The 423,339-nt window shown below is 63.9% G+C and carries 381 protein-coding genes, 1 tRNA gene, 4 pseudogenes and 1 riboswitch (1 of these 387 cut by a window edge); of the genes and pseudogenes, 165 read left to right on the top strand and 221 right to left on the bottom strand.

The window, feature by feature from the left end; all coding sequences use genetic code 11:
• Positions 1-111 precede the first annotated feature (111 nt).
• Genes AC5ZG1_RS02445 through AC5ZG1_RS02435 form a run of 3 tightly spaced genes read right to left on the bottom strand, consistent with a single transcriptional unit; the run spans position 112 to position 3,013 of the window.
• Entirely contained in the window at positions 112-1,269 is a 1,158-nt protein-coding gene (locus AC5ZG1_RS02445; RefSeq protein WP_496131878.1) for an MFS transporter, read from the bottom strand.
• 10 nt (positions 1,270-1,279) lie between these two features.
• The gene (locus tag AC5ZG1_RS02440) at positions 1,280-2,647 is read right to left on the bottom strand and encodes an NAD(P)-binding domain-containing protein (RefSeq protein WP_496131877.1); all 1,368 of its coding nucleotides are present in this window, start codon (positions 2,645-2,647) and stop codon (positions 1,280-1,282) included.
• A gap of 48 nt (positions 2,648-2,695) precedes the next feature.
• Positions 2,696-3,013, bottom strand: coding sequence for an ArsR/SmtB family transcription factor (locus AC5ZG1_RS02435; protein ID WP_028162996.1), 318 nt, complete (start codon positions 3,011-3,013; stop codon positions 2,696-2,698).
• 128 nt (positions 3,014-3,141) lie between these two features.
• On the opposite strand from AC5ZG1_RS02435, the gene AC5ZG1_RS02430 reads away from it, so the two are divergent.
• The 3 genes and pseudogenes from AC5ZG1_RS02430 to arsC all read left to right on the top strand — a co-directional run bounded on the left by AC5ZG1_RS02430 (position 3,142) and on the right by arsC (position 4,687).
• Positions 3,142-3,504, top strand: a complete 363-nt coding sequence (locus AC5ZG1_RS02430) for an ArsR/SmtB family transcription factor (RefSeq protein WP_130229447.1) — start codon at positions 3,142-3,144, stop codon at positions 3,502-3,504.
• Between the two features lie 81 nt (positions 3,505-3,585).
• Positions 3,586-4,287 (top strand): aquaporin, encoded by a 702-nt coding sequence (locus tag AC5ZG1_RS02425; protein ID WP_496131876.1) that lies wholly within the window; start codon positions 3,586-3,588, stop codon positions 4,285-4,287.
• Positions 4,284-4,687, top strand: a pseudogene (gene arsC / locus AC5ZG1_RS02420) (arsenate reductase (glutaredoxin)). Before AC5ZG1_RS02425 ends, arsC begins: the two are co-directional and overlap by 4 nt.
• Positions 4,688-4,767: 80 nt before the next feature.
• On the opposite strand, the gene AC5ZG1_RS02415 reads toward arsC, so the two are convergent.
• The 6 genes from AC5ZG1_RS02415 to AC5ZG1_RS02390 form a co-directional block, all read right to left on the bottom strand.
• On the bottom strand, positions 4,768-6,198 hold the full coding sequence (locus AC5ZG1_RS02415) for a homospermidine synthase (RefSeq protein ID WP_130229444.1): 1,431 nt from the start codon (positions 6,196-6,198) through the stop codon (positions 4,768-4,770).
• Positions 6,199-6,246: 48 nt separating this feature from the next.
• A complete protein-coding gene (locus AC5ZG1_RS02410; RefSeq protein WP_456643259.1) occupies positions 6,247-6,636 on the bottom strand; it encodes a RidA family protein in 390 nt (129 codons plus the stop codon).
• A gap of 97 nt (positions 6,637-6,733) precedes the next feature.
• Positions 6,734-6,904, bottom strand: coding sequence for a hypothetical protein (locus AC5ZG1_RS02405; RefSeq protein ID WP_208823941.1), 171 nt, complete (start codon positions 6,902-6,904; stop codon positions 6,734-6,736).
• A gap of 11 nt (positions 6,905-6,915) precedes the next feature.
• On the bottom strand, positions 6,916-7,506 hold the full coding sequence (locus AC5ZG1_RS02400) for a GNAT family N-acetyltransferase (protein WP_496131875.1): 591 nt from the start codon (positions 7,504-7,506) through the stop codon (positions 6,916-6,918).
• A gap of 140 nt (positions 7,507-7,646) precedes the next feature.
• Entirely contained in the window at positions 7,647-8,789 is a 1,143-nt protein-coding gene (locus AC5ZG1_RS02395; RefSeq protein ID WP_028162988.1) for a type III PLP-dependent enzyme, read from the bottom strand.
• A gap of 656 nt (positions 8,790-9,445) precedes the next feature.
• A complete protein-coding gene (locus tag AC5ZG1_RS02390) occupies positions 9,446-9,706 on the bottom strand; it encodes a hypothetical protein (protein ID WP_456643257.1) in 261 nt (86 codons plus the stop codon).
• Positions 9,707-9,835: 129 nt separating this feature from the next.
• On the opposite strand from AC5ZG1_RS02390, the gene AC5ZG1_RS02385 reads away from it, so the two are divergent.
• From AC5ZG1_RS02385 to AC5ZG1_RS02375, 3 genes are read left to right on the top strand one after another with little or no spacing between them, the layout of a single operon-like run.
• A complete protein-coding gene (locus AC5ZG1_RS02385) occupies positions 9,836-11,908 on the top strand; it encodes a M3 family metallopeptidase (protein ID WP_496131874.1) in 2,073 nt (690 codons plus the stop codon).
• A gap of 10 nt (positions 11,909-11,918) precedes the next feature.
• The gene (locus tag AC5ZG1_RS02380; RefSeq protein ID WP_130229438.1) at positions 11,919-12,554 is read left to right on the top strand and encodes a DUF1007 family protein; all 636 of its coding nucleotides are present in this window, start codon (positions 11,919-11,921) and stop codon (positions 12,552-12,554) included.
• The gene (locus AC5ZG1_RS02375; RefSeq protein ID WP_496131873.1) at positions 12,551-13,681 is read left to right on the top strand and encodes a nickel/cobalt transporter; all 1,131 of its coding nucleotides are present in this window, start codon (positions 12,551-12,553) and stop codon (positions 13,679-13,681) included. The genes AC5ZG1_RS02380 and AC5ZG1_RS02375 overlap by 4 nt, the downstream gene beginning before the upstream one ends.
• Positions 13,682-13,847: 166 nt before the next feature.
• On the opposite strand, the gene AC5ZG1_RS02370 is transcribed toward AC5ZG1_RS02375, so the two are convergent.
• The gene (locus AC5ZG1_RS02370; RefSeq protein WP_456643253.1) at positions 13,848-14,246 is read right to left on the bottom strand and encodes an MAPEG family protein; all 399 of its coding nucleotides are present in this window, start codon (positions 14,244-14,246) and stop codon (positions 13,848-13,850) included.
• An 87-nt stretch (positions 14,247-14,333) separates the two neighbouring features.
• Here AC5ZG1_RS02370 and hemH point away from each other — a divergent pair, with 87 nt between their 5' ends.
• The 3 genes from hemH to AC5ZG1_RS02355 all read left to right on the top strand — a co-directional run bounded on the left by hemH (position 14,334) and on the right by AC5ZG1_RS02355 (position 17,137).
• Complete coding sequence (gene hemH, locus AC5ZG1_RS02365; RefSeq protein WP_130229435.1) at positions 14,334-15,368, top strand: ferrochelatase; 1,035 nt, start codon at positions 14,334-14,336, stop codon at positions 15,366-15,368.
• Between the two features lie 273 nt (positions 15,369-15,641).
• Entirely contained in the window at positions 15,642-16,640 is a 999-nt protein-coding gene (locus AC5ZG1_RS02360; RefSeq protein ID WP_496131872.1) for an SPFH domain-containing protein, read from the top strand.
• Between the two features lie 47 nt (positions 16,641-16,687).
• Entirely contained in the window at positions 16,688-17,137 is a 450-nt protein-coding gene (locus AC5ZG1_RS02355) for an NfeD family protein (RefSeq protein WP_496131871.1), read from the top strand.
• A gap of 740 nt (positions 17,138-17,877) precedes the next feature.
• On the opposite strand, the gene AC5ZG1_RS02350 is transcribed toward AC5ZG1_RS02355, so the two are convergent.
• The gene (locus AC5ZG1_RS02350) at positions 17,878-18,891 is read right to left on the bottom strand and encodes a KpsF/GutQ family sugar-phosphate isomerase (protein WP_028162979.1); all 1,014 of its coding nucleotides are present in this window, start codon (positions 18,889-18,891) and stop codon (positions 17,878-17,880) included.
• Positions 18,892-19,097: 206 nt separating this feature from the next.
• On the opposite strand from AC5ZG1_RS02350, the gene AC5ZG1_RS02345 reads away from it, so the two are divergent.
• Complete coding sequence (locus tag AC5ZG1_RS02345) at positions 19,098-20,819, top strand: outer membrane beta-barrel protein (protein WP_456643251.1); 1,722 nt, start codon at positions 19,098-19,100, stop codon at positions 20,817-20,819.
• Position 20,820: 1 nt separating this feature from the next.
• Here the strand turns inward: AC5ZG1_RS02345 and AC5ZG1_RS02340 are convergent, their stop codons facing one another.
• Positions 20,821-22,278: a glutamate synthase subunit beta gene (locus tag AC5ZG1_RS02340; RefSeq protein ID WP_496131870.1), complete on the bottom strand. Its 1,458-nt coding sequence runs from the start codon at positions 22,276-22,278 to the stop codon at positions 20,821-20,823.
• Positions 22,279-22,460: 182 nt separating this feature from the next.
• Entirely contained in the window at positions 22,461-27,194 is a 4,734-nt protein-coding gene (gene gltB, locus AC5ZG1_RS02335) for a glutamate synthase large subunit (protein ID WP_496131869.1), read from the bottom strand.
• Between the two features lie 455 nt (positions 27,195-27,649).
• Here gltB and AC5ZG1_RS02330 point away from each other — a divergent pair, with 455 nt between their 5' ends.
• Positions 27,650-28,360, top strand: coding sequence for a hypothetical protein (locus tag AC5ZG1_RS02330; RefSeq protein WP_496131868.1), 711 nt, complete (start codon positions 27,650-27,652; stop codon positions 28,358-28,360).
• A gap of 194 nt (positions 28,361-28,554) precedes the next feature.
• Here AC5ZG1_RS02330 and AC5ZG1_RS02325 read toward each other — a convergent pair whose 3' ends face one another.
• Positions 28,555-29,025 (bottom strand): Hsp20 family protein, encoded by a 471-nt coding sequence (locus AC5ZG1_RS02325; protein WP_028162974.1) that lies wholly within the window; start codon positions 29,023-29,025, stop codon positions 28,555-28,557.
• Positions 29,026-29,243: 218 nt separating this feature from the next.
• Between AC5ZG1_RS02325 and AC5ZG1_RS02320 the strand changes: the two genes are divergently transcribed.
• On the top strand, positions 29,244-30,191 hold the full coding sequence (locus AC5ZG1_RS02320; RefSeq protein WP_496131867.1) for an alpha/beta fold hydrolase: 948 nt from the start codon (positions 29,244-29,246) through the stop codon (positions 30,189-30,191).
• Positions 30,192-30,208: 17 nt separating this feature from the next.
• Here the strand turns inward: AC5ZG1_RS02320 and AC5ZG1_RS02315 are convergent.
• A pseudogene (locus AC5ZG1_RS02315) lies at positions 30,209-30,535 on the bottom strand (c-type cytochrome); the annotation flags it as partial.
• A gap of 122 nt (positions 30,536-30,657) precedes the next feature.
• A complete protein-coding gene (locus AC5ZG1_RS02310) occupies positions 30,658-32,451 on the bottom strand; it encodes an adenylate/guanylate cyclase domain-containing protein (protein ID WP_496131866.1) in 1,794 nt (597 codons plus the stop codon).
• Positions 32,452-32,690: 239 nt separating this feature from the next.
• On the opposite strand from AC5ZG1_RS02310, the gene AC5ZG1_RS02305 reads away from it, so the two are divergent.
• Positions 32,691-33,326, top strand: coding sequence for a LysE family translocator (locus AC5ZG1_RS02305; RefSeq protein WP_130228441.1), 636 nt, complete (start codon positions 32,691-32,693; stop codon positions 33,324-33,326).
• Between the two features lie 15 nt (positions 33,327-33,341).
• Here the strand turns inward: AC5ZG1_RS02305 and AC5ZG1_RS02300 are convergent, their stop codons facing one another.
• A complete protein-coding gene (locus tag AC5ZG1_RS02300; protein WP_130228434.1) occupies positions 33,342-34,094 on the bottom strand; it encodes a sulfite exporter TauE/SafE family protein in 753 nt (250 codons plus the stop codon).
• An 89-nt stretch (positions 34,095-34,183) separates the two neighbouring features.
• Between AC5ZG1_RS02300 and AC5ZG1_RS02295 the strand changes: the two genes are divergently transcribed.
• Positions 34,184-35,074 (top strand): LysR substrate-binding domain-containing protein, encoded by an 891-nt coding sequence (locus tag AC5ZG1_RS02295; RefSeq protein WP_130228435.1) that lies wholly within the window; start codon positions 34,184-34,186, stop codon positions 35,072-35,074.
• 12 nt (positions 35,075-35,086) lie between these two features.
• Here the strand turns inward: AC5ZG1_RS02295 and hisN are convergent, their stop codons facing one another.
• Positions 35,087-35,866: a histidinol-phosphatase gene (gene hisN / locus AC5ZG1_RS02290; RefSeq protein ID WP_496131865.1), complete on the bottom strand. Its 780-nt coding sequence runs from the start codon at positions 35,864-35,866 to the stop codon at positions 35,087-35,089.
• 557 nt (positions 35,867-36,423) lie between these two features.
• The gene (locus AC5ZG1_RS02285) at positions 36,424-37,311 is read right to left on the bottom strand and encodes an N-formylglutamate amidohydrolase (RefSeq protein WP_028162967.1); all 888 of its coding nucleotides are present in this window, start codon (positions 37,309-37,311) and stop codon (positions 36,424-36,426) included.
• A gap of 310 nt (positions 37,312-37,621) precedes the next feature.
• Here AC5ZG1_RS02285 and cpdR point away from each other — a divergent pair, with 310 nt between their 5' ends.
• Positions 37,622-37,981: a cell cycle two-component system response regulator CpdR gene (gene cpdR / locus AC5ZG1_RS02280; protein WP_027583737.1), complete on the top strand. Its 360-nt coding sequence runs from the start codon at positions 37,622-37,624 to the stop codon at positions 37,979-37,981.
• 81 nt (positions 37,982-38,062) lie between these two features.
• Positions 38,063-38,137 (top strand) — tRNA-Val (locus AC5ZG1_RS02275).
• Positions 38,138-38,306: 169 nt separating this feature from the next.
• On the opposite strand, the gene AC5ZG1_RS02270 is transcribed toward AC5ZG1_RS02275, so the two are convergent.
• Positions 38,307-38,597 (bottom strand): hypothetical protein, encoded by a 291-nt coding sequence (locus AC5ZG1_RS02270; RefSeq protein ID WP_051397160.1) that lies wholly within the window; start codon positions 38,595-38,597, stop codon positions 38,307-38,309.
• A gap of 543 nt (positions 38,598-39,140) precedes the next feature.
• Here AC5ZG1_RS02270 and AC5ZG1_RS02265 point away from each other — a divergent pair.
• A complete protein-coding gene (locus AC5ZG1_RS02265; RefSeq protein WP_496131864.1) occupies positions 39,141-39,878 on the top strand; it encodes an energy transducer TonB family protein in 738 nt (245 codons plus the stop codon).
• A 26-nt stretch (positions 39,879-39,904) separates the two neighbouring features.
• Here the strand turns inward: AC5ZG1_RS02265 and AC5ZG1_RS02260 are convergent, their stop codons facing one another.
• Positions 39,905-40,387, bottom strand: a complete 483-nt coding sequence (locus tag AC5ZG1_RS02260; RefSeq protein ID WP_028168073.1) for a hypothetical protein — start codon at positions 40,385-40,387, stop codon at positions 39,905-39,907.
• Positions 40,388-40,791: 404 nt separating this feature from the next.
• Positions 40,792-41,400: a TetR/AcrR family transcriptional regulator gene (locus tag AC5ZG1_RS02255; RefSeq protein ID WP_496131863.1), complete on the bottom strand. Its 609-nt coding sequence runs from the start codon at positions 41,398-41,400 to the stop codon at positions 40,792-40,794.
• 101 nt (positions 41,401-41,501) lie between these two features.
• Between AC5ZG1_RS02255 and AC5ZG1_RS02250 the strand changes: the two genes are divergently transcribed.
• The 4 genes from AC5ZG1_RS02250 (at position 41,502) to AC5ZG1_RS02235 (ending at position 44,951) form a co-directional block, all read left to right on the top strand.
• On the top strand, positions 41,502-42,197 hold the full coding sequence (locus tag AC5ZG1_RS02250; RefSeq protein ID WP_496131862.1) for a PspA/IM30 family protein: 696 nt from the start codon (positions 41,502-41,504) through the stop codon (positions 42,195-42,197).
• 41 nt (positions 42,198-42,238) lie between these two features.
• The gene (locus AC5ZG1_RS02245) at positions 42,239-42,514 is read left to right on the top strand and encodes a YiaA/YiaB family inner membrane protein (RefSeq protein ID WP_496131861.1); all 276 of its coding nucleotides are present in this window, start codon (positions 42,239-42,241) and stop codon (positions 42,512-42,514) included.
• 221 nt (positions 42,515-42,735) lie between these two features.
• A complete protein-coding gene (locus AC5ZG1_RS02240; protein WP_496131860.1) occupies positions 42,736-43,755 on the top strand; it encodes a hypothetical protein in 1,020 nt (339 codons plus the stop codon).
• The gene (locus AC5ZG1_RS02235) at positions 43,752-44,951 is read left to right on the top strand and encodes a hypothetical protein (protein ID WP_496131859.1); all 1,200 of its coding nucleotides are present in this window, start codon (positions 43,752-43,754) and stop codon (positions 44,949-44,951) included. Before AC5ZG1_RS02240 ends, AC5ZG1_RS02235 begins: the two co-directional genes overlap by 4 nt.
• A 44-nt stretch (positions 44,952-44,995) precedes the next feature.
• Here AC5ZG1_RS02235 and AC5ZG1_RS02230 read toward each other — a convergent pair whose 3' ends face one another.
• Positions 44,996-45,532 carry a hypothetical protein gene (locus AC5ZG1_RS02230; RefSeq protein WP_496131858.1) on the bottom strand — a complete coding sequence of 179 codons (537 nt, stop codon included), beginning with the start codon at positions 45,530-45,532 and terminating at the stop codon, positions 44,996-44,998.
• 287 nt (positions 45,533-45,819) lie between these two features.
• Positions 45,820-46,671 carry an SDR family NAD(P)-dependent oxidoreductase gene (locus AC5ZG1_RS02225; protein WP_496131857.1) on the bottom strand — a complete coding sequence of 284 codons (852 nt, stop codon included), beginning with the start codon at positions 46,669-46,671 and terminating at the stop codon, positions 45,820-45,822.
• 218 nt (positions 46,672-46,889) lie between these two features.
• Between AC5ZG1_RS02225 and AC5ZG1_RS02220 the strand changes: the two genes are divergently transcribed.
• The 4 genes from AC5ZG1_RS02220 to AC5ZG1_RS02205 all read left to right on the top strand — a co-directional run bounded on the left by AC5ZG1_RS02220 (position 46,890) and on the right by AC5ZG1_RS02205 (position 52,201).
• The gene (locus AC5ZG1_RS02220) at positions 46,890-48,386 is read left to right on the top strand and encodes an aldehyde dehydrogenase family protein (protein WP_130229194.1); all 1,497 of its coding nucleotides are present in this window, start codon (positions 46,890-46,892) and stop codon (positions 48,384-48,386) included.
• A gap of 231 nt (positions 48,387-48,617) precedes the next feature.
• Positions 48,618-49,745, top strand: coding sequence for an alkene reductase (locus tag AC5ZG1_RS02215; RefSeq protein WP_496131890.1), 1,128 nt, complete (start codon positions 48,618-48,620; stop codon positions 49,743-49,745).
• 108 nt (positions 49,746-49,853) lie between these two features.
• On the top strand, positions 49,854-50,336 hold the full coding sequence (locus AC5ZG1_RS02210) for a GFA family protein (RefSeq protein ID WP_496131856.1): 483 nt from the start codon (positions 49,854-49,856) through the stop codon (positions 50,334-50,336).
• Positions 50,337-50,536: 200 nt separating this feature from the next.
• Positions 50,537-52,201: a thiamine pyrophosphate-binding protein gene (locus AC5ZG1_RS02205; RefSeq protein ID WP_496131855.1), complete on the top strand. Its 1,665-nt coding sequence runs from the start codon at positions 50,537-50,539 to the stop codon at positions 52,199-52,201.
• Positions 52,202-52,381: 180 nt separating this feature from the next.
• Here the strand turns inward: AC5ZG1_RS02205 and AC5ZG1_RS02200 are convergent.
• Positions 52,382-53,771, bottom strand: a pseudogene (locus tag AC5ZG1_RS02200) (LLM class flavin-dependent oxidoreductase).
• A gap of 54 nt (positions 53,772-53,825) precedes the next feature.
• Complete coding sequence (locus AC5ZG1_RS02195) at positions 53,826-54,452, bottom strand: carboxymuconolactone decarboxylase family protein (RefSeq protein ID WP_028168060.1); 627 nt, start codon at positions 54,450-54,452, stop codon at positions 53,826-53,828.
• Positions 54,453-54,604: 152 nt separating this feature from the next.
• On the opposite strand from AC5ZG1_RS02195, the gene AC5ZG1_RS02190 reads away from it, so the two are divergent.
• Positions 54,605-55,990 (top strand): M20 family metallopeptidase, encoded by a 1,386-nt coding sequence (locus tag AC5ZG1_RS02190; protein WP_496131854.1) that lies wholly within the window; start codon positions 54,605-54,607, stop codon positions 55,988-55,990.
• A 38-nt stretch (positions 55,991-56,028) separates the two neighbouring features.
• Here AC5ZG1_RS02190 and budC read toward each other — a convergent pair whose 3' ends face one another.
• Positions 56,029-56,799 carry a meso-2,3-butanediol dehydrogenase gene (gene budC / locus AC5ZG1_RS02185; RefSeq protein ID WP_130229198.1) on the bottom strand — a complete coding sequence of 257 codons (771 nt, stop codon included), beginning with the start codon at positions 56,797-56,799 and terminating at the stop codon, positions 56,029-56,031.
• A gap of 392 nt (positions 56,800-57,191) precedes the next feature.
• Between budC and AC5ZG1_RS02180 the strand changes: the two genes are divergently transcribed.
• From AC5ZG1_RS02180 to AC5ZG1_RS02160, 5 genes are all read left to right on the top strand, one after another.
• On the top strand, positions 57,192-58,103 hold the full coding sequence (locus tag AC5ZG1_RS02180) for an amino acid ABC transporter substrate-binding protein (RefSeq protein WP_130229199.1): 912 nt from the start codon (positions 57,192-57,194) through the stop codon (positions 58,101-58,103).
• 188 nt (positions 58,104-58,291) lie between these two features.
• A complete protein-coding gene (locus AC5ZG1_RS02175; protein WP_496131889.1) occupies positions 58,292-59,023 on the top strand; it encodes an amino acid ABC transporter permease in 732 nt (243 codons plus the stop codon).
• A 1-nt stretch (position 59,024) separates the two neighbouring features.
• Complete coding sequence (locus AC5ZG1_RS02170; RefSeq protein WP_028168055.1) at positions 59,025-59,717, top strand: amino acid ABC transporter permease; 693 nt, start codon at positions 59,025-59,027, stop codon at positions 59,715-59,717.
• Positions 59,718-59,902: 185 nt separating this feature from the next.
• Complete coding sequence (locus AC5ZG1_RS02165) at positions 59,903-60,634, top strand: amino acid ABC transporter ATP-binding protein (RefSeq protein ID WP_130229200.1); 732 nt, start codon at positions 59,903-59,905, stop codon at positions 60,632-60,634.
• A 200-nt stretch (positions 60,635-60,834) separates the two neighbouring features.
• Entirely contained in the window at positions 60,835-61,692 is an 858-nt protein-coding gene (locus tag AC5ZG1_RS02160) for a D-amino-acid transaminase (RefSeq protein ID WP_496131853.1), read from the top strand.
• A gap of 117 nt (positions 61,693-61,809) precedes the next feature.
• On the opposite strand, the gene AC5ZG1_RS02155 is transcribed toward AC5ZG1_RS02160, so the two are convergent.
• A complete protein-coding gene (locus tag AC5ZG1_RS02155) occupies positions 61,810-63,423 on the bottom strand; it encodes an MDR family MFS transporter (RefSeq protein ID WP_028168052.1) in 1,614 nt (537 codons plus the stop codon).
• A gap of 91 nt (positions 63,424-63,514) precedes the next feature.
• Entirely contained in the window at positions 63,515-64,666 is a 1,152-nt protein-coding gene (locus tag AC5ZG1_RS02150; protein WP_496131852.1) for an HlyD family secretion protein, read from the bottom strand.
• 143 nt (positions 64,667-64,809) lie between these two features.
• On the opposite strand from AC5ZG1_RS02150, the gene AC5ZG1_RS02145 reads away from it, so the two are divergent.
• From AC5ZG1_RS02145 to mctP, 5 genes are all read left to right on the top strand, one after another.
• Positions 64,810-65,721, top strand: coding sequence for a LysR family transcriptional regulator (locus tag AC5ZG1_RS02145; protein ID WP_496131851.1), 912 nt, complete (start codon positions 64,810-64,812; stop codon positions 65,719-65,721).
• Positions 65,722-65,878: 157 nt separating this feature from the next.
• Positions 65,879-67,153: a serine hydrolase domain-containing protein gene (locus AC5ZG1_RS02140; protein ID WP_496131850.1), complete on the top strand. Its 1,275-nt coding sequence runs from the start codon at positions 65,879-65,881 to the stop codon at positions 67,151-67,153.
• Positions 67,154-67,183: 30 nt separating this feature from the next.
• Positions 67,184-68,368 carry an acyltransferase family protein gene (locus tag AC5ZG1_RS02135; protein WP_496131849.1) on the top strand — a complete coding sequence of 395 codons (1,185 nt, stop codon included), beginning with the start codon at positions 67,184-67,186 and terminating at the stop codon, positions 68,366-68,368.
• 254 nt (positions 68,369-68,622) lie between these two features.
• A complete protein-coding gene (locus AC5ZG1_RS02130) occupies positions 68,623-68,799 on the top strand; it encodes a DUF3311 domain-containing protein (protein ID WP_028169316.1) in 177 nt (58 codons plus the stop codon).
• A gap of 15 nt (positions 68,800-68,814) precedes the next feature.
• Positions 68,815-70,314, top strand: a complete 1,500-nt coding sequence (gene mctP / locus AC5ZG1_RS02125; RefSeq protein WP_496131848.1) for a monocarboxylate uptake permease MctP — start codon at positions 68,815-68,817, stop codon at positions 70,312-70,314.
• Here mctP and AC5ZG1_RS02120 read toward each other — a convergent pair.
• Complete coding sequence (locus AC5ZG1_RS02120) at positions 70,276-73,758, bottom strand: indolepyruvate ferredoxin oxidoreductase family protein (RefSeq protein ID WP_496131847.1); 3,483 nt, start codon at positions 73,756-73,758, stop codon at positions 70,276-70,278. The two genes, mctP and AC5ZG1_RS02120, sit on opposite strands and share 39 nt — an antisense overlap.
• 150 nt (positions 73,759-73,908) lie before the next feature.
• Here AC5ZG1_RS02120 and AC5ZG1_RS02115 point away from each other — a divergent pair, with 150 nt between their 5' ends.
• Positions 73,909-74,388 (top strand): Lrp/AsnC family transcriptional regulator, encoded by a 480-nt coding sequence (locus AC5ZG1_RS02115; RefSeq protein WP_496131846.1) that lies wholly within the window; start codon positions 73,909-73,911, stop codon positions 74,386-74,388.
• 95 nt (positions 74,389-74,483) lie between these two features.
• On the opposite strand, the gene AC5ZG1_RS02110 is transcribed toward AC5ZG1_RS02115, so the two are convergent.
• Genes AC5ZG1_RS02110 through AC5ZG1_RS02100 form a run of 3 tightly spaced genes read right to left on the bottom strand, consistent with a single transcriptional unit; the run spans position 74,484 to position 77,712 of the window.
• Entirely contained in the window at positions 74,484-75,263 is a 780-nt protein-coding gene (locus AC5ZG1_RS02110) for a fumarylacetoacetate hydrolase family protein (RefSeq protein WP_456643221.1), read from the bottom strand.
• Positions 75,264-75,275: 12 nt separating this feature from the next.
• The gene (locus tag AC5ZG1_RS02105; RefSeq protein WP_496131845.1) at positions 75,276-76,643 is read right to left on the bottom strand and encodes an LLM class flavin-dependent oxidoreductase; all 1,368 of its coding nucleotides are present in this window, start codon (positions 76,641-76,643) and stop codon (positions 75,276-75,278) included.
• Positions 76,644-76,659: 16 nt separating this feature from the next.
• Positions 76,660-77,712, bottom strand: a complete 1,053-nt coding sequence (locus tag AC5ZG1_RS02100; RefSeq protein ID WP_464347536.1) for an Ldh family oxidoreductase — start codon at positions 77,710-77,712, stop codon at positions 76,660-76,662.
• 44 nt (positions 77,713-77,756) lie between these two features.
• Here AC5ZG1_RS02100 and AC5ZG1_RS02095 point away from each other — a divergent pair, with 44 nt between their 5' ends.
• Both AC5ZG1_RS02095 and AC5ZG1_RS02090 read left to right on the top strand, forming a co-directional pair.
• Positions 77,757-77,978, top strand: a complete 222-nt coding sequence (locus AC5ZG1_RS02095) for a hypothetical protein (protein WP_496131844.1) — start codon at positions 77,757-77,759, stop codon at positions 77,976-77,978.
• 96 nt (positions 77,979-78,074) lie between these two features.
• Entirely contained in the window at positions 78,075-81,638 is a 3,564-nt protein-coding gene (locus AC5ZG1_RS02090; RefSeq protein WP_496131843.1) for a bifunctional diguanylate cyclase/phosphodiesterase, read from the top strand.
• Here the strand turns inward: AC5ZG1_RS02090 and AC5ZG1_RS02085 are convergent.
• From AC5ZG1_RS02085 to AC5ZG1_RS02075, 3 genes are all read right to left on the bottom strand, one after another.
• Positions 81,612-81,953, bottom strand: coding sequence for a hypothetical protein (locus AC5ZG1_RS02085; RefSeq protein WP_028168724.1), 342 nt, complete (start codon positions 81,951-81,953; stop codon positions 81,612-81,614). The genes AC5ZG1_RS02090 and AC5ZG1_RS02085 overlap by 27 nt on opposite strands.
• Before the next feature lie 69 nt (positions 81,954-82,022).
• Complete coding sequence (locus AC5ZG1_RS02080) at positions 82,023-82,262, bottom strand: DUF2171 domain-containing protein (protein ID WP_028168725.1); 240 nt, start codon at positions 82,260-82,262, stop codon at positions 82,023-82,025.
• A 67-nt stretch (positions 82,263-82,329) separates the two neighbouring features.
• Complete coding sequence (locus AC5ZG1_RS02075) at positions 82,330-82,794, bottom strand: cupin domain-containing protein (RefSeq protein ID WP_130226867.1); 465 nt, start codon at positions 82,792-82,794, stop codon at positions 82,330-82,332.
• Between the two features lie 238 nt (positions 82,795-83,032).
• On the opposite strand from AC5ZG1_RS02075, the gene AC5ZG1_RS02070 reads away from it, so the two are divergent.
• On the top strand, positions 83,033-83,626 hold the full coding sequence (locus tag AC5ZG1_RS02070) for a 3-keto-disaccharide hydrolase (RefSeq protein WP_130226866.1): 594 nt from the start codon (positions 83,033-83,035) through the stop codon (positions 83,624-83,626).
• A 144-nt stretch (positions 83,627-83,770) separates the two neighbouring features.
• Here the strand turns inward: AC5ZG1_RS02070 and AC5ZG1_RS02065 are convergent, their stop codons facing one another.
• From AC5ZG1_RS02065 to AC5ZG1_RS02045, 5 genes are all read right to left on the bottom strand, one after another.
• Positions 83,771-86,068, bottom strand: coding sequence for a GumC family protein (locus tag AC5ZG1_RS02065; protein WP_496131842.1), 2,298 nt, complete (start codon positions 86,066-86,068; stop codon positions 83,771-83,773).
• A gap of 156 nt (positions 86,069-86,224) precedes the next feature.
• Complete coding sequence (locus AC5ZG1_RS02060) at positions 86,225-86,977, bottom strand: polysaccharide deacetylase family protein (protein WP_130226864.1); 753 nt, start codon at positions 86,975-86,977, stop codon at positions 86,225-86,227.
• A 4-nt stretch (positions 86,978-86,981) separates the two neighbouring features.
• The gene (locus tag AC5ZG1_RS02055; RefSeq protein ID WP_130226863.1) at positions 86,982-87,788 is read right to left on the bottom strand and encodes a class I SAM-dependent methyltransferase; all 807 of its coding nucleotides are present in this window, start codon (positions 87,786-87,788) and stop codon (positions 86,982-86,984) included.
• 6 nt (positions 87,789-87,794) lie between these two features.
• Complete coding sequence (locus tag AC5ZG1_RS02050) at positions 87,795-89,237, bottom strand: lipopolysaccharide biosynthesis protein (RefSeq protein ID WP_456643216.1); 1,443 nt, start codon at positions 89,235-89,237, stop codon at positions 87,795-87,797.
• A complete protein-coding gene (locus AC5ZG1_RS02045) occupies positions 89,231-90,187 on the bottom strand; it encodes a DUF6492 family protein (RefSeq protein WP_496131841.1) in 957 nt (318 codons plus the stop codon). Before AC5ZG1_RS02045 ends, AC5ZG1_RS02050 begins: the two co-directional genes overlap by 7 nt.
• A gap of 402 nt (positions 90,188-90,589) precedes the next feature.
• Here AC5ZG1_RS02045 and AC5ZG1_RS02040 point away from each other — a divergent pair, with 402 nt between their 5' ends.
• The gene (locus AC5ZG1_RS02040) at positions 90,590-91,576 is read left to right on the top strand and encodes a glycoside hydrolase family 26 protein (RefSeq protein WP_456643214.1); all 987 of its coding nucleotides are present in this window, start codon (positions 90,590-90,592) and stop codon (positions 91,574-91,576) included.
• Positions 91,577-91,706: 130 nt separating this feature from the next.
• Here AC5ZG1_RS02040 and AC5ZG1_RS02035 read toward each other — a convergent pair whose 3' ends face one another.
• Positions 91,707-92,840 carry a radical SAM protein gene (locus AC5ZG1_RS02035; RefSeq protein ID WP_130226859.1) on the bottom strand — a complete coding sequence of 378 codons (1,134 nt, stop codon included), beginning with the start codon at positions 92,838-92,840 and terminating at the stop codon, positions 91,707-91,709.
• Positions 92,841-93,243: 403 nt separating this feature from the next.
• Between AC5ZG1_RS02035 and AC5ZG1_RS02030 the strand changes: the two genes are divergently transcribed.
• Both AC5ZG1_RS02030 and AC5ZG1_RS02025 read left to right on the top strand, forming a co-directional pair.
• Complete coding sequence (locus AC5ZG1_RS02030) at positions 93,244-94,254, top strand: glycosyltransferase family 2 protein (RefSeq protein WP_456643213.1); 1,011 nt, start codon at positions 93,244-93,246, stop codon at positions 94,252-94,254.
• A complete protein-coding gene (locus tag AC5ZG1_RS02025) occupies positions 94,251-95,564 on the top strand; it encodes an O-antigen ligase family protein (protein ID WP_456643212.1) in 1,314 nt (437 codons plus the stop codon). The genes AC5ZG1_RS02030 and AC5ZG1_RS02025 overlap by 4 nt, the downstream gene beginning before the upstream one ends.
• Here the strand turns inward: AC5ZG1_RS02025 and AC5ZG1_RS02020 are convergent.
• Positions 95,534-96,652, bottom strand: coding sequence for a glycosyltransferase family protein (locus AC5ZG1_RS02020; protein WP_496131840.1), 1,119 nt, complete (start codon positions 96,650-96,652; stop codon positions 95,534-95,536). The two genes, AC5ZG1_RS02025 and AC5ZG1_RS02020, sit on opposite strands and share 31 nt — an antisense overlap.
• A 145-nt stretch (positions 96,653-96,797) precedes the next feature.
• Between AC5ZG1_RS02020 and AC5ZG1_RS02015 the strand changes: the two genes are divergently transcribed.
• From AC5ZG1_RS02015 to AC5ZG1_RS02005, 3 genes are all read left to right on the top strand, one after another.
• Positions 96,798-97,769, top strand: a complete 972-nt coding sequence (locus AC5ZG1_RS02015; protein WP_496131839.1) for a hypothetical protein — start codon at positions 96,798-96,800, stop codon at positions 97,767-97,769.
• A 15-nt stretch (positions 97,770-97,784) separates the two neighbouring features.
• A complete protein-coding gene (locus AC5ZG1_RS02010; protein ID WP_456643209.1) occupies positions 97,785-98,972 on the top strand; it encodes a GNAT family N-acetyltransferase in 1,188 nt (395 codons plus the stop codon).
• A gap of 250 nt (positions 98,973-99,222) precedes the next feature.
• Positions 99,223-99,414, top strand: a complete 192-nt coding sequence (locus tag AC5ZG1_RS02005; protein ID WP_028166985.1) for a hypothetical protein — start codon at positions 99,223-99,225, stop codon at positions 99,412-99,414.
• Positions 99,415-99,458: 44 nt separating this feature from the next.
• On the opposite strand, the gene AC5ZG1_RS02000 is transcribed toward AC5ZG1_RS02005, so the two are convergent.
• From AC5ZG1_RS02000 to AC5ZG1_RS01990, 3 genes are all read right to left on the bottom strand, one after another.
• A complete protein-coding gene (locus AC5ZG1_RS02000) occupies positions 99,459-100,406 on the bottom strand; it encodes a DUF5996 family protein (RefSeq protein WP_456643208.1) in 948 nt (315 codons plus the stop codon).
• A gap of 385 nt (positions 100,407-100,791) precedes the next feature.
• Positions 100,792-101,391: an NAD(P)H:quinone oxidoreductase gene (gene wrbA / locus AC5ZG1_RS01995; protein ID WP_456643207.1), complete on the bottom strand. Its 600-nt coding sequence runs from the start codon at positions 101,389-101,391 to the stop codon at positions 100,792-100,794.
• 80 nt (positions 101,392-101,471) lie between these two features.
• Entirely contained in the window at positions 101,472-102,170 is a 699-nt protein-coding gene (locus tag AC5ZG1_RS01990; RefSeq protein WP_456643206.1) for a pirin family protein, read from the bottom strand.
• A gap of 112 nt (positions 102,171-102,282) precedes the next feature.
• On the opposite strand from AC5ZG1_RS01990, the gene AC5ZG1_RS01985 reads away from it, so the two are divergent.
• From AC5ZG1_RS01985 to AC5ZG1_RS01975, 3 genes are all read left to right on the top strand, one after another.
• Entirely contained in the window at positions 102,283-103,191 is a 909-nt protein-coding gene (locus tag AC5ZG1_RS01985) for a LysR family transcriptional regulator (RefSeq protein WP_456643205.1), read from the top strand.
• 91 nt (positions 103,192-103,282) lie between these two features.
• On the top strand, positions 103,283-104,275 hold the full coding sequence (locus AC5ZG1_RS01980) for a tripartite tricarboxylate transporter substrate binding protein (protein ID WP_456643204.1): 993 nt from the start codon (positions 103,283-103,285) through the stop codon (positions 104,273-104,275).
• Positions 104,276-104,420: 145 nt separating this feature from the next.
• Complete coding sequence (locus AC5ZG1_RS01975) at positions 104,421-104,774, top strand: hypothetical protein (RefSeq protein WP_456643203.1); 354 nt, start codon at positions 104,421-104,423, stop codon at positions 104,772-104,774.
• Here AC5ZG1_RS01975 and AC5ZG1_RS01970 read toward each other — a convergent pair.
• The 4 genes from AC5ZG1_RS01970 to AC5ZG1_RS01955 all read right to left on the bottom strand — a co-directional run bounded on the left by AC5ZG1_RS01970 (position 104,762) and on the right by AC5ZG1_RS01955 (position 107,898).
• On the bottom strand, positions 104,762-105,256 hold the full coding sequence (locus AC5ZG1_RS01970) for a YbaK/EbsC family protein (RefSeq protein ID WP_496131838.1): 495 nt from the start codon (positions 105,254-105,256) through the stop codon (positions 104,762-104,764). The two genes, AC5ZG1_RS01975 and AC5ZG1_RS01970, sit on opposite strands and share 13 nt — an antisense overlap.
• A 3-nt stretch (positions 105,257-105,259) precedes the next feature.
• Positions 105,260-106,006, bottom strand: coding sequence for a haloacid dehalogenase type II (locus AC5ZG1_RS01965; RefSeq protein ID WP_496131837.1), 747 nt, complete (start codon positions 106,004-106,006; stop codon positions 105,260-105,262).
• Positions 106,007-106,008: 2 nt separating this feature from the next.
• Complete coding sequence (locus tag AC5ZG1_RS01960; protein WP_496131836.1) at positions 106,009-106,842, bottom strand: dienelactone hydrolase family protein; 834 nt, start codon at positions 106,840-106,842, stop codon at positions 106,009-106,011.
• A 171-nt stretch (positions 106,843-107,013) separates the two neighbouring features.
• A complete protein-coding gene (locus tag AC5ZG1_RS01955) occupies positions 107,014-107,898 on the bottom strand; it encodes an amidohydrolase family protein (RefSeq protein WP_028166975.1) in 885 nt (294 codons plus the stop codon).
• Between the two features lie 260 nt (positions 107,899-108,158).
• Here AC5ZG1_RS01955 and ykgO point away from each other — a divergent pair, with 260 nt between their 5' ends.
• The 3 genes from ykgO to AC5ZG1_RS01940 all read left to right on the top strand — a co-directional run bounded on the left by ykgO (position 108,159) and on the right by AC5ZG1_RS01940 (position 109,391).
• A complete protein-coding gene (gene ykgO / locus AC5ZG1_RS01950) occupies positions 108,159-108,284 on the top strand; it encodes a type B 50S ribosomal protein L36 (protein WP_002718645.1) in 126 nt (41 codons plus the stop codon).
• 99 nt (positions 108,285-108,383) lie between these two features.
• Positions 108,384-109,043 carry a tetratricopeptide repeat protein gene (locus AC5ZG1_RS01945; RefSeq protein WP_456643200.1) on the top strand — a complete coding sequence of 220 codons (660 nt, stop codon included), beginning with the start codon at positions 108,384-108,386 and terminating at the stop codon, positions 109,041-109,043.
• A 99-nt stretch (positions 109,044-109,142) separates the two neighbouring features.
• Positions 109,143-109,391, top strand: coding sequence for a hypothetical protein (locus AC5ZG1_RS01940; RefSeq protein WP_496131835.1), 249 nt, complete (start codon positions 109,143-109,145; stop codon positions 109,389-109,391).
• Between the two features lie 36 nt (positions 109,392-109,427).
• On the opposite strand, the gene AC5ZG1_RS01935 is transcribed toward AC5ZG1_RS01940, so the two are convergent.
• On the bottom strand, positions 109,428-109,607 hold the full coding sequence (locus AC5ZG1_RS01935) for a hypothetical protein (protein WP_454616855.1): 180 nt from the start codon (positions 109,605-109,607) through the stop codon (positions 109,428-109,430).
• A gap of 268 nt (positions 109,608-109,875) precedes the next feature.
• Here AC5ZG1_RS01935 and AC5ZG1_RS01930 point away from each other — a divergent pair, with 268 nt between their 5' ends.
• Entirely contained in the window at positions 109,876-110,832 is a 957-nt protein-coding gene (locus AC5ZG1_RS01930; RefSeq protein ID WP_496131834.1) for an alpha/beta fold hydrolase, read from the top strand.
• A gap of 74 nt (positions 110,833-110,906) precedes the next feature.
• Here the strand turns inward: AC5ZG1_RS01930 and cycA are convergent, their stop codons facing one another.
• On the bottom strand, positions 110,907-111,305 hold the full coding sequence (cycA, locus tag AC5ZG1_RS01925; RefSeq protein WP_028166970.1) for a cytochrome c-550 CycA: 399 nt from the start codon (positions 111,303-111,305) through the stop codon (positions 110,907-110,909).
• A 226-nt stretch (positions 111,306-111,531) separates the two neighbouring features.
• On the opposite strand from cycA, the gene AC5ZG1_RS01920 reads away from it, so the two are divergent.
• A complete protein-coding gene (locus AC5ZG1_RS01920; protein WP_208823798.1) occupies positions 111,532-113,025 on the top strand; it encodes an FAD-linked oxidase C-terminal domain-containing protein in 1,494 nt (497 codons plus the stop codon).
• A gap of 361 nt (positions 113,026-113,386) precedes the next feature.
• On the opposite strand, the gene AC5ZG1_RS01915 is transcribed toward AC5ZG1_RS01920, so the two are convergent.
• Positions 113,387-113,722, bottom strand: coding sequence for a putative quinol monooxygenase (locus AC5ZG1_RS01915; RefSeq protein ID WP_496131833.1), 336 nt, complete (start codon positions 113,720-113,722; stop codon positions 113,387-113,389).
• A 278-nt stretch (positions 113,723-114,000) separates the two neighbouring features.
• Here AC5ZG1_RS01915 and AC5ZG1_RS01910 point away from each other — a divergent pair, with 278 nt between their 5' ends.
• The gene (locus AC5ZG1_RS01910; protein WP_496131832.1) at positions 114,001-115,239 is read left to right on the top strand and encodes an FAD-binding protein; all 1,239 of its coding nucleotides are present in this window, start codon (positions 114,001-114,003) and stop codon (positions 115,237-115,239) included.
• Positions 115,236-116,549 carry a glycolate oxidase subunit GlcF gene (glcF, locus tag AC5ZG1_RS01905; RefSeq protein ID WP_496131831.1) on the top strand — a complete coding sequence of 438 codons (1,314 nt, stop codon included), beginning with the start codon at positions 115,236-115,238 and terminating at the stop codon, positions 116,547-116,549. Before AC5ZG1_RS01910 ends, glcF begins: the two co-directional genes overlap by 4 nt.
• 164 nt (positions 116,550-116,713) lie before the next feature.
• Here glcF and AC5ZG1_RS01900 read toward each other — a convergent pair whose 3' ends face one another.
• Positions 116,714-117,148: a hypothetical protein gene (locus AC5ZG1_RS01900; protein WP_496131830.1), complete on the bottom strand. Its 435-nt coding sequence runs from the start codon at positions 117,146-117,148 to the stop codon at positions 116,714-116,716.
• Between the two features lie 367 nt (positions 117,149-117,515).
• Here AC5ZG1_RS01900 and AC5ZG1_RS01895 point away from each other — a divergent pair, with 367 nt between their 5' ends.
• Complete coding sequence (locus AC5ZG1_RS01895; protein WP_130226837.1) at positions 117,516-118,565, top strand: TorF family putative porin; 1,050 nt, start codon at positions 117,516-117,518, stop codon at positions 118,563-118,565.
• A 235-nt stretch (positions 118,566-118,800) separates the two neighbouring features.
• On the opposite strand, the gene AC5ZG1_RS01890 is transcribed toward AC5ZG1_RS01895, so the two are convergent.
• A complete protein-coding gene (locus AC5ZG1_RS01890; RefSeq protein ID WP_496131829.1) occupies positions 118,801-120,546 on the bottom strand; it encodes an ABC transporter ATP-binding protein/permease in 1,746 nt (581 codons plus the stop codon).
• A gap of 325 nt (positions 120,547-120,871) precedes the next feature.
• On the opposite strand from AC5ZG1_RS01890, the gene AC5ZG1_RS01885 reads away from it, so the two are divergent.
• A complete protein-coding gene (locus tag AC5ZG1_RS01885; RefSeq protein ID WP_130228015.1) occupies positions 120,872-122,536 on the top strand; it encodes an L-lactate permease in 1,665 nt (554 codons plus the stop codon).
• A gap of 162 nt (positions 122,537-122,698) precedes the next feature.
• Positions 122,699-123,109: an META domain-containing protein gene (locus tag AC5ZG1_RS01880; RefSeq protein WP_474419670.1), complete on the top strand. Its 411-nt coding sequence runs from the start codon at positions 122,699-122,701 to the stop codon at positions 123,107-123,109.
• On the opposite strand, the gene AC5ZG1_RS01875 is transcribed toward AC5ZG1_RS01880, so the two are convergent.
• Positions 123,106-123,762, bottom strand: coding sequence for a hypothetical protein (locus AC5ZG1_RS01875; protein WP_496131828.1), 657 nt, complete (start codon positions 123,760-123,762; stop codon positions 123,106-123,108). The genes AC5ZG1_RS01880 and AC5ZG1_RS01875 overlap by 4 nt on opposite strands.
• A 440-nt stretch (positions 123,763-124,202) precedes the next feature.
• Here AC5ZG1_RS01875 and AC5ZG1_RS01870 point away from each other — a divergent pair, with 440 nt between their 5' ends.
• Positions 124,203-125,303, top strand: coding sequence for a DUF937 domain-containing protein (locus AC5ZG1_RS01870; RefSeq protein ID WP_496131827.1), 1,101 nt, complete (start codon positions 124,203-124,205; stop codon positions 125,301-125,303).
• Positions 125,304-125,343: 40 nt separating this feature from the next.
• Here AC5ZG1_RS01870 and AC5ZG1_RS01865 read toward each other — a convergent pair whose 3' ends face one another.
• Both AC5ZG1_RS01865 and AC5ZG1_RS01860 read right to left on the bottom strand, forming a co-directional pair.
• Positions 125,344-126,543 carry a hypothetical protein gene (locus tag AC5ZG1_RS01865; RefSeq protein WP_456643191.1) on the bottom strand — a complete coding sequence of 400 codons (1,200 nt, stop codon included), beginning with the start codon at positions 126,541-126,543 and terminating at the stop codon, positions 125,344-125,346.
• 186 nt (positions 126,544-126,729) lie between these two features.
• Positions 126,730-127,032 (bottom strand): hypothetical protein, encoded by a 303-nt coding sequence (locus AC5ZG1_RS01860; protein ID WP_496131826.1) that lies wholly within the window; start codon positions 127,030-127,032, stop codon positions 126,730-126,732.
• 159 nt (positions 127,033-127,191) lie between these two features.
• Between AC5ZG1_RS01860 and AC5ZG1_RS01855 the strand changes: the two genes are divergently transcribed.
• From AC5ZG1_RS01855 to AC5ZG1_RS01845, 3 genes are read left to right on the top strand one after another with little or no spacing between them, the layout of a single operon-like run.
• Entirely contained in the window at positions 127,192-127,437 is a 246-nt protein-coding gene (locus tag AC5ZG1_RS01855) for a hypothetical protein (RefSeq protein ID WP_456645880.1), read from the top strand.
• Between the two features lie 30 nt (positions 127,438-127,467).
• Positions 127,468-127,809 carry a DUF1236 domain-containing protein gene (locus AC5ZG1_RS01850; RefSeq protein WP_028166957.1) on the top strand — a complete coding sequence of 114 codons (342 nt, stop codon included), beginning with the start codon at positions 127,468-127,470 and terminating at the stop codon, positions 127,807-127,809.
• The gene (locus tag AC5ZG1_RS01845) at positions 127,809-127,958 is read left to right on the top strand and encodes a hypothetical protein (protein WP_155255408.1); all 150 of its coding nucleotides are present in this window, start codon (positions 127,809-127,811) and stop codon (positions 127,956-127,958) included. Before AC5ZG1_RS01850 ends, AC5ZG1_RS01845 begins: the two co-directional genes overlap by 1 nt.
• 113 nt (positions 127,959-128,071) lie before the next feature.
• On the opposite strand, the gene groL is transcribed toward AC5ZG1_RS01845, so the two are convergent.
• Together groL and AC5ZG1_RS01835 are read right to left on the bottom strand one after the other, a co-directional pair.
• Positions 128,072-129,709: a chaperonin GroEL gene (gene groL / locus AC5ZG1_RS01840; protein WP_028166956.1), complete on the bottom strand. Its 1,638-nt coding sequence runs from the start codon at positions 129,707-129,709 to the stop codon at positions 128,072-128,074.
• 157 nt (positions 129,710-129,866) lie between these two features.
• The gene (locus AC5ZG1_RS01835; protein ID WP_027580177.1) at positions 129,867-130,163 is read right to left on the bottom strand and encodes a co-chaperone GroES; all 297 of its coding nucleotides are present in this window, start codon (positions 130,161-130,163) and stop codon (positions 129,867-129,869) included.
• A 346-nt stretch (positions 130,164-130,509) separates the two neighbouring features.
• Between AC5ZG1_RS01835 and AC5ZG1_RS01830 the strand changes: the two genes are divergently transcribed.
• On the top strand, positions 130,510-131,022 hold the full coding sequence (locus AC5ZG1_RS01830) for a hypothetical protein (protein ID WP_130228010.1): 513 nt from the start codon (positions 130,510-130,512) through the stop codon (positions 131,020-131,022).
• Positions 131,023-131,308: 286 nt separating this feature from the next.
• Here AC5ZG1_RS01830 and AC5ZG1_RS01825 read toward each other — a convergent pair whose 3' ends face one another.
• Positions 131,309-132,097 (bottom strand): protein phosphatase CheZ, encoded by a 789-nt coding sequence (locus AC5ZG1_RS01825; protein ID WP_028166954.1) that lies wholly within the window; start codon positions 132,095-132,097, stop codon positions 131,309-131,311.
• Positions 132,098-132,400: 303 nt separating this feature from the next.
• On the opposite strand from AC5ZG1_RS01825, the gene AC5ZG1_RS01820 reads away from it, so the two are divergent.
• Positions 132,401-133,192 carry a L,D-transpeptidase gene (locus tag AC5ZG1_RS01820; RefSeq protein WP_496131825.1) on the top strand — a complete coding sequence of 264 codons (792 nt, stop codon included), beginning with the start codon at positions 132,401-132,403 and terminating at the stop codon, positions 133,190-133,192.
• 178 nt (positions 133,193-133,370) lie between these two features.
• On the opposite strand, the gene AC5ZG1_RS01815 is transcribed toward AC5ZG1_RS01820, so the two are convergent.
• From AC5ZG1_RS01815 to AC5ZG1_RS01790, 6 genes are all read right to left on the bottom strand, one after another.
• Complete coding sequence (locus tag AC5ZG1_RS01815) at positions 133,371-134,198, bottom strand: DUF2076 domain-containing protein (RefSeq protein WP_496131824.1); 828 nt, start codon at positions 134,196-134,198, stop codon at positions 133,371-133,373.
• A gap of 170 nt (positions 134,199-134,368) precedes the next feature.
• Positions 134,369-135,214, bottom strand: coding sequence for a ChbG/HpnK family deacetylase (locus AC5ZG1_RS01810; protein ID WP_496131823.1), 846 nt, complete (start codon positions 135,212-135,214; stop codon positions 134,369-134,371).
• Entirely contained in the window at positions 135,211-136,257 is a 1,047-nt protein-coding gene (locus AC5ZG1_RS01805; RefSeq protein ID WP_496131822.1) for a glycosyltransferase family 2 protein, read from the bottom strand. Before AC5ZG1_RS01805 ends, AC5ZG1_RS01810 begins: the two co-directional genes overlap by 4 nt.
• Before the next feature lie 76 nt (positions 136,258-136,333).
• Positions 136,334-137,311, bottom strand: coding sequence for an ATP phosphoribosyltransferase (hisG, locus tag AC5ZG1_RS01800; protein WP_496131821.1), 978 nt, complete (start codon positions 137,309-137,311; stop codon positions 136,334-136,336).
• Positions 137,308-138,471 (bottom strand): ATP phosphoribosyltransferase regulatory subunit, encoded by a 1,164-nt coding sequence (locus AC5ZG1_RS01795; protein WP_496131820.1) that lies wholly within the window; start codon positions 138,469-138,471, stop codon positions 137,308-137,310. The genes hisG and AC5ZG1_RS01795 overlap by 4 nt, the downstream gene beginning before the upstream one ends.
• A 184-nt stretch (positions 138,472-138,655) precedes the next feature.
• Entirely contained in the window at positions 138,656-139,420 is a 765-nt protein-coding gene (locus AC5ZG1_RS01790; protein ID WP_496131819.1) for a 16S rRNA (uracil(1498)-N(3))-methyltransferase, read from the bottom strand.
• A 199-nt stretch (positions 139,421-139,619) separates the two neighbouring features.
• On the opposite strand from AC5ZG1_RS01790, the gene AC5ZG1_RS01785 reads away from it, so the two are divergent.
• Both AC5ZG1_RS01785 and ubiA read left to right on the top strand, forming a co-directional pair.
• On the top strand, positions 139,620-140,300 hold the full coding sequence (locus AC5ZG1_RS01785; RefSeq protein WP_165435384.1) for a hypothetical protein: 681 nt from the start codon (positions 139,620-139,622) through the stop codon (positions 140,298-140,300).
• On the top strand, positions 140,297-141,223 hold the full coding sequence (ubiA, locus tag AC5ZG1_RS01780; protein WP_496131818.1) for a 4-hydroxybenzoate octaprenyltransferase: 927 nt from the start codon (positions 140,297-140,299) through the stop codon (positions 141,221-141,223). Before AC5ZG1_RS01785 ends, ubiA begins: the two co-directional genes overlap by 4 nt.
• 136 nt (positions 141,224-141,359) lie before the next feature.
• Here ubiA and AC5ZG1_RS01775 read toward each other — a convergent pair whose 3' ends face one another.
• Positions 141,360-141,884 (bottom strand): DUF6101 family protein, encoded by a 525-nt coding sequence (locus AC5ZG1_RS01775; RefSeq protein ID WP_456645889.1) that lies wholly within the window; start codon positions 141,882-141,884, stop codon positions 141,360-141,362.
• Positions 141,885-142,133: 249 nt separating this feature from the next.
• Here AC5ZG1_RS01775 and AC5ZG1_RS01770 point away from each other — a divergent pair, with 249 nt between their 5' ends.
• From AC5ZG1_RS01770 to lpxK, 6 genes are read left to right on the top strand one after another with little or no spacing between them, the layout of a single operon-like run.
• On the top strand, positions 142,134-143,519 hold the full coding sequence (locus tag AC5ZG1_RS01770; RefSeq protein ID WP_496131817.1) for a TldD/PmbA family protein: 1,386 nt from the start codon (positions 142,134-142,136) through the stop codon (positions 143,517-143,519).
• Positions 143,506-144,315 carry a 3'(2'),5'-bisphosphate nucleotidase CysQ gene (locus AC5ZG1_RS01765; RefSeq protein ID WP_496131816.1) on the top strand — a complete coding sequence of 270 codons (810 nt, stop codon included), beginning with the start codon at positions 143,506-143,508 and terminating at the stop codon, positions 144,313-144,315. The genes AC5ZG1_RS01770 and AC5ZG1_RS01765 overlap by 14 nt, the downstream gene beginning before the upstream one ends.
• Positions 144,316-144,368: 53 nt before the next feature.
• Positions 144,369-144,620, top strand: coding sequence for a DUF4170 domain-containing protein (locus AC5ZG1_RS01760; RefSeq protein WP_028166941.1), 252 nt, complete (start codon positions 144,369-144,371; stop codon positions 144,618-144,620).
• On the top strand, positions 144,617-145,330 hold the full coding sequence (locus tag AC5ZG1_RS01755; RefSeq protein WP_028166940.1) for a lysophospholipid acyltransferase family protein: 714 nt from the start codon (positions 144,617-144,619) through the stop codon (positions 145,328-145,330). Before AC5ZG1_RS01760 ends, AC5ZG1_RS01755 begins: the two co-directional genes overlap by 4 nt.
• Complete coding sequence (locus tag AC5ZG1_RS01750) at positions 145,293-146,627, top strand: 3-deoxy-D-manno-octulosonic acid transferase (RefSeq protein ID WP_130227996.1); 1,335 nt, start codon at positions 145,293-145,295, stop codon at positions 146,625-146,627. The genes AC5ZG1_RS01755 and AC5ZG1_RS01750 overlap by 38 nt, the downstream gene beginning before the upstream one ends.
• Positions 146,620-147,645, top strand: a complete 1,026-nt coding sequence (lpxK, locus tag AC5ZG1_RS01745; RefSeq protein ID WP_496131815.1) for a tetraacyldisaccharide 4'-kinase — start codon at positions 146,620-146,622, stop codon at positions 147,643-147,645. Before AC5ZG1_RS01750 ends, lpxK begins: the two co-directional genes overlap by 8 nt.
• Before the next feature lie 108 nt (positions 147,646-147,753).
• On the opposite strand, the gene AC5ZG1_RS01740 is transcribed toward lpxK, so the two are convergent.
• The gene (locus AC5ZG1_RS01740) at positions 147,754-147,978 is read right to left on the bottom strand and encodes a DUF2093 domain-containing protein (protein ID WP_028166937.1); all 225 of its coding nucleotides are present in this window, start codon (positions 147,976-147,978) and stop codon (positions 147,754-147,756) included.
• 186 nt (positions 147,979-148,164) lie between these two features.
• On the opposite strand from AC5ZG1_RS01740, the gene AC5ZG1_RS01735 reads away from it, so the two are divergent.
• Entirely contained in the window at positions 148,165-149,007 is an 843-nt protein-coding gene (locus AC5ZG1_RS01735; protein ID WP_165435386.1) for a dienelactone hydrolase family protein, read from the top strand.
• Positions 149,008-149,132: 125 nt separating this feature from the next.
• On the opposite strand, the gene xseA is transcribed toward AC5ZG1_RS01735, so the two are convergent.
• Positions 149,133-150,749, bottom strand: coding sequence for an exodeoxyribonuclease VII large subunit (gene xseA / locus AC5ZG1_RS01730; protein WP_496131814.1), 1,617 nt, complete (start codon positions 150,747-150,749; stop codon positions 149,133-149,135).
• 168 nt (positions 150,750-150,917) lie between these two features.
• Between xseA and purD the strand changes: the two genes are divergently transcribed.
• Both purD and AC5ZG1_RS01720 read left to right on the top strand, forming a co-directional pair.
• Positions 150,918-152,198, top strand: coding sequence for a phosphoribosylamine--glycine ligase (gene purD, locus AC5ZG1_RS01725; protein ID WP_496131813.1), 1,281 nt, complete (start codon positions 150,918-150,920; stop codon positions 152,196-152,198).
• A gap of 110 nt (positions 152,199-152,308) precedes the next feature.
• Entirely contained in the window at positions 152,309-153,214 is a 906-nt protein-coding gene (locus AC5ZG1_RS01720) for an alpha/beta fold hydrolase (protein ID WP_496131812.1), read from the top strand.
• Positions 153,215-153,309: 95 nt separating this feature from the next.
• Here the strand turns inward: AC5ZG1_RS01720 and AC5ZG1_RS01715 are convergent, their stop codons facing one another.
• The gene (locus AC5ZG1_RS01715; protein ID WP_245287490.1) at positions 153,310-153,756 is read right to left on the bottom strand and encodes a nucleoside deaminase; all 447 of its coding nucleotides are present in this window, start codon (positions 153,754-153,756) and stop codon (positions 153,310-153,312) included.
• Between the two features lie 136 nt (positions 153,757-153,892).
• Here AC5ZG1_RS01715 and AC5ZG1_RS01710 point away from each other — a divergent pair, with 136 nt between their 5' ends.
• Positions 153,893-155,857 (top strand): pseudouridine synthase, encoded by a 1,965-nt coding sequence (locus AC5ZG1_RS01710; protein WP_496131811.1) that lies wholly within the window; start codon positions 153,893-153,895, stop codon positions 155,855-155,857.
• Positions 155,858-156,000: 143 nt separating this feature from the next.
• Positions 156,001-156,555: a 16S rRNA (guanine(966)-N(2))-methyltransferase RsmD gene (gene rsmD, locus AC5ZG1_RS01705; RefSeq protein WP_130230603.1), complete on the top strand. Its 555-nt coding sequence runs from the start codon at positions 156,001-156,003 to the stop codon at positions 156,553-156,555.
• Between the two features lie 96 nt (positions 156,556-156,651).
• On the opposite strand, the gene mutL is transcribed toward rsmD, so the two are convergent.
• A complete protein-coding gene (mutL, locus tag AC5ZG1_RS01700) occupies positions 156,652-158,466 on the bottom strand; it encodes a DNA mismatch repair endonuclease MutL (protein ID WP_496131810.1) in 1,815 nt (604 codons plus the stop codon).
• Between the two features lie 216 nt (positions 158,467-158,682).
• On the opposite strand from mutL, the gene AC5ZG1_RS01695 reads away from it, so the two are divergent.
• Positions 158,683-158,994, top strand: a complete 312-nt coding sequence (locus AC5ZG1_RS01695) for a ribbon-helix-helix domain-containing protein (RefSeq protein WP_028163938.1) — start codon at positions 158,683-158,685, stop codon at positions 158,992-158,994.
• Between the two features lie 162 nt (positions 158,995-159,156).
• Here the strand turns inward: AC5ZG1_RS01695 and AC5ZG1_RS01690 are convergent, their stop codons facing one another.
• From AC5ZG1_RS01690 to AC5ZG1_RS01675, 4 genes are all read right to left on the bottom strand, one after another.
• The gene (locus AC5ZG1_RS01690) at positions 159,157-160,725 is read right to left on the bottom strand and encodes a GMC family oxidoreductase (protein WP_496131809.1); all 1,569 of its coding nucleotides are present in this window, start codon (positions 160,723-160,725) and stop codon (positions 159,157-159,159) included.
• A gap of 101 nt (positions 160,726-160,826) precedes the next feature.
• On the bottom strand, positions 160,827-161,375 hold the full coding sequence (locus tag AC5ZG1_RS01685; RefSeq protein WP_028163936.1) for a hypothetical protein: 549 nt from the start codon (positions 161,373-161,375) through the stop codon (positions 160,827-160,829).
• Positions 161,376-161,441: 66 nt separating this feature from the next.
• Positions 161,442-161,837, bottom strand: a complete 396-nt coding sequence (locus AC5ZG1_RS01680) for a VOC family protein (protein WP_496131808.1) — start codon at positions 161,835-161,837, stop codon at positions 161,442-161,444.
• Positions 161,838-162,158: a c-type cytochrome gene (locus AC5ZG1_RS01675; protein WP_496131888.1), complete on the bottom strand. Its 321-nt coding sequence runs from the start codon at positions 162,156-162,158 to the stop codon at positions 161,838-161,840.
• A gap of 401 nt (positions 162,159-162,559) precedes the next feature.
• Between AC5ZG1_RS01675 and AC5ZG1_RS01670 the strand changes: the two genes are divergently transcribed.
• The gene (locus tag AC5ZG1_RS01670) at positions 162,560-162,853 is read left to right on the top strand and encodes a hypothetical protein (protein WP_496131807.1); all 294 of its coding nucleotides are present in this window, start codon (positions 162,560-162,562) and stop codon (positions 162,851-162,853) included.
• Between the two features lie 135 nt (positions 162,854-162,988).
• Here the strand turns inward: AC5ZG1_RS01670 and arfB are convergent, their stop codons facing one another.
• The 6 genes from arfB to ileS form a co-directional block, all read right to left on the bottom strand.
• Positions 162,989-163,408 (bottom strand): alternative ribosome rescue aminoacyl-tRNA hydrolase ArfB, encoded by a 420-nt coding sequence (gene arfB, locus AC5ZG1_RS01665; protein WP_028163932.1) that lies wholly within the window; start codon positions 163,406-163,408, stop codon positions 162,989-162,991.
• 224 nt (positions 163,409-163,632) lie between these two features.
• A complete protein-coding gene (locus tag AC5ZG1_RS01660) occupies positions 163,633-164,997 on the bottom strand; it encodes a M16 family metallopeptidase (protein WP_496131887.1) in 1,365 nt (454 codons plus the stop codon).
• A gap of 59 nt (positions 164,998-165,056) precedes the next feature.
• Positions 165,057-166,445 carry a M16 family metallopeptidase gene (locus tag AC5ZG1_RS01655; RefSeq protein WP_208823716.1) on the bottom strand — a complete coding sequence of 463 codons (1,389 nt, stop codon included), beginning with the start codon at positions 166,443-166,445 and terminating at the stop codon, positions 165,057-165,059.
• A gap of 103 nt (positions 166,446-166,548) precedes the next feature.
• Positions 166,549-167,274 carry a hypothetical protein gene (locus tag AC5ZG1_RS01650; RefSeq protein WP_456645903.1) on the bottom strand — a complete coding sequence of 242 codons (726 nt, stop codon included), beginning with the start codon at positions 167,272-167,274 and terminating at the stop codon, positions 166,549-166,551.
• 101 nt (positions 167,275-167,375) lie between these two features.
• Positions 167,376-167,873, bottom strand: a complete 498-nt coding sequence (gene lspA, locus AC5ZG1_RS01645; protein ID WP_028163929.1) for a signal peptidase II — start codon at positions 167,871-167,873, stop codon at positions 167,376-167,378.
• An 8-nt stretch (positions 167,874-167,881) separates the two neighbouring features.
• Entirely contained in the window at positions 167,882-170,881 is a 3,000-nt protein-coding gene (gene ileS, locus AC5ZG1_RS01640; protein ID WP_496131806.1) for an isoleucine--tRNA ligase, read from the bottom strand.
• 348 nt (positions 170,882-171,229) lie between these two features.
• Between ileS and AC5ZG1_RS01635 the strand changes: the two genes are divergently transcribed.
• Both AC5ZG1_RS01635 and AC5ZG1_RS01630 read left to right on the top strand, forming a co-directional pair.
• Positions 171,230-171,478, top strand: a complete 249-nt coding sequence (locus AC5ZG1_RS01635; RefSeq protein WP_496131805.1) for an antitoxin Xre/MbcA/ParS toxin-binding domain-containing protein — start codon at positions 171,230-171,232, stop codon at positions 171,476-171,478.
• A gap of 9 nt (positions 171,479-171,487) precedes the next feature.
• Positions 171,488-171,922 carry an RES family NAD+ phosphorylase gene (locus tag AC5ZG1_RS01630; RefSeq protein WP_496131804.1) on the top strand — a complete coding sequence of 145 codons (435 nt, stop codon included), beginning with the start codon at positions 171,488-171,490 and terminating at the stop codon, positions 171,920-171,922.
• Positions 171,923-171,943: 21 nt separating this feature from the next.
• On the opposite strand, the gene AC5ZG1_RS01625 is transcribed toward AC5ZG1_RS01630, so the two are convergent.
• Both AC5ZG1_RS01625 and AC5ZG1_RS01620 read right to left on the bottom strand, forming a co-directional pair.
• On the bottom strand, positions 171,944-172,495 hold the full coding sequence (locus AC5ZG1_RS01625) for a sugar O-acetyltransferase (protein WP_028163926.1): 552 nt from the start codon (positions 172,493-172,495) through the stop codon (positions 171,944-171,946).
• A complete protein-coding gene (locus AC5ZG1_RS01620; RefSeq protein ID WP_028163925.1) occupies positions 172,492-173,463 on the bottom strand; it encodes a bifunctional riboflavin kinase/FAD synthetase in 972 nt (323 codons plus the stop codon). The genes AC5ZG1_RS01625 and AC5ZG1_RS01620 overlap by 4 nt, the downstream gene beginning before the upstream one ends.
• Positions 173,464-173,696: 233 nt before the next feature.
• On the opposite strand from AC5ZG1_RS01620, the gene AC5ZG1_RS01615 reads away from it, so the two are divergent.
• Positions 173,697-174,092: a response regulator gene (locus AC5ZG1_RS01615; protein ID WP_028163924.1), complete on the top strand. Its 396-nt coding sequence runs from the start codon at positions 173,697-173,699 to the stop codon at positions 174,090-174,092.
• Between the two features lie 142 nt (positions 174,093-174,234).
• On the opposite strand, the gene AC5ZG1_RS01610 is transcribed toward AC5ZG1_RS01615, so the two are convergent.
• From AC5ZG1_RS01610 to uvrC, 9 genes are all read right to left on the bottom strand, one after another.
• A complete protein-coding gene (locus AC5ZG1_RS01610) occupies positions 174,235-175,089 on the bottom strand; it encodes a TIGR01459 family HAD-type hydrolase (protein WP_028163923.1) in 855 nt (284 codons plus the stop codon).
• Positions 175,090-175,339: 250 nt separating this feature from the next.
• Positions 175,340-176,821, bottom strand: coding sequence for an EAL domain-containing protein (locus AC5ZG1_RS01605; protein ID WP_456645907.1), 1,482 nt, complete (start codon positions 176,819-176,821; stop codon positions 175,340-175,342).
• A gap of 153 nt (positions 176,822-176,974) precedes the next feature.
• On the bottom strand, positions 176,975-178,090 hold the full coding sequence (locus AC5ZG1_RS01600) for a YihY/virulence factor BrkB family protein (RefSeq protein WP_496131803.1): 1,116 nt from the start codon (positions 178,088-178,090) through the stop codon (positions 176,975-176,977).
• A gap of 290 nt (positions 178,091-178,380) precedes the next feature.
• A complete protein-coding gene (gene aptA / locus AC5ZG1_RS01595; RefSeq protein WP_456645909.1) occupies positions 178,381-179,727 on the bottom strand; it encodes an omega-aminotransferase AptA in 1,347 nt (448 codons plus the stop codon).
• 151 nt (positions 179,728-179,878) lie between these two features.
• Positions 179,879-180,847, bottom strand: coding sequence for a 50S ribosomal protein L3 N(5)-glutamine methyltransferase (gene prmB, locus AC5ZG1_RS01590; RefSeq protein ID WP_456645910.1), 969 nt, complete (start codon positions 180,845-180,847; stop codon positions 179,879-179,881).
• Positions 180,847-181,314 carry a molybdenum cofactor biosynthesis protein MoaE gene (locus AC5ZG1_RS01585; protein WP_130229535.1) on the bottom strand — a complete coding sequence of 156 codons (468 nt, stop codon included), beginning with the start codon at positions 181,312-181,314 and terminating at the stop codon, positions 180,847-180,849. The genes prmB and AC5ZG1_RS01585 overlap by 1 nt, the downstream gene beginning before the upstream one ends.
• Positions 181,315-181,322: 8 nt before the next feature.
• Positions 181,323-181,574 (bottom strand): molybdopterin converting factor subunit 1, encoded by a 252-nt coding sequence (gene moaD, locus AC5ZG1_RS01580; RefSeq protein ID WP_028163917.1) that lies wholly within the window; start codon positions 181,572-181,574, stop codon positions 181,323-181,325.
• Positions 181,571-182,185 carry a CDP-diacylglycerol--glycerol-3-phosphate 3-phosphatidyltransferase gene (gene pgsA, locus AC5ZG1_RS01575; protein ID WP_130229534.1) on the bottom strand — a complete coding sequence of 205 codons (615 nt, stop codon included), beginning with the start codon at positions 182,183-182,185 and terminating at the stop codon, positions 181,571-181,573. Before pgsA ends, moaD begins: the two co-directional genes overlap by 4 nt.
• 89 nt (positions 182,186-182,274) lie before the next feature.
• Complete coding sequence (gene uvrC, locus AC5ZG1_RS01570) at positions 182,275-184,356, bottom strand: excinuclease ABC subunit UvrC (RefSeq protein WP_456645911.1); 2,082 nt, start codon at positions 184,354-184,356, stop codon at positions 182,275-182,277.
• 226 nt (positions 184,357-184,582) lie between these two features.
• On the opposite strand from uvrC, the gene AC5ZG1_RS01565 reads away from it, so the two are divergent.
• Positions 184,583-185,197, top strand: coding sequence for an outer membrane protein (locus AC5ZG1_RS01565; RefSeq protein ID WP_456645912.1), 615 nt, complete (start codon positions 184,583-184,585; stop codon positions 185,195-185,197).
• A gap of 278 nt (positions 185,198-185,475) precedes the next feature.
• Here the strand turns inward: AC5ZG1_RS01565 and AC5ZG1_RS01560 are convergent, their stop codons facing one another.
• The 4 genes from AC5ZG1_RS01560 to AC5ZG1_RS01545 all read right to left on the bottom strand — a co-directional run bounded on the left by AC5ZG1_RS01560 (position 185,476) and on the right by AC5ZG1_RS01545 (position 188,217).
• Positions 185,476-185,691: a cold-shock protein gene (locus tag AC5ZG1_RS01560; protein WP_027581161.1), complete on the bottom strand. Its 216-nt coding sequence runs from the start codon at positions 185,689-185,691 to the stop codon at positions 185,476-185,478.
• Between the two features lie 259 nt (positions 185,692-185,950).
• Positions 185,951-186,811: a 23S rRNA (adenine(2030)-N(6))-methyltransferase RlmJ gene (locus AC5ZG1_RS01555; protein WP_130229533.1), complete on the bottom strand. Its 861-nt coding sequence runs from the start codon at positions 186,809-186,811 to the stop codon at positions 185,951-185,953.
• A 133-nt stretch (positions 186,812-186,944) separates the two neighbouring features.
• Positions 186,945-187,628 carry a ribonuclease T2 family protein gene (locus AC5ZG1_RS01550; protein ID WP_456645913.1) on the bottom strand — a complete coding sequence of 228 codons (684 nt, stop codon included), beginning with the start codon at positions 187,626-187,628 and terminating at the stop codon, positions 186,945-186,947.
• 118 nt (positions 187,629-187,746) lie between these two features.
• Entirely contained in the window at positions 187,747-188,217 is a 471-nt protein-coding gene (locus AC5ZG1_RS01545) for a hypothetical protein (protein WP_028163911.1), read from the bottom strand.
• Positions 188,218-188,388: 171 nt separating this feature from the next.
• Between AC5ZG1_RS01545 and AC5ZG1_RS01540 the strand changes: the two genes are divergently transcribed.
• Both AC5ZG1_RS01540 and AC5ZG1_RS01535 read left to right on the top strand, forming a co-directional pair.
• The gene (locus AC5ZG1_RS01540; RefSeq protein WP_456645914.1) at positions 188,389-188,679 is read left to right on the top strand and encodes a hypothetical protein; all 291 of its coding nucleotides are present in this window, start codon (positions 188,389-188,391) and stop codon (positions 188,677-188,679) included.
• Between the two features lie 25 nt (positions 188,680-188,704).
• On the top strand, positions 188,705-189,244 hold the full coding sequence (locus AC5ZG1_RS01535) for a DUF3617 domain-containing protein (protein WP_456645915.1): 540 nt from the start codon (positions 188,705-188,707) through the stop codon (positions 189,242-189,244).
• 220 nt (positions 189,245-189,464) lie between these two features.
• On the opposite strand, the gene AC5ZG1_RS01530 is transcribed toward AC5ZG1_RS01535, so the two are convergent.
• Genes AC5ZG1_RS01530 through AC5ZG1_RS01520 form a run of 3 tightly spaced genes read right to left on the bottom strand, consistent with a single transcriptional unit; the run spans position 189,465 to position 192,154 of the window.
• Positions 189,465-190,850, bottom strand: coding sequence for an ATP-binding protein (locus tag AC5ZG1_RS01530; protein WP_130229529.1), 1,386 nt, complete (start codon positions 190,848-190,850; stop codon positions 189,465-189,467).
• Positions 190,851-190,862: 12 nt separating this feature from the next.
• A complete protein-coding gene (locus tag AC5ZG1_RS01525) occupies positions 190,863-191,558 on the bottom strand; it encodes a response regulator (RefSeq protein WP_035690117.1) in 696 nt (231 codons plus the stop codon).
• Positions 191,559-191,599: 41 nt separating this feature from the next.
• The gene (locus AC5ZG1_RS01520; RefSeq protein WP_496131802.1) at positions 191,600-192,154 is read right to left on the bottom strand and encodes a MarR family winged helix-turn-helix transcriptional regulator; all 555 of its coding nucleotides are present in this window, start codon (positions 192,152-192,154) and stop codon (positions 191,600-191,602) included.
• 326 nt (positions 192,155-192,480) lie between these two features.
• On the opposite strand from AC5ZG1_RS01520, the gene AC5ZG1_RS01515 reads away from it, so the two are divergent.
• The 3 genes from AC5ZG1_RS01515 to AC5ZG1_RS01505 all read left to right on the top strand — a co-directional run bounded on the left by AC5ZG1_RS01515 (position 192,481) and on the right by AC5ZG1_RS01505 (position 195,509).
• A complete protein-coding gene (locus AC5ZG1_RS01515; RefSeq protein ID WP_496131801.1) occupies positions 192,481-193,560 on the top strand; it encodes a branched-chain amino acid aminotransferase in 1,080 nt (359 codons plus the stop codon).
• Positions 193,561-193,673: 113 nt separating this feature from the next.
• A complete protein-coding gene (gene hisS, locus AC5ZG1_RS01510; protein ID WP_496131800.1) occupies positions 193,674-195,188 on the top strand; it encodes a histidine--tRNA ligase in 1,515 nt (504 codons plus the stop codon).
• Positions 195,189-195,305: 117 nt separating this feature from the next.
• Entirely contained in the window at positions 195,306-195,509 is a 204-nt protein-coding gene (locus AC5ZG1_RS01505) for a tautomerase family protein (protein ID WP_027581150.1), read from the top strand.
• 141 nt (positions 195,510-195,650) lie between these two features.
• Here the strand turns inward: AC5ZG1_RS01505 and proC are convergent, their stop codons facing one another.
• Complete coding sequence (proC, locus tag AC5ZG1_RS01500) at positions 195,651-196,484, bottom strand: pyrroline-5-carboxylate reductase (protein WP_496131799.1); 834 nt, start codon at positions 196,482-196,484, stop codon at positions 195,651-195,653.
• Between the two features lie 173 nt (positions 196,485-196,657).
• Positions 196,658-197,155: a type III secretion system chaperone family protein gene (locus AC5ZG1_RS01495; protein WP_028163901.1), complete on the bottom strand. Its 498-nt coding sequence runs from the start codon at positions 197,153-197,155 to the stop codon at positions 196,658-196,660.
• A 430-nt stretch (positions 197,156-197,585) separates the two neighbouring features.
• Positions 197,586-197,737: riboswitch (FMN riboswitch) on the top strand.
• Between the two features lie 75 nt (positions 197,738-197,812).
• On the opposite strand from AC5ZG1_RS01495, the gene AC5ZG1_RS01490 reads away from it, so the two are divergent.
• A complete protein-coding gene (locus AC5ZG1_RS01490; protein ID WP_496131798.1) occupies positions 197,813-198,400 on the top strand; it encodes a 6,7-dimethyl-8-ribityllumazine synthase in 588 nt (195 codons plus the stop codon).
• A 163-nt stretch (positions 198,401-198,563) separates the two neighbouring features.
• On the opposite strand, the gene AC5ZG1_RS01485 is transcribed toward AC5ZG1_RS01490, so the two are convergent.
• The 6 genes from AC5ZG1_RS01485 to AC5ZG1_RS01460 form a co-directional block, all read right to left on the bottom strand.
• Positions 198,564-199,517: a ribose-phosphate pyrophosphokinase gene (locus tag AC5ZG1_RS01485; protein WP_028163899.1), complete on the bottom strand. Its 954-nt coding sequence runs from the start codon at positions 199,515-199,517 to the stop codon at positions 198,564-198,566.
• Positions 199,518-199,684: 167 nt separating this feature from the next.
• Positions 199,685-200,296, bottom strand: a complete 612-nt coding sequence (locus tag AC5ZG1_RS01480; RefSeq protein ID WP_496131797.1) for a hypothetical protein — start codon at positions 200,294-200,296, stop codon at positions 199,685-199,687.
• A 123-nt stretch (positions 200,297-200,419) separates the two neighbouring features.
• The gene (gene pgeF, locus AC5ZG1_RS01475; protein ID WP_028163897.1) at positions 200,420-201,187 is read right to left on the bottom strand and encodes a peptidoglycan editing factor PgeF; all 768 of its coding nucleotides are present in this window, start codon (positions 201,185-201,187) and stop codon (positions 200,420-200,422) included.
• A complete protein-coding gene (locus AC5ZG1_RS01470; RefSeq protein ID WP_130230659.1) occupies positions 201,184-202,305 on the bottom strand; it encodes a class I SAM-dependent methyltransferase in 1,122 nt (373 codons plus the stop codon). Before AC5ZG1_RS01470 ends, pgeF begins: the two co-directional genes overlap by 4 nt.
• An 8-nt stretch (positions 202,306-202,313) precedes the next feature.
• Positions 202,314-203,156 carry a prolipoprotein diacylglyceryl transferase gene (lgt, locus tag AC5ZG1_RS01465; protein WP_130230661.1) on the bottom strand — a complete coding sequence of 281 codons (843 nt, stop codon included), beginning with the start codon at positions 203,154-203,156 and terminating at the stop codon, positions 202,314-202,316.
• 11 nt (positions 203,157-203,167) lie between these two features.
• Positions 203,168-203,902 (bottom strand): dienelactone hydrolase family protein, encoded by a 735-nt coding sequence (locus AC5ZG1_RS01460; protein WP_028163894.1) that lies wholly within the window; start codon positions 203,900-203,902, stop codon positions 203,168-203,170.
• A gap of 163 nt (positions 203,903-204,065) precedes the next feature.
• Here AC5ZG1_RS01460 and AC5ZG1_RS01455 point away from each other — a divergent pair, with 163 nt between their 5' ends.
• The 4 genes from AC5ZG1_RS01455 (at position 204,066) to ychF (ending at position 207,205) form a co-directional block, all read left to right on the top strand.
• Positions 204,066-204,329, top strand: coding sequence for an accessory factor UbiK family protein (locus tag AC5ZG1_RS01455; protein WP_028163893.1), 264 nt, complete (start codon positions 204,066-204,068; stop codon positions 204,327-204,329).
• 365 nt (positions 204,330-204,694) lie between these two features.
• Positions 204,695-205,405: a 50S ribosomal protein L25/general stress protein Ctc gene (locus tag AC5ZG1_RS01450; protein ID WP_028163892.1), complete on the top strand. Its 711-nt coding sequence runs from the start codon at positions 204,695-204,697 to the stop codon at positions 205,403-205,405.
• Between the two features lie 27 nt (positions 205,406-205,432).
• A complete protein-coding gene (gene pth / locus AC5ZG1_RS01445; protein ID WP_496131796.1) occupies positions 205,433-206,038 on the top strand; it encodes an aminoacyl-tRNA hydrolase in 606 nt (201 codons plus the stop codon).
• Between the two features lie 69 nt (positions 206,039-206,107).
• Positions 206,108-207,205 (top strand): redox-regulated ATPase YchF, encoded by a 1,098-nt coding sequence (gene ychF, locus AC5ZG1_RS01440; RefSeq protein WP_130231215.1) that lies wholly within the window; start codon positions 206,108-206,110, stop codon positions 207,203-207,205.
• Here the strand turns inward: ychF and AC5ZG1_RS01435 are convergent, their stop codons facing one another.
• Positions 207,206-207,505: a DUF4282 domain-containing protein gene (locus tag AC5ZG1_RS01435; RefSeq protein WP_028163889.1), complete on the bottom strand. Its 300-nt coding sequence runs from the start codon at positions 207,503-207,505 to the stop codon at positions 207,206-207,208. It abuts the gene before it with no gap.
• 208 nt (positions 207,506-207,713) lie between these two features.
• Here AC5ZG1_RS01435 and AC5ZG1_RS01430 point away from each other — a divergent pair, with 208 nt between their 5' ends.
• The 3 genes from AC5ZG1_RS01430 to AC5ZG1_RS01420 all read left to right on the top strand — a co-directional run bounded on the left by AC5ZG1_RS01430 (position 207,714) and on the right by AC5ZG1_RS01420 (position 208,945).
• Positions 207,714-208,175 carry a MaoC family dehydratase gene (locus AC5ZG1_RS01430; RefSeq protein WP_028163888.1) on the top strand — a complete coding sequence of 154 codons (462 nt, stop codon included), beginning with the start codon at positions 207,714-207,716 and terminating at the stop codon, positions 208,173-208,175.
• Between the two features lie 5 nt (positions 208,176-208,180).
• Positions 208,181-208,660 (top strand): MaoC family dehydratase, encoded by a 480-nt coding sequence (locus AC5ZG1_RS01425; RefSeq protein WP_496131795.1) that lies wholly within the window; start codon positions 208,181-208,183, stop codon positions 208,658-208,660.
• A gap of 141 nt (positions 208,661-208,801) precedes the next feature.
• On the top strand, positions 208,802-208,945 hold the full coding sequence (locus tag AC5ZG1_RS01420; protein WP_028163886.1) for a hypothetical protein: 144 nt from the start codon (positions 208,802-208,804) through the stop codon (positions 208,943-208,945).
• A 40-nt stretch (positions 208,946-208,985) separates the two neighbouring features.
• Here the strand turns inward: AC5ZG1_RS01420 and AC5ZG1_RS01415 are convergent, their stop codons facing one another.
• The 5 genes from AC5ZG1_RS01415 to AC5ZG1_RS01395 form a co-directional block, all read right to left on the bottom strand.
• Complete coding sequence (locus AC5ZG1_RS01415; RefSeq protein ID WP_165435628.1) at positions 208,986-209,123, bottom strand: hypothetical protein; 138 nt, start codon at positions 209,121-209,123, stop codon at positions 208,986-208,988.
• A gap of 235 nt (positions 209,124-209,358) precedes the next feature.
• Positions 209,359-209,787 carry a hypothetical protein gene (locus AC5ZG1_RS01410; RefSeq protein ID WP_028163885.1) on the bottom strand — a complete coding sequence of 143 codons (429 nt, stop codon included), beginning with the start codon at positions 209,785-209,787 and terminating at the stop codon, positions 209,359-209,361.
• 156 nt (positions 209,788-209,943) lie between these two features.
• On the bottom strand, positions 209,944-210,837 hold the full coding sequence (locus AC5ZG1_RS01405) for a hypothetical protein (protein ID WP_496131794.1): 894 nt from the start codon (positions 210,835-210,837) through the stop codon (positions 209,944-209,946).
• Positions 210,838-211,104: 267 nt separating this feature from the next.
• A complete protein-coding gene (locus tag AC5ZG1_RS01400; protein ID WP_028163883.1) occupies positions 211,105-211,545 on the bottom strand; it encodes a nuclear transport factor 2 family protein in 441 nt (146 codons plus the stop codon).
• A 197-nt stretch (positions 211,546-211,742) separates the two neighbouring features.
• Positions 211,743-212,009 carry a hypothetical protein gene (locus AC5ZG1_RS01395; protein ID WP_130231219.1) on the bottom strand — a complete coding sequence of 89 codons (267 nt, stop codon included), beginning with the start codon at positions 212,007-212,009 and terminating at the stop codon, positions 211,743-211,745.
• A gap of 1,236 nt (positions 212,010-213,245) precedes the next feature.
• On the opposite strand from AC5ZG1_RS01395, the gene AC5ZG1_RS01390 reads away from it, so the two are divergent.
• Genes AC5ZG1_RS01390 through AC5ZG1_RS01380 form a run of 3 tightly spaced genes read left to right on the top strand, consistent with a single transcriptional unit; the run spans position 213,246 to position 215,449 of the window.
• Entirely contained in the window at positions 213,246-213,737 is a 492-nt protein-coding gene (locus AC5ZG1_RS01390) for a pyridoxamine 5'-phosphate oxidase family protein (protein WP_456643000.1), read from the top strand.
• A 27-nt stretch (positions 213,738-213,764) separates the two neighbouring features.
• Positions 213,765-215,192 (top strand): non-oxidative hydroxyarylic acid decarboxylases subunit C, encoded by a 1,428-nt coding sequence (locus tag AC5ZG1_RS01385; RefSeq protein WP_496131793.1) that lies wholly within the window; start codon positions 213,765-213,767, stop codon positions 215,190-215,192.
• On the top strand, positions 215,189-215,449 hold the full coding sequence (locus AC5ZG1_RS01380; protein ID WP_496131792.1) for a non-oxidative hydroxyarylic acid decarboxylases subunit D: 261 nt from the start codon (positions 215,189-215,191) through the stop codon (positions 215,447-215,449). Before AC5ZG1_RS01385 ends, AC5ZG1_RS01380 begins: the two co-directional genes overlap by 4 nt.
• 235 nt (positions 215,450-215,684) lie before the next feature.
• Here the strand turns inward: AC5ZG1_RS01380 and AC5ZG1_RS01375 are convergent, their stop codons facing one another.
• The 5 genes from AC5ZG1_RS01375 to AC5ZG1_RS01355 form a co-directional block, all read right to left on the bottom strand.
• The gene (locus AC5ZG1_RS01375; RefSeq protein ID WP_456643002.1) at positions 215,685-216,524 is read right to left on the bottom strand and encodes a universal stress protein; all 840 of its coding nucleotides are present in this window, start codon (positions 216,522-216,524) and stop codon (positions 215,685-215,687) included.
• 353 nt (positions 216,525-216,877) lie between these two features.
• Positions 216,878-220,438 (bottom strand): error-prone DNA polymerase, encoded by a 3,561-nt coding sequence (locus AC5ZG1_RS01370; protein ID WP_496131791.1) that lies wholly within the window; start codon positions 220,436-220,438, stop codon positions 216,878-216,880.
• Positions 220,435-222,180 (bottom strand): Y-family DNA polymerase, encoded by a 1,746-nt coding sequence (locus AC5ZG1_RS01365; protein WP_496131790.1) that lies wholly within the window; start codon positions 222,178-222,180, stop codon positions 220,435-220,437. Before AC5ZG1_RS01365 ends, AC5ZG1_RS01370 begins: the two co-directional genes overlap by 4 nt.
• Complete coding sequence (locus AC5ZG1_RS01360) at positions 222,071-222,865, bottom strand: ImuA family protein (protein ID WP_456643005.1); 795 nt, start codon at positions 222,863-222,865, stop codon at positions 222,071-222,073. Before AC5ZG1_RS01360 ends, AC5ZG1_RS01365 begins: the two co-directional genes overlap by 110 nt.
• A 116-nt stretch (positions 222,866-222,981) precedes the next feature.
• Positions 222,982-223,152 carry a hypothetical protein gene (locus tag AC5ZG1_RS01355; RefSeq protein ID WP_496131789.1) on the bottom strand — a complete coding sequence of 57 codons (171 nt, stop codon included), beginning with the start codon at positions 223,150-223,152 and terminating at the stop codon, positions 222,982-222,984.
• Here AC5ZG1_RS01355 and AC5ZG1_RS01350 point away from each other — a divergent pair.
• Both AC5ZG1_RS01350 and AC5ZG1_RS01345 read left to right on the top strand, forming a co-directional pair.
• Positions 223,151-224,506, top strand: a complete 1,356-nt coding sequence (locus tag AC5ZG1_RS01350; protein ID WP_496131788.1) for a UdgX family uracil-DNA binding protein — start codon at positions 223,151-223,153, stop codon at positions 224,504-224,506. The two genes, AC5ZG1_RS01355 and AC5ZG1_RS01350, sit on opposite strands and share 2 nt — an antisense overlap.
• Positions 224,507-224,924: 418 nt before the next feature.
• Positions 224,925-226,553, top strand: coding sequence for an inorganic phosphate transporter (locus tag AC5ZG1_RS01345; protein ID WP_496131787.1), 1,629 nt, complete (start codon positions 224,925-224,927; stop codon positions 226,551-226,553).
• Positions 226,554-226,736: 183 nt separating this feature from the next.
• On the opposite strand, the gene AC5ZG1_RS01340 is transcribed toward AC5ZG1_RS01345, so the two are convergent.
• Positions 226,737-227,909 carry a M20 aminoacylase family protein gene (locus AC5ZG1_RS01340; protein WP_496131786.1) on the bottom strand — a complete coding sequence of 391 codons (1,173 nt, stop codon included), beginning with the start codon at positions 227,907-227,909 and terminating at the stop codon, positions 226,737-226,739.
• Between the two features lie 211 nt (positions 227,910-228,120).
• On the opposite strand from AC5ZG1_RS01340, the gene AC5ZG1_RS01335 reads away from it, so the two are divergent.
• From AC5ZG1_RS01335 to AC5ZG1_RS01285, 11 genes and pseudogenes are all read left to right on the top strand, one after another.
• The gene (locus tag AC5ZG1_RS01335; RefSeq protein WP_496131785.1) at positions 228,121-229,740 is read left to right on the top strand and encodes a GMC family oxidoreductase; all 1,620 of its coding nucleotides are present in this window, start codon (positions 228,121-228,123) and stop codon (positions 229,738-229,740) included.
• A 78-nt stretch (positions 229,741-229,818) separates the two neighbouring features.
• Positions 229,819-230,187, top strand: a complete 369-nt coding sequence (locus AC5ZG1_RS01330; protein ID WP_130224289.1) for a type II toxin-antitoxin system RelE/ParE family toxin — start codon at positions 229,819-229,821, stop codon at positions 230,185-230,187.
• 2 nt (positions 230,188-230,189) lie between these two features.
• Positions 230,190-230,531 (top strand): helix-turn-helix domain-containing protein, encoded by a 342-nt coding sequence (locus tag AC5ZG1_RS01325; RefSeq protein ID WP_456643009.1) that lies wholly within the window; start codon positions 230,190-230,192, stop codon positions 230,529-230,531.
• A gap of 5 nt (positions 230,532-230,536) precedes the next feature.
• Positions 230,537-231,445: an alpha/beta fold hydrolase gene (locus AC5ZG1_RS01320; RefSeq protein ID WP_496131784.1), complete on the top strand. Its 909-nt coding sequence runs from the start codon at positions 230,537-230,539 to the stop codon at positions 231,443-231,445.
• 120 nt (positions 231,446-231,565) lie between these two features.
• Entirely contained in the window at positions 231,566-232,096 is a 531-nt protein-coding gene (locus tag AC5ZG1_RS01315) for a putative immunity protein (protein ID WP_496131783.1), read from the top strand.
• A 125-nt stretch (positions 232,097-232,221) separates the two neighbouring features.
• Positions 232,222-232,911 (top strand): glutathione S-transferase family protein, encoded by a 690-nt coding sequence (locus AC5ZG1_RS01310; protein ID WP_496131782.1) that lies wholly within the window; start codon positions 232,222-232,224, stop codon positions 232,909-232,911.
• 24 nt (positions 232,912-232,935) lie between these two features.
• Positions 232,936-233,641 (top strand): annotated as a pseudogene (locus AC5ZG1_RS01305) (class I SAM-dependent methyltransferase).
• 139 nt (positions 233,642-233,780) lie between these two features.
• The gene (locus AC5ZG1_RS01300) at positions 233,781-234,731 is read left to right on the top strand and encodes a metallophosphoesterase family protein (protein WP_028167161.1); all 951 of its coding nucleotides are present in this window, start codon (positions 233,781-233,783) and stop codon (positions 234,729-234,731) included.
• Positions 234,732-234,745: 14 nt separating this feature from the next.
• Positions 234,746-235,069, top strand: a complete 324-nt coding sequence (locus tag AC5ZG1_RS01295; protein ID WP_028167162.1) for a cupredoxin domain-containing protein — start codon at positions 234,746-234,748, stop codon at positions 235,067-235,069.
• Positions 235,070-235,172: 103 nt separating this feature from the next.
• Positions 235,173-235,727, top strand: coding sequence for a sigma-70 family RNA polymerase sigma factor (locus AC5ZG1_RS01290; RefSeq protein WP_496131886.1), 555 nt, complete (start codon positions 235,173-235,175; stop codon positions 235,725-235,727).
• The gene (locus AC5ZG1_RS01285) at positions 235,724-236,485 is read left to right on the top strand and encodes an anti-sigma factor family protein (RefSeq protein WP_456643014.1); all 762 of its coding nucleotides are present in this window, start codon (positions 235,724-235,726) and stop codon (positions 236,483-236,485) included. Before AC5ZG1_RS01290 ends, AC5ZG1_RS01285 begins: the two co-directional genes overlap by 4 nt.
• 18 nt (positions 236,486-236,503) lie before the next feature.
• Here AC5ZG1_RS01285 and AC5ZG1_RS01280 read toward each other — a convergent pair whose 3' ends face one another.
• Together AC5ZG1_RS01280 and hpnO are read right to left on the bottom strand one after the other, a co-directional pair.
• On the bottom strand, positions 236,504-236,908 hold the full coding sequence (locus AC5ZG1_RS01280; protein ID WP_496131781.1) for a GFA family protein: 405 nt from the start codon (positions 236,906-236,908) through the stop codon (positions 236,504-236,506).
• Between the two features lie 121 nt (positions 236,909-237,029).
• Positions 237,030-238,421, bottom strand: a complete 1,392-nt coding sequence (hpnO, locus tag AC5ZG1_RS01275) for an aminobacteriohopanetriol synthase HpnO (RefSeq protein ID WP_028167166.1) — start codon at positions 238,419-238,421, stop codon at positions 237,030-237,032.
• 104 nt (positions 238,422-238,525) lie between these two features.
• Between hpnO and AC5ZG1_RS01270 the strand changes: the two genes are divergently transcribed.
• Positions 238,526-239,236 (top strand): DUF2147 domain-containing protein, encoded by a 711-nt coding sequence (locus AC5ZG1_RS01270; RefSeq protein WP_456643015.1) that lies wholly within the window; start codon positions 238,526-238,528, stop codon positions 239,234-239,236.
• Here AC5ZG1_RS01270 and hpnN read toward each other — a convergent pair.
• Complete coding sequence (hpnN, locus tag AC5ZG1_RS01265) at positions 239,177-241,795, bottom strand: hopanoid transporter HpnN (protein WP_456643016.1); 2,619 nt, start codon at positions 241,793-241,795, stop codon at positions 239,177-239,179. The genes AC5ZG1_RS01270 and hpnN overlap by 60 nt on opposite strands.
• Before the next feature lie 445 nt (positions 241,796-242,240).
• Here hpnN and ispH point away from each other — a divergent pair, with 445 nt between their 5' ends.
• Positions 242,241-243,167 carry a 4-hydroxy-3-methylbut-2-enyl diphosphate reductase gene (gene ispH / locus AC5ZG1_RS01260; RefSeq protein ID WP_456643017.1) on the top strand — a complete coding sequence of 309 codons (927 nt, stop codon included), beginning with the start codon at positions 242,241-242,243 and terminating at the stop codon, positions 243,165-243,167.
• A gap of 34 nt (positions 243,168-243,201) precedes the next feature.
• The gene (gene hpnH / locus AC5ZG1_RS01255) at positions 243,202-244,362 is read left to right on the top strand and encodes an adenosyl-hopene transferase HpnH (protein ID WP_496131780.1); all 1,161 of its coding nucleotides are present in this window, start codon (positions 243,202-243,204) and stop codon (positions 244,360-244,362) included.
• A gap of 329 nt (positions 244,363-244,691) precedes the next feature.
• Here the strand turns inward: hpnH and AC5ZG1_RS01250 are convergent, their stop codons facing one another.
• The 7 genes from AC5ZG1_RS01250 to AC5ZG1_RS01220 form a co-directional block, all read right to left on the bottom strand.
• Entirely contained in the window at positions 244,692-245,504 is an 813-nt protein-coding gene (locus AC5ZG1_RS01250; protein WP_496131885.1) for a phosphorylase, read from the bottom strand.
• Entirely contained in the window at positions 245,438-247,399 is a 1,962-nt protein-coding gene (gene shc / locus AC5ZG1_RS01245) for a squalene--hopene cyclase (protein ID WP_496131779.1), read from the bottom strand. The genes AC5ZG1_RS01250 and shc overlap by 67 nt, the downstream gene beginning before the upstream one ends.
• Positions 247,400-247,454: 55 nt before the next feature.
• Complete coding sequence (gene hpnE / locus AC5ZG1_RS01240; protein ID WP_496131778.1) at positions 247,455-248,711, bottom strand: hydroxysqualene dehydroxylase HpnE; 1,257 nt, start codon at positions 248,709-248,711, stop codon at positions 247,455-247,457.
• Positions 248,712-248,717: 6 nt separating this feature from the next.
• Positions 248,718-249,560 carry a presqualene diphosphate synthase HpnD gene (hpnD, locus tag AC5ZG1_RS01235; RefSeq protein WP_130224310.1) on the bottom strand — a complete coding sequence of 281 codons (843 nt, stop codon included), beginning with the start codon at positions 249,558-249,560 and terminating at the stop codon, positions 248,718-248,720.
• Positions 249,557-250,435 (bottom strand): squalene synthase HpnC, encoded by an 879-nt coding sequence (hpnC, locus tag AC5ZG1_RS01230; protein ID WP_028167175.1) that lies wholly within the window; start codon positions 250,433-250,435, stop codon positions 249,557-249,559. The genes hpnD and hpnC overlap by 4 nt, the downstream gene beginning before the upstream one ends.
• Before the next feature lie 196 nt (positions 250,436-250,631).
• Positions 250,632-250,871: a cysteine rich repeat-containing protein gene (locus AC5ZG1_RS01225; RefSeq protein WP_028167176.1), complete on the bottom strand. Its 240-nt coding sequence runs from the start codon at positions 250,869-250,871 to the stop codon at positions 250,632-250,634.
• Complete coding sequence (locus AC5ZG1_RS01220; protein ID WP_155255431.1) at positions 250,864-251,034, bottom strand: hypothetical protein; 171 nt, start codon at positions 251,032-251,034, stop codon at positions 250,864-250,866. Before AC5ZG1_RS01220 ends, AC5ZG1_RS01225 begins: the two co-directional genes overlap by 8 nt.
• Before the next feature lie 266 nt (positions 251,035-251,300).
• Here AC5ZG1_RS01220 and AC5ZG1_RS01215 point away from each other — a divergent pair, with 266 nt between their 5' ends.
• Positions 251,301-251,804 (top strand): hypothetical protein, encoded by a 504-nt coding sequence (locus tag AC5ZG1_RS01215; protein ID WP_130224311.1) that lies wholly within the window; start codon positions 251,301-251,303, stop codon positions 251,802-251,804.
• Between the two features lie 48 nt (positions 251,805-251,852).
• Here the strand turns inward: AC5ZG1_RS01215 and AC5ZG1_RS01210 are convergent, their stop codons facing one another.
• Both AC5ZG1_RS01210 and AC5ZG1_RS01205 read right to left on the bottom strand, forming a co-directional pair.
• On the bottom strand, positions 251,853-252,500 hold the full coding sequence (locus tag AC5ZG1_RS01210) for a DapH/DapD/GlmU-related protein (protein WP_496131777.1): 648 nt from the start codon (positions 252,498-252,500) through the stop codon (positions 251,853-251,855).
• 42 nt (positions 252,501-252,542) lie between these two features.
• Positions 252,543-253,433, bottom strand: a complete 891-nt coding sequence (locus AC5ZG1_RS01205) for a LysR family transcriptional regulator (protein WP_130224314.1) — start codon at positions 253,431-253,433, stop codon at positions 252,543-252,545.
• A 508-nt stretch (positions 253,434-253,941) separates the two neighbouring features.
• Between AC5ZG1_RS01205 and AC5ZG1_RS01200 the strand changes: the two genes are divergently transcribed.
• The 6 genes from AC5ZG1_RS01200 to AC5ZG1_RS01175 all read left to right on the top strand — a co-directional run bounded on the left by AC5ZG1_RS01200 (position 253,942) and on the right by AC5ZG1_RS01175 (position 259,978).
• A complete protein-coding gene (locus tag AC5ZG1_RS01200; RefSeq protein WP_496131776.1) occupies positions 253,942-255,093 on the top strand; it encodes an ABC transporter ATP-binding protein in 1,152 nt (383 codons plus the stop codon).
• Positions 255,086-256,027 carry a carbohydrate ABC transporter permease gene (locus AC5ZG1_RS01195; RefSeq protein WP_496131775.1) on the top strand — a complete coding sequence of 314 codons (942 nt, stop codon included), beginning with the start codon at positions 255,086-255,088 and terminating at the stop codon, positions 256,025-256,027. The genes AC5ZG1_RS01200 and AC5ZG1_RS01195 overlap by 8 nt, the downstream gene beginning before the upstream one ends.
• Entirely contained in the window at positions 256,024-256,860 is an 837-nt protein-coding gene (locus AC5ZG1_RS01190; protein ID WP_496131774.1) for a carbohydrate ABC transporter permease, read from the top strand. Before AC5ZG1_RS01195 ends, AC5ZG1_RS01190 begins: the two co-directional genes overlap by 4 nt.
• A gap of 28 nt (positions 256,861-256,888) precedes the next feature.
• Positions 256,889-258,169 (top strand): ABC transporter substrate-binding protein, encoded by a 1,281-nt coding sequence (locus tag AC5ZG1_RS01185; RefSeq protein WP_496131773.1) that lies wholly within the window; start codon positions 256,889-256,891, stop codon positions 258,167-258,169.
• 163 nt (positions 258,170-258,332) lie between these two features.
• Positions 258,333-259,157, top strand: a complete 825-nt coding sequence (locus tag AC5ZG1_RS01180) for a phosphodiesterase (protein ID WP_496131772.1) — start codon at positions 258,333-258,335, stop codon at positions 259,155-259,157.
• On the top strand, positions 259,154-259,978 hold the full coding sequence (locus tag AC5ZG1_RS01175; protein ID WP_496131771.1) for a phosphodiesterase: 825 nt from the start codon (positions 259,154-259,156) through the stop codon (positions 259,976-259,978). The genes AC5ZG1_RS01180 and AC5ZG1_RS01175 overlap by 4 nt, the downstream gene beginning before the upstream one ends.
• Positions 259,979-260,121: 143 nt before the next feature.
• Here AC5ZG1_RS01175 and AC5ZG1_RS01170 read toward each other — a convergent pair whose 3' ends face one another.
• From AC5ZG1_RS01170 to AC5ZG1_RS01155, 4 genes are all read right to left on the bottom strand, one after another.
• A complete protein-coding gene (locus tag AC5ZG1_RS01170) occupies positions 260,122-262,509 on the bottom strand; it encodes an efflux RND transporter permease subunit (RefSeq protein ID WP_496131770.1) in 2,388 nt (795 codons plus the stop codon).
• A gap of 315 nt (positions 262,510-262,824) precedes the next feature.
• On the bottom strand, positions 262,825-263,595 hold the full coding sequence (gene eutC / locus AC5ZG1_RS01165) for an ethanolamine ammonia-lyase subunit EutC (RefSeq protein WP_496131769.1): 771 nt from the start codon (positions 263,593-263,595) through the stop codon (positions 262,825-262,827).
• Between the two features lie 6 nt (positions 263,596-263,601).
• Positions 263,602-265,188, bottom strand: a complete 1,587-nt coding sequence (locus AC5ZG1_RS01160; RefSeq protein ID WP_028167187.1) for a B12-binding domain-containing radical SAM protein — start codon at positions 265,186-265,188, stop codon at positions 263,602-263,604.
• A gap of 141 nt (positions 265,189-265,329) precedes the next feature.
• Positions 265,330-266,712 carry an ethanolamine ammonia-lyase subunit EutB gene (locus tag AC5ZG1_RS01155; RefSeq protein ID WP_496131768.1) on the bottom strand — a complete coding sequence of 461 codons (1,383 nt, stop codon included), beginning with the start codon at positions 266,710-266,712 and terminating at the stop codon, positions 265,330-265,332.
• Positions 266,713-266,921: 209 nt separating this feature from the next.
• Here AC5ZG1_RS01155 and AC5ZG1_RS01150 point away from each other — a divergent pair, with 209 nt between their 5' ends.
• Positions 266,922-268,670 (top strand): methyl-accepting chemotaxis protein, encoded by a 1,749-nt coding sequence (locus tag AC5ZG1_RS01150; protein ID WP_496131767.1) that lies wholly within the window; start codon positions 266,922-266,924, stop codon positions 268,668-268,670.
• A gap of 12 nt (positions 268,671-268,682) precedes the next feature.
• Here AC5ZG1_RS01150 and AC5ZG1_RS01145 read toward each other — a convergent pair whose 3' ends face one another.
• Positions 268,683-269,939: a sensor histidine kinase gene (locus tag AC5ZG1_RS01145; protein WP_496131766.1), complete on the bottom strand. Its 1,257-nt coding sequence runs from the start codon at positions 269,937-269,939 to the stop codon at positions 268,683-268,685.
• Between the two features lie 133 nt (positions 269,940-270,072).
• Entirely contained in the window at positions 270,073-271,065 is a 993-nt protein-coding gene (locus tag AC5ZG1_RS01140; RefSeq protein ID WP_496131765.1) for a formylglycine-generating enzyme family protein, read from the bottom strand.
• A 447-nt stretch (positions 271,066-271,512) separates the two neighbouring features.
• Here AC5ZG1_RS01140 and AC5ZG1_RS01135 point away from each other — a divergent pair, with 447 nt between their 5' ends.
• The gene (locus AC5ZG1_RS01135; protein WP_496131764.1) at positions 271,513-272,502 is read left to right on the top strand and encodes a helix-turn-helix domain-containing protein; all 990 of its coding nucleotides are present in this window, start codon (positions 271,513-271,515) and stop codon (positions 272,500-272,502) included.
• Between the two features lie 133 nt (positions 272,503-272,635).
• On the opposite strand, the gene AC5ZG1_RS01130 is transcribed toward AC5ZG1_RS01135, so the two are convergent.
• The 11 genes from AC5ZG1_RS01130 to hpaR form a co-directional block, all read right to left on the bottom strand.
• On the bottom strand, positions 272,636-273,514 hold the full coding sequence (locus AC5ZG1_RS01130; RefSeq protein ID WP_496131763.1) for a transglutaminase family protein: 879 nt from the start codon (positions 273,512-273,514) through the stop codon (positions 272,636-272,638).
• Positions 273,511-276,033, bottom strand: a complete 2,523-nt coding sequence (locus tag AC5ZG1_RS01125; RefSeq protein ID WP_496131762.1) for a circularly permuted type 2 ATP-grasp protein — start codon at positions 276,031-276,033, stop codon at positions 273,511-273,513. The genes AC5ZG1_RS01130 and AC5ZG1_RS01125 overlap by 4 nt, the downstream gene beginning before the upstream one ends.
• A 75-nt stretch (positions 276,034-276,108) precedes the next feature.
• Positions 276,109-279,372, bottom strand: coding sequence for a transglutaminase family protein (locus tag AC5ZG1_RS01120; protein ID WP_496131761.1), 3,264 nt, complete (start codon positions 279,370-279,372; stop codon positions 276,109-276,111).
• 235 nt (positions 279,373-279,607) lie between these two features.
• A complete protein-coding gene (locus tag AC5ZG1_RS01115) occupies positions 279,608-281,131 on the bottom strand; it encodes a UxaA family hydrolase (RefSeq protein WP_496131760.1) in 1,524 nt (507 codons plus the stop codon).
• Positions 281,132-281,316: 185 nt separating this feature from the next.
• Positions 281,317-282,096 carry an HpcH/HpaI aldolase family protein gene (locus tag AC5ZG1_RS01110; RefSeq protein ID WP_130224346.1) on the bottom strand — a complete coding sequence of 260 codons (780 nt, stop codon included), beginning with the start codon at positions 282,094-282,096 and terminating at the stop codon, positions 281,317-281,319.
• Between the two features lie 171 nt (positions 282,097-282,267).
• Positions 282,268-283,353, bottom strand: a complete 1,086-nt coding sequence (locus AC5ZG1_RS01105) for a malate/lactate/ureidoglycolate dehydrogenase (RefSeq protein WP_496131759.1) — start codon at positions 283,351-283,353, stop codon at positions 282,268-282,270.
• Positions 283,354-283,432: 79 nt separating this feature from the next.
• Positions 283,433-284,161 (bottom strand): ABC transporter ATP-binding protein, encoded by a 729-nt coding sequence (locus tag AC5ZG1_RS01100; RefSeq protein WP_496131758.1) that lies wholly within the window; start codon positions 284,159-284,161, stop codon positions 283,433-283,435.
• Positions 284,161-285,939 (bottom strand): branched-chain amino acid ABC transporter ATP-binding protein/permease, encoded by a 1,779-nt coding sequence (locus AC5ZG1_RS01095; RefSeq protein ID WP_456643039.1) that lies wholly within the window; start codon positions 285,937-285,939, stop codon positions 284,161-284,163. Before AC5ZG1_RS01095 ends, AC5ZG1_RS01100 begins: the two co-directional genes overlap by 1 nt.
• Positions 285,936-286,811, bottom strand: a complete 876-nt coding sequence (locus tag AC5ZG1_RS01090; RefSeq protein WP_130224354.1) for a branched-chain amino acid ABC transporter permease — start codon at positions 286,809-286,811, stop codon at positions 285,936-285,938. The genes AC5ZG1_RS01095 and AC5ZG1_RS01090 overlap by 4 nt, the downstream gene beginning before the upstream one ends.
• A gap of 84 nt (positions 286,812-286,895) precedes the next feature.
• A complete protein-coding gene (locus AC5ZG1_RS01085; protein WP_130224356.1) occupies positions 286,896-288,041 on the bottom strand; it encodes an ABC transporter substrate-binding protein in 1,146 nt (381 codons plus the stop codon).
• A gap of 297 nt (positions 288,042-288,338) precedes the next feature.
• Positions 288,339-288,803 carry a homoprotocatechuate degradation operon regulator HpaR gene (gene hpaR, locus AC5ZG1_RS01080; protein ID WP_130224407.1) on the bottom strand — a complete coding sequence of 155 codons (465 nt, stop codon included), beginning with the start codon at positions 288,801-288,803 and terminating at the stop codon, positions 288,339-288,341.
• Positions 288,804-288,967: 164 nt separating this feature from the next.
• Here hpaR and AC5ZG1_RS01075 point away from each other — a divergent pair, with 164 nt between their 5' ends.
• The 4 genes from AC5ZG1_RS01075 (at position 288,968) to AC5ZG1_RS01060 (ending at position 293,778) form a co-directional block, all read left to right on the top strand.
• Positions 288,968-289,366, top strand: a complete 399-nt coding sequence (locus AC5ZG1_RS01075) for a 5-carboxymethyl-2-hydroxymuconate Delta-isomerase (protein WP_456643055.1) — start codon at positions 288,968-288,970, stop codon at positions 289,364-289,366.
• Positions 289,359-290,900, top strand: coding sequence for a 5-carboxymethyl-2-hydroxymuconate semialdehyde dehydrogenase (gene hpaE, locus AC5ZG1_RS01070; RefSeq protein ID WP_496131757.1), 1,542 nt, complete (start codon positions 289,359-289,361; stop codon positions 290,898-290,900). Before AC5ZG1_RS01075 ends, hpaE begins: the two co-directional genes overlap by 8 nt.
• A gap of 189 nt (positions 290,901-291,089) precedes the next feature.
• Positions 291,090-292,073, top strand: a complete 984-nt coding sequence (gene hpaD, locus AC5ZG1_RS01065; RefSeq protein ID WP_496131756.1) for a 3,4-dihydroxyphenylacetate 2,3-dioxygenase — start codon at positions 291,090-291,092, stop codon at positions 292,071-292,073.
• Between the two features lie 76 nt (positions 292,074-292,149).
• Positions 292,150-293,778: a thiamine pyrophosphate-dependent enzyme gene (locus tag AC5ZG1_RS01060; protein ID WP_456643042.1), complete on the top strand. Its 1,629-nt coding sequence runs from the start codon at positions 292,150-292,152 to the stop codon at positions 293,776-293,778.
• 117 nt (positions 293,779-293,895) lie between these two features.
• Here the strand turns inward: AC5ZG1_RS01060 and alkB are convergent, their stop codons facing one another.
• From alkB to AC5ZG1_RS01045, 3 genes are all read right to left on the bottom strand, one after another.
• Complete coding sequence (alkB, locus tag AC5ZG1_RS01055) at positions 293,896-294,546, bottom strand: DNA oxidative demethylase AlkB (RefSeq protein ID WP_496131755.1); 651 nt, start codon at positions 294,544-294,546, stop codon at positions 293,896-293,898.
• 165 nt (positions 294,547-294,711) lie between these two features.
• A complete protein-coding gene (locus tag AC5ZG1_RS01050; RefSeq protein ID WP_456643044.1) occupies positions 294,712-295,398 on the bottom strand; it encodes a DUF2848 domain-containing protein in 687 nt (228 codons plus the stop codon).
• Positions 295,391-296,740 (bottom strand): amidase, encoded by a 1,350-nt coding sequence (locus tag AC5ZG1_RS01045; RefSeq protein WP_496131754.1) that lies wholly within the window; start codon positions 296,738-296,740, stop codon positions 295,391-295,393. The genes AC5ZG1_RS01050 and AC5ZG1_RS01045 overlap by 8 nt, the downstream gene beginning before the upstream one ends.
• A gap of 216 nt (positions 296,741-296,956) precedes the next feature.
• Here AC5ZG1_RS01045 and AC5ZG1_RS01040 point away from each other — a divergent pair, with 216 nt between their 5' ends.
• The 5 genes from AC5ZG1_RS01040 (at position 296,957) to AC5ZG1_RS01020 (ending at position 302,293) form a co-directional block, all read left to right on the top strand.
• Complete coding sequence (locus tag AC5ZG1_RS01040) at positions 296,957-297,370, top strand: Zn-ribbon domain-containing OB-fold protein (protein ID WP_208819960.1); 414 nt, start codon at positions 296,957-296,959, stop codon at positions 297,368-297,370.
• A gap of 4 nt (positions 297,371-297,374) precedes the next feature.
• The gene (locus tag AC5ZG1_RS01035) at positions 297,375-298,514 is read left to right on the top strand and encodes a thiolase C-terminal domain-containing protein (protein WP_496131753.1); all 1,140 of its coding nucleotides are present in this window, start codon (positions 297,375-297,377) and stop codon (positions 298,512-298,514) included.
• A gap of 132 nt (positions 298,515-298,646) precedes the next feature.
• Complete coding sequence (locus AC5ZG1_RS01030) at positions 298,647-299,561, top strand: SDR family oxidoreductase (RefSeq protein ID WP_456641019.1); 915 nt, start codon at positions 298,647-298,649, stop codon at positions 299,559-299,561.
• 268 nt (positions 299,562-299,829) lie between these two features.
• The gene (locus AC5ZG1_RS01025) at positions 299,830-300,942 is read left to right on the top strand and encodes an SMP-30/gluconolactonase/LRE family protein (protein WP_496131752.1); all 1,113 of its coding nucleotides are present in this window, start codon (positions 299,830-299,832) and stop codon (positions 300,940-300,942) included.
• Between the two features lie 181 nt (positions 300,943-301,123).
• Positions 301,124-302,293, top strand: a complete 1,170-nt coding sequence (locus tag AC5ZG1_RS01020; protein ID WP_496131751.1) for an SMP-30/gluconolactonase/LRE family protein — start codon at positions 301,124-301,126, stop codon at positions 302,291-302,293.
• Positions 302,294-302,352: 59 nt separating this feature from the next.
• Here the strand turns inward: AC5ZG1_RS01020 and ppc are convergent, their stop codons facing one another.
• From ppc to AC5ZG1_RS01005, 3 genes are all read right to left on the bottom strand, one after another.
• Positions 302,353-305,142, bottom strand: a complete 2,790-nt coding sequence (ppc, locus tag AC5ZG1_RS01015; protein WP_496131750.1) for a phosphoenolpyruvate carboxylase — start codon at positions 305,140-305,142, stop codon at positions 302,353-302,355.
• A gap of 253 nt (positions 305,143-305,395) precedes the next feature.
• Positions 305,396-306,943 carry an acyl-CoA synthetase gene (locus AC5ZG1_RS01010; protein WP_474418553.1) on the bottom strand — a complete coding sequence of 516 codons (1,548 nt, stop codon included), beginning with the start codon at positions 306,941-306,943 and terminating at the stop codon, positions 305,396-305,398.
• Positions 306,944-307,092: 149 nt separating this feature from the next.
• The gene (locus tag AC5ZG1_RS01005; protein ID WP_496131749.1) at positions 307,093-307,905 is read right to left on the bottom strand and encodes a crotonase/enoyl-CoA hydratase family protein; all 813 of its coding nucleotides are present in this window, start codon (positions 307,903-307,905) and stop codon (positions 307,093-307,095) included.
• A 100-nt stretch (positions 307,906-308,005) separates the two neighbouring features.
• Between AC5ZG1_RS01005 and AC5ZG1_RS01000 the strand changes: the two genes are divergently transcribed.
• Positions 308,006-308,881 (top strand): SDR family oxidoreductase, encoded by an 876-nt coding sequence (locus AC5ZG1_RS01000; protein WP_496131748.1) that lies wholly within the window; start codon positions 308,006-308,008, stop codon positions 308,879-308,881.
• 165 nt (positions 308,882-309,046) lie between these two features.
• On the opposite strand, the gene AC5ZG1_RS00995 is transcribed toward AC5ZG1_RS01000, so the two are convergent.
• Positions 309,047-310,321 (bottom strand): acyl-CoA dehydrogenase family protein, encoded by a 1,275-nt coding sequence (locus tag AC5ZG1_RS00995; protein WP_496131747.1) that lies wholly within the window; start codon positions 310,319-310,321, stop codon positions 309,047-309,049.
• Between the two features lie 220 nt (positions 310,322-310,541).
• Here AC5ZG1_RS00995 and AC5ZG1_RS00990 point away from each other — a divergent pair, with 220 nt between their 5' ends.
• Complete coding sequence (locus AC5ZG1_RS00990) at positions 310,542-311,321, top strand: enoyl-CoA hydratase-related protein (protein ID WP_130224390.1); 780 nt, start codon at positions 310,542-310,544, stop codon at positions 311,319-311,321.
• Between the two features lie 112 nt (positions 311,322-311,433).
• Here AC5ZG1_RS00990 and AC5ZG1_RS00985 read toward each other — a convergent pair whose 3' ends face one another.
• From AC5ZG1_RS00985 to AC5ZG1_RS00975, 3 genes are read right to left on the bottom strand one after another with little or no spacing between them, the layout of a single operon-like run.
• The gene (locus AC5ZG1_RS00985) at positions 311,434-311,817 is read right to left on the bottom strand and encodes a DUF6285 domain-containing protein (protein ID WP_456641026.1); all 384 of its coding nucleotides are present in this window, start codon (positions 311,815-311,817) and stop codon (positions 311,434-311,436) included.
• A gap of 1 nt (position 311,818) precedes the next feature.
• Positions 311,819-312,805 carry a phosphotransferase family protein gene (locus AC5ZG1_RS00980; protein ID WP_496131746.1) on the bottom strand — a complete coding sequence of 329 codons (987 nt, stop codon included), beginning with the start codon at positions 312,803-312,805 and terminating at the stop codon, positions 311,819-311,821.
• A complete protein-coding gene (locus AC5ZG1_RS00975) occupies positions 312,802-313,593 on the bottom strand; it encodes an enoyl-CoA hydratase/isomerase (protein WP_130224395.1) in 792 nt (263 codons plus the stop codon). Before AC5ZG1_RS00975 ends, AC5ZG1_RS00980 begins: the two co-directional genes overlap by 4 nt.
• A 183-nt stretch (positions 313,594-313,776) precedes the next feature.
• Between AC5ZG1_RS00975 and AC5ZG1_RS00970 the strand changes: the two genes are divergently transcribed.
• The 3 genes from AC5ZG1_RS00970 (at position 313,777) to AC5ZG1_RS00960 (ending at position 316,688) form a co-directional block, all read left to right on the top strand.
• Positions 313,777-314,556, top strand: a complete 780-nt coding sequence (locus tag AC5ZG1_RS00970) for an SDR family NAD(P)-dependent oxidoreductase (protein WP_456641029.1) — start codon at positions 313,777-313,779, stop codon at positions 314,554-314,556.
• A 137-nt stretch (positions 314,557-314,693) separates the two neighbouring features.
• Positions 314,694-315,968: an acyl-CoA dehydrogenase family protein gene (locus tag AC5ZG1_RS00965; RefSeq protein WP_496131745.1), complete on the top strand. Its 1,275-nt coding sequence runs from the start codon at positions 314,694-314,696 to the stop codon at positions 315,966-315,968.
• A 105-nt stretch (positions 315,969-316,073) separates the two neighbouring features.
• Complete coding sequence (locus AC5ZG1_RS00960; protein WP_474419529.1) at positions 316,074-316,688, top strand: flavin reductase family protein; 615 nt, start codon at positions 316,074-316,076, stop codon at positions 316,686-316,688.
• Here AC5ZG1_RS00960 and yghU read toward each other — a convergent pair.
• Positions 316,685-317,560, bottom strand: a complete 876-nt coding sequence (gene yghU, locus AC5ZG1_RS00955) for a glutathione-dependent disulfide-bond oxidoreductase (RefSeq protein ID WP_496131744.1) — start codon at positions 317,558-317,560, stop codon at positions 316,685-316,687. The two genes, AC5ZG1_RS00960 and yghU, sit on opposite strands and share 4 nt — an antisense overlap.
• A gap of 192 nt (positions 317,561-317,752) precedes the next feature.
• The gene (locus AC5ZG1_RS00950) at positions 317,753-319,411 is read right to left on the bottom strand and encodes a flavin-containing monooxygenase (RefSeq protein WP_496131743.1); all 1,659 of its coding nucleotides are present in this window, start codon (positions 319,409-319,411) and stop codon (positions 317,753-317,755) included.
• Positions 319,412-319,648: 237 nt separating this feature from the next.
• Here AC5ZG1_RS00950 and AC5ZG1_RS00945 point away from each other — a divergent pair, with 237 nt between their 5' ends.
• Together AC5ZG1_RS00945 and AC5ZG1_RS00940 are read left to right on the top strand one after the other, a co-directional pair.
• Positions 319,649-320,782 (top strand): nitronate monooxygenase, encoded by a 1,134-nt coding sequence (locus AC5ZG1_RS00945; protein WP_496131742.1) that lies wholly within the window; start codon positions 319,649-319,651, stop codon positions 320,780-320,782.
• A gap of 138 nt (positions 320,783-320,920) precedes the next feature.
• Positions 320,921-322,432 carry an acetyl-CoA acetyltransferase gene (locus tag AC5ZG1_RS00940; protein ID WP_496131741.1) on the top strand — a complete coding sequence of 504 codons (1,512 nt, stop codon included), beginning with the start codon at positions 320,921-320,923 and terminating at the stop codon, positions 322,430-322,432.
• 116 nt (positions 322,433-322,548) lie between these two features.
• Here AC5ZG1_RS00940 and AC5ZG1_RS00935 read toward each other — a convergent pair whose 3' ends face one another.
• The 6 genes from AC5ZG1_RS00935 to ltnD all read right to left on the bottom strand — a co-directional run bounded on the left by AC5ZG1_RS00935 (position 322,549) and on the right by ltnD (position 331,993).
• A complete protein-coding gene (locus tag AC5ZG1_RS00935; protein ID WP_474419524.1) occupies positions 322,549-323,745 on the bottom strand; it encodes an efflux RND transporter periplasmic adaptor subunit in 1,197 nt (398 codons plus the stop codon).
• Positions 323,735-326,914, bottom strand: coding sequence for an efflux RND transporter permease subunit (locus AC5ZG1_RS00930; protein ID WP_496131740.1), 3,180 nt, complete (start codon positions 326,912-326,914; stop codon positions 323,735-323,737). Before AC5ZG1_RS00930 ends, AC5ZG1_RS00935 begins: the two co-directional genes overlap by 11 nt.
• Positions 326,915-327,113: 199 nt before the next feature.
• On the bottom strand, positions 327,114-328,805 hold the full coding sequence (locus tag AC5ZG1_RS00925) for a methyl-accepting chemotaxis protein (RefSeq protein WP_496131739.1): 1,692 nt from the start codon (positions 328,803-328,805) through the stop codon (positions 327,114-327,116).
• 189 nt (positions 328,806-328,994) lie between these two features.
• Entirely contained in the window at positions 328,995-330,272 is a 1,278-nt protein-coding gene (otnK, locus tag AC5ZG1_RS00920; RefSeq protein WP_130226576.1) for a 3-oxo-tetronate kinase, read from the bottom strand.
• A complete protein-coding gene (gene otnI / locus AC5ZG1_RS00915) occupies positions 330,269-331,051 on the bottom strand; it encodes a 2-oxo-tetronate isomerase (protein ID WP_496131738.1) in 783 nt (260 codons plus the stop codon). The genes otnK and otnI overlap by 4 nt, the downstream gene beginning before the upstream one ends.
• Before the next feature lie 12 nt (positions 331,052-331,063).
• Positions 331,064-331,993 carry an L-threonate dehydrogenase gene (gene ltnD / locus AC5ZG1_RS00910; protein ID WP_496131737.1) on the bottom strand — a complete coding sequence of 310 codons (930 nt, stop codon included), beginning with the start codon at positions 331,991-331,993 and terminating at the stop codon, positions 331,064-331,066.
• 86 nt (positions 331,994-332,079) lie between these two features.
• On the opposite strand from ltnD, the gene otnC reads away from it, so the two are divergent.
• Positions 332,080-332,736 carry a 3-oxo-tetronate 4-phosphate decarboxylase gene (gene otnC, locus AC5ZG1_RS00905; protein WP_496131884.1) on the top strand — a complete coding sequence of 219 codons (657 nt, stop codon included), beginning with the start codon at positions 332,080-332,082 and terminating at the stop codon, positions 332,734-332,736.
• A gap of 209 nt (positions 332,737-332,945) precedes the next feature.
• Here the strand turns inward: otnC and AC5ZG1_RS00900 are convergent, their stop codons facing one another.
• The 6 genes from AC5ZG1_RS00900 to AC5ZG1_RS00875 form a co-directional block, all read right to left on the bottom strand.
• Positions 332,946-333,650, bottom strand: coding sequence for an ABC transporter ATP-binding protein (locus AC5ZG1_RS00900; protein WP_130226579.1), 705 nt, complete (start codon positions 333,648-333,650; stop codon positions 332,946-332,948).
• A complete protein-coding gene (locus AC5ZG1_RS00895) occupies positions 333,634-334,365 on the bottom strand; it encodes an ABC transporter ATP-binding protein (protein WP_474419520.1) in 732 nt (243 codons plus the stop codon). Before AC5ZG1_RS00895 ends, AC5ZG1_RS00900 begins: the two co-directional genes overlap by 17 nt.
• Positions 334,362-335,354: a branched-chain amino acid ABC transporter permease gene (locus AC5ZG1_RS00890; RefSeq protein WP_474419519.1), complete on the bottom strand. Its 993-nt coding sequence runs from the start codon at positions 335,352-335,354 to the stop codon at positions 334,362-334,364. Before AC5ZG1_RS00890 ends, AC5ZG1_RS00895 begins: the two co-directional genes overlap by 4 nt.
• The gene (locus tag AC5ZG1_RS00885) at positions 335,354-336,232 is read right to left on the bottom strand and encodes a branched-chain amino acid ABC transporter permease (RefSeq protein WP_028164962.1); all 879 of its coding nucleotides are present in this window, start codon (positions 336,230-336,232) and stop codon (positions 335,354-335,356) included. The genes AC5ZG1_RS00890 and AC5ZG1_RS00885 overlap by 1 nt, the downstream gene beginning before the upstream one ends.
• Positions 336,233-336,404: 172 nt before the next feature.
• Positions 336,405-337,649, bottom strand: a complete 1,245-nt coding sequence (locus AC5ZG1_RS00880; RefSeq protein WP_496131736.1) for an ABC transporter substrate-binding protein — start codon at positions 337,647-337,649, stop codon at positions 336,405-336,407.
• A gap of 90 nt (positions 337,650-337,739) precedes the next feature.
• Positions 337,740-338,558, bottom strand: a complete 819-nt coding sequence (locus tag AC5ZG1_RS00875; protein ID WP_456641042.1) for a putative hydro-lyase — start codon at positions 338,556-338,558, stop codon at positions 337,740-337,742.
• Between the two features lie 119 nt (positions 338,559-338,677).
• Between AC5ZG1_RS00875 and AC5ZG1_RS00870 the strand changes: the two genes are divergently transcribed.
• The 3 genes from AC5ZG1_RS00870 (at position 338,678) to AC5ZG1_RS00860 (ending at position 341,909) form a co-directional block, all read left to right on the top strand.
• A complete protein-coding gene (locus tag AC5ZG1_RS00870) occupies positions 338,678-339,595 on the top strand; it encodes a LysR family transcriptional regulator (protein WP_456641043.1) in 918 nt (305 codons plus the stop codon).
• A 121-nt stretch (positions 339,596-339,716) separates the two neighbouring features.
• A complete protein-coding gene (locus AC5ZG1_RS00865; protein WP_496131735.1) occupies positions 339,717-340,967 on the top strand; it encodes a Zn-dependent hydrolase in 1,251 nt (416 codons plus the stop codon).
• Positions 340,968-340,997: 30 nt separating this feature from the next.
• Complete coding sequence (locus AC5ZG1_RS00860) at positions 340,998-341,909, top strand: NAD(P)-dependent oxidoreductase (RefSeq protein ID WP_456641045.1); 912 nt, start codon at positions 340,998-341,000, stop codon at positions 341,907-341,909.
• Positions 341,910-342,096: 187 nt separating this feature from the next.
• On the opposite strand, the gene AC5ZG1_RS00855 is transcribed toward AC5ZG1_RS00860, so the two are convergent.
• Positions 342,097-343,176, bottom strand: coding sequence for a tartrate dehydrogenase (locus AC5ZG1_RS00855; protein ID WP_456641046.1), 1,080 nt, complete (start codon positions 343,174-343,176; stop codon positions 342,097-342,099).
• A gap of 175 nt (positions 343,177-343,351) precedes the next feature.
• On the opposite strand from AC5ZG1_RS00855, the gene AC5ZG1_RS00850 reads away from it, so the two are divergent.
• Positions 343,352-344,125 carry an SDR family oxidoreductase gene (locus tag AC5ZG1_RS00850; protein ID WP_496131734.1) on the top strand — a complete coding sequence of 258 codons (774 nt, stop codon included), beginning with the start codon at positions 343,352-343,354 and terminating at the stop codon, positions 344,123-344,125.
• Positions 344,126-344,226: 101 nt separating this feature from the next.
• Here AC5ZG1_RS00850 and AC5ZG1_RS00845 read toward each other — a convergent pair whose 3' ends face one another.
• Positions 344,227-345,072 carry an alpha/beta hydrolase gene (locus AC5ZG1_RS00845; RefSeq protein WP_496131733.1) on the bottom strand — a complete coding sequence of 282 codons (846 nt, stop codon included), beginning with the start codon at positions 345,070-345,072 and terminating at the stop codon, positions 344,227-344,229.
• A gap of 104 nt (positions 345,073-345,176) precedes the next feature.
• Here AC5ZG1_RS00845 and AC5ZG1_RS00840 point away from each other — a divergent pair, with 104 nt between their 5' ends.
• The 4 genes from AC5ZG1_RS00840 to AC5ZG1_RS00825 all read left to right on the top strand — a co-directional run bounded on the left by AC5ZG1_RS00840 (position 345,177) and on the right by AC5ZG1_RS00825 (position 350,251).
• Positions 345,177-346,604 carry an amidase gene (locus AC5ZG1_RS00840; RefSeq protein WP_496131732.1) on the top strand — a complete coding sequence of 476 codons (1,428 nt, stop codon included), beginning with the start codon at positions 345,177-345,179 and terminating at the stop codon, positions 346,602-346,604.
• 251 nt (positions 346,605-346,855) lie between these two features.
• Positions 346,856-348,178: an MFS transporter gene (locus AC5ZG1_RS00835; RefSeq protein ID WP_496131731.1), complete on the top strand. Its 1,323-nt coding sequence runs from the start codon at positions 346,856-346,858 to the stop codon at positions 348,176-348,178.
• A 6-nt stretch (positions 348,179-348,184) separates the two neighbouring features.
• The gene (locus AC5ZG1_RS00830) at positions 348,185-348,850 is read left to right on the top strand and encodes a sulfite oxidase-like oxidoreductase (protein ID WP_028164973.1); all 666 of its coding nucleotides are present in this window, start codon (positions 348,185-348,187) and stop codon (positions 348,848-348,850) included.
• Positions 348,851-349,024: 174 nt separating this feature from the next.
• Positions 349,025-350,251 (top strand): bifunctional alpha/beta hydrolase/OsmC family protein, encoded by a 1,227-nt coding sequence (locus AC5ZG1_RS00825; RefSeq protein ID WP_496131730.1) that lies wholly within the window; start codon positions 349,025-349,027, stop codon positions 350,249-350,251.
• 130 nt (positions 350,252-350,381) lie between these two features.
• On the opposite strand, the gene AC5ZG1_RS00820 is transcribed toward AC5ZG1_RS00825, so the two are convergent.
• The 15 genes from AC5ZG1_RS00820 to AC5ZG1_RS00750 all read right to left on the bottom strand — a co-directional run bounded on the left by AC5ZG1_RS00820 (position 350,382) and on the right by AC5ZG1_RS00750 (position 363,593).
• Entirely contained in the window at positions 350,382-351,386 is a 1,005-nt protein-coding gene (locus tag AC5ZG1_RS00820; protein WP_496131729.1) for a quinone oxidoreductase family protein, read from the bottom strand.
• Positions 351,387-351,552: 166 nt separating this feature from the next.
• Positions 351,553-352,884 (bottom strand): phenylacetate--CoA ligase PaaK, encoded by a 1,332-nt coding sequence (paaK, locus tag AC5ZG1_RS00815; protein ID WP_496131728.1) that lies wholly within the window; start codon positions 352,882-352,884, stop codon positions 351,553-351,555.
• 20 nt (positions 352,885-352,904) lie between these two features.
• Positions 352,905-353,369 (bottom strand): hydroxyphenylacetyl-CoA thioesterase PaaI, encoded by a 465-nt coding sequence (paaI, locus tag AC5ZG1_RS00810; protein ID WP_208819865.1) that lies wholly within the window; start codon positions 353,367-353,369, stop codon positions 352,905-352,907.
• A 90-nt stretch (positions 353,370-353,459) separates the two neighbouring features.
• Complete coding sequence (paaE, locus tag AC5ZG1_RS00805) at positions 353,460-354,539, bottom strand: 1,2-phenylacetyl-CoA epoxidase subunit PaaE (RefSeq protein WP_496131727.1); 1,080 nt, start codon at positions 354,537-354,539, stop codon at positions 353,460-353,462.
• 108 nt (positions 354,540-354,647) lie between these two features.
• The gene (gene paaD / locus AC5ZG1_RS00800) at positions 354,648-355,151 is read right to left on the bottom strand and encodes a 1,2-phenylacetyl-CoA epoxidase subunit PaaD (RefSeq protein ID WP_496131726.1); all 504 of its coding nucleotides are present in this window, start codon (positions 355,149-355,151) and stop codon (positions 354,648-354,650) included.
• Positions 355,145-355,921, bottom strand: coding sequence for a 1,2-phenylacetyl-CoA epoxidase subunit PaaC (gene paaC / locus AC5ZG1_RS00795; RefSeq protein WP_496131725.1), 777 nt, complete (start codon positions 355,919-355,921; stop codon positions 355,145-355,147). Before paaC ends, paaD begins: the two co-directional genes overlap by 7 nt.
• A gap of 108 nt (positions 355,922-356,029) precedes the next feature.
• Complete coding sequence (gene paaB / locus AC5ZG1_RS00790; RefSeq protein ID WP_027581720.1) at positions 356,030-356,317, bottom strand: 1,2-phenylacetyl-CoA epoxidase subunit PaaB; 288 nt, start codon at positions 356,315-356,317, stop codon at positions 356,030-356,032.
• A 10-nt stretch (positions 356,318-356,327) separates the two neighbouring features.
• Entirely contained in the window at positions 356,328-357,320 is a 993-nt protein-coding gene (paaA, locus tag AC5ZG1_RS00785) for a 1,2-phenylacetyl-CoA epoxidase subunit PaaA (protein ID WP_496131724.1), read from the bottom strand.
• Between the two features lie 74 nt (positions 357,321-357,394).
• Positions 357,395-358,264 (bottom strand): phenylacetic acid degradation operon negative regulatory protein PaaX, encoded by an 870-nt coding sequence (gene paaX, locus AC5ZG1_RS00780; RefSeq protein ID WP_496131723.1) that lies wholly within the window; start codon positions 358,262-358,264, stop codon positions 357,395-357,397.
• A gap of 190 nt (positions 358,265-358,454) precedes the next feature.
• Positions 358,455-359,180, bottom strand: coding sequence for an esterase/lipase family protein (locus AC5ZG1_RS00775; RefSeq protein WP_496131883.1), 726 nt, complete (start codon positions 359,178-359,180; stop codon positions 358,455-358,457).
• A gap of 186 nt (positions 359,181-359,366) precedes the next feature.
• Positions 359,367-360,653: a DUF445 domain-containing protein gene (locus AC5ZG1_RS00770; protein ID WP_463331338.1), complete on the bottom strand. Its 1,287-nt coding sequence runs from the start codon at positions 360,651-360,653 to the stop codon at positions 359,367-359,369.
• A gap of 211 nt (positions 360,654-360,864) precedes the next feature.
• Entirely contained in the window at positions 360,865-361,341 is a 477-nt protein-coding gene (locus AC5ZG1_RS00765; protein WP_208819848.1) for a phasin, read from the bottom strand.
• A gap of 178 nt (positions 361,342-361,519) precedes the next feature.
• Positions 361,520-362,119, bottom strand: coding sequence for a GNAT family N-acetyltransferase (locus AC5ZG1_RS00760; protein WP_496131722.1), 600 nt, complete (start codon positions 362,117-362,119; stop codon positions 361,520-361,522).
• Positions 362,116-363,198, bottom strand: coding sequence for an alpha/beta fold hydrolase (locus AC5ZG1_RS00755; RefSeq protein WP_208820229.1), 1,083 nt, complete (start codon positions 363,196-363,198; stop codon positions 362,116-362,118). Before AC5ZG1_RS00755 ends, AC5ZG1_RS00760 begins: the two co-directional genes overlap by 4 nt.
• A gap of 11 nt (positions 363,199-363,209) precedes the next feature.
• Positions 363,210-363,593 carry a hypothetical protein gene (locus AC5ZG1_RS00750; RefSeq protein WP_496131721.1) on the bottom strand — a complete coding sequence of 128 codons (384 nt, stop codon included), beginning with the start codon at positions 363,591-363,593 and terminating at the stop codon, positions 363,210-363,212.
• Between the two features lie 206 nt (positions 363,594-363,799).
• Between AC5ZG1_RS00750 and AC5ZG1_RS00745 the strand changes: the two genes are divergently transcribed.
• Positions 363,800-364,690, top strand: a complete 891-nt coding sequence (locus AC5ZG1_RS00745) for an alpha/beta fold hydrolase (RefSeq protein ID WP_496131882.1) — start codon at positions 363,800-363,802, stop codon at positions 364,688-364,690.
• 100 nt (positions 364,691-364,790) lie between these two features.
• Here the strand turns inward: AC5ZG1_RS00745 and AC5ZG1_RS00740 are convergent, their stop codons facing one another.
• The 6 genes from AC5ZG1_RS00740 to AC5ZG1_RS00715 all read right to left on the bottom strand — a co-directional run bounded on the left by AC5ZG1_RS00740 (position 364,791) and on the right by AC5ZG1_RS00715 (position 373,269).
• Positions 364,791-368,024 carry a bifunctional cytochrome P450/NADPH--P450 reductase gene (locus tag AC5ZG1_RS00740; RefSeq protein ID WP_496131720.1) on the bottom strand — a complete coding sequence of 1,078 codons (3,234 nt, stop codon included), beginning with the start codon at positions 368,022-368,024 and terminating at the stop codon, positions 364,791-364,793.
• A 171-nt stretch (positions 368,025-368,195) separates the two neighbouring features.
• Positions 368,196-369,188, bottom strand: coding sequence for an alpha/beta fold hydrolase (locus AC5ZG1_RS00735; RefSeq protein ID WP_496131719.1), 993 nt, complete (start codon positions 369,186-369,188; stop codon positions 368,196-368,198).
• A gap of 11 nt (positions 369,189-369,199) precedes the next feature.
• Positions 369,200-370,747 (bottom strand): WS/DGAT/MGAT family O-acyltransferase, encoded by a 1,548-nt coding sequence (locus tag AC5ZG1_RS00730; protein ID WP_496131718.1) that lies wholly within the window; start codon positions 370,745-370,747, stop codon positions 369,200-369,202.
• A gap of 74 nt (positions 370,748-370,821) precedes the next feature.
• On the bottom strand, positions 370,822-371,622 hold the full coding sequence (locus tag AC5ZG1_RS00725) for an esterase/lipase family protein (protein ID WP_496131717.1): 801 nt from the start codon (positions 371,620-371,622) through the stop codon (positions 370,822-370,824).
• Complete coding sequence (locus tag AC5ZG1_RS00720) at positions 371,623-371,871, bottom strand: DUF6489 family protein (protein ID WP_028164994.1); 249 nt, start codon at positions 371,869-371,871, stop codon at positions 371,623-371,625. It lies immediately after the preceding gene.
• 144 nt (positions 371,872-372,015) lie between these two features.
• Positions 372,016-373,269, bottom strand: coding sequence for an NAD(P)/FAD-dependent oxidoreductase (locus AC5ZG1_RS00715; protein WP_496131716.1), 1,254 nt, complete (start codon positions 373,267-373,269; stop codon positions 372,016-372,018).
• Positions 373,270-373,460: 191 nt separating this feature from the next.
• On the opposite strand from AC5ZG1_RS00715, the gene AC5ZG1_RS00710 reads away from it, so the two are divergent.
• The 6 genes from AC5ZG1_RS00710 to AC5ZG1_RS00685 all read left to right on the top strand — a co-directional run bounded on the left by AC5ZG1_RS00710 (position 373,461) and on the right by AC5ZG1_RS00685 (position 380,973).
• Positions 373,461-375,053: an ABC transporter substrate-binding protein gene (locus tag AC5ZG1_RS00710; RefSeq protein ID WP_496131715.1), complete on the top strand. Its 1,593-nt coding sequence runs from the start codon at positions 373,461-373,463 to the stop codon at positions 375,051-375,053.
• A gap of 93 nt (positions 375,054-375,146) precedes the next feature.
• Complete coding sequence (locus AC5ZG1_RS00705) at positions 375,147-376,127, top strand: ABC transporter permease (protein ID WP_028164997.1); 981 nt, start codon at positions 375,147-375,149, stop codon at positions 376,125-376,127.
• Positions 376,128-376,137: 10 nt separating this feature from the next.
• Entirely contained in the window at positions 376,138-377,097 is a 960-nt protein-coding gene (locus AC5ZG1_RS00700; RefSeq protein WP_496131714.1) for an ABC transporter permease, read from the top strand.
• Positions 377,094-378,080: an ABC transporter ATP-binding protein gene (locus AC5ZG1_RS00695; RefSeq protein ID WP_130228926.1), complete on the top strand. Its 987-nt coding sequence runs from the start codon at positions 377,094-377,096 to the stop codon at positions 378,078-378,080. The genes AC5ZG1_RS00700 and AC5ZG1_RS00695 overlap by 4 nt, the downstream gene beginning before the upstream one ends.
• Positions 378,077-379,072 (top strand): ABC transporter ATP-binding protein, encoded by a 996-nt coding sequence (locus AC5ZG1_RS00690; RefSeq protein WP_496131713.1) that lies wholly within the window; start codon positions 378,077-378,079, stop codon positions 379,070-379,072. The genes AC5ZG1_RS00695 and AC5ZG1_RS00690 overlap by 4 nt, the downstream gene beginning before the upstream one ends.
• 95 nt (positions 379,073-379,167) lie before the next feature.
• A complete protein-coding gene (locus AC5ZG1_RS00685; protein ID WP_496131712.1) occupies positions 379,168-380,973 on the top strand; it encodes a gamma-glutamyltransferase family protein in 1,806 nt (601 codons plus the stop codon).
• Positions 380,974-381,095: 122 nt separating this feature from the next.
• Here the strand turns inward: AC5ZG1_RS00685 and cnbZ are convergent, their stop codons facing one another.
• The 6 genes from cnbZ to AC5ZG1_RS00655 form a co-directional block, all read right to left on the bottom strand.
• Positions 381,096-381,839 (bottom strand): 2-amino-5-chloromuconate deaminase CnbZ, encoded by a 744-nt coding sequence (cnbZ, locus tag AC5ZG1_RS00680; protein WP_496131711.1) that lies wholly within the window; start codon positions 381,837-381,839, stop codon positions 381,096-381,098.
• A 302-nt stretch (positions 381,840-382,141) separates the two neighbouring features.
• Positions 382,142-385,240, bottom strand: a complete 3,099-nt coding sequence (locus tag AC5ZG1_RS00675; RefSeq protein ID WP_496131710.1) for a MexW/MexI family multidrug efflux RND transporter permease subunit — start codon at positions 385,238-385,240, stop codon at positions 382,142-382,144.
• Between the two features lie 17 nt (positions 385,241-385,257).
• Positions 385,258-386,451, bottom strand: coding sequence for an efflux RND transporter periplasmic adaptor subunit (locus AC5ZG1_RS00670; RefSeq protein WP_130228931.1), 1,194 nt, complete (start codon positions 386,449-386,451; stop codon positions 385,258-385,260).
• Position 386,452: 1 nt separating this feature from the next.
• Entirely contained in the window at positions 386,453-387,154 is a 702-nt protein-coding gene (locus AC5ZG1_RS00665; protein ID WP_130228932.1) for a TetR/AcrR family transcriptional regulator, read from the bottom strand.
• Between the two features lie 325 nt (positions 387,155-387,479).
• Positions 387,480-388,067 carry a thiamine pyrophosphate-dependent enzyme gene (locus AC5ZG1_RS00660; protein ID WP_456641070.1) on the bottom strand — a complete coding sequence of 196 codons (588 nt, stop codon included), beginning with the start codon at positions 388,065-388,067 and terminating at the stop codon, positions 387,480-387,482.
• Entirely contained in the window at positions 388,064-388,609 is a 546-nt protein-coding gene (locus AC5ZG1_RS00655) for a phosphonopyruvate decarboxylase (RefSeq protein ID WP_496131709.1), read from the bottom strand. The genes AC5ZG1_RS00660 and AC5ZG1_RS00655 overlap by 4 nt, the downstream gene beginning before the upstream one ends.
• A 103-nt stretch (positions 388,610-388,712) precedes the next feature.
• Between AC5ZG1_RS00655 and AC5ZG1_RS00650 the strand changes: the two genes are divergently transcribed.
• Together AC5ZG1_RS00650 and AC5ZG1_RS00645 are read left to right on the top strand one after the other, a co-directional pair.
• Positions 388,713-389,948, top strand: coding sequence for a cytochrome P450 (locus tag AC5ZG1_RS00650; RefSeq protein ID WP_496131708.1), 1,236 nt, complete (start codon positions 388,713-388,715; stop codon positions 389,946-389,948).
• 800 nt (positions 389,949-390,748) lie between these two features.
• The gene (locus tag AC5ZG1_RS00645; protein WP_496131707.1) at positions 390,749-392,041 is read left to right on the top strand and encodes a Spy/CpxP family protein refolding chaperone; all 1,293 of its coding nucleotides are present in this window, start codon (positions 390,749-390,751) and stop codon (positions 392,039-392,041) included.
• A gap of 31 nt (positions 392,042-392,072) precedes the next feature.
• On the opposite strand, the gene AC5ZG1_RS00640 is transcribed toward AC5ZG1_RS00645, so the two are convergent.
• The 10 genes from AC5ZG1_RS00640 to AC5ZG1_RS00595 form a co-directional block, all read right to left on the bottom strand.
• Positions 392,073-392,936, bottom strand: a complete 864-nt coding sequence (locus tag AC5ZG1_RS00640) for a sugar phosphate isomerase/epimerase family protein (protein WP_496131706.1) — start codon at positions 392,934-392,936, stop codon at positions 392,073-392,075.
• On the bottom strand, positions 392,936-394,129 hold the full coding sequence (locus tag AC5ZG1_RS00635; RefSeq protein ID WP_496131705.1) for a dihydrodipicolinate synthase family protein: 1,194 nt from the start codon (positions 394,127-394,129) through the stop codon (positions 392,936-392,938). The genes AC5ZG1_RS00640 and AC5ZG1_RS00635 overlap by 1 nt, the downstream gene beginning before the upstream one ends.
• Before the next feature lie 10 nt (positions 394,130-394,139).
• Positions 394,140-395,291, bottom strand: coding sequence for a Gfo/Idh/MocA family protein (locus tag AC5ZG1_RS00630; protein WP_474418877.1), 1,152 nt, complete (start codon positions 395,289-395,291; stop codon positions 394,140-394,142).
• Entirely contained in the window at positions 395,288-396,688 is a 1,401-nt protein-coding gene (locus AC5ZG1_RS00625; RefSeq protein ID WP_496131704.1) for a hypothetical protein, read from the bottom strand. The genes AC5ZG1_RS00630 and AC5ZG1_RS00625 overlap by 4 nt, the downstream gene beginning before the upstream one ends.
• Before the next feature lie 230 nt (positions 396,689-396,918).
• Positions 396,919-397,764 carry an ABC transporter ATP-binding protein gene (locus tag AC5ZG1_RS00620; protein ID WP_474418895.1) on the bottom strand — a complete coding sequence of 282 codons (846 nt, stop codon included), beginning with the start codon at positions 397,762-397,764 and terminating at the stop codon, positions 396,919-396,921.
• 11 nt (positions 397,765-397,775) lie between these two features.
• The gene (locus tag AC5ZG1_RS00615; RefSeq protein ID WP_051396830.1) at positions 397,776-398,771 is read right to left on the bottom strand and encodes an ABC transporter substrate-binding protein; all 996 of its coding nucleotides are present in this window, start codon (positions 398,769-398,771) and stop codon (positions 397,776-397,778) included.
• Positions 398,772-398,835: 64 nt separating this feature from the next.
• Positions 398,836-399,645 carry an ABC transporter permease gene (locus AC5ZG1_RS00610; RefSeq protein WP_028165017.1) on the bottom strand — a complete coding sequence of 270 codons (810 nt, stop codon included), beginning with the start codon at positions 399,643-399,645 and terminating at the stop codon, positions 398,836-398,838.
• A 208-nt stretch (positions 399,646-399,853) separates the two neighbouring features.
• Positions 399,854-400,561 (bottom strand): TetR/AcrR family transcriptional regulator, encoded by a 708-nt coding sequence (locus AC5ZG1_RS00605; RefSeq protein ID WP_496131703.1) that lies wholly within the window; start codon positions 400,559-400,561, stop codon positions 399,854-399,856.
• 238 nt (positions 400,562-400,799) lie between these two features.
• Positions 400,800-401,648 carry a VOC family protein gene (locus AC5ZG1_RS00600; protein ID WP_496131702.1) on the bottom strand — a complete coding sequence of 283 codons (849 nt, stop codon included), beginning with the start codon at positions 401,646-401,648 and terminating at the stop codon, positions 400,800-400,802.
• Positions 401,645-402,904 (bottom strand): Glu/Leu/Phe/Val family dehydrogenase, encoded by a 1,260-nt coding sequence (locus AC5ZG1_RS00595; protein WP_028165020.1) that lies wholly within the window; start codon positions 402,902-402,904, stop codon positions 401,645-401,647. The genes AC5ZG1_RS00600 and AC5ZG1_RS00595 overlap by 4 nt, the downstream gene beginning before the upstream one ends.
• Before the next feature lie 220 nt (positions 402,905-403,124).
• Here AC5ZG1_RS00595 and AC5ZG1_RS00590 point away from each other — a divergent pair, with 220 nt between their 5' ends.
• Positions 403,125-404,018, top strand: a complete 894-nt coding sequence (locus AC5ZG1_RS00590) for a sugar kinase (protein ID WP_496131701.1) — start codon at positions 403,125-403,127, stop codon at positions 404,016-404,018.
• Between the two features lie 15 nt (positions 404,019-404,033).
• Positions 404,034-404,945: a ribokinase gene (rbsK, locus tag AC5ZG1_RS00585; RefSeq protein ID WP_496131700.1), complete on the top strand. Its 912-nt coding sequence runs from the start codon at positions 404,034-404,036 to the stop codon at positions 404,943-404,945.
• Between the two features lie 81 nt (positions 404,946-405,026).
• On the opposite strand, the gene AC5ZG1_RS00580 is transcribed toward rbsK, so the two are convergent.
• Entirely contained in the window at positions 405,027-406,247 is a 1,221-nt protein-coding gene (locus AC5ZG1_RS00580) for an NAD(P)/FAD-dependent oxidoreductase (protein WP_496131699.1), read from the bottom strand.
• Positions 406,248-406,504: 257 nt separating this feature from the next.
• On the opposite strand from AC5ZG1_RS00580, the gene AC5ZG1_RS00575 reads away from it, so the two are divergent.
• Positions 406,505-407,299, top strand: coding sequence for an enoyl-CoA hydratase/isomerase family protein (locus AC5ZG1_RS00575; protein ID WP_456641081.1), 795 nt, complete (start codon positions 406,505-406,507; stop codon positions 407,297-407,299).
• A 9-nt stretch (positions 407,300-407,308) separates the two neighbouring features.
• Here the strand turns inward: AC5ZG1_RS00575 and AC5ZG1_RS00570 are convergent, their stop codons facing one another.
• On the bottom strand, positions 407,309-409,015 hold the full coding sequence (locus tag AC5ZG1_RS00570) for an IlvD/Edd family dehydratase (protein WP_456641082.1): 1,707 nt from the start codon (positions 409,013-409,015) through the stop codon (positions 407,309-407,311).
• Between the two features lie 76 nt (positions 409,016-409,091).
• Positions 409,092-409,910 carry an NAD-dependent epimerase/dehydratase family protein gene (locus AC5ZG1_RS00565; RefSeq protein WP_456641083.1) on the bottom strand — a complete coding sequence of 273 codons (819 nt, stop codon included), beginning with the start codon at positions 409,908-409,910 and terminating at the stop codon, positions 409,092-409,094.
• A gap of 103 nt (positions 409,911-410,013) precedes the next feature.
• Here AC5ZG1_RS00565 and AC5ZG1_RS00560 point away from each other — a divergent pair, with 103 nt between their 5' ends.
• Positions 410,014-410,976 carry an SMP-30/gluconolactonase/LRE family protein gene (locus AC5ZG1_RS00560; RefSeq protein ID WP_496131698.1) on the top strand — a complete coding sequence of 321 codons (963 nt, stop codon included), beginning with the start codon at positions 410,014-410,016 and terminating at the stop codon, positions 410,974-410,976.
• A 53-nt stretch (positions 410,977-411,029) separates the two neighbouring features.
• On the opposite strand, the gene AC5ZG1_RS00555 is transcribed toward AC5ZG1_RS00560, so the two are convergent.
• Positions 411,030-412,460, bottom strand: coding sequence for an aldehyde dehydrogenase family protein (locus AC5ZG1_RS00555; protein WP_474418888.1), 1,431 nt, complete (start codon positions 412,458-412,460; stop codon positions 411,030-411,032).
• A 193-nt stretch (positions 412,461-412,653) separates the two neighbouring features.
• Positions 412,654-415,020, bottom strand: coding sequence for a thiamine pyrophosphate-binding protein (locus AC5ZG1_RS00550; RefSeq protein ID WP_474418889.1), 2,367 nt, complete (start codon positions 415,018-415,020; stop codon positions 412,654-412,656).
• Positions 415,021-415,159: 139 nt separating this feature from the next.
• Between AC5ZG1_RS00550 and AC5ZG1_RS00545 the strand changes: the two genes are divergently transcribed.
• Entirely contained in the window at positions 415,160-415,621 is a 462-nt protein-coding gene (locus AC5ZG1_RS00545) for an Lrp/AsnC family transcriptional regulator (protein WP_496131697.1), read from the top strand.
• A gap of 460 nt (positions 415,622-416,081) precedes the next feature.
• On the opposite strand, the gene AC5ZG1_RS00540 is transcribed toward AC5ZG1_RS00545, so the two are convergent.
• Positions 416,082-417,251: a fumarylacetoacetate hydrolase family protein gene (locus AC5ZG1_RS00540; RefSeq protein WP_496131696.1), complete on the bottom strand. Its 1,170-nt coding sequence runs from the start codon at positions 417,249-417,251 to the stop codon at positions 416,082-416,084.
• A 152-nt stretch (positions 417,252-417,403) separates the two neighbouring features.
• Here AC5ZG1_RS00540 and ppk2 point away from each other — a divergent pair, with 152 nt between their 5' ends.
• Entirely contained in the window at positions 417,404-418,324 is a 921-nt protein-coding gene (gene ppk2, locus AC5ZG1_RS00535) for a polyphosphate kinase 2 (RefSeq protein ID WP_130228856.1), read from the top strand.
• A gap of 253 nt (positions 418,325-418,577) precedes the next feature.
• Here the strand turns inward: ppk2 and AC5ZG1_RS00530 are convergent, their stop codons facing one another.
• The 3 genes from AC5ZG1_RS00530 to AC5ZG1_RS00520 form a co-directional block, all read right to left on the bottom strand.
• Positions 418,578-421,649, bottom strand: coding sequence for an autotransporter outer membrane beta-barrel domain-containing protein (locus AC5ZG1_RS00530; RefSeq protein WP_496131695.1), 3,072 nt, complete (start codon positions 421,647-421,649; stop codon positions 418,578-418,580).
• 179 nt (positions 421,650-421,828) lie between these two features.
• Positions 421,829-422,785: a DMT family transporter gene (locus AC5ZG1_RS00525; protein WP_496131881.1), complete on the bottom strand. Its 957-nt coding sequence runs from the start codon at positions 422,783-422,785 to the stop codon at positions 421,829-421,831.
• A 212-nt stretch (positions 422,786-422,997) separates the two neighbouring features.
• Positions 422,998-423,339, bottom strand: partial view of an aldo/keto reductase gene (locus AC5ZG1_RS00520; protein ID WP_496131694.1) — the 3' portion only. The gene runs 498 nt beyond the window's last position; 342 of the gene's 840 nt are visible here — the last part of the coding sequence; the start codon falls outside the window, past its right edge — the gene reads right to left on this strand; it ends in the stop codon at positions 422,998-423,000.

The raw sequence follows: 423,339 nt of genomic DNA, 5'->3' as shown, positions 1-423,339 counted from the left end.
CAACAGACCTGAACGAAACGAGAATTGTGTTACCTATGTCGTCGGTCTGAACTGTTACCTATGTCGCCGGTTGCTCACGACTGCGGTCACGCCGATTCGAACAAAAAATCATCACGCTTTGACCGCCGAAGATTGCGAGAGCGACAAGAGCGCTATCAGTGCCGAAAGACTCAATCCGGCCGATACGATCACGATCGATCGGCCCAGGGTATCTATGAGCAGTCCGAATCCAAGGGGCGCCAATGCTTGGCAAATGCGGGATGGTGCGCCGATCAATCCAAGTCGATAGGCGTAGTTCTCCGGTCCGAAAATCGCCAATGGGAGCGTTCCTCGTGCAATGGTCAGAATACCATTGCCGGCCCCATGTAGCAGAGCGAAGACGCCGGCAGCACCACCGCCGAAAATACCGATTACGCACGCTCCGATGGGATGAGTGATGCAGGCAAGCCGTGTTGAGACGAGCGGGTGGAAACGGTTAAGAAGGCTCGCTTCCATCACACGGGCTGCGACCTGCGCGGGTCCGATCATCATGCCGGCAAACACTGCCTGCGCTGGCGTCGCGCCGAATGCTTCGACGATCCGCGGCAGATGCGCCGCCATCGCCGATGTCACCGTCCAGGCGGCCGCGAACGCGAATGAGAGCAGAACCATGGTGCGGTCGATCGTAATATGCGGCTTCGCCACGGGTCCTTCTGAGCGGACCGGCTTTGCCGTGCTGGGCAGCGCGAGATTGAGGGGGAGACCGATCACTATGTGCGCGATCGCCCAGGCGTAGCAGGTTTCCCGCCAACCGATCGTCTCGAGCCCGAATGAACTCAGCGGCCAGCCGACCGTGCTGGCAAAGCCGGCAATCAGCGTGATGCCGGTGATCGAGGCGCGCGCGTCGCTGCCGTAGATACGCCCCAGCGCGCCGAACGCCGCGTCGTAGAGTCCGAGGCCCATGCCAATGCCCACCAGGAGCCAGGCCACCGACATCATCCACACCGAGGCCGATGCGCCGAGCAATGCGAGCCCGCCTGCAAAAACCACGTTCGAGATACAGAGGACCTGCCTCCCTCCGACGCGGTCGATCTGGCGGCCGACGCGTGGACCCAATAATCCGGAGATCACAAGCGAGGCCGAGAAGGCGGCGAAGAACCAGTTGGTCGAAATTCCGAGATCGTGGGCAATGGGGTCTGCCAGGATCGCCGGCAGATAGTAGCTCGATCCCCAGGCAAGCGTCTGGGCGGTCCCCAGCGCGGCAACCACCCGCAAGCGTTGTCCGTTCACGCCGGCGGCCCTAGCAGCCGCAGCCGGGCTTGCCGGCGACCTTCGCGATCGCATCGTCGGAGCAGCAGGCGTCGATGGCGGCGGGTGCCGGCCCTCCGCAGCAGCCGGATGCGACGATACCGCCCTCCACGCCGCCGCGTGTGCAGACGCCGGTTTCGGGGAGCTCGAGTTCGACGCGCTCGGCAGCTTCCTTGTCGCCGGCGATATCGGCCGCGATCGAGCGCACCTGTTCGTAGCCGGTGATCATGAGGAAGGTTGGCGCCCGGCCGTAGGATTTCATGCCGGCGAGGTAGAAGCCCGGATCGTCCTGCTGCAGTTCGCGCGCGCCATGCGGGCGCACGGTGCCGCAGGAGTGCTCGTTGGGATCGATCAGCGGTGCGAGCGCGACGGGCGCCTCGATCGCGGGATCGAGCCGAAGCCGAATCTCGCTGAGGAAGGAGAGGTCCGGACGGAAGCCGGTTGCGATGACCAGCTCGTCGGCGACGACGCTGCGTCCGCAGCAGGCTGACGACGTCGCGATCCGAAGCCGGCCGTCGCTCGGCGAGATCGCCGAGACGGAAAATTCGGCCTCAACCTGTACCTCACCTGATGCGACCAGCCATGCGAAGTGTGTGCCGAGTTCGCCGCGCGCAGCGAGCTTGTCGTTCGCGCCGCCCCCGAATGCCTTGGCCGGATCATTGCCCCGGAGCAGCCAGATCGGGCGGGTGCCCGGCACCTGACGGGCAAGCGTCGCCAGGTCGGTCAGGGTACCGATCGCCGAGTGTCCGGCGCCCAGCACGGCGACAATCTTGCCCGCGTAGCGCTCACGGTCTCTCCCGAGGACATCCGGCATGCCGTAGGCGATCCTCGCTTGTGCTTCGCGTTCGCCGATCGCCGGCAGGCCATTGGCGCCGGCGGGATTCGGCGAGGCCCACGTTCCGGAGGCGTCGATGACGGCCTCAGCGCGCAGGGTCTCGCGCCCTTTGCCGTTCTGGTAGCGTATCTCGAACGGAGCCGCCTCCCGGCCTCTTGTCCTCGCCTTGTCGAAGCCGACGCGGGAAACGGCGGTGACGCGGCTCGACGTGCGGATCACGTCCTTCAAGCGCGTGCGCGTCGCGAGTGGGACAAGGTACTGTGCCAAGAGCTCGCCCCCGGTCGGATACACCTGCGGGTCCGGCGAATTCCAGCCAGTTGGCGCGAGCAGCCGCGCGGCCGCCCGGTCGACGTTGTATTCCCACGGTGAAAAGAGCTGGACGTGTTGCCATTGACGGACCGCATGTCCCGCTTCTGGCCCGGACTCGAGCACGACGGGCGTCATGCCGCGCTCCAACACGTGCGCGGCTGCCGCCAGGCCGACGGGTCCGGCTCCTACGATCGCGACGGTCTTTGCTGCGCTCATTTTGCTTCTCCCAACCTTCTAGAATTACCGAATAATCGGACAAAAAAATCAGGCCGCCGTCTGAGCGTCTTTGCATTGGGTCTCGTCGATGCAGCATTCAGCAACGAGGAAATCCACCAAGCCCTGCATCGTGTCGTATTCGGCGTGGCAAGCCAGTGTCGTGCCCTCGCGTACCTGCGAGATCAGACCGACGGAGACCAGCGCCTTGATGTGGTGCGACAGTGTCGACGCCGGAATCTTGAGCCGCTCCTGCAGGCGCCCGACCGGCATGCCTGCGCGCCCTGCACGGACCAGCGCGCGATAGATTTTCAACCTGGTCGGGTTGCCCAGCGCTTCGAGGCGGGCTGCTGCTTCGTCGAGCTTCATGGTGACCCAAGATGAGCGCGACCCGTCTCCTTGTCAAACTATATTTCTAGAATATTCGAAATAAATCCGCCGATCCCGGTATGCTGAATTGGGTTGACTTGGCCATACATTTCCATAAATCTGGATATATGGAAACCGAAGAAGCGGTCTTGGCGCTCGCGGCCCTCTCGCAATCGACCCGCCTGGAGGCCTTCCGGACATTGGTCAGGCACGAGCCTGACGGCCTTGCGGCTGGCGATCTTGCCCGCATGCTGGAAGTGCCGCCGAACACGCTGTCGGCGCATCTGTCGATTTTGACCAGAGCGCGCCTCGTGACTTCCGAACGGCATAGTCGCTCGATCGTCTACCGCGCCAACCTGGGTGAGTTTCGCGATGTCGCTCTGTTCCTGCTTCGGGATTGCTGCGACGGACGACCGGAGGTCTGCGCGCCGGTCGTGAATAGCCTGCAATCGTGCTGTTCACCAAAACGAAAGGAGCGAACCCGTGGCTGACCATCTCTACAAGGTTCTGCTCCTCTGCACCGGCAACTCGGTGCGCTTGGGCGCGACGCATCCGACGCCAAGGGCCGGCTGATGGAGGCCTTCGACCTTTCACGGCGCCTTGTGGCCGAGGCGTTGGGTACCGGAATTCTCGTCGCCGCCGTGGTCGGGTCCGGGATCATGGCCGAGGCGCTGACCAAGGACGACGCTCTCGCGCTTCTCTGCAATACGTTGCCGACCGGCGCAATCCTGGTTGTGCTGATCAGCGTGCTCGGACCTATCTCCGGAGCGCACTTCAACCCGGCCGTAACACTTGTCTTCACCGGCAAACGCGAACTGCCGGCGAACGAGGCTGCACTGTATGTGATGGCGCAGATCGCAGGCGGTATCGCCGGAACGATGGCCGCGCATTTGATGTTCGCCCTACCGTTGATTGATTTCTCCACCAAAACGCGGACAGGTGGACCGCAATGGTTCGCGGAGGCCGTGGCAACTTTTGGCCTGATCACAACGATTCTGGCTGGCATCCGTTTTCAGCGCGCCGCCGTTCCCTGGCTGGTGGGCCTGTACATTACGGCCGCGTACTGGTTTACCGCCTCGACATCGTTCGCCAATCCGGCCGTGGCAATCGCGCGCTCGCTGACGAGCACATTTGCAGGCATTCGCCCGATCGATTTGCCTGGCTTCATACTTGCGGAACTGTGCGGAGCGTTCGCCGGCGTGCTGTTGATGACTTGGCTGCTCGGACGACCACAGGCGCGCGGCCCGGTCCCAATTGCGGAGACAACCAGATGAGCGTCACCATTTATCACAACCCGGATTGCGGCACGTCCCGCAACACGCTTGCCATGATCCGGCAGAGCGGCGTCGAGCCCACGATCGTCGAATATCTCAAGACGCCGCCGTCGCGCGAGAAGCTCAAGGAGCTGATCGCTGCGGTGGGTATCCCGGCGCGCGCCCTGCTGCGTGAGAAGGGCACGCCCTACAGGAACGTGGCCTCGATGATCCCAAATGGTCGGACGACGAATTGCTGGATTTCATGCTGGCGCATCCAATCCTGATCAACCGTCCCATCGTGGTCACGCCGAAGGGCGTGCGGCTTTGCCGGCCGTCCGAGGCGGTCATCGACCTCTTGGACAATCCGGTCGGACGTTTCGTGAAGGAGGATGGCGAGGTCGTTGAAGGCCGCAAATAAATTCCGGCCTCGCAAAAGCAGCCTCCGTCATTCCGGGCTCGCGCTTACGCGCGCCCGGAATGACGAGAGGAGCGCGCGCGTCAGCGCACCAGCACGTTCCGGAACTGCCAGGGATCGGATGTGTCGATGTCTTCGGCAAACAGGCCCGGCCTGTCGTTCAGCGGGGTCCAGTCGGTGTAGAAACCCTTCACCGGGCCGAGATACGGCCGCTGGATTTCCAGGCAGCGGTGAAAATCCAGCTCGTCGGCTTCGACGATGCCGGCTTCCGGATTTTCCAACGCCCAGACCATGCCGGCGAGCACTGCCGAGGACACCTGCATGCCGGTCGCATTCTGGTAGGGCGCGATCCGGCGGGTCTCCTCGATCGAGAGCTGCGAGCCGTACCAATAGGCGTTCTTGGCGTGGCCATAGAGCAGCACGCCGAGCTCGTCGATGCCGTCCTCGATCTCGTTCTCGTCGAGGATGTGCCATTTCGGCTGCATCCGCCCCGCAGCGCCGAACATCTCGTGCAGCGACAGCACGGCGTCGTTGGCCGGGTGGTAGGCGTAGTGGCAGGTCGGGCGATAGATCACCTTCTCGCCGTCGCGCACGGTGAAGTAATCCGCGATCGAGATCGACTCGTTATGGGTGACGAGGAAGCCGTATTGCGCGCCTGGAGTCGGGCACCAGGAGCGCACGCGGGTGTTGGCGCCCGGCTGCAGCAGATAGATCGCGGCCTGGCAGCCATGCGCGTGCGTGCGGCCGTTCTCCGGCATCCACTTCTCATGGGTGCCCCAGCCGAGCTCGGCCGGCTGCAGGCCCTCGGAGACGAAGCCCTCGACCGACCAGGTGTTGACGAAGACGTTCATCGGCTTCGGCTTCTTCGAGCGCTGGGTATCGCGCTCAGCGATATGGATGCCCTTGACGCCGAGCTTATGGGCGAGCTGGCCCCAGCCCTCGCGGCTCTTCGGCTCGTTGAATTCGACGCCGGTGTCGCGGGCGATGTCGAGCAGCGCCTGCTTGACGAACCAGGATACCATGCCGGGATTGGCGCCGCAGGTCGAGACCGCTGTGGTGCCGCCCGGGTTCTTGCGCTTGGCGGCCAGCAGCGTCTCGCGCAGTGCGTAGTTCGAGCGCCCTTCGGTGCCGATGTTCTTGTCGAAATAGAAGCCGGCCCACGGCTCGATGACGGTGTCGACATAGAGCGCGCCGATCTCGCGGCACAGCGTCATGATGTCGACCGAGGAGGTGTCGACCGAGAGATTGACGCAGAAGCCCTGGCCGCCGCCGGCGGTGAGCAGTGGCACCAGCAGTTCGCGGTAATTGTCGCGGGTGACGCCATCCTTGATGAAGCGCACGCCGTGCTTCTTGGCGAGCTCGCCGTCCTCATGCGGATCGATGATGACGAAGCGCGACTTGTCATAGTCGAAATGCCGCTCGATCAGAGGCAGCGTGCCTTTGCCGATCGAGCCGAAGCCGATCATGACAATGGGGCCGGAAATCTTGGCGTGGATCTGCGAGGAGGGGCTCATCTAATATCTCCAGGAGATTGGCTCGAGCGGGTGGACAGGTTTGGTGGTTCAGGCGGTACGTCGTTTCGCGGTGACTTCGATCTCGACCTTCATCTCGGGTTTCAAAAGTCCCGCGACGATCAAGAGTGTGGCGGCCGGGCGGATGTCGCCGAGAAACTCGCCGCAGACCGCGAAGTGGGCGTCCGCGTCCTTGGCATCCGTCAGGTAGTAGGTCGCGCGGACGATGTCGGCCAGCGCGAAGCCGCCTTCCTTCAGGGCGGCCTCGATGGTCTTGAAACAGTTCCGTGACTGGCTCGTGACATCTTCAGGCATTGTCATCGTCGTGTAGTCATAGCCGGTGGTTCCGGCGACGAAGGCGAAATCGCCGTCGATCACGGCGCGGCTGTAGCCGGCGGTCTTCTCGAAAGGCGAGCCGGTCGAAATCAGGCGTCGGGACATTCAGTACCTCCTATTCTCAGCGTTCCGGGACATACGGGTACTTGCGCGGGTTTACGGGATTTTCCCGCCCGCGCAACCTTTGGTTCCGGTTTTGCGATCAGCGGGAGTGCTGGGTCGTATCTGCTGCCGGAGCGGACGGCGAGCTCCAGCGGCGCACGAAGATGTCCCTGACGATCATGACCGAGATCAGGATCAGGACGATGGTGGTGATGATGCTGCGCAGAACTGGACGCGCGACGTCGCTGGTTGCGGGAAGGTTTTCGGCCATGATCGCAACCGTCACGCGGCCTGCGGCACGGCGCGCAATGCGCGTGCCTTGCGTTTGAGCAGCAATGCGCCGGTCGCGGTGACCATGCCGCTGGCGCCGTCGAGCGCGCCCTCGGCAAGTTCGAGGCCGAGCAGCCGGTCGCGCTCGAACGGGCCAGGCAGCACGAGTTCGCTCATCCTCTCCGGCGAGAAGCCGAAGCGGGCGTAATAGGGCGCATCGCCGAGCAGGATCACCGCGCCATGGCCGCGCGTCCGCGCGATCGAAATCGCGCGGTCCATCAGCGCGGCGCCGACACCGAGGCCGCGGCAGGTGGAATCCACCGCCAGCGGCCCCAGCATCAGCGCGGGGTTGCCCCCGGCGCTGACGTGCCACAACCGAACGGTAGCGACCAGCCGGCCGCTTGCGACCGCCGACAGCGCAAGGCCTTCGGCGGGCGCGCGTCCGTCGCGCAGGCGCTGGCAGGTGCGCTGATGGCGGTTCTCGCCAAAGCAGGCATCCAGCAGCATTTCACGCGCCTCGACGTCCGAGGAACGTTCCGCACGGATCGCGAACGGAGCGGCGCTCGGGGTGAGGGCAACGGTGGTCTTCCGCAAAGCAGTCATGGCACGTCAGTCCCCGCTTCCAGCGGCGGGGCACACCGGTGAAAGCGTCGTTCGAAAATTCGAAAATGTCGGGGAGGGAGCCGGCAGGCCGGCTCCCTGTTTTCTTCTCCCTCTCCCGCAAGCGCGAGAGGTAAGAGACGTCAGATGTGGTAGGTCCTCAGCGGCGGGATGCCGTTGAAAGCCACCGACGAGTAGGTCGACGTATAGGCGCCGGTGCCCTCGATCAGTAGCTTGTCGCCGATCTCGAGCGTCACCGGAAGCGGATACGGCAGCTTCTCGTACAGCACATCGGCCGAGTCGCAGGTCGGGCCAGCAAGCACGCACGGCGTCATATCCGCGCCGTCATGCGGCGTGCGGATCGCGTAGCGGATCGACTCATCCATCGTCTCGGCGAGACCGCCGAACTTGCCGATGTCGAGATAGACCCAGCGCACCTCGTCCTCGTCGCTCTTCCTGGAGATCAGAACGACTTCGGTCTCGATGATGCCGGCATTGCCGACCATGCCGCGGCCCGGTTCGATGATCGTCTCCGGGATCTGGTTGCCGAAATGCTTGCGCAGCGCGCGGAAGATCGACCGGCCGTACTGCACCACCGGCGGCACGTCCTTCAGGTACTTGGTCGGGAAGCCGCCGCCCATGTTGACCATGGACAGGTTGATCCCGCGCTCGGCGCAGTCACGGAATACGGTCGAGGCCATCGCCAGCGCCCGATCCCACGCCTTCACCTTGCGCTGCTGCGAGCCGACATGGAAGGAGATGCCGACAGGCTCCAGGCCGAGGCGCTTGGCGAGGTCGAGCACGTCGACCGCCATCTCCGGGTCGCAGCCGAACTTGCGCGACAGCGGCCATTCGGCGCCGGCGCAGTCATAGAGGATGCGGCAGAACACCTTGGCGCCGGGGGCGGCACGGGCGACCTTTTCGACCTCGGCGGCGCAGTCGACCGCGAACAGGCGAATGCCGAGCGCGAAGGCGCGCGCGATGTCGCGCTCCTTCTTGATCGTGTTGCCATAGGAGATGCGGTCCGGCGTCGCGCCAGCGGCCAGCGCCATCTCGATCTCGGCGACTGTCGCGGTGTCGAAGCAGGAGCCGAGCGAGGCGAGCAGCGACAGCACTTCCGGCGCCGGGTTGGCCTTCACCGCGTAGAACACGCGGCTGTCCGGCAACGCCTTCGCGAAGCTCTGGTAGTTGTCGCGCACGACTTCGAGGTCGACGACGAGGCACGGCTCGGTGTCGAGGCCCTCGCTGCGGCGGTGACGCAGGAATTCCTGGATGCGCTCGGTCATGGCACTCTCCCAACGACCCCAGCGACGGGGCCGCATTCAAAAACGTGACGTCGGATAAGAGTGCCTTGGCCGAATTGCGCGATGGAGGCGCAACGAAGCCAAAAAACTCAAACCAGACTGTGCTGCCGTGGATTGGTTGGGAGATTTCCCGCCCGCTCACCTGGCAATGAAGGACAAGCCTTTTCAGTAGCCCGCGCCGGCGTTGGAATGCCGGTAGAGACCAAAAAAGCCCGCTCCGTCGTTGCTTTAAGTCGCGTCCCCCGTTGAGAGCGGGGTGCGCCGGTTCGCCTCCGGCTGCCAGTCACGGTTGCAAGAGATGGAGAGACCTTCATCGGCATCCCTTGAGAGAGATGCTGGCCGCTTCAGAGGCGACCCTCGGTTCTTCATCCCTTGGCGGCTGTCCGGCCTCTTGTCCGGATACCTACCGACTGACACACGACCACAGGCACGTGCGAAATTGGGCAAGGCTGGAAATAAGTGTTTTGACTTAGCTGCGCAAGAATTTTTTTGGGCTGCGCGCAGATTTCCCTAACGCGAGCTTGCGATTGTTTGTCGCTGCACGTGCGCACCACGTCGAATATAAATGGACGTTAAGAGAAGCTAGCAGTCGGCTGCGCGTTTGGAGCCTTCTGCCACAGTGTTTTCGCAGTCGCGCCTCACGCGCGCCGCGTGAACGGCTCGATGCGCTGCGCCGCGCGGATGAATGCGATCATCACGAGGACGCCGAGCGCGAACAGCACCGCTTGCAGGATGTGCGCGGCGGTGTCTTCGAGCCCGAACAGGATCGCGAGTGCCCAGCCGCCGGCGAAGGCACCGCCGAACACTTCCGCGCCGATCAGGATCGCCGCGCTGATCACGGTGATCACGCTCGGCCAGACGATCTGGCGGTTGCCGGTGGAGGAGGGCTGTTGGCTCATGGAAGAAGGTCCTTTTTGAGGGGCGCAATGTCCCCGAAATGGGCCCTGCGATCAAGCGCAAAAGGCCCAAAATTGCCGCACGGTGTGGTATAGTTTGCCGCAATATCTTGGACAAAAATAGGATTTCGCATGTCGGCAAGTTCGCAAGGTTTGGCCAACCCGCTGCTGCAGGGCTGGCAGACGCCGTTCGAGACGCCGCCCTTCGACGAGATCAAGCCCGAGCATTTCCTGCCCGCCTTCGAGCAGGCCTTTGCCGATCACTCCGCCGAGATCGGCGCGATCGTCCATGATCCGGCGGCACCGGACTTCGACAACACCATCACCGCGCTGGAGCGTTCCGGCAAGCTGCTCTCCAAGGTCTCGGCGGTGTTCTATGACCTGGTGTCGGCGCACTCCAATCCGGCGATCCTGGAGATCGACAAGGAAGTCTCCTTGCGGATGGCGCGGCACTGGAACCCGATCATGATGAACGCCGTGCTGTTCGGCCGCATCGCGCTCTTGCACCAGAACCGCGCCTCGCTCGGCCTGAGCGGCGAACAGCTCAGGCTGCTGGAGCGCACCTATACGCGCTTCCGCCGCGCCGGCGCCGGCCTCGACGACGCCGCCAAGGCGCGGATGGCCGAGATCAACGAGCGGCTCGCCCATCTCGGCACCAGCTTCAGCCACCATCTGCTCGGCGACGAACAGGACTGGTTCATGGAGCTCGCCGAGGACGACCGCGCCGGGCTGTCGGACAGCTTTGTCGCCGCCGCCAAGGCCGCGGCGGAAGAGCGCGGGATGGCCGGCAAGGCGATCGTGACGCTGTCGCGCTCCTCGGTCGAGCCGTTCCTGAAAACCTCCGATCGCCGCGACCTGCGCGAAAAGGTCTTCAAGGCCTTCACCGCGCGTGGCGACAATGGCAACGCCCACGACAACAACGCGACCATCGTCGAGATCCTGGCGCTGCGCGAGGAAGCCGCCAAGATCATGGGCTTCTCGAACTACGCCTCCTACCGGCTCGAGGATTCCATGGCGAAAACGCCGGACGCCGTGCGCGGCCTCTTGGAGCGGGTCTGGAAGCCGGCGAGGGCGCGGGCGCTCGCCGACCGCGACGCGATGCAGGCGCTGATCGCGGAGGAGGGCGGCAATTTTGCGCTGGCAGCCTGGGATTGGCGTTACTACGCCGAGAAGCTCCGGCAGATCAGCGCCAATTTCGATGACGCCGCGATCAAGCCCTATCTTGTGCTCGACCACATGATCGAGGCCGCCTTCGACTGCGCCACCCGCCTGTTCGGCGTCACCTTCGAGGAGCGCAAGGATATCCCGGCCTGGCACCCCGACGTCCGGGTCTGGGAAGTCAGGGATCGCGACGGCAAGCACAAGGCGCTGTTCTACGGCGACTATTACGCCCGCCCCTCGAAGCGCTCCGGTGCCTGGATGACCTCGCTGCGCGATCAGCAGCAGCTCGACGGCGCGGTTGCCCCGCTCGTCATCAATGTCTGCAATTTCGCCAAGGGCGCGGGCGGCGAGCCCGCGCTGCTGTCGCCGGACGATGCCCGCACTTTGTTCCACGAATTCGGCCACGGCCTGCACGGCATGCTGTCCAACGTCACCTATCCCTCGCTGTCGGGCACCTCCGTGTTCACCGATTTCGTCGAGCTGCCGTCGCAGCTTTACGAGCACTGGCAGGAGCGGCCGGAGGTGCTGCAGCGCTTCGCAAGGCACTATGAGACCGGCGAGCCGCTGCCGGACGATCTCCTGCAGCGCTTCCTCGCCGCGCGGAAGTTCAACCAGGGTTTTGCCACCGTGGAGTTCGTATCCTCGGCGCTGATCGACCTCGAATTCCACACCCAGCCGGCCGAAGCCAGCCGCGACGTCAGGGCCTTCGAGAAGCAGGAGCTCGAGAAGATCGGCATGCCCGCCGAGATCGCGCTGCGGCACCGGCCGACCCAGTTCGGCCACATCTTCTCCGGCGACCATTACGCCGCCGGCTATTACAGCTACATGTGGTCGGAGGTGATGGACGCGGACGCCTTCGGCGCCTTCGAGGAGGCCGGCGACATCTTCGATCCCGCGACCGCAAAGCGCCTGCTCGACGACATCTATTCGTCGGGCGGCTCGCGCGATCCGGAAGAGGCCTATGTCGCCTTCCGCGGCCGCGAGCCGGAGCCGGATGCGCTGCTCCGCCGGCGCGGGCTGCTCGAGACTGCCGAGGCCGCCTGAAGTGAGGCGCATGTCCCGCAATTGGCTCGGCCTCCTGGCCGCCGGCGCCGTGATGCTCGGCGCGGCCGCCGCACAAGCCCATCCGCATGTCTGGATCACCGCCAGGAGCGAGGTGATCTATGCGCCTGACGGCACCATCACCGGTGTCCGCCACGCCTGGACCTTCGACGACATGTTCTCGACCTATGCGCTGCAGGGCATAGAGGCCAAGACCAAGGGCGCCTTCACCCGCGAGGAGCTGGCGCCGCTCGCCCAGACCAATGTCGAGTCGCTGAAGGAATACGCCTACTTCACCTTCGCCAAGGCCGACGGCAAGAAGCAGAAATTCACCGAGCCGGTCGATTATTTCCTCGAATACAACAACACGGAATTGACGCTGCACTTCACGCTGCCGGCGAAGACGCCGTTCAAGACCAGGCAGCTTTCGCTCGAAGTGTTCGACCCCGCCTTCTTCATCGACTTCAAATATGCCGACAAGGACCCCGCCAAGCTGGTCGGCGCACCGGCCGACTGCAAGCTGCAATTCCAGCGGCCGAATGACGGCACCGCGAGCGCGCAGCAGCTCGGGGAGCAGAACTTCCTGAGCGGCGAAAGCTCCAACTTCGGCGCGATGTTCGCCAACAAGATCGTGGTGGAGTGTCCATGAAGCAGGGATCATCCGTCGCGCGTAGCCTGGCGATTGTCGCCGTGGCGCTCGCAGTCTTTGCGCTGGCCGATGCCGCGATGCATGCGCTGTCAGCGCAAAACCCCTTCGGCGCCCCGCGGCGGGCGGCCGAGCCGCAGGTCGGCGGTATCATCGGCTGGCTGCTCGCCAAGCAGGGGGAATTCTACCGCGAGATTTCCGCGTCCATCCGTGCTGCCAAGACCGATGGCTATGCAGTCTGGACGTTGCTTGGCGTCTCCTTCGCCTATGGGATCTTCCATGCTGCAGGCCCCGGCCACGGCAAGGCGGTGATCTCTTCTTATCTCGTCGCCAACCGGGAAACCGCCTCGCGCGGCATCGCGCTGTCGTTTGCCTCGGCCCTGCTGCAGGCCGTGGTGGCCGTGGTGTTCGTCGTCATCGGCGCCTGGCTGCTCAACGCCACCGCGAAAACCTCGTGCGGCGCGGAAAAAGCGATCGAGATCGCCAGCTATGCCCTGATTGCCGCCTTTGGTGCGCGGCTGGTCTGGAGCAAGGGCGGCGGCTTCTTCCGCGCGCTGCAGGCGAATGTGCCGCAGCCGGCCATCGCAGGTGTCCCGCATCACCACCACGATGACGGTCATCACCATCACCGCGATCATCACCATGACCACGACCACGATCATCACCACGATCATGGGCACGAGCACGGGCATGGCGCCGGGCACCAGCACGCCCACGCTCATGTCCATGACGAGCATTGCGGCCATTCGCACGGTCCCGAGCCGAGCGAGCTCGCCGGCCCCGGCGGTTGGCGCCGCGGCTTGAGCGCGATCGTGACCGTCGGTCTCCGGCCCTGCTCGGGTGCGATCCTGGTGCTGGGATTCTCGCTGGCGCAGGGCCTGTTCTGGGCCGGCATCGCCGCGACCTTCGTGATGGGCCTCGGCACCGCGATCACGGTCGCGACGATCGCGATCCTCGCCGTCTCCGCCCGCGGTCTGGCGCAACGCGTCAGCGCCGGCCGCGACGGCAGCGGCATGCTCTTCATGCGCGGCATCGAGTTCGGCGCCGCCGGTCTGGTGCTGCTGTTCGGGCTGGGATTGCTGTTCGGCTACCTCGCCACCGAGCCGCCGACCTGCGCGTACTTTATGTGACGGCGCCGCGGAGCGGCCTTTGAAGTTACCTCTCCCCGCTCTTCGCGGGGAGAGGTCGGCGCATTGCGCCGGGTGAGGGGCTGTTTCCGCAAACACAACTTCCAGCTTTTTCGCGGAGGCAGCCCCTCACCCCAACCCTCTCCGTAAGAACGGGGAGAGGGAGAACTCAGACCGTCAGATATCGCTTTATCATCGGCAGGAAGAAGATCGCGACATTGATCGTAAAACCGATGGTCCAGAGGATCGAGCGCAAGGTCGGGCGGTTGCCGAGATAGGTGAAGACGTAGGCGATCCGCACGATCAGGAACAGCACCGCGAGCTCATCGATCAGCCGTAACGGTCCCACGCGGAATTCGGCGAGCAGCACGGCGAAGGCGAAGAACGGAAACGCCTCGATCCCGTTCTGGTGGGCGCCGAGCGCGCGGGCCCGGATCGGGTCGTCGTAGAAGGCGGGATCGCGCGGGTTGGAATTGTCGAAACGGCCGCTCGCAGTCCACTTGGCGGCTGCGAGCGTCAACAAATACAGCATCAACGTTCCGAACACGCACCATTCGGCAACCGTCATGGTTCCTCCCCCGCATTGCGGAGGGGAGCCTAGCTAACGGTGCGTTGTCTTGACAAGAATGGGGCAACGCGCGAAGCCACGGCCGTCATGACCGTGGCCGTCCCAGTCCGAAACACGACGCCGGCAGCGCAAGCCCAGCCGGATCGCATCGGCGTGCTGCTGGTCAATCTCGGCACGCCCGACACCGCCGACGCCCCGGGCGTGCGGGTCTATTTGAGGGAATTCCTCTCCGACCCGCGCGTGATCGAGGATCAGGGGCTGCTGTGGAAGCTGATCCTCAACGGCATCATCCTGCGCACGCGGCCGCGCACCAAGGCTCTCGACTACCGGAAGATCTGGAATACCGAGAAGGACGAGTCGCCGCTGAAGACGATCACGCGCTCGCAGGCCGAGAAGCTAGCGGCGGCGATCGGGGAAGATCATGTCGTGGTCGATTGGGCGATGCGCTACGGCAATCCCTCGATCCGGGCGGGGATCGAGGCGCTGACGGCGCAGGGCTGTAACCGGTTGTTGGTGGTGCCGCTCTATCCGCAATATTCCGCCGCGACATCGGCGACCGTCTGCGACGAGGCGTTCCGGGTGCTCTCCAGCTTGCGTGCGCAGCCGACCTTGCGGGTGTCCTCGCCATACTATGACGATCCTGTCTATATCGACGCGCTCTCGGTTTCGATCAACGCGCACCTGGCGACGCTGCCGTTCGAGCCGGAATTGATCCTGGCGTCCTTCCACGGCATGCCGCAGAAATATGTCGATCAGGGTGATCCCTATTTCGCCCAGTGCGTCGCCACGACGGAATGCCTGCGCAAGCGCCTCGGGCTCGATGCCTCCAGGCTGATGCTGACCTTCCAGTCGCGCTTCGGCAACGATGTCTGGCTGCAGCCCTATACCGACAAGACCGTCGAAAAGCTCGCCAAGGACGGCGTGCGACGAATTGCCGTCGTCACGCCCGGTTTCTCCGCCGACTGTCTGGAGACGCTGGAAGAGATCGCGCAGGAGAACGCGCACATCTTCAAGCAAAATGGCGGCGAGCAGTTTGCGGCGATTCCCTGCCTGAACGACAGCGAGCCCGGCATGGACGTGATCCGCCAACTCGTGCTGCGCGAACTGCAAGGGTGGATCTAACGTCGGCCCGTAGCCCGGGTGGAGCGCCAGCGCAACCCGGGGCCAGTCGCAAACGCAGATGCAGATGTCCCGGGTTACGCGTTCGCTCCACCCGGGCTACTGAACGAGCATCCGCGTGACGGCCCACACATCATTTACGTTCGCAGGCTATATCTGGCAGCCTCGCAAACCGCTCCTTAACTATGTGTCAACCAACAGCCGGCTGAACCGGCGTTGCGGTTTTGCAGACCAAATGCAGGGCCGCGCCGGCTTTCGCCGGTCTTGGAGGACTTTATGAGTGGTTTCGACATTTTCGCCATCGCCCTTGTTCTGCTTGTCATCGTCACGCTGTTCGCCGGGGTCAAGACCGTTCCGCAGGGCTATGGCTGGACCATCGAGCGCTTCGGCAAATACACGCGCACGTTGCTCCCTGGCCTCAATCTCATCGTGCCCTATTTCGACCGCATCGGGCGCAAGATGAATATGATGGAGCAGGTGATCGACATCCCCGAGCAGGAGGTGATCACCAAGGACAATGCCACCGTCACCGTTGATGGCGTTGCCTTCTTCCAGGTGTTCGACGCCGCGAAGGCGAGCTACGAAGTCGCCAATTTGCACCAGGCGATCACGGTGCTGACCATGACCAACATCCGCTCGGTGATGGGTTCGATGGACCTCGACCAGGTGCTGTCGCATCGCGATGAGATCAACGAGCGGCTGCTCCGCGTCGTCGACGCCGCGGTCTCGCCCTGGGGCGTCAAGGTCAATCGCATCGAGATCAAGGACATCGTGCCGCCGGCGGATCTCGTGGAGGCGATGGGCCGGCAGATGAAGGCCGAGCGCGTCAAGCGCGCCGACATCCTGCAGGCGGAAGGCCAGCGGCAATCGGAGATTTTGCGCGCCGAGGGTGCCAAGCAGGGACAGATCCTGCAGGCCGAAGGTCGCCGCGAAGCCGCCTTCCGCGACGCCGAAGCGCGCGAGCGACTGGCGGAGGCTGAGGCGAAGGCAACGCAGATGGTGTCCGAAGCGATCGCGAGGGGCGACGTTGCCGCACTGAACTACTTCATCGCCGACAAGTACATCAAGGCGTTCGGGCAGTTGGCGGAAGCGCCGAACCAGAAAATCGTGATGCTGCCGATCGAGGCATCGAGCGTGCTCGGCTCGCTTGCCGGCATCGGCGAGATCGCGCGCGCCACCTTCGGCGAAAGCACAGCTTCAGCAGCCGCCGCCGCGCGCCGCTCCTCGGTGCCGCCGGTCGGCCCGACGCCGCCGCCAATCGCGCCGGAGCGGTGAGGGCGCGGGCGTGCTAGCATTGCGTCTGCGGAATTAGAGGTCGTGTCATGACCGAGATGTTTTCGACACTGGGTACCTGGAACTGGCTGATCTTCGGCTTCATCCTGATGGCGCTGGAATTGGCGGCGCCCGGCGTGTTCCTGTTCTGGCTCGGGCTATCAGCGCTCATGGTCGGACTGGTGTCGTTCGTCATCAATCCGCTTTGGCAGACGCAGTTCCTCATGTTCGCCGCGTTCGCGGTCGCCGCCGTGCCGGCATGGCGGCACTTCGCCAAGAGCGGGACCTCGGCGAGCGCGAGCAGCCCGTTCCTCAACCGGCGCACCGAAGCCCTGATCGGCCGCGAGTTCACGCTGGAGAAGCCGATCATCGACGGCTCAGGCGCGGTGCGGATCGATGACACGATCTGGCGCGTCGCCGGCCCCGACGCGCCCGCCGGCAGCCGCGTCAAGGTTGTCAGCGCCGACGGCGCCAGTTTGACGGTGGCGGCGGCGCAGTGATGCAGGGCGGATTGGCTTTTCCCCCCGCGCGAACAGCGTAATCCGTCATTCCTTCGCCGCAAAATCCCACTGTCATTCCGGGCGCGCGAAGCGCGAGCCCGCAATCCATTCGTCCACTTGCGCAAGCGGAAAAATGGATTCTCTGATGTGCAATTGCGCATCATAGCTCGATGCTATCGCATCGCCCCGGAATGACAGCCGCCGTCATTGCGAGCCAGCGGGTCGCGCGAACGCGCGCCCGATGACAGGCTCCGCGAAGCAATCCATCTCTCCGCCTGCCGCGCTATGGATTGCTTCGCTGCGTTCGCAATGACGATTTGGTTACTTTGCGTGCGACATAACAACCCGACGAGGCTGGGCAAGTATTCGCCGCGGGCGCGTCCTCGTAGAACGTCCTTTCTTTGCGCGACGCGCATGGCAATGAGGATGGAATTTTCTACGTGCAATCGCCCGCAACGGCGAATGCATTTCTGCGCCGTTCAAGGCTGATTGAATACTTGCCCAGCCTCGGCGGGCAAATCACCAAAAGTCTGTCCAGCCCTCGCGCGAAAAACATTCCGCTTTCGTCGTCGGGCAAATCAGTGATGTAACTCCGCGCGTCTCACCCCTGAGGAGACCGCATAGCGGTCGTCTCGAAGGGGAGGCCACCGGCGGGGCCTCATGGTTCTCAAGGCGATGCGAGGCATCGTCCGGAGACGCGCGTTCCGCGCTCCTCACCATGAGGGTCTAGCGCGGCGAGCTTACGCCACGCCCGCGCGCAGGAAGTCGTGGAAATGCACGATGCCGACCGGCTTGCCGGCGTCGACGACGATCAGCGCGGTGACCTTCGACGAATTCAGCAATTCCAGCGCCTCGCCGGCCAGCGTGTCGCGGCCGATGGTTTTCGGATTCTTGGTCATGACGTCGTCGACGACGGCGGTCATCAGGTCGGAGCGCATATGGCGGCGGAGGTCGCCGTCGGTGACGATGCCGACGAGATGGCTGCGGCGGTCGACGATGCCGACACAGCCAAAACCCTTCGAGGTCATCTCGACCAGCGCGTCCGACATCCTGGTGCCGAGCGGCTTCAGCGGCACAGCCTCGCCGGCATGCATGAGGTCGCGGGTATATTTCAGCATCGCCCCCAGCTTGCCGCCGGGATGCAGCACGCTGAAATCGGTTGAGGTGAAGCCGCGGCCTTCCAGCAGCGCAATCGCCAGCGCATCGCCGAGCGCGAGCATCATCAGCGAGGAGGTGGTCGGCGCCAGATTATGCGGGCAGGCCTCGCGCGCCTTCGGCAGCGTCAGCGCGATATCGGCGGCCTTGCTCAGGCTCGAACCCTTTTCCGCTGTTATCGCGATCACGGGAATGCCGAAGCGCGCGGCGTAAGAGATCAGGTTCTTCATCTCCGGCTGCTCGCCGGACCATGACAGCGCCAGGATGACGTCGTCGGCGGTGATCATGCCGAGATCGCCATGGCTCGCTTCGGCGGCATGGACGAAGAACGCCGGCGTGCCGGTGGAGGCAAAGGTCGCCGCAACCTTGCGGCCGATGTGACCTGATTTGCCGAGCCCGGTGACGATCAGCCGTCCCTTGGCGTTGCGGATCATCTCCGCCGCCGCGGCAAAGGGCGCCCCGAGGTCGGAGCGGAGCGCGGCGTCGATGGCGGCGACACCGCTGGCTTCAGCCTCCAGCGTCCGCAGCGCCGATTGTACGGCGGCGTCAGCGGGCTCGGTGTCCGACGATTTCGGCATCAGCGGTTTGGGCTTGGCCATATCTCTTTACCAGAGGGTCTGTTTCCAGGGAGGAGGGGCGGTGCGCCCAGAGCCGTCTCCCTTAGCACGGCCGGCGGCGGCAGGCGACGCAGCCGGCCGCTCTCAACGAGCCATTAACCATAATTGTTTTAACTCCATTAAGGACGTTCTCGGCCCCGTTCCGCGTTTGCCGTGTAAGTCAAGGAATTTGTTGAGGTATTTCTATCGTGGGACGAGGGCGAGCAAGGGGCCGGGCTGGGCGCGCGCGCTATTTGCGCGCGCCTGTCGTGTGCCTTGCCGCGCTCGCGGTGAGCGGCCCCTTCGCGCAGGCCCAGACGGTCACGCCCGATTTGTTCAGCCCGTCGCGCACGACCCAGGTGGCGCCGCCTGATTCGCCCCTGCGCAGGACCGCGGCCGAGCTGGCCGATCCGCTCAACGATCCACGATTGCGTGACCGGGATCGCGATGGCCGCGCGCCGTCACGCATTGGCCAGGTGCCGTCTTACGGCCTGCCGGCTGCGAACGGCGCCTCGACGTCAGGCTATGACTCGCTCAACCGCAAACGCCAGCAGCCGAAATATTATCCGGCGCAGGCGAGGCCGAAACGGCCGCCCGGCCCCGGCACGCCGCCGCCCGCGCCACCGCCGAGGACTCTGGCCGGACAATTGCGCCTGTCGATCCCGCCGTCGGAGACCGCCAACAAGCCGCCGGTGCCGCCGGCAATGGCCGGCAATGTGGTGGGCCAGCCGCCGCGCAAGCGGCTTAAGGTCGACGATGATCCGTTCGGCGCGGTCGGCGATTATGCCGGCAGCTTCCTGATCAAGTCCGCGGTCGAACTCAGCGCCGGCTATGAAACCAATCCCGGCCGGCTGTCGGTGCCACAGGGCTCGCCGACCTACGTGATCGCCCCGGAATTCCTGGCGGTGTCCAACTGGGAGCGCCACGCGCTGGTCGCGGACCTGCGCGGCTCCTTCACCGGCTACACCCAAAACCTGACGCCGAACGCCGATGGCACAGCGCTCTCCGCGCCGCTCGATATCGATCGCCCCAACTTCATCGGCCATATCGATGGGCGGCTCGACGTCACCCGTGACACAAGGCTGATGGGGCAGGCGCGGCTGCTCGTCTCCACCGACATCCCCGGCAGTCCGAACGTGCCGGCGGGTCTCGCCAGGTACCCGATCTACACCACGGTCGGCGGCACCTTCGGCGTCGACCAGAATTTCAATCGCCTGCAGGTCTCCGCAGGCGCCACCGTCGACCGCACCGATTACCAATGGTCCAGGCTCACCGACGGCTCGTTGGACTCGAACGATGACCGCAACTTCAGCCAGTACGGCGGCGTCGCGCGCGTCAGCTACGAAGTGAACCCTGCGGTCAAGCCGTTCGTGGAAATCCAGGGCGACAGCCGCGTCCATGATCTGCGGCTCGACCGCTCGGGCTTCGCGCGGGATTCCGTGGGCGGCTACGCGAAGGCCGGCTCGTCCTTCGAGTTCTCGCGGCTGTTGTTCGGCGAAGTCTCGATCGGCTACGCCGCCCGCAACTATCAGGATCCGCGGCTGAACCGGCTGGATGGCCTGCTCACCACGGCATCGCTGACCTGGACCGCGACGCCGCTGACGACGGCCAAATTCTATTCCGACACCCAGCTCGCCGAGACCACGCTGCCCGGCACATCAGGCGTGCTGGCGCGCACCTACACCGTCGAGGTCGATCACGACTTCCGCCGCTGGCTGACCGCGATCGGCAGGTTCACCTACGGCACGCTCGACTACCAGGGCGACAACCGCGTGGACAAGATCTACTCGCTGTCGGGCGACCTCATCTACAAGATGACCCGCAGCCTCTGGATTAAGGGCACCGTCCGCCACGACATATTGGACTCGAGCTCGCCGGGATCGAGCTCGCAGTCGACGGTCATGCTGCTCGGGGTCAGGGTGCAGAACTAGCCTACCGCGGTAGATCCGTCTTGCCCATCAAGAACGTGTCGATCGCGCGGGCGCAGAGGCGGCCTTCGCGGATGGCCCAGACCACCAGCGACTGGCCGCGGCGCATGTCGCCGGCGGAGAAGACGTTGGGCAATGAGGTCTGGTAGTCGCTCGTGTTGGCGCGGACGTTGCCGCGCTGGTCGAGGTCGACCGCGAGCTGCTTGAGCAAGCCGTCGTGCACGGGATGCACGAAGCCCATCGCCAGCAGCACGAGCTCGGCGTCGAGCTCGAACTCGGTGCCGGGCAGCGGCTTGAACTTGTCGTCGACCCTGATGCAGTGCAGCTTCTTCACCTTGCCGCCAGTGCCCTCGAACTTCTGGGTCAGCACGGCGTATTCCCGGATCGCGCCTTCGGCCTGGCTCGACGAGATCCGCATCTTCAACGGCCAGTTCGGCCAGGTCACGCCCTTGTTCTCGCGCTCCGGCGGCGCCGCCATGATCTCGAGCTGGGTCACGGACTTGGCGCCCTGGCGCAGCGAGGTGCCGATGCAGTCGGAGCCGGTGTCGCCGCCGCCGATCACCACCACATGCTTGTCCTTGGCCAGGATGTCGGTCTCGCCGTTGAGCGGCTCGCCGGAGACGCGGCGGTTCTGCTGCGGCAGGAAGTCCATCGCGAAATGGATGCCGTCGAGATCGCGGCCGGGGATGGGGAGGTCGCGCGGGGCTTCCGCACCGCCGGTCAGCGCGATCGCGTCGTACTGGCTCTGCAGATCGCTCGGATCGATCGCGCCGGGTGCATCGCCTCCGACTTGGGCGCCGTAATGGAAGGTGACGCCTTCGGCCTCCATTTGCGTGACGCGGCGATCGATGATGCCCTTCTCCATCTTGAAGTCGGGAATGCCGTAACGCAGCAGTCCGCCGGCCTTGGCATACTTCTCATAGACATGCACGTCGTGCCCGGCGCGCGCGAGCTGCTGCGCGCAGGCCATGCCCGCCGGCCCCGCGCCGATCACCGCGACCTTCTTGCCGGTCTTCTCGGCCGGGACTTCCGGCTTCAGCCAGCCATTGTCCCAGGCGCGGTCGACGATCGCGCATTCGATGGTCTTGATGGTGACGGGGTTGTCGTCGATGTTGAGCGTGCAGGACGCCTCGCACGGCGCCGGACAGATGCGGCCGGTGAATTCGGGGAAGTTGTTGGTCGAATGCAGGTTGCGCGAGGCTTCTTCCCAATTGCCCTGATAGACGAGGTCGTTCCAGTCGGGGATCTGGTTGTTGACCGGGCAGCCGGGTGTGCCCGGCGCGACCGAGCCGGTGCCGTGGCAGTAGGGAATGCCGCAGTTCATGCAGCGCGCGGCCTGATCGCGGAGGTCCTTCTCGCTGAGCGGAATGACGAACTCGTGGAAATGCTTCAGCCGCTCGGTGACCGGCGTGTACTTGCGGTCGTGCCGCTCGATCTCGAGGAAACCTGTGATCTTTCCCATTAAGCCTGAGGCCCCTGCACCTGGTTCGTCTTGTTTCGTCATCCGGGCTCGCGTCACGCGCCCCGTTAGACCCTCATCCTGAGGACCGGCGCTCGCGCCGCGTCTCGAAGGATGAAGGCCGGTATCCTGGCCTCATGGTTCGAGACGGCGCTTCGCGCCTCCTCACCATGAGGGTCTTGTGACTACGCTCCGATCGCGATTTTCGGCTCGGCGTCGGCGTTCGCCTTCATTTCCTTCAGTGCGCGACGGTACTCGACCGGCATCACCTTGCGGAATTTCGGCAGCCACGCCTTCCAGTCCGCCAGGATCTCGGCGGCTTTCTTCGAGCCGGTCAGCTTGGCGTGCCGCGTGACCAGCACATGGAGCCGTTCGACATCGGAATCAAGCAGGTTCTGGAACACGTCGACCCGGCCATGCGCCTCGAGATCGCCGGCATGGTGATAGGTGGCGGCATTGATCATCTCTTCCGACAGCACCGGCTCCAGCTCGACCATCGAGAGGTTGCACAGTTTCGGGAAGTCGCCGGCTTCGTCCAGGACATAGGCGATACCGCCGGACATGCCGGCTGCGAAGTTCCGGCCGGTCTTGCCGAGCACGACGACGATGCCGCCGGTCATGTATTCGCAGCAATGATCGCCGGCGCCCTCGACGACCGCGACCGCGCCGGAATTGCGCACGGCGAAGCGTTCGCCGGCGATGCCGCGGAAGTAGCATTCGCCCTCGATCGCGCCGTACATCACGGTGTTGCCGACGATGATCGACTCCTCCGGCACGATGCCGGAATTCTTCGGCGGCTTGACGATGAGGCGTCCACCAGAAAGGCCCTTGCCGACATAGTCGTTGCCTTCACCTTCGAGCTCGAAGGTGACGCCCTTGGCAAGCCACGCGCCGAATGCCTGGCCCGCGGTGCCCTTGAGGCTGACATGGATGGTATCGAGCGGCAGGCCTTCATGGCCGTAGATCTTCGCCACCTGGCCCGACAGCATCGCGCCGGCAGAGCGGTCGGTGTTGTTGATCTCCTCTTCGATTCTGACCGGCGCGCCACGGTCGAGCGCGGCGCGGGCCTTCTCGATCAGGCGACGGTCGAGCACGGCTTCAAGATGATGGTTCTGGGCCTCCGAATGGTAGATCTTCTGGCCCTTCTCCTCCTTCTGCCGCACGAACAGCCGCGAGAAATCGAGGCCCTTGGCTTTCCAATGCGCGACCAGCGAGGTCTGGTCGAGCATCTGGGTCTGGCCGACCATCTCGTCGAACGTCCGGTAGCCGAGCGTCGCCATGATCTCGCGCACTTCCTCGGCGACGAAGAAGAAGTAGTTGATCACGTGCTCGGGCTGGCCGGTGAATCGCTTGCGCAGGACCGGGTCCTGGGTCGCGACGCCGACCGGGCAGGTGTTGAGATGGCACTTGCGCATCATGATGCAGCCGGCAGCGATCAAGGGCGCCGTGGCGAAGCCGAACTCGTCGGCCCCGAGCAGCGCGCCGATCACGACATCACGCCCGGTGCGGAAGCCGCCGTCGACCTGCACCGAGATGCGGCTGCGCAGCCGCTCGCGCACCAGCGTCTGGTGAGTTTCGGCGAGCCCGATCTCCCACGGGCTGCCGGCATGCTTGATCGAGGTGAGGGGCGAGGCACCGGTGCCGCCCTCGAAGCCCGCGATCGTCACATGGTCGGCACGCGCCTTCGCGACACCGGCGGCAACCGTGCCGACGCCGATCTCGGAGACGAGCTTGACCGACACGGCGCCGTCCGGATTGACGTTCTTCAGGTCGTAGATGAGCTGCGCCAGATCCTCGATCGAATAGATGTCGTGGTGCGGCGGCGGCGAGATCAGGCCGACGCCGGGCGTCGAATGGCGAACGCGGGCGATCGTCGCGTCGACCTTGTGGCCGGGCAACTGGCCGCCTTCGCCGGGCTTGGCGCCCTGCGCCATCTTGATCTGCATCATGTCGGAATTGACGAGATATTCCGTCGTCACGCCGAAGCGGCCCGAGGCGACCTGCTTGATCGCCGAGCGCATGGAATCGCCGTTCGGCAGCGGCTTGAAGCGATCGGATTCCTCGCCGCCTTCGCCGGTGTTGGACTTGCCGCCGATCCGGTTCATCGCGATCGCGAGCGTGGTGTGCGCCTCGCGTGAGATCGAGCCGAACGACATCGCGCCCGTGGAGAAGCGCTTGACGATCTCCTTGGCCGGTTCGACCTCCTCGAGCTTCACCGGCTTGCGCTTTTCTTCTGCCGCGGTCTTGATCCGGAACAGGCCGCGCAGCGTCAGCAGCCGCTCCTGCTGCTCGTTCAGGATCTTGGCAAATGCGCGATAACGCTCGAGCGAGTTGCCGCGCACGGCGTGCTGCAGCGTCGAGACCGACTCGGCGGTCCAGGCGTGATCCTCGCCGCGGGTGCGGTAAGCGTACTCGCCGCCGACATCGAGCGCGGTCTTGTAGACCTGGGCGTCGCCGAACGCATCGGCATGCCGACGCGCGGTTTCCTCGGCGATCTCACCCAGCCCCACGCCTTCGATGCGGGTGTGGGTGCCGGCAAAATACTTGCCGACGAAATCGGCCTTCAGCCCGACGGCGTCGAAGATCTGCGCGCCGCAATAGGACTGGTAGGTCGAAATGCCCATCTTGGACATCACCTTGAGCAAGCCCTTGCCGATCGACTTGATGTAGCGCTTGACGATCTCCTTGTCGTCGAGCCCGCCCGGCAGGCGGTCCTTCATCGCGATGATGGTCTCGAATGCGAGGTAGGGATTGATCGCCTCCGCGCCGTAGCCGGCGAGACAGGCGAAATGGTGCACTTCGCGCGGCTCTCCGGATTCGACCACGAGGCCGACCGACGTACGCAAGCCGGTGCGGATCAAATGATGATGCACGGCGGCGCAGGCGAGCAGCGCGGGGATCGGGATCCGGTCGGTGCCGGTCATGCGGTCGGACAGGATGATGATGTTGATGCCTTCGCGCACCGCGCCCTCGGCGCGCGCGCAGAGCTCATCCAGCACCTGCTCCATGCCGGCCGCGCCGAAGCCGGCGTGGAAGGTGGTGTCCAGCGTGCGCGACTTGAAATGCGTCTCGGCAACATCGGAGATCGAGCGGATCTTCTCCAGATCCGCGTCGGTCAGGATCGGCTGGCGCACTTCGAGGCGCTTGGTGGAGGCGAGCCCCTGCAGGTCGAACAGGTTCGGCCGCGGCCCGATGATCGAGACGAGGCTCATCACCAGCTCCTCGCGGATCGGGTCGATCGGCGGGTTCGTCACCTGCGCGAAGTTCTGCTTGAAGTAGGTGAACAGCGGCTTCGCCTTGTCCGACAGCGCCGAGATCGGCGTGTCGTTGCCCATCGAACCCGCGGCTTCTTCGCCGGTTGCCGCCATCGGCGTCATCAGGATGTTGATGTCTTCCTGCGAATAGCCGAATGCCTGCTGGCGGTCGAGCAGCGGCAGGTTCGAACGCACGCTCTTGGTCGGCGCGTCAGGCAGTTCTTCGAGCTGCATCTGGGTGCGGGCCAGCCAGTCGCGATAGGGATGGCTCTTGGCCAGATCGGCCTTGATCTCGTCGTCGGGAATGAGCCGGCCCTGCTCGAGATCGACGAGCAGCATCTTGCCCGGCTGCAGCCGCCACTTGGTGACGATCTGGTCCTCCGGGATCTTCAGCACGCCCATCTCGGACGCCATCACGATGCGGTCGTCTTTTGTCACCAGATAGCGCGCCGGCCGCAGGCCGTTGCGATCGAGCGTGGCGCCGATCTTGCGACCGTCGGTGAACGCGATCGCGGCGGGGCCGTCCCACGGCTCCATCATCGCGGCGTGATATTCGTAGAAGGCGCGGCGCTCTTCATCCATCAAGGGATTGCCGGCCCACGCTTCCGGAATCATCATCATCACCGCGTGTGGCAGCGAGTAGCCGCCCTGCACCAGGAATTCGAGCGCGTTGTCGAAGCAGGCGGTGTCGCTCTGGCCTTCATAGGAAATCGGCCAGAGCCGGCTGATGTCCTTGCCGTAGAGCTCCGAATGCACGGAAGCTTGCCGCGCCGCCATCCAGTTGACGTTGCCGCGCAGCGTGTTGATCTCGCCGTTATGGGCGATCATGCGATAGGGATGCGCCAGCGACCAGGCCGGGAAGGTGTTAGTCGAGAAGCGCTGGTGCACCAGCGCCAGCGCGCTCGCGAAATCGTCCTCGTGCAGGTCCGGATAATACTTGCCGAGCTGATCGGCCAGGAACATGCCCTTGTAGATTACCGTGCGGCACGAGAACGAGACCGGGTAGTAGCCGGCCATGCCGCGATCGCGGCGCTGATAGATCGCCTGCGAGATCGACTTGCGCAGGATGTAGAGCCGGCGCTCGAACTCGTCCTCGGTCTTGCCGACGCCGTTGCGGCCGATGAATACCTGCAGGTGATAGGGCTCGGTCGGCTTCACGGTGACGCCGAGGGAGGAGTTGTCGGTCGGCACGTCGCGCCAGCCGAGCAGCTTGAAGCCCTCGTTCTTGATCTCGTCGGCGATGATGCTCTTGATGACGTTGCGCCAGGCGGCATCGCGCGGCAGGAACAGCGCACCGATTGCATAGTCGCCCGGCTGCGGCAGCTTGAAGCCAAGCTCGGCCGCCTTGCGCGCGAAGAAGGCGTGCGGGATCTGCACCAGGATGCCGGCGCCGTCACCGGCGCGCGGATCGGCGCCGACCGCGCCGCGGTGCTCAAGGTTGCAAAGAATGTTCAGCGCGTCGGAGACAATCTGGTGCGAGGGTTTGCCCTTGATGTTGGCGATGAAGCCGACGCCGCAGGCATCCTTCTCCAGGCTCGGGTCGTACATCCCGTCGGCTTTGGGACGCCAATCGTGTTCGCGCGCCGGTTCGTCCGCTTTCGAGGCTGCGGCCGCCGACAACGTCTCTGTCACGATGGTTTCGCGCTCGAATTCCGACCCGCTCATGTTTCCTCTCAAATAAGGCTAAAGGGCCTCACGGTCGTTGGCGCACCTTGGGCGTTGCGGCACCCACTGGGCCACCGCTCGTCCTCCGCGAGCCGCAATGTCTTAAATCAGGCGAGGAGCGTTCAACGTCCCTGAGGAACGGCCTTGCCCGCAGCATTCTCGGAGCCCGAAGGGCCGAGTTTCCGTTGCAATCCCTATGCCGGGAATTGCTCCGCGATTAAGACAGCTATACTGTCCTAACTCCGACCTTGCCAAATTTTTTTCTATCACACAAGCGCATGAGAGTCCTCGTCCGCATGTAGTTTTGCGCGGTGCGCGACGGGAGGGCCGCCCCCGATTTGAAGCAAACGCGCCGTGATCCGGCCCAAGGACCGCCGGAATTGCCACTGAAGTTTCCCGCGGGCGCCAGAGGGCAAAAATGCTCCACGCCCAGCGTCTTACAGGAGCTACCGGTGATGAAGCTGTTTACGGGATGGGTCTTGTCTGTGGGGCTCGTTCTTGCGGCCCCGACCGCCAACGCGCAGGTGCTGGCGCCCAATCACGTCGAAAATCCGCTGGTCGTGACCGTGTCCGACTTCGACGGCCCCTATGCGGTGATGCCGCCGGAAGTGCCGGCGCCGCGCTATGGGCCAGCCTACGAACCGGGGCTGCTGCCGCCGATCGAAGTCTACGCCGTCCTGCGCGAAAACGGGTTCCTGCCGCTCGGCATCCCGCGGCAGCACGGGCTGGTCTACACGATCGCGGTCATCGAGCCCGGCGGCAGCGAGGGCAGGCTGATCATCGATGCGCGCAGCGGGCGCATCATCCGATTCATTCCGGCCGACGGGATGGATGACGATTATCGAGGCGATCTGAGCGGCGCCTATGGCGCTGCCGGGCCGTTGCCGCCGGCAACCCCTGTTCGCAGCAGCGTGCCGCGGCCGCCGGCCCCGATTCCGCATGTGGTGAGCCGGACCGTGCCGAAGCCCAGGCCGAACCCGCTGGCCGCGAAGCGCGCGCCGGAACCGGCCCAGCAATCAGCGGCCGTGCAGCAGAAGCCCGCGGAGACCCAGCAGGCCATTCCGCCGGCTGCCGCCCCGACCGTCGGCCAGGTCAAGCCGGCTGCTCCCGCCGCGCCGACCATTCTGCCGACCCAGGAAATGCCGCAGGTGCAGGGCTTGGAGTAGCAAACGTTCCTGTCATTCCGGGGCGATGCGTGAGCATCGAACCCGGAATCCATTTCGCCGCCGACACCCGTGGCCAAATGGATTCCGGGCCTGCGCCTGACGGCGCATCCCGGAACGACCGAGAAAAACAAAAACGCCCCGGTTTCCCGGGGCGTTTTGCGTTCGGCCAATATCTGCCGAAGCTGCTGCCGCGATTAGGCGGCGGCCTTGGAGCCGTCGGCGACCTGCGGCGCGGCGGAGCCGGTCGTGATCGGAATGCTGCGCGGTTTCTTGGCCTCGGGAATCTCGCGAATGAGGTCGACGTGGAGCAGGCCGTTCTCAAGCGAAGCGCTCTTCACCTGTACGAAGTCGGCGAGCTGGAACGCGCGCTCAAAGGCCCGAGAGGCGATGCCGCGATAGAGAACGTTGGTATTGTCCTTGCCATTCTCGTTGGCGGTCTTCTCGCCCTTGATCGTCAGCGTGTTTTCCTTCGCGACGATGGAAAGCTCAGCCTCGGAGAAGCCGGAAACCGCAACGCTGATGCGGTAGGCGTTCTCGCCGGTGCGCTCGATGTTGTAGGGGGGATAGCCGGGGCTGCCGTCCGAAGTCGCCTGATCGAGCAGGTTGAAAAAGCGGTCGAAGCCGACGGTGGAACGATAGAACGGGGTCAGATCGTAGGTACGCATGATAGTCCTCCAATGAGCGACTGATTCGATTACCCGCCCGCCATCGGGCCGGGCTTTAGTCTGTGTGCAGCCTGATGTTCCGGTTCCGAAACACTGGTAGCGGCCTGCACGAAGGTGATATGGGTGGGGCCATCAGGCGTTCAAGAGGCGGAAATATCGTCGCTTTTTGGCGCTCACGCCCTTGATTCCCGCCGTCTCTCACCTAGCGGTTCCCCTTCATGACGCTCGTCTCCATTCCAGCCAATCCGGTTCCGGAAGACGTCGTCAGCGGCACCATCAAGACGCCTGATGGCGCTGAATTGCGCTTTGCGCGATGGGCGCCGCCACCGGGCCGCAAGGGGACAGTCTGCGTGTTCACCGGCCGCAGCGAGATGATCGAGAAATATTTCGAGACCGTGCGCGATCTGCGCGACCGCGGCTTTGCGGTGGCGATGATCGATTGGCGCGGGCAGGGCCATTCCTCGCGGCAGTTGCGCGATCCACGCAAAGGCTATGTGCGCAGCTTTGCCGATTACGAGATCGACGTCGAAACCTTCGTGCAGCAGGTGGTGCTGCCGGATTGTCCGCCGCCCTATTTTGCGCTGGCGCATTCGATGGGCGGAGCCGTGATGTTGCGCATCGCGCATGCGGGAAAACGCTGGTTCGATCGCATGGTGCTGTCGGCACCGATGATCGACCTGCCGGGACGCCGCACCTCATTTATCCCATCCGCGCTGCTGCGGATCATGCGGCTTGCCGGCCAGGGCGGACGCTACGTTCCGGGCGGCAGCGACGATCTGGTCGGGCTTTCGCCCTTCATCAACAATCCCCTCACCAGCGATCCCGTCCGCTTTGCGCGCAACGCGGCGATCCTGGAAGAAGACGCAACGCTCGGCCTCGGTGCGCCAACGGTCGCCTGGGCCGACACTGCCTTCAAGGCGATGCGTACGTTCCGCGAATATTACTATCCCTCGCAGATCCGCCAGCCGATCCTGATGCTGGCGGCGAGCAACGACACCGTGGTGTCGACGCCTGCCATCGAGGAGTTCGCCTATCACTTGCGCGCCGGCTCGCATCTCGTGATCGCCGGCTCCAAGCACGAGATCCTGCAGGAGCAGGACCGCTATCGCGCGCAGTTCTGGGCCGCGTTCGACGCCTTCGTGCCGGGGACGCCGCTGTTCGGGTAGAATATTTCCTCGATCGGCTACAAGGTCTTCAGATATTCGATCAGGGCTTCGCGCTCATTCTTGTCGAGCGCGCGGCCGACGATGCCCTTCGGATACGGTGCGGCTCCCTCGAACGAGCGGCCGCTCACGCTGTTGCCGTGGATCTCTTTTCCGTCGCGATCGGTCGCCGAGAACAGCGTCTGGCCATTCCTGCACGACGTCTCGTCGCTCTTCACGTCCAAGCCGACATGCTCCGGGTCGAAATCACGCGCGCCCATGCAGAACTTTTTTGGACGCTCGGCGGCGGGTCGGAGCAGCCATTCGAGCGAGGCGACGGAGCCGTTGTGCAGATAGGGTGCCGTGGCGCGGTCAAACCACCGAAGCGCGGTGGCGGGGTGTTACACGACTACAGCGTGTGGCGAGGTTTGCCTGAATCCCTCAAAGTGGGTGAATGACCGGAGGGCGCTGCGCTCGGCTGCGCGCTCGTTCACGACTCGGCGGCAAGCCTTCGGGTTTCGACAAGGGTCAGGCGGGCGAGTGGTACGCCGGCTTTCAGGAGCCCCTCACGATAGTGTTGGATATCGGCCGGCTGCTTCCAATGGAAGTTCTTCAAATGTCGATCGACGGTGAAAGTCGGATAGTTGGACATCAGAACGCCGGTCGCGTCCGCCGCCTCCTTGGTCCGCCCCAGCTGAGCCAGCGCGGCGGCACGGATCGCCAGTGCCGGCATATGGTTCGGATTGATGTAGAGCTGCTCGCGCGCCCAGGACAGGGTCGCGTCGTATTGTCCCAGGAGGTAGTGGCTGAACGCGTTCAAGGCTGCCCATTGGTAACGTGGGTCGCTGTTGCCGCGCTGCGCCCCCATCGAAAACAGTTCGATGGCCTGGCGATGCTCACCGCTCACGAGGTGGACATATCCAAGCACGCCGCGCGCGCCCATGTCGTATGGGTTGAGCGCCACGGCGCGGTTCGCGGCATCCAGGGCCGCCTCGTAGTGTCCCTCCACCGAACGCACATAGGACAGGATCTGAAAGGCAAAGGACGAGCGCGGGTCGAGCCGAACGCTGGCCTCCGCAAGGCTCACGATCGAGGTCCACAATTCGCGCGTGCGCTTGATCCAGCCAAACTGAATGCTCTGCACCTGGATGGTGGCGAGATAGGCGTGCGCGATCGAAAGCGTCGGGTCGAGCGCGATCGCTTCCTTGAATAGCGCAATGGAAGCCTCGTAATCTTCCTTGGTGTGCCGGTAATAGTAGGAAAGGCCCTTCAGGAAGCGATCCCACGCCGTGACATCGTTGGAAACGCGGGCAGGTGCGGAAGCCTCCGCGCGGAATATCTCCGTTGCGATCGCCGCGGAGAGACTGGTCGTGATCTCGTCCTGCATCGCGAACAGATCGCCCATGTCGCGGTCATAGCGGCCGGTCCACAGTTGCTCGCCGTTCTCGGGCGCGATCAGCTCGGCGGTCACGCGGATCTTGCTGCCGGCACGCCGCACCGAGCCCTGGATCAGGTAGGTCGCGTCGATCTCGCGGGCGATCAGGCGGGTGCTCACATTCTTGCCCTTGAAGGAGAATGTCGAGTTGCGGCTCAGCACCCGATAGAAGGACTGCAGCGAAAGCGCGTGGATCAGGTCTTCGGTCAATCCGTCGGAAAAATACTCGTCGCTGGAGTCGCTCAAATTGGCGAAGGGAAGCACGCCGACGATCGCGGTCCGCGACTGCCCTGGCAGGCCCGACGAATCCCGCACCTGGCGCCCAGGCGCCTCCGGGCCGCCCGGCTCCCAGGTGAAGACCTCCACGGGGTCCGCGATATTCTTGAAACGATGACTGCCGGTGTTGACCAAGGTGGCTTTGAGGTGCCTGCCGGCTTCGTGATAGGCCTTGGCCGAGGCGGCCAAGCCGCCCGGCGGGGAAACCGTCTCGAGCCGGACGGCGATGTTGACGTCATCGCCGAACAATTCGTCCTCGTCGGCCATCACATCGCCCATGTGAATGCCCATCCGGAACTGCATGACACGGTCGGCGGGAAGCTGGTTATTGCGCTCCGCCATCAGCATCTGCATCTCGATGGCGGCCTCCAGCGCTCCGACGATGCTCGGAAATTCGAGCAGGAAGCCGTCGCCGGTGTTCTTCAGAATACGGCCGCCATGATTGAGGATGATCGGATGGATCGCGGTCCGATGGGCTTTGAAGGCGGCATGCGTGCCTGCCTCGTCGGCGCCCATCATCCGCGAGTAGCCGGCGACATCGGCGCAGACTATGGCAGCTAGCCGTCTCTCCATAACCGTATCTATGCTCCGGAATCGGCCAGTGACCGCCGCGTGCGCGGCCGACCGTTCCAACCCTTATAAAACAAGATGTACCTGGCGGAAGCCCGATCCTGAGATCATAGTAATGCAAACGTTCCGGAATTGGCAGCGGACGGCGCCGGAAATGTTAGCTGCATGATTTTTATGTCGTGGAATAATGTGGAGCGGCTGTCCTTGTTCGTTGGCCAACGCCCGCGTGAGAGATGACGACGATGCTCGGAATTCACGAACTATGGCTTTTCATCTTGTCGGGGCTGCTGCTTAACGTGACGCCGGGGCCGGACACCGCCTATATCATCGGCAGGAGCATGCAACTCGGATGGCGTGGCGGAGCGGCGGCCGCGCTCGGCATAAGCTGTGGCTGCCTTTTTCATGTCTTCGGCGCGGCGATTGGGCTTTCGGCGCTGCTGATGACGTCCTCACTGGCCTTTACCGCCCTCAAATGGGTCGGCGCAGCCTATCTCCTGTTCACGGGCGTCCAGATGCTGTTGTCACGCCAGCGCGTGATCGCGGATGTCACCCTTCAGGGTGAGGCGCCGACGCTGCGACGGGTGTTCTGGCAGGGCGCGCTCACCAATGCGCTCAATCCGAAGGTGGCGCTGTTCTTCCTCGCCTTCCTGCCGCAGTTCGTGGCGGCTGATTCGCCACACAAGACCGCGGCCTTCCTGCTGCTCGGCGCGATCTTCGTCTTCAACGGCACGCTGTGGTGTTTCGGCGTGGCGGCCTTTGCGGCGCGGGCGGCGATGCGGATCCGCCGCTCCAGCGGCGTGATCGCCTGGATCAACCGCACGCTCGGCGGGCTGTTCGTCTATCTCGGCTTCCGGGTGGCGATGCTGGAGGCGCGCTAGAGAAATCCTCGAGGCTTAGCCGTGGATCTTCACGAGCGCGCTGGCTGCGAGGTAGAACCCGAGCAGGATCATCGCGATCAGGAACCAGCGGCGGAACGCCTCCGGCTGCAGCCGTGACCGCACCGCCTGCCCGACGAACATGCCAACGAAGGACGCCACCATCGCCACCGCCCCGGGCAGCGCGGTCGCGGCGGTCAATACGCCGGCGGCGGTGAGATTGAAGGCGAGGGCGACGGTTGCGGTGGTGAAGAACAGGCCGAGCGCCTGCACCAGCTCGTCCTTCTCCATGCCGATCGCCTGCATGAATGGCATCGACGGAATCACCTGCACGCCGGTCGCCGCCGAGATCACCCCGGTCACGACGCCGACGATGCCGCCGATCCATTTCTCGTCGCGGCGGGCGACCTTGAAGCTGAAGCGGCTGAGGCCTACGACCGCATAGATGATGAGCAGGAGACCAAGAACGACGGTGCCATAGGGCGCATAAGGCCCGGTCAGCAGCCCGCTATTCAGCCAGATGCCGACCACGGTGCCGAGCATCAGCGGCCATAGCCGCTTGAGGATGTCGCGCAGATAAGGGCCGACGAAGGTCTGCCAAATGTTGGTGACGATCGCCGGCACGATCACGATCGAGATCGCCTGCGCGGGCGGCATCGTCACGGCCAGCAGTCCCATGGAAACCGTAGGCAGGCCAAGCCCCAGCGTTCCCTTGACGAAACCGGCAAGCAGGAAGGCGAAGGCGATCAGAATCAGCATCGAGTCGAACATGGGGGCACATTGACCGATCGCCGCAAGCGGCACAATCTGGAGATTACGGAGAATGCCTTCGGCTTTGCCGAAGATAGACGGAGCCCGGTATGCGTTTCGACCTGGTTGATCTGCAGCTCTTCATTGCGGTGGCGGAGACGCGCAGCATCACCAATGGCGCTTCCCGCGTTCATCTGGCACTTGCGTCCGCGAGCGAACGGATCAAGGGGCTCGAGGCTGCGCTTGGCGTCTCGCTGCTCAAGCGCGGCCGCCGCGGTGTCGAGTTGACCGCCGCCGGCGAAAGCCTGCTCGATCATGCGCGGATCGTGATCCACAATGTCGAAGCGCTGCGCGGCGACCTTGCCGCCTATGCCAGCGGCGTTAGGGCGAGCGTGCTGCTGCTCGCCAACACGTCGGGCCTGTCGGAACATCTGCCGCGGGCGCTCGCCGCCTTCCTGCGCGAGCATCCCGACATCAATGTCGACGTCGAGGAACGCGAGAGCGCCGACATCGCGGCTGCCATCGCGACCGGTGCTGCGGATCTCGGCTTCGCCGCCGAGCATGCGTTGCCCGAAAGCGTCGAGCGCTTCCTGTTCAGCGAGGATCGCCTGACGCTGGTGGCCTCGCGCCGCAGCGATCTCGCAGGCCGCCGCCAGATCGATTTCCAGGACGTGACCGGCTATGACTTCGTCGGGCTGACCGCCTCGACCGCGCTGCAGGCCCACATCGCCAAGCACGCGGCCCGGTTAGGGGCCCGTCTGCGGTTCCGGGCGCGCCTGCGCGATTTCGACGCGATCTGCCAGATGGTCGCGGCCGATGTCGGCATCGCCGTGATCCCGGAGACGGCCGCCCGGCGCTGCGCCCGGTCGATGCCGATCGCGTCGATCCGGCTGCGCGACTCCTGGGCCGACCGCAAACTCACGATCTGCGCGCGCAGCTTTAAGGCATTGCCGCGCCCGGCGAAGCTGCTTGTCGACTATCTGCGCAAGGCCGCATCGTGACGGGGTGCTTGCTCAACCGTTGAGCAGCTTCATCGCCGCCTCGTGCACCCGCGGGTCGCCCGCGGCGATGATGCGGCCGCCGCTTTGCGCTGGCTTGCCTTCCCAAGTGGTGACGATGCCGCCGGCGCCGGTGACGATCGGAATCAGGCCTGCGATGTCATACGGCTTGAGCTCGGTCTCGACCACGAGATCGAGATGGCCGGCAGCCAGCATGCAGTAGGAGTAGCAGTCTCCGCCATAGCGCGTGAGCCTGGCGGCGCTCTCGATCCGTCCAAAGCATGCCCGGTCGGTGGCGTTCATCAACAGCGGACTCGTGGTGTAGGCCGTCGCCTCCTTCAGCGACGCGCAGCGCCTGACCGAAAGCCGCCGTTCGCCGGACGGGCCGGAGTAATGAGCTGAACCATTGTCGCCGGAGAACCGCTCGCCGATGTAGGGCTGATGCATCATCCCGAACACCGGCGTGCCCTTGTGCAGCAGTGCGATCAGCGTGCCCCAGATCGGGAAGCCGCCGATGAACGACTTGGTGCCGTCGATCGGATCGAGCACCCAGACATATTCGGCGTCCTCGCGCTCATTGCCGAATTCCTCGCCAATGATGCCGTGCTGGGGGAAATTGGCCTTGATCAACCGCCGCATCACCGCTTCTGCTGCGCGGTCGGCTTCGGTCACCGGATCGAATTCGCTAGCGCTCTTATTGTCGACTGAGAGCGAGGTGCGGAAGAACGGCAGGATGGTTTCGCCGGCGGCGGTCGCGAGGCGGCCGATGAAGGCAGTGAAATCAATGACCGGCACGGCTGTTCCTTAAAGCGAGAAGCGAACTGGCAACTCAGTGCTACTGCCTAGCTCAATCCGGGATAATCCGCACCGACATTGAGGAGGTTTGTCGCCAGCATTTTTGAACGCGAGAGGGGCGCCGCATCCCGCTATGAGTTTTGGTACTAGGTGCAGTCACGAAATCGGGAGGCTGCGATTGAAGAGTAGAATTAACTGTTCATTTCTTGACGAAAATATTGAAAGAAAACGACAAAAATCGACTTTGGCCCTGTGTTGCGGGTCTGCAAGCCCTGCGGATAATGCATGGGAAATGAATCTAAAACCGCTTGCGTTTTGTGCGGCGCGGCCGCATATTGTTGCGGTGCGGTAGCGCCTCGCGCTATCGCTGCCCTCCTTGGGCGTTTCCTCCCTAGACTTGGGCCGCTTGTTCATTCAAGCGGCCCTTTTTTCTTTTGGGGCTCTTTGCTGTCATTCCGGAGCGTCCGAAGGACGAACCCGGGATCCATCGGGCCGCAGGTATGGTAGTGAGATGGATTCCGGGTTCGCGCTCGCGCGCCCCGGAATGACGATGGATCCTACTCCGCTGCCGCCTGGAACGGACCGAGGTCGCCGAGCGGGACTTCCGCCAGCGCCTCCGCCAAGGTTGCGAAATCGGCGGCCAACTGCGCAAAGCGCGGCCCGCGCTCGCGCCGGCGTTCATCCATGTAGACCGCGCGGTTGAGCTCGAGCTGAACGGTATGCAGCCCGCTCGCCGGGTTGCCGTAGTGCTCGGTGATGAAGCCGCCGGCATAGGGCTTGTTGCGGCCGATCGAATAGCCGAGCCCGCTCATGACGTCTTCGACCACGTCGGGAAGCAGCGGCGCGCAGCTTGTGCCGTAGCGGTCGCCGATGACGATGTCGGGCCGGCGCGGCTCGTCCCGCGACACCCCGATCGACGGCATCGAGTGGCAGTCGACCACAACAACGGTTCCGAACGCCTGGTGCGCCTTGTTGATCAGCCGGCGCAGCGCCCGGTGATAGGGCTTGTAGAGCGCCTCGATCCGCGACAGCGCCTCATCGACATTGAGCCGCTCGCGATAAATCTCCTGGCCGTCGCCGACGACGCGCGGGATCGTGCCAAGCCCGCCAGCGACCCGCATCGAGCGCGTATTGGCAAAGCTTGGAAGCCGGCCCGTGAACATGCGCGGATCGAGCTCATAGGGCTCGCGGTTCACGTCGACATAGGAGCGCGGGAAATGCACCCGCACGACGGGAAAGCCACGCGCGCTCAAGCCTTCGATCAACTCGTCCATGAAGGAGTCTTCCGAGCGCCTGAGCGACGTCAGATCGATCCTGGAAGCGTTGAGGAATTCGGCTGGATAGACCGAGCCCGAATGCGGCGAGTTGAAGATGATCGGCGCCCGCCAATTGACGGGTTCGACGATCTCGAACGGAGGCGGCAATTCACCGTCAGGCCTGCTCATCGTCCGGCGCCGTCCCTTCAATTCCGCTAGGGCTTCCAGCACGATTTTGCCGGAAAAACGGAGGATTTATGTGGGGGCATTGTCGGTAATCACGACCCTTCTGCCAAGCGAAAAAAATCGTGAGCCGGGCTGGAATGTCTCTTAAGAGCGGGTAACGCCCGACGCGATTGATTCGCGCGGCGTTCCGGTCCACAACTAAGTTAAGCATCCGGTCGGCCGCGCCGGCTCATCTTTCACTCGAAATTTACCGCCTATCGGGCTTAGTGTGCGGACCGATCCTCCCAAGCCGGGATTCGACGAAATCAACGCCATGCCCAAGATCCTCCTCGCCGAAGACGACAACGATATGCGCCGCTTCCTGGTCAAGGCGCTCGAAAACGCCGGATTCCAGGTTTCCCCGCACGATAACGGTATGTCGGCCTATCAGAGGCTGCGCGAGGAGCCGTTCGAGATGCTGCTGACCGACATCGTGATGCCGGAGATGGACGGCATCGAGCTCGCCCGCCGCGCCTCGGAACTCGATCCCGACATCAAAATCATGTTCATCACCGGATTCGCCGCCGTCGCCCTGAACTCCGATTCGGAGGCGCCCAAGAACGCCAAGGTGCTGGCCAAGCCCGTGCACCTGCGCGAATTGGTTAGCGAAGTGAACAAGATGCTGGCGGCCTGATCGGCAGCCAAGATTCGCCTTCAAGCGTCCTTGCCTGCCCGCTTGGGGTCCGTTATAGGGACCCGACCCAGCCGATTTTTCGGGCGCGTAGCTCAGCGGGAGAGCACTACCTTGACATGGTAGGGGTCACAGGTTCGATCCCTGTCGCGCCCACCAGCCTTCGCTCGCGAAGCGAGAGAAGGCTGCCGCGCCGAAGCCCAACGGGCGCAGGCGGGCTTGCGTCCGCGAACTACGGCTCGGCAAGCCACTTCTTCGTTCCTTGAGGGCTACGCGTGGCGCAGCCATGGGGAGCAGGCCAGCCCGTCTTCCTGGGACGAGCCGTCTGTCACACCTGCGCTGACAAGATCTCGAGCTCGCTATGGAGATATCCTGAAGGAAACACGACGCCGCATTCGTAGCCGCGCCTCCACACGACGTGGCAGTGCGTGCTCGACTTGAAGCCGTCAAACGACATGAGGAAGTCGTTGGCAAAGAAGTGAAATGAATTCGAGTACAAACCAGCACCGCGCATGTGGAGATTTCTCACCAGGCAGGGATGAACTCCCGAAATCCCGCTAAACGAAAGCAATGCGAACTGGTTCAACTGAACACGTTCTAGGGCACGACGTTCAATCATGACCGGACGCTCCAATTGATAAAATATCCGCAATTGAAATCTGGGAACGCTGCAACTTTCCATCAGTGCGGCTGTCCTAACGCATGCGCTCGTGTTCCTATGGTTAACGGTCGACGCGAAGAAAGCGCGAGCGAGATGGCACAAACCGCACGTCCGCGGGTCGCCTGACACTTTCTGCCTTCGCTCTGGCACAAAGTGCACTGACGAGCGCGCCAAGGTTGTGCTTGTTTGCGCTGCGACTCTCGCCGATTCACGGCGGGCCTCGGGAATATCGGTTTCAGGGCGCGGAACCGCGCCATGCAGGCGGTCGGAGGCCTGTTTCGGTTTCCGGCGCCAGTCCGTTTTAGCGGCATGTCACAAATCCTATATAGGGAGATGGCCATCATGCTTGGCTGAGGGCTTGGCGCGCCTCAGATGACCGGACTGGCCTTTTCCAGAGATGTTCGTACCGCAGTTCGATAGGTGGTCTGTCCGTGGCGTTCCGATCGCCGGCGTTCGCGGCATCGCGAAGCTCATGCCTATCCCGGCGAAAGCGCCCGCCATATGAAGATGGACGGTTCAGATGATCCGTTGCCCCCAAGGGAGACCGACCGGATAAAGGCCGCGCTCACTGCAGGAGATCCGACGGCCTGGTCCAACGCAGAAGTGGCGCGTCTCGTCATCATCCCGGCTCTGGCGGTGCTGTTGTTTGCCGGCGGCGTCTATTGGATCAAGGTACAGCACCCAGCCGCATCGTCGGTCGATCAAGGACCGACATCTACAATACAGGTGCGCCTGGTTCCTCAACGCGAGGAGACACCGATTCCAGTCGATTCGACGTCGCAGGCGACGACGGCGAATGTCGCCCATTCGAATCCTGAAGCCGAACAGCCGGATGATCAGGCGAAGGATGAGGTTGTGATCAAGTCGCCCGACCGCGCGTCCCTGCCTCTTGAAGCCAGTCCCAGCATCCCCAGCATCTCACGTCGTTCGACCGTGGCGAATGTGGTGCCGAATAATGCCCTGCTGAAGTTTCAACAAAGCCTGCTCAAGCACATCGCAAGATTTCAGCGATATCCCGCGGCGGCCCACAATAGGCTACAGGGCACGGTCGAAACGTTCTTCTCGATCGACCGAAAAGGGCGCCTCCTGGGCGTTTGGGTGAAAACAAGCTCCGGCCAGATACTGCTCGATACCGAGGCGATCGAGACCATCAAGAGGGCGCAGCCTCTTCCATCCATCCCAGCCGAACTTCCGGATCGCCTCAACGTCCAGATTCAACTGGCCTTCGATCCATCCTGAGAACGATTGCCGTAGTCGCCGGCGGTCTACGGCTGATTGCCCGGCTCGAAAGTGCAGTCGGCGCCGCCGCCGGCCTTTTGCTTGATCACCTTGGGATCGATCGTGCAGGTCAGCTTCGACAGGCCCGCGATGTTCGATCCGGCGGCGCCTTCGGCGGGGATGCCCGCCATCAGCATGGTTGCAAACAATTCGTTGGCGTCGCGGCCTTTCAGCGCGCGCTTGGCGATCTTGAAGGTGATCTCGCAGGAGCGCGACGTGATGTCGACATTGCTGGTGCGGCAGACGATGTTATCGGCGGTGACGGAGATCTTTCCGCCATAGGGAAAATTGGTGTCGCCCTTGAAGAAGGAAGCGACGGTGCGCTTGGGCGCGGCGGCGATCGGCGAGTATTGGGCGACCACGGCGGCGAGCGCCAGTGCCGCCGATCCTGAAGCGGAGGTAGCTGGAGCCGCGCTCGCGCCGCTGATCGAAAGAAAGAGAGTGAGAGCCGCCAATGGTCCAACGCGCATCGTTCCCTGCCTCCTCCGCGTGTCGTCCCCGCGAAGGCGGGGCCATGCCGCGTGATGTCTCGATAGGATTCGGTCATAGTCATCCTCGCAAAACTACTTCCTGTGGTTATGGGCCCCAGGTCAAGCCCGGGACGACGTGGAGAGAGGGGGCCCGGAGTTGTGGGGCTGGCAAAGCGAAGCGTGCCACCATTGCGAGCGGAGTCCTTGATGATGGGCACGTCGCAGGCGCGCCTTTGCCCACCCTGCACATGCTGCGTATTCCAATCTTTCTCCTCACCCTGAGGTCGCGTAGCGACCGTCTCGAAGGGCGAGGCCACCGGCGGGGCCTCATGGTTCGAGACGCGCTGCGCGCTCATCACCATGAGGGGCGAGAGGGTGGGCACGTCGCTGCGCCTTTGCTCACGCTACAAATTCGCTGCCTTCAATCCCTCGACCATCGCGCGGACGATGGTGGCGACTTCGCTGCGCAAGGCTTCGATGGGCACTGCGATCAGCTTGTGCTCCAGCCCCAGCGCGACCATGCCGTGGACGGCGGAGAACAGGCTGCGGGCCGTGACGCTCAGCTCTCGCGGTGAGCGCGCGGGAAAGAGCGCGGCGAGCGGGCGGTAGATGTGGCCGAACAGGTCCATCTGCTCGGAGATCGCCCAGTCCGGGACCGGCTTGCCCGGCGCCATCCGGTGCTCGAACAACGCGCGCCATAGCTCGAGATTGTCGGCGGCGAAATCGCAATAGCCGACCGCGATGCGGACCAACGTGTCGGTGGGATCCGCCGGACCGTCCCGCTCCGCCGCGGTGAGGGCCGCGTCGAGCCGCGCCAGTGTGCGCGATCCTATCCGCAGGATCAGCTCGTCGACGTCCTCGACCAGATTGTAGACCGCGCCATTGGCGATGCCGAGTTCGCTGGCGAGATCGCGCGTCTTCAGGCCGGCCAATCCGCTGACGGCGATCGACCGCTCTGCTGCCTCGATTAGCCGTTCGCGGTTTTTGGCTCGTCGTTCCAGCGCCTTGGACATTTGTCGCTCACATTGTGAGCGTTGCTCAAGAAATTATTGAACCGCGCTCAAGTTCCAGCTACAAAGATGATATGAGCAATGCTCATAACAGGGAGCTGGAAATGTTCAAAACCGTTTTCACGCTTTTCCGCGGCACCGTGGCCGCGGCGGAGGAGGAGCTGCAGGATCGCTCGGCCCTCCTCATCCTCGACCAGCAGATGCGCGACGCAGCCTCTGCCGTCGATCGCTCCAAGCGAACGCTGGCGCTGGCGATTGCCGGAGACCAGCAGGAGGGCCGTCGGCTCGAGGCGACCAATGCGCGGATCGGCAATCTCGAGCTGCGCGCCACGGCCGCACTGGAAGGCGGCCGTGAGGATCTGGCGCGGGAGGCCGCGCAGGCGATTGCCAATCTCGAAGCCGACCGCGACGCCGCGATGACCGCGCGCACGCTGTTTGGTCAGGAGATCGCGCGGTTGAAGCGCCATGTCGCCAATGCCGAGGTGCGGCTGACCGAACTCGACCGCGGCCGCCGCATCGCCCGGGCTTCCGACGCGGTGCGCTCGCTGCGCCGGAGCGGCATCGAGGCGGTGCGCCCATACGAATCCACGCTGCCGGAGGCGGAGAACACGCTGCGCAAGTTGCGCGAACGGCAGATGGAAGCCCAGGCCGCCGACGAGGCGCTGATCGAACTCGATACCGCCAGCGGACCGCTTGCCACCGCTGAGAAGCTCGCCGAGCAGGGCTTTGGGCCGCGCATGAAATCGACTGCCGACGACGTGCTCGCACGGCTCAAAGCCGGGCGCGCAGCTACTGCCTGAACCTTCAAGTCCTCAACATTGTTCATTTAAGAGAGATTGTCATGAATCAGAACGTCCAGCCCCACAGCAATGCGTGGGTCACCTTCACCTATGCCTCCTTCCTCGGCTCCGCCTTCCTGCTCGGCGTCGGCATATTCTTCCTGCCCGTCGATCTCTGGATGAAGGGCTATCTCACCATGGGCATCGTGATGTTGGTACAGACCTGCGTCACCCTGACCAAGACGGTCCGCGACGTCCATGAAGGCGGCAAGCTGGTGAACCGCATCGAGGACGCCAAGGCCGAACGGATCCTGATGGAAGTGTCCAAGGCGGCCTGACCAGGCAGCCGGAGATGGAACGAACTTCGCGAGGCGGCGGATGTCTGGCATCCGCCGCTTTTCGCCGCGAGGATGCAGCGATGACGGCGCGCAAGGGAGCATTTACCTTCTCACCGTGAGCGCCGCCTGGCGCTTACAGCGCCTTAATGGGCGAAGGGCAGTAATCTGGCCCGACAACGGGCAGCGGCATGGCGTCTTGGAGTAGAATCTCGGTCTCGCGCTTGCGCGAAAGATTTGGCAAAGCCGGCGTGGCACTGGCGCGCCTGCCCGGCCACGCCAACTTCTGGCTCAAGGCGTTGTCGCAGCCAAACATCGATCTCACCTTGCGCACGCATGCGGGGCTGCGCACGCGCATCGTCGAGCGTCCGGGCGTCTCGCTGCCGCAGGAAGAGCTGGCGGCACTGGTCTCGCAGCTACGCGTCGTGGCCGCCAAGACGCTGCCGCAGGAGAGCCTGACTTACGGCATCTTCTCCGGCGAGCCCGAGCGTCTCGCGCGCGCCATCATCACGCTGATCTCGGAAGAGGAAACCGGGCGGCCGATCGCCTTCAATGCGCTGTCGGTGATGGAGGTCGAGCTCGACGGCGCGCCGATCGACGTCACCCATCTCGGCCTCGTGATGATCGACCCTGACGTGCGCGGGCAGGGACTGTCCTGGGTGCTCTATGGCATGACCGCACTGGTGCTGTTTGCGCGCGACGGGCTGCGTCCGAAATGGATTTCCAATGTCACGCAGGTGCCGGCGGTGGTCGGCATGGTCTGTGAGACATTTTCCGATGTGTATCCATCGCCGCTATCAGGCGCGCGGCGGAGCTTCGCGCACCTGCAGCTCGCGCGCGGGATCATGGTGCATCACCGCGCGGTGTTTGGTGTTGGTTCCGAGGCTGGCTTTGACGAAGAACGCTTCGTCATCACCAATGCCTACACCGGCGGCTCGGATGCGCTGAAGAAGAGCTTCGAGATCGCGCCAAAGCACCGCAATGCGATCTATGGCGAGTTCTGCGCTCGCGAGCTCGATTATGCGCGCGGCGATGACGTGCTGCAGCTCGGCCGCATCGATCTGGCCGGCGCGCGGCGCTATCTCACGAGCGAGGTGCCGGCGGGCTCGCTGCCGGCGCTGATTGCCGCCTCCGCCGTGCTGGCGTTGCAGCGGCTGGTGTTGCCGTTCTTCCACTGGTTGGATGACACGCGCACGTTCGGCTCGCTGCGGCCGCGTTCTCGCGACAAGGATGGGCGCCGATGAATCCCGGGATCGTGGCCGATTCCATCGTCAATCTCTGCGGTGCGATCGGGCTCTGCGTCGCGATGATGACGTTCTACTGGCGCGACCCGAACAGCCCGCTGACGCGGCGCCTCTTGTTCGGACTCGGCGTGATCGCGCTCCTGTTCCTGGTGCGCGGCGTGGCGTGGTGGAGTGGCAGCGATGTGCTGGATCGCCTGAGCGTCATTCCGGCGGCGCTGATCCCGCTTGGCGCGCTTGTCGTGACCGAAGGCATGCTGCGGCGGCATGCGCCGCGCGTGGTGAAGATGCTGGCGGTGTTCGGCGGCATCTTGCTCGGCCTTGGCGGCGCGCTCGGGCTTGCCCGGTTCACGACGGCTTATGCTGCTTCGTTGTCGCTGTTCCAGCTTGCGGGCTTTCTCGTCTGTGCCTTGTTGCTCGCGCGCCGCGATCGCGCTTCGCTGATGGCGTCGGAAAACCGCAGCATCGGACGTCTCGCAGCTGGCGCGCTGATCGTGATTCCGTTCGTGATCACCGATTTCCGCACGCTGTTTCCGGACATCCCGGTCCGGCTCGGTGCGATCGGCGCGCTCTTGACCGTGACCGTGATCCTGATCGCAGGGGGCGGTGCCGAGACGCGGCGTCACGGGCTTGCGCTGATGACCTTGCGGCTTGGCAGCTCGGCGCTGCTCGGCATCGCCGCCGCCTTCATCGCCGGCGATGTCGATGCCGCGCAGATCGAGCGCTTCTGCGCGGTCGCGGTCGCCGGCGTGCTCACGATCGCCCTGATGACGGATGCGCTGCGCGCGGTGTTCGAGGCGCAGGAGCCGGGGGTCTTGAATGCGGCAGCGCTGTCGACGGCCAGGACGCGTGACGAATTGATCGCCGAACTGGCGCGGCATCCGATCTTCGAGCACGCGCGGCGCTACCGCGAGGCCGAGCTCGCCAGTTACGATCCGCCGCGCTTGCGGGAATTGTTCGCCACGCAGCGGGTGCTGCGCCGGTCGGGTGCGCCCTGGGGATATCCACCTGACGACCCCGCGGTCGAGCGCGTGCTCTCGCTGATTGCGGCTAACAGCGCCACGCATATGATCGTGCTCTCGCATGATCCGGTCGACCTGATCGTGCTCGCCGTGCCCGTCACATCAGCCGATCCCGCCACCGAAACCGCGCTCGCACTGGTGCGGCGGTTGCTGGCGCTGACGCCAGAGACGGTGTGAGGTCGGCGGAAATCCGCCGGCCTCTTTGGATCTCCGCTCGCCTATCAGCCGCAGACCTGCGTCGGCTGTGTACGCCAGCCGTGCGTGGTGTGGACGCGGCGATTCACGACATAGCAATTGCCGTTGTCGTAATAGGTGTCGCTGTAGCCGTAATACGGGTAGCCATAGCCGTACGGATAGTCGTAGGCATAGTCATCGTAATAATAGGGATCGTACAAGCCGAGGCCGAAGCCCGTGCCGAAGGCGAAGCGCCGTCCATGGAAGCCGCGGCCGTGGAAGCCGCCACCACGGAATCCGCCGAAGCCCTGATGAATACCGCCGAAGGCGTTGTGGAATCCGCCGCCGGCAAAGCCGCCGCGGAAACCACCGCCGCCGAAGCCGCCACGGAATCCGCCACCGCCAAATCCGCCGCCATGAAAGCCGCCGCCACCAAAACCGCCGCCGTGGAAGCCGCCGCCACCGCCAAAGCCGCCACCATGGCCGCCGCCGCCTCCGCCACCACGTGCCAACGCCACCGTCGGCGCCGCCGCAAGACCAACCGATGCAGCCGCCAACAATGCGATAACCATCTTGCGTAACATTACACCACTCCGTCAGTATCGCACCCAGCCCGCGATCATGATGAGGTGGCGATCATTTGCGAGATCGCGATGCGCACACCGCTCAACTCCGTGCGAGCGTCTTTAAATTCCAGTTTAGAGAGAATTGAACGGCGCAGTCGGAGCGGCGCTGCGGTATTACATTGGCAATGAAAAACGCCGGCTTTGTTGCGGGGGAAAAAGCGACCGCGGCGCGAAAGCTGCGGTCGCGGTCCCGGAATTCGCATGGAGGAGCGCTGCAGCGCTGCTCGATATCCATGAGGCGGCGACTATTTTCCCTTTACGAACGCCGCGAAAGCATCCGCATAATCCGGATGCCAGCGCGACAGTGCGGGACGGTTCTCGACGATGTCGCCGACGGCCCACAGGATGCGCCGCTCGTCGAGCTGCCGCGGCACGTCATTGTCGGGGCAGAGGATATAGAAATCGCCGGCGTCGAGCCGCTCGATCATGAAGTCGATCGTCTGCTCCGCCGTCCAGGCGCTGGCTGGCTTCTCGGCGCGTCCGCGCGCGGTCAGGCCGGTGAAGACGAAGCCGGGGATCAGCAGATGCGCTGACAGCCGGCAGCCCGGCGTGTTGCGCAATTCGTGCTGCAGCGCCTCGGTGAAAGCCTTCACGCCGGCCTTGGATACGTTGTAGGCGGGATCGCCCGGAGGCGTCGTGATGCCCTGTTTAGAACCGGTGTTGATGACGAGGCCGTCGCGCCCGCGCTCGATCATGCGCGGCACGAAGGCATGCGTGCCGTTGATGATGCCCCACAGATTGACGCCGAGAATCCGCTGCCAGTTCTCGCGCGGACCGAACATCTGGCTGCCCGGCTGGACGCCTGCATTGTTCATCAGGATGTCGGTGCCGCCGAACCGTCGTCGCACCGCGCTTTCCAGTTTCACGAGGTCCTCGAACCGGCTGACGTCGACGGTTTCGGTCATGATGCTGTCGGCGCCGCCGGGCGCGATCATTGACAGTTTTGTGGCGGCTTCCTTGAGAGCGTTGGCACTGACGTCGGCGACGCAGACCTTCATGCCCGAAGCGGCGAAGCGCATGGCGGCGGCGAGCCCGATGCCGGACGCGCCTCCGGTGATCACGGCGACATGATTTGGCGACATGGCGGGGTGGGGCATGGTCTATCTCCGACAAAAATACGTGGCAGCGATCTCTAGGCTAACATGGCGGCCGTGCCATGCACGATGGTGCATGGGAGGTCTTCATTGCCGCACTGCCGCGATCAGGCCGGCTGCTTTACGGATTTGGGTCGCCGTTGTAGAGTTCCGCATATAACGGGTCTGAAACCTGCAAGGCCCGTCATATAAATCTCGTTCCATATCAAGGGAGTGCAAACATGGCTGTCACACAGGCAATTCCGATCACGCGTCACCCCTACGCGGACGGTTCCTACAAGAAGATGCTGATCGACGGCCAATGGGTCGATGCGGCCTCAGGTAAAAAGTTCGAGACCCACAATCCCGCGACCGGCGAATTGCTCGCGACGGTGGCCGAAGGCGATGCCGAAGACATCAACCGCGCGGTGGCAGCGGCGCGTCGTGCCTTCGAGGGCCCGTGGAGCAAGGTCAAGCCGTTCGAGCGGCAGAGCATGCTCTTGAAGCTCGCCGACCTGGTGGAGAAGAACTTCGAGGAACTGTCGCAGCTCGATACGCTCGACATGGGCGCGCCGATCAGCCGCACCCGCGGCAACCGCCTGCGCGTGCTCGGCATGCTTCGTTATTATGCCGGGCAGGCGACCGCGCTGCATGGCGAGACCATCGAGAACTCGCTGCCGGGCGAGATATTCTCCTACACCTTGAAGGAGCCGGTCGGCGTGGTCGGCGCGATCATTCCATGGAACGGGCCCTTGGCGGCGACGGTCTGGAAGATCGGCCCGGCGATCGCGACCGGCTGCACGGTGGTGCTGAAGCCGGCGGAAGAAGCGCCGCTGACATCGCTGCGGCTCGCGGAGCTCTGCATGGAAGCCGGCATTCCGCCTGGTGTCGTCAATGTGGTGCCGGGATACGGCGAGACCGCAGGCGCGGCGCTCTCCTCACATCCGGGCGTCGACAAGGTCGCCTTCACCGGTTCGCACGTCACGGGACAAGCGATCGTGCGGGCGTCGGCCGGCAACCTCAAGCGCGTCTCGCTCGAGCTCGGCGGCAAGTCGCCGGACATCGTGTTCGCCGATGCCGATCTCGACCAGGCGGTGCCGGGCGCGGCAATGGCGGTGTTCGCCAATTCCGGGCAGATCTGCAGCGCCGGTACGCGGTTATTCGTCGAGCAGAAGGTCTATGACGAGTTCGTCGGCCGCGTCGCCGAATTCGGCAAGAAGCTGCAGGTCGGCAACGGCATCGACCCGAACACGCAGATCGGCCCCCTGGTGTCGCAACAGCAGATGGATCGTGTCAGTGACTATCTCGATATCGGCCAGAAGGAAGGCGCGAGCGCTGTTGCCGGCGGCGCGCGGCTGACCGAAGGGCCATTGGCAAAGGGCTATTTCGTGCAGCCGACGGTGTTCGCCAATGTGCAGGACAATATGCGCATTGCGCAGGAGGAGATCTTCGGGCCGGTCATCTCCGCGATCGCCTTCAAGGACACGGACGAACTGATTCAGCGCGCCAATGCGACGATGTTCGGCCTCGGCAGCGGCGTGTGGACCACCAATGTCAGCAAGGCGCACCAGGTTGCGCGCGCGCTGCGCGCCGGCTCGGTCTGGGTCAACTGCTACCAGGCGATGGACCCGGCGGTGCCGTTCGGCGGCTACAAGATGAGCGGCTACGGCCGTGAATCCGGCAAGCAGCATTTGGAGGAATATCTCAACGTCAAGGCGGTCTGGATCAAGACGGCCTGAAACGAAGACCTCTCTCGTCATTCCGGGATGCGCCGAAAGGCGCAGGCCCGGAATCCATCGGGCCGCAGATTGCGTGGACAAATGGATTCTCTGATGTGCAATTGCACATCATGGCTCGCGCTTCGCGCGCCCCGGAATGACGGCTTATCGGCGATAGGCCGCCACTTGCTTTTCAGCGGCGCGCGCCTCCCCTATAGTGCCGGCAACGACAACACAAATATCCGGGCAGGCATGAAATTCCCGTCGCTTTTCTCTCCTCTCAAGATCGGTCCGTACCAGCTCCAGCACCGCGTGGTGATGGCGCCCTTGACGCGGATGCGCGCGGAAAAACCGTCGCTCGCGCCGCGGCCGCTGAACGTGGAATATTATGCCCAGCGCGCCACGCCGGGTGGGCTGATCATCGCGGAAGCCTCGCCTGTGGTGAATACCGGGTTCGGCAGTCCCGGCATTCCCGGCATCTACAGCGAGCAGCAAATTGCCGGCTGGCGGAAAGTGGTCGACGCCGTGCACGCCAAGGGCGGCATCATCTTCCTGCAGCTCTGGCATGTCGGCCGCGTCTCGCATTCCTCGTTCCAGCCCGGCGGCGCGCTGCCGGTCGCGCCATCAGCGGTGGCGATCTCCTCCGAGTTCAAGGCGATGACGGCGGACGGCAAGGTGGTCGATTACGAGACGCCGCGCGCGCTCGAGACGAGCGAGATTCCCGGCGTCATCGAGGCCTATCGCGAGGGCGCGAGGAACGCACTGAAAGCCGGCTTCGACGGCGTCGAGATCCATGGCGCCAATGGCTATCTGATCGAGCAGTTCCTGCAGTCGCGCAGCAATCTGCGCACCGATCAATATGGCGGGTCGATCGAGAACCGCGTGCGCTTCCTGATGGAGGTGACGAAGGCCGTTATCGAGGTCTGGGGCGCGAACCGCGTCGGCGTGCGGCTGTCGCCTTACGGTATCGCCAATGGCAGCGGCGAGGCCGACCCGATGCCGCTCTACAGCCACGCCATCAAGCAGCTCGATCCGCTCGGGCTCGCCTATCTGCACTTCATCGAGCCGCGCTCCTCCGGCGCCGGCCGCGCCGAGGTCAATCACCAGAACGTGCCGTCGGCGATGGTGCTGTACCGCCCGATGTGGAGCGGCGTCCTGATCACCGCCGGCGGCTTCACCGGCGAGACGGCGGATGCCGCAATCGCCGCGGGACACGCCGATGCGATCGCCTTCGGCCGCATCTTCATCTCCAATCCGGACCTGCCGCGCCGCCTGCAGCGCAGCTATCCGATAACGCCGTATAATCGCGCGACGTTCTACGGCGGCGAGGAGAAGGGATATACCGACTATCCCGTTCACGACGAGATGGCGCAGGCGTAGGTCGTTCGTCATTGCGAGCGCAGCGAAGCAATCCATGGTGCCGCGCGTGGCGAGATGGATTGCTTCGTCGCTTTCGCTCCTCGCAATGACGAGGAAAACGAGGCGAGAATGGCCAAAGCAGCCGCTGCAGGAGGGATCGCGTCGGGCCAATGCCTGTGCGGCGCAGTTCGGCTTGAGATCGACGTGCCGGCGCGCTGGGCCTGGCATGATCATTCCGCGCCGAGCCGCCGCGCGCATGGGGCGGCCTATGCGACCTATGTCGGGAGCTGGCGCAAGCGGTTCCGCATCGTCGCGGGGAAGGATGCGATCACGCGCTACGAGGATGACGCGACGAAGACCGTGCGCAGCTTCTGCGCGACCTGCGGGACGCCTCTATTTTACGAGCGCGCTCGCTCGCCGCACATGGTGAACATTCCGCGCGCGCTGTTCCTGGGCCGTACCGGGCGGCAGCCGTTCTATCACGTCGCGATCGAAGAGCTGCAGGAGTGGGCCTATACCGGCGAACCGCTGGTGCCATTGAAGGGTTATCCCGGCGTGGTCTGGCATCGCGCGAAAAAGAAGAAGCGCCCCGATCGGGAGGGGATGTTTTAAATTTTCGTAGCCCGGGTGGAGCGCAGCGCAACCCGGGTTTGCCCGTGGCTCCCCGGATTACACTGCGCTCCATCCGGGCTACGGCCCTACGGCGCTACATCGCAAGGCAGCCATGAGCGCAGGCGCGATTGCTCGGGGCGTGCAAGTTTGGTCATGATGCCTCATCCCGCGCGCCAATGAGCCCGAGGGTAGGAGGAGACATGAAGAATCGCATTACCGGGCGTTCGGCGTTCCTGGCGCTGTTGAAGGACGAGGGCATCACGCATCTGTTCGGCAATCCCGGTACCACCGAATTGCCGATCATGCATGCGCTGAAAGACCATCCCGACCTCACCTATGTGATGGCGATGCAGGAGAGCCTGGTGGTGGCGATGGCCGACGGCTTCAGCCGCGCCTCCGGCAAGCTCGTCGCCTGCAACGTCCATGTCGCGCCCGGTCTCGGCAACGCGATGGGCTCGCTGTTCAACGCCAAATTCACCGGCACGCCGTTGATCCTCACTGCCGGCCAGCAGGAGCAGGGCCACGGCTTGACGGAGCCGGTGCTTTACGGGCCGCTGGTGCAGATGGCGGAGCCGCTGGTGAAATGGGCGGTCGAGGTGACGCGACTGGAGGATCTGCCGCGCATCGTGCGCCGCTCCGCCAAAGTCGCGACCACGCCGCCGACCGGACCGGTGTTCATCTCGCTGCCCGGCGATATCCTCAATTCCGAAGCCGGCATCGAGCTCGGCCGGGCGACCCGCGTCGACACGCGGGTGAAGCCGTCAGATGAATCGCTGCAGGCGCTGGTCGCGCGCATCCTCAAAGCCGAGCGGCCGGTGATCGTCACCGGCGATGAGATCGTCAAGAGCGACGCGCTGCAGGAAGCTGCCGAACTCGCGGAAACGCTCGGCGCGCCGGCCTATCAATCTTCGACGCCCTATGGCGCGCACTTCCTCTCCGAAAGCCCGTGCTTCATGGGCGCGATCGCTCGGGTTCAGAAACTTGCGCGGGAGACGCTCGCGCCCTACGACCTCATCATCGCACTCGGCGGCGATCCCTTGCGGATGTCGGTTTATAGCGAGATCGATCCGCTGCCGGATGGGCTCGGGATCGTGCAGGTCGGTCTGGTCGACTGGGACCTCGCCAAGAACTATGGCGCGGAGATTGCGCTGAAGGCCGACGTGAAGGAAACCCTGCGCGCGTTGATCCCGGCGCTGAAAGCATCCGGCGGCGGCGCGCTGGAAGCGCGGGCAAAGCAGGGCGTTGCGGCGCTGGTGTCAAAAAACTGGGCCGCGAAGCGCAAGGCGCTGGTCGACCAGATCTCGAAAGCCGAGGGCACCTCGCCGATCGATCCGGACTGGCTGGCGCTGCAGGTTGTCGAGGCGATGCCTGACAATGCGATCCTGGTCGATGAAGGCCTGACCTCGTCGCGCCAGATGATTGCGCTGCGCCCGCACCGCGACCGCTATGGCTATCACGCGCTCGCCTCCGGCGGCATCGGCTGGGGATTGCCGGCATCGGTCGGCGTCAGCCTCGCCAATCCGCAGCGACCGGTGGTGTGCTTCTCCGGCGACGGCAGCGCGATGTATTCGATCCAGTCGCTGTGGACCGCGGCCAACCACAAGCTGCCGCTGACGTTCGTCATCGTCAATAATGGCGGCTACCGCATCATCAAGCAACGCCTCCTCGCCTTTCACGGCGACGATCATTATGTCGGCATGGATTTCGTCGACCCGCCGGTTGATTTTACTGGCGTTGCGAAGTCGCTTGGATTGGAAGCGATGCGGATCACCGATCCCCGCGAACTCAAGGGCGCGATGCGGTCCACATTCGGCCGGCCCGGCACGAAGCTGATCGAGGTGGTGGTCAGTAATTCGGTGAATTGAGCCACGGATTGTAGGGTGGGCAAAGCGAAGCGTGCCCACCATTACGAGTGGAGTGCTTGACGGTGGGCACGCTCTGCTTTGCCCACCCTACGATTCTTCGTCGTCATTGCGCCGCTTGCGGAAGCGTGGATTGCTTCGTCGCTTCGCTCCTCGCAATGACGGTGTGAGGGGCTGTCAGTCCTACTCCGCCGCCGCGGCGTGGGGCTTGATGCGGTAGCGACTCGCGGGGTGCTCGTCCGTCAGCCGCGCGCGGCCCGTGCCGAACAATTTCTCCCGCAGCGTGCCTTGTGCATAGTCCTGCTTGTATCGGCCGCGGCGGGTCAATTCCGGCACCAGCATGTCGGCGATGTCCTCGAAATCGTCGGGCGAGATCGCAAACGCGACGTTTAGGCCATCGACGTCGGTCTGCTCGAACCAGCGCTCGATGTCATCGGCGACCTTTTCCGGTGTGCCGACCACGACCGGGCCGATGCCGCCGATGCCGACATGCTCGGCGACCTCGCGCACGGTCCAGATGCGATCGGGATCGGCGCGGGTGATGTTGTCCATCGCGGTGCGGCCGGCGTCGTTATGGACATGGCGCACCTCCTGGTCGAGGTCGTAGGTCGAGAAATCGACGCCGGTCCAGCCGGACATCAACGTCAGTGCGCCCTCATGGCTGATGTGGCTGCGATAGTCGGCATATTTCGCGTTTGCTTCGGCCTCGGTGCGGCCGAGGATGACGGTCATCATGCTGAACATCAGGATCTCGGCCGGATTCCGGCCCTTCTGGGCGGCAAGCTCACGGATGGCGGAGACTCGCGGCGCGATCACCTTGGCCGACGGTCCCGACATGAATACGCATTCGGCGTGCTCGGCGGCGAACTGCCGGCCGCGTGGCGACGTGCCGGCCTGATAAAGCACCGGCGTGCGCTGCGGCGACGGCTCGCTCAAATGCAGCGCGTTGAGGCGATAATTCTTCCCCTCGTGCTTGACGGGATGCACCTTGGCGGGATCGGTGAAGATGCTGCGCGCGCGATCGCGGATCGCAGCGTCGTCTTCCCAACATCCTTCCCAGAGCTTGTAGACCACTTCCATATATTCGTCGGCGATCTCGTAGCGGTCGTCATGCGCCGTCTGCTTGTCCCTTGCCGGCGCCGCGCGCGGCCGAGTCGAGATAGCCGGTCACCACGTTCCAGCCGACGCGGCCTTCGGTCAGGTGGTCGAGCGTCGACATCCGCCGCGCGAATGTGTAGGGCGGCTCGAAGGAGAGATTGCTGGTGACGCCGAAGCCGAGATGCTTCGTCACCGCGGCCATCGCCGGAACCAGCAGCAGGGGATCGTTCACTGGCGTCTGCGCGGCATTGCGCAGCGCAGCGTCCGGGCCGCCGCCGAACACGTCATAGACGCCGAGCACGTCGGCGAGGAACAGACCATCGAACCGGCCGCGCTCCAGCGTTTTGGCGAGATCGAGCCAGTAGGGCAGCCGGTTATACTCCGCGGTGCGGTCGCGCGGATGGGTCCACAATCCCGGCGACTGATGCGCCACGCAGTTCATGGCAAAGGCGTTGAGCCGGATTTGTTTTGTCATCGTGGGCAACCCGAGAAGCGCGGCATCGCTGCCGCGCCAAAGCGTGGAAGAAATTTATCGTCCGGCCTGCCTGAACGGCAGTTCCTCACCGGCCGGCGGCATGACATGCGCGACGTTGAGCGTCATCGACACCACATCGTAATAGCCGTTCACCGCGACCAAATCCATCACGCCCTGTTCGCCGAATTTTGCAACCGCTTTCTGGTAGATGGCATCGTCGACGCCATGGTCACGGCGGAGCTGGGTAGTGAACTCCCAGACGATCGCTTCATCCTCCTTCATGTTTTCGGGCTTGCGGCCGGCACCGAGCGCCGCGACGATCTTCGGATCGAGCCCCGCTTTCAGCGCGAGCGGCGCGTGCGCATACCACTCATATTGCGAGCCCCAATATTGCGCGGTCATGATGATCGCCATCTCGTTGACGCGCTTGTCGAGCGAGGTGTTGAAACGGAGATATTCGCCGACCTTCTGCAAGCGGTCCGCGAGTTCCGGGCTGCGTAACCAGGCATTGAACGGTCCGCTCATGCCTTTGCGCGGGCCGGACATGATGGCATCCGCGACCGTGCGCTGGGCAGGGGTCATCTTCTCCAGCGGGATCTCCGGAAAGCGCTCGCCGGTCGCGGCCGGTGCGACGCCGGTGAACAGGATGCAAAGTGCCGAGACGCGCAGGATCGTTTTCATGGATGACCTCCCTATTTGATGTCCGGACGGACGCCGGACTGGGCGGAAATTGTTGCAGCTTGGCGAGCGTTGGCAAGCTTTATTCGGGCGTCTTCCAGCCGCCGCGATATCCCTATAAGAGGTGGGCAGGTTGGTTGCGGGAAAGGCAGATCATGGCTGACAGGGCTGACGCGATCGCGCGGGTGCGCGCGCAATTTCACTCTGGCGAGTTCCTGCGCGAGCTCGACAAGCGGGTCGGCTATCGCACGGAAAGCCAAAATCCTGGCAGCGGTGACGCGCTGCGCGCCTATCTCACGGAGAATCTGCAGCCTGCGCTCGCCGAACTCGACTTCAAGACTCGCCTGATCGAATCGCCGACAGGCAAGGGCCCGTATCTCGTGGCCGAATATATCGAGGACGCCTCGCGCCCGACCGTGCTCACCTACGGCCATGGCGATGTCGTCGACGGCATGATCGGCGAATGGCGCGACAATCTCGATCCCTGGAAGACCACCATCAAGGGCGACCGCGCCTATGGCCGCGGCACCGCAGACAACAAGGGCCAGCACAGCATCAATATCGCGGCGCTGCGTGCGGTGCGGGAGACCCGCGGCGGCAGGCTCGGCTTCAACGTAAAGTTCATCATCGAGACCGGGGAGGAGATCGGCTCGCCCGACCTGCGAACGATCTGCGAAGCCTATCGTGAGGAACTCAAGGCCGACCTGTTCCTGGCATCCGACGGGCCGCGGCTTTCGGCCGAACGGCCCACGATCTTCCTCGGCTGCCGCGGCGGCAACCGCATCCATCTCGATGTCAACCTGCGCGAGGGCGGGCATCATTCCGGCAATTGGGGCGGTGTGCTCGCCAATCCCGCCACCATCCTGGCGAACGCGATTGCGAGCCTGGTCGACGCCAAGGGCCGGATGAAACTGGAAGCCTTGAAGCCGCCGCCGATCTCGAACCGGGTCCGCGCGGCGCTGGCGGATGTGAAGGTCGAGCCGGGCGCGGACGAGCCGGCGCTGTCGCCGGACTGGGGCGAGGAAGGGCTGTCGCCCGCCGAGCGGCTCTACGCCTGGAACACGCTGGAAGTGCTGGCGCTGTCAGCGGGCAATATCGCAAGCCCGGCGAATGCGATCCCGGGGAAGGCGAATGCCGTGCTGCAGCTTCGCTTCGTTGTCGGCACGAAGATCGACAAGGTCGTCGATGCCGTGCGCGCGCATCTCCATGCCAATGGTTTCCCGATGGTCGAGGTCAGCGGCGCGCAACGATTTGCGGCGTCGCGGACCGACATGGACAGTCCCTGGATCGACTGGACCGCGACATCGATCCGCAACACCACCGGCAAGGCGCCGGCGGTGCTGCCGAATTTCGGCGGCTCGCTGCCGAACGACGTATTTTCGGAAGGTCTCGGCTTGCCCACGATCTGGGTGCCGCATTCCTATCCCGGCTGCTCGCAGCACGCACCCGACGAGCACATTCTGCTGCCGGTGACGGAAGAAGCGCTCACGATCATGGCCGGCCTGTTCTGGGATCTCGGCGAGATGGCGCGGGCGCTGTGATCGCAGCCGACGCACCAAGCGAGTCCGCATAGGACGGTCTATATAAAGGGTGCCGAGCCCGTCGATGCGCCGACGCCGCCATCGATCGCCAAGTTTACGCCATTGACAAAGCTCGCATCCTCACTGGCAAGAAACGCGATGACACCGGCAACCTCTTCCGGCTGGGCTGCCCGTCCCAGGGGAATGCGTTCTTCTAGCCGCTGAAGCACGTCAGGGAAGTGTTCGAAGACGCGCCTCGTCAGGTCGGTGAATATGGTGCCTGGACAGACCGCGTTGATGCGCACGCCTTTTGGGGCAAATTCGAGGGCCAGGCTCCGCGTGAGATTGCTGACCGCGCCTTTTGTGGCGTTGTAAAAGTTGAGCCCGCGATCGCCGCCAAGCCCCGAAATGGATGACACGTTGATGATCGAGCCCTTGCTCTCGATAAGATGAGCAAGCGTCGCCCGCGTTACGTTGAAGACCCCATCGACGTTGACCGCGAAGACCTCGCGCCAATTCTGAGTGGGCAGATCGAGGAAAGCCCCGGCAGTTCCCGTTCCCGCGTTGTTGACGACAATGTCGATCCTGCCGAGCCTGCGGACGACATCGGTGACGAGGTCTTCAACCGCATTCGCGTTGGAGACATCAGCCGGCCGGATCATGCAGCGGTCGGCTGTCAAGGTTGCGGCGACGTCCTGCAATTTGGACGCCCGGCGTCCGTTCAGGACGACGATCGCTCCTTCCTCATGAAATCGGCGTGCGGTCGCAGCGCCGATACCACTGCCGGCGCCGGTGACGATGACTACCTTGCCGTCGAACCTTCGGGACATAGCTCGTGAACTCCACCTGATGCGATCGATGCGTCGGCGGATGCTGGGGAGCTTCGATTGCAGTTGTATTTCAGCGGAGACATTCTTGGCTACATTTGAAGGCGGTCACGGCGACGAGACTACGAATCGGCTGCGCGGAGGCGGAGCGCTCTCGACGAGGCGCTAGCGGGTGCGACTAAAGTGCACCGCCGCGGGTACCTTGCGACTGTCCGCACTTCAGGCCATCATGGCGGCAGCCATCGCCGGGCACGTTGGGGACACCTGCTTGAGCCATATGACGTCATCTCGGATGCGAGCCATGCCGCCGTCGCGGCGTTGCCGCGCCGTCCGACCAAATGCGGCTGACGGACATTCTGACACAATCGAACCTATCCAAACGAGGAGAACTACGCATGAAACGCCTTCTTTCGATCGGCTTCGCGCTCGCCGCCGCGCTCGGCGCGGCTGAGGCCGGCGCCCAGGAGCTGACGGGGACGTTGAAGAACATCAAGGAGACCGGCACGATCACGCTCGGCCACCGCGACTCCTCAATCCCCTTCTCCTATCTCGACGACAACCAGAAGCCGATCGGCTATGCGATGGACATCTGCCACAAGATCGTCGACGCGGTGAAAAAGGAACTGAAGCTCGACAAGCTCGAGGTGAAGCTCAATCCGGTGACGTCATCGACCCGCATTCCGCTGCTCGCCAACGGCACCATCGATCTCGAATGCGGCTCTACCACTAACAACGCCGAGCGGCAGAAGCAGATTTCCTTCACCAACACCCATTTCCTCACCGCGAGCCGCTACGTCTCGAAAAAGTCGAGCAAGCTCAATTCGATCGACGATCTCAAGGGCAAGGCCGTGGTGTCGACCGCGGGCACCACCAACATCAAGCAGCTCACCGAGGCCAACGCCGCGCGCGGGCTCAACGTCAACATCATCCCGGCCAAGGACCATGCGGAAGCGTTCCTGATGGTCGAAACCGACCGCGCGGTCGCCTTCGTGATGGACGATATCCTGCTCGCAAGTCTGGTTGCGGGGTCGAAAACGCCCGACGATTACGTGATCTCGAAGGACGCATTCTCGAAGCCGGAGCCTTACGGCATCATGCTGCGCAAGGACGACCCGGCCTTCAAGAAGGTGGTCGATGCGGCGACTGCCGCGCTCTACACCGGCGGCGAGGGACAGAAGATCTACGACAAATGGTTCACGCAGAAGATCCCGCCGAAAGGGCTGAACCTGAATACGCCGATCGCTGCGGAGCTGAAGAACGAGTTCGCCAAGCCCTCGGACTCGCCGGACCCGGATTCGTATAAGTAAACGCAGCTTTAGACCCTCATGGTGAGGAGCGCGTAGCGCGTCTCGAACCATGAGGCCCGACCGTGGCCTCATCCTTCGAGACGCTTGCCGCGCAAGCTCCTCAGGATGAGGGGAAACAGCGGCTGGCCGGCCATCCTTGGCCCGGCCATTGCATGGGCGGGCCGGGCGTATCGCGGAACGGGGGAGCTTTGAACTATCACTGGAACTGGCAGATTTTCTTCGAGCCGAACCCGACCGGCAGTGGCACCTATCTCGACATGCTGCTGTCGGGGCTGGCGCTGACGATCAAGACCGCGCTCACGGCCTGGATCATCGCGCTGGTGTTCGGCTCGGTGGTTGGCGTGCTGCGCACGCTGCCGTCGAAGGTCGCAGGCTTGATCGGCTTCTGTTATGTCGAATTCTTCCGCAACATGCCGCTGCTGGTGCAGCTCTTCCTGTGGTTCTTCGTGCTGCCGGAACTGTTGCCGCGCGCGGCGGGACTGTGGCTGAAGCAAATGCCGAACGCGCCGTTCTGGACGGCTTCGATCGGCGTCGGGCTGTTCATGTCGGCGCGCGTTGCCGTGCAGCTTGCCGCCGGTATCGCCTCGCTGCCGCGGGGCCAGAAGCAGGCGGCGACCGCGCTCGGGCTGACGACGGCACAGACATATCGCTACGTGCTGCTGCCGATGGCCTATCGCATCATCCTGCCGCCGCTGACCTCCGAATTCCTCAACACCGTGAAGAACACGGCGGTGGCGATCACCATCGGGCTGATCGAATTGACCGGGCAGGCGCGCGCGATGCAGGAATTCTCGTTCCAGGTGTTCGAAGCCTTCACGGCCGCGACCATCATGTATCTCCTGGTCAATATCGTCGTCGTCACCGGCATGCGCTTCCTGGAGCGCAAGGTCGCGATTCCCGGCTACATCGCGGGGAAATAGCATGCTCGGCAGCTTCGATTTCGACGTCATCCGCCGCTCGCTGCCCTACCTCTTCGTCGACGGCATGACGTTCACGCTGACGCTGACCGCGCTGTCGGCGCTGGGCGGGTTGGTGTTTGGAACGCTGATCGCGCTGATGCGCTTGTCCGGCTTCAAGCTGCTCGGCCGCATCGCCGGGCTCTATGTCGATTTCATGCGCTCGCTGCCGCTGGTGCTGGTGATCTTCTGGTTCTATTTCCTGGTGCCCTATATCGGGCAGTGGCTGACCGGCGCGTCGCGCCCGATCAGCGTCGGCGCGTTCGCCTCCTCGCTGATCACCTTCATCATGTTCGAGGCGGCGTATTTCTCCGAGATCATGCGCGCCGGCATCCAGTCGATCTCGCGTGGCCAGCCGGCAGCTGCAAGCGCGCTGGGCCTGACCTACGCGCAGAGCATGCGCTACGTCGTGCTGCCGCAGGCGTTCCGCAACATGCTTCCGGTGCTGCTCACCCAGACCATCGTGCTGTTCCAGGACACCTCGCTGGTCTACGTCCTGTCGATCCCGGATTTCCTCGGCGCCGCCAGCAAGGTGGCGCAGCGCGACGGGCGGCTGGTCGAGATGTACCTGTTCGCGGCAGTGGTCTATTTCACCATCTCCTGCCTTGCCTCCTTCGGCGTCCGCCGCCTCCAGGCGCGCATCGCCATAGTTCGGTAGATAGTCATGCAGTTGAAATTTCGAGGCACGCACCTCTTCACCTCTCCCATGGGAAGAGGTCGGATCGCACAAGCGATCCGGGTGAGGGGATCTGCTCTATCGAGGGACCTTAACCCCTCACCCGGCGCTGCGCGCCGACGTCTCCCTTCGGGAGAGGTGATCTCGCGGCAACAGTTGAGCCAGGCATGATCGAACTTCGCCACGTCAACAAATGGTACGGGCCGACCTTCCAGGTGCTGAAGGACTGCACCACCAGCGTCGCCAAGGGCGAGGTCGTGGTGGTCTGTGGCCCTTCGGGATCGGGCAAGTCGACGCTGATCAAATGCGTCAATGCGCTGGAGCCGATCCAGGGCGGCGAGATCATCCTGGACGGCATCAAGGTCAATGATCCCAAGACCGACCTGCCGAAGCTGCGCGCGCGGGTCGGCATGGTGTTCCAGCACTTCGAGCTGTTTCCCCATTTGCGGATTATCGACAATCTCTGCCTGGCGCAGGAGAAAGTGCTCGGCCGCAAGCACGATGAAGCGGTGGCAAAGGGGATGAAGCTGCTCGATCGCGTCGGGCTAAAGGAGCACGCAAAGAAATATCCGGCGGAGCTTTCCGGCGGGCAGCAGCAGCGCGTCGCGATTGCGCGGGCGCTGGCGATGGACCCCGTCGCGATGCTGTTCGACGAGCCGACCTCGGCGCTCGATCCGGAAATGATCAGCGAGGTGCTCGACGTGATGGTCGACCTCGCGCGCGAGGGCATGACCATGATGGTCGTCACTCATGAAATGGGCTTTGCCAGCAAGGTCGCCCATCGCGTGATCTTCATGGATCAGGGCGAGATCGTCGAGGATGCGCTGAAGGCGGATTTCTTCGGCAAGCCGCGCAGCGACCGCGCGCAGAAGTTCCTGTCGAAGATCTTGCAGCATTAATACCGCCGTCATTCCGGGGCACGCGAAGCGTGAGCCCGGACTCCATTCAGCCGCTTGCGCTGGCGGGGAAATGGATTCCGGGCTCGATGCTGCGCATCGCCCCGGAATGACGCCGAGGGTTTGATGGCCTGGAAGGTCTATCGGCATCAACGAATTGCGTATAGAAACCTCATCGCATCACTACGTCCGGGAGACTTCGCTTGGAAAAGATCGCTTACGTCAACGGCTCCTATGTACCCCTTTCGGAGGCCAAAGTGTCGGTCCTCGACCGCGGCTTCCTGTTCGCCGATGGTATCTACGAGGTGGCCGCCGTGCTCGACGGCAAGCTGGTCGATAACGCCTCGCATCTGGCGCGACTGGAGCGCTCGGTCGGCGAGATCAGGCTGGAACTGCCGGAAACCATCGCGCGGATCCAGGACATCCAGAAGGAGCTGGTGGCGCGCAACAAGCTCGTCAACGGCATGGTCTATCTGGAGGTGACCCGCGGCGCCGATATCGGACGCGATTTTGCCTTTCCCAAAGGGGTGAGGCCGACGCTGGTGATGTTCACCTCTGAGAAGGACATCGTCGGGGCGCCCTCGGCCAAGACCGGCATCAACGTGATCACGGTGCCCGACATCCGCTGGGAGCGGCGCGACATCAAGAGCGTGGCGCTGCTGGCGCAGGTGCTGGCCAAGCAGGCGGCCGCCGAAGCTGGCGCCGGCGAGGCCTGGATGATCCAGGACGGCAAGGTCACCGAGGGCGGCTCGTCCTCTGCCTTCATCCTGACCCAGGACGACGTCATCGTGACCCGACAGAACGGCAGCGAAATTCTGCCCGGCTGCACCCGTAAGGCCGTGGTGGCGCTCGCCGAGGAACGCCAGCTCCGCGTCGAGGAGCGCGCCTTCTCGATCGAGGAGGCGCTGGCCGCCAAGGAAGCCTTCATCACCAGCGCCAGCCTGTTCGTGCAGGCGGTGGTCGCCATCGACGGCAAGAAGGTCGGCAATGGCAAGCCCGGCCCGATGACGGAGCGGCTGCGCGAGATCTATGTGGAGTTCGCCAAGGCGACTGCGGTGTAGCATGTCACCCTCATCATTGCCGGGCTTGACCCGGCAATCCATCTCGCTTCGGAAGAGTCTTTTTTGATGGATGCGCGGGTCAAGCCCGCGCATGACGAGGGGTTGCCCGCGGCAATCCTAATGCGCGCCGCCGCCGGCCAGCGCATTTGGCTTCTTCAGCAGCGCCGCGGCGAACAGCGCGACGATCAGCGCGACGCCCATCACGTAAAAGGTGTCGCTGAAAGCCAGAATGTAAGCCTGCTTCTGCACGATCCTGCCGACTGCGACGATAGCGCGGTGCGTGGCGTCGGCATGGTCGGCGACGCCATGGCTCATGAAATATTGCGTGAGCTGCTCGATCCGCGTGCGGGTCGCCTGCTCCAGCAGCGAGACCGACTGCATCAGCACGTTGGAATGATACTGCTCACGTTTGGTCAGCAGCGTCTGCAACAGCGCGATGCCGACGGCGCCGCCGAGATTGCGCATCATATTGAAAAGCCCGGACGCCGAGCCGGCATTCTCGGCCTCGATCCCTGCAGTCGCGACCGCCGACAGCGGCGCCATCACCAGCGCCTGGCCGATGGCGCGCACGATGTTCGGCCAGAACAACTGGTCGGTGGCGTAGTCATTGGTCATATAGATGTTCATGAAATTGGAAGCGGCGAACAGCGTGAAGCCGACGCCGATGATGATGCGCGGGTCGAAGCGCTGCATCAGGCGTGGCACCAGCGGGATCAGCACGAGCTGCGGCAGCCCGGTCCATGCCAGCACCATGCCGATCTGCTCGGCATTGTAGCCCTGAATCCGTGACAGATATTGCGGCAGGATGAACACCGAGCCGTACAGCGCGGTGCCGAGCAGGAAATTGGCCAGCATGCCGAAGCCGAAGTTGCGGCGGAGCAGCAGGCGCAGGTTGAGCAGCGGCTTGTTCGCGGTGAGCTCGATCACGATGAACGCCACTAGGGCCACCGCCGCGATGACGGAGAGGCGGACGATGAAGGGCGAGCCGAACCAGTCGTCCTTGTTGCCCTCTTCCAGCACCGTCTGCAGCGCGGACAGGCCGATCGCCATGGTGATGATGCCGGGCCAGTCGCCCTCGCGCAGAAGCGAGAGCTTCATTGGTTTTGCTTCCAGCGAGAAATAGAGCATGCCGACCATGATCGCGCCGGGCACCAGGTTGACATAGAAGATGTACTGCCAGCCCCAGTTCTCGGTGAGATAGCCGCCGATGGTCGGGCCGATCGCCGGCGCGAACGTCGCCGACAATGCGAATATGGCGAGCCCGATTGGCTGCTTCGCCTTAGGTAGCAGCGTGATGATCAGTGTGAACGCCAATGGGATCAGCACGCCGCCGGTGAAACCCTGCACGGCGCGCAGCGCGATCATCTGCGGCAGGTCGTGCGCGAGCGCGCAGGCCGCGGAAAAGACAAGGAACAGAACAGCATTGGTCAGGAGATAGCGCCGGACCGAGAACACCTGCGCGAGCCAGCCGCTCAGGGGGATCACCACGATCTCGGCGACCAGATAGGAGGTCGAAATCCAGCCGCCGTCATCGATGCCGGCGCCGATCGCGCCCTGGATGTCCGCCAGCGAGGCGTTGACGATCTGGATGTTGAGCACCGCCATGAAGGCGCCGAGATTGGCGCCGACCACCGCGATCCAGATTTTTGCGGGGATAGCCGGTGCGGCGGCGGGTTTTGGGCTGAGGTCCGCGGAGGACGCGGCGTTGAGCGTGGGCTGTAGCGTGGTCATTAGTCTCGTCCGCTAGCGCGTGATGAAGCCGAATTGCTTCCGCGATCGATGCTGCACTCCTCTCCCGCAAGCGGGAGAGGAGAACTCGCCGCTAGCCTCCGTCCGGCCGCGCGGCGCTGGCGGCAAGTCGGCTCTTCGCTTCGCGCTCGGCCAGCACGGTGGCCTTGGTGTCGACGGTCGGCACTGCCGACATGCCCGGGCGCAACAGGCCCTTTAGCCTGATATCATCGAGCACGATCTTGACCGGCACGCGCTGCACGATCTTGGTGAAATTGCCGGTGGCGTTGTCCGGCGGCAGCAGCGCGAATTCGAGTCCGCTCGCGGGCGACAGACTGTCGACATGGCCGCGCAGCTTGGTGCCGCGGAAACTGTCGATCTCGACTTCGACCGGCTGGCCGTTGCGCACATTCGTGAGCTGGGTCTCCTTGAAGTTGGCGACGACGTAGACGGCATCGAGCGGCACCACCGCCATCAACTGCGTGCCGGCCTGAACATATTGTCCGACCCTGAGCGAGCGTGCGCCGACGGTGCCGTCGACTGGCGCGGTGATCCGCGTATAGCTGAGGTTCAGCGATGCCTGCCGCTCCACCGCACGGGCGCGATCGAGCTGCGCGACCGCCTTGGCGCGTTCGGTGGTGAGCACATCGACCTTGCGCTGGGCGGCGAGCAGGCCGGACTTGGAGTGCTGCAATTGCGCGTTGTTGGCACGGAGCGCGGCGTCGGTCTGCTGCGCGCGCTGTACGGTGCCGGAGCCGGTCTTCATCAGCCCCTCGTAACGGGTCTGCTCCTCCTGCGCGAATTTCAGATTGGCTTCGGCGGCGGCGACGTCGGCCGTGCCCTGCTCGATGATCGGCTGCTGCTGGGCGAGCTGGGCATCGAGGTTGCGCACCGCAGCCTCGGAGGCCTCGACATCGGCGTGGGCCTGGGCCAGTGCGGCCCGGAAATCGCGGTCGTCGATTTCGGCCAGCAACTGCCCGGCCTTGACCGGCTGGTTATCGCTGACCAGCACCTGTGCGATATAGCCGGAGACCTTCGGCGAGACGATCGTGGAATCGGCCTTCACATATGCGTCATCGGTCGATTCGAGGTAGCGGCCGGTGATGAGATAGTCGTAGCCGAAATCGGCAATGCCGGCGACGCCGAGCACGGCGACCAGCGCCAATGCCGCCCGCCTGATCACCAGCCGCGACGGGCGCAGGCTTATTTTTTCTTTTGTATCAGTGACATAGGATGTCGTTGACATGGCTTCCCCAAATGCGTTCGGGCGCGCCTCCCGGGCGGGAGGGCGCCAAATCCGCGACATACATGCGATGTCTCCAGCGCTGTGATAATCCCGCCAAAACTGGAAGGATTATCCAGTGAGAGCAAATAATCGGGAACTCGCGCATGGACCGGTTGACCAGCCTGACGGCCTTTGTCCGGGTGGTGGATAGCGGCGGCTTTTCGGCCGCCGGCCGCCGCCTGAACATGTCCACGACCATGGTCAGCAACCATGTCCAGGCGCTGGAGGACCGCCTCGGCGTCCGCCTGCTCAACCGGACCACGCGCAAGGTGAGTCTCACCGAGGTCGGGCGCGCCTATTACGACCGCTGCGTGCAGATCCTCGCCGACATCGAGCAGGCCGACGACATCGCCGGCGCGCTGCATTCGACGCCGCGCGGCACGCTGCGCGTCTATACCCATACCCACACCGTGCCGTATGTCGCGCCCGTCGTCGCCGAGTTCCTCAAGACCTATCCGGAGGTCAGGGTCGATCTCTCGATGGGCGAGCGCACGGTCGACATGATCGACGAGGGCTTTGACGTGGCCGTGCGCATGATCCGGCCGCCGGATTCAAGCCTGATCGTGCGCAGTCTCGCCACCTGGCGCCACGTGCTGTGCTGCTCCCACGACTACATCGAACGGCACGGCGCGGTGCATGAGCTTGCCGAGCTCAGCGAGCGCGATTGCGTGCGGCACGTAAACTATCCGTACCAGGACGAGTGGCGGTTCATCGACCGCACAGGCGCGCCGGCATCAGTGAAGGTATCCGGCCGCTTCACCACGAACAGCGGCGAGGCGCTGCGCATGGCGGCGCTGCAGGGGGCCGGCATCTGCCTCGCAGCGGGCTTCCTGGTTCACGGCGATCTCGAAGCGGGACGGCTGGTCCGCCTGCTGCCGGAATACCGGCCCGTCGAGCTTTCGTTGAACGCAGTCTATCCACATCGCCATCATCTATCGGCGAAGGTGCGGACCTTCATCGACATGCTGGTCAACCACAGCGCCGAGCAGCAGAAGCTGATCGATCCCTATTCGTGATGCCGCAATCGCGTAGGGTGGGCAAAGCGAAGCGTGCCCACCCTACGAGTTTTCTTTTCGTATTCGCCCGCTGAGGGCATCGCTTCCAGTGACGATGTGATGGCGCGGCGAAGCGTAATCCAATAGATTGCATGAGAATAGGGCAGGAGGGAGCGGCATGTTTGCGCTGAAGCGGGTGTCATTGTGCCGAACCATGACGCCGCTTGCCGTGATGCTCGCCTGCTTGCTCGCGCCGTTGCCGGCCGCGGCGTTCGGGCCGCCACCGAATGCGCCGCTGTCGATGGAAAAGCTCTCGCGTCTCGATGACTTCCTCACCGAGCAAAGCGCGATCGGAAAGATTCCCGGCGCGGCGCTGCTGATCCAGCGGCATGGCAAGCCGATCTATTTCAAATGCTTCGGCAAGCGCGACGTCGAAGCGAACATCGATATGACTGCGGATACGATCTTTCCACTGCATTCGGTGACGAAGACGGTCACCAGCGTGGCGGCGATGATCCTGATCGACCGCGGCAAGATCGCGCTCGACGATCCCGTCAGCAAATACATCCCTTCCTTTGCCAACATGAAGGTCGGCGTCGAGCGCAAGGACGAGTCGGGTCGCCCGGTGCTCGATCTGGTGCCGCTGATCCGTCCGGTCACGATCGAGGATCTGTTGCTGCACACGTCGGGCATCACCTACGGCTTCTATGGCGCGGGGCTGGTGAAGGCGGCCTATGACGGCATCTATCTCGGCGACTTCGACAATGCCGAATTCGCGGAGCGGATCGCGAAGCTGCCGCTTGCCGAGCAGCCGCGCACATTATGGGACTACGGCCATTCGATCGATGTACTCGGCCGCGTCATCGAGGTCGCATCGGGACAATCGCTCTATGAGTTCGAGAAGACGGCGCTGTTCGAGCCGCTCGGCATGACCACGACCAAATATTTCCTGACCGACCCGGCGGAGCGCGCCCGCTATGCGCGGCGGCTGCGCAGTGACGAGCGCATCGAGCGCAATCCGCTCGACGTGACGCGCTGGGAGTCCGGTGGCGGCGGCCTGGTATCGACGGTTGCCGACATGGCGCGTTACGGCCAGATGCTGCTCAATGGCGGCACGCTGAATGGCAAGACCATTCTCGGCCCGAAAACTTTCAAGGCGATGATGACTGACCATATCGGGCCGGGATCGGGCGTCGCCCGCAACTATTTCTACTATCCGGGCGACGGCTTCGGCTTCGGCTACGGGTTCGGGATCCGCACCGATGCCGGCAATGCCGTGCCGCCTCCGCCGGGCTCGCCCGGCGAGATCAAGTGGGACGGCGCTTCGGGGGCGTATATCGTCGTCGACCCGTTGCAGGACATGTTCTTCGTGCTGCTCTTGAACGCGCCCTCCGGGCGGTGGCACGTTGAGGTCAATGTCAAGAAGATCGTTTACGACGCATTCGAAAAGTGATCGAACAGAAATCTGATCCGGAACAGCCCGATGCTGCGCAAGACCGATGGAACCGATCAATGCGCAATTGCGACGTCTCGCATCGTTGCGCTCGACCGCGCGCGCACCTTCATCATCCTGTTGGTGCTGATCCATCATTCGGTGGTGAACTACACTCATTTCGGCAGCGGCGACAAAGCGCGCTGGCTCGGCTTCGACCTTGTCGTGTTGTTCAACGACAGCTTCTTCATGGCCTGCATGTTCATGATCTCGGGCCTGTTCGTGCACGACAGCCTGACGCGCCGGGGCGGAGCGAATTTCATCGCGGCCCGCGCCTGGCGCCTCGGCGTTCCCTATCTGGTGTCGATCTTCGTGCTGATGCCGGTGGCCTACTATCCGACCTTCCTGCGCTATCATCTGCCTGGCACGACCGATTTCAACTTCTTCCATTTCTGGTGGCACACGCTCACCATCGGGCCATGGCCGTCGGGACCGGCTTGGTTCCTGTGGGTGCTGCTCGCGCTCAATATTCTGACCGTCATCGTGTGGTCGGTCGGGCCGCGGCTGCTCAAGGGCTTGGGCCAGGTGATCTTCTTGACGCGCAACCTGCCGATGACGGCGTTCGCGGCATTCCTGGTGGTCTCGCTTTTTTCCTACGTGCCGATGCGCCTCATCTTTGGTGATGCGAGTTGGCTCGAGCCGGGCGGTTATCCGCTGCCGATCCAGACCAGCCGCATCTTGCTTTATGCCGCCTATTTCTTCACCGGCGTCGGCATCGGCGTGGTCAGCCTGCGCACGGGCATTTTCGCGGAGAACGGCGAAATGGCAAATCGCTGGTTGCTGTGGCTTGGCTACGCGCTCGCGTTCTACGGCGCGATCCTGCTCCTGGTCTACGCTCACCACAACTGGATCGATTTCAACAATCCGCCGACGTGGTGGGAAGTGGCTTACGCGTTTGCCTTCGCGCTGTTCAGCGCGGCGATGGCGTTCGCGCTGCCGGCAACCTTCCTGCGTTTCGCGAGGGCCAAACTGCCCCTGTTAGATGCCATGCAGCCTTCGGCCTATGGCATCTATCTCCTGCACTACATCTTCATCATCTACCTGCAGTACCTGGTCTACGACCGTGCCTGGCCAGCCGGCCTGAAGGCAGCCATCGTGTTCACCGGCACACTTGCGGCGAGCTGGGCGCTAACAGTGGCGCTGCGCAGGATTCCGCTCGTTGCGCGGATGATCTAGTCTCGTAACCCGGGTGGAGCGGAACCCGGGACACCTGCAGCAGCGTTTACGAGTTCCCCGGGTTACGCTGACGCTCCGCCCGGGCTACGAGGCTGTTTTCTACGAGGTTGTTTTCCCAAGCCCTGAGATGAAGCCCACTCGCGCAACGCAGCAATGCCGAAATGTGCTTGGTTCAGCAACGATCCACTGATTAGAGCGTTTCCAGTCACGAGCCGGTGCAAGATCGCCGGCGAGCCTGGAGATAGAGTCCCGCGATGTGGATCTTGTTGCTACTGCCGTTCGTCGGCCTGTTGTGGGTGCCATTTTATAATTTCCTGGAACCGTCGCTGTTCGGCTTCCCCTTCTTCTATTGGTATCAACTCGCCTGGGTGCCGATCACTTCATTCTTGATCTGGCTGGTCTATCGCAGCCGCAAGCCTGACGAAGCCTGAAGGAAGGTGCACGTCATGGCTGATCAGATCGAATGGATTCCGCTTTCCGTCTTTGTTTTCTTCTTTGCGCTCGTCACCGTCATGGGCTTCATGGCGGCGCGCTGGAAATCCGGCGCCGTCAGCGAGCATCTCGATGAATGGGGCCTGGGTGGCCGCCAATTTGGCACCTGGGTCACCTGGTTCCTCGTCGGCGGCGACTTCTACACCGCCTACACCATCATCGCCGTGCCCGCGCTGGTCTATGCGGTCGGCGCTTACGGCTTCTTTGCGCTGCCTTACACCATCATCGTCTATCCCTTCGTGTTCGCGGTGATGCCTCTACTCTGGAAAGTGGCGCATTCGAAAGGCTACGTCACCGCTGCTGACGTCGTGCACGGCACCCATGACTCGCGGGCGCTCGAATTCGTGGTCGCGCTCACCGGCATCGTCGCGACGATGCCCTATATCGCGCTGCAATTGATCGGTATGGGCGTCGTGATCAAGGCGATGGGGCTGAGCGGCGAACTGCCCCTCGTCGCGGCCTTCGTCATCCTTGCGCTCTATACCTATAGTTCCGGCCTGCGCGCGCCGGCGCTGATCGCCTTCGTCAAGGACATCATGATCTATATCGTTGTGCTGGTGGCGGTCGTGGTGGTGCCGGCGAAGCTCGGCGGTTATGGCGCAGTGTTCGCTGCCGCCAACGATGCCTTCACGGCGAAGGGCGGCGACACCGGCCTGATCCTGAAACCGTCGCAGATGCTGGCCTTTGCGACGCTCGCGCTCGGCTCGGCGCTTGCGGCCTTCATGTATCCGCACACGCTGACCGGCGTCTTTGCTTCAAAATCTGCCGACACGATCCGCAAGAATGCGATCCTGCTGCCGGCCTATACGCTGCTGCTCGGCTTGATCGCGCTGCTCGGCTACATGGCCCATGCCGCGCACATTCAGGTGTCCTCGCCGAACGACGTCGTGCCGATGCTGTTCAAGGCGCTGTTCCCACCCTGGTTTGCGGGCTTCGCCTTCTCGGCGATCGCGATCGGCGCGCTGGTGCCGGCGGCGGTGATGAGCATCGGCGCCGCCAACCTGTTCACGCGCAATATCTGGAAGTCCTACGTCAATCCAGATATCACCCATGCCGGCGAGGCGTCGGTGGCGAAGATCGCTTCGCTGGTGGTGAAGGTCGGCGCATTGGCCTTCATCCTGTTCCTGCCGACGCAATATGCGCTCGACCTGCAACTGCTCGGCGGCCTCTGGATCATGCAGATCCTGCCGGCCCTGGTGTTCAGCCTGTTTACGCGCTGGTTCCGTGCCGAGGGGTTGCTGCTCGGCTGGGCGGCTGGCATCGGCTGGGGATCATGGACGGCGTGGAGCAATGGGTTGAAGCCGCTGGCGACGATCAATTTTGGCGGCGACAGCTACACCTTCTATGTCGGGCTCGGCGCGCTGATTCTCAACATCGCCGTTGCGGCGATCGCCACCGTGATCGCGAGCTGGCTGTCACGGCCGGCTCAACGCGGCGCCCCGGCGCGATCCTGACGCAGCTTCGTTCGGCGCAGCTTGTGCGAGCTGCGCCGACAGGCCCGCGACCTCTGCCTTCACCTTGGCGATCGCCGCGTCCTTCACCGGGCCGTAGCCGCGGATGTCCATCGGCGCTCGGGCAATCGCGAGGATGTCAGGCATGCGCCGGGCATCGAGCCGGCCGAGCAGGGCATCGATCTGTCCCTCATACCAGGCGATAAGGTCGCGCTCCGCGCGGCGCTCGGCGGTGTAGCCGAAGACGTCGAACGGTGTGCCGCGCAGCGTCTTCAGGCGCGCAAGAATCTTCAGCGGCGTCCTGATCCATGGGCCGAAGCTGCGTTTGCGCGGCCGACCGCGCGCGTCCTCCTTCGCCGGCAGGAACGGCGGCGCCAGATGATATCTCACCGAGAAATCGCCATCGAACTGCTGGCGCAGCTCGTCGAGGAAGCCGGTCTCCATGTGAAGCCGCGCCACCTCATATTCGTCCTTGTACGCCATCAGCTTGAACAGAGCGCGCGCGACCGCGTCCGTCAGCGCCTCCGTTCCGAGCGAAGCCTCGGCATCCTGCACCCGCTTCACTGTTTTCCGATATCGCGCAGCATAGGCTACGTCCTGGTAGGCCGTCAGAAAATCGGCGCGGCGCGCGATCACCTGATCGAGCGTTTCCGCTTCGATCGTTCTCGGGCTATCCGCGTCGGGCAGAAAGTCCGGATCGACGCTGGCGATGCGTCCCCAGGCAAAGGCCTGCTTGTTGCGCTCGATGGCGACGCCGTTGAGCTCGATCGCACGGAGCAGCGCGTTCAACGAGACCGGGACGAGGCCCTGCTGCCAGGCGAAGCCAAGCATGATGATGTTGGCATAGACGGTGTCGCCGAGCAGCCGCTCGGCCAGCGCATTCGCGTCGATCGTGCTGAGATGACCGCTGCCGATCACGTTCTCGATGGCGCGCAGGCGGGTTGATGCGGCAAGGTCCGCATCTCGGAAGCGCACGACGTCGCCGGTCGGCATCTCCGCACCGTTGAGCGCGGCGCGCATGCCCTTCCGATAGGTGCCCGATGCCTTGGCGGAGGAGCTGACGACGACATCGCAGCCGATCAGCGCGTCGGCCGCGCCCTGGTCGATGCGGACCTGGTGCAGTTCGTCCGGCTGGGCGGCGATACGGATATAGCTCAAAACCGGTCCGAACTTTTGCGCAAAGCCGGTGAAATCGAGCACCGAGACGCCGCGGCGCTCGAGATGCGCGGCCATGCTGATCAGCGCGCCGACCGTGATGACGCCGGTGCCGCCGACGCCAGTCACCAGGAGATCATAGGGGCGATCGAGTGGTGCGAGCACCGGCAGCGGCAGCATGGCCGCGCGCGCCTGCGGATCGATGCTGCTTTCCGGCTTCGCGCGGCGCCTGGCGCCCTCGATAGTGACAAAGCTCGGGCAGAAGCCGTTGAGGCAGGAGAAATCCTTATTGCAGGTCGAGAGATTGATGCGGCGCTTGCGGCCGAACGGCGTCTCCTTCGGCTCGACGCTGAGGCAGTTCGATTCCACCGAACAGTCGCCGCAGCCTTCGCAGACCAGGTCGTTGATATAGGCAAAGCGCGGCGGCTCTTCGATCTGGCCGCGCTTGCGGCGGCGGCGTTTTTCGGTGGCGCAGGTCTGCTGGTAGATCAGCACGGAGACGCCGGGAATGTCGCGCAGCTCGCGCTGCACGCCATCCATCTCCTCGCGCGGATGGATGGTGACGCCGATGGGGAAGTCGGCGGGCGCGAACTGCGAGGGCTCGTCCGAGACCAGTGCGATCCGCGCCACGCCTTCGGCGCGGACGCTGTGTGCGATAGCATGCACGCTCACAGGCCCGTCGACCGGTTGGCCGCCGGTCATGGCCACTGCGTCGTTGAACAGGATCTTGTAGGTGATGTTGGCGCCGGCTGCGATGGCCTGGCGGATCGCCATCGATCCGGAGTGATAATAGGTGCCTTCGCCGAGATTCTGGAAGATGTGCTTGTGGTTAGTGAACCGCGACGATGCCGCCCAGTTGACGCCTTCGCCGCCCATCTGGATCAAGGACGAGGTCTCGCGGTCCATCCAGCTCGCCATGAAATGACAGCCGATGCCGGCGAGCGCCTTCGATCCCTCCGGCACTTTGGTCGAGGTGTTGTGCGGGCAGCCGGAGCAGAAATAGGGTGTGCGGGTCGCGCCCGCGATCGTGATCACGCGCTGTGCGTCAGGGGTGAGCGCGGCGGCGCGCTTCGCAAGATCGAGGCCGGGGAAGATCGGGTCGAGGCGCCGCGCCAGCACCTCGGCGAGCGCGCGCGGCGACAATTCGCCGATCCATGAGATCAGCCGTGCGCCGGTCTCGTCGTGCTTGCCGACCATCCGCTCCGGCTTCGAGCCCGGATAGTCGTAGAAATATTCCTTGAACTGGCTCTCGATGATGCCGCGCTTTTCCTCCACCACCAGGATCTCGCGCTTGCCCTTCACGAACTCCATCGCGTCGTGCAGCGCGAGCGGCCAGACCATGCCGACCTTGTAGATGTCGATGCCAAGGCGGCGGCAGGCAGCCTCATCGAGGCCAATCAGCCGCAGCGCTTCCATCAGGTCCAGATGCGCCTTGCCGGTCGTGACGATGCCATAGGTCGCGTGCGGGATGTCGTAGATGTGGCGGTCGATCGGGTTGGCTTTTGCAAAGGCGTAGACCGCGTGCTTCTTCGCTTCCAATCGCTCCTCGATCTGCGGTCCGGGAAGATCGGGCCAGCGATAGTGCAAGCCGCCGGGCGGCGGCGTGAAATCGGGGACGTGAAAAACGCGTGGCGGGCGCAGCGCGACGGAGGCGCCGGATTCGACGATCTCCGAGATCGCCTTGAAGCCGACCCACATGCCGGAGAAGCGGCTGAGCGCGTAGCCGTATTCGCCGAATTCGAGATATTCGGCGACGCTGGCCGGATGCAGCGTCGGCATGAACCAGCTCATGAAGGCGACGTCGGACTGGTGCGGCATCGAGGAGGAAACGCAGCCATGATCGTCGCCCGCGACAACAAGCACGCCGCCATGCGGTGACGAGCCATAGGCGTTGCCATGCTTGAGCGCATCGCCGGAACGGTCGACGCCCGGGCCCTTGCCATACCAGAGGCCGAACACGCCCTGCACGGTGCGATCGGGTTGGGTCTCGACTTGCTGCGAGCCGAGCACTGCGGTTGCCGCGAGGTCCTCGTTGACCGCGGGCAGGAATTCGATGCGCTCCGCCTTGAGGCGATTGGCGATGCGCCAGAGTTCGAGATCGACGCCGCCGAGGGGCGAGCCACGATAGCCGGAGATGAAGCCGGCGGTGTTCAGCCCCACCGCGCGATCGCGTCTGGCCTGGTCGAGCACGATACGGACGATGGCCTGCGTCCCCGTGAGGAAGACGCGGCCGTCATCGCGTTCATAGCGGTCGGAAAGCTGGTAGGTGTCGAGGGAGGGAATGGCATCCATGGCCGGCCTCGCATCGGATTGGAGTCGGTTGACGGTAATCCCTTCCCTTCGGCACGTGTTACCAATTCGTCCCTGCGATGCGCCGTAAATCGGTAGGCTTTTGTAAGAAGTCACGGTTCTTGGTAGAATCTACCAAACGGAGATGCCCTCATGGTCGAAGAGCAGGACGAACGCATCCTCACGGAACTGCAGAGGAACGGACGCGCGACCAACCAGGAACTTGCCGAGGCGGTCGGCATGTCGACCTCGGCCTGCTGGCGGCGCGTGCGCGGGCTGGAGGAATCCGGCGTGATATCGGGCTATTCGGCGCTGGTGGAACGTGAGCGTGCCGGCTTTGCAACGTCGGCGATCCTTCATGTTTCGCTGGAGCGGCATGACGCGAAATTCGTCGACGAGTTCGTGGCGCGGGTGAAACGGCGCAGCGAAGTCCTGGAATGTTTCGCGACCACGGGAGATGCCGACTATCATCTGCGTGTCGTGGTGCGCGACATGCACGCGTATAATCAGTTCCTGGACGAATTCATGTTCCGCGTGCCCGGCATCCGCTACGTCCGCACCAACATGATCCTGAAGGAAATCAAGACCGGCGTGGCGCTTCCGTTCGATACCAGGCGGCCGCGGAAGGATTGAGAAGTAGGGTGGGCAAAGCGAAGCGTGCCCACCATTTCTTGCTCAGCTCGTGATGGTGGGCACGCTTCGCTTTGCCCACCCTACAAACCTTATCGCTACTCCCTCACGAACCGGTTACGCAGGGTGCCGATGCCGGTGATGTCGATCTCGACCACGTCACCCGCTTTCAGGTCCGGCGAGGCGCCGTCGGTGCCCATCCAGATCACGTCGCCGGGCCAAAGCGTGAAATACTTCGTCAGTTCGACGATGAAGGGGACGATGCCGAAAATCATATCGTTGGTGCGAAAGCGGTTGGTCTCCTTGCCGTTGACCCGCACCACCGTCTCCATCTTGTCGAGATCGACATCGGTCTCGATCCATGGACCCATCGGCTTGAAGGTATCGGCGTTCTTGGAGCGCCAGAGGCCGCGGTCGGCCTTCTGCCAACTGCGCTCGCTGACGTCATTGCCGATGGTGTAGCCGAACACGCAGGACATCGCGTTCGCCGCATCGAGGTGTTTTGCCTTCTTGCCGATGACGACCACGAGCTCACCTTCGTAGTGAATCTTTTCCGTTGCGGTCGCCGGGATCACCACGTCCTCATCGTGGGCGATCAGGGCGTTCTGGGCGCGGTAGCCGATTTCGGGCCGGTCGGGCACGGCGGGGATTTCGCCGCGCTTATCGGCGGCCTCCTTCAGGTGCTTCAGATAATTGAGCCCGACGCAATAGAAGGTGCGCGGGACCAGCGGCAGCTCGATCTTTACGTCTCGGAGCGCATGCGTCTCCGCGGTACGCCGCCATTCGCCGAAGGGATCGCCGTCCACTGAGACGACCTTTTCACCCTCGACGAGACCCCAGGAGGTCTTCTCTTGGGCGGTGAATTTAAGCCAGCGCATCGATCTGCTCTCTCATTCCGCCGCAACCTGCGGCGAGATTTTCCAGGCTCCGGCCGCGGGACGGGGCAGGCCGAGATTCTCGCGCAGCGTCTTGCCGGTATAGTTACGGTGGAATAGCCCGCGGCGTTGCAATTCCGGCACGACGTGGCGAACGAAATCAGCGTAGGAACCGGGCACATAGCTGGCCGCAATGACAAATCCATCGCAGCCGCGCCCGACGAACATCTCCTCCAGCCGATCGGCGATGTCCTTCGGCCCGCCGACGATCGCATCCTTCACCAGGCCGCGGCCGGAGAAGGTGATGAAGTCGCGCGTGGTTGGATTGGTCTTGCCGGAGGTTTTCAGCACGCCGTCCCGGATGCCGAGCATGCCCTGCATGCCCTGCAGTTCCTCCGTCGTCAGCGGCTCGTCGATGCCCTTGGCGCCGAAGTCGAAGTTCAGTCCCTCGGCGAGCAGGGACAGCGCGTCGATCTCCAGCGGCAGCTTCTGGATCAGCGCCATCCGGTCTTCCGCCTCGGCCTTGGTCGCGCCGCACACCGGCGTGATCAGATTGCAGAGGAACATCTGGTCGGGATCGCGACCGGCCTTTGCCGCCTCATTGCGGATCGCCTCATAGCCTTGCCTTGCGCTGGCAAGATTGCGCGCGGCGGTGAAGATCAGCTCGCCCCATCGCCCGGCAAAACGCTGGCCGCGGCCGGAAGCGCCGGCCTGGATAATGACGGGATGACCCTGCGGCGAACGCGGCACTGTGAAGGGTCCGCGCGACTTGAAGAACTTTCCGTCGTGATCGAGCCGCTTCACCTTGGTCGGATCGGCGAAACGGCCGCTCTTCTTGTCGACGATGAGTGCGCCGTCCTCCCAGGAATCCCAATGGCCGAGCACGACCTCCATGAATTCGTCGGCGCGGTCGTAGCGCAAATCGTGTTCGAGATGGTGCTCGCGGCCCATGTTGAGGGCTTCGCCGTCATTGACCGAAGTCACCACATTCCAACCGGCACGGCCGCCGGTCATGAGGTCGAGGGTGGCGAAGCGGCGCGCGACGTCGAACGGCTCGTAGTAAGTGGTCGAACAGGTGGAGGCGAGGCCGAGCTTCTCGGTGACCATGCCCATCGTGGTCAGCACGATCACCGGATCCATCTTCACGCAACGGATGCCGTATTCGACAGTGTGGGCGTGATCGTTGCCATAGCGGTCCGGCATCGCCAGGCGGTCGTCGAAGAACGCCATGTGGAATTTGCCAGCCTCGAGGATCCGCGCGATCTCCTGGTAGTAATCCGCCGACATCGAATCGTCGCGCGATTGCGGATGGCGCCAGGAGCCCGGCAGATTGGTGCAGTTCTGCGCCTGCAGGAAACCGACCAGTGCCATTTGCCGTGTCATGCCGCTGTCCCCCCTCTCACGCCAGATCGAGTTGTTTTGACAGCCCGTACTCGCCGGCGAGCGCGCGCAGCTTGTCCCAGGTCGCTTCCTCGATCTCGATGCCGTTCTTCCGCCGCTCCTGTTCGCGCAGAAATTCGACCTCGCCGGGATAGAACACGCCCGGACTTCCGTCCGAGGGCGGCGTCGATTTCAGGTAGCGGGCGAACTCGGCCACCTCGCGCTTAAAATCCTGCAACGGACGGAAGGCGGCGACATTGAACACCGCCATGAAGCATCCGTCATTGTGGCGTCCGGTCGGCTCGACGCCGAATCCAAGCCCGGTGAGCAGGCCGCACAGGACTTCCACCATGGCCGCCAAGCCAGAGCCCTTATAGCCCTCGCTGCCACCAAGCGGCAGCAGCGCGCCGCCCTTGCGATAGTCCGTCGGGTCGGTGGTGTGGCGGCCTTCGGCGTCGATGATCCATCCGGTCGGAATCCGCTCGCCGCGCGCGACCGCGAGCTGGATCTTGCCCGCGGCGACCGCCGAGGTTGCCATGTCCAGATAGAACGGCGCCTCGAGCTCGGACGGCACCGCGATCGAGATCGGGTTGGTGCCGAGCCGCGCCTCGCGGCCGCCGAATGGCGCGACGTGTTTTGGCGAGCGGCCGGAATCGGCGGTGGCGATGCCGATCATGCCTTCGCGCATCGCCATCATGGGATAGTGCGCAAGCCGCCCGACATGGCTCTGTCGGAACACAGTGCAGGCGGCGACATTGGCGGTCTTCGCCTTGGCAATCGTCAATTCCATCGCCTTGGCATTGACGTGGAAGCCGAAGCCCCAATGGCCGTCGATCACGGTCGTGGTCGGCGATTCCTGGACGATGGTCCATTTCGCGCCGGGCACGATATGGCCGGCCTTGATGCGGTCGATATAGGTCGGGACCGCGATGATCCCGTGCGAGTCATGTCCGGCGAGGTTGGCGTTGACGCAGCCGATCGCGACCGCCTGGGCTTCCTCCTCCGAGGCGCCGGCGCCGCGCAGCAGCGCCGCACCGATGCGGGTGAGACGATCGGCGTGGACGATCGGCATGGGGTTTCCTCGTATCGACGCCCGCGTCACGCGGCGGGTCTTGCTTGTTTGTGGTTCGCCATGGTCTCAAAGCCGTGGGCGACGAGCAAGGCCAGAATGTCCAGTCCGCCATGACGCCGGCGCGGCTTTTCAGGGCGGCGGATCTCATGGCAGGGAACCAGTGCCTCGCGGGTATTGCGTCGCACTCGCGGGCGGAGGAAATCGTCAACAAACCGGCAATTTTGCGGGGGTTCTATCCGACTTTGTTCGTCACACATTTACTTTGACTCGCAACTTATAGCTGTTCCTAACGTCCACTTAGGTCTCTGCTCCGCATAAAATCCCGCGGGGCCGGCCGAGACCGGCCGCAGGGAGTTGATCGCTTGGAGCAGACCATCAGGGGTACCTTCGCGGCGTTGAACGCCAGCAACGAAGCGATCCTGTACGCCAAATCGCCGGAGGAGCTGTACGCCAAGGTCTGCGAGGCCGCGTTTTCAAGCGGTGACTTCCTGGCGACGGCGATCTTCCTGCTGGATGCCGAGACCAGCCTGCTGCGCTTTGCGGTCGGGTTCGGCGACGATGTCGTGCGGCTGCGCGGCATCAACATCTCGATCATTGCGAATACGCCTGAGGGCGAGGGGGTGTGCGGACAGGCGTTTCGGGACCAGCAGGCCTGCGTCAGCAATGACTATCTGAATGACCCGCGCTCGCTCGCCTGGCGTGCGGGCGCTCGCGATAGCGAGGTCACCGCGGCGGCGGCAATGCCGTTGATCTGCAATGGCCGCAGCGTCGGCGTTTTCCTCGTCACCCGGCGCGAGGTCGGCTCGCTCGACAACGAGCTCGTGTCGCTGCTGGCGCGCATGGCTGCGAATGTTTCGTTTGCGCTGGATAATTTCGAACATGAGCGCATGCGCAAGAGCAGCGAGCGGGCGATGCGCCGCCTGAACCAGATGTTCGGCGCCATCAGCGCGACCAACGAAGCGATCCTTCGCGCCAAGACCGAGCACGACCTCTATCAGCGTGTCTGCGACGCCGCCGTTCATAGCGGGAAATCGGTCGCCGCCGTGGTCCTGCTCGCCGAGCCTGACAACCATTGGCTCGAGCCGGTCGCTGGCACCGGCGACGCGATCGACCTGATCACGCAAACGCGCTTCTCGATCGATCCGGACAATATCTACGGCAAGGGCGTCTGCGGGCAGGCGTTCCGGACGCAGCGGCCGTGCATCAACAACGATATCCCGAAATCGGACGGTCCGTGGCGACAGGTGGGACACGAGGCTGGCGTCATGGCCTGCATCGCGGTCCCCGTGACCAAGTTCGGCAAGAGCATCGGCGTCTTGTTGTTCTTCGTCGGCAGGTCGTTGGCGACGGACGAAGAGATCATCGCCCTGATGGCGCGGATCGCCGAGAACGTATCGGTGGCGCTCGAAAATTTCGAACGCGCCAACGAAAAGGCCAGGGCCGACCGGCAGAAGGACCGGTTGTCGCGAATGTTCGCGGCGTTGAGCGCGACCAACGAAGCGATCATGCGGGCGAAGTCACGGGAGGAGATGTTCAAGCTGGTGTGCCAGGCGGCCGGCAAGGGCGCCAGGTTCAACTCGACCAGCATCTTCCTGGTCGCGCCCGGCAGCGACTATCTCGAGATGGCGGCGACCGCAGGACCGACGTCCGAGAACGCCCGCAATCTCAAGGTATCGATCGACGAGGCCGTTCCGGAGGGACGCGGGCTTTGCGGGACGGCATTCCGTTCCAGGAGGGCCAGCATCAACAACAACTTCCTGAAGGACATTGCGGACAGTGCGTTCCGGGACATCATCGAACGCGAGGGGGCGCGATCGGGCGCGGCGTTCCCGTTGTTCGTCGACGGTGAGCCGGTCGGCGTGATGCTCTTCATCGCGTCCGAGCACGACACCTTTACCGCCGAGTTCGCCGAACTGCTGCAGCGGCTGGCCGACAACGTGTCGTTCGCGCTCGGCAGCTTTGAGCGCGCGGACGAGAAGGCGAGGACCGAGGAGCAGAAGGAGCGGCTGACGCGGATGTTCGGGGCGCTCAGCGCCACCAATGAAGCGATCATGCGGGCGAAGTCGCGGACCGAGCTGTTCCACTTGGTCTGCGAGGCCGCCGTCGTCGGCGGCAATTTCACCTCCACCGCGATCGCGCTGGAGCGGCCAGGCGACGATTACCTGGAAAACGTCGCTTCGGCCGGTCCGGACGGCGAGCGCGCGTTCAACGTGCGCCTGTCCATCAATGCATCGCATCCGGAAGGGCGGAGCCTCACCGGCATCGCATTCCGCACCCGGAAACCCTGCATCAGCAACGACTATCTCGGCGACTTCGGCGATTCGAGCCCGTTCTATCAGGTCCTGCGCGACGCTGGCACCCGCTCTGGCGCCGCATTTCCGTTATTGAAGAACGGCAAGCCGATCGGCGCCATCATCTTCCTCTCCTGCGAGATCGGCGCCTTCAGCCCCGAGTTGATCGGGCTGTTGCGACGTCTCGCCGAAAACGTCTCGTTCGCGCTGGAAAATTTCGACCGCGCCGACGAGAAGGCAAGGGCCGACGAGCGGATCGAATATCTCGCCTCGCATGACGGCCTGACGCGCTTGCCCAACCGGGAAACCTTCAACGAATTGCTTCGTCACGCGATCGAGGTGGCCGGCCGCCACCAGCGTCAGTTCGCGCTGCTGTTCATCGATCTCGACCGTTTCAAGGTCATCAACGATTCGCTTGGCCACGACGCCGGCGACCTGCTGCTCGTCAAGATCGCCGACCGGTTGCGCGGGACCTTGCGTTGGAGCGACGTCATCGCCCGGCTCGGCGGCGATGAATTTGTCGTCATCCTGGAAGAGACCGACCGTGCCGACGTCGAAACGATCGCCGAGAGCCTGTTGTCGGCGCTCAGCCAGCCGCTGCAACTGAGCGGCCACGAATGCCAGACCACGGCCTCGATCGGCGTTGCGATGTATCCTGCTGATGGCTTAGATGCCAAGACGCTGACCAAGAACGCCGACATGGCGATGTATCTCGCCAAGGAGGACGGCAAGAACGGCTTCCGCTTCTACTCCAGGGAAATCAAGGCGCAGTCGATTGAGCGGCTGACGCTCGAGAATGCCCTGCGCCGCGCGCTGGAGCGCGATCAGTTCTCGCTCTTCTACCAGCCGAAGATCGACATCGCGAGCGGCCAGATCACTGGCGTCGAAGCGCTCTTGCGCTGGACCCATCCCGATCTCGGGCAGGTCGCGCCGGCCCAGTTCATTCCGCTCGCGGAGGAGATCGGGCTGATCGTGCCGATCGGGCGCTGGGTGCTGAAGGAGGCCTGCGCGCAGAACATGGCCTGGCAGCGCCGCGGCTTGCGGCCGGTGACGATGGCGGTCAACCTCTCGCCGCGGCAGTTCGGCGACGAGAATCTCCTGCACGACATCGATGGCGCGCTGCTTTCAAGCGGCATGTCGCCGGCGTTGCTGCAGCTCGAGGTCACCGAAAGCATGGTGATGCGCAACGTGCACCGGGCGATCCGGGTGCTGGATGCGATCCAGAGCCGCGGCATTCGCCTCGCGATCGACGATTTCGGCACCGGCTATTCGTCGATGTCGCTGATGAAGCAGTTTCCGATCGACACCATCAAGATCGACCGCTCCTTCGTGCGCGACCTCGCCCGCGACAGCGAGGACCAGGCGATCGCGCAGGCCATCATCAGCATGGGCAAGGCGCTCGGCATGACCGTGATCGCCGAGGGCGTGGAGACGGCCGAGCAGGAGCGCTTCCTGCGCGACCATGGCTGCGACGAGATGCAGGGCTTTCGGCTCAGCAAGCCGCTGCCGCCGCGCGAGCTCGCCGAGTTGTTGCGCTCGGCGCCGGCGCTTATCTCTCCGCCACTGCAGCCGGAGGAAGATGCCGCGGACGATCAGGCAGCGTCGGATTTAGGGCGGGAACGCGCTGTCATCTGACGGCTGCACATGCAGCTCGCGTACATCCGAATCGGTCGACTTCACCTTGCGCGAGAAATCATAAGGCCACGGCAGATAAGTCTGGCCGGCGAGCGATTTGAGCAGGATGGCGGCGCCTGCTGCATAAGTCGCGCCCTTGGCAAGGCGCAATCGGACACTCCAGTCGGTCGGCAATTCGACCACGGATTCGCGCAGTTCGAATGCCGGGCCCCACCACCACGCCGGCGCCGGCGGCCGTTCACTTTCCGGAATGGCGCGCCAGCGTCCGTATTCGTCGACGATGCGCTCGAATTGCAGTTTCGCGGCTGGATGCATCGGGGGCTCTCTCTGTTCTGCCCCCGATGATATCCGCCTCCGCGACCGGCGCAAAGGCGCTGTCGCCGTCTATTGCCGGCCGTGTTGCCAGTGCGTGGTCACCTCGGTGCCCGTCTTGTTCAGATGCACGTGCTGGTCGACATGGTCGACCCAGGACAGCGGAATGAAATGATGGTGCTGTCCGTCGGGCGAGCTTTGCTTGGTCAACTTGATCTTGTCGGTTCCTTCGAGATGATCGACCTTTCCGACCGTCTTCCGGTCCGACGAGATGACGTCCATATGTTCCTTGATCTCTGCGGCCATTGCCATGTTTTATCTCCTTCACGTTTGCGGAGATGAACGTTTGGTGATCGCAAAGGTTGCCCACCCTACGAAATCACTTCTCCTCCGCCGCGGTCGCCGTCGCCGGTCCTTCGCCCATGATCAGGAGCACGGCGTCCTCGTCCTTGGCGCCATCCCAATGCACCTGCTTGCCGTAATGGGTGACGAAACTGCCGGCGGGCATCGCCACGGTGCCCTTGTCCGGATCGAACTTCGGTCCCGATCCAACCCACCAGGTGCCTTGCAGCACGACGATATAGCGGTCGTTCGGATGAAAATGCGGATGGCTGAAATGGTTGCCTTTGGTCCACTTGGTATAGACCACGTAGAAGCCGGGCTTTGCGGGATCACCAACCACCACGGCATTCTGCGCGCCGCGCGCATCCACCGGTCCCCAGGGGATCTGGTCAGGCAACTTATAGACGACGGCGGCGGGATTGAGCTCGGCGGCGGAGCCGATGCTCAGCGTGGCGGCAAGGGCGAGCGGGATCGCAAGGTAACGCCAGGTGCTGACGATCATGACTTCCTCCCGTTTTCGGATGGACGCTTAGGCCTGTCTATTGGGCTCGTCCATCTCCGTTGTCCTCGATGCTAGTCGGGGGCGCTCGCAAAGGACAAGACGCACGCATGCATGCGTGATCGGCGGATGCGCGGCTTGCCGCACAACGCAACTGCAGCATCGAAATCGATTTGCGCTCGCACGCCGCCGTGATTAGTTTGCCCGCACAAATCAAAACAACATCGGGAGGATGCTTTTCATGAAACATGCGTGGACGCTTGCGGCCTGTCTTCTGATCGGCACCGCTCTGTCCTTCAATCTCGCTGCCGCCGAGGGAGACGGCTGGATCACGTTGGTCGACGGCACCAAAAAGGGCGATTGGGACGAGGTGGGCAAGGCGAACTGGACGTTGAAAGACGGCGCGCTGGTCGCCGACAAGCTCGACGGCAAGGATCTGTCCTATCTCGTCAGCAAGACTCCCTACAAGGATTTCCAGATCAGAGCGGAGTTCTGGACCGACGAGGATGCCAACAGCGGCATCTTCATCCGCTGCGACACCAACAAGACCATTGATTCCAAGGTCTGCTACGAGGTCAATATCTTCGACAAGCGGCCCGATCCGACCTACGGCACCGGCGCGATCGTCGATGTCGGCAAGGTCAACCCGATGCCCAAGGCGGCGGGCAAGTGGAATACCTTTGAGATCACGGCGCAGGGCCCGCATCTCGTGGTCGTGCTCAACGGCGAGAAGACCGTCGACGCGCAGGACAGCAAGCACGCGAGCGGTCCGATCGCGCTCCAATATGGCTCGGGCGTGGTCAAGTTCCGGAAAGTGCAGATCAAGCCGTTGTGACGGTTCTCCCTCCCCTGCAAGGGGAGGGCAGGGTGGGGGTGAACCACGAACCCAGGTGCTCGGTGGAGAGAGATGCTCCCCACCCGGTTTGCGCGTCCGCGAAAACCGACCTCCCCTTTTCAAGGGGAGGTGAAGAAGCGGCGCTCACGCATATTGCTTGTCTTGCTGACGGCTCTCCACCACGGGATTGAGCTCGTTCAGGATGACACCGACCAGCTTGCGCTCCGCTCCACCCAGCGCGCTGAGGATGTCTTCCATGCAGTCGTTGATATCGAGATGGACCGGCAGCACCGCGAGGAGGCCATCGGCGAGCTCGAGGAGTTTGCGATCCGCCGCGCTCCACGGCATCGCCGGCCCGTCGAGAATGATGAGATCGTAACCGCCAACGGATCGCGCCTGCGTGACCGACTTGCGGATGGCTTCCGCGGCCCTGGCGTCGTCGCCCTCGATAACGGGCAGGATGGAAATTCCGTTCGCCGTGTTGATGGCACGCGTTGCCTTGCTGCCGATGCTGAGCCAGCCGAGGCGGCCGGCCTCGCGCTTGCCGAGCCTGGTAACCTTGCCCGACAATTCGCGTTTCCGATGATCGGCATCAATCATCAGCACCTTGGCGCCGTCGCGCGCGGCCGAGAGCGCGACGTTCAGCGCCACCACGCTGCGGTCGACGGATGGTCCCGCGCCGATCACCGCCATGACCGGCACGCCGCTCGCGGATGCGCGCTTCTTGAGGGTCGCGGACATGTCGCGGATGGCGCCGAGGAAGGTCATCAGCGGAAAACCCGCGCGCAATGTCGGCCAGCCCAGCCGTGTGACGTCGGCGATCTGGCCGCCGGTGAGGATGCCACCCAGCGTGCGCATCACGTCGGATTCCTGCAGCCGGGCGATCACCGGCTTCTCGATGACGCTGACCGCCGCCTGCGGCGCCGGCTTGCTGAGGACCGGCTGTTTCGCGGGCGCCGCCGTCGCCTGTTTCTCGGGCGAGGTCGACTTGCTCGGCCGCAGCGGGTCGGCGCCGGGCGCAAGCTGGTCGACCGCGATGATCCAGGCAGCGGCCGCGAGCCCGCCGAGCACGAAGCCGATCATGGCAAGCAGGCTCATAGCCGGTGGAAAGGTGCGCCGCTGCGGCACTGTGGCTTCGCCGATGACACGTGCGCTCGAGGTATTCAGGCTTTCCTGTTCCTCCGTCTCGCGCGAACGCTTGAGGAAGGACTGGTAGACGTCGCGACTCGCCTCGACGTCGCGCTCGAGCTCGCGTAGGCGCACCGAGGCCTGGCTCATCTGCACGCTCTGGCGCTTCTGCGCGTCGAGCGCCTTGTTCAGCGATGCCTCATAGTCGCGAGCGCGTGTCAAATCGTTCTTCGCGGCCTGCGCGAAGCGGTCGATCTCTTCCCTGATGGTACGGCGGAGATCCTCGACCTGCTGCTCGACCTGCCGGAGCGCCGGATGCCGCGGGCCGAGTTCGCTCTGCAGCTCGGCCTGCCGCTTCTTGGCATCGGCATATTGCGCGCGCAGGTTCGCGATGGTCGGCGATTGCAGCGCCTCGGGGATCGCGCCGGGGTCGCTCGCATTGCGCCGGCTGGCCTCGATTTGGTCGTATTTCGCCTGCGCATCGAGCGACAGCGCCCGCGCGGCGGCGAGCCGCTGGTTGCTGGCGGAAAGCTGCTGGTCGGCGATCAGCGTGTCCTGGGTGCCGACGAAATTGTTCTGCGCCTTGTAGACCGCAAGCACGTTCTCGGCGTTGCGCAGCCGTTCCTGCAGTTCCTTCAGCCGCCCCGAGAGATCTCTGGTGGCGCGCCGGGCGGCGGCGGCCTGCGATTGCTTGGATTCGGCGAGATAGGCCGTAGAAAGCGCGTTGGCGAGCATCGCCGCCTTGACCGGCTCATAGGACCAGACGTCGATGTCGACGACGAAGGTGCGGTCGGTCTTGCGCACATTGATATGACGACTGAGGGCGTCCAGCGCGCTCATCGTCGCCTGGTGCTGCTGTTCCACCGTCGGACGCTGCTCGAACCCGACCAGGCCGAGCAGCGCGCCGAGGAGGCTCTTGCCGTCGCCGCCGCCGCCGAATTCCGGGTCCTTGTCGAGATTGGTGTTCTTGATGACCTGCAACAGCACGCTGTTGGAGGTGATCACCCGCGCCTCGCTGTCGACCACCATTGCGAGACCCGAAACGTCCTGCGCGCGCGGTGTCAGCTCTCGCTCGACGAGCTGCAATTCGCGCGGGTCGACATAGAGCTGCGCGGTCGCGGTGTACTTCGGAGTGAGGCTCTTGCCGATCCCAACCGCGATGCAGGCGCAGAGCAACGCGGCAGCCGCGACCGCGGCTTTGCGCCGCCACAGCAGCATGACCAGGTCGATCACGTCGAAGCCCTGGCTTCGGCGTGGCTCGCCGGCATCCCGGCTTTTGGCCTGGCTGTTTATCGGCTGGTCGTAATCAAGCATCGACCCCAGCTTCCATTCCAAACGCCGCACGCATCGGCTGAGGGGTTACTCTTCGGGCTGCGCGATGCGCGAGAGCGGACCGCGCGGCAACAACGCAGCAGGAAAAATTAACCATAGTCTTTGAGAGACTATTCACTGAAAAGGCAAACAAAGCGTTTAAGCGCTCGCGCATCGGAACGCCTCTGCCATGGTGAGCGCCGGAATATTCCGCTTCGCCGCCGTTTCCAGCGCGTGATTCAGCAGTTCCGGCGAGCAGCCATACAGGCTGGGCCGCGTGGCAACGTCGTGACTGTAGAAAATTAACCAACCGTTATGGATTTGCGCCTCGTCGAAGGCGCGCTCGATTGCATCGCGATCCATCCGGCGATCGATCAGCGGCATCGCGCGCAGGAACTGCAGGTCGACATTGCCGAAGTTCACGCCCTCCACGATCGAGCGGCAGGTCGCAAATCTGGACTTGAGCAGATATTTGTGCGCGAACGAGCCATAGCCGAATGGATAGGCAAAGGTTTCGATCTGCATCGACGGATCGAGCAAGTCGAAGTAGCGGCGGTTGCAGGCGATGTCGCAGGCAAGCGAGGTCTCATCGAGATCGCAGGCGCGCCGGTGCGAGAAGGTGTGGCAGCCGATCTCGTGACCGCGGCGATGCAGCGACAGCACGTCATCATCATCGCCGGAGCTCCAGTCCGCCGTATCGACGCCGACCAGGCCGCCCGACACATAGAAGGTGCCGCGGGCGCCATGTGTCTCGAGCAAGTCGGCGCCTGATGTCACCGCGCTCTTCGGCAGGTCGTCGAAGGTGAAGCTGACTATCGGCGTGGCGTTGCGCAGCCGAACCCGATCGACCGGCAGATGCATCGCCAGCCGGTGGCTGACCTTCACGACCGCTTCGGACCACAACCCGCGCATTCTCTCACAGTTTCCGCAGGATCACGTGGTAGTCGCCGTGCCGCACGTCGGTCCTGCCGGGGAGAAAGAAGTTCATCGCTTTCGCGGCGGCATCGACCAGCGCGGCGAGCAGGGGCTTGCGCAGGCGCATCTCCGGATAGCGCGGGCTCTCATAGACCTTGCGGTAGATCACTTGCAGGCCATGTGCCCTGGCGAAGGCTTCGAGCTTGCCCAGCGTGACCAGCGGATGGAAATGGGTCGGGAACGGCGCCTCGCCCGGCAGGCCGGCCTTCTTGTCGCCGCGGACATAGCGATAGAACCAGACGTGAAACCAATGCGGCGAATACTTTGTCACCATGCCCGATAGCGATTTCGGATTGGGGGCGCCGATCAGGATCAAGCCGTTCGGCTTGATCGCCTCGCAGAAACCGCTGAGCGCGGCCTCGACATCGGGCACGTGCTCGATGACGTTGTAGCAGACGATGAAATCGAAGCTTTTCGGCGCGAAACGATAGGTCTGGATGTCGCCCAGGATCGTCGCCTGTGCGTACTGGTTGTTCTTGACCTGATCTTCGTCGATGTCGACGACGGTAATATGGCTGCGGCGCAACACCTTGAGCGGCAGGAAGCTGGTCGAGCCGCCGCCGGCCTCGTAGATCGCGAGCGGGCCCGCCGGCAGCGCCGCCTCCAGGATGCTGTGCACGGTGAGGAGACTCTGCCGCGCTTCGCCCGGCGGCAGGTCGAGCAGCGACTGTGGATGCGCGGCCGGCCCAGCCGCGTCGACCACGGGGAGCGTTGCATGAATGCGATCAAAGGTAAGGGTATCGGTCATTGCCTCTTATCCAATGTTGCTGTTTGCGAATTTTGCTCTGAATGCCATGAGGCCATGCTTCAGTCGGCCGCGAATGCGTGCGATGTCGAACAGCCAGGCCAGGACGGCGTAGGTGAGGATGCCAACCACCGCCAGCACGATGCAGGCGGCGAGATCCGGAATGCGCAGGATGCGATCGAGCGCCGCGACCGTCAGCGCCATCGCGAGCGCGGCGATCAGGACCAGCGCCAGCCGGCCGAGCGGCAGCGGAACGCGGAAGGCATAGCGGGTAAGCACCAGCGCACAGGCAAAGCCGATGATGTCGGCGCCGAGCCGCGCCCAGGCCGCGCCGACAGTGCCGTAGTGGCTGACCAAAAGATAGGACAGGATCACATTGGCCGCGATCAGCGAGGCGGTGTTGACGAGATAGAAGCCGTTGCGGCCCGACAGCAGGAAGCTCGCATGCAGATATTGCTGCGTCAGGACCTGGAACACCACGGCGACCGCAATCACCGGCATGATCTCGGCCGCAACCTCGCGAAAATCGGCGCCGAGGATGACGTTGGCGACATGCCCGGAGATCACGGCAAAGCCGAGCGAAGCCGGCAGCGTGATGGACAACAGCAACTCGAGACATTCGGCGAGATGCGAGCGCACCGCGCCGTCACCCTGCTTGGCGTGGATCTGGACGGCGAGCGGAAAAAACGCTGCCGCCATGCTCATCGCCGGCATCATCAGCGTCTGGCGGACCAGGTCGAGCGAGGCGACATAGCGGCCGGCATCGGCCGCACCGACCAGGTTGGCGATCATGAAACGGTCGGTGACGCTGGCGATCGCAAGCAGGGTCAGCGAGAGCGTCAGCGGCAGGCCGGTCCTGGCCACGGCCACGAGCGAGGTGCGATCGAAGCTGATATGCGTGCCGCGCCAGGCGGTGCGCGACTGCACGAGCACGGCGAGCAGATAAGCGAGGGCAGAAGAGAGCAACAGCCAGAAGCCGTTCGGGCTGACCAGCGCGACGACAATGCCGAGTGCGAGCACGGACACAGCGCGCATCAGCGTCGCCTTCATCACCGAAAGCGCCATCAGCCGCGCGCGAACCAGGTCCTGCGTCAGCTCGAACAGGCCGATCGCGACCGAGAGCACAACTGTAGCGAACGCCGCAGTGCCGTCGAGGCCCGCGAGCCGGGCGAGCACATAGGCGATCGGCGCCGTCAGGCAGCAGATCATATAGCCTGACAGCACAAGCCCGCGGACGTCGGTGCCGTCGTTGCGGGCGTGCTCGCTCAGGATCAGATTTCGGAACCAGCCGACCAGGAACACGCTGATCACGGAGGCGAAGCCGATGCCGAGCAGATAGACGCCGTAATCATGCGGCGAGAACAGCCGCGTGAAAACGAACACGCTGAGCAGCCCCAGCAGCGCCGAGAGGATGTTGGCGGTCAGGTTGATGCTGGCTTGACCGATCAGCATAGCGCCGCAAACTCCGTGCGGTCGCCGCTGCTGGTGAGCGAGAGGATCTCGTTGCTGTCGGCGATCGAGGCGCGGATGGTCTCGACCGGCGTTCCGGAGAAGGATGCGATCGAGAACGCGACGTCGTCCTTGCTGGCGCGGCGCAAGAGATCCTGCAGCTCGCCTTTGTTGAGCCGCGGATCGTCCCAATAGCTGACGCAGGGCGTGCTCGGGACCGCGGTATGCCGCAGCGAGGCCGCGGCATCGTTCTGTACGAAATAGCCGTACAGCATGTATTCGGAGAACTCGCGGGTCTTGCACAGCGCCTCGATCCAGTCGAGACCGGTGACGGCCTCGATGCGCTCGGCCAGCGCTCGGGTGGTCTGCTTGTCCCAGAAGATGATGTGCCCGATGAAATCGTCGGCCGGGAACGGCGGCGTCGGCAGCCCCAGCAGTTCATGGCTGGTCACAAGCCAGCGCGAATGCCGCGGCTGGTCTGCGGTCACCATATCAGACATGGTCAGCATCGGGATCGCGTTCGGATATTCGAACCGCGTCAGGTCGAAGTCGCGGAAGAACACAATGTCGGAATCCAGGATGCAAAAGCGCTGGTGAGGCAGTGCAATGGTGGCGGCGATCTTCAGGATCTGCTGCGCATGCCAGCCGTTCACCGGCTTGGCCCGCAGCGACCACCAGAACTGGCGGCGGCGGCGCTGGATCATGCGCGGCAGCGGCCGCAGCCAGTCGGGCAGGAAGGCCGAGGCCGGGATGATGACGCGATGCTCGCTGGCGAGCGGCGCGAACAGCGGCAGGTCGCAATCGGGAACCAGGAGATAATGCTTGGAGAACGAGGTGACATGCCGGTCCACGCTCTCGCAAAGCAAGGTACAGATTTCCAGGTCGCGCCCGTAAGTCGGGGTTAACAACGCAACTGGGTCCATCTCGTAGATCTCTCTGGCGATCACGTTCACGGTTGTCGCTTTCCAAGCCGCGGTTCTTCTCGGTGAGCCTTTCAGCAAGATCGATGCCGAATCGGCGCATCGGCCGCGGCCGGGATCGCCGTTGGTTAATTTTGTTTGCGTTGATGATCGCCGCGCCGTTAAGGCGCGAAGTAACCATAAGAAGCCGTGCTCCGTGTGCGTCGGCGCGGCTTGCCCGTATATTGCAGAGCGTGACCCGCGAATCGCCGATGCCGTTCGGAGCGGGTATGCGTGCATGTGGGACTACGGGATTTCTGCGCGGGGTCGCCGCGGGTGATGCGAAGACTGTGCCATCAGTTCGTTTCGGCACAGCCGTTCCGTCGGCGGTGTCCGCTTTTGAAACGGTGGGCAAGAGGTTGACGCCATTGCTTCGCAAGCTCGCGAGGACAGCACATGGCTGGAATTGAACGATTGAGCCGGCGGCGGTTCGTCGGCGGGATGCTGACGGCCTCGATCGGCGCAGTTCTCGGCGGCGTCGCCACCGCGCGCGACGCAGCCGGCGCAACCTCCCGCCTCGGCGCCGATCCTGCGCGGTTTGCCGGCGCCTTCGTGAACTGGGAGGCTGATGGCCGTGAGCATGCGTTGCAGGCCTGGGAGAAATGGCTGAAGCAGAAACCGTCATCTGTGCTGGGTATGGATTTCTACGGCCAATCGACCTGGGAAGATTTTCGCAAAGTGGATTGGGTGCCGGGCATCTGGAGACGGCTTAATCCGAAACGGAACGTGGTCTGGTCGATGCCGCTGACGATCACGGGAACGCCGCTGGTCGATGTAGCGGACGGCCTGCACGACTCCGAGTTCGAGGCGGCGGCACGCGCGATCTCCGATGCGCAGCCACGCGCGATCATCCGGCTCGGCTGGGAGATGAACCTTTCGCAGATGGGCTGGTTCGCCAAGGGCCAGGAAGCCGATTATATCAGGGCGTTCCGGCGCGTTGCGGAGATCTTCCGCCGCGCGTCCAGCGAGTTCAAGTTTGATTGGTGTCCCGGCTGGGGCGCGCAGGAGATGCCGGCCGACCTGGCCTATCCCGGCGACGACGTCGTCGACTATATCGGGCTCGACGTCTACGACTTCAAATCGGAAGGCTCGGTGGAGGAGCGCTGGCAGACGCTTTACCTCAAGGCGCCGTTCGGTCTCGAATGGCATCGCGATTTCGCCGCGCGCCACGGCAAGCGCATCAGCTTTCCGGAGTGGGGCGTCGGCCATGCCGGCGACAATCCTTACTTCATCCAGAAAATGCACGACTGGTTCGTCGAGAACCGCGACAGCATCGCCTATGCGGCCTACTTCAACGTCGATGGCCTATGGCCGACACAGATCGACACCGGCCGCTTCCCGGAGTCGGAAAAGCTGTTCCGAAAGCTGTTCGGAGGTAGGTGACCTCGTAGCCCGGGTGGAGCGCAGCGCAACCCGGGATATCTCCAGCAACGTTTACCGGCGGTCCCGGGTTACGCTGCGCTTCACTCTGGCTACGGCATTGTTCGGGCGGTAGCAGCTCTGTAGCCCCGGGTTACGCTGCCGCTTCACCCGGGGTGCGATTGCTGTTGACTTCGTTCGCCTGGGCCTTTGTTCCGGTCAACAGGGTCAGGCCCATCTTGAGCTTGTCCTGCAGCGTGCGCTGGGCAAGGCAGGTGAAGAGGCAGAGCTTGTCGCAGGCCACGGTTTCCTTGCGGCGCATGCGCGCTTCCTCGCTGTACCAGATCTCGCGCGCGGTCTGCGTGCGGACGTTGCCGATCGGCTTGAAGAACCAGCAGACCTCGAGGCGGCCGTCGGAGCGGATGAAATAGTTACGCATGCCGACCCTGCAGGGCATGACCTCGGGCGGCGCCTTCTCGCGGCGGAAATGACTGGGCCAGGCGTTCAGCACCGCCTCGCCGTTGAGGATCGGCGCGCCCTGGCGCTTCAGCCGCAGCAGCTCGTCGCGGACGGCGATCAGATCGTCCATCTCCCGTTCGCCGATCCACAACTCGTCCTCGACCTCCTGCGTGCCCATCTCGACCGGCTGGAAGCTCAGCGCTGTGGCGCCGATCTGCTGGATCCAGTCGACCATCTGCGGGAGCTGGCGGAAGTTCAGCCGGTGCACGACCGGCTTGATGATGATTGGAAAATCCAATCCTTCGGCGCGGCGCTTCTCGGAGACATTCCGGATGCCCTGCACGATGTCGTTCAGCGAATTCTCGACACCGCGCGAATAGTTGTGGATGTTCGGATCCCGCGAGTCGATCGAGATATTGATGTTGAAGGGATGCGCCTCGACCGTCTGCGCGACGATCTTCTTGTTAAGATAGGCGCCGCCATTGGTGGTCACGCCCCAATGGATGTCGTTGTCGCGGCAGAACCGGACCAGGTCGAGGAAACCCTTCTTGATATAGGGCTCGCCGCCGGCGAACTCGACATGATAGGCGCCGATGAATTCCTTCAGGCTGGAGAGCGCGCGCTGCCATTCCTCGATCGACATCTCCTCGCGGTAGTTCGGGCGACGCCAATAATCGCAATAGCGGCACTTGTAATTGCAGCGCTCGACGACCTCCGCGAAGATCGCGGCTGGCCGGGTGACATCGCGGCCGGTGCGCAGATAGAGCTCTTCCGACAGCGCGTTGCGGACATGCTTTGTGCCCAGCGAAACGAGGTCTAGCGCTTTCAAGGTGAAACCTCAGACGTTTGCGAGTGTTGTTACGGTCTCGATCGATTTCTTTGTCGTACCGAGAGACAGCAAATCGAATGCCAGTGGGGATGAAGGCTCTTCGTGCCGGCGCTCGCGACGCGTTTAACCTTAACGAATTGCTGCCGACGCGCAGGCCATCGCGCGCGCATCGGTGCGAATCGAATGCGGTCGAGCGCAAACCGCGCGAAATGTCCCCCGATTAACCCTCGCAAGAGATCGTCGCAGCGCCGTGCGCGGCTGGATCGGATTTTGCCATGACACGGCCATACCCTGCGAATCGCTTTGGTGCGGCTCCGCTCATCAACGATTTCGGGACGATTGCGTCCCATGATGGTGGCGTGACCCGTTCTGGGACGGCGTGTCGCGGATTGGGATTGAAGCCATGAACAAGATGTCGATTGCGACCGAGTTTCTTGCAACGGACCGCGCCTGGGTCGCGGCCTCGCCCGGGCTCGACTGCTCGGTCGAGACCGTGGTCTGCATCCCGAGCTTCCGCCGGCCGCAGCATCTGCGGCTGACGCTGGAATCGGTCGCGGCACAGCGCACCGCGCGCCGCTTTGCGGTCGTGGTGGTCGAGAACGATGCGGCCAATTGTGAAAGCGCGCCGGTGGCCGCGGAATTTTTGGCGTCGGGAAGGCTGAATGGCCTCTGCCTCGTCGAGCCGCGGCAGGGCAACTGTTACGCCATCAATGCAGCTTTCGAGACGGCGCTCGCAACCTTCCCGCAGGCCGCGAACTTCCTGATGATCGACGATGACGAGATCGCCTCGCCCGATTGGCTCGAGCGCATGATCGAGGCCGCCGAGACGACCGGGGCGGACGTGATCGGCGGGCCGGTCTGGCCGCATTTCGACGACGAGCGCAAGCGCGGCCTGAAGCGTCATCCGGCATTTGCGCCGGCCTATCATAGCAGCGGGCCGGTGCCCGTGATCTATGGCTGCGGCAATTGCCTGATCCGGCGACAGGTGTTCGCCCGCCTCGGCAGTCCCGCGTTCGATTTGCGCTTCAATTTCCTGGGTGGCGGGGACCATGATTTCTTCGCACGCTCCCGCCGCGCCGGCTTCCGATTCTACTGGGCGACGGATGCGACCATCTCGGAGACGGTGCCGCGGAGCCGGACCAAGCTCGGCTGGATCGTGCGGCGCGGCCTGCGGATCGGTGCGATCAATTATCACATCGAGCGCAAGGGTGCGCAGTCGACGTGGTCGCGTGCCGCTGTGATGGCCAAGATGTTCGGCCTGGTGCCGTTCTCGCTGTTCCGCGCTACGCGCATTGTCTTGAAAGAACATCAACCGATCATCGCCATGCATCCGATGATGGTCGCGGTGGGCAGCGCGCTTGCAGTGCTCGGCATCGAGCCACGGCCTTACGCCGCCTCGAAGATCGTTTCGTGACCGAGTTCCTCATCACGTCCGAAGCCCGGGCTGTCTTCGCCGATGTGTGGCGGCGGCCGGTGATGGATTTCGTCCGCGCCGCGGCCTTCATCGGCATCCTGCTACTGGTGTGGATCTCGCTGCATCCGTTCGACGATCTCAGCGACATGCGCGTCGGTGAGGTGACCTCCGGCAAGGAGGCCGTGCTCTACGCGCTGTTCGGCCTGCTCATGGTGCTGATGCTCGTGTTGACCATGCGCGACAACATGCCCGCGTTGGCGTCGCTGCTGACCCCGGCCTATGTGCTGTTCGGGGTTTGGCTTTGCCTGACGGTCGTACTGTCGTTCGATCCGGCCACCTCGAGCCGCCGCTTTGCGCTGTCGGTATTCGTCGTGGTGGTGACGGCAACGGTAATGCTGTTGCCGAAGTCGCAGAGCGAGTTGATGCGCTGGTTCAGCATCGCCGCGCTGGTCTTGCTCGCGACCTGCTATCTCGGAATCTTGCTGGCTCCGAACCTGTCGATCCACCTGGCGACGGACCCGCAGGAGCCGGCGCTCGCCGGCAATTGGCGTGGCGCCTTCGGGCACAAGAACGTCGCCGCTGCGATAATGGCGATGATGATGTTCCTCGGCGTCTACTTCATCCGCGCCGGCGGATGGATCTCCGGCGTCATCGTCATGGCGCTCTCGGCCTTGTTCCTGGTCTATTCCGCGGGCAAGAGCTCGCTCTCGCTTTGCCTGGCCGTGCTGCTGCTGACCTCGCTGACGTCGTTCGTTCGTTCCTTGTGGGGACGCGGATTGATGTTGTTGCTGCCGCTCATCGTGCTCAATCTGTTTAGCGTAGGCACGGTGCTGAGCGACACGCTGGCGTCAATCGCAAAGCTGCTGCCGCTGGATACCAGCTTCACCGGCCGTTCCGACATCTGGGTCTTTGCCGTCGATTCGCTGCATCAGCGGCTCCTGACCGGCTATGGCTTCGAAGCCTTCTGGGGCAGCAACGCGATCACGAATCTGAAGGAAGGCAAGGAATGGGCGGGCTACGCCTCGCACAGCCATAACGGTTATCTCGACACCGCGCTCGGCACCGGCCTGCCGGGTCTCGTGTTTCTGATCGCCGCTGTTGTCGTCAAGCCGCTGCGCGACTTCCAGGCTGCCGACGAGGGCGGCAATGACGGCCCGCTGTCGATGATGTTCCTGCGGATATGGCTGTTCGGGCTCTATCTGTCGTCGATGGAGAGCTTCTTCCTCGACCGCGCCGATCCGATCTGGGCGACGTTTCTGATCGCCGTGTTCGGCCTGCACTATCTCGCGCGCTTCCGTTTGCGGGCATAGATGACGGTCGCCACCGTCGTTGCCACATCGTGCCACCAGCCGGTGAAATCGAAGGGCGCCTGCGGCGGTGGTTGCTTCGCCGCGGCCAGGATCGCATCAGCATAGGCCTCGCCCGCCGATCCGCGCGGAACCAGGACGATCGCGCCGCGATCGATCAACTGCCTGAAGCGCGGATGATGGTCGAACTCGTCCGCTAGTGCGGGGCCGGTCGCGACCAGCGGCCGGCTGGCCTGCGCGCAGGTGAGGATGCTCGAACGGCGGGCTGTGATACCTTCGTCCAGCGGATAGCAGAAGGCATCGACCTCGCCGAACAGGCCGAACACTTCGGCATCCGAGGCAACGTAGCCGGAGACGATCACGTCCTCACCGAGGCCAAGCTCGGCGGCGCGGGCGTGGAAATTCTCCTCGACCTTGTCGACGCCGCGAATAAAGGAGCCGATATAGACCAGCAGCGGCCGCAATCCGCGAGCCTTCAGGATTGCGCCGATCTCGAGCAGCGCATTCGGCTGCTTGCCCGGATAGATCGAGCCGAAATGGCCGATCACCAATTGCCCGCTGGCGCGTGCCGCTGATAGCCGTTGCCGCAATTCGGAGTCTTCGATCTTCGAGGGCGCCTCGACGTTGGGCGGCAGTGGCGCTAACACGGATTTCGTCACGGCGGAGCTGACCGCAGCGTCGTCGGCAAGCTCCTTCCGCACCAGCGGCGAGAACATGACGATGCTGTCGGCAAGCCACACCGCGGGGATGTAGGTGATCCGCCGCATCCAGTTCAGCCCCGCCCATTCATGTTCGACCAGGACGACCTTGCGCCGCCGGAGCTTCGCGATTGCGAGCGCGATGAGCGGCCGCAGGATCACACGCTTCCAGGCCACGATCGGAAAATTGCAGATCACGCTCTGCGCCGAACCGACCGCGCGCCAGATGTCGCGGAGCGATCCCCGGCCGCGCGTCAGGGTTAACGTTTGGCTACTGCCGGGATCGAGCTTTTCGATCGCGTCAGTCAACAAGCGCGTGAACTGCCCGACGCCGCAATGCATCTCGGCTCCCGCGCCGAGGAACAGCGCCCGATATCGGGGTGTGGAGGTCATCGCGCAGCGGCAGGGCTTCCGGGGTGATCTCGGTTAGCCATACCGCGCAGACCTTAGCTTCCGGTAAGCGCCCGAAACAGTGCCGGCACCGATTTTGCCAATCCTGGCGTGAAGGCTGCCCGTTCGTCCCGTAACGGGACATCGGATGATCAAAACGACGCAAGGCGACCAGGAGCGCGACATGACGACAGGCAAGATCTTCACCAAATGGGACGACACCCATTCGGAGCTCTGGAGCCATCAGCCGATCCGGCTCGAGCATGCGATGCACAAGCAGCCCGCGTTCTCGATGGACGAACTCGCGAAGCTGATCGAGAACTATCCGCGCGAGCATTACAGCCTGGTCAAGACAGGTGCGAAGGGTTCCAGCCGGGTCTGGCGCGAAGGCGAGATCGGCAAGCTCAGTGGCCGCGAGGTGATCGAGGCAATCTCACGTGGCGGTCTCTGGCTCAACCTGCGCAACGTCACTGCCGTCGATCGCCGTTTCCGCGTGATGGTCGACCAGATGTTTGCGGAGGTCGCGGCCAAGGTTCCCAGCTTTGATGCGCCGACGCATCAGGCAGGCATCCTCATCTCCTCGCCAGACGTGCAGGTCTATTACCACTCCGACCTGCCGGGGCAGGGATTGATCCAGATCGCCGGCCGCAAGCGCGTCTATATCTATCCGAACACACCGCCGTTCATCCGGCCGGAGCACCTCGAAGACATCGCGCTGTTCGACGTCGAGGTCGATATTCCCTATGCGTCCTGGTACGACCAGCATGCGCAGGTGATCGATCTCGAGCCTGGCCAGATGTTGAACTGGCCGCTGAATGCGCCGCATCGGGTCGAGAATCTCGGTGTCGTCAACATCTCGATGACGGTGTCCTACGTCGACGACGAGATCCGGCGCGCCCAGATCCTCAATCTCGCCAATGGCATGTTGCGTCATCGTTTCGGCTACACGCCGAAGAGCCGCAGCCTGCACGGTCCGTCCTTCTTTGCCAAGCAGGTGATGCAGAAGCTCCTGCGCGACGGTAAGTGGGTGAAGCGCGAGCGTGCCGTGCGCCGCCCGATCGACTTCCGTCTCGACGAGATCGAGCTTGGCAAGATCGTCGACTTGCCGAAGGCGGCGTGAGCGCGGCATGCGGCGATGACGGTCCTTGCGACATCGGCGGGCAGGCTCTCGGCGCGGGCAGAAGCACGCGCGGCCGGCTACCGCATCGAGATTCTTGCGGACTGGAAGCAGGCCGCGGCGCGGTGGGGCGCATTCGCTCCGCCGACAGCGTTCCAAAATCCGCTATGGTATGAAGCCTGGTACGCCGCCTTCGCCGATACCGACGGCGTCTCGCCGGTGATCGCCTTCGTCACCGATGCCGCGACCGGCGAGCCCGCCGCGCTGTTGCCGTTGATCCGTCATCGGCAAGGCAGCATGCAAACCATCGCGTTCGCAGACCTTGATCTCACCGATTACAACGCGCCGTTGCTTGGGCCCGCCGCGCCGCGCGATGCCGCGGCAGCGCGTGTCTTCTGGCGCGACCTGCGCGCCGCGTTGCGCAAGCTGCCCGGCGGCGCCGATCTCATCCGCTTGCGCAAGGTCACATCCGATCTCGACGGCCGGCCCAATCCGTTGGCGCTGCTCGATGGCGCGGCGGTTTGCCCGGTTAATGGCAACCTCGTCACCACGGGCGACGATTACGACGCCTGGCGCTACACGCTGGAGCGGACGGTGCGCAAGGAGCTGGAGCGGAGCTGGCGCGTGTTTACGCGCGATCCGACGGCGAACTTCGCGATCGCCGCGGACAGTGATGAAGCGCTTCGGATTCTCACGACCACCGAGGCTCAGCAAAGCTCGCGGATGCAGAGCCTGGGAGTCAATTTCATTCTCAATGACGAGAATTGCGCCGCGTTCTATCGCGGCCTGGTCGGCAGCGGCACCGGCAGCGGCTACGCCATCGTGTCGGCACTGACAGCGGGCGAGGAGGTGGTGGCGACGCTGCTCGGTGTCCGCAACGGTTCGCGCTATGTGATGATCCGCATCAGCAACGCCGGCGACAAATGGAGCAATTGTTCGCCGGGCCGGCTGATCATCGAGCGCACCATGGCGGCGCTGCACAAGCAGGGTGTGCGCGAGTTCGATTTCTCGATCGGCAACTACGCCTACAAGCGCCGTTTTGGAGTCAAGCGCCTGCCATTGCTCGATATCAGCGCTGCCTTGAGCTGGCGCGGATTGCCCCATGCGCTCCGCGATCGGGCCGCGCAGGAATTGCGCAGATATCCGAGGCTGACGACGTATCTGAAACGCGCGCTCGGTAAGCCGCCTTCACGCGAAGAGAGCTGATCGCGACACAGAAGGTGGGCAAATGAGCACAGCGACGTACCCACCATCAACACTCCGCTCGTGATGGTGGGCACGCTTCGTTTTGCCCACCTTACGCACCAACGCCGCTTCAATGCAGAATTGTCACACTCACGAGGATTGTGTGGGTGTTCCTTCTATGTTCGCAAAAGTCCACAATTGTGATCGCTGCAGCGCCGTATGCTGGCTTCCGGGTTGGGCCACCGGGGAATGTTCCGCAAGGAGAGCCGACATGCCAGCCTACATCCATCACCATGCCGTGGAACCGGACTTCATCATGTGCCCGAGCTGCGCAGGTCTTCCGATGTTCGTCACGGATGTCGCGCCGCATTGGAGCCTGGCCAAGATCGACTTCACCTATGAATGCTCCGATTGTGGTGCGCAGATCAGGCAAACGGTGACACAGCCGGAGCTGTTGAATTAGAGCCGATCAAACCTGATCGGATCACGATCCAAGGCCGGCGTGCCTCAGAGGTGCCGCACCACGCCGGGTCGACCAAGCGGGCATTCCAGCGCATCGCGATCCCATTTTGCGGCAATAGCGGCGGCCTCATAGGTGCTTTGCAGGAATTCCAGCACCGCCCGGTCGGGATCGGCGGAGATGCGCGCGGCATCATAGGGCAGGACGAATTCGCTGAGGGCCTCGCTGAAGAAGGCTGCGTCGGGTCGCACCTTGGCGGTGCGGAAGCCCGCGGGTTCGGGATAGGCATAGGAATAGAACGCCGGATAATCGATGGCGCCGCCGCCTGGCCAGAAACCCGCGCTGCTCACCTCGTGCGAATAGGCCTCGTGTGCCACCGCATCCGGCAGGTTCGGCACGCCGCCGGGATGGCGTGGTGCGCTCCTGCCGGAGAAACGCGTCACCGCGAGATCAAAGCTGCCCCAGAAGAAATGTACAGGGCTGGCTTTGCCGAGGAAGCCGGTGCGGAACTGCTTGAACAGCCGGTCGCAGTTCAAGAGGATCTGGAAGAAGCGCCGCACCGCGTCCGCATCATAGGACCGGTGCTGGCTGTCTTCCGGGAAACGGATCGGGTCCGGTAATTCGTTCGGCATGTCGTCGATCGCAACGTCGATGTCGAGCTCTTTCAGCGCCGCGAGCACCGCCGCGTAGAAGCTCGCCACCGAGAGCCCGGCCAGCGCAAAGTGCCGCTCGGCTCCGTCACTGGTCGAAATGCGCAAGGCGTGATCGATGAAGTCGAAATCGATTTGAAAGGTTCTAGTGCCGTTAGCGATCGGCGAGGTGGTCAGCCCGCGCGCGGTGACATAAAGCGTGACGTGCCACGAATGATTCAGCCAGGGCGACTTGGCCAACCGGATCTTGCCGACGATCTGGGTCCAGAGATGCAGAGTGGCACAGGTGTCACGCCATGCCGCGGTCGGCAGTTCCGGCCATTGAGTTTGCTTGGTGTTGCTCATGCCAGCATCTCGCTGCTTAGTGACCGTGAAGGTAATCACCTTATCACGAGTTCGTTATGGCAGCTTCAAGCATGCGGGCCGACAAATCGACATCACGACTTCGTGCATTCCGGGCAACGGCGTTGCCCGCGCGTGGCACGGAAAAGACTCTTGCACCACCAGCGTCGCGCCATCGCCTGCAGCGGTCTGCGCACCAACTGCGCCATGAAAAGCATTTCAACCATGTCGTGGTCCCCGACGCGCATGTGCCGCCAGGTCCGGGGGGCAGGGACCTGGCGGCTGCAGTCATGCGGTTTTGAACATGAAGGTGCGATCGAAATGAAGGCTCCGACCGCATGCTCTACATAGGGCGATGCTCGCAAACGAGAACGCCCTCGAACTCGCATCAGCCATGCAGTTTCTTCGCGGTCTCCGCGATCACACGTCCTTGATAACGCGCCCCCGCAAGCTCATTCGCGCTCGGTTGCCGGCTGCCGTCGCCGCCGGTGATCGTGGTGGCGCCATAGGGCGATCCACCGGTGACCTCGTCAAGCTTCATCTGGCCGGCAAATCCGTAATTGAGCCCGACCACGGTGAGGCCGAAATGCAGGAGGTTGGTGATGATCGAGAACAGGGTCGTTTCCTGCCCGCCGTGCTGGGTCGCCGTCGAGGTGAAGGCGCCACCGACCTTGCCATGCAGGGCACCCTTCGCCCAGAGACCGCCGGCCTGATCGAGGAAGTTCGCCATCTGCGAGGACATGCGGCCAAATCGGGTGCCGGTGCCGATGATGATCGCATCATAATTGACGAGATCATCGATCTTCGCGACCGGCGCCGCCTGGTCAAGCTTATAGTATGACGCTTTTGCGACTTCGGCCGGCACCAGCTCGGGCACGCGCTTGATATCGACGCTGGCGCCGGCTTCGCGCGCGCCTTCGGCGACCGCGTTGGCCATGGCCTCGATGTGACCATAGGCGGAATAATAAAGGACGAGAACTTTGGCCATGATGGCTCTCCTTTGGTTGGGTGTTGTTGAAGTCGTCCCCGATCAGGCTGGGGATAGGCGCCCGGGCATGACGAGTGGAGTTACGCCGCGTCGACCAGCACCAGCTCGGAATCTTCCAGCGCGGTGATTGTCAGCTTGGCTTCGTCGCGGATCGCGGCACCGTCACGGGCATCGACACGCACGCCGTTGACTTCGATGCTGCCGACCGCGGGCACAAGGTAAAGATGCCGCTTTTGCTCCGGCGCATATTCCGCGCTTTCGCCAGCTTTCAGCGTGGTGGCGAGCACCCGCGCCTTGGCGCGGATCGGCAGCGCATCGGCATCGTCCGCAAAGCCGCTCGCGATCGTGACGAGCTTGCCGGAGCGGTCGCCTTTTGGAAACGGCTTGGAGCCCCAGGTCGGCTCGCCGCCTTGCGTCGTCGGCTCGATCCAGATCTGGAAGATCTTCGTCTTCGACGGCTCGAGATTGTACTCAGCGTGGCGGATGCCGTTTCCCGCGCTCATCACCTGCACGTCGCCGGCCTCGGTCCGGCCCTTGTTGCCGAGCGAATCCTGGTGCGTGATCGCGCCTTCGCGGACATAGGTGATGATCTCCATGTTGGCATGGGGATGCGGCGGAAAGCCGGTGTTCGGCGCGATCTCGTCGTCGTTCCACACCCGCAAAGCGCCGTGGTTCATATTGTTCGGGTCGTAGTGGCTGCCGAACGAGAAGTGGTGCTTGGCCTTCAGCCAGCCATGGTCGGCGCCGCCGAGCTTCGCATAGGGTCTGTGTTCGATCATCGGGGTATTTCCTCAAACTTCGATTGCGTTTGGATACGCCGTCGAGTGTGGTATAGAAATAGAAACTATCGAAACTCATTGTTTCCGTTTGTGGCAGAGGGCGGTCGCCAGAATGTCAAAGCTCCCGGATTTCGAGGCGCTCGCAATCTTCGCAAAAGTCGTGGAACTACGGTCATTTGCGGCCGCCGCAACCGAGCTTGCGCTGTCCAAGGCCACTGTCTCCAAGGCGGTCAGCCGGCTTGAGGATCGGCTCGGGGCCCGATTGTTCAACCGCACCTCGCGGCGGCTGGCGCTGACGGATGCCGGGCAAAAACTGTCCGAGCGCGCCGCGCGGCTGCTTGCCGACGGCGAGGCGGCCGAGAATGAGGCCCTGGCACAATCAGTCACCCCGCGCGGCCTGGTGCGGCTCGCAGTGCCCATGACCTTCGGGGTGAAATCGGTCGCGCCGCTGTTGCCGGAATTTCTGGAGAAATATCCGGAAGTGTCGATCGACCTGCATTTGAGCGACGCCACTGTCGACTTGATCGGCGAAGGTTTCGATGCCGGCCTGCGCATCGCGCGCCTGCCCGATTCATCCCTAATCGCGCGGCGGCTCTGCCCGATGCCGCGTTACACGGTGGCGGCGCCATCCTACCTGAAGCGCTACGGCCGGCCGACGCATCCGATGCATCTCGCCGAGCACAAGTGCTTCGGCTACGCCTATCTCCCGACTGCGGGCGTCTGGCACTACACCAACGCGGCCGGCGAGCAGGCGAGCGTGCGTCCCGCCGGGCAATTGCGCGTCAACAATGGCGAAGCGCTGCTGCCGGCGGTTATCGCCGGCCTCGGCATCGCCGATCTCCCTGATTTCATCATCGGAGAAGCCATCGCGCGCGGCGAGGTCGAGGTGATCCTCAAGGGTTGGAAGCAGCCAGAAGCCGCCGTGCACCTGGTGACGCCCCCCGGCGGCCCGCGCCCCGCGCGCGTCGAAGTGCTCGCCGATTTCCTGGCGAAGCATTTCGTAAAGGGCAGGAGGCGGTGAGGCGAACGCCACCTTTGCCCACTACGCCTTCTATCGGCTACGCTCTTCCCCACAAACCAAACCAAATAAAATCAACGGGGAGAAAATGCCGATGAATCGCCGCGAGCTTTTGAAAACTGCCGCCGTCTTGCCGCTTGCGCATGCCGCGCTTTCGCACGCTGCCTTTGCGCAAGGCGCTGTCTATCCCAACCGCAACGTCACCATGATCGTGCCGTTTCCGGCCGGTGGGCAGGCTGATCTTGCGGCGCGGCCGGTGGCGCTGGCGCTGGAGCGGATCCTCGGCAAGCCCGTGATCGTCGACAACCGCGCCGGCGGAGCTGGCGGCTCCGTTGGCAATGCGCAGGCGGCACGCGCCGAGCCGGACGGCTACACGCTGCTGATGACCCTGTCCTCGCTCGCCGTGCTGCCCGAAGCCGATCGGCTGTTCGATCGCCCCGTCGCCTATGAGGTCTCGCAATTCGCGCCGGTCGCGCGCGTGCTCGCCGATCCGACGCTGCTCGCGGTGCCGGCCTCCGCCCCATGGAAGACGCTGCAGGATTTTGTCGATGATGCCAGACAGCGCCCGGGCCAGATTCCCTATGGCTCGTCCGGTCCCTATGGCACGCTTCACGTCGCGATGGAAATGTTTGCCGCGAGCGCCGGCATCAAATTGCTGCACGTGCCGTTCCGCGGCGCAGGCCCGGCGCTGACCGCGCTGCTGAGCGGCACGGTGCAGGCGGTGGCATCCGCCCCGGGCACGCTGAAACAGCAGGTCGCCGACGGCAAGATGCGGGTGCTTGCCAATTGGGGCGCCGAACGCGTCGCCAGCTTTCCCGACCTGCCGACGTTCAAGGAGTTCGGCTACAAGGATGTCGAGTTCTACATCTGGGCCGGCCTGTTTGCGCAGCGCGCATTGCCGGCGCCGGTCATGACGCGACTGCGCGAGGCGATGGCGGAAGCAGTGAAGGCGCCGGAGGTCGTCAAGACCTTCGAGACCGCCGGCAGTCCGGTTGCCTATCTCGATGCGCCGGAGTTTTCCAAATTCGTCGACGACGACAGCGCGCGGCTGATCGCGGCGGTCAAGAAAATCGGCAAAGTGGAGTAGGCGATTTCACGTTTTGTTGCGGGTCGCGAACCTTCCGCAGTCTCATTCATTTGTCATAGTTAAAACGTGGCGTGTGCTGGAACCGGCGCGCCGAGATGCAATTGAACGAGATGTTTATCGACGAGATATTGGAAGAGGATCCCGCATGCGAACGCCGCGCGTTGCCTTGGGTTATGTAATCCTGATCGGCTCCGGACTACTCGTGCAAAACCCGGCATTCTCCGAAGAGTATCGCGGAACCTGGGAACAGCAGATGGCCTGCACGCCCGACGTCTGGCGGCTCTGCAGCGATCAAATTCCTGATGCCAACCGGATCACGGCATGTTTGCGGCAGAACACGCCGCAACTCTCCCATGATTGCCGTGCGGTATTCGAATCCAGCGCGAGCGCCCAGCAGCCGCCTTCGCGTGCGTCGCCACAAGCCACTCCGCGTGCACGGGGAGCGCCACCGCCGGTGCAGCAGCATCAGTCGGCGCCGTCGAGACGTTACGACGAATAGGCCGACACTTCTTCCTGCGGCCGATGCTCGCAGAGGTCAACCCATTCGGCCGACGTCAATTCCGCCATCCGCGCCGGCGCGATCCTGACTGCGCTGTGGGTCGAGCCCGCGGCGGGTACGACGATGTCGAAAGCCTTCAGTGACACATCGCAATAGATCGGCAATGGCGTCCTCAGGCCAAAGGGGCAGACGCCGCCGACCTCGTGCCCGGTGATATCGGCGACCTCGTGCAGCCCCAGCATCTTCGGCTTGACGCCGAACAGCGCCTTCACCTTCTTGTTGTCCATCCGCGAAGTGCCGCTGGTGACGATCAGCACCACGCGCTCGCCGACCCGCAGCGACAGTGTCTTGGCGATTCGTCCCGGCTCGACGCCATAGGCTTCCGCCGCCAGCGCTACGGTCGCGGAGCTCTTGGTCGATTCGGTCACGGCAATGTCGGGCGCCTTCTCGGCGAAGAAGGCGCGAACGGATTCAAGACTCATATTCTAGGACCTGTGGGAAGACACCAGAGCGGGGAGATCGGATAGACCATGGATGCGATAATCCGGCACAACGCCGAGCTCGTCCATCTGGGTGCGCAGCGCCTTGAACATCGTGAGCGGTGGCAAGGTCTCGCTTTCGACGCAGGCGAGCGCCATGGCCTGCGGCGTCACCCGCTCGATCCAGGCGATATTCAAGCCGAACGCCTTGGCACCGCAGGCGTCCCACGGATTCGAGGAGATGAACAGGACGTCCGCGGGGGGCACGCCAAGCACGTCTTCGATCAGCGTGTAGGCCTCCGGGCTCGGCTTGAAGACCTTCTTGGTATCGACGCTGATGGTTGCGTCGAGCACGCGGTCGAGCCCGCTGTTCCGCACCAGCGCATTCAGCATGTCCGGGCTGCCGTTGGAGAGGATTGCGAGTTTCTTGTCCTTCATCGCCTCGAGTGAGGCGAGCGCATCCGGATAGAGATCAAGATGCAGGTATTTGTCGATGATCCTGTCGAATGTTCCGGCATCATATTGCAGGCCGAGGCTACGCAGTGTGTAGGCGAGCGAGTCGCGCGTGACGACGGAGAAATCCTGGTAGCGCCGCATCAGCGAGCGCAGCCAGCTATATTCGAGCTGCTTGATCCGCCAGATCTGCGTAATGATCTCGCCATAGCCGGGAAACGCATCCTCGGTCACTTCTGCGACCGATTGGACGTCATAAAGCGTGCCATAGGCATCGAAGACGACGGCTTTGATGGTCATTGTCACTTCTCTTGCCCGCCGATCGTCGCATACAGGAATTTGCGGACCGCGTCGACCGATTGATCCCGGGCTGCCTGGTTGAATTCGAGACGATGCCCGAGAAACTGTATCGGCGTTGCGAGGCCCGGAACATCGAAGCCGTGATAGGCGCCGGGATAGACGATGAATTCGATCGGAACGCCGAGGCCCTTCTGGCGCGAGATGCCGTAGTCATCGCGGCCTTCGACAAGGTTGCGGCACTCCTTCGCCAGCGTCCAGTCGTCGAGCTCGCCGATCAGGATCAGCGTCGGCACAGTCATGCTGTCCTTGATGCCGAGGCACGGCGGATAGAATGCAATCGCCGCGTGGAATTTGTCGTTCGATATCCGCTCGATCATGCCGCGCTCGACCGAGGTCAGCGCCAGCAATCCGCCCTGCGAGAAGCCGAGAACCGCGACACGATCGCGATCGACGAAAGGCTGCTGTACGAGGAAGTCCAGCGCCCGATAGGCGTCGAAGACGGTTGCGGGCGGCGGCCCGCCGGTGCAGGTGCTGCTGAGGCCGCGCGGACCAAAGCGGTCCACCGTGAGCGTGACATAGCCCCAGGAGACGATCAGCTTGCCCCAGCGCTGGTCGAGCTGGCGCCAGCCGCCATTGCAGCCATGAAGCAGCACCACGGCCGGCAACGGGCCGGCATCGCGGGGCTGCCGCAGGTAACCTTGCAGGGGCTGGGAGCTCGCAAGCGGATTTTCGATCTCGACGAGACGGCCTTCGGGTAGATCAGTCGCGAGGCACGCGGTCAGGAGTGCAGCGACGATGGCAGCGATAGTGGAAGCGACCTTGGCGAGGCTTGGCATCGACCACCTCCCGTTCGCTCGCCTGCCGGCGATCTAGAGCATGATGCGGAAATGCGGAAACCGGTTTTCCCTCGCGACAAACGCGAAGCGTTTGCGCGGAGATCATGCTCAAACAAAAGAGATAAGATCATGATCCGATTTCGTCTAATCGGATCATGATCCAAAGATCGCTTATATACCCAAAATCTTCCGCGCGTTGGCCTTCAGCACTTTGGGGCGGATCTCCTCGCGGATGTCGAGCTTGGCGAAATCCGCAAGCCAGCGGTCCGGCGTGATCACCGGCCAGTCCGAGCCGAACAGCATCTTGTCCTGCAGTATCGAGTTGATGTAGCGCACGAGGATCGGCGGGAAATATTTCGGCGACCAGCCGGAGAGGTCGATGTAGACGTTCGGCTTGTGGGTCGCGACCGAGAGCGCCTCTTCCTGCCAGGGGAAGGATGGGTGCGCGAGGATGATCTTAAGGTCGGGGAAGTCGGCGGCGACGTCGTCCATATACATCGGATTGGAATATTTCAGCCGCATCCCCATGCCGCCCGGCATGCCGCTGCCGACGCCGGTCTGCCCGGTGTGGAACAGCGCGATCGCGCCGCCGTCATTGATGGCTTCATAGAGCGGATAGGCCAGGCGGTCGTTCGGATAGAACCCTTGCATGGTCGGGTGGAATTTGAAGCCGCGGACGCCGTAGTCCTCGATCAGCTTCCGCGCCTCGCGCACGCCGAGCTTGCCCTTGTGCGGATCGATGCTGACGAAGGGAATCAGCACATCGAGATTTTCCGAGGCGACTTCCAGCATCTCGTAATTGTTGTAGCGGCGGAAACCGGTCTCGCGCTCGGCATCAACAGGGAAGATCACGGCCGCGATATTTTTGGATCGGTAATAGGCCGCGGTTTCCGGCACGGTCGGCGGATGCTTATGCGGCGACTTGAAGTACTCCGCCATCTGCGCCTGGAAATCGTCATAGCCGTCGTCGCCATGCATGCCGCAGGGCTCCTCGGCGTGGGTGTGGATGTCGATCGCGACGACATTGTCGATGTCGGGCAGCTTGAGCTTGGGCATTCTTGGGCGTCCTTGGGGTTCCCGGCGGCTTGTTTGCTGGGGTTTCCAAAATTGATTATACTATATAACGAATTCCGCAAGGCAGCCAGAAAGCCCGCGGGTTGCAGCCTATTCGGATTGACATTTATGCCACCGATCGCTTAGAACGCGGCCGTCCCGGGCGGCAGGGCCGTTTTTCGGGATGAATCCCATTTTGCCACATTTGGGCAGGTTTTAGGTTCGGGCTTGAGCACGGCCTTTCAACGCATCAGGATTGTCCCATGAAGGTCCGTAACTCGCTGAAATCGCTGCGCGGCCGCCATCGCAACAACCGTCTGGTCCGCCGCAAGGGCCGGGTCTATGTGATCAACAAGGTGCAGCGCCGCTTCAAGGCCCGCCAAGGCTGATCGCGGGTCGCTCCGCCGGCTCGCCCGGACGCAATCGTTTCACACGTCTTTGACGTCGCGCTGCTTTGCAGCGCGACGTTGTGCGTTTAAGCTATGCTGATGGAATTGAGATTCCTCACGCTCATAACCCGCAAGCTTGCGTTCCTGATCGCCGCGATCGTGATTGCGGCGCCGGCGGCAGCGCTTGCCCAGGGCGATCCCCGGGTCATCCCTCCCCCCAAGGAGCAGAAGAAGCTCCCCGAAGCGCCCAGCAAGTTGCCGAAGGTTGGCGCCGACCGCACCCGCGGACTGGATTTCCTGTTCGGGGCGCTGAAAGCGGCGCCTGATGAGGCCAGCGCCAAGCACGTGGAGGCGCGGATTTGGGCGCAGTGGCTGCAGACGCCGAGCGATACCGCTATGCTTCTGATGGTGCGCGCCAAAGCGGCTATGGACGCCCAGAACGCCGATGTCGCGCTGAAACTGCTCGATGCCGTCATCAAGCTGCGCCCCGACTATATCGAGGGCTGGAACCGGCGCGCGACGCTCTATTACCTGAAGAATGACTATGCGCATGCGCTGGAGGACATCCAGCAGGTCCTGATCCGCGAACCTCGCCATTTCGGCGCGTTGGCCGGCCTTGGCATGATCATGCAGGACCTCGGCGACGACAGGCGCGCGCTGGACGCCTTCCGCAAGGCGCTTGCCATCAATCCGCACCTGGAGAAGGTGCCGGAATTGGTGAAGCAGCTCGGCGAAAAGGTCGAAGGCCGCGATATCTAGTCTCACGGGATTAACCACGACTTCCGGCAGCCGATTGCAGCGCGGAACAATTGCCGCTACCCGGCTTGGTTCACGCTCGAACCCGCCTGGAGCGAAGCCATGAAATCCTTGCTGTTGGCTGGCACGGTGATCGTCGCAACGACCGCCGTCGGTCTTGCCGAAGGCCTCTATTGGGTGGTGGGCAATCGCGCCACCAACACCTGCGACATCGTCACCAGCAACCCGATCGTCGACGGGAACATCTGGTTTGCAGACGGCCCCTACAACTCGGTCGATGACGCCAAGCTCGCGCGCTCCACGATCAGCCAATGCCCAAAGGATCAACCGCCGGCCGACAACCCCCAATAGGGGCTCAAGTGACGGCGCCGGATCGAGCCCTTGAACTTAATGCAGCAGTCTGCCGCTGCGGGTGAACTGGTCGCGCGCCGCTGCCGCATAGAGCTGTTGCAGCTCGGCCTCGAGTTGTTCATTGACCAACAGCAGCGCCCTCAATGCGCCATGCAGGTCACCATTGCAGCTTGCGACGATCTGGTCGATAGCCGCCTCGCACGGATCGGAACTCATTGATACTCCTCCGAATTTCCTTATGAACTGTTGCTGCGGCGTCCTGTTCCTGTGGATTGCGTGGACAGGCTTGCCGTGTTCCATCTCGATCAAGCCGCGTGTTTTGGCAGAATGCCGGCGAGAATCTACGGAATAGGTAATGACGCTGGTATGAACCCGCTATCCACAGGCTGGACGCATTGTGGAAAACCGGAGGGGCCTGACGATACGACGTCGGCATCGCCGGGCGCCGTAATTTCCCCTGCAACAGATCAACCGGGCCTCATTGATGACGATTGTGATCGCGGTGGCGGCGCTGGCGTTGCTGGCCGCAGCCACGCAGCTAGGCGTCGCGCTGGTGCAACGGGCCTTTCCCGCGCAGGGCGTGATGATCGAGGTGACAGGCGATGTGCTGCATGTCCTCGATATCGGCCCGCGCGAGGCGGCCTCGCCACCGATCGTGATGCTGCACGGTGCAAGCTCCAATCTCGAGGTGATGCGCCGCCCGCTCGGCGAGCGCCTCGCCCGAGATCACCGCGTGATCCTGATCGACCGTCCCGGCCATGGCTGGAGCACCCGCGCACGGGCCAGCGACTCCACGCCTGCCATCCAGGGCCGGATGATCTCGGAGGCGCTGACGAAGCTCGGCATCGAGCGGGCGGTCGTGGTCGCGCATTCCTGGAGCGGCGCGCTGGGCCTGAGATTGGCGCTCGATGATCCCGACCGCATAGCCGGCCTCGTGCTGCTCGCGCCGGTCGCCTATCCCTGGAGGGGCGGCGTCGGCAGGTATAACGAGCTGATCGCCACGCCTGTGATCGGCCCGCTGTTCGCCTACACGATCACTCTGCCGCTTGGTACCCTGCTCGCCGGCCCGGGCGCACGCGGTGTATTCCTGCCGCAGACCATGCCGGACGGTTTCGTAAAAGACACCGCGACGCCGCTTTTGCTGCGGCCGCGCGAATTCATCGCCAACGCGCGTGACCTGGTGACGTTGAAGGCAGCGGTGGCCGAGCAGGCGCCGCGCTACGGCATGATCAAGGCGCCCCTCACCATCATCACCGGCGACGCCGACAGGACAGTGTCGACCGACATCCACTCCCGCCCGCTCGCGGCCGCCGTGCCGCATGCCAAGCTGATCGTGCTGCCGGGCACCGGCCACATGATCCAGAACGCTGCACCTAGCTTGGTGATCCGGGAGATCGAGGAGATGATTAGGAAGCCGCATAGCGCTGCGGCGGGAGGATAGTAGAAACGCTTCACGCGTCGGAAGTGAAGAGGCCGGCTACGGCGCGCCCAAGCGCCGTAGCCCGTCAGGAAGCGTTACTGCTGCTTGATTTTCCCATCCTTGTCGAACTGCGAGAGGAAGGCCCAGAGGTTGTTGGCTTCCGTCTCGTTCTTGATGCCGGCGAATGCCATCTTGGTGCCGGGAATCTTGGCCTTGGGGTCCTTGATGTATTCGAGGAACTGTTCCTTGTTCCAGGTGATGCCGGAGTTCTTGTTGGCGTCCGAATAGTTGTAGTCAGGCGCGGTACCGGAGTGGCGGCCGTCGATGCCATTGAGCTCGGGGCCGACCTTGTTCTTGGCGCCTTCGCCGATCGCATGGCAGGCGAGGCACTTGTTGAACGAGGTCTTGCCGGCGGCAACATCCTGCGCCTGCGCGCCCGACGCAACGAACACTGAGGTGACGACGGCCAGCGCGCTCAAGATCGATGTTTTCATGTGGTGCTCTTTGTTTCTTCCCTGGTAGGTGGGCGGGTCGCTTGTGGCAGGCCTGCCTCGATTGGACAAGTGACGAAACTTTGACAGTGTTCACGGCGGCAGGCTTGCCCGAGAGAGAACTTTGATCTGCGGGGCGGCAAGTTTCGCCCGGGCTTCCCATTTGGGCCCGGAAATGCTTGATTTTCCCGGATAAACCGATAAAGCGCCAAAGCTTGGAGGGACCCGCATGGCCATCATGATGCCGGCTGCCGATCAGGCGGTTCTCAATCGCCGCAGCGAGATCGTTGCTGCATTGCGGGCGATCGTGCCGGGCGAGGGCGTAATCGACAGTGCGGCCGAGATGCTGGCCTACGAATCGGACGGCCTCACGGCCTATCGCCAGCCGCCGATGGTCGTGGTGTTGCCCGATACCACCGAGCAGGTCTCCAAGGTCCTGAAATATTGCCATGAGCGGAGCATCAAGGTGGTGCCGCGCGGCTCCGGCACGTCGCTGTCCGGCGGCGCGCTGCCGCTGGCTGACGGCGTGCTGCTGGGCCTCGGCAAATTCAAGCGCATCCGCGAGATCGATTTCGACAACCGCGTCGTCGTGACGGAGCCAGGCGTCACCAATCTCGCGATCAGCCAGGCGGTGGCGCATGCCGGCTTCTACTATGCGCCCGATCCCTCATCGCAGATCGCCTGCTCGATCGGCGGCAATGTCGCGGAGAATTCCGGCGGCGTCCATTGCCTGAAATACGGCATGACCACCAACAACGTGCTCGGCTGCGAGATCGTGCTGATGAACGGCGAGGTCCTGCGCATCGGCGGCAAGTCGGCGGAGAACGCCGGCTACGACATCATGGGAATCATCACGGGCTCGGAGGGCCTGCTCGGCGTCATCACCGAAATCACCGTGCGCATCCTGCAGAAGCCGGAGACGGCGCGCGCGCTGATGGTCGGTTTTGCCGAGGTCGAGGCCGCCGGCGAATGCGTCGCGCGCATCATCGGCGCCGGCATCATCCCGGGAGGCATGGAGATGATGGACAAGCCGGCGATCCATGCCGCCGAAGCCTTCGTCCATGCCGGCTATCCGCTCGACGTCGAGGCGCTCCTGATCATCGAGCTCGACGGCCCTAGCATCGAGGTCGACGAGTTGATCCGGCGGGTCGAGACCATCGCGCAGGGCTGTGGCTCGGTGACTTGCCAGATCTCCAATTCGGAAGCCGAGCGCAACCTGTTCTGGGCCGGCCGCAAGGCGGCCTTCCCCGCGGTCGGGCGGATCTCGCCCGATTACCTCTGCATGGACGGCACCATCCCACGCGGCGCGCTGCCGAAGGCCTTGGCGCGCATCCGCGAGCTGTCGGAAAAGTACCAGCTTGGCGTTGCCAACGTGTTTCACGCCGGCGACGGCAACCTCCATCCGCTGATTCTCTATGATGCCAACAAGCCCGGGGAGATGGAGCGGGCGGAAGCTTTCGGCGCCGACATCCTGCGCTGCTGCGTCGAACTCGGCGGCGTGCTCACCGGCGAGCATGGCGTCGGCATCGAGAAGCGCGACCTGATGCCGGAAATGTTTTCCGAGATCGATCTCAACCAGCAGCAGCGCCTGAAATGCGCCTTCGATCCGCAAGGCCTGCTCAACCCCGGCAAGGTGTTTCCGACCCTGCACCGCTGCGCCGAACTCGGCCGCGTGCACGTGCATGGCGGCAAGCTGGCATTTCCGGATATTCCGCGGTTCTAGCCTTTCCTTCTCCCCTTGCGGGAGAAGGTGGCGCGAAGCGCCAGATGAGGGCTTGTTTCCATGGGCGCAGGTGTTCGTGGAGAGAGACCCCTCACCAAAGCGAGCTCGCTGCCGGCAGCGGAGCTGCCCTCTCCCACAAGGGGAGAGGGCGCATCAACTGGCGCCGCGAAGGCGTTCTTCCCTTCTCCCCTTGCGGGAGAAGGTGGCGCGAAGCGCCAGATGAGGGGTTCTCTGGGCGGGCGCAGGTGCTCGTGGGGAGAGATCCCTCACCCTAGCGAATACGTTGCTCGCGCCGGAGTAGCCCTCTCCCACAAGGGGAGAGGGCGCGGCAATTGGCGCCGCGGCACGCGACTATCGACCATCACAGCAGCGCGTATTGCGTGCGTTCGCGTTTCGCCAATAGCGGCAGCGCTTCGCCGGCGATGTAGGTCTTGAAATGCGCGCTGTCCTGATGCGCCTTGAAGGCGGCCTCGTCGCGGAACAGTTCATAGAACAGGAACTGCGCCGGATTGTCCATGGCGCGCGAGATCAGGAACAGTTTTGCACCCGGCTCGCGCTGCGCCTCGGGCAGGAAGCGCGACAGGATATCGGCGATCCGGTCGGCCTGGCCTTCCTTCGCCTCCCATTGCGCGACCACCAGCAAGCCGCCGCCCTCGACGGCATCTTTCACGGTCTTGTCGATTGCATATTGACCCATAGCCGTTGCTCCTTTGATTGGGTTGCCTGGAAGCTGCTTCCTACATCTCCTGCCGCCGTAGATAATTCGATATCGAGCGAAGGATGTTCGAAATCGTTTCGATGGTGATCGAAATATATAAGCGGATGGAGGCGCCGGGATCGCGTGCCGAATCGATCGCCGACGGGCGACTGCGAAAGCGTTATCTTCCACCATCGTGCCCTTGTGTCCGGCATCGATGCCTATAGAAGGGATGGCAAGAACAGCAGCGGTTGCGGTGGAAGGGCAAGGCGGTAGGCGTGGACATCAGGAAGGTACGGGATGCTGCAGACGTCGAGCAGGTGGTCCGGGCGGCGATCGCCGCCGAGCAGCCGCTCGAGATCATCGGCCACGGTTCCAGGCGAGAAATCGGCCATCCGATGGCGACCAATGCGGTGGTCGATCTCGCCGCGCTGAATTCGGTCGTCTCCTATGAGCCGAACGAGCTGATCATCACCGTGCAGGCCGGCGCGCCGCTTGCCGACGTGCAGTCGCTGATCGACGCCAAGAACCAGCAATTCGCCTTCGAGCCGGTCGATAGCTCGGTGCTGCTCGGCACCAAAGGGAGCGGCACCATCGGCGGCATGATCGGGGCGGGACTCGCCGGGCCGCGCCGGATCAAGTCCGGCGGTGTCCGCGACCATCTGCTCGGTGCCCATGCCGTCTCCGGCTTCGGCGACAGCTTCAAGACCGGCGGCAAGGTGGTGAAGAACGTCACCGGCTACGACCTCTGCAAATTGCTCAGTGGCTCCTGGGGAACGCTCGCGGTAATGACGGAGGTGACGCTGAAGGTGATGCCGAAGCCGGAAGCCGAGCGGACGCTCGTCCTGCGCGGTCTGGACGACGTCACGGCGGGCCGTGCCATGACCGCGGCGCTCGGCTCGCCCTTCGATGTCTCCGGTGCGGCGCATCTGCCCAACTCGGCGTTCCGGCCGACCGTTGCCGCGCTCGCTGCTCTGGGGGCGCCGGAGCAGGCCGTCACGCTGTTGCGGCTCGAGGGGATTGCGGCATCGGCCGCGCACCGTGCGGCCCACCTCGCCAAGACGCTCGCCTCCTACGGCGCGGTCGAGACCATCGAGGACGCCGCCTCCCTCTCGATCTGGAGCGCGCTGCGCGACGTCGCGCCGTTCGCGGCGGCTGGCACGCTCGGCGCCTGGCCGGTATGGCGGATCGTCTGTCCCCCGGCCTCGGGCGGCGCGCTGGGGCAGGCACTGGCACGGGAGACCGGCGCTGATGTGATCTACGATTGGGGCGGCGGGTTGATCTGGGCGGCGGTGCCGCCCAAGGCGGATGCGCAGGCCGCGCAGGTGAGGGGCCGCATCGAGGCTGCCGGCGGCCACGCCACCCTGATCCGCGCATCCGAGGAGGTCCGGCGCGCCGTCGACGTGTTCCATCCGCAGCCGCGCGGGCTCGCCGATCTCAGCGAGCGCGTGCGCCAGAGCTTTGACCCCAAGAACATCCTCAACCGCGGCCGACTGACGCGGGGGAATGCATCATGAAGACCGAATTCTCGCTCGCTCAACTCGCCGATCCCGATATCGCCGAGGCCGACAAGATCCTGCGCGCCTGTGTCCATTGCGGCTTCTGCACCGCGACCTGCCCGACCTATGTGCTGCTCGGCGACGAGCTCGATAGTCCGCGCGGCCGCATCTACCTGATCAAGGAGATGCTGGAGAAGGACAAGCCGCCGACGGCAGAGGTGGTCAAGCATATCGACCGCTGCCTCTCTTGCCTCGCCTGCATGACCACCTGTCCGTCCGGCGTGCATTACATGCATCTCGTCGACCAAGCCCGGGGCAGGATCGAGCGGGACTATCAGAGGCCGTTCACCGAGCGACTGCTGCGCTCCGTGCTCGGCTTCGTGCTGCCGCGACCCGCCGCCTTCCGCACCAGCATGGTGCTCGCCCGCTTGGCTCGTCCGTTCGCGGCGCTATTGCCGACGCCCAAGGCTGACCCTACCCCAAGCCTGGTCCGGCGAATCAAGGCGATGCTGGCGCTGGCGCCATCCAATCTGCCGCCGGCGGGCCCGCCATCGGGAAGCGTGTTCCCGGCGGTTGGGACACGGCGGGGACGGGTCGCGCTGTTGCAGGGGTGTGCCCAGCAGGTGCTCGCGCCGCGCATCAACAAGGCCGCCGTCAACGTGCTGACCCGCCACGGCATCGAGGTGGTGCTGGTCAAGGACGAGCAATGCTGCGGCGCGTTGACCCATCACCTCGGGCAGGACGGCGATGCGCTCGCACGCGCGCGGGCCAACATCACGGCATGGGAGAGGGAGGCGGAACAGCGCGGCCTCGACGCCATCCTGGTGACCACGTCAGGCTGCGGCACCGTGATCAAGGACTATGGTTTCATGCTGCGCGAGGACCGCGAATTCGCTGCTCCGGCCGCAAAGGTCTCCGCGCTGGCAAAGGACATCACCGAATATCTGGCCGGCATCGAGCTCGATCCGCCGCGCCTCGAAGACGAGGTCACCATCGCCTATCACTCCGCTTGTTCGCTGCAGCACGGGCAGAAAATCACAGGCCTTCCGAAAGTATTGCTTTCCAAGAATGGATTCGTGGTGAAAGATGTACCGGAGAGCCATTTGTGTTGCGGTTCGGCGGGGACCTACAACATTCTCCAGCCCGACATTGCGATGAGGTTGCGCGATCGGAAGCTCGCCAACCTCGCGACAATCAAGCCGGACATGATCGCTGCGGGCAATATTGGCTGCATGGTTCAGATTGCCAGCGGTACGTCAGTTCCTGTGGTGCACACGATTGAGCTTCTCGATTGGGCGACAGGAGGTCCTCGGCCAGGGGTGAATTGATCGATTGCCTATCGAGCATGAACCGGACCCGGGGGCCGTGTTGGGGCGATGCGGGTAGCGGTTTTCTCCACGACAGGCGCACGCGTTTGCGCGGAGGCCATGCACGACCAAGGACGGGGCGGGAGGTGCTTCGAACAAGCACGATCCTGATCCGGGCAAGCGGACTATTCGAAGCGCTCGACAGACTGAATCAGCGGCAACAGGAGGATCACGATGGCTAAAGCGAAGAAGGGTAAGAAGGGGAAAAAGGCCAAGAAGGTTAAGAAGGCGGTAGCGGCGAAGAAGTCTGCGAAGAAGGTCGCCAAGAAGGCCGCGAAGAAATCTGCCAAGAAGGCTGCCAAGAAGACCGCGAAGAAGTCGGTAACGAAGGCCGCGAAAAAAGCCGCCAAGAAGGCGGCGCCCAAAAAGGCCGCGCCGAAGAAGGCTGCCAAGAAGAGCGCGGCAAAGAAAGCTGCAGCTCCCAAGCCGGCGGCCCCGGTCGCTGCCCCCACTCCCGCGCCGGAGCCTGAACTCGGTCCGAGCTGGGCTACCCCCAGCCCTTCGGAGAGGTCGGAAGGCTCGGAGGACTCATCCAGTCCGTCCTGACGCAACCAGGCCAAACCTGACGCAAGAGCCGCAGCGCTTTACCGCTGCGGCTCTTTCGTTTTCAGGCGCATGGATCGTAGCGCTACAGGGATGATTCGTCGGACCGTTGCAGAAGAGACTCAGCCCGCCACGGTTGGGCGGCGCGGGCGCACTTCACGAGGAGGGGACGTCGGTAAAGTTGTTGTGAGATTGCAACACCCGTCAACAACCTCTTTCAAAAGGGGCAGAACGCCTAAAAAGTCGGCACATGCTCGTCTTTTTTGCTTCAACACAAGGGGGGTTGCGTTCCAGATTGGCTGCGGATTTTGGTCGCAGTCGGTGATCGCTCGCCCCGGGGGGCCGGAAGAGCTGGACTGTTTTTTGAACGTGTGGGGATCCTTCATGAAGAAACTGGCCTTGTTAGCAACGGCGCTGGCAACGTTCTCAAGCTCGGCAATGGCTGCCGATATGGCGGTGAAGGCCGTCAAGGCGCCGCCGCCGCCCGCGTTCGAACCCTGGGATTTCGCCTTCGGCGCTGCACTGATGAGCGACTACGTGTTCCGCGGCATCACCCAGTCGAACCATAAGCCTTCGGTCGCGGCTTATTTCGAACCGCGCTACAACGTCACCAAGGACCTGCAGCTCTACATCGGCGCCGCCGGTGAGAGCATCTCCTTCCCGAACCGCGCCGCTGCCGAGATCGACATCTACGGCGGTATCCGCCCGACCTTCGGCATCTTCGCCTTCGACTTCGGTGTCTGGGGTTACCTGTATCCGGGCGGCTCGTGCTTCAATTCCGCCGCGCTCCCGGGCTCCGGCATTCCGGGGTCGGACTCGAGCTGCGCCGCCAGCCCGTTCGGCAATTCAGACCCGATCACGGGTGGCCTGCCGATCAACGGCAACTTCGCCAAGAAGAGCGCGAGCTTCTATGAAGGTTACGCCAAGCTCAACATCAACATCAACGACCAGTGGGCGGTTGGCTTCAACGAGTACTACTCGCCGAACTTCCTGAACCTCGGCGCCTGGGGCAACTACGCGTCGGTCACCGCCAAGTGGACCGCGCCCTCGACCATCTTCGGTTCTTCCGGCGTCGGCATGTACATCTCGGGCGAGTTCGGTCGGCAGTGGCTCGGCACCTCCGACTCCTTCTATGGCACCACCGTTGCCAGCCCGCTTGGCGGCGGACCGTTCCCCGGTGGTATCCCGGAGCCGAGCTACAACACCTGGAATATCGGCATCGGCTTCACCTACAAGGTGTTCACGCTCGATCTGCGCTACACCGACACCAACCTCTCGAAGGGTGATTGCAACGCCTTCACCAGCGACTACACCGCCCGCTTCGACGGCAGCTTCACGCCGATCAACCCGGGTGGCTTCAGCTCCAACTGGTGCGGCGCCACGGGTATCGCCAAGCTCTCGGCTGACCTGACCGCGATCTCGAACCTGAAGTAAGTTCCATACACGTGGATCAAGAGGGCGGCGGAGCAATCCGCCGCCCTTTTCATTTGTTCCGGTGGCGCGTGCTGCGCGAGCAGGCCGACTGCGTCCTGTAGTCTCGTAGCCCGGGTGGAGCGCCAGCGTAACCCGGGACCGCCGGTAGACGCTGGCACAGGTGTCCCGGGTTGCGCGTTCCGCTCCACCCGGGCTACGAAGCTCCATCAGCGCGGCTCGCGCACCGCGCTCTAGTCTAAGGCGACGCCGCGATCTTGGTCGCGTCCCGCAACCCAAACCGGTCGCCATCGCGGACCAGCGCGATGTTGCGCTGGTGGAATTCCTCCAGCGTCGAGCGGTGGCCGATCGAGACGATCGTGGTGGCCGGCAATTCCTCCATCAGCAAACGATAGAGCGCGGCTTCCGAGGGCTCGTCCAGCGAGGCGGTGGCCTCGTCGAGGAACAGGTAGTCGGGTGCATGCAAGAGCGCGCGCGCCAGCCCCAGGCGCTGCTGCTCGCCGAGCGACAGCATTCTGTTCCAGTGTCCCTCTTCTTCTAGCCGTGAAGCGAGCTGGGGCAGTCCGATCTGGCCGAGCACTTCCCTGATCCTGTCGGCGCTGAACTTTTCTGCTTCGGCGGGATAGACGATCGCCGCGTGCAGCGAGCCGATCGGGAAATAGGGCTTTTGCGGCAGCATCATCAGCGAGGCGTGCTCGGGAATGACGATCGAGCCGCTGCCGAACGGCCAGATGCCGGCGACGGCCCGGAACAGCGTCGACTTGCCCGCGCCGGACGGCCCGGTGACCAGCGTGCGTTCGCCGGGCCGAAGCTTGAGCCCGGTCGCTGCGACCAGCGGCGCCCCATTGGGCAGCTTCACGAGAAGCTCTTGCAGCGCGATCGCATCGCTCGCCGCCGGTGCCGCCTTGACTGCGTCGGGGTCGGTAGCGAGCCTTTCCGCCTGCGCAATCGATCGCTCGAAGCCATCGAGACGGGCGACCACCGCGCGCCATTCCGCCATGGTGCGATAGACCGATATGAAGAACGACAGCGCATCCTGCACCTTGCCGAAAGCTTCCATGATCTGCATCACGGTTCCGAGCTGGATCTTGCTGGCGAAATAGGCCGGCGCGGAGAGGATGACCGGAAACACCACGGCGGCCTGCGAGTAGCTCTGCGTGAACGCCGTCAGCCGCTTGGTCCGGCTCATGATGCCGTACCAGTTGGAGACCACACTGCCGAAACGCGTCGACAGCTGCTCGCGTTCGGCGCGGTCACCCTTAAGCAGCGCGATCTGTTCGGAGTTCTCGCGAACCCGCACCAGGTTGAAACGGAAGTCAGCCTCCAGCCGCTGCTGATCGAAATCGAGCCGCACCAGCGGCGAGCCGATCCACTGTGTCAGAGCCGTGCCGAAGATGGCGTAGACCAGCGCGCCCCACACCAGATAGCCGGGGAACGACACGTCGCTGCCGAACAGATGCAGCGGCGCCGCCGCCGACAGGCCCCAGAGGATCACGACGAAAGACGCCAGCGTCACGATCGAGCTCAACAGCCCGATGCCGAGCCCCAGCGTCTGGCTGACGAACATCTTGATGTCGTCGCTGATGCGCTGGTCCGGGTTGTCGGCCGCATCGCCCTGAAGCTGCATGCGGTAGTGGTTGGCATCGTGCAGCCATTCGCCGAGATATTTGCTTGTCATCCAGCGGCGCCAGCGGATCTGAAGCCACTGGTTGAGATAGAGCTGATAGATCGACAGCACGGTGAGGATCGCGGCCAGCACGCAGAACACGATGAGCTCGCGGACGAAGCCGTCCCAGTCCCGCTCCTGCAGCGCGTTGTAGAAACGATTGCGCCACTGGTTCAGCAGCACATCGTTGGCGACCAGCGCCAGCTCGATCGCGATGACCGCGGCAAGCAGGCCGCGGCCGGCCCATTTGTCTTCGGAGTTGAAATAAGGCGCTGCAATGCGCCACACCGTCGCGAGCGTCGAACGAATGTTGTTCACAGATTAGCGTCTCCGGGGGACCGCCTACAAAGGCTTGAAAAAACGGGACAATCAGGGAACCTTCAGACTAAAGTCGTGGGTTCCTCGGCCAGCGTCCACTTGTCGCAGCATGATAGTTAACCCTAGCATGCCAGCGCGACGCGGGGCGGCGGACTTTCTGATTTCGCGAGGTTGTGAGCGTTTGGCCGTGCCGACTCGTGCAGGCCTGTTTCGCACCACATGATCTTTGATTGCACCCGGCGCGCCGGGTCCACGCCCGCGGCGAGCCGACGCAAGCCGCCGGCGGGAAGCCGCCACCGGGAAACCTTGGGGAGGAACAACAAAAATGTGGAACCAAATCTACAACCCGCTCGGCAACGCCGCGCTGTCGACGATCGCAGCCGCCGTTCCCGTGGTCACGCTGCTGGTCCTGATCGCCAGCGGCAGAGTGAAGGCGCATGTCGCCGCCATCATCGCCGTGATCGTGACCAACCTGATCACGATCTTCATCTTCACCATGCCCCCGAACATGTCGATCCGCGCCACGCTGCTCGGCGTGGTGACCGGCTTCTTCCCGATCGGCTGGATCGTGCTGAACGTCATCTTCCTCTACCAGATCACGGTGGCAACCGGAAAATTCGAGCTCTTGAAGCGCGCGGTCGGCGGCGTCACCGAGGACCGGCGCTTGCAACTGCTGCTGATCGCGTTCGCCTTCGGCGCGTTCTTCGAGGGCGCCTCGGGCTTCGGCACGCCGGTCGCGATCACAGGCGCGATCCTGATCGGCCTTGGCTTCTCGCCGCTCGCGGCGTCCGGACTGTCGCTGATCGCCAACACCGCACCGGTCGCCTACGGCGCGCTGGGCACGCCGATTCTGGGTCTCGCCTCGGTCACCGGGCTGGACCCCTATGTGCTTGGCGCGATGGTCGGGCGGCAATTGCCGCTGTTCTCGCTGATCGTGCCGTTCTGGGTGGTGTGCGCATTTGCCGGCTGGCGCGGCATGAAGGACGTCTGGCCGGCGATCCTGGTCACCGGCGTCTCTTTCGCGGTCCCGCAATTCGTGATCTCGAACTTCATCAATCCCTGGATCGTCGACATCGGCGCCTCGCTGATCTCGATGGGCTGCCTGATCCTGTTTCTGCGCGTCTGGCAGCCGCGGCAACTCTGGCTGTCACCGGCGCTGCGCGGCCACGATGAATCGGCCGCGACCATGGCGGCGCCGAAGACGCTGGACAAGACGCCGCTCACGCAAGGCGAATTGTGGAGCGCACTGCTGCCATGGATCATCGTCTGCATCCTGATGCTGGTCTGGGGCAACGGCGCGTTCAAGACCTGGGCGAACGCCAATTTCGTCTGGAACTATCCGGTGCCCGAGCTCGACAAGCTCATCAACAAGATGCCGCCTGTCGCCGCCAAGCCGACGCCGGAAGGCGCGGTGTTCGGCTTCACCTGGCTGTCCTTCACCGGCACGGGCATGCTGATCGCGGCGATCATCTCGGGTCTGTTGATGGGCTTCTCGCCGCTGAAGCTGATCACCGAATATGGCCGCACCATCCGCCTTTGCGCGATCTCGCTGATTACGATCTCGGCGATGCTCGCGATCGGCACGCTGACGCGGCTGTCTGGTGTCGACGCCACGCTCGGCCTGGCCTTCGCCGCAACCGGCGTGCTCTATCCCTTCTTCGGCACGCTGCTCGGCTGGCTCGGCGTCGCGCTGACCGGATCGGACACCGCCTCCAACGTGCTGTTCGGCAACCTGCAGAGGATCACGTCGGAGCAATTGGGTCTGTCGCCGATCCTGATGGCCGCCGCCAACTCCTCCGGCGGCGTGATGGGCAAGATGATCGATGCGCAATCGATCGTGGTCGCCTCGACCGCGACCAACTGGTACGGCCATGAAGGCTCGATCCTGCGCTACGTGTTCCTGCACTCGATCGTGCTGGCCTGCCTCGTCGGTCTGTTCGTGACGCTGCAGGCCTATGTCTACCCGTTCACGGAGATGGTCCTGAAGTAGCGCCACTCGGGCGGGAGGCAGAGCGTAGCCCGGGTGAAGCGCCAGCGTAACCCGGGTCCGCTCGCAAACACTGACACGGATATCCCGGGTTGCGCGTTCCGCTCCACCCGGGCTACGAACTCGTCTCGGCATGGGCCGATGGGGCAGTGTCAGAGAGAGTTGATGGTTTCACGGATTTGCAAGAGCACGGTCTTTGTCTTCGCGCTGCTCGCGACCGCGATCGCGGCGGGTCCGGCGCGCGCCGACGAGGAGTTTCCCTTCGGCTTCGAAATGTCGCTCGATGCCGCGCGCATGCCCGGCTCCAAGCGCATCCCTTCGCTCGAGATCGGCGACAATGGCGAGGTGGTGCTGGAACTCTGGTGCAAGGGCGGCAAGGGCCAGTTCTCGGTGGCGGGCAACACCATCATCTTCGTTCCTGGCGCGATGGAGAATCGCAACTGTCCGCCTGAGCGGGCGCAGGCCGACGATGATCTGCTTGCGGCGCTCGGCGACACCGCGACCTGGCGCCGTCAGGGTGACCTCGTCACCTTGACCGGCTCGAAGACGCTGCGCTTCCGGCTCAACACGAATTAAGGCGCCGCAATCAGTCCGTTGGCCGTGGCAACGATCCAGCGGTTACCCCAGCGCACGATGGTTTCGATACGCCCGAGCCCGGGTATCGTGTCGCCGCGCGCGGCCATCCGAATGCCGTCAGGCCCGTCGAGAACAGCGGTTCCGTCCCGGACATCGACAACCGTCCAGCCCGATATGGTGGTCGGTCTCGTTTCCGGTGCCGGCGCCAAAGGTGGCCTCGCCGGCGCCGCGCCGGAAGGACTCGCATTTGCCTGCGAGGCGAACGGGTTTGAAGTGCGCGCGGCCAGGTGGGTGCTCGCGGGTAAAGGCTTGGGAATGCTTCCTACGACAGCGGGGGCTACTGCCTGCAGATCTGACGTGGATGTTGCTTTTTTGGTGCCTTCGATCCTGCCGCCCGGTCTTGCTTCAGCGGTTCGAGGCGAAGACGTGACTTTCTGGGCAACCGAGCTGATCCCGAGCGTGCTCGCGAACTCCGGCCAATTCAGACCGCCGGCCCATCCCAACCCAAAGGCTGCCACCAGTGCCATCGCAGGCAGCGCAATGGTGCGCGCCCAATCGCCGTACGGCCCCCGCACCACCAGAACGTCATCGCGATTTTGCTGCAGGAAATCCGACAGGCGCGCCGGCTGCTCCGGCAACTCGCCGTCAGCCACATTCCCCGACCAGTTTCCAAGGGTACTCGGCTCGTGGACTTGCATGGCGTGACCCACGTTCGGCTGAGCGATGATGTTCCCGGAAATTGAATCGAACCTTAACGACCAGGCCGAATGAACTGCGTCGCGATGCCGCTCCGATCGCTGCCCCCGGCAGCCGGCCATCCCAAGCGGAGCTGCCAAAATTCCATGTCAGGCTGTCGAGCCAGCGGCTATCAACCTTCACGGCTCTCCGTTTTGTGATTAGACAGGTGCGAGTTTTGGGGCGGACATGCGCGCGCAGTGGGAAAGTCGGTTGGCAGGCACGGAAATCTGCTGGTTCGCCCCGATAATTTTGCCCAGCGCCTGACAGCCGGAATCGAAATCTCTGACGTGGGCATGCGACGTGATGATTGTCAGTCATCCTGTCTCAACCGCGTCGTAACGGTGGAGAGACCGCCATGGCTGTGAACCTCGTTTCTGTTGTCATGCAATGTCTGACTCCTGACCTGATCGCCAAGATCGCGTCATCTCTGGGACTTGATCGAGACATCGTACAAAAGGCGATAGGAGGTGCCGTCCCCGCACTGCTCGCGAACTTGTCCGAGGCCGCCTCCACCCCCGGTGGCGCTCGTCAGTTGTCCAGCGCATTGTCGCAGCAGCAGCCCGGAGCGCTTGAAAGCCTGAAGAATGCGATGGCAGGTCCTGGCCAGGCGGCGCTCGCGGAGAGCGGATCGGCGATGCTGGCCGGCCTGTTTGGCGGCCGGGCGCTGGACACGATCGCTCAGGCCATCGCGAAGTTCGCTGGCATCGGCGAGGGCTCCGGCAAGTTGCTGACCGGCATGCTTGGCCCTGTCGTCCTCGGGGCGTTGGGGCAGCATCAACGCAGCACCGGCATGGAGGCGAGCGGGCTGACATCGCTCCTCGCCTCGCAAAAGGACCAGATCACTGCGGCGCTTCCATCTGGTCTCGCCGATCAACTGAGCGCTGCCGGTCTCATTGACAGGGCGGGGGAGAGCGTGCGCAGCGGAGCTTCGGCGGCCGCGAGCCGCGTCGCCGGGGCTTCTACACGCTACACGCCGATGGCGCAGTGGCCCTATTGGCTGGCCGGCCTCGTCGTGCTCGGCGGTCTTCTCTGGTACGCAACGCAGCGCCCGGGTGAACAGACTGTCGCCGAGCAACCCGCCGCAACGCGCCCCGCAACCGGGACCGTGGGCGTGGCGCCCGCGAATTTGACCGTCGACGGGGTGAACCTGGCCAGCCAGGTCGATTCGTCCGTCAACACCTTGAAGTCCGCGCTATCGGGCGTCACAGACGTGGCTACCGCTCAAGCGGCCCTGCCCAAGATCAACGAGGCGGTAGCACAGTTGAACGATGTCAACGCGCGAGCTGCAAAGCTGCCTCCGGAAGGACGAAGCGCACTCGCCAAACTGGTCGTGGTGGTGACACCTGCAATCAACCAGATGTGCGACAAGGTGATGGCGATTCCAGGTGTTGGTCCCGTCGCGAAGCCGGCGATTGATGATCTTCACGGAAAACTGGACTCGCTCGCACGCGTCTGAGCTGCGCGCGGCAAGCCAGTCACATATCGCCGCGTGGCCGCTACTTCCACGCCGATTTGTCGGCGTCCCAGCGCTGGGCCTTGAATTCCTTCGCCAGCGCCTCGATCGAGCCGTTGTCGTCGGGCGGCTCGCCGCCTTCCTCGTCGCCGACGGAGTCTTCCGAGAGGTTCAGCTTTGGACCTGAACCCTCATCGGCGGTGGTGACCACCGGGCTCGAGACCCACAGCATCAGCCTGTCCGACGCACCGGGCTTGTCCGAGGATACCAGCGCCGAGATCTCGACGGTCTCGGTGAGGCCGAGCGCGGGATAGACCTGGCTCGGACGCTTGAAGGTCAATTTCAGCTTGCCGGTGTTGGCGTTCCATGACGCCCCCGACGGCTTTGCCGCCAGCGTCTTGCTCAGTACGCCCGATATCGCTGATGCGATCTTGTCCCTGTTGATCTTGTCGCCGCTGAGCCAGTCGGCGGCGGCGAAGCGGATGGTGCGGTCCATCTCGACGCTGCCCGTGGTCCAGCCGGCCGCGACCACGCCCGGCGTCGCCTTGGCCTTGGCGACCAGGGCCGAGGCCTGTTCCGGATCGACGGTGAGGTTGATGGTCTGCTCGCCGGCGCGCAGCGCGTCGCAGGTGATGGCGAGGCTCGAGAGGCCGACCTCGACGGCCTGGCCCTTGAGGCTCTTCAGCAAGTCCAGCGCCGCGTCGAGCTTGACGCGCACGCCGACGGATTCGGGAGACACCTCGGTAAAGTCCTTCGGTGCCGGCGTGATGCCGTCATCGGTGGTCTGGCTCTCCTGAAATTCCCGCTCCGAAAGGTCGGTATTGTCGGAGGAGGCGACTTCCGTCACCGCCTGGCCGATTGTGATCTGGCCGCGGAATTCGAAACTATCGCCGGTCGGCTTGCGCACGAGCTTCACCGAGACGGGCGATTTGTCGTTCAGGGTCTGCGTCGTGCCGCTCAGGTTCTGGCCGTTGACCGCGAGGTTGACGACGAAGCGGTCCTTGCGGTCGGAACCTTTTTCCGCGGGGTAGCAGACGTCGAGGACCGCCGCAGTGACGTTTTTGCCTTGGCGGGTTTCCTTCAGCACCGCGTCGGCATTGCCCTCCATCAAGCCGTCGATCGCGGTGAAATAGCGCGTCTCGGTCGTGCCCGGCGCCGTCTTGGACGGCAGCTTCATCTGGGCAAGAGCGAGATCCGAAGAGGCCGTGAGGAGGCCCACGAGGCAGCAGAGCAGGGCGCGCATATGAGGATCCCCCTTGAGGAACAGAATCGCCAACGCCGTAACTAGCAAACCTTTGGTGAAAAAGAAGGCCGCGGCGGTGACGTAACCCAAAAATGCGCAGCCGCCTTCAGGGACGCAGGTGCGGGCGGGCAACCCGGTTGCGGACTGCTGGGATGGGGGCGTTCCCAACTTGAAAAAAGTCGTGGGCTAACCGGACAAGGGGTGAGCCGCCACGGCTCCCGCGTTTGTTCGCTTCCGCTTCAGGCGGCGCACGACCGGAATTCCGCCCGGGGTCAACTGCTGCGACGGCACCATGCGACGCCGACGCCACGCGTCCGTTTCGTTCTTCAGCTTGGCTGCCCAATCGGCCTCGCCGCCGATACCCTTGTCAGCCACATCCGAGCCAGCCATGCATTCTCCAACAATCATGTAAAATAACAGCCACGACGCTGCTCGCGCGATGACAGGCTTGGCCGCCGCGCTCGTGCGTTCTGCAACGATCAGGTTCATTGAATTCCCGAGTCCGGGCTGCAGTTCCCTCGGCAACGCCGATCGCAGCCTCGCGCTTTGCGCGGGTCGAAGAATGCTGCATCGTGTTCTTACGTCCCGCCGAAGGGAACGGAATCTCCACTGCAATGGTTAGGGTGAACAGCAGTCCGGGCGTTCATCATGGCCATTGATGATCGCAACCCCGACATTTGGTGGTGGATTCGTCGCGCCGCTGAAATAGTGGGAAAAATCGGAAAAATCGCCGCGGCGTCCTCCGGCAAGAGCAGATGCGGTGATTGCAAAAATCAACAATTTTCGTTGCTGATCGTCCGATCAGTCGGATGCTCCTTGGCAATCGATATCGGGATAAAATGGAAATTCGCTCGGCGCGCCCCGGAACTTGTGCGAGTCCATGAAGTTCTTTGAGCGCCGCATGTCGCGGCGAGGAGAATCCAGATGAGGAAGATGCTTTTGCTTTCCGCGGCTATCGCTCTGATGTCGAGCGGTGCGCTCGCGCAGAGCACCGTGACGACCACGACCGGGGCCGGACGTGCAACGGTTCAGATCGAACCGGAGTACCGCACCAGGATCAAGACCTACGTCACCGAGCACAAGGTTCGTCCCGTGACGACAAAGGAAAAGATCGTCGTCGGCGGAACGGTGCCGAGTGATGTCGAGCTCGCGGCGGTGCCGTCCGATTGGGGACCATCGCTCACGAAGTATCGCTATGTGTATTCCGGGGACCGCGTGATGCTGGTGGATCCCGGCACGCGCACCGTCGTTCAGGAAATTGATTGATGCAGGATAGAGGCTGCCGTTACGGCGGCCTCTATCTCTTCCGATGGAGGGAAATTTTGGAATCTCATCGCGAGGCCAGGATCGTGGGCGTGAGCCTGGCCATGGTCTACGTCGCCTGCCTGGTATTCGCCGCCATCAGCCTGGCCTGACAGGAAGTACTCGGCGGCGATTCGGTTCTGATGCAATCAGAACCGAATATGTTCTAATCCGGATACGAAAAGGCCGCCCAAAGGCGGCCTTTTGATTTGATTGTTAGAGGGGCTCAGAAGCCCATGCCGCCCATACCGCCGCCTCCGGGCGGCATCGCAGGCGCCGGCTCCTTCGGCAGTTCGGCGACCATGGCTTCCGTCGTCACCAGGAGGCCGGCGACCGAGGAGGCGTCCTGCAGCGCGGTGCGCACAACCTTGGCGGGGTCGATGATGCCTTCTTCGACCATGTCGACATATTCCTCGGTCTGGGCGTCGAAGCCGAAGGTCTCCGACTTGTTCTCGAGGATCTTGCCGACCACGATCGAGCCTTCGACGCCGGCGTTTTCCGAGATCTGGCGCACGGGGGCTTCGAGGGCCTTCAGCACGATGTTGATGCCGGCCTGGACGTCGGAATTGTCGTTGGAGAGACGGCCGACCGCCTTCTTGGCGCGCAGCAGCGCCACGCCGCCGCCGGGCACGATGCCTTCCTGCACCGCGGCGCGGGTTGCGTTCAGCGCGTCCTCGACACGGTCCTTCTTCTCCTTGACCTCGACCTCGGTTGCGCCGCCGACGCGGATCACGGCGACGCCGCCGGCCAGCTTGGCCAGCCGCTCCTGCAGCTTCTCGCGGTCGTAGTCGGAGGTGGTCTCCTCGATCTGCGCCTTGATCTGGCCGACGCGTGCCTCGATGTCGGCCTTCTTGCCGGCGCCGTTGACGATCGTGGTGTTCTCCTTGTCGATCACGACCTTGCGGGCGCGGCCGAGCATCTTGATCGTGACGTTCTCGAGCTTGATGCCGAGCTCTTCGGAGATCAACTGGCCGCCGGTCAGGACCGCGATGTCCTCCAGCATCGCCTTCCGGCGGTCGCCGAAGCCCGGCGCCTTGACGGCGGCGACCTTCAACCCGCCGCGCAGGCGGTTGACCACCAGTGTCGCCAGCGCCTCGCCCTCGACGTCCTCGGCGATGATCAAGAGCGGACGGCCGGACTGCACGACAGCTTCCAGCACCGGCAGCATCGCCTGCAGACCGGAGAGCTTCTTCTCGTGCAGGAGGATGTAGGCGTCCTCGAGCTCGGCGGTCATCTTCTCGGCATTGGTGATGAAATAGGGCGAGAGATAGCCGCGGTCGAACTTCATGCCTTCGACGATGTCGACCTCGGTCTCCAGCGACTTGTTCTCCTCGACCGTGATCACGCCCTCATTGCCGACCTTCTGCATGGCCTGGGCGATCATCTTGCCGATCGCGGTGTCGCCATTGGCCGAGATGGTGCCGACCTGGGCGACCTCGGAAGAGGCGGCCACTGGCTTGGCGCGCTTCTCGAGGTCCTTGACCACGGCGGCGACGGCAAGGTCGATGCCGCGCTTCAGGTCCATCGGGTTCATGCCCGCAGCAACCGCCTTGCCGCCCTCTCGCACGATCGCCTGCGCCAGCACGGTCGCGGTGGTGGTGCCGTCACCCGCGGTGTCGTTGGTCTTGGAGGCGACTTCGCGCAGCATCTGCGCGCCCATGTTCTCGAACTTGTCCTCGAGCTCGATCTCCTTGGCGACGGTGACGCCGTCCTTGGTGATGCGAGGGGCACCGAAGCTCTTTTCGATGACGACGTTGCGGCCCTTCGGGCCGAGCGTGACCTTTACCGCATTGGCAAGGACATCGACGCCGCGCAGCATTCGCTCGCGGGCTTCTCCGGCAAATTTAACGTCTTTGGCAGCCATATCTTGCTCCTGGAATGATTGAGGGCACTGGGCCGCACACCCTTGTCGTCATTGCCGGGCTTGACCCGGCAATCCATCGCTCTTGAAGATCGATGGATGCCCGGGTCAGGCCCGGGCATGACATGTGTGGATGTTGCGGCCGCTCCGCTAAGTTGCGTTAGACCAGCACGCCCATGATGTCGGACTCCTTCATGATCAGGAGTTCCTCGCCGTCGAGCTTGACCTCGGTGCCCGACCATTTGCCGAACAGCACGCGATCGCCGACCTTGACGTCGATCGGGATCAGCTTGCCGGTCTCGTCGCGGCCGCCTGGCCCGACGGCGGTGACTTCGCCCTGAGAGGGCTTTTCCTTGGCGGTGTCGGGGATGATGATGCCGCCCTTGGACTTCTCTTCGGCTTCGATGCGCTTGACCACGACACGGTCATGCAGCGGGCGGAATTTGGATTTAGCCATGACGTTTCCTCTTGGAGGCTCGGTTTCAGGTCTCGTTCATCGAGGCCGGGGGTTGAATGCCGGCCGGTCGATGGCTCGCGGGCAGGATATCCAGCGCATTAGCAATCGTCGCGCCAGAGTGCTAATTGTGGGGCGGGGAATATGGCTTGGCGCCTTTCCTGTCAAGCAAAGTGGTTAAGGCCTTGGTGAGGCCAATATAGGATGCTGCAACCAAATCAAATTAGAGCCCAGGTTGGAGTTCTCACGTCATCGTTTCGACGTCATTGCTCTGCCTTACGTTTTAAGCTTGGCTGCAGGACGGGTGCGGCCCAAAGGTGCGACCCAAGGATATTTCGGGGGAATACGGATGATCGGATCAGGTGACGCGCGCGCGGTTGCGAAATTTGCGACCGTCTCGGCGCTGACGCTTCTGTTGGGCGCGTGCAGCAGCGTCAACCTGCCGTCGCTGTCATCCAACCCGGGGCCTGGGCCCGAGGAGGCCGCGCCGGAAATGCCCGCCACCATTCGTTCCGACGAGATCGTCGGCCGCTGGGGCTTGGCCTCCTACCAAAATCCGGCGGACCGCGCCCGCACCGAGAAGATGGCGCGCGACCAGTGCAAGCAGCCTTACGTGATCGGCGCCGGCCAGTCCGGCGGCGTGATCATGCATCTCGCAGACCAGGCCACCCCCCAGGAGCTGCGTCTGAAGGGCTCTCCGAGCGGCAAGAACTATATCGGCCCGCCCGGGCCGTCCGGCGGCGAGCAGGACCGCGAGATCGTCTCCTTCGACGGCCGCGTCATGGTCACCCGCTTCGTCGACAAGGACGCCGCCGTCCGCTACGGCAACATGGTCTACGTCCGCTGCGCGCCACGGGCGTGAAGTGCCAATTGCTGTGCCCTCTCCCCTTACAAGGAGGGCTATATGCGGCGGTGCCGGTTGATGTGCCCTCGCCCCTTGTGGGAGAGGGCAGCTCCGCTGCCAGAACTGGACTCATTTGGGTGAGGGGTTCTCTCCGCGGACGCTATCGCCCGCGGAGACAACCCCTCATCCGGCGCTTCGCGCCACCTTCTCCCACAAGGGGAGAAGGGAAGAGGGGGCGCCGCCGCGCATAAAAAAACGCCGGCATCGCGCCGGCGTTTTGCGTTGTTCCTTGCGACCTGCCTGCTCAGTCGAACATCGCGTCGATATCGTCCTGCGAGGCGTGGCCCACGTCGCCGTCGAGCTTCGGGCCGTTGAGCAGGCGGGCGTCGCCCTCGCGGGTGTCGACGATCGGCGGCGCGTGCGCCTTGATGGCGTCGACACCGCCCCAGATATCCATCATCGCATTGATGTGCTGCTCGATGAACTTCATCGTGTTCATCACCTTGTTGATGCGCTGGCCGGTGAGGTCCTGGAAATTGCAGGCCTCGAAGATCGTCACCACACGTTCCTGGATATCCTCGGCAAGCAGCTTCTGCTGTTCGGGCGAGGCGACCTTGGTCAGCGCGGTGGCGGCTTGGTCGATCGCCTCAGTCGCCTCGAGGATCTGCTGGGTCGCCTCCTCTGTGCCGCCGACGACGGCCCCGAGCTCGCCGTTCACCTTGGCCATCTCCGGGCCATCGAAGCCCCTGCCGTGCAGCGCCGCGATCTCGCGCTTGGTGCGGTTGATGGCATCGTGGATCAGGTCGAGCTCGACCTTCAGCTTCTCGCATTGCTCGATCTGTGCCCGATAGGTGTCGAGTAGCGCATGCGCTTCGGCGACCTCGCGCGCCACCGCCGCCTCGGTGGCTTCGGCTGCGACCGGACGCTGAGCGTGGACGCCGAGCGCCATCTGCGCGCGGATGGATCGAAGCTCCGCCATGATCTCCCGATGCATTGGACCGATTTCACCGCCTTCCACCGTAACCGGTGCCGGCATCGGCATGTCGCCCATAATGGCTTGTTCAACACGAAAACGCTTGCGACTAACTGACATGAGACTGTTCCCGCCCCCTTCACTCCCACTGTTCTACGCAGAAGCGATTTAATAGGGAGTTCACACGGGAATGTTTTGCAACGGCGTTTCGCGTCGCGCCGCATACCGGGGATTAACCATGACGCCTACGAATTTAAGCAAAATAAACGCTAATTTTGAAATCCGCGCCGATTGCCGACGTGGTGAATCCAAACGCTGGTTACGTTTACCAAACCGATGCGGTTTTGATTTTGATTGGTCGCATGCCACGGCGCCTCACGCCGAGTGCTGCTGACGATTGACGAAACAGTACAGAGTACGTCGATGAAGAAAACATTCTTTGCGCTTGTTGCCGGCGCGTCCTTCCTGCCTGCCGCTCCGCATCAGGCGTTTGCGATCGATGGCGCGCCGCTCGCCGGGCCGACCGTGATCTATTCCTACCAGGCGCCGCCTCAGCCGGTGCGCAGGGCCTCCAGCCTCGGCGGCGGCTTTATCGAATTCCTGTTCGGCGACGGTCCCGACCAGGGCTACCCGCAATCCTACGAGCAGCAGCCGATCTATCAGCAGCAGCCGGGCTATTATGGTGGCCGGCGCACGATGCTGCCGCCGATGGATCCGCAGCAGCCGATGATGCGCGAGGAGCAGGCGGCCGATCCCGCGCAGCGGCCGTTCGATCCGAGATATGAGAAGCAGCTTGTCGACTATGACGGCAAGCAAGCTCCGGGCACGATCGTCGTCGATACCCCGAACAAGTTCCTTTATCTCGTGCAGGCCGACGGCAAGGCACTGCGCTACGGCATCGGCGTCGGCCGCCCCGGCTTCACCTGGTCGGGCGTTAAGACGATCTCCGCCAAGCGCGAATGGCCGGACTGGACGCCGCCGCCGGAAATGCTGGCGCGCCGTCCCGATCTGCCGCGGCACATGGTGGGCGGACCGGAAAATCCGCTCGGCGCGCGTGCGATGTATCTCGGCTCCTCGCTCTATCGCATCCACGGCTCGAACGAGCCCTGGACCATCGGCACCAACGTGTCCTCCGGCTGCATCCGCATGCGCAACGAGGACGTCATCGACCTCTATGGTCGCGTCAACGTCGGCACCAGGGTGATCGTGATCTAGCGATGCTGTCGTCCCGGGCAAGCGAAGCGCAGACCCGGGACCCATAATCACAGGCGTTTGTGGTGTGCCCCGCTGCAACAGCTTGCTCGCGTCACAATAGCTTCCTGTGGTTGGGGACGACGAAAGAGAAACGGCCGCTCACTCGAGCGGCCGTTCTGCTTTTGAATTTGCGTGCGGCTTACGCGTAGTCGCTGCCACCGTCGTCGCCGCCGTCATCGAACCCATCGTCGTCATCGTCGGGACCATAGCCATCGTCGTCATTGTTGTTGTCGTTGTTGTTCGACGCCTGATCGTACAGGCCGGAGCGCGAGTCGTTGTCGCGCCCGCCAGAGCCGATGTCGTTGACGCCGGCATCGCGCGCAAGATTGCCGCCCGACTGGTCATTGCCCCACGGCTTGTTGTCGCCGAGACTGGCGGAGTCCCCGAACGCCTGGTGACCGCCGCCACCGCCCATCAGCCCGCGGATGCTGTTCATCAAGAGCGAGCCGCCGACGACGCCGGCGGCGGCCGCCGCAGCGGTGCCGAGGAACGAGCCGCCGCCACCGCCGAACGGACCCGCCTGTGGCGCGCCATAGGGCTGGGGCTGCTGGCCGTAAGGCGGCTGGCCATACGGTCCAGGACCCTGCGCCTGCTGCAGCGCCTGGCCGGTATTCCAGGCCGGACGGCTGCCACCCTCCGGCGGGCGCACCGGCGGAACCGAGCCGCGCGGCTGATTCTGGTTCTGGCCGAAGATCGCATCGCGCATCGAATCGAGGAAGCCGCCGCCTTGGCCCTGCTGCTGCGGTCCACCGCCGAGTTCTGCTTCCAATTGCTGGATATGGTCGTTGGCGCGCTTCAGCGCCTCGTCCTGCACCAGCGTGGTCTGCACCAGCGCATAGACGGCGTTGGGCGCCTTGCGCAGCCCTTCCGAGATGGCGGCCAGCGCCTCCGGATCACGCGGGGCGTTCTCCAGCTTGGCGAGCCGGTCGAAGAGATCGTCGATCAATTGGCGTTCTTGCGGGGTCATGGCCTTCTCCATCGCGTCGATTGCGTCGAAGCGCGGAACATGTAGGGCCGCCTTTGTGGCGCAAGGAGTGGGGCCGCGAATTAAATTTGCGTATGCGACAAAACGACCGGCGGATTTCTCTTTGAGCATGATCTTTTCGGAAAACCGGTACCCACTTTTCCGGATCATGCTCAGGCGAGCGTAACATTGTTCGCCGCCAGCAATTGCGGGAAGTGCTCGCTGCCGAGGTAGGCATGCTCATTTTCGCGCTGGGTCGTCAGCGGATCGAGCTCCTTCAGCGTCTCGTCGACGAAGCCGGGATGGCACATCACAAGCCCGCCGTCGGGCAGTCCCTCGAGAAACTGTCGCATCAGGGGACCGAAATCGGGCGATCTCGAAAAATCATAGGCGCCGGCAAAAGCGGGGTTGAAGGCAATGCCGGCGCGTCGTGCACGCTTCCTGAACTGCGCGCTCAGCGTGTCCAGCACCAGTGCTTTCGGCGACCGCAAGCGTTGCGATAACGGCTGGCTGCGTCCGCCCTGGCGCACCCAGGCTTCGGGCGCGGCGTCCTTCACGGCGCGCAAGAAGGCGTCCCGCACCTGCGGAAACAATTGCACATGCTGATGGCCGTCAACAAAGTCAGGCGCGCGGCCGAACATGTCCTTGAACGTCGCGAGCTGCTCGACGAGCTCGGCATGGATCATCTCGCGATCGAGCCGCCGGAGCAGGCCGGCGCGCAACATTTTCGGGAAGGGCAGGAACAGCCCGCCATTGACGGGTCGGAAATGCATGGTCAGCGGACGGAACGGCGCGCTCAGCGTCGCGTGCAGCCCGACCGCGCAGCGCGGGCTTTCGGCGGCAACGCGCTTTAGGGCCGCCACTTCGTCGCGGCCGATTGCCGCGCCCACCACCATCACCGAGGTCGCGTTGAGACGGCCGCGCGCGATGAGATCGCGAATGGCGCGGTTGACGCCCTCGCTCAATCCGTAATCGTCGGCGCAGAGCCAGATCCGGCGCGGCTGCGCGGCATCGTTCATTCGGCCGCGGTCCGTTCGCTGCCCGCGGCGGCCGCATCGGGGCCGGCGCGCTTCTCGCTATGCTCGGCGACGAAATAGATCGGCCGCGCCTTCAGCTCGGACAGTATCTTGCCGATATATTCGCCGACGATGCCGATCATGATGAGCTGCACGCCGCCGATCGTCATCAACCCGATCACCAGCGAGGGATAGCCGGGCACTTGCTTGCCGGTCGTGAAGACCTCCCACAGGATCGAAAGCCCGAACAGGAACGCCGCGGTCGCCAGCAGCACGCCGAGCAGGCTCGCGAAGCGCAGCGGCGCTACCGAAAACGATGTCACTCCTTCGATCGACAGGCCGATCAGCCGCGTCGCGCTGAAGGTGGTGACGCCATGCGCGCGCGGCGCCGGCTCGTAGTCGACCCTGATCTGGCGGAAGCCGATCCAGCTCGCCAGCCCCTTGAAGAAGCGGTTGCGCTCGGGCAATTGCCGCAGCGCCGCCACCGCGCGCGGCGACAAGAGGCGGAAGTCGCCGGCATCTTCGGGGATCTTCTGCCGCGCGCCCCAGTTGATCAGCGCATAGAAGCCGTGCACCGCGAGCCTGCGCAGGAACGGCTCGTTGTCGCGATGCGCTTTCGCGGTATAGACGACATCGTAGCCGTCATCGATCCAGTGTGAGACCAGTTTCTCGACCAGGCTGGGCGGATGCTGGCCGTCGCCATCCATGAACAGCACGGCGCCGCGCCGGGCATGGTCGAGGCCAGCCATCAGCGCAGCCTCTTTGCCGAAATTGCGCGACAGCGACACCACCTGGACATCCAGCGTGTCGGGGATAAGCGAACGCGCGATCGCAAGGGTGTTGTCCTTGCTGCCGTCATCGACATAGACGACCTCGCACGCGAGTCCGTAGCGATCCCTCAAAGTCCGCGCCAGCGCGATCAACCGCTCGTGCAGCAGCGCCAGCCCCGCAGCCTCGTTGTAAACGGGAACGACGACCGACAACCCCTGCGCCGCGGCATTCGTCGCGGTGGTGGTCAGGCCGGAAACGTCAGAGCCCAGCGTCATCGATCAGGTTCCAGGTTCTAAAGAATATATATGTTACCCGTCGCCGGCTGTCGCCACGATGAACGGACCGGACGCCTCATTGCCGCAGGAAGGCCTCGAGCCTGGCGAACAGCGGATTGTCGCGGTCGAAGACGTAGTCGAGCGAGACCACCGACACTGTATCGGCGCCATGCTTGCGCAGGAAGCTGCCGAGGGCGTAGAGCTGCGTCGGTGGGCAGTGCAGCGTCAGCATGCCGGATGAGGTCGGCCCGCCGAACGGGGCGACCACGCCGAAGCGGTTATGGGCTTCCGCGAGCAATGCTGCATCGCATCCTTTGAAGCGGGTGCGGACCTCGCGATATTTGTTGGCCCGGGCGCGCGCGGCGATGTGATCCAGGATGACGCGGGCGGCCTCGCGGGCCTCGGTCGACCAGTCGGCGTCTTTCGAGGCGACGAGGTTGGCCTGGCTGCGCAGGATCACGCCGTCGTCGAGCACCTTCAACCCGTTGGCAGCGAGCGTCGCGCCGGTCGTGGTGATGTCAACGATCAGCTCCGCCGTGCCGACGGCGGGCGCACCTTCGGTCGCGCCGGCGCTCTCGACAATGCGGTAGTCGAGGATGCCGCGGGAGGCGAAGAAGGTTCGCGTCAGGTTGATGTACTTGGTCGCGATCCGCATCCGCCGGTGATGCTGCTCGCGGAAGCCGGTGGTGACGTCGTCCAGATCGGCCATGGTCCGGACATCGATCCAGGCCTGCGGCACCGCGACCACCACATTGGCGTAGCCGAAACCCAATCCGTCGATCAGGTGCACCCGCTTGTCGGCATCGGCGATGCTCTCGCGCACGAGGTCCTCGCCGGTGACGCCAAGATGCACCATGCCGCGCGCGAGCTGGGAGGCGATCTCGCTGGCCGAGAGATAGGCGATCTCGACATTGTCGAGCCCTGCGATGGTGCCGCGATAATCGCGTGCGCCGCCGGGCTTCGACAGCGTCAATCCGGCGCGGGCGAAAAATGCCTCGGCATTTTCCTGCAGACGTCCTTTAGACGGGACGGCGAGAACGAAGGGTGCGCTCATGCCTTGCCTCCGCCGCGAGGCTTGCCATGCTGCGTCAGCGCCTCGATCCAGACCGAGAAGCCGACCGCCGGGATCGGCTCAGCCGAGCCGAGCTGCGTCATCAATCCATCATAGCGGCCGCCGGCGACCAGCGGCTCGGTGCCGTTGGCCCTGGCGTGCAATTCGAACTCGAAGCCGGTGTAGTAATCGAGCCCGCGCCCGAACGAGGTCGAGAAGCGCGTCTTGCTGGTATCGATGCCGCGCGCGGCCATGAAGCCGACGCGGCGTTCGAGCTCGTCGATCGCGCCGGAGAGGTCGAGCCTCGCGTCTTCAGCCAATGCGCGCAGTTGCGCGATGGCCTCGTCCGGCTCGCCCGCAATCGATAGGAAGCGCTTGATGGTGGCGATCGCATCGCGCGGCAATGCGCCTGCTTTCAGCGTCGACTGTTCGAGGAAGCGGTCAGCGATCTCGGCGACGGTGCGGCCGCCGACATTGGTGGTGCCGGCGATCGACATCAGGTCGGTGACGAGCGCCAGCGCCGCCTTGCGGTCGGAGCCGGCAAGGGCGGCCAGCACGCCCTGATATTCGTTGCCGCCGGGGCCGCCGGTCAGCGTCAGCCGTTCGATGTCCTCGGTGAGGTTGACCTTGCGGTTGAAATCCTTGATCAGGCGGCGGCGCCACACGGGATAGAGTCCAAGCGTCTCGATGAGCGCATTGAACAGGGCGACGTCGCCGGTGCGGATCTCGACGTCGGTCAGTCCGAACGCCGCCGTCGCCTCCAGCGCCAGCGCCAGCATTTCGGCATCCGCCGCGGCGCGGTCCTGCCGGCCGAATGATTCGATGCCGGCCTGCAGGAACTCGCTGGGCTGGCCGCCGCGATAGCGGAACACCGGGCCGAGATAGCTGAAACCGGCCGGCTTTCCGGCCTCCGGCGAGGCGAGGTAGTCACGCGCCACTGGGATCGTCAGGTCCGGGCGCAGGCACAGGTCCTCGCCGCTGGCGTCGGTGGTGAGGTAAAGGCTCTTGCGGATCCCCTCGCCGGAGAGGTCGAGGAACGGCTCGGCCGGTTGCAGGATTGTCGGCTCGGACCTGATGTAACCGGCCTGCGCAAATGACAGCAGCAGTGCATCCGCCCATGCGGCGGAGGAGGCGGCACCGCGTGTGGTGGCGGTTACGGTCATCTCGACGTCCAAATCGCCCGAAAATGGGTTCCCGGAGTGGCTTTAAGGGTTCGCGGCGAGCCCTTAGCACGGCAAAAGTGTCGTTTCGACAACCATCGGCCAAATCGCTTAATGAGCGCGTAGCCCGGGTGGAGCGAATGCGCAACCCGGGACATCTGCCTCGGCGTTTGCCATTGATCCCGGGTTACGCTGGCGCTCCACCCGGGCTGCGGCGCCAGTCCCCGAGCGCCGCCTGCACCAAGACCAGCGCCGCGACCCCTGCGGTGTCCGCGCGCAGGATCCGCGGCCCCAGCGACAGCCGGAGGGTCTTGGGCTGGCGCAGTAGCAGCGTGCGCTCCTCTTCGGCGAAGCCGCCCTCCGGGCCGATCAAGACGTCGATGCCGTCAGTGGCGGCCCCCTGTTGCAGGGCATACAGGGGATCGCTCAGATCGGCGGCTTCGTCGCAGAATACCAGGAGCCGGTCGCCCACGCGCTCGGTCAGGAAGCGCGCGAGCGGGACGGGATCGGCGACCTCGGCGAGGGCGGTGATCCCGCATTGCTCGGCCGCCTCGACCACATTGGCCCGCATCCGCTCGCCGTTCACCCGCGAAACCTGTGTGAAGCGGGTCAGGACCGGCTGCAGGCGCGAGGCGCCCATTTCGACCGCCTTCTGCACCATGTAATCGAGCCGGGCGTGCTTTAAGGGCGCGAAGACATAGGCGATGTCGGGCAGGCGATCCTGCGGCCGGGTCTGGCGATGGACCGTCAGCGTGTCCGCCCGCTTGCGGCCACTGAGCTCGGCCTGCCATTCGCCGTCGCGGCCATTGAACACCAGGATGGCGTCGCCGGCCTTCAACCGTAATACGTTACCGAGATAGTTGCTCTGGTCGCGGTCCAGCGCGACAATTTCGCCCGCTTGCAGGGGCGCATCGACGAACAGGCGAGGGGCGCGAAAGTCGTAGTCCGGCATCTGTTAATGTTCCGTCGTCACGCAACTCGGCCGCGCTTTTAGCCTAAAGCGCTAGAATCTGTAGCTTATTTTTGATCGATGGCGCGGCGTGACGCCGCGCTGTTGCCCCAATCCACGGGTTGTTAAGGAACGGCTGGAATCGTAAAAAGCCGCATGGAAATTGTGCTTCGTTTGGAAGCCGGCTGCCGGAGAAATATCCTTGATGACCCGCCTGATGGTGTCGCTGACGGTCGCCGCCGTGGTGCTCCACGCCGGCCAGGTTTTTGCGCAGGGCGCGTTTCCCGCGCCGCTGCCCGGTCAGCAGGCCGCAGCGCCTGCCAACGCCTCGCCCTTCCCGCCGGTGAACGGCGGGGTACCTTCCGCGTCGATCGGGGCGCCTTCGGCGTTCCCGAGCCAGGGGGCGGCGCCGATCGGGGGCGGTGGTGCCGGGTTTGCACCGCCACCCTCCCAGTCCGCGGGCGCGGGCCCGTCGGACGCCTGCATGAAGGGCTTCGTCCCCTTGCGCGAGGAGACCGAGCGGCGCGGCAAGCTGATCAAGGCCGCCGGTGAAAAGAAGGCCGGTCCGGACGAGGCCTGCAAGCTGATCGGCAATTACAGCCAGGCCGAGCTGAAGATGATGAAATACGTCAAGGACAACTCGGCGAAGTGCGGAATCCCGCCGCAGATCCTCGAGCAGCTCCAGAACGGCCACAAGAACACCGAGGCGATGCAGAAGAAGGTCTGCGCGGTGGCGCAGCAGATGGCAACGCAACAGGCGCGCGGGCCGGCTGGCCCCACCTTGAGCGAAGTGCTGGGTTCGGCCTCCGCGCCCGAAGCAGTGCCGACGCGCAAGGGCGGCAGCACCTTTGACACGCTGAACGGCAACGTGCTGTCGCGATGAGCGACGTCACCGCCCGCGTTGCCGATGCGACCGGCAACTGGGTCGACAGCCACGCGCCGCCCTGGTCGCGGCCCTACTTGCGTCTCTCCCGCTTCGACCGGCCAATCGGCTCGTGGCTTCTGTTGATGCCGTGCTGGTGGTCAGCGGCGCTCGCCGCCGGCATCGCCCATGACCGTCAGCAGCTCCCGCTTGCCATCGTTCTGTTCTTCATCGGCGCCTTCGTGATGCGCGGCGCGGGCTGCACCTGGAACGACATCACGGATCGCAATCTCGATGCGAAAGTGGAGCGCACGCGGTCGCGGCCGATTCCGGCGGGGCAGGTGAGCGTGACGCAGGCGCTGATCTTCCTGGTCGCCCAGGCGCTGATCGGTCTCGTGGTGCTGCTGCAGTTCAATCGCTTTGCGGTCGCGACCGGCATCGCCTCGCTCGTCATCGTCGCAATCTATCCCTTCATGAAGCGCATCACGTGGTGGCCGCAGGTGGTGCTGGGACTCGCCTTCTCCTGGGGCGCTCTGATGGGGTTTGCCGTCATCCTCGAGCGCATCGATCTGACAGCGCTTGCGCTCTATGCCGGCTCGATCTCCTGGGTGATCGGCTACGACACCATCTACGCGCATCAGGACGCCGAGGACGACGCGCTGATCGGCATCAAGTCGACCGCACGCCTGTTCGGCGCGGCCACGCACAAGGCGCTCGTGGTGTTCTATTCGCTCGCGGTGGTCCTGATCGGCATAGCGCTCGTGCTGGCTGGCGCGCACTGGTTCGCGTGGATCGGCCTCGCCGCCTTCGCGTTGCATCTGGCGATCCAGATCAGACGGCTTGACATCAGCGATCCCGCCTTGTGCCTGCGCGTCTTCAAGTCCAACCGCGACGCCGGCCTCATCCTGTTCGCCGGATTGCTCGCTGACGCCGTGATGCGCTGACGCTTCCCCGGTCATTCCGGGGCGCCGCGAAGCGGCGAACCCGGAATCCATCGGGCCGCATGTGCTGGTGTTGAAATGGATTCCGGGCTCGCCGCTTCGCGGCGCCCCGGAATGACGGTGTGTGTTGTAGCGGAGCTCAATCCCGCGCGATGATCTCGCGCTCGCCGCGATGGACATTCCCCGCATCGAGCGGGCGGCCACGGCGGCGGCGTACCAGGAAGCGCGGGCGGCGCGTGTGGATGACGTTGCGGCGCCTGCGCCGGGCTGCAGGCTCGCGCGGCGCTTGCTCGCTGAGTTGCGGCAGGCGGAGCACGTCGCTCCACATCTGCCAGGCGCTTTCGATCTCGTCGCGATCGGAACTGACGCCAAGCGGGATTGCGAGCGACGGATCGCGGTGGACGAGCGTCAGCATCTGCTCGTCGCCCAAATCGCGCAACGCGACGCCGATGAAGTCGCAGACGCGAACATTGATCGCCATCCGCATGCCCTTGACGGCACGGCGCAGCACGACGCGTTCGTGGTGAAGTTCAACCTGCCGCATGCCGCCATCCGCGCGGATATCCTGCGCATGGAAGCTGAGCGGAAGAGAAAGCGGGTCGAGCCGTTGCACACGGCCCGACCCGGCGGGGTTGAGCCCGCCTGTTGCTGTTTGACGCCTCACGGCTTTATCTCCCCGCCGGGATTATGTTCCCGGTCGATGCGCGAGACCTTAGCGCAGCCGTTTCCCGATCAGCTTAAGAAGGCTGGTTAAAGAGACGTCAAAGGCGCGCATGCTTGACAAGACCTTGCCGCGCTCGAGCAATTCTTCTTCATCGCGCGGCAAAACGCTTGAAATCGCTGCAAATCCGGCCCACTTGGTGGGTTTGGCGCGCCGCGCTGCGTTGAGCCCTTCAATGTCAGGAATCTGTTCGTGAACCCTTCACCCTCGCTTGCCGAAAAGTCCGCGACCGACCTGTTCGACCAGTCGGTTTTGAGTGAACTGGCGCAGCGTCTTGTCGAGGCCGCCAAGCGCGCCGGCGCGGATGCGGCGGATGCGATCGCGGTGCGCGGCGTTTCGCAAGGCGTTGAGGTGCGCGACGGGCGCGTCGAGGAGTCCGAGCGCTCCGAAGGCGACGATGTCGGCCTGCGCGTGCTGGTCGGTCAGCGCCAGGCGGTGGTCTCCACCAATGATGTCACTGGCGACGGGATCGCCAAGCTTGCCGAGCGCGCGGTCGCGATGGCGCGCGTTGCGCCCGATGACAAATATGTCGGGCTTGCGGATCCTGCGCTGCTGGCGCGCGACTTCCCCGCTCTCGACCTGCTCGATCGCAACGTGCCCTCGACCGCGGAACTCGAACGCCGCGCCACCGAGGCGGAAGCGGCGGCGCTCGCGGTGAATGGCGTGACCAAATCCGGCGGCGCGTCGGCTTCCTCCGGCATCGGCGGCATGGTGCTGGTGACCTCGACCGGTTTCCATGGTTCCTACCTGCGCTCGAGCCACGGCATCTCGATGACCGCGATCTCGGGCGAGGGCACCGGCATGGAGCGCGACTATGATTTCACGAGCGCGTTGCATGCATCCGATCTTGCTTCGCCTGCGAGTGTCGGCCGCAAGGCGGGCGAGCGCGCGGTGGCGCGCACCAATCCGCGCAAGGTCGAGACCTGCAAGGTGCCCGTCGTCTACGATCCACGCGTTGCGAACTCGATCGTCGGCCATCTCGTCGGCGCCATCAACGGTGCATCGATCGCGCGCAAGACCAGTTTCCTGAAGGATCGTCTCGGCCAGCAATTGTTCGCGAGCAATATCCGCATCATCGACGATCCTTTGCGGGTGCGCGGCCTGCGCTCGCAGACCTTCGATGCCGAAGGCGTCAAGGTGAAGAAGACCGCCCTGATCGATGACGGCGTTCTGACCACCTGGCTGCTCGATTGCGCCACCGCGCGCGAGCTCGGCATGGTGACGACGGGACACGCGCATCGCGGCGTCTCCTCGGTGCCGTCGCCGGGGGCCTATAATCTGCATCTCGAGCCCGGCTCGGCGACGCCGAAGGAATTGATCGCCGATATCAAGCAGGGCTTTTATGTCACCGACCTGATCGGTTCGGGCGTCAACGGCGTGACCGGCGACTACAGCCGCGGCGCCTCGGGCTTCTGGATCGAGAACGGCGAGATCACCTATGCCGTGAGCGAAGTGACCATCGCAGGCCATCTGCTGGCGATGTTCAAATCGCTGGTCGCCGCGAACGATCTGGAATTCCGCTACAGCGTGAACGCGCCGACCCTGCGCATCGAGGGACTGACGCTTGGCGGACGCTGATACGGACGACGGGATCCTGGCGCGCGACGCCGCGCTGCTGGCGGAGGCGGTGCGGGAAGCAGGGGCGCTGGCGCTCTCGCTATTTCGCACCGAATTGAAGAACTGGATCAAGGGCGCCTCATCGCCGGTGTCGGAGGCCGATATTGCGGTCAATGACCTGCTGGAGCAGCGCCTGCGCTCGGCAACGCCCGATTATGGCTGGCTATCGGAGGAGAGCGCCGATGACCAGGCACGGCTTGGCAAGCGTCTGGTATGGATCGTCGATCCCATCGACGGCACACGTTCCTATCTGGCCGGGCGCGAGGACTGGTGCGTCAGCGTGGCGCTGGTTGAAAATGCCGCGCCCGTGCTGGCGGCGGTATTCGCACCCGCCAGCAAGGAGTTCTTTTTCGCCGCGCGCGGGCAGGGCAGCACGCGCAATGGCATCGCGATGCGCGCGACCGCGGGCACCGATCTCGATTTCTCTCGCATGGCCGGCCCGAAGCCGCTCCTGCAGCGATTGAGCCCTTCGACGCAGGAAATCACGTTGCATCCGCGAATCGGTTCGCTGGCGCTCCGGCTATGCCGGGTCGCGCATGGTGAGCTCGATGCGGCCTTCGCAGGCGGCAATAGTCACGATTGGGATCTTGCGGCGGCGAATTTGATCGTGCAGGAAGCGGATGGTAAGATGACGGCACTCTCGGGGGATGCGATTGAGTATAATCGCCGGGAGCTGGCGCATGGGGTGCTGGTGGCAGCGGGACATGATCGTCATGCACGTATTGTCGAGCATTTTCGCAACCGCCCGTTGCACTGACCGCCGCGCGCCGCAGGACTTGCCTGCCGGGCATCTCATCAGGAAAAACGATTATGTCAGATAGTGCCCAGCCGCAGCAATTGTTGCATCTCGTCATCGGTGGCGAGCTGATCGACCTCCAGCACAACACCTTCAAGGATCTCGATAAGGTCGAGATCGTCGGCGTATATCCCAACTACGCCAGCGCCCACGTGGCCTGGAAGGCGAAGGCGCAGCAGACCGTGGACAACGCCCACATGCGCTATTTCATCGTCCACCTCCATCGGCTGCTCGATCCGGGTCAAGACACAAAGCCCTCCCTTTGAAACGACTGATTCGCGATTTCCTGCGCAGCGGCCTCGTGCAGCGTGCGCTGGGCCTGCTTGCGGCCGAATATCTGCGGCTGGTCTGGCTGACCAACAGGTTCAGCCTTGAGCCGCCTGACGTCTACGAGCAGGTGGAACCGCAGATGCCCTGCATCTTCGTGTTCTGGCACGGCCAGCACCTGATGACCCCCTTCATCCGGATCAGGGGAAACCATCGCGCCAAGGTCCTGATCTCCCGGCACCGGGACGGCGAGTTCAACGCGATCGCGGCCGAGCGGCTCGGCGTCGGCACCATCAGGGGGTCGGGGGACCATTCCGGCGGCTTCCATCGCAAAGGGGGCGTCGGCGCTTTCAGGGAGATGCTGCAGGCGCTGGAGGACAAGTGGAACGTCGCGACCACCGCCGACGTGCCCAAGCGCGCCCGGGTCGCCGGCCTCGGCATCATCATGCTGGCCCGCGAGTCGGGCCGGCCGATCATGCCCTTTGCCATGGTGACCAGCCGGTTCATCCGGTTGAAAAACTGGGATTCCACCACCATCAATTTGCCATTCGGAAGGGGCGCATTGGTGGGCATCGATTCCGTGGAGGTGCCGCCCGACGCCGACGCAGAGACCATGGAAACGCTGCGGCTCAGGGTGGAGGCCTTGCTGAACGAAGCGACCCGAAAGGCCTATGCGGTCGTCGGGCGTCCGGAGGGAGCGCTTGGCTAACTCGCTGCCGATGACGTTGCGGGTCTACCAAAGACTGTCGTCCGCGATGGTGCCGCTCGCGCCTGCGCTGATCCGGCGGCGGCTGAAGCTCGGCAAGGAGGATCCGGCCCGCGTCGGCGAACGGCGCGGCGTCAGCGCCGATGTGCGACCGCACGGGCCGCTGGTATGGATCCATGGCGCCAGCGTCGGCGAGGTGCTGGCGGCGGCGGCGCTGATCGAGAAGCTGCGCGAGCTCAATTTGCGCATCCTGCTCACCTCCGGCACCGTCACCTCGGCGGCGATCGTTGCCAAGCGCTTTCCGCCCGACGTCATCCATCAATATGTGCCCTATGATTCCCCGCGCTTTGTCGCGCGCTTCCTCGATCACTGGCGGCCGTCGCTGGCACTGTTCATCGAGTCGGATCTCTGGCCGAACCTGATTCTTTCGAGCTCCGCGCGCCGCTTGCCGATGGTGCTGATCAACGGACGAATGTCGCAGCGCTCGTTTCCGCGCTGGCAGCGGATGTCGCACACGATCTCGGCCCTGCTCGATCGCTTCGATATCTGCCTGGCCCAGTCGGGAATGGACGCCGAGCGCTTTGCGGCGCTCGGCAGTCGCAACGTCGTCATCACCGGCAACCTCAAGCTCGACGTCGCGGCGCCGCCGGCCGATCCTGCGAAGCTGGAGCGGCTGATGGCGGTGACGCGCGGCCGCCCGATTGTGGTCGCAGCCTCCACCCATCCCGGCGAGGAAGAGCAGCTCGTGGAAGCGCATCGCGCGCTTGCGGGATTCTTTCCCTCGCTGCTCACGGTGATCGTGCCGAGGCACCCGGATCGCGGCGAGGCGGTCGCGCGCGTCGTCGATGGCGCCGGCCTGCACAGCGCGCTGCGGTCGCGCGAGGAGCTGCCGATTGCGACCACCGACGTCTATGTCGCCGACACCATGGGCGAGCTCGGCCTGTTCTATCGATTGGCGCCGATCGTGTTCATGGGCGGTTCGCTGGTTCCGCACGGCGGCCAGAACCCGATCGAGGCCGTGAAGCTTGGCGCAGCGATCGTGCACGGCCCGCACGTCTTCAATTTCACCGACGTCTATGAGGCGCTCGATCGTGCCGGCGGTGCGCGGCGTGCCGAGACGCAGGAAGCGCTGGTGAAGCAGCTCGGCCAGTTGCTGGACGATGCCAAGGCGCGCGAAGCCTCGCTGGGGGCGGCCGAACATGTGGTGCGGCAGCTCGGCGGCGCGCTGGAGCGAACACTTGGGGCGCTCGAGCCGTATCTCTTGCAGTTACGGATCGAGATGGGAGCCGCCAATGCGTGAGCCGGCCTTCTGGCACGGTCCGGCATCCCTAAAATCGCATCTGTTGCAACCGCTCGCCACGCTCTATGGCGCCATCGCCGCCAGACGTATGCAGCGCAAGGGGATCGACGCCGGCATTCCCGTGCTCTGCGTCGGCAATTATCACACGGGCGGCGCCGGCAAGACGCCGACCGTGCTGGCGCTGGCAAAGCTGCTGCGCGAACTCGGGGACGTGCCTGTTGTGCTCAGCCGCGGCTATGGTGGCCAGTTGCGCGGGCCGGTGCAGGTCGATCCTGCCAAACATTCCGCCGCCGATGTCGGCGATGAACCGCTGATGCTGGCCGAGCGGCTGCCGGTCGTGGTCGCGCGCGACCGTGCCGAAGGCGTCGCGCTGGTGAAGTCGCTGGGAGCGACCGTACTGGTGATGGATGACGGCTTCCAGAATCCGGCGGTCGCGAAGGATGCCTCGATCATCGTGATCGACAGCCACCGCGGCCTCGGCAATGGAAAGGTGTTTCCGGCCGGCCCGTTGCGCGCGCCGCTGTCGCCGCAGGTTGCGCGTACCGACGCGCTCGTCGTGGTCGGCGGCGGCCCTGCCGCGAAGATGCTGGCGACCGAACTCACGGTGCGCGGAAAGCCTGTGCTGCCGGCGCGGCTGCGGCCGGACGATGCATCGCTTGCGTCGCTCCAGGGCCGGCGCGTGCTCGCCTTTGCCGGCATTGGCGATCCCGCGCGCTTCTTCAACACCCTCCGCAACAGCGGCGTCGACGTCATCAAAGAGAGTGCGTTCCCCGATCACCACGTGTTCTCGAAGGCTGACATCGATAGCCTGGTGTCGCAGGCGAGAGGCGATGGGCTGACATTGGTGACCACGGAAAAGGATCTGGCGCGGCTCAAGCAGCGCGGAGAGCTGCCTGTCTGGGCGCAGGCGGTGGTGCGGTTCGCGGTGACGCTGGAGTTCGAGGATGCAGCATCGCTGCGAAAGTTCGTCTCAGACAGCCTGTCCAAGGCGCGCGAAAACAGGTTCGGTAGTTCGTAGCCCGGGTGGAGCGAAGCGCAACCCGGGACATCCCCGTCAGCAATTGAGAGCGGTCCCGGGTTACGCTGGCGCTCCACCCGGGCTACGGCAGTGCCATCTATGGCAGCGCTATCCCTGCTTCAGTGCAGCGGGAAAATGCCGCTGCAGCACCGCGGTCGGGGTGGCATAGGCCTCCTGCAGATCGACGCTCCAGTACTTCAGCTCGTCGAGCGGGATCCGTACGTCCGTGAGGGCGCAGCGCACATAGGTTCCGGGCGAGACCACGCGGAAATCGCCATCCAGATATTGCACCTGTGCTTCGCCATGACCCGAGGGACCAAACTTGTTCAGCACTATGAAACTCTCCGCCCGGCCTTAACACGAGGCCTCGTTGGGGTTGCGGTTTTTACCTACCATAAATAGGCTGTAATGTCCGCAGCTTAAACCACCGACTTGTGATGAATTGCAGCCATGCTGCATGATAGTTTGACAGCCCTGGTCCGCTCGGTCAGCAGCGCCACCATGATCCGGCCAATTGAGATGCGGTTTTTGTCAGCAGCCATTTTCCTGACGTTCGTTGCTGTGGCTTCCGCCGCGACGGCCGCGCCGCTGCCTGCGCCGCATCAGGTCGATATTCCTGCCACCAATCTCACGTTGCACGCGCAGCTCTACAAGCCCGACGGCGATGGCCCGTTTCCGACCGTGATTGCGCTGCATGGCTGCGGCGGTCTCGCCGGGCGTTCGGAGCCGGTCTTGCCGCGCTACCGCGACTGGGCGGAACAATTGCTCAAGGCTGGCCACGCCGTGCTGTTGCCCGACAGCTACGGCTCGCGCGAGGTCGGCCCGCAATGCCGCGTCAAGGACCGGGAACGGCATGTGCTGGCGCGCCGCGAGCGGGTCGCCGATATCATGGCGGCGCGGCAATGGCTGATGCAGCAGCCTTGGGTGGCGCATGAGCGCATCAGCCTGATCGGCTGGGCCAATGGCGCCAGTGCGCTGTTGTGGGCCGTGCGGCCGCAACTTCCCTCGCGCAGCACCGAGCCGGATTTCCGCTCGGCGATTGCGTTCTATCCGGATTGCCGGCTGTCCTCCAGGCTCGGCTGGAGCACGCGGGTGCCGACCTTGGTCATGATCGGCGCCAACGATGATGTCAGTTCTCCGCCGGCCTGCCACCAGATGGTCGACGGCGCGCGAGGCCGCAGCGCGCTGGCTCGGATCATCACCTATCCCGGCGCCTATCACGACTTCGATCTCGCCAACCTGCCGCTGCGGGCGATTGCCGGAACAGCCGATGCCGCGATGCCCGAGGTCGGCCACATCGGCACCGATGCGGAGGCGCGCACCGACGCGCAGAAGCAAGTCGCCGCCTGGCTCTCGCGTTAGTGCCAGGTGAGGGCTCTCTTTCCCCACTGCCGTAGCCCGGGTGAAGCGCCCGCGTAACCCGGGGCCGCTCGCAACGCGGACACAGGTGTCCCGGGTTACGCGTTCCGCTCCACCCGGGCTACAGACTAGAACAGGCTGCCCTGGTCGACCGGCTTTACGAGCCGCTTCGGCGCGGGTTTCGACTCGCGCGTGACCGGCTTCGGCTCAGGCGCCGGTGCCGCGATGGCGGGGCGATCGCCATCGGCGGTAGCAGCCACGCGGCCGTCGGCGAATTCGATCGACAGAAGTGCATTCGGCGCGACGCTGGCCGCGGCATGTACCGGATGTCCCGCTTCGTCGCGCACCAGGGCAAAGCCGCGCGCCAGCACGCTGCGATAGGAGAGCGCCGCCAGCAATTTTCCGCTCTGGCCGACGCGTGCATCTAACCGCTGCAGCAGCGTGACAATGGCGCGCTGCGCGCGCTCGGCGAGCCGATGGGTGCGTTCGCGCTGCCGTGCGATCGCGTTCCGCTGCGCCTGTGCATTGGCGAGCTTGGACGCCTTGAAGCGAACCTCCAGCCCCGTAAAGCGCTCGCGCCGGCTGCGCAGCAGTGAGCGTGCCGAGAGCGCGATGCGCTCGCCCGAGACGGTCAGGCGCTGCCTGGCATGCGAAATCTGCCCGTGCAGCACACGCAGCGTCAGCCGGCCGCTGGTGGAGGCGAAACGGCGGAAATGCGCGTGCGTGTTTGCCTTCAATCCGCGCGGCAATGCTGCGCCGAGATGGTCGAGCCGCTGCCGCGGGATCGCCAACAGCTCGCTCGGCGCCGGCAGCGCGCGCGCCGCGGCCCGCAGTTCGTTGCGGCGGGCCTCCTGGCCGCGCTGCCAGCACACGGAGACACGCCGGGCCAGTGCAGCGACTTCGGTGAGCAGTTCGCTGCGCACCGGCACCGCCATCTCGGCGGCCGCCGTCGGCGTCGGCGCCCGCTTGTCGGCGGCGAAATCGATCAGCGTGATGTCGGTCTCATGGCCCACGGCCGAGATCAGCGGGATCATGCTGTCGGCGGCGGCGCGAACCACGATCTCCTCATTGAAGGACCAGAGGTCTTCGAGCGAACCGCCGCCGCGCGCGACGATCAAAAGATCGGGTCGCGGAATCCTTCCGCCTTCGGGGAGTGCGTTGAAGCCGCGGATCGCGGCGGCGACCTGCTCGGCGGAGCCGTCGCCCTGCACCTTTACCGGCCACACCAGCACGCGGCGCGGAAAGCGGTCTTCCAGGCGATGCAGGATATCGCGGATCACCGCGCCGGTCGGCGAGGTGACGACGCCGATCACTTCCGGCAGCCAGGGCAGGAGCTGCTTGCGCGCCTCGTCGAACAGGCCCTCGGCGGCGAGCTTCTTCTTGCGCTCCTCCATCAGCGCCATCAGCGCGCCGATGCCGGCCGGCTCCAACGCCTCGATCACGATCTGGTATTTGGAGGAGTTCGGATAGGTCGTGAGCTTGCCGGTCGCGATGACCTCGAGCCCCTCCTGGGGCTTGAAGCGCATGCGGGCGTGGGCGAACTTCCAGATCACCGCCTCGATCTTGGCGTTCTCGTCCTTCAGCGCGAAATAGCAATGGCCGGAGGAATGCGGGCCCCGGAAGCCCGTGATCTCGCCGCGGACCCGGACATGGCCGAACCGGTCCTCCACCGTTCGCTTCAGCGCGGAGGACAGTTCCGAGACGGTGAATTCGGGCGCGTTGAGCAGATTCGGTGCGGCGGTCATCACTTGTTAGAATCGGGCTTTTTAGGCGCGGGCGCAAGGTCCTGGGATGCCAACCAGCCCGTCAGGCCACATATCCACATCAGAGCGGAGCCATTCCTTGCGGCGGCGTGATGCCGTGCTAAACCGTCGCGCTACGGCGCGGCAACCCTTAATTCTGACTGCAATCGCATGAACATTCTCCTGATCGGTTCCGGCGGCCGCGAACATGCGCTGGCGTGGAAGATCGCCGCCTCTCCATTGGTGACAAAGCTGTGGTGCGCCCCGGGCAACGCCGGGATCGCGCGCGAGGCTGAATGCGTGGCGCTCGATGTCGCCGATCATTCCGCCGTGATTGAGTTCTGCAGGCGCAACGCCGTCGATCTCGTCGTGGTCGGTCCGGAGATCCCGCTCGCCGCGGGGATCGTGGATGATCTCGCTGCCGCCGGCATCAAGGCGTTCGGCCCGAGCAGGCTCGCGGCGCAGCTTGAGGGGTCCAAGGGGTTCACCAAGGACCTCTGCAGCGAGTTCAACATTCCAACCGGTGCCTACCGCCGCTTTGACAATGCCGATGATGCGCTGGCCTACGTGCGGGCGCAGGGCGCGCCGATCGTGGTCAAGGCCGACGGGCTCGCGGCGGGCAAGGGCGTCGTGGTCGCCAAAACGCTGGATGAGGCGGAAGCGGCGATCGCGATGATGTTCGAGGGCGGATTCGGCTCGGCTGGCGCTGAGGTCGTGATCGAGGAGTTCCTGTCCGGCCGCGAGATCAGCTTCTTCGCGCTGTGCGACGGCGAGACCGCAATCCCGCTTGCCTCCGCGCAGGACCACAAGCGCGTGTTCGATCACGATGAGGGGCCGAACACCGGCGGCATGGGCGCCTATTCGCCGACGCCGTTCGTGACGCCTGAGATCCACGACCAGATCATGGCGCGGATCATCCTGCTGACCGTTGCCGGCATGAAGCAACGCGGCACGCCGTTCCGCGGCGTGCTCTATGCCGGCGTGATGCTGACGGAGCAGGGCCCGAAACTGTTCGAATACAACGTCCGCTTCGGCGATCCCGAATGCCAGGTGCTGATGCTACGGATGATGTCCGACATCGTGCCGGCCTTCCTCGCTGCTTGTGACGGGCAGCTCAAGAATTTTGACCTGCGCTGGTTCCCCGAGCCGGCGCTGACGGTGGTGATGGCGGCGAAGGGCTATCCCGGCGATTACAAGAAGGGCACGCGCATCGAAGGGCTCGACGAGGCCGCTCAGATCGAGGGCGTCGAGATCTTCCATGCCGGCACGGTCGAGAAGGATGGCGCCATCCTCGCCAATGGCGGCCGCGTGCTCAACATCTGCGCGTCGGGCAACACCGTCACTGAGGCCAAGCGGCGCGCCTACGCCGCGATTGACCGCATCCACTGGCCGGACGGCTTTTGCCGCCGCGATATCGCCTGGCAGGCGGTGGAGGCCGAGAAGGGCGTCTGACGAACTCGTCATACGCGGGCTTGACCCGCGTATCCATCTCCAAAGAATCTCTTGGTAGGATGGATTGCCGGTCAGGCCCGGCAATGACACCGCCGCAGGAGTGTTCGCGAATGTCCGATCTCGCCGATCTGTTTCCCGGTTATGCCTCTGAATGGATCAATACGTCCTCCGGCCGCATCTTCGCGCGTGTCGGCGGCAAGGGGCCGCCGCTGCTGTTGCTGCATGGCTTCTCGTCCACGCATGTGATGTGGCATCCGGTGGCGCCAAAGCTCGACGACAAATTTACGCTGATCATCGCCGACCTGCCGGGCTATGGCTGGTCCGACATGCCTGACAGCGACAAGGACCACACGCCCTATACCAAGCGTGCGATGGCGAAGACGATGATCGAGGCCATGGAGAAGCTCGGCCATGTACAATTCGCGCTGGCCGGTCACGACCGCGGCGGCCGCGTCTCCTATCGGCTGGCGCTCGACCATCCGGGCCGGCTATCGAAGCTCGCGGTGCTCGATATCCTGCCGACCTATAATTACTGGGAGCGCATCAACCGGCTCTATGCGCTGAAGATCTATCACTGGACCTTCCTGGCGCAGCCGGCCCCGTTTCCGGAGACGCTGATCCTGGGCGCGCCGGATTTCTTCCTGAAGCACAAGATGGCGAGCCAGACCAAATCGAAAACGCTGGATGCCATCGATCCGCGCGCGCTGGAGCATTATCTGGCGCCGTTCCGCGATCCCTCGCGCGTGCATGCGATGTGCGAGGATTACCGCGCCGGTGCTTATGCCGATTACGAGATCGACAAGGCGGACTTCGAGGCGGGCAAGAAGATCACGATCCCGATGCTGGCGCTGTGGGGCGATGCCGGGATCGCGAGTGCCGCGGCGACGCCGCTCGACACCTGGAAGCAGTGGGCGACCAATGTCAGCGGCGCGCCGGTCGATTCCGGGCATTTCCTGACGGAAGAGAATCCGGAAGTGACGGGGACGCTGCTGCGAGAGTTTTTTCTAGCGGGATGACGCCTGTCATTGCGAGGAGCAAAGCGACGAAGCAATCCATGCCTCCGCAAGTGGCGCGATGGATTGCTTCGCTCCGCTGGCAATGACGGGTGGGGCTACCGCCGCTCCCGAAAGAACTCGCGTAGTAGCGCCGCGGCCTCTCGCTCGCCGATGGCGGGATAGATTTCCGGCCGGTGGTGGCAGGTGGGCTGCGAGAAGAACCGCACGCCGGATTCGACGGCGCCGCCCTTGGGGTCGGCCGCGCCGTAATAGAGCCGGCGGATGCGGGCGAACGAGATCGCGGCGGCGCACATGGTGCAGGGCTCGAGCGTGACATAGAGGTCGCAATCCACCAATCGCTCGGTGCCGATCGCCTCGGCGGCCTGCCGGATCGCCAAAATCTCGGCATGCGCGGTCGGGTCGCGGTCGGTGAGGGTCCGGTTGCCCGCGGTGGCGATCACGTCGTAGCCTCGCACGATCACGCAGCCGATCGGAACTTCGCCGGCGTTTCCGGCGTTTTTGGCGGTTTTCAGCGCCAAATCCATGAAAGAAGGGGCAGTCATGCCTCGTATCATCGCAAGAAACCTGCTACTAGCTGCGCCTTCAGCAACAGTGGACACCCGGCTTTGCAAGAGATGCGGCCCGATAGCGGCGCACGCAAATGCCTTTTTGACCGACATTTGAGAAGTGAGACCTTTCATGCCCCGCGACCGCGACAAACACAACGACTCCCCGCGCGGCCGGCGGGACCGGCCCCCCGGCAAGAGCCGTTCCGGCGCGGCGCGCGGGCCGGAGAAAAAGTTCGCCAAGCGCGGCTATGGGCGGGACCGGGACGAGGGTGAGAAGCGTTCGTTTGGCGGCAAGCGCGAGGATCGCCCGTTCCGCCGCCGCGAGGAGGGCGATGCGCCGCGCCGCGAGTTTGGCGACCGACCGCGCTTCAAGCGCGACGACCGCCCGCGCGAGGATCGCGGCGAGCGCACCTTCAAGCCGCGCGGCGATCGTCCGAAATTCGGTCGCGATGATCGCGCGCCGCGCGATGATGCCCGACCGGCCGGCCGCTTTTCGGACCGGAAGTTCGGCGACAGGAAGCCATACGCTTCACGCGACCGCGACGGCGAGAAGCGACCGTTCCGCGAGCGCGGTGAGGGTCCTCGCGGCGAACGCTCATTTGGCGAGCGTTCCGAGAGAAAATTTGGTGGCGACAAGAAATTCTCCCGCGGCGGGGATCGCAAGAGCGACCACGGACCGCGCAAGAATTTCGGCGACCGTCCGCCGCGTGGCGAGTCCAAGCCGTGGGAGAAGCGCGAGCGCGATTTCGACCGGCCGAAGTTCGACAAGCCGCGCTATGACCGGCCGCGCGACGATCGTGGCGGCGACGAGCGCCCGCGCTTTTCGCGCTCGCGCGACGACCGTCAGCAGGGCGATCGTCCATTCCGTGAGCGGCCGAAATTCGATCGCCCGCGCGAGCGCGATGATCGCAAGTTCGATCGTCGCAGCGAGCGCCCCGAGGGGCGGACCGATTGGCAGGAGCATCCGCGCAGCGAAGGCCGTTTCGGCGATCGTCCGCGCCGCGACAATGAGGATGACAGCAAGATCTTTGCGAAGCGCCCGGCCTTCGGCGGCCGCGGCGCCTATCGCGAACGTCCGGCGGACTTCGAGAGGCGGCCGCGTCCGGAGCCGAAGCCGAAAAAGTCCGGCGAGCGGATTGCAAAAGTGCTGGCGCGTGCCGGCCTGGCCTCACGCCGCGATGCCGAGGAGATGGTGACGCAGGGCCGCGTCACCGTGAACGGCCGCGTCATCAATTCGCCGGCCCTCGACGTCACCGCGAACGATGTCGTCGCCGTCGACGGCAAGCCGTTACCGCCGCGCGAGCGGACGCGATTGTTCATGTATCACAAGCCGCGCGGCCTGATGACGACCCATGACGATCCCGAAGGGCGTCCGACCGTGTTCGACAATCTGCCCGAAGGCCTGCCGCGGCTGATCAGCGTCGGCCGGCTCGATTTCAACACCGAGGGATTGCTGCTGCTCACCAATGACGGCGGCCTCGCGCGCGTGCTCGAACTGCCCGACACCGGCTGGCTGCGCCGCTATCGCGTCCGCGCCCATGGCGAGGTGACGCAGGCGCAGCTCGATGAACTGAAGAAGGGCGTTGAGGTCGAGGGCGTCAAATACGGTCCGATCGAGGCGACGCTGGAGCGCGACCAGGGCTCGAACGTCTGGCTGGTGTTCGCGATCCGCGAGGGCAAGAACCGCGAGGTGCGCAATGTGATGGCGCATCTCGGCCTCGAGGTGAACCGGCTGATCCGGATCTCCTACGGTCCGTTCCAGCTCGGCGAGCTCGAGGAAGGCAAGGTCGATGAGGTCAAGACACGGGTGCTGCGCGAGCAGCTCGGCGAGAAGGTCGCCAAGCTTGCGGGCGCCGACTTCGCCCGGCCAGAGCACCATGCCGGCGGTGACGACGATGCGCCAGGTGACAGGAAGCCGCCCAAAAGCAAGCGCGCGGTGATTGCCGACAGCAAGGGCCGCCGCGTGCTGGTGCAGCGCTCCGGCAGCGAGGAGGCGCGCATTCGTAACGAGGAAGAGAATGCCGGCTACGGCCCGCCGCGCCGCGTCAAGCGCGCCTATCACGGCAAGCGCGACCTGAAGCCGAAGGACGAGTAGGCGGGCCGATGCGTAGCGGCAATCGGTCCGCTCTCAGTGCTTCGTCATGGCCGGGCTTGACCCGGCCATCCACGGCTTTCTCGCGCCGCGGACTGAAGCACGTGGATGCCCGGGTCGAGCCCGGGCATGACGGAGAGTTGTGAATGCGCGTCGTCGGGGGACGATTGAAGGGCCGCAACCTGGCCGCGCCATCTTCGCGCGACATTCGCCCGACCGCGGATCGATTGCGCGAGTCCGTGTTCAACATCCTCGTCCACGCCTATGACGATCCGATTGAGGGCGCGCGGGTGCTGGACCTCTTTGCCGGCACCGGCGCGCTCGGCATCGAGGCGGTGTCGCGCGGCGCGAAGTTCGCGCTGTTCGTCGACAACGGCGCCGAAGCCCGCGCGCTGCTGCGTAACAATGTGGAGTCGCTGGGCCTCGGCGGCGTGACAAAAGTATTCCGCCGCGACGCCACCAATCTCGGGCCTGCGCATCCCGTCGAGCCGTTCTCGCTGGTGTTCCTCGATCCGCCCTATGGCAAGGGATTGGCGGATAAGGCGCTGGCGTCCTTACGCGACGGTACGTGGCTGACGCCGGGCGCGCTCGTGGTGGTGGAAGAGGCGAAGGCCGCCGCATTCGCCGCGCCTGACGGATTCGAGGAGCTGGAGCGCCGCGCCTACGACGACACCGAGTTCGTGTTCTTGAAGGTGCCGTAGGGTGGGCAAAGCGAAGCGTGCCCACCATTGCGAGCGCAGTGCTGATGGTGGGCACGGCGCAAGCGTGCCTTTGCCCACCCTACCGCATCTCACGCCTCATCTTCTCCCGAACAGCTTCTCGATATCCGACAATTTCAATTCCACATAGGTCGGCCGGCCGTGGTTGCACTGGCCGGAGTTCGGCGTGTCTTCCATCTCGCGCAAGAGCGCGTTCATCTCTTCCGGCTTGAGGCGGCGGCCGGCGCGGACCGAGCCGTGGCAGGCCATGGTGGCGGCGACATGCATCAGGCGTCGCTCCAGTGGCAGCGCCTCGTCCCATTCGGCCATGTGCTCGGCGAGATCGCGCAAGAGCCCGGCGGCATTGGCCTTGCCGAGCAGTGACGGCGTCTCGCGCACCGCGACCGCGCCGGGGCCGAAGGACTCGATCGCAAGCCCGTAACTGGCAAGCTCCTCGGCGCGATCGAGCAGCTTCTCGACGGTGGATTCATCGAGCTCGACAATTTCAGGAATCAGCAGGATCTGCCGCTGCACGCCGTTTTTGGCCAGCGACGCCTTCAGCCTTTCATAGACGATGCGTTCATGGGCGGCGTGCTGATCCACCACGACGAGCCCGTCGCGAGTCTGCGAGACGATGTAGGTCTCGTGGATCTGCGTGCGCGCCGCCCCGAGCGGGCGATCGAGCAGGTCGGTTGCGGGCTGCGTCTCGAAGCGGACATCGGCGGTGGGCGTGCCGACGTCGAAGGCGGCCTGGCTGGGCTCGGCCAACGCGCTTGCGGCCGCGCCGTCGAATGAAGGCATCGGCCGCACCGGATAGGCCGGCGACTGGCGCCAATCCCAATTGCTCGGCCGGGGCGGCGCGAACGAGGGACGGAAGGCGGAGAGCGCCGCGCCGTCAGTATTGGCCGCGGTGCGCCTTCCCTCGCGCGCGAGACCTTCTTTGAGCGCATGCACGATCAGGGCGCGGACCAGGCCGGCATTGCGGAAGCGCACCTCCGTCTTGGCCGGATGCACATTGGCGTCGACCTCCTGCGGCGGTAGCGTGACGAACAGCGTCACCACCGGATGCCGGTCTCGCGGCAGGTAGTCGGCATAGGCCGCGCGCACCGCGCCCAGGATCAGCTTGTCGCGCACCGGGCGACCGTTGACGAACAGGTACTGCCCAAGCGCATTCGCCCGCGTCAGCGAGGGCGCGGCGGCAAAGCCTTCGATCACGACGCCCTCGCGCTCGGCGCGGACCTCAATGGCGCATCCGCGGAAATCGCTCCCCAGGATATCACCGAGCCGCGTCAGCCGTCCGGGGGCGCCGGGCAGTGCCGCAGCCCAGGTCACGGGCGCGCGCTCCTCGCCGGCGAGGGTGAAGGCGATGTCGGGCCGCGCCATCGCCAGCCGCCGCACCACCTCGCGGATCGCTTCCGCTTCGGTGCGGTCGGTCTTGAGGAATTTCAGCCGCGCCGGCGTCGCATAGAAGAGATCGCCGACCTCGACGCGGGTGCCCTGACCGAGCGCCGCGGGCATGATCTCGGACTTCGCGCCGGCTTCGACCGAGAGCGACCATGCATGCGGCTCGCTCGCATGTCGCGTCACGATGTTGAGCCTTGCCACCGCGCCGATCGAAGGCAGCGCCTCGCCGCGGAACCCCAGCGTCCGGATCCGCAGCAGGTCCTCGTCGTCGAGTTTTGAGGTGGCATGGCGGTCGACCGCAAGCGCGAGGTCGGCGCGGGTCATGCCGCCGCCGTCGTCGGTGATGCCGATCCGCCGCCGCCCGCCGCCATCGGTAAAGATGTCGATCCGGCTGGCGCCGGCATCGATCGCATTCTCCACCAGTTCCTTGACCACGCTCGCGGGACGCTCGACCACCTCGCCGGCGGCGATGCGATTGACGACCTGTTCGGGAAGCTGACGGACGGGCATGGCGTGGGATCGATTCGGGTTAAGGCCGCATTCTAGGCGGGCGCCGCAGCAAATGCATGCGCCCGGTCCGGAAATCCACGCCGCGCTGGGGACGGGACCTGCCTATCGTCTTGAAGAGACTGGCATTCGCTGGACGCTGCCTGTGCAGCGCAGGATTGTCGGGTTGTGCGGCCGGGTATATCGTTTAGAAAAATTATAATCTGGCAGGAGGATTCCATGTGCCATTTGTTCGCCCATCAGCCGCAACGCGATTACGAATCGCAGACCAGATCGCTGCGACTTGGCGGCCATTGCACCTCGATCCGGCTGGAACTGGCATTCTGGGACACACTGGAAGAGATCGCGGCGAAGGAGGGGATGAGCCTGGCGAAATTCCTCACCACGCTGCACAACGAGGTTCTCGACCATCACGGCGAGGTCAGCAATTTCGCCTCGCTGCTGCGCTGCTCCTGCCTGATCTATCGCTCCAAGAGCGCGGCCTCGCCCGAGTTGCGCGACAGGCCCGCCATTCTCGACGCCGCGGAGTAGGGCGGCTCCCTCTCCCGCTTGCGGGAGAGGGCTGGGGTGAGGGCGTCTCTACGATGGGACTAGCCGTGGGGAGATAGCCCCCACCCGCCGCGCTGCGCGCGTCGGCCTCCCCCGCAAGCGGGAGAGGCGGAGCGAGTGCGCGGTTGGAGCGATTCGTCCAACCTAAATCTCCTTCCGCTGCATCGCGCCGGCAATATGGTCCGCCTGCCGGATCGCGAGCGACACGATCGTCAGGGTCGGGTTGCACGCCGCACCGCTGGTGAACTGGCTGCCATCCGAGACGAAGAGGTTCTTGATGTCGTGGGTCTGGCCGTATTTGTTCACCACGCCATCTTTCGCCTTCTCGCTCATCCGGTTGGTGCCGAGATTGTGCGTGCTCGGGTAGGGCGGTGTCGGATAGGTGACGGTGGCGCCGACCGCCTCGTAGACCGCGGCACCCTGCTTGTAGGCATGCGCGCGCATCGCGAGATCGTTCGGATGATCGTCGAAATGCACGCTCGCGACCGGCATGCCGAACTTGTCCTTCGCCTTGGGATCAAGCGTGACACGGTTGGTCTCCTGCGCCATGTCCTCGCCGACCAGCCACATGCCGGCCATCCGTGGATAGCCTTGCATCGCACTGGTGAACGGGCGTCCCCATGCGCCGGGACTGAGGAAGGCAGCCATGAATGGCAGGCCGAGCGACAGCGTCTCCATCTCATAGCCGCCGACGAAGCCGCGTGAGGGATCGTTCTTGGCCTCGTCGCGGATGATGCCGGCCATCGTGGTGCCGCGATACATGTGCACCGATTTCTCGAAGGTCGCATACACGCTGCCAGTCATGTGCCGCATGTAGTTGCGGCCGACCTGGCCGGACGAGTTGGCGAGCCCATCCGGGAACATGTTCGAGGCGCTGTTGAGCAGCAGCCGCGGGCTCTCGATCGAATTGCCGGCGACCGCGACCACGCGGGCCTTCTGGCGCTGCATCGCGCCGCTTTCGTCGGCATAGACCACGCCGGTCACCTTGCCGGATTGATCGTGCTCGATTTTGATCACCATGCTGCCCGGGCGCACTTCGAGATTGCCTGTGGCTTCGCCCTTCGGGATTTCGGTGTAAAGCGTCGACCATTTCGCGCCCGACTTGCAGCCCTGGAAGCAGAAGCCGATCTGCTGGCAGGAGCCGCGGCCGTCACGCGGTTCGCTGTTGATCGCCATGTTGCCGGTGTGCACGGTCTTGTAGCCGAGCTTCCTGGCGCCGGCCTCCAGCACCTTGAAATTGTTGTTGCCGGGCAGGCCCGGAATGCCGTTGGTCCGCGTCACGCCCATCTTGTTCTCGGCCTTGGCGTAATACGGCTCCATCTCGGCGAGCGTGATCGGCCAGTCCAGCAGATTGGCGCCGGGGATGCCGCCATAGGTGCTCTTGACCTTGAATTCGTGCTCGTCGAAACGGAGAGAGGCGCCGGCCCAGTGCGTGGTCGAGCCGCCCACCGCCTTCACGATCCACGCCGGCAGATTCGGAAAGTCCTTGGCAACGCGCCAGCTTCCCGACGTCGTGCGCATGTCCGACCAGGCGAGCTGCGCAAAGCTGTCCCACTCGTCGTTGATGAAGTCCTGGTTCTCGATGCGCGGTCCGGCTTCGAGGATGACGACCTTCACGCCCTTCTGCGCCAGCTCATTGCCGAGCGTTCCACCGCCCGCGCCGGAGCCCACGATCACCACCACGCCACTGTCATTGAGATCGAATTTTGCCATGTGATCCTCCCAGAGCGTTACTTTGTTTTGAGCATGATCTTCGCGCAAACGCTTCGCGTTTGTCGCAGGGAAAACCGGTACCCACTTTTCCGCATCATGCTCTAAGCTTTCGGGAGCCAGTCGATGTCGGCAAAGCCCCGCTTGAGGTAGCCGCCATGCTCGGCGGACGAGCCCTCATAGCCGAACTTCGGCCAGACCTCTTTCTGGTTGTAGAGGGAGACGACGAGATCGCCGCGGATCTTCTGGAAGAATGCGCTTTGCTCGATCCCTTGCAACAGCACCACCCGGTCAGCTTCCCAGGGCACCTGGACGTAGGGGACCTTGTGGCGGTCGTTGGCCTCCTGGTCCAGTCTGACGACTCCCTCGTTGATCAGCGACTTGATCGCGGGATCCTTGGCCGCCTTGCCGTCCCACGGCTTGATCGCGATGATGTAATAGCTGTCACCCAGGAAATCGTGCGGATAGATGTCGCGCGCCATCTTCACCAGTGTCTTCAAGGTCGCCGGCGTCAGCGTGGTGGCGTCATCGGCCCAGGCATCGCTGATGGTCAGTCCCGCGCTGGTGGCAATGGCGACGGTCGGTACCGCCGTCGCCGCGCCCTTCAGGAAGACGCGGCGATCATATTTGCTTCGACGATCGACTTCTCTCATGGGTTTCCTCCGTGGAATGTTTTGTCATTGTTGATTGCTTGTTATTTCTTCGTTCTGGATCGCGCTCTAGCCAAACCGGCCGCCGCGCTGGATCACCTCGATCTTGTAGCCGTCGGGATCGGAGACGAAGAAGAAGCGCGCCAGCGTCTTGCCGTTGTGCTTGAAATCGCGCAGCGGTCCCGGCGCGAGCTTTTCCTGCTCGAACCGCGCATGCTCGGCATCGACATCGTCGACGATCACAGCGAGATGGCCGTAGCCGTCGCCGAGCGAATAGGGCTCCTTGCGGTCGAAATTCACGGTCAGTTCGACCTCGAACGGCGAGGAGGGGTGGCGCAGGTAGATCAGCGCGAAATCGTCGAACTTGAGATGATCGGCGACCTTAAGGCCGAAGGCGCGCGCGTAGAAATCGAGCGACTTCGCCTCGTCGAGCACGCGGATCATCGAGTGAACGGGTTTTGCCATTCAGTTGAGCTCCTTCAAATAGGCGATGATGGCGGCGCGGGTCTCCGGTTTGGCCTGGCGATACGCCATGATGGAGCCGGGGATCATCGCCTGCGGGTTGGTGAGCCAGGCGTCGAGCTTTGTGTCGTCCCAAACGAAATCGGCTTGCGCGAAGCCGGCCGAATAGTGAAAGCCGTCGGCCTTGCCCGCGGGACGGCCGACGATCTTGAACAAGGGTGGGCCTTGGCGGACGGGATCGGACAGGTTCGTGGTGTGGCAGGTCCCGCATTGCTGCTTGAACAGCGCAGCACCATCGGGCGGCTTGGCGGCAGGCAATGGCATCTGCGCAGCCGCGATCGTCGCGAGCAACGCACTGCAACATCCAAGCCCGATTGCTGCCGTTGCGCGTAGCCTTCTCATCCACATCACCGCCTGTACGCGGTAACTCTAGGTCGCGCACGAAAGGCGGTGGTAGTAGCCGGCTGTTTCACAGCAGAACAAAACGCGTCGATGACCTGCGGCTAGGAAAATCGTGCCGGCCAAACCGTTTGATGCCGCCGCATATGTGAAGCGCAATTTCGCGAAATTGCCCCGAAATCCCTGCACGATCTCCACACGACGCAGATTGCATGGCGCACGCGTCGTTTGCGAGACATTCAATCCGCGTGAAGGGGAGACCGGCGCAGCAGGCGGCGTATGGAACCGCCGAACCTTCCCGCACGAACAAAATCCAGGAGCAATGGATGAAGCTAGCGAAAACCTCTGTGATTGCGCTTGCCCTCTCGGCCGCACTTGTCGGCCCTGTCCTTGCGCAAGGTGCTGCCACCGGCGGCACGATCCGCGGCGGCGCGCAGGAAAGGGGCGCGGCGCCGGGTGGGATGACGGGCAGCGGCGATGAGGAGATGAACGCGCAGACGGCCGCTCCGACCGGAAAGGCCGGCGCAAAGGCCGGCGCCAAGGGCACGGTGGGCGCCGGCGCCGGAGCGCACAAAGGCACGGCGACGGAGCCCGCTGCTCCTGGTAGCAAGCGCTACTAGCGCGAACTCTTCACCTCTCCCGCTTGCGGGAGAGGCATAGGCCGCCTTCGGCGGCCGTTCTCCCAGTGCGGAGACACCTCACCCCAACCCTCTCCCGCAAGCGGGAGAGGGAGCGCAGCATCCGCGCGTTTGGCATCAATCCTCAAACCCTCTTGCGCCGCGCCGTGCCTTGATGTCGCCGCGGCGCTTCTTGCCTTCCAGGCGCCGCTGCTTGGAGCCGAGCGTCGGCTTGGTCGGTCGGCGCGGGGTTGGCCGAACCATGGCTTCGCGCAACAACTCGAGCAGGCGCTCAATCGCGTCGGCGCGATTGCGCTCCTGGGTGCGGAAGCGCTGGGCGTGGATCACGATCACACCATCCTTGGTCATGCGCTGGCCGGCCAATCGGACCAGCCGCGCCCGGACATCCTCGGCGAGCGCGATCTTGTGCGTGTCGAGGCGTAGCTGCGCCGCAGTCGCGAGCTTGTTGACGTTCTGCCCGCCCGGACCCGAGGCGCGCACGAAACCGATCTCGATATCGTTCTCGTCAATGAAGAGGTCGCGGGCAACCCGCAGCATGGCATCACCGGTGGTCGATCAGAGCGAAGCTCTAAGGGAATCGTCCACCGCACCATAGCGGTTTTCCCATGCACATGCTCCGCGAGCACAGACCCTCATCCTGAGGAGGCCGCGTCTCGAAGGATGGCCGCGGGCGAGACCGGGGCCTCATGGTTCGAGACGGCGCTACGCGCCTCCTCACCATGAGGGACGGATAGTGTAGCTCGCGGGGCGAGCAGCCCGACTCAGTTCGGCGCGGACGGCTTTGCGGCTGACGGCGCGGCGGCAGGTGGGCTTGCGGCCGGCGGCGTTGCGGCTGATGGCGCGCTGGCCGGTTGGGCCGCGGCCTGCGGGGTGCGGCCGACAACGACCGTGAGCAGGCCCTGGCCCCAGAGCCGCTGCGACACCTTCCTGGCGTCGTCCAGCGTCACCGCGTCGACGATGGCGTTGCGCTTCTCGATGTAGTCGATCGGCAGCTTGTCGGTCTGATACTGCAGCATCGCCTGCGCGAGCTTCGAGGAGGTATCGAGCGCCAGCATCTGCGAACCCTTCAAATACGACTTGGCCTCGTCGAGCTCCTTCTGGGTCGGGCCCTCCTCGGCCATGCGGCGGACTTCCTTCTCGATCGCGTCCACCGTTTCGCCGGCGCGATCGGCGCGGGTGCCGGTATTGCCGATGAACAGCGAGGAGTGCTCCATCCAGACCAGCGCTCCATAGACGGAATAAGCCAGCCCGCGCTTCTCGCGCACTTCGCGGTAAAGCCGCGAGGACAATCCGCCGCCGCCGAGGATGTGGTTGACGACGTAGCCCGGCATGAAGTCTGGCTCGTTGCGGCGGATGCCGGGGCCGCCGAAGGTCACGACCGTTTGCGGCACGTCGAGCGGAATGAGGGTGCGCTGCGGCGGCTTGGCCGCGACGACGTCGGCGACCGGCGTGAGCGTGGCCTTGGCCGGCAGCCCGCCAAAGGTCTTGTCGAGCAATTTGCCGAGCGTGTCCGGATCGACATCGCCGACCACGGCGACCTTGAGCGTGTCCTTGGCGAGGACGCGGCGGACATAGTCCTTGAGCTCGGCGATCTCGATCGTCGGCACGCTCTCGAGCGTGCCCTGGGCTCCCCGGCCGTAGGGATGGTCGCCGAACGCGACTTCGAGGAATTTGCGGCCTGCAAGCGAACTCGGATTGGTGGATTCTCGGCGCAGGTTGGACAGCACCTGCGCGCGGATGCGCTCGACATCGCGCGGCTCGAAGCGCGGCGAGGTCAGCGCCGTGCGCAAGAGGTCGAAGGCCTCGTCCTTGTTGTCCTTGAGCATGCGCAGCGAGCCGCGGAAATTGTCGCGCTGCGAGGAAAAGCTCAATTCGATGGCGCGGCGATCGAGCCGCTCGTGGAAGGTCTTGGAATCGAGATCGCCGGAACCTTCGTCGAGCAGGTCGCCGACCAGATTGCCGACGCCGGGCTTGTCGGCGGGATCCTGGCTGGCGCCGCCGCCGAAGGCATATTCCATCGCGATCAGCGGCACGGTCGAATCCTGCACGAACCAGGCCTCGATGCCGCCGGGCGATACAAGACGCTGGATCTTGGTTGCGGCCTGCGACGGGCGCGATGCGAGCATCGTCGTCAGCGCGAGCGCGCTGCCGCCGACGAGGACCGAACGCCGAGTGAGAGAATAAGTCACGAGCGCTTCTCCTCGCGTTTGGGCGCAGTATCCTTGATCAAATAACCGGTCACGGAACGCTTCTTGTCGAGCCAGTTTTGCGCGGCTTCGCGGACCTGTTCGGCGGTGACGGCGCGGATGCGCTCGGGCCAGCTCCTGATATCGTCGACGCTCAAACCCGTGGTGAGCGCGCCGCCATACCAGCGTGCCAGCGTCGCCTGGTTATCCTGCGCGTAGATCGATTCCGCGATCAACTGGGTCTTCACGCGCTCGAGGTCCTCGGCGCGCGGCGGGTTCTGCGCGATATCGGCAATGACCTTGTCGATGGCGTCCTCGATCTGCGCGAACTCGACGCCAGGCTTCGGTGTTGCGGCGATGATGAACTGCGAGGGGTCGAGCGCGGTGCCCTGGTAATTGGCGCCGGTCGAGATCGCGAGCTGACGGTCGATCACCAGCGAGCGGTAGAGGTAGGAATTGGCACCGCCGCCCATCAGTTGCGCGAGCACGTCGAGCGCGGGGCTTTCGCCGACCGCCGCCGTGGCGGCCGACGGGACGAGGTAATAGCGGCGCATGGTCGGCTGCTCGACGCGTGGATCGGCCAGCGTCACCGTGCGCGGCGAGACCGGCGTCGGTTCCTGCGGCCGCAGCCGCTTTGCGGGGATCGAGGATTGCGCAGGAATGTCGGCGAAATTCTTCTCCACCATCGGGCGGATCTCGCTCGCGTCGACGTCGCCGGCGATGATGAGGATCGCGTTGTTGGGCGCATAGAAGCGCTTGTAGAAGGCGAGCGCGTCCTCGCGGTCGAGCTTTTCGATTTCTTGGTGCCAGCCGATCACCGGACGGCCATAGGGATGGTTGAGATAGAGCGCCGCCATGATCTGCTCGGTGAGCCGTGCATCCGGATTGTTGGCGACGCGCATGTTGTATTCTTCCAGCACGACATCGCGCTCAGGCAGCACGTTCTCGTCCTGCAGGATCAGGCCGGTCATCCGGTCGGCCTCGAATTCCATCATCTTGCCGAGCTGCTCGCGCGGCACGCGCTGGAAATAGCCGGTGTAGTCGGTGGAGGTGAAGGCGTTCTCATTGCCGCCGACCCGCAGCACCGTCTGGGAGAATTCGCCGGCCGGATGCTTGGCGGTTCCCTTGAACATCAGGTGTTCGAGGAAATGCGCCAATCCCGATTTGCCGGGGGTCTCGTCGGCGGAACCGACCCTGTACCACATCATCTGCGTCACGACCGGAGTGCGGTGATCGGGGATCACCACCACCTGCAGGCCGTTGTTCAGCGTGAAGCTCGCAGGGCGTTCCGAGGTGACCGTGGTCTGGGCAATGGCGCTGGAGGCGGAAAGGGAGGCCGTCGAAAGCAATCCGGCAAGAAGCGAAACCACAAGGCGGTGCTGGGACATCAGGACCTATCTAAAAAACCCGGAGCAAGATTGCTCCGGGTATGACAGCATCATAGGCTGCGCTCAAATCTGTTATCGTCACGAAGGCGAGAGACGAGATTAATTAATCGCCATACTTGCCCTGCGACGGGTTGTATTCCTTGTTGAGCGATTCCTTCGGCCCGGTGCCATAGGCATAGTTCGGCGATGGCGTCTGGTAGCCGGGCGGCGGCTGGGTCAGGGATTCCCGGTTCGGCTCGCCCTTGAAGGGGGCGGTCTCCGTCTTGGCGCCGCCGAACAGCCCGCTGAAGCCGCCCTTATAGCCGAGCTGGTCCGGCGAGAGGATCGCGTTGGCGCCGGGGTTGCCGCCGGGCTGGTCGACCGACTCGCCGCCGCTGGACTTTTTGTCGCTCTTCTGAGCGAGTTCGCTCGGCGTCAGGATGCGGCTGGCTTCGCGCGGATCCTTGTTCGTGTTCTTCCGCGCCGCGATTGCCGCCTTGCGGCGCGCCTCGTCGGGATCCTTCGGCCAATTCGGCACCTTGGCCTCGGCGGAAGCCGCCGGCGCGGGCAGGTTGAGGTTGGGGGGCACGACCAGCGGCGAGCGCTCGCGGTAGTCGATGCCGCGGTTTTCCATGTTGGTGCCGCCGAGGCCCTTCATGATGCCTTCGATGACCTTCTCTTCGAAGGTCTTGTCATCCTCGTCGTCCCCGTCATCGCCGGCCCGCACAGGACCTGCGGCCATCACGAGGCCGATGCCGAGGGCGACCGCGGAGAGCCGCAGTCCATGCATCAGCGCTTTCCAGGAAGTCGAGCTATCGGCTTGTGGAGCGTTGGCTTCAGTGTGGCGCATCGCGCTCTTCCCCACTCTTTAAATTCGCTAGGGTGATCACCGGCTTAGGCACGGTTCCGCCCTTGAAATCCTACCCGCTAGCAGAGCCGTATCGGCCGCGATCAGGGCGCTTTTGCGGCGGGGACCCCCAGGAAGGAATCATACAATAGTGCGGCTACCCCGACAACGATCGCCACGTCCGCGAGGTTAAAGACGTACCAATTGAGGGTTTTTTCCCCGATCTGGATATGAAACAGGGCGAAATCGACCACCGCGCCATAGGCGAAGCGGTCGATGGCGTTGCCGATCGCGCCGCCGATGATCAGCCCGAGCGCAATTGTCGCAAGCAGGGTCCGCGAGTACGCCATCCAGATCGCCAGCGCCACCACCGCGATCGCCTTGACCGCCATCAGCACGAGCTGCGCCGCCGGGCTGTTGCTCTGGAACCAGCCGAAGCTGATCCCGACGTTCCATGCCAGCACCAGGTCGAAGAACGGCGTCACCTTCACCACGCCGCGCCCGGGGAGGTCGAACACGAACAGCAGCCAGAGCTTCGATGCCTGGTCGAGGATCAGCGTGATGACCGCCGCGATGATGCCGGCGCGCACGGGAGGGGTCATGCGGGCAGTTACACGGCTACCCCGAGCGCCTTCCACTCCCGCAACGCCTGCGCGTCGCGCGGGGAGACGTCGGGATATTCGGCATCCTCGCCGACGGTGGGCAGGATCTTCCACGAGCGCGCGCATTTGCGGCCGACCGCTTTCTCCACCACCACCGCAACGCCCGGCACCTCGTTGAGGCGGAATGCATGCTCCGGCGCGTCCTGGTTGGTCACCATCGCGTTCGATGTGATGCAGACTTCCGCAAGATCGACGTTGAACAGCGTGTCGAGCATCTCCTGGTCGGAGACATAGACCAGCGGCGAGGCTTCCAGCGAGGAGCCGATGTTCTTGGCCGCACGCTCGATCTCGAGCGCGCCGGTGACGACGCGCCTGATGTCGCGGACGGTCTCCCATTTGGTGGCCAGCCGCTCGTCGCGGAATTTCTCCAGCCCCTCGGGGAACAGCGTCAGGTGCACGGACGGCTCCGCGTCCGGCCGGTACATCCGCCACGCCTCGTCGGCGGTGAAGCTCAGCACCGGCGCCAGCCATTTCAGGACCGCATCGCAGATCATGTCGATCGTGGTCAGCGCCGCCTTGCGCGCGACCGAGGACGGCGGATCGCAATAGAGCGTGTCCTTGCGGATGTCGAAATAGAAAGCCGACAATTCCGTGTTCATGAACGTCGCAAGGCTCGCGACCACGGTCTTGTAGTCGAATTCGGCGTAGGCCTTGCGGATGATCGCGGCCTGGCCGGCCAGCTCATGCAGCATCAGCCGCTCGAGCTCGGGCATCTCGCCATAGGCGACCTTCTCGCTGGGCTTGAAGTGATGCAGCGTGCCGAGCATCCAGCGCACCGTGTTGCGCAGCTTGCGATAGGTCTCGATGGTGTTCTTCAGGATTTCCGGGCCGATGCGCTGGTCGTCGGAATAGTCGGTCGCGCAGACCCACAGCCGCAGGATGTCGGCGCCGGAATCCTTGATCACCTTCTGCGGCTCGACGGTGTTGCCGAGCGATTTCGACATCTTGCGGCCGTTCTCGTCCAGCGTGAAGCCGTGGGTCAACACGACGTCATACGGCGCACGGCCGCGGGTGCCGCAGCTCTCCAGCAGCGAGGAATGAAACCAGCCGCGATGCTGGTCGCTTCCTTCCAGATACATCACGGTGTCGTCGCCGCCCTCGGGCTTGCGCTTGATGCCGGCAAGCCCCGGGAAGTGCACGGGGTCTTCCAGCACGAAGGCGTGCGTCGAGCCGGAGTCGAACCAGACGTCCAGGATGTCGTCGACCTTCTTCCAATCCTCATTGGCGAGCGAGCCAAGAAAGCGCTCGCGCGCGCCATTGGCGTACCAGGCGTCGGCGCCTTCCTGCTCGAATGCTTCTGCAATGCGCTGGTTGACCGCCTCGTCCCGCAGGATCTCGGCCGAGCCATCGCCTTTCTCGCGCACGAACACGGCGATCGGCACGCCCCAGGCGCGCTGGCGCGAGATCACCCAGTCGGGACGGTTGGCGATCATGCCGTTGATGCGGTTCTGGCCCGCCGGCGGCACCCATTGCGTCACCGAGATCGCCTGCAGCGCGCGGGCGCGCAGCGTATCCCCTGGCTTCGCCTTGCCGTCCGCTGCGATGTCCTTGTCCATCGCGATGAACCATTGCGGCGTGTTGCGGAAGATCACCGGCTTCTTCGAGCGCCAGGAATGCGGATACTGATGCTTCAGCCGCCCGCGCGCGAGCAGCATGCCGCGCTCGATCAGGGCCTTGATCACGGCCTCGTTGGCGTCGCCCTTCTCGCCCTTGTCGTTGATCACGCGCTTGCCCTCGAAGCCCGGGGCCTGATGCGTGAAGGCGCCGTTCTCGTCGACGGTATAGGGGATCGTGGGGTTGATGCCGCGGCTTTCCAGTTCGCGCGCATTCGCGGTCCAGACGTCGAAGTCCTCGCGGCCATGGCCGGGCGCGGTGTGCACGAAGCCGGTGCCGGTGTCGTCGGTGACGTGATCGCCCGGGAGCAGCGGGACCGTGAATTCGTAGCCGCCGGCGAGGCCCTTGAGAGGATGCGCGGTTTCCACCGCGTCGAGCGTATCGCCCGGCAGCTCGCGCACCTTCTCGTAAGCGGTAACGCGCGCCTGCTTGAACACGCTTTCCGCAAGCGCATCCGCCAGGATCAGGAGGTCGCCCGTCTTCGCCCAATTGTCGGCGGGCGCGTCGGTGACTTCATAGAGGCCATAGGCGATCTTCGGCGAGAAGCTGATGGCGCGGTTGCCGGGCAACGTCCATGGCGTCGTGGTCCAGATCACGACATTCGCTTTCGCCAGCACGCCATGCGCGGGCGAGGTGACCGGAAATTTCACCCACACCGTATCGGAGGTGTAATCCTCGTACTCGACTTCGGCTTCCGCCAGCGCGGTCTTCTCCACCACACTCCACATCACCGGCTTGGAGCCGCGGTAGAGCGTGCCGTTGGCCGCGAACTTCATCAATTCGCGCGCGATCTGCGCCTCGGCGGGATAGGTCATGGTCTCATAGGGATGATCCCAGTCGCCGATTACGCCGAGCCGCTTGAACTCCTCGCGCTGCACGTTGATCCAGTGCGTCGCATAGGCGCGGCACTCTTTCCGGAACGCCACCATCGCCGCGGAGTCGCGGAAATCCGGCTTCTGCTTGCCCTTGCGGCGGTAGTTCTCCTCCTCGATCTTCCACTCGATCGGCAGGCCGTGGCAGTCCCAGCCCGGCACGTAGTTGGAATCGAAGCCCAGCATTTGCTGGCTCTTGGTCACCACGTCCTTCAGGATCTTGTTCAGCGCGTGCCCGATATGGATGTTGCCGTTGGCATAGGGCGGGCCGTCATGCAGGACGAATTTGGCGCGTCCTTTGGCGGATTGGCGTAGCCTGTCGTAGAGATCGATCTCGTTCCAGTATTTGAGGATTTCCGGCTCGCGCTGGGGCAGGCCGGCGCGCATCGGGAATTCGGTCTGCGGCAGGAACAGGGTCTTGGAATAGTCGTTGGCGTCGGACTTTTGCGGCTTTTCGGACATCGGACCAGGTTTGACTAGGATGGGCGCGTTTAGCGATCTATCGCGGGAGGAACATGAAAATCCCGGTCTCGCGCCGAGCCTTTAAGAGCTCAGGCGGAAGCCGGGCCGCTAATGCCGATGATGCGCCGTATCAACATGGCGCCTTCCATAGCAGCCGGAGGAGGAAATCGCAAAGGCCGGCGAGGAGATGGTCCCCGATGCGCTTGTGGTTTTTTCCAAAGATACTAATCTATTGATTATTGGAGAGAATTCATGAGCGCTCAACCGCTGGCCGAGGCATATGAGAGGTTGAAGGAGCTTCGCCGACAGGGTGATTCCAACGGCGATATCGATTCCATGCTGCAATCGATGCGCGACGACGTGGCAGCGCAGAGCCTCGTCGAGCCGACGCTTGCGCCCGAGGGGCTTGTCAGGGCAATCGAAATCAAGACGCTCGCTGATCGTGTTTTCGGCGATCAAAAGAAAGCGATTGCTTGGTTGAAGCGTCCGAATGCCACGTTGTCGGGTCAAAGGCCGATCGACCTCCTCAAGGACGAACTAGGCACGGCCGTGGTCCGCGAAATGCTCGAACGGATAGATCACGGAATCTTTGCCTGAGCCCACGACATGGAGCTTTGGCGGATATCGAACTACCCGGATCTTTCGGGAATTGGCGGCCTGAGGGCTAGCGGCCGGTGGCATTCGCAGGGCAGACGAATTGTCTATCTAGCGGATCATCCATCAAGCGCACTACTTGAGATGCTGGTCCATATGGATCGCGGCCTCATTCCGGCCAGCTACCAACTACTCCGTGTCAAGCCTCTGCCGGACATCGCGATTGAAGTGGTCGCCGACCTACCCGATGATTGGCGATCTCAGACGATGATCACCCGTGACATCGGTGATCGCTGGCTTAACGGTTCCTCGAGCGCGTTGTTGCAAGTGCCATCGGCGATCAGCCAAGGCCAGAACTTTCTCCTCAATCCTGCACATCGAGACGCGGCCAAGGTTAGCGTGGCCGAAATTATTCGGGCTCCGTTCGATTCCCGCCTTCTCGGGTAGCCGGTCGCTCCGAGCAACTCATCACGGACGCGGCCGGGCCGGGTTTCCGGTGACAATTTGGCCCGCGGCGACGTCCCGCGTGACTACGCTGCCGGCGCCGATTACGGCGTCGTCGCCGATCGAGACGCCGGGCAGGATGATGGCACCGCCTCCGATCCAGACGTCGCGGCCGATCCGCACCGGTCGGCCGAATTCGAGGCCGGTGCGCCGGGTCTCGGCATCGCGCGGATGGTCGGCGGCATAGATCTGCACGGCGGGCCCGATCTGGGTGCGGTCGCCGATAACGACCTCGACGATGTCGAGAATGACGCAGTTGAAATTGAGGAAGACCTCCTCGCCCACGTGGATGTTGTAGCCATAGTCGCAGAAGAACGGCGGACGGATCACGGCGCCCTTGCCGACATGGCCGAAATGTTCCGACAGCAGCGCGTGCCGTTCAGATGCCGGCGCGGCCAGGGCGGCGTTGTAGCGCGCGAGCCAGGCCTTGTTGGCGGCCGCATCAGCCTGCAATTCCGGATCGCCCGGACGATACAATTCGCCCGCCAGCATCTTCTGTTTTTCGGTCTTGCTCAATCGATCGCTCCGAGTTTCGGGAACGCCTCAGGGGCGGCGGCGAGTTGCGCCCTGGCGCGGGCGCTGTCGTCGTCCATCTGCCGGATCAACGCTTCAATGTTGTCGAATTTCAGCTCATCGCGGATAAAGCCGATGAAGGCGACGTCAAGCACATTGCCGTAGAGATCGCCCTTGAAGTCGAACAGGAACACTTCAAGCAATGGCGCGCCATTGTCGAAAGTCGGGCGGCGGCCGAAGCTGGCGACGCCGTCGATGCGCTCCGAACCGCGGCCGACGCGCACCGCATAGATGCCGTGCTTCAGGCCGCAATTCTTGTCGAGGCGGATGTTGGCGGTGGGATAGCCGAGATCGCGGCCGCGTTTCTCGCCATGGATCACCTCGCCGGTGACGAACCAGGGACCGCCCAGCATGGCGTTGGCATCCGCGATCTGGCCTTCCGCGAGCGCCATGCGGATGGCGCTGGAGGAAACCGGCCGCTCCTCGATATCGACATGCGCCTGGACATCGATCTCGATGCCGAGCCGCGGCGCCTCGGCAACCAGGAGACTCGGTGAGCCGACGCGGCCCTTGCCGAAATGGAAGTCGTAGCCGACCGCGATCCCGCTGATGCCGAGCCGTTCGATCAGGTCATGGTGGATGAAATCCTGCGCGCTGGTGCCGGCGCGGCCCTTGTCGAAGGTCATCACCACGGCGCCGGCAAGCCCGGTGCCTGCGAGCAGGCGCAGCTTGTTGGTCTCATTGGTCAGGCGGAACTGCGGCGTGTTCGGGCTGAAAAAGCTGCGCGGATGCGGCTCGAAGGTCAGCGCCAGCGCAGGTTTCCCATGCGCCTCGCCCATTCGCAGGGCGGCCTCGATCACGGCGCGGTGGCCGAGATGGACGCCGTCAAAATTGCCCATCGCCACCACGGCCCCCCTCGGGATCGCGCTCTGCGGGGTATTGTCGCGAATAACGGTAAAACCGGTCGTCATTTTTTCTTGCGTTCTTCAGGAATTCTTAAGGTCGATTGATGCCGACGGACGGTGGCTTGTTGGCCCCACAGAAGTCAAGCGGGCGAAATCGCGTCAAAACGGATGCAATCCGTCCCCGGCCGGTTAACGCGCTGTTTAACGCCTGATGCTACTGCTTGAGGTGAGGAATGCGGGCCGCGCAGGCCTGTCGGTTTTTCTTGCAAGCGTCAGTCGCGTGTTTTGGGGGAGAGAAGATGGCGGTTGATTTATCCATGTCGGTCCTGGTGGTTGATGACTACAGCACCATGATCCGCATCATCCGGAATCTTCTGAAACAGCTCGGTTTCGAGAACATCGACGACGCGTCCGATGGTTCCGCGGCGCTGAACAAGATGCGCGCCAAGAAATATGGTCTCGTGATCTCCGACTGGAATATGGAGCCGATGACCGGCTACGATCTGCTCAAGGAAGTCCGCGCCGATCCCAACCTCGCCACCACGCCCTTCATCATGATCACGGCGGAATCCAAGACCGAGAACGTGATCGCGGCCAAGAAGGCCGGCGTGAACAATTACATCGTCAAGCCGTTCAACGCGGCGACGCTGAAGACCAAGATCGAGGCGGTCTTCCCGGACATGGCAACGGCGTAAGTCCAAGCTCCGCTTTATCAGTTTCGTCATGCCCGGGCTTGTCCCGGGCATCCACGTTCTTGGGCCGCGTGCGCGGAGACGCGTGGATGGCCGGGACAAGCCCGGCCACGACGGCGGAGAGAGGGCGCGCCCTCTCAACTCACTACCACCTCAACTCCCGGATCAGCGCCTTCGGCGGGTGGCCGAACAGCTCCGTCACCGAGGCCGGATCGAGCTGGTCGACGCCTTCGAACTCTTCGGAATGGATGCCGCGGGTCACGAACAGGCAGTCGATGCCAAAGCCCTTGGCGCCCGCAATGTCGGTGCGCACGGAATCCCCGATCGCCAGCACGCGATTGAGTTCGACCGGATGGCCAGCCCGTTCGGCCGCCAGTTGCATCGCGCGCTCGTAGATCGGCTGGTGCGGCTTGCCGTAGAAGATCGCTTCGCCGCCAAGCTCGCGATAGAGCTCGGCGATCGCGCCGGCGCAATAAATCAGCCGGTCGCCGCGCTCGACCACGATATCGGGATTGGCGCAAATCAGTGAAAGCTTGCGTTCGCGCGCCTTCAGGAGCATCGCGCGATAGTCTTCCGGAGTCTCGGTCTCGTCATCGAACAGGCCGGTGCAGATGATGTAATCGGCCTGTTCCAGCGGCGTCAGCGGCGCATCGAGGCCGCGGTGGATCGAGGAGTCGCGCTCCGGGCCGACCCAGTGGATCTTCTTGCCGGGATGCTCGGCGACGAAATGCCGGGTCAGGTCCCCGGACGAGACGATCGCATCATAGGTCTCGTCGGCCACGCCCAATTTGCGCAATTGGCGCTGCACCGAGTCGGCCGGCCGCGGCGCGTTGGTGATCAGGATGACGGTGCCGCCCCGCTGGCGGAACGTGTGCAGCGCCTCGCAGGCCTCGGGAAACGACTCGAGCCCGTTATGCACCACGCCCCAGACGTCGGAGAGCACCACGTCGACGTCGCCAACGACATCGCGCAGCCGCTCGACAAAGTGAAGTGAGGTCATGATCGCGCGTTGCCTAGAGTGAAGTGATTGTTGCGTCGAGTGCCGTGGCCGCGGGCTCCCACCTCTCCCCAGCGGGGAGAGGTCGATTTGCTCCTGGCGATGCGAAGCATCGTCCAGCGCAAATCGGGTGAGGGGGTACAGGTCCCACGAGAGAGCGTAACCCCTCACCCGCGCCTTCGGCGCGACCTCTCCCTGTGGGAGAGGTCGGCACCTCCGAGGCGGCAACACGTTGCTCTAACCGCATCATACCCTAACCCGGGCCCACGACGCGGCGCGCCAGCGCGGCATTGCCGGTAACCCGCTGTGGCGGGTCGATGGTCGGGCTATTCTGGGGGAGGGGAGTGTTGGCGCCATTGGCTTCCTGCGGCTTGGGCGGCGAGGCCCCGGCGGTAGCAGATGCGCCTTCGGGCCGCAACGGCCGCGGCGGCGCGAACAGGAACCCCTGGCCGAACCGTACGTCGTAGTCGAGCAGGTCGACGACGGCGCGCTCGCCTTCGATCTTCTCCGCGATCAGATCGATGCCGTAGCGGCCGAGCAGGTCGGACAGATCTGAGGGGTGAATATCCGAGGTCGAGCTCTGCCTGGGATCGAGCAACAATGCCGCCGGCACCTTGATGAAGCGCACGCCGCGGTCGGCGAGCTCGCGCGGCTCGAAACGGAGGTCGCCGACGTTGTCGATCGAGAAGCGATAGCCGCGCTGCGACAGCGCGGCGAGATGCTCGCTCTCGGTCGGGCCGAGATTGCGGAAAGTCGACTGCTTGAATTCGAGCACGAAGGATGGGGCCAGCGCCCGATTGGCTTCGAGGAAATCCAGGCACTGGGTGAAATTGACGGCGTTGCCGAGCGTCGCTGCGGAGACGTTGCAGAATATGCCGACATCCTTGTTGCGGACCATCAGCCGGCGCAGCACTTGGACACAGCGCAACATCACCATGTGGTCGATGCGCCCGATCAGGCCGCCGGCTTCCGCTGCGCCGATGAACTCGTCGGCGGCGACGATCTGGTCGCGCTCGTCGCGCAGCCGCGTGACCGCTTCATAGTAGCGCACCTTGCGCTGCGGCAGCGTCACCATCGGCTGCAGGTAGAGGTCGAGCCGGTTGGCCTCGATCGCATTCCTGATGGTGGTGAGCAACTGACCCTGGCTGCGCGAGGCCTCGATGGCCTCGGCCGGAGTGGATACCGCCGGTGCCGGCGCCGCTGAGAAAACCTGTGGGGCCGTCGTCAGAGCTGCGGCCCTCCACACGGTGCCAGCTACCGGAGCTGGAGCGGTAGCGCGTGGCTCCGGTTCCAGCTCTGCTGCGGGCCCACTCGAAGGCGCGCCCGCAGCGGTTGCCAGCATGTCTTCATGGCTGGCGACGGAGGCCGCAAGCTGCTTCACCAGATTGCCGAGCTCGTTGATTTCGCCGACCACCGCCTGCAGGCGGTCGGCGCTGGCGGAATTGGCCGACACCACGCGGCCCTCGACGGCGGCGAGCCGGCGGCCGAATTCGGCAACCTGGCGGGCGAGATCGGCGGTGCCGCGGGAGAGGTCCGCGATCTGGCCGCCGACATCGGAGCGGTCGCGCAGCCGCAGCGACACGGCATTGTAGAGGATCATGAAGGTCAACGCGGTCAGCGCCACGATGGCCGATTCGGTTCCGCTGATGCCAGCGACCGAATAGAGCACAAGGCCAAGCGAGGCCGCGACCAGAACCATGCAGATGGCGATGAAGATCGTCGAAATGCGAATCATGTCCGCGCGTTACGCCCTCAAGTTTGGCTGTCCACCTCGGCTGTCCCACCCGGGAAAACACGGGCCTCTTAGGCGCGGTCTTGTCTGCGTTCCCCCAAGCGGGACTACTGTACCATCAAGTTTGATTCGGCAGGCTAGCGTTCTTCGGGAGGCTTACGAAACCGCCGGTCCAACCGTGTCGGCGACCTCGGCCTTGCGGGTGCCAAGCGGCTTCGGGCGGCCTATGGTTGTGTCCACCGCGGTCTGGTGCTCGATCTCCGCATTCAGCTCCGCACCCAGCAACATGATGCTGGTCGACATCCACATCCACATCATCAGCCCGATGGCCGCGCCAAGCGATCCATAGGTAGCCGTGTAGTTTCCGAAATTCGATAGATACCAGGACAGCGCCGCTGAGCCGGCGATCCAGAGCAGCGCGGAAGCCAGCGTCCCGATGCTGAGCCATTCCCAACGCGGCGCGCGGCGACTCGGTCCATACCGGTAGAGCACCGCGAGCCCGGCCGCCAGGATCAGGAACAGCAGCGGCCATCGCCCAAGGCTGACGAGAAGCTGGCTTTCGGGCTTCAGCCCAAGACGATCGAGCAGCAGGGGAAGCACGACCACCGCGCTCACCATCACCAGGAGGGCTGCGATCGCGCTGAGGGTGAGGGCGAGCGAGATCAGGTTCAATCGAATGAAGCCGCGTGTCTCGCGCTCGTCATAGGCGACATTGAGCGCATCGATCACGGCCTTCATTCCGGCATTGGCGCTCCAGACCGCGAGCGCCAGCCCGAACAGGAAGGTCGCGCCCAATTCTCCGGTGCCCTTCGCGAGCACCCGGCCGATCTGATCCTGCACGATCTGGAACGAGCCTTCCGGCAGCATCAGCGCCAATGTCTGAAGATTCCTGGTGATGGTCGAAGGATCGGCATAGAGCCCGTAAAACGAGACCAGCGCGGTGATGGTCGGGAACACCGCCAAGAGGCCGTAGAACACGACGCCTGCGGCGGTGGCGAGCAGGCGGTCGTCATTGATGCGCTGATAGCAGCGCCACAGGATGTCCCTCCAGCCCGCGAGCGGGATCTGGAGCGGGCTCTCCGCCCGGCGTCCCCTGCCGGGTTCGGCCAGTTCGCGGGCGAAACGGCCCGGCGCTCTCGCCGGGTCTATAGCGTTGTGGGCGGGCGCGGGCTTCGGATCGGGCTGAAGAAAGCGATGGACGAGAAGGAGCAGGATCGTCGTCGCCGCGATCAAGAGCCAATTCTCGCCCTGTCCGGGGCGCGCGTCGGACATCGGATTCCTCCAGCGAGGAGTTGTCCCTGGTTCGGATGAACGTGAGCCGGATTTGAATGTTCCGGAACGACGACCCTCTCCGTCATTCCGGGGCGCGCCTCTTGGCGCGAGCCCGGAATCCATCGAGCCGCAACCGCATGTGGAGAAATGGATTCCGGGCTCATCGCTTTGCGATGCCCCGGAATGACTGAGGGACATTTGAATCAGAACTCGCCTGCTTCATTGCGAGCAAAGCGCATTCCAACCTATCGCCTCACCCTCTCAGGATGAGGGTCCAGCAAAATCGAACGCTACGCCACCGCGCGGATGATCTTGCCGACCTTGTCGACGATCTCGCCGATCTGATCCTCGCTGACGATCAAGGGCGGCGTCAGGCACAGCGAGTCGCCGGCGATCCGCAGCATCAGGTCGTTGTCGTGGAAGGCGCTGTTGAGTGCGGCGAAGCCGCGCTTGCCAGGGCCATCCGCGATCGGGGCGAGATCGATGCCGGCGGTGAGGCCGACGGTGCGGATATCGACCACGTTCGGCTGCTCGCGCAGCGACATCACGGCGTCGGCGAATTTCGGCTCGAGCTTGCTTGCGCGTTCGAACAGCTTCTCCTCGCGATAGATGTCGAGCGTCGCAAGGCCGGCGGCACAGGCCAGCGGATGGGCCGAATAGGTGTAGCCATGGGTCAGCTCGACCACATGCTCAGGGCCATTCATGAAGGCGTCGTGGATGGCGCCGCGCACGATCACGCCGCCCATTGGAGCCGCGCCATTGGTGATGCCCTTGGCGAAGGTGATCATGTCGGGCGTCACGCCATAGCGCTCCGCAGCGAAGGCAAAGCCGAGCCGGCCATAGCCGGTGATGACCTCGTCGAAGATCAGGAGAATGCCATGCCTCTCGGTGATCTCGCGCAGCCGCTTCAGATAACCCTTCGGCGCCGGCAGCACGCCGGTCGAGCCAGCCATCGGCTCGACGATCACGGCGGCAATCGTGTTGGCGCCGTGCAGGTTGACGAGGCGCTCCAGCTCATCGGCGAAATGCACGCCATAGTCCGGCTCGCCCTTGGTGAAGGCCTGCTTCCCGCGGTCATAGGTCGCCGGCAGATGATCGACGCCGGTGAGCAGCGAGCCGAACAGCTTGCGGTTGCCGACGATGCCGCCGACGGAGGTGCCGCCGAAGCCGACGCCGTGATAGCCGCGTTCGCGGCCGATCAGGCGGATGCGGCTGCCCTGGCCGCTGATCTGGTGATAGGCCAGCGCGATCTTCAGCGCGGTGTCGGCCGCTTCCGAGCCCGAATTGCAGAAGAACACGTTGTCGAGTCCTTCGGGCGCCAGGTCGGCGATGCGGCTGGCGAGCTCGAAGGCTTGCGGGATGCCGAACTGGAACGGTGGCGCGTAGTCCATCGCCGCGGCCTGCTTGGCGATTGCTTCGGCAATCTGGGTGCGGCCATGGCCTGCGTTGCAGCACCACATGCCGGCGGCTGCGTCGATGATCTGGCGGCCGTCGACGGTGAAATAGTGCATGTCCTTGGAGCCGGCGAGCAGCCGCGGCTGCTTCTTGAAGGCGCGGTTGGCGGTGAACGGCATCCAATGCGCGGCGAGATCGTTGGGAACGTTGACGGCGGCGGGGCGGGGGCTCTTGTCCAGCATGGGGGCCTCGTTGATCGCGTGAGCTGATTTGCCTTGAAAGTATCAGCTTCGCTGGGCGAGGTGAACGGCGCGAGCTGCGATATTTCCGCCGCGTTGCACTGCGTCACGCGGCGTCATCGCGCGAAGCGGACACTCGTTGCGAAGAAAAGCGTCAAACCGACGAGAGATCGGATGCGCTGATCCAGAACACTTCGCCTTCGGAATCCTCGGTATCGAGCCAGAGCAGCGGCAAGTGCGGATAGGCGGCTTCCAGGACCTCGCGCCCGCGGCCGATCTCGCAGAGCAGCCCACCTTCCGGAGTCAGATGCTGCGGCGCCTCGTCGAGGATGCGCCTGACGATGTCGAGCCCGTCGGCGCCGCCGTCGAAGGCGAGTTTCGGCTCGGCGCGGCATTCGCGCGGCAGCGAGGCCATGCCGAGCGCATCGACATAGGGCGGATTGGAGATGATGAGGTCGTAACGCCTGCCCACGAGCGGTTTGAACAGGTCGCCCTGGTGCAGCGTCAGCCGATCCTCGAGTCCATAATCCCGGACGTTGCGCGCGGCGACCGCCAGCGCGTCCTTGGAGATATCGACGGCGTCGATATCGGCATTCGGGAAGCTTTGGCTGGCGAGGATCGCAAGGCATCCGGAGCCGGTGCAGAGGTCGAGCACGGTCACGACGGACAAGGGATCGTCGATCAGCGAGCCGCCTTCCTCATCGCCGGCGAAATGCGAATCCAGCAGCTCGCCGATGAAGGAGCGCGGCACGATGGTGCGCTCGTCGACATAGAAGGGCAGGCCGCGCATGTAGATCTTGTTGACGAGATAGGCGGCCGGCTTCCGCGTCGCGATGCGGCGCTCGATCAGATCGAGGATCCGCTTGCCCTCATGCGCGGTGACGCGTGCGCCGGCGAACTGGTCGAACTGATCGGGATGCAGGTGCAGGGTTTCGCAGACCAGGAAAGCGGCCTCGGCCACCGGATCGGTGGTGCCGTGCGCGAACACGAGCTTTGACTCGGTGAAGCGGCTCACCGCATAGCGGACGAAATCGAGCAGCGTCTTGAGCTCGCCCGCGGCAACCTTGGGGGACTTCGCTGCAGATCGGCTACCCTTGGCAGCCGGCGTGGTACGTTTGGCCATCAGGACTTGGTCCAGCGCGCGGCTGCCGCGTCATCATGGTCGCGCGCCTCGATCCAGCTCGATCCCCGCGCGCTTTCCTCGCGCTTCCAGAACGGCGCGCTAGTCTTGAGGTAGTCCATCAGGAATTCGGCGGCCTGGAACGCGGCCTGCCGGTGCTGCGACGCCGTTACCACCAGCACGATGTTCTCGCCCGGCGTGATGCGACCGACGCGGTGAATGACAGTAAGACCGGACAGCGGCCAGCGCGACATGGCTTCTTCCGCGTGACGCCTGATCTCGGCTTCCGCCATGCCGGGATAGTGCTCCAGCGTCAGCGCCGCGATCGGCTCGCCGTTCTCGCTGCCGCGGCAGATGCCACTGAAGCTGACAACGGCGCCGATATCGGTGCGGCCCTTGCCGAGCGCGGCAATCTCCTGCGCGATGTCGAAATCGGCGTCCTGGATGCGGATGGTCGCAATCGCGGTCATGTTGTGGCTCAGCCGCCTGTCATCGGCGGAAAGAACGCGATCTCGCGCGCGCCCGATATCGCGGCGTCCTGCTGGACGTGGGCGTGGTCGATCGCGGCGCGGATCACCTTCGGCTTCTCGAAGGCATAGGCGGAGGCTTCGTCGCGCCCGGCAAGCCAATCGATCAGCTCGCCAATGGTGCGGATATCGGCCGGCGGCTCGATGGTCTCCTCGGCCCTGCCGATGCGCTCGCGGACCCAGGCGAAATATTTCACCTTCATCCTTCATCCTCCTTGATGAGATGATGGATGCCGGCGCGGAAATAATCGTAGCCGGTGTAGATCGTGACGATCGCGGAGATCCACAGCAGCGCCAGCCCGATCAGCGTCACTACCGGGACCATCTGATCGCCGGCCTCGCCCGCCAGCAGGAAGCCGATCGCGACGAGCTGCACCGTGGTCTTCCATTTGGCGAGCTTGGTCACGGGAACGCTGACGCGCAGGCCGGCGAGGTATTCGCGCAGGCCCGACACCAGGATCTCGCGGCAGAGGATCACGATCGCCGCCCACAGCGTCCAGCCGTGGATGATGCCGTCCGCGGCCAGCATCAGCAGGCAGGAGGCAACCAGGAGCTTGTCGGCGATCGGGTCCAGCATCCGGCCGAACGCCGACTGCTGGTTCCAGATCCGGGCATAATAGCCGTCGAGGTAATCGGTGATCCCGGCGGCAATAAAGATCGCGACCGCCACCCAGCGCAGCCAGAGCGGGCCGTCCATGATCGCCTGCACATAGATGCAGCCGACCACCACCGGGATGGCGGCGATGCGGGCGTAGGTCAGGATATTCGGGAGGGACAGGGTCTTGGGCTGCCCCCTTGTGGTCGCCATGTTCATCCGTCTTACCAATACCGCTGAAGCGTCGAGGTCAACCGTGGGCGCATAAGATGGTCCGCTGCAGGCGACGCCTTGATGACTCCATCTCTCTAGCCCCCCGGCTGGGAGTGGAAAAACTCGAAGATCTTCCGCGCACTCTCGGCGCTGACACCGGGAACCTTGCCAAGGTCGGCGATCGAGGCGCGCTCGATCTCCTTCAGCGTTCCGAAATGATGCAGCAGCGCACGCTTGCGCGAGGGACCGATACCGGGAATTTCCTGTAAGCCGGCCTCACGGATGTCCTTCTTGCGCAGCTTGCGGTGCGAGCCGATCACGAACCGGTGCGCCTCGTCGCGCAGCCGCTGGATGAAATACAGCACGGGATCGCGCGGCTCCAGCTTGATGGCCTCGCGATCGGGCATGAACAGCGTTTCGCGGCCGGCGTCGCGGTCCGGCCCCTTGGCCACCGCCATCAGCGATACCTGGGTCAGCCCGAGCTGGTCGAAAATCTCCTTCACCGCGTTCAACTGCCCACGGCCGCCGTCGATGATGACGAGGTCCGGCCATTGCGGGAAGGAATCGTCGTCAGCCTTGACCTTGGCCTCCTCGCCCTCGGCGGGCTTCAGCAGCCGCTTGAAGCGCCGTTCCAGCACCTCGCGCATCATCGCGTAGTCGTCGCCAGGCGTAAGCCCTTCCGACTTGATGTTGAACTTGCGGTACTGGTTCTTCATGAACCCGTCGGGACCCGCCACGATCATGGCGCCGACCGCGTTGGTGCCCTGGATGTGGCTGTTGTCGTAGACCTCGATGCGCTTCGGCGCCTGGGGCAGGCCGAGCGTCGTGGCCATGCCTTCGAGCAGCCGGCCTTGGGTCGCGGTGTCCGCGAGCTTGCGGCCGAGCGCCTCGCGGGCATTGGTCAGCGCATGGGTGACCAGCTCTTTCTTCTCGCCGCGCTTGGGAACTGAAACCTCCACCTTGCGACCCGCCTTGACCGACAGCGCGTCGGCGAGCAGCTCGGCGTCCTCGACCTCGTGCGAGAGCAAAATGAGCTTCGGCGGCGGCTTGTCGTCGTAGAACTGCGCGAGGAAGGAGGAGAGCACCTCCTCCGGCGTGAACGATTTTTCCGCGCGCGGGAAATAGGCGCGGTTGCCCCAATTCTGGCCGGTGCGGAAGAAGAATACCTCGACGCAGGAATAGCCGCCCTCCTGATGGATGGCGAACACGTCGGCTTCCTCCACCGTGCGCGGGTTGATGCCCTGCTGCGACTGGATCGCCGACAGCGCGGCGAGGCGATCGCGGTAGAGCGCGGCGGTCTCGAATTCGAGCTCGGCGGAAGCCTTCTCCATTTCGCCGGCAAGCTCCTGCTTCACCGCATGGCTGCGGCCCGACAGAAACTCGGTCGCCTCGCGCACCAATTCGCCATAGCCAGGGAAATCGATCTCGCCGGTGCAGGGACCGGAGCAGCGGCGGATCTGGTAGAGCAGGCAGGGGCGGGTGCGGCTCTCGAAGAAGCCGTCGGTGCAGGAGCGGATCAGGAACGCGCGCTGCAGCGCCGTGATGGTGCGGTTGACGGCGCCGGCGGAGGCGAACGGGCCGAAATACCGCCCGGGCCGCGTCTGCGCGCCGCGATGCTTGAGGATCTGCGGCGCCCAATGGTCGCCCGTGATCAGGATGTAGGGAAACGATTTGTCGTCGCGTAGCTGCACGTTGAAGCGCGGCCGGAGCTGCTTGATGAGGTTGGCCTCGAGCAGCAGCGCCTCGGTCTCGGTGGTGGTCGAGACGATCTCGACATTCACCGTCGCCGCGATCATGCGCAGGATGCGCGCCGGCAGCGGCGCGTTGGGCCGGGCATAGGACGAAAGCCGTTTGCGGACGTTCTTCGCTTTGCCGACATACAGCACGTCGTTGGCCGCGTTGAGCATGCGGTAGACGCCCGGCGAGGTCGGGGCGAGCCGCACCGCATTCTCGATCGCGGCATGGCCGACCGCGAGCGTACCTTCGGCGACGGCCTCCGCCGGTTCCTCGGGAACCTCGGGCAGCCGCGCGTCCTCGTCCTCCTCCGCGGCCGACGTCGCCGGATCGACGTCGCCGGTGACGAGCGCGAGGTCCTGCGGCGGCAAGTCTGGGTTTCCGCCGTGGCGCGCTCCTTTGGGCACGGACGCCTTCGGATGGTCGGTAGAATCGTGATCCATGGGCCTAAACTAGGCGCTGCCGGCCGCCATCGCCAGCATCGGGCTCCGAGTGGAAAGCCTTGCGCCGGTAACGCTTCATTAAGATTGATGAGGGGGCGGTAACCGCCCTTAACAAGGCTTTAACTTAAAACTTTCGATAAATCTTCCCGAAAAAACAGTGAATTCCGTAACCACGCCGGCCTTCGCAACCGGCAGGTCGCGGCTGTTGCGTTCTGGAGTGGTTGCGATGAAGCGGTTTGTCGTCTTGCGCCTGCTGGCGCTGTTGGTCGGGGGATGGACGACGTCGTCAGCAGCGGCCGATTATCGCGGGCCCTATACCGTCAACCAGCCGCTCAACGCCATGAGCTGGGCAGGGCCCTATCTCGGCGGCAATTTCGGCTATGCCTGGGGCGGCGTAAACAACAACCCGACCAAGCCGTCGGGTTTCGCGGGCGGCGCGCAGATCGGCTACAACTGGACCAACGGCCCGTGGGTGTTCGGCGCCGAAGGCGACATCCAGGCCACCGGCGCGGAAGAAACCTTTGCGCCGTGGAAGTTCTCGAATCCCTGGTTCGGCACCATCCGCGGCCGCGGCGGCTACGCATTCCAGAACGTGCTCTTCTACGCCACCGCCGGCCTAGCGTTCGGCGAATTGCGGGCCGAAACTTTCGGCCTGTCGGAGTCCAAGACCAATGTCGGCTGGACCGCCGGCCTTGGCGCCGAGATGGCCTTTGCACCGAACTGGAGCGCCAAGCTCGAATATCTCTATGTCGATCTCGCCAGCAGCAACTTCATCATCACCGGCGCGTCGAACGGCTACCATTTCGGCGTCATCCGTGCCGGCGTGAACTATCACTTCTAGAGTTTTCGGTTCTGATTGAATCAGAACCGAAGCTCTAGATTCTAGTTTTGACGCGTTTTCTTCACGCGAACCGGTGTCCACTTCGCTCGAAAACGCTCTAACCAATCACTTCGAAGAATAAGAAAACGATCGACGACAACCTTCCGGCCGTCGCAGGCGGCCGGAATTTTTTTATGCCGAACTGACGCGCGAGATCGCGCACATGCCTGTGCGAGCGGGGCGCCGCCCGGCAAATCGTTACCCGAGACTTCAGTCCGCTTCAGCGTGAGCGCAAGGGCTCACGATGAAATCACCAGATTGACCGCCTTGGGGCCTTTGCCCTTCTTGTCTGGTTCGACGTCGAACGTAATACGCTGTCCTTCGGTCAAATCCTTTAGTCCTGCGCGTTCGACTGCGGTGATGTGAACGAACACATCGCGGCCGCCGTCGTCAGGCTTGATGAAGCCGTAGCCGCGCTCTCCATTGAAGAATTTGACTGTCCCAGTCATGGCCATCGGGAAACTCCTCCCCCGCATTGCACCGCCGCTACGCGCAACTCACGTAGCGGGTGACCGGACATTCGCTGCCGGAAGCTTGGCCACCTCAGCGGACCTGTGTCACGCCACCGACCCGCCTGGATTTTTCTTCGGCCTCGTCACTCCGCCGCAACCATTCGCGGAAGCGGAACGTAAAGCCAGTCCTAACGTGACAAGCATAATACGGTTCCGGGCAAGTTGCCTATGGTCGAGTGGGAGTTTTCAGCAACGGCGTTGGTTAAGGTTTGGGCGTCTCCAGCCTGAATCGGCCCGCGCCGCCTTGGCCCAAGGGCTTTTCCAGCTCGGGCAGGATCATTCTGAGTTCACCGGCAAGCGTCCAGGGCGGATTGACGATCAAGAGCCCGGTCGAGACCAGGCCGCTCTCAGCTTCGCGAGGCGCGACGCTGAATTCGAGTCGCAGGCACTTGCCGGCCGGCTTGCTGTTGCCTGTCTCGAAAGCGACATGCCGTGCGAGATCGTCGGTCACGCGACGGCTTTTGACCGGATACCACAGCAGATAGCTGCCGGTCGGCCATTTGGCGAACGCCTCCGAAAAGCCTTGCGCCAGCCGCTCGAACTCGTCCTTGGCTTCAAAGGGCGGGTCGATCAGGACCAGGCCGCGCCTTTCTTTCGGCGGGACGAAGGCCGGCAGCGCGGTCCAGCCATCGAGGTCGACCACCCGCGCCTGGGCGTCGCGGCGCAGCGCGTCGATCAGGCGTTTGCGCGCCTCCGGCTCGAGCTCGCAAGCGGTGAGGCGATCCTGGGGCCGGAGCAGCGCCCGTGCGATCAAGGGCGAGCCCGGATAGGCCTTCAGTTCGCCCGGCGGGCTGAAGGCTCTCACAATGTCGAGATAAGGCAGTACCAGCGGCAGCGCTTCGTTCGAGAATCGCGCCTGCATCACGCGCGCGATTCCGGTCAGCCATTCGCCGCCGCGCCGTGCCTCGTCGGAGGTGAGATCATAGAGGCCGGCGCCGGCATGGGTGTCGATGAGGCGGAGCGCCGCCGGCTTTTCCTGCAGATAGAGCAGGATTCGCACCAGCACGATGTGCTTGATGACGTCGGCAAAGCCGCCGGCGTGAAAGGCGTGACGGTAGTTCATGAGATATCTGCTGGTCTGTACACCGCACTTCTACTCGTCATGGCCGGGCTTGTCCCGGCCATCCACGCGGTCGCCGCTGTCAAGAGGGGCCTCGATGCCCGGGCAAGCCCGGGCATGACGATGGAGAGACTGTCTAACCGCCCCGGATCGGCGGCATCACCACCTGGTCTCGGCGGCAGGCGCGGCGATCGGTTTCCTCGCAGGCACGGAACTGCATGTCCTTGCTCATGCAGATCCTGACCTCGCTGAGTCGCTTGCTGTCGCAGGTCACCGAGATTGCCGAGCTGCTGAGGCCCGGATTGGCCTTGATGAAGGCTTCCTCGATTTCGCCGGGTGCGACCGTCTTTGGCTCCGACAATTGCAGGAATTCGTCAGGGATCTTCACCGCGGCGCGGGCCTTGCGGATGCTCTCGAAATAGGCGCGTGCGGGGAGGCCCGAGCAGGTGCCGTGCTTGTCCCATTCGTTGTAGATCAGCCCGGGCGCCGGCATCAGGTCGAGCATCGAGCTCATGACATTGCGGGCAAGGCGTGGCGCCGGCCGCTGGCAATATTCCGGAAAGCCGCGCTCATATTGCGGCCAGAGCCCATGCACCACGAAGGAGTAGGGGCGTCCGCCGCATTGGACCTGCGCCCGCCGGCCATCGCCGCGCTCGGAGGCGGCTTCGCAGAACGACGGCGACCAGGACAGCGCAAGCACGTAGAAATCGAACTCGCCCGGCGCGTTTTGTCGGCGGTCCTGGGCGCTGACCGGGCCAATCGCGGCAAAAAAGGCAAGGACGGAAATCAGCAGGCGGGAAACCAAGGCCAATCGAAACATCAAGCACCCCTCACACTCGACCGCGGGCGAGCCTAGCAGGGAGATGGAACATTTCAAGAACAAATTGTGATGTGACGCATTGCTTGATTAACAAGCGTCGTCACACCAGCCCTAAGGATCAAGGCCGGGCCGACTTGCAGGCGGGATTATAGGCCCAGTTGCGGTCCAGTCCGACCACGCACCATTCGACGCCCTGGCCGATGCTGGCAAATCCGCCATCCTCGATGATTGAGAAATGCACGGTGCGCACCTTGCCGTCGCTCAACACCGCGTCGCCCGAGCAGTAGCGGCGCGGGATGTTGTCGGACTGCCAGGGACGGAAGGCAGTCTCGTGGATGCGCGAATAGCCGGTGATCACCAGCGGGGAATTCCAGAACTGGCTCTCTTTTTCCTGGAACTGAGAGGCGATGGTCTGCAGCGCTGCCTCGCAGGGGGCCACCCGTCCTTCGTACTTCGGTCCGGACAGCCAGAAATTCAGCTCGAGCGGATTGGCGGCGTGGGCAGTCTGGGCGGACGCCAACAGGCCAACCAGCAGGCCGAATGCGGCGCAGAGGCCAGTTTTGGTCGAGGAACGAACAGAGTTGCGCATGAGAATCCGCCGGACAATCCAATGCGCCGGACGGTGCCGCGAAGGCCGGGCGAGGTCAAGTGCAACGCGGCAACACTGGCGGAGAACTCCGCAAATCTCCGGCCCACGATTCTTTTCACGGTCGCCCGCGCACTTTATGGTGCCGCCCAAAGATTTGAGGAGAGTCTGCAGATGCGAAAAATTCTGGCCGCTGGCATGGTTGCCGCAAGCGCAATGCTGGCCGTTGCACCGGCCAAGGCCGACTGGGTGCCCCCGTTCAAGGGCAATGATACCGGCGGCATCATTGCTTATTCGCTGGCCCAGCAGGCGGACGCCCGCCAGCTCGCGGTCGATCACTGCGCTTCCTACGGCAAGGTGGTGAAATTCCTCGCGGTGCAGCCCTATGAGGGTGGGTACGTCTCCTTCTCCTGCCGCTGGGTGCCTTGGGGCGCCGCCGAGCGGCCGCTGCGCACGCTTTATTGATCGGCACCGGTACCGGCATCGCCGCATGACGCGATATTTCGTTCTGCTCGGATCGGCCATCGGCCTGGCTGCGCTGCTGCCCGGGGCGGCCGGCGCCGTCGATCTGCCGGTCCGCAAGGCGGGCCTGTGGGAGATGAAGATCGCGCGCACGGGCTCGACCACGCCCGAAATGACGATGCAGCATTGCACCGACGAGACCACCGACAAGGACATGAGCACGGCGGTCTCGCCGATGGCGAAGGATATCTGCTCCAAGCAGGATATCCAGAAGACCGCGACCGGCTATGTCAGCGATTCCGTGTGCGGCGTCGCCGGCGTCACGGTGACCTCGCATGCCGAGATCACCGGCGACTTCAACTCCGCCTACACGGTCAAGACGACCTCGCACGCCGATCGCGGCTCGACCGGTGCGGCGCACGATACCACCGGCACGATCGAAGCTAAATGGCTCGGCCCCTGCAAGGCGGACCAGAAGCCCGGTGACATCATCATGGCCGGCGGCATGAAGATGAACATCAAGGACATGGAAAAGCTGAAGGGCATGATCCCCAAGCTGCCGAAGTAAGTTCTTTTCGTAGCCGCATGCGCTTCAAGCGTCCGCACTAGCTCAGCCTTGTGATGCCAATTGTTGCGCCCTCTCCCCTTGTGGGAGAGGGCTGCTTAGCTACTTGCAGCGGGCTCGCTTGGGTGAGGGGTTCTCTCCACGAACACCACCGCCCGTGGAAAGAATCCCTCATCCGGCGCTCCGCGCCACCTTCTCCCACAAGGGGAGAAGGGAAGAATTGTTACACCGGCACTCTCACCGTCGCACGCAGGCCGCCCATCGGGCTGTCGCCGAGCATGATGTCGCCGCCATGCGAGCGGGCGATGTCGCGGGCGATGGCCAGTCCGAGGCCGGTGCCGCCCTCGTCCTGATTGCGGGCGTCGTCGAGCCGCAGGAATGGCTTGAACACCTCCTCGCGCATATCAGCCGGAATGCCCGGGCCATCGTCATCGACGGTGACCGTAAGATAGCGGTGGTCGCGGTGGCCGGTGATCGAGATCGTGTTGGCGTGCCGCGCCGCATTGGAGACGAGATTGCCGAGGCAGCGCTTGAACGAGGCCGGCTTCACCGTCACGACAGGCAATCCGTGGAAGGCGACGGTCGCAGTATGGCCGTGGCGTTCGGCATCGTTGCGCAATTCCTCCAGCGCCATCGTCATGTCGGTCGGCTGTGCGACCTCGCCGGAGTCGCCGCGGGCGAAGGCGAGATAGTCCTCGAGCATCATCGACATCTCGTCGACGTCCTTGCGCATGGCGTCGATCTCGGGGCCTTCGCCGAGCAGCGCGAGCTCCAGCTTGAAGCGGGTCAGGATGGTGCGCAGATCGTGCGAGACGCCGGCGAGCATCGCGGTGCGCTGCTCGATCGTGCGCTCGATGCGCGCCTTCATCTCCAGGAAGGCGTGCGCCGCACGCCGCACCTCGCGCGCGCCGCGCGGCCGGAAATTCGGTGCCTCCCGGCCCTTGCCGAAGCTTTCGGCGGCGTCCGCCAAACGCAGGATCGGCTTGATCTGGTTGCGCAGGAACAGCACCGCGACGATCAAAAGGATCGTGGAGGTGCCGAGCATCCAGAAGATGAAGATTTCCGAATTCGATGCATAGGCGGCGCTGCGCAGCGCGAAGATGCGCATGATCGCGTCGTCGAGTTGCACGCGGATCTCGACCAGGTTGGACCTGCCGACGGTGTCGATCCAGAACGGACGGCCGATCTGGCGGCCGAGCTGCACCGACAGCGACTGGTCGAGCAGCGAAAAGAACGGCTTTGGCCCGGGTGGCGGCATGTCGCCGGGAGGCAGGAAATCGACCACGAGCTGGAGCCGCTGCGCGATCCGGCGCACCTGCGCGCGGTCCTTGTCCTGCGGATAGGTCTTGTAGACGTCGATGAGGGCGGCGATGTCCTGCACCACAGCGGTGGAGAGGCGGCGCGTCACCGTGTTCCAGTGCCGTTCCATGAACACGAAGGCCACCACGGTCTGCAGCACCACCATCGGCACGATCATGATCAGCAGCGCGCGGGCATAGAGGCCGGTCGGCATCCAGCTCTTGAACGCGTTTCCCATCCGGCCATTGGCTCTGGAGACGCGCTGCGAGGCGTTGCGGATCAGGCTCAGGCCCGTGTCGATCGTGCTCATGGCGGATAAGGCTTAAGGCGAGGCCACCAGGCGATAGCCGATGCCGCGCACCGCCTGCAGGAACAAGGGATTGGCGGGATCGCGCTCGATCTTGCGGCGCAGGCGGTTGATCTGGACGTCGACGGCGCGCTCGTTGACGGTGCCGCCTCCGGTCAGCGCGCCGCGCGGCACGGTTTCGCCGGGGCTCGCGGCGAGGATGCGCAGCATGTCCCGCTCGCGGTCGGTCAGATGGATGATCTCCTCGCCCTGGCGCAATTCGCCGCGGTCGAGATGGAAGACGTAGGGGCCGAAGGCGATCTGCTCCAGCGTCTGCGCCGGCGGCGGCGCGGTCCGCTTGAGGATGTTGCCGATCCGCAGCACCAGTTCGCGCGGCTCGAACGGCTTTGCCACATAGTCGTCGGCGCCGATCTGCAGGCCCTCGATGCGTGCTTCCGCCTCGTGGCGCGCGGTGAGCATGATGATCGGCACCGACGAGGACGAACGGATGAAGCGCGCGAGATCGAAGCCGTTCTCGCCGGGCATCATCACATCAAGGATCAGCAGGTCGAAATTGAGCCCGAGCAGTTTGGCACGCGCGTCGCTGGCGCTCATGGCGGTCGTGACGCGGTAGCCTTCGCCGCAGAGGAAGCGCGAGAGAAGATCGCGGATGCGGCGGTCGTCATCGACCAGCAGCAGGTGCGGCGCGTCGTCGGCCGGTTTCATCGGCATGCGTGCCGTCGCCGCGGCGATGGTTGCTCCCTGCGTCACGTTCACTCCCTCGTCTTCTTGGCCGCGCCGCCGAAGATCGTCTCCAGCACCTTGTCGGGGTCGTCGCGGTCGATCATCGCACGGAGGAACGCCCGCACGGTCTCGACGCCGCCGGGATCGAGGCCGGCGACCGCACGGTTGATGCGGTCGGTCTGCAGTCCCGCCAGCTTGGCCACCAGCGCTTCGCCCTTGGCGGTGGCGTAAAGCAGCCGCTGCCGCCGGTCATTGCTGCCGGTCTTCTGCAGGATGTAGCCTTCGTCGAGCAATTGCTTCAGCACGCGGCCGAGCGATTGCTTGGTGATGCGCAGGACGTCGAGAAGGTCGGCGACCTTGAGCCCGGGATAGCGCGTGACGAAGTGCATCACCCGATGGTGGGCGCGGCCGAAGCCGAACGCCTCCAGCTCCTGATCGGCATCGCCGACGAAGTCGCGATAGGCGAAGAACAGGAGCTCGATGATGTCCCAGCGCAAATCGCCCGTCCGCGGCCCGGGGCCGGATACGTCCGTTCCCGGAGAATCGGGCTGCGCTGCTGCTGTTGAGAAATTTATGTCAGCCATATTGACGTATCTTGGGTTCAATGTTACAAAACTGCCAGTCACGACGAAATTTTAAATCGTTTCGTCCCTGGCAAAGTTTAGATCGGCCACGAGCAGACCAGTGATGGAGGCTTGGGCCGCAAATTGGGACTACCGTGTGATTGTCGAGCGGCATTTCGACAAAACATACTGGACTTCAGCATCCGGCAAAAGCATGTCCTTTCGGACATGACGGCCATGGAAACCGGCCGTAAGGCTGGCGGTGAAGTCCAGGCCGACGAAGCCAGTTGGGCCCGGAGAGACCGGCGCCAGCAATCGCGCGGATTCCGACAGCGGGAAGCAAGGGTATGAGTTTGAAATTCGAAATCCAGCCTGCGGCGAATGCGACCTCCGACAAGGAGCGCGCGGCAAGGCTCGTGGACCCGGGCTTCGGCCGGATTTTCACCGATCACATGGCTATCGTTCGCTACAATCAGGCGAAGGGCTGGCATGGCGCGCGCGTCGAATCCCGCGCGAATTTCCCGCTCGATCCGGCCGCCGCCGTCATGCACTACGCGCAGGAGATTTTCGAAGGCCTCAAGGCCTACAAGCGCGACGATGGCGGCGTGAACCTGTTCCGCCCCGACGCCAATGCCCGCCGCTTCTGGAATTCGGCTGATCGCATGGCCATGGCGCCGCTGCCCGAGCCCGTGTTCATCGAAGCGGTCGAACAGCTCGTGCGCATCGACCGCGCCTGGATTCCAGGCGGCGAGGGTAGTCTCTATCTGCGGCCCTTCATGATCGCGAGCGAGGTCTTCCTCGGCGTGAAGCCATCAGCGGAGTACATCTTCGCCGTCATCGCCTCGCCGGTCGGCTCCTATTTCAAGGGCGGACCCGCGCCGGTGTCGATCTGGGTGTCGGAGCACTACACGCGCGCTGCGATCGGCGGCACCGGTGCCGTCAAGTGTGGCGGCAATTACGCCGCGAGCCTGCGGGCGCAGGCCGAGGCCATCGAGCACGGCTGCGATCAGGTGGTTTTCCTCGATGCGATCGAGCGTCGCTATATCGAGGAACTCGGCGGCATGAACGTTTTCTTTGTGTTCGACGACGGTTCGCTGCTGACGCCGCCGCTCGGCACGATCCTGCCGGGTATCACCAGGGATTCGATCATCGCGCTCGCGAAGGATGCCGGCACGCCCGTGCGCGAGGAGACCTACACGATCGACCAGTGGCGCGCGGATGCCGCCAGCGGAAAGTTGAAAGAAGCCTTCGCCTGCGGCACGGCCGCCGTCATCTCGCCGATCGGCAAGGTGTGTTCCACGAAGGGCGAGTTTCTCATCAATGGCGGTGCAGCCGGCCCTGTCGCCATGGGGCTGCGCAAGCAACTGGTCGACATCCAGTACGGTCGCGCGGCGGACCCGCACAATTGGATCAAAAAGGTGCTGTGACGCGGGACTAAGGTGAAGAGAGCCTCCGCACGCTTGCGGCGCGGGGGCTCGGCTGGTAACTCGGCGGAACGTTGTAAGTCAACATTGACTTATCAGACCGAACGACGAGCGTTATGGCCGACAAACCCAAAAAACCGCAGAAGCTGAAGGCGCGCCTGCCGCGCGGGCTCGAAGATCGCGGCCCGACCGCGATCGCCGCGACGCGCCGGATGACCGAGACCATCCGCGAGGTGTTCGAGCGCTACGGCTTCGAGCCGGTGGAAACGCCGGCGATGGAATATACCGACGCGCTCGGAAAATTCCTGCCGGATCAGGATCGCCCCAACGAGGGCGTGTTCTCGTTCCAGGACGATGACGAGCAGTGGATCTCGCTGCGCTACGACCTGACCGCGCCGCTTGCCCGCTACGTCGCCGAGAATTTCGATCACCTGCCGAAGCCGTATCGCAGCTACCGCGCCGGCTACGTCTTTCGCAACGAGAAGCCGGGCCCCGGCCGCTTCCGCCAGTTCATGCAGTTCGATGCGGATACGGTGGGCTCCGGCTCGCCGGCCGCCGACGCCGAGATGTGCATGATGGCGGCGGATACGATGGAGGCGCTGGGGATTCCGCGTGGCTCCTATGTAGTGAAGGTGAATAACCGGAAGGTGCTTGACGGCGTACTGGACGCAATTGGCCTCGGCGGCGAAGACAATGCGGGCCGACGGCTCACGGTGCTGCGCGCGATCGACAAACTCGACAAGTTTCCTGCCGACGAAGTGCGCAAGTTGCTCGGTCCCGGACGCTGGGACGGCGGCGAGGAGGGCAAGGGCGACTTCACGAAAGGCGCCGACCTCAACTCGGCGGATGCTCATGTTGTCCTGAGCGTCACGGAAAAACGCGAAGATTGGAAAGAGTCGATTGCAGCGGCGGACATCTATTTGGCCAAAAGTGAGATCGGCCAAGCTGGCGTCAGTGAACTCGAAGAGATCGCCAAGTTAGTCACGGCATCTGGCTACGGATCGGATCGCATCCGCATCGATCCCTCCGTCGTGCGCGGCCTCGAATATTACACGGGTCCCGTTTACGAAGTAGAACTGCTCCTCGAAACGAAGGACGAGAAAGGCCGTCCTGTTCGCTTTGGCTCCGTCGGCGGCGGCGGTCGTTACGATGGCCTCGTCTCGCGCTTCCGCGGCGAGCCGGTGCCGGCGACGGGATTTTCCATCGGCGTGTCGCGGCTGCAGGCGGCGCTGACGCTGCTTGGCAAGCTCGACACGCGGCCGCAATTCGGGCCCGTCGTGGTGACGGTGTTCGATCGCGAGCGGGTCGCGGATTATCAAAAGATGGTCGCGCAGTTGCGTAGCGCCAACATCCGCGCCGAGCTCTATCTTGGCAATCCCAAGAACATGGGCAACCAGCTCAAATATGCCGACCGCCGCAATTCGCCTTGCGTCATCATCCAGGGCTCCGATGAAAAGGCGCGTGGCGAGGTGCAGATCAAGGACCTCATCGAAGGCGCCAAGGCCGCCGCGGCGATCGCTTCGAACCAGGAATGGCGCGAGACCCGGCCGGCGCAGTTCTCCTGCGCGGAAGCTGACCTCGTCGCGAAGGTCCGCGAAGTGCTGGCGCGGCATGACGTGAGGTGGGGATAGCCATTCGCGCGAGGTGTCATGCCCGGGCTTGTCCCGGGCATCCACGTCTTGTTTGATAGAGAAGAGCGTGGATGGCCGGGACAAGCCCGGGCATGACCGTAACAGGGAGAGACAAAGATGCCTGAGATCACCATCAGCATGGCTGCTGGCCGCACCGAAGAGCAGAAGAAGGGCATGATGCTCGACATCACCCAGGCGCTGGTCAAGAATCTCGGCGTCGACGCCGAAGCCGTCGTGATCCAGATCAATGAGGCGCCGCTCACCCACAAGATGAAGGGTGGCAAGACCTTTGTTGAGCGCGCCGCCGCGGCGAAGAAGTAGTCAAGAAAAGTAGGGTGGGCAAAGGCGCACTTGCGCCGTGCCCACCATCAAGCACTCCGCTCGTAATGGTGGGCACGCGGAGCCTGTCATCGGGCGCGCGTTCGCGCGACCCGTTGGCTTTGCCCACCCTGCAGAGCTTGGCTACTTCGCCAGCTCCCTCGAGCGCTTGGTTGCGGCTGCGATCGCGCGGATCATCAGTGGACGCAGTCCGTCACTAGCCATCAGCACGTCCAGTGCGGCGGCGGTGGTGCCGCCGGGCGAGGTGACGTTCTGACGCAGCGTTGCCGCCGGCAAGTCCGAGCGATGCAACAATTCGCCGGAGCCCGCGACGGTCGCGCGCGCCAGCTTGGTGGCGAGGTCTTCCGGCAATCCGGCCTCAACGCCGGCACGCGCGAGCTCTTCGGCGAGCAGGAACACGTAGGCCGGGCCGGAGCCGGAGACCGCGGTCACGGCGTCGATCAGGCCCTCGTCCTCGACCCATTCCACCGCGCCGGTCGCGCGTAGCAGCGCATCCGCTATCGCGCGCTGCGCGGCACCGACGTTGTTCGCGGCGACTGCGACCGTGATGCCGCGGCCGATCGAGGCCGGCGTGTTCGGCATCGCCCGCACCGCCGCGCCGCCGCAGACTTCTTCAAGCGAGGCGATGGTGGTTCCGGCCATGATCGAGACCACAAGCGTCGATGGCGCGACCAGCGACTTGAGGGCGACGCCGGCATCCCGGAACAATTGCGGCTTGACCGCGACCACCAGCGTATCGACCTTGCCCGCGTCTTTGGGATTGAGACGGACGCCCTTGGCGGCGAGCGCACTGATCTCGGCCGAAGGCTGCGGGTCGATCACGGCGAGGCGCGAGGCATCGAGGCCTCCGGCGAGCCAGCCGGTCAGCATCGCCCCGCCCATCTTGCCTGCGCCGGCCAGCGCGATGGTGCCGGTGATGTCTTGCAAAGCGTTGCTGTTACTCAAGGGCGCCACCATGATCGTCGTCCCGGCGAAGGCCGGGACCCATAACCACAGTCGGTTCTAGTGAGGTGCAGAACGCGCGACAAGCACGAACCGTCATTGCCCGGGCTTGACCCGGCAATCCATCAAGCCAAAGATCCTTTGCAGATGGATGCCCGGGTCAAGCCCGGGCATGACGAGTGGGGAGCCTAAGCCTCGCCCTCGGTGTCGAACATCGCGGCGTTCATCGCCTCCTGGGCGGTCTTGCCGGCCCACACCACGAACTGCAATGCCGGGTAGTAGCGCTCGCAGGCATGGATGGCGCCGACCAGCATGCTCTCGCATTGCGCGGTCGATGCGTTCAATCCGCCGGGCAGCACCAGCGCCTGGCGGTGCATGATCATGCCGGTGTGGGTCCACAGATCGAAATGGCCGATCCACAATTGCTCGTTGATGGCGGCGATCAGCCGCTGCGCTTCGGGGCGGCGCGCCGGCGGAATCTTCATGTCGAAGGCGCAGGCCAGATGCAGAGCCTCGATCTCGCTCATCCAGGTGAAGGAGAGCTGATAGTCGGTCCAGTCGCCTTTGGAGACGATCGTAACCTCGTCGCCAGCGCGCTCGAACGCCCAGTTGTTATCGGCCGCAATGTCTTCGACCACCGCAAGCGGATGGTTTTCGGAATCGATTATGCCTTCGAGGAGGGACATGCCGTCTCGACCCTTGTTCTTCTGACTTTCTTGGTACGCATCCGGAAGGCCGGCCTGCACCAGATAACGCATGGTTGCCGACTGCAGGCCCCCGTGGCCTTCCCGATCGCTCCGAGGCTTGCCAGGATGAAGTGATGTGATTTGCGGAATCCGCGCAACCGGGCCCCGAGTCCGTCCACAGCCAAAGGCGCGCTCGTCCACAGCTCATCTCCGCCACAATTATTAACGCGAGAACAAACCGGAATCGGATTTGCGCGATCGTCGCAATCGTTAACGCGCGCGCCGCGCGTTTCGGCTCAGCGAAGCGGTCGCCAGGTCGTCAAGGCTCGCGTCGGGCACATGGGGAACATGCCGATTCGCCATGCCAAGGCGCTTGCCGCGTCCCTCGGTTTGGCAATAGCTTTGGGATAGGTCGTCCATTCCGGGCGGCCGATGTTCTCAGGGCGGGGTGAAAGTCCCCACCGGCGGTAAGGGCCCGATGGTCCAAGCCCGCGAGCGCCTTTCTCCTCCCAGGAGGAAGGGTCAGCAGATTCGGTGCAATTCCGAAGCCGACGGTCAAAGTCCGGATGAAAGAGAACGGTTGCGGCAGCCTCGCCATCGCGCGTGGCTACAGTCGTTTTCCGTATGCCCTGATTCTGGTCCTGAAAGAGGAAAGCCATGAATCAGATGTTGCAAGAAGCCGAAGTTCAAACTCCCGAAGCCGAGGAAGTCCAGTCGCCCGCAGGTGCCACGCCGGCAACGCCAGAGCCTCCGCCGACGGCCACGCATCCACGGTTCGCCAAGCCGCAGCGGGTTGCATTCGTGCAATCGTCCTGGCACCGCGACGTCGTGGAGGAATGTCGCATCGCCTTCCTCGCCGAGATGGAGGCGCGCCATGTCACCAATATCGACGTGTTCGAGGTGCCGGGCTCGTTCGAGATCCCGCTGCACGCGCAGATCCTGGCCAAGACGCGCCGTTACACGGCGATCGTCGCGGCAGGCCTCGTCGTCGACGGCGGCATCTACCGCCACGAGTTCGTCGCCGACACCGTCATCAAGGCGCTGATGGACGTGCAGTTGCGCACTGAGGTGCCGGTGTTCTCGGCCGTGCTGACGCCGCAGCAGTTCCACGAGACGGAGGTGCATTTCGATTTCTTCCGCAAGCATTTCGCCATCAAGGGCGTCGAGGTCGCGGAAGCGTGCGCCAACACCCTGCACAGCCTCGAGCGTCTGCGCGGCCAGGTCGCCGCGGGGATCGTGGGGTAACGAACACCGTCATTCCGGGATGCGCGCGAAGCACGCAGACCCGGAATCCATTTGACCGCGCGTTCCGCGGTGGGACGGATTCCGGGCTCGCGCGGAGCCTGTCATCGGGCCGCGCTTTGCGCGGACCCGGTGGCGCGCCCCGGAATGACGATGCAGATGAATGTCAGTCGAACAGGCTCGACACCGACTCTTCGGCGGCGGTGCGGGCGATGGCCTCGGAGATCAGGCCGGCGATCGAGAGGGTGCGGATGTTGGCGGAGTTTCTCACGGCCTCGGTCGGCAGGATCGAGTCGGTGATGACGAGCTCTTTCAGCTTGGACGAGGCGATGCGGGCCGCGGCGCCACCGGACAAGACGCCATGGGTGATATAGGCGAACACTTCCTTGGCGCCGTTGGCGATCAGGGCATCGGCCGCGTTCACCAGCGTGCCGCCGGAATCCACGATGTCGTCGACCAGGATGCAGGTGTAGCCGGCGACATCGCCGATCACGTTCATCACTTCCGACTCGCCCGGCCGCTCACGACGCTTGTCGATGATCGCCAGCGGCGTATTGATGCGCTTTGCGAGGCCGCGTGCGCGCACCACGCCGCCGACGTCGGGCGACACCACCATCACATTGCTCAGCGCGAAGCGTTCGCGGATGTCGCGCACCATCACCGGCGAGGCGAAGAGATTGTCGGTCGGAATATCGAAGAAGCCCTGGATCTGCATGGCATGCAGGTCGAGTGTCATGACGCGGTCGGCGCCGGCATGGGTGATCAGGTTGGCGACCAGCTTCGCCGAGATCGGGGTGCGCGAGCCCGATTTGCGATCCTGCCGCGCATAGCCGAAATAGGGCACGACCGCCGTGATCCGGCGGGCGGAAGCCCGGCGCAGCGCGTCGGTGATGATCAGAAGTTCCATCAGGTGGTCGTTGGCGGGAAACGACGTCGACTGCAGGATGAAGACGTCGGAGCCGCGGACATTTTCCTGGATCTCGACGAAGATCTCCATATCGGCGAAGCGCCGGACCACCGCTTTGGTCAAGGACATCCCGAGCCCATCGGCGATCTCTTGCGCCAGCACGGGATTGGAATTGCCAGCTACCAGCTTGATCGCGCCGTTCTTGGCCGACATGGACGGTTCTCCCCGAGGTTTGCTCGATACCATGTCCAACATCTCAAGTACCTACAGAACCGGCGGGTTTCGATGCGCGACGAGATATCAGGCGAGGCAGGCAGCGGCAACCCGTCACACCCGTTATCCCGGCGAAAAAATGACAGGTTTTTGACTATCCCGAACGTTTAGTTAGCGCTGTAGCCGAGCGCGACGACGCCGGATTCTTCCGGTTCACGGGCGCTTGCGACCGCAGGTCCCTGCCGGCTGGGCGCCGAGGCCGGTGCAGGCGCATCGGTCGGGCCGCCATTGATCATGCTGCTGAGCCCGCTCAGGCCCGCTTGTGCGATCTTGCGCAGGATCAGGTCGTCCGCGGCAGCCCAGGCGTCCCGGCCGGTCTTGCCGGCTGGTTCCTCGCCGGAGAGGCGCAGGGCGCGCTGCTGGTTGGCGTCATAGACGTCCCAGACCCAGGCGATGACGGTCTTGCCGCGCACGACCTGCGCCGAGAGATAGCCGCGCACGCGGTAGGCGGCCGCGCCCTCGCGCGAGACGATTGCGATGTCGCGGAGTTTGGCTTCGCTGTCCAGCACACCCACCATGCGGTCGAACACCTGCGGCGGCGGGCCGTCGATCGATTCGAATGCGATTGTCGGTCCACTGGCGCTGTTTCCGGCCATGGCATAGGCGTTGCTCGCCGCGCCACCATTGGCGCAGCCGCCGAGCGCACAGGCTGCCATCAGCAACGTTGCGGCCACCGCGGCGCGCGCAATTCGGGAAAGGGTGACGATGGTGTCGCTCATCATCACCCCGATATCGTTAAAATACGTTAAGGTCTAGGGCGGTGAGGCCACGGCGCCGGTTCGATAGATTCCGGGCAGTGATCGAAATTTTCTTTGAAGTTTAAGCACTTCCCCTGGAAGCGGTTATTTCTCCAGGGCGATGGCGTGAACGTGCCGGCCATAATCGCCCTCTTTCCGATGCACCGAGCGTCGGTAACTATAAAAGCGTTCGTCAGAATAGGTATCGATCCCGATGTCGTCGATCATCAGGATACCGGCGTTCTCCAGCCGCATCCGGATGTAGCCGCCGAGGTCGAACATCGCGTGCCCTTCGCGTTCACCGGGCAGGAAGAACAGGGCGTTGTCCGCATCGGCTTCCAGAAAACGCGCCACGAATTCGGGCCCCACTTCATAGGAGTGCTGGCGGATCAAAGGCCCGATCGCGGTGACGATGCCGCTGCGGTCGGCGCCGAGCTTCTCCATCGCCTCGACGGTCGATTCCAGCACGCCGGTCAGCGCGCCCTTCCAGCCGGCATGCGCCGCGCCGATCACGCGCGCATTGGGATCGACAAACAGGATCGGGCCGCAATCGGCCGCGGTGACGCCGATCGCAAGGTTCTCCGTGCGGGTGACAATGGCGTCGGCTTTCGGCCGCGCATCGCTCGCCCACGGTGTGGTGGCGACCACGACGTCGGGGGAATGCACCTGATAGAGCGTCAGCAGGCGGTCGGGCCCGACCCCCAAGCGCTCCGCCATGCGCCGGCGGTTTTCCGTGACATTATCGGCAGCGTCATTGGAGCCGATGCCGCCATTGAGGCCGGCATAGATGCCCTCGGACACGCCGCCTTCGCGCGAGAAAAAGGCATGGCGCAGGCCGGGAATGGCTGAGAGCAGCGGGGAGGCCAGGGTCATGAACGTTCCGCGTCGTTTGGGTGATCGCTCAGGCCCGCGATCGAGGTGAGCTCCGGGTGGGAGATCGCCATTGCCTTGAACATCGAGCCCATTCCGCCGCGGCCGCTGTCGGTCAATCGTTTCAGTGCGCCGGCGATCTCGGCGCCGATCTCGGGCGTGGCCTTTGCCATCAATCCCGCGGCGCGCGCCTCGATGCCGAGGCGCTTCAGGAATTCACCCTGCGTCACCGGGCCGTGGACGCGTGCGCCGACGTCTTCGGCGGCGCGTGCCAGCGCCTGGAAATCGACATGGGCGGTGACGTCGGCCTGGCCTGGATTCTTCAGCGGATCGGAAAAGCTGTGGCGGGCGATGGCCTGGAAGGTGTCGCCGGCGTCGCTGCGCATGTGGCCATAATCGATGATCAACGCCGCGCCGTCCTGGTCGCGCACGCGGCGGGCGAGCTTCATGATCTCGGTGTCGGGCCGCCATTCGAACACGGCACCTAAGGGAGCTGCGCGCACCAGCGGCGGCAGCAGCACGTCGAAACGCGGCATCGGCTCCGGCGCGGTGCCGAATGCGAGCTTGCCATTGCTGTCGAGCTCGATCACGCGTTCGTGCCAGCCGTTCTCGTGCCGCACCACCTGGTGGATCGGCAGCACGTCGAAATATTCGTTGGTGAGGATCACCGCCGGACCCTCGGGCACCTCGTCGATGCTCTCGTGCCAGGTGATGTCGCGGACGTTGCCCAAGGTTGCGCGCTGCTTCTCGCGCAGCACCGGATTGATCTCGACCAGATGGACGCTGAGCGACTGATAGAGCGGCGGCAGCACCCGCAGCGCCCGCAACGCGTCCGCCATCATGGTGCCGCGGCCGGGGCCGATCTCGATGAGCCGCAGCGAGTCAGGCGAGCCGATCGCGCGCCAGATCGACGCTGACCACAGGCCCAGCAGCTCGCCGAACATCTGGCTGACTTCGGGCGCGGTGGTGAAATCGCCCTCACGGCCCAGCGGATCGCGCGACACGTAATAGCCGTGCTGGGGATGCATCAGGCATAGTTCCATGTAGCGCCAGACCGGCATCGGGCCGGATGATTTGATCAGTTTCTTGATCTCGGACAGCAGCGGCGAAACTTCGGTCACATCCAGCCTTAAATCGAATTCGGCACCGGCTGTGGCGCCCTGCGGCGCCAAGCCATCACAACCATGATACTGCCGACAATAACCATCGGCACCGACAACAGCATTCCCATGGTTGGACCGCCCCACAGGAATCCGAGCTGCGGGTCGGGCTCGCGGAAGTGTTCGCCGATGATGCGGGCGATGCCGTAGATCAAAATGAAGCTGCCGAGCACGAGGCCGGGCCGCTTCAACGCACCCATCCGGATCATCACCGCCAGGATCGTGAACAGGAGGATGCCCTCGAGCCCGGCTTCATAAAGCTGGCTCGGATGCCGCGGCAGCGGTCCGCCGTTGGGAAACACCATCGCCCAGGGCAGGCTCGGATCGGCGGGCCGGCCCCACAATTCGCTGTTGATGAAATTGGCGAGCCGGCCGAGGAACAAGCCAATCGGCGCCACCGCGGTGGTTAAGTCGCCGAGCGATAGGATCGGGATGCGATTCCGGCGCGCAAACCACATCACTGCGACGACGCAGCCGAGAAAGCCGCCATGGAACGACATGCCGCCCTTCCAAAGCTCGAAGATCTCAGCGGGATGCTGGATGAAAAACGGCAGGTTGTAGAACAGCACATAGCCGGTGCGGCCGCCGACGATGATGCCGAGGGTGACCCAGAGGATGAAGTCGTCCATCTGGGTCAGCGTGATCGGCGCGGGACCGCCCCACAATTTTTCGTTCTTGATCATCTGCCGCGCGTAGATCCAGCCGATCACGATGCCGCAGATGTAGGCGAGTGCGTACCAGCGGATCGCGATCGGTCCGATCGAGATGGCGATCGGATTGAACACGGGGAAATCGATCAAGAGGAAGGGCATCGCGCCTCGGGCTATGCGGAAAGATTGCGGCGATAGAGCGCCAGCAGACGCTCCCAGTGCCGCTCGGCGGCGTCGCGGTGATAGACCGGGCGCTTCGGGAAGGCGAAGCCGTGATGGGTGGCGGGATAGATCTCGACCTCGTTGTTCGATCCCTTCATGCCGGCCTGCACTTTTTCGATGATCTCCATCGGCGCGTAGATGTCGGTCTCGGCGCAGGCGAAATAGAGCTCGGCCTTGGTCTTCTCGGCTGCCAGATGCGGGCTGTCGGGCTGGTCGGTCGCCAGATGCGTGCCGTAGACCGAGGCGGCGGCTTTCACGCGATCGGGGAAATGCGTCGCTGCGTTGATCGCGTAGCGCCCGCTCATGCAATAGCCGACGGTGCCGACGAGGCGCGTATTCGCGGCGGCCTCGCCCTCGGCATAGGCGAGCAGGGCCTTGGTGTCTTCCATCACCATGGGGATGTTGATCGAGTGCATCAATTCGAACATGCGCTTGCGCTCGGGCGATTCCGGGTCGGGATTGATCGGCCCGAGCTCCATGACGCCGGCGCGGTAATAGAGGTTCGGCAGCATCACATAGTAACCGGACGTCCCGAGCCGGCGCGCCATATCGCGCAGCTCCTCGCGGATCGCCGGCGCATCCATGTAGAAAATGATCACCGGAAACGGTCCGCCGCGCTCGGGATGGGTGATGAAAGTGGTGATCTTGCCGTCTTTGGTCGGAATATCGATCTGCTGGTCGATCATGGGCGCTTCTTCGGTTTGCGATTCTCTACTCCTGCGCGCTGAATACGATTGCAAGGAAAACGGAGCATGACAAGGCGAGCGGCATCATGGGTCATTTGCGGCCTTGAACCCCGCGCCTTTGATTGCCATTGTCTTGGTCGCCCAAGGGAGTGCGGAGAGTTAGATGACCCAGACCACGAACCGTTTTTTTGACGAGATCGGCCGCCTCATGAACGACGCCGCCGGGGCCGCCCAGGGCGTCAAGCGCGAAGTCGACTCGGTCATGCGCAACCAGGCCGAACGCGTCCTGCGCGACCTCGATGTCGTCCGGCGCGAGGAGTTCGAGGCGGTGAAGGACATGGCCCGCCTGGCGCGCGAGGAAAACGAGGCGCTGAAGGCGCGGATCGCAGCGCTGGAGGCCAAGCTCGGGATCGCGCCGAGCACGTGAAGGCGGACGGGTAGGGCCGTTTCCCACGCACTCTACCGTCATGCCCGGGCTTGCCCGTCTTCGCTATCGCTTCGCCGGACTGACATTAGAGTGCCCGGCGAAGCCTCGGCGGAGTCGGGTCCCGGGCATCAACGTTCTTTCTTCCTGTCGACCGAAGGGCGTGGATGGCCGGGACAAGCCCGGCCATGACGAGCTAGGAGGCGTATCGCTTCCCAGATCGCCGGCCATTTTCCTTGTCATTTCGGCCCTTTGGGGCTAAAAGCCCGCCACGTCCGCAGCCCCCGCACCCCTGGAGGCTTGCTGCGGGACGCGAAACGGGGCCGCAATGCGGCCTTTAACTTTTTGCAAAACAAGGACTTAGACTGATGGCGACCGTCAAGGAATTGAAGGCGACCGCACGTCCGAAGAGCGGCAAGGGGGCCGCCCGGGCTGAGCGTCGCGCCGGGAAAGTTCCCGGAGTGATCTATGGTGACAACAAGCCCCCGCTGACCATCTCGGTCGACGACCGCGAGCTGCGCCAGCGCATCCTCGCAGGCCGCTTCCTGACGACGCTGTTCGACATCGATCTCGACGGCAAGAAGCACCGCGTGATTCCGCGCGACTATCACCTCGACCCGGTGAAGGACTTCCCGCTCCATGTCGACTTCATGCGGCTCGGTGAAGGTGCGACCATCCGCGTCAGCGTTCCGCTGCACGTCATCAACGCGGAAACGGCGCCCGGCGTGAAGCGCGGTGGAACTGTCAACATCGTCACCCACACAATCGACCTCGAATGCTCGGTCGAAAACATTCCGCAGTACATCGACGCCGATGTCGGCGCGCTGGAAATCAGCTATTCGCTGCATCTGTCCGACATCAAGCTGCCAAAGGGCGTGAAGGCGCTGTCGCGCGAGGACGCCACGCTGGTGACCATCGTGCCGCCGTCCGGCTACGCCGAAGAGCAGAAGGCGGCGGCAGGTGCGGCCCCGGCGGCAGGCGCTGCGGCTCCGGCTGCAGGTGCGGCTGCTCCGGCGGCGGGTGCTGCGGCTCCAGCGGCGGGTGCCAAGGCACCGGCCGGTGGCGACAAGAAGAAGTGATAGCGCGCCAGCGCGGGATGCCGCGTCATGCGACTCTTTGTTGGTCTCGGTAATCCCGGCGCGAAATACGCTGATAACCGGCACAACATCGGCTTCATGGCCGTCGAAGAGATTGCGCGGCGTCATGGTTTCGCACCATGGCGCCGCCGCTTTCAGGGCGAGACATCCGAAGGCCTGCTCGGCCACGAGAAGGTGGTGCTGCTGAAGCCGACCACCTACATGAACGAATCCGGGCGCGCGGTGCAGGAAGCGCAGAATTTCTTCAAGCTTTCGGCCGGCGACGTCACCGTATTCCAGGATGAGCTCGAGCTTCCGGCGGCGAAGGTGCGCGTGAAGATCGGCGGCGGCATTGCCGGGCATAACGGCTTGCGCTCGATCTCCGCGCATATCGGCAACGAGTATCGCCGGGTCCGGCTCGGGATCGGTCATCCCGGGATCAAGGAACTCGTGCACAGTCACGTGCTGTCGGATTTCGCCAAGAGCGACCGGCCGTGGGTCAAGGCGCTCTGCGAGGCGGTCGCCGACAATGCCAGCCTGCTGGCGGCGGGACAGGACTCGTCGTTCCAGAACAAGGTGCATCTGACGATGCAGGCAAAGGGCTTTTTCGACAGCAAGGAAGAGGGCGGAAAGTAACGCTCGTCATCGAGGGCGACCTCAGTCAATTCAGCCGCTGCACATTCGCGCGGGAGATCGGAAAGTACGATGGGATTCAAATGCGGGATCGTCGGGCTGCCCAATGTCGGCAAGTCGACGCTGTTCAATGCGCTGACCGAGACGGCCGCAGCGCAAGCGGCCAACTATCCGTTCTGCACCATCGAGCCGAATGTCGGCGAGGTCGCTGTCCCCGATCCGCGGCTCGACAAGCTCGCGGCTGTGGCAAAGTCGGCGCAGATCATTCCGACCCGGCTGACCTTCGTCGACATCGCCGGACTGGTCCGCGGCGCTTCCAAGGGGGAAGGGCTCGGCAACCAGTTCCTCGCCAACATCCGTGAGGTCGATGCGATCGCGCATGTGGTGCGCTGCTTCGAGGATTCCGACATCACCCATGTCGAGGGCAAGATCGCGCCGCTGGCCGATATCGAGACCATCGAAACCGAATTGATGCTCGCCGATCTCGACAGCCTCGAGAAGCGCGTCGACAATCTCACTAAGAAGGCCAAGGGCAACGACAAGGACGCCAAGGAACAGCTCGATCTCGTCAACCGTACGCTGGTGCTGCTCCGTGAGGGCAGGCCCGCGCGTGCGCTCGAGCGCAAGGTGGAAGAGGAGCGCGCCTTCCGCATGCTCGGGCTTCTGAGTTCCAAGCCGGTGCTCTATGTCTGCAATGTCGAGGAGAGCTCGGCCAAGGATGGCAACAGTTTCTCGAAGCAGGTGTTCGCGCACGCGAAGCAGGAGGGCGCGGTCGCCGTCGTGATCTCCGCCAAGATCGAATCCGAGATCGCGACGCTGTCACGCGAGGAGCGCACGGAATTCCTGGACACGCTCGGGCTCGAGGAAGCCGGCCTGGACCGCCTGATCCGCGCCGGCTACGAGTTGCTCCATCTCATCACCTATTTCACGGTGGGGCCGAAGGAAGCGCGCGCCTGGACCATCGACCGCGGCACCAAGGCGCCGCAGGCGGCCGGCGTGATCCATACCGATTTCGAGAAGGGCTTTATCCGCGCGGAGACCATCGCCTATGACGACTACGTCGCGCTCGGCGGCGAAGCCGGCGCCCGCGACGCCGGCAAGCTGCGCCTGGAAGGCAAGGACTACGTCGTCGCCGACGGCGACGTGATGCATTTCAGGTTCAATACCTGATCACCGCATTCCGCCCTGGCCCTGATCGCGGATCGCGCCAAGATGCTCGTTGATGCGGAACACGATCAGGATGAATTCGGCGACGATGCGCGAGAGCACGATGCCGACCACGATGCTGGTGAGCGAGGCGAGCAGCAGGATGAAGCCGCCGAACGGGCTGATCGCCATTGCGGCCAGGCTCCAGAGGATTCCGTAAATGCCGAACAGCACGATCACGCCGATGACTAGCCAGTAGAACGTCTTGATGATCGTGGGGGTGATGAAGCGGTCCCACTGAAACAGGTCTTGAAAATCGAACATCGGTGGATTCTCCCGGCCAATCGATCTTGAGTCGCGCGCAAGCAGGGCTAGCTCCGAACCTCAGTCCGGGCAAGTCGGGGAGCGGTACGCAAGGACGATGCTCCCCCGCTATGGTGGTCCCCCTTGAAAGCAAGCCATGCGGGCGGGCGGGTTGAGATTGCCGCAAATAACGGCCACAATCAGGCCCCTCTCTCCTGAAATCCCCAACATGACCACGCTCACTTTCGAAGACTTCAACATCGGCCATTTCGGCACCTTCGGGCCGCGCCACGTCACGCGCGAGGAGATACTGGCCTTTGCCGCCGAGTTCGATCCACAGCCGATGCATCTCGACGAAGAGGCGGCGAAACGATCGATGCTCAAGGGCCTGTCCGGCTCGGGCTGGCATCTCGGCTCGCTCACGATGCGGATGCTGGCCGACGGCTTTATCTGCCGCACGGCCTCTCTCGGCTCACCCGGCGTCAACGAGATGCGCTGGCTGTCGCCACTGCGCCCGGGCGACGATTTGACGCTGGATGTCGAGGTGGTGGAAGCGCGGGTCTCGCAGAGCCGACCTTCGACCGGCATCGTGACGTTCAAGTGCACGGTGCGCAATGCGGCCGGCGTGATGTTGTGCGAGATGGAGTCGCCGATCATCATCGGTCGGCGCGCGGAAGCGGTGACGGGGTAGCATCGATGCGCTTCTTCGAGGACATTGAGATCGGCGCGCGGCGCGAGCTCGGCTCGTTCAACTTCACCGCCGAAGACATCAAGCGCTTCGCGGCGCAGTTCGATCCGCAGCGCTTTCACCTCGACGAGGAGGAAGGGCGAAAGTCGCTGTTCGGCGGACTGGCAGCGTCGGGCTGGCACGTCGCCTCCGTCTGCATGAAGCTCCTGGTCGCCGACGGCAAGCGGCTGGCGCAGGAGATGGCCGCGCGCGGGGACGAGGTCGCGGTATGGGGACCTTCGCCCGGCTTTCGCGAACTGCGCTGGATCAAGCCGGTCCTGGCCGGCGACACCATCAGCTACGCCAATGTGGTCGAGACCAAGCGCACCTCCGAGAAGCGTCCCGAATGGGGCATCCTGCAGGGCCGCAACACCGGCACCAACCAGCGCGGCGAACTCGTGTTCTCGTTTCTGGCCACCGCCTTCGTTCCGCGCCGCAAGGCGGGCTGAAACACAGCCGGCGTGGTTACGGGAACCTTGCCGCGCTCTTTAACCGTATTCGACGAATTCCGGATACGATCTATTTGCTAACCCATTTTGAACTTTCTGCCGGCCATATCAGACGCAAGGGTAAGCACCGTGGGGACGACTATGGCAGATCGTGTCGGACTGAAAGTTCTGGGCGCAATTTTCGCGACCATCACGGTTGCGGTGATGCTGACCACCGGCATGGTGGTGAAGGGCTATGCCGACGGCGCCTTCACGCTCGAGGGCAGCGCGATCGTCCGACGCTGATCTTCAGCTTCTGCTAACCATCAGCGGCCATCGCGCGGCGTCAGCGGCTCCAGATCAACACCATCACCACGGTCGCCGCGATCAATAGTCCGACGAAGCGGAGCATGATCGTGCCGACACTGTGCGGCGATTGCCGCAGCGGGATGGGATCGGTGTTGTCGGGCCGAACGCTTTGCATCAGTGCTGTTTTCCCCAAGAAACGGCGTGCCAAAGCGGCAGCATCCGTCGCGGCGTGATCCAGATTCACGCTCAGTCAAAAATCATCAGGCTCTAAGTTCGAGCATGATCTTTTCCCGATCACGCTCAGGCGCGCGTTGCGCTTTTATCTTTCAAATCATTTTAGTCAAATAGAAACCGCCGCATCCTCCGCATGGGTGATGCGGCGGTCATGAACTCTCAAGCAATCGCCGAGACTAGCTGTTGCGCAGCCCGTCGGCAGCGCGCTTCCACTGCGTGACGTTGTCGGCGATCATGCGAGTCGACTTCATCGCGGCCTGGCTGAGCTGGGCATAGCCCGAGATCTCGCGCTGGACGCGCTGGCCTTCGGCATGCAGGAGGTCGCGCAGGCTTTCGAGCTCGGAGATCAACTTCTCGATCTCCGCGAGCGACGTGCCGGCGACGCGCTGGATCAGCGAGTTGACATTGTTCACGGTGGCCTCGGTGTTGGGCTCGAGTGGTTCCGTGTTCACCTGCGGCTGCGGCGACCGGCGCAGATAGGCGATATCGTTGCGCACGAATTCGCGGATGCCGGCCTCGACGTCCGAGACGGCGGCGAGGTTGTTGTCGACTTCCGTCCCTTCTACTTCTGTTTCAACTTGCTCGGAACGATTGGTGGCGTTCATCGGCTATTCCTCTGTTACGCAATGACGCGAGCGCGGAAGTCCCCCCGCCGCACGACGACGTGAACGCCAACTATGGACGTCCGATTTTGACCGCATCTAGGCCAAGTTGCGGCAATGGTTCGATCATTCCTTAAGGGATTGCGACCGCGGCCGGCCTCACCAGCTCCGCTTGAACCCGGCCGTTAGGCTCTTGTTAACCGGGCCCTGGGCGCTTTCGCCGATCGAGCCGGAGATGGTGACGCCGTCGAACAGCTTCTGCTCGGCGCCGATCCGGTGCAGCCATTTGTCGTCGCCGGTCGCGAGCGTCTGGCCGGCGATGAAGCTGGTTCCGCTGCTGTTGATGCTCAGCCTGGCCGATTGATCGGCCTCATAGCTCCGCGAGGGATGGCTGACGATGCCGGGCACCGGCACCACGCCCTGCTGGATCAGGTTGTAGCCGTTCTGCAGCGTCAGCGAATACTGGTCGGCGAGCGGCACCGATTTGCTGATTGAGGTCCCGAACCGGGTTTGGTCGCTACCCGGATCGACTCGGGCCTCGACCGAGGTCTTGTCCCAGATCGAGGCAACGCCCGGCGCGGTGATCGCGGCCCAGGCGGTGCCGGAGGATTGCGGCAGGCTGCCGCCATTGGCGAGCCGTTCCGACAGCAACTCGGAATTGGTCAGCGTGCCCTGGCGCGCGACCGTCATGTCGGCGCCGATCCGCGTGTCCCAGAACGGCGAGATCGATTGCTTGACCGAGACCGCGGACGTGCCGTTCGCGTTGTTGTTCGACGACCATGCGGCATCACTGCCATTCGCCTTCTTCGGCGCGGTGGCCTTCTTTGGCGTCAACACGGTGTCGGAAGGCGAGGCATCGGCGCTGAGCAGGCTCCAGTCGAGCTTGTCCACGTCGACGTCCTTCAGCGCGTCGGCGTCATTTGCCTCGGGCTCGGACGCAGCCTCCTCGGCGGCCGGCGTCTCATCGTGGATACCGCTCCAAGGAGAAATTTGCGGCGACGTCTGCGCCATCGCCGGCAGCACCATCGCGATGCCAAGGCCTGCAGCCAGCATCGGCAACCACGCCCAGCCAGATCGTTGTTTGGAAGTCATTCCCGCAGCCCGCATTCCAGCCAGAGCGATACGTTATGCTAGCGCAAAATTATGACGGCGACATCGTTGTCCAGCGTGACAGCATGTAGCACGGATCGGATCGTCGTGGCCGGGCACAAGAGCGTGAAGGTGTCAGCTGATGTCCCGGCCATCCACGCCTTCCCGGGGCTGGCGAAGGAAGGCATTTGGATACCCGAGAGCGCCCGGGTACGACGAAACTGGAGGTGACTATTGCGCCGCTGCGATCCGCGGCAGGTGGATCGGATAGCCGACGGTCTGCTCGACCAGGTCGAAGCTGTCGACCAGCACGCGCAAGCGGGTCAGCAGGCCGCCACGGAATTGCGCGAAATGCGCGATCCGCACCGCGATCGGCTTGTTCGAATCCTGCGCAGTCAGCGAATAGCGCATCATCGATGCCGCGGAATCGACTCCAAGCATGATGGACTCGCGCTCGAAGCGGCGGACGCGGAAGTTCTCGCCGATCTGCCTGATCACCTCGAGCGCGGCGGGCTTGCCGTGGCGCGCACCGAAGAAAGAAAATAGATCGATCGGTCCATAGATCGCCCATTCGACGTCCTCGTCGAGCAGGGCGGCAATATCCGCGAATTGGCGTTCGTTGATCGCGCGGTGAAACGCGCGCGAAAAACGCCAGAGACTATGCTCTGTCATTCATCGTCTTCCTGAATCTGGATTGCAAATCAGCAACGGCAAAAGGGCGTCCGCACCGACGCCGCGCCAGATTGCTGCACCTCAAATTTCACCGTCTCAAATAGAGCGACCGTGCCAGAACGCAATTGTTATTTTTGCATTGCACAAATGCAGACTTTTTTGCGGGATTTTGCCTGAATCCGCCGACCGCGGCCCCGTCAGCGGTCGCGACGGGCTACATGCTCGTGCTCGATTGCGACCTCGGCGTCGCGGATCGCGAGCACGGCGAACAGCAGCGCGCCGCCAATGCCGCCGATCACAGCGCCCAGCGGCATGAAGGTGAAGAACACCAGCGCGCCGCCATCGCCTTCAAAATTCGAGGTTTTGAAGATTCCGATCCAGGCAAGCCCGGCACTGATGCCGAGCGCGGCGCCGCTGAGCGCCCCGAATGCCAGACCCAAGAGCGCCAGCAACGCGATTTTCATGATGTCTTGTCAGCCCCGTCGTCCGCAGCATCCCGCGTAATTGGTCACGCAAGCGCCGGTGAGGTTCAACGTGACGGGGAATTGATGGAGAACGTTGTTCCGCCGTTTGTCACTCGCCCGCTCGCCGAGTTGCTCGGCGCTCTCACGTCTCACTCCGCTGTCGTCCCGTCGAAAGACGGGACCCATAACCACAGGGAGCTGTTGTAGCGCGAGCAAGCGGTTGCAGCGGAGCACGCGACAAGCGCCTGTGGTTATGGGTCCTGGCCTTCGCCAGGACGACGGGGGAGGTTCTGATTCAATTGTCAAACAGCAGTCTCGTAGGATGGGTAGAGCGAAGCGAAACCCATCAGCTTTGCAACAAGCGACTTGAGTGATGGGTTTCGCTTCGCTCTACCCATCCTACGCCTGATTCAAACAGCGGAGAGGATGTGACTCCGCATTCTCGCGGCGCATTGCGTCCGAGGTCTGCGTCTCGTTCCGCCCTCTCATCGAACAGAGGGCGCAGGGAAAGCCGGGTGCCGGTTGCACCCATGGGTCCCGTGCAACAAAAAGCACGGGGGTAGGACCACAGGTTCAACCGAAGCATTCCGGCTTTCCCTGCGCGATGGTGTTACGGTTTCCTTCGTGCTCTCCTTGGTGACCGGGCTTTCTTGCCACCATCGCCTCTCGCGCGGATTTCTTCGCGCAAAAAACTTAGCGCCAGCGTCGGGGCGCCAGGACCACACGACTTCGCCGTCCGCGACGCGCGTGCTCGTCAGTCACACGCTTCACGTCCACCGCATCTCACCGCAACGTTCGTGACGATCGCGAACCGCCCCTCATCCGCCGTGAGACGCGCGGAGTTAAATCACTGATTTGCCCGACGGCGAAAGCGGAATGTTTTTCGCGGCTGGGCTGGACGAGGCAAATCACCTTGGAATCGCTTGCATAATTTGCTTCGCCGTGCACGCGACTTTGGACCCTCATGGTGAGGAGCGCGCAGCGCGTCTCGAACCATGAGGCCCCGCTCTCGCCTGGAGCTCCTCCCTCGAGACGCCGCTAACACGGCTCCTCGGGATGAGGGCGGGGCCGCCGTTGCAGGGAACAGCCTTTGGTAGTACTTCTTTTGCAGGGCTAGTCACGCTTGTCTCTTCCGCGAGACCGCGATGACCGCGGCGCACCGATCCTGCCTCACTTCAATGAACTGCCGCCTTCGATTTCCGCGAGAATGCGGATCACCTCCGAGGGAGATGTGAAATGAAGGAAGCCGAGCACTTCTACGCGGCGCCCGCAACCAGCAGCAAGATCCCGGACGGGGTGGTCCGTTATCTTGATGGCACCGACCTGGCGACCAAAACCCAGGCGCTGCGTCTCTCGACGGTTGGTTCGGACGGATGGCCTCACGCTGCCCTGCTCAGTGCAGGCGATATGGTGATCGTGCCTTCTGGTCGCGTCCGCTTTGCGGTTTTTCCGCAATCGACAATGGCCTCCAATCTTGAACGCGAAGGACGGCTCACGATCGCGCTTTCACTCGATGGCGGCATTTGCGAGATGAAGCTCCGCTGTCGCCGCCTCGCCCACTCTTCTTCCGATGTGCCGCTGGCGTTGTTCGAGGCGGAGGTCGAGTCGGTACGCCAGCATGTCGCGCCATACGCGGATGTAACAGGCGGAGTCACCTTTGCACTGCACGATCCTCAAGCCGTACTCTCGCGTTGGCAACGGCAGATTGCCGCGTTGCGCGCCGCCTGAAACCAATCCGAGCAATCGGGGGCAGAAATGCGTGCCTACAAGGACCTTCGTGAATTCCTGTCCGTCCTCGAGCAAGAACGGCAATTGCTGCGCATCCATGATCAGGTTCTTCCTGAACCCGACATCGCCGCCGCGGCCTGCGCCCTTACAGAGATCGGCGAGGACAGCCCCGCGATCTATTTCGACAACATCGCCGGCTACACCAGCGCTCGGGTCGCCATGAACATACATGGATCATGGAGCAACCATGCTCTCGCGCTTGGCATGGAAAAAGACGCCAGCATGCGCGATCAATTTTTTGAGTTCGTCCGGCGCTTCCAGCAATATCCTGGCACATTGGAGCGCGTCGAGACCGCGCCCTGGCAGGAGGTTGTCGTCGACAAGGACGTGAACCTCTACGAACTGCTGCCGCTGTTTCGTCTCAACCGCGGCGATGGCGGCTACTTCATCGACAAAGCCTGCACCATCAGCCGGGACCTGGACGACTGGAACAATGACGATGTCGAGAACGTCGGCATCTATCGCCTGCAGGTCAAAGGGTGGAATCGCCTTGGAATCCAGACTGTGCCGCAGCACGATATCGCGATCCATATGGCTCATGCGGAAGCCCGCGGCCAAGACTTGCCGGTCGCGATCGCGCTGGGAAACGAGCCTATCATCACGCTGATGGGCGCGACGCCGCTGCTTTACGATCAGCTCGAATACAAGATGGCGGCCGTGATGCAGGGCGCGCCATACCGTGTCGTCAAGACTGCAAAGGGCCTGGATGTCCCGTGGGGATCCGAATATGTGCTGGAAGGCCGCCTGCTTTGCGGACAGCGCGAGACCGAGGGGCCGTTTGGTGAATTCCCCGGCTATTATTCGGGATGCCATAAATATCCGGTGATCGAGATCGATCGCGTGTCGCACCGCAAGGACCCGGTCTACGACGCGGTCTATGTGGGGCGGCCCTGGACCGAGCTCGACTTCCTGCAAGCCATGACGACGAGCGCGCCGATCTTCCTTCAACTCAAGACGACGTTTCCCGAAGTCGTTGCCGTCAATGCACTCTATACCCACGGTCTGGTGGTCGTCGTCTCGACAAAAATCCGCTATGGCGGCTTCGCCAAATATGTGGGCTTGCGCGTGCTGACCACGACCCATGGTCTCGGATACGCAAAAGTCGTGATCGTTGTTGACGAGCAAGTCGACCCGTTCGATCTTAAGCAGGTGATGTGGGCGATATCGGTGAAGGTAAACCCCGCGGGCGACATCGTGACCATCCCGAATCTCGCGGAGAATCTTCTGGATCCGGCCTGCAGTCCGGCCGGCGTGGTGACCAAGATGATCATCGACGCCACCACGCCGATCGCGCCTGACCTTCGCGGCGACTATGGCGAGGAACTCGACAAGCCGCAGCACACCGATCAGTGGCGGACCAAGCTCATGGCTCTGGCGAAGGAGATGCGGACATGACGGCGACAACCGCCGACACTCTTCCGGCCGCATGTCCGCGATGTCGATCAGGCAAGATCGAGGTCCGCAGCAAATCTCCCGTTGCCGGGGTCTGGACCGTGTTCGGTTGTCCGACATGCCTCTATGTCTGGAGATCGACCGAGCCGGAGGAGAACGTGAACCCGGACAAATATCCCGTCGCCTTTCGGCTGCGCCCCGAGGATCTTGCCAATCTGCAGGTGGTTCCACCGATTCCAGCGCGCGGGTCATCCTCGTGAGGCCGGGCAGGACATTGGCCATTGTCATTCCGGGGCGATGCGAAGCATCGAGCCCGGAATCTATTTCTCCACTTGCGCCTGCGGCCCAATGGATTCTCTGATGTGCACTTGCACATCATAGCTCGCGCTGCGCGCGCCCCGGAATGACGGACAGTGAGAGTTTCTCGGCCATCCCTCGTGACGCCGCTTCGCGATGCCCGGAATGACACCTCGGGCAGTCCGGTAAGCGCGATTCCTAATGCGCCATCAATAACGGCAAGTCTGCGTGTTCCATGATGTGGCTGGTGGCGCCGCCGAAAATCAATTGCCGCAGCCTGGTCCTTGTAAAAGCTCCCTTGACCAACAGGTCGCAGCCGTCGGCCTTGGCCGCGGCGAGCACCGCTTCGCCGGTGCTGCGACCGTTCAGCTCGATGCTCATGGGCTCGGCGGCAATGCCATTGTACCGCAATTGCTTGCGCACCTGATCGGCCGATGGACCCGGCACATCCTGTCCGCCGATGACAGTCAACACCGTCACGCGTCCGGCCAGGTGCAATAGCGGCATCGCCAACGCGTTGGCGCGGGCCTGCTCGGTGCTGCCATTCCAGTGGATCATGATGTTGGTCGCGATCTGTTTCGGAGCAGTCGGCGGCGACAGCACAACAGGCCGACCGCTTTCGAACAATCCCGACTCGACCGCCCGCCGATAGAGAGGGTCCGTAGCAGCACCCGGCCTGCTCATCACAATCACATCGAACACGCGGCCATGGCTGCCGACGAGGCCCTCGCCCGGCGGCACCTCGGCGAACCAGCTATACCAAGGCCGGTCCGCGGTCATTTTCGCAGCAGCAACACCGTGCTGCTGCATGAAGGTCTCGAACAGCTCGCGCTCGCCCGCCGCCTCCGCTTCGCGCCGCACCCGATAGGTTTCCATGGAATAGCTGCTGGCCAGCCCCGCCACGACAAACTCAGGCGTGCCAAACCACAGTGGAACCCCCTCGATATAGGCGCCAGTGCGCCGCGCGAGCAGCACCGCCGTTTCGAGTGTGGATGTCATGGCCGGGGTATTTTGGGTCGGTACCAAAATCGTCTTCATTGTCAGCTCCCGCCCGTTGCAGATGAACGATGGTGCAGGCAGCCAAAACGGCAGTGACTATCGATATGCTAGACCTTCGGGACGGGATCGCCAACGCCGAGTGCATTGCGAAATGGATTCTCTGTAGTTTCGCATCATAGTTCGCGCCTTCGCGCCCCGGGAATGACGGAGGGAGCTTGTGGCCCATCCCTCGAGACGCCGCTTCGCGGCTCCTCGGGATGAGGAGTCATTCCGGGGCATCGCGAAGCGATGAGCCCGGAATCCATTTCTCCGCGTGCGGGTGCGGCGCAATGGATTCCGGGCTCGCGCTGCGCGCGCCCCGGAATGACGGAGGAGAGAGGCGGCGCGCTCCCTCAATGGAAATCGCGTGACGGCGGCAGAATGCGGACGTTGCGGGGGTGGCGGATTTTTTGCGGGGAGTTTTCGCCGTGGTCGCGGCGGTCGTCGTTGAGGGGTTCGACCAAAGCGGGGCCGGCGGGCACGGCAGGCTTGGCGCTGAAGGCGTCGTTGGAGAGATTGATGAGGTCGTAGGAACGGTCGATCATGCGCTGCGCAACCAGGTGCGTCACCTCCTCCGGGCTACTTTGGATATAGCCTTCGACCAAGATCAGCCGCGCGCCCATCACTTCTTTCCGGTATTGCTCCATCACCTTCGGCCACACCACGATATTGGCGATCCCGGTCTCGTCCTCGAGCGTCATGAACACCACGCCATTGGCGCTGCCCGGGCGCTGCCGCACCAGTACCACGCCGGCGCAGCGGACGCGGCGCCTATCGTTCCGATGGCAGATCTCCTGGCAGGGCACGACGCGCTCTTTTGCAAACATCGCGCGCAGGAACTCCATCGGGTGGCCTTTCAGCGACAGGCGGATGGTCTGGTAGTCGGCGACCACCTGCTCCTGCCGCGGCATCTGCGGCAAGGGTTTTGCGTTCTCGTCCGGCTGCTCGCGGGCAACAGCGGCTTCGAACAGAGGCAAAGGCACGTCGTCGGGCAGCCGCCGCACTGTCCAGAGCGCTGCGCGGCGATCGAGCCCGATCGAGCGAAAGGCATCGGCGTCCGCCAGCAGGATCAGCGCGCGCTTGGGCAGGCCGGTGTCGCGGGCGAAATCCTCCAGCGAGGTGAAGGGACGCCGCTGCCGCGCAGCGACAATGCGGTCGGCCCAGTCGATTTCTTCACCTCTCCCATAGGGAGAGGTCGCGCCCAACGGGTCGCGCCGAAGGCGCGCCCGATGACAGGCTCCAGCGCGGGTGAGGGGCGCGGTCTCTCGTGGGACCTGAGCCCCCTCACCCGACTTGCACATGGTCATGTGCAAGTCGACCTCTCCCCGCTGGGGAGAGGTGGGAGCGTGCGGCAACATCGCAGGCTCACCACGGAATGACGCCTGGATTTGCTTCAGCTTCTCCTCATCCGGGTCTTTCCAGTTGAAGCCGTCGATCTGGCGGAAGCCTAGCCTCACGGCACAGTGCTTACCGCTGCCCTCCTCCAACATATTCTGGGCGAAGCTGTAGGATATGTCGATCTCTCGAACCTCGACGCCGTTCTTGCGGGCGTCGCCGACGATCTGCGCAGGGGCGTAAAAGCCCATCGGTTGCGAGTTGAGCAGTGCGCAGCAGAAGGCGTCGGGGTGATGATGCTTGAGCCAGGAGGAGATGTAGACGAGTTGGGCAAAACTCGCGGCATGGCTTTCCGGGAAGCCGTAGGAGCCAAAACCCTTGATCTGGTCGAAGCAGCTTCTGGCGAATTCGCCATCGTAGCCGCGCGCGACCATGTTGCCGATCAGCTTGTCCTCGTACTTGCCGATGGTGCCGAGATTGCGGAAGGTCGCCATCGAGCGGCGCAGGCCATTGGCCTCTTCGGAGGTGAATTTTGCGGCTTCGATGGCGATCCGCATCGCCTGCTCCTGGAACAGCGGCACGCCGAGGGTCTTGTGCAGCACTCTGTACAATTCGTCTGCAGGACCGTGCTCCGGTGACGGTGATGGATAGCTCACCTTCTCCTGCTTGTTTCGCCGGCGCAAATAAGGATGCACCATGTCGCCCTGGATCGGCCCCGGACGCACGATCGCGACCTCGATGACGAGGTCATAGAACTCCCGCGGCTTCAGCCGCGGCAGCATGTTCATCTGCGCGCGGCTCTCGACCTGGAACACGCCGAGCGATTCACCGCGGCACAGCATGTCGTAGACTCTCTTGTCGTCCTGCGGAACGGTCGCAAGCTCCCAGCGCTCGCCCTTGTGATCGGCGATCAGGTCAAAGCTCTTGCGGATGCAGGTCAGCATGCCTAGCGCCAGCACGTCGACCTTCATCATGTTGAGCGCGTCGACGTCGTCCTTGTCCCATTCGATGAAGGTGCGGTCGTCCATCGCGGCATTGCCGATCGGCACATAGGTATCGAGCCGGTCCTGCGTCAGCACATAGCCGCCGACATGCTGCGAGAGATGGCGCGGGAATTCGATCAACTCAGTGGCGAGATCGACCGCGAGCCCTATCATCGCATTCTTCGGATCGAGCCCCGCTTGCCGCACCTGCATGTCGTTGAGGCCCTTGCCCCAGCTTCCCCACACAGTATCGGCGAGCGCGGCGGTGACGTCCTCCGTCAGCCCAAGCGCCTTGCCGACGTCGCGGATCGCGCTGCGCGGACGATAATGGATGACGGTTGCGATGATGGCGGCGCGGTGACGGCCATAGCGGCGATAGACATATTGCATCACCTCCTCGCGCCGCGAATGCTCGAAATCGACGTCGATGTCGGGCGGCTCCAGCCGCTCTTTCGAGATGAAGCGTTCGAACAGGAGATCGACCTTGGTCGGATCGACCGAGGTGATGCCGAGCACGTAGCACACGGCCGAGTTTGCCGCCGATCCCCGCCCCTGGCACAGGATGCCCTGGCTGCGCGCGTAACGGACAATGTCGTGCACGGTCAGGAAATAATGCGCGTATTTCAGCTCGGCGATCAGCGCGAGCTCCTTGTGCAAGGTGGCGCGAAGCGTGTCGTCGATCTTGCCGCCGAAATAATTAATGACACCGGCCCAGGTCAGGTCTTCGAGATGCTGCTGCGCGGTCTTGCCCGGCGGCACCGGCTCATCGGGATATTGATATTTGAGCTGATCGAGCGAAAAGGTGATGCGGTCGGCAAAGCGCATGGTCTCGGCGATCGCGTCGGGAAAATCGCGGAACAGCCGCGCCATCTCCTGCGCAGGTTTCAGATGCCGCTCGGCATTGGCTTCCAGTCTTTTGCCGATCGCATCGATCGTCATCTTCTCCCTGATACAGGTGAGCACATCCTGCAGCGGGCGGCGCGCGGGATGGTGATAGAGCACTTCGTTGGTTGCGAGCAGCGGCACGTCTGCTGTCGTCGCAAGGTGATGCAATCGTGCCAGGCGCCGCTTGTCGTCGCCACGATAGAGAAGGCTTGCGGCGAGCCATACGCCATCAGCACGGCTTGCTTTCAGGCGTTCGAGCAGATCGAGCGACTTTGTCGTCTCGAAACGATGCGGCAAGGACAGCACCAGGAGCTGGTCTTCGGCGAATTCCAGGAGATCGCTCAGCTTCAGACGGCACTCACCCTTTTCGATCCGCTTGATGTCATCGCCGCGCTTGCCGCGGGTGAGAAGCTGGCACAACCGGCCGTAAGCCGCGCGGTCGCGCGGGTAGACCAGGATGTCAGGCGTGCCATCCATGAATACGATGCGCGAACCGATCAGCAGCTTTGGCGGATGGGTCACTTTCGAATTTTCGAGCTCCTTGTAGGCGCGCACGACACCGGCGAGCGTGTTGTGGTCGGCAAGACCGATCACGGGGATGCGGAGAATGCTCGCCTGATGCACATAGGCGCGCGGATCCGATCCGCCGCGCAGGAAGGAGAAATTGCTTGTGATGCCGATTTCGGCATAGTCGGGCGCCGGTTCCATCATGCGAAAAGCCCATGCACGAACCAGTTGGCGGGAATGGGCTTGCCGTCTTCGTCGATCAGTTCGCTGTCGTAAAGGCCGTCGCGAAAGATCCAGAAGCGCAGACCCTGCTCGTCCTCGACGCGGAAATAGTCGCGCGTCAGCACCTTCCCGTCCCGCTGCCACCATTCCATGGCGATGCGCTCGGGACCCTCGACCCGCACCACCTGATGCGTGGCGCGCCGCCAGGTGAAGCGATGCGGCGGTCCGTCCGGCACGGTGGCGAACGGCACCTTGATCGGCTCTGGCCTTTCGAACAGGCGCAGCGGACGGAGCGGCGGTTCGCCCTCGGCGCGCACGGGCCAGGAGGCTTGCGAGGCCGCGGCCAGATGATGCTGCGCAGGGGCGGCAAGCGCCGCGCGCTCGGGGATATGGGTGTCCTCCGGCAGGTACACGACCACGCGCTTGCCGCCGATGCGGGCGGCGATGCGGTCGATCAGCGCGGCAAGCTCGTCATTGTCATGGACATGGGCATCGAGATCGCGCTGCTGCTGCACCACGATCTCGGTACGACCAGCCGACAGGCGGATCAGGTCGAAGCCGAAGCCGGGATCGAGGGGATCGCTCAGTGCATCGAGCCGCTCGCGGAACAGGCGGTCGATCACCTCGGGCTTCGTGACCGCACGCCCGGTCTCGACGGCAAGCGTGCGCACCGCGCCGTCGGTGCGGAAGAAACCTGCTTCCAGCTTCCGCGCGCCCTTGCCCTGCTTGTCCATCGCCTGGACCAGCATCTTGGCGAGGTTCTGCAGCGTCAGCGCGATCATGGGCTCGGTCGTGACCGGCTCGGGAAACCGCTTTTCGACGATGTAGTCAGGCAATGGCTTGCGCGGGCTGATCGGCGCATCGCCCTGCCCCAGCGCGTGCGCGAGCAACGTGGTGAAGGCAGCACCGAAACGCGCCGCAATCTCATGGCGCGCGCGGGCAGCAACATCGCCGATCGTCTTCAAGCCGGCGCGGCGCAGGCCTTTGGTGATCGTCTCATCGGCGCCCAATGCCGAGATCGGCAGAGGGCTGACAGCTTCGACCTCCGCACCATCCTCGATGATCCTGCCTGACGAATGCCGCGTCAGCGTACGGGCGCAAACCGAGGTGGCTGCGATCGCGCCGCTGACGGCAAAGCCGCGCCGACTGAGCGCGCCGCAGATGATCTGCAGCATCGCGTGTTCGCCGCCGAACAGATGGGCGCAGCCGGTGATATCGAGGAAGAGACCGTAGGGCGGATCGAGCGCCACCAGAGGTGTGAAGCGGTCGCACCAGTCGGCGATGTCATTGAGCGTTTTGGCATCCGCGACCTCGTCGGCATCATAGACCGTCAGTTCCGGGCAGATCGCGCGGGCATTGGCGAGTGGCAGGCCAGTCGACAGCCCGCTTCGCGCGGCGATGTCGTCGAGAGAGTGGACCACCAGCGCGTTGTGCTCCTTGATGACGACAACGCTGGGGATTTCTTTCTTCACCTCTCCCATAGGGAGAGGTCGGATCGCATCGTTAGATGCGATCCGGGTGAGGGCTCTCTCCCCACGAAGAGTCTCGCCCGCGGAGACACCCTCACCCCGGCCCTCTCCCGCAAGCGGGAGAGGGAGCTCAGTGCCCGTGTGGTTAGCTGGCGAGGCGCTGCTTCGCGCCAGTTGCCGCTTGATCCGATCGATGGGCAGGCGCGGCAGCCACAGGCTGAGGATACGCCGACGGTTCACTGAAAAGGCACTCATCACATTTCCATTCCATGATCCATCGCCCGACCGGGCCATGACGGTTGCGAACGAGCTGCGCATCGAACAGAGGCGCGCCCCACGCGCTCCAACTGGCGCCCGGCGGCGAATGCGCCGCGCGCACGATCCATCTGGTTTCCGCGGTGGACGGAAGCGGCGTTGCCGCCAGGCGCAGCAGCAGCGCGGGGACGCCTGATGATTGCGCTGATAGCGTCAGCTTGCGGCTCGCGACCAGATCGAGCTGCTTGGACTCGCCCCAGACTTCCATGATGACGGCGCCTAGCGCGTCGCAAGCGAGCGCATCGGCCGTGGTGCGCAAGGCATTGTCGATGTCGGCGGCGCGCACGGTGACGAGGAGACGCGGATCGAGGCCAAGCTCGGACAGACCGTTCATCGACAGCGCGCCGGATTCGGTTTCGGAAAAATCCTGCCGCACCCAGACCAGCGGCTTTCGCGCGGCAAGACGGCCGGCGAGACCTGCGATGAAACCGGTGGCGGAAGCGCCCTGGTGCCCCTCGGCAAACACCTCGTGCACCGCGGCTTTCGCGAGGCCGCCCTTGAGCATCGCATCAGCGCCGGCATGACCGAGCGCGATCCGCGGCAGCGGATGCGCTTCATTGGATGTCTCAATGCGCTCGATGCGCCCACGCAGGGACGCAAGCGTGCTCAGGCGTGCGCTCGTCATGCGCCGCTCCTTAAGGAAGATATCGGGGCCGCTGCCGGCTTCCGGGAGAAACTAGAAGCTGGCCCAATTGTTCATGGTATGTTCTAATATAAAGCCAACTGCGCGGGAGGAGTCAATCAGATTGGTAACGGGATAAATTCATGAATGAAATCAATTGGATTCATGAGAGCCGTCATGGCCGGGCTTGTCCCGGCCATCCACGTTCTTTCCTTGGTGAGGAAGGCGTGGATGCCCGGGTCAAGCCCGGGCATGACGAGAGGAGAGACAGGAGGGAGAGTAAGTGCCATGCACCACATCATCCTGGGCAGCGAGACTGATTTCGACGGCTGGCGAAAGGCAGCACGGACGCTGGTGCTGAACGAGGTGCCGCCTGACGATGTGACGTGGACGGTGCGCAACAACGAAGTCGAACCGTTCGATGCGCCGGACCGCGAAGCACCGCTCGAGCCGCCGCATGGCACGTTCAGCGTGCCGGCCAAATTCGTCGAGCTGGCGAAAACCGCGATCCTGCATCGCGATGCCGAGCGCTTTGCCCTGCTCTATCGCCTGTTGTGGCGCCTGCGCCGCGACCATGACCTGCTCGACGTCGCCGACGACCCTGATGTCGCGCGCATCCATGCGATGGCGAAGGCCGTGCATCACGAGGCACAGCGGATGCGGACGTCGATCCGCTTCCGCGAGATCGGGCGCGAGCACAAATCGCATTTCGTCGCCTGGTTCGAGCCGCAGCATCATGTCGTGGAACTGGCGGCGCCATTCTTCGCGAGCCGCTTCGCCGACATGCCCTGGTCGATCCTCACACCTGATGTCTGCGCGCATTGGGATGGACATGCGGTGTCGATCACCCCTGGTATCGGCGAGGCCGGGATGCCTGCAGGCAATCGGCTGGAGGAAATCTGGCAGCGTCATTACGCTACGATCTTCAACCCAGCCCGGCTGGCAGCGAAGCAATCGAGGAACCTGCCGGAGGCTTCGACGATTAAGCCCACAAGCGAAATCGCCACGCCACCGGAACCCGCCATGATCCGCCACGCCGACCGACTGAGTGCGCTGCGGAAGGAAGCCGCCGATTGCCGCGCCTGCCATCTCTATGAGCATGCGACCCAGACCGTGTTCGGCGAAGGCCCGCAAAGCGCGCAGGTGATGCTGGTCGGCGAGCAGCCGGGCGACAAGGAAGATCTCGCCGGAAAACCGTTCGTCGGTCCCGCCGGCCTGATGCTCAACCGCGCGCTTGACGAGGCCGGTATCGACCGCAAAAAGGTCTACGTCACCAATGCGGTGAAACATTTCAAATTTGTGCCGCGCGGCAAGATCCGCCTGCACCAGAAGCCGAATACGCCGGAGATCAAGGCCTGCCGCCAATGGTATGAGCGGGAACTCGCATCGATCAAACCGGACCTGGTAGTGGCGATGGGCGCGACCGCTGCGCAATGCGTGTTCAACAAGCTCACGCCGATCAACAAGAACCGCGGCCGCCTGATCGATCTTGACGACGACGTCAAGGCGCTGGTGACGGTGCATCCCTCCTATCTGCTGCGGCTGCCCGATGAGGATGCGAAAGCGCGGGAATATCAACGCTTTGTCGAGGATCTGAAGATCGCCGCGGAACTGTTGAGGAAACGCGCGCGGGCTGCGGCATAAGCATGGCCCCATGCATAGCACTGCAAATATCAAGCCGTTGATAAGACTGATATCTATTTACAACCTTACATTGATGGACAATACTCCCCTATTACAGGGGGAGTTTGGGGCGTCTTGTTCACGCCAATGACGTTCCCATGCGGTCGACGCGCTGCCACGGCGCCACAGCCCCGGCGTCAGGCAGCGCGCGACCGCTCCTCTCCATCACATATCCATCACACACTTTCGCTGCGCGCATGGCTCGTCATGTGAATGGTCAACATTCGTGTCGCGAGCGCGCGTGACAGACGATCATCGATGCAACACCCAAGCACCGTTGCGACACGTGTTTCATTCAAGCAAACTACGGCTGTCATCTAACCTTCAAGTCAATGGTCAAGACTAAGGGCCTCCTTCCGTATTTCGACGGGGCCTCAGAATGACCGATTTTGCACTCAATACTTCAGTACGCGACGAAAGACCGATTCAGCCGGCTTCAAGGCCAAATCTCGATAAAGGCTTCAATCCGCTGACGATGATCCTCTTCTTCGGCATCCTCGCGGCGGGGTTGCTGTTCGTCGCCTACAGCATCTATTCCGACGTCGATGCCACCGGCACCCGCGTCACCACGTTCTTGCCCTACATCCTGCTGTTCGTTGCGCTCTTGATTGCGCTCGGCTTTGAATTCGTCAACGGCTTCCACGACACCGCCAACGCGGTCGCGACCGTGATCTACACGCATTCGCTGCCGGCCGAAGTCGCGGTGATGTGGTCGGGCTTCTTCAACTTCCTCGGCGTGCTGCTCTCGTCTGGCGCGGTCGCCTTCGGCATCATCTCGCTGTTGCCGGTCGAGCTGATCCTGCAAGTCGGCTCCAGCGCCGGCTTTGCCATGGTGTTCGCGCTGTTGATCGCCGCGATCCTGTGGAATCTCGGCACCTGGTATTTCGGCCTGCCAGCCTCGTCTTCGCACACGCTGATCGGCTCGATCATCGGCGTCGGCATTGCCAACGCGCTGATGCGCGGCCGCGATGGCACTTCCGGCGTCGACTGGAGCAAGGCCACCGAGATCGGCTATGCGCTGTTGCTGTCGCCGCTGGTCGGCTTCGTCTGCGCCGCAATCCTCTTGCTCGTGCTCAAGATGATTGTGCGCAACCCTGCGCTCTATGCCGCGCCCGAAGGCAACAAGGCGCCGCCGCTCTGGATCCGCGGCCTGCTGATCCTGACCTGCACCGGCGTCAGCTTCGCGCACGGCTCCAACGATGGGCAGAAGGGCATGGGCCTGATCATGCTGATCCTGATCGGTACCGTGCCGACGGCGTATGCGCTGAACCGCACGCTGCCGGAATCCATGGTCGCCCAGTTCCAGAAGAACTCGGAAGCTGCCTCCAAGGTGATCGCGGCGAAGGGCGCCGGTCACAGCATCATCGGCGATCCCCGTCCGGCCGTGACGCAGTACATCTCGCTGCACCACCTCAATGAGGGCACCTTCCCCTCGCTCGCGGTGCTGGTGAAGGATGTCAGCGACCAGGTGACGAGGTACGGCTCGCTGACCAAGGTGCCCGCGGAAGCCGTCGGCAACACCCGCAACGACATGTACCTGATTTCGGAAGCGATCCGCTTCCTGATGAAGGACAAGGAGAGCGACCTCAGCAAGGAAGACATCGCGACGCTGAACGCCTACAAGGGCTCGCTCGACAGCGCGACCAAGTTCATCCCGACCTGGGTGAAGATCGCGGTGGCGATCGCGCTCGGCCTCGGCACGATGATCGGCTGGAAGCGGATCGTGATCACGGTCGGCGAGAAGATCGGCAAGACCCACCTGACCTACGCGCAGGGCGCCTCCGCCGAGCTCGTTGCCGCCGCCACCATCGGAGCCGCGGACACCTTCGGCCTGCCGGTGTCCACCACGCACGTGCTGTCGTCCGGCGTCGCCGGCACCATGGCCGCCAACGGCTCGGGGCTGCAGATGGCGACCATCCGCAACCTCCTGATGGCCTGGGTGCTGACGCTGCCCGCCGCGATCATGCTGTCGGCTTCGCTCTACGTGCTGTTCGCGAACGTGTTCTGAGCGGCAGAGCCATCAACAACAAAGGCCCGCGCGATGCGCGGGCCTTTTGTTTTGTCGCGAAGACCGCGTCACACACTCTGTCATTGCGAGGAGCGCAGCGACGAAGCAATCCATCTCTCCGCAAGCGGAGGCATGGATTGCTTCGCTGCGCTCGCAATGACGGGGAAGGACGACGAAAGGGCGTCACGCCGCGAGCGTGTTCTCCACCAGCTTGATCCAGTAGGACGTGCCGTAGACGATCGCCTCGTCGTTGAAATTGTAGGCGGGGTGATGCAGGCCGGCGCTGTCGCCATTGCCGCAGAAGATGAAGGCGCCGGGGCGCGCTTCCAGCATGTAGGCGAAATCCTCCGCGCCCATCATCGGCGGCATTTCGTGGACGTTGTTCTCGCCGGCGATTTCCTTGGCGATCTTGGTCGCGAACTCGGTCTGCGAGCGATGGTTGACGGTGACGGGATAGCCGCGCTCGTAAGTGAGGTCGATCCTGGCGCCGGTCATCTGCGCAACGCCGGCGACCACCTCATGGATGCGCTTCTCGACCAGCGCCCGCACCTCCGGCGTCAGCGTGCGCACCGTGCCACGCAGCTCCGCGGTCTGCGGGATGACGTTCCGGGCATTGCCGGCGTGGAATTCGCAGATCGAGATCACGGCCGAATCCAAGGGATCGACGGTGCGCGAGACGATCGACTGCAGCGCCGTGATCAATTGCGAGCCGACCAGCACGCTGTCGATGCATTTGTGCGGCCGCGCGGCATGGCCGCCATGGCCTTCGATCCTGAAGTCGATCGCGTCCGTTGCCGCCATGATCGGGCCGGTCCGGATGGCGAACGAGCCGACGGGGATGCCGGGGCCATTGTGCATGCCATAGACCTGCTCGATGCCGAACCGCTCCATCAGCCCGTCCTTGATCATCGCGGCAGCGCCCGCGCCGCCCTCCTCGGCCGGCTGGAAGATCACAACCGCGTTGCCGGCGAAATTGCGGGTCTCGGCGAGGTAGCGGGCGGCCCCTAACAGCATCGCGGTGTGCCCGTCATGGCCGCAGGCGTGCATCTTACCTGGCGTCCTGGATGCATAGGGCAGATTGGTCTCCTCCTCGATCGGCAGCGCATCCATGTCGGCGCGCAGCCCGATCACCCTGATGTCGCCATTGCCGGCGGGTTTCTTGCCCTTGATGACGCCGACCACGCCGGTGCGGCCGAGCCCCGTCGCGACCTCGTCGCAGCCGAATTCGCGCAGCCGCTCGGCCACGAATGCTGCAGTGCGGTGGGTATCGTACATCAGCTCGGGATGTTCATGGATATCCCGCCGCCAGGCCTGGATGGCGGGCTGCAGGTTGGCGACGCGGTTGACGATGGGCATGGCACTTCTCAAGTTCTGTGATTCAAACGTGTGTGATGTTTAGCATGCAAGCGGCGGTCCACCCAACAGGCACAGCGCCCGGGTCATGCCTAATCGTCATGGCCGGGCTTGTCCCGCCTGCCGACGTCTGACTATTTGGACAGCAGAGAATGCGTAGATGCCTGGAACATTTTCGGGCAACGCGGCCCACGGACGGGTGGAAAGCAAGAGAATGCCTGGAAAGCTCGAGGGTGATTTCGACTATATCGTCGTGGGCGCCGGCACCGCCGGCTGCATCATGGCGAACCGGCTTTCGGCCGATCCGGCAAAGCGCGTGCTGGTGCTGGAAGCCGGCGGCGACGACAACTGGATCTGGTTTCACATCCCGGTCGGCTATCTCTTCGCGATCGGCAATCCGCGTTCCGACTGGATGTTCAAGACCGAGGCGGAGCCCGGCCTCAACGGCCGCGCGCTCGCCTATCCCCGCGGCAAAGTGATCGGCGGCTGCTCGGCGATCAACGCCATGATCTCGATGCGCGGACAGGCCGCCGATTACGATCACTGGCGCCAGCTCGGTCTCACCGGCTGGGGCTACGACGACGTGCGGCCGGTGTTCCGCGCGATCGAGGATCATTTCCTGGGGCCGAGCGAGGACCACGGCACGGGCGGCGGCTGGCGCATCGAGGCGCCGCGGCTGTCCTGGAAAGTGCTGGACGCCGTCGGCGACGCCGCGGAAGAAATGGGCATCAGGCGCATTCCCGATTTCAACACCGGCGACAACGAAGGCGTGAGCTATTTCCACGTCAACCAGAAGCGCGGTCGCCGCTGGTCTTCCGCGCGCGGCTTCCTGAAGCCTGCATTGCACCGGCCGAACCTGCGGCTGGAAAAGAACGTGCTGGTCGATCGCCTGATCGTCGAACAGGGCCGCGCGGTCGGCGTGCGCTTCATGCGCGACAATGAAATCATCGAAGCCCGCACCAAGGGCGAAGTGATCCTCACCGCCGGCGCGATCGGATCGGTCCAGGTGCTGCAGCGCTCCGGCATCGGGCCCGCCGAGTGGCTCACACCACTCGGCATCGACGTCGTGCTCGACAAGCAGGGCGTCGGGCGCAACCTGCAGGACCATCTGCAGCAGCGAGCGATCTACAAGGTCACTGGCGTGCGCACGCTGAATGAGACCTATTATTCGCTGTTCCGCCGCGGCCTGATGGGCCTCGACTACGCGCTGCGCCGGCGCGGGCCGCTAACGATGGCGCCGTCGCAACTCGGCATCTTCACCCGCTCCGATTCCACCCGCGAGCGCGCCAACATCCAGTTCCACGTGCAGCCGCTGTCGCTCGACAAGTTCGGTGATCCCCTGCACCGCTTCCCCGCGATCACCGTGAGCGCCTGCAACCTGCAGCCGACCTCGCGCGGCACCGTCCGCATCCGCTCGGCGCAGCCCGACGAGAAGCCGTCGATCGCGCCGAATTATCTTTCGACCGACGAGGACCGCCAGGTCGCAGCGGACGCGATCCGCACCACGCGCCGTCTGATGAAGCAGAAGGCGCTCGCGCAGTACCGGCCTGAGGAATTCCTGCCCGGTCCCTCCGTCGGCGACGACGATGCATCGCTCGCAAAGGCCGCCGGCGATATCGGCACCACGATCTTCCACCCCGTCGGCACCGCGAAAATGGGCACGGCCAACGACCCGATGGCCGTGGTCGACGAACGCCTGCGCTTCTTTGGGCTTGCGGGCTTGCGCGTGGCCGACGCGTCCGTGATGCCGACGATCACTTCGGGCAACACAAACACGCCGACCGCGATGATCGCGGAGAAGGCCGCTGCGATGATTTTGGAGGACGGGCGGTAACCCATCTCGTTCTGTGCGCCGAATTCGCCTTTGGCAGCAGCCATTGACCAAATCCTATAGGTATATTACTATATAAAAGTGAATGATGCGTTGCGCGAGATTAAGCCTGCCATTTTCGTGGGCTCGAGCCAGAAGGACTTGCGGGCCTTTCCTTCAGCCGTCCGAAGCGAGATCGGTCAATCGCTTTTCGAAGCGCAACTGGGCGAGCATCCACGCAACGCCAAGCCCTTGAAGGGCCTGGGCGGCGTACTAGAGATTCGAGACAATTTTGACGGCGACACTTACCGAGCCGTCTACACGGTCCGGTTCGAAGGCGTCCTGTACGTCCTGCATGCGTTCCAAAAGAAATCCACAAGTGGGATCGCCACACCGCAACGACATATGGATTTGATCCGGCAGCGTCTACGCGATGCGGAGGCTATCCACAAGGCAACCAAGGGAGACTAGCGATGAGCGCCAAGAAAAAAGTGCCCGCCCATACCAAGGGCTCCGGCAACATTTTCGCTGATCTCGGCTTGCCCAACGCCGAGGAGCACCAATTGAAGGCCGCGCTGGTCGTGCAGCTCAAGCGGCTGATGGCCGAACGGGAGTTGACTCAGACCGAGGCCGCCAAGCTGGTCGAAATGAAACAGCCCGACCTCTCGAAACTCCTGCGGGGTCACCTCAAGCTCGCATCCGTGGAAAAACTGATGCGGATGCTCACTGCTTTCGACCAGGACGTGGAAATCAGGCTGAAGCCGCATCGTAAGCGCGGCGAGGCAGGCCGGATCACGCTTGTTTCTGCGGTGTAGAATGTATGCTCAGTCAGCGCCGCATCTCGATCGGATCTGCAGATAGGCGCATTGCGCTGGTGCAATGGGCCGAAGACAGCTCGCACTGGCCGCCCGCGCTTCTGCTGCACGGCACTGGCTTCGTGGCCAACGTCTGGGATGACGTCGCGCGCGATCTTGCATCCGACTACACGGTATATGCGCTCGATCGCCGCGGCCACGGCGACAGCCACAAGCCCGCGACGAACTGCTATCACTTTCAGGACTATGCGCAGGACGTGTGCAGCGTCATCGAAGAGCTCGGCCTGCACGACATCTACGGCATCGGCCACAGCGCAGGCGCAACCGACCTGCTGCTTGCCGCAAAGCTGCTGCCGGGACGCTTCGCACGCCTGTTCGTGATGGAGCCGACCATTATGGATCCGCGCGCCGCGCGCGACGGCGTGACGGAATTGAGCGAACGAGCAACCTCCTCCGTGCAAGGCGCCCTGCGCCGCCAGGCCGAGTTCGACAGTTTTGACGCGGTATTTACACGTTATCGCGCCGCGCCGGCATTTGCGGATTGGTCCGAGACTTCGCTCTGGGCCTATATCAGGCATGGCTTTGCGCCCCTGGAGAACGGAAGGGTACGGCTTCGTTGCACGCCCGAAATCGAGTCGGCGATCCTGCGCCCGATCTTCGAGGCCATGGAGCAGGTCTACGCCGGAGATGCGCGCGGCAATCCTTTCGGCTGGCTCAGTGAAATCGCTTGTCCCGTGCGCGTGGCCACAGCCGAAAAGTCCTGGCCGATCTACAAGGAGATGGCGTCACGAGCCGTCTCGCTCATTCCCGATGTCAGCGCGTGGAATTTCGATGGCATCGGCCATTGCGTGGCGCAGGAAGCGCCGCCAATGCTGTTGCAGGCCCTGCGGGAATTCGCGCGATCGGAACGATGAAGCCCGCTCACTGCAGCACCGGGCTAATCCAAAGCCGCGTCGCCGGTCCTCTATATTGAAACAGCCCAGAGCAACACGTTAGTTCGTTACGAATATCCATTGTGGAGGAAGTTCAAATAAATGGACAAACCAACCTTACCGGAATTGACGATCGAGAAGCTATGCCATGTTGCGAATTGGGCCGCCGACTGCGCGGAACGAGCACTCCCGGTGTTCGAGGCGCGCGCTCCAAATGACGCTCGTCCGCGCCAAGCCATCGACGCCGCACGAGCTTTCGCGCGCAGCGGTGTACGGACCGCAGATATTCGCAAGTTCGCGTGGGGCGCACAGTCGGCCGCAAAAGATGTGCAAGAGCCTGCCGCAGCTGCAGCCGCTCGTGCCGCTTCGACCGCTGCCGCGACGGCTTACACGCATCCAATCGCGACATCGCACCAGACAAATCACATCTTGAGCTCAGCCGCCTACGCCGCGCATGCAAGGGCGCTTTCGGCCGGCGACGAACCCGGTGCGAGCGACGCTGAAATTCGGTGGGCGATTGGGCGTGCATCGCCCGAGATCAGGCAGCTCGTCCAGCAATTTCCTACACGCGCCCCAAGCAAAGGGCGGTTTCACACACTGCTTTATCGCCTCGATACCGGCTTGCGGAGCTGATCGACGTACATGCGTCGAATGCTGGCCGGCCGAACGCATCACGCAACAATTGAAGTTGCGAAAGATGCGAGAAGGCGTTATATCGCGTAGCCGGGCGCGCTGCGCCGCCACCGACGATCGGGCTCATGAAACTCTACAACTTCGCATTCGGCCCCTACCCGCAGCGGTTGACTATCTACGTCGCCGAAAAGGGCCTCACGGATATCGAACTGATCCGTTTGGATCCGCCGACCGACAAGACGAACTGGCCGCCGGCCTTCCTCAAAGGTCTCACGCCCGCCAGTTCGTTGCCGATCGTCGTAGACGACGACGGGACGGTGGTCGGGCAGTCGCTGGCGATCCTCGAATATCTCGAGGACACCCGTCCGGGCCCAGACATGCGCGGCAGGACGCCGGCGGACCGGGCGCACACGCGGGAGCTCGTCACAGTCTTTGACGACGCGCTTTCGTTCTTCGCCCTGTGGGCCCGGCACGGCAGCCTTCTAAATCGCGGCGTCGACCGCGAAAGTCGCGACGTCGCCGAGATCTGCGCTCCCAGCTATTTCCAGAAACTGCGGCTCGCCGAGCGGATGATCGGCGATGCCGAATTCCTGGCCGGCGATGCGGTGACCATTGCCGATTGCGTGGCGATGGCGACGCTTCGTTACGTCGACGGCTTCTACGACGTGCCGATCCCGTCCGATTGCTCCCGGCTCTCCGATTGGTACGCGCGCTTCTCGTCGCGGCCCAGCGTGCCGGCCCACGACTTTCCTCCCCATCAGCACGCGCTTGCGCGTCATCTGATGACGCAGACCGGGATTTCGATCGAGCCATGAAACGCGTCACCCTGGAGAGCGCGCATGAAGAATGACACGTCCGCCGCTGCCTCGCCGGTTTCCGAGATCGTGCGCCACTTCAGCGATCCCGCAGCAGTAGCCCGCTACGCCGAGGATACGCCGCGCAAGGTGCCCGGCTTCGCCGATCTTCAGCGCATGGCGTCGCTGCTGCTCGCCGAACGCGCGCCGGAAGCGGCTGATATCCTCGTCCTCGGTGCCGGCGGCGGTCTGGAGCTGAAAGCGTTCGCCGAGGCAAGGCCGCGCTGGGGCTTCACGGGGATAGATCCCTCGGCGGCGATGCTCGATCTCGCGCGTGACGTGCTGGGGCCGCTCGCCGCGAGGGTCCGGTTGATGCAAGGTTTGATCGAAGACGCACCTGCCGGGCCCTTCGATGGCGCGACCTGCCTGTTGACACTGCATTTCCTTTCGAAGCCGGAGCGCCTGCGCACGCTGCGCGAGATGCGGCGACGGCTCAAGCCGGGCGCGGCGCTCGTCGTGGCGCATCACAGCCGGCCGCGGGGCGGCGCGCTCGAATGCTGGCTGACGCGCTCCGTCATGTTCGCGAACGGCACCGGAGCCGATCCCGCGCAGGTGTCGGCCTCCGCCGCTTCCGTGGCGCAGCGGCTGCCCATTCTGTCCGCCGAAGAGGACGAAGCGCTTCTCGCGGAAGCGGGCTTTTCCGACGTTCTACGCCGGATTTACGTTCCGAGGCTGGGTCGCAGCCGGCTGACGGGACACACCTTGCACGGCGCTGCTGCTCACGAAATCGTCATCGCCTCGCGCCAATAGACCGCCGCTGCCGGGAATAACCCCTCCCCTCGCCCAATCACATCTCCGCAGACCCAATCACGGGCGCATGGAGAACTGCGATGAGCGAGTTCGATCACGACCACAGGGACGAAGAGCGCGGCGTGAGCCGCCGCAGGGTGCTGGAGTGCATGACCTGGGCGGGCACCGGCGTGCTCTGGACAGTGGCGGGCGGCGTGCCGCGCTCGCTCGGCATGGTCGGTTCTGCGCAAGCCGCCGAGGCTTCCGGCATGACCTTCCTGCAGATCAGCGACAGCCATGTCGGCTTCGACAAGGCCGCCAATCCGAACGCGCTCGGCACGCTGGAAGAAGCGATCGGCAAGATCAACGCCATGCCGGCGAAGCCCTCCTTCATGATCCACACCGGCGACATCACACATCTGTCGAAGGCCGCCGAATTCGACAATGCCGAGCGCGTCATCTCGCAGGCCAAGCTCGACGTGCATTACGTGCCGGGCGAGCACGACCTGATCGACGAGGAGGTCAAGCTCTACAAGGAGCGCTACGGCCGCGGCACCAGGGGCGCCGGCTGGTATTCGTTCGACGCCGGCGGCGTGCACTTCGTCGGCCTCGTCAACGTCGTCGACCTCAAGGCCGGAGGCCTGGGCAATCTCGGCGCCGAGCAGCTCGAATGGCTCGAGGACGATCTGAAGGGCCGCTCGAAATCGACCCCGATCGTGCTGTTCGCCCACATCCCGCTATGGACCGTCTATCCGACCTGGGGCTGGGGCACCGAGGACGGCGCACGCGCGCTGGAATATGTGAAGGGTTTCGGCTCGGTGACCGTGCTGAACGGGCACATCCACCAGGTGATGCAGAAGGTCGAAGGCAACGTCACTTTCCACACCGCGCGCTCGACCGCCTTCCCGCAGCCGGCCCCGGGCACTGCGCCCTCGCCGGGTCCGATGAAGGTCGAGGATGCCAAGCTGCGCAGCGTGCTCGGCATCGCCAGCGTCAACTTCAAGCAGGGGCAGGAGCGCCTCGCCATCATCGACACGCCGCTGCAGGGCTGAAGAGGAACAGGTTCATGAGCACGATCAATCGCCGTGACTTCGGCATCGCCGTCGCCGCGGCCATGCTGCTCCGCGCCACCGCTGCGCGCGCCGCCGATATGGAAGTGCATATCGACAATTTCGTTTTCCAGCCCGCGCAGCTCGACGTGAAGGTCGGCACGACCGTCACCTGGACGAATCGCGACGACATTCCGCACACGGTGGTATGCGCGGGAAAATTCAGGTCGAAGCCCATGGACACCGACGGCAGCTTTTCATTCACCTTCACGGAGGCCGGCGAGTACAAATATTTTTGTTCCCTGCACCCGCACATGACAGGCATGATCAGGGTCGAGTAAGTTGACGATCTCTGCCAGCGCACCCCTGCCCGGCCGGCGGATCGACACCGGCCGGGCCAAGACACGGGCCAAGACATTCGCCGCACAAACCGGGCATGAGGCGATGAACGCGTCGGAGGACAATCCCGAGAAGGCGCGGCGCTTTCGCGAGGCCGCACTGCCTTATCTCGACGATGCCTATACATTGGCACGCTATCTCCTGCGGGACGCCAGCGATGCCGAGGATGCGGTGCAGGAATGTTTCCTGCGCGCCTACAAGCATTTCGACAGCTATCGCGGGCCGGCAATGAAGCCTTGGCTGTTCGCGATCCTGCGCAATGTCTGCCGCGCCGAATATGCGCGGCGCGCGGGCATCAAGACCGGCGCGATCGAGGATGTCGCTGATAGCGCGGAGGCAACTCCGCTCTGGTATGAGGCGCCGGAGACGCCGGAAGCGCAGATGCTGCGCGAGAAGGATTCCGCGGCAATTCGCCGATTGATCGCGGCGCTCGCCGAACCGTTTCGCGAGACCTTCGTGCTCCGGGAAATCCAGAACCTTTCTTACCGCCAGATCGCCGATGTTGCGGCCGTGCCCGTCGGCACCGTGATGTCGCGACTTGCCCGCGCCCGCGCGATGCTGCGCTCGGCGTGGCTTGCGGAACAGGAGCAAGCAAAATGACCTGCGAGGAAGCCGAGGTGCTGCTTCAGGCGCTGATCGACGGCGAGCTCGACGCGGGACATGCGCGCGAGGTCGAGGACCACGTCGCAGGCTGCCCGCGCTGCACGGAGCTGGCGAAAGACTATCGCGCGATCAGCCGCATGATCGCGGAAAAAGGTGCAAGCTACACTGCGCCGCTCGAGCTGCGCCGGCGCATCGAGGCCGCGCTGCCGCAGCCGAAGGTTGCCCCAAGTCGCCGCGCGGTGCTGCGCGGCTTCGCGCTGGGATCGGCGGTCTCCGCGATGGCTGCCACCGGTCTCGTCGCCGTCATCCTGCGCAGCGACGACGAGGCGCGCGTCCAGTCGGAACTGGTCTCGGCGCATCTGCGCTCGCTGCAGGCCGGCCATCTCACCGACGTGCTTTCCACCGACCAGCACACGGTCAAGCCGTGGTTCAACGGCAGGCTCGACGTCGCCCCGCCGGTGATCGACCTCACCGCCCTGGGCTTTACCCTGATCGGCGGACGCCTCGACTATGTCGACGCCCGCCCGATCGGCGCCGTGGTCTATCGAAGGCGCCAGCACGTCATCAACCTGTTCGTCGCGCAGACGTCAGACACCGAGCGCCACGCCGCCCGGATGAGCCAGCGGCAGGGCTTCAACATCCGCCACTGGAGCGATCACGGCCTGAATTTCTGGGCCGTCAGCGACCTCGCCGCCGACGAGCTTGCCGAGTTCGGCGAGAAGTTCGAGACGGCGATGCGGACTCCGGCCACGTAGCCGGACGGTTGTGGGCGACTATTGCTGCGGAGGGTATCGGTCGAATACGGGCAGCTCGTGCGCGCGTACCATCCATTGGACCCGCTCGGCGACCTGGACATGGATCACTGGCGGAACGACGTCAGGATCATCATAGGTTCCGCTCTGAACATCGATGATCCCGGGCAGCATCTGCTCGTTGACGTAGAAAAGACCGGTGCCGCAGTTGGCGCAAAAATGCCGGCGGCCGTGCTCGGATGATTCGTAGACCTTGGGCTGGCCTTGCGTCACCTTGACGGCATTGGCGGGATACATCGTCCAGCCGACCATCGGCGCGCCGGCGTGACGCCTGCAATCCGAGCAGTGGCAGAGGGCGTGCGTAAGGGCTTCGCCTTCAGCCTCGTAACGGATGGCTCCGCAATGACAACCGCCTGTGATGCGCATTTCATCTCCTCCCAGGTCGTTGATAGAGCCGATTAGTCGAAGGCGTAGTCCACCAACACGAGTTGGTTGGTGAGAGCTGCGGCGATTGCGCTTCGCTAATCCGCCCTACGAGTCCACACGGCTACGCCGACTTGCGCACCGCGTTGTCGACCAGCGTCTTGCCGAGCGACCAGATCGCGCCGGGGACCTTGTGGCTGCCGGCGATGACGGTGTCGAAGGCCTTTTCGATCCAGGTGCAGTCGTCCTCGGTGAGGACGAGCGGTGGCAGGAGCTTGATGGTGTGGAGGCCGTGGCCGGCGACCTGGGTCAGGATCTTGTGGTCCTTGAACAGCGGCACGGTGATGAGCTGGCAGAACAGGCCCTTGTTGGCGGTCTCCAGCACGTTCCAGGATGCACGCAGGCGCAGCGACTTCGGCGGGCCGAACTCGATGCCGATCATCAATCCCTTGCCGCGGACTTCCTTCATCAGCTCATAGCCCGGCACCATCCGCGTCAGCGCGAGGCGGAGCTCGGCGCCGCGCTTGGCGGCCTGCTCGACCAGCTTCTCGGCCTTGATGACGTCGAGCGTCGCGATGCCGGCGGCCATCGCCAGATCGTTCTTCGAGAATGTCGAGCCGTGCACGACGGCGCGATCCATCTGGTTGAAGATCTTGTCGAAGATGCTCTTGCGCGTCAGCAGCGCGCCGACCGGGACATGACCGCCGGACAGCGCCTTCGCGAGGAGCACCATGTCAGGCTCGACATTCCAGTGCTCGACGGCGAGGAATTTGCCGGTGCGGCCGATCCCGGTCTGAATCTCGTCGGCAACAAGCAGCGTGCCGTATTTCCGGCACAGCGCCGCGGCACCGGGCAGGAATTCGTCCGAGGGCATGTTGACGCCCTTGCCCTGGATCGGCTCGACGATGAAGGCCGCGACCTGGCGCGACGACAGCGCCTGCTCGAGCGCGGCAAGATCGTTGAAGGGAATCTGGGTACAGCCGGGCAATAGCGGCTCGAAGCCGGAACGGAAATTGGTGTCGTCCATCAGCGACAGCGCGCCATAGGACAATCCGTGAAACGAATGCGAGCAGGACACGATGCCGGGGCGCCCGGTCGCGCCACGCGCGAACTTGATGGCGGCTTCTACCGTCTCGGCGCCCGAATTGGAAAAGAATACCTTGTCCAGATATGGCACATATTCGAGCAGGCGCTCGGCGAGGATGCCGGCGAGCGTGGACACGTCAAGCTGCACGAGATTGGGCAGATCGGCATCCAGCACGCTCTTCAAGGCCTGGCGCAGCGCCGGGTGGTTGCGGCCGATCGCAAAAACGCCAAATCCGCTGAGTAGGTCGAGATAACGCGCCCCCTCACGATCGAAGAGATATTGGCCTTGCCCTTTTTGAAAGCCGACGTCATAGCCGATGGTTTTGAGCACGCGCACGAGCTGCTCGTTCAAGTAGCGCGCGTGCAGGGAACTGCGCTGCGCCTGGCGCTCCACAAACATCTCGGAAACGTCTAGATTTGAGCTTAGCATTGGCTACATACGTCGGTTGATGGTCATTTCGTCAACTCAAAACGCCGAATGCGGCGTTTTGCCCCCAAGCTTTGGCTCTTCTACACTTAAGCACAGGTAAGACCATGTTGCACTGCCCACCCAAGCTCGCGCTCACCATAGCATACTCGGGATTCGTTTTGGCGAGCACAATGGTCCCAGCGCTGGCCGCGGATCCGACCGGCGACTGGCGCGTGGCTGACGGTGTCGCCCATATCCGGGTCGCACAATGCAACGGCAGCCTCTGGGGCGCAGTCGCCTGGGAGAAGACCCCCGGCGGCAAGGATACGCATAATCCGGACGCCGCGAAGCAAAGCCGGCCCACGCTCGGCATGCCGATCCTGATCGACATGAAGAAGAAGGCGGGCACGGATGCGTGGGAGGGCCAAGTCTATAATGCCAAGGACGGTCAGCTCTACAGCTCTACGATCAAGCCAATTGGCTCTGACAAGCTCGAGATTCAAGGCTGCGTGCTGGGCTTTCTCTGCGGCGGCGAAACCTGGACCCGCGTTGGGCCTCCGATTCCCTCCAGCGCCGCTGGCAGCACGCCCCCTGCCAACAGCATGGCCAAGGGCGCCGCGCCCAAAGGTGCATCGCCGTCTACATCGCAGCAGGCAGCCGCTCCGACGCCGCCCAAGACCACCGGCTCGGTGAGCTCGGCTCCCGCCACCGCGCCGGCCGCGTCTTCCAAGCAACCGGCCGGCCAGAAGCAGGCAGCAGCCGTCCCAGCCGCCCCATCAGGTGACGTCGTCGGCGATATCTGCCTCCTTCCGGACGTCGCGCGGTTTACCCATTAGTGCCGGCTGGAAGAGCAGCACCGCGGCGAGAGTCGTGACCAGCGACAGCGCGAGCAATTTGCCCATGCTCGCGGTTCCTGGATGACTTGAAAGCCACAGGCTGCCGAACGCGGTTGCCGTCGTCAGCGCGCTGAAAAAGATTGCCCGCGTCAGGCTCGATTGCAGCAGATTCGTTCTGCCCTGACGCCAGGCGGTGACGTAATAGATCTTGAAGGCGACGCCGACGCCGAGCAACAGCGGCAGCGCGACGATGTTGGCGAAGTTCAGCGGCAGCCCGATCAGCACGCAGATTTCCAGCGTCACGGCGCCCGCGACCAGCAGCGGCACGATCGTCATCAGCACGTCGGCGATGCGCCGCAGCGTCAGCCAGAGCAGCAGGCTGATCACGATCAGCGACCAGATGCCGGCGTGGATGAACGCCTTCACCACAGTATCGCCGGACTTCAGGATCGAGACCGGGCCGCCGATCGCGGTCGGCTCGGCCGCGAGCACGGCGGCGGCGAATTTGCGCAGCGTATCGTTGTCGTTCGGATCGCCCTTCGGCAGGGCCTCCACCCGTATCAGCCCGTCCTTGGCCTTCCATTGGCGGACCAGTTCCTCCGGCAGCGACTTCAGGGTGACGGTCTGGGCCTGCAGCATGTCCCTGAGCTGGTCGAGCACCACCTTGAGCGGCGAAACGAACACGTTCTGCGCCTTATCGCGCGTCGCCTGATTCGAATCGGCGAGCTTGGTCAGCGCATCCGCAAGCCGGCGCGCAGCCACGGCGCCGGCGTTCTTGATGTCGCCGGCTGTCTTGCGGAGGTTGTCGGCCGAGCTCTTCAGGGACTCGACATTCTCCTGGTCGGTCGGCGGCGCATCGATCGAATCCGGATTGAGCGCCGGGTTGAGCATCTTCGCCGCCTGCGCGATCAGCTTCAGCTTGGCCGGCTGATCGGTCGGCACGAAGCTGTCGAGCGACCGGACGCTCAACACCTCCGGCAGCTTCTCCAGCCTTTCCTCGATCTTCCTGGCGTCGGCTTCCGAATGCGTCATCACATTGATCGCGTTGGCGCCGGTGTTCGGGTCCCGCCTCAGATCGAGGAAGGTCGCGATCGATTCGACGTGCGAGTTGCGCAGGTTGATCGGATTGAAGTCGAACTTCATGTAGTAGAGCAGCGGCAGGCCGGCGATCACCAGCGCAAGCGTGCAGATGATGATCGCGACGCGATGCTTCTCCAGGAAGTGGTCAACGGGCGCGAGAAACGCGTAACCGACCGGCTCCTTCTCGCCGGGCGGATTGAGCAGGTCGAGGAGCGCCGGCAGTGTGGTGATGCTGGTGAGGAACGCGATCAGCATGCCGGCGCCGGCGATCTTGCCGAGCTCGGAAATGCCCTTGTAGTCGGTCGGCAGGAAGCACAGGAAGCCGGCGGCGGTGGCCATCGCCGCAAGCGACAGCGGCACCGCCGAGCGCCGCGCCGCGTTCTCCAGCGCCAGCGTCAGGTTGTCGTTCTTGAAGCGTTCGGAGCGGTAGCGGACGCTGAACTGGATGCCGAAATCGACCCCGAGGCCCACGAACAGCACGGCAAAGGCGATCGACAACAAATTGAGCGAGCCGACCATCATCAACCCGACGGCGGTGGTGATCGCAAGCCCGATGAACAGGTTCAGGAACACGGCGAAGATGATCTTGGCCGAATGCAGCGCGAGCCACAGAATCACCAGCACGATCAGCACGGTGCCGATGCCGTTGATGACGGCGCCGTCCTGCACGGTGGCATATTCCTCGTTGGCGATCGGGACCGGCCCGGTGAGGCGGACGCGCGCGCCATATTCGCTTGCGAATTTCAGGTCCGCAGCCGCCTGCCGGATCGCATCGGTCGCTGCCTTGCCGGGCTCCAGCGCCTGATAGTCGAGCACCGGCTTGAACTCGATGAAGGCGCGCTTGTCCGAATCGGTCAGCGGCTTATCGCTGGTGAGCTCGCGCCAGGAGAAGGTCGGATTACCCTTGTTGCTGAGGACATCCTCGACCGTCTGAGAGATCAGGTTGAAGGGCCGCGCCGCATTCTCGAGCTTGGCCTGCCCGCGCTTGACGCCGGCAAGGCCGGTCTCCAGCGCACCGGTGAGGCCGCGGATCGAAGGATCGCCGGCCATGATCTCGATCAGGGGCGCGGCTGATTCGAGTTCGCCGGTGACCTGGGCGACTTCCTCGGTCGGCAGAAACAGAAGCCCGTTCTTCTCGAAGAATTCGCCGGAGCCGAGCGGGGTGACCGATTCGAAATGCTTGGTGTCACCGGTAAGCTTATCGGCCAGCGCCTTGGCCGCCAGACCCGTGAGTTCCGGCGTCGGCGCCTCCACGACGGCAAGAATCAGGCGCTCGCGGTCGAAAGCTTCCTCAAACTTGATGTCGCGCTGGCGCCAGTCGAGGTTGGGCGAGATCAGCGTATTGATGTCGGTATTGATCGTGAAGTTGCGCGCCGCATAATAGCCCGCCGTCACCGCAAGAATCAGCGAGACGACGACGACAGGGACGGCAAATCGCGTGCACGCCTTAACAATCGAGACAACAATACGTGTCAGCACTTCATTTCTTTCTGATCTCAGGAAGCACGCCGAAAACGCCCGCTATGTAGCGGAGTTCCCAGGGCCGATCTAATGTTGTTTCGGCCGCCCGACCGCTGGTTCACGAAGCAGCGTCGAAACCGGCCGGAACAGTGTTGCGCGCGGTATATCCCGCCCCAGCGGGCAATAAAGTGACGAACAAGTGAGATGGGGTGGGCATTAATGCCGCAGTTTTAGGTATTTTGATACCTTAAAATGGTGACCCGAGCGATAGCCGTTCCGTAATCCGGCTTTCCTAGACGCTCATTTTTTGACACAAAGCGCTCTTCTTCCGTGCGCTTGGGGGTGGGCTTAAGTGCAGGAACCGGTGGTGTGGATATTGCAGCAGGCAGGACATGCCGGCTGCAGTATCCGGCCGCGCGGGTTTTCGGATCAGGATTGGTGCAATTTGCTTAACGGACGTCCCATGGAGGTTTTTCTAGCGCAGCCGCGGGGGTTTTGCGCCGGCGTGGTGCGCGCCATCGAGATCGTCGAGCGGGCGCTCGAGAAATACGGGCCGCCGGTCTATGTGCGGCACGAGATCGTCCATAACAAATACGTCGTCGAAAGCCTGAAGAACAAGGGCGCGATCTTCGTCGAGGACCTTTCCGAGGTTCCGGCGAACGCGGTGACCGTGTTCAGCGCCCATGGCGTGGCGCGCAGCGTCGAGGAAGAGGCCGCCGCACGCGGCCTGCCGGTGCTCAACGCCACCTGCCCGCTGGTCACCAAGGTTCACAACCAGGGCAAGCGCTATATGTCGAAGGGCCGGGCATTGATCCTGATCGGGCATGCCGGCCACCCCGAGGTCGAGGGAACCATGGGCCAGGTTCCAGGCCCCGTGCTGCTGGTCCAGAGCGTCCAGGACGTCAAGGCCCTGACGCTGCCGCCTGATACGCCAGTCGCCTACATCACCCAGACCACACTGAGCGTAGATGACACACGTGAGATTATTCTGGCGCTCCAGGCCCGGTTTACAGACATTCAAGGCCCTGACATCCGCGATATCTGTTATGCCACACAGAACCGCCAATCCGCGGTAAGGGACCTGAGCAAGCTGGTGGATGTCATCCTGGTGGTTGGGGCCGCCAACAGTTCCAATTCCAATCGGTTGCGCGAGATCGGCACCGAGGCCGGTGTCGCCAGTTACCTCATTGCCGATGGCACCGAACTCAACCCGGAATGGCTGAACAATGCGAAGACCGTCGGCATCACGGCAGGTGCCTCGGCACCCGAAGTGCTGGTCGACGACGTGATCGAGGCGTTGCGGCGCATCGGACCGGTCAAGGTGTCGGTCCTGTCGGGCCGGGAAGAGAACATCGAATTCCGCCTGCCGGCCGAACTGACCGCGGGCTGACCCAAACTAGGTCGTGAGAGTCGAGAGAGAAAGAATGGCAATACCCTTCTTCAAGGAACTCCGCATCGGCGGCTATCTGCTCAAGCAGAAGCTGCAGGGCCGCAAGCGCTATCCGCTCGTGCTGATGCTGGAGCCGCTGTTTCGCTGCAATCTCGCCTGCGTCGGCTGCGGCAAGATCGATTATCCGGATGCGATCCTCAACCGTCGCATGACCGCCCAGGAATGCTGGGACGCGGCCGACGAGTGCGGCGCGCCGATGGTCGCGATCCCCGGCGGCGAGCCGCTGATCCACAAGGAGATCGGCGAGATCGTCCGCGGCCTGGTGGCGCGTAAGAAGTTCGTCTCGCTCTGCACCAACGCGCTGCTTCTGGAAAAGAAGCTCGACCTGTTCGAGCCGTCGCCGTACCTGTTCTTCTCCGTGCATCTGGATGGCCTGAAGGATCACCACGACAAGGCGGTGTCGCAGAAGGGCGTGTTCGATCGCGCGGTGTCCGCGATCAAGGCGGCGAAGGCACGCGGCTTCACCGTCAACGTCAATGCCACCATCTTCGACGGGCATCCGGCGGAAGAGATCGCCAAATTCCTCGACTTCACCACCGAGCTTGGCGTCGGCGTCTCGATGTCGCCGGGCTACGCCTATGAGCGCGCGCCGGACCAGGAGCACTTCCTCAACCGCACCAAGACCAAGAAGCTGTTCCGCGACGTCTTTGCGCTCGGCAAGGGCAAGAAGTGGAATTTCATGCATTCCGGCCTGTTCCTCGACTTCCTGGCCGGCAACCAGGAATACGAGTGCACGCCGTGGGGCATGCCGGCGCGCAACATCTTCGGCTGGCAGAAGCCCTGCTATCTGCTCGGCGAAGGCTACGCCAAGACCTTCAAGGAGCTGATGGAGACCACGGACTGGGATTCCTACGGCACCGGCAAGTATGAGAAGTGCGCCGACTGCATGGCGCATTGCGGCTACGAGCCGACCGCGGCGATCGCAGCGCTCAACAACCCGCTGAAGGCAGCGTGGGTCTCGATGCGCGGCATCCGCACCAAGGGTCCGATGGCCCCCGAGATCGACCTCTCGAAGCAACGCCCGGCGCAGTACATCTTCTCGGAGCAGGTCCAGAAGAAGCTCTCCGAGATCCGCCGCGACGAAGCGGCCGCCGCCCAGCAGAAGGCCGCGCAGAAAGCCTCAACCGCCGCGTAAGCCGCGAGCGACAATCGAATAGGCAAAAGGCCCGACCGTCGATGACGGTCGGGCCTTTTGTTTTGTCCGTAGCCCGTTTACCACGCCCACCGCCGTCATTCCGGGGCGTGCGCAGCACGAGCCCGGAATCCATCAAGCGGTAGGTGATGGCGGAGAAATGGATTCCGGGCTCGATGCTTCGCATCGCCCCGGAATGACAGCCCCGTTGTTGCCAAGCTTCGTAGCCCGGGAGGAGTGCAGCGTAACCCGGGATTTTCTGAGCCAGCGTTTACACCGGTCCCGGGTTACGCTGACGCTTCACCCGGGCTACGGTCTGCGGCTCTCAGTGATTATGCCGCCGAGCGAATCGGCTCCACGGGGACGAGGGTCTCGCCACCCAGGAGGAAGCCACGGCAGCCGCGCAAGGAGCGCAGCGCGCGGTTGAAGTCGATTCCGGTCGAGACCAGCGAGCGCAGCGTCAGCGGGTTGCGCGCCACCCCGCGCAGGACCTTGCGCAGGTCGATGTCGCCGTTCGGCTTGACCGCGGTCTTCGCCAATTCCGGCAGCGCGCGGTGGGCGGGATCGCTGATCACCCGGAGCGCCGCGAACGGAACGCCCGCCCTGGCCGCGTAGGCCGCAGCGATGTGGCTTTCCATGTCAACGGCGGCAGCGCCGGTTTCGGAGCGCAGCGCCGCCTTGCAGGCCCTGGCCGCAATCACCTGTTCGACGCCCGCGAGCCCGCCCCTGACGATCTTGCGGCGCTTCAAGGTGGCGCTGGCAACCATCTCGTCGTTCAAGGCCATATCGGCCAAGAATCGAGTGTCGCCGGAAAGCACCTCCGTCGCCACCACGACGTCACCCGATCGCAACGCCGGATCGAGCCCGCCGGCCACGCCGAACGAGATCACGCCGCGGAACGATGACGAATCGAGTGTCGCCAATAGCGCACGAAGCTGCTGCGGATCGCTGGAACTGCAAATAACGATCATGCCGGGCCCAGCCGCGATGCGGGCCTCCTGCACTAACCCCGTTACGATCAAGACCGGCCGCGGATCCAGCATTTTCCCAACAGTCGCGGCGGCCCCCGCCCCCAAGCTCACATTCCGACCCCTACCACCCTGCTGTTCGTGCTTCGCAAATTCCGATACCGCGCCAGCGCCCAGAGCGGGAAGAACTTGGAGTAGCCATGATAACGCAAGTAAAACACACGCGGGAAGCCCGTAGCCGTGAAGCGCTGCTCCTCCCAGAGTCCTTTTTCGCTCTGTGTGCTTTTTAGGTACTCCACCCCCCCTCGAACTGCGGGGTTTTCGACCTCTCCCGCCGCCATCAGCGCAAGCAACGCCCATGCCGTTTGCGAGGAGGTCGAAGGCGCGGCCTCATAGCCGCGATAGTCGAGCCGGTAGCTGACGGCGTCCTCGCCCCAACCGCCGTCCTGATTCTGGACCGACACCAGCCAGTCGACCGCCTTCCGAATCATCGGGTCCTGATGGTCGACGCCAGCGGCGTTGAGCGCGCAGAGCACCGACCAGGTGCCGTAGATGTAGTTCAGCCCCCAGCGGCCGAACCAGGAACCTTCGGCAAGCTGGGTGCGGCGCAGGTAGGCGACGCCGTCAGCAACCGCCTTGCTGGTCTTTTCGGTCTCGCCGAGCTGCGCCAGCATCGAGACGCAGCGCGCGGTGACGTCCTCGGTCGGCGGATCGAGCAGCGCGCCATGGTCGGAGAACGGGATGTTGTTGAGGTAATATTCGAGGTTGTTGACGTCGAAGGCGGCCCAACCGCCATCGCGGCTCTGCAAGCCCTCGATCCATTCGCGGGCGCGGGCAATCGCCGCATCGTACTCCTTGGTGCCGGTATAGCGGCGCGCGCGGTCCATCGCCATGACCACCACAGCGGTGTCATCGAGGTCGGGATAGTGGTCGTTGTTGTACTGGAACGCCCAGCCGCCCGGCCGGACGTCGGGCGCCTTCACTGCCCAGTCGCCCTTGAAATCGAGCACCTGCCGCGGCTTCAGCCAATCGAGCCCCTGCTTGGCCTTGGCAAAGGTCTCCTCGCCGCCGACCTCCTCCAGCGCGTGGCAGGTCAGCGCAGTGTCCCACACCGGCGATACGCAGGGCTGGCAATAGGCCTCATTCTCGCGGATCACCAGGAGCTTCTCGAGGCCGCGCCGCGTGGCGGCACGCGGCGGATAGTTCTCGTCCTTGCCGAGCGCGTCATACATCATCACGATGTTGGCCATCGGCGGATAGATCGCGCCCATGCCGTCCTCGCCGTTCAACCGCTCTTCGATGAAGGCGAGCGCGGCATCGATCGCACGCTGGCGCAGGCTCTTGGTAAATAGCGGCTCGACTACGCGCAGAACGCTATCGAGTCCGCGGAACAGCAGGAACCAGCCCCAGCTCTGATGCGGCGCCTTCGGCGGCATGCCGACCGACTTGGGATCCTGCAGAAACAGTTCGTCGAGGCCGACGCCCTTCGGGTTCTTGGCCCGCGGCTTCAGCGCGGCCAGGACCATCAGCGGCACCATCGTGGTGCGCGCCCAGTAAGAGATCTTGTTGATGTGGAACGGCGACCACATCGGCAGCAGCATGATCTCGACCGGCAGCACCGGCGTCGCGCGCCAGGTCACGATACCAAACAGCGCCAGCAGGAAGCGGGTGAAGACGTTGGAGCCCGCGGCTCCGCCGCGCGAACGGATCGCCTCGCGCGCTTTCACCATATGCGGCGCGTCGACGGAATCGCCGATCACCTTCAGCGCGAAATAGGCCTTCACGCTCGCGCTCATATCGAACGGACCGTCATGCACCAATGGCCAACCGCCATGGGCGCCCTGCACACGGCGAAGGTAGTTGCCGATCTTCGCCTCCAGCCCGCTGTCGACGGGCTCGCCCAGATAGTGGCACAGCAGCACATATTCCGCCGGGATCGTGCTGTCGGCCTCGAGTTCGAACACCCAATGTCCGTCGGATTGCCGATGGCCGAGCAGCGCCTCGGTCGCCGTGGAGATGCTCTTCTCCAGTGCGATCGGATCGACGGCGGCGGTATCGTTGACGGCATCCATTTTGTTCGATTTCTCCTTCTCTTGAACGTGCTGCTGCTACGTGCGCCGGTGTATGTCAGTGCCTCGCCAGGGCCAGATCGGCGGCGCGGTCACCCGACCGCACCGATCCCTCGATCGTTGCCGGCAGTCCCGTATCAGTCCAATCGCCGGCGAGAAACAGGTTTTTATAGGCCGTGACCGCGCCGGGGCGCAGAGCGTGCTGTTCCGGCGTGGCCTCGAATGTGGCACGGCGCTCGCGCACGATCTGCCAAGCGGGCAATGGAGGCAATTCGCCGGAAATGCCGGCGGCCTTGCAGACATCGCGCCAGATCGCCTGGGCGAGTTCCTCGCGCGGCATGTCGACGAGACGATCGCCATTGCTGATCGTGACCGAGAGCCGCTGCGGGAACGCGAACAACCATTCGACGAGGCCGCCGATCACGCCGAGGATCGGCGCAGCATTGGGCGGCGGATCGAAGCGGAAATGCGCGTTCACGATGGCGCGGAATTTCGTCGGCGTCTTCAGGCCCGGCACCAGCGATGCCGCGGCGCGCGGCGGCACTGCGAGCACCACCGCGTCAGTGGGCGCCAGATCGATCGTATCGTCGCCGAATTTCAGCTCGCTGACATGATCGGACACCGTGCCGAACTGTCGCAGCTCATGGCCGAGCCGCACGCTCGAACCCCTCTCCTGCAGCAGCTTCACCGCGGGTTCGATCAGGACCGAGCTCAAACCGTCGCGCGCAATCAGCGGCCGGCAGGACTCGCCGCCGGCAAGCAGCGTCTCGCGTACGATCGCACCGGCCAATCCCGCCGAGCCCTCGGGCGGGTCGACATTGAGCGCGGCGAGCAACAGCGGCTGCACCAGACGATCGTACAGCGTGCCTTTGCATGCGATGGTATCGCCGACCCGCTTGTCGGTGCCGGCCCAGGCGATCGGCGCCAGCGCGAGGTAGTCGCGTAAGCTCGTGTCGGGAACCCGGCGCGCTTCGTCGAACACCCAGAGCGGCAGGCGGGAAGCGCCGAGATCGAGTTCCCAGCGCTTGCCGGTTGCAAGATCGACAAAGGGAAATTTCGCGCGTTCCGGCCCGACCAGCCCGGCCTCCGTGCCGATCGATTTTGCATAGGCCAGGGCATGGCGGTTGCCGGACAGCAACAGGTGATTGCCGTTATCGATGGTGAGATTGGTCGCGGCGTCGAAATAAGAGCGGCAACGGCCGCCGGTTTGCTGCGTCGCCTCGTGGACGTGCACCGTGTAGTTCGCGCTCGAAAGGCGAACGGCTGCCGAGAGGCCGGAAATACCGGCGCCGATGATATGAACGGTCTTTTGCATCAGATGTCAGATGAACGCGTAACGAAGAAGAATGCCGATCTTTTGCATCTTGCCGACGCGAACGGGCTCGCGTGGCGTTGCAAAACCCCTGATGATCAGGAGATCGAGGATCGCGCGATAGTATTTCGACATGATCCGTGGCGCGCGCACCGCGCGCCGCGAATTACGCTTCATGATGTCATCCGCCTTCTCGAAATGTTTCTTCGCCCGGTCGGCAAGCGGCAGGCACACTTTCGGCAAGTTGCGCTCGGCGATCACCCGCTGGGGCTCGTTAGACGTAATGCCGGCATGGAGCAGCATCTCGCGCGGCAGATAGAGCCGGCCGAGGCCGGCGTCCTCGTCGACGTCGCGCAGGATGTTGGTGAGCTGCAGCGCCCGGCCAAGATGATGCGCGAGCAGGACGCCGTCCTCCTCGGGCAGGCCGAACACCCGCACCGAGAGCCGGCCGACCGCGCTCGCCACGCGGTCGCAATAGAGATCGAGCGTCGCCATGTCGGGGGCGCGGATGTCCTGCGGCACATCCATCTCCATGCCGTCGACGATAGCAAGAAAGTCCTCGCGCTTCAGGCCGAAGGACTTGACCGAGGCAACATAGTCCTTGAGCCGCGGCGGCGGATTGCCCTGGTACAGCGCATCGATATCGTCACGCCATTGTTGCAACGCGGCCAGCCGCTCGTCGCGCGGACCGTGGGAATCGGCGATATCGTCGACCTGGCGGCAAAAGCTGTAGATCAGGAACATCGCATCGCGCTGCGCGCGCGGCAGGATCCGCATCGCGGCGTAGAACGAACTGCCGGACGCGGTGGTGCCATAGTCTTCTGCGTTGGCCGCCGCCGTCTCAACGCTCATGCGCCGGCCGCCGTTTTTGACACCGGCCGGCGCCCGATGGCGCGACGGGCCAATTCGCCGGCGACGCCGCCGAGGCTGTTGCCGAGCATTTCGAGCGGACTGAGATGCACGCGCTCGCTGAGGGGATCGCGCACCTTCAGCATGTTCACGATCCTGTCCGCGAATGCCTGGATCACGGATATCTCCAGACCCAACCGCAGATCCTTCACCTCGGCGGCGAGCGACTTGCTTTCGGCAAGCAACGTCTCGGTGCGCACCGCGAGCGCCTGCAGGCATTGCAGCAGCGACGGTGGAGACTTCGGCTCCCCGAGCATCTCGACGGTCGCGCCGGATGCGGCCAGCGCATCGCGCGGCAGGTAGATACGGTTGAGATTCTTGTAGTCCTTGGCGCAATCCTGCAGGTGGTTGTTGATCTGCAAGCCCGCGCATAGCGCGTCCGACGCCGCCCAGGTGGACGTGCTCTCGCCGTGGACATCGAGCATGAAACGGCCGACCGGCATCGCCGAGTAGCGGCAGTAATGGATCACCTCGTCCCAGTTCTCGTAGCGCAGCTTTGTCACATCCATGCGGAACGCGACCAGCACGTCCAGCGCGTGGCGCGGCGGCATCGCTCGCTCGGCGAGTGCACGGCGCAGGTTGACGGCTTCCTTTTGGGTATCACCCTCACCCAGGAGCTCCTTCTCGAGCAGATCGAGATAATGGAGCTTTTCGTCCGCCGGCAACGTTGCGTGGTCAGCGATGTCGTCGGCGGTGCGGACGAAATTATAGAAGGAAAGGATCAGGGCGCGGTGACGCGGATGAATGATCCACGACGCGACCGGAAAATTCTCGTCGCGGTGGGTCTTCCCGGATCGCAGTTCGCTCGCGCTTGTCATCAGGAACCGGCCACATTCGCCCTGGCTAAGGCACATGCGCCAGAAGTTGCGCGCATGCGGTGGATTGCGTGCCCCATATAGGGGAATACGCGACCAAAACCAATGCTGTATGGGCAATGTGCGCGGCGCCTGTGCCCAATATCACACAGTGGGCATAGGCTCTCTTGCGGCAATTTTTCGCGTGCAAAATACGGCGTTACTGCCCGTGGCTCTTCAATACCTGGTCGCAGGCCGCGCTGATCTTGGTGCGGTTCTCCTTCAGGCAGGCGAGGATGGTGAAATCGCCCTGATCGATCACCGCGCGGCAGTGCTTCTGAACGTCGCGGGTGCAGGCCTTCTGTTCCTCAGGCGTGCCGCTGCGCGATTGCTGCTGCGCGAAGGCGTCAGATGAAAACGGGATCGACAACAGCGCGAGGGCCAATAGAACTTTACGCATCGTATTCCTTCATTTTCGACAGCAAAAAACCCTGTTCCGGAAATTGCGTTTCGGCAGGACCCGGCGCGGATTTATTGGGATTTGCGCCGCCGCGTAGCAAAGCGACGAAGAAAGGACAAGCGCCGCTAAATGCGGCCAAATTTGCGGTGCTGTAAAGGGCCATCTAATCAGTTGAAAAACCAAGAAATTCCTTTCGATCACGGTTCGCTACAGACTGTTGCAGCGCAGATGCCGATATCAGATGAACAGACATGACGTGAGATGCGGCTTGATTCTGTCGAGCAAAAATGGCCTGTTTCCCGCGATTCCGCCGGCTATGACAGGCAGGGTGGGTCGTTTGAACCTGTGGGATCGCGATCAACACTAAGTGTTCGATGCGGCGAGGCGTATCTTGAAGAAGGTCGTCGATTTTTGATGGGAAAACTCACAATGAAGCGGTTTGGTTTGGGCTTGTTCGGGCGCGCGATCGCGGCGGCCGGCATTGGCGCGGTGGTCATGTTGTCGGTCAGCGCGGGCAACGCCCAATCGTCGGGACCATTCGCTGGCTTTGACGGATCGTGGAGCGGTTCGGGCACCGTTGCGCTCTCCAACGGCACCACGGAACGGATCCGCTGCAAGGCCAGCTACAAGGTCAACGCCACGGGGCTTGGCCTGAAGCAGAGCCTGAATTGCGCCAGCGACAGCTATAAGTTCGACCTCTCCAGCGACGTGACGAGCCAGGGTGAGCGCATCTCCGGCAACTGGAGCGAGAGGAGCCGCAACATCTTCGGCAACCTGCAGGGTACCGCGGGCGGCGGCCAGATCGAGGTGTTCGTCGAGGCGTCCGGATTCGCCGCCACGCTGAACCTGCGCGCCCACGGCAACAGGCAGGTCGTGCAGATCGACTCCAAGGGCGAGATCCGCGGCGTCAACATCACCCTGACGAAGGGCTGACACTCTCGCGAATTCTGTGGCCCGGGTGAAGCGACAGCGCAACCCGGGCTACGACACTGTCGCAGGACCGTCCCAACGCGCGCAGAAGCCCTCGATGTCGGTCGACTGGAATTCGCCCAGGCGCGCCATGATGGTTTCGAACGGCCAATCCCACCACGCGATCCGCGCGAGCTGCGCCGCGATCTTGCGATTGAACCGCTCGCGGATCTGCCGGGCCGGCACGCCGCCGACGATGGTGTAAGGCGCCACATCGCGCGTCACCACGGCGCCCGCCGCCAGCACCGCGCCGTCCCCTACCGTGACACCGGGCAGGACGATGGCGGCGTGGCCGATCCACACATCGTTGCCGATCACCACCCGATCGTCCCTCCGCTCGGCGAAGAAGCCGCGATCACGCTCGGCCGTCTCACAGTAATATTCGGGACAATAAGTGAAACGGTGCAGCGACGGACGGTCGATCGGATGGTTCGGTGCCCCGATCCGGACCTGCGCGGCGATGGCGCAGAACCGGCCGATCTCTGCATCCCCGACCATGCAGCCGGGGCCGAGATAGGAGAAATCGCCGAGCTCCGAATATTCGACGGAGGTATCGCCGAGGATCTCGCAGCACTTGCCGATCGTGCTCTCGCGCAGCTTGACCGTCGGCTCGATGACGGTGTCGGCAATCTTCGGGCGCGGACGCGGCGCTTCATTCATTTTGATGTCTTCCTGTTTCGTGAGGCGGGAGCTTCATTCAGCCTAGCCGACCTCGCCATCGATATTCAGCACCTCGCGAGCAACGTCAATGAAGCTGCGCACGAAGCGCAGTTCGCGCTTGTCGACGGGAGCAAGGAGATAATATGTGAAGGTCTCGCTCATGTCGGTGATCTCGATGCCAACCAGCTCACTTGATGCCGACAGGCTGTCCTCAGGCCACAAGCCGACACCTACGCCGTGTTGCACAGCCTCTTTCACGACGGGAAATGTCGTGGTCTTCACGAGACGCGTCAGAGTGATGCCGAGTTCGCGACACCTCTGGTGCAGCAGGCGCTGCGTCAGCGAGCCATCCTCCGGCACGATCACCGCCTCGTCCACGAGGTCGCGCAGCGAAAGCCTCCTGCGGCGCGCCAATGCATGGCCGCGACACATATAGGCCCGGTAGCGCGCCCGCGTCAGCGGCAGGCTGTAGAGCTGCTCATCGATCACCGGATCGGCGACGATGGCAACATCGACGGCGCGTTCATGCAAACGCTCCATGGCCAGCGTCCAACTCACCAGCGTGAACTCGATCTGGACGCGCGGGTAGAGCGTCGTATAGCGGGCGATCACGGGCATCGCCGGGCGCGGCGCATTGGCGACCACGCTCAAATGTCCGCCGGACATCTCGCTGTAATTGGCAACCTTCTCCTCGATCAATTGCTCGAGTGTGCGCAGCCTGTCCGAGACCGAAAACAACTCGCGACCGGCGCGCGTCAGCTCCAATCCGTCACGGCGGCGGACGAAGAGCTTGATCCCCATCGTGCGCTCGAGGTTTGCGACATGCTGGGTCACTGACGATTGAGTGACGCCGAGTTTTTCGGCCGCACGGGTGAAACTCCCCTCCCGCGCGGAATGGGTGAAGGCGCCGATCTGATACGGATTTGCCCGCATCGGGCCCGACCTCGCAATCGCAGTTCAACAACCTGCGCTGCTCCGTTCATTAGCATGGCTAATATGACGTCACGGTCACGTTAATCTGGCTGGCTACGCGTGGCCAAGCTTCTCATCACGCGAGACTCTCACCGTGATGACGCAGTGATGACCATCGTCCGAGGACAACGATATGCAGCTCAGCGCTTCGCGGATTCTGACCACCCACGTCGGCAGCCTGCCACGTCCGCATGAACTCGAAGCGATGCTGCTGCGCCGGGAGAAGCGCGAGCTGGACGCATCAAGACGGCGCAGGGCGCGGAGATTAGCATCACGGCGGCTTTGGAAGCGCTGAGGGAAGAGCGATCGGTCGCGCGCAAAGCGCAACTCGATGTCTCGGTGCCGGCGGCGATTTACCGCACAAGAAGCCGGTGCCCTGCCCGAGGAAGCATTCCAACCCGTCACGCAAGTGTCAGACGCGTTCCTTAACGCTGACGCAACGCGACAAAGGCCCCGGGAAATAGATCAAATGGCGAGCATTGAACTTTCAGCCATCAGAAAATCCTTTGATGGCACGGAGATATTGAAGGGCGTCGACCTCAGGATCGAGGATGGCGAGTTCATCTCGCTGGTCGGTCCCTCTGGCTGCGGCAAATCAACGCTGCTGCGCGTGATCGCAGGTCTCGAGCCGCAGAGCGCGGGCGAGGTCAGGATCGATGGCGTCGCTGCCGACGGGATCAGGCCGAGCGCGCGCAATCTCGCGATGGTGTTCCAGTCCTACGCGCTCTATCCGCACTTGAGCGCGTTCGACAACATCGCGGTGCCCTTGCGCATGCGGCGCCTCTCGGCGATCGAACGCCTGCCCCTCCTCGGCGCGCTGCTGCCGAGCCGGCGCCGCAAGGAACGCGGCATCCGCGAGGATGTGGCAAAGGTCGCCGAACAGCTCGAAATCGCGCATTTGCTCGCTCGCAAGCCGGCGCAATTGTCGGGCGGGCAGCGGCAGCGCATCGCGGTCGGACGCGCCATCGTGCGCCAGCCGGTGGCCTTCCTGTTCGACGAGCCGCTGTCCAACCTCGACGCCAAGCTGCGCGTCCATATGCGCGCCGAGCTCGCGCAACTGCACCGCCGGCTGAACACCACCTTCGTCTACGTCACCCATGACCAGGCCGAGGCGATGACGATGTCGAGCCGGATCGCCGTGATGATCGGCGGTGAGCTGGTGCAGGTCGGCACGCCCACCGACATCTACGACAACCCGCGCGATATCCGCGTCGCCGAATTCGTCGGCAGCCCGAAGATCAACATCCTGCCCGGACGGATCCGCGACGACGGCCGCATCGAGGCGCTCGGTATCGCATTGCGATTGACGAGCTCTACGGCGCCGGGCCCCTGCCGGATCGGCGTGCGCCCCGAGCGGATCGAGCTCGGCGGCGGGCCGTTCTCCGGCCACGTCGTACACGCCGAGAACATGGGCTCGGAAGCGTTCGTGCATCTCGGCATCAATGGCAGCGACGCGCGTCTCGTGGCGCGTATCGACGACCCGAGACGATTACCGCCGATCGCAACCCCGGTCTCATTCGGCTTCGCGACGGATGCCGTGCGCGCCTTCAACGCCGAGGGCAAACGGATCGAGGTCGAGATCGAGCACACCGAGCGCGTGCGGGAGCGGGCCATTGTCTGACGCCGCAACGATCGACACTGCCGCCTTCGCCGCGCCGGCGGCGAGCGCAGCCCTGCGCAAACGCGACCACCGCGCATCGACGGCCTACGGCCTGGTCGCGCCGGCTTTCACGCTGATGCTGCTCATGCTGCTCGGCCCGCTGGCGAGCGTGATCGCGCTCTCCTTCACCGACTATCAGCTCGGCGCTCCCGCCTTCTCCTGGATCGGCCTTGCCAACTACCAGGACATGTTCACCGACAGGGTATTCTGGGTCTCGCTGCGCAACACGCTGACCTACGTCGTCATCGTGGTGCCGGGCGCCGTGACGCTCGGGCTCGGCATCGCGCTTCTGATCGAAAGCGGCACCAGCCTGCGCAGCCTCTACCGCACCATCTATTTCCTGCCGGTGATGGCGACGCTGATCGCGATGGCTGTGGTCTGGGAGTTCATGCTGCATCCGCAGTTCGGCCTGGTGAACGGGCTGTTGCGCGGCGCCGGGCTGCCGGCCTTTAGCTGGCTGCAGGACCGCGGCACCGCGCTCTATGCGCTTTGCGCGATCGGCATCTGGCAGGCGGTCGGCTTCAATATGGTGCTGTTCCTTGCCGGCCTGGTGTCGATCCCGAAGCAGCTCTACGAGGCCGCCGAGATCGATGGCGCCGCCAGCGCCTGGGCGCGGTTTCGCCTGGTGACCTGGCCGATGCTTGGCCCGGTGACGACTTTCGTGATCGTGATCAGCGGCATCCGCTCGTTCCAGGTGTTCGACACCGTGCACATCCTCACCAAAGGCGGGCCGTCGAAATCCACGGAGGTGCTGATCCACACCATGTACACCGAGGGATTCGAGTTCTTCCGCTCAGGCTACGGCGCCGCGCTCACGGTCGTGTTCCTGGTCTTCGTCCTCCTGCTCACCTTGATCAAAGCGAGGCTCGCCGATCGCGGCGTGCAATACGCATGAACAGTATCCGCACCATTCCGCTCTGGCCCGCCGTCCGCCATTTGCTTCTGATTACGGGCGCCATGGTGCTGCTGGCCCCGTTCATCTGGATGATTTCCACGGCCTCGAAGCCGCCGGAGGAAGTCTTCTCCAGCGAGCTGCACCTGATCCCGCATCATTTCGCGCTATGGGACAATCTGAAAATCGCCTTCGCCAAAGCCAATCTCTGGCGCTTCCTGCTCAACGGCGTGATCGTCGCCATCTCGATCTTCGTGCTGCAGGTGCTGATCGCGCTGCCCGCCGCCTATGCGCTGGCGAAGCTGCGTTTCCTCGGCCGCGACACGCTGTTCGCGCTGGTGCTGTTCGGAATCCTGATTCCGCCGCAGGCCACTGCGATCCCGGTGTTCCTGCTGCTGCATAAGCTCGGCCTGCTCGACAGCTATGCGGCGCTCGTGCTGCCGTTCACGATTTCTGTGTTCGGCATCTTCCTGATGCGCCAGTTCTTCAAGTCGGTCCCCGACGATCTCGTGGACGCGGCGCGCATGGACGGCATCTCCGAGTTCGGCATCGTCTGGCGTGTGATGCTGCCTGCCGCGATCCCCGCGGTCACCGCCTTCGGCATCTTCTCCGTGGTCGCGCACTGGAACGATTATTTCTGGCCGCTGATCGTGCTCAACAGCGAGCAACTGCGCACCCCGCCGCTGGCGGTGGCGCATTTCCGCAACAACGAGGCCGGCACCAATTACGGCCCGCTGATGGCGGCGGCGATGGTGATCATCGCGCCGCTCCTGATCGCCTTCCTCCTCGCGCAGCGCCGCTTCATCGAAGGCATCACGCTGACCGGTATCAAGTAACGCGTCACCTCAAACAGGAGCCTGTCCTATGCTGAAATCATGGATCGCCGGAGCCGTGCTGTCGCTTGCCGCCAGCGCGTCGCTGGCACAAACGCAGACCGAGATCGTGCTGCAATATCCGTATCCGGAACTCTTCACCGAGACCCACAAGCGCATCGCCGAAGAGTTCGCCAAGGAGCGGCCGGACATCAAGATCACGCTGCGCGCGCCTTACGAATCCTATGAGGACGCTACCCAGAAGGTGCTGCGCGAAGCGGTCACGAACCAGATGCCCGACGTCACCTTCCAGGGCCTGAACCGCATCCGCGTGCTCGTCGACAAGAACATCCCGGCCCAGCTCGACGACTACATCGCCGCCGAGAAGGATTTCGACCGCAAGGGCTTCCACCAGGCGATGTTCGACATCGGCACCGCCAGCGGGAAGATCTATGCCCTGCCCTTCGCGATCTCGCTGCCGATCGTCTATGTCAATCTCGACCTGTTGAAGCAGGCCGGCGGCGATCCCAACAACCTGCCGAAGACCTGGGACGAGCTGATCGCACAAGCGAAGAAGATCAAGGCGCTCGGCCCTGACATCAACGGCGTGACCTATGTCTGGGACATCACCGGCAACTGGCTGTGGCAGGCTCCGGTGTTCGCGCGCGGCGGCACCATGCTGAATACCGACGAGACCAAAGTCGCCTTCAACGGCCCCGAAGGACAGTTCGCGATCCGCATGCTCGCCCGCCTCGTCAATGAAGGCGGCATGCCGAACCTCGACCAGCCCGCGATGCGCGCGGCCTTTGCTGCCGGCAAGACCGGTTTCCACATCACCTCGACCTCCGATCTGAACAAGGTCACGCAGATGATCGGCGGCAAGTTCGAATTGAAGACCCACACCTTCCCCGACGTCGTGTCGCCGAACGGACGCCTGCCGGCGGGCGGCAATGTCGTGATGATCCTGTCCAAGGACAAAGCCAAGCGCGACGCGGCATGGGAAGTCGTGAAGTTCTGGGCCGGTCCGAAGGGCGCGGCAATCATGGCCGAGACCACCGGCTACATGCCGGCCAACAAGGTCGCCAACGAAGTCTACCTGAAAGACTTCTACTTGAAGAACCCGAACAACTACACCGCAGTGAGCCAGATGGCGCTGCTGACCAAATGGTACGCCTTCCCCGGCGATAACGGCCTCAAGATCACCGACGTGATCAAGGACCACATGAACTCGATCATCAGCGGCGCGCGCTCCAAGGAGGCTGATGCCGTGCTCTCCGAGATGACCGCCGACGTGCAGAAGCTGCTGCCGAAGACATCAGGCGCGGCGCGCTAAAGCATGATCCGGAAAAGTGTGAAGCGGTTTTCCGAAAAGATCATGCTCAAATAATAGCCTAAAGCGCGATGATGATTCATCCTCATCTCATCGCGCTTTAGGACCTTTCGAAACCCGCTGCGGGGCGTATCATGCGCCCCGCAGCTCATTGCGGAGCGCCCCCATGAAACTCATCCATATGAGCGATATCCACCTGACTGCGCCGGGCTCGACCATCGGTGGCCGCGATCCGCGGAAGAACTTTGAACGCGCGCTGACCCACATCCTCAGGGATCACCATGACGCCGAACTGATGGTGATCACCGGCGACCTTTCGGACTGGGGCGACCGCGACGACTATCGGTGGCTGAAGCAACGCCTTGAGCAGTTCCCGATCCCGGTGCGGCTGTGCATCGGCAACCACGACAACCGCGCCAACTTCCTCAGCGTGTTTCCCGACCTCGCTGGAGAAGGCGGCTTCGTGCAGGGCGTCCACGACCTGCCCGCCGCACGCTGCCTGTTCCTCGACACCGCGCATCCGCAGACGCATGCGGGCCACTATTGCGACGAACGGCTCGGCTGGCTCGCGGCGCGGCTTGCTGAGCATGACGGACCGTTCCTGCTCTTCATGCATCACAACCCGATGCCGACGCATATTGCGCCGCTCGATCAGATCCGTCTGCTCGATGACGCCGCCTTCCGGCGATTGGTGGCGCGGCATCGCGAGCAGATCCGGCATATCTTCTTCGGCCATTGCCACCTGCCGCTCGCGGGATCGGTCGCCGGCATTCCCGTCTCCTCGCTGCGCGGCACCAACCATGCGAGCTATCCGCTGTTCGCCGAAACAGAGGTCCTGTGCGCGTCGGATCTGCCTGAAGCCTACGGCGTTGTGTTCTTGGGCGAGGATTACGTCACCGTACACATGGTGGAATTCGGCTACGACGGTCCGCTCCGCATCGAGGGTTCGCCCGACTATCAGACCTGGAACCGGGAGACCACGGTGCGATGAAGTTTGTCGTCCTGACCGATACCCATTTCGTCGCTAGCGGCCGCAGGATCTACGGTCTCGATCCGGCGGAGCGGCTCGCGGCCGCGATCACCTGCATCAACCGTGACCATCCCGACCTTGCCTTCGTCATCGTCACTGGCGACCTCGCCCATTGGGGCGAGGACGCGGCTTACGAGCATCTTGCCAACGTGCTGGCGCGCCTGAACGCGCCGACCATCCTGATGATGGGCAATCACGACCGCCGCGATAGGTTCGGCCGCTATTTTCCTGGCGTTGTCAGAGACGGCGACGGCTTTGTGCAATCCATGCAGGTGTTCGACGCCGCGACCATCGTCGCCCTCGACACGTTGAACGAGGCGGCTCCGAACCATGAGGGCCTGCTCTGCGAGCGCCGCCTCGCCTTCCTCGAGCATGCGCTGACCTCAGCGCCGAACGACCGCCCGCTGCTGCTGTTCCAGCATCACCCGCCGTTCGACACCGGCCTGCGCTACATGGACACCATTCGCCTTGCGAATCCGGACGCCGAGTGGGAGGTGATCGCGCGCACGCGCCGGCCGGACTACCTGTTCATGGGCCATCTGCACCGGCCGATCGCAGGACTCTGGAACGGCATCCCCTTCCACATCCAGCGCGCGCTGGCGCACCAGGTCGCATTTGACCTCGATACCCAGGGCCACATTCCCGGCTCGCACGAGGCGCCGGACTATTCGCATGTCACGGTGAGCAGTGGACAGATCGTGATCCACCAATGCTCGTTCATGTATGCCGGGCCGAGTTTCTCGCTGCACGACAAGGCGGCGCTGAATGGGGCTCTGGGGTAGACGATTTGCTTTCCTTCACCTCCACGCTCGCGGGGTGCAGTTCGTAGCCCGGGTGAAGCGAACGCGTAACCCGGGACATCAGCATCAGCGTTCGGCGCGGCCCCGGGTTACGCTGGCGCTCCACCCGGGCTACAGTTACTGCATCACTCCGCAGCCTTCGCCTGCGGCGGTGGCGTGGCGGTGCCGCGCAATTTTTCCGACAGGTTGATCAGGAACATCGCGGTCGGCCGGAGGATGAATAGGTCGGCGACAAGGGCTGCGATCATCGAGAAGGCGGAGAGCCAGCCGAACAGGCGCAGCGACGGCAGGTCGGAGAACACGGTCACCACCAGGCCGCAGGCCAGCACCACCGTGGTCAGGATCAGCGCGGGTCCGACCAGCACGGTTGCGCGCTCGACGGCGAGCGCTGCGGTGATGCCGGGCTTGTGCTCGAGCCTCAGGCGGTTGAGGAAGTGGATGGTTGCGGAGAGGCCGAGGCCGAACGATACCGTCAGCGCCACCACGCTCGCAAACTGCAGGCCTTCGCCGAGCAGCCACAACACCGTGCCCGACAGCACCACCGGGAAGATGCCCGGCAGGATGCAGGAGAACATCACGACGACGGAGCGGAAGGCGAGCCCGATGAAGATCGCGACCAGGGCGAACTCGATCGTCAGCCCGTGGTTGAGCTTCTCGATCATGCTGGCGCTGTTGCGCGCGGCGATCGCCGACAGCCCGGTGACGGCGATCTCGTAGCCGGGATGTTCGGCGCGCACCTTGTCGAGCGCGTGATCGAGCTTGTCGACCACCGGCAGGATCTCGCTTGAATCGAGATCGGGCACACGACCGGACACCACCACGGCATCCTGATTTGCGGAGATGAAGCGCCGCACCAGATGTTCGGGGATGACGCTGACATACTCCTTCAGCGTCGCGACATCGGTCGCGCCCGCCTTCTCGGCGAGCCAGCGGCGCAGCGTTTCCAGCGACCAGACATTGCCGACGCCGGCCGCACCTTCGACCGTGGAGTGAACCTCAGCGATCACCTTCAAGGTCTCGGGCGCGTAGAGCGAAGCGCCCTTCGGGAATTCGATCAGGACGTCGATCGGATTGGCGCCGGTCAGCTTGGCGTCAAGCCGATTGCTCGCCTCGACCGCCTGCTGCTTGTTCGGCACCTGGTCGGCCAGCCGATAGCGCGGCTCGAGATTGGCATAGATGATGCCGAGCCCGCCGACGAAGATCAGCGCGACCAGGCTGAACAGCCCGGGCCGGCTGACCATGCGGACCGCGATCCAGTAGCAGAAATTGCGCAGCGCCTGCACGCCGGCATCGGCGCTCTGGAACTTGACCGCGAAGATGCGCTCGTTGCGCACGAACAATACGCCGAATACCGGCACCAGCGACAACACCGCGAGCAGCGCGATGATGGTGGCGGCCAAGCCCGCTTCGCCGAATTTGCGGATCAGGTCGGAATCGGAGAACTGCAGCGCGATAAAGGAAATGCCGGCGGTCGCGTGCGTCAGCACGCAGGCCGGCCCCACCACCCGCACGGCATTGGTGAACGCGCTCAATTTGTCCTGCCCTGCGATCAGCCGGTCGCGCGCCGCGAAGGTGAGCTGCATCGAGTCGGAGAAGCTGATCACCATGATGAGCGGCGTCATCACGTTCAGGAACATGTTGAGATTGAAATTGGCCCAGCCGAGGGCGCCGAGCGCGAGCAGGATCGCGATCATCGGCGGGAATGCTGCCACCACCATGAAGGAGATCTTGCGGAAGAAGACGATAGCGATGATGCAGCCGGCAAGGATGCCGAGGACGTTGTAGGTCAGCCCGTCGCGCTCGACCGCGTTGCGGATCTCGAGCTGCATCACCGGCACGCCGGAGAGCTGGGCATTGAGGCCGCTGCCGGAGAGATCGTCGGCCATCACCTTGCGGATCTCGCCGACTGCTGTGCTCAGCTTGTTGCTCGAGACCACTTCGGGATCGAGCGACAGCACGACCAGGGCCAGCGTACCGTCCTCCGACAACAGCTTGCCGCGAATGATCTCGTTGGATTTCACCGTCTCGACGAACTTGTCGTAGGCGGCGCCTTCCGGCAGTTCGTTGGGGAATAGCGCCGCCGGCAGTTTGCCGGGCTCCGGCGCCTGCCGCGCCGAGAACAGCGAGATCAGGCCGCGCACCCCGTCGACCAGTTGCAGGTCGGTGACCATGTCGCGCAATTTCTCGAGGTTGTCGCGCGCCAGCAGCGTCTTGCCCTCGACCACGACCAGCACGTCGAACTCGGTCGCCGGGAAGCGCTTCGTCACCTCCTCATATTGCTTGTAGTCCTTGGTGTTGGAACGGAACAGTTGCGACAGCGAATCGTCGATCTTGATTCGCTGGACGCCGAACACGGCCGCGATCATCAGCGCGACCAGGACGATCAGCGAGACGACCGGCGCCTTGACCGCGATCAGCCCGATGCGCTCCAGCCCGAAAGCGATACTGGCCCCCTGCGGCGGCTCCTCGACCTTTCCGACGTGGACCTGACTTTCGGAATTCTTTTCGAGCATGCCCTGTCCAGTTCTGAAATCGGCGCGAATTGTCTAGCTTGGGTTTTCCGGGCGTGCACAACGCTCTGCGGTTACTTCCAATCGGGGCTAGCCCTTGAAAACACGGAAGTATTGACCGTCGCCGGTTTTACAGGCCCCTCCGGCGCCTCGCAAGCACAAGGGAGAGGTCAAATCAGCGTGTGCGGTACAAAAATCGCCATTAAGTATCTGATTTGTCACAGCGCACGAACGGATCGGACTGAAGCAGTCCCGCTCTCATCTCTTTGTTCGAACGTGATCTTTTCGAAAGGCCGGTCCCGCCTCCCCGTCGCCAGCTCAGGACGCGCCGAGCTGCGGCGGAATGCCTTCGCTCTCGTCCTTCAAGGCAACGCCGGTGACTTCGCGGCTCAGTCCCTCGCGGACCAGCCACGCGATTCGGTATGCCGCTTCCGCGTAGGTGAGGCCCGCGCGGTGGATGTTGGAGATGCAGTTGCGTTCCGCATCGGTGCGGCCGATCCGCGGCGCGAAGGTCAGGTAAGCGCCGAGGCTGTCGGGCGCGGACAGGCCGGGCCGCTCGCCAATCAGCACCAGGACCATGCGCGCGTTGAGAAGCGCGCCGATTTCGTCGCCTAGCGCAACCCGCGCGCCCGACGCGATCACGGTCCCGCCGATATCAATCCGGCCGGCCGCAAGCTGCGGCAATAGATGGCGTACCAGTTCGACCGCATGGACATTGACCGCGGTCGGCGACAGGCCATCGCCGACCACAAGAGCGAGTTGGCTGGACGTGCTGCCGTGGCTCTCCAAGGCGCGCCGCGATTCGGGATCGAGCATGCGTCCAAGATCGGGACGCCGGAGATAGTCGCGGCGATCGCGCGCCTGGCTCGACACCTGGAGCAGCTGCAGGCCGAGCTCGTTCAATCCCGCAATGAGGCCATTGAGATCGAAAGCCGCATGAACGGCATCGCGCGCACGGGCATGGTCGAGCGTAAAGCTCAGCAGCGCCTCGGTCGGCAGGCTGGAGCCGGAACGGCCGAGCCCGACGCGCGCCGGCGTCAATTCCCGCAGGCGCGTCAGCGAAAGGGGCGGCGGCGCCGGTGGCTTCATTTCGGGCTACTCGGCGGGCACGGAAGCTTCGCGCAGCCGGATCGAATAGTTCGACGCGTTCTGCTGGCCGCTCGAGGCCGCACGCGCGAACGTGATCAGGTGATGCGCGATCATCGAAGATGCGATCAACCCTTCGATGTCGCCGCGGCGAAGCCGCCCGAGCGCGAACTTCCAGAACGTCCGCCTGTAGTCGCCGAGCACGCCGACCTGCCAGAAGATGTTGCGCAGCATGATCAACCCGCGCTTGATATTGGCCCAGCTCTTCCTTTCCGGGCTGACAGGCACCTTCACGCGGTGGGCGTAGGTGTAGTCGCATTGGTGCTCGTAGCGCGCGAACAGCTTTTCGGGCTCGTAGGCCACCTCCATGCACCGCTTCCAGGAGCTGATGACCTCATCATAGGGCAAAAGGAACTCGACGTTGGAGTCGCGGCTGTCGTCCTCGACCAGCCGTCCCTCGCGTTCGAGCCGATCCCAGAGCGGCGTCTTCGGCAGCGCCTGCAGCAGGTTGATAGTCAATAGCGGAATCCGGGATTCATCGACGAAAGCAAGCAGCGCGTCCGCGGTCTCGGGCTTGTCGGTGTCCAGGCCCATGATGATGCCGGAGACGACCTCCATGCCGTAGGAATTGATGGTCTGAACGCCTTCGAGGATCGGGACCATCATGTTGTGGTCCTTGTGCATCGCCTTCAGCGCGTCGGGATCGGGCGTCTCGATGCCGCAGAAGATCGTGACGAAGTAGGCTTCGCGCATCTTCTCGAGGATCTCGGGCCGCTTGGCGATGTTCAGCGTCGCCTCGCAGGCGAGCCGGACGACGTAACCGGTCTTCTTCTGCCACTCGATCAGATGCGGCAACAAGTCCAGTGTTGCCTTGCGGTTGCCGATGAAATTATCGTCGACGAAATAGACCGTGTCGGTCATGCCGCATTCGCGCAATCGGTCGAGCTCGGCGATGATCTGTTGCGGCGTCTTCAGGCGCGGGTTGCGGCCGTAGAGGCCGGGGATATCGCAGAACTCGCACTGATAGGGGCAGCCGCTGGAGAACTGGATGCTGCCGAGGAAATAGCGTCGTGTCTCCGCAAGCTCGTAGGCCGGGATCGGGAACTCCGTCATCGGCACACGGTCCATGGTCTTCAGAACCACCTGCTCAGGTGGGCGCGACGGATCGCGCGCCAGCCGCGCGATCAATTCATTGGTGGCGTCGCCGAGCTCGCCGACGTGGAGATAGTCGAACGACGGATAGTAGTCCGGGCAGGCGCTGACTGAGGGGCCGCCAAGGGCGACGGCAAGATCGAAGGCATGCGCCCGACGGCAGATGTCGTTCATGTGGTGGCGCTGGATGTGCATGCCGCTGACGAACACCGCCTCCGCCCACTCGAAATCTGCCTTGCTGGCGGGACGGATGTTCTCGTCGATGAAGCGGACCTGCCAGTTTTCCGGCAGATAGGCGGCGATCAGCAACAGCCCCTGCGGCGGCATGAAAGCCTTGACGCCGTCGGTCAAGGGATAGGCGTATTCGAACGTACCGAACGCCGATGTGTAGCGCGGGAAGACGCAGAGGATGCGTCGCGCCGTCTCGATGCCCTCAGCTCTCATCAAAACTTCCTTAAGACGAGCCTAAACCAAATGTAAGCACGGCATCGAACGCTGGGCCAGAAATTCTTCAAGATTGTGGCAGCGCACACGCGCAGGGAACGGTTCGTTGCCAAAGAGCACTGCGAGAGGGAACGCCGAGTTTCAGGCGATCAGGCGCGAGGCAAATTCGGGCAGCAGCCCTGCACGATCGGTAAGCCGGAAGTCGTTTCCCGCGAGCCCGGCGCGGAGCAGCCAGTCGTCGAATTCGGGCGCCCGCTTGAGACCGAAGACGTCCCGGATATAGAGCGCGTCGTGGAACGACGTCGACTGGTAGTTCAGCATGACATCGTCGGCGCCAGGTACCCCCATGATGAAAGTGACACCGGCCGCGGCCAGCAGCGTCAGGAGATTGTCCATGTCGTCCTGGTCGGCCTCGGCGTGGTTGGTGTAGCAGACGTCGACGCCGAGCGGCAGGCCGAGCAGCTTGCCGCAGAAATGATCCTCGAGGCCCGCGCGAATGATTTCCTTGCCGTCATAGAGATATTCCGGGCCGATAAAGCCGACCACGCTGTTCACGAGCAAAGGATCGAAAGCACGGGCGACGGCATAGGCTCTAGCCTCGCAGGTCTGCTGGTCGACGCCGTGATGGGCGCCCGCCGACAGCGCCGAGCCCTGCCCGGTCTCGAAATACATGACGTTGTCACCGACCGTGCCGCGGTGGAGCGACAGCCCCGCCTCGCGCGCTTCGCCGAGCAGCGCAAGATCGACGCCGAAGCTGCGGTTGGCGGCTTCCGTCCCGGCGATCGACTGGAACACCAGATCGACCGGCAGGCCCTGCCCGATCAGCCCGAGCGTCGTCGTCACATGGGTCAGCACGCAGCCCTGGGTCGGGACCGAAAGGCGCGTGATGATGTCGTCAAGCAGCCTGAGCAGGCCGCCGATGACATTGGGATCGTCGCTTGCCGGATTGATGCCGATGCAGGCGTCGCCTGATCCGAGCAGGAGCCCGTCGAGGATCGAGGCGGTGATGCCCTTGACGTCGTCAAAGGGATGGTTGGGCTGCAGCCGCGTGCTCATCTGGCCGCGCAACCCGATGGTGTTGCGGAAGCGGGTCGTCACCTCGCATTTCTTCGCAGCCAGGATCAGGTCCTGGTTGCGCATCAGTTTCGACACTGCGGCCGCCATTTCCGGCGTGATGCCGCGGGACAGCCTCTGCAGCGCATCGGTGCTCGCGGCATCCGACAACAGCCAGTCGCGAAAGCCGCCGACGGTCAGTGACGAGATGACGGCAAAGGCTGCGGCATCATGGGTGTCGAGGATCAGCCGGGTGACCTCGTCGTCCTCGTAGGGGATGACCGCCTCGTTCAGGAACTGCTTCAGCGGCACGTCGGCGAGCGCGACCCGCGCCGCGATCGTCTCCTGCGCACTTCCGGCCGCGATCCCGGCAAGGCGGTCGCCGGAGCGCGGCGGCGTGGCCTTGGCGAGCAGGTCGCGCAGATCGCCGAATACGTAAGAGGTGGCACCGATGACGTGGCGATAGACCATGAGGGATTCCCGCGCGCTGGCCGCGCTTCATTGGATCAACAGTCTATCACCATGCAAGAACCGGTGCCGACCGGCTATCCGGTCCCACCTGGGCCTACCTCGCCACCGGTTGCAATGGGGGGAACTTCGCGCATTAAGAAATTTTCCACCAAAATTCTGGATGATTTTACCGGCCGTTGGTGCTCCCCGGCCCATCTGGAGTGCCCCGAATGGCTGAAATCACGACCTCCCCCCGCCCCATCCCTGTCCGGACCATCGCGTCCCGGCTTTCCCTTGCTGCCAAGCTGTATGCGATCTTTGCACTGTTCGCGGTGCTGACCGCGGCCATCACCTTCCTGTCCGACCACAACAGCCGCCGGAACGCAGAGCTCACGGAGGCCGTGGAGACGGCAAGCCGCGCGGCGCTGAATGTCGAGCGGGTCAATTCGCTCGTCTATGCGGTGGTGATGGAATCCCGCGGCATCTACATGTCGACGGATCCGGCCGCGGTGAAGAAATACGGCGATGGGCTGCTCAAGTTCAACGAGCGCATCCTCGCCGTGGTCAAGAGCTGGGAGCAGATCGTCCAGGCCGACGATGCCGAGCAGTTCGCCAAATTCAAGAAGCGCATCGAGCAGTTCGTCGACTTCCGCAAGGAGCTCGTGCGCCGCGGCGTCGAGATCGGCGCCGCCGCGGGCCGCGAATGGGGCGACAACGACGCCAACCGCGACGTGCGTACGGCGCTGAACAAGGATCTGGAGGCGCTTTCGAAGGTCTATGCCGAGCGGAGCAGGAAGCTGGCGCAGGAGACCGACGCCAATCGCACCATGGCGCTCGTGCTGACCGGCCTCGGCGGCCTGGCGCTGGTCCTGGTGGTGCTCGGCGTGCTGATCATCTCGCGCTCGGTCGTGCGCCCGCTGTCCGCGATCACCACCACGATCAGGCAGGTCGCGGCAGGCGAGGAGAACGTCGCCGTTCCCCACACAGGGCGTGGCGACGAGATCGGCGCGCTGGCGCGCGCGATCGAGATCTTCCGGGAGGCGATGCAGCGCAACCGCAACCTCAATTCGCAGGTGCTGCAGGAATCGAGGGCACGCGATGACCGCACCAGGCACATCGAAGCCTCGGTGGACGCGTTCCGCGAGGCGATCGGCGCCGTGCTGCGCGCAGTCAACGACAATGCGGCCTCGATGCGCGATACCGCGCAGGCCATTGCCAGCGTCGCATCGGATGCCAGCGATCGCGCAGTGACGGCCGCCGGCGCCACCACGCAGGCCGCGGGCAATGTCTCCGCCGTCGCCAGCGCCGCCGAAGAACTCTCGGCCTCGGTGCAGGAGATCGGCCGCCAGGTCCGCCAGTCCGCCGGCGCGGTCGAACAGGCCGGCCAGCGCACCGACAAATCGGTCGCCGAGATCGAAGGACTTGCCGCCGCGACCCAGCGCATCGACGGCGTGCTCACGCTGATCCGGGCGATCGCCGAGCAGACCAACCTGCTCGCACTCAATGCGACCATCGAGGCCGCCCGCGCCGGTGACGCCGGCCGCGGCTTTGCCGTCGTTGCCCATGAGGTCAAGGCGCTGGCGGAACAGACGGCGAAAGCCACCGTCGACATCGGCGAGAATATCGGCATGATCCAGGCCTCGACGCGCAATTCGGTCGAGGCGGTACGCGAGATCGGCAATGCCGTACGCGAGATCAACGTCGTGACATCGAATATCGCAAGCGCCGTCGGCGAGCAGGATGCCGCGACGCGCGAGATCTCGATCAATGCGCAGGCGGCCGCGCAAGGCAATGATACGCTGGTGGTCAATATCGGCTCGCTCAGCGAAGCGATGGGAAAGACATCCGTTGCGGCCGAATCCGTGCTTGCCGCCTCCGGTGATTTGACCGCGACGGCGGAGACGCTGTCGCGCGAGGTCGAGAAATTCTTCCGTAATTTGCGCGCCGATCCGGTCGAAGGCGCGAGGAAGAGCGCGTGACCCCTCCGCTCGCTAGTGCGCGCTTTGCTCGCCCGCGATCCTCGGCAACAGCAGTTGAACGCGTGTGCCGCTGCCCACCTTGCTATCCAGCCTGATCCGTCCTCCCAGGCGCTCGGTCACGATGTTGTGGACGATGTGCAGGCCAAGGCCGGTCGCGCCTTCGTGGCGGCGGGTCGTGAAGAAGGGATCGAACGCGCGGCGCCTGGTCTCGGCGCTCATCCCTGAGCCGTTGTCGGCGAACACCACCTCGACATGATCGGCTCCCGCGGCGCGCACGGTCAGATCGATGGCACCACGGCGACCGTCCGGAAACGCGTGCGCGATGACATTGAACGCCAGATTCGTCAGGACCTGCCCGTAAGGACCGGGATAGCTGTTGATCCGAAGATTTGGCTCGCACCATGCATTCAATGTGATGCCGCGCTCCTGAAACTCGGGACGCAGGTTCGACAGGATCCGTCCTGTCAATTCACCAACATCGAACTCGCGTCGTTCGGATTGATCGTCGTCGGCTGCGACCTGCTTGAACGCGCTCACCAGTTCGGCCGCGCGATTGAGGTTCGTGACCAGCTGGTTCGATGCATCGTTGATCGCGTCGACGAACTCGGTCAACGTCGACCGGCGGAGCCCGCCGCGCGCGGCTTCGGCCGCAAAGCGCTCGGTCCTGCGCTGAAGCGACGAAGCAACCGTCAGGCTGATGCCGACGGGATTGTTGACCTCATGGGCAACGCCCGCGACCATCCGGCCAAGCGCAGCAAGCTTCTCGGCTTCAACCAGCGAAGCCTGGGCCTCTCGCAGATCTTGCAGCGCGGCCTCGGCCGCGTCGCGGGCCTGCCGAAGCGCCTGTTCGCCGCGCTTGCGCTCGGTGATCTCCTCCGCCGCGACGTTGATGGCGACGATCTGGCCGCTCGGCGCACGCAACGGGTGCCAATACGTTACCCAGAAACGCTCATCGCCCTGATCGGCCCGTTGACCGGCGACCTCGACGCCGATCACCGGTTCGCCGGTCTCCATGATCGACCGCACGATCTGCTCGACCGAGTCGGCCAGCGCGGGCACGCAATCCCTGACGGAGCGTCCGAGATGATATTCGACGGATAATCCGCATATCTCGGTAAGACGTTGATTGATCTGCAGATACCGGCAGTCTGGAGACAGGCATGCGAGTCCGATCGGCGCCGTGTCATAGACCAGTTGCAGCGCCGGCTGCGGGAACAACATGACGGCCGCTGGTTCGCCCCCCGGCCTCGCATTTGCAGTATTCGACACCACGCCTCCCCTGCTGCCAAGTGGGCCAATTGCTGGAAGCACAGACTTGTTCCGATCAACGGAACCGATTCAACGACGCTTTCCTAGCTCGGTGGCGCGCTCAGCAGTGTGCAACCTACAGGATGACCGCGCATCATGAATGATGGCGAGACGGGGAAACGGGTGACCGCAACACACATCGGAAGCCGACATGGCTCGTGGAGGCATCAACCGCCTCCGCGTGCCGCGCAGCGGGACGATAGCGGCGGCTGTAATTCGGCGCGGAAAGATGCGAACCGCCCTTGAGCACCTTGCGTGGGATGCGGGCCCGCGCGCGCGCCGGATCGTAGCTGGCCTCCTTGCGGCCACCGACGGGATTATGCGGGACGCCGTGCTGCGCGTCGGCCTCATGGTGTGCCGACCACCAATCGGTTGTCCACTCCCAGACGTTGCCGATCATGTCGTGGACGCCATAGCCGTTCGGCGGGAACGCCGTCACCGGCGAAGTACGGTCATAGCCGTCCTCGCAGAGATTCTGCACCGGGAAATTGCCTTGCCAGGTATTGGCCATGTGGACGCCGCCGGGCATCAGGGCGTTGCCCCAGGCGTATTCCTCATCCTCGAGCCCGCCGCGCGCGGCAAATTCCCACTCCGCTTCCGTCGGCAATTCCTTTCCGACCCATTTCGCGTAAGCCAATGCGTCGGCGTAAGTGATGTGCACGACCGGATGACTGCCGAGCACGTAGATGTGGGTCTTGGGGCCGTATGGATGGCGCCAGTTAGCCCCGGGCATGAACGTCCACCACTGGCTGGTGTCGCGCAGATCGCGCACCCGCCGCGGCGCCGTGAAGACGAGCGAACCTGCCTGGCGCATGTCCGGCGGTGCATCAGGATCGTTGGCGGGACCGGGCGGAATCTCCGCCGCAGTGATGTAGCCGGTGGCGAGCACGAACTCGCGAAACTGCCAATTGGTGACGGGTGTCCGGTCGATCCAGAAACCGTCGACCGTCACGCGATGCGATGGCGCTTCCTCGGGGTAGTGATGGTCCGATCCCATCCGGAACGTGCCGCCGGGAATCCAGACCATGTCCTCGGTCCTGATATCATCCGGCTGATAGTTGCTGCACTCGGTCTCTGCCCGAAACATGGCGCCAGCTTTGCGCGGTGTCGCGCGCCCCTTCCGGTTCAAGCGCCGCCAGCCCAGCGGCAACAACAGGTGAGCCCCTCTTCTTGTCGTGTGCGAGAGCTGCCGTGAGCGCAGCCGCTCCCGTGGCCTGCGACGCGGTCCAACACGACCTCATCACGTGCTTGCTCTGGTTGTGGACCAAAGGATAGACCAACTCCGCAGGCCTGTGATGTGCAGACTGTGCCAATTTTCGGCAAGCTTGCTTACAGCCGCCACGCGAGCCCGGCCGATCTCCTGCGGTTGTTAAAACGCGTTCGCGAAAATCGAGAGAAAAATTACCGCCGCACAACCGCCATCGCGAAACCCGAATCGGCAGGACAATCGGTGTCCTGGTGTGGCAGGAACTTCACCGTCCTCCGGCTTGTTGCCGGGACCGGCACTGCCCCAGCGTGCGTGGGGGAAGCGAAGATGGCGCAACATCTTTCGGTGAACATCTCCAACCTCGATGGCTTCGAGGGCATGCATCAGGGCGTCAAGGGCAGCCATGTCGACGTCATGCAGATCGGACGTGGCAGGATGCGCGGGACCCTGTCTCATGTCGGCATCGGGGATTTCTCGCTGAGCATCGGCTCGTTCAATCTCGGCCTGCGCACGCAGCGCATCTCGACCGATGACCGGCTGATCGTTGGAATGCTGCTTGATGCCGAAGACCGTGTCACGCACTGGTCGTTCGACATGCGTCCGTCCGACGTCCTGGTGATCCCGCCGCTGGTCGAGCATGATGGGATCTTCCACGGCGCATCCACTTATGCAGCGGTCCGGCTCGATCTCGCTCATCTCGGCTCCGTGTTCGGCGGCGACGCGCGGCTCAGCGATCCCGCCCATTGGCTGGAAAAGAGCTACTATCGCACGAGCGATGCGATCGGCATGGTCGCGGCCCGCCGCCTGCCCCAGATCGTTTCAAGTCTCGCCCGGCACGGGGCGGTGCTTTCGGATGATGCGGCCGAATTCTGGAAGCGCGCCATCGTCGACTGCATGACGGGTACGATCGTCAATTCGCTGCCGCCTGATGACGGCGGCTATCTGCCGTCGGCGATGAATCTCGTTCGCCGCGTCGAGGACTATCTCGATAGAGTGGGCCCGAGGCCGGTGCATATCTCCGAGATCTGCGCCGAATTCAGGCTGTCGCGGCGCGGACTTCACCGTGCCTTTCACGACGTGTTCGGCATCGGCCCCGTGACATTCCTGCGCCACAAGCGCCTTTGCGCCATCCATTCCATGCTACGGGAAAGCGCGCCCGGAGAGGTCACCGTCGGCGAAGTCGCGATGCAGCAGGGCTTCATCGAGCTCGGACGGTTCGCCCAATATTACAGAAACCTGTTCGGCGAGTACCCGTCCGAGACACTTCGCGGCAAGCGCGCCGGCGCACTGCCGCCGTCCGCCGCCGCATTTCGTTGAACCATCGGCTTTAATCCGTAGCCCGGGTGGAGCGCAGCGCAAGCCGGGACAACTGTATCGACATCGAAGAAAGAACCCGGGTTACGCTGACGCTTCACCCGGGCTACGGCAGGATGCGATGCGCGTAACGGCGTCACTCCACCAGCAGCACGTCGACGGAGACGTTCAGCTTCTGCTTGCGCGAGCCGACGATGATGCCGTCGACCGGCGAGACGTCGGAGAAATCGCGGCCCACCGCGAGGGTGATGTGATCGTTCTCGACCAGGAGATCGTTGGTCGGATCAAAGCCGATCCAGCCGAGCTCGGCGCCGCACCACACCGAAACCCAGGCGTGGGTCGCGTCAGCCCCTTGCAGGCGCGGCTGTCCCGGCGGCGGGATGGTGCGCAAATAGCCGCTGACATAGGCCGCCGGCAGGCCGAGGCCGCGGAGCCCCGCGATCATCACATGGGCAAAGTCCTGGCAGACGCCGTGGCGTTTCTCGAACACTTCCGTCAGCGGCGTCGAGATCACGGTGGCCTTGGAATCATATCTGAAGTCGCTGCGGATGCGGCGCATCAGGTCGGCGGCACCGGCAACGATGCCGCCTCCTCTTGGAAAGCTTGCGGACGCGTAGGCCGTGAGCGGGGCGAGCACCGGCACCAGCGCGCTCGCAAAGACATAGCCGACCGGCGAGGATGGTCCGAGACTCGTCGCCTCGAACGCGATGTCGCGCACGCTCTCCCAGGATGGGCTCGGCGCGGTGCGGCCGGGCGCATGCCGCGAGACCGAGACGCGCGAGCGCGAGTCGATGCGCAGATTGCGATGCGCGGTCTCGATCAGGATGCTTTCGGTCAAGGTGCCGAAGAAGTCGCGCCGCGCCGTACGCTCCGCGGGCCGCGGCCTGATCTCGACGCTGTGGGAAATCAGTTGCTGCCCGCTGCCGCTTTGCGGCTCGAGCCGCAGCGAGCATCGCGCGACGCTCACCGGGCTTTCGTAGGAGTAGGTCGTGACGTGCCTGATATCGTAGATCACGCGAGGCCCGTCAGCTTCTCCGGCCGGCTCGCATTGGGCCCGTGCGGGAAATAATGCAGCCCGATGGCATCGGCGAGATTGAGCAGGTCCTGCTCCAGCGAGAACAGCGTCTTGACATCAAGGGTCGTCGCTTCCGCCGTCGCCAGCATCGCCTGCAGCGCGACCGCAAGCCGCTGCGGGCGCTCGATCATGCCGTATTCCTGCAGGCTCGGCAGTGCCGCGATGTGTTCGTTGAGGCTTTCGACCTGGAACGCGACCGAGCGCGGGTTATAGGGGTCGAGCACCGCGAGATCGCGCACCGGCGCGAGGAGCGGCGTCACCAAATAGCGCGAGCGATAGGTGATCTGACAATCGACGAGCGTCAGCAGGATGTCGAGGTCTTCGTCACCAGCCTCGTCATAGGCGAACTGCCGCGCGAAACGGGTGGTGTTGATGGCGCGCTCGGCACGGCGGCCCATGTCGAGGAAGCGCCAGCCGGCGGCGCGGTTCATGTTCTCCTGCGCAAGTCCCGCAAAGCTCGCCAGTTCCTGCAGCGTCAACTCGGCCGCGCTGATGACGCCATCGTCATCCTCGACCTCCTCGCCGAGCCGGTCCACCATCTCGGTGATGACCTGCCAGGCGTCCGGCGACAGACGCTCGCGCAGCGAGGTGGCGGTGCGCTGCGCCGAGCGGACCAGCGACAATGCCGAACCAAAGCGCTCCTCGCTCTGCAAGGCCTCGGCGGCGACCTTGGCCAAGTTCGCGCGCGCCGTCTGCGAGCTCGCGCCCCAGGCCACCAGCATGCGCTGGATGCGCTCGACCGAATGCAGGTTGGACGTGCTGCTCGGATTCGACCTCGCGGGATCGCGCATCGGCGAGCCGAGCGCGCGAATCAAGCGCAGCGTCGCTTCGGCGCGTTCGAGATAGCGGCCGAGCCAGAACAGATTGTCGGCGGCGCGGCTTGGCAACACGCCGGCGATGCGGCGGATGCGCACGGTATCGCTCGCGGGCAACAGGCTCGCGGTCGAAACCGCTTTTTCCGACACCACCCAGACATCCGCGGCGCGCGCGCCGTCGCCCATCGACACCGCGCGGGCGTCAGGCTGTTCGGCGATCCGGCAGAAGCCGCCGGGCAGGATCGTCCAGCCGTGCGGCGTGGCCGCAGCGAAGACGCGCAGCACAAAGGGGCGCGGCGTGAGCTGGCCGTTCTCCCACACCGGCGTGGTCGACAGCCGCACCAGTTCCTGGCCGACATAGTCGATGCCGCGTTCGACGATCGCATTCCGCAGCTGCTCGCGTTCGCTCGGCGACAGTTCGCCCGCGAGCACGGGGCCATGGCTGGCAAAACCCGGCACACCCCGGCCATAGGCGCTTTCGATGGCGAAATCATCGAGCCGCGACAGCACCTGTTCGCGCGCCGCCTTCTGGCCGCACCACCAGGTCGCGATATGCGGCATTTCCAGTTCTTCGCCGAGCAGGCGGCGGCAGAGGCTCGGCAGGAAACCGAGCAGCGCCCGGGCTTCAAGCACGCCCGAACCGGGCATGTTGGCGATGACCACGCCGCCTTTGCGCAGCACCTCGATCAGGCCGGGCACGCCGAGATGCGAGGAGGCGTTGAGCTCGAGCGGATCGAGCCAGTTGGAATCGACCCGCCGCAACAGCACGTCGAGCCGCTTCAGCCCCGCCACGGTGCGGATATGGACGCGGTCGCCGCTGACGGCGAGATCGTCGCCTTCGACCAGCAGGAAACCGAGATAGCGCGCCAGCGTCGCATGCTCGAAATAGGTCTCGTTGAACGAGCCCGGCGTCAACAGGCCGATGCGCGGCTCGTCGCGGTCGGCGCTGGCGCGCAGGCCATCGCGAAACGCTTCGAAGAACGGCGCGACGCGCTCGACATTCATCGACTTGTAAAGGCCGGAGAAAGCGCGAGAGAGCACCAGGCGGTTTTCCAGCGCGTAACCCGCGCCCGACGGCGCCTGCGTACGGTCGCCGAGCACCCACCAGCGGCCGTCAGGGCCGCGACCGACATCGGCGGCATAAAGATGGAGGTAGCGCCCGCCCGCCGGCTTGATGCCGCTGACGGCGCGCAGATATTCGCTGCTGCCCGCAATCGCGGCGGCGGGGATCGCGCCATCGGTGACAAGGCGACCATCGCCATAGATATCGCGCAGGATCATCTCGAGCAGTTGCGCGCGCTGCGTGATGCCGGAGACCAGCTGCTGCCAATCGGCATCATCGACGATCAGCGGCAAATGGCTCAGCGGCCACAGCCGGTCGGACGTTTCGCCGGGTGCGCGATAGGTGACGCCGGCGTCGCGCAAATGCCGGTCGGCGGCGGCGAAGCGGCGCTCGATCTCGGCCGGCGAAAGCGCGGCAAAGGCGTCGAAGAAACGGGTCCAAACCGGGCGCGGGGTGCCGTCCGGGCCGATATATTCATCGGGAATGCCGGGCAGCCGCGCATAGTCGCGCGACCACTGCGCCATGCGGCGCTGGGCCGGGCGGGCCTTGTTCTCCTGATTGTTGCCGACCGATCCGGTCATTCCCGACGCTCTGCGTTTGACGCGTTTTCTTCACGCGAACCGGTACCCACTTCGCTCGAAAACACTATGGTGCAATCAATGCAGGAGCGGCGTCCGCAAGTCGAGGGTCAGCGGGAATTCAATTGTGCGTTCTTCCGGCGGCGGCTCGATCCTGCCGGGGGTGTGGCCGTGGTCCTGGAAGCGGGCCAGCCGCCGCGCCTCGGCCTCGTAGGAATTGACCGGCTTGGTCTCGTAATTGCGGCCGCCGGGATGGGCGACATGGTAGACGCAGCCGCCGAGCGAGCGGCCGTTCCAGGTGTCGATCAGGTCAAAGGTCAGCGGCGCATGCACCGGGACGGTCGGATGCAGGCCGGAGGCCGGCTGCCAGGCCTTGAAGCGGACGCCGGCGACCGCCTCCCCCGAACGTCCGGTCGCCGTCATCGGCATCCGCCTGCCGTTGCAGGTGACGACGTGACGGCCCTCGACAAAGCCTGATGCCTTCACCTGGAGCCGCTCGACCGAGGAATCGACATAGCGGACGGTGCCGCCTGCGGACCCCTCCTCGCCCAGCACATGCCAAGGCTCGAGCGCCTGCCGCAGTTCCAGCGCGACGCCGCCATGATGGACGCGGCCGAACGCGGGAAAGCGGAACTCAAGTTGCGCGGCGTACCATTCCGGCGAGAACTCGTAGCCGGAGCGCCCGAGATCGGCGAGCACGTCCAAGAAATCTTCCCAGAGGAAATGCGGCAGCATGAAGCGGTCATGCAGCGTGGTGCCCCAGCGCACGAATTTGCCCTGCTGCGGCTCGCGCCAGAGTTTTGCGATCAGCGCGCGGATCAACAGTTGCTGCGCCAGCGACATCCTGGGATCAGGCGGCATTTCGAGGGCGCGGAATTCGACCAGGCCGAGCCGGCCGGTCGGGCCATCGGGCGAATAGAGCTTGTCGATGCAGATCTCGGCGCGATGCGTGTTGCCGGTGATGTCGACCAGGATGTGCCGGAACAGCCGGTCCGCCAGCCACAGCGGCGCTTCCACGCCCGCCGGCGGCACATGGGCGAGCGCGATCTCGAGTTCATAGAGCCCGTCATGGCGCGCTTCATCGACGCGCGGCGCCTGGCTGGTCGGGCCGATGAACATGCCTGAGAACAGATAGGACAGCGACGGATGCCGCTGCCAATACAGCACGAGGCTCTTGAGCAGATCTGGCCGGCGCAGGAACGGCGAATCCTCCGGGTTGCTGCCACCGACCACAATGTGGTTGCCGCCACCGGTGCCGGTGTGGCGCCCATCGATCAGGAAACGGTTGGCACCGAGCCGCACTTTCGCGGAGTCCTCGTAGAGGCCGAAGGTGATATCGACCGCCTCGCGCCAGTTCTGCGCCGGCTGGATGTTGATCTCGATCACGCCGGGATCGGGCGTGACCTTGATGACCTCGATGCGGGGATCGAACGGCGGCCCGTAACCTTCGATATGCACGTGCATCTGCAATTCTTCGGCGGTCGCCTCGATCGCCGTCACCAGTTCGAGATAGTCCTCGACCTTCTCGACCGGCGGCATGAAGGCGCACAGCGTGCCGTCGCGTATTTCGATCGACATCGCGGTGCGCACCGGCGGCGGCTCCGGGAGGTCTTCGAGCAGGCGCTTCAATTCTTCGTCGAAATCCGGGAGGCCGCCACGCGGCGCCATCGGATCGATCTCGATGATGTAGGGATAATCTTCCGGCGGGATGTATTCGAGCGAAGAGATCGGCAGCCGCAGGCCGAGCGGGGAATCGCCTGGCGACAGAAACAGATGGCTGCGCCGGAGCTTCCAGTGCTCGCTGCGCCAGCGGGCGCGTATGCCGGCGAGCGGACTGAAGCGCTGGATCGGGAGCACATATCCTTTTGGCGTCGTCAATCCCTGATCAAACACCCGCGCCAGACGCGAGCGCTCTTCCGGATCGGACAGTTTCGAGTTCGCAGGGCTGACATTGGCGGGAAGCGCGGCTTCGCGCTGAAGCCAAAAGGCAGGATCCTCGAAGGCCGGCATGACGTAGTCGGCCGCCAGCGCGAGCTTCTGCGCCATGGTCACGGCGAAGCGCTCGGCGTCTTTGATCTCGGCCTTGTACGGGTTTTCGATCTTCGCGATCAGATCGGCATTCTTCCAGATCGGCACGCCGTCCTTGCGCCAGTAGAGGCCGAAGGCCCAGCGCGGCAGGCTTTCGCCCGGATACCATTTGCCCTGGCCGTAGTGCAGTAAGCCGCCCGGCGCGAAACGATCACGCAGGCGGCGGATCAGATCATCGGCGAGTGCACGCTTGGTCGGACCGACCGCGGCGATGTTCCATTCCGGCGCTTCGAGATCATCGACGGAGACGAAGGTCGGCTCACCGCCCATGGTGAGCCGCACGTCTTCCGTCCTCAAGTCGATATCGACCTGTTCGCCGAGCGTATCGAGCCGCGCCCAGGATTCATCCGAGAACGGACGTGTGATCCGTGGCGCTTCGCGGATGCGCTTGACGCTCATCTCGAATGCGAAATCGACATTGGCAAATCCGGCGGTGCCGGAGATCGGCGCCGCCGAGCGGTAGTGCGGCGTGGCCGCAACGGGAATGTGCCCCTCGCCCGTCAGCATGCCCGAGGTAACGTCGAAGCCGATCCACCCAGCGCCGGGCAGATAGACTTCGGCCCAGGCATGCAGATCGGTGAAGTCGTTCTCGACCTCGCGCGGTCCCTCGACCGGATCGATGTCGGGACGCAGCTGGATCAGATAGCCGGAGACGAAGCGCGCGGCGAAACCGAGATGGCGCAGAATCTGGATCAGCAGCCATGCCGAGTCACGGCAGGAGCCCGCGCCGGCGGCCAGCGTCTCCTCCGGCGTCTGCACGCCCGGCTCCATGCGGATGAGATAGCTGATTTTCTCTCGCAGCTTCGCGTTGAGGTCGACCAGGAAATTGACGGTGCTGTCGGCCTTGCGTGGAATCTCCTTCAGGTAAGCTGCGAGCAGCGGCCCGGGCTCGATCGTTGCAAGATAGGGCGCGAGCTCGTTCTTGAGATCATTGGTGTATTGGAACGGATAGGAGGTGGCGTAGGACTCGACGAAGAAGTCAAACGGATTGATCACGGTCATCTGCGCCGTGAAATCAACCTCGATCTTCAGCTCACTGGCCTTCTCCGGAAACACCAGCCGCGCGAGCCAATTGCCCTGCGGGTCCTGCTGCCAGTTCACGAAGTGATTGGCTGGCGTGACCTTGAGCGAATAGCTCAGGATCGGCGTGCGCGTATGCGGCGCCGGACGCAGGCGAATGGTCTGAGGCCCGAGGTCGATCGGTCGGTCGTACTTGTAATGCGTGACGTGATGCAGTGCGACGAAGATCGACACGGATGGCGGACTCCAGCAGCTTTTTTGAGCAGAACACTGGTTCCGGCCGACAGCAAGCACTAACAACGGGCACGGGTGCCTATCGTCTCGGCGCGCTCTAACCCCGAGTCGTCCCGGGCTTGACCCGGGACCCATAACTACAGGGTTTAGTGATGCACGAAGCTGTAAGCGCTTGCTCGCGCCACAACGGAGATCACGCGGTATGGGTCCCGGGTCAAGCCCGGGACGACGGAGGCTACATCGTCGCGCCCAAGACCCACGGCGCGAACTCGGCGCCGCCAAAGTCAAAACTCTCGCTCTTGGTGGGCTGGCCGGATGCCGTCTTCAGCATGAGATCAAAAATGCGCTGGCCGCATTCCTGCACGGTCTCCTCGCCGTCGAGGATGGTGCCGCAATTGACGTCCATGTCGTCTTCCATGCGCTTGTACATGGGCGTGTTGGTGGCGAGCTTGATCGAAGGCGCGGGCTTGCAGCCGAACACGCTGCCACGGCCGGTGGTGAAGCAGACGAGATTGGCGCCGCCCGCCACCTGCCCGGTCGCCGCGACCGGGTCGTAGCCGGGCGTGTCCATGAACACGAAACCGCGCTTGGTCACCGGCTCCGCGTAATGCAGCACGTCGACCAGATTGGTGCTGCCGGCCTTGGCCATCGCGCCGAGTGATTTCTCCAGGATCGTGGTGAGGCCGCCGGCCTTGTTGCCGGGGCTTGGATTGGCGTTCATCTCGGCGCCTTCGCGCTGCGTATATTCTTCCCACCAGCGCATCAGGCCGACCAGCTTCTCGCCGACCTCGCGGCTGACGGCGCGGCGCGTCAAAAGATGTTCGGCGCCATAGGTCTCCGGAGTCTCGGACAAGATCACGGTGCCGCCGTGCCGCACGAGGAGATCGCTGGCAGCGCCGAGTGCGGGATTGGCGGAGACGCCGGAATAGCCGTCGGAGCCGCCGCATTGCAGCGCCACCGTGAGCTCGCTCGCGGCGACCTTCTCGCGCTTCACCTTGTTGGCGTCGGCGAGCGCTTCGCGCACGAAGGCGACGCCGGCTTCCACGGTCTTGCGGGTGCCGCCGACTTCCTGGATATCCATCGCGCGCAGACGGCCGGCGAGCTTCTGCTCCTGCATCAGGCCGCCGATCTGGTTCACTTCGCAGCCGAGGCCGAGCACGATCACGGCGGAGAAATTCGCATGCCGCGCATAGCCGCCGAGCGTGCGGCGAAGCAGCGCAAGCGGCTCGTCCTGGGTCATGCCGCAGCCGGTCTTGTGAGTCAGCGCGACGACGCCGTCGACATTCGGGAAATCGGCCAGCGGGTTGTCGCCGGTGAACGGATTCTTCTTGAAGACGTCGGCGACAAGGCTAGCGACATGGGCGCTGCAATTCACCGAGGTGAGGATGCCGATATAGTTGCGCGTAGCCACGCGGCCATCTGGACGGCGGATGCCGTCGAAGGTCGCCGGCAGATCGAAATTGGGCACCGGCTTCACGTCGACGCCATAGGCATAGTCCTTGGCGAAATCGCCCATGCCGCAATTCTGGGTGTGGACGTGCTGACCCGGCGCGATCGGCGCGGTGGCAAAGCCAATGATCTGGCCATAGCGCTTGATCGGCTCTCCTTGCGCGATCGGCTTGATCGCGACCTTGTGGCCGGCCGGAATGCGGTCGACGGTGGTGACGCCGCTGGCGACCTCAAGCCCCGGCGGCAGGCTCGCGCGCGCGATCAGCACGCTGTCATCGGGATGCAGGCGGATCACGGGTGCCGGGGCCATGGGATTCTCCTTAGTTTCGTATTCACCTCTCCCCGTTCTTACGGGGAGAGGTCGGATCGCATCGCAGATGCGATCCGGGTGAGGGGCAAGCCACGCGCTCAACTGCTAGTTCAGTGCTCGCGGATAGAGGCCCCTCACCCTACCCTCTCCCCGCGAAGAGCGGGGAGAGGGAGATAGAGAGACCGTTACGCTTTACCGCCAGATTCCTTGCGCGTCTGGTTCACCTGCATCTTGGCGTAGGTCATCATCAATCCGCTCTCGTTCGAGAGCGTGACGAGCTTGAAGCCCATGTTGATCGCACGCACCGCGCCTTCGGCGCCGCTGCAGTGGATCCCGGGGTTGAGGCCGCGCTTTCCGCACTCCTTGATGATCTTCTCGTAGATTTTGAGGATCTCCGGCTCGTCGCGGTCGAGCTTCGGCACCAAGCCATAGGAGAAGCCGAGATCGGAGGGACCGATATAGACGCCGTCGATGCCCTCGACGTCGAGGATCGCTTCCATGTTCTCGACCGCGGTCCTGGTTTCCATCATCGGCAGCAGCACGATCTCGTCGTTCGCGGTCTGCTGATAGGTGCCGGCCGAGCCGTACATGCCGGAGCGGATCGGGCCGTTCGAGCGCGTGCCCTTCGGCGGATATTTCGCATAGGAGACGAGGTTCCTGGCTTCCTCGGGCGTGTTGACCATCGGGCAGATCACGCCATACGCGCCGCCGTCGAGCACCTTGCCGATGATGCCGGGCTCGTTCCAGGGCACGCGCACCATCGGCGTCACCGGATGGCCGTTCATGGCCTGGAAGCATTGCACCATCGAGAGATAATCCTGCACACCGTGCTGCATGTCGACGGTGACGCTGTCGAAACCGCACTGCGCGATCACTTCGGCCGAAAAGCCCGACGGGATCGCCAGCCATGCGTTGACAACCGCTTTGCCCGACGCCCAGATTTGCTTGACCTTGTTATTCGCCACTTTGCCTTCCTTCCTTTTTTGTCGGACCTTCCGTCATTGCGAGCCACCCGGTCGGCGCGAAGCGCCGCCGGATGACAGGCTCCGCGAAGCAATCCATCTCACCGCAAGCTGAAACATGGATTGCTTCGTCGCTATCGCTCCTCGCAATGACGGCAATTTGTAATGACGAAGTTAACCTGTTGCCCGCTGGATGCTGACTTCGCTGACGCCGACTTCGCGCGCGGTATTCACTATCGCCGCCCAGGTATCGTCAGGCAAGGGGATGCCGTTCCTGGTGCGCTCGGCACGGGTCTTTCTTTCGGGATCGCCCGGGATCAGCACTTTATCGGTGCCGGCAATCGGCTTGGTCTCGCGGATGAAATCGACATAGCGCGAGATTTCGCCATCGAAGAAATTGGCGGGATCAACCACCTTGGGATCGACGTAGAACGCCAGCATGCCGTTGGCAAAACGCCGGTTCGGCGCGGTCGCGCCCGTTCCGGTCAGGGCGCCGCCGAGCAGTTCGCAGATGAAGGCGAGCCCCGAGCCCTTGTGCTCGCCGAACGCGCGGATCGCGCCCGTCCCATTGGTGTGATCGCGCGGCCCGTCCGGGGTATATGGCCCGTACAGCACATGAGGATCCTCGCTCAAGGTTCCGTCGGAATCGACCAGCGCGCCAACAGGTAGTTTCTTGCCGCCGCGGCTCGCAACGAGGACCTTGCCCTCGGCGACAACAGAGGTTGCGAAATCGAGCACGATCGGATCCTGGCCTTCGCGCGGGATGCCGACGCAATAGGGCGCAGTCGACAGCCGCTTCTCGACGCCGCCGAACGGCGCGACCAGCAGCGAGCCCGCGGCATTGACGAAATGCACCGACACCAGCCCTTCGGCGGCGGCCATCTCGGCCCAATCGCCGACGCGGCCGATATGGCCGGCATTGCGCAGCGCAACTGCAGCGAGCCCCGCCTTCTTGCACTTTTCGATGCCGATCTTGACGGCGACCGGCGTAACGGTCTGCCCGTAACCGAACTTGCCGTCGACGACGGCCAGCGAGGGCGTATCGACCACGACCTCGGCGGTTTGGTTCGGAACCACCGAGCCCATTTTCTTCCAGCGGATGTAGACGGGCACGCGGATCACGCCATGGCTGTCGTGCCCGGTGAGATTGGCGGTGGTCAGATATGTTGCAATGCGACGGGCTTCTTCGGGCGAGGATTCGGCGTGGGAAAAGACTTCAGCAACGAAATTGATGAGATTATCGACCTTGATCGTCACCATGGATATGTCACTCGCTCCTTGGTTTGGAGCATGATCCTTCCGGCACACCGGCTCCTCCGGATCCTCCGGATCATGCTTCTTATGCGCTGGCCTTGGCGTGACCGCCGAGATAGGCCGCAGCGATGGCCTCGTTGCCCCACAATTCGTCGGGCTTGCCGCCAAGCACAATCCGCCCCGTTTCCAGGACGAAGCCGTGATCGGCGACCGAAAGTCCCATGCGCGCATTTTGCTCGACAAGCAAGACCGTGGTGTCTTTCCTGATCTGCGAAATGATGCGGAACACCGCCTGCACGATGACGGGCGCAAGTCCCAGCGATGGCTCGTCCAGCAACAGCAGCCGCGGCTTCGCCATCAACCCGCGGGCGACGGCAACCATCTGCAATTGACCGCCGGACAGCGTCCAGCCCAGCGCGTCGGCGAAGGCGCGGATATCCGGGAACAGGTCAAACATCGCATCCGCCTCGCGCGAGATCTGCGCCGAAGAAGCCTTCCGGTTCGACGCGCCGAGCATGATGTTTTCCTTGACCGTGAGGCCCGGAAACACGCGCCTCCCCTCCGGCACATGCGAGATGCCGAGCCGGACGATCGCCTCCGGCCCACGGCCCGCGATCGACTCGCCGTCGAACAGGATTTCGCCGGATGTGGGCTTTGCGAGCCCCGAGATCGCGCGGAGCGTGGTGGATTTGCCGGCGCCGTTGGCGCCGAGCAAGGTCACCACCTGCCCCGCCTCGACGGCGATGGTGACGCCGCGCAGCGCTTCGATCTCGCCGTAGCGGACCACGAGATTGCGGATTTCAAGCAGCGGCATCATTCGCTCCCGAGATAGGCGGAGACGACATCGGGATGGCGCAGCACCGCCATGGATTCGCCGTCCGCGATGCGGCGACCGAAATTGAGCACGGTGATGTGCTGGGCAGCCTCAGAGACGAGCGTCATGTCATGATCGATGATCAGGATGGTCAGGCCCTGCGCTGCGATGCGCTTGAGCAGTTCATGCAATTCGAGCTTCTCGGTCGAGTTCAGCCCTGCGGCCGGCTCGTCCAGCAAGAGGAGCGTCGGATTGGCGGCGAGCGCACGCGCAATCTCGATCAGGCGCTGGTGGCCGTAGGAGAAGCTCGAGATCAGCTCATTGGCGCGGTTACCGAGGCCGACGAAATTCAGTGCCTCCATCGCGCGTTCGGTCAGCGCGTCCTCGCCCTTCCCGATCATGGTGTTGCCGGGCCGCTCGGCGCCGATCTCGACATTCTCGAGCGCCGTCATCGAACGGAACAGACGGATGTTCTGGAATGTGCGCCCGAGGCCCGCAGCCGTGCGCTGGTGCGGCGGCATGTGGGTGATGTCGGTGCCGTCGAGCACGATCTTGCCCGAGGTCGCCTCGTAGAGGCCGGACAGCACGTTGAGCGTCGTGGTCTTGCCGGAACCGTTCGGCCCGATCAACGCGTGGACCCCGCCGCGCCTCACCGCGATGTCGACGCCGTCGACCGCTTTCAGGCCGCCGAAATGTTTCGACAGTCCGGTGACCTCCAGCACGTAGTCGCCGCCGACGGTCGCGGGCTTCAACTGCAGCGCGGCCGCAACAGGCGGCGCCTTGGTGTGCGCGCGCCAGCGATTGAAGGCATCGGCGACGAAGCCCCAGATGCCGTCAGGCATGAAGCGGATGATCAGGATCACGAACAGGCCGTAGATGGCTAGATAAAGGCCGGGCACGCTCTTGAGGAAGCGCAGCCATTCCGGGATCAGGATCAGGAGCCCCGTGCCGATCGCCGAGCCGATCGGCGAAGCGACGCCGCCGAGCAGCGACATCGTCAGGAACACGATCGATTCCGCAAAGGAGAATTGATCGGGGCTGACGTAGGCGAAGCCACCGGCAAACAGGCCGCCCGCCAGGCCGCCGAGCAGCGCACAAAGCGCGAAGGCATAGATCTTGGTGCGGAACACGTCGATGCCGTTGACGCCGGCCGCAAGTTCGTTGTCGCGCACCGCCCGCATCGCGCGGCCGAGCTTGGTATCGGAGAGATGCCAGACCAGATAGCCGACGATCGCGAGCATGGCGACGCAGAAAGCGAGATAGCTCTGCGACGTCTGGAACAGCTCGGGACGACGGATATTGGGGACGCCGTCAGGCCCGCGCGTCAGCCAGATCGCGTTGATCATCACAAGCGTGACGATCTGCTGGAACGAGATCGTCACCATCGCGAGGTAATGCCCGCCGAGCCGCAAGGTCGACATGCCCAGGAACGCGCCGGCAAGCAGCGCGATCACGCAGCCGCCGACGAGGCAGAGCCAGAAGCTGAGATGCAGGTCGGTCGTTCCAATGCCGACCGCGTAGGCGCCGAGCCCGAAGAACGCCGCCTGCGCCAGATTGATCTGGCCGCACAGCCCGAGCACGACCGATAGGCCGAACACCGCGATTGAGAACGTCGTCGCCTGCAGCAGGATGTTGAGGATGTAGCCGTCGAACCGCAATCCTGCGGCAAGCGCCACCAGGATCGCCGCGCCGATGAAATACGGCAAATGGCGGATCACAAGCGGTTTCGAGCGGACGGCGGGTGCCGGGATCGGCACGTTGTCGCGGGGGGCGCTCATGCTTTCTCCGCCACGCGTTCGCCGAAGATGCCCTGCGGCCGGAAGATCAGGAAGGCGACCAGGACCAGGAAGGCAAAACCATCCTTGTAGGGAACCGAGATGTACGCCGCGCCAAAGGTCTCGATGACGCCGAGCGCGAGCCCGCCGATAATGGCGCCGGCGACATCGCCGAAGCCGCCAATAATCGTAGCAGCGAATGCCTTCAGCGCGATCGTCGAGCCCATCTGGATCGAGACGAACAGCACCGGCGCAACGAGAATGCCGGCCAGACCGCCGAGCACGGCGGAATAGATGAAGGTGATCATGATCATGGTGGAGACGGAAATGCCGAGCAGCGAGGCCATTTCCTTGTCCTGCGAGGTCGCCTGCAGCTTCTTGCCGAGCAGCGTCTTCTCGAAGAACCAGTAATTGAAGAACACGAGCGCGATCGTCACCGCGATGATCAACAGATACTGGCTATCGAGATAAACAGGACCAAGCTGGATGCCGGGCGTATCGAACCAGCCCTGCAGCACCTGCGGCTGCGGGCCGTAGATCGCCAGCACCGAATTCGACAGCAGGATCGAGGCGCCGATCGTGGCGATGATGACAGGCAGGAAGGTGCGGTGGCGCAGCGGATAATAAACGCCGAGATTGAAGATCACGCCAAGCAGCGCCATGCCGCCAAGCGCGATCAGGAAGGACAGCCAGTAGGGCCAGCCGAGATCGACGGAGAACACCACCATCAGATAGGCCGCGACCATGGAGAACTCGCCTTGCGCGAAATTCACCACATTGGTGGCGCGGAAGATCAGCACGAAACCGAGCGCGACCAGCGCGTAGACGGCGCCGATGCCGATGCCGGTAAACAGCAGTTGAAGGACGAGATCCATGACAAGCTCGGTTAGGAGGAACCCAGAGAATTCGCCGAAAGGTTTTCGGCCCCTCCGTGGAGAACGAAGAGGCCGAAAACGTGGTCAATCGTTGAATTCAATGTGCTTGTCGAAAACGATTTTGCCCTTGTCGTTTTTCACGATGTTGTAGCCGTGCAAACCGTCGCCGTTCTGGTCGAAATTATACTCGCCTTCGGCGCCGGGGAATTTCTTGATCGACAGGATCGCCTCGCGGATTTTTGCAGGCTCGGTCGAGCCGGCCTTGTTGATCGCCGCCGCCAGCACGGTGACCGCGTCATAGGGCCAGGAGCTCTGGTTATCCGGTGCGACCTTGACCGCATCACGATAGAGCTTGCCGAACGCCTTAGAAGCTTCGCTGGAATCTTCCGCGTAGTCCGCGACACCATAGGTGTTGTACAGCGCAGGCCCGGCGAGTTTCAGCGCGGTGATATTGACGATCGAGGGCGAGCCAACCCAGGGAATGTTGACGCCGAGCTGGCGCAACTGCCGCGCAAAGATGCCGAGGTCGTTTTCGAAGGTGAAGTAGGATCCGAGGATATCGGCGCCGGACTGCTTGATCGCGAGCACGACCGGAGTGAAGTCCTGGCTCTGGTTGGCATAGCCTTGGTCGAGCACGGGCGGGGCTCCGAGCTTTTCCAACGCAGCGGTCAGAGCTTTGCCACCTGCAGTGCCAAAAGCGTCGGTGGAATGCAGCACGGCCCATTTCTTCTTGCCGAGCGTGTTGACGCCATACTCGGCGATGACGCGCCCGGAATAGCTGTCATTCGGACGGAAACGGAACAGCCACTGATTGCCCATGTGCGTGAGGTTCGGATCGGTACCCCCGATCATCACGGGCTTGCCAAGCTTGAGCACGTCGGGCGCCATGGCGTGCACCTGGGTCGACCGGATCGAACCAAGGAAGCCGACAATGTCGGACTGCGCAGCGAGCTTGGAGAAGGCCAGCACGATACCGGGATTGGTGGTCTGATCGTCTTCGATGATCAGCTCGGCCTGCTTGCCGAGGATGCCGCCGGCCTTGTTGACCGCTTCGAGCGCGAGCTTCGCACCCTGGATGGCGTAGCGGCCGGATTCGGCGGCGGGACCGGTCACGGGCGCGCACATGCCGATCTTGATCGTGGCGCCCTGCGCTCTCGCGCTCGTGATGATGTGGGGGGCGGCAAGGCCGGCGACGACACCAGCCGCGAAATCGCGTCTCGTCAGTTTCATTGGTTTCTCCCTGAGGCCGGGCTTCTTCGTCGGCCCTTCTTGCTGTTGGCGATCCCGGGCGGGGCGCGAACCGCATGCGTACTTACGGACTCTCCGTCTCGGAGTAAATTGATATTGCGGTGTTTTCGACTAACGATGGAGGTGCAGCGTTATCCGCGCGCACAGGAAAGATGAATGCCGACGAGATCATGACTATTCCGGCAGATTCCGCGCGCCTGCCAATTCCTTTGTGCTCAAACGATGTGCAGGAAAGGCGAGCTATGCGTCCGAGCACACATCATCATGCAAATTTTGCATTTATTCGTCCGCCTCGCCCCTGCCCTCTTCCGCGCCTGACAAGCTCGCAAGACTTTCCTCGAGCGCACCGAGCATGGCCTGCAGCTCAGCAAGCTTGCGCGCGCCGTAACGTTTTGTAATGGCGGCGTAGATCGCTTCCGATGTCGGCGCGACCGCTTCGATCAGCTTCAATCCCCTCGGCGAGATCGACACCACGGCGCGACGCAGGTCCGCCTCCGCCGAACGGCGCTCGATCAGGCCGCGCGCTTCGAGGTCGCGCAGGATGCGCGACAGGCTCGGCCCCAGCAGGAAAGCGAGCCGCGCGAGGTCGGTGACCTCGATCGACTCCACCGATGTGAGCGCGCGCAGGATGCGCCATTGCTGCTCGGTCAGCGCATGATGACGCAGAGAGGGACGGAACTGCCGCATCACGGCCTCGCGCGCGCGCAAGAGCGACATCGGCAGCGAGCGCGAGAAGTCGCGCATCGGCCCCTGCCGCTTTGTCTCCGGCGTCGCGCGCGGCCGCGAACCGTTCAAGGATGATTTCTTACCTGGCATCGTCAATCTTTTGCGGCGCAACAAAGCGCAAATCAATTTACGCCGATACATTTAACATGTTAATCATTCCGGCGCATCAGGAGCGATCCACCTTGCCGCATTTCACCATCGAATATTCGGCCAACCTGGATTCCCGTCTCGACATGGGCGAAGTGGTCGAACTCGTGCGCAAGGCGGCGATCGAGACCGGCATCTTCCCGCTCGGCGGCATCCGTGTTCGCGCCGTCAGATGCGAGCACTACGCGATCGCCGACGGCCGAAACGACTACGGCTTCCTCGACATGGTGCTGCGGCTCGGAGAGGGGCGCGATCTCGCAACCCGCAAGAAGGCGGGAGACCATATCTTCAGGACGCTGTCGACCTATCTCGACCCGGTATTCGCGAGCAGCAAATTCGCGTTGTCGTTCGACATGCAGATCAACGACAAGGAGACGAGCTGGAAGCGCAACAGCATCCACGATGCGCTCAAGGTGGAGACTGTCCGTGGATAAAGCGAAGCCGAAATCGGCCGAACTATTCCAGGCCAACCGCGACCGCGCTGCGCCATTGCTGGCAAAGCTGAAGGCGGAGGGAATTGGCCACATGATCGACGGCAAGGTCGTGCCATCGACCTCCGGGCAGACATTTGAGACGAAGTCGCCGATCGACGGCGCCGTGCTGGCAAGTGTCGCGCGCGGCAATAATGAGGACGTCGATCGCGCCGCGACCGCCGCCGCCCTCGCCTTCAAGTCCTGGCGTGATATGTCGGCCTCGATGCGGCGCAAACTGCTCAATCGCGTAGCCGACGCGATCGAGGATCATGCCGACGATATCGCGGTGCTGGAATGCATCGACACGGGCCAGGCGCATCGCTTCATGGCGAAAGCCGCAATCCGCGCGGCCGAAAATTTCCGTTTCTTCGCCGACAAATGCGCCGAGGCGCGCGACGGCCTCAACATGCCGAGCGAAGAGCACTGGAACATCTCCACGCGCGTTCCGATCGGCCCGGTCGGCGTGATCACGCCGTGGAACACGCCGTTCATGCTCTCGACCTGGAAGATCGCGCCCGCGCTCGCCGCCGGCTGCACGGTGGTGCACAAGCCCGCCGAATGGTCGCCTGTGACGGCTGATCTATTGGCAAAGCTGGTGAAGGAAGCAGGCGTGCCCGACGGCGTGCTCAACACCGTGCATGGCTTCGGCGAGGAGGCTGGTAAAGCGCTGACCGAACATCCCGCAATCAAGGCGATCGGCTTCGTCGGCGAGAGCGCGACCGGGTCCGCAATCATGGCGCAGGGCGCGCCGACGCTGAAGCGTGTGCATTTCGAACTCGGCGGCAAGAACCCCGTGATCGTGTTCGAGGATGCCGATCTCGAGCGCGCGCTCGATGCCGTCGTGTTCATGATCTACTCGCTGAACGGCGAGCGCTGCACCTCCTCGAGCCGGCTCCTGGTGCAAGAGAGCATTGCGGAACGGTTCGTCGAAACGCTCACGGCGCGGGTGAAGGCGCTGAAGGTTGGCCACCCCCTCGACCCCGCAACCGAGATCGGGCCGCTGATCCATGAGCGGCACCTGGCAAAGGTCTGCTCCTACTTCGACGTGGCACGACAGGAAGGCGCGACGATCGCAGTCGGCGGCAAGCCGCATGACGGTCCGGGCGGCGGACATTATGTGCAGCCGACGCTCGTCACGGCCGCGCATTCCAAGATGCGGGTGGCGCAGGAAGAGGTGTTCGGACCGTTCCTCACCGTCATCCCGTTCCGCGATGAGCTTGATGCGGTCGAGATCGCCAACGGCGTGCAATATGGCCTCACCGGCTATGTCTGGACCGGCGACATGGGCCGCGCGCTGCGCGTGGCTGATACGCTCGAAGCGGGCATGATCTGGCTCAACTCGGAAAACGTCCGCCACCTGCCGACGCCGTTCGGCGGCATGAAATCGTCAGGCATCGGCCGCGACGGCGGCGATTATTCGTTCGACTTCTACATGGAAACCAAGCACGTCTCGCTGGCGCGCGGGACGCATAAGATACAGAGACTGGGAGTGTGATGGGCGCCACTGCATCGACAAAGACGGTGCCCCACCTCTCCCATAGGGAGAGGTCGAATTGCGCAGCAATTCGGGTGAGGCGTTGCGCTCTATCGAGGGACCTGAGCCCCTCACCCGCGCCTGCGGCGCGACCTCTCCCTATGGGAGAGGTGAAGACGAGACTGCCTTGAGCCTAGGAGCAAAACATCGATGCCCGTTCCGCAGCACGTCTTCGATCCGCCGTTCAACATCATCCGCTGCAGCCACGTCGTGCTCGACGTGACCGACCTCGCCGCCAGCCGCGCGTTCTACGAGGCCACGGTCGGGCTGCATGTCGAGGACGCGGACGACAAGGCAGTGTATCTGCGCGGCTCCGAGGAGCACCAGCATCACTCGCTGGTGCTGCGCAACGCGCAAGTCGCAGCCTGCAGCCGGCTGGGCTTCAAGGTCGGCAATGATGGCGACCTCGACAAGGCGGCGGCGTTCTTCTCCGAGCACGGTATCGACTATCGCTTCTCGGATCAGCCGTTCCAGGGCCGCACTCTGCAGTTCTCCGATCCGTTCGGCTTCCAGCTCGAGCTGTACGCGGCGATGGAGAAGCGCCCGCACCTGCTCCGCCGCTACGACCTCTATAAGGGCTGCCAGCCGCAGCGGCTGGATCATTTCAACGTCTTCGCCGCGGAGCTGCAGGACACCATCGATTTCTACGCGCGGCTCGGCTTTCGTCTCACCGAATATGGCGAGGAAGATGGCCCGAATGGACGGATCGCCGCGGCATGGATGCATCGCAAGGGCAATGTGCATGACCTCGCCTTCACCAACGGCAAGGGCCCTCGCCTGCACCATTTCGCCTATTGGGTTCCGACGGCAATGAACGTGCTGCATCTCTGCGACGTGATGGCGTCAAGCGGCTTCCTGAAGAACATGGAGCGCGGCCCCGGCCGCCACGGCATCTCCAACGCGTTCTTCCTCTATGTCAGGGATCCTGACGGCCACCGGCTCGAGCTCTACACCAGCGACTATTTCACTGGAGATCACGACCATGAGCCGCTGCGCTGGTCGCTGAAGGACCCGCGGCGCCAGACCTTGTGGGGCGCGCCCGCGCCGCGCTCCTGGTTCGAGCAGGGCTCGCCATTCACCGGACAAGCGGTGCGGGAGCCGCTGTTCGTTGCCGACGTCACGATTGCGGATTGAGCGATCGGGGCCGAAGGCGTCGGTGTGTTGCGCAACGGCGTGGTCGACGAAGTCTGAGAAGCGGATGGATAACAAGATGAGCTCAACCAGCGGCGGCGAAGCGATCGTGGGCGGCCTCGTCGCCCACGGCGTCGACACGGTGTTCGGCCTGCCCGGCGCGCAAATCTATGGCCTGTTCGACGCTTTCCATCAGGCGCAGCTCAAGGTGATCGGTGCACGGCACGAGCAGGCCTGCGGCTATATGGCGTTCGGCTATGCGCGCGCGAGCGGCCGTCCTGGCGTGTTCAGCGTGGTGCCCGGCCCCGGCGTGCTCAACGCCAGCGCGGCACTGCTCACCGCCTTCGGTTGCAACGAACCGGTGCTCTGCCTCACCGGGCAGGTGCCGACTGCATTCCTCGGCAGAGGCCGCGGCCATCTGCATGAGATGCCGGATCAACTCGCGACGCTGCGCACTTTCGTGAAATGGGCTGACCGCATCGAATATCCTGGTGCGGCGCCGGCGATGGTGTCGCGCGCATTCCAGGAGATGCTATCGGGCCGGCGCGGACCGACATCGCTCGAGATGCCCTGGGACGTCTTCACCCAGCGTGCGGCGGTCGCGCCATCAAAGCCGTTCGAGCCATTTCCGGCGCCACTGCCCGACCCTGACAGGATCAAGGCCGCGGCCACGCTGATCGCGGCGAGCAAGACGCCGATGATCTTTGTCGGCAGTGGCGCGATCGATGCCGGCGAAGAAATTCTTGAGCTTGCCGAAATGATCGACGCGCCCGTCGTCGCCTTCCGCAGCGGCCGCGGCATCGTCTCCAATGCGCACGAGCTCGGGCTGACCATGGCGGCCGCTTACAAATTGTGGCCGACGACCGACCTGATGATCGGGATCGGCACCCGCATGGAATTGCCGGCCTCGGGGTTCCGCTGGCCGTACCAGCCTGATGGCATCAAATCGATCCGCATCGACATCGATCCGGTCGAGATGCGCCGGCTGACGCCTGATGCTGCCATCGTGAGCGATGCCAAAGCCGGCACCGCCGAGCTGCTCGCGGCCGTGCGCAAGGCGCGCACCGGCAAGAGCGGCGGCCGGCGTCCGGCGATCCGCGAAGCGACCGCGGCGGCCGCGCGTGAAATCCAGCGCATCCAGCCGCAGATGGCTTACCTGAAGATTCTCCGCGAGGTGCTGCCTTCGAATGCGATCGTCACCGATGAGCTGTCGCAGGTCGGTTTCGCCTCCTGGTACGGCTTTCCGGTCTATGAACCGCGGACCTTCATCACATCGGGCTACCAGGGCACGCTCGGCTCCGGCTTTCCAACCGCGCTCGGCGCCAAGGTCGCCCATCCCGACAAGCCGGTGGTGGCGATCACGGGCGACGGCGGCTTCATGTTCGGCGTGCAGGAGCTTTCCACCGCCGTGCAACATAGCATCGGCGTGGTGACGCTCGTGTTCAACAACAACTCTTACGGCAATGTGCGGCGAGACCAGCGCGAACGCTTCGATGGCCGCGTCGTGGCGTCGGACCTCGTCAATCCGGATTTCGTCAAGCTCGCAGAATCCTTCGGCGCCGGTGCCGCGCGCGTCACCTCGCCGGATCATTTCCGTCCTGCGCTGGAAAAGGCGCTAGCCGATGGCGGGCCATACGTGATCGCGATCGAGGTGCCGACGGATTCAGAAGTGAGTCCGTGGGCGTTCATTCATCCGCCGAAACCTTGAGGCTGTCATTCCGGGATGCGCCGAAGGCGCTGGCCCGGAATCCATGGCGCCGCCGGGTCACGGGGTGAAATGGATTCCGGGTTCGCGCTGCGCGGGCCCCGGAATGACGGAGGAGAGCTACCGGGTCTTTCTAAAGGTCAGATTGATCCGCTGCCGGCCGAGCACCGCATGCTCGCCGTCGGCGAGCGGCGCGACGCCATGGAAAAACAATCGCGACGGCCCGCCCCACACCACGACATCGCCATGCGTTAGCCGATATCGAGCTGGCTTGTCGCTACGCTTCGGGCCGCCGAACAGGAACGTCGCAGGCAGGCCGAGCGACACCGAAACGATGGGCGCAGCAAAATCCGTTTCGTCCTTGTCTTGGTGCAGCGACAACCTTGCACCCGGCTCGTAACGATTGACCAGGCAGGCATCCGGCGCAAAATCGTCAAAGCCGCCCTCGGCCGCTGCCTCGCGCGCCAGGCGCACGAGCACCGGCGGCATTGCTGGCCATCGCTTTCCGGATTCGGGATCGACGCCGTCATAGCGATAGCCGCTGCGATCGGTGACCCAGCCGACGCTGCCGCAATTGGTCATTGCCACCGACATCTGATAACCGCCGGGCGTGAACATGCGGCGGAATGGCGCCTGCGCGACGAGCTCGCGCAACGCCGGGATCAGCTCAGGCTCCAGCGGGCGCGCAAATCCGCGCAGAATCACCGCGCCTTCCGCGATGGTCTCCCGCGCCGGACGCTCGGCAACGCTGTCGAATAAGTCAGCCGTCAAGCCACAACACTCGCGTTGGTCCCGAAGTGGTGGCAGATGCGCGGACTATCAACCACCCGATTTCCGATATTGAGCGTCATTGCGAGCGTAGCGAAGCAATCCACGCCTCTACACGCGGCGCTATGGATTGCTTCGCTGCGCTCGCAATGACGATGGGGCGACCACCTACCCCAAGACCGGTAGCGTCACCACATCATACGCATGGCGGATCGTTCGCTTCAGCACCGGATCCTCCAGCTCGAACTCGAACCGGCTTGCCGGGCGGATGCCGCCCTTGGCGGCGAAGGTGCCGCCGAACATGGCGCAGCCGTCGGGCAGGCCCTTGCCGTCGAAGCCGCGCGCGATCAGGTCCTTCACCGGCAGCATGCCGTCGAGCGTGCCTTCCTGATACAGAACGCGCTTGCCATCGATCCAGGCGTGGGAGCGCAGGATCATCTGGTCCCAGTGGTCGATGACGTCTTCGAGCTCCCAGAGCTCCGAGGCGATCGGCTTGTCGCACATCTGCTTCGAAACCGTGACGCTGTAGCTCTCGACCTTGCGGTCGGTGTGATCGGAGCCGCAGCCGACGAAGATGCGGCCCTGCCAGCCGATCAATACGAACTCGACCTCACCGCTGGACTCCTCGCCGCAGACTTCGATGGTGTCCTCGGTGGTCAGCCGCCGCGCCGAGCAGCGATAGTAGATCGGCGTCGTCGCCGGCCTCGCAATGCCGAGCGCCTCGAGCTCGGCGATATGCTTGTCGCGCGCCACCGGATCGCGGCCGGTCCAGCCGGCGATCACCGCCTGGTCGATCGCGAGCGTCAGCGGCGTCGCCACGCCCTTGTCGTCGATGGTGAAAGTAAGGTCATACACGGATGATGGTCTCCATTGCGGCCGCGATCTCGAAGATGCGGCGATCCGATCCGCCTGCCGCCGCGACCATCAGACCGACCGGCACATCATCTTCACGATGGGCCGGCAGCGAGATGGCGCAGCCGTCGAGCACGTTGATCAGCGTGCAGTTGCGCAGCGCGCGCAGATTTTCCGCGGTGAACGCCTTGTCGTCTTCAAGATCGGCGATCTTCGGCGGCGTGTTGGCCGTGGTCGGCAGCAGCAGCGCGTCATAGGGCGCGATGCGCTTCTCGGTGCGCGCGATGAAGGACTTTCGCGCGTTGAGGAGATCGATGTAGTCGGCGGCCAGATATCCCTCGCCGCGCGCGATGCGCGTGGCGACGCGGGGATCATAGATGTCACCCTTGCTGGCAAGCAGATAGCGGTGCCAGGCATAGCTTTCGGAAGCCGCAAACCCGCCCTTGCCGTTCATGATGCCGACATCGAGGAACTCCGGCACCTCGATCTTCTCAATCAGCGCACCAGCCTTCGACAGCGCCGCGAGCGCACGCTCGAACGTTTTGGCCACGGCATCATCGAGGTCATCGAGCGCAACCGTGGTCGGCACCGCAAAGCGAAGGCCTTTCACCGGCCGCGGCTGCAGCGGCGTCACCGGCTCGCCCGCGAGCACAGCATCGAGCGTCGCACAGCACGCAACCGAATTGGCGAGCGGACCGTAGCTGTCGAGCGAGAACGACAGCGGCACACCGCCATCAAGCGGAATGCGCCGCTGCGTCGGCTTGTAGCCAACGATGCCGTTGAAAGCCGCTGGGATCCGGCAGGAGCCGCCGGTATCGGTGCCGAGTGCGCCAAAGGCCATGCCGTCGGCGATCGATACCGCCGCGCCGGACGACGAGCCGCCGGGCACATGGCCGACGCTGCGGTTGTAGGCGCTCTTCGGCGTGCCGTAGTGCGGATTGATGCCGATACCGGAATAGGCGAACTCGGTCATGTTGGTGCGGCCGATCACGACAAAGCCGGCCGCGCGCAGCCGTGCCACCACGGGCGCATCGGCTTCCGCCGGCGCCGAATCCTCCAGCGCGCGGGAGCCGGCGCGGGTCACCTGCCCCTTGATGTCGAAGAGGTCCTTGATCGAAACGGGAATGCCGGCAAAGGGTGACGGCGCCGCATGCGCCTTGCGCAGGCGGTCCATCGCATCGGCGGCATCGAGCGCAGCGTCCTTGTCGACGTGAATGAACACGCGTTGCCCCTCGCCTGCGGGATCGGCGATCTTGGCGAGGCACTGCTCGACCAGTTGGCGGGCACTGGTGCGGCCGCTGTCGAGGTCTGCGGCGAGTGAGGCAAGGGTCGGATTGTCAGGCATGGCTTTCGATTTCAGGTCTCTTCAGGCGCGTTGTTTGAGCGCGGCAGATTTGCCGCGTGGCGGACTATTGCCCGAGACAGGCTGGCATACAAGCGCGCTGTCGTCTTCGGAATACCGCCATGCGATTGGAAACGCTGGACCGTTGACGACGGATAGTCAATTGTCGCATCACGTTTTTGAATGAGGCCTGACGGCCTGATCCAGGGAGGATGCCGAATGGCCGAAGCTGCGCGCGCAAAACCGAAACCGACGCCGGAAACCCAGCATTTCTGGGATGGCACGCAGGTCGGGGAATTGCGCCTGCAGCGCTGCGACGCCTGCTCGCATGTCTACTTCCCGCCGCGCCCGTTCTGCCCGTCCTGCGCCTCGCGCAAGGTCAGCGTGTTCAAGGCGAGCGGCAAGGGCACACTCTACAGCTACGTCATCAATCACCGTCCCGCTGCGCCCGGCTTCACGCCGCCTTACGCCATTGCGGTGGTCGAACTCGACGAGGGCCCGCGCATGATGAGCAACATCATCGACTGCCCGCAGACGCCGGAAGCGCTCGAGCTCGACATGAAGTTGGAAGTCGCATTCGAGAAGCTCGACGACAAGATCACGCTTCCTTTGTTCCGTCCGGCGAAGGGTTAAAGCGATGCGCAGGAACCAGGTTGCCGTCGTCGGCGCGGCCGAGACCACCGAGCTCGGCGTCATCCCCAACATGTCGCAGCTCCAGCTCCACGCGGATGCGGCGCTCAACGCCATCGCCGATGCGGGGCTGAAGCTTTCCGACATCGACGGTTTCGCCACCGCGGTCGAGACGCCGCAGCAGGTCTGTCACTATCTCGGCATCAAGCCGACCTGGGTCGACGGCACGTCCGTCGGCGGCTGCTCGTTCATGCTGCATGTCCGTCACGCCGCGGCGGCGATCGAGGCCGGCCTCTGCAAGACCGTGCTGATCACGCATGCCGAAAGCGGCAAGTCGATGATCGGCAAGCAGCCGCGCTTCACGCCGCCGGACAGCCTCAACGGCCAGTTCGAGGCGCCATTCGGCGTATTCGGACCGCCGAGCATGTTCCCGATCCCGGTGCTGCGCTTCATGAAGACCTACGGCATCACCCATGAGCAGCTCGCCATGGTCGCCGTCGTGCAGCGTGAGTGGGCCGCGAAAAATCCGCGTGCGACCATGAAGGACCCGATCACGGTTGCCGACGTCCTGAACTCGCGGATGATCGCCTATCCCTTCCGCCTGCTGCAGTGCTGCCTCGTCACCGATGGCGGCGGCGCGCTGATCCTGACCTCGGCCGATCGCGCCAAGGATTTTCCGCAGAAGCCGGTCTACATCCTCGGCACCGGCGAGAGCGTGGAAACGCCGATGGTCAGCCAGATGGAGACCTTCAACTCCTCGCGTGCCTTCAAGACCGCAGGCCCGCTGGCGTTCAAGGACGCCGGCATTGCGCACAAGGACGTCGATCACCTCATGATCTACGACGCCTTTGCGCACCTGCCGCTGTTCGGGCTCGGCGATCTCGGCTTCATGCCTTATGAGGAGACCGGCAAGTTCATCGCCGATGGCAATACGCGCCCCGGCGGCAAGCTGCCGCTCAACACCAATGGCGGCGGCCTGTCCTACATGCATTCGGGCATGTATGGCATGTACGCGCTGCAGGAGAGCGTGCGCCAGATGCGCGGCATCGCGCCGGCGCAGGTGCCCGGCGCGAAGATCTCGGTGTGCCATGGCGTCGGCGGCATGTTCGCAGCGTCGGGCACGATCATCTTCACGAACCAGAAGTAACCGCCCGTCATTCCGGGATGCGCCGTCAGGCGCAGGCCCGGAATCCATCGCGCGGCAAAAATGGATTCCGGGTTCGCGCTTCGCGCGCCCCGGAATGACGGTGTAATTCGGAAAGCATAGCGGAGAACCCACATGACAAAATCACTGCAGGACAAAGTCATCATCGTCACCGGCGCAGGCCGCGGCATCGGGCGCGAGATCGCGCTGCTCTGCGCCGCCGAAGGCGCCAAGGTTGTGGTCAACGATCCCGGCGGCACGGCCGACGGCGCGGGATCGAGCGCCGCCCCAGCCGAGGAAGTGGTCGAAGAAATCAAGAAGCGCGGTGGCACCGCGGTCGCCAATTTCGAGTCGGTGGCGGAAGCGATCCCGGCCAGCAAGATCGTGAAGACCGCGACCGATCATTTCGGCCGGCTCGACGGCGTCGTCAACAATGCCGGCATCCTGCGCGACGCGATCTTCCACCGCATGAGCGTGGAGGCGTTCGAGGCCGTCATCAAGGTGCACCTGATGGGCTCCTTCTACGTCAGCCACGCCGCCGCGCGGCTGTTCCGCGAGCAGGAGAGCGGCTCCTTCGTGCACTTCACCTCGACCTCGGGCCTGATCGGCAATTTTGGCCAGGCCAACTACGCCGCCGCCAAGCTCGGCATTGTAGGCCTGTCGAAGTCGATCGCGCTCGACATGAGCCGCTTCAACGTGCGCTCCAACTGCGTCTCCCCGTTCGCCTGGACCCGCATGATCGGCACCATTCCAACCGAGACCGACGCCGAAAAGGCGCGCGTGGAGAGGATGAAGCAGATGGGGCCGGAAAAGGTCGCGCCGGTCTGCGCCTATTTGCTCAGCGACGCCGCCAAGGAGGTCACCGGGCAGATCTTTGCGGTCCGCATGAACGAGATCTTCCTGATGGGCCAGTCGCGGCCGCTGCGCTCGGTGCACCGCGGCGAAGGCTGGACGCCACAGACCATCGCCGAACACGGCATGCCGGCGCTCAAGGGCTCGTTCTACAATCTCGACCGCTCTGCCGACGTCTTCGGTTGGGACCCGATCTGACCGTCGATCCCTCATGGTGAGGAGGCGCGCAGCGCCGTCTCGAACCATGAGGCCCCAATCTCCCCCCGTGGCCCATCCGTCGAGACGCCGCTTGCGCGGCTCCTCGGGATGAGGTCCGAGTGATGGTCTGACAACTTCATGACAGCGTCGTCCCGGCTCGCTGCCGGGATGACACCATCTCCAGTTGTTTCACCACGGCTGCCCGTTTTATGCCGGAATGCGGGCGCATGAGTTCCTTCCCAACAACAAAAAAGCCTGGGAGGAAGTCATGAACAATCCGAACAATTCACCCAACCAGCAGGACGGCGGCGCGATCGGGTTCGACCGCCGGACGCTATTGCGCAGTGCAACCGCGATTGCTGCAACTGCGGCGGTCGCGCCGGAAGCCTTTGCCCGCGACTTCGGTCGCAATGCTGAGCCGCAGCGCTATCCCGACCCCGATATCGTCGTGATCGATCCGAAGCGCTTCAAGGCCAAGGTCGGCAACACCGCGATCAAGCGTCTCTACACGGGCTGCCTGTGGGCCGAGGGGCCGGCCTGGAATGCGCAGGGGCAATATCTGGTCTGGAGCGACATCCCCGCTAACCGGCAGCTTCGCTATCTCGACGATGACGGCCATATCTCGGAGCAGTTCCACAAGCCGTCGAATGAGGCCAACGGCAATTCCTTCGATTTCGAGGGACGGCAGATTTCCGCCGAACGCACCCGGCTCGTGCGTTTCGAGCATAACGGCACAGTGACCACGCTGGCCCAGGAAGCCAACGGCAAGCCGCTGAACGGGCCGAACGACATGGTCGTCCACCCCAACGACAAGTCGATCTGGTTCACCGATCCCGGCTATGGCGCGATCTCGATCTATGAGGGACAGCTGGCCAACACCGGCTCGGTGCAGCCCTACCAGAAGGAAGCGGTGTACCGGGTCGACGGACAGTCCGGCCAGATCACCAAGGTTGCAGACGAGCCGTTCAAGCCGAACGGCATCGCCTTCAGCCACGACTACAAGAAGCTCTATGTCTGCGACACCGGCATCACGCACTATCCGAACGCCAACAACGTGGTCTGGAGCTACGACATCAATGGCGACAAGCTGTCCAACCCGAAGCAGTTGATCGACATGAAGCTCGACGGCAAGTCAGGCTTCCCCGACGGACTGCGCGTCGACACCGAGGGCAACATCTGGGTGGGCGCCGGCTGGGTCGGCCCGGGCTATGACGGCGTGCAGGTGTTCGCCCCCGACGGCACGCGGATCGGCCAGATCCTGCTGCCTGAGACCTGCGCCAATGTCTGCTTCGGCGGCAAGAAGCGCAATCGCCTGTTCATGACCGCGAGCCAATCACTCTATGCGGTCTATGTGGAGACGCAGGGCGCGCATAACTGCTGACGCAGTCGGCTAATAGGGAGTGGCGAATGGCGGATAGAACGCCGCATTCGCTATTCACCTTCCCCACCCGCTATTCCTCAATCCCGCGGATATCCCGTTGATCGTGAGCTGGCAAGGATCGCCCGGTTTACGCCCGAATGCGGGCGGATGGTTTTCTCCCAACAAAAAATGGGAGGCAACTATGACAAAATCACTGACCATTTCCGCCGAGATCAATCAGCCCGGCCTCGGCCGCCGCACCGTTCTGAAGGGCGCGGCTGCGGCGCTTGCGGCGACCAGCTTCGGGGTACAAGGCGCTTCGGCAGCGACCGTCGCGCCACTCGGCCAAACGGGCACGCCAACGCGATCGACCGCGCCGCTGCCCTTGGGACCGCTGCCCGGCAGCCGGTATCCGGACTCCCACCTGGAATCTGCCAGGAAGGGAGGACCGCCAACCTTCGGGCCTCCCGGTTTCCCAGCCTTCGCGGGCACCATGGCAGTTGAGCGCGTCGCAACCGGCATGCGGTGGGCTGAGGGTCCGGTCTACTTCCCGGCCGGGCGCTACGTGCTGTTCAGTGACATTCCCAACAACCGTATCATGCGCTTCTCCGAGGATGACGGTCACCTGAGCGTATACCGGCAGCCATCGATGAACTCGAACGGCAACACCATCGATCGCGAAGGACGCCTGATCACTTGCGAACATTCCGGCCGACGCGTCACCCGTACCGAGCTCGACGGCTCGATCACCATCGTCGCCGACAAATATAATGGCAAGAAACTGAATTCGCCGAATGATGCGGTTGTCACCTCCGATGGCGCGATCTGGTTCACCGATCCGGTCTACGGCATCGGCGGTTATTATGAGGGCATCAAGGCCGATCCTGAGCAGGAAAAGCACAACGTCTACCGGGTGGATCCGAAATCCGGGGACATCAAGGTTGTTGTCGACGATTTCGTTGAGCCCAACGGCATTGCGCTTTCGCCTGACGAGAAGAAGCTCTACGTCATCGACACCGGCTTTACAGACGGGCCGGAGAACCCGTCGCATATCCGAGTGTTCGACCTCGATGTTGCGGGCGGAAAGGTATCGAACGGCAAGGTCTTCGCGGAAATGCCCAAGCCCAGCATTACCGACGGAGTGCGAACTGACACCGCCGGGCGTGTTTGGTGCTCCGTGGGTTGGGGCGATCCGAATGAAGATGGCGTGCGTTGCTACAGTCCGGACGGTAATCTGCTCGGCAGGATTCACATTCCGGAAACCGTCGCCAACCTCTGCTTCGGCGGTCAGCAGCGAAATCGACTGTACATCTGCGGCTCGACATCGCTCTATGCCGTCTACACGAGTGCACAGGGCTCGATGAAGCCATAAGAAAAGTAAATGGCGAGTAGGGAGTAGCGTCTCTACTCGCCATTCGCTGTTCGCCTTCCCTACCCGCTATTCCTCAACCCTGCGGAGATCCCGTTGATCGTGAGCTGGATGCCGCGCAGCACCTGCTCGTCAGGGTTCTGCGCGCGGTGCTCTTTCAACAGTTCCACCTGCACGTGGTTCAGCGGATCGAGATAAGGGAAGCGGTTGCGGATCGAGCGTTCGAGCAGCGGGTTGCCCTGCAACAACCGCTCATGGCCCATGATGTCCAGCAGCGTCTCGATCGACAGGTGCCATTCGCGGCGGATGCGGCCGAAAATCTTCTCGCGCAACTCCGCATCCGGCACCAGCTCGGCATAGCGCGAGGCGATCGCGATCGAGCTCTTTGCCAGCACCATGTCCATGTTGGAGAGCAGCGTGCGGAAGAACGGCCATTCCTTATAGAGCTCCTGCAGGAACGGCATGCCCTGCTCCGGATGCTCCGCGATCCAGGCCTCGACCGCGCCGCCGAAGCCGTACCAGCCCGGCAGCATCAGCCGGCACTGCGCCCAGGAGAACACCCAGGGAATGGCGCGAAGGTCCTCGATCTCGCGGGTCTTCTTGCGCGACGCCGGTCGGCTGCCGATGTTGAGCGTCGCGATTTCGTTGATGACGGTCGAGCCCCAGAAATAATCAGCAAAGCCGTCGGTCTCGTAGACCAGACCGCGATAGGCCTTGAAGGCGAGCGCCGAGAGCTGCTCCATCGCCTTCAGATATTCGGCGCGCGGCGCGCTTTGCCTGGGCTGCAAAAGGCTGGTCTCGAGCGTCGCGGCGGCAAGGATCTCCAGGTTGTTGCGGCCGACTTCGGCGTTGGAATACTTGCTCGAGATGATCTCGCCCTGCTCGGTGATCCGGATCTGGCCGTTCACGGCACCGCCGGGCTGGGCGATGATGGCGTCATAGCTCGGGCCGCCGCCGCGGCCGACCGAGCCGCCGCGGCCATGGAACAGACGCAGGCGCACGTGATGGCGCTCGAACACCTCGACGAGGCCGATCTCCGCCTTGTAGAGCTCCCAGCCTGATGTGACGAACCCGCCGTCCTTGTTGCTGTCGGAATAGCCGAGCATCACCTCCTGCACGCCGCCGCGACTGTCCACCAATCGGCGATAATCGTGCAGCGCCAGCATGCGGTCCATGATGCCGCTGGAGGCCTGAAGATCCTCGATGGTCTCGAACAGCGGCACGATGTTGATGGCGCTGCGGCCGGAGGGATTGATGAGCCCGACCTCCTTCAAGAGCACAGCGACCTCGAGCATGTCGGACATGCCCTTGCACATCGAGATGATGCATTGGGAAATCGCCTCCGCGCCGAAGGTCGCATGCGCTTCGGCGGCTGCCCGGAACACGGCGAGTTCGCCTTGCGTCTCCTCGCTGTATTTCACGAAGGGCGAGGACAACGGACGCGCGCTGCGAAGTTCGCCGAGCAACAGGTTGATGCGGGCATCCTCGCTGAGCGCCATGTAGGACATGCCGGGGATCGCAGTATCAAGCAGTTCGGCGACGGTGCGCTCATGCACCGCGGAGTTTTGCCTGATGTCGAGGCGGGCGAGATGGAAGCCGAAGCAATCCACCCCGCGCCGCAGCAGCCGCAAGCGTCCACGCGCGATGACGGCGGAATTGTTGGCAATCAGCGAGCGGTCGAGCACATCGAGGTCGGCCTTCAGCTCATTCACATTGGTATACGGCTCGGCCTTGCCGACCGGCCGCCGCGTGATCTCGACCTGCAGCTTCTCGGCGGTCGCGGTGAGCCGGGCATAGATGCCGGACACCGCCAAACGATAGGGCTCGCCGCTCCGGTGCGGCGAAGGATCGGGCGAGCGCTCGGCGAGCACACGCAGCTCGTCAGAAACATCGGCAAGGTTCTTGGCTAGCGACAATTCGGCGCCGAGTAAGTGCAGCTCTTCCAGATAGAAGCTCAAGATCCGGCTCGACTGCAGCCGCAGCGTGCCCCGCATGACGTCGGCGGTGACGAACGGGTTGCCGTCGCGGTCGCCGCCGATCCAGCTTCCCATCTTCAGGAAGGATGCGAGTTCGCCGGGCTCGCCGCCTTCCTTGTTGAGCCGGTCTTCCAGCGCACAATGCAGCCGCGGCACCTCGTGGAGGAACGTGTAGTCGTAGAACGACAATCCGTTGGTGACCTCGTCCAGCACAGTAAGTTTGGTCCGGCGCAACAGATTGGTCTGCCATAGCGTCACCACGGCGCGGCGAAGCTGCTCGTCGCTGGCCTCGCTCTCTTCGGGCGTCATCTGCAACCGCTCGCGCCGGTCGAGCAGACGTGCGACCTCCATCTCGCGGTCCATGGTGCTCTTGCGCCGGACCTCGGTCGGATGCGCGGTCAGCACCGGGCTGACCAGGGCGCCCTTGAAGAAGCGGCGCAGATCGTCCGGGCTGAATCCAGCCTGCTGCGCATGGCTCACCGCCTGCGTCAGCAGGCTCGGACGCGGCGCACCGGCTCCCCGCCCCCGCATCTGGCGGATGTTGTTCTGGTCCTCGGCGATGTTGGCGAGGTGGGAGAAATAGCTGAAGGCGCGGACGATCCGCACCGTCTCCGAGATCGACATGCTGTCGAGGATGGTTTCCAGTTCCCGCCGCGCCAGCCGGTCTTCATCCCGATGGAACCGGATCGAGGTCTGGCGGATGCGTTCGACCAGGTCGAAGACGTCGGCGCCCTCCTGGTCGCGCACGGTGTCGCCAAGGACGCGCCCGAGCAGGCGGATGTCATTGCGCAGCCGCGTGTCTTCCTCAAGCGCCTGGCTGTCCTCAGCGCGGTTGGCGCGGACATCGGTTTCGGAAGACGTGGTCTGGGGAGACATTGGCTGATCGCTCCAGCAACTGCCCGGCAGGCGCGGAGTGTGCAACTTTTTTGCCGCAGCGCAAGATGAAGTTGGAGGCGGCGCACACAGGATGTTGCGCCGCCGACCTCGGCTTCCAACCTCATCCTGAGGGGCCGCGCCAGCGGCGTCTCGAAGGATGGGCCGCGGGCGCTGTCGGGGCCTCATGGTTCGAGACGGCGCTACGGGCCTCCTCACCATGAGGGTCTGTCATCAAGCCCGGGACGACGGGAGGCTAAATCCTCCTTCCCGCCTGCTCCCAATAGGGGTCGCGGAGGCGGCGCTTGAAGATTTTGCCGGAATCCTCGCGCGGCAGGTTGGTTGCGATTTCGATGTGCTTGGGCACCTTGTAGTCGGCGAGCGAGTTCTTGAGCTGGGCGCGGACCGAGGCGACGTCCAGCTTGGCCCCTGCTTGCGGCTCGACCACCGCCATCAGCGCCTCGCCGAATTCGGCATCGGGGATGCCGAACACCGCACAATCATGCACGCCGGGAACGGCATGCAGCACCGCCTCGATCTCGGCCGGATAGATGTTGACCCCGCCCGAAATCACCATGTCGCGCTTGCGATCGCAGATGAAGACGTAACCGTCCTGGTCGATATAGCCGACATCCCCTGACGTGATGAATCCGTCGCGGTCGATCTCGGCGCGCTTTTCGGGCTTGTTGTGGTAGGTGAAATCCGGATTGCCTGATATCCGCGAATAGATTTCGCCGATCTCGCCTGATCGCAGCACTTTGCCGTCCTCGCCGATGAAGCGCAGCTCGGCGCCGGGCGAAATCTTGCCGACAGTGCCGGGCTTCTTCAGCGCATCCTCGGAATTCGCGAACGTCACCGCCCCAGACTCGGTCGAGCCGTAGAACTCATAGATCACCGGCCCCCACCACTCGATCATCGCGCGCTTGATATCGGCCGGACAGGGCGCGGCAGCGTGGATGACATGGCGCAGCGAGGACACGTCATATTTCCTGCGCACCTTCTCCGGCAGCTTCATTAGGCGGATGAACATGGTCGGCACCATGAAGACGGTGTCGACCCGCTGCTCCTCGACTAAGCTGAGGAAATCTTCCGCATCGAAGCGCGGCATCATCAGCAGCGCGCCGCCGAGCCGGCCGGAGCGGAGGCCGAAGGAATTCGGCGCGGAATGATAGAGCGGGCCCGGAAGCAGCGCGCGGACGCCGGGCCTGAGACCATAGATCATGGCGCGCATCGCTTCCGCATTGGCCGCCTGCTCCGGCGTCGGGGCAAAGCGGCGGACGCCCTTGGGATGGCCTGTTGTGCCCGAGGTGTAGATCATGTTCTGCGGCTGCGGCACTACCGGGCCGTCATAACGTGGGTGTTTCGCGAGCCACGGCTCGAAATCAACAGCGAAATCCGGCACGCCGAGATGATCGGGATTGATCTTGTAGTTGGCGAGGATCTCCGGCGGTGTCGGCACGCTCAGCACGGTGATGCCGGCAGGGATCGCATCCCGCAGCGGATGCAGCATGTCGGCATGCGCGATCAGGACCCTCGTGCCGGAATCCGTCAGCACGTAGTTGATCTCTTCCGGCTTGAAATGCCAGTTGATCGGCACGCCATAGGCCCCGAGCCGCATCGCGGCATAGGCGGCCTCGATGAAGGCGATGTCGTTGCGCATCAGCATGCACACGCTGTCGCCCTCGCGGACGCCAAGCTTCCGCAGGCCGCTGGCGATGCGCTCAGTGCGCTGGGCGACTTCCTCATGCGTGCGACGGCGATCGCCGCTGATGATGCCGAGGAAGAGTTGGGAGGTTTCGCTCATTTGCTTGTTGTTCTTGTCCGTTGTTGGCCCGGCATTCGCTGTTTTCGTCATCACCGGGCTTGTCCCGGTGATCCACGTTCTTGCTTCGTCGCCGAGAGACCAAAACGTGGATGGCCGGGACAAGCCCGGCCATGACGGCGTGAGAGGCCCTACACGTCCACAAAGCGCGGCGGGCGCTTGTCGATGTTGGCGCGCACGGCCTCCGTCTGGTTCGGGCTGGCCAACAGCTTCTGCTGCTCGACGGACTCGGCGAGCAGCGCCGGGCCGGGATCGACCGACAGCTTGTTCAGCAGGCGCTTGGCGGCACGGACCGCATCCGGGCTCTTGCCGGCAATCTCGCGCGCGACCTCGAAGGCCGCGGCGCGCGGATCGTCGCACACGCAGGTGGCGAGGCCATAGCCCAGGGCCTCCTGGGCCGAGAAGATGCGCCCCGTATAGGTGAGCTCGCGCAGGATATCGTCACGCACCAGCGTGGCGAGGATCGGCGTGCCCGCCATGTCGGGGACGAGGCCCCATTTGATCTCCATGATCGACATCCGCGCGTCAGCGCTGAGGAAGCGCATGTCGGCGCCAAGCGCGAGCTGGAAGCCGCCGCCGAAGGCGACGCCATGGACCGCGGCGATGACCGGCACCGGGAGCTGCCGCCAGCCCCAGACTGCCTGTTGCGGGAAATTGGCCTGCCCGTGGGTGCGGATGGTGAGGTCCCGCTTCTCGCCGCCGGCAATCCCGTTGCCGCCATTCTCCTTCATCGCGGCGAAACGCCCCATGTCGAGACCGGCGCAGAACGCCCGCCCCTCCCCGGACAATACTACCACCCGGACGCCTTTTTCGGTCGAAAGGCGCTCGGTTGCGGCCACCAGCGCCTCGAACATCGGGGCATCCAGCGCATTCATCTTGTCCGCGCGCACCAGCCGGACATCGGCGATCCCATCGGAAACCGAGATCGTGACGCGTTGCTCCATGGAATTGTCCTCCGCTGTTCTTGATGGCGCTTTACAGAAGGGCCGTTGCCGGTTTTAGTCAATCGACCAATTAACTGACAATCCCCTTTGGGTGGAAACCATGTTCACAGATCAGCTTCTCGCCGGACGGCGTATCCTCGTGACCGGGGGCGGTACCGGCCTCGGCAAGTCCATGGCCGCGAAGTTCCTGCAACTGGGGGCCGAAGTGCATATCTGCGGCCGCCGCAAGATCGTCTGCGACGAGACCGCAACGGAACTGATGGACCAGCACGGCGGGCGCGTGGTCAGCCACGGCGTCGATATCCGCAATGCACTGGCCGTCGACGAGATGATCGAGGCGATCTGGACGACCAGCGGCCCCCTCACCGACCTCATCAACAATGCCGCCGGCAATTTCATCTCGCGTTCCGAAGAGCTCTCGCCGCGCGGATTCGATGCGGTGGCCAATATCGTCATGCACGGCACGTTCTACGTCACCCATGCGGTCGGGCGGCGCTGGATCGCCGGCAAGCATCGCGGCAACGTGGTGTCGATCACCGTCACCTGGGTGCGCAACGGCTCGCCCTATGTGGTGCCGTCGGCGATGAGCAAGTCCGCGATCCACGCAATGACCATGTCGCTCGCGATCGAATGGGGCAAATACGGCATCCGCCTCAACACCATCGCGCCCGGCGAAATCCCGACCGAAGGCATGAGCAAGCGCATCAAGCCGGGCGACGAAGCCGGCGCGCGGACCAAGGCGATGAACCCGATGGGCCGCGTCGGCACCATGGAGGAATTGCAGAACCTCGCCGTGTTCCTGATCTCCGGCGGCTGCGATTGGATCAACGGCGAGACCATCGCAATGGACGGCGCCCAGGCGCTCGCGATGGGCGGCAATTTCTATCAGCTCCGCGAATGGAGCGACGACGACTGGACCAACGCGCGCGACTCGATCAAGGCGCAGAATGAGAAGGATCGCGCAGCGCGAGGGTGATATCGCGCGACAAACCGCCGTCGTCCCGGGCAAGCGAAGCGCGACCCGGGACCCATAACCACAGGGCATTGTTGTGTGCTCCGCTGTAACTGCTTGCTCGCGCCACAACGCAGTCCTGTGGTTATGGGTCCCCGCCCTTCGCGGGGACGACAGTGGAGTGCGGGGCTAGCGCTTGCCTGCTCCCATATAGCCGAACAGGAAGCCCGCCACTTTGCGCTTCTGGATCTCCTCGCTGCCCTCGGTGATGCGATAGCGGCGGTGATGGCGGTAGATGTGCTCGAACGGTTTGTGGCGTGAATAGCCCATGCCGCCATGGACCTGCATGGCACGGTCGGCGGCCTCGCAGCACAGCCGGTTTGCCCAGTAGTTGCACATCGAGACCTTGTCGGAGAGCGTGTGCTCGACCTGCGCCTGGGTGAGCTGGTCCATTTCCCAGGCGGTCTTGCGGATCAACAGACGCAGCATCTCGGCCTGGGTCGCAAGCTCCACCAGCGGCCACTGGATTGCCTGGTTCTCGGCCAGCGCTTTGCCGAACGGCTTTCGCTCGCGGGCATAGGTGACGCTTTCGTTGATGCAGTAGACGGCCGCGCCGAGCGAGCTCGCAGCCTGGCGGATGCGGTTCTCGTGCACGAAGCATTGCGCCAGCGACAGCCCGCGGCCGACCTCGCCGAACAGCGCATCCTCTGGCACGAACACATCCGTGAAGCTGACGCGGGGATGATCGGTCGGCATGTTGAAGGTCCACATATATTCCTCGACCTTCACGCCTTCCGATTTCGCCGGCACGAGGAAGCAGGTGATGCCGCGCGCATCGCCGTCATTGCCCGACGTGCGCGCGAACAGCGCGCAATGGGTTGCGACATGCATGCCCGTGGTCCACATCTTCTCGCCGTTGATCAGCCAACCCTTGACGTTGTCGCGGGTCGCAGGCTCCGCCCTGGTCTCCATATGGGTCGCATCGGAGCCGTGGTCGGGCTCGGTGAGGCCGAAGGTGATGCGGTATTTTCCTGTGATCGAACCGTCGATCATCGCCTTCTGTGCGTCGCTGCCGTAGCGGTCGAGCATGGTGACGACAGGAAAATTGCCGACGATCGAATGCTCGTTCTGCAGGTCGTTGTGCAGGCCTAGCCCCTTGGAGGCGAAATGCTCGCGGATCACCGCCATCCAGAGATTGGAGCCGTCCTTGCCGCCATAGCGTTTCGGGATCGCAAAGCGCAGATGGCCCGCGGCATCGGCGCGGTCCTTGGCTTTGCGCAGCAGCGCTTCCCATTCGTGCCGCGGCAGGCCCCCGTTCTCGAAATCGGTGCGCGCCCATTCGCGGCGGTGGTCGAAGAAGGGGATGTTATCGTCGGCCTCCTCCAGCGGCTTGATCTCGCGCGCGATGAAGGTATCGAGTTCGGCGAGATAGGCGACGAGGTCCGCCGGCAGGTTGAAATCCAAGGTAGTCTCTCCCGCAAGATGTCGTTGCTTGTCGTTTTGCGTTTAGGCGCTGCACGCCTCTGCTCAGCTCGATTAAGGTGAGAAGACGGCACTCAAGTCAAGCAATCACGTCGCGCTCGGCATGCGCAGACGCCTTGCGTAATTGGCTGGCATCAAGCGCCTGAGCCGCGCTACTATCGCGGCCAATATTCTTCGCCACAGAAAATCAGCGGGAGCGAACATGGATCTGAAATTCTCGAAGGTGGAACGCAAGGGACCGATCACCATCGTGACGCTGTCGCGCCCTGAGGTGTACAACGCGCTGCATATCGATGCGCATTTCGAGCTCAACAAGGTGTTCGATGATTTCTCCGCCGATCCCGAGCAGTGGGTCGCGATCGTTACCGGTGCCGGCGACAAGGCGTTCTGCGCCGGCAACGATTTGAAATGGCAGGCGGCTGGCGGCAAGCGCGGCTGGGACAAGGGCGGCTTCGGCGGGCTGACCTCGCGCTTCGACTGCGACAAGCCGATCATCGCCGCGGTCAATGGCGTCGCGATGGGTGGAGGATTCGAGATCGCGCTCGCCTGCGACCTGATCATCGCCGCTGAGAATGCGACCTTCGCGCTGCCGGAACCGCGCGTTGGCCTCGCCGCGCTCGCCGGTGGCCTGCACCGATTGCCGCGGCAGATCGGGCTGAAGCGCGCGATGGGCATGATCCTCACCGCCCGTCACGTCAGCGCCAAGGAAGGCCTTGAGCTCGGCTTCGTCAACGAGGTCGTGCCGCAGGGCGAGGCGCTCGCTGCAGCCGTGCGCTGGGCCGAGACCATCTGCAAGAATTCGCCGATGTCGATCCGCGCCTCCAAGCAGACCATTGAGCGCGGGCTCGCCGTGTCGCTGGAGCAGGCGATCAACGAGCAGCGCGAGTACCCCGCTGTGAAGGCGATGGCGGCCTCGCAGGACTACATCGAGGGCCCGAAGGCGTTTGCCGAGAAGCGGCCGCCGAAATGGGTGGGGAAGTAGGCTGCCTTCGCTCTCCGTCATGGCCGGGCTTGTCCCGGCCATCCACGATCTTTGGCACCTCGATGAAGGACGCGCGTGGATGCGCGGGACAAACCCGGGCATGACGACACAACTACGATCTCGTTGTGTCGCCCATCTCCCGTTTATACGCCGCATAGTTCGGCTGATCGACGGCGAGCTTGTCCATCGTGGTCTGCCAGAGATGATCGGCCAGTCCCGGCGTCTGCAAATCAACCACGCCGCTCGCGATCTTCTCCGAGAGCACGCGGTTAAGCTCGAACAGCGAGCCGTCGGTGCCGAGCAATTGCTTGAGCCGCGCCGCCTCCGCGGCATCGGCCACTTGCGCCAACGCAAGCTGGCGCGTGACCAGATCGAGTGCGTTGATGCCGACGCGGAGCTTGAATGCGTTGTGGCCCTTGATCGCGGGCGCGATCTCGTTGCGTAGGAAGTCTGCGACGGCCTTGATCAGTTCTGTTGGTGTCGGTTCGTCCTGCATCTCAACGCCCTCGCGGTGCCAATAGCCTGAGCAAATCGATCTCGGTCTCAGACGCACGACGGCCGATCATCGCGCGCTCCATCGAATGGTCGGGGCCAATGCGGAAGCGCTGCATCATGCCGCAGCACATCACACCCCAACGCAGCGTACCCATCACTTCCCAGAACATCACCCTGACAGGATCGACCTTGCGGCCGGCCTCCTCGTAACCCGCGAACAGCTCCTCGCGCGAGCCGAAGCCGCCGACCGGCTTGTCGATCTCGCCGAAGCGCCAGGAGTTGACGCAGATCCAGCCGAGATCCTCCATCGGATCGCCGTAATGCGCGAGCTCCCAGTCCAATACCGCGCGCACACCGTCGGGACCGATGATGAGGTTGCCGTGGCGGAAATCGCCATGCACCAGCGTCACCTCGTCCGATGGACCGGGATCATGGTCGCGCAGCCAGCGCAGCGCCAATTCGAACACCGGGCGCGGCCAGTCGAAGCCGCGATATTCCCGCTCGAGATCGCCGATCTCCTTGGTCGCCGTCATCTGCCTCAGCTTCGGCAGTTTCGTCGCCGGCAAGCCGTGGATGCCCGCTGCAACCTTGCCGAGCTGGCGCGCCAGCAGCGGCCGCGCTTTGGCAAACTGCTCGTCGCGCAGGATCTTGCGCGCGATGGTCTCGCCCTCAACGCGGGCCATGATGAAGCCGGTACCAAGCCCCTCCTCCGGCCTTAGCACATGCAGCACGCGCGGCGACGGTAGGCCGGCATCATGCGCAAGCTGCATCAAGCTCGCCTCCGCATCGAGCCCGGCCGCGCGCGAGGGTGCCGCACCAAAACCCGGCGGCGCGCGGCGCAGGATCGCGCCGATAGTGCCGCCCGGATGCACGATGTCGAAGGTCCAGGTTTCCTGGCTGGCGCCGCCGGAGAGTTTTGCGGCGCCGGTGACGCCGGTCGCGCCCGGATGGAAGGACGCGACGCAGCGCGCGAGTTCGGCCTCGATCATTTGCCCTTGAACTTCGCCGGACGCTTCTCGAGAAACGCGGTGACGCCTTCCTTGAAATCCTCGGTGGTGCCCGCTTGTCGCTGGCACTGGAATTCGAGATTGAGCTGATCCTCGAACGAATTCTCCGGGCTATCCCAATAGAGCTTGCGGATCAGCGACAGCGCCACGGTCGGCCCATTGGCGAGCTCATGCGCGAGCTTCATCGCTTCATCCATCAGCGCGCCGTCGTCATGGAGGCGGTTGATGAGGCCCCATTCGAGCGCCTTCTCGGCCGGCAGCCGCTCGCCCATCAGCGACAATTCGATCGCACGCGCCTTGCCGACCAGTCGCGGCAGCAGCCAGGTCGAGCCGCAATCCGGCACCAGGCCGATGCGACGGAAGGCCTGCAGGAAATACGCCGAGCGCGCGCACAGAATCATGTCGCCCATCAACGCGAAGCTCATGCCGGCGCCCGCCGCCGGACCATTGACCGCGGTGACGATCGGGCAATGCAGATTGCGCAGCCGCCGCAGGAACGGATGGAACGCGGTCTCCAGCGCCGCGCCGGCGTTTCGCCTGCCCGGCGTCTGGTTGTTGCGTCCCTGCAGATTGGCGCCGGTGCAGAAAGCGCGGCCGGCACCGGTGATCACAACGCAGCGCACCTCGTCCCGCTTGTCCTCGATCGCATCGAGCGCTTCGGCCAGGCCGCCGAGCATGTCGATCGACACCGCGTTCATGACCTCCTGATGGTCGAGCTTGAGGACCGCGACCGGTCCATCGAAATCGAGCGTGACGTGCTTGAATTGCATTGTTTCCTCGCGAGTTGCGCCCGCGCCATGAGTAACGCGGTGGCCAAATCCCTAGGCCCATATTTGATTTTTGAGGCGGGCTTGTCCATGGTGGAGCAAGAACGCCTCGCTTTCGGATGCACGATTAACGTGCGTCAGGGCAAATGGAAACACCCCAGGGAAATACGCCAAGGAAAAAATACCATGAGCATCTTCGACCTCTCGGGCCGCGTTGCGGTCATCACCGGTGGCAATGGCGGGATCGGGCTTGGCATCGCGCAGGCGCTCAATGCCGCCGGCTGCAATGTCTCGATCTGGGGCCGCAACGCCGAGAAGAACAAGGCCGCCGCGGCAACGATGGCGGCGGGTCCCGGCAAGGTCGACACCCGCATCTGTGACGTCAGCAATGCCGCCTCGGTGCAGGACGCGATGAAGGCGACGCTCGACACCCTCGGCCGCGTCGACGGCTGCTTTGCCAATGCCGGGATCGGCGGCGGCGGACGGCGCGCCTTCATCGACCGCACCGAGGAGGAATGGCGAACCATGTTCGCAACCAATCTCGACGGGGTGTTCCATGTATTCCAGGCCGCCGCTCGCCACATGACCGAGCGCGCCGAGGCCGGCGATGCCTTCGGCCGCCTCGTCGCCACATCGAGCCTGGCGTCGCTGTTCGGCACCGCACGCAACGAGCACTATGCCGGCACCAAGGCCGCGATCAATGCTCTCGTCCGCGCGCTCGGCGTCGAGCTGGCCCGCCATGGCGTCACCGCGAATGCAATCCTGCCCGGCTGGATCAAGAGCGACATGACGGCCGGCATCATGGCGAATGACAAATTCGTCGCCAATGTGATGCCGCGCATCCCGGTGCGCCGCTTCGGCGAACCCTCCGACTTCGGCGGCATCGCGGTCTATCTGATGAGCAAGGCGTCGTCGTACCACACGACGGATTGTTTCGTGATCGACGGCGGCTACACGGCGTTTTAAACGCTGTTCGAATTCCGTCATGCGGCACTCGTGTCCTGCGCTGCGTCAGCGCAGGCACCCATGAAAAATGTGCGCTCGCGCTTTGAGGCCGCCGCGTCTATGTTGGCCGCAACGATCTCGGCGATGGGAGGAAGAAAATGAAACACGCCTACATACCCCGGACCACCAACTACACGCTCAATCCGGGCGACGAGCTCAACGACCTCCGCATGTCGGATCAGGTCCGCCCGCTCTATGAGCATGTGAAGAAGTTCATCCGGGAAACCGTCGAGCCGATGTCGGTCGACTTCTATCGCCACGGCGAGAACAAGAACGACCGCTGGAGCTTCACCGACGGCCAGCTCGAAGTGCTCGATAAGGCCAAGAAGAAGGCCAAGGAGGAAGGCCTCTGGAATTTCTTCCTGCCCGACGCCGAGACTGGCGAAGGCCTGAACAATCTCGACTACGCCTATATTGCAGCCGAGCTCGGCAAGAGCCCGCTGGCCTCCGAGACCATGAACTGCTCGGCGCCCGACACCGGCAACATGGAAGTGCTGGAGCGTGTCGGTACCAAGGCGCAGAAGGAGAAGTGGCTGAAGCCGCTCCTGAACGGCGAGATCCGTTCGGCCTACGCCATGACCGAGCCCAACGTCGCGTCGTCGGACGCCAAGAACATCTCCACCACCGCAAAGCTCGTCGGCGACGAGTGGGTGATCAACGGCGAGAAATATTACATCTCCGGCCTCGGCGATCCCCGCTGCAAGATCATGATCGTGATGGTGAAGACCAATCCGGATGCGCCGCCGAGCAAGCAGCAGTCGCAGATCCTGGTGCCAAAGGACACGCCCGGCGTCGAGATCCTCGGCCCCATGCATGTGTTCGGGCAGGATCATGCACCGCGCGGCCACATGCATCTGCGCTTCAACAACGTCCGGGTGCCGAAGGACAACATCCTGCTGGGCGAGGGCCGCGGCTTCGAAATTTCGCAGGTTCGCCTGGGGCCGGGCCGCATCCACCATTGCATGCGTACCATCGGCAAGGCGGAGAAGGCGCTCGACATGATGGTGCAGCGCGGCCTCACCCGTGAAGCCTTCGGCAAGAAGATCGCGCATCTCGGCGGCAATCTGCAGATCATCGCGCAGGCGCGCTGCGAGATCGAGGCGATGCGGCTGATGGTGCTGAAGGCGGCGAAGGCGATGGACGTGCTCGGCAACAAGGAAGCGCGCGTCTGGGTCTCCATGGTCAAGGCCATGATCCCCGAGCGCGCCTGCAAGATCATCGACCAGGCAATCCAGATGCACGGCGCCACCGGCATCTCGCAATGGACGCCGCTTGCCGAAATGTACCAGGACGTCCGCCATCTCCGCTTCGCCGACGGTCCGGACGAAGTGCACTGGATGGTGGTCGGCCGGCACGAACTCAGCATGCCGTAGCGGACGCGGCGATCCGTAGGGTGGGCAAAGCGAAGCGTGCCCACCTTCACGAGCTGAGCCAGAATGGTGGGCACGCTTCGCTTTGCCCACTCTACAGGAGCCACCATGGAATACGCTGCCAGCGATCTGAAGCCGCGCGAACGCTACAAGGTGCTGGCATCCTTCGTGCTGCCGCGACCGATCGCCTGGGTGACCAGCGTCGGTCCAACCGGCGTCGTCAATGCCGCGCCGTACAGCTTCTTCAACGTGTTCTGCGAGGACCCGCCGCTCTGCATGTTCGCAGTCAATCTGCGGCCCGACGGGCGGGTGAAGGATACGCTTGTCAACATCGAGCGCACCGGGGAATTCGTGGTCAATATGACCGACGAGCCGCTGGCGCACGCGATGCATGAGACCAGCGGCGACTTTCCGCCAGATGTGGGCGAGCCCGACTATCTCGGGCTCAAGCTTGCGCCATCGACCAGCGTGGCAGTGCCGCGCCTTGCGGATGCGCCGTGGGCAATGGAATGCAAGACCTGGAAGATCATCGACGTCAACGGCGACCGCCGGCTGATCATGGGTGAAGGCATCCACTTCTACATCCGCGACGAGCTGTGGGACCGCGAGGCCATGCGTGTGCACATGGACCGCTACCACCCCGTCGGCCGCATGTTCGCCGACCGCTATTGCCGCACCGACGACCGGGTGGTGTTTCCGGCAGCCGAGGGCGCGAAAAGCTAGCTCGCCGCCTCCCCGATCTTGTCCTGCGTCTTGGTCTCGAAGTCGCTGGCATCGTGGCGCTCGTGCAATTGGCTCGCGGGATCGCCCGAGATGCGGTTGACGATGCGGCCTCGCTTCACGGCCGGGCGCTTTGCGATCTGATCGGTCCAGCGCAGCACGTTCTTGTATTCATGCACCGACAGGAATTCGCCTGCGCCATAGAGCAGGCCCTTGACGAGCCCGCCGTACCACGGCCAGACTGCGATGTCGGCGATCGTGTAGTCGCGGCCGGACAGATATTCGTTGTCCGCCAGACGACGATCGAGCACATCGAGTTGACGCTTCACCTCCATCGCATAGCGGTCGATGGCATATTCGATCTTGGTCGGCGCGTAGGCATAGAAGTGGCCGAAGCCGCCGCCAAGAAACGGCGCGCTGCCCATCTGCCAGAACAGCCATGACAGGCACTCGGCGCGAGCCTGACCGCCGGTCGGCAGGAATGCACCGAACTTCTCGGCAAGGTGCATCAGGATCGCGCCGGACTCGAACACGCGGATCGGTTCCGGCCCGCTACGGTCCAGCAGCGCCGGGATCTTGGAATTCGGATTGACCGCAACAAAACCACTGCCGAACTGGTTGCCATCGATCTTGATCAGCCACGCGTCATATTCGGCGTCGGAATGGCCGAGCGCGAGCAGCTCTTCCAGCATGATCGTGACCTTCTGGCCGTTTGGCGTCGCCAGAGAATAAAGTTGCAACGGATGCTTCCCGACGGGAAGTTCCTTCTCATGCGTGGGCCCGGCGATCGGGCGGTTGACGCTGGCGAAACGGCCGCCATTTTCCTTGTTCCAGGTCCAGACTTTCGGCGGCTCATAGGCAGGTGCATCGGTCATTGATCAAGCTCCAGCGCGGAAGCCGCGCCAGTGTTAACTAGCGTCGAGCACAGGATTGGCAAGGGCGGGATTTCGTATAGCCGGTGCCTCTTCACTTCCGTCATGGCCGGGCTTGTCCCGGCCATCCACGTCTTGCGTCGAAGGAAGTGCTTGGATACTCGAGACAAGCCCGGGCATGACGGTTGATAAAGCTCAGAACGCGGTCGCCCGCTGCTGGCGCGCTGCGCCCGTCATCGCAAAGCCGTTATAGCCCTTCGCCGCGACCTCGTTGCAGATCTGCCGATAAGGCCCGACACCGCCGATATAGGGCATGAAGATCCGCGGCTTGCCGGGAATGTTGGCGCCCATGTACCACGAATTGGCCTGCGGATAGAGCGTGGTGTAGGCAACCTCGTTGACATGCGCCACCCATTCGTCCTCGGCCTCCCTTGTCGCCTCCATCGTGTCGAGTTCACGCTCTCGCATGTAGTCGAGGCAATCGCTGATCCAGTCGACGTGCTGCTCAATCGAAACGATCATGTTCGACAGCACGGAAGGACTGCCGGGCCCGGTGATGATGAAGAGGTTCGGAAAACCTGAAATCATCAGGCCGAGATAGGTGCGCGGTCCCTCGGCCCATTTCCGGTTCAGCGTCAGCCCGTCGCGGCCGCGAATGTCGATCTTTGCTACCGACCCTGTCATCGCGTCGAAGCCGGTCGCCAGCACCAGCGCATCGAGTTCATATTCGCTTGCCGTGGTGCGCACGGCATTTTCCGTGATCTCCTCGATCGGACTGCTCTTGATGTCGACCAGCGTCACGTTGGGCCGGTTGAAGGTCGCGAAATAGTCGGTATCGACGCAGATGCGCTTGGAGCCGATCGGATGGCTGCTCGGCTGCAGCAGCTTCGCGGTCTCGGGGTCCTTGACGATCTCTGTGATCTTCTCGCGCACGAAGTTTGCTGCGGTATCGTTGGCGACCTGGTCCAGCGCCAGATTGTTGTAGGCCGACATGAACGTGAGTCCGCCACGCTGCCAGCGCGCCTCGTATTTGGCACGGCGCTCGTTGTCGCCATCATCGAGCGCGCCGCGATCGGGCAAGTCGGTATAGATGCCGTTGCGCGCCACTTCCCGCTCCACGCGCCGGATTTCCGGATAGTTGGTGCGAAACCATGCGCGCTCCTCGTCGCTCAGCTTGGCATTGCGCGCGGGAATCGAGAAATTCGCGGTGCGCTGAAACACGGTGAGATGGCTCGCCTGCTCGGCGATGACAGGTATCGACTGAATCCCGGATGAGCCGGTGCCGATCACGCCGATGCGCAGGCCGGTGAAATCCACCGGCTCATGCGGCCAATGGCCGGTGTGATAGACTTGGCCCTTGAACCGATCGAGGCCCTTGATGTCGGGCTTGCGCGCATTCGACAGGCAGCCGGTGGCAAGCACCACGAATTTGGCGGTGACGGTTTTACCGTCGGAGGTGGTCACCGACCAGAGCTTGCTGGTCTCGTCGAATGCGGCCGCATCGATGCGGGTGTCGAACTGGATGTCACAACGCAGGTTGAAGCGGTCGGCGACATGGTTGGCGTAGCGCAGAATCTCCGGCTGCGGCGCGTAGCGCTCGCTCCAGTCCCATTCCTGCTGCAGTTCCTCGCTGAATGAATAGGAATACTGCATGCTCTCGACGTCGCAGCGCGCGCCGGGATAACGGTTCCAGTACCAGGTGCCGCCGACGCCGCTGCCCTGCTCGTAGACTCGCGCGGTAAAGCCGAGACCGCGCAACCGATGCAGCATGTACATGCCGGAGAAGCCGGCGCCGACCACGACGACGTCGTAATGCGCGGCAGGAGTTGCGGAAGCGGACGGCGAGGCGGACATGGACGCGGGCTCCCTTGAAGATTCTTTTCGTTATCGACCAGCATTCTCCGCGACGCGCCAAAGCGCAAGAGACAAAGCGCGAGCAGAAGGAGCTGCATATTTTGTCCTACGGAATGCGTAGCGGCTGCACGCAAGTCGGCGAAAGCCGGTTGGCTTTCCTCTCCGCCATGCGCTAGCCTGATCGCCATCAAAGCAGAAAGGCAGCATGAAGCTGCCACCGGGAGAGAGAACGCATCCATGAAATCGCCGATCTACGACATGCTGGGAATCGAATTTCCCCTGCTCGCCTTCAGCCATTGCCGCGATGTGGTTGCGGCGGTCAGCCGCGCTGGTGGATTTGGCGTGCTGGGCGCGACCGTGCATTCCCCTGAAAGCATCGAGCAGGAACTGAAATGGATCGACGATCACGTCGACGGCAAGCCCTATGGGCTCGACGTGCTGATCCCCGAGAACATCTCGACCGCGGGCGAGAAGAACGTCACCTGGAAGAGCCTGGAGCAGCGGATCTCGCCCGAGCATCGCGACTTCACCCGTAGCCTGCTGAAGAAATACGGCGTCGAGCTGACGACGACTGATGTCGCCGACAACCAGCCGCAGCCGTTCGACGCACAGCGCGCGCTCGAAGTGCTGGACGTCTCCTTCAAACATCCGATCAAGCTGATCGCGAACGCGCTGGGCGTGCCGCCGAAGGAGATGATCGACATGGGCCGCAAGCACGGCGTGCCGGTCGCGGCCCTCGTCGGCGCCAAGGAGCACGCGCTGCGCCAGGTCGCGGCCGGTGTCGACATCCTCGTCGTGCAGGGCACCGAGGCCGGTGGCCACTGCGGCGAAGTCTCGACCATGGTGTTGGTGCCTGAGGTCATCAAGGCGATCAAGCCGATCCGCGACGTGCCAGTATTGGCGGCGGGCGGTATCATGACGGGACGCCAGATGGCGGCTGCGATGGCGATGGGCGCAGCGGGCGTCTGGACCGGCTCGGTGTGGCTCGCGACCGTGGAATCCGAGACCACGGAAATCTTCCGTGAGAAGATGATCGCGGCCTCCTCGCGCGACGCAGTGCGTTCGAAGGGACGCACCGGCAAGCCGGCGCGGCAGCTCCGCTCGGTGTGGACCGACGCATGGGACCGCTCACCCGACAGCCCCGGCGCGCTGCCGATGCCGCTGCAGAGCATCATCAGCCGCGACGCCTTCAACTCGATCGACCGCTCCGCGGCGGCCGGCAACGAGAAGGCGCGCGACCTCGTCAGCTATTTCGTCGGTCAGGGCGTCGGCCTGATCGACAGCGTGAAATCGGCAGGCGCCGTGGTACAGGAATTCAAGGAAGATTTCATCGAGGCGGTCGAACACATGAATGCGCTGGTGGCGGAATAGCGGCGTCATTGCGAGGAGCGCAAGCGACGAAGCAATCCACGCCTCCGCAAGCTCAGAGATGGATTGCTTCGCTTCGCTCGCAATGACGGGTACAAGGACGAAGCACGCCGAACTGATCATCTGAGCTAAAGAGAAGAAATGTCCAATAGCATCCCCGAAGACCGCATCCCAGTCATCGTCGGCGTCGGCGAGATCGTCGATCGTCCCAAGGACATCGCTGCAGGCCTCGAGCCGCTCGCGCTTCTCGAAGAAGCGCTGAGGCGCGCGGAAGCCGACAGCGGGGCCAAGTTGCTCCGCGACGTCCAGTCGCTCGACGTCGTCAATTTCCTGAGCTGGCGCTATCGCGATCCGGAAAAACAGCTTGCCGAACGGCTCGGCATCAAGCCGGCGCATCTCTATTACGGCCCGGTCGGGGGCGAGAGCCCGATCCGCTATCTGCATGAAGCGGCGCAGCGAATCGCGCGCGGCGAATGCAGCGTGACGGCGGTCTGCGGCGCAGAAGCGCAGTCGACCGCGACCAAGGCGGATCGCGGCGGCATCGCCCTGCCCTGGACGCCGTTTGCCCATGATGTCGAGGAGCCGAAGCGCGGCGCGGCATTCCAGAAGCCGCTGGCGGTGAAGCTCGGCGTGTTCAGGCCGATCACGGTCTATCCGCTCTATGAGTCCGCAACGTCAGCGCATTGGGGCCAGACGCCGCGCGAGGCGCTCGCCGAGTCCGGCGAGTTGTGGTCGACCTATTCCAGCGTCGCGGCTTCGAACCCCAACTCGTGGCTGAAGAAGCGTTTCGCGCCGGAGGAGATCACCACGCCGACGCCGGAGAACCGGCTGATCGCGTGGCCCTACACCAAGCTGATGGTGGCCAATCCGACCGTGAACATGGGCGGCGCGCTGCTGCTCACCAGCCTCGCCAAGGCGCACGCGGCCGGCGTTGCGGAAGACCGGCTGGTCTATCCGCTCGGCGGTGCGTCGGCGGAAGAACCGCGCGACTATCTCGTGCGCGACCAGTTCTTCGAAAGCCACGCGCAGAATGCGGTGCTGAAAGCGGTGATGGACCTGGTCGAGGGCGACGGCAGCAAGTTCGACGCGATCGAGCTCTATAGCTGCTTCCCCTGCGTGCCCAAGATGGCGCGACGCACGCTCGGCCTCGGCCCTGACGTGCAGCCGACCGTCACCGGCGGGCTCACCTTCTTCGGCGCGCCGCTCAACACCTACATGACGCACGCCGCCTGCGCGATGGTGCGCAAGCTCCGCGATGGTGCCGAGCTCGGCCTGCTCTACGGCCAGGGCGGCTTTGTCACCAAGCATCATGGCCTGGTGCTGTCGCGCGAGGCACCGAAGGCGACGCTCAAGCAGGATACCAGCGTGCAGGCGGAAGCGGATCGCAACCGCCGCACGGTGCCGGAGTTCATCGCCGAGGCCAGCGGCAAGGGCAAGGTCGAAAGCTTCACCGTGATCTATCGCGGCAATGGCGAGGTCGAGCACGGCGTCGTCATGTTGCGCACCGAAGACGACCGCCGCACGCTCGGCCGCGTGCCGGCGAGCGATGCGACGACGTTAGCGCATCTGCTCGGCATGGAGCGCACGCCAGTCGGCACCACAGGTGACATCGTGATGGCCGATGACGGCGTGCCGGAGTGGCGGGTGGTGTGAGCTACCTGCACCGTCATGCCCGGGCTTGACCCGGGCATCCACGCCTTTCTTTCCGCAGTCGAAAACGTGGATGGCCGGGACGAGCCCGGCCATGACGGAGGAGAGAGCGCCGCCCCCTACCCCTTCACGTCCTGCTTTTCGGAGGCCGTGGTCGGCTTCTTCGCGCCGCCGCCGACCACGCGGACCTGGTCGCCGTCGTTGATGCCATCCGGCGGGGCAATGATGATGCGGTCGTCACCGGTGAGGCCGGAGGCGATCTCGATCTCCTTGCCGAGGTCGCGGGCGATCGTCACCTTCTTGAACAGGATCTTGTCATCGGCGCCGACGGTCGCAACGCGCAGGCCGTTGCTGTCGAAGATCAGCGCGCTGGCGGGGATGTGCAGCGGAATGGTGTCGCGCTGCAACGTCAGCTTCACATTGGCATAGCCGCCGGGCATCAATTCGCCGCCGGAATTGTCCAGCGCGAGTTGCATGCGCGTCGTTCCCGAGCTGACATCGACCGCCTGCGAGGACGTTTCCACGGTCGCCGTAAAGGTGCGGTTCGGATATTCCGGCAGCGTGATGACAGCCTTGGCGCCCATCTTGATCGACGGCACGAAGTTCTGCGGCACGTTCACATAGACGCGCAGCTTGGAGATGTCGGAGACGATGAACATCGCCGGGCCCGCGCCGCCGCCGGCATTGATCAGCGCGCCGACGTCGGTGTTGCGCTCGGTGACGACACCGTCAAAGGGCGCAGTGATCTTCTTGTAGCCGGCAAGCGCTTCCAGCCGTTCGACATTGGCCTGACCGGAATTGACGGCGGCCTTCTTGTTGGAGAGATCGGCGGTGCGCTCGTCGATTTCCTGCATCGAGACGAAGTTCGAGGCAAGCAGCGACCGCCGCCGGGTCAGCGTCGCTTCCGACAGTTTGGCGCTGGCCTGCTGGCTCGCAAGATCGGCCCTGGCCTGCAGCAATTGCTGGTCGAGGTCGGGCGCCTCGATTTCGGCGATCACCTGCCCGGCCTTGACGCGGGCGCCGATGTCGACGCTCCAGCTCTTCAGGTAACCGGACACGCGCGCGAAGATCGGGGCGCGGTAATAGGCTTCCAGCCGGCCCGGCAGGTCGATCGTGGGGTTGAGCACCTTGGCGCTGGGCGGCGCTACCGCGACGCTCGGAATGGCCTGATTATCGGTCCATTCCTTCAGCTTGGTGCCCTGCTCCTCGCGGGCACGGATGCCGGTGATGACGACGAGGACCAGGCCGACACCGGCCGCAAGCCCGAAAATGCCCAGTTTCCAGCGCGAGACCGGCGGACGTTGGTCAGTGGGCATGCGACATCTCCGGTGCGGCGGCGGCGCTGGCGCCTTGCTTCTTGTGTACCATACTAAAGACGACGGGAACAAACATGAGTGTGGCGAACGTTGCAAAGATCAGGCCGCCGATCACGGCGCGGCCCAGCGGCGCGTTCTGCTCGCCACCCTCGCCCAAGCCGAGCGCCATCGGCGCCATGCCGATGATCATGGCAAGGGCCGTCATCAGCACCGGGCGGAAACGGACGAAACCGGCCTCGAGCGCGGCGGCAATGGGATCGCCGAGCTGCTCGTAGCGCTCGCGGGCGAAGCTGATGACGAGCACGCTGTTGGCGGTGGCAACACCCATGCACATGATCGCGCCGGTCAGCGCCGGCACCGACAGCGTGGTCTCGGTGGTGAACAGCATCCAGACGATGCCGGCGAGCGCTGCCGGCAGTGCGGTGATGATCACGAACGGATCGGACCAGGACTGGAAGTTCACGACGATCAGGAGATAGATCAGCACGACGGCGCCGAGCAGGCCGAACAACAGGCCGGAGAACGCACTGTTCATGGTCTGCACCTGGCCGAGCAGCACCACCGAGCTTCCCTTCGGCACGTCCTTTGCGGTCTCCGCGATCAGCGCCCGCACGTCGGTGGCAACGGCGCCAAGGTCGCGGCCCTGCGTCGTGGCGTAGATCTGCACCATGGACTGGATGTCGTATTGGGAAACGACCGCGCTCGAGGTCGAGCGCGTGATGTCGGCAATGCCGCCGAGGATCGGCGACTGCGGATTGCCGGTCGCTGTGATCGGCAGCGTCTGCAAGGCGCTCAGCGAGTCGATCTGGTATTGCGGCGTCTGCATCACGATCGAATAGGACACCCCGTTATCCGGATTGAGATAATAGGTCGGCGCGACCTGCGAGCTGCCGGCGAGATTGACGACGAGGCTGTTGGTGACGTCGCGCTCGGTCAGGCCGACATATTGCGCGCGGGTGCGGTCGACATCGATGTTGAAGGTGGGGCTGTTCGGCGATTGCTGGATGCGCGCGTCCGCAATGCCGGGAATGCGGCGGATCCGGCTCAGCAGCTTGTTGGCATAGGCGAAATTGGCGTCGAGATTGGCGCCGCGGATCTGCAGGTCGATCGGCGCCGGCGCTCCGAAGTTCAGGATCTGGCTGACGATATCGGCGGGCAGGAACGCGAAGCTGATGCCGGGGAACATCCGCGGCAGTTGCTCGCGTAGCGCCTGGACATATTCCTCGGTCGGCCTGTGGCCTTCCTTCAGCTTGACCTGGATGTCGCCATCCTGCGGGCCGATCACGCCGGTGTTGTTGTAGGTCATGTTGATGCCGGAGATCGGCATGCCGATATTGTCGGCCAGCGTGTCGATCTCCTCCGGCGGGATGATCTTGCGGATCGCCTTCTGCACCTCGGCGAGCTGGTTGGCAGTCTCCTCGACGCGGGTGCCGACCTGGGTGCGGACGTGCATCAGAATGTTGCCGGCGTCGACCGACGGAAAGAAGTTGCGGCCGAGGAAAGGCACCAGCAGCATGGACACCGCGACGAAGCCGAGGAAACAGCTGACGAAGATGGCACGGTGTCCGAGCGCCATCGCCAGCATGTCGCGATAGGCGCGGCGGATGCGCTCGAACCGCGCCTCGAAGCCGCGCTGGAACAGCTTGAACGGATTGCGCGTCGGCGGCAGCCCGCCCTCGTGATGCACATGCGGCTGCAGCAGGTATTTCGCCATCGTCGGCACCAGCGTGCGCGACAGGATGAACGACCAGATCATCGCGAACATCACCGCTTCCGCCATCGGCACGAACAGGAAGCGCGCAACGCCAGTCAGGAAGAACATCGGCACGAACACGATGCAGATGCAGAGCAGCGAGACGAATGCCGGCGTGACGATCTGGTTGGCGCCGTCGAGAATCGACTGTTCGACCGGCTTGCCCTGCTCCAGATGGTAATTGATGTTCTCGATCGTCACGGTGGCGTCATCGACGAGGATGCCGACCGCGAGCGCCAATCCGCCGAGCGTCATGATGTTCAGCGTCTCGCCGATCGCCGACAGCATGATGATGGCGCCGAGAACCGACAGCGGGATCGAGACCGCGATGATGATCGTCGACCGCCAGCTCCCGAGGAACAGCAGGATCATCACGCTGGTGAGCAATGCGGCAATGACGCCTTCGAAGGCGACGCCGGTGATGGCGCCGCGGACGAAAACCGACTGGTCGCCAATGAAGCCGATCTTCAGCGCGTCCGGAAGCTGGTCCTTGACGTCGATCACCTTCTGCTTGATGCCGGCGATGATATCGAGCGTCGAGATCGCGCCCGCCTTCAACACCATCATCAGCACCGAGCGGTTGCCGTCGACATGGACGATGTTGGTCTGCGGCGGGTTGCCGTCGCGGACGGTGGCGACATCCCGAACATAGACCATGGCGCCGTTGACGGTCCTGATCGGCAGATTGCCGAGATCCTCCATCTTCAGCGGCGAGTTGTTGAGCTGAATGTTGTATTCGAACTGGCCGATCTTCTGCGTGCCGACCGGCGTGATCAGATTTTGTGCAGCCAGCGCATTGGCCACGTCCTGCCCCGACAGGCCGCGCGCCTGCAGCGCCGTGGAGTTGAGGTCGATCTGCACCTGACGCTGCTTGCCGCCGAATGGATAGGGTATGGCGGCGCCGGGTACGGTGACGAGGGGCGTGCGGAGCTGATTGATGCCGATATCGGCAAGATTCTGCTCGGTCAGCCCCTCACCTGACAACGCGACCTGGATGATCGGCACCGTGGAGGCGCTGTAGTTCAGGATCAAAGGCGGCGTTGCGCCCGGCGGCATCTGCTTCAGAAGCGTCTGCGAGATCGCCGTGACCTGGGCGTTGGCGGTGCGGATGTCGACGTTCGGCTGGAAGAAGATCTTGATGATGCCGAAGCCGTTGTAGGAATTGGCGACGATATGCTCGATATCGTTGACGGTGGTGGTCAGCGCGCGCTGAAATGGCGTGGTGATGCGCCCGGACATCTGGTCCGGCGGCAGTCCGGTGTACTGCCAGACCACCCCGATCACGGGGATGCGGATGTCGGGAAAGATATCGGTGGGCGTGCGCAGCGCGGCGAGCGGTCCGATAATGAGGAGCAGCAGCGCGAGCACGACAAACGTATACGGCCGGCTCAGCGCGATACGGACCAGTGCAACCATTGACGAGTTATTCCCCGGAACCCGTAAAATGTACGGGGGATTGGCGCCCCTACAGGCCAATTCACTTGCGTCGATCTAGCGAAAAACGGGCCAAAAGCCAACTTTGCGCGACGCAATCCGCGTTCACATCCTCGACATAGCTGCCGGGACCGGCCGCGGGGTGAACCGCGGCCGGGAATTATCGCAACTAATTAAGTAACTAAGCCGCCCGTACCGATTCCAGGAACTTGCTGACCTCGACCTTGAGGCGGCTGCTGTCGCCGGACAATGCCTTTGCCGCCGAGAGCACCTGCGATGAGGCCGACCCGGTCTCGGTCGCGCCGCGCTGCACGTCGGTGATGTTGGCCGAGACCTGGTGGGTGCCCTGGGCGGCCTGCTGGACGTTGCGGGAGATTTCCTGCGTAGCCGCGCCCTGCTCCTCCACCGCCGCGGCGATGGTCGAGGAGATCTCCGACAGCCGTTCGATGGTGTTGCTGATTTCCTTGATCGCGTTCACCGAGTCCTGGGTGGCGGCCTGGATGCCGGTGATCTGCTGGCCGATCTCGCCGGTGGCTTTCGCGGTCTGCTCGGCCAGCGCCTTCACTTCGGAGGCGACCACCGCAAAGCCGCGGCCGGCCTCGCCGGCGCGTGCCGCCTCGATGGTCGCGTTCAGCGCCAGCAGGTTGGTCTGGCCCGCGATCGTGTTGATGAGCTCGACGACGTCGCCGATCCGTGCCGCCGCCTTCGAGAGCTCGCTGACACGGTCGTTGGTGCTGCGGGCCTGGCCGACGGCGTCGCCCGCCATCCGTGCTGATTCCTGGACCTGGCGGCTGATCTCGGTGACGGAGGATGACAGCTCCTCGGTCGCGGACGCCACCGACTGCACATTGGTGGACGCCTCTTCCGAGGCGGAGGCGACCGTGGTGGTCAATTCCTGCGAGCGTGTGGCAGTCGAGGAGAGCGTGCCGGCCGCGGCTTCGAGCTGGGTCGAGGCGGAAGAGACGGTCTGGACGATCTCGCCGATCATGGTCTCGAAATTGCGGGTGATGGCGTCGACCCGGCGGCCGCGCTCGATCTTTGCTTCGGCGTCGGCGGCGGCAGCCTCGTCGGCAGCCTTCTTGGCAATCAACGCTTCCTTGAACACCTGAAGCGCATCGGCCATCGTGCCGATTTCGGTCTTCTCACCCTGGTGCGGGACTTCGGCGGTCAGGTCTCCATTTCCGAGCGCCTGCATCGGCTTGACGATGGACGCGATCCCGGCCGAGACGTCACGGATCAACAGGAAACTGATAACGGCGCCAACAAGCACCGCGGCCAAGAGAATGACAGCGAGTATCGCGAAGGCGGAAGAGTAGTTGGCGGCGGCGTCCTCCGCAGCCTTGTCGGCACCCGCCTTGTTGAGCTCGATGTCCTTGAGGAGAATCGCGTCGGCCTCGAGCCCGATCTTGTTCACGGTCTTGCTGTTCAGCTCATGCGCGTCATGCGGGATCTTGCCGACATCCCTGCGCGACAACGCCATCACCTCTTCGGTGCCCTTCCTGTATCGATCCCAGGTGTCCGACCATTGAGTATAGAGCGCCCGCTCCTCTGGGGAGGTGATCATCGTTTCATAGCTCTTGCGGGCCTTCATGTTGCCATCGACAACGGTAACCAGAGTCTTCTCGTTGGCCAGCTTCTCCTCGAGCGTTTCCGAGAGCATGTGCTCACGGATCACGTTGCGGTAGGTAATGACACCAGCGCGAAGCTCGCCGAGCACCCGGACGCTCGGCAGCCAGCTGGTGGTGATGTCGACCGTATTGGCATTGATCGCCTGCATGTTGCGGACGGCGAGGAGCCCCATGCCCGTCATCGTGACGAGCAGCAGCGCAACCACGGTGATGATCTTGGCGCGGATCGAGTATTTGGCGAACATCTGAAAATCTCTTGGTGTTGCGCGTGTCGGGCACGTCAGGTGATGCAAGGTGCTTCGGTTTGGTCTGCCGAATCGAAGGATGCCTTACTGGCGATCAAACCGCGCAACTTCTGAAGTCGCGTTAATTTGTCCCTCCGTAGAGTTACGGTAAATGAAAACCGTCACTAACAAATGAACGAAGCGATGAGATCAGCGCATCAACGCAAGCGCGTCCGAGAAAAATTGCGGTCCGCCGAAATTGCCTGATTTCAGAGCAAGCAGCATCTCGCCTTTGTTCGCGCCGACCGCACGCAGCACCGGCACACCAGCGGCGATCTCCACGCCGACGAGAAAACCTGGAATCCGCAAACGATCCACCACGGCGCCTGACGTCTCACCGCCGGCGACCACCAATCGACGCACGCCGTGTTCGACGAGACCTTCCGCGATGTCGGCCATCGCCTGCTCGATGGTATGCCCGGCTGCATCACGGCCATAACGGGACTGCAGAGCTGCGACTTCGTCGGGCGTGGCGCTGCTGGCGATCAGCACCGGCCCTTCGCCGATCCGGTCGCGGGCCCAGGCGAGCGCGCGATGGACTTCATCCTTGCCGATCACGATCCGCTCGGGGTCGAGATGCAGCACGGCCATGCTGCGCTCGGCATTGGCGATCTGCTGCAGTGTCGCTTGCGAACAGCTTCCGGCGAGACAGGCGGCTGGCCCTCCGACCAGCGCCTCGGCCGTCACGCTTGCGGCTTCTGGCCTGACTTTTCCGGAGTCAACCAGCGCCCGGGCAAGCCCGAGCCCGATCCCGGAAGCGCCGACCGAAACGCGATGGTCCAGCGCTACCGTGCCGATGGTGCCGAGGTCGCGGTCGAACACGGCATCGATGATGGCGGCACCAAATCCGCCGGCGGCAAGATCTGCAAGGCGCGCGCGAACGGCGTCCGGACCGCGCGCAACGGTAGCAAGATCGATCAGTCCGACCTTTGTGCTGCTCTGGCATGCCAGCACCCGCACCAGGTTCGAGTCATGCATCGGGTTGAGCGGATGATCCTTGAGCGGGCTTTCGTTCAGCGGCACCGACCCGACGAACAAATTGCCCTGGTATACGGTGCGTCCGGTTTCCGGGAATGCCGGCGTGACCAGCACGATGTTATCGCCGGAATCTTTGCGCAGCGCATCCATCACCGGGCCGATATTGCCGGCGTTGGTAGAGTCGAAGGTCGAGCAGATCTTGAACAGCACATGCGAGGCGCCGCGGCCGCGCAGCCACTTCTCCGCCGCGCGCGAGCGGGTGACCGCCTGGCTCGCCTCGATCGAGCGGCTCTTCAGCGAGACCACCACAGCATCGACCTCGGGCAAAGCGAGATCGTCCGATGGCACGCCAATCGTCTGCACCGTGCGCAGGCCGGCACGGGTCAGCGTGTTGGCGAGATCTGAGGCGCCCGTGTAGTCGTCGGCGATACAGCCCAGCGCCAAAGTCATGCTTTTGCTCCGGCATAGGGCTTGAACCAGCCGAGGCCATCGATGGTCTTGCCGCGCGGATTATATTCGCAGCCGACGAAGCCGGCATAGCCGAGCCGGTCGAGCTCATCGAACAGGAACGGATAGTTCAGCTCTTCGCCATCGGGCTCGTTGCGCGAGGGGATGCTGGCGATCTGGGTGTGGCCGATGATCGGCATCATCTCACGAAGCCGCATGGTGACATCGCCATGGATGATCTGGCAGTGATAGATGTCGAACTGCAACTTCAGGTTCGGAATCTTCAACTCGTTGATCAGATCACGTGCAAAGCCGAAATCGTTGAGGAAATAGCCGGGCACGTTGCGTGGATTGATCGGCTCGATCACGACGTCGAGGCCATGCGGCGCGAAGAACTCGGCGGCCCATGTAACGGACTTATAAAATGCCTCGACCGCCTTGCTGTCGCTTCGGTCGGCAATGCCCGCCATCAGGTGCACGCGCTTGACGCCGGTCGCCTCCGCATAAGGGAGCGCCGTGGCGAGGCTCGCCTGCAGATCGGCAAACCGCGCCGGCAGCGCCGCGAAACCTTTCTCTCCGGCCGCCCAATCGCCCGGCGGCAGGTTGAACAACGCCTGCGTCAGACCGTTCTTGCGCAGCCGCTCGCCGATCTCCTTCGCCGGATGGTCATAGGGAAACAGGAACTCCACCGCGGTAAAGCCGGCTTTGGCCGCAGCCTCGAAACGGTCGAGGAACGCGACCTCGTTGAACATCATGGTGAGATTGGCGGCAAAGCGGGGCATCGCGTGTCCTTATTAATTGTGTTCGCCGGGCAGCTTGGTGCCGGTGACGCGGGCGTACATCCGCGCCACCGAGGCGTCGTCATCACGCCCCATGCCGGCGGCGGCCGTCATCAGGAACATCTGCAGCGCTGCGGCTGAGACCGGCACCGGGAATTTCGCTGATCGAGCCATGTCCTGGATGATGCCCAGATCCTTGACGAAAATCTCCACCGCGCTGCGCGGCGTGTAGTCGCCGTCGAGCACATGCGGCATGCGGTTCTCGAACATCCAGGAATTGCCGGCGGAGGCCGTGATCACCTCATAGACCTTGCGGATATCGAGGCCTTGCTTGGCCGCGAACGCCATCGCCTCCGAGGCGGCGGCGATATGCACGCCGGCCAGGAGCTGGTTGATCATCTTGAACGCGGCGCCCTGCCCGGCCGCATCGCCGAGTTCATAGAGCTTGGCCGCCATCGCATCGAGCGCGGGACGGGCTTTTGCGAACGCCGCCGCGCTGCCGGAAGCAAGGATGGTGAGTTCGCCCTGCGCTGCGCGCTGGGCACCGCCGGAGATCGGGGCATCCAGATAACGCCGGTCCGTCGCCTCGAGCTTGGCTGCCAATCGCCGCGCCACATCAGGGTCCATGGTCGCGGAGGACACGAACACCGATCCTTTCGGCAGCGTCTCGGCGACGCCGTTCTCGCCGAACAGGATCGTTTCGGTCTGGGCGGCGTTGACGACCACGCTGACCACGATATCGGCGCCATCGGCGGCTTCCTTCGCCGTCTTGGCACCCTTGCCGCCGCCCCGGACAAACCGCGCGACGCTGTCGGCGGAGACGTCGCAGCCGGTCACGTCGAAGCCCGCGCGCAACAGCGAGGTCGCCATGCCCGATCCCATCGAGCCGAGCCCGATCACGGCAACGCGGGTTTTTGACTGGTCAGGCATGCGGCGGTCCCTCACATTCTTCTTGGTGTCTTGCCCCTGCGTATCACGGCTTGGCCGCCGTGCCAAAGCGTGAGACAAGGCGGGAAACGGGTATGGCTGCCATGAGCGAAACAAAGCTCCGTGAGGAAATCTGCCGCTTCGGCCGCTCGCTGTTCGAGCGCGGGCTGACGCCGGGCTCGTCAGGCAATATCAGCGTGCGACTGGACGATGGCGGCTGGCTGGTGACGCCGACCAATGCCTCGCTCGGTTTCCTCGATCCTGCCAGGATGTCGCGGCTCAATGCCGATGGGCGGCTGGTCTCGGGCGATGCGCCGACCAAGGAGGTGCCGCTGCACACCGCGCTTTACCAGACCCGCGGCGCGGCGCGTGCCGTCGTGCATCTGCATTCGACCCATTCGGTGGCTCTCTCGATGCTGCCCGAGATCGACCCGCGCGCCGCGCTGCCGCCGCTCACCGCCTATTATGTGATGAAATGCGGCCAGACCGCGCTGGTGCCTTATTATCGACCCGGCGATCCCGCGGTGGCCGACGCGATCAAGGGATTGGCGGGCAAATATTCGTCGGTGCTGCTCGCCAATCATGGGCCTGTGGTTTCAGGCGACACGCTGGAAGCCGCGGTGTTCGCGACGGAGGAACTGGAAGAGACGGCCAAGCTCTATCTGCTGCTGCGCGGGCTGAACCCACGCTATCTCTCGCCGGAGCAGGTGGCGGATTTGACCAAGGTGTTCGGGCTGAAGCTGCCGGAGCATGGGCATTAGCCTCTCCGAATTCCTCATGGCCGGGCTTGTCCCGGCCATCTACGTTATTTGCATCCGAAGAAAGAAAGATCGTGGATGCCCGGGACAAGCCCGGGCATGACGAAGAACCTACCGTTTCGTCATTGCGAGCGAAGCGAAGCAATCCATTTTTCTCCGCGCGCGTGGAGAGGTGGATTGCTTCGCTGCGCTCGCAATGACGGGGACGCGGATCAAAGCCCCAGATACGCCTTGCGCACGTCGGGGTTGGTGCTGATCTCAGCCGCCGGGCCCTGCATCAGCACGCGGCCGGTCTGCAGGATGTAGGCGCGGTCGGCGATCTCAAGACATTCCGCCATGCGCTGCTCGACGATCAACACGGTCATGCCGGCGTCGCGGATGCGCTTCACCGCCTGGAAGATCTCGTCGACCAGCTTTGGCATGATGCCCTGCGACGGCTCGTCGAGCATCAAGAGCCGCGGGCGGGTCATCAGCGCGCGGCCGATCGCGAGCATCTGCTGCTCACCGCCGGACAGCGTCTCGGCGCGCTGCTCCAGCCGCTCCGAAAGCCGCGGGAACAATTTGAACACGAGATCGAGCGGCTCGTCGCGGTTGGCTTCACTGCGGTAGAGATAGCTGCCGAGGCGGAGATTGTCGCGCACCGACAGGCGCGGAAACAGCCGGCGGTTTTCCGGCACGAAGGCGATGCCGCCGGCGGTGATGACATGCTGCGGCTTGCCGTCGATCCGGGCCCCGTCGAAGGTGACGGTGCCGGAGCGTGGGCGCTCAGCGCCGGCGATCGATTTCAGAAGCGTCGACTTGCCGGCCCCGTTGGCGCCGGCGACGCAGACGATCTCGCCCTTGGCGACCTCGATCGAGACGGCGGAGATCGCAACCAGCCCCTGATAGGCGGTGGTGACTTCATGCACCGACAGCATGACGATCCCCAAGATAGGCGGTGATGACCTTCGGGTCGCGCACGACCTCGGTTGGCTTGCCCTCGACCAGCACCTTGCCGAGGTCGAGCACGATGGCGCGGTCGACCAGCGGCATCACGATCTCCATGACATGCTCGACCATCAGCACGGTGACGCCGGTGTCGCGCACCTTGCGCACCAGCTCGACGCCGGTCTTGGCCTCCACCGGCGTCAGGCCGGTCAAGACTTCGTCGAGCAGCAGCAGCTTCGGCTCGGTCGCGAGCGCGCGCGCCACTTCCAGACGCCGCTTTTCGGACGGCACCAGATCGCTTGCCAGCACGTCGGCACGCGCGCCGAGCCCGCAGAATTCCAGCACCTCATGCGCCTTGCGGCGGGCGACGCGCATCACGGTGTTGCGGATCAGCGCGCCGACGATGACGTTGTCGATCACAGTCATGGTCTCGAAGCTTTTCACCACCTGAAAGGTGCGGCCGATGCCACGCTGGCAGCGTTCCGCCGCCGGCAATCTCGTGACATCCTCGCCATCGAACCAGATCGAGCCTTGAGTGGGCGGCAGCACGCCGGCGATCAGGTTGAACAGGGTCGACTTGCCGGCGCCGTTCGGGCCGATCAGCCCGACGATCTCGCCGCGGCCGACCGAGATCGAGACGTCGCTGTTGGCGACAAGGCCGCCGAACCGCTGCCAGACGCCACGGGTTTCCAGGAGCGCGGTCATCGCACGGCCGCCTTGCGCCAAAAGAGCTTGGGCCGTGCGAACAGGCTCACCAGCCCTCGCGGCAGCGCCAATGAGATCAGCACGATCAGCGTGCCGTAGACGATCAGGTCCACGCCGCGTCCCGAACCGCCGATGAAGGATCGGGTCAGTTCGGTCAGCGGGATCAGGATCACGGCGCCAAGCACCGGCCCCCACAGCGTGCCGATGCCGCCGAGCACCGCGGGCAGCGCCATCAGAAGCGAGAACTGGAAGCCCATCACGCTCTCAGGATCGATATAGGAGACGAACTGCGCGTAGAAGCTGCCGCCGACCGCGACCAGGAACGCAGAGACCGCCGCCGCCCCCATCTTGGAATTGAACACGACGACGCCAAGGCTTTCGGCGGCATCCGGATTATCCTTCACCGCGCGCCACCAATAGCCCCATTTGGAGTCCTCCAGCCACCAGGTGACGAACCAGGCGACGCAGGCGAGCGCCAGCGCGAAATAGAAATAAGGCAGCTTGCTGCGCGTGAACTGGAATTTCAGCCAGCTATCGCCACGCACCGGGATATCGATGCCGAGCGCCGCTCCCGCCCACTCCCAGTTCTGGATCAAGAGCAACCCGATCTCGGCAATCACGATGGTGGCGATGACGAAATAGTGCCCGCGCAGGCGGAAGCAGGGATAGCCGAGCGCCATCGCGATCAGCGCCGAGATCACGCCGCCGACCAGCATGCCGAACCAGGGCAGCACGCCGAACTTGGTGAACAGCAGTGCTGTGGTGTAGGCGCCGAGCCCGAAATAAAGCGCGTGGCCGAGCGAAATCTGCCCGCAATAGCCAGACAGGATGTTCCAGCTCTGCGAGAGCGCCGCATACATCAGCGTCAGCACCATGACGTTCTGGACGTAGACGTCCTTCACGAACAGCGGCACCAGCGCGGCCACGGCCGCAAGGCAAAAGGCGACGATCAATTCGCGGCGGCGCCGCCTGGTAAAATCCTTGTCCATCACATCGACCCGAACAGGCCGCGCGGGCGGACGAAAACGACGAGCAGATAGACCGCGTAGATGCCGACCGATTTCAGCGAGGGCGGCAGGATCAGCGCGGTGGTCGCCTCGACCAGGCCGACGATGATGCCGCCGGCGAACGCACCGAACACGCTGCCGAAGCCGCCGAGCGCCACGGTGACGTAGGCGATCAGCGCGAAGGAGGCGCCGACATCGGGATAGACATAGAAGAAGATCGCCATGATCGCGCCGGCAAGACCAACCAGCGCCGCGCCGAGCCCCCAGCCGAGCGCGAATACCCGGTTCTTGTCGATGCCGACCAGCGCCACCGCACCGGCATCCTCACGCGTTGCCTCCAGCGCGCGGCCGAAATCGGTGCGGTGGATGAAGAAGTAGAGTCCCGCGAAGGCCGCGATCGACAGCAGCGCGCCGACGAGTTGCGGCTCCGGCAGGAATATGCCGCCAACCGAGATGGTTTTCCCGCCGAGCCAGGAATTGGTGACGCTGCGATAGTCCGGCGTGAAGAAGAACTGCGCCAGTCCGCGCATCACGATGGCAAGGCCGAAGGTGGAGAAGATCTGCACCATGCCGGCATTGGCCTTGGCGCGCACGGCAAAGCGCACGATCAAGAGATAGACGATCGCCCCGAACACGAACAGAGCCGCCGCCACCAGCGGCGCCGACAACAGCGGGTCGATGGCGAAGAACGCGAACAGGAAGAATGTCGCGTACATCGCGATCATCAGGAACTCGCCATGGGCGAAGTTCACGACGTCCATCAGGCCGAAGATCAGCGCCAGCCCGACGGCGATCAGTCCATAGAGCAGCCCCATCAGGAGGCCGCTCGCCAGACTCTGGATAATGGTCTCGGCTGTCACTGCTGCAGCTCCGCACCAGCATCGCCATCCGTCATTGCGAGGAGCGAAGCGACGAAGCAATCCATTCTCTCAGCTCGTGGCGACATGGATTGCTTCGCTTCGCTCGCAATGACGGAACGCGCAGTTATCATCGAGTCCAGGGTCACGATGGTTCTTCCCCTACCCGCGCCGCTCACTTCATCGGCCAGACGGCTTCGGCCACTGCCGCCTGCGGCGGGAAGATCGTGACGAACTTGCCGCCGATATATTGCAGCAGCACCGGATCGGCGTCGTTGTTCTGGCCCATGTCGTCAAACTTCACGCGCTTCCAGGGCATGATGGTCGCCTCGCCCGGCATGTCGGTCGCGACCAGCGCCTCGCGGATCTTCTCGCCATCGGTGGACTTGGCGCGGTTGATGGCATCGGCCATCACGATCAGGCCCATGAACTGGCGCGACGAATAGTCGTTGAAGTCCTTGCCCGACCGCTCCTTATACATCGCGTTGATCTTGCCGACCATCGGCCGCTTGGCGGCGAGATCGAGCGAGAAGCTACCGCGCGAGATCACGCCTTCGAGCTTGTCGCCGACCGCATCATACAGCGCCTTTTCGGAGAAGCCGGCGTCCTGCGCCACGATCGCCGGCGGCTTGTAGCCGAGTTCGCCCATGGTCTTCACGAGCAGGATGCCGTCGGTGGTGTAGCTCGAGGGCATCAGCACGTCGGCATTACCAGCCTTGAGCTGCTGCACTTCGGCCGACAGTGACGGCGAATTGGCGCGGTACTTGATGTCGGCAACGATCTTGTAGCCGCGCTCACGTGCGAGCTTGGTCTGCGCGTTGCCGGAGTCGGTGCCGAAGATCGTATCCTCGTGGAACAGCGACAGCGTGTCGATCTTGGTGCCCTTCTTCTTCATCGCATCGAAGAAGTCGAACATCGCGGTCGAGAACATCTCGTCATGAGGCGCCGCGCGGAAATAGAATTTCAGGCCGCGGCGATGCAGGCTCGGCGAAGAATTGTCGGCCGAGATAAAGGGGATCTGGTAACGCTCGCAGATCTGGCTGACGGTGACGGCAACCGCGCTCTGGTAGGTGCCGACGATGGCGCAGACCTTCTCCTGTGTGATCAGGCGCTCGGCTTCGGCGCGACCCTTCTGCGGATCGGCCTGGTGATCGGCGAAAACGAGGCGGACCTTGGCACCTCCCAGGCCGGACAGGCCCTCGCCCTTGGCGAGCGGCAGCTCGAAATCATAGTTCTTGTTGATGATATCGGCCGCGGTCTCGAATGCCTTTTGCGCGTCGACGCCGATCTGGGCGCTTGCGCCGGACAGCGGATAGATCACGCCGATCACCACCTCGCTGGTTTGCGCGCGCGCAACGATCGGCGCGAGCGCGGCAGCAGCGGTGGCTCCAAGCAACACATTGCGGCGAGTGATCGTCATTTGCGGAAATTCCCCTTAATTGAAGCGTAGCTATCGAATGAAACGGAAGGCGGTTGCGGTAAAGCCTCAAGAAACGGCAAGCGCTGCCCTTTAGAGCACAGCCAACTGCTTGTTCCTCAGATCAGTGATCAACATCAACCCCGGCGCATGAGTGATCGCGAATGGTAGCTTGGCGTTCGCGATCACCGCCTGCGGTGTCACGCCGCACGCCCAGAATACCGGAATCTCATCGGCTTCGACCGGAACCGGATCACCATAGTCGGGCTTGGCGATGTCGCTGATGCCAATCAGATGCGGATGGCCGAGATGCACCGGCGCGCCGTGCACCGAGGGAAAACGCGAGGTGACCTGCACCGCGCGGATTGCATCGGCCGGCTTGAAGGGACGCATCGACACCACCATCGGCCCCGCGAACGGGCCCGACGATCGGCAGGCGATATTGGTGCGGTACATCGGCACCCGCACGTGGCGCTCGATGTGACGGATCGGCAGGCCCTCGTCCATCAGCGCTTCTTCGAACGAGAACGAGCAGCCGAGCACAAAGGCGACGAGATCGTCGCGCCAATGCTGCATGACATCGGTCGGCTCCTCCACCACCTCGCCGTCGCGCCAGATGCGATAGCGCGGCACGTCGGTGCGGATGTCGAGGTCGAGGCCAAGCGCGGGAATTCGGGGGTCACCGACATCAGACATGCCGATGATCGGGCACGGCTTCGGGTTGAGCTGGCAGAAGCGGTGGAAGGCCCCGGCGAGCTTTTCCGGCAGGATGGCAAGGTTGCCCTGGACAAAGCCGTTCGCCACCCCGGCGGTGCTCGAAGCCATGCCCTCACGGCACGCTAGCCGGGCCTCTCGGCTCGGAAGCACGGGATCGTTGTCACGGGCTTGCTGCGCTGCCGCAAAAACAGTCATTTGACCGACCTGCCTAATATCTCGACAAGCGCAGCCAACACCAAGCGTGCTATAAAGTCTAATCTTCCTTTCTAATCGAATTCGATAAGTTTGATTTATCGAACGGGAAAAAGCCTCCAATGCTTGATTTCAGGTCGATCGAAACGTTCCTCTGGGTGGTCAAGCTTGGAAGCTTCCGTGGCGCGGCGCAGCGGCTCAACACGACCCAGCCGGCGATCTCCCAACGCATCGCCCAGCTCGAACGCGAGTTGGGCGTGAAACTGCTCAACCGCGACCATCGGGTGGCCTCGCCGACGCCGAGCGGCCGGCAGATGATGGTCTATGCGGAGAAGCTGATCGGGCTGCGCTCGGAGATGATGGCCGAGATCGGCGACCGCTCCGCGATGCGCGGCGTGCTCCGGCTCGGCGTCGCCGAGACCATCGTGCACACCTGGCTGACGCGCCTCGTCAAGAGCGTCAACGAGGTCTATCCGAACCTGTCGCTGGAAATCGAGGTGGACATCACACCTAATTTGAGCGCGCGGCTGCTCGCGCAAGAGATCGAGCTGGCCTTCGTGGTGGGGCCGCTGTCGGCGTCGGGCGTGCAGAGCCGCGTGCTTTGCGATTATCCGATCGGATTTCTGGCGAGCCCGGCGCTCGGCCTCGGCAATGGCCCGGTGGCGCGGCATGAGCTGGCGCGCTTTCCGATCATCACCTTTCCCCGCAAGACAGTGCCTTACGAAAGCGTGCGCGCGGTGTTCGAACGGCCAGACCTGCCGCCGATCCGGCTGCACGCCAGCGCCTCGCTGGCAACGGTGATCCACATGGCGATCGAAGGGCTCGGCATCGCCGTGATCCCGTCAGCCATCGTCGAGAACGAACTCGCCGACGGACGGCTGCAACTGCTCGATACCGACATCAACATGGCGCCGCTCACCTTCAACGCAAACTGGCTCACCTCCCCCGACATCGCCGCAATCGAGCGCGTCGCCGACCTCGCGCGCCAGATCGCGCAAACGAGCCCGTCGGTTGACGATCCGCTGCGAGCGCGTCATTGAACGAACACTATGTAACGACCCGTCATTCCGGGGCGCCCGCAGGGCGAACCCGGAATCTCGAGATTCCGAGTCTGGTCCTTCGGACCATCCCGGAATGACAGAAAACGAATGGAACGAACGCATGAGCCGAGCCGCATCCAACCTGCAGATCGATTCCGCCCGCCTCTGGGGCACGATTCATGAAACTGCGAAATTCGGCGGGACGCCGAAAGGCGGTGTGCGGCGGCTGACCTTGAGCGCCGAGGACAAGCAGGTGCGCGACTGGTTCCGCAAGGCGTGCGAGGACGCAGGGCTGGAGGTTCATGTTGACGCGCTCGGCTCGATGTTCGGCCTGCGCAAGGGCCGCGACATGTCGAAACCGCCGATCGGGCTCGGCTCGCATCTCGACACCCAGCCGACCGGCGGCAAATATGACGGCGTGCTCGGCACGCTCGCCGCGCTCGAAGTCGTGCGCACACTCAATGATGCCGGCATCGAGACCGAGATGCCGATCTGCATCTGCAACTGGACCAACGAAGAAGGCTCGCGCTTCGCGCCGGCGATGATGGCCTCCGCCGCCTATGTCGGCGATTTCACCACTGATGACATCCTGTCGCGCAGGGATGCCGAGGGCGTCACGGTTGCCGAAGCGCTCGACGGCATCGGCTATCGCGGCACGACGGCGGTCGGCACGCAAAAATTCTCCGGCTTCGTCGAATTGCATATCGAGCAGGGCCCGATCCTGGAAGCCGAGAACAAGACCATCGGCGTGGTCGATTCCGGCCAGGGCGTCTTATGGTACGACGGCAAGATCACGGGCTTCGAGAGCCATGCCGGCTCGACACCGATGCCGCTGCGGCGCGATGCGCTGGCAACCTTGTCGGAGATCGTGCTGGCGATGGAGAGCATCGCGAAAAAGCACGGGCCGAACGCGGTCGGCACAATCGGCGAGGCCGTGATCGCGAAGCCCTCGCGCAACGTCATTCCGGGCGAGATCGCCTTCACCGTCGATTGCCGCAGCGCCGATGCCGCCATCATGGACGCGCTGGACAAGGACCTGTGCGCTGCGATCGCCGAGATCGCCGCCCGCCGCAAGGTCGAGGTTACGCTCGACCTGGTCTGGCGCAAGCCGCCGACGCATTTCGATCCCAAGCTGGTCGATGCCGTCGAGAACGCCGCCAAGCAACTCGGCTATTCGCACCGACGCATCACCTCGGGCGCCGGCCACGACGCCTGCAACCTCAACACGGTGATCCCTGCGGCAATGGTGTTCGTACCCTGCAAGGACGGCATCAGCCACAACGAGCTCGAGGACGCAACGCAGACCGATTGCGCCGCCGGCGCCAACGTCCTGATGCATACGGTGCTCGCACTCGCCGGCGTCGCGTCCTGACCGGTCCACCAAGCAAGATGGAGATGTGCCGTGCGCGGGGTTTTTGTCGACGCCAATGAAGCGCTTGCCGTGATCTTCGAGCGCCTGGAGAAACCCGGCGATCCCAAGGTGCGCATCCACCGCGACCCGGACGTCACGTCCGACCAACTGCCAAAAGTGCTCGATGGCGCCGAGATCGCCATCATCGACCACACGGCGCTGCCGACCGACATCGCAAAGCAGTGCGGCGGGCTGAAGCACGTCGTGTTCCTCGGCACCGGCGCGCGCAGCTACATGAATCCGGAGGAGCTCGCCGAACTCGGCATCTCCGTGCATCTGATCAAGGGCTATGGCGACACCGCCGTGGCGGAGTCCGCGATCGCGCTGATGTGGGCCTCCGCCCGCGTGCTGGCGCAGATGGACCGCGAGATGCGCGCCGGCAAGTGGCTGCGCGAAGACGGCATGCAGCTCACCGGCAAGACGCTCGGCCTGATCGGATTCGGCGGGATCGCGGCTGAAGTCGCGCGCATCGCGGTGGGCTCGGGAATGCGCGTGATCGCCTGGAACCGCTCGCCGAAGAGCTATCCGGGCGTTGACTTCGTCGATCTCGACACGCTGCTGGCGCAGAGCCATGTCGTCTCGCTGCATCTTCTGCTCAACGACGACACAAGAGGCTTCATCACCCGCGAGCGCATCGCCGCGATGAAGCCGGGCGTCATCTTCGTCAACACCGCCCGGGCCGCCATCGTCGACGAAGCAGCGATGATCGATGCGCTGAACTCAGGCCACATCCGCCACGCCGGGCTCGATGTCTTCACCGTCGAGCCGCTGCCTGCGGATCATCCGCTGACGAAACTGCCAAACGTCACGCTCTCGGCGCATTCCGCCTTCCGCACGCCGGAAGCCAGCGAGAACCTGCTGCATGCCGCCTGGGAGCATTGCCGACGGATCGTGACGTCGTAGGGTGGGCAAAGCGAAGCGTGCCCACCATTGCGAGCGGTGCAGGTGACGGTGGGCACGCTGCGCTTTGCCCACCCTACGGACCATCCAGCGCCGTCATTGCGAGCGAAGCGAAACAATCCATCCCGCCACTTGCTGACACATGGATTGCTTCGTCGCTTCGCTCCTCGCAATGACGATGGACGGCGTCTTAATCCACCATCTCCGCGACTGCCTTGCCGCAAGCCTCGGTATCCGCATTGCCGCCGAGGTCGCGGGTGCGGAGCGTGCGTTCGGCGAGCGTGCGTTCGATCGCGCCGACCACCGCGTCCGCCGCCGGCTTCTCGCCGAGATGCTCCAGCATCATCGCGCCTGACCAGATCATGCCGATGGGGTTGGCGATCCCTTGGCCCGCGATATCGGGCGCCGAGCCGTGCACCGGCTCGAACACCGACGGGAAATCGCCTTCCGGATTGATGTTGCCCGAGGGCGCAATGCCGATGGTGCCGGTGCAGGCCGGGCCGAGATCGGAGAGGATATCCCCGAACAGATTGGAGCCGACCACGACGTCGAACCAGTCCGGATGCAGCACGAAGTTCGCGGTCAGGATGTCGATGTGGTACTTGTCCCACTTCACCGACGGATACTTCTTCGCCATCGCCTCCACGCGCTCGTCCCAATAGGGCATGGTGATCGAGATGCCGTTCGACTTCGTCGCGGAGGTCAGATGCTTCTTCGGCCGCGACTGCGCGAGGTCGAAGGCGAATTTCAGGATGCGGTCGACGCCGATGCGGGTCATCACCGTCTGCTGCGTCACGAACTCACGCTCGGTGTCCGGGAACATCCGCCCGCCAACGGACGAATATTCGCCTTCGGTGTTCTCGCGCACCACCCAGAAATCGATATCGCCGGGCTTGCGGTTCGCGAGCGGCGACGGCACGCCGGGCATCAGCCGCACCGGGCGCAAATTGACATACTGGTCGAACTCACGGCGGAACTTGATCAGCGAGCCCCACAGCGAGACGTGATCCGGAATCTTGGCCGGCCAGCCGACCGCGCCGAAATAGATCGCGTCGTGCTTGCCTATCTGCTCCTTCCAGTCATCCGGCATCATCTGGCCGTGCTTCTCGTAATAGTCATAGGAGGCGAAATCGAAATGGTCGAACTGCACGGCGACGCCATGTTTCTTCGCGGCGGCCTCGAGCACACGCAGCCCCTCCGGCATCACCTCCTTGCCGATGCCGTCGCCGGGAATGACCGCGATCCGATACTGTTTCTTTGCGTTGGCCATGAAGAACACCCTTGTGATTTGCCCGGCTTGAGGCGCCGTCTATTCTCGCGCCCTGCAATGGACCAAACTTCGCCCCGGCGCAACGCTGCAGTGCAATGTTGACGGTCAAGGCGTGATCCACCTACCAATTCCGCCGACTTTTCTCCGATCCCCTCCAGCAACAGCGAGTATTGCCATGGACCTGCATCTGCGCGGCAAGCGCGTTCTGATTACCGGCGCCTCCAAGGGCATCGGCGCGGCCGCCGCCGAAGCCTTTGCCGAGGAAGGCTGCCATCTGCTGCTGGCCGCCCGCAGCGGCGACCAGTTGAAGGCGCTGGCCGACCGCCTGCGCTCGGCCCACCAGATCGATGCCGCGACATCGATCGTCGACCTGCGCAAGCTGGAGGATCTGGCGCGATTGGCAAAAGAGGCAGCCGACATCGACATCCTCGTCAACAATGCCGGCGATATTCCCGGCGGCTCGATCGACAAGATCGATGAGGCGACCTGGCGACACGCCTGGGAACTCAAGGTGTTCGGCTATATCAATCTCACCCGCGCGATCTACGCACAGATGAAGGCGCGTGGCGGCGGCGTGATCATCAACGACATCGGCGCCGCCGGCGAGAAATTCGATGCCAACTATATCGCGGGCAGTGCCGGCAACGCCGCGCTGATGGCGCTGACCCGCGCGCTCGGCGGCAAGAGCCTTGCCGACAACATCCGCATCGTCGGCATCAACCCCGGTCCCGTCGGCACCGACCGGCATGTCACGCTGCTCAAGACCCGCGCCAAACATCAGTTCGGCGACGAGAACCGCTACAAGGAATTCCAGAAGAGCCTGCCGCTCGGCCGCCCGGCCCACGCGCGCGAGATCGCCGACCTCATGGCGTTCCTGGCGTCCGACCGCGCGGGTTATACCTCAGGCGTGATCTATACGGTCGACGGCGGCATTAGCGCGGGGTGGTGATGGCTACCACCGTCATTGCGAGCGAAGCGAAGCAATCCATCGCATCCGCGGAGACAGTATGGATTGCTTCGTCGCTCACGCTCCTCGCAATGACGTTGGCCTCACTCGCCCTCGCACAGCCGCCGAATCAGCGTCGTGATCCGTCCCTTCGGCGACATCATCTCGTCCATGATTGAAAAATGGTCAGCGCCGGGAATCTCCTCATACGTCACCGGCAATCCATAATTGGCGCGGTGCCCGGCAAAATCGGCGGTCTGCTTGCGCAAGAGCGGCAGTTCGCCGCTGCCGACCACCAGCGACAGCGGCTTCGGCGGCCCGCCCGCCTGCTCCATCGGAGAATTGCGGTGGGAAGCCGCCTCGTCGAGCCCGAGCTTGACGTTGAGATAGCTCATCCGGATCGGCTCGAGATCATAGATGCCAGAGATCGCGACCCCGCCCCGCACATGCGGATGCGACAGCGCCATCGCGGTCAGATGACCGCCGGCCGACCAGCCGGACACCACAAGCTCGGTTTCGGCCGCGCCCAGCGCCGGCAACTGTTTCGCGAGGAAGTCGATGCCGGCGTGGATCTCGGCGACGATCTCGTCGAGCGTCGCCTCCGGTGCGAGCGTATAGCCGATCAGCGCGACATTGATGCCATGCGCCATCGCTCCTTCAGCCATCACGGTGAAGAACTCCTTCGACCGCATCTGCCAATAGCCGCCATGGATGAACAGCAGCGTCGGCGCGCGCTCGCCCGCTTTGAGGAAATCGATGCGGTTGCGCTCACGCGGGCCATAGCGGAGATCGATGTGATTGGGATAGCGCTTGCGCAGCTCGGCGGAGCGCTCGCCGCAGCCCGCAACGATATCACCGCTGCCTAAAACTGCGGCACCGTTGTTAAGGCCGCGGTCTCGCTCCTCCTGGCTCATGTCGCGCCAATCGAGCGCAGAGAAGGGTGTCGTCATCAGCAGATCTCCGGTTCCAGCCATTCCCCCAGCACGTTTCCACTTTTCCGGAAATTGGTCTAGAGCACTATTCCCTCCGCTATTACGAACTGCAATCAATGGAGATGCGAGTGACGGATCAAGGCCTGGTGCGGGAGAGCGCCTGCACAGTCGTCGACAAATTGCGATCTGGCGAGGTCACCCCGCTCGACCTGCTCGATGTCCTGGAAAAACGGATCACCGAAGTCGACGACAAGGTCAACGCGCTCCCGATCCTGTGCTTCGACCGTGCCCGGCAGCACGCCAAGGCGTTGATGCAGAAGCCGGCCGCTGAGCGTGGCCTGCTCGCCGGCCTGCCGGTGCCGATCAAGGATCTCACGAATGTCGCTGATGTGCGCACCACGCAGGGATCGCCGATCTTCAAGGATACCGTCGCCACCAGGTCCGATATCGTCGTCACGAATCTGGAAGCGAATGGCGGTGTGGTCTACGCCAAGTCGAACACGCCGGAATTCGGGGCCGGCGCCAACACCTTCAATGAAGTGTTCGGGGCGACGTTGAACCCCTGGGATACGTCGCGCTCGGCAGCCGGCTCTTCCGGCGGAGCGGCGGTCGCGCTGGCGACCGGAATGGCATGGCTTGCCCACGGCACCGATATGGGTGGATCGCTGCGCAATCCAGCCAGCTTCTGCGGCATCGTCGGAATGCGGCCCAGCATCGGCCGCGTCGCCCACACGCCGAGCGCCATGATCGATCGCAACCTGACCGTTCACGGCCCGATGGCGCGCAACGTCGAGGATCTCGCGCTGCTGCTCGACGCGATGAGCGGCGAGTATGCCGCCGACCCGCTGTCGCTGCCGGCGCCGACGGCGTCGTTCCTGTCAGCGACGCGCTCCGGCAAGAGGCCGAAACGCATCGCCTATTCGCCCGACCTCGGCATCACCCCGGTTGATCCCGAAGTAAAGGCGATCACGCGCAGCGCGGCGGAACGCTTTGCCGAAGCAGGCGCCATCGTCGAGGAAGCGTATCCCGACCTCAGCGAAGCTCATGAATGCTTCCACGTGCTGCGCGCGTTCGACTTCGCTGTAACCAAGGCGGCGCTGCTTCGCACCAAGCGCGACATGCTCAAGCCGGAGGTGATCTGGAACATCGAGGAAGGCCTGAAGTTGACGGTCGAGCAACTCGAGCGCGCCGAGGCCCAGCGCGTCGCCATGACGGCGCGCACCCTCGAATTCTTCGGCAGCTACGACCTGTTGCTGACGCCTGCGACCATCGTCGCGCCGTTCCCGATCGAGAACCGCTATGTCGCTGAATGCGACGGCAAGAAGTTCGACAATTACGTGCAGTGGCTCGGCATCGTCTATGCGATCACACTTGCGTGTTGTCCGGCGCTGTCCCTGCCCTGCGGCTTCACCGCCTCCGGCCTGCCGGTCGGATTGCAGATGGTGGCACCGCCACGCGGCGAAGCTCAGCTATTGGCCGGCGCGAAGGTGCTGGAGGATATTTTGGGCGTGCACTGCACCACTCCGATCGATCCGCGGGCGCCGAGATAAGGATCTCTCCCCTCATGGTGAGGAGGCGCGCAGCGCCGTCTCGAACCATGAGGCCCCGATCTCACCCGGGGCCCATCCTTCGAGACGCCTGCTCCGCAGGCTCTCAGGATGAGGGCTATCGAGAGGAGAAAGACACGCCCATCGGCAATTGCGCTGGCGACATTTGACGTGCTACCGGGGCCGCAACCAGTTCCCGACCTCGTGAAGTGTGTCGGGCCGGGTGATCAAATTGCCGTGCGTGGAGTTCCAATATGACAGATCAGGCCGCCAGGATTGCCGACGAGCCCATCGACATTCGTGACGTCGAACGACGCATCAAGGCGATCTTCATCGGCTCGGTCGGCAATCTCGTCGAGTGGTACGACTTCTACGCTTATACTGCCTTTGCGCTGTATTTCGCGCCGGCGTTCTTTCCCGGCAACGATCCGGTGGTGCAGCAGCTCAATGCGGCCGTGATATTTGCCGCGACCTTTCTGATGCGGCCGCTCGGCGGCTGGCTGTTCGGCTTCATCGCCGACCGTTACGGACGGCGGCTGTCGCTCACGATCTCTGTGGTCTGCATGTGTTTCGGCTCGCTGATCATCGCGGTGACGCCGACCTACGCCACGATCGGCTTTGCCGCGCCCGTGATCCTTGCGCTGGCGCGCGTGATCGAGGGTCTCAGCCTCGGTGGCGAATATGGCGCGAGCGCCACCTATCTCAGCGAAGTCGCCGACGCCAAAAATCGCGGTTTCTATTCGAGCTTCCAATACGTCACCTTGATCGGCGGCCAGCTCACCGCGATCATCGTGCTGCTCCTGCTGCAGAAGGTGTTCTTGACGCCGGAACAGCTTAAGGACTGGGGCTGGCGGATTCCCTTCGCGATCGGTGCGGCGCTTGCCGTGATCGCAGCGGTGATGCGGCGCAGCCTGCAGGAGACCGACGCCTTCGAGGAAGCAAAGAAGGTCAGCAAGCCGACCGGCTCGATCACGAAGCTTCTGAACTATCCGCGCGAACTGCTGCTGGTGGTCGGGCTGACCGCGGGCGGCACCGCGGCGTTCTACACCTTCACCACCTACATGCAGACCTTCGTCAAATTGTCGGTCGGCCTCACCGAGGACCAGACCACTTTCGTGATCTTCGGCTCGCTGATCTTTGCGACCATTCTGCAACCGCTCTACGGCGCGCTGTCCGACCGGATCGGCCGCAAGCCGCTCCTGATCTTCTTCGGTGTCGCCGGCACGCTCGCGACCGTTCCGATCCTGACCACGCTGAAAGATACCAAATCGCCCTTCATCGCGTTCCTCTTGATCTGCGGCGCCTGGATCTTCACCGCCGGCTACACGTCGATCAACGCTGTGGTGAAGGCCGAACTGTTTCCGACCAATGTCCGCGCGCTCGGCGTCGGCCTGCCCTATGCGATCACAGTGTCTCTGTTCGGCGGCACGGCGCCGGCGATCGCGCTCTATTTCAAGAGCCTTGGGCACGAACAATGGTTCTACTATTACCTCAGCGGCATGATCTTCCTCTCGCTCCTGATCTATGCAACCATGCGCGACACCAAGCATGAATCAGCGATGCATCGCCACGAGTGACGACAAATGGCTGACGACCAGGAGCCGCCGCCGGAAAGCAAGCTGACGCGCAGCAAGGAGCGCTGGGCGCGCGAAGGCCGCTTCCTCACCGGCAGGATCACGCGTCCCGACGAGCAACGCCTGCCGCCGGGCCAGCATCTCACCCGCGACTGGCCGACGCTCGATCTCGGATTGACGCCCGAGATTCCCCGCGAGCGCTGGCGGCTCGACGTCTATGGCGCGGTGGAACATCCGGTGTTCTGGGATTGGGCGCAGTTCACCGCGCAGCCGCAATCGCAATTCGTCTCCGACATCCATTGCGTCACCACCTGGTCGCGCTACGACAATCAATGGCAGGGTCTTGCGACCCGCGATCTCTTGGCCGCCTGCCAGCCACATGAGGATGCGCGCTTCGTGGTGCTGCATTCCTATGACGGCTACACCACCAATCTGGCGATTGAGGATTTTGCCGCCGAGGACGCGCTGCTTGCGCATGGCTGGTCAGGCAAACCGCTGACCGAAGAGCATGGCGGCCCCGTGCGGCTCGTGGTGCCGCATCTCTATTTCTGGAAGAGCGCCAAATGGCTGCAGGCGATCGAATTCGTGACGCAGGACAAGCCCGGCTATTGGGAAGTCCGCGGCTATCACAACCGCGGCGATCCCTGGAAGGAAGAACGTTATTCGGGTGATTGACTGTTGTCGGTGGCGTTCTTCACCTCTCCCGTAGGGAGAGGTCGAATTTAGAGCGTAGCGAGAAATTCGGGTGAGGGGTTACGCTCTATCGAGGGACCTGAACCCCTCACCCGGCGCTGCACGCCGACCTCTCCCTATGGGAGAGGTGAAGGGAAACCGTGATGGAGGGTAGCCGTGCCGACTGAACGCTTCCAGTTCGCAAGCTCGGAAGGACACCAGCTCGCCGCCGCGTTGGACACGCCTGACGGCGAGATTCACGCCTATGCGCTGTTTGCGCATTGCTTCACCTGCGGCAAGGACGTGCTGGCCGCCAAGCGCATCGCGGTCGCGCTTGCCGCCAAAGGCATCGCGGTGCTGCGCTTCGATTTCACGGGGCTCGGCTCCAGCGAAGGCGATTTCGCCAATTCGACGTTCTCCTCCAACGTCGCCGATCTCGTCCGCGCCGCCGATCACCTGCGCGAAACCCGCAAAGCGCCCGATCTCCTGATCGGCCACAGCCTCGGCGGTGCCGCGATCCTCGCCGCGGCCGCGCAGATACCAGAAGCGAAGGCCATCGTCACCATCGCCGCGCCGTCCGATCCCGCCCACGTCACCCACTTGCTCAAGGACCAGGTCGAGAACATCCGCGAGCAAGGCGAAGTCGAGGTCTCGCTCGCCGGCCGGTCGTTCCGCATCAAGCGCGAATTCCTCGATGATATCGCCGAGCAGAATCTGCTGGCGCAAGTCGCAAAGCTGCACAAGGCGCTCTTGATCATGCACGCGCCGACCGACGACACCGTCGGCATCGAGAACGCTACCAAGCTGTTCATCGCGGCAAAGCACCCCAAGAGCTTCGTCTCGCTCGCCGACGCCGATCATCTCCTCGCAGACAAGCGAGACACCAGCTATGCCGCCGACGTTATCGCGGCCTGGTCGGAGCGCTATGTCGGGCCGGCGGTGCTCGGGCCTCCGGTAGATCTCACCGAGGCGCCGCGCCACGTCGTGGTGCGCGAGACGCGCGACAGCAAGTTCCAGCAGATCGTCGCCGTCGGCCCGCACCGATTGCTGGCGGACGAACCGGCCGCCGTCGGCGGCAAGGACTCAGGGCCCGGCCCTTACGATCTCGTGCTCGCGGGGCTTGGCGCCTGCACCTCGATGACGATGCGCATGTACGCCGACCGCAAGGCGCTGCCGCTCGATCGCGTCACGGTGACGCTGACGCACAGCAAGATCTACGCCAAGGATTGCGCGGAGTGCGAGACGCGCGACGGCATGCTCGACCAGATCGACCGTGTCATCGAGATCGATGGCCCCTCGCTCGACGACGACCAGCGCAAGCGGCTGATGGAGATCGCCGACAAGTGCCCGGTGCACCGGACGCTGACGTCGGAGGTGCGGATCGTGACGAAGGCGGCGGATTGAGAAAGTCTTGCACCCGCTAGCCGCCGGACATTGGCGTCATTGCGAGCGAAGCGAAGCAATCCATCTCGCCATTTGCTGAGGCATGGATTGCTTCGTCGCTTCCGCTCCTCGCAATGACGGCGTCAATCCATCACGGCCGCAGGATCACGCGGTCTCGCGAGGAGCCGGCGACGGCAAAAAACGCTGATCGCGCCTGCTCCAGCGGATAGATCGCGCTCGCTTTGATCGGAAACGGCCTCAGGTGCCCGCTCGCAAATCCGGGGCCGAGTTCACGCAGCACAGCGCCGGTCGCAATCGACGACAGGCCCAGCGTATCAATGCCGACATAGGTGTGCTGACCGCGATAGAATTCGAGGATGTTGAACTGTACGATGCGGTCAACCGCCGCGATCAGGATCTGCCGCCCACGCAGCGCCAGAGATTTGTGCGCGGCCTGAAAATAGGGATCGCCAACCGTGTTGAAGACGATGTCGGCGCCCTTGCCGCCGGTGAGTTCGCGCACGCGCGCCGCCACATCGGTGCTTGAGGCATCGATCATCTCGACCTTCGCGTTGCTGTGGCCTTCGTAGGGCTCGCTCTTGCGGGCCACGCCGATGACACTCGCACCTTGCCAGGTCGCGATCTGCACCGCTGCCTGCCCGACCTTGCCATTGACGCCCATCACCAGCACGGTCTCGCCTGGCTTCGGCAGCCCGGCGCGGCGAAAGCCTTCGATCGCGGTCACAAAGGGCACGCCGATGCCGGCGGCCTCCTCCCATGAAATGCCCTTAGGTTTTTCCACCACTGCGTCTGCCTCGACCACGAGATGCGTCGCATGCGTGCCATCGCGGCGAATGCCGAGATCGCCGGACGAGCCGAACACCTCGCGCCCGATCCACCCCTCGGGCCCGTTGATGACGACGCCGGCATAGTCGCGGCCCGGCGTGCGTGGAAACACCGCGTAAGGCATCAGCCCGGTCGCGGCCTTCACATCGGATGGATTGACGGCGGCAGCCTTGATCTCGATCAGCACCTCGTTCGCGGCGCGTGAGAGCGCGTGTGTTTCCACGGTCGGCGCAAGCGCGGCAGGGTTGTCGGCTTTGGCCAGCAGGCGAACGCAGCGGGCTTGGATTGATTGGTTGCTTGATGTCGGCATTGAGGCGTTGGTCCGTTACGGGGGTTGGGTGGTACCAGCCCGTCATTGCGAGCGGAGCGAAGCAATCTACGTCTCCACAAGCGGCGCGATGGATTGCTTCGCTCCGCTCGCAATGACGGGAACCTACCCGATCATCCTGAGCTGCCAGTTGCTGTGCGGGTGAGAGTTACCCCCTCGGTCGCTTGTCGTAAACCCGTTTGGCCTTGCCGAGCGAACGCTCCAGGGTTTCGGGGGCGACGGCTTGAACGCGCGCAGTGATGCCGATCGTATTCTTGATGAAAATCGAGACCTTCTCGGCATGCACGGCAAGGCCGCTGCCGTCCCAGCTTTCGGGGCGGGCTTCGGCGAGCACCGTCATCTCGTCCATGCGGCCTTCGCGCGACAGCTCGATGATGAAATGGCCGCCGCACCAATCGGTCGCGAGCAGCGCCTCCTCGATCTGGGTCGGAAACACGTTGACGCCACGCAGGATGATCATGTCGTCGGAGCGGCCGGTCACCTTCTCCATCCGCCGCATGCCCGGCCGCGCGGTGCCCGGCAGCAAGCGCGTGAGGTCGCGGGTGCGGTAGCGGATCACGGGAAAGGCTTCCTTGGTCAGCGAGGTGAAGACCAGTTCGCCCTTCTCGCCGTCGGGTAGCACTTGTCCGGTCTCGGGATCGATCACTTCAGGATAGAAATGATCTTCCCAGATGTGCAGCCCGTCCTTGCTCTCCACGCATTCCTGCGCAACGCCGGGGCCGATCACCTCCGACAGGCCATAGATATCGGTCGCGTCCATGTCGAAGGCGTGCTCGATCTCGGCGCGCATCGCGTTGGTCCAGGGTTCGGCGCCGAAGATGCCGAACTTCAGCGAGGAGTTTCGCGGATCAAGTCCCTGTCGCCTGAACTCGTCCAGGATCGCCAGCATATAGCTCGGCGTTACCGTGATGATGTCGGGCCGGAAGTCGTTGATGAGCTGCACCTGACGTTCGGTCATGCCGCCGGAGACCGGCACCACGGTGCAGCCGAGCTGCTCGGCGCCGTAGTGCACGCCGAGGCCACCGGTGAACAGGCCATAGCCGTAGGCATTGTGGATGATCATGCCGCGGCGGCCGCCGGCGGCGCGGATCGAGCGCGCCATCACGTCCGACCAGATGTCGATATCGGCCTGCGTGTAGCCGACCACAATCGGCTTGCCTGTCGTGCCGGAGGAGGCATGGACGCGCACCAGTCTTTCGCGCGGCACCGCGAACATGCCGAACGGATAATTGTCGCGCAGGTCGGTCTTGGCCGTGAACGGGAATTTCGCGAGGTCGGAAAGCTCCCTGAAATCGGACGGATGCACGCCGGCCGCATCGAAGACGCGCTTGTAATGCGCAACGTTGTCATAGGCGTGCTGCAGCGACCATGCCAGCCGCTTGGTCTGCAGTGCCATGATCGCGTCGCGCGAGGCGCCCTCAGTTTCGTCCATCTCAGCGCTGTAACCACTTCCCGTCGACTTGAGCTTTGGCACGGCCATGGCGCGTTTCCTTCGATCGTCTATTTTTGCTTGGTCTCGTTGTCCGCTGTCGGCAGCCATGAGCCGCCGATCACGCGAGAATGGCCACGAAATTCGGCGATCACATCATCGCCTGCCGTGACGCGGACGTCATATATTCCGGACCGTCCGTTGCGCGAGATCTCGCGTGCGGTGGCGATCAGGCGGTCGCCGAGCCTGCCGGGCCGGATGAAGGTGATGCTGCCTTGCGCGGCGACGACGCGTTCATTGTGGCTGTTGCAGGCAAAGGCGAACGCGGAATCGGCCAGCGTGAAGATGAAGCCGCCATGGGCGATGCGTTGGCCGTTGACCATGTGCGGCGCGATCGTCATCGCAAGCGTCGCCTGCCCCGGCTTGATCTCGACGATCTCCATGCCGAGGCCCTTGCTGGCGTCGTCCTCCTTCCACATCGCCTCGGCGCAGGCGCGGGCGAGGTCCTCAGGCGAAAGCGTGGCCTTGACGTTCACGTTCAACTCCCTGTCGCCGGGCCCGTTACATGGGCCTCTTGGCATGATTTGTGAGACGCGCTGCCCTGCCTGTCAACGCGACCTGAAGCTCTATACGTGGTCGTAATCGACCACGACCTTGTCCGAGCACGGCCGCGCCTGGCAGGTCAGGATGAACCCAGCCCGCAATTCCCACGGCTCCAGCGAATAATTCAGCTCCATCTCCGCCTTGCCTTCGACCAGTTTGGCGCGGCAGGTTGAGCACATGCCGCCCTTGCAGGCGAAGGGCAGATCGATGCCCGCACGCAGCGCCGCGTCGAGGATGGCTTCACCGTCCGCAACCGGCACCTCGCGCCGCTTGCCGTCGATGATCAGCGAGGCCAGCGCCTTCGGCGGTGCGCCCGGCTCCACGATCTTTTTCGGCCGCGGTTTGCCGCCGAACTCGGAGACGAAGCGCTCGACGTGGATCTTGTCATCGCCGAGGCCAAGGTCGCGGCAGGTCGCCTCAATCTCCTCGCTCATCCCGATCGGGCCGCAGATGAAGACGTGATCGACACTTGCCGCCGGCACCAGTGAGCGCAACAGCACCCTCACCTTCTCGCCGTCGAGCCGGCCGTGCAGGATCGGAATGTCCTGCCCCTCGCCCGAGATGACGTGGAACAGCGAGAACCGCTGCAGGAAGCGATCCTTCAATTCCTCCAGCTCTTCGAGGAACAGCATGCCTGAGGTCGAGCGGTTGCCGTAGAACAGGAAGAAGCGGCTTTGCGGCTCGCGCGCCAGCACGCCCTTGACGATCGACAGGATCGGCGTGATGCCGCTTCCCGCGGCAAAGCCGACGTAAATCCGGGCCTCCTCCGGCGCCGGCGCGACGCCGAAGCGGCCGGTCGGCGTCATCACATCGAGTTCGTCGCCAGCTTTAAGGTCTTCCGCCGCCCAGTTCGAGAACGCACCGCCATCGACCTTCTTCACGGCAATGCGCAATTCGCCATCATCAGGGCCGGAACAGATCGAATAGGATCGGCGTACTTCCTCGCCGTCCAGCATGGTGCGCAAGGTCAGATATTGACCAGGCGCAAAGCTGTAATCGCTTGCGAGTTCCTTCGGAATCGCAAACGTCATCGATATCGCGTCCGCGGTCTCGCGGCGCAGGTCGTTAACGGCAAGGCGATGGAATCGGGGTGCGAGCGACATGGTTCATCTCTTTCCGTCATTGCGAGGAGCGAAGCGACGAAGCAATCCATGGCGCCACGTGTGGAGAGATGGATTGCTTCGCTTCGCTCGCAATGACGGCATCATGGGTCAATGACACTTGAAATAATCGAATGGTTCGCGGCAACTCCTGCAGCGCCACAGCGCCTTGCAGGAGGTCGAGCCGAATTCGGACAGCAATTCGGTGTCTTCGGACCCGCATTGCGGACACGCCACCCGTTGCCGGCCGAACAGCGCGCGGCGTGAGCTGCCGGGCAGCGGCGGTGCGATACCGTACTCCTTCAGCTTGCGGCGGCCATCCTCGCTCATCCAGTCGGTGGTCCAGGCCGGGGATAGCACAGTGCGGATCTTCGGGCCGCGAATGCCCTCGCGCTCGAGCGCCAGCTCGATCTCCAGCGCAATCACGTTCATGGCGGGGCAGCCGGAATAGGTCGGCGTGATCGCGACCTCGACCTGCCCGTCCTGAACCGCGACATCGCGCAGCACGCCGAGATCGGCGATGGTCAGCACGGGAATCTCGGGATCGACCACCTGTGCAGCCGCGTCCCAGGCGCGCCGGCGCAGATCGGCATTGCTGATGACAGCGCTCACCATGTCGCCCCCGGAAAGGTTCGCTGCAGCGACTGCAATTCGCTGAGGAGATGGCCGAGATGCTCACTGTGCCGGCCGCTGCGGCCGCCCTGCTGTATCCAGTTGCTCGCCGGCAAGCGAAGCGTCGCCTCGTCCACCACAGCGGTTATCGTCTTCAGCCATTGCGGATGCAGCAGCGCCGGGTCGACTGCGATACCGGCGTCGATCAGACCGCGCTCAGAGTCGTCGACGGCGAACATCTCGCCGGTGAAGGACCAGAGATCCTCAATCGCCGTCTGTGCGCGGCGATGGCTTTCCTCGGTGCCGTCGCCGAGCCGGATGATCCATTCCGACGAATGCCTGAGATGATAGGCGCTCTCCTTCTCGGATTTCGCCCCGATTGCCGCGAGCGTCGCATCCTTCGACTGCATCATCGCACGCCAATAGAGATCGGCGAAGGCGGCATGGAAGAACTGCCGCACCATGGTGCGCGCGAAATCGCCGTTCGGCTGCTCGACCAGGAGGAGATTGCGGTACTGCCTGACGTCGCGCAGATAAGCGAACTTGTCCTCGTCGTTGTCCTTGCCCTCGACCTTGGCGGCGTAGCTGTAAAGCTCGCGCGCCTGTCCGAGGAGATCGAGCCCCATATTGGCGAGCGCCATGTCCTCTTCGAGCGTTGGCGCGTGTCCGCACCATTCCGACAGACGGTGGCCCAGGATCAGCGCATCGTCGGCGCGCCGCAATGTGTAGAGCACGAGCGGCGTTTCGGAGATTTGGATGTTGGCGACGGCCATAGCGATCCACCTGCTTGTTCAGTCGTCATTGCGAGGAGCGAAGCGACGAAGCAATCCACGTCTCCGCAAGTGGCACTATGGATTGCTTCGCTTCGCTCGCAATGACGGCTACATATGCCCGACTTCCTCGGGCACGTCGTAAAACGTCGGGTGCCTGTAAATCTTCGACTCCGCCGGTTCGAACATCATGCCCTTCTCGGCCGGGTCGGAGGCGGTGATCGCGCTCGACGGCACCACCCAGATCGAAAGGCCCTCGCCGCGGCGGGTGTAGATGTCGCGCGCGGCCTGCAGCGCCAGCGTAGCGTCGGCGGCATGCAGCGAGCCGACATGCTTGTGCGCAAGCCCGTTGCGACTGCGGATGAAGACTTCCCAGAGCGGACTATTCGGCGTGGCCATCTCGGCCTCCCTATTCGGCTGCCTGCGCGAACTGCCGGCGCCTGCGCTTCTCGGCGTACGCAGCCGCCGCTTCGCGCACCCACGCCCCTGCCTCATGCGCCTTGCGGCGCGCCGCCAGACGATCGCGGTTGCAAGGGCCGTTGCCCGCGAGCACCTGCTTGAATTCCTCCCAGTCGATCGGGCCAGGCACCCAGTGGCCGGCTTCGTCCTGCTTCATCTCGAAATCGGGAATGGTGAGGCCCAGGAACTGCGCCTGCGGCACGGTCGCATCGACGAATTTCTGCCGTAGCTCGTCATTGGAGAAGCGCTTGATCTTCCATTTCGTCGAGGTGTCGCTGTGCTGGCTCACCTTGTCGGGCGGACCGAACATCATCAGCACCGGCCACCACCAGCGGTTCAGCGCATCCTGCGCCATTGCCTTCTGCTCATCGGTGCCGCGGCACAGCGTCAGCATGATCTCGAAACCCTGGCGCTGATGGAACGACTCTTCCTTGCAGACGCGGATCATCGCCCGCGCATAAGGGCCATAGGAGCAGCGGCACAGCGGGATCTGGTTCATGATGGCGGCGCCATCGACCAGCCAGCCGATGGTGCCGATGTCGGCCCAGGTCATCGTCGGATAGTTGAAGATCGAGGAATACTTCGCCTTGCCCGTCAGCATCGCGTCGACGAGCTCTTCGCGCGAGGTGCCGAGCGTCTCGGCCGCGGCGTAGAGATAAAGCCCGTGGCCGCATTCGTCCTGCACTTTTGCCAATAGCGCGGCCTTGCGGCGCAGCGTCGGCGCGCGCGTGATCCAGTTGCCCTCGGGCAGCATGCCGACGATTTCGGAATGAGCGTGCTGGGAAATCTGCCGCGTCAGCGTCTTGCGATAGGCCGCGGGCATCCAGTCGTTCGGCTCGATGCGCTCGTCGGCATCGATGCGCGCCTGAAACGCGGTGGCGCGCGCTGCGTCCTCGACATTGCGGTCATCTGCGTCAGACGTATTCAGCGCCTGCGTGTACATGCCCGACCTCCCGAATTTTATTATCTTTGATCTATATCAAAATTCCAGTTCTTGCAAGCATTCTTGTAATATATTTACGCATCCTCAAACCGCCATGAAAGTTCCACGCCGGGCTTCGGCAGCGGCCCATCCTCAGTGGTCGCATGCCGGTCAAGCCATTGTTCGGATAAGGCCAGCACGCCGCGATAGATTTCGCCGCAGAGCTTTCGCGCTGCACTCCCCGGCCAGTCCTTCGGCAATAGCGCGGTCGGCAGCAGCGGATCGCGCAGCACCACGCGGCGGTAGTAATGGATCAGGAGGATGCGGGCCGTGAACGCGTCGGCGTCGGTGAGTTCCTCTCCGCGCGCGAGCCAGCCGCGCAACGGCTCGAACGTCCTGATGAATTTCTGATAGGCATCCGCGGTGCGATCGAGCGGCCAGCTCTCGCTGAGCAGCCGCCGCCCGTTTTCATCTTCGGCCGAAACGTCCAGACGGATGGCGCTAGCGGCCTCTTCGGGGATCGGCACGCCCGACGGCGCGACCCACACGCCCGGCAGCGGACTGCCGAAGCCGGCGTTCTTCAGCGCCTCGCGCGCGGCATCGCGATCCTCGCCATTGCCGATCAGTAGCAGTTCGAAACGCCCGGTCCAGTCCGACGGCGGCCGATCGTAGATGTGCCTGGTCGCGGTGTCGAAGGTTTGCCGGCCCCTCTCATTCAGTCGGTAGAAGCTGTTGCGGCCGACCTTGTTGCGCTCGAGCCAGCCGTCGGCGGCGAGCCGCGACATCGCGGTGCGCACCACGCCGCCGTCGATGTCGAGGAAGGCGAAGAAATCCAGCAGCGTGCCGAGCCACACGCAGCCGCCGCGCGGGACGATAGCGTCGCCGAACACGGTGATGACGATGGAGCCGGTGCGCGAGGGCTCGCGCTTCAACTGGTCGATGATGCGGTCAAGCGGCTGCGGCATGCGCCCACGCATACCGCGTTTCGCGTTGGGGCGACAATGTTGCTTGTGGTAGGCAGCCGGGCCGCATCCTTCGAGACGCGGCCAAGAGGCCGCTCCTCAGGATGAGGTCTGGCAGGGGGCGCGCGCTGTTAGACCCTCATGGTGAGGAGCGGCCTCTTGGCCGCGTCTCGAACCATGAGGCCCCGACGCACTACCGGTCGGGATCCGGATAAACCATGGCGCGCCAGCCGCCACGATCGAACGGCGCCCACTCCCCTTCGCGCTGCGCCAGCCGGTCGGCGACCGCGTAGACGGCGGCGGGATGGTGGCCCATGCCGCAATGGCTGCTTTCGACCTCGATGCTTTCCGACATCGCCGAGGCCTGCTCGCGGCAGCCTTGCCAGGCGCAGATGCCATCGGTGCGGCTGAAGATCGCCGTGGTCGGCACCGGAGGCGCGCTGGCCAGCGATCCACCGAAGCGCCGGTCCTCTTCCTCGGCGCGGCGGCCGCTCGCGATCTCATAGACCTGCCAGGCGTTGGTCGATTTTGGCCCGGCCGCAAAGGGGCTGCCGAGCGTGATCACCTGGCGCACGCGCTCAGGCATCATCTTGGCGAGTTGGCGAGCATAGAGGCCGCCGAGGCTCCAGCCGACGAGCGAGACCTTGCGGCCATGGCTGTCGTTCATCTCCTGCACGAGATCGACCATCGCCTGCTGCACGCCCGCGCGCAGGCCGAGATTGCGGCCCTGGCGCCAGCCGCTGACCGCGTAGCCCTTGCTGCTCAGGAACTCGCGCAGCGGCCGCGTCGAGAGATCCGATGCGACGAGGCCGGGCAGCACCAGCACCGGATGACCATCGCCGCGCGGCGCGAGGCTCAACAGCGGCAAAGCGCCGAGGAAGGCGCCGAGTTCGTGGATGGCGCGCCCCTCCAACAGCATCAACGTCCTGGACGGCGGGCGAAGCGTCTCTGCGGCAAGGGGCACGGCATCTCCTTCCCGCCGGCCTTCGCATTGCGGCAGCCGGCCAACGGATCAATACGCAATTAAAGCTAGGGAAACGGCTTTCTACTTTCAAGCTAACCAGATCACACAGATGACAACAAAAACGCTCGCGTACCCGATCGGTCACACCAGCCGCAGCAAATATTCGATGGTGTACAAGATCAATCCGGCAAGGCCGCCGATCAGCGAACCATTGAAGCGAATATATTGCAGGTCCCTGCCGACGTTGATCTCGAGCAGCGAGATCAATTGCTGCATGTCCCAGGCCTTCATCTGATCGGCGATGAAGGTCGAAACGCCGCTCTTCTGATCGGCGACCACTGTCCGCAGGATCGCGACCAACCCCTCGTTGATCTCGGCGCGCAGCTCAGTGTCGCCGGCCAGCGCTTCACCCGCCTCCACGAACATCCTGGCCAGATACTGCTGCAGGACCTGCGTCTCTCCAGAGGCGCTGCGTTCGATGAAGTCCTTCAGGTTCGACCAGATGTTGCGCGCGAGGCCTTCAAGTTCCGGCCGCGCCAGCAGATCGCGCTTCAATCGGTTGATGCGATCGGCAAAGGCACGATCGCTGCCGAGCCGCTCGACGAACGACAGCAGCATGCGGTCGAACTCGCCGCGGAACGGATGCTTCGGATCGTCACGGACTTCCTCGAAGAATTTCGTCGCGGAGGCGATGATCCGGTTCACGACGAATTTGTCGGCGCGATAGAGCCTCAGGAGCGTCGGCATTTCCGCGCGGACCTTGTCGCGGATGACAGCCATGGTCTCCTTCGTCGTCAGCGTCTGATGCAGGACGCGCAGGATGTCGTCGAGCAGGCCCTCGTGCTTTCCCTCCTGTACGAAGCCGCGCAGCGTGCCGGCGGCAAGCGGCGCCAGATCGATCGCCAGCAGTTGCGCGGTGACGCGGCGGCTGACGAACTTCATCAATCCCGAATTCTCCGTCGCCGAGAACGCCTCCGGCAACAGACGCAGCAGAAAGCGAGCGAGATCGGTCGAGCGCTTGCGGTCCCGCAGCCAGTCGGCGATGAAAGCGCCGAAATCGATCTCGCGCAGCTTGGCCTCCACCGGCCCTGCTTCGAGGAAATTCTTCTCGATGAATTCGCCGAGCTTCTCGGCGATGCGGCCCTGATTGCTCTGGATGATCGCGGTGTGCGGGATCGGCAATCCCAAGGGACGCTTGAACAAGGCGACCACCGCATACCAGTCGGCGAGCCCGCCGATCGTCGCCGCTTCCGCAAAGGCTGCGATGAAGCCGAACACGGGATGCACCGGCAACAGCGCTTTCGCGACGAGGAACAGCACGAACGTCGCAACTAACACCCCGGTCGCCAGCCACTTCACGCGCCGCAACTCCGCCGCGCGGATCGCGTCGGCGGGAGTGGCGATGGTGAAGGTGGCGGGAAGGGTCATGACAGCTCAACGACAGTTGGTTGGCTGCGATCATATCGCGCCACACCCGCCGCCGTCATGGCCGGGCTTGTCCCGGCCATCCACGTTTCGGTGCATGCGGCAAGAAAGCGCGTGGATGCCCGGGACAAGCCCGGGCATGACGGAGCAACAAAAAAGAAGGCCCGCAACTGGCGGGCCCTTCGGAAAACCAGAGTTGGCAGGCCTGACGCGATCAGGCCGTCTTGTTGTAGACCTTGGCGAAATTGTCCTGCGCGGACTTCGCACCTTCGGTGACGAGCTTGCCGACATATTCGGTCGCGGACTTGGCCCGCGAAACGAACACTTCGCCGCGCGCACGCACCAGGTCCGACTGGATCTGCACCGCTTCGTTCAGCGACTTGGCGGAAGCCAGCTTGTCGATACCATTGAAGAACGCTTCCGCGTCCTGATAGATCGCCTCCTGGATATTGCGGCTGATCTTGGCGGCCTCGGAAACCGAACCGGCAACGGCGGATTCGATCACGGCGGTCACCTTTTCCGAGCCGGCGTGCAAGTCTGCGGCACGAACCTTGGCGGTCTCGGCCTGCTTCTTCACGAACTCACGGGCGGCTTCCGGCACTTCCAGGTTCTGCAGCTTGGTAAAAGCTTCGGTCACAGGCGCAAAGGCCTGCTTGACGCTATCAAAAACGGAATTGGTCTCGGTGGTCATAGGGTCTCTCCATCCTCGGTTAGAGCTATGGGCTCACCCCGTCCAAATCTGGCCCAGGGCGTCGTCCTTATGCCATGGTTAATGGTGCATCGCAATATATATGTTGCGGTGCAATATCACAAATCTGTGAACAGTCGTAATATCGGGCGAATTGCCCGTCAGGCAGGCTGCAGGCTGGTCAAGCCTGCGGCTCGACCGCCCCCGGCAGGCCGTAGGCCTCCATCTGAGCCCGGACCTGCGCCACATTGTGCCCGAGCACCACGATGTCGTGGGTCGCGCCGGCGACATCCCGGACATGGTCGCGCAGCAGCGCCTCGGCCCGGAAGCCGAGGCCCTCACAGAGGGCAATCGCGCTGCGCTGGTCGACCGTCATCTGCACCGACAGCTTCTCGAGGCCAGCGCTGAGCGCAATGGCAAACGTCTCCTGCGCGAGCGCCCGCCCCACCCCCTGCCCGCGGACGTCCAAGGACACCACCATCCGGATCTCGCCGACATGGGGCGACCAGGAGTGACGGTCGCGCACCAGCGTGCCGCAACCGATCACGACGCCATCCCTCAGCGCCAGCAGGCTCATGATGTCGCCGCGGTCGATCTCGTTGAGCCACGCCGATAGCACCTTCGGCTCGCTGATGTTGCGCGGCAGGAACAGCAGATCATGCGTCGGCAGCTTTTGCGCGAAAGCTAGCACCGCGGCTTCGTCGGCGCGCGACATCAGACGGAATTCGATCTCGCCGGCCTCGGTCTTGACGCGCCGTGGATAGGGACGTGTCTCACTCATGTCGATCGCTGCCCCAGCCAGGAATCCAGTTTCGGCCACAGCCGCTTGATCGCATTGGCGCCGGCGACCAGGCTGACATGGCCACCTTTGAGGACCACCTCCTCCTTGTCGGTCGAGCCGACTTTCGCGATCAAGTGTCGCGCCGCCTCATAGGGCACGATGTGATCGTGCTCGGCGACAGCGTGCAGAATCGGCACCTTGACGTTCGCAAGCTTCGCCGGACGCCCGCCGACCGACATGGCGTCGTTATAGAGCTTGTTGTCCCACATCAGGTCCTTGGTGATGGTCCGGAAATAGTCGCCGGCGAGCGGCAGCGTGTCGGTCGCCCAGCGGTCGAACATCCGGTACGACTTCACGAACTCGTCGTTCCAGATGTTGTCCCAGAGCTGCACCTGGCTTGCCGCGCGCGAAGCCGGCCGCAGCATCTCGAACGATGACAGGATCAGTTCGGGCGGCATGTTGCCGACGCTATCGATCAGGCGGTCGACGTCGAAATAGCGCCGGTCGGCGAAATTCGAGAACAGCGTCATCTCGCGGAAGTCGATCGGCGTGGTGAAGCAGATCAAATTCTTCATCGGCCCGTCGTGGAAGATCGAGCCATAGAGCAGCGACAGCACGCCGCCGAAGCAATAGCCGATGACGGAGACATCGGTCTCGCCGCAATCCTGCTGCACGCGGCGAACACAGTCCGGAATGAAGTCGAGGACGTAATCCTCCATCCTGAGATTCTTCTCTTCCGGTTTCGGCGCGGTCCAGTCGAGCATGTAGACGTCGTAGCCGCGCCTGAGCAGGAATTCGATGAAACTCTGGCCGGGCACCATGTCGAGGATATAGCCGCGATTGGTGGTGGCCATCACGATCAGGACCGGCACGCGATAGATTTCATCCGCCAGCGGTCGATAGTGGTAGAGCTGCATGGTTCCACGGCTGGCCAGCACATCCTTTGGCGTGGAGCCGAGCGCGGGACCCGAGGTCGAGAGATATTCGACGCCCTTGATGCTGCGCTGGATCGCGCGCTGCACCTCGGATTGAATGCGCTCCGCGATCGACGCTGCGTCGATCCCCAAGGACGCGTTCATCGAGGGCGCGTTCATTTTTGCGCTTTCTCCGCAGGCGGGCGTTTGGTGCGCGGCGGTCGCGGCTTGCCGGCTGTCGCACTTTCCACATTGCCCGCGCTGTGGTTCATCTCGCTCAGCAGTGCCTTGATCTCGTTGAGCTGGCCTTCGATCGATTGCAGGCGCTCGGCCATGCCGACGAGTTGCGCCCGGCTCGGCAGGTTCATGCCCACCAGATACTTCTCCATGAGCTCCGCGAACTGCTTCTGCGCGCCGGCCGCGACGCCGCCGGCCTGGTTCATCATCCGGCTGAATTCCGGCGTTCCCATTGTCTTGTTGGCGAAGGAATTGAATCCCTTTTCCAGCTCGCCGATCATCGTCTGCCAGACGACAGCAGGATCGTTGCCCTTGTCGGCCATTGGCGCTCTCCCACGTGCTTGCGAGCGCTTGCCACGCTTCTCTTTGCGCTCCATACGACACCGTTGCAGGCAGCCGGTCAACCCAAGCTGACATTGAACGCCGCGTCAGAAAGCTTCTGCGCTGCGGCAAAGCGTGGCATACAGTCGTCCATCAAGAACCCAGCCGAGGAGGCCCCGTGACCACCCTCGTCCACCGGCCGCCGCAGATGATCCGCGCCAATGGCATCGACATCTGCTACGAGATCTTTGGCGACGAAAGCGCCGAACCGATGCTGCTGATCATGGGGCTCGGCGCCCAGATGATCCATTGGGACGACGAGTTCTGCGAACAGCTCGCCGCGCGCGGCTTTCGCGTGATCCGCTTCGACAACCGGGACATCGGCCAGTCCGGCAAGCTCACAGGCGGCAAGCGGCTGACGGCGTTCGAAATGCTGAGACTGCGTCTGTTCGGGATCCCCGTCGCCGCACCCTACAGACTGATCGATATGGCCAAGGACACGGTCGGCCTGATGGACGGGCTCGGGCTGAAGTCTGCGCATCTGGTCGGCGCCTCCATGGGCGGCATGATCGCGCAGGAAGTCGCGATCTCGTTTCCGCAAGTCGTGCGCTCGCTCACCTCGATCATGTCGACGACAGGCAATCCGAAGATCCCGCCGCCGACCCGCGAGGCCGGGGCGATACTTATGGCGCCGCCGCCAAGGACGAAGGACGAATATATCGAGCGCTTCGCCAAGACCTGGAAGGTCCTGCGCGTCGGTTCCTTCCCCGAGGATGAGGCGCTCGATCGTTCGCGGGCGCTGCGCACCTATGAACGCGGCCTCAATCCCGCCGGCGTCGGCCGCCAGCTCCGCGCCATCCTCGCCTCCGGCAGCCGCAAGCAACGCCTCGGCGTGGTGAAAGCGCCGACACTCGTCATCCACGGCACCGTCGATCCGCTGGTGCACCCGGCCGGCGGCAAGGACACCGCGGCCTCGATCCCGGGCGCGAAACTCCTGATGATCGAGGGCATGGGCCACGCATTGCCGATCCCGATGTGGCCAGAGATCATCGACGCCATCGCTGAGCACGCGCATGGAGCTGCGGCGAAGGCGGCGTGACGGATCGTAGGATGGGTAGAGCGCAGCGAAACCCATCATTGCCACCAAGCGCATAGACGCGATGGGTTTCGCTTCGCTCTACCCATCCTACAATTTGTGGCTATCCGCCCGCCCAGACGTCGAGCACGTAACGGTTCTTCGCGCCGAGGTCCTCGATCCAGCGCGTCGCTGCGCCGGCATCGTCCCCATTGTGCTCGCGACGGATCGACATCAGGGTCGCCTTGACATCCGGCTCCATCTTGCTGCCGTCGCCGCAGACATAGATGATCGCGCCCTTCCCGATCAGGTCCCAGACGCGGTTCTTCTGGGCGGCAATCAGGTCCTGCACGTAGGTCTTCGAGCCATTGAGCCGCGAGAACGCGATGTGCAGCTCGGTGACGCCATCGGCGGCGAACGCCTTCAACTCGTCGGCATAGATGAAATCCTGATCCGGATGGCGGCAGCCGAAGAACAGCATTGCCGGCCCCAGATTGGCGCCCTGCGACTTGCGATGCGCGCGCTCCTGGAGGAAGCCGCGGAACGGCGCCAGGCCCGTGCCGGGGCCGATCATGATCAGCGGCACCGACGCATCGTCGGGCAGGCGGAAGCTGGCCTTGGTCTCGCGCACGGTGGCATGGATGGTGTCGCCGACGCGGCGGCCGGAAAGATAGTTTGAGCAGATACCCTTATAGATGCCGCGGCCCGAATTCGCCGGCGCCTCCACGACGCCGACGGTGACGCTGCAGCGCGCGGGATCGCCCGAGGGCGAGGACGAGATCGAATAATAGCGCGGCGCCAGCAGCGATAGCATTTCCAGATAGATGTGGAGCGGCAATTCGCAGGCCGGATGCTCCTCCAGGAGATCAAACACCGATTTGCGCTTGTCCATCACCTCGCTGCGATAACGTTCACCGGACGCATCGTCGTCGCCGACGTAGGCGAGCAGCCTCGGCTTCGTCATCGGGCAGCGCGTATGCTCGGCCATCACCTGGATCTGCTTGCGGGTTGCGACCTGCTGCAGCTCCACGAACTCGGTGAGCAACCGCCCGATAGAGATCGCATCGCCGACCGGCAGCTGCGCGCGACGGCCTTCCGTCACCTGCAGCCTGATCTGGTCCGCCGGCAGGAAGCCGAAGCGGCGCGCGACCTGGTCCACCAGCGTCGGACCGTTGCGCGGCACCACGCTCAAATGATCGCCGACGCGGTAGGTGATGCCGGGCGGTAGTTGAACCTCGATGTGCCGAGTCGAACGCTCGGACGGATTGGCGCCGGACTTGTTCTGCAGTTCCGCATTCTCCAGCACCTTCATCGCCACCGCGCCGCCCTGCGCGACGATGGCGTTGACCGAGGCCGGCGCTACCGGCTCGACCGCATAGAGCGGCTCGTCCTCTGGCGTGCGGGTGAAGTTCCAGTCGATGCCGAATTCCTTGCTCGCGACCTGCGCGGCAGCCGGAAACCACTTCTGGAACTGGCCGTCGAGATCGGCCCTAGCATCGCCCTCGCCGCGCGGATAGACGGCGCGGGCGCCGCGGGCGGTGAGCTGCTCGTCGATGAAGCGCGGCACCGACTGGTACGTCGCCGCCCAATCGCTGTTGCCGCAGCCGAACACTGCGTAGCGCACGCCGGCAAACGCGTCCTTCGGCAGATCGCTGCCGAGCCATTTGACGAACTCCGTCGCGTTGTCGGGCGGCGCGCCATTGTAGGAGGCGCAGATGATCAGAACGCCACCTTCCTTCGGCAATTTCCCGACATAGTCGTCGAGCGGACCGAGCTTTGTGTTGAAGCCATTGACCTCGGCGAGATCGGCCATCCGCGTCGCCAGTTCTTCGGCCGAGCCGAGATTGGAGCCGTAGAGCACCAGCATCGGCGTGTTGTGTCCCAGGCGCGGTTTCGGCCGAGGCGCCCTCGGCGCGGCCGACGCCGCCGCGGCCGCGCCAGCGAAGACGCCGCGCTCCCTGTCCTCGCGCGGGCGCACCTTGATCTTGAAGCCCTCGGGCTTGATCGTCAGCGTTTCCTTCAGATGCATCTGGTAGCGATGCACATCGATCAGTTTGAAGCGCTGCAGGATCATGCCGAGTGCGAGCGCTGCCTCATGCATCGCAAAGCCGCGGCCGATGCAGGCGCGCTGTCCGTTGCCGAACGGCTTCCAGGCATTGATCGGGCGCTTGGCCTCGGCCTCGCGGCTGAAATTCTCGGGATCGAAGACATCAGGATTCGGTCCCCACACGTTGGGGTCGCGATGCAGTGCCATCACGAGAACAGTGATGAACGTGTTCTTCTTCAGCTTGTACTTGCCGCCGATGGTCTCGTCCTGCAGCGGTGCGATGCCATAGGCCGGCGCCGGCGGCCACAGCCGCAGCGCCTCCTTCAGGACTTGCGTGATGTAGGTGAGCTGGGTGACCTGCTGATAGGTTGGCCTGGCGTTGGTATCGGGGCCGAGCACGCGGTCGACCTCTTCATACGCCTTCTTCAGCACCTCGGGATGTTTCAACAGCGCATAGATCGTGCTCGACAACAGACCGCTCGTGGTCTCATGGCCCGCGATCAGGAATGTGTTGATCTGGTAGCGGATGTTGACGTCGTCGAGCTGCTCGCCGGTGACGCGGTCGATGCCGGTCACCATCGCCGCCAGCATGTCCTTCTGGCCCTCGCCGACATCGGACTGGCTCCGCCTGCGCTCGGCGATGATCTCGTCGACCATCTTGTTCATGAACGCGACGTCCTCAGTGAGCGTCTTGCGTCGCTGGCGCATCCACAGGCGCTCCAGCGGCAGGCCGCGGGTCATCATGATGGTCTCGAGGGAGCGCACCAGCGACTCCACGAAGGGGTGATAATCGCGGCGATAGAACGAATTGAAGCGATAGTCGAAGCCGCAGAGCCCGATCGTGTCGAGCGTCAGCGCCGTCATGTCGTGGACGACATCGATCTCCTCGTCGGCGTTGAGCCGCTCCCATTTCTTCACGAGCTGCTCGGCGATATCGACCATGCTCGGATGGTAGGACTGCATGGCGCGATTGCCGAACGGCTGCAGCAGGATGTTGTGCGCCTTGCCCCAGTTCGGCTCCTTGGTGTCGGCAGTGAACAGGCCGTCGCCGCCGACCGCGCGCACACGCCGCAGCGAGCCGCGCACCGCTTTGTCAAAGCGCTTTTCATCCGAGAGCTCGTCGACAAGGTCATGGCCGGAGACGATCACGAGCGGGGCGCCCATCATGTCGAGCCAGTAGATCGGCCCGAGCTCTTTGGCGAGCCGCACCAGATGCTGCACCGGAGCGGTCGAATCCAGCGACAGCATGTTGCCGACCACGGGCATGGTCGGCGGATGCGGGATCGGAGCCAGTCGGTTGCCGGATGGCATTGTTGAGAATGTCTCCTGCGTTATTCTCGATCTCTCATCGCGTCATTCCGGGATGCGCCTCTTGGCGCAGGCCCGGAATCCATTGCGCCTCCTCGCGTGCGGCCCGATGGATTCCGGGCTCGCGCTACGCGCGGCCCGGAATGACCATCGAGGATGCTGGAAGCGCCTGCTCTACCCAAACCGCCTTCTACGCCATTCGATCAGCTTGGTGCTGACCTCTTCCGGCTTCTCCTGCTGCGTCCAATGGCCGCTGTCTTTGACCAGGTATTTCTCGAGATCCGGGATGAGCTTGTCCATGCCATCGGCCGACGACGGCGGCAGCACCGCGTCGTTCTCGGCCATGATCATCAGCGACGGCACGCGCACGGTGTGATCGAGCCCTTCGGAGCGCTGCCAGTTGCGCGACATGTTGCGGTACCAGTTAATGCCGCCGGTGAAGCCGGTCCTGGTGAAGGCGTCGACGAACACCTGCTTCTCTTCCGGCGACAGGATCGGTGTGCGCGGATCGTGCGCGGCATCGTAGTTTGCGATCATCTGCGGGAACGCCAGATTGAGCCGCGGCGAGGCGCCGACGCCGGCCACCACCTCCTCCGCCGGAGCGTCGGGCCGCCGTGCCGGCTTGCGCATGAAGGCATCAAAGGTCTGCTCGACCCGGCTGCCAAATATCTTGTCCGGCTCGTGCGCGGGGTCCTGGAACTGGACGATATACATGTGCTCGCCGAAGCGCTTGCGTAAAAGCTCGATCGGATCGGCCCAGGCGCGGTTGGTGTGCGGGGTATTAATGCCGACCACACCGGCGACGCGGCCCGGATGCCGAAGCGGCATCTGCCAGACCACGAAGCCGCCCCAGTCATGGCCGACGAAGATGGCCTTGTCTATGCCGAGATGATCGAGCAGGCCGACGAGATCGGCGGTCAGTTGCTCGATATCATAAGCCTCGACCGGCTCCGGCCGGTCGGTGACGCCATAGCCGCGCTGGTCCGGCGCGATCACGCGGATGCCGGCTTCGCTCAGCGCCTTGATCTGGTGGCGCCAGGAGAAGGCGAGCTCCGGCCAGCCGTGGCAGAGCACCATCGGCGGCTTGTCCGTGTTGGGTCCGGCTTCATAGAAGCCCATGCGAATGCCGTTGGTCTGGGCGAATTGCAGCGGGGGCATTTCCAACATCGAGACAATCCTTATTCAGCGGCGCTCTTGGTCTCGGCTGGTGGCGGCACGAACGCCGCCTCCAGCGCCTCGAATTCGGCCGGCAGCATGTCGCACAAAATCTGCACATGCGGAATGATATTGGCTCCGGCGACGAAACCAAAATCGAGCTGGTCGCGATAGCTCTGCACGGTGATGTTGAGCGCGAGGCCATGGGTTGCGATCGACACCGGGAAGATGTGCAGCAGCTCCGCGCCCGCCGCGTAAAGCGTCTGTCTTGGCCCCGGCACATTGGAGACGGTGATGTTGGCTGCCGGCGGCAGCACGTTCGACAGGTCCGAGCGGCTGTAGAGCAGCGCCAGGATCTGCACCAGGATCGGCGCGCCCAGCATCGAGACATTGGAGACCTGCGGCATGAACGCCCGCAGCGGATGCGACATCTCCTTCGCCTTGGTGGATTGCGCGATGATCGCCTCCAGCCGCGCCCTGGGATCCTCGACATTGGTCGCGATCGAGCAGATCATGCCGAACACTTGGTTGTTCGATTCGGTATTGCCCTCCTCGCGCAGCGAGATCGGCACCGCCGCGGTCAGCGACTTGTTCGGCAGCGCGCCCTGGCTGATCAAATGGCGGCGCACTACGCCGGAGGCGAGCGCCAGCACGACGTCATTGAGCTTGCCGCCGGCCGCCTTTGCCATCGCCTTGGCGCGCGACAGCGAAACCGAAGTACCGGCAAAGCTGCGCTCCGAGGAGATCGCCTTGTTCAGGATGGTCGGCGGCGACACCATGCTGGCGAGGCTTTCGCGCGATTTTGGATCGGAGACCTTGGTCACGACTTCCGACACGCTTTTCAGCATCGCCGGCACGGCGCTTGCGAACTTGATTGCGTTCTCGATCTGGAACATGGCGTTGTCGAACAGGATCGAGCCGAGATCGCTCTTGCCCGAGCGCGGCAGCTCGATCGTCCTTGGCGCCGCTGCTGCATCGAACGGCTGGGTCCAGAGCAGCTGATAGGAATCGATCAGGTTGGCCGCAATGTCGCGTGGTTCCTGCGCGACCTTCCGCGCGGCCGGCGGCTCGACCTTCCTCGGGATCGGCGAGACGTCGTAGATCATGCTGGTGAGCGCAGCGCCCGCGCCGCCGTCGATGCAAGCATGGTGCATCTTGGAGTAGAGGCCGATCTCGTTGTTCTGCATACCCTCGAAGACGTAGAACTCCCACAGCGGCCGGGCGCGATTAAGCAGCTTGGCATGGATCCAGCCGACGAGGCGCTCCAGCGTGGCGCGGTCATGCGGCGCCGGCAGGCTGCCGCGGAAGATGTGGCGGTCGATGTCGAACTGGTCGTCCTCCACCCAGGAAGGATGGTCGATGTCGAGCGGTGCCTTCTCCAGGCGCGATTTCAGGATCGGCGCGATGTGCAGTCGCGAGGCGATCATCGCCTTGAAGTCTTCGAAGAAGTCGCCCTTGTAGTCGTCGGGCAGTCGGAAGATCGCCATGCTCCCGACGTGCATCGGCATTTCCGGCGTTTCCAGATAGAGAAACGACGCGTCCAGCGACGACAGTTTCTTGGCGTCGGCCATGGCTCCCTCCCGGTGATTGTCGTGCGGCGCCTTGGTGGCGCTCTCATTCGGACGGCCGCTTGCTGCGGCGTCGATCAGGATTGTGCCTGTTCCGGGGGTGGATAGGCAATGGCAAAGGGGCCGGACCGATCAAAATGCCTGAACTCGCCCTCCGCCTGCGCCAGCCGGTTGGCTACCGCCCAGAGCGCCGCGGGATTGACGCCGAGCCCGATATGGCTTGCGAGCAGCACCTCGATATTTTCGGCTGTTGCCGACGGACGCAGCACGCTGGTGCGCCAGTTCACGATGCCGTCGGCGCGCGAGTAGATGGAGGTCGTCGGCACCGGCATGTCGCCGGCGATCGCCTGCCGGACCTCGGGAATGTCATCGACGCTCTCGCCTGTCAGCGCCTCGTAGAGCCGCGTCGCGTTGGTGGCGCGGATATCGCCGGCAAAGGGGGAGCCGAGCGTGATGACGGAGCGCACCATCTCCGGCGCGTTCAGCGCCAGATCGCGCGCATAGACGCCGCCAAGGCTCCAGCCGATAACGCTCACCTTGCGTCGGGTGGAGTCAGTGATCCGCCGCAACAGGTCGCACAGCGAGGCGCGCATCCGGCTGAGGCCGCGGACATTGCGGCCAAAGCTCCAGGCATAGGTGTCATAGCCGAGCGCCTTCAGGTACCGCCGCATCGGCGCCATTGACAGGTCGCTTGCCAGGAATCCCGGCAGCGTCAGCACCGGATGGCCGTCCCCTCTCGGCGCACGCATCAAAAGCGGCAGCAGCAGGAGGCTCGAATTGAACTCGAACAGGCCCCTGCCCTCGGCCAGCATCAGACAGATGTTCGGTGGACGCAGCCGGCGTTCGCTCTCCTCACGACTGCCATCCACGGCCGTCATCTATTTCCTGTCCTTCTTCGAGGTGCTGCCGAGGCCCGCCATCGCCACGAACATGTCCTGGAAACGCTCGGCCAGCTTGGGATCGAGCCAACTCTGCATCAAAGCTTCCGGCGATACTTTCTCGATGTTCGAGGTCATCTGCTGCTGCAGCTTTTCCATGACCGCCGTCTGCATCGGCGCGACATCCGGCAGGCCGAAGAACTGCCGGGCTTCGAGCGGCGTGCAATCTATTTCGACATTGACCTTCATGACCGCTCCTCAATGCAGTTGACGCAAGAACATGACCCGGAATCGATTCTTCGAAAGGATCGTGCCGTGGTGCAGTATCGCCGCGAGAGGGCTGGTCACGCAAGCGGGACGATGACGGCAGGCGGCCGGCGTCGCCTGCCAGGGTCAACCAAAGCGCTCGACCGCGAACGGCTTCGCATCCGCAAACGGCGTCTCGCCGGTCATCATCTCCGCAAGCAGCCGGCCGCTCACGGGCCCTAGCGTCAATCCGTGGTGCTGATGACCGAAATCGAACCAGAGCCCGGGGTGGCGCGGCGCCTTGCCGATCACCGGCAGCATGTCCGGGAGGCAGGGCCGCGCGCCCTTCCAGGGCTTTGCCTCGACGGGATCGCCGAGCGGAAACAGGTTGCGCGCCCGCGGTACCGCCCGCTCGACCTGCACCGGGGACGCCGGTGCGTCGCGATGGGCGAACTCGACACCGGTGGTGAGCCGGATGCCGCGGTTCATCGGCGCCAGACAATAGCCGAGATCGGAATCGAGCACGGGATGATTGAGCACGGCGTTACCGCCCGGCTTCAGGTGCAAATGATAACCGCGCTTGACCTGAAGCGGGATCGCATAGCCGAGCGGGCCGAATACCTGGTCGGACCACGGGCCCATCGCGACCACCACCTCGCGGGCGGTCACACTGCCCTCGCTGATGGCCACGCGCCATCGTCCGCCGGACTGTTCGAGCGTGCGGGCATCGCCGACAAAGAAGCGCCCGCCCCTGCGGCCGAACAACGCGGCATAGGCCTTTGCCAGCCCGCCGGGATCGACGATCGAGCCCGGCGCCGGCGAATATACCGCGCCGGCGAAGTCACCCGACAGGTTCGGCTCACGCGCGGCGATGCCGTTGGCATCGAGGACTTCGTTGGTGACGCCATATTGCTTCGCACGCTCAGTATCGCGCACGGCCTTGGCGAAGGTCGTTTCGCTGCGATAGAGTTTGATCCAGCCGGTCTTGCGCAGCAATTCCGGAACGCCGGCTTCTGCAATCAACGCCTCGTGCTCGATCAGGCTCTGTCGGATCAACGGCATCTCGGCGAGCGCGCTGTGCAATGCACCCTCAGCCGAGGAGGCGAAGTAATAGCGCGCGAGCCATGGCAGGAAGATCGGCAGGTCGGCGAAGCGGTAGCGCACCTGCGGCGCGCGGTTCAGCGCATAGCGGAGCAGCTCCCCGAAATCCCGCGGGAACATGTAGGGAAAAACCGAGGCGCATTCGATGATGCCGGCATTGCCGTAACTCGTCTCCTCGCCGGCAACATCATGCCGGTCGACGAGGACGACATCGCGGCCTCGTTTTTGCAGATGCAAGGCGGCACCAACACCGACCATGCCAGCCCCCAGGACAACGACGTCGGCCCTCAGTTCCGCCATCAGTACTCCGAAAGTTCAATGTTACGCGCACGCCCGACCAGCGAGCGTCAAGCTAATGATTGCGGCACCACTGCGCAAACTGATCTCACGTCTTACGGGAAATCGCGCTTGCGCACCCGGTAAACTTTGGCAACATTGGCATGCAATATCCAAACAGCGCATCGCGGGGCCAAGACGGGGAACAGGTTCAAATGTCGGTACGCCAGTATCTGCTTGCGGCAATAAGTCTTGCCATCGTCGCGACGACGACATCTGTTTCAGCCCAGACGCTGCGCTACGCCAATCAGGGCGATCTGAAATCGCTGGATCCGCATACGCTGAACGAGACGACCACGCATGCCCATCTCGGACAGGTCTATGAAGGACTCACCGCGCGCGACAAGGATCTGAGGATCATTCCGGCGCTCGCGGAAAGCTGGGAGACGCCGGAGCCGACCCGCTGGCGCTTCCATCTGCGCAAGAACGTCAAATTCCAAAACGGCGATCCCTTCACCGCCGACGACGTGGTGTTCTCGGCCGACCGCGTCCGCGCCAAGGGCTCCAACCTGCAGACCCGCATTCCTGCCGATGCCAAGGTCGTCAAGGTCGACGACTACACCGTCGATTTCATCCTGACCTCGCCCAATCCCATCCTGAATTCGCAATGGGATACCTGGTACATCATGGACAAGAAGTGGGCTGAGGCGAACAATGCCACGCAGCCCACGCCGGCATCCGCGACCACGCCGAGCTTTGCCTCGCTCAACGCCAACGGCACCGGGCCTTTCATGATCGAAAGCCATCAGCCCGGCGTGAAGACGGTGTTCAAGGTCAATCCGAACTGGTGGCAGAAGCCCGAACACAATTTGAAGGAAATTGTCTTCACCCCGATCGCCTCCGATGCGACCCGCGTCGCCGCGCTGCTCTCGGGTGAGGTCGACATCATCGAGCCGGTTCCGATCCAGGACATCTCGCGCGTCGATTCCAGTCCGAACGCGCAGGTGCTGAAGGGGCCGGAGCTCCGCACCATCTTCCTCGGCATGGACCAGAGCCGCGACGAGTTGCTCTACTCCAACATCAAGGGCAAGAACCCGTTCAAGGATGACCGTGTCCGCGAAGCCTTCTACAAGGCGATCGACATCGAACTGATCAAAAACCGCGTGATGCGCGGGCTGTCGACGCCGTCGGCGCTGATGGTCGCGCCGCAACTGTTCGCGCTGTCGAAGGATTTCACCCGTCCGAAATTCGATCCCGACGGCGCCAAGAAGCTCTTGACCGAAGCCGGCTATCCCGACGGCTTCGAAGTCACCATGGATTGCCCGAACGACCGTTATGTCAACGACGCCGCGATCTGCCAGGCCGTGGTCGGCATGCTCGCCCGCATCGGCGTGAAGGTGAATCTGCTGGCGCAGCCGAAAGCGCAGTATTTCGCAAAAATCCTGAAGCCCGGCGGCTACCAGACCTCGTTCTATATGCTGGGATGGACGCCCGGCACGCTCGACTCGCATAACGTGATGTATGACATCATGGGCTGCCGCGACGATCCGAAATCGGCGCGCGGCGAGACCAATCTCGGCGGCTACTGCAACAAGGAATTCGACGCCATCGCCGACAAGGTGCTGCAGGAGACCGACACCGCCAGGCGCGACCAGTTGATCAAGGCCGGCTTCGAGATCGCGATGAAGGACTGGGCCTATATCCCGCTGCATCAGCAGGCGCTGGCCTGGGGTGTCTCGAAAAAATTGAAAGTGGTGCAGCGCCCGGACAACCAGGTGCTGCCCTACTGGATGGTCAAATCGGAATAAAGCTTCGTCACTCCAAGGTCCCGGCAGCCCCCCGCTTCCGGGACCTTTTGCTTAGTGACGGGAACTCGCCAACGCTTCGGGTGAAAGGAACAGATGCTCGCTTTCACGCTTCGCCGCGCCGTTCAAGCCATCGGGGTGATGATCGCCGTCGGGATCATCGCCTTCGCGATGTTCCGTTTCGCCGGCGACCCCGTCAGCCAGATCGTCTCGATCGACACGCCCGCGGCCGAGCGCGAGGCGGTGCGCAAGTCGCTCGGGCTCGACGATCCCGTGCTGGTCCAGTTCGCGCGCTATTTTATCAACGCGGCGCAGTTCAAGTTCGGCGTCTCCTATCAGTTCCGGCAGCCGGTCTCGACACTGCTCGCCGAACGGATGCCGGCGACGCTGGAACTCGCGGTCTGCGCCACCATCTTCGCGATGGTGTTCGGCATCCTCATGGGCGTCTATGCCGCGCTGAGGCGCGACACCTTGCTTGCCAAGCTATGCCAGGCGGTGTCGCTGATCGGCATCTCGCTGCCGACCTTCCTGATCGGCATCCTCCTGATCTATTTGTTCGCGGTGACCTTGGGCTGGCTGCCTTCATTCGGCCGCGGCGAAGTAGTGCGGATCGGCTGGTGGACCACTGGCCTGCTCACGGTCTCTGGCCTCAAGGCGCTGATCATGCCCTCGATCACGCTCGGCCTGTTCCAGATGACGCTGATCATGCGGCTGGTGCGCGCGGAGATGCTGGAAGTGCTGCGCGCCGACTATATCCGCTTTGCCCGCGCCCGTGGACTGACCACGCGCGCCATTCATTTCGGTCACGCGCTGAAGAACACGCTGGTTCCCGTCATCACCGTGGCCGGCCTGCAATTTGGCTCGGTTATTGCATTCTCGATCATCACCGAATCCGTGTTCCAGTGGCCGGGCATGGGATTGATGTTCGTGCAGGCGGTGCAAAACGTCGATATCCCGATCATGGCGGCGTATCTTCTGATGGTCTCGCTGATCTTCGTCACGATCAACCTCGTGGTCGACATCCTCTACACCATCGTCGACCCGCGCCTGCGCGCCACCGTCAGCCGTCCGGCTTGAGGGCCACAGCATGTCCGACGCAGTCGTCCAACACCAGACCGAAGCCGCGCACGCTGGTGCAAGCTGGTTCCGTCGCGCCGTCGACAGCGACCTGTTCTATTCCTTCCGCCGCTCGAAGCTGACGATGCTCGCGGCCGCCGTCACCCTGCTGTTCTTCCTGCTCGCGATCCTTGCTTCCGTACTCGCCGTGCAGAACCCGTTCGATCCGGCGCAGCTCCAATTGATGAACTCACGCATTTCGCCGCTCTGGACCGCGGACGGCCAGAGCCCGTTCCTGCTCGGCACCGACGAACAGGGCCGCGACGTGTTCTCCGCCATTCTCTATGGCTTGAGGATTTCGCTTATCGTCGGCGTGCTCGGCGTCGTCTTCGCCGGCGCGATCGGGATCACGCTCGGGCTGATCGCGGGCTATCTCGGCGGCCCTGTCGATGCCGTGATCATGCGGATCGCCGACGTGCAGCTCACCTTCCCGGCGATCCTGATCGCGCTGATCGTCAATGGCGTTGCCAAATCCGTGTTCGGCAACCGGCTCGATCCGATGAGCATGCTCGCCGTCCTCGTGGTCGCGATCGGGCTGAGTTTCTGGGTGCAATATGCCCGCACCGTGCGCGGCTCGGTCATGGTGGAGAAGAACAAGGATTATGTCGCCGCCGCGCAACTGATCGGTCTGCCCGCGCCCAAGATCATGCTGCGCCATGTGCTGCCCAACACGATGGGCCCGATCCTCGTCATCGCCACCATCAACCTGGCGCTCGCTGTTATCACCGAGGCGACGCTGTCGTTCCTGGGCTCAGGCATGCCCGACACCATGCCCTCGCTCGGAACGTTGATCCGGATCGGCAACAATTATCTCTTCGCCGGCGAATGGTGGATCGTCGCCTTTCCCGGCATTGCGCTGGCCGGCTTGATCCTCTCGATCAACCTGCTCGGCGATTGGCTGCGCGACGCGCTCAATCCGAAGCTCCGATGACCGTGCCTGTCCTCTCCGTGCGTGACCTGAAGGTGGAGTTCGTCACCCGCCGCGCGACGTTGCGCGCGATCGACGGCGTCTCCTTCGAGATCGCCAAGGGCGAGGTGCTGGGCGTGGTCGGCGAATCCGGCGCCGGCAAGTCGGTCACGGGCCTTGCTGTCATTGGCCTGATCGATCCGCCCGGCCGCATCTCCGGCGGCGAGATCCTGCTCTCGGGCATGCGCATCGATCATTTGCCGCCGGAGGAAATCCGGCGCGTGCGCGGCAAACGCATCGGCATGATCTTCCAGGATCCGCTGACGAGCCTTAACCCGCTCTACCGGATCGGCGATCAGATCGTCGAGACCATCCGCACCCACACCAACCTCTCCGAGAGCGCCGCGCGCAAGCGCGCCGTCGACCTGCTCGCCGAGGTCGGCATCCCCGCGCCGGAAAAGCGCGTCGACGGCTATCCGCATGAATTCTCCGGCGGCATGCGCCAGCGCGTCGTAATCGCGCTCGCGATCTGCGCCGAGCCGGAACTGATCATCGCCGACGAGCCGACCACCGCGCTCGACGTTTCCGTACAGGCGCAGATCATCGCATTGATCAAGCGGCTCGGCCGCGATCATGGCACCGCGGTGATGCTTGTGACCCACGACATGGGCGTGATCGCCGAGACCTGCGACCGCGTCGCGGTGATGTATTCCGGCCGCATCGCCGAGATCGGCCCGGTGCAGGACGTCGTCCGCAATCCGCTGCATCCCTACGCCAAGGGCCTGATGGGCGCGATCCCGACGCTTGCCGGCGAGGACAAGCGATTGGTGCAGATTCCTGGCTCGATGCCGCGATTGTCGGCGATTCCGCCGGGCTGCCCGTTCAACCCGCGCTGCGCTTTTGCCTTCGACCGCTGCCGGGTCGAGCGTCCCGAACCGATCCGCCAGGGCGCGCAGGCCGTCGCCTGCCATCTCTACGACCACGCCGCGAAGGAGAGTGCGGCATGACATCGTTCATCGAGGTCAAGAAGCTCCGGCGCGTGTTCGACGTCTCAAAGCCGTGGCTCAATCGCGTGCTCGAAGGCGGCCATCTCGAATTCCTCAGGGCGGTCGACGGCGTCACCTTCGATATCCGCAAAGGCGAAACCTTTGCGCTTGTCGGCGAATCCGGCTCCGGCAAGACCACGGTGGCGCGCATGGTGGTCGGGCTGTTGCCGCCGAGCTCGGGCGAGGTCGTGATCGACGGCGTCTCGATGACCGATCCGAGGCAAGCGCAGGCGCGGCAGCGCTTGCGGCGCCGGATCCAGATGATCTTCCAGGATCCCTATGCGAGCCTCAATCCGCGCTTCCGGGTCGATGCCATCGTCTCCGAGCCGATCCGCGCCTTCGACCTGATCCAGGGTGAACGCGATATCCGCGCCCGCGTCGGCGAGTTGCTGTCGCTGGTCGGGCTGCACGCCGATGACGGCCTGAAATATCCGCACGAATTCTCCGGCGGCCAGCGCCAGCGCATCGCGATCGCCCGCGCGCTCGCATCGGAAGCCGAGTTCATCGTCTGCGACGAGCCGACCTCCGCGCTGGATGTTTCGGTGCAGGCGCAGATCCTCAATTTGATGCGCGACCTGCAGGACAAGTTCGGCCTCACCTACCTCTTCATCAGCCACAATCTGGCCGTCGTGCGCCATATGGCGAGCCGGATCGGCGTGATGTATCTCGGCCGCATCGTGGAGGTCGCGGAGGGCCGCACGCTGTTCAACAATCCGCGCATGCCCTACACCAAGATGCTGCTCGGCGCGGTTCCTGATCTCGCAATGGGCGGCCGCCAGCGCATTCCCGTCAAAGGCGAAATCCCGAACCCGATCGATCCGCCGCCGGGATGCGCCTTCAACCCGCGCTGCCCGCTGGGATTTGACCTGTGCCGCCAAAAGGCGCCGGAATTGATCGACGGCGTGGCCTGTCACGCCGTGAACGCCCCCGTCGAAGCTGCCGCACCCGTGTGAACACAACGATGCGAGGTAGCCATGCCGGCCGCGCCGTTGGCAGCGGCCCGCGCCTGTGATCAAGTGCGCCCGCAAAGAACAACTGGTGGCCAACGATGAGCAATATCAACCCCGATCCGTTCACGACGCGTCCCGAGATCGAAGGCACGTTCGGCGTCGTCACCTCCACGCACTGGATCGCGACCGCGGTCGGGATGGCCACGCTGGAAAAAGGCGGCAACGCCTTCGATGCCGGCGTCGCCACTGCGTTCACGCTACAGGTGGTCGAGCCGCACCTGAACGGCCCCGGCGGCGACGTGCCTGTCATTGTGCACGATGTCAGGCGCGGCAAGACCGAGGTGATTTGCGGCCAGGGCCCCGCGCCGGCGAAGGCGACGATCGCGCATTATCGCAGCGAGGGGCTGGAGATGGTCCCCGGCACCGGCCTCCTCGCCGCCTGCGTGCCCGGCACATTCGAGTCCTGGATGCTGCTGCTGCGCGATTACGGCACGCTGCGGGTGCGCGACGTGCTGGAGCCCGCGATCGCCTATGCCAGCGAAGGCTTTCCGCTGGTCGAACGCGCCTCCGCCACTATCAAGACCGTCGAGCAGTTGTTCCGGAAATACTGGACGACGTCGGCCGAGCTCTATCTGCCCAACAATGAGGTGCCCAAGCCCGGCACGATCTTCACCAACAAGCGCCTGTCCGAAACCTACGCCCGCATCCTGCAAGAGGCGGAAAGCGCTGGCAGCGACCGCGTCGCGCAGATCGAGCGCGCGCGCCGGGCGTGGTCGAAGGGTTTTGTCGCCGAAGCGATCGACAAGTTCTGTCGCACCCAGGACGTGATGGACGTCTCCGGCTCGCCGCATCGCGGCGTGCTGTCGGCTGACGACATGGCGTGCTGGCAGCCGACGATCGAAGCGCCACTGACCTACGATTACGGCCGCTACACCGTCTGCAAGGCCGGTGTCTGGAGCCAGGGCCCAGTGATGCTGCAGCAGCTCGCATTGCTGAAAGGCTTTGACCTCGACGGCCTCGATCCCACCAGCGCCGATTTCATCCATCTGCAGATCGAATGCGCCAAGCTCGCTTACGCCGATCGCGAGACGTTCTACGGCGATCCGAACTTCACGGATATCCCGATCGAGACGCTGCTGTCGGATGCCTATAACGACGAGCGCCGCAAGCTGATCTCGAAGGACAAGGCTTCGCTCGACTTCATCCCCGGCTCGGTCGAAGGCTTTGGCGCGATGGTCAAGCTGCGCCGCGCCGAGGGCCATCGCGAGGCGGTCGGCGCGATGGGCGCGGGCGAGCCCACCGTCGGCCGCTTCGGCGAGGTGCGCGGCGACACTGTGCATTTCGACATCATCGACAAGGCCGGCAACATGATCTCGGCGACGCCCTCCGGCGGCTGGCTGCAATCCTCACCTGTCATCCCCGAGCTCGGCTTCTGCCTCGGCAGCCGCGCGCAGATGTTCTGGCTGGAGGAGAACCATCCGGCCGCGCTGGCGCCGGGCAAGCGCCCGCGCACCACGCTCTCGCCCACCATGGCGCTGCGCGACGGCGAGCCGTATCTGGCCTGGGGCTCGCCGGGCGGCGACCAGCAGGACCAGTGGATCACGCAATTCTTCCTGCGCCACGTCCATGCCAAGCTCAATCTGCAGGAGGCGATCGACGCGCCAGCCTGGCACTCCGAGCATTTCCCGATCTCGTTTTGGCCACGCACCGCGCGCCCCGGGGTGCTTGTGGTCGAGGGCCGCGTGCCCAAGGCGAGCATCGACGAGTTGCAGCGTCGCGGCCACATCGTCGAAGTCGGTCCCGACTGGTCGGAAGGACGGCTGACCGCGGCATCACGGTTGGGCCGCAAGCGCCGCGCTGCAGCCAACCCGCGCGGCATGCAGGGCTACGCCGCCGGAAGGTAGCGGGCGCTCACGCCTCTCTGCGCGTCATTGCGAGGAGCAAAGCGACGAAGCAATCCATGCCTCCACAAGCGGCGAGATGGATTGCTTCGCTCCGCTCGCAATGACGAGGAGAGAGACGCGCCTTAAATCACCAGCTCTCGCAGCACGCGGCGGCAATCCATCTCGTATTCGAGATCGACCACCGGCGGCCGGGCGAAGTGCCAGGTCAGGCCGGAGCGGGTGGCGCCGCGGCGCACCAGTTCATCGGCGAGATGCGGATGGAAATCGTGCACGGTGTAGACCTGAACGCCGGTGGTGTCCTGCCAGGTGAAGCCGAATTCGGCGAGCCGCCGCTCCATTTCGCCGACGGTGAAGCGCACCTTCTCCTTCCAGGCTTCGGCGCTCATGTCGCGATAGCGCACGATGCGCTCGGGATAGCTGCCGGTACCGCCGCGCGCCTCGGCGCCGCCGGCGATGACGAAGGACGGCGAGGTCCCCGTGCTCGGGCGTGTGAACGAGAATGCGTAGAATGACGGCTCGGCGGGAGGATCGATTTCGGGACAGACATTGCTGCGCGCCACCGGATTGGTGTTGCCATCGAACAGCCCCCATTCCGCGAGCGTCTTCACATAATGCTCGTTGAAGGCGCGAAAGCCCTGCTCCGAGACCGCCGCCGGCGAACGCAATTCGCAGGCGCAGAACGAGGTCAGCGGCCGACCCGCCGCCTGCATATGACTTGCGATCCGCGCAAAGCCTTCGGCAAGCGGCACCAGCCTGTCAAAGCGCACGCGTTCGACCTCGAATCCGGGATTGGCGGCCGCGCCGCTCGAATACTGGAATACGGCCGGAATGAAGCGATAATTGCCGGGCGCGAAATCGCTCACCATGTCTGTTTCCCCTAAAGCTCAGTTGTTTATGCGCCGCATGCTGAAGAGCTTGCGACTTTCTAGCAAGGAAGCTCGCCGTCGTCCCGGACAAGTGAGCGAAGCGAACGCCGATCCGGGACCCATAACCACAGGCCCATGCGATGGGCCAAGCTATAACCGCTTGCTCGCGTACAACACCTCCCTGTGGTTATGGGTCCGGGTCAAGCCCGGGACGACAGCAGACATGCTTCCACAAAAACCAAAAGGGCAGCAACGGTAGAACCGTCGCCGCCCTTTCGCTGAGACTTTGGGGCCAAGAAGTCTCAGGTAGGCTTGAGCGCTCCGTCACCGCCGAGCTCGTAGTCGGCGATCTGCTTGTTGCGCTCTGAAGTCGCTTTCGCCCGGTGATCGGTGGCGATCGTGACATAGACCGCGGGCAGCACGAACAGCGTGAACAGCGTACCGATCAGCATGCCCGCGACCACGACGAGACCGATCGAGAACCGGCTGGCCGCACCGGCACCCGACGCGGTCAACAGCGGGAGCAGGCCGGTGACCATCGCCGCCGTCGTCATCAGGATCGGACGCAGCCGGATGCGGGCCGCCATCTCGATCGCCGAGCGGCGGTCGAGCCCCTCGTTGAGCTGCAGCTCATTGGCGAACTCCACCATCAGGATGCCGTGCTTGGTGATGAGGCCGACCAGCGTCAGCAACCCGACCTGGGTATAGATGTTCATCGTCGCGACGCCGAAGAACAGCGGGATCAGGGCGCCGACGATCGCCATAGGCACCGAGACCATGATGACCAGTGGGTCGCGCAAGCTCTCGAACTGCGCCGCCAGCACCAGGAAGATGATGATCACGGCGAACGCGAAGGTGATGACGAGCTGGTTGCCCTCCTGCACATATTGCCGCGAGTCCGCCAGATAGTCATGGCCGAAGCCGGCCGGCAGTTTCTTGGCCTCGCCTTCGAGGAAGTCGACCGCCTGGCCCACCGTCACGCCCGGCATCGGCACCGCCGAGAAGGTCGCCGAGTTGAGCTGATTATAGTGCGTCAGCGCGTTCGGATCGGTGCCCGTCTCGATCGAGACGACGGTCGAGATCGGCACCAACTGCCCGGTGTTGGTCGGCACGTAGTAGCCGCCAAGCGCCTCCGGCGACAGGCGGACGGCACGCGGCACCTGCGGGATCACCTGGTAGGAGCGTCCCTCCAGATTGAAGCGGTTGACGTAGTTGCCGCCGAGCAGCGTGGCCAGTGTCGCGCCGACCTGCTGCATGTTGATGCCGAGGTCGCTTGCCTTGGAGCGGTCGACGCGGACGCGCACCACCGGCTGGTTGAAATCGAGATCGCTGTCGGAGACGATGAACATACCGCTCTTGCGGGCGGCTGCCTTCAACTTCTCCATCTGCTCATAGATGGCCTGGAAGCTGACGGTCGAATTGATCACCATCTGCACCGGCAGGCCGCCCGGACCACCCGGCAGCGGCGGCAGGTTGAAGGCAAACGCATTGACGCCTTCGATCTTGGACAGCTCCGCCTGCACCAGCGGCTTCAACGCAATGGCCGAACGCTTGCGCTCATCCCACGGGGTGAGCAGCATGCCGGCGATGCCGCTTTGCGCGCTCGGCGTGCCATTCAGGATGAAGCGCAGATCCGTCTCCGGAAACTTCTGGAACACCTTGTCCATCTTCTCGCCGTAGAAGTCGACGTAGTCGATGTTGGCGTATTTCGGCGCCTTGGTCAGCGCGAACACGATGCCCTGGTCCTCTTCCGGCGCGAGCTCCTTCATCGTGTGCATGTAGAGGAAGCCGACGAGGCCGAGCATGGTCAGCGCAAACAGGCCGGTGATCGGTCGGTAATCGAGCGAGCGGTCGAGCTTGCGACCGTACCAGCGCGTCAACGAACCGAACACGCGGTTGACCGCTCGCGCGAAACGCCCTTCCTCGGTGTTCTTCAGCAGCACCGAGCACATCATGGGCGACAGCGTCAGCGCGATCACGCCCGACACGATCACTGAGCCCGCGAGCGTGAAGGCGAATTCGCGGAACAGCGCACCGGTGAGGCCGCCGAGGAAGCCGATCGGCGCGTACACCGCGGCGAGCGTGATGGTCATGGAGATGACCGGACCGACGATCTCGCGCGCGCCGATGAGTGACGCCTGTACCGGCGTCTTGCCCTCCTCGAGATGGCGGTGGATGTTCTCCACCACCACGATGGCGTCGTCGACCACGAGACCGATCGCGAGCACCATCGCGAGCAGGGTCAGGAGGTTGATGCTGAAACCCATGACCAGCATCAGGCTGCAGACGCCGACCAGCGATAGCGGGATCGTCACCACGGGGATGATGACCGAGCGGATCGAGGCCAGGAACAGGAAGATCACCACGATGACGATCACGACGGCTTCGCCGAGCGTCTTCTCCACCTCGTCGATCGACGATTGAATGAACTTGGTGGAATCGTAGGCCACCTTCATCTTCAGCGACGGCGGCAGGTTGCGCTCGAGTTCCGGGAACAGGGCGCGGACGCCCTTCACAAGGGTCAGCGGGTTACCTTGCGGGGTCGCGTTGATACCGATGAAGATCGCATGCTCGCCATTGAACGCGACGCTCGCGTCCGTGCTTTGGGCGGCAAGTTCGACTTGCGCGATATCCTCCATCCGGACGAAGCCGCCCTCCCTCGACTTCACGATCATGCGCTTGAACTCGTCGATGTTGCGCAGATCGGTGTTGGTCGAAACGTTGGAGACGATGTAGTAGCCCTTGGACTGGCCGGCGGCGGCCTGGAAGTTGTTGGACGCAATCGCCTGCGCAACATCCGTGGGCGACACGCCGCGCCCCGCCATCTTGATCGGGTCGAGCCACAATCGCATCGCAAAAGTCTGGCCGCCGAGGATGTCGGCGGAAGCCACGCCGTCAACCGTCGACAGCAACGGCTGGACCACGCGCGTGAGGTAATCCGAGATCGCCGATCCCGAGAGCTCCTCGCTGGAGAAGCCGAGATACATCACGGCCGTGGTCTGGCCGGTGGTCTTGGTGACGACCGGGTCGTTCGATTCCTTCGGGATCAGGTATTTGACCGAGTTGACCTTGGCCAGCACCTCGGTGAGCGCCTGGTTCGGGTCGAAGTTCAGCTTGATGTAGACCTGGATCGTGGAGGTGCCGAGCACCGAGGACGAGGTGATGTAGTCGACGCCTTCGGCCGAGGCGACCGCCTGCTCGATCGGCGTCGTGATGAAGCCCTGGATCAGGTCGGCCGACGCACCGGGATAGCTGGTGGTGACGTTGACCACCGTGTTCGACAGTTTCGGATATTGCCGGATCGGCAGCACGGTCGCCGCCCGCAAGCCGATCAGGAGGATCAGCAGGCTGACGACGACCGACAGGACCGGCCGCTTGATGAAGATGTCGGTAAAGGACATTTACGGGGTCCTGCTTCTCAGTAGCGCGGCGGTTCGGCCGGGATCGGCGGCGTCGGCTCGGTGGAGATCGCAACCGCGGCGCCCGACTGCAGCTTGATCTGACCGAGCGCCACGATACGGTCGCCGGCCTTCAGGCCGCGGACGATCTCGGTGCGGCCGCCAAATCGTTTGCCGGTCTGCACGAAGGTACGCACCGCCGTCAGGCTGGTCTTGCCGTCGTTCTCCTTCTTCTCGGTGATCAGGTAGACCGAGTCGCCATAGAGCGAGTAGTCGACCGCGGTTTCCGGAACCGTGATCACCGGCGGCTTGTCGGGCAGCACCACCGTGGTGGTCGCGAACATGCCGGGCTTGAGGATCTTTTCGGGGTTCGCGACGGTGGCCTGCACGCGGATGTTGCGGGTGTCGGTCGCGACCTGCGGCTCGATCGTGGTCAGCTTGCCCTCGAAGACGCGATCCGGATAGGCGTCCACCTTGATGCGGACGGTCTGGCCGACTTTGAGCTGGCCGCTGTCCTTTTCCGTCACGGTGAAATTGTCGTAGAGCATCGACAGATCGGTCAGCGACACGATCTGGTTGCCAGCGGTCAGATATTGACCGACCTCGACCCTGCGCACGCCAAGCTCGCCATTGAAGGGGGCGCGGACCAGCTTCTGCGAGATCAGCGCCTCGGTCTTGGCAATACCGGCCAGGGCCTGGTCATACGCAGCCTGGGTCTGGTCGACCGTAGCCTGCGGCCCAAAATTGCGCGCGGCAAGCTGCTTGGCGCGATCGAGCGAAAGCTGCGCCACCGTCGCCTGCGCCTTGAAGCTGGCGAGATCGCCCTGCTCCGGCCCGTCGAACAACTGGAGCAGCGGCGCACCCGCCTTTACCTCGGCGCCTGCGGTGAACAGAATATCCGTGATGCGTCCCGAGACGTCGGAGGTGACGTTGACCTGGTGCACGGCCGCCAGTTCGCCGACCGCGGTCAAAAGGTTGGGCACGACTTCCGATTTCGCCTCGGCCGCATTCACCGTCACCGGCGGCGGCTTCATGTTGGCGAAGAACTCGCCTATCATCTTGGCGCGGAAATAGTTGAACCAGACCAAGCCGCCGACGACGAGCGCCAGCAGCAATCCAACGATGATGAACCAGCGCCCCATCCTGACCGGCCGCTTGTGCGGCTTTTTATCGATCGGTTCGCCCTTGATGTTGGTTTCGGTGACGATGTTCATGTCATGCACTTTCTGCTGTTACCGATTGTCCCCGGCTCGGTGACGGCTGACGGTTCAAATAAAAGGAAATCGCGGCTTCGGTGAGCCCGATGCCGCGCAGGATGAATTCGGAAAGCTGGCGCTCGAGGTCGGGCGCGTCGCCGTAGCTGAGGCACGGCGTCGTCGGCAACCGCGTTAGCGCCGACATCAGCACGACGTGGTGCGCGAACCAGAACAGGTTGAGCGGCACGCTGCCGATGCGGGTGGCGTCGCCGGCGGCAACGGCGCGTTCCATCGATGCGGTGAAGACCGGCGCGATCAGTTCGCCGACCTTGCCGTATAGCAGGCGCGCGAACTCACCGTCGTCGAGGTGGCTGGAGGTCATCAGCCGCAGCCGCTGCGCCTCTTGCTCGTCCGGCCCCTGTGATACCTCCAGGAAATGCCCGACCATGCCCTTCACAAGTTCGACCAGGGTTGCGGTCGAGGGGTCCTGCCCGAGCAGGTGCGCGAGATCCGGATCGGCCTCGCACTCTTCGGCGAGGATCTCGGCGTAAAGCGCCGCCTTGGACGGGAAGTGCTTGAACAACAGCCCTTCCGAAATGGAAGCGGCGGCCGCCACGCTCTTGGTCGTGGTGCCGGCAAAGCCATGGCGGGCGAAGCACCGCTTGGCGGCGCTGAGGATCAGCTGACGCCGCAAGTCACTTGTCATGCGCAGGGTAGACATGCGCGTGAGTAATCACTCACCTTAAAGATTGTCAAGAATTTACGGCAGTGCAAAAATAGAACTTAAGGTTGGGTTACGCCCCCACCTCCCGATAAGGTCTTGTACCGTCAGGAGGATAACGCGATGTCACACTTGACAAAAATCGGCAGGCGCGCCCGCCGACCGCTACGGGAACCGTACTCCTCCCACGGAGAGGGTCGAGTCGCAAGCAATTTGAACGAATGCCGTGGCCCGGGTGGAGCGCCAGCATAACCCGGGGCCGCTCCCTCAACGTTGATTCAGGGATTCCGGGTTGCGCTGCCCTCCATCCGGGTTACGAAACTCCCTAAATCGGCTGGTAGCCCAGCGAGCCGCGCAGGCGGTTGACGATGAAGGTGCCGTCGCGGTTCGACAACACCCGCTCCAGATTGGCGCCGTCGATCTTCACATTGGCGAAGCGCGGACCGTCCGCTTCCTTCAGCGACAGCGCGAACGCTTCGACCTCGGCCATAGTGGTGATCGCGCGGCTGTCGGCGATGCCGCAGGACTTGGCGACGCCGACCAGGTCGACCGAAGTGGCAGTATGGCTGACCTGTCCTCCGGTCTCGCCATAGGCTTCGTTGTCGAGCACGACGATGGAGAGGTTGGCGGGCTTCTGCGCGCCGACGGTGGCGAGGCTCCCGAGCCCCATCAGCATCTCACCATCGCCGGTGATGACGATCACCGGCAGCTTGGGTTGCGCCAGCGCGAGCCCGAGTCCAATCATGACCGCACCGCCCATGGCGCCCCAGAGATAGAAATTGCGGGCATCATCGCCGGCGGCGGCGATGTCATAGGTCGAGGCGCCGAGGCCGCCGACCGCGATCGCGCCGTTACGGTCCTTCAGCAGGTGGGCGACGACTGCGCGGCGGTCCAGAAGATTGGCCTTGCTCATTTCACGAATACCTTTGCCCCGATCAGCCGCTGCGACAGCAGCACGGCGGTCGGCGTTGCAGCGTTATAGGCCTGCGCCGCGCCGGCCTCGACGACCTCGCGCACTTCCTCGGGATGCGTCGCCCGCAATACCTTGACGCCGCAGAGCTCGAAGGCGGCCTGCGTGTTCGATCCCATCGGCACCTGCCACGGATTGAACTCGCCCCATTCGCCCCGCATCGTCACCAGCGTCAGGAACGGGAAGCGGAAGATCTGCGTCAGGGACAGCATGTTGATGCAGTTGCCGACACCGCTCGACTGCATCAGCAGCACGCCGCGCTGGCCGCCAGACCAGGCGCCGAGCAGCAGCGCCACGCCCTCCTCCTCCGTCGTCAGCGGAATGCCGCGCATGGCGGAGGAGCCGAGCACGCGCTCGATCAGTTGCGCGTGCCCGGCGTCGGGCACGTAAGGCACCTGGCGGACATCGAAGCGCTGCAATGTCGAGAAAATCTCTTCCGGCCAGGCCGGCTGGCTGTCGGAGGCAGTTTCAGTGCGGGCATGCATGGGCGTTTCCGAAGGAAGAAGCGAGGCAAGCGAACTGTAAAGCGGGCGGCACTTTCCGGAAGAACAAAAACGGCATATCAGTTCTCAAAAAGAGAATGGCAGCATGACAGGAAACGCACGAGAGCTGGCGGAGAGTTTCGACCTCGAACGGCTGACGCCGGAATTCTATGCCGATCCCTACCCGACCTATCGTGCACTGCGGGATAACGCGCCGGTCAAGCGCCTGCCCAACGGCTCCTATTTCCTGACCCGCTACGACGACCTCGTCACCGCCTATAAAAGCACGAAAGCGTTCTCCTCCGACAAGAAGAAGGAGTTTTCGCCGAAATACGGCGACTCCCTCCTCTACGAGCATCACACCACGAGCCTCGTCTTCAACGACCCGCCGGCGCACACCCGCGTGCGGCGCCTGATCATGGGTGCGCTGTCGCCGCGCGCGATCGCCGCAATGGAGCCCGACCTGATCCGCCTGATCGACGGCCTGCTCGATGCGACCGCCGCCAAAGGCAAGGTCGAGCTGATCGAGGATTTCGCCTCTGCGATCCCAGTCGAGGTGATCGGCAATCTGCTCGACGTGCCCCACGACGAGCGCGGCCCCTTGCGCGACTGGTCGCTCTCGATCCTGGGCGCGCTTGAGCCGGTGATCTCATCAGAGCAATTTGCGCGCGGCAACAAGGCCGTGAAGGACTTCCTCGCCTATCTGGAGACGCTGGTCGAGCGACGGCGCGCCAAGCCGGGCAATCCCGAACGCGACGTGCTGACGCGACTGATCCAAGGCGAAGGTAATGGTGAGGACAATGGCGAGCGACTGACCGAGCAGGAACTGCTGCACAATTGCATCTTTCTGCTCAACGCCGGCCATGAGACCACGACCAATCTGATCGGCAACGGCCTGGTGACGCTGCTGCGCTATCCCAAGGAAAAGCAGCGGCTGATCTCGCAGCCCGACCTGATCAAGACCGCGGTCGAGGAGATGCTGCGCTACGAGAGCTCGAACCAGCTCGGCAACCGCATGATCGTGGAAGAGGTCGAGCTCGGCGGCATCAAGATGTCCGCGGGCACGCCGGTGACGCTCTGCATCGGCGCCGCCAACCGCGATCCCGCGCAGTTCCCGGACCCCGAGCGTTTCGACATCGCCCGCACCCCGAACCGCCATCTCGCCTTCGGCACCGGCGCGCACCAATGCGCCGGCATGGCGCTCGCGCGGCTCGAAGGCGCCATCGCGATCTCTCGCTTCCTCGCCCGCTTCCCGAATTACGCGCTCGCCGGCGAGCCGACCCGCGGCGGCCGCGTCCGTTTCCGCGGCTTCCTCAGCGTGCCGTGCACGGTCAATGCCTAGCGGCTGATCAGCTGGGGCTGCAGCTTTTCTGCGACCCATTCTTCACCGTCCCACCGCCGCCCCGTGGCCTCGCCGGAATAGTGCACTCCGAGCAGCATCTGGGGGTGAGCCAGCCCTCCCCTTGCGGTGCCGCCGTGCGCGGCTTGTGCTCGCCCGTCACCCTGCATTGCAATCGATGTAGGCCATACAAGCGAGAAACGAACGATGTCTGCGCTTGCGCGTTGATGTTTGCGGGCGACCAGAGCCAGTAGGAGGGAGCTGCCATCATGCTTCCGCACGGCGTTCGCCTTACAGCGTTCTTAGTTGGTGTCTGCGCAATCGCTTGGAGCGGCGGCTCGTTCGCCCAGGGGACCAAGGCTTTCCGGGGTGGCGGGGCTGCACCAGCAGTCCGACCAGCAGGACCACCCCCCGCCATGGCCCGCCCCGCACCGCCGCCGGCGATGGCGCGACCTCCGGCAATGGCGCGGCCGGCCGCACCGGCGATCCGTGCCGCTCCCCCGCCACAGCGGCCGACCATGGCACCGCGTCCGGCGCCGCATATTGCCGCACCTCCGCGCGCGGCCGCACCACGCGTAGCCGGGCCACGACCTGAGATCCGCCGACCCGACATCCGTCCTGGCCCGGCTGCGCCACCGCAGCGTCCGGCCACGGCAGGGCGTCACGGGCCCGACATCGCCGCACCGTCGCGCCCGGCCCCATCGCCCGCTGTGGGCGCGCGGCCGTCGCCACAGGAGCAGATCGAAACGCGTGAGCAGCGAATCCAAAAGCAACAGCAGATGGTGCAGGAACGGCAGCGTGAGATGCTTTCGCGCCAGAGCGCCGAGCGCCAGACCCGCATCGATCGCCTGCAGCAGCGCGTGCAGCAATTGCAGTCGCAAAAGCCGGAAGGCGTGCGGGCGCAACGCGCGCAAGAGCGGTTGCTCCAGACCCAGAACCGCCAGATCCAGCGCGAGCAGCTTATGCAGCAACGTGATCAGGCGCGGCTGCAGCGGTTGGCACCGCAGCCTTCAGCCGAGCGACCTGCCGCTGCTGCGGCCCTTGAGGCTGCAGCACGCGGGCGATTTGCCGCACAGTTCCGGAGCAATGATGCCCTGCAAGCCCAAGCGGCGCTCGCGGCCCGGGAGCAGGCCTGGGCGCCCCACCGTGCCTGGGGGCACGGCAAGCAAGCGGTGTTTGTTGCCTGGCTCGGCCCGGTGTTCTGGCCCTATGCCTATTCCGACATCTTCAACTACACGTTCTGGCCCTATGCCTACGAGCCCGGCTATTGGGCTTACGCTTACGACGACTTCGTCGACACCGTATTCTGGGGTGCGGACAGTCCGTATTCCGCCTACGCCCGATACCCGGAGCCCGGCGAGGCGATCACCGGTTACCGAGGCCGCCAACGCCCAAGCGCGAGCCCAGAGACTCTGCGGCAAGTGTGCGAAGCACCGGACAAGGGCGTGACCGCCTGGCCGATCGCCGACATCACGCGGGCCGTCCAACCGACTCCGGAGCAGCGTGCTTTGCTCGATGAATTGAAGATTGCGGCGGCAAAGGCTGCCGATGTGTTCAAGCAATCCTGCAGCGAATCCTATGCGCTGACGCCGCCCGGCCGCTTGCGGGCGATGACGAACCGCATCACCGCCACGCTCGAGGCGGTGAAGATCGTGCGGCCGGCGCTGGAGAGGTTCTATGACTCGCTGAGCGACGAGCAAAAGGCGCGCTTCAATGCGCTCGGTCCCAATGTCGGCGATCGTTCGCAACAGCAGCCGCCGCGGGAAGCGTCCGAGGCCTGCGGCGATCCGAAGTCCAGCCTGACGCAGCTGCCGATCGAACGGATCGAAGCGGTGATACGCCCCGCAGGCAAGCAAAAGGATGCGCTCGACCGCTTGAGCAACGCGACGAAGAAAGCGGTTGCAGGGCTGCAAGCTGCCTGCCCGGACGAGGTGCCACTGACGCCGGTCGGACGGCTTGAGGCGATGGAAAAGCGGCTAGAGGCCATGCTGGAGGCAGCCGATTGGGTGCAAGCCAGACTGGACGAGTTCTATGCCACGCTGAGCAGCGAGCAGAAAGCGCGGTTCAACACGCTGCAGCAGACTGCAGGCCAATGACCACGCTTTCAGGGAGCCTTGAGTACCGACCCTAAACCGCGGTCCGGTGCCGCTCGATGCAGATCCGCAAGACTTCATCCATCGGGCGGCTCCACCAGTCGTTGGAAAAGATCTCGATCTCCGAATAGCCCGCATACCCTTGTGCTTCGACCGCCACGCGCACCGACTTGATGTCGATCACGCCGTCGCCCATCATGCCGCGGTCGTTGAGGATGTCCTTGGTCGGCACCAGCCAGTCGCAGACATGGAACGCAAGCAACCGGTCCTTGCCCGCACGTGCGATCTGGCCCATCAACTCCGGATCCCACCAGATGTGATAGACATCGAGCGCGACGCCGAGCATGCCGCTGCGCTGCGGGTCCAGCGTGTCGCAGATATCAAGCGCCTGCCTGGTCGTGTTCACGCAGGCGCGGTCGCCGGCATAGGCCGGGTGCAGCGGCTCGATTGCAAGCGGCAGCTTTGCCCCTCTCGCATATTCCAGCATCTCGGCGATGCCGTCATGCACCTGCGTGCGCGCTGCCGCTATGTCCTTCGAGGCCGCGCTGCCCGGCCGCGAATATTGCGGCAGGCCGCCGACCACAAGGACGATGCAGGAGGCGCCGAGCGCAGCGGCCTCATCGACCGCGCGGCGGTTGTCGTCGCGCGCGTCAAGCCGATGCGCAGCGTCGGCAACGAACATGCCGCCGCGGCAATAGCCCGACAATTCGAGCCCCGCGTCGCGCACCGCGCGCACAGCGCGATCGAGGCCGACGGCCGCGACCTGATCGCGCCAGGGATCGATGGCGCGGATGCCGTGGCGCGCGCAGGCTTCGATGATCTCGACCAGGTTGCCCTGGTTGCGGACCGTCGCCGTGTTCAGCGACAGCCAGCGGTGATCGGAAGAAAAATCGCGCATCAGGGCTCAACGCCGCGCGTTGCCAGCACCGTCTTCATCCGCCGCGTCGCCAATTCCGGATTGGCGAGCAGACCCGCAGCATCGGCGAGGCGGAACAGTTCGGCGAGATGCAGCGTCGAGCGCGTGCTCTCCTGCCCGCCGATCATGGTGAAGTGATCCTGGTGACCGTTGAGATAGGCCATGAACACGATGCCGGTCTTGTAGAAGCGCGTCGGCGCCTTGAAGATGTGGCGCGACAGCGGCACCGTCGGCCCCAGCACGTCGTGGAAGCCGGCTTCATCGCCCGCGGCCAATCGCGACAGCGCATAGGATGCAGCCGGAGCGATCGCATCGAAGATGCCGAGCAGCGCGTGCGAGAAGCCTTGCTCGTCGCCGGCGATCAGTTCGGCATAGTTGAAGTCGTCTCCGGTATACATCTTGACGCGCGGATCGAGCCTCCGGCGCATGTCGATCTCGCGCTGCTTGTCGAGCAACGAAACCTTGACGCCGTCGACCTTGCCTGCGTGAGCGTTGATGATGGCAACCGCGGTGTCCATCGCCTTGTCGAGATCGCTCGTACCCCAATAGCCCGCAAGCGCCGGATCGAACATATCGCCGAGCCAGTGGATGATCACGGGCTCGCGGACCTGCGACAGCACGCGTCCGTAGACTTTGGCGTAGTCGTCCGCACTCCGCCCGAGCTTTGCCAACGCCCGCGAGCACATAAGGATGATGCGGCCACCGACCTTCTCGATCGCGGCGATCTGCTCCTCATAGGCGCGGATCACATCGTCCAGCGTCCTGGCGTCCTCCACCGCGAGGTGGTCGCTGCCAGCGCCGGAAAACACCAGCGCATTGCCTTTGGCCTTCGCCGCGCTCACCGAGCGCCGGATCAACTCCAGCGAGGTATTCCAGTCCAGTCCCATGCCGCGCTGCGCGGTGTCCATCGCCTCCGCGATGCCCAGTCCCAGATCCCAGACATGTTCGCGGAACGCGATCGTCCTGTCCCAGTCGACCGCGGCGGTCAGCCACGGATCGACATCGGCGCGCGGGTCGGCGACGACATGCGCCGCCGAGAACGCGACGCGGTTCAGCGTTCCCTCGAGCTTGGCGGGAAAGGTCCGCGACGCCGCGAGACGATAGGTCTCGAGGCCGCCGCCGGAGGTCGGCAGTTTCAGGGAGAGCGAAGAGATCGGCGGGACGAGCCTGTTCATGATCCTGTCCTCACAGCCTGATCGGTTCGACGTCGATCCAGCGCCGCTCCTTCCAGCTCCGAAGCGCGCATTCGGCGAGCTGCACGCCCTTGGCGCCTTCGAGCAGCGTGTATTTGTAGGGCGCGTCCTCGCAGACGTGGCGGATAAACATCTCCCACTGCTCCTTGAAGCCGTTGTCGTAGACGGCATTCTCAGGCAGCTTCTGCCAGTCGGCATAAAAATCGTGCAGCCGCTTCTCATCCGGATTCCACACCGGCCGCGGCGTCGCCTGCCGCGCCTGGATCACGCAGTCGGTGAGCCCCGCCACAGCCGAGCCATGGGTGCCGTCGACCTGGAAGGTGACGAGGTCGTCGCGATAGACGCGCGTCACCCAGCTCATGTTGATATGCGCGATCACGCCGCCCTTGAGCTGGAACGTCGCATAGGCGGAATCGTCGGCGGTGGCCTTGTAGGCCTTGCCCTTCTCGTCATAGCGCTCGGGGATATCGGTCGTGCCGAGGCAGGAGATGCTCTGCACCTCGCCGAAAAGGTTGTCGAGCACGTAGCGCCAGTGGCACACCATGTCGAGGATGATGCCGCCGCCGTCCTCAGCGCGGTAATTCCACGACGGCCGCTGCGCTTCCTGCCAGCCGCCCTCAAACACCCAGTAGCCGAACTCGCCGCGCACCGAGAGCATGCGGCCGAAGAAGCCGGAGTCGCGCAGGAAGGCGAGCTTCTTCAAGCCCGGCAGGAACAGCTTGTCCTGCACCGTGCCGTGCTTGAGGCCCTTGGCGTTGGCGAGCTTCACCACCGCGATCGCCTCTTCCAGATTGGTCGCGATCGGCTTCTCGCAATAGACATGCTTGCCGGCATTGATCGCCTTGGCCAGCAGCGAGGGCCGCGCCTGGGTGGTCGCAGCGTCGAAGAACACCGTGTCGTTGGGATCCGCCAGCGCCTTGTCCAGGTCGGTGGTGACCCGCGCGATATCGAAGCGCTTGGCAAGCGCGCCGACCTTTTCGGCGTCGCGGCCGACCAGGATCGGATCGGGCATGATGCGGTCGCCATTCGACAGCAGCACTCCGCCTTGGTTGCGGATCGCGACGATCGAGCGGATCAGATGCTGGTTGAGCCCCATCCGGCCTGTGACGCCGTTCATGATCAGGCCGAGACGTTTGGTGGTCATAATGCTTGCTCCTGCAGAATTCTTGCTATTGGCGGCGCCAGCGGCGACAGGGTGGACCAGTCCGGATGCACTGATGTGGCAAAGCCCGGCGTCGTCAGCGATCCCGTCATGAGATCGCCGTCATGGATAGCGAGGCGCACTTTGCGGTCGCGGACGTAGAGATCGGGATGCGCCGACAGGAATGCCTCTGCCTCGGCAGTGGGCGTCTCGGCAAAGCCGTCGACATAGTGATGCCCGTTGCGCTCGGCATGGGTGACGCCGATCAGCGCGCCGAGCGCGAGGTCCTGCTGCACGGCAAGCCCCGCCTGGCAGGTCAGGTCCTCGCCGCTGACGAAAAACGCATCGCCATCCGCGCTCCATTTCGCCGCGCGCGTCGCGTTGACGATCGACTTGTAGAGGCCCTTGCAGGATTTCGAGGAGATGCCGCGATAGCCGAGCGCCCGCGCCGCCGGAAACGCATCGTAGGAATCATCGGCCTCGTCAATGATGAAGCCACCTTTAGCCAGCGCGCCGAGCGGCGAGGCCTTGGTGATGTCGCGCGGCATCGGCTGCTCGATATAGAGCAGCTTTGCAGCGATCGGCTGCATTGCGTGATCGCGGTCGAGGCGGTCGACCAGAGTGGCGAGCGCCGCAAGGTCGGCATATTGCTCGTTGGCATCGAGCGTAACCTCGTAGTCGTAAGGAAGCGTCGCCAGCTCATTGCCGATCCGGATCAGCCGCGCCGCATCATGTTCGGGATCGCCGTTGAGCTTGAGCTTGAAATAGCGCGCGCCGGCGTTTTCCCTTGCGTCGGCAACACCGCCCTCGCCTTCGATCTTGTCGTCGAGACCAACGGTGTGCCGGATCGCGACCCGCTCAAGCCGCTTGCGCCCGGCGAGGAAAGCCGCGATTTCACCGTCAGCCAGATCGGGCGATAGCCGTGCATCGATGCCGGCAACGTTCTGCGCCATGCCGTCGAAGAAATTGACGCCGACGGAGCGGAGCAGCGCATCCAGGATCGCCTTGTCGATTTCCGCCGGTCCATAGGCTGCCGCCAACGGTGGAATGTCCTCGCGTGCGCACGCCGCGACTTGCGCGCCGATGCAGGCCGCATGCAGGCCGAACGCGGTGTCAAAACCGGAATGGGCGAGATAGAACTCGCGCGCGATCAAGAGCGACTGCCGCAGCTCCTGCACCGTTTCGTCCGGCGTAAGCTCTGGCCGCTTGTCGAACCATTTCGGCACAAGGAATTCGGCGCTCGCACCTAGCGCCCGGCTCTTCCCCTCCACCTCGATCTCCACCCGCACGAAGGCTTGGGGAGTCGCATTGACCACGACCGCGCCGAAGCGGAACGGCCGGGCAAAGCTAACCGGACGTTCGAACAGGGCAATATCTCGGACAACGAGACGGGGCGGCATCAGCTTCAAACCTCGGCAGTCTGATGCATTTTGGACGAACGGATCCGCGGGCCCCCACCTCTCCCCAGCGGGGAGAGGTCGAATTGCGAAGCAATTCGGGTGAGGGGGCTCAAGTCCCTCGATAGAGCACTCCCCCTCACCCGGAACGCATCTATCGATGCGTTCCGACCTCTCCCCGCTGGGGAGAGGTGGGAGGATGCCGCGCCAGGGTGACTCGATCCCTGCATGTCCTAGTCCAGCGATCCCTGGGTGAAGAAGTGCTTGCGGATGCGCTGCACCAGCTCGGTGAAGACCGGATCGGACATTGCATCCAGCGAGCGCGGCCGCGGCAGCGGCACGTCGTAGATCGCCGCAATCGCGCCGGGACGCTCGGTCATCACGAGCACGCGGTCGGCAAGGAAAACCGCCTCGGGAATCGAGTGCGTGATCAAGAGCACCGTCTTGCCGGTCTCGCGCTGGATCCGCATCAGCTCGACATTCATGCGCTCGCGCGTCATCGCGTCCAGCGCGCCGAACGGCTCGTCCATCAGCATGATCTTCGGGTCATGCACCAGCGCGCGGCAGATCGAGGCACGCTGCTGCATGCCGCCGGAGAGCTGCCACGGCAGCTTCTTCTCGAAGCCTTCGAGGCCGACCAGCTTCAGAAGCTCCTTCGCGCGCGGCAGGTATTTTTCCCGCGGCAGCTTCTTCATGTCGATCGGCAGCATCACGTTGGAGAGGATGTTCCGCCACGGCAGCAGCAGCGCATGCTGGAAGACGATGCCGACATTGCCGTGCGGCTTCGTCACAGGCTCGCCCTCGACCAGGATCTCGCCCGTCGTCGGCGGCAGCAGCCCGGAGATCATCTTCAGCAAGGTTGACTTGCCGCAGCCGGACGGGCCGACCACGACGAAGAATTCACCCTGGTTGATGTGGAAATCGAGCGGCCGCAACGACGGCACATCGCCGTCGCGCGAGCGGTAGGTCTTGGAGACTCCGGACAGCTTGATGCCGGACGTCTCGGCGGCGGCACGGTCGGACACCAGCCGCAGATGCGCGGCTGGTTGATCCACCTGGCTCTGTGTCGCCGGCTTCATTGCAGGTGCTTTCACGAGTCGCCCTTCGGCAGATAGTCGTTAGTGTAGAAGGCCTTCGGATTGTCCTTGGCCTTGGCATCGAGCCCGCCATATTCGACCATGAGGTCGACGGAGTCTTTCATGTTCTGGTCGGTGACCTGGAACGGCCGCTTGGTCTTGGTTTCATCGGTGCGATAGAGCGGGATCGTCAGTTCAAAGCCCTGCGTCAGCGTGTCGATCTTGCCGCCCTTGGGGTTGGCATCGAGGATCGACTGCGCCGCTGCCTTCGGCTCCTTCTCGGCGGCTTCCACCGCCTTGGTCGTCGCCGACATGAAGCGGCGAACGAGATCGGCATTCGCCTTGACATAGTCGCTGTTGGCGATGATGCCCGAGGAGACCAGATGGATACCGTAATCGGCGAACTTGATCGGATAGACGTCCTTGCCGGTGGCGTCCTTGATCTTCATCGACTGGTCCATGACATAGCCGAGCAACATATCGGCCTGACCGTTGATGACCGCATTCAGCTTGGTCTGGCCGTCGCCGGCAACCGTCTGGAAGTCGCTCTCCTTCAGGCCGGTCTTCTTCAGGAACAGCGGCCAAATCTGCGTCATAGAATCCGCCGGCGTGATCGCAACCGTCTTGCCCTTGATATCCTCTGGCTTCCTGATGTTCTTGTCGACGAAGCCCATCGCCGACATCGGGCTGGTCTGCAGGAGTACGCCGGTCGCGATGACGGGCGCGCCCTTCACCGCCGCGCGCATCATGGTGGGAATGTCGACGTAACCGAAATTGGCGGTCTTGGCGGCCACCGCCTGCGTGGTCGCGGCCGAGCCGCGGCCTTCCTGGATCTCGAGATCGATGCCCTCGGCGGCATAGATGCCCTTGGCCTTGCCGTAATAGAACGGCGCGTGCTCGCCATAGACATACCAGTTGAGCATCAGCACCACCTTGTCGGCGGCCGATGCCGGAAGCACCGACATCGCCGTCCAGGTCAGCGTCGCCAAGACCACAGCTATCAATCGCATCTTGTTCTCCTCCCTCTCCCCGTCATTGCGGGCGAAACCTTTTGTTGTTGTCCTTCCGGATAACTCACGAAGCGAAAATAATGTCCTCGCGCTGGCTGACATGCCAGGGAATAACCAGGCGTTCGATGCGGTCGACGATCCAGAACAGGATGACGCCGAGCAGCGCCAGGATCACCAGCGCGGCGAACATCGTGGGCAGGTCAAAGGTTCCGATCGAGCGCTGCATCACATAGCCGATGCCGGAATTGGAGCCGACAAACTCGCCGACGACGGCACCAACCACCGCCAGCGTAACCGACACTTTCAGGCCGGAGAAGATCGCGGGCATCGCATGCGGCAGGTTGACAGCACGGAACACCTGGAAGCGGCTGCCCTGCATCGCACGCGCGAGATCGACCATATCAGGGTCAACAGACTTGAATCCCTGCACCGCCGAGACCACCACCGGGAAGAAGCCGAGCAGGAACGCCGAGATCACTTTGGGGATGATGCCGAACCCGAACCAGACCACGAACAGCGGCGCGATCGCGATCTTCGGCACGGACTGCGAGAACACCAGAAGCGGATAGACATAACTCTCCACCGTCCTCGACCCCGCGATCAGCATCGCGACGGGAATGCCGAACAGTGCCGACAACAGGAAACCACAGACCGTCGCATAGGTCGTCGGCCACGACTGCCGCAGCAGCTCCGGCCAGTCCGTCTGCAGCACGGCGACGACGTCGCCCGGCGACGGGATCTGGTAGGCGGGAATGTGGAACAGGCGGATGGCGAGGTCCCACGCCGCCACAATGAACACCAGAAACAGAAATGGGCGCACCCACGCCGCATTCAGCAGCCTCGACAGGCCACCCGCTTCCTTGCTCTCCGCCACGTTCCGCTTCCCTGCTTGACCGTTTCTAGCACCGGAAATTAACCCGTTGGATAAATACTGTCCAGCCCGATTTCGCGCGGCATTTTGAGCGCATTTGGTCGTCATGCCCGGGTTCGACCCGGGCATCCACGCCTTATGGACTTGGAAAAACGCGGATGGCCGGGTCAAGCCCGGCCATGACGACGCGATGCAACAATTGCGCGTTTCGCTAAACCGCCTGCTGCGCGGTCACCTGCAGCTTCGGCGCCTTGGTCTTGCCGAACGCTGCGATCGACTTCCCCGTCAGCGCCGCCAGCACCAGTGCAATCATGTGCTCCAGCCGTTCGTCGCGGGCGTCCTTCGACAAGAGATCACGGCCGAAGATCACGCTCAGCGTCGCGCTGTTGGAAAGATAGAAGAAGGCAAGCGCGGCGATCGAGATATAGAGTTGCACCGGATCGACCGCGGCGCGGAAATCGCCGCTCTTCACGCCGCGTGTGACCACCGTGCGGATCATCTCGACGAACGGCGAATGCATCGATTTGACCTTGGTCGAACGCTTCAAATGCCGCGCTTTCGCAAGATTCTCGGTATTCAGCAGCGCCAGGAATTCCGGATTGCGGATGAAATAGTTCCAGGTGAAATCGATCAGCCGCGCGATCGCCTCCGGCGGCTCGAGATGTTCGAGATCAAGCCCGCGTTCTTCGGCGCGGATCTTCTCATAGGCGCCTTCGAGCACCTCTAGGTAGAGGTCCTCCTTGTTGCCGACGTGGTAATAGAGCATGCGCTTGTTGGCGCCGGCCTTCTTGGCGATGCTGTCGACGCGCGCGCCGGCGAGCCCATGAGTGGCGAACTCGGCCTTCGCCGCCTCCAGGATGCGCAGCCGCATCCCCTCGGGGTCACGCTGCCACTTCAGAACTCGCTTTGCCTTGGCCAATCGGATCGCTCAATTCAGTCGGAATGTTGGATGTAGCACGCCCGACGGCGTTTGAGAATGAATCACGCATGCCCGCCAGCCGTCATTCCGGGGCGCGCGTACGCGCGAACCCGGAATCCATCTGGCCACAGCGCAGGCGGCGACATGGATTCCGGGTTCGTCCTTCGGACGCCCCGGAATGACGGCATCGTTCCGGGCTTTGCCCCGGACGACAACGGCGGCAGGCGTGAGTGAATCGCTACGCAGATGCAAGCGGCGACGGCTGCACGAGCAGCGTCGGCACGCTGCAGGTACCGGTACGCACGGTCATCACGCGCGTGCCCGGCTTGCGGCCGGTGCGGATTTCGGAGACGTCGACGCCGGCGGCAACGAGCCGCGCATGGGTGGCATCGATGTCGGTGACGCGCCAGCAGATGCCGCGCAGGCGGTCGGGTGCATCGGCCTCCGTCTTGCCGGGCTTGTGCGCGACCTCGACGATCAAATCGCCGCAGCGGAAGAACATCAGCCGGCCCCAATCTGCGTGCGAACGATCGAGCGCCATGTCGAGGCCGAGGCGGGCGCCATAGAGCGCGGCGGCGCGTTCGGGATCGGCGGTCGCAACCACCACGTGATCCATCGCGGTGATGCCCGCGGGCTGGGTGCGGACCGAGAGCGGGCGCTCCAGCTCCCGCTCGAGGAAGAACATCCGCACCCCGCGCGTCGCATCGGTGGCGGCGCGGGTGCGCTTCCAGGACAACGTCGCGCCGGAGATATCGTCCTGGCTCTCCACCTCCGAGACCGGCTCCGGCCGCAGCGTCAGCCGCTCCAGCCTGCGATGCATCTTTTCGATATCGTTGGTGCGGAAGCACAGGCTCGCTAACCCCTCGCCCTGCGATGCCAACACGGCGCGAATCCGGCCCGCATTCTCGCCCTCGCCGCTCGGCGCCATCAATTCCACCGATGTGTTGTCCAGCGTGAACAGCACCCGCGCCGCGCCGTCGCTGACGTTCTTCCACGCCGGCGAGCGTGCGAACAGCGTCTCATGAGCCGCCGTCGCCGCCTCGATATCGCCGGTGAGGACGACGATATGGTCGAGCGCGGTGATCATGGGAACAGCCCCCGCGTGTTCTTGGCGGCACGGACTTTCTCCACACCGATCGCCATCGCCGCGGTGCGATGCGGGATGTTGTCCGTCTTCGCGCGCTTCAACATCGTCTCGAATGCGCGGTCGAGGATCTGGTATTCGCGTCGCATCACCTCCTCCTCTTCCCAAAACAATTGCTGCAGATCCTGCACCCATTCGAAGTAGCTAACCACCACGCCACCGGAATTGCAGAGGATATCGGGAATGAGGAATATTTCATCTCGACGCTTGTCCAGGACAAGATCGGCCTCCGGCGTGGTCGGACCGTTGGCGCCTTCCGCCAGCACGCGGCACCTGAGCTTGCCGGCGACGCGAGCGTCGATCACGCGCTCCATCGCGGCCGGCACCAGCACGTCGCAGGGCAGCGTCAGGACCTCGGCGGGATCGAAATGCAGTTCGTTGGAGAAGCCCGCGATGCTGCCATGGAGCTGCGCATGGTGCATCAGCGCCGGGATGTCGAGGCCCTTCTCGTCATAGAGCGCGCCGGTGTGGTCGGAGACCGCTGTTATCTTGAGGCCGTAGTGATGCAACTCCAGCGCGGCATAGGAACCGACATTACCGAAGCCCTGGACTACGGCGGTGGCGCCGGAGAGATTGATCCCAAGCTCCTTCAGCACTCGCCTGGCGAGATAGGCGACGCCGCGGCCGGTCGCCTCGCGCCGGCCGAGCGTGCCGCCGGAAGAAACCGGCTTTCCCGTGACGATCTCGGTCACAGTCTGGCCCTGGTACATCGAGTAGGTATCCATGAACCAGGCCATCACCTGTTCATTAGTGCCCATGTCCGGTGCCATCACATCGGTGTGCGGGCCGACGAAGGGAATCATCTCCTGCATGTAGCGCCGCGACAGCGACTCCAGTTCACGCTTGGAGATCTGCGTCACATCGACATTGACCCCGCCCTTGGCGCCGCCATAGGGAAGACCGACAAGAGCGCATTTCCAGCTCATCCAGATCGCGAGTGCGGCGACCTCGCCGATATCGACCGAGGGCGCAAAGCGGGTGCCGCCTTTGGTCGGGCCCATGGTGAGATGGTGCTGGACGCGATAGCCCTCGAACACCGCCACCGTGCCGTCATCGCGGTGGATCGGGCACGAGACCGTAACCGAGCGTTTCGGCATCAGCAGCCGGTCGCGCTCGTCCATGGGGATTTCGAGATGGTTGGCGATCACGTTGAACTGGTTCGCCGCCATCTCGAACACCGGCCCGGAATATACGGTCATCGCCCTACCCCCTTTGTATTGCAACCAGGAACTCAGGACAGCCACCGTCCGTTATCGGACGGCATGCTGGCAAACGCGGGAACGGTGGTAGTCCGCTCACTTGGCCATCTCAAGCCGCAAAGACGGCATGGTTGCGAATAATTTCGGCGAACGCACATAATATCCGGTGCTAAGCTGAAGCTGCCGCCGGGACCACCCATCACCTCACGACGGAAAACGAATGCAGGCCCTCTTCATCGGACAGACCTATATCGACGTCACCTTCATCACCGACCATCTGCCGACCGGCGACGAGAAACATGTGGCCGACGCCTATGCGGTCTCCTTCGGCGGCAATGCCGTCACTGCGGCATTTTGCTGCGCCAAGCTCGGCATCGTGCCGGACCTGATCGCCACGATGGCGAATGATTGGCTCGGGCGGATGTTCTGGGACATGGCCGCGAAGTACGGAATCTCCGTCCATCCGCGCAAGGTCAACTCATCCTCGCTGTCCTTCATCATGCCGAAGGATGGCAAGCGCGCCATCGTCCGCTGCCGCGACGACGAGCATATTCATCCCTTCCCGCTGTTGAACCTGAAGGGCTGCCGCGCGCTGCATATCGACGGCCACCAGCCGGACGCTGCCATTCATTATGCAAAGCTTTGCCGCGAGGATGACATCCTGACCTCGCTCGACGGCGGCGGCCTGCGCACCAACACCCATGAGCTATTGGAATATATCGACGTCGCGATCGTCGCCGAGCGCCTCTGCGAGCAGATGGACCTGACGCCGGAAAAGATGCTCGATTATCTCAAGGGCCGCGGCTGCCGGGTTGGCGGAGTGACGCAGGGCGAGAAGGGCCTGCTCTGGTATGACGAAGCCGGCGTGGTCCGCACCACGCCTGCGCTGCCGATCCCGCGCGAGCGCGTGATCGACACCAACGGCGCCGGCGATGTGTTCCATGGCGCCTATATCTATTCCTATCTCGCGCATCCCGGCAAAACCTGGAGCGATCATTTCGAGTTCGCGCGCGCGGCGTCGACCTACAAGATCCAGAAGCTCGGCAACGAGGCTGGCCTGCCGACGCTTACCGACATCGAGGCGGTGAAGCGGGAGTTCCAGATCAACGCGTAAGGGAGCGCTCTTGGCATGCGGCGGCTTTTCGTCGCCGGCAGCATCAACATGGATGTGGTCGCAACCGCCGAGCGTCACCCGCGCGTCGGCGAAACCGTTGCGGGCAGCGCTGTGCTCTATTTCCCCGGCGGCAAAGGCGCCAACCAGGCCGTCGCCGCCGCCAAGCTCGGCGCGCCAACCACGCTGATCGGCCGGCTGGGCAAGGACGCTTTCGGAGAGCAGTTGCGGACGTTCCTCGCAGCCCAAGGCGTCGACCTCAGCTTCGTCAAGGACACGCCCGAGGCGCATACGGGCACCGCGATCATCACCGTCGCGGATGCGGATAACACCATCGTCGTGGTGCCCGGCGCGAATGCGCTGGTCGATGCCGACGACGTCGCAATGCCCGTGCTGGCAAAGGGCGACATTGCGGTGAGCCAGTTCGAAATCCCGCAGGCGGCTATCACCGCCTTCTTCAAGAGCGCCCGGGCCGCCGGCGCCACCACGGTCCTCAATCCCGCACCGGCCAGGAAATTCGACGGCGAATTGCTCGACCTCGTCGATATTCTCGTCCTCAACGAAACCGAACTCGGCTTGCTGACGGGACGCGAGCTGCGCGACAACGACGATTACACCCGCTTTATCGATGCCGCCCATTCATTGGCGGGAAGCGACAGAATCATCTGCGTCACGCTCGGCAAACGCGGCGTGCTAGCGCTGGTCAAAGATGAGCCGCTGATCGTGGCCGGGCGCGAGGTCAAGACGATCGACACCACGGGCGCCGGCGATTGCTTCGTCGGCGCACTGGCCTCGCAACTCGCCGGCGGAAACAATCTTCGTGATGCGCTGGGTTACGCCAACGCCGCCGCATCCATCTGCGTGCAACGAATGGGCGCCGCGCCATCGATGCCGACTGCGGCGGAGGTTGCGAATATACTCAACACGTAGGGTGGGCAAAGCGTAGCGTGCCCACCATTTCATGCTGTGCTCTCGAAGGTGGGCACGCTGCGCTTTGTCCACCCGACAAATTCACATCAATGCGCTCTTGAGATCAAACGACGGATCGGCCGCCTGCTCCGGCGTGATCGAGCCGCCAGCGCCGAGCAATCTTCGGCCGAACATATGGTCGCCGGCACGGTTGACGGATTCGATGCCGACGAGATGGCCATCGCGATAACAAAATGCCGAGAACTGTCCCTGCTCGCGATCACCGCGCACCACGACGCGATCATAGCCGGTGGTCAGGCCTGCCATCTGCAATTTGTCGGGCCCCTGGTCGCTCCAGAACCACGGCAGCCCATCATAGGCTTTCGCATGGCCCGTGAGCCGCGCGGCGACGCAGCGGGCATGGTCGGTCGCGTTCTGCACCGACTCCAGCCGTAGCGAGCCGCCGAACCGCTCGCTCCTGTAGAGCGCGCAATCGCCGATGGCCGAGATATTCGGATCCGAGGTGAGCAGGTGCTCGTCGACGATGATGCCGGACGCCACCGGCAAGCCGGCTTCCGCCGCGATCTCGACATTCGGCAATACGCCGACGCCGACCACGACCAGATCGGTCGGGATATGCCGGCCGTCGCTGAGGCTGACGCCGGTCACCCTGGCGCCATCGGCCTCGATGCTCGTGACCTGAACGCCGAGATGGATGCGGATGCCGGCGGCCGTATGCCGCGACTGGAAGTAGCCGGAGATTTCCGCCGTCACCGCGCGCGCCATGACGCGTCCCGCCAGTTCGACCACATCGACCTCAAGCCCCTTCGCGCGCGCGGTTGCGGCGAACTCCAGTCCGATGAAGCCGGCGCCAATCACGACGACGCGCAGGCCGGGCTTGAGCAGATGTCGCAACGCTTCGCTCTCGTCCAGGGTACGCAGGTAGCGCACCGCTTCCAGATTGGCATTGGGGATATCGAGCAGCCGGTTGCGTGCACCGGTCGCAAGCACCAGGTGCCCGTAGTCGAGCGACGCGCCGGAATGGAGCATGATCTTTCGCGCAGCACGATCGATCGACACGGACCGATCGGTGATCAGTTCGATGCCCTGGTCGAGATAGAATTTTCCCGGACGGAACATCAGCGTCTCCGGCCCGCCGGTTCCCTTGAGGTAAGCCTTCGACAAAGGCGGACGCTGGTATGGCAGATGGCCTTCGTCATTGATGAGCGCGATGCGCTCGGCAAAGCCGTCCTGCCGCAGAGAAGCCGCTAGCTGGAAGCCGGCATGCCCCGCGCCGACGATGATCACCGATCTTGTCGTCATCGCAACAATCCAGTTACGAGCGCGCTGAAGCGACCCATGCCATTTCCTCACTTAGATGTTGGCTTGTTCGCGTCGTCCGTGCGGCGCTCGTGTCCGCGTCCCGAACGATGGCAGGCGCCATTTGGCCTCATGCTTTGCCGCGATGCAAGAGTGTTTTCCGGCGGCAAAACCAAATAAGGCGGCATTTTATGGAGAGTGGGATTGTCACCCCTCCGATCTGCGCCTTAAATGTCGGCCAACCATCCCGGAGGCCGCTCATGCCGACACCCGACACCACTGCCACCGATCCGGCACTGCTCACCATCGACGGCGCAATTGCGACGATCACGCTCAACCGGCCGGCGGCCTTCAACGCGATCGACCTGTCGATCGCAAAGAAGCTCGAGCAGTTTGGCGCTGAAGTTGAGCGCAACGACAACATCCGCGTGCTGGTGATCGAAGGTGCGGGCCGCGCTTTCTGCGCCGGCGGCGATCTGCAGACCATTGGTGCTGCGGTCGAAGCTGACAAGGTCAAGCCGGTGGTCGGCGAGTTGCTCAAGCACTATCACGCCTTCATCGCGACGCTGCGGCGGATGCCCAAACTCGTGCTGGCGAGCGTGCATGGTTCGGCGGCCGGCGCCGGGCTTTCGCTCGCCTTCGTTGCCGATCTCTGCATCGCGGCCGAAGACGCCCGCTTCACGCCGGCCTATGCCAAAATCGGCGTCTCGCCCGATGGCGGCGGCACGGTCGGACTTGCCGCAAGCGTTGGGCCTCGCCGTGCGCTGCAGATCTTCCTGGCCGAGGACGGTTTTTCGGCGGCGCAGGCTTACGATTGGGGCCTCGTCGCGAAGGTCGTTCCGGCAATCGAGCTGAAGGCAGCGACGCGCGAGTTTGCGCTGAGGCTCGCGCAGACCGCGCCGGCCGGACTTGCGGCGACAAAGGCCTTGATCCATCGCGCGCCGACGACGCCGATCCAGGCGCAGCTCGACGCCGAGCGCGATGCCATCATCGACTGCATGAACACGGATGAATTCCGCATCGCCGTGAAGAAATTCACCAGCAAGTCGAAATAAGTTGGAGTCCTACTCCTTCCCACCGACGCGCATGAAATCGAAATCGCAGCCTTCATCGGCCTGCAAGATGGTCTCGTTGAAGAGGTGCGCATAGCCGCGCTTCGCCCAATCGGGCGTAGCCCGCGGCGGCAGCGCGGCGCGGCGCTGCTGCAATTCGGCCTCGTCGACCAGGAGATCGATACGGCGCTTTGCGACATCGAGCTGGATCATGTCGCCGTTCTTCACGAGCGCCAGCGGACCGCCGACGGCCGATTCAGGCGTGATGTGCAGCACGATGGTGCCGAACGCCGTGCCGCTCATGCGCGCATCCGAAATCCGCACCATGTCCTTCACACCGGCACGTGCAAGCTTCCTGGGGATCGGCAGATACCCAGCCTCGGGCATGCCGGGCGCACCCTTGGGGCCGGCATTGCGCAGCACCAACACGTCGTCGGCGGTGACATCCAGTTCGGGATCATCGACGCGGAGCGTCATGTCTTCGACGGATTCGAACACGACGGCGCGCCCGGTATGCTGCAACAGCTTCGGGCTCGCGGCGGACTGCTTGATGACTGCGCCGCGCGGCGCCAGATTGCCGTGCAGGATCGCCATCGCGCCCTCGGTCTTGATCGGATTCTGGCGCGAGCGGATCGCATCCTGCCGTGGCACGTCCTCGGCGGCCGCAACGACCTCGCGCAGCGTCTGCCCGGTAATGGTCTTCGCATCGAGATCGATGAGATCGCCGAGCTGCGCCATCAGCTTCGGCACGCCGCCTGCATGATGGAAATGCTCCATGTAATGCTCGCCCGACGGCTTCAGGTCGACCAAAACAGGCACCTCGCGGCCGAGCTTATCGAAAGCTTCGAGGTCGACCTTGTGCGGCGAGCGATGTGCGATGGCAGTCAGGTGGATGAGACCGTTGGTCGAACCGCCGATCGCCTGCATCACGACCTGCGCGTTACGGAACGAGGCCGGCGTCAGGATTTCGCTCGGCTTCGGCCCTTTGGCCTTTGCCATCGCGGCGGCGGTCCTGCCGCTCGCTTCCGCGGAGCGGAAGCGCTCGGCGTGCGGCGCCGGGATCGTCGCACTCATCGGCAGCGACAGTCCGAGCGCCTCGGTGACGCAGGCCATGGTGGAGGCGGTGCCCATCACCATGCAGGTGCCGACCGAAGGCGCGAGCCGGCCGTTGACCGCCTCGATCTCGTTATCGTCGATCTCGCCGGCGCGGTATTTCCCCCACAACCGCCGGCAATCGGTGCAGGCCCCTAACACCTCGCCCTTGTGATGACCGACCACCATCGGTCCGACGGGGATGACGACCGTCGGCAGATCGGCGCTGACCGCGGCCATGATCTGCGCCGGCAGCGTCTTGTCGCAGCCGCCGATGACGACGACCGCGTCCATCGGCTGGGCGCGGATCATCTCCTCCGTGTCCATCGCCATCAGATTGCGCAGATACATCGAGGTCGGATGCGCAAAGCTTTCTGCGATCGAGATCGTCGGAAACACGAATGGCATCGCGCCTGACAGCATCACGCCGCGCTTCACCGCCTCGAGGATCTGCGGGACGTTGCCGTGGCAGGGATTGTAGTCGCTATAGGTATTGGTGATGCCGACAATCGGACGATCGAGCGCGTCGTCCGAATAGCCCATCGCCTTGATGAAGGCCTTGCGCAGGAACAGCGAGAACCCGGCGTCGCCATAGCTCGTCAGCCCCTTGCGCAGTCCTTCAGCCATTGTCTTCTTCCTCTTGTCTCGTTACGGGCACTAACGGCGTGCGGCGGTCATTGTCAACTTTGGATCCCTGAGTGCGTCACTTCCAATCGATGACCCGGCTCGTGTCACCGTCGAACTCCATGCCGCAGAACGCGCCGCCCTGGTAGAAGTCGCCGACCGGATCGGGCGGCAGCTTGGCCTGCTCGGCCATTGCGTGCTCGCGGAACTCCTCCGCGCGGCCGGTCGGGCGATAGCCGAGATCGTAGGCACGGTGATTGTCCCACCAGGCGCGTTCGTTGCGGGAGGCGCCGTAAAAGATCTCGAAATGGATGTCGCGATGCTCGAGCCCGATGCGGCAGAGCTGCACCAGATCCTCCGGCTTCAGCCAGATCGAGAGCCGGCGATGATCGAGCGGTTTGTCACCGAAATTGCCGATCCGCAGGCAGGTCACCTTCAAACCGTGCTTGTCGGCATAGAGCGCGCCGACCGCCTCGCCAAAGACCTTGCTGACGCCGTAACGGCTGTCGGGACGCGCAGTGACATCGGTGCCGATGCGATGATGGCGCGGATAGAAGCCGACCGCGTGGTTCGAGGAGGCGAAGATCACGCGCTTCACACCCTTCTTGCGGGCGGCCTCGAATAGATTGTAGCAGCCGATGATGTTGGACTGCAGGATGGAATCCCAGGGGCCCTCGATCGAATAGCCGCCGAAATGCAGGATGCCGTCGACGCCCTCGCAGATCGCCTCGACCTGCGCGAGGTCGGCGAGATCGGCAGGCTTGAATGTTTCGTTTGCGCCCAGATCGGCCGGCGTCTTGAGATCGCTGAGCACGAGGTCGGGATAGATCGGCGGCAGCAGCTTGCGCAGGCTGGTGCCGATACCGCCGGCCGCGCCGGTCATCAGGATGCGTGGCATTTCGTCCCCCGTTTCTTCGCTCGTTGTTTCCGCCGATTTGCGGTCGGTGTCTGACAATGATAGCAAAATGAGGCGCGAGGAAACATCACAACGAGAACAGCAAATGTCCGATACGCATCCCGCCGGCTGGCGTCCGGCGACGTTCTATCCCGATCCCGCGATCCATGCGCTCGATCCGCGCTTCGAGAAATACTGGCTCAAGCTCTCGGCGGTGGAACGGCTGACCACCGGCCTGCGCTGGGCCGAGGGCCCGGTCTGGTTCGGTGACGGGCGTTATCTCCTGTGCAGTGACATCCCCAACCAGCGCATCATCAAGTGGGAAGAGGAAACCGGCGCGGTCAGCATCTTCCGCAAGCCCTCCAACTTCGCCAATGGCAACACCCGCGACCGGCAGGGTCGGCTCGTCACCTGCGAGCACGGCGGCCGCCGCGTCGTGCGCACCGAGTATGACGGTTCGATCACGGTGTTGATGGACTCCTTTGGCGGCAAACGGCTGAACTCGCCCAATGACGTTGTCGTGAAGTCCGACGGATCGATCTGGTTCACCGATCCCATCTTCGGCCTGCTCGGCAACTATGAAGGCTACAAGGCCGAGCCCGAGATCGATGCCAACGTCTACCGGATCGACGGCGAGACCGGCGAAGCGACCATCGTCGCCGAGGGCGTCCTGGGGCCGAACGGGCTGTGCTTCTCGCCCGATGAAAAGATCCTCTACATCGTGGAATCCCGCGGCGTGCCGAACCGCAAGATTCTTGCCTATGACGTCGCGCCTGGTGGCGACAAGATTGCCAACAAGCGGGTCTTCGTCGATGCCGGCCCGGGGACGCCCGACGGGATGCGCTGCGACATCGACGGCAACCTCTGGTGCGGCTGGGGCATGGGCGATCCCGAGCTGGACGGCGTCGTCGTGTTCGCGCCCGACGGCGTCATGATCGGCCGGATCGCTTTGCCGGAACGATGCGCCAACCTCTGCTTCGGCGGCTTGAAGCGCAACCGCCTGTTCATGGCCGCCAGCCAGTCGATCTATGCGCTTTATGTGAACACGCAAGGCGCGCTCGGCGGGTAGAAACACGGCGCCGGGGCGAAGGCCCCGGCGCCCCAATGGTGTCGTGAAAGGGTTTACGCCGCGTTGAAGCCGGCGACGGCCTTCACCTCGAGATATTCTTCCAGGCCGAACCTGCCCCATTCGCGGCCGTTGCCGGACTGCTTGTAGCCGCCGAACGGCGCGGTGCGCTCGTTCGGCACGCCCTGCAGGTTGACGTTGCCGGCGCGGATCTGGCGACCGACCTTGCGCGCGCGCTCAACCGTGCCGGCGGAGACGTAGCCCGCGAGACCATAGGGCGTGTCATTGGCGATGCGCACGGCATCTTCCTCGTCCTTGGCGCCGATGATGGTCAGCACCGGCCCGAAGATTTCCTCGCGGGCGATCGTCATCTCGTTGGTGACGTCGGCGAAGATGGTCGGGCGGACGTAGAAGCCCTTGTTGACGCCTTCCGGCAAGCCCGGACCACCGGCGACGAGCGTTGCGCCTTCGTCGATGCCCTTCTTGATCAGCGCCTGGATCTTGTCCCACTGGCCGCGGTTGACGACCGGGCCGATGGTGGTGCCATCGGCGCGGGGATCGCCGGCCTTGGTCTTGTCGGCGACGCCCTTGGCGATCGCGGCCACTTCCTTCATCTTCGACAGCGGCACGATCATCCGCGACGGCGCGTTGCAGGACTGGCCGGAATTGTTGAACATGTGCATCACACCGCCCGTCACCGCCTTGGCGAGGTCGGCGTCGTCGAGGATGACGTTCGGCGACTTGCCGCCGAGTTCCTGGCTGACGCGCTTGACGGTCGGCGCGGCGCGCTTGGCGACATCGACGCCGGCCCGGGTCGAGCCGGTGAACGAGATCATGTCGATATCCGGGTGCTCGCTCATGGCGGCGCCGACTTCGGGGCCGAGGCCGTTGAGCAGGTTGAACACGCCCTTCGGCACGCCGGCTTCATCGAGGATCTCGGCGAAGATCAGCGCCGAGGTCGGCGTGAACTCGGACGGCTTCAGGATCATGGTGCAACCGGCCGCAAGCGCCGGCGCGACCTTGCAGGCGATCTGGTTCAAGGGCCAGTTCCAGGGCGTGATCATGCCGATGACGCCAACCGGCTCGCGCACGATCACGGCGGTGCCCATGGTCTCCTCGAACTCGTACTTCTTGAGGACTTCTAAAGTGTTCATGAGATGGCCGAGGCCAGCGCCGGCCTGCAGCTTCTCCGCCATCGGCAGCGGGGCGCCCATCTCGTCGGAGACGGCGGCGCCGATCTCCTTCATGCGGCGCTTGTAGATCTCGACGATCTTGGTCAAAAGCGCGACGCGCTCCTCGCGGCTGGTCTGCGAATAGGTCTCGAAGGCACGCTTGGCGGCAGCCACAGCCTTGTCGACGTCGGCCTTGGAGCCGAGCGCCACTTCATACATCGCCTCTTCGGTCGCCGGATTGATGACGGGGGTGGACTTCTTGACGACGGGATCGACCCAGGCGCCATCGATATAGAATTGCAGGCGGTTGACCATCGGAAACCTCTTGTGCGGGGCGTATGGAGAACAGAACGGAAGCGTTCGGCAGGCATCCTTGCACGAAAGCTTGATCAGTTGAACCCGCCATATGCGGTGGCGCCGCGATGCGGCGGACACCGGATATAAGATCAGCCTTGCGATGGTGGCAAGACGGCTCGCTGTCGCTCCTTCCCCTCTCCGTCCTCCTGCCTTACACCGCCATTTTGCGGTGCCGCACCGGGGCCCCGATGGTTACCGCTTCGGCGGCGTCGATGATGGCGTTGGCGTCGATGCCGTGGTGGCGATAGAGGTCGCCGATCGTGCCGGTTTGGCCGAAATGCTCCACCCCCAATGCCTCGACGCGATGGCCGCGCACGCTGCCTAGCCAGCCGAGCGAAGCAGGATGGCCATCGAGCACGGTGACGAGACCGCAGTCGCGGTGCAGGACCGAGAGCAGCTTTTCGACATGGCTGAGATGCTGCACGCCGCGCCGGTCACGGCGCAAATTCCGTGCCGCGGTCCATCCGGCATGAAGCCGGTCGGCGGAGGTGATGGCGAGCAGGCCGACATCGCGATGGCTCTCGCCGATGAAACCAACCGCCTCGATCGCCTCCGGCGCAACCGTGCCGGTATAGGCAACCACGATATCACAGTTCGGCCCCGGCCGCCGCAGCCAATAGGCGCCGTCGGTGATGTCGCGCTGCAGTTCGCCCGTCATGATCCGCTGCGGCTGCTCGATGGTGCGGGTCGACAGCCGCAAGTAAACCGAGCCGCCCTCGGCGCCCTCACGCTGCATGTGCTGGAAGCCCCATCCCATCATCACCGCGAGTTCGTCGACGAACGCAGGCTCGAACGCGGTGAGCCCATCCTGGCCGATGCCGATCAGCGGCGTCTTGATCGACTGATGCGCGCCGCCTTCGGGCGCCAGCGTCACGCCCGATGGCGTGGCCGCCACCATGAAGCGCGCATCCTGGTAGCAGGCATAGTTCAGCGCATCGAGGCCGCGCTCGATGAAGGGATCGTAGAGCGTGCCGACCGGCAGCAGCCGCTCGCCGTTAATCTGGTGTGACAACCCGAGCGCCGAGAGCAGGATGAACAGGTTCATCTCGGCGATCCCGAGCTCGAAATGCTGTCCCTTCGGCGAATATTCCCAGGTGTAGGCGGAGGGAATCTTCTCCTGCCGGAACAGATCGTGGTTCTCCGCCTTTGCGAACAGGCCGCGGCGGTTGACCCAGGCGCCGAGATTGGTCGACACCGTGACATCGGGCGACACCGTGACGATGCGCGAGGCGAGCGCACTATCGCCACGGGCGATCTCGTTCAGCACCAGGCCAAAGCCCTGCTGCGTCGACATCTGCGCCGACGGCTTGTAGGCAAGCTGCGGCGGCACCTCAATCTGAGGCGCCTCCAGCCGGCGCCGTCCCTCGCGGTTGAATGGCGCCTCGCCCAGGAACGCTTCGAGCGCGGCCGGATCCTGCGACAGGCCTTCGAACTTCTCCCACTCATGGCCCGGCCGGATGTTCTGGCTCGCGCGCCATTTCTCCATCTGCGCGACCGTCATCAAGCCGGCATGGTTGTCCTTGTGGCCCTGGAACGGCAGGCCGACGCCCTTGATGGTGTAGGCGATGAAGCAGACCGGACGATCGTGATCGATCGCCTCGAACGCCTCGATCATGCTCGCCATGTCATGGCCGCCGAGATTGGACATCAGCGCCAGCAGCTCCTCGTCGCTGCGGCGGTCGATCAGGGCCGAGACCGGTCCCTGGTCGCCGATGTCGTCCTGCAGATGCTTGCGGAAGGCAGCGCCGCCCTGGAAGCAGAGCGCGGCATACATCTGGTTCGGGCAATTGTCGATCCAGCGCTTCAACGCCTCCCCGCCCGGCTCGGCGAAAGCCTCAAGCATCAGCTTGCCGTATTTGACGATGACCACGTCCCAGCCGAAATTGCGGAACATGGTTTCGAACTTGGCCCACAATCCTTCGCGCACGACGGCATCGAGCGACTGCCTGTTATAGTCGACCACCCACCAGGTGTTGCGCAACCCGTGCTTCCACCCTTCGAGCAGCGCCTCGAAGATGTTGCCCTCGTCCATCTCGGCGTCGCCGACCAGCGCGATCATGCGGCCTTCAGGACGGTCCTGCATCCAGCCGTGCGATTTGACGTAGTCCTGCACCAGCGAGGCGAACAGCGTCTGCGCCACGCCGAGCCCGACCGAGCCGGTGGAGAAATCGACGTCGTCGACGTCCTTGGTGCGCGATGGATAGGACTGCGCGCCCTTGTAGCCGCGAAAATTCTCCAGCTTCTCGCGGGTCTGATGCCCGAACAGATACTGGATCGCATGGAACACAGGGCTCGCATGCGGCTTCACCGCGACGCGGTCCTGTGGGCGCAGCACCGAGAAATAGAGCGCCGACATGATGTTGGCGAGCGAGGCTGATGATGCCTGGTGGCCGCCGACCTTCAGCCCATCCGCATTGGCGCGGATGTGGTTGGCGTGATGGATCGTCCATGACGACAGCCAGAGCACCTTCCGCGCCAGCGCGGACAACAGTTCCAGGCGAGCGGGCGCAATTCCCATGATCGTGCTCCGGGCGTGATTCAAATATGCGCCGATTTTAGCGGGGGAGCCATCGGCAAAAATCTCAAATCCTTGCGACAAACCGTCCGTGATTGGGATAAATTCCCACGTCCTGGTTCCAAACTGCGAGTCCATTCCAATGCCAGCGCTAGACGCCATCGACCGCAAGATCCTCAGCCTGCTGCAGACCGACAGCCGCATGACCATGCAAGAGCTCGCCGACAAGGTCGGGCTGTCGGTCTCGCCGTGTCACCGCCGCGTGAAGCTCCTGAAGGAGCGCGGCGTGATCACGCGCTATATCGCCACCGTCGACCAGAAGGCGCTCGGGCTGCATGTCAGCGTCTTCATCTCGATCAAGCTGGCGCGGCAGAAGGAGGAAGACCTCAACCGCTTCGCGCGCGCGATCTCGAAATGGGACGAGGTTCTGGAATGCTATCTGATGACGGGCAACCGTGACTATCTCCTGCGCGTCGTCGCCGCCGACCTCTCCTCCTATGAAGCGTTCCTGAAGAACAAGCTGACGCGGCTCGACGGTATCGCCTCGATCGAGTCGAGCTTTGCATTGAGCCAGGTGAAGTATTCGATCGCGCTGCCGGTGTGAGGCGGTGCTACGATCCCGTAGGATGGGTGGAGCGCAGCGAAACCCATCATTCACGCGGCGCGCTCCATCGCGATGGGTTTCGCTTCGCTCTCCCATCCCACGAGTCCAGCGTGCGCCGTCAGACCCTCATTCTGAGGAGCGGCCGTTTGACCGCGTCTCGAAGGATGGGAAAATCGCGCGAAGGATATGACGCCGTCATGGCCGGGCTTGTCCCGGGCATCCACGTTCTTCCACACGCCCAAGAGAAACGTGGATGGCCGGGTCAAGCCCGGCCATGACGGTGAGGAGGTAGTGTCGCGCCTTTCGTCATTCCGGGGCATTGCGAAGCGATGAGCCCGGAATCCATTTCTCCGCTTGCGTCTGTTGCGCGATGGATTCCGGGTTCGTGCTTCGCACGCCCCGGAATGACGGCGGAATTTGAGGCTCGAGAAGCGGTGGGGTTACGCTTCGCTAACCCACCCTACGAACCACGGACTGCGAGGCTCTTCATCAGGGCCGATATCCCAAACGTCCAGGGTTCGCATTCGTCGCTTGAGCGCATGCGGTTGACGAGCTTGCCGAGCTCGGGGGCCGCGATCGTGACGATGTCGTCGCGCTTGTGGGTAAAGCCCTGGCCCGGCGTATCGCGGTCCTTTACGGGCGCGAACATGGTGCCGAGGAACAGCGCAAAGCCGTCGGGATATTGATGGACCGGTCCGATGGTCTGCGCCACGAGGTCGGTCGGATCGCGGCTGATCTTGCTGATCGACGAGTGGCCATCGAGGACGAAACCATCCGCTCCGTTCACGGTCAGGCCGACATCCATGTTGCGGACATGGCCGAGCGAAAAGCTGGCATCGAACAGGCGGAGCAGCGGGCCGACCGCGCAGGAGGCATTGTTGTCCTTGGCCTTGGACAATAGCAGCGCCGAGCGGCCCTCAAAGTCGCGCAGGTTGACGTCGTTGCCGAGCGTGGCGCCGACGATGTTGCCGCGGCTCGAGACGATAAGCACAACCTCCGGCTCCGGATTGTTCCAGGTCGATTTCGGATGCAGGCCGGCATCCATGCCGGTGCCGACCGAGGACAACACCGGCGCCTTGGTGAACACCTCCGCATCGGGGCCGATGCCGACTTCCAGATACTGGCTCCAGGCCTGCTGCTCGATCAGCACCTGCTTCAGCCGCATCGCCTCCTCCGATCCGGGCTTGAGCTTGGAGAGATCGTCGCCGACCAGCCGCACCACCTCCTTGCGGATGGCCTCGGCGGAAGCGGGATTGCCGCGCGCCCGCTCCTCGATCACGCGCTCCAGCATCGAAATGGCGAAGGTGACGCCCGCGGCCTTCAACACTTGCAGATCGAGCGGCGCGAGCAGCCACGGCTTTTGCCGATCGCGGCGGTCCGGCGGCGTGTTGGCCACGATGCTGTCGAGGTCGCCGACAGGCTCGCCCTTGACGGCGCGCAGCGCAGCGGCCGGATCGCTCTCCTCGCACAATGCGCTGACAGTCGGAAAGCGCGCGGTCACATCGAACACACCGTCGCTGCGCACGGCGACCACGGCCGGTCCGTCGCGCCGCGGCAACCAGACGCGCCCGACCAGCGTGCCGTTGGTGCCGTCCTCCGGCAGGATGTCTTTGGCAGTCAGCGTGATCATCGGGCTATCTCCCATCCCTTTTCGTTGTTAGCGGCGCTTCTTAGCACGCCTGCGACGCCAGTGTAGAGATGCTCGTCATCCCGATGTCACAGAAGCAGCGTCAATTCCGGCACTCCACATCCCGACTGTGAGCAGCCGAGAGATAGCACTCCATGACCACATCCACTCCGATCGACGAAGCCGCCCTGCGCGAGCGCATCAACCAGGAAATCGCCGACAATCTTGACGAGGAACTCGAGCTCGAACTCGACGATACGCGGCTGGACGATCTCGACGACGTCGCGCGGGCCGGCCTGCCTGTGCTCGATCGCAAGCTCTATTTCCGGGAATTGCTACGGCTGCAGGGCGAGCTCGTGAAGCTGCAGGACTGGGTGCAGCACGAGAAGAAGAAGGTCGTGATCCTATTCGAAGGACGTGACTCCGCCGGCAAGGGCGGCGTGATCAAGCGCATCACCCAGCGCCTCAACCCGCGCATCTGCCGCGTCGCGGCGCTGCCGGCGCCGAGCGAGCGGGAGCGGACCCAATGGTACTTCCAGCGCTATGTCGCGCATCTTCCGGCCGGCGGCGAGATCGTGCTGTTCGACCGGAGCTGGTACAACCGCGCCGGCGTGGAGCGCGTGATGGGCTTCTGCACCGACGAGCAATACCAGGAATTCTTCAAGTCGGTGCCGGAGTTCGAGCGCATGCTGATCCGCTCCGGCACCATCCTGATCAAATACTGGTTCTCGATCACCGATGACGAGCAGCAATTCCGCTTCACGATGCGGATCCAGGATCCGCTAAAGCAGTGGAAGCTGAGCCCGATGGACGTCGAGGCACGGTCGCGGTGGGAGCAGTACACCAAGGCCAAGGAGACGATGCTGGAGCACACCCACCTGCCCGACTCGCCCTGGTGGATCGTCGATGCCGTCGACAAGAAGCGCGCCCGGCTGAACTGCATCTCGCATCTGCTCAGCCAGATTCCGTATCAATCGGTGCAGCACATCCCGGTCGTGCTGCCGCCACGCGTCCGCAATCCTGACTATCATCGCGGTCCGGTCCCGCCGGAGATGTACGTCCCGGCGGCGTTCTGACGGAAGGCGTCGTAGGGTGGGCAAAGCGCAGCGTGCCCACCTTTCTTGCACCGATCGTGGATGGTGGGCACGCTGCGCTTTGCCCACCCTACGACTCTTCTCCCTCTCCCCGTTCTTACGGGGAGAGGGTTGGGGTGAGGGTGCCTCCGCGCAGACGGTAAGAGACCAATCCGCGGAGACAGCCCCTCACCCGGACCGCATCTGTCGATGCGATCCGGCCTCTCCCCGCAAGCGGGGCGAGGCAAGTAGACGGCTACCAGGAAAAGCGCACGACGCCCTTGCCGGCATAGGATTGGCTGATGCCGGAGAATTCGCCTTCGAAGGTGCCGGCCGCGGACCAGCCGTTCAGCCACTTCATCTCCAGCGACGCCGTGGTGAGCGCGGAATCGGGCGCCTGCGCCGCGCCGTTGACGACGAAGGCTGCGCCCGGCAGCGTTTGGAACACGGCGCTCGCGGCGCGGTCCGGATTGAAGTCATGCGCCCACGCGGCGCGGCCGCGCAGCGTCACTATTCCGTCCTCGACGGCGAACGACTTGTCCGCGCGCAGGCCGAGCTCGGTACGCGTGTCGGTGACGCTCTTGGCGCTGTAGTTCAGTGCAAAGGCGTTGGCGCCGGAGACCACGGCCTCGGCGTAGTTCGGCAGCTCGAAGGTCGTCACCTGCGCCGCGGCGTAGGGCGTGAGGCCCAGCCACGGCGTGGCGTAGCGATAGCCGCCCTCGAGCCGGCCGGAATAGGTGTTGGCGTTGAACTCCGCGCGGAGATGGTCGACACCTGCGACGGTGACGAAGCGGTCCGTGGTGACATCCTGCCAGCCATAGGCGAATGCGGCGGAGAGATAGGCCGGGCCTGTGGTAGTGCGCGCGAATGCGCCGGCCTGGAACAGGTCGGAGCGGCCCCAGCCGAGGCCGTTGACGCTGAAATTGGTGCCGCCACCGGCAAGCGCAAAACCTGCGAGCAGCGACGGCGAGACGCGATAGTCGAAACCGACGGCAGTGCCATAGACGCTGCTGCTGGCGTTGTTCGAGCCGAGCACGGCGTTGCCGTCCGTGGTCTGCGAACCGCCAAAGCCTGCGGCCCACACGCGCCAGCGCGGATCGAAGCCCGGCGGCGCGGCAGGCGCTTTGCGATAGACGGCAGCATAGGCATCGCGTTCGCGCTTGCTGCGCGCCGTGCGGGTCGAGGCGTAGGCGTTGGCGCCGTCCACATCGGCAAAGGGCGTTGCGCCCGCGCCGTCACCGGAGCCGCCGTCGCGGCCGGCGATGAACGGATCGGTCAGCAATCCCAGGAACAGGTTCATCGCGTTGAAGGTCGCCTGCTGCGATCCCGTCGCCACCTCGCCGGAGGCTTGCGTCAAGCCGGCCGGCGTCAGCGACGCGAACGGCAAGGGAATGCTGCCATTGGCATTGAAGAAGTTGGTCAGCGCGCCAGCGACGTTGTGCTGATTGATGTTGAGATTGGATTTGGCGCCGAAGTCGAGGCCGAACGTCAGGTAGGCATTGGTCGCGTCATAGCTTAGCGCGGCCGTGAGTGCGCCGGGCAGACCGGACACGCTGAGGCCACTGAATGTCGTCCCGCCAAGGCCGCCATCCGCGGTCAGGATCGTATACGGCCGCTTCGAGATCGAGCTGCCGGGCGAAAGGCTGGCGCCGACGGCGCCGGCGAGCGTTGCCGTGCCGGTCACGTGGGTGAAGGAGGACGTGGTGGAGCTGAGCTGCACCAGATAGAGCGCGCCGGACTGCAGCACGAGATTGCCGGCGACCGTGGTGGAAGCGCCCGGCACCGCATTGCCCGGCATGAATGCGCCGCCGCTTGCGATCGTGGTGTTGCCGACCGTGCCGATGCCCAAGAGCACGCCGCCGGCGCTGACCGCCACGCTGCCGCTGATGACGCCGTCGACCGCGAGCGTGCCGCCCAGCACGTTCCAGTCCTGGGCACCGGTGCCAGTCACGGTCCATTTCGAGCTGTCGACCTTGTTGAAGGTCGAGAAGCCATCGTACTGATTGCCCGCACCGATCAGGCTAAGGTCGAAGGTGCCCGCGCCGGCGCCGCCGAGCTGGAAAGTATCCGCGCCGGTGCCAAGCACCAAGCCGTGGATAACGCTGCCCGGGCCGAGCGTCAGCACATTGGATCCGCAGCCGCAGAATTCGATCGCGGCGCTCCCGCTTGCCGCGTTGATGGTTCCCGAATTGAAGACGCTGCCGTCGGCCAGGATGCCGGTGCCACCGTTGCCGACATTGATGGTGCCGGTATTAATGACGTGACTGGCGGAGCCCGAGACATCGATACCCCTGGAGCTGTTACCGACAGTGATCATGCCTGCGTTCGTGAGGATCAACGAATCGCCGAATGCGGTGATGCCTTCGGCAAAGTCGCCAGCGATGATCTGGCCTTCGTTGATGATCCTGTTCGACGAACCGAGCAACGCGATGCCGGCACCTCCCCTGGTCACGCTCACGGTGCCGCTGTTGGTGACCAGTGCGCGATCTCCCACACCGTAGATGCCGGCGGCGCCGTCCGCGCCGGTGATCGATCCGCTGTTCGTGACCCTCGCGTCATCGCCTTGCACGGCAAGGCCGATGCCTGCTTGGCGCAGCGTGATGGAGCCGGCGTTGCTGATCACGGCATTGTTGCCCTGCACGGACATGCCGGCAGCACCGTCGCCGACTGCAATGCTCGCGCCTGTGGCGTTGATGAGCGTGTTGTTGTCGTTTATCGCGCTAATGGCTCCGAAGGGCGAGAGCGAAACACCCATTGTGATGGCGCCGGCATTCGTTACCGTGCTGTTGCCCGCGACGAAGATGGCGGCGCCCTCGTCACCGATCGTGATGGAGCCTGTCGCGGCGTTTATGATCGTGTTGTTCTGGCCCGCGAAGATGCCGGTGCCCCATGTTCCCGCAGAGAGCGCACCGCTGTTGGTGACGACGTTGCCGTCGCCGACCGAGATCGCGATTCCGTTCGAAGCAGCGGAAATGATCCCGTTGTTGGTGACCGTGTTCGAGTTGCCGGCGCTCAGGCCATTCCGCAAGGGATCCCGATTCAGCGTGCCGTTATTGATGACGGTGTTGAAATCGTTGAGACTGATCGCCGTCGTGCCGTTGTCGTTGAGGATTGCCCCCGACTGCACGGAGACGGTGAGATTGTTGACGCCGGCGCCGGCCTTGAACCCATCCGGGACAAACCCGCTGCAGGTGACGGTCTGGCCGCTGGTCGCCGGATCGGGCACGCATTGTGCATTCGCGGCCACGGTAGGAAAACCGAGGCCCGCAAGGATAGCTGCCACAGCGACGACGCGCGCGCCGAGGCCAGCCGGCAACCGATACCACACGCCAAAAGCCCCCTCATTCCCCCGCGCCTCACGGCGCTTCCCTGGAACTCAGGTAGCATGCGGTTTGCCGACCGGTGGCAAGAATCCGGCCGAATGCCGCTGATCGCTCAGTTTTCGCGGCGCCACTGTGGCGCGGTCGCAACGATTGCGCGGCGATACGTCTCACTCCGCGCACGCAGTCAGGCGTTCGGCGAAGGCTCGCCGGGCACGGTCAGGAGCTGCGAGCGACGGATTCGCTCGCGGTGGGCGGTGTAGAGGCCGGACGCGACGATGAAGGCGGCGCCGATCACGGTCCAGATGCTCGGCACCTCGCCGAAGATGAAGAAGCCGAGCAGGCTGACCCACAGCAATTGCGTGTAGGAGAACGGCGCCAGCACCGAGGCATCGGCATAGCGGAAAGCCAGCACCACGATCCACTGGCCCGCGGTCGAGGCCACGCCGACCAGGATGCCGAGAAGAATGTCGTGCCAGCTCGGCGTCACCCAGGCGAACGGCACCATGACGCTCATGATCGCGAAGCCCACGATGGCGGAATAGGTCATGGTGGTGATGGCGGCATCGCGGCCGCTGATCATGCGCGTCATGATCAAGGTCGAAGCCCAGCAGAAAGCCGACAGCAGCGGGAAGAAGGCGGCGACGTGGAACGCGCTGGTGCCGGGCCGCAGGATGATGAGGACGCCGATGAGGCCGAGCGCGGTCGCGATCCAGCGCCGCAGGCCGACCTTCTCGCCCAGGAAAACGATAGACAGCGCCGTGACGTACAGTGGCGCCACGAAGCCGGTGGCGGAGGCTTCCGCGATCGGGAGGAAGGCCAAGCCGGAGATGAAGAACAGCGACGAGCCGAGCAGCGTCGCGCCGCGGAGGAACTGCAAGCCGACCCGGCCGGTTCGCAGCGCAAAGAGCGGCGAGCCCGGCAGCATCGCAGGCGACATGATCAGCGCGAACACCAAGAAGCGCATCCAGGTGATCTCGATCGATGGCAGCGTCGCCGACAGATATTTCGAGGTGACGTCGGACGTGCCGAGAAAAATCGTCGACAGCAGAATCAGCGCGATGCCCTTGAACGGCCGATCGGCGCGCGCGGGGGCTTTGCGGGAGACGGATTTCTTCGCAGGCGAACATTTCTTTGCAGGCAATGGCAAAGGTGCGCTGTCCAGCCTGGCGGCTGCGGCGGGGGGCGGTGTCACGGCAATCTCGGAGGCACAAATAAGCGAATCTGCGAGCCTCTAAAAAACGCCAAATGGCGGCGCGCGACAAGGTCTGAAAACAGGACTCCGATATGCGCGAATGTGCGCGGCCGCACGCCACGAAGGTTGCAATTCTTTGTTAAGAATCGTGTTCGCTATCGCTAGAGCATCGGCAAACTTCGCGGCTTGGGACCGCGCGGAAAAGCCTTGTTCAAAGCTTCGATCTCGCTGGCGCTGAGCACGAGATCGCCGGCCGCCGCATTCTCAGCGGCGTGCTCCGCGCTCGACGTTTTCGGGATTGAGAACACGGAAGCCGCGCGGGTGAGAAAAGCCAGCGCGACCTGGCGTGGCGTGGCGTTGCGCGCCTTCGCGACCTCCTGCAGCACCTCCCCGCCCTTGCTCCGTGGCGAAGGAAAATCATTGTGGCCGAACGGCGAGTAGGCGACCACGGCGACGCCATGCTTCTCGCACCACGGGATCACAGCATGCTCGATCGCGCGCTC

It is taken from the genome of Bradyrhizobium sp. Leo78 (genome assembly GCF_059512425.1).
Note: the sequence above shows the minus strand (reverse complement) of the source record. Positions and strands in the feature narration are given on the sequence as shown.

What these genes read in the sequence shown, in the direction of transcription:
- AC5ZG1_RS02440 (WP_496131877.1), bottom strand. Translation starts at nt 2,647, where the DNA reads ATGAGCGCAGCAAAGACCGTCGCGATCGTAGGAGCCGGACCCGTCGGC.
- AC5ZG1_RS02435 (WP_028162996.1), bottom strand. Translation starts at nt 3,013, where the DNA reads ATGAAGCTCGACGAAGCAGCAGCCCGCCTCGAAGCGCTGGGCAACCCG.
- AC5ZG1_RS02430 (WP_130229447.1), top strand. Translation starts at nt 3,142, where the DNA reads ATGGAAACCGAAGAAGCGGTCTTGGCGCTCGCGGCCCTCTCGCAATCG.
- AC5ZG1_RS02425 (WP_496131876.1), top strand. Translation starts at nt 3,586, where the DNA reads ATGGAGGCCTTCGACCTTTCACGGCGCCTTGTGGCCGAGGCGTTGGGT.
- AC5ZG1_RS02415 (WP_130229444.1), bottom strand. Translation starts at nt 6,198, where the DNA reads ATGAGCCCCTCCTCGCAGATCCACGCCAAGATTTCCGGCCCCATTGTC.
- AC5ZG1_RS02410 (WP_456643259.1), bottom strand. Translation starts at nt 6,636, where the DNA reads ATGTCCCGACGCCTGATTTCGACCGGCTCGCCTTTCGAGAAGACCGCC.
- AC5ZG1_RS02405 (WP_208823941.1), bottom strand. Translation starts at nt 6,904, where the DNA reads ATGGCCGAAAACCTTCCCGCAACCAGCGACGTCGCGCGTCCAGTTCTG.
- AC5ZG1_RS02400 (WP_496131875.1), bottom strand. Translation starts at nt 7,506, where the DNA reads ATGACTGCTTTGCGGAAGACCACCGTTGCCCTCACCCCGAGCGCCGCT.
- AC5ZG1_RS02395 (WP_028162988.1), bottom strand. Translation starts at nt 8,789, where the DNA reads ATGACCGAGCGCATCCAGGAATTCCTGCGTCACCGCCGCAGCGAGGGC.
- AC5ZG1_RS02390 (WP_456643257.1), bottom strand. Translation starts at nt 9,706, where the DNA reads ATGAGCCAACAGCCCTCCTCCACCGGCAACCGCCAGATCGTCTGGCCG.
- AC5ZG1_RS02385 (WP_496131874.1), top strand. Translation starts at nt 9,836, where the DNA reads ATGTCGGCAAGTTCGCAAGGTTTGGCCAACCCGCTGCTGCAGGGCTGG.
- AC5ZG1_RS02380 (WP_130229438.1), top strand. Translation starts at nt 11,919, where the DNA reads ATGTCCCGCAATTGGCTCGGCCTCCTGGCCGCCGGCGCCGTGATGCTC.
- AC5ZG1_RS02375 (WP_496131873.1), top strand. Translation starts at nt 12,551, where the DNA reads ATGAAGCAGGGATCATCCGTCGCGCGTAGCCTGGCGATTGTCGCCGTG.
- AC5ZG1_RS02370 (WP_456643253.1), bottom strand. Translation starts at nt 14,246, where the DNA reads ATGACGGTTGCCGAATGGTGCGTGTTCGGAACGTTGATGCTGTATTTG.
- hemH (WP_130229435.1), top strand. Translation starts at nt 14,334, where the DNA reads ATGACCGTGGCCGTCCCAGTCCGAAACACGACGCCGGCAGCGCAAGCC.
- AC5ZG1_RS02360 (WP_496131872.1), top strand. Translation starts at nt 15,642, where the DNA reads ATGAGTGGTTTCGACATTTTCGCCATCGCCCTTGTTCTGCTTGTCATC.
- AC5ZG1_RS02355 (WP_496131871.1), top strand. Translation starts at nt 16,688, where the DNA reads ATGACCGAGATGTTTTCGACACTGGGTACCTGGAACTGGCTGATCTTC.
- AC5ZG1_RS02350 (WP_028162979.1), bottom strand. Translation starts at nt 18,891, where the DNA reads ATGGCCAAGCCCAAACCGCTGATGCCGAAATCGTCGGACACCGAGCCC.
- AC5ZG1_RS02340 (WP_496131870.1), bottom strand. Translation starts at nt 22,278, where the DNA reads ATGGGAAAGATCACAGGTTTCCTCGAGATCGAGCGGCACGACCGCAAG.
- gltB (WP_496131869.1), bottom strand. Translation starts at nt 27,194, where the DNA reads ATGAGCGGGTCGGAATTCGAGCGCGAAACCATCGTGACAGAGACGTTG.
- AC5ZG1_RS02330 (WP_496131868.1), top strand. Translation starts at nt 27,650, where the DNA reads ATGAAGCTGTTTACGGGATGGGTCTTGTCTGTGGGGCTCGTTCTTGCG.
- AC5ZG1_RS02325 (WP_028162974.1), bottom strand. Translation starts at nt 29,025, where the DNA reads ATGCGTACCTACGATCTGACCCCGTTCTATCGTTCCACCGTCGGCTTC.
- AC5ZG1_RS02320 (WP_496131867.1), top strand. Translation starts at nt 29,244, where the DNA reads ATGACGCTCGTCTCCATTCCAGCCAATCCGGTTCCGGAAGACGTCGTC.
- AC5ZG1_RS02310 (WP_496131866.1), bottom strand. Translation starts at nt 32,451, where the DNA reads ATGGAGAGACGGCTAGCTGCCATAGTCTGCGCCGATGTCGCCGGCTAC.
- AC5ZG1_RS02305 (WP_130228441.1), top strand. Translation starts at nt 32,691, where the DNA reads ATGCTCGGAATTCACGAACTATGGCTTTTCATCTTGTCGGGGCTGCTG.
- AC5ZG1_RS02300 (WP_130228434.1), bottom strand. Translation starts at nt 34,094, where the DNA reads ATGTTCGACTCGATGCTGATTCTGATCGCCTTCGCCTTCCTGCTTGCC.
- AC5ZG1_RS02295 (WP_130228435.1), top strand. Translation starts at nt 34,184, where the DNA reads ATGCGTTTCGACCTGGTTGATCTGCAGCTCTTCATTGCGGTGGCGGAG.
- AC5ZG1_RS02285 (WP_028162967.1), bottom strand. Translation starts at nt 37,311, where the DNA reads ATGAGCAGGCCTGACGGTGAATTGCCGCCTCCGTTCGAGATCGTCGAA.
- cpdR (WP_027583737.1), top strand. Translation starts at nt 37,622, where the DNA reads ATGCCCAAGATCCTCCTCGCCGAAGACGACAACGATATGCGCCGCTTC.
- AC5ZG1_RS02270 (WP_051397160.1), bottom strand. Translation starts at nt 38,597, where the DNA reads ATGATTGAACGTCGTGCCCTAGAACGTGTTCAGTTGAACCAGTTCGCA.
- AC5ZG1_RS02265 (WP_496131864.1), top strand. Translation starts at nt 39,141, where the DNA reads ATGAAGATGGACGGTTCAGATGATCCGTTGCCCCCAAGGGAGACCGAC.
- AC5ZG1_RS02260 (WP_028168073.1), bottom strand. Translation starts at nt 40,387, where the DNA reads ATGCGCGTTGGACCATTGGCGGCTCTCACTCTCTTTCTTTCGATCAGC.
- AC5ZG1_RS02255 (WP_496131863.1), bottom strand. Translation starts at nt 41,400, where the DNA reads ATGTCCAAGGCGCTGGAACGACGAGCCAAAAACCGCGAACGGCTAATC.
- AC5ZG1_RS02250 (WP_496131862.1), top strand. Translation starts at nt 41,502, where the DNA reads ATGTTCAAAACCGTTTTCACGCTTTTCCGCGGCACCGTGGCCGCGGCG.
- AC5ZG1_RS02245 (WP_496131861.1), top strand. Translation starts at nt 42,239, where the DNA reads ATGAATCAGAACGTCCAGCCCCACAGCAATGCGTGGGTCACCTTCACC.
- AC5ZG1_RS02235 (WP_496131859.1), top strand. Translation starts at nt 43,752, where the DNA reads ATGAATCCCGGGATCGTGGCCGATTCCATCGTCAATCTCTGCGGTGCG.
- AC5ZG1_RS02230 (WP_496131858.1), bottom strand. Translation starts at nt 45,532, where the DNA reads ATGTTACGCAAGATGGTTATCGCATTGTTGGCGGCTGCATCGGTTGGT.
- AC5ZG1_RS02225 (WP_496131857.1), bottom strand. Translation starts at nt 46,671, where the DNA reads ATGCCCCACCCCGCCATGTCGCCAAATCATGTCGCCGTGATCACCGGA.
- AC5ZG1_RS02220 (WP_130229194.1), top strand. Translation starts at nt 46,890, where the DNA reads ATGGCTGTCACACAGGCAATTCCGATCACGCGTCACCCCTACGCGGAC.
- AC5ZG1_RS02215 (WP_496131890.1), top strand. Translation starts at nt 48,618, where the DNA reads ATGAAATTCCCGTCGCTTTTCTCTCCTCTCAAGATCGGTCCGTACCAG.
- AC5ZG1_RS02210 (WP_496131856.1), top strand. Translation starts at nt 49,854, where the DNA reads ATGGCCAAAGCAGCCGCTGCAGGAGGGATCGCGTCGGGCCAATGCCTG.
- AC5ZG1_RS02205 (WP_496131855.1), top strand. Translation starts at nt 50,537, where the DNA reads ATGAAGAATCGCATTACCGGGCGTTCGGCGTTCCTGGCGCTGTTGAAG.
- AC5ZG1_RS02195 (WP_028168060.1), bottom strand. Translation starts at nt 54,452, where the DNA reads ATGAAAACGATCCTGCGCGTCTCGGCACTTTGCATCCTGTTCACCGGC.
- AC5ZG1_RS02190 (WP_496131854.1), top strand. Translation starts at nt 54,605, where the DNA reads ATGGCTGACAGGGCTGACGCGATCGCGCGGGTGCGCGCGCAATTTCAC.
- budC (WP_130229198.1), bottom strand. Translation starts at nt 56,799, where the DNA reads ATGTCCCGAAGGTTCGACGGCAAGGTAGTCATCGTCACCGGCGCCGGC.
- AC5ZG1_RS02180 (WP_130229199.1), top strand. Translation starts at nt 57,192, where the DNA reads ATGAAACGCCTTCTTTCGATCGGCTTCGCGCTCGCCGCCGCGCTCGGC.
- AC5ZG1_RS02170 (WP_028168055.1), top strand. Translation starts at nt 59,025, where the DNA reads ATGCTCGGCAGCTTCGATTTCGACGTCATCCGCCGCTCGCTGCCCTAC.
- AC5ZG1_RS02165 (WP_130229200.1), top strand. Translation starts at nt 59,903, where the DNA reads ATGATCGAACTTCGCCACGTCAACAAATGGTACGGGCCGACCTTCCAG.
- AC5ZG1_RS02155 (WP_028168052.1), bottom strand. Translation starts at nt 63,423, where the DNA reads ATGACCACGCTACAGCCCACGCTCAACGCCGCGTCCTCCGCGGACCTC.
- AC5ZG1_RS02150 (WP_496131852.1), bottom strand. Translation starts at nt 64,666, where the DNA reads ATGTCAACGACATCCTATGTCACTGATACAAAAGAAAAAATAAGCCTG.
- AC5ZG1_RS02145 (WP_496131851.1), top strand. Translation starts at nt 64,810, where the DNA reads ATGGACCGGTTGACCAGCCTGACGGCCTTTGTCCGGGTGGTGGATAGC.
- AC5ZG1_RS02140 (WP_496131850.1), top strand. Translation starts at nt 65,879, where the DNA reads ATGTTTGCGCTGAAGCGGGTGTCATTGTGCCGAACCATGACGCCGCTT.
- AC5ZG1_RS02135 (WP_496131849.1), top strand. Translation starts at nt 67,184, where the DNA reads ATGCTGCGCAAGACCGATGGAACCGATCAATGCGCAATTGCGACGTCT.
- AC5ZG1_RS02130 (WP_028169316.1), top strand. Translation starts at nt 68,623, where the DNA reads ATGTGGATCTTGTTGCTACTGCCGTTCGTCGGCCTGTTGTGGGTGCCA.
- mctP (WP_496131848.1), top strand. Translation starts at nt 68,815, where the DNA reads ATGGCTGATCAGATCGAATGGATTCCGCTTTCCGTCTTTGTTTTCTTC.
- AC5ZG1_RS02120 (WP_496131847.1), bottom strand. Translation starts at nt 73,758, where the DNA reads ATGGATGCCATTCCCTCCCTCGACACCTACCAGCTTTCCGACCGCTAT.
- AC5ZG1_RS02115 (WP_496131846.1), top strand. Translation starts at nt 73,909, where the DNA reads ATGGTCGAAGAGCAGGACGAACGCATCCTCACGGAACTGCAGAGGAAC.
- AC5ZG1_RS02110 (WP_456643221.1), bottom strand. Translation starts at nt 75,263, where the DNA reads ATGCGCTGGCTTAAATTCACCGCCCAAGAGAAGACCTCCTGGGGTCTC.
- AC5ZG1_RS02105 (WP_496131845.1), bottom strand. Translation starts at nt 76,643, where the DNA reads ATGACACGGCAAATGGCACTGGTCGGTTTCCTGCAGGCGCAGAACTGC.
- AC5ZG1_RS02100 (WP_464347536.1), bottom strand. Translation starts at nt 77,712, where the DNA reads ATGCCGATCGTCCACGCCGATCGTCTCACCCGCATCGGTGCGGCGCTG.
- AC5ZG1_RS02085 (WP_028168724.1), bottom strand. Translation starts at nt 81,953, where the DNA reads ATGCATCCAGCCGCGAAACTGCAATTCGAGCGCATCGTCGACGAATAC.
- AC5ZG1_RS02080 (WP_028168725.1), bottom strand. Translation starts at nt 82,262, where the DNA reads ATGGCAATGGCCGCAGAGATCAAGGAACATATGGACGTCATCTCGTCG.
- AC5ZG1_RS02075 (WP_130226867.1), bottom strand. Translation starts at nt 82,794, where the DNA reads ATGATCGTCAGCACCTGGCGTTACCTTGCGATCCCGCTCGCCCTTGCC.
- AC5ZG1_RS02070 (WP_130226866.1), top strand. Translation starts at nt 83,033, where the DNA reads ATGAAACATGCGTGGACGCTTGCGGCCTGTCTTCTGATCGGCACCGCT.
- AC5ZG1_RS02065 (WP_496131842.1), bottom strand. Translation starts at nt 86,068, where the DNA reads ATGCTTGATTACGACCAGCCGATAAACAGCCAGGCCAAAAGCCGGGAT.
- AC5ZG1_RS02060 (WP_130226864.1), bottom strand. Translation starts at nt 86,977, where the DNA reads ATGCGCGGGTTGTGGTCCGAAGCGGTCGTGAAGGTCAGCCACCGGCTG.
- AC5ZG1_RS02055 (WP_130226863.1), bottom strand. Translation starts at nt 87,788, where the DNA reads ATGACCGATACCCTTACCTTTGATCGCATTCATGCAACGCTCCCCGTG.
- AC5ZG1_RS02050 (WP_456643216.1), bottom strand. Translation starts at nt 89,237, where the DNA reads ATGCTGATCGGTCAAGCCAGCATCAACCTGACCGCCAACATCCTCTCG.
- AC5ZG1_RS02040 (WP_456643214.1), top strand. Translation starts at nt 90,590, where the DNA reads ATGGCTGGAATTGAACGATTGAGCCGGCGGCGGTTCGTCGGCGGGATG.
- AC5ZG1_RS02030 (WP_456643213.1), top strand. Translation starts at nt 93,244, where the DNA reads ATGAACAAGATGTCGATTGCGACCGAGTTTCTTGCAACGGACCGCGCC.
- AC5ZG1_RS02020 (WP_496131840.1), bottom strand. Translation starts at nt 96,652, where the DNA reads ATGACCTCCACACCCCGATATCGGGCGCTGTTCCTCGGCGCGGGAGCC.
- AC5ZG1_RS02015 (WP_496131839.1), top strand. Translation starts at nt 96,798, where the DNA reads ATGATCAAAACGACGCAAGGCGACCAGGAGCGCGACATGACGACAGGC.
- AC5ZG1_RS02010 (WP_456643209.1), top strand. Translation starts at nt 97,785, where the DNA reads ATGACGGTCCTTGCGACATCGGCGGGCAGGCTCTCGGCGCGGGCAGAA.
- AC5ZG1_RS02005 (WP_028166985.1), top strand. Translation starts at nt 99,223, where the DNA reads ATGCCAGCCTACATCCATCACCATGCCGTGGAACCGGACTTCATCATG.
- AC5ZG1_RS02000 (WP_456643208.1), bottom strand. Translation starts at nt 100,406, where the DNA reads ATGAGCAACACCAAGCAAACTCAATGGCCGGAACTGCCGACCGCGGCA.
- wrbA (WP_456643207.1), bottom strand. Translation starts at nt 101,391, where the DNA reads ATGGCCAAAGTTCTCGTCCTTTATTATTCCGCCTATGGTCACATCGAG.
- AC5ZG1_RS01990 (WP_456643206.1), bottom strand. Translation starts at nt 102,170, where the DNA reads ATGATCGAACACAGACCCTATGCGAAGCTCGGCGGCGCCGACCATGGC.
- AC5ZG1_RS01985 (WP_456643205.1), top strand. Translation starts at nt 102,283, where the DNA reads ATGTCAAAGCTCCCGGATTTCGAGGCGCTCGCAATCTTCGCAAAAGTC.
- AC5ZG1_RS01980 (WP_456643204.1), top strand. Translation starts at nt 103,283, where the DNA reads ATGAATCGCCGCGAGCTTTTGAAAACTGCCGCCGTCTTGCCGCTTGCG.
- AC5ZG1_RS01975 (WP_456643203.1), top strand. Translation starts at nt 104,421, where the DNA reads ATGCGAACGCCGCGCGTTGCCTTGGGTTATGTAATCCTGATCGGCTCC.
- AC5ZG1_RS01970 (WP_496131838.1), bottom strand. Translation starts at nt 105,256, where the DNA reads ATGAGTCTTGAATCCGTTCGCGCCTTCTTCGCCGAGAAGGCGCCCGAC.
- AC5ZG1_RS01965 (WP_496131837.1), bottom strand. Translation starts at nt 106,006, where the DNA reads ATGACCATCAAAGCCGTCGTCTTCGATGCCTATGGCACGCTTTATGAC.
- AC5ZG1_RS01960 (WP_496131836.1), bottom strand. Translation starts at nt 106,842, where the DNA reads ATGCCAAGCCTCGCCAAGGTCGCTTCCACTATCGCTGCCATCGTCGCT.
- AC5ZG1_RS01955 (WP_028166975.1), bottom strand. Translation starts at nt 107,898, where the DNA reads ATGCCCAAGCTCAAGCTGCCCGACATCGACAATGTCGTCGCGATCGAC.
- ykgO (WP_002718645.1), top strand. Translation starts at nt 108,159, where the DNA reads ATGAAGGTCCGTAACTCGCTGAAATCGCTGCGCGGCCGCCATCGCAAC.
- AC5ZG1_RS01945 (WP_456643200.1), top strand. Translation starts at nt 108,384, where the DNA reads ATGGAATTGAGATTCCTCACGCTCATAACCCGCAAGCTTGCGTTCCTG.
- AC5ZG1_RS01940 (WP_496131835.1), top strand. Translation starts at nt 109,143, where the DNA reads ATGAAATCCTTGCTGTTGGCTGGCACGGTGATCGTCGCAACGACCGCC.
- AC5ZG1_RS01935 (WP_454616855.1), bottom strand. Translation starts at nt 109,607, where the DNA reads ATGAGTTCCGATCCGTGCGAGGCGGCTATCGACCAGATCGTCGCAAGC.
- AC5ZG1_RS01930 (WP_496131834.1), top strand. Translation starts at nt 109,876, where the DNA reads ATGACGATTGTGATCGCGGTGGCGGCGCTGGCGTTGCTGGCCGCAGCC.
- cycA (WP_028166970.1), bottom strand. Translation starts at nt 111,305, where the DNA reads ATGAAAACATCGATCTTGAGCGCGCTGGCCGTCGTCACCTCAGTGTTC.
- AC5ZG1_RS01920 (WP_208823798.1), top strand. Translation starts at nt 111,532, where the DNA reads ATGGCCATCATGATGCCGGCTGCCGATCAGGCGGTTCTCAATCGCCGC.
- AC5ZG1_RS01915 (WP_496131833.1), bottom strand. Translation starts at nt 113,722, where the DNA reads ATGGGTCAATATGCAATCGACAAGACCGTGAAAGATGCCGTCGAGGGC.
- glcF (WP_496131831.1), top strand. Translation starts at nt 115,236, where the DNA reads ATGAAGACCGAATTCTCGCTCGCTCAACTCGCCGATCCCGATATCGCC.
- AC5ZG1_RS01895 (WP_130226837.1), top strand. Translation starts at nt 117,516, where the DNA reads ATGAAGAAACTGGCCTTGTTAGCAACGGCGCTGGCAACGTTCTCAAGC.
- AC5ZG1_RS01885 (WP_130228015.1), top strand. Translation starts at nt 120,872, where the DNA reads ATGTGGAACCAAATCTACAACCCGCTCGGCAACGCCGCGCTGTCGACG.
- AC5ZG1_RS01880 (WP_474419670.1), top strand. Translation starts at nt 122,699, where the DNA reads ATGGTTTCACGGATTTGCAAGAGCACGGTCTTTGTCTTCGCGCTGCTC.
- AC5ZG1_RS01870 (WP_496131827.1), top strand. Translation starts at nt 124,203, where the DNA reads ATGGCTGTGAACCTCGTTTCTGTTGTCATGCAATGTCTGACTCCTGAC.
- AC5ZG1_RS01865 (WP_456643191.1), bottom strand. Translation starts at nt 126,543, where the DNA reads ATGCGCGCCCTGCTCTGCTGCCTCGTGGGCCTCCTCACGGCCTCTTCG.
- AC5ZG1_RS01860 (WP_496131826.1), bottom strand. Translation starts at nt 127,032, where the DNA reads ATGAACCTGATCGTTGCAGAACGCACGAGCGCGGCGGCCAAGCCTGTC.
- AC5ZG1_RS01855 (WP_456645880.1), top strand. Translation starts at nt 127,192, where the DNA reads ATGGCCATTGATGATCGCAACCCCGACATTTGGTGGTGGATTCGTCGC.
- AC5ZG1_RS01850 (WP_028166957.1), top strand. Translation starts at nt 127,468, where the DNA reads ATGAGGAAGATGCTTTTGCTTTCCGCGGCTATCGCTCTGATGTCGAGC.
- AC5ZG1_RS01845 (WP_155255408.1), top strand. Translation starts at nt 127,809, where the DNA reads ATGCAGGATAGAGGCTGCCGTTACGGCGGCCTCTATCTCTTCCGATGG.
- groL (WP_028166956.1), bottom strand. Translation starts at nt 129,709, where the DNA reads ATGGCTGCCAAAGACGTTAAATTTGCCGGAGAAGCCCGCGAGCGAATG.
- AC5ZG1_RS01835 (WP_027580177.1), bottom strand. Translation starts at nt 130,163, where the DNA reads ATGGCTAAATCCAAATTCCGCCCGCTGCATGACCGTGTCGTGGTCAAG.
- AC5ZG1_RS01830 (WP_130228010.1), top strand. Translation starts at nt 130,510, where the DNA reads ATGATCGGATCAGGTGACGCGCGCGCGGTTGCGAAATTTGCGACCGTC.
- AC5ZG1_RS01825 (WP_028166954.1), bottom strand. Translation starts at nt 132,097, where the DNA reads ATGTCAGTTAGTCGCAAGCGTTTTCGTGTTGAACAAGCCATTATGGGC.
- AC5ZG1_RS01820 (WP_496131825.1), top strand. Translation starts at nt 132,401, where the DNA reads ATGAAGAAAACATTCTTTGCGCTTGTTGCCGGCGCGTCCTTCCTGCCT.
- AC5ZG1_RS01815 (WP_496131824.1), bottom strand. Translation starts at nt 134,198, where the DNA reads ATGACCCCGCAAGAACGCCAATTGATCGACGATCTCTTCGACCGGCTC.
- AC5ZG1_RS01810 (WP_496131823.1), bottom strand. Translation starts at nt 135,214, where the DNA reads ATGAACGATGCCGCGCAGCCGCGCCGGATCTGGCTCTGCGCCGACGAT.
- AC5ZG1_RS01805 (WP_496131822.1), bottom strand. Translation starts at nt 136,257, where the DNA reads ATGACGCTGGGCTCTGACGTTTCCGGCCTGACCACCACCGCGACGAAT.
- hisG (WP_496131821.1), bottom strand. Translation starts at nt 137,311, where the DNA reads ATGAGCGCACCCTTCGTTCTCGCCGTCCCGTCTAAAGGACGTCTGCAG.
- AC5ZG1_RS01795 (WP_496131820.1), bottom strand. Translation starts at nt 138,471, where the DNA reads ATGACCGTAACCGCCACCACACGCGGTGCCGCCTCCTCCGCCGCATGG.
- AC5ZG1_RS01790 (WP_496131819.1), bottom strand. Translation starts at nt 139,420, where the DNA reads ATGCCGGACTACGACTTTCGCGCCCCTCGCCTGTTCGTCGATGCGCCC.
- ubiA (WP_496131818.1), top strand. Translation starts at nt 140,297, where the DNA reads ATGAGCGACGTCACCGCCCGCGTTGCCGATGCGACCGGCAACTGGGTC.
- AC5ZG1_RS01760 (WP_028166941.1), top strand. Translation starts at nt 144,369, where the DNA reads ATGTCAGATAGTGCCCAGCCGCAGCAATTGTTGCATCTCGTCATCGGT.
- AC5ZG1_RS01750 (WP_130227996.1), top strand. Translation starts at nt 145,293, where the DNA reads ATGCGGTCGTCGGGCGTCCGGAGGGAGCGCTTGGCTAACTCGCTGCCG.
- lpxK (WP_496131815.1), top strand. Translation starts at nt 146,620, where the DNA reads ATGCGTGAGCCGGCCTTCTGGCACGGTCCGGCATCCCTAAAATCGCAT.
- AC5ZG1_RS01735 (WP_165435386.1), top strand. Translation starts at nt 148,165, where the DNA reads ATGCGGTTTTTGTCAGCAGCCATTTTCCTGACGTTCGTTGCTGTGGCT.
- xseA (WP_496131814.1), bottom strand. Translation starts at nt 150,749, where the DNA reads ATGACCGCCGCACCGAATCTGCTCAACGCGCCCGAATTCACCGTCTCG.
- purD (WP_496131813.1), top strand. Translation starts at nt 150,918, where the DNA reads ATGAACATTCTCCTGATCGGTTCCGGCGGCCGCGAACATGCGCTGGCG.
- AC5ZG1_RS01720 (WP_496131812.1), top strand. Translation starts at nt 152,309, where the DNA reads ATGTCCGATCTCGCCGATCTGTTTCCCGGTTATGCCTCTGAATGGATC.
- AC5ZG1_RS01715 (WP_245287490.1), bottom strand. Translation starts at nt 153,756, where the DNA reads ATGACTGCCCCTTCTTTCATGGATTTGGCGCTGAAAACCGCCAAAAAC.
- AC5ZG1_RS01710 (WP_496131811.1), top strand. Translation starts at nt 153,893, where the DNA reads ATGCCCCGCGACCGCGACAAACACAACGACTCCCCGCGCGGCCGGCGG.
- rsmD (WP_130230603.1), top strand. Translation starts at nt 156,001, where the DNA reads ATGCGCGTCGTCGGGGGACGATTGAAGGGCCGCAACCTGGCCGCGCCA.
- mutL (WP_496131810.1), bottom strand. Translation starts at nt 158,466, where the DNA reads ATGCCCGTCCGTCAGCTTCCCGAACAGGTCGTCAATCGCATCGCCGCC.
- AC5ZG1_RS01695 (WP_028163938.1), top strand. Translation starts at nt 158,683, where the DNA reads ATGTGCCATTTGTTCGCCCATCAGCCGCAACGCGATTACGAATCGCAG.
- AC5ZG1_RS01690 (WP_496131809.1), bottom strand. Translation starts at nt 160,725, where the DNA reads ATGGCAAAATTCGATCTCAATGACAGTGGCGTGGTGGTGATCGTGGGC.
- AC5ZG1_RS01685 (WP_028163936.1), bottom strand. Translation starts at nt 161,375, where the DNA reads ATGAGAGAAGTCGATCGTCGAAGCAAATATGATCGCCGCGTCTTCCTG.
- AC5ZG1_RS01680 (WP_496131808.1), bottom strand. Translation starts at nt 161,837, where the DNA reads ATGGCAAAACCCGTTCACTCGATGATCCGCGTGCTCGACGAGGCGAAG.
- AC5ZG1_RS01675 (WP_496131888.1), bottom strand. Translation starts at nt 162,158, where the DNA reads ATGCCATTGCCTGCCGCCAAGCCGCCCGATGGTGCTGCGCTGTTCAAG.
- AC5ZG1_RS01670 (WP_496131807.1), top strand. Translation starts at nt 162,560, where the DNA reads ATGAAGCTAGCGAAAACCTCTGTGATTGCGCTTGCCCTCTCGGCCGCA.
- arfB (WP_028163932.1), bottom strand. Translation starts at nt 163,408, where the DNA reads ATGCTGCGGGTTGCCCGCGACCTCTTCATTGACGAGAACGATATCGAG.
- AC5ZG1_RS01660 (WP_496131887.1), bottom strand. Translation starts at nt 164,997, where the DNA reads ATGCTCGCATCGCGCCCGTCGCAGGCCGCAACCAAGATCCAGCGTCTT.
- AC5ZG1_RS01655 (WP_208823716.1), bottom strand. Translation starts at nt 166,445, where the DNA reads ATGTCCCAGCACCGCCTTGTGGTTTCGCTTCTTGCCGGATTGCTTTCG.
- AC5ZG1_RS01650 (WP_456645903.1), bottom strand. Translation starts at nt 167,274, where the DNA reads ATGCGCCACACTGAAGCCAACGCTCCACAAGCCGATAGCTCGACTTCC.
- lspA (WP_028163929.1), bottom strand. Translation starts at nt 167,873, where the DNA reads ATGACCCCTCCCGTGCGCGCCGGCATCATCGCGGCGGTCATCACGCTG.
- ileS (WP_496131806.1), bottom strand. Translation starts at nt 170,881, where the DNA reads ATGTCCGAAAAGCCGCAAAAGTCCGACGCCAACGACTATTCCAAGACC.
- AC5ZG1_RS01635 (WP_496131805.1), top strand. Translation starts at nt 171,230, where the DNA reads ATGCGCGACGACGTGGCAGCGCAGAGCCTCGTCGAGCCGACGCTTGCG.
- AC5ZG1_RS01630 (WP_496131804.1), top strand. Translation starts at nt 171,488, where the DNA reads ATGGAGCTTTGGCGGATATCGAACTACCCGGATCTTTCGGGAATTGGC.
- AC5ZG1_RS01620 (WP_028163925.1), bottom strand. Translation starts at nt 173,463, where the DNA reads ATGACGACCGGTTTTACCGTTATTCGCGACAATACCCCGCAGAGCGCG.
- AC5ZG1_RS01615 (WP_028163924.1), top strand. Translation starts at nt 173,697, where the DNA reads ATGGCGGTTGATTTATCCATGTCGGTCCTGGTGGTTGATGACTACAGC.
- AC5ZG1_RS01610 (WP_028163923.1), bottom strand. Translation starts at nt 175,089, where the DNA reads ATGACCTCACTTCACTTTGTCGAGCGGCTGCGCGATGTCGTTGGCGAC.
- AC5ZG1_RS01605 (WP_456645907.1), bottom strand. Translation starts at nt 176,821, where the DNA reads ATGATTCGCATTTCGACGATCTTCATCGCCATCTGCATGGTTCTGGTC.
- AC5ZG1_RS01600 (WP_496131803.1), bottom strand. Translation starts at nt 178,090, where the DNA reads ATGTCCGACGCGCGCCCCGGACAGGGCGAGAATTGGCTCTTGATCGCG.
- aptA (WP_456645909.1), bottom strand. Translation starts at nt 179,727, where the DNA reads ATGCTGGACAAGAGCCCCCGCCCCGCCGCCGTCAACGTTCCCAACGAT.
- prmB (WP_456645910.1), bottom strand. Translation starts at nt 180,847, where the DNA reads ATGGCCAAACGTACCACGCCGGCTGCCAAGGGTAGCCGATCTGCAGCG.
- AC5ZG1_RS01585 (WP_130229535.1), bottom strand. Translation starts at nt 181,314, where the DNA reads ATGACCGCGATTGCGACCATCCGCATCCAGGACGCCGATTTCGACATC.
- moaD (WP_028163917.1), bottom strand. Translation starts at nt 181,574, where the DNA reads ATGAAGGTGAAATATTTCGCCTGGGTCCGCGAGCGCATCGGCAGGGCC.
- pgsA (WP_130229534.1), bottom strand. Translation starts at nt 182,185, where the DNA reads ATGAACATGGCGACCACAAGGGGGCAGCCCAAGACCCTGTCCCTCCCG.
- uvrC (WP_456645911.1), bottom strand. Translation starts at nt 184,356, where the DNA reads ATGGATCACGATTCTACCGACCATCCGAAGGCGTCCGTGCCCAAAGGA.
- AC5ZG1_RS01565 (WP_456645912.1), top strand. Translation starts at nt 184,583, where the DNA reads ATGAAGCGGTTTGTCGTCTTGCGCCTGCTGGCGCTGTTGGTCGGGGGA.
- AC5ZG1_RS01560 (WP_027581161.1), bottom strand. Translation starts at nt 185,691, where the DNA reads ATGGCCATGACTGGGACAGTCAAATTCTTCAATGGAGAGCGCGGCTAC.
- AC5ZG1_RS01555 (WP_130229533.1), bottom strand. Translation starts at nt 186,811, where the DNA reads ATGAACTACCGTCACGCCTTTCACGCCGGCGGCTTTGCCGACGTCATC.
- AC5ZG1_RS01550 (WP_456645913.1), bottom strand. Translation starts at nt 187,628, where the DNA reads ATGTTTCGATTGGCCTTGGTTTCCCGCCTGCTGATTTCCGTCCTTGCC.
- AC5ZG1_RS01545 (WP_028163911.1), bottom strand. Translation starts at nt 188,217, where the DNA reads ATGCGCAACTCTGTTCGTTCCTCGACCAAAACTGGCCTCTGCGCCGCA.
- AC5ZG1_RS01540 (WP_456645914.1), top strand. Translation starts at nt 188,389, where the DNA reads ATGCGAAAAATTCTGGCCGCTGGCATGGTTGCCGCAAGCGCAATGCTG.
- AC5ZG1_RS01535 (WP_456645915.1), top strand. Translation starts at nt 188,705, where the DNA reads ATGACGCGATATTTCGTTCTGCTCGGATCGGCCATCGGCCTGGCTGCG.
- AC5ZG1_RS01530 (WP_130229529.1), bottom strand. Translation starts at nt 190,850, where the DNA reads ATGAGCACGATCGACACGGGCCTGAGCCTGATCCGCAACGCCTCGCAG.
- AC5ZG1_RS01525 (WP_035690117.1), bottom strand. Translation starts at nt 191,558, where the DNA reads ATGCCGATGAAACCGGCCGACGACGCGCCGCACCTGCTGCTGGTCGAT.
- AC5ZG1_RS01520 (WP_496131802.1), bottom strand. Translation starts at nt 192,154, where the DNA reads ATGGCTGACATAAATTTCTCAACAGCAGCAGCGCAGCCCGATTCTCCG.
- AC5ZG1_RS01515 (WP_496131801.1), top strand. Translation starts at nt 192,481, where the DNA reads ATGAGTTTGAAATTCGAAATCCAGCCTGCGGCGAATGCGACCTCCGAC.
- hisS (WP_496131800.1), top strand. Translation starts at nt 193,674, where the DNA reads ATGGCCGACAAACCCAAAAAACCGCAGAAGCTGAAGGCGCGCCTGCCG.
- AC5ZG1_RS01505 (WP_027581150.1), top strand. Translation starts at nt 195,306, where the DNA reads ATGCCTGAGATCACCATCAGCATGGCTGCTGGCCGCACCGAAGAGCAG.
- proC (WP_496131799.1), bottom strand. Translation starts at nt 196,484, where the DNA reads ATGGTGGCGCCCTTGAGTAACAGCAACGCTTTGCAAGACATCACCGGC.
- AC5ZG1_RS01495 (WP_028163901.1), bottom strand. Translation starts at nt 197,155, where the DNA reads ATGTCCCTCCTCGAAGGCATAATCGATTCCGAAAACCATCCGCTTGCG.
- AC5ZG1_RS01490 (WP_496131798.1), top strand. Translation starts at nt 197,813, where the DNA reads ATGAATCAGATGTTGCAAGAAGCCGAAGTTCAAACTCCCGAAGCCGAG.
- AC5ZG1_RS01485 (WP_028163899.1), bottom strand. Translation starts at nt 199,517, where the DNA reads ATGTCGGCCAAGAACGGCGCGATCAAGCTGGTAGCTGGCAATTCCAAT.
- AC5ZG1_RS01480 (WP_496131797.1), bottom strand. Translation starts at nt 200,296, where the DNA reads ATGAGCGACACCATCGTCACCCTTTCCCGAATTGCGCGCGCCGCGGTG.
- pgeF (WP_028163897.1), bottom strand. Translation starts at nt 201,187, where the DNA reads ATGACCCTGGCCTCCCCGCTGCTCTCAGCCATTCCCGGCCTGCGCCAT.
- lgt (WP_130230661.1), bottom strand. Translation starts at nt 203,156, where the DNA reads ATGCCCTTCCTCTTGATCGATTTCCCCGTGTTCAATCCGATCGCCATC.
- AC5ZG1_RS01460 (WP_028163894.1), bottom strand. Translation starts at nt 203,902, where the DNA reads ATGATCGACCAGCAGATCGATATTCCGACCAAAGACGGCAAGATCACC.
- AC5ZG1_RS01455 (WP_028163893.1), top strand. Translation starts at nt 204,066, where the DNA reads ATGACCCAGACCACGAACCGTTTTTTTGACGAGATCGGCCGCCTCATG.
- AC5ZG1_RS01450 (WP_028163892.1), top strand. Translation starts at nt 204,695, where the DNA reads ATGGCGACCGTCAAGGAATTGAAGGCGACCGCACGTCCGAAGAGCGGC.
- pth (WP_496131796.1), top strand. Translation starts at nt 205,433, where the DNA reads ATGCGACTCTTTGTTGGTCTCGGTAATCCCGGCGCGAAATACGCTGAT.
- ychF (WP_130231215.1), top strand. Translation starts at nt 206,108, where the DNA reads ATGGGATTCAAATGCGGGATCGTCGGGCTGCCCAATGTCGGCAAGTCG.
- AC5ZG1_RS01435 (WP_028163889.1), bottom strand. Translation starts at nt 207,505, where the DNA reads ATGTTCGATTTTCAAGACCTGTTTCAGTGGGACCGCTTCATCACCCCC.
- AC5ZG1_RS01430 (WP_028163888.1), top strand. Translation starts at nt 207,714, where the DNA reads ATGACCACGCTCACTTTCGAAGACTTCAACATCGGCCATTTCGGCACC.
- AC5ZG1_RS01425 (WP_496131795.1), top strand. Translation starts at nt 208,181, where the DNA reads ATGCGCTTCTTCGAGGACATTGAGATCGGCGCGCGGCGCGAGCTCGGC.
- AC5ZG1_RS01420 (WP_028163886.1), top strand. Translation starts at nt 208,802, where the DNA reads ATGGCAGATCGTGTCGGACTGAAAGTTCTGGGCGCAATTTTCGCGACC.
- AC5ZG1_RS01415 (WP_165435628.1), bottom strand. Translation starts at nt 209,123, where the DNA reads ATGCAAAGCGTTCGGCCCGACAACACCGATCCCATCCCGCTGCGGCAA.
- AC5ZG1_RS01410 (WP_028163885.1), bottom strand. Translation starts at nt 209,787, where the DNA reads ATGAACGCCACCAATCGTTCCGAGCAAGTTGAAACAGAAGTAGAAGGG.
- AC5ZG1_RS01405 (WP_496131794.1), bottom strand. Translation starts at nt 210,837, where the DNA reads ATGCTGGCTGCAGGCCTTGGCATCGCGATGGTGCTGCCGGCGATGGCG.
- AC5ZG1_RS01400 (WP_028163883.1), bottom strand. Translation starts at nt 211,545, where the DNA reads ATGACAGAGCATAGTCTCTGGCGTTTTTCGCGCGCGTTTCACCGCGCG.
- AC5ZG1_RS01395 (WP_130231219.1), bottom strand. Translation starts at nt 212,009, where the DNA reads ATGAAAATCGCGTTGCTGGCGCTCTTGGGTCTGGCATTCGGGGCGCTC.
- AC5ZG1_RS01390 (WP_456643000.1), top strand. Translation starts at nt 213,246, where the DNA reads ATGAAGGAAGCCGAGCACTTCTACGCGGCGCCCGCAACCAGCAGCAAG.
- AC5ZG1_RS01385 (WP_496131793.1), top strand. Translation starts at nt 213,765, where the DNA reads ATGCGTGCCTACAAGGACCTTCGTGAATTCCTGTCCGTCCTCGAGCAA.
- AC5ZG1_RS01380 (WP_496131792.1), top strand. Translation starts at nt 215,189, where the DNA reads ATGACGGCGACAACCGCCGACACTCTTCCGGCCGCATGTCCGCGATGT.
- AC5ZG1_RS01375 (WP_456643002.1), bottom strand. Translation starts at nt 216,524, where the DNA reads ATGAAGACGATTTTGGTACCGACCCAAAATACCCCGGCCATGACATCC.
- AC5ZG1_RS01370 (WP_496131791.1), bottom strand. Translation starts at nt 220,438, where the DNA reads ATGATGGAACCGGCGCCCGACTATGCCGAAATCGGCATCACAAGCAAT.
- AC5ZG1_RS01365 (WP_496131790.1), bottom strand. Translation starts at nt 222,180, where the DNA reads ATGAGTGCCTTTTCAGTGAACCGTCGGCGTATCCTCAGCCTGTGGCTG.
- AC5ZG1_RS01360 (WP_456643005.1), bottom strand. Translation starts at nt 222,865, where the DNA reads ATGACGAGCGCACGCCTGAGCACGCTTGCGTCCCTGCGTGGGCGCATC.
- AC5ZG1_RS01350 (WP_496131788.1), top strand. Translation starts at nt 223,151, where the DNA reads ATGCACCACATCATCCTGGGCAGCGAGACTGATTTCGACGGCTGGCGA.
- AC5ZG1_RS01355 (WP_496131789.1), bottom strand. Translation starts at nt 223,152, where the DNA reads ATGGCACTTACTCTCCCTCCTGTCTCTCCTCTCGTCATGCCCGGGCTT.
- AC5ZG1_RS01345 (WP_496131787.1), top strand. Translation starts at nt 224,925, where the DNA reads ATGACCGATTTTGCACTCAATACTTCAGTACGCGACGAAAGACCGATT.
- AC5ZG1_RS01340 (WP_496131786.1), bottom strand. Translation starts at nt 227,909, where the DNA reads ATGCCCATCGTCAACCGCGTCGCCAACCTGCAGCCCGCCATCCAGGCC.
- AC5ZG1_RS01335 (WP_496131785.1), top strand. Translation starts at nt 228,121, where the DNA reads ATGCCTGGAAAGCTCGAGGGTGATTTCGACTATATCGTCGTGGGCGCC.
- AC5ZG1_RS01325 (WP_456643009.1), top strand. Translation starts at nt 230,190, where the DNA reads ATGAGCGCCAAGAAAAAAGTGCCCGCCCATACCAAGGGCTCCGGCAAC.
- AC5ZG1_RS01320 (WP_496131784.1), top strand. Translation starts at nt 230,537, where the DNA reads ATGCTCAGTCAGCGCCGCATCTCGATCGGATCTGCAGATAGGCGCATT.
- AC5ZG1_RS01315 (WP_496131783.1), top strand. Translation starts at nt 231,566, where the DNA reads ATGGACAAACCAACCTTACCGGAATTGACGATCGAGAAGCTATGCCAT.
- AC5ZG1_RS01310 (WP_496131782.1), top strand. Translation starts at nt 232,222, where the DNA reads ATGAAACTCTACAACTTCGCATTCGGCCCCTACCCGCAGCGGTTGACT.
- AC5ZG1_RS01300 (WP_028167161.1), top strand. Translation starts at nt 233,781, where the DNA reads ATGAGCGAGTTCGATCACGACCACAGGGACGAAGAGCGCGGCGTGAGC.
- AC5ZG1_RS01295 (WP_028167162.1), top strand. Translation starts at nt 234,746, where the DNA reads ATGAGCACGATCAATCGCCGTGACTTCGGCATCGCCGTCGCCGCGGCC.
- AC5ZG1_RS01290 (WP_496131886.1), top strand. Translation starts at nt 235,173, where the DNA reads ATGAACGCGTCGGAGGACAATCCCGAGAAGGCGCGGCGCTTTCGCGAG.
- AC5ZG1_RS01285 (WP_456643014.1), top strand. Translation starts at nt 235,724, where the DNA reads ATGACCTGCGAGGAAGCCGAGGTGCTGCTTCAGGCGCTGATCGACGGC.
- AC5ZG1_RS01280 (WP_496131781.1), bottom strand. Translation starts at nt 236,908, where the DNA reads ATGCGCATCACAGGCGGTTGTCATTGCGGAGCCATCCGTTACGAGGCT.
- hpnO (WP_028167166.1), bottom strand. Translation starts at nt 238,421, where the DNA reads ATGCTAAGCTCAAATCTAGACGTTTCCGAGATGTTTGTGGAGCGCCAG.
- AC5ZG1_RS01270 (WP_456643015.1), top strand. Translation starts at nt 238,526, where the DNA reads ATGTTGCACTGCCCACCCAAGCTCGCGCTCACCATAGCATACTCGGGA.
- ispH (WP_456643017.1), top strand. Translation starts at nt 242,241, where the DNA reads ATGGAGGTTTTTCTAGCGCAGCCGCGGGGGTTTTGCGCCGGCGTGGTG.
- hpnH (WP_496131780.1), top strand. Translation starts at nt 243,202, where the DNA reads ATGGCAATACCCTTCTTCAAGGAACTCCGCATCGGCGGCTATCTGCTC.
- shc (WP_496131779.1), bottom strand. Translation starts at nt 247,399, where the DNA reads ATGGATGCCGTCAACGATACCGCCGCCGTCGATCCGATCGCACTGGAG.
- hpnE (WP_496131778.1), bottom strand. Translation starts at nt 248,711, where the DNA reads ATGCAAAAGACCGTTCATATCATCGGCGCCGGTATTTCCGGCCTCTCG.
- hpnD (WP_130224310.1), bottom strand. Translation starts at nt 249,560, where the DNA reads ATGAGCGTTGAGACGGCGGCGGCCAACGCAGAAGACTATGGCACCACC.
- hpnC (WP_028167175.1), bottom strand. Translation starts at nt 250,435, where the DNA reads ATGACAAGCGCGAGCGAACTGCGATCCGGGAAGACCCACCGCGACGAG.
- AC5ZG1_RS01225 (WP_028167176.1), bottom strand. Translation starts at nt 250,871, where the DNA reads ATGCGTAAAGTTCTATTGGCCCTCGCGCTGTTGTCGATCCCGTTTTCA.
- AC5ZG1_RS01220 (WP_155255431.1), bottom strand. Translation starts at nt 251,034, where the DNA reads ATGGCCCTTTACAGCACCGCAAATTTGGCCGCATTTAGCGGCGCTTGT.
- AC5ZG1_RS01215 (WP_130224311.1), top strand. Translation starts at nt 251,301, where the DNA reads ATGAAGCGGTTTGGTTTGGGCTTGTTCGGGCGCGCGATCGCGGCGGCC.
- AC5ZG1_RS01210 (WP_496131777.1), bottom strand. Translation starts at nt 252,500, where the DNA reads ATGAATGAAGCGCCGCGTCCGCGCCCGAAGATTGCCGACACCGTCATC.
- AC5ZG1_RS01205 (WP_130224314.1), bottom strand. Translation starts at nt 253,433, where the DNA reads ATGCGGGCAAATCCGTATCAGATCGGCGCCTTCACCCATTCCGCGCGG.
- AC5ZG1_RS01200 (WP_496131776.1), top strand. Translation starts at nt 253,942, where the DNA reads ATGGCGAGCATTGAACTTTCAGCCATCAGAAAATCCTTTGATGGCACG.
- AC5ZG1_RS01190 (WP_496131774.1), top strand. Translation starts at nt 256,024, where the DNA reads ATGAACAGTATCCGCACCATTCCGCTCTGGCCCGCCGTCCGCCATTTG.
- AC5ZG1_RS01185 (WP_496131773.1), top strand. Translation starts at nt 256,889, where the DNA reads ATGCTGAAATCATGGATCGCCGGAGCCGTGCTGTCGCTTGCCGCCAGC.
- AC5ZG1_RS01180 (WP_496131772.1), top strand. Translation starts at nt 258,333, where the DNA reads ATGAAACTCATCCATATGAGCGATATCCACCTGACTGCGCCGGGCTCG.
- AC5ZG1_RS01175 (WP_496131771.1), top strand. Translation starts at nt 259,154, where the DNA reads ATGAAGTTTGTCGTCCTGACCGATACCCATTTCGTCGCTAGCGGCCGC.
- AC5ZG1_RS01170 (WP_496131770.1), bottom strand. Translation starts at nt 262,509, where the DNA reads ATGCTCGAAAAGAATTCCGAAAGTCAGGTCCACGTCGGAAAGGTCGAG.
- eutC (WP_496131769.1), bottom strand. Translation starts at nt 263,595, where the DNA reads ATGAAGCCACCGGCGCCGCCGCCCCTTTCGCTGACGCGCCTGCGGGAA.
- AC5ZG1_RS01160 (WP_028167187.1), bottom strand. Translation starts at nt 265,188, where the DNA reads ATGAGAGCTGAGGGCATCGAGACGGCGCGACGCATCCTCTGCGTCTTC.
- AC5ZG1_RS01155 (WP_496131768.1), bottom strand. Translation starts at nt 266,712, where the DNA reads ATGGTCTATCGCCACGTCATCGGTGCCACCTCTTACGTATTCGGCGAT.
- AC5ZG1_RS01150 (WP_496131767.1), top strand. Translation starts at nt 266,922, where the DNA reads ATGGCTGAAATCACGACCTCCCCCCGCCCCATCCCTGTCCGGACCATC.
- AC5ZG1_RS01140 (WP_496131765.1), bottom strand. Translation starts at nt 271,065, where the DNA reads ATGTTTCGGGCAGAGACCGAGTGCAGCAACTATCAGCCGGATGATATC.
- AC5ZG1_RS01135 (WP_496131764.1), top strand. Translation starts at nt 271,513, where the DNA reads ATGGCGCAACATCTTTCGGTGAACATCTCCAACCTCGATGGCTTCGAG.
- AC5ZG1_RS01125 (WP_496131762.1), bottom strand. Translation starts at nt 276,033, where the DNA reads ATGACCGGATCGGTCGGCAACAATCAGGAGAACAAGGCCCGCCCGGCC.
- AC5ZG1_RS01115 (WP_496131760.1), bottom strand. Translation starts at nt 281,131, where the DNA reads ATGGCCCCGGCACCCGTGATCCGCCTGCATCCCGATGACAGCGTGCTG.
- AC5ZG1_RS01105 (WP_496131759.1), bottom strand. Translation starts at nt 283,353, where the DNA reads ATGGTGACGATCAAGGTCGATAATCTCATCAATTTCGTTGCTGAAGTC.
- AC5ZG1_RS01100 (WP_496131758.1), bottom strand. Translation starts at nt 284,161, where the DNA reads ATGCCGCTGCTTGAAATCCGCAATCTCGTGGTCCGCTACGGCGAGATC.
- AC5ZG1_RS01095 (WP_456643039.1), bottom strand. Translation starts at nt 285,939, where the DNA reads ATGAGCGCCCCCCGCGACAACGTGCCGATCCCGGCACCCGCCGTCCGC.
- AC5ZG1_RS01090 (WP_130224354.1), bottom strand. Translation starts at nt 286,811, where the DNA reads ATGGATCTCGTCCTTCAACTGCTGTTTACCGGCATCGGCATCGGCGCC.
- AC5ZG1_RS01085 (WP_130224356.1), bottom strand. Translation starts at nt 288,041, where the DNA reads ATGAAACTGACGAGACGCGATTTCGCGGCTGGTGTCGTCGCCGGCCTT.
- hpaR (WP_130224407.1), bottom strand. Translation starts at nt 288,803, where the DNA reads ATGCGCGACTTCTCGCGCTCGCTGCCGATGTCGCTCTTGCGCGCGCGC.
- hpaD (WP_496131756.1), top strand. Translation starts at nt 291,090, where the DNA reads ATGCCCGTTCCGCAGCACGTCTTCGATCCGCCGTTCAACATCATCCGC.
- AC5ZG1_RS01060 (WP_456643042.1), top strand. Translation starts at nt 292,150, where the DNA reads ATGAGCTCAACCAGCGGCGGCGAAGCGATCGTGGGCGGCCTCGTCGCC.
- AC5ZG1_RS01045 (WP_496131754.1), bottom strand. Translation starts at nt 296,740, where the DNA reads ATGCCTGACAATCCGACCCTTGCCTCACTCGCCGCAGACCTCGACAGC.
- AC5ZG1_RS01040 (WP_208819960.1), top strand. Translation starts at nt 296,957, where the DNA reads ATGGCCGAAGCTGCGCGCGCAAAACCGAAACCGACGCCGGAAACCCAG.
- AC5ZG1_RS01035 (WP_496131753.1), top strand. Translation starts at nt 297,375, where the DNA reads ATGCGCAGGAACCAGGTTGCCGTCGTCGGCGCGGCCGAGACCACCGAG.
- AC5ZG1_RS01030 (WP_456641019.1), top strand. Translation starts at nt 298,647, where the DNA reads ATGACAAAATCACTGCAGGACAAAGTCATCATCGTCACCGGCGCAGGC.
- AC5ZG1_RS01025 (WP_496131752.1), top strand. Translation starts at nt 299,830, where the DNA reads ATGAACAATCCGAACAATTCACCCAACCAGCAGGACGGCGGCGCGATC.
- AC5ZG1_RS01020 (WP_496131751.1), top strand. Translation starts at nt 301,124, where the DNA reads ATGACAAAATCACTGACCATTTCCGCCGAGATCAATCAGCCCGGCCTC.
- ppc (WP_496131750.1), bottom strand. Translation starts at nt 305,142, where the DNA reads ATGTCTCCCCAGACCACGTCTTCCGAAACCGATGTCCGCGCCAACCGC.
- AC5ZG1_RS01010 (WP_474418553.1), bottom strand. Translation starts at nt 306,943, where the DNA reads ATGAGCGAAACCTCCCAACTCTTCCTCGGCATCATCAGCGGCGATCGC.
- AC5ZG1_RS01005 (WP_496131749.1), bottom strand. Translation starts at nt 307,905, where the DNA reads ATGGAGCAACGCGTCACGATCTCGGTTTCCGATGGGATCGCCGATGTC.
- AC5ZG1_RS01000 (WP_496131748.1), top strand. Translation starts at nt 308,006, where the DNA reads ATGTTCACAGATCAGCTTCTCGCCGGACGGCGTATCCTCGTGACCGGG.
- AC5ZG1_RS00990 (WP_130224390.1), top strand. Translation starts at nt 310,542, where the DNA reads ATGGATCTGAAATTCTCGAAGGTGGAACGCAAGGGACCGATCACCATC.
- AC5ZG1_RS00985 (WP_456641026.1), bottom strand. Translation starts at nt 311,817, where the DNA reads ATGCAGGACGAACCGACACCAACAGAACTGATCAAGGCCGTCGCAGAC.
- AC5ZG1_RS00980 (WP_496131746.1), bottom strand. Translation starts at nt 312,805, where the DNA reads ATGATCGAGGCCGAACTCGCGCGCTGCGTCGCGTCCTTCCATCCGGGC.
- AC5ZG1_RS00975 (WP_130224395.1), bottom strand. Translation starts at nt 313,593, where the DNA reads ATGCAATTCAAGCACGTCACGCTCGATTTCGATGGACCGGTCGCGGTC.
- AC5ZG1_RS00970 (WP_456641029.1), top strand. Translation starts at nt 313,777, where the DNA reads ATGAGCATCTTCGACCTCTCGGGCCGCGTTGCGGTCATCACCGGTGGC.
- AC5ZG1_RS00965 (WP_496131745.1), top strand. Translation starts at nt 314,694, where the DNA reads ATGAAACACGCCTACATACCCCGGACCACCAACTACACGCTCAATCCG.
- AC5ZG1_RS00960 (WP_474419529.1), top strand. Translation starts at nt 316,074, where the DNA reads ATGGAATACGCTGCCAGCGATCTGAAGCCGCGCGAACGCTACAAGGTG.
- yghU (WP_496131744.1), bottom strand. Translation starts at nt 317,560, where the DNA reads ATGACCGATGCACCTGCCTATGAGCCGCCGAAAGTCTGGACCTGGAAC.
- AC5ZG1_RS00950 (WP_496131743.1), bottom strand. Translation starts at nt 319,411, where the DNA reads ATGTCCGCCTCGCCGTCCGCTTCCGCAACTCCTGCCGCGCATTACGAC.
- AC5ZG1_RS00945 (WP_496131742.1), top strand. Translation starts at nt 319,649, where the DNA reads ATGAAATCGCCGATCTACGACATGCTGGGAATCGAATTTCCCCTGCTC.
- AC5ZG1_RS00940 (WP_496131741.1), top strand. Translation starts at nt 320,921, where the DNA reads ATGTCCAATAGCATCCCCGAAGACCGCATCCCAGTCATCGTCGGCGTC.
- AC5ZG1_RS00935 (WP_474419524.1), bottom strand. Translation starts at nt 323,745, where the DNA reads ATGCCCACTGACCAACGTCCGCCGGTCTCGCGCTGGAAACTGGGCATT.
- AC5ZG1_RS00930 (WP_496131740.1), bottom strand. Translation starts at nt 326,914, where the DNA reads ATGGTTGCACTGGTCCGTATCGCGCTGAGCCGGCCGTATACGTTTGTC.
- AC5ZG1_RS00925 (WP_496131739.1), bottom strand. Translation starts at nt 328,805, where the DNA reads ATGTTCGCCAAATACTCGATCCGCGCCAAGATCATCACCGTGGTTGCG.
- otnK (WP_130226576.1), bottom strand. Translation starts at nt 330,272, where the DNA reads ATGACTTTGGCGCTGGGCTGTATCGCCGACGACTACACGGGCGCCTCA.
- otnI (WP_496131738.1), bottom strand. Translation starts at nt 331,051, where the DNA reads ATGCCCCGCTTTGCCGCCAATCTCACCATGATGTTCAACGAGGTCGCG.
- otnC (WP_496131884.1), top strand. Translation starts at nt 332,080, where the DNA reads ATGAGCGAAACAAAGCTCCGTGAGGAAATCTGCCGCTTCGGCCGCTCG.
- AC5ZG1_RS00900 (WP_130226579.1), bottom strand. Translation starts at nt 333,650, where the DNA reads ATGCTGTCGGTGCATGAAGTCACCACCGCCTATCAGGGGCTGGTTGCG.
- AC5ZG1_RS00895 (WP_474419520.1), bottom strand. Translation starts at nt 334,365, where the DNA reads ATGACCGCGCTCCTGGAAACCCGTGGCGTCTGGCAGCGGTTCGGCGGC.
- AC5ZG1_RS00890 (WP_474419519.1), bottom strand. Translation starts at nt 335,354, where the DNA reads ATGGACAAGGATTTTACCAGGCGGCGCCGCCGCGAATTGATCGTCGCC.
- AC5ZG1_RS00880 (WP_496131736.1), bottom strand. Translation starts at nt 337,649, where the DNA reads ATGACGATCACTCGCCGCAATGTGTTGCTTGGAGCCACCGCTGCTGCC.
- AC5ZG1_RS00875 (WP_456641042.1), bottom strand. Translation starts at nt 338,558, where the DNA reads ATGACTGTTTTTGCGGCAGCGCAGCAAGCCCGTGACAACGATCCCGTG.
- AC5ZG1_RS00870 (WP_456641043.1), top strand. Translation starts at nt 338,678, where the DNA reads ATGCTTGATTTCAGGTCGATCGAAACGTTCCTCTGGGTGGTCAAGCTT.
- AC5ZG1_RS00865 (WP_496131735.1), top strand. Translation starts at nt 339,717, where the DNA reads ATGAGCCGAGCCGCATCCAACCTGCAGATCGATTCCGCCCGCCTCTGG.
- AC5ZG1_RS00855 (WP_456641046.1), bottom strand. Translation starts at nt 343,176, where the DNA reads ATGGCCAACGCAAAGAAACAGTATCGGATCGCGGTCATTCCCGGCGAC.
- AC5ZG1_RS00850 (WP_496131734.1), top strand. Translation starts at nt 343,352, where the DNA reads ATGGACCTGCATCTGCGCGGCAAGCGCGTTCTGATTACCGGCGCCTCC.
- AC5ZG1_RS00845 (WP_496131733.1), bottom strand. Translation starts at nt 345,072, where the DNA reads ATGACGACACCCTTCTCTGCGCTCGATTGGCGCGACATGAGCCAGGAG.
- AC5ZG1_RS00840 (WP_496131732.1), top strand. Translation starts at nt 345,177, where the DNA reads ATGCGAGTGACGGATCAAGGCCTGGTGCGGGAGAGCGCCTGCACAGTC.
- AC5ZG1_RS00835 (WP_496131731.1), top strand. Translation starts at nt 346,856, where the DNA reads ATGACAGATCAGGCCGCCAGGATTGCCGACGAGCCCATCGACATTCGT.
- AC5ZG1_RS00830 (WP_028164973.1), top strand. Translation starts at nt 348,185, where the DNA reads ATGGCTGACGACCAGGAGCCGCCGCCGGAAAGCAAGCTGACGCGCAGC.
- AC5ZG1_RS00820 (WP_496131729.1), bottom strand. Translation starts at nt 351,386, where the DNA reads ATGCCGACATCAAGCAACCAATCAATCCAAGCCCGCTGCGTTCGCCTG.
- paaK (WP_496131728.1), bottom strand. Translation starts at nt 352,884, where the DNA reads ATGGCCGTGCCAAAGCTCAAGTCGACGGGAAGTGGTTACAGCGCTGAG.
- paaE (WP_496131727.1), bottom strand. Translation starts at nt 354,539, where the DNA reads ATGTCGCTCGCACCCCGATTCCATCGCCTTGCCGTTAACGACCTGCGC.
- paaD (WP_496131726.1), bottom strand. Translation starts at nt 355,151, where the DNA reads ATGGTGAGCGCTGTCATCAGCAATGCCGATCTGCGCCGGCGCGCCTGG.
- paaC (WP_496131725.1), bottom strand. Translation starts at nt 355,921, where the DNA reads ATGGCCGTCGCCAACATCCAAATCTCCGAAACGCCGCTCGTGCTCTAC.
- paaB (WP_027581720.1), bottom strand. Translation starts at nt 356,317, where the DNA reads ATGGCCACGCCGAATAGTCCGCTCTGGGAAGTCTTCATCCGCAGTCGC.
- paaA (WP_496131724.1), bottom strand. Translation starts at nt 357,320, where the DNA reads ATGTACACGCAGGCGCTGAATACGTCTGACGCAGATGACCGCAATGTC.
- paaX (WP_496131723.1), bottom strand. Translation starts at nt 358,264, where the DNA reads ATGCCGCAGCCGCTTGACCGCATCATCGACCAGTTGAAGCGCGAGCCC.
- AC5ZG1_RS00775 (WP_496131883.1), bottom strand. Translation starts at nt 359,180, where the DNA reads ATGCTGTTGGAGGGGCGCGCCATCCACGAACTCGGCGCCTTCCTCGGC.
- AC5ZG1_RS00770 (WP_463331338.1), bottom strand. Translation starts at nt 360,653, where the DNA reads ATGACCCTTCCCGCCACCTTCACCATCGCCACTCCCGCCGACGCGATC.
- AC5ZG1_RS00765 (WP_208819848.1), bottom strand. Translation starts at nt 361,341, where the DNA reads ATGACCACCGAGACCAATTCCGTTTTTGATAGCGTCAAGCAGGCCTTT.
- AC5ZG1_RS00760 (WP_496131722.1), bottom strand. Translation starts at nt 362,119, where the DNA reads ATGAGTGAGACACGTCCCTATCCACGGCGCGTCAAGACCGAGGCCGGC.
- AC5ZG1_RS00755 (WP_208820229.1), bottom strand. Translation starts at nt 363,198, where the DNA reads ATGAACGCGTCCTTGGGGATCGACGCAGCGTCGATCGCGGAGCGCATT.
- AC5ZG1_RS00750 (WP_496131721.1), bottom strand. Translation starts at nt 363,593, where the DNA reads ATGGCCGACAAGGGCAACGATCCTGCTGTCGTCTGGCAGACGATGATC.
- AC5ZG1_RS00745 (WP_496131882.1), top strand. Translation starts at nt 363,800, where the DNA reads ATGATCCGCGCCAATGGCATCGACATCTGCTACGAGATCTTTGGCGAC.
- AC5ZG1_RS00740 (WP_496131720.1), bottom strand. Translation starts at nt 368,024, where the DNA reads ATGCCATCCGGCAACCGACTGGCTCCGATCCCGCATCCGCCGACCATG.
- AC5ZG1_RS00735 (WP_496131719.1), bottom strand. Translation starts at nt 369,188, where the DNA reads ATGTTGGAAATGCCCCCGCTGCAATTCGCCCAGACCAACGGCATTCGC.
- AC5ZG1_RS00730 (WP_496131718.1), bottom strand. Translation starts at nt 370,747, where the DNA reads ATGGCCGACGCCAAGAAACTGTCGTCGCTGGACGCGTCGTTTCTCTAT.
- AC5ZG1_RS00725 (WP_496131717.1), bottom strand. Translation starts at nt 371,622, where the DNA reads ATGACGGCCGTGGATGGCAGTCGTGAGGAGAGCGAACGCCGGCTGCGT.
- AC5ZG1_RS00720 (WP_028164994.1), bottom strand. Translation starts at nt 371,871, where the DNA reads ATGAAGGTCAATGTCGAAATAGATTGCACGCCGCTCGAAGCCCGGCAG.
- AC5ZG1_RS00715 (WP_496131716.1), bottom strand. Translation starts at nt 373,269, where the DNA reads ATGGCGGAACTGAGGGCCGACGTCGTTGTCCTGGGGGCTGGCATGGTC.
- AC5ZG1_RS00710 (WP_496131715.1), top strand. Translation starts at nt 373,461, where the DNA reads ATGTCGGTACGCCAGTATCTGCTTGCGGCAATAAGTCTTGCCATCGTC.
- AC5ZG1_RS00705 (WP_028164997.1), top strand. Translation starts at nt 375,147, where the DNA reads ATGCTCGCTTTCACGCTTCGCCGCGCCGTTCAAGCCATCGGGGTGATG.
- AC5ZG1_RS00700 (WP_496131714.1), top strand. Translation starts at nt 376,138, where the DNA reads ATGTCCGACGCAGTCGTCCAACACCAGACCGAAGCCGCGCACGCTGGT.
- AC5ZG1_RS00695 (WP_130228926.1), top strand. Translation starts at nt 377,094, where the DNA reads ATGACCGTGCCTGTCCTCTCCGTGCGTGACCTGAAGGTGGAGTTCGTC.
- AC5ZG1_RS00690 (WP_496131713.1), top strand. Translation starts at nt 378,077, where the DNA reads ATGACATCGTTCATCGAGGTCAAGAAGCTCCGGCGCGTGTTCGACGTC.
- AC5ZG1_RS00685 (WP_496131712.1), top strand. Translation starts at nt 379,168, where the DNA reads ATGAGCAATATCAACCCCGATCCGTTCACGACGCGTCCCGAGATCGAA.
- cnbZ (WP_496131711.1), bottom strand. Translation starts at nt 381,839, where the DNA reads ATGGTGAGCGATTTCGCGCCCGGCAATTATCGCTTCATTCCGGCCGTA.
- AC5ZG1_RS00675 (WP_496131710.1), bottom strand. Translation starts at nt 385,240, where the DNA reads ATGTCCTTTACCGACATCTTCATCAAGCGGCCGGTCCTGTCGGTCGTC.
- AC5ZG1_RS00670 (WP_130228931.1), bottom strand. Translation starts at nt 386,451, where the DNA reads ATGAACATCGTCACCGAAACCAACATCAAGGGCGAACCGATCGATAAA.
- AC5ZG1_RS00665 (WP_130228932.1), bottom strand. Translation starts at nt 387,154, where the DNA reads ATGTCTACCCTGCGCATGACAAGTGACTTGCGGCGTCAGCTGATCCTC.
- AC5ZG1_RS00660 (WP_456641070.1), bottom strand. Translation starts at nt 388,067, where the DNA reads ATGAGCAAGGCCAATCTTCTGGACCGCCGCGCAGTCGTCGCCCACCTG.
- AC5ZG1_RS00655 (WP_496131709.1), bottom strand. Translation starts at nt 388,609, where the DNA reads ATGCATGCCCGCACTGAAACTGCCTCCGACAGCCAGCCGGCCTGGCCG.
- AC5ZG1_RS00650 (WP_496131708.1), top strand. Translation starts at nt 388,713, where the DNA reads ATGACAGGAAACGCACGAGAGCTGGCGGAGAGTTTCGACCTCGAACGG.
- AC5ZG1_RS00645 (WP_496131707.1), top strand. Translation starts at nt 390,749, where the DNA reads ATGCTTTCGCGCCAGAGCGCCGAGCGCCAGACCCGCATCGATCGCCTG.
- AC5ZG1_RS00640 (WP_496131706.1), bottom strand. Translation starts at nt 392,936, where the DNA reads ATGCGCGATTTTTCTTCCGATCACCGCTGGCTGTCGCTGAACACGGCG.
- AC5ZG1_RS00635 (WP_496131705.1), bottom strand. Translation starts at nt 394,129, where the DNA reads ATGAACAGGCTCGTCCCGCCGATCTCTTCGCTCTCCCTGAAACTGCCG.
- AC5ZG1_RS00630 (WP_474418877.1), bottom strand. Translation starts at nt 395,291, where the DNA reads ATGACCACCAAACGTCTCGGCCTGATCATGAACGGCGTCACAGGCCGG.
- AC5ZG1_RS00625 (WP_496131704.1), bottom strand. Translation starts at nt 396,688, where the DNA reads ATGCCGCCCCGTCTCGTTGTCCGAGATATTGCCCTGTTCGAACGTCCG.
- AC5ZG1_RS00620 (WP_474418895.1), bottom strand. Translation starts at nt 397,764, where the DNA reads ATGAAGCCGGCGACACAGAGCCAGGTGGATCAACCAGCCGCGCATCTG.
- AC5ZG1_RS00615 (WP_051396830.1), bottom strand. Translation starts at nt 398,771, where the DNA reads ATGCGATTGATAGCTGTGGTCTTGGCGACGCTGACCTGGACGGCGATG.
- AC5ZG1_RS00600 (WP_496131702.1), bottom strand. Translation starts at nt 401,648, where the DNA reads ATGATCACCGCGCTCGACCATATCGTCGTCCTCACCGGCGATATCGAG.
- AC5ZG1_RS00595 (WP_028165020.1), bottom strand. Translation starts at nt 402,904, where the DNA reads ATGACCGTATATTCCGGGCCGGTGTTCGAGATGGCGGCGAACCAGTTC.
- AC5ZG1_RS00590 (WP_496131701.1), top strand. Translation starts at nt 403,125, where the DNA reads ATGCAGGCCCTCTTCATCGGACAGACCTATATCGACGTCACCTTCATC.
- rbsK (WP_496131700.1), top strand. Translation starts at nt 404,034, where the DNA reads ATGCGGCGGCTTTTCGTCGCCGGCAGCATCAACATGGATGTGGTCGCA.
- AC5ZG1_RS00580 (WP_496131699.1), bottom strand. Translation starts at nt 406,247, where the DNA reads ATGACGACAAGATCGGTGATCATCGTCGGCGCGGGGCATGCCGGCTTC.
- AC5ZG1_RS00575 (WP_456641081.1), top strand. Translation starts at nt 406,505, where the DNA reads ATGCCGACACCCGACACCACTGCCACCGATCCGGCACTGCTCACCATC.
- AC5ZG1_RS00570 (WP_456641082.1), bottom strand. Translation starts at nt 409,015, where the DNA reads ATGGCTGAAGGACTGCGCAAGGGGCTGACGAGCTATGGCGACGCCGGG.
- AC5ZG1_RS00565 (WP_456641083.1), bottom strand. Translation starts at nt 409,910, where the DNA reads ATGCCACGCATCCTGATGACCGGCGCGGCCGGCGGTATCGGCACCAGC.
- AC5ZG1_RS00560 (WP_496131698.1), top strand. Translation starts at nt 410,014, where the DNA reads ATGTCCGATACGCATCCCGCCGGCTGGCGTCCGGCGACGTTCTATCCC.
- AC5ZG1_RS00555 (WP_474418888.1), bottom strand. Translation starts at nt 412,460, where the DNA reads ATGGTCAACCGCCTGCAATTCTATATCGATGGCGCCTGGGTCGATCCC.
- AC5ZG1_RS00550 (WP_474418889.1), bottom strand. Translation starts at nt 415,020, where the DNA reads ATGGGAATTGCGCCCGCTCGCCTGGAACTGTTGTCCGCGCTGGCGCGG.
- AC5ZG1_RS00545 (WP_496131697.1), top strand. Translation starts at nt 415,160, where the DNA reads ATGCCAGCGCTAGACGCCATCGACCGCAAGATCCTCAGCCTGCTGCAG.
- AC5ZG1_RS00540 (WP_496131696.1), bottom strand. Translation starts at nt 417,251, where the DNA reads ATGATCACGCTGACTGCCAAAGACATCCTGCCGGAGGACGGCACCAAC.
- ppk2 (WP_130228856.1), top strand. Translation starts at nt 417,404, where the DNA reads ATGACCACATCCACTCCGATCGACGAAGCCGCCCTGCGCGAGCGCATC.